General features: G+C 54.6%; 403 protein-coding genes, 10 tRNA genes, 1 other RNA gene and 1 riboswitch (2 of these 415 cut by a window edge). Of the genes, 224 read left to right on the forward strand and 190 right to left on the reverse strand.

Annotation, left to right across the window (positions count from 1 at the left end):
• The 3 genes from CSC3H3_RS06610 to CSC3H3_RS06620 all read right to left on the reverse strand — a co-directional run.
• Nucleotides 1-832 carry the 5' portion of an ABC transporter permease gene (locus CSC3H3_RS06610; protein ID WP_101269587.1) on the reverse strand. The gene continues 122 nt to the left of window position 1, outside the view, so only the first 832 of its 954 coding nucleotides appear in the window; the start codon lies at nucleotides 830-832; its stop codon lies off the left edge, out of view.
• A 6-nt stretch (nucleotides 833-838) separates the two neighbouring features.
• A complete protein-coding gene (locus CSC3H3_RS06615; protein ID WP_101284345.1) occupies nucleotides 839-2,506 on the reverse strand; it encodes a peptide ABC transporter substrate-binding protein in 1,668 nt (555 codons plus the stop codon).
• Nucleotides 2,507-2,658: 152 nt separating this feature from the next.
• Nucleotides 2,659-3,351, reverse strand: coding sequence for an orotate phosphoribosyltransferase (locus CSC3H3_RS06620; RefSeq protein ID WP_101269590.1), 693 nt, complete (start codon nucleotides 3,349-3,351; stop codon nucleotides 2,659-2,661).
• A gap of 308 nt (nucleotides 3,352-3,659) precedes the next feature.
• Here CSC3H3_RS06620 and CSC3H3_RS06625 point away from each other — a divergent pair, with 308 nt between their 5' ends.
• On the forward strand, nucleotides 3,660-4,445 hold the full coding sequence (locus CSC3H3_RS06625) for an enoyl-CoA hydratase/isomerase family protein (RefSeq protein ID WP_101269643.1): 786 nt from the start codon (nucleotides 3,660-3,662) through the stop codon (nucleotides 4,443-4,445).
• Between the two features lie 21 nt (nucleotides 4,446-4,466).
• Here the strand turns inward: CSC3H3_RS06625 and CSC3H3_RS06630 are convergent, their stop codons facing one another.
• From CSC3H3_RS06630 to CSC3H3_RS06665, 7 genes are all read right to left on the reverse strand, one after another.
• Nucleotides 4,467-5,543 carry a DinB family protein gene (locus CSC3H3_RS06630; protein WP_101284346.1) on the reverse strand — a complete coding sequence of 359 codons (1,077 nt, stop codon included), beginning with the start codon at nucleotides 5,541-5,543 and terminating at the stop codon, nucleotides 4,467-4,469.
• An 87-nt stretch (nucleotides 5,544-5,630) separates the two neighbouring features.
• The gene (locus CSC3H3_RS06635) at nucleotides 5,631-6,860 is read right to left on the reverse strand and encodes a multidrug effflux MFS transporter (protein ID WP_101269594.1); all 1,230 of its coding nucleotides are present in this window, start codon (nucleotides 6,858-6,860) and stop codon (nucleotides 5,631-5,633) included.
• 440 nt (nucleotides 6,861-7,300) lie between these two features.
• The gene (locus tag CSC3H3_RS06640; RefSeq protein ID WP_101284347.1) at nucleotides 7,301-8,710 is read right to left on the reverse strand and encodes a TRAP transporter large permease; all 1,410 of its coding nucleotides are present in this window, start codon (nucleotides 8,708-8,710) and stop codon (nucleotides 7,301-7,303) included.
• A 24-nt stretch (nucleotides 8,711-8,734) separates the two neighbouring features.
• Entirely contained in the window at nucleotides 8,735-9,307 is a 573-nt protein-coding gene (locus CSC3H3_RS06645) for a TRAP transporter small permease (protein ID WP_101271806.1), read from the reverse strand.
• A 37-nt stretch (nucleotides 9,308-9,344) separates the two neighbouring features.
• Nucleotides 9,345-10,340 (reverse strand): TRAP transporter substrate-binding protein, encoded by a 996-nt coding sequence (locus CSC3H3_RS06650; protein ID WP_101284348.1) that lies wholly within the window; start codon nucleotides 10,338-10,340, stop codon nucleotides 9,345-9,347.
• 557 nt (nucleotides 10,341-10,897) lie between these two features.
• Nucleotides 10,898-12,256: a sigma-54-dependent transcriptional regulator gene (locus CSC3H3_RS06660; protein WP_101284349.1), complete on the reverse strand. Its 1,359-nt coding sequence runs from the start codon at nucleotides 12,254-12,256 to the stop codon at nucleotides 10,898-10,900.
• On the reverse strand, nucleotides 12,253-14,487 hold the full coding sequence (locus tag CSC3H3_RS06665) for a sensor histidine kinase (protein WP_245881310.1): 2,235 nt from the start codon (nucleotides 14,485-14,487) through the stop codon (nucleotides 12,253-12,255). Before CSC3H3_RS06665 ends, CSC3H3_RS06660 begins: the two co-directional genes overlap by 4 nt.
• 246 nt (nucleotides 14,488-14,733) lie before the next feature.
• On the opposite strand from CSC3H3_RS06665, the gene CSC3H3_RS06670 reads away from it, so the two are divergent.
• Nucleotides 14,734-15,753 carry a mitochondrial fission ELM1 family protein gene (locus CSC3H3_RS06670; protein ID WP_101284350.1) on the forward strand — a complete coding sequence of 340 codons (1,020 nt, stop codon included), beginning with the start codon at nucleotides 14,734-14,736 and terminating at the stop codon, nucleotides 15,751-15,753.
• A gap of 151 nt (nucleotides 15,754-15,904) precedes the next feature.
• Nucleotides 15,905-16,732 carry an aldo/keto reductase gene (locus CSC3H3_RS06675; RefSeq protein ID WP_101284351.1) on the forward strand — a complete coding sequence of 276 codons (828 nt, stop codon included), beginning with the start codon at nucleotides 15,905-15,907 and terminating at the stop codon, nucleotides 16,730-16,732.
• Between the two features lie 137 nt (nucleotides 16,733-16,869).
• Here CSC3H3_RS06675 and CSC3H3_RS06680 read toward each other — a convergent pair whose 3' ends face one another.
• Nucleotides 16,870-17,754 carry a LysR substrate-binding domain-containing protein gene (locus CSC3H3_RS06680; protein ID WP_101284352.1) on the reverse strand — a complete coding sequence of 295 codons (885 nt, stop codon included), beginning with the start codon at nucleotides 17,752-17,754 and terminating at the stop codon, nucleotides 16,870-16,872.
• Nucleotides 17,755-17,918: 164 nt separating this feature from the next.
• On the opposite strand from CSC3H3_RS06680, the gene CSC3H3_RS06685 reads away from it, so the two are divergent.
• On the forward strand, nucleotides 17,919-18,977 hold the full coding sequence (locus CSC3H3_RS06685) for an NAD(P)H-dependent flavin oxidoreductase (RefSeq protein ID WP_215907566.1): 1,059 nt from the start codon (nucleotides 17,919-17,921) through the stop codon (nucleotides 18,975-18,977).
• 110 nt (nucleotides 18,978-19,087) lie between these two features.
• On the opposite strand, the gene hemN is transcribed toward CSC3H3_RS06685, so the two are convergent.
• Together hemN and CSC3H3_RS06695 are read right to left on the reverse strand one after the other, a co-directional pair.
• Nucleotides 19,088-20,482 carry an oxygen-independent coproporphyrinogen III oxidase gene (gene hemN, locus CSC3H3_RS06690; RefSeq protein ID WP_245881311.1) on the reverse strand — a complete coding sequence of 465 codons (1,395 nt, stop codon included), beginning with the start codon at nucleotides 20,480-20,482 and terminating at the stop codon, nucleotides 19,088-19,090.
• 40 nt (nucleotides 20,483-20,522) lie between these two features.
• On the reverse strand, nucleotides 20,523-20,951 hold the full coding sequence (locus CSC3H3_RS06695) for an HIT domain-containing protein (RefSeq protein ID WP_101284354.1): 429 nt from the start codon (nucleotides 20,949-20,951) through the stop codon (nucleotides 20,523-20,525).
• A gap of 224 nt (nucleotides 20,952-21,175) precedes the next feature.
• Here CSC3H3_RS06695 and CSC3H3_RS06700 point away from each other — a divergent pair, with 224 nt between their 5' ends.
• Nucleotides 21,176-22,471, forward strand: coding sequence for an NAD(P)/FAD-dependent oxidoreductase (locus CSC3H3_RS06700; protein ID WP_101284355.1), 1,296 nt, complete (start codon nucleotides 21,176-21,178; stop codon nucleotides 22,469-22,471).
• Here the strand turns inward: CSC3H3_RS06700 and CSC3H3_RS06705 are convergent.
• Entirely contained in the window at nucleotides 22,428-23,456 is a 1,029-nt protein-coding gene (locus CSC3H3_RS06705; protein ID WP_101284356.1) for an NAD-dependent epimerase/dehydratase family protein, read from the reverse strand. The two genes, CSC3H3_RS06700 and CSC3H3_RS06705, sit on opposite strands and share 44 nt — an antisense overlap.
• A 137-nt stretch (nucleotides 23,457-23,593) precedes the next feature.
• Here CSC3H3_RS06705 and CSC3H3_RS06710 point away from each other — a divergent pair, with 137 nt between their 5' ends.
• Nucleotides 23,594-24,502, forward strand: a complete 909-nt coding sequence (locus tag CSC3H3_RS06710; RefSeq protein ID WP_101284357.1) for a LysR family transcriptional regulator — start codon at nucleotides 23,594-23,596, stop codon at nucleotides 24,500-24,502.
• Nucleotides 24,503-24,584: 82 nt separating this feature from the next.
• Here the strand turns inward: CSC3H3_RS06710 and CSC3H3_RS06715 are convergent, their stop codons facing one another.
• Nucleotides 24,585-25,262, reverse strand: a complete 678-nt coding sequence (locus CSC3H3_RS06715) for an FMN-dependent NADH-azoreductase (protein ID WP_101284358.1) — start codon at nucleotides 25,260-25,262, stop codon at nucleotides 24,585-24,587.
• Nucleotides 25,263-25,384: 122 nt separating this feature from the next.
• Between CSC3H3_RS06715 and CSC3H3_RS06720 the strand changes: the two genes are divergently transcribed.
• Entirely contained in the window at nucleotides 25,385-26,308 is a 924-nt protein-coding gene (locus tag CSC3H3_RS06720; protein ID WP_101284359.1) for a LysR substrate-binding domain-containing protein, read from the forward strand.
• Between the two features lie 78 nt (nucleotides 26,309-26,386).
• Nucleotides 26,387-27,178, forward strand: a complete 792-nt coding sequence (gene otnI / locus CSC3H3_RS06725) for a 2-oxo-tetronate isomerase (RefSeq protein ID WP_101284360.1) — start codon at nucleotides 26,387-26,389, stop codon at nucleotides 27,176-27,178.
• Between the two features lie 10 nt (nucleotides 27,179-27,188).
• Here otnI and CSC3H3_RS06730 read toward each other — a convergent pair whose 3' ends face one another.
• On the reverse strand, nucleotides 27,189-28,502 hold the full coding sequence (locus tag CSC3H3_RS06730; RefSeq protein WP_172963400.1) for a glycerate kinase type-2 family protein: 1,314 nt from the start codon (nucleotides 28,500-28,502) through the stop codon (nucleotides 27,189-27,191).
• Nucleotides 28,503-28,617: 115 nt separating this feature from the next.
• Complete coding sequence (locus CSC3H3_RS06735) at nucleotides 28,618-29,379, reverse strand: FadR/GntR family transcriptional regulator (RefSeq protein ID WP_101268035.1); 762 nt, start codon at nucleotides 29,377-29,379, stop codon at nucleotides 28,618-28,620.
• A 231-nt stretch (nucleotides 29,380-29,610) separates the two neighbouring features.
• Here CSC3H3_RS06735 and CSC3H3_RS06740 point away from each other — a divergent pair, with 231 nt between their 5' ends.
• The 5 genes from CSC3H3_RS06740 to CSC3H3_RS06760 all read left to right on the forward strand — a co-directional run bounded on the left by CSC3H3_RS06740 (nucleotide 29,611) and on the right by CSC3H3_RS06760 (nucleotide 33,009).
• Nucleotides 29,611-30,411 carry an N-formylglutamate amidohydrolase gene (locus CSC3H3_RS06740; protein ID WP_245881312.1) on the forward strand — a complete coding sequence of 267 codons (801 nt, stop codon included), beginning with the start codon at nucleotides 29,611-29,613 and terminating at the stop codon, nucleotides 30,409-30,411.
• 1 nt (nucleotide 30,412) lies between these two features.
• Nucleotides 30,413-31,582 (forward strand): carboxylate-amine ligase, encoded by a 1,170-nt coding sequence (locus CSC3H3_RS06745; protein ID WP_245881313.1) that lies wholly within the window; start codon nucleotides 30,413-30,415, stop codon nucleotides 31,580-31,582.
• A gap of 119 nt (nucleotides 31,583-31,701) precedes the next feature.
• Nucleotides 31,702-31,947: a DUF2312 domain-containing protein gene (locus CSC3H3_RS06750; protein ID WP_101268029.1), complete on the forward strand. Its 246-nt coding sequence runs from the start codon at nucleotides 31,702-31,704 to the stop codon at nucleotides 31,945-31,947.
• Nucleotides 31,948-32,010: 63 nt separating this feature from the next.
• The gene (locus CSC3H3_RS06755) at nucleotides 32,011-32,421 is read left to right on the forward strand and encodes a type II toxin-antitoxin system PemK/MazF family toxin (protein WP_101284363.1); all 411 of its coding nucleotides are present in this window, start codon (nucleotides 32,011-32,013) and stop codon (nucleotides 32,419-32,421) included.
• Nucleotides 32,422-32,565: 144 nt separating this feature from the next.
• Nucleotides 32,566-33,009 (forward strand): MmcB family DNA repair protein, encoded by a 444-nt coding sequence (locus CSC3H3_RS06760; RefSeq protein WP_101284364.1) that lies wholly within the window; start codon nucleotides 32,566-32,568, stop codon nucleotides 33,007-33,009.
• A gap of 144 nt (nucleotides 33,010-33,153) precedes the next feature.
• Here the strand turns inward: CSC3H3_RS06760 and CSC3H3_RS06765 are convergent, their stop codons facing one another.
• Nucleotides 33,154-36,636 (reverse strand): indolepyruvate ferredoxin oxidoreductase family protein, encoded by a 3,483-nt coding sequence (locus CSC3H3_RS06765; protein WP_101284365.1) that lies wholly within the window; start codon nucleotides 36,634-36,636, stop codon nucleotides 33,154-33,156.
• Between the two features lie 369 nt (nucleotides 36,637-37,005).
• Here CSC3H3_RS06765 and CSC3H3_RS06770 point away from each other — a divergent pair, with 369 nt between their 5' ends.
• Entirely contained in the window at nucleotides 37,006-37,446 is a 441-nt protein-coding gene (locus CSC3H3_RS06770; RefSeq protein WP_101284366.1) for a VOC family protein, read from the forward strand.
• 36 nt (nucleotides 37,447-37,482) lie between these two features.
• Here the strand turns inward: CSC3H3_RS06770 and CSC3H3_RS06775 are convergent, their stop codons facing one another.
• The 14 genes from CSC3H3_RS06775 to tkt all read right to left on the reverse strand — a co-directional run bounded on the left by CSC3H3_RS06775 (nucleotide 37,483) and on the right by tkt (nucleotide 53,130).
• On the reverse strand, nucleotides 37,483-38,673 hold the full coding sequence (locus tag CSC3H3_RS06775) for a benzoate/H(+) symporter BenE family transporter (protein ID WP_101284367.1): 1,191 nt from the start codon (nucleotides 38,671-38,673) through the stop codon (nucleotides 37,483-37,485).
• Nucleotides 38,674-38,792: 119 nt separating this feature from the next.
• Nucleotides 38,793-39,365, reverse strand: a complete 573-nt coding sequence (locus CSC3H3_RS06780; protein ID WP_101284368.1) for a hypothetical protein — start codon at nucleotides 39,363-39,365, stop codon at nucleotides 38,793-38,795.
• Between the two features lie 261 nt (nucleotides 39,366-39,626).
• Complete coding sequence (locus CSC3H3_RS06785) at nucleotides 39,627-40,163, reverse strand: DUF2628 domain-containing protein (RefSeq protein ID WP_101284369.1); 537 nt, start codon at nucleotides 40,161-40,163, stop codon at nucleotides 39,627-39,629.
• Between the two features lie 247 nt (nucleotides 40,164-40,410).
• Nucleotides 40,411-41,574: a peptidoglycan -binding protein gene (locus CSC3H3_RS06790; RefSeq protein WP_101268014.1), complete on the reverse strand. Its 1,164-nt coding sequence runs from the start codon at nucleotides 41,572-41,574 to the stop codon at nucleotides 40,411-40,413.
• Between the two features lie 4 nt (nucleotides 41,575-41,578).
• Nucleotides 41,579-42,763: a flagellar motor protein MotA gene (locus CSC3H3_RS06795; protein WP_101268012.1), complete on the reverse strand. Its 1,185-nt coding sequence runs from the start codon at nucleotides 42,761-42,763 to the stop codon at nucleotides 41,579-41,581.
• Between the two features lie 12 nt (nucleotides 42,764-42,775).
• On the reverse strand, nucleotides 42,776-44,359 hold the full coding sequence (locus tag CSC3H3_RS06800; RefSeq protein ID WP_101284370.1) for an OmpA family protein: 1,584 nt from the start codon (nucleotides 44,357-44,359) through the stop codon (nucleotides 42,776-42,778).
• A 240-nt stretch (nucleotides 44,360-44,599) separates the two neighbouring features.
• Nucleotides 44,600-45,409, reverse strand: coding sequence for an inositol monophosphatase family protein (locus tag CSC3H3_RS06805; RefSeq protein WP_245881314.1), 810 nt, complete (start codon nucleotides 45,407-45,409; stop codon nucleotides 44,600-44,602).
• 43 nt (nucleotides 45,410-45,452) lie between these two features.
• Nucleotides 45,453-46,019, reverse strand: coding sequence for an elongation factor P (gene efp / locus CSC3H3_RS06810; protein ID WP_101268010.1), 567 nt, complete (start codon nucleotides 46,017-46,019; stop codon nucleotides 45,453-45,455).
• A gap of 252 nt (nucleotides 46,020-46,271) precedes the next feature.
• Complete coding sequence (locus tag CSC3H3_RS06815; RefSeq protein ID WP_101284371.1) at nucleotides 46,272-47,534, reverse strand: YbfB/YjiJ family MFS transporter; 1,263 nt, start codon at nucleotides 47,532-47,534, stop codon at nucleotides 46,272-46,274.
• Between the two features lie 89 nt (nucleotides 47,535-47,623).
• On the reverse strand, nucleotides 47,624-48,559 hold the full coding sequence (locus CSC3H3_RS06820) for a LysR family transcriptional regulator (protein WP_101284372.1): 936 nt from the start codon (nucleotides 48,557-48,559) through the stop codon (nucleotides 47,624-47,626).
• Between the two features lie 145 nt (nucleotides 48,560-48,704).
• Nucleotides 48,705-49,349, reverse strand: a complete 645-nt coding sequence (thiE, locus tag CSC3H3_RS06825) for a thiamine phosphate synthase (protein WP_101284373.1) — start codon at nucleotides 49,347-49,349, stop codon at nucleotides 48,705-48,707.
• A gap of 60 nt (nucleotides 49,350-49,409) precedes the next feature.
• The gene (locus CSC3H3_RS06830; RefSeq protein ID WP_157831854.1) at nucleotides 49,410-49,760 is read right to left on the reverse strand and encodes a hypothetical protein; all 351 of its coding nucleotides are present in this window, start codon (nucleotides 49,758-49,760) and stop codon (nucleotides 49,410-49,412) included.
• A gap of 250 nt (nucleotides 49,761-50,010) precedes the next feature.
• A complete protein-coding gene (gene gap, locus CSC3H3_RS06840; RefSeq protein ID WP_101268001.1) occupies nucleotides 50,011-51,018 on the reverse strand; it encodes a type I glyceraldehyde-3-phosphate dehydrogenase in 1,008 nt (335 codons plus the stop codon).
• Nucleotides 51,019-51,120: 102 nt separating this feature from the next.
• Nucleotides 51,121-53,130: a transketolase gene (gene tkt, locus CSC3H3_RS06845; protein ID WP_281262543.1), complete on the reverse strand. Its 2,010-nt coding sequence runs from the start codon at nucleotides 53,128-53,130 to the stop codon at nucleotides 51,121-51,123.
• A gap of 240 nt (nucleotides 53,131-53,370) precedes the next feature.
• Here tkt and CSC3H3_RS06850 point away from each other — a divergent pair, with 240 nt between their 5' ends.
• From CSC3H3_RS06850 to CSC3H3_RS06890, 8 genes are all read left to right on the forward strand, one after another.
• Nucleotides 53,371-53,658: a DUF4164 family protein gene (locus CSC3H3_RS06850; protein ID WP_101267997.1), complete on the forward strand. Its 288-nt coding sequence runs from the start codon at nucleotides 53,371-53,373 to the stop codon at nucleotides 53,656-53,658.
• Nucleotides 53,659-53,662: 4 nt separating this feature from the next.
• Nucleotides 53,663-54,001: a cell division protein ZapA gene (locus CSC3H3_RS06855; protein ID WP_101267995.1), complete on the forward strand. Its 339-nt coding sequence runs from the start codon at nucleotides 53,663-53,665 to the stop codon at nucleotides 53,999-54,001.
• A gap of 60 nt (nucleotides 54,002-54,061) precedes the next feature.
• Nucleotides 54,062-54,222: non-coding RNA, 6S RNA (gene ssrS, locus CSC3H3_RS06860), on the forward strand.
• Between the two features lie 137 nt (nucleotides 54,223-54,359).
• The gene (locus tag CSC3H3_RS06865; RefSeq protein ID WP_101267993.1) at nucleotides 54,360-55,175 is read left to right on the forward strand and encodes a TIGR00282 family metallophosphoesterase; all 816 of its coding nucleotides are present in this window, start codon (nucleotides 54,360-54,362) and stop codon (nucleotides 55,173-55,175) included.
• Between the two features lie 347 nt (nucleotides 55,176-55,522).
• Nucleotides 55,523-56,440, forward strand: coding sequence for an AraC family transcriptional regulator (locus tag CSC3H3_RS06875; protein ID WP_101267991.1), 918 nt, complete (start codon nucleotides 55,523-55,525; stop codon nucleotides 56,438-56,440).
• A 323-nt stretch (nucleotides 56,441-56,763) separates the two neighbouring features.
• Nucleotides 56,764-58,116 carry an Nramp family divalent metal transporter gene (locus CSC3H3_RS06880; protein ID WP_172963401.1) on the forward strand — a complete coding sequence of 451 codons (1,353 nt, stop codon included), beginning with the start codon at nucleotides 56,764-56,766 and terminating at the stop codon, nucleotides 58,114-58,116.
• A 578-nt stretch (nucleotides 58,117-58,694) separates the two neighbouring features.
• Nucleotides 58,695-59,414 carry a cytochrome c oxidase assembly protein gene (locus tag CSC3H3_RS06885; protein ID WP_101286140.1) on the forward strand — a complete coding sequence of 240 codons (720 nt, stop codon included), beginning with the start codon at nucleotides 58,695-58,697 and terminating at the stop codon, nucleotides 59,412-59,414.
• Nucleotides 59,415-59,441: 27 nt separating this feature from the next.
• Nucleotides 59,442-59,993 (forward strand): copper chaperone PCu(A)C, encoded by a 552-nt coding sequence (locus CSC3H3_RS06890; RefSeq protein ID WP_101284378.1) that lies wholly within the window; start codon nucleotides 59,442-59,444, stop codon nucleotides 59,991-59,993.
• Between the two features lie 102 nt (nucleotides 59,994-60,095).
• Here CSC3H3_RS06890 and CSC3H3_RS06895 read toward each other — a convergent pair whose 3' ends face one another.
• The 3 genes from CSC3H3_RS06895 to CSC3H3_RS06905 all read right to left on the reverse strand — a co-directional run bounded on the left by CSC3H3_RS06895 (nucleotide 60,096) and on the right by CSC3H3_RS06905 (nucleotide 67,978).
• Nucleotides 60,096-62,258 (reverse strand): methyl-accepting chemotaxis protein, encoded by a 2,163-nt coding sequence (locus CSC3H3_RS06895; protein ID WP_245881315.1) that lies wholly within the window; start codon nucleotides 62,256-62,258, stop codon nucleotides 60,096-60,098.
• A gap of 534 nt (nucleotides 62,259-62,792) precedes the next feature.
• Complete coding sequence (locus tag CSC3H3_RS06900; protein WP_101284379.1) at nucleotides 62,793-65,012, reverse strand: methyl-accepting chemotaxis protein; 2,220 nt, start codon at nucleotides 65,010-65,012, stop codon at nucleotides 62,793-62,795.
• A 740-nt stretch (nucleotides 65,013-65,752) separates the two neighbouring features.
• Entirely contained in the window at nucleotides 65,753-67,978 is a 2,226-nt protein-coding gene (locus tag CSC3H3_RS06905; protein WP_101284380.1) for a methyl-accepting chemotaxis protein, read from the reverse strand.
• A gap of 552 nt (nucleotides 67,979-68,530) precedes the next feature.
• Here CSC3H3_RS06905 and CSC3H3_RS06910 point away from each other — a divergent pair.
• The 15 genes from CSC3H3_RS06910 to CSC3H3_RS06980 all read left to right on the forward strand — a co-directional run bounded on the left by CSC3H3_RS06910 (nucleotide 68,531) and on the right by CSC3H3_RS06980 (nucleotide 83,896).
• Nucleotides 68,531-69,277, forward strand: a complete 747-nt coding sequence (locus CSC3H3_RS06910) for a YebC/PmpR family DNA-binding transcriptional regulator (protein ID WP_101267983.1) — start codon at nucleotides 68,531-68,533, stop codon at nucleotides 69,275-69,277.
• Between the two features lie 95 nt (nucleotides 69,278-69,372).
• Nucleotides 69,373-69,894 carry a crossover junction endodeoxyribonuclease RuvC gene (ruvC, locus tag CSC3H3_RS06915; protein WP_245881316.1) on the forward strand — a complete coding sequence of 174 codons (522 nt, stop codon included), beginning with the start codon at nucleotides 69,373-69,375 and terminating at the stop codon, nucleotides 69,892-69,894.
• The gene (ruvA, locus tag CSC3H3_RS06920; RefSeq protein ID WP_101284382.1) at nucleotides 69,891-70,601 is read left to right on the forward strand and encodes a Holliday junction branch migration protein RuvA; all 711 of its coding nucleotides are present in this window, start codon (nucleotides 69,891-69,893) and stop codon (nucleotides 70,599-70,601) included. The genes ruvC and ruvA overlap by 4 nt, the downstream gene beginning before the upstream one ends.
• On the forward strand, nucleotides 70,598-71,677 hold the full coding sequence (gene ruvB, locus CSC3H3_RS06925) for a Holliday junction branch migration DNA helicase RuvB (RefSeq protein WP_101267976.1): 1,080 nt from the start codon (nucleotides 70,598-70,600) through the stop codon (nucleotides 71,675-71,677). Before ruvA ends, ruvB begins: the two co-directional genes overlap by 4 nt.
• Nucleotides 71,674-72,123 carry a YbgC/FadM family acyl-CoA thioesterase gene (locus tag CSC3H3_RS06930; RefSeq protein ID WP_101267975.1) on the forward strand — a complete coding sequence of 150 codons (450 nt, stop codon included), beginning with the start codon at nucleotides 71,674-71,676 and terminating at the stop codon, nucleotides 72,121-72,123. Before ruvB ends, CSC3H3_RS06930 begins: the two co-directional genes overlap by 4 nt.
• 7 nt (nucleotides 72,124-72,130) lie before the next feature.
• Nucleotides 72,131-72,862, forward strand: coding sequence for a protein TolQ (gene tolQ / locus CSC3H3_RS06935; protein ID WP_101267973.1), 732 nt, complete (start codon nucleotides 72,131-72,133; stop codon nucleotides 72,860-72,862).
• A 3-nt stretch (nucleotides 72,863-72,865) separates the two neighbouring features.
• Nucleotides 72,866-73,327 carry a protein TolR gene (gene tolR / locus CSC3H3_RS06940; protein WP_101267971.1) on the forward strand — a complete coding sequence of 154 codons (462 nt, stop codon included), beginning with the start codon at nucleotides 72,866-72,868 and terminating at the stop codon, nucleotides 73,325-73,327.
• A gap of 6 nt (nucleotides 73,328-73,333) precedes the next feature.
• On the forward strand, nucleotides 73,334-74,386 hold the full coding sequence (locus tag CSC3H3_RS06945) for an energy transducer TonB (RefSeq protein ID WP_101267969.1): 1,053 nt from the start codon (nucleotides 73,334-73,336) through the stop codon (nucleotides 74,384-74,386).
• Between the two features lie 347 nt (nucleotides 74,387-74,733).
• Nucleotides 74,734-76,104: a Tol-Pal system beta propeller repeat protein TolB gene (tolB, locus tag CSC3H3_RS06950; protein WP_101284383.1), complete on the forward strand. Its 1,371-nt coding sequence runs from the start codon at nucleotides 74,734-74,736 to the stop codon at nucleotides 76,102-76,104.
• A gap of 129 nt (nucleotides 76,105-76,233) precedes the next feature.
• Entirely contained in the window at nucleotides 76,234-76,737 is a 504-nt protein-coding gene (gene pal, locus CSC3H3_RS06955; RefSeq protein WP_101267966.1) for a peptidoglycan-associated lipoprotein Pal, read from the forward strand.
• Nucleotides 76,738-76,881: 144 nt separating this feature from the next.
• On the forward strand, nucleotides 76,882-78,096 hold the full coding sequence (gene ybgF, locus CSC3H3_RS06960; RefSeq protein ID WP_245881317.1) for a tol-pal system protein YbgF: 1,215 nt from the start codon (nucleotides 76,882-76,884) through the stop codon (nucleotides 78,094-78,096).
• Nucleotides 78,097-78,112: 16 nt separating this feature from the next.
• Complete coding sequence (gene tilS / locus CSC3H3_RS06965) at nucleotides 78,113-79,600, forward strand: tRNA lysidine(34) synthetase TilS (RefSeq protein WP_157831855.1); 1,488 nt, start codon at nucleotides 78,113-78,115, stop codon at nucleotides 79,598-79,600.
• A gap of 111 nt (nucleotides 79,601-79,711) precedes the next feature.
• Nucleotides 79,712-81,649 (forward strand): ATP-dependent zinc metalloprotease FtsH, encoded by a 1,938-nt coding sequence (ftsH, locus tag CSC3H3_RS06970; RefSeq protein WP_101267963.1) that lies wholly within the window; start codon nucleotides 79,712-79,714, stop codon nucleotides 81,647-81,649.
• Between the two features lie 18 nt (nucleotides 81,650-81,667).
• Entirely contained in the window at nucleotides 81,668-82,786 is a 1,119-nt protein-coding gene (folP, locus tag CSC3H3_RS06975) for a dihydropteroate synthase (RefSeq protein ID WP_101284386.1), read from the forward strand.
• Between the two features lie 321 nt (nucleotides 82,787-83,107).
• Nucleotides 83,108-83,896, forward strand: a complete 789-nt coding sequence (locus CSC3H3_RS06980; protein WP_101267960.1) for a response regulator transcription factor — start codon at nucleotides 83,108-83,110, stop codon at nucleotides 83,894-83,896.
• A gap of 68 nt (nucleotides 83,897-83,964) precedes the next feature.
• Here CSC3H3_RS06980 and CSC3H3_RS06985 read toward each other — a convergent pair whose 3' ends face one another.
• Nucleotides 83,965-86,040, reverse strand: coding sequence for a sensor histidine kinase (locus CSC3H3_RS06985; protein WP_101284387.1), 2,076 nt, complete (start codon nucleotides 86,038-86,040; stop codon nucleotides 83,965-83,967).
• Between the two features lie 2 nt (nucleotides 86,041-86,042).
• A complete protein-coding gene (locus CSC3H3_RS06990; RefSeq protein WP_172963402.1) occupies nucleotides 86,043-88,127 on the reverse strand; it encodes a sensor histidine kinase in 2,085 nt (694 codons plus the stop codon).
• A gap of 292 nt (nucleotides 88,128-88,419) precedes the next feature.
• Between CSC3H3_RS06990 and glmM the strand changes: the two genes are divergently transcribed.
• From glmM to CSC3H3_RS07010, 4 genes are all read left to right on the forward strand, one after another.
• Nucleotides 88,420-89,772 (forward strand): phosphoglucosamine mutase, encoded by a 1,353-nt coding sequence (glmM, locus tag CSC3H3_RS06995; RefSeq protein ID WP_101284389.1) that lies wholly within the window; start codon nucleotides 88,420-88,422, stop codon nucleotides 89,770-89,772.
• Nucleotides 89,773-89,846: 74 nt separating this feature from the next.
• The gene (thiD, locus tag CSC3H3_RS07000; protein WP_101284390.1) at nucleotides 89,847-90,647 is read left to right on the forward strand and encodes a bifunctional hydroxymethylpyrimidine kinase/phosphomethylpyrimidine kinase; all 801 of its coding nucleotides are present in this window, start codon (nucleotides 89,847-89,849) and stop codon (nucleotides 90,645-90,647) included.
• Nucleotides 90,648-90,671: 24 nt separating this feature from the next.
• Nucleotides 90,672-91,232: a DinB family protein gene (locus CSC3H3_RS07005; RefSeq protein ID WP_101284391.1), complete on the forward strand. Its 561-nt coding sequence runs from the start codon at nucleotides 90,672-90,674 to the stop codon at nucleotides 91,230-91,232.
• Nucleotides 91,229-91,588, forward strand: coding sequence for a hypothetical protein (locus tag CSC3H3_RS07010; RefSeq protein WP_157831856.1), 360 nt, complete (start codon nucleotides 91,229-91,231; stop codon nucleotides 91,586-91,588). Before CSC3H3_RS07005 ends, CSC3H3_RS07010 begins: the two co-directional genes overlap by 4 nt.
• 20 nt (nucleotides 91,589-91,608) lie before the next feature.
• On the opposite strand, the gene CSC3H3_RS07015 is transcribed toward CSC3H3_RS07010, so the two are convergent.
• Nucleotides 91,609-92,484, reverse strand: a complete 876-nt coding sequence (locus CSC3H3_RS07015) for an AEC family transporter (RefSeq protein ID WP_101267948.1) — start codon at nucleotides 92,482-92,484, stop codon at nucleotides 91,609-91,611.
• A gap of 231 nt (nucleotides 92,485-92,715) precedes the next feature.
• Here CSC3H3_RS07015 and CSC3H3_RS07020 point away from each other — a divergent pair, with 231 nt between their 5' ends.
• Nucleotides 92,716-93,354, forward strand: coding sequence for a D-glycero-alpha-D-manno-heptose-1,7-bisphosphate 7-phosphatase (locus tag CSC3H3_RS07020; RefSeq protein WP_101267946.1), 639 nt, complete (start codon nucleotides 92,716-92,718; stop codon nucleotides 93,352-93,354).
• Between the two features lie 46 nt (nucleotides 93,355-93,400).
• Here CSC3H3_RS07020 and CSC3H3_RS07025 read toward each other — a convergent pair whose 3' ends face one another.
• Nucleotides 93,401-95,470, reverse strand: coding sequence for an O-linked N-acetylglucosamine transferase family protein (locus CSC3H3_RS07025; RefSeq protein ID WP_101284393.1), 2,070 nt, complete (start codon nucleotides 95,468-95,470; stop codon nucleotides 93,401-93,403).
• Nucleotides 95,471-96,089: 619 nt separating this feature from the next.
• On the opposite strand from CSC3H3_RS07025, the gene ilvD reads away from it, so the two are divergent.
• Nucleotides 96,090-97,943 (forward strand): dihydroxy-acid dehydratase, encoded by a 1,854-nt coding sequence (gene ilvD / locus CSC3H3_RS07030; protein ID WP_101284394.1) that lies wholly within the window; start codon nucleotides 96,090-96,092, stop codon nucleotides 97,941-97,943.
• 203 nt (nucleotides 97,944-98,146) lie between these two features.
• Here ilvD and ald read toward each other — a convergent pair whose 3' ends face one another.
• Nucleotides 98,147-99,262, reverse strand: coding sequence for an alanine dehydrogenase (gene ald, locus CSC3H3_RS07035; RefSeq protein ID WP_101284395.1), 1,116 nt, complete (start codon nucleotides 99,260-99,262; stop codon nucleotides 98,147-98,149).
• Between the two features lie 169 nt (nucleotides 99,263-99,431).
• Between ald and CSC3H3_RS07040 the strand changes: the two genes are divergently transcribed.
• The gene (locus CSC3H3_RS07040) at nucleotides 99,432-99,890 is read left to right on the forward strand and encodes an Lrp/AsnC family transcriptional regulator (protein ID WP_101267939.1); all 459 of its coding nucleotides are present in this window, start codon (nucleotides 99,432-99,434) and stop codon (nucleotides 99,888-99,890) included.
• A 313-nt stretch (nucleotides 99,891-100,203) separates the two neighbouring features.
• Nucleotides 100,204-100,914 carry a TetR/AcrR family transcriptional regulator gene (locus CSC3H3_RS07045; protein ID WP_101267937.1) on the forward strand — a complete coding sequence of 237 codons (711 nt, stop codon included), beginning with the start codon at nucleotides 100,204-100,206 and terminating at the stop codon, nucleotides 100,912-100,914.
• Nucleotides 100,915-100,957: 43 nt separating this feature from the next.
• Here CSC3H3_RS07045 and CSC3H3_RS07050 read toward each other — a convergent pair whose 3' ends face one another.
• The 8 genes from CSC3H3_RS07050 to CSC3H3_RS07085 form a co-directional block, all read right to left on the reverse strand.
• Complete coding sequence (locus CSC3H3_RS07050) at nucleotides 100,958-101,401, reverse strand: hypothetical protein (protein WP_133125833.1); 444 nt, start codon at nucleotides 101,399-101,401, stop codon at nucleotides 100,958-100,960.
• Nucleotides 101,402-101,726: 325 nt separating this feature from the next.
• On the reverse strand, nucleotides 101,727-102,122 hold the full coding sequence (locus CSC3H3_RS24395; RefSeq protein ID WP_157831857.1) for a hypothetical protein: 396 nt from the start codon (nucleotides 102,120-102,122) through the stop codon (nucleotides 101,727-101,729).
• 111 nt (nucleotides 102,123-102,233) lie between these two features.
• The gene (locus tag CSC3H3_RS07060) at nucleotides 102,234-103,070 is read right to left on the reverse strand and encodes an ABC transporter permease subunit (RefSeq protein ID WP_101267931.1); all 837 of its coding nucleotides are present in this window, start codon (nucleotides 103,068-103,070) and stop codon (nucleotides 102,234-102,236) included.
• On the reverse strand, nucleotides 103,067-103,996 hold the full coding sequence (locus tag CSC3H3_RS07065; RefSeq protein ID WP_101267929.1) for an ABC transporter permease subunit: 930 nt from the start codon (nucleotides 103,994-103,996) through the stop codon (nucleotides 103,067-103,069). The genes CSC3H3_RS07060 and CSC3H3_RS07065 overlap by 4 nt, the downstream gene beginning before the upstream one ends.
• Nucleotides 103,993-105,156: an ABC transporter ATP-binding protein gene (locus CSC3H3_RS07070; RefSeq protein ID WP_101267927.1), complete on the reverse strand. Its 1,164-nt coding sequence runs from the start codon at nucleotides 105,154-105,156 to the stop codon at nucleotides 103,993-103,995. Before CSC3H3_RS07070 ends, CSC3H3_RS07065 begins: the two co-directional genes overlap by 4 nt.
• Nucleotides 105,157-105,465: 309 nt before the next feature.
• On the reverse strand, nucleotides 105,466-106,572 hold the full coding sequence (locus tag CSC3H3_RS07075; protein ID WP_101284396.1) for a polyamine ABC transporter substrate-binding protein: 1,107 nt from the start codon (nucleotides 106,570-106,572) through the stop codon (nucleotides 105,466-105,468).
• A gap of 165 nt (nucleotides 106,573-106,737) precedes the next feature.
• Nucleotides 106,738-107,841 (reverse strand): polyamine ABC transporter substrate-binding protein, encoded by a 1,104-nt coding sequence (locus tag CSC3H3_RS07080; protein WP_101284397.1) that lies wholly within the window; start codon nucleotides 107,839-107,841, stop codon nucleotides 106,738-106,740.
• Between the two features lie 241 nt (nucleotides 107,842-108,082).
• Nucleotides 108,083-109,432 (reverse strand): glutamine synthetase family protein, encoded by a 1,350-nt coding sequence (locus tag CSC3H3_RS07085; RefSeq protein WP_101268084.1) that lies wholly within the window; start codon nucleotides 109,430-109,432, stop codon nucleotides 108,083-108,085.
• A gap of 275 nt (nucleotides 109,433-109,707) precedes the next feature.
• Between CSC3H3_RS07085 and dgcN the strand changes: the two genes are divergently transcribed.
• The 3 genes from dgcN to CSC3H3_RS07100 all read left to right on the forward strand — a co-directional run bounded on the left by dgcN (nucleotide 109,708) and on the right by CSC3H3_RS07100 (nucleotide 113,206).
• Nucleotides 109,708-110,712, forward strand: a complete 1,005-nt coding sequence (gene dgcN, locus CSC3H3_RS07090) for an N-acetyltransferase DgcN (RefSeq protein ID WP_101267921.1) — start codon at nucleotides 109,708-109,710, stop codon at nucleotides 110,710-110,712.
• A gap of 1 nt (nucleotide 110,713) precedes the next feature.
• Entirely contained in the window at nucleotides 110,714-111,700 is a 987-nt protein-coding gene (gene dgcA, locus CSC3H3_RS07095) for an N-acetyl-D-Glu racemase DgcA (RefSeq protein ID WP_101284398.1), read from the forward strand.
• A 351-nt stretch (nucleotides 111,701-112,051) separates the two neighbouring features.
• A complete protein-coding gene (locus CSC3H3_RS07100) occupies nucleotides 112,052-113,206 on the forward strand; it encodes a GGDEF domain-containing protein (protein WP_101284399.1) in 1,155 nt (384 codons plus the stop codon).
• 973 nt (nucleotides 113,207-114,179) lie between these two features.
• Here CSC3H3_RS07100 and CSC3H3_RS07105 read toward each other — a convergent pair.
• A complete protein-coding gene (locus CSC3H3_RS07105; protein ID WP_101267913.1) occupies nucleotides 114,180-114,773 on the reverse strand; it encodes a GNAT family N-acetyltransferase in 594 nt (197 codons plus the stop codon).
• Entirely contained in the window at nucleotides 114,770-115,639 is an 870-nt protein-coding gene (locus tag CSC3H3_RS07110) for an N-formylglutamate amidohydrolase (protein WP_101284400.1), read from the reverse strand. Before CSC3H3_RS07110 ends, CSC3H3_RS07105 begins: the two co-directional genes overlap by 4 nt.
• A gap of 207 nt (nucleotides 115,640-115,846) precedes the next feature.
• Here CSC3H3_RS07110 and CSC3H3_RS07115 point away from each other — a divergent pair.
• The 3 genes from CSC3H3_RS07115 (at nucleotide 115,847) to CSC3H3_RS07125 (ending at nucleotide 116,465) form a co-directional block, all read left to right on the forward strand.
• Nucleotides 115,847-115,923, forward strand: a tRNA-Val gene (locus tag CSC3H3_RS07115).
• 15 nt (nucleotides 115,924-115,938) lie between these two features.
• A tRNA-Val gene (locus CSC3H3_RS07120) sits at nucleotides 115,939-116,015 on the forward strand.
• A 189-nt stretch (nucleotides 116,016-116,204) separates the two neighbouring features.
• On the forward strand, nucleotides 116,205-116,465 hold the full coding sequence (locus tag CSC3H3_RS07125; protein WP_101267909.1) for a SemiSWEET transporter: 261 nt from the start codon (nucleotides 116,205-116,207) through the stop codon (nucleotides 116,463-116,465).
• A gap of 151 nt (nucleotides 116,466-116,616) precedes the next feature.
• Here CSC3H3_RS07125 and CSC3H3_RS07130 read toward each other — a convergent pair whose 3' ends face one another.
• Both CSC3H3_RS07130 and CSC3H3_RS07135 read right to left on the reverse strand, forming a co-directional pair.
• Entirely contained in the window at nucleotides 116,617-117,090 is a 474-nt protein-coding gene (locus tag CSC3H3_RS07130) for a nuclear transport factor 2 family protein (protein ID WP_101284401.1), read from the reverse strand.
• Nucleotides 117,087-117,656: a nuclear transport factor 2 family protein gene (locus CSC3H3_RS07135; protein WP_101284402.1), complete on the reverse strand. Its 570-nt coding sequence runs from the start codon at nucleotides 117,654-117,656 to the stop codon at nucleotides 117,087-117,089. Before CSC3H3_RS07135 ends, CSC3H3_RS07130 begins: the two co-directional genes overlap by 4 nt.
• A 196-nt stretch (nucleotides 117,657-117,852) precedes the next feature.
• On the opposite strand from CSC3H3_RS07135, the gene CSC3H3_RS07140 reads away from it, so the two are divergent.
• Nucleotides 117,853-118,773 (forward strand): LysR family transcriptional regulator, encoded by a 921-nt coding sequence (locus tag CSC3H3_RS07140; protein ID WP_101284403.1) that lies wholly within the window; start codon nucleotides 117,853-117,855, stop codon nucleotides 118,771-118,773.
• Between the two features lie 9 nt (nucleotides 118,774-118,782).
• On the opposite strand, the gene CSC3H3_RS07145 is transcribed toward CSC3H3_RS07140, so the two are convergent.
• From CSC3H3_RS07145 to CSC3H3_RS07165, 5 genes are all read right to left on the reverse strand, one after another.
• A complete protein-coding gene (locus CSC3H3_RS07145; protein WP_101284404.1) occupies nucleotides 118,783-119,094 on the reverse strand; it encodes a Dabb family protein in 312 nt (103 codons plus the stop codon).
• A gap of 88 nt (nucleotides 119,095-119,182) precedes the next feature.
• Nucleotides 119,183-120,331, reverse strand: a complete 1,149-nt coding sequence (locus CSC3H3_RS07150) for an ABC transporter permease (protein ID WP_101267902.1) — start codon at nucleotides 120,329-120,331, stop codon at nucleotides 119,183-119,185.
• 1 nt (nucleotide 120,332) lies between these two features.
• Nucleotides 120,333-123,245 carry a ribosome-associated ATPase/putative transporter RbbA gene (gene rbbA, locus CSC3H3_RS07155; protein WP_101284405.1) on the reverse strand — a complete coding sequence of 971 codons (2,913 nt, stop codon included), beginning with the start codon at nucleotides 123,243-123,245 and terminating at the stop codon, nucleotides 120,333-120,335.
• Nucleotides 123,242-124,297 (reverse strand): HlyD family secretion protein, encoded by a 1,056-nt coding sequence (locus CSC3H3_RS07160; RefSeq protein ID WP_101284406.1) that lies wholly within the window; start codon nucleotides 124,295-124,297, stop codon nucleotides 123,242-123,244. The genes rbbA and CSC3H3_RS07160 overlap by 4 nt, the downstream gene beginning before the upstream one ends.
• A 267-nt stretch (nucleotides 124,298-124,564) precedes the next feature.
• Complete coding sequence (locus CSC3H3_RS07165; RefSeq protein WP_101286141.1) at nucleotides 124,565-127,573, reverse strand: FAD-binding and (Fe-S)-binding domain-containing protein; 3,009 nt, start codon at nucleotides 127,571-127,573, stop codon at nucleotides 124,565-124,567.
• Nucleotides 127,574-127,746: 173 nt separating this feature from the next.
• On the opposite strand from CSC3H3_RS07165, the gene CSC3H3_RS07170 reads away from it, so the two are divergent.
• The 3 genes from CSC3H3_RS07170 (at nucleotide 127,747) to CSC3H3_RS07180 (ending at nucleotide 131,033) form a co-directional block, all read left to right on the forward strand.
• Complete coding sequence (locus CSC3H3_RS07170) at nucleotides 127,747-128,772, forward strand: LysR family transcriptional regulator (RefSeq protein WP_101284407.1); 1,026 nt, start codon at nucleotides 127,747-127,749, stop codon at nucleotides 128,770-128,772.
• 140 nt (nucleotides 128,773-128,912) lie between these two features.
• Entirely contained in the window at nucleotides 128,913-130,046 is a 1,134-nt protein-coding gene (locus CSC3H3_RS07175) for a patatin-like phospholipase family protein (protein WP_101284408.1), read from the forward strand.
• A gap of 120 nt (nucleotides 130,047-130,166) precedes the next feature.
• On the forward strand, nucleotides 130,167-131,033 hold the full coding sequence (locus tag CSC3H3_RS07180) for a phosphodiesterase (RefSeq protein ID WP_101284409.1): 867 nt from the start codon (nucleotides 130,167-130,169) through the stop codon (nucleotides 131,031-131,033).
• A gap of 93 nt (nucleotides 131,034-131,126) precedes the next feature.
• Here CSC3H3_RS07180 and CSC3H3_RS07185 read toward each other — a convergent pair whose 3' ends face one another.
• Both CSC3H3_RS07185 and CSC3H3_RS07190 read right to left on the reverse strand, forming a co-directional pair.
• Complete coding sequence (locus CSC3H3_RS07185) at nucleotides 131,127-132,029, reverse strand: SDR family oxidoreductase (protein ID WP_101284410.1); 903 nt, start codon at nucleotides 132,027-132,029, stop codon at nucleotides 131,127-131,129.
• 294 nt (nucleotides 132,030-132,323) lie between these two features.
• Nucleotides 132,324-133,094 (reverse strand): SDR family NAD(P)-dependent oxidoreductase, encoded by a 771-nt coding sequence (locus CSC3H3_RS07190; protein WP_101267888.1) that lies wholly within the window; start codon nucleotides 133,092-133,094, stop codon nucleotides 132,324-132,326.
• A 190-nt stretch (nucleotides 133,095-133,284) separates the two neighbouring features.
• Here CSC3H3_RS07190 and CSC3H3_RS07195 point away from each other — a divergent pair, with 190 nt between their 5' ends.
• Both CSC3H3_RS07195 and CSC3H3_RS07200 read left to right on the forward strand, forming a co-directional pair.
• Nucleotides 133,285-134,208, forward strand: coding sequence for an AraC family transcriptional regulator (locus CSC3H3_RS07195; protein WP_101284411.1), 924 nt, complete (start codon nucleotides 133,285-133,287; stop codon nucleotides 134,206-134,208).
• Nucleotides 134,209-134,418: 210 nt separating this feature from the next.
• Nucleotides 134,419-134,952, forward strand: a complete 534-nt coding sequence (locus CSC3H3_RS07200) for a sugar O-acetyltransferase (RefSeq protein WP_215907567.1) — start codon at nucleotides 134,419-134,421, stop codon at nucleotides 134,950-134,952.
• Between the two features lie 132 nt (nucleotides 134,953-135,084).
• Here the strand turns inward: CSC3H3_RS07200 and CSC3H3_RS07205 are convergent, their stop codons facing one another.
• Both CSC3H3_RS07205 and CSC3H3_RS07210 read right to left on the reverse strand, forming a co-directional pair.
• Entirely contained in the window at nucleotides 135,085-135,552 is a 468-nt protein-coding gene (locus CSC3H3_RS07205) for a hypothetical protein (protein ID WP_101284413.1), read from the reverse strand.
• Between the two features lie 172 nt (nucleotides 135,553-135,724).
• Nucleotides 135,725-136,978, reverse strand: a complete 1,254-nt coding sequence (locus CSC3H3_RS07210; protein WP_101284414.1) for an FAD-dependent monooxygenase — start codon at nucleotides 136,976-136,978, stop codon at nucleotides 135,725-135,727.
• A 186-nt stretch (nucleotides 136,979-137,164) separates the two neighbouring features.
• Between CSC3H3_RS07210 and CSC3H3_RS07215 the strand changes: the two genes are divergently transcribed.
• Nucleotides 137,165-137,488, forward strand: a complete 324-nt coding sequence (locus tag CSC3H3_RS07215; protein WP_101284415.1) for a DMT family transporter — start codon at nucleotides 137,165-137,167, stop codon at nucleotides 137,486-137,488.
• Nucleotides 137,489-137,619: 131 nt separating this feature from the next.
• On the opposite strand, the gene CSC3H3_RS07220 is transcribed toward CSC3H3_RS07215, so the two are convergent.
• Nucleotides 137,620-138,219: a LysE family translocator gene (locus CSC3H3_RS07220; RefSeq protein WP_101284416.1), complete on the reverse strand. Its 600-nt coding sequence runs from the start codon at nucleotides 138,217-138,219 to the stop codon at nucleotides 137,620-137,622.
• Nucleotides 138,220-138,324: 105 nt separating this feature from the next.
• On the opposite strand from CSC3H3_RS07220, the gene CSC3H3_RS07225 reads away from it, so the two are divergent.
• A complete protein-coding gene (locus tag CSC3H3_RS07225; RefSeq protein ID WP_101286142.1) occupies nucleotides 138,325-139,188 on the forward strand; it encodes a LysR family transcriptional regulator in 864 nt (287 codons plus the stop codon).
• Between the two features lie 96 nt (nucleotides 139,189-139,284).
• Here the strand turns inward: CSC3H3_RS07225 and CSC3H3_RS07230 are convergent, their stop codons facing one another.
• On the reverse strand, nucleotides 139,285-139,749 hold the full coding sequence (locus CSC3H3_RS07230; RefSeq protein WP_101284417.1) for a RidA family protein: 465 nt from the start codon (nucleotides 139,747-139,749) through the stop codon (nucleotides 139,285-139,287).
• Nucleotides 139,750-139,941: 192 nt separating this feature from the next.
• On the opposite strand from CSC3H3_RS07230, the gene CSC3H3_RS07235 reads away from it, so the two are divergent.
• Complete coding sequence (locus CSC3H3_RS07235; protein WP_245881318.1) at nucleotides 139,942-140,874, forward strand: DMT family transporter; 933 nt, start codon at nucleotides 139,942-139,944, stop codon at nucleotides 140,872-140,874.
• Between the two features lie 121 nt (nucleotides 140,875-140,995).
• On the opposite strand, the gene CSC3H3_RS07240 is transcribed toward CSC3H3_RS07235, so the two are convergent.
• The 6 genes from CSC3H3_RS07240 to CSC3H3_RS07270 all read right to left on the reverse strand — a co-directional run bounded on the left by CSC3H3_RS07240 (nucleotide 140,996) and on the right by CSC3H3_RS07270 (nucleotide 148,225).
• Nucleotides 140,996-141,451: a DUF6130 family protein gene (locus CSC3H3_RS07240; RefSeq protein WP_101284419.1), complete on the reverse strand. Its 456-nt coding sequence runs from the start codon at nucleotides 141,449-141,451 to the stop codon at nucleotides 140,996-140,998.
• 438 nt (nucleotides 141,452-141,889) lie between these two features.
• On the reverse strand, nucleotides 141,890-142,309 hold the full coding sequence (locus CSC3H3_RS07245) for a secondary thiamine-phosphate synthase enzyme YjbQ (RefSeq protein WP_101284420.1): 420 nt from the start codon (nucleotides 142,307-142,309) through the stop codon (nucleotides 141,890-141,892).
• 17 nt (nucleotides 142,310-142,326) lie between these two features.
• On the reverse strand, nucleotides 142,327-143,148 hold the full coding sequence (locus CSC3H3_RS07250) for a DODA-type extradiol aromatic ring-opening family dioxygenase (protein WP_101284421.1): 822 nt from the start codon (nucleotides 143,146-143,148) through the stop codon (nucleotides 142,327-142,329).
• Between the two features lie 161 nt (nucleotides 143,149-143,309).
• A complete protein-coding gene (locus tag CSC3H3_RS07255) occupies nucleotides 143,310-143,534 on the reverse strand; it encodes a hypothetical protein (protein WP_101267865.1) in 225 nt (74 codons plus the stop codon).
• Between the two features lie 145 nt (nucleotides 143,535-143,679).
• The gene (locus CSC3H3_RS07260; RefSeq protein WP_101267863.1) at nucleotides 143,680-143,892 is read right to left on the reverse strand and encodes a DUF3185 family protein; all 213 of its coding nucleotides are present in this window, start codon (nucleotides 143,890-143,892) and stop codon (nucleotides 143,680-143,682) included.
• Nucleotides 143,893-144,508: 616 nt separating this feature from the next.
• A complete protein-coding gene (locus CSC3H3_RS07270; RefSeq protein WP_101284423.1) occupies nucleotides 144,509-148,225 on the reverse strand; it encodes a vitamin B12-dependent ribonucleotide reductase in 3,717 nt (1,238 codons plus the stop codon).
• Nucleotides 148,226-149,098: 873 nt separating this feature from the next.
• Here CSC3H3_RS07270 and CSC3H3_RS07275 point away from each other — a divergent pair.
• The 4 genes from CSC3H3_RS07275 to CSC3H3_RS07290 all read left to right on the forward strand — a co-directional run bounded on the left by CSC3H3_RS07275 (nucleotide 149,099) and on the right by CSC3H3_RS07290 (nucleotide 150,839).
• Nucleotides 149,099-149,461 carry an NADH:ubiquinone oxidoreductase subunit NDUFA12 gene (locus tag CSC3H3_RS07275; RefSeq protein WP_101267859.1) on the forward strand — a complete coding sequence of 121 codons (363 nt, stop codon included), beginning with the start codon at nucleotides 149,099-149,101 and terminating at the stop codon, nucleotides 149,459-149,461.
• Between the two features lie 68 nt (nucleotides 149,462-149,529).
• On the forward strand, nucleotides 149,530-150,018 hold the full coding sequence (mlaD, locus tag CSC3H3_RS07280) for an outer membrane lipid asymmetry maintenance protein MlaD (protein WP_101284424.1): 489 nt from the start codon (nucleotides 149,530-149,532) through the stop codon (nucleotides 150,016-150,018).
• A gap of 135 nt (nucleotides 150,019-150,153) precedes the next feature.
• A complete protein-coding gene (locus tag CSC3H3_RS07285; protein WP_172963403.1) occupies nucleotides 150,154-150,396 on the forward strand; it encodes a hypothetical protein in 243 nt (80 codons plus the stop codon).
• Nucleotides 150,396-150,839: a DUF2155 domain-containing protein gene (locus tag CSC3H3_RS07290; protein ID WP_101284425.1), complete on the forward strand. Its 444-nt coding sequence runs from the start codon at nucleotides 150,396-150,398 to the stop codon at nucleotides 150,837-150,839. Before CSC3H3_RS07285 ends, CSC3H3_RS07290 begins: the two co-directional genes overlap by 1 nt.
• A 112-nt stretch (nucleotides 150,840-150,951) precedes the next feature.
• Here CSC3H3_RS07290 and CSC3H3_RS07295 read toward each other — a convergent pair whose 3' ends face one another.
• Both CSC3H3_RS07295 and CSC3H3_RS07300 read right to left on the reverse strand, forming a co-directional pair.
• Entirely contained in the window at nucleotides 150,952-152,649 is a 1,698-nt protein-coding gene (locus CSC3H3_RS07295; RefSeq protein WP_101284426.1) for a methyl-accepting chemotaxis protein, read from the reverse strand.
• 237 nt (nucleotides 152,650-152,886) lie between these two features.
• Nucleotides 152,887-153,582, reverse strand: coding sequence for an alpha/beta hydrolase (locus CSC3H3_RS07300; protein ID WP_101284427.1), 696 nt, complete (start codon nucleotides 153,580-153,582; stop codon nucleotides 152,887-152,889).
• A gap of 540 nt (nucleotides 153,583-154,122) precedes the next feature.
• Between CSC3H3_RS07300 and CSC3H3_RS07310 the strand changes: the two genes are divergently transcribed.
• Nucleotides 154,123-155,466, forward strand: a complete 1,344-nt coding sequence (locus CSC3H3_RS07310) for an MATE family efflux transporter (RefSeq protein ID WP_101284428.1) — start codon at nucleotides 154,123-154,125, stop codon at nucleotides 155,464-155,466.
• Between the two features lie 147 nt (nucleotides 155,467-155,613).
• Here CSC3H3_RS07310 and CSC3H3_RS07315 read toward each other — a convergent pair whose 3' ends face one another.
• A complete protein-coding gene (locus CSC3H3_RS07315; RefSeq protein WP_101267843.1) occupies nucleotides 155,614-156,093 on the reverse strand; it encodes an Lrp/AsnC family transcriptional regulator in 480 nt (159 codons plus the stop codon).
• 520 nt (nucleotides 156,094-156,613) lie between these two features.
• On the opposite strand from CSC3H3_RS07315, the gene CSC3H3_RS07320 reads away from it, so the two are divergent.
• Nucleotides 156,614-157,111 (forward strand): GNAT family N-acetyltransferase, encoded by a 498-nt coding sequence (locus tag CSC3H3_RS07320; RefSeq protein WP_245881319.1) that lies wholly within the window; start codon nucleotides 156,614-156,616, stop codon nucleotides 157,109-157,111.
• A gap of 3 nt (nucleotides 157,112-157,114) precedes the next feature.
• Nucleotides 157,115-157,564 carry an Rrf2 family transcriptional regulator gene (locus CSC3H3_RS07325; RefSeq protein ID WP_101267838.1) on the forward strand — a complete coding sequence of 150 codons (450 nt, stop codon included), beginning with the start codon at nucleotides 157,115-157,117 and terminating at the stop codon, nucleotides 157,562-157,564.
• Between the two features lie 150 nt (nucleotides 157,565-157,714).
• Here the strand turns inward: CSC3H3_RS07325 and CSC3H3_RS07330 are convergent, their stop codons facing one another.
• A complete protein-coding gene (locus tag CSC3H3_RS07330) occupies nucleotides 157,715-159,940 on the reverse strand; it encodes a DEAD/DEAH box helicase (RefSeq protein WP_101284429.1) in 2,226 nt (741 codons plus the stop codon).
• Nucleotides 159,941-160,155: 215 nt separating this feature from the next.
• Between CSC3H3_RS07330 and CSC3H3_RS07335 the strand changes: the two genes are divergently transcribed.
• Complete coding sequence (locus tag CSC3H3_RS07335) at nucleotides 160,156-160,722, forward strand: hydrolase (protein ID WP_245881320.1); 567 nt, start codon at nucleotides 160,156-160,158, stop codon at nucleotides 160,720-160,722.
• An 82-nt stretch (nucleotides 160,723-160,804) separates the two neighbouring features.
• Nucleotides 160,805-161,569 carry an alpha/beta fold hydrolase gene (locus tag CSC3H3_RS07340; protein ID WP_101284430.1) on the forward strand — a complete coding sequence of 255 codons (765 nt, stop codon included), beginning with the start codon at nucleotides 160,805-160,807 and terminating at the stop codon, nucleotides 161,567-161,569.
• A 33-nt stretch (nucleotides 161,570-161,602) separates the two neighbouring features.
• Here the strand turns inward: CSC3H3_RS07340 and CSC3H3_RS07345 are convergent, their stop codons facing one another.
• Nucleotides 161,603-162,217 (reverse strand): hypothetical protein, encoded by a 615-nt coding sequence (locus CSC3H3_RS07345; RefSeq protein ID WP_101284431.1) that lies wholly within the window; start codon nucleotides 162,215-162,217, stop codon nucleotides 161,603-161,605.
• A gap of 141 nt (nucleotides 162,218-162,358) precedes the next feature.
• On the opposite strand from CSC3H3_RS07345, the gene CSC3H3_RS07350 reads away from it, so the two are divergent.
• Nucleotides 162,359-162,949 (forward strand): cytochrome b, encoded by a 591-nt coding sequence (locus CSC3H3_RS07350; protein WP_101284432.1) that lies wholly within the window; start codon nucleotides 162,359-162,361, stop codon nucleotides 162,947-162,949.
• 55 nt (nucleotides 162,950-163,004) lie between these two features.
• Here the strand turns inward: CSC3H3_RS07350 and CSC3H3_RS07355 are convergent, their stop codons facing one another.
• Together CSC3H3_RS07355 and parE are read right to left on the reverse strand one after the other, a co-directional pair.
• Entirely contained in the window at nucleotides 163,005-163,925 is a 921-nt protein-coding gene (locus tag CSC3H3_RS07355) for a glutaminase (RefSeq protein ID WP_101284433.1), read from the reverse strand.
• A 76-nt stretch (nucleotides 163,926-164,001) separates the two neighbouring features.
• Nucleotides 164,002-165,984, reverse strand: coding sequence for a DNA topoisomerase IV subunit B (parE, locus tag CSC3H3_RS07360; RefSeq protein ID WP_101284434.1), 1,983 nt, complete (start codon nucleotides 165,982-165,984; stop codon nucleotides 164,002-164,004).
• A gap of 243 nt (nucleotides 165,985-166,227) precedes the next feature.
• On the opposite strand from parE, the gene CSC3H3_RS07365 reads away from it, so the two are divergent.
• Nucleotides 166,228-166,650, forward strand: coding sequence for an acyl-CoA thioesterase (locus CSC3H3_RS07365; RefSeq protein WP_101284435.1), 423 nt, complete (start codon nucleotides 166,228-166,230; stop codon nucleotides 166,648-166,650).
• Between the two features lie 104 nt (nucleotides 166,651-166,754).
• Here CSC3H3_RS07365 and CSC3H3_RS07370 read toward each other — a convergent pair whose 3' ends face one another.
• Nucleotides 166,755-167,744 (reverse strand): zinc-dependent alcohol dehydrogenase family protein, encoded by a 990-nt coding sequence (locus tag CSC3H3_RS07370; RefSeq protein ID WP_101284436.1) that lies wholly within the window; start codon nucleotides 167,742-167,744, stop codon nucleotides 166,755-166,757.
• A 93-nt stretch (nucleotides 167,745-167,837) separates the two neighbouring features.
• On the opposite strand from CSC3H3_RS07370, the gene CSC3H3_RS07375 reads away from it, so the two are divergent.
• A complete protein-coding gene (locus CSC3H3_RS07375; protein ID WP_245881321.1) occupies nucleotides 167,838-168,704 on the forward strand; it encodes a LysR family transcriptional regulator in 867 nt (288 codons plus the stop codon).
• Nucleotides 168,705-169,108: 404 nt separating this feature from the next.
• Here CSC3H3_RS07375 and CSC3H3_RS07385 read toward each other — a convergent pair whose 3' ends face one another.
• The 10 genes from CSC3H3_RS07385 to CSC3H3_RS07435 all read right to left on the reverse strand — a co-directional run bounded on the left by CSC3H3_RS07385 (nucleotide 169,109) and on the right by CSC3H3_RS07435 (nucleotide 178,348).
• Nucleotides 169,109-169,858 (reverse strand): SDR family oxidoreductase, encoded by a 750-nt coding sequence (locus CSC3H3_RS07385; protein ID WP_101284439.1) that lies wholly within the window; start codon nucleotides 169,856-169,858, stop codon nucleotides 169,109-169,111.
• 164 nt (nucleotides 169,859-170,022) lie between these two features.
• Nucleotides 170,023-170,967: an AraC family transcriptional regulator gene (locus tag CSC3H3_RS07390; RefSeq protein ID WP_245881322.1), complete on the reverse strand. Its 945-nt coding sequence runs from the start codon at nucleotides 170,965-170,967 to the stop codon at nucleotides 170,023-170,025.
• A gap of 70 nt (nucleotides 170,968-171,037) precedes the next feature.
• Entirely contained in the window at nucleotides 171,038-172,087 is a 1,050-nt protein-coding gene (locus CSC3H3_RS07395; protein WP_101284440.1) for a dipeptidase, read from the reverse strand.
• An 11-nt stretch (nucleotides 172,088-172,098) separates the two neighbouring features.
• Nucleotides 172,099-172,863 (reverse strand): ABC transporter ATP-binding protein, encoded by a 765-nt coding sequence (locus tag CSC3H3_RS07400; protein ID WP_101284441.1) that lies wholly within the window; start codon nucleotides 172,861-172,863, stop codon nucleotides 172,099-172,101.
• 4 nt (nucleotides 172,864-172,867) lie between these two features.
• A complete protein-coding gene (locus tag CSC3H3_RS07405) occupies nucleotides 172,868-173,710 on the reverse strand; it encodes an ABC transporter ATP-binding protein (protein WP_101284442.1) in 843 nt (280 codons plus the stop codon).
• Nucleotides 173,711-173,712: 2 nt separating this feature from the next.
• On the reverse strand, nucleotides 173,713-174,636 hold the full coding sequence (gene nikC / locus CSC3H3_RS07410) for a nickel transporter permease (protein WP_101267806.1): 924 nt from the start codon (nucleotides 174,634-174,636) through the stop codon (nucleotides 173,713-173,715).
• A 4-nt stretch (nucleotides 174,637-174,640) separates the two neighbouring features.
• Entirely contained in the window at nucleotides 174,641-175,708 is a 1,068-nt protein-coding gene (locus CSC3H3_RS07415; RefSeq protein WP_101267804.1) for an ABC transporter permease, read from the reverse strand.
• A gap of 11 nt (nucleotides 175,709-175,719) precedes the next feature.
• Entirely contained in the window at nucleotides 175,720-177,309 is a 1,590-nt protein-coding gene (locus CSC3H3_RS07420; RefSeq protein WP_101267802.1) for an ABC transporter substrate-binding protein, read from the reverse strand.
• 485 nt (nucleotides 177,310-177,794) lie between these two features.
• Nucleotides 177,795-177,871 (reverse strand) — tRNA-Asp (locus tag CSC3H3_RS07425).
• 400 nt (nucleotides 177,872-178,271) lie between these two features.
• A tRNA-Asp gene (locus CSC3H3_RS07435) sits at nucleotides 178,272-178,348 on the reverse strand.
• Between the two features lie 327 nt (nucleotides 178,349-178,675).
• Here CSC3H3_RS07435 and CSC3H3_RS07445 point away from each other — a divergent pair.
• The gene (locus CSC3H3_RS07445) at nucleotides 178,676-179,086 is read left to right on the forward strand and encodes a hypothetical protein (protein WP_101284445.1); all 411 of its coding nucleotides are present in this window, start codon (nucleotides 178,676-178,678) and stop codon (nucleotides 179,084-179,086) included.
• 231 nt (nucleotides 179,087-179,317) lie between these two features.
• On the opposite strand, the gene CSC3H3_RS07450 is transcribed toward CSC3H3_RS07445, so the two are convergent.
• From CSC3H3_RS07450 to CSC3H3_RS07460, 3 genes are all read right to left on the reverse strand, one after another.
• Nucleotides 179,318-179,830, reverse strand: a complete 513-nt coding sequence (locus CSC3H3_RS07450) for a transcriptional regulator (protein ID WP_101284446.1) — start codon at nucleotides 179,828-179,830, stop codon at nucleotides 179,318-179,320.
• Nucleotides 179,831-179,909: 79 nt separating this feature from the next.
• Nucleotides 179,910-180,410, reverse strand: coding sequence for a response regulator (locus tag CSC3H3_RS07455; RefSeq protein WP_101267794.1), 501 nt, complete (start codon nucleotides 180,408-180,410; stop codon nucleotides 179,910-179,912).
• Between the two features lie 197 nt (nucleotides 180,411-180,607).
• Nucleotides 180,608-181,144: a deoxycytidylate deaminase gene (locus CSC3H3_RS07460; protein ID WP_101284447.1), complete on the reverse strand. Its 537-nt coding sequence runs from the start codon at nucleotides 181,142-181,144 to the stop codon at nucleotides 180,608-180,610.
• A 274-nt stretch (nucleotides 181,145-181,418) separates the two neighbouring features.
• Here CSC3H3_RS07460 and pyk point away from each other — a divergent pair, with 274 nt between their 5' ends.
• The 3 genes from pyk to CSC3H3_RS07480 all read left to right on the forward strand — a co-directional run bounded on the left by pyk (nucleotide 181,419) and on the right by CSC3H3_RS07480 (nucleotide 185,854).
• On the forward strand, nucleotides 181,419-182,843 hold the full coding sequence (pyk, locus tag CSC3H3_RS07465) for a pyruvate kinase (RefSeq protein WP_101267790.1): 1,425 nt from the start codon (nucleotides 181,419-181,421) through the stop codon (nucleotides 182,841-182,843).
• Nucleotides 182,844-183,397: 554 nt separating this feature from the next.
• Nucleotides 183,398-184,918 (forward strand): DUF2336 domain-containing protein, encoded by a 1,521-nt coding sequence (locus CSC3H3_RS07475; protein ID WP_101284449.1) that lies wholly within the window; start codon nucleotides 183,398-183,400, stop codon nucleotides 184,916-184,918.
• A gap of 6 nt (nucleotides 184,919-184,924) precedes the next feature.
• Nucleotides 184,925-185,854, forward strand: coding sequence for a hypothetical protein (locus CSC3H3_RS07480; protein ID WP_245881323.1), 930 nt, complete (start codon nucleotides 184,925-184,927; stop codon nucleotides 185,852-185,854).
• Nucleotides 185,855-185,942: 88 nt separating this feature from the next.
• Here CSC3H3_RS07480 and CSC3H3_RS07485 read toward each other — a convergent pair whose 3' ends face one another.
• From CSC3H3_RS07485 to CSC3H3_RS07500, 3 genes are all read right to left on the reverse strand, one after another.
• Nucleotides 185,943-186,269 (reverse strand): ribbon-helix-helix domain-containing protein, encoded by a 327-nt coding sequence (locus CSC3H3_RS07485; RefSeq protein WP_101284450.1) that lies wholly within the window; start codon nucleotides 186,267-186,269, stop codon nucleotides 185,943-185,945.
• Between the two features lie 309 nt (nucleotides 186,270-186,578).
• Nucleotides 186,579-187,160, reverse strand: coding sequence for a DJ-1/PfpI family protein (locus tag CSC3H3_RS07490; protein ID WP_101284451.1), 582 nt, complete (start codon nucleotides 187,158-187,160; stop codon nucleotides 186,579-186,581).
• Between the two features lie 422 nt (nucleotides 187,161-187,582).
• Nucleotides 187,583-188,596, reverse strand: a complete 1,014-nt coding sequence (locus CSC3H3_RS07500; RefSeq protein WP_101284453.1) for a mechanosensitive ion channel family protein — start codon at nucleotides 188,594-188,596, stop codon at nucleotides 187,583-187,585.
• A gap of 231 nt (nucleotides 188,597-188,827) precedes the next feature.
• Here CSC3H3_RS07500 and CSC3H3_RS07505 point away from each other — a divergent pair, with 231 nt between their 5' ends.
• Both CSC3H3_RS07505 and CSC3H3_RS07510 read left to right on the forward strand, forming a co-directional pair.
• The gene (locus CSC3H3_RS07505) at nucleotides 188,828-189,730 is read left to right on the forward strand and encodes an OmpA family protein (RefSeq protein WP_101284454.1); all 903 of its coding nucleotides are present in this window, start codon (nucleotides 188,828-188,830) and stop codon (nucleotides 189,728-189,730) included.
• Nucleotides 189,731-189,967: 237 nt separating this feature from the next.
• The gene (locus tag CSC3H3_RS07510) at nucleotides 189,968-190,594 is read left to right on the forward strand and encodes a hypothetical protein (RefSeq protein WP_245881324.1); all 627 of its coding nucleotides are present in this window, start codon (nucleotides 189,968-189,970) and stop codon (nucleotides 190,592-190,594) included.
• A gap of 184 nt (nucleotides 190,595-190,778) precedes the next feature.
• Here the strand turns inward: CSC3H3_RS07510 and CSC3H3_RS07515 are convergent, their stop codons facing one another.
• The gene (locus CSC3H3_RS07515; RefSeq protein ID WP_101284455.1) at nucleotides 190,779-191,225 is read right to left on the reverse strand and encodes a CoA-binding protein; all 447 of its coding nucleotides are present in this window, start codon (nucleotides 191,223-191,225) and stop codon (nucleotides 190,779-190,781) included.
• Nucleotides 191,226-191,465: 240 nt separating this feature from the next.
• On the opposite strand from CSC3H3_RS07515, the gene CSC3H3_RS07520 reads away from it, so the two are divergent.
• Entirely contained in the window at nucleotides 191,466-192,368 is a 903-nt protein-coding gene (locus CSC3H3_RS07520; protein ID WP_101284456.1) for a protein-methionine-sulfoxide reductase heme-binding subunit MsrQ, read from the forward strand.
• A gap of 28 nt (nucleotides 192,369-192,396) precedes the next feature.
• On the opposite strand, the gene CSC3H3_RS07525 is transcribed toward CSC3H3_RS07520, so the two are convergent.
• Nucleotides 192,397-193,032, reverse strand: a complete 636-nt coding sequence (locus CSC3H3_RS07525) for a LysE family translocator (RefSeq protein ID WP_101267770.1) — start codon at nucleotides 193,030-193,032, stop codon at nucleotides 192,397-192,399.
• A 634-nt stretch (nucleotides 193,033-193,666) separates the two neighbouring features.
• Here CSC3H3_RS07525 and CSC3H3_RS07535 point away from each other — a divergent pair.
• Together CSC3H3_RS07535 and CSC3H3_RS07540 are read left to right on the forward strand one after the other, a co-directional pair.
• Nucleotides 193,667-195,889: a TonB-dependent siderophore receptor gene (locus CSC3H3_RS07535; RefSeq protein ID WP_101284458.1), complete on the forward strand. Its 2,223-nt coding sequence runs from the start codon at nucleotides 193,667-193,669 to the stop codon at nucleotides 195,887-195,889.
• A 126-nt stretch (nucleotides 195,890-196,015) separates the two neighbouring features.
• On the forward strand, nucleotides 196,016-197,626 hold the full coding sequence (locus CSC3H3_RS07540) for an alpha/beta hydrolase-fold protein (RefSeq protein ID WP_172963404.1): 1,611 nt from the start codon (nucleotides 196,016-196,018) through the stop codon (nucleotides 197,624-197,626).
• A 93-nt stretch (nucleotides 197,627-197,719) separates the two neighbouring features.
• Here the strand turns inward: CSC3H3_RS07540 and CSC3H3_RS07545 are convergent, their stop codons facing one another.
• Complete coding sequence (locus tag CSC3H3_RS07545) at nucleotides 197,720-198,553, reverse strand: enoyl-CoA hydratase (protein WP_342751370.1); 834 nt, start codon at nucleotides 198,551-198,553, stop codon at nucleotides 197,720-197,722.
• Between the two features lie 126 nt (nucleotides 198,554-198,679).
• On the opposite strand from CSC3H3_RS07545, the gene CSC3H3_RS07550 reads away from it, so the two are divergent.
• The 5 genes from CSC3H3_RS07550 to CSC3H3_RS07570 all read left to right on the forward strand — a co-directional run bounded on the left by CSC3H3_RS07550 (nucleotide 198,680) and on the right by CSC3H3_RS07570 (nucleotide 202,625).
• Entirely contained in the window at nucleotides 198,680-199,543 is an 864-nt protein-coding gene (locus CSC3H3_RS07550) for a hypothetical protein (protein WP_101284461.1), read from the forward strand.
• A gap of 414 nt (nucleotides 199,544-199,957) precedes the next feature.
• Nucleotides 199,958-200,401 (forward strand): PaaI family thioesterase, encoded by a 444-nt coding sequence (locus CSC3H3_RS07555; RefSeq protein WP_101284462.1) that lies wholly within the window; start codon nucleotides 199,958-199,960, stop codon nucleotides 200,399-200,401.
• Nucleotides 200,402-200,560: 159 nt separating this feature from the next.
• Nucleotides 200,561-201,028, forward strand: coding sequence for a 50S ribosomal protein L13 (gene rplM / locus CSC3H3_RS07560; RefSeq protein WP_101267756.1), 468 nt, complete (start codon nucleotides 200,561-200,563; stop codon nucleotides 201,026-201,028).
• Complete coding sequence (gene rpsI, locus CSC3H3_RS07565) at nucleotides 201,025-201,513, forward strand: 30S ribosomal protein S9 (RefSeq protein ID WP_425444978.1); 489 nt, start codon at nucleotides 201,025-201,027, stop codon at nucleotides 201,511-201,513. Before rplM ends, rpsI begins: the two co-directional genes overlap by 4 nt.
• Before the next feature lie 128 nt (nucleotides 201,514-201,641).
• On the forward strand, nucleotides 201,642-202,625 hold the full coding sequence (locus CSC3H3_RS07570; RefSeq protein WP_245881325.1) for a GNAT family N-acetyltransferase: 984 nt from the start codon (nucleotides 201,642-201,644) through the stop codon (nucleotides 202,623-202,625).
• A gap of 72 nt (nucleotides 202,626-202,697) precedes the next feature.
• On the opposite strand, the gene CSC3H3_RS07575 is transcribed toward CSC3H3_RS07570, so the two are convergent.
• From CSC3H3_RS07575 to CSC3H3_RS07590, 4 genes are all read right to left on the reverse strand, one after another.
• A complete protein-coding gene (locus CSC3H3_RS07575; RefSeq protein WP_101284463.1) occupies nucleotides 202,698-202,952 on the reverse strand; it encodes a hypothetical protein in 255 nt (84 codons plus the stop codon).
• A 162-nt stretch (nucleotides 202,953-203,114) separates the two neighbouring features.
• The gene (locus CSC3H3_RS07580) at nucleotides 203,115-204,809 is read right to left on the reverse strand and encodes a phosphoethanolamine transferase (RefSeq protein WP_101284464.1); all 1,695 of its coding nucleotides are present in this window, start codon (nucleotides 204,807-204,809) and stop codon (nucleotides 203,115-203,117) included.
• A gap of 119 nt (nucleotides 204,810-204,928) precedes the next feature.
• On the reverse strand, nucleotides 204,929-205,468 hold the full coding sequence (locus tag CSC3H3_RS07585; protein WP_101284465.1) for a cytochrome b/b6 domain-containing protein: 540 nt from the start codon (nucleotides 205,466-205,468) through the stop codon (nucleotides 204,929-204,931).
• A gap of 1 nt (nucleotide 205,469) precedes the next feature.
• Nucleotides 205,470-205,748 (reverse strand): PepSY domain-containing protein, encoded by a 279-nt coding sequence (locus CSC3H3_RS07590; RefSeq protein ID WP_101284466.1) that lies wholly within the window; start codon nucleotides 205,746-205,748, stop codon nucleotides 205,470-205,472.
• 148 nt (nucleotides 205,749-205,896) lie between these two features.
• Here CSC3H3_RS07590 and CSC3H3_RS07595 point away from each other — a divergent pair, with 148 nt between their 5' ends.
• From CSC3H3_RS07595 to argC, 4 genes are all read left to right on the forward strand, one after another.
• Nucleotides 205,897-206,553 carry a response regulator gene (locus CSC3H3_RS07595; RefSeq protein WP_101267747.1) on the forward strand — a complete coding sequence of 219 codons (657 nt, stop codon included), beginning with the start codon at nucleotides 205,897-205,899 and terminating at the stop codon, nucleotides 206,551-206,553.
• A gap of 6 nt (nucleotides 206,554-206,559) precedes the next feature.
• Nucleotides 206,560-207,933 (forward strand): sensor histidine kinase, encoded by a 1,374-nt coding sequence (locus CSC3H3_RS07600; RefSeq protein ID WP_101284467.1) that lies wholly within the window; start codon nucleotides 206,560-206,562, stop codon nucleotides 207,931-207,933.
• A gap of 131 nt (nucleotides 207,934-208,064) precedes the next feature.
• Nucleotides 208,065-209,420: a hypothetical protein gene (locus tag CSC3H3_RS07605; protein ID WP_101284468.1), complete on the forward strand. Its 1,356-nt coding sequence runs from the start codon at nucleotides 208,065-208,067 to the stop codon at nucleotides 209,418-209,420.
• Nucleotides 209,421-209,588: 168 nt separating this feature from the next.
• Nucleotides 209,589-210,635 (forward strand): N-acetyl-gamma-glutamyl-phosphate reductase, encoded by a 1,047-nt coding sequence (argC, locus tag CSC3H3_RS07610; RefSeq protein ID WP_101267742.1) that lies wholly within the window; start codon nucleotides 209,589-209,591, stop codon nucleotides 210,633-210,635.
• A 132-nt stretch (nucleotides 210,636-210,767) separates the two neighbouring features.
• Here the strand turns inward: argC and CSC3H3_RS07615 are convergent, their stop codons facing one another.
• The gene (locus CSC3H3_RS07615) at nucleotides 210,768-212,195 is read right to left on the reverse strand and encodes an aminotransferase-like domain-containing protein (protein ID WP_101284469.1); all 1,428 of its coding nucleotides are present in this window, start codon (nucleotides 212,193-212,195) and stop codon (nucleotides 210,768-210,770) included.
• 114 nt (nucleotides 212,196-212,309) lie between these two features.
• On the opposite strand from CSC3H3_RS07615, the gene CSC3H3_RS07620 reads away from it, so the two are divergent.
• The 6 genes from CSC3H3_RS07620 (at nucleotide 212,310) to CSC3H3_RS07645 (ending at nucleotide 218,393) form a co-directional block, all read left to right on the forward strand.
• Complete coding sequence (locus CSC3H3_RS07620; RefSeq protein WP_101284470.1) at nucleotides 212,310-213,185, forward strand: DMT family transporter; 876 nt, start codon at nucleotides 212,310-212,312, stop codon at nucleotides 213,183-213,185.
• 136 nt (nucleotides 213,186-213,321) lie between these two features.
• Nucleotides 213,322-213,882: a gamma carbonic anhydrase family protein gene (locus CSC3H3_RS07625; RefSeq protein WP_101284471.1), complete on the forward strand. Its 561-nt coding sequence runs from the start codon at nucleotides 213,322-213,324 to the stop codon at nucleotides 213,880-213,882.
• A gap of 198 nt (nucleotides 213,883-214,080) precedes the next feature.
• Nucleotides 214,081-214,983 carry a DMT family transporter gene (locus CSC3H3_RS07630; protein WP_101284472.1) on the forward strand — a complete coding sequence of 301 codons (903 nt, stop codon included), beginning with the start codon at nucleotides 214,081-214,083 and terminating at the stop codon, nucleotides 214,981-214,983.
• Between the two features lie 134 nt (nucleotides 214,984-215,117).
• Nucleotides 215,118-216,449 carry a cytochrome-c peroxidase gene (locus CSC3H3_RS07635; RefSeq protein WP_245881326.1) on the forward strand — a complete coding sequence of 444 codons (1,332 nt, stop codon included), beginning with the start codon at nucleotides 215,118-215,120 and terminating at the stop codon, nucleotides 216,447-216,449.
• A gap of 273 nt (nucleotides 216,450-216,722) precedes the next feature.
• Nucleotides 216,723-217,025, forward strand: a complete 303-nt coding sequence (locus tag CSC3H3_RS07640) for an ArsR/SmtB family transcription factor (protein WP_101267731.1) — start codon at nucleotides 216,723-216,725, stop codon at nucleotides 217,023-217,025.
• A 396-nt stretch (nucleotides 217,026-217,421) separates the two neighbouring features.
• Entirely contained in the window at nucleotides 217,422-218,393 is a 972-nt protein-coding gene (locus CSC3H3_RS07645) for a zinc-dependent alcohol dehydrogenase family protein (protein WP_101284473.1), read from the forward strand.
• Between the two features lie 80 nt (nucleotides 218,394-218,473).
• Here the strand turns inward: CSC3H3_RS07645 and CSC3H3_RS07650 are convergent, their stop codons facing one another.
• Nucleotides 218,474-219,355, reverse strand: coding sequence for an NAD(P)-dependent oxidoreductase (locus CSC3H3_RS07650; protein ID WP_101284474.1), 882 nt, complete (start codon nucleotides 219,353-219,355; stop codon nucleotides 218,474-218,476).
• 161 nt (nucleotides 219,356-219,516) lie between these two features.
• Nucleotides 219,517-221,316 carry a PHA/PHB synthase family protein gene (locus CSC3H3_RS07655; protein ID WP_101286147.1) on the reverse strand — a complete coding sequence of 600 codons (1,800 nt, stop codon included), beginning with the start codon at nucleotides 221,314-221,316 and terminating at the stop codon, nucleotides 219,517-219,519.
• A gap of 192 nt (nucleotides 221,317-221,508) precedes the next feature.
• On the opposite strand from CSC3H3_RS07655, the gene CSC3H3_RS07660 reads away from it, so the two are divergent.
• From CSC3H3_RS07660 to recJ, 9 genes are all read left to right on the forward strand, one after another.
• Nucleotides 221,509-223,056 carry an OmpA family protein gene (locus tag CSC3H3_RS07660; RefSeq protein WP_157831858.1) on the forward strand — a complete coding sequence of 516 codons (1,548 nt, stop codon included), beginning with the start codon at nucleotides 221,509-221,511 and terminating at the stop codon, nucleotides 223,054-223,056.
• Nucleotides 223,057-223,193: 137 nt separating this feature from the next.
• Entirely contained in the window at nucleotides 223,194-224,435 is a 1,242-nt protein-coding gene (locus CSC3H3_RS07665) for an LL-diaminopimelate aminotransferase (protein ID WP_101267723.1), read from the forward strand.
• A 125-nt stretch (nucleotides 224,436-224,560) separates the two neighbouring features.
• Nucleotides 224,561-225,865 carry a homoserine dehydrogenase gene (locus CSC3H3_RS07670; protein ID WP_101267721.1) on the forward strand — a complete coding sequence of 435 codons (1,305 nt, stop codon included), beginning with the start codon at nucleotides 224,561-224,563 and terminating at the stop codon, nucleotides 225,863-225,865.
• Nucleotides 225,866-226,006: 141 nt separating this feature from the next.
• On the forward strand, nucleotides 226,007-226,966 hold the full coding sequence (gene glpX / locus CSC3H3_RS07675) for a class II fructose-bisphosphatase (protein ID WP_101267719.1): 960 nt from the start codon (nucleotides 226,007-226,009) through the stop codon (nucleotides 226,964-226,966).
• Nucleotides 226,967-227,173: 207 nt separating this feature from the next.
• A complete protein-coding gene (locus CSC3H3_RS07680) occupies nucleotides 227,174-227,629 on the forward strand; it encodes a glucose dehydrogenase (protein ID WP_157831859.1) in 456 nt (151 codons plus the stop codon).
• A 186-nt stretch (nucleotides 227,630-227,815) separates the two neighbouring features.
• Nucleotides 227,816-229,108, forward strand: a complete 1,293-nt coding sequence (locus CSC3H3_RS07685) for an Hsp70 family protein (RefSeq protein WP_101267715.1) — start codon at nucleotides 227,816-227,818, stop codon at nucleotides 229,106-229,108.
• A gap of 113 nt (nucleotides 229,109-229,221) precedes the next feature.
• Nucleotides 229,222-229,785 carry a TetR/AcrR family transcriptional regulator gene (locus tag CSC3H3_RS07690; RefSeq protein WP_101267714.1) on the forward strand — a complete coding sequence of 188 codons (564 nt, stop codon included), beginning with the start codon at nucleotides 229,222-229,224 and terminating at the stop codon, nucleotides 229,783-229,785.
• A 54-nt stretch (nucleotides 229,786-229,839) separates the two neighbouring features.
• Nucleotides 229,840-230,895 carry an NAD(P)-dependent alcohol dehydrogenase gene (locus CSC3H3_RS07695; RefSeq protein ID WP_101284477.1) on the forward strand — a complete coding sequence of 352 codons (1,056 nt, stop codon included), beginning with the start codon at nucleotides 229,840-229,842 and terminating at the stop codon, nucleotides 230,893-230,895.
• Nucleotides 230,896-231,769: 874 nt separating this feature from the next.
• On the forward strand, nucleotides 231,770-233,572 hold the full coding sequence (recJ, locus tag CSC3H3_RS07705; RefSeq protein WP_101284478.1) for a single-stranded-DNA-specific exonuclease RecJ: 1,803 nt from the start codon (nucleotides 231,770-231,772) through the stop codon (nucleotides 233,570-233,572).
• A 285-nt stretch (nucleotides 233,573-233,857) separates the two neighbouring features.
• Here the strand turns inward: recJ and CSC3H3_RS07710 are convergent, their stop codons facing one another.
• The gene (locus CSC3H3_RS07710; protein ID WP_157831860.1) at nucleotides 233,858-234,655 is read right to left on the reverse strand and encodes a hypothetical protein; all 798 of its coding nucleotides are present in this window, start codon (nucleotides 234,653-234,655) and stop codon (nucleotides 233,858-233,860) included.
• Between the two features lie 547 nt (nucleotides 234,656-235,202).
• On the opposite strand from CSC3H3_RS07710, the gene CSC3H3_RS07715 reads away from it, so the two are divergent.
• The 6 genes from CSC3H3_RS07715 (at nucleotide 235,203) to CSC3H3_RS07740 (ending at nucleotide 238,615) form a co-directional block, all read left to right on the forward strand.
• Nucleotides 235,203-236,057, forward strand: coding sequence for a substrate-binding periplasmic protein (locus CSC3H3_RS07715; protein WP_101267705.1), 855 nt, complete (start codon nucleotides 235,203-235,205; stop codon nucleotides 236,055-236,057).
• A 166-nt stretch (nucleotides 236,058-236,223) separates the two neighbouring features.
• On the forward strand, nucleotides 236,224-236,916 hold the full coding sequence (locus CSC3H3_RS07720) for a glutathione S-transferase family protein (protein WP_101268064.1): 693 nt from the start codon (nucleotides 236,224-236,226) through the stop codon (nucleotides 236,914-236,916).
• 18 nt (nucleotides 236,917-236,934) lie between these two features.
• Nucleotides 236,935-238,221: an MFS transporter gene (locus tag CSC3H3_RS07725; RefSeq protein WP_101284480.1), complete on the forward strand. Its 1,287-nt coding sequence runs from the start codon at nucleotides 236,935-236,937 to the stop codon at nucleotides 238,219-238,221.
• 96 nt (nucleotides 238,222-238,317) lie between these two features.
• Nucleotides 238,318-238,393: transfer RNA gene (locus CSC3H3_RS07730), tRNA-Glu, on the forward strand.
• Between the two features lie 34 nt (nucleotides 238,394-238,427).
• Nucleotides 238,428-238,503 (forward strand) — tRNA-Glu (locus tag CSC3H3_RS07735).
• A 36-nt stretch (nucleotides 238,504-238,539) separates the two neighbouring features.
• A tRNA-Glu gene (locus CSC3H3_RS07740) sits at nucleotides 238,540-238,615 on the forward strand.
• Nucleotides 238,616-238,817: 202 nt separating this feature from the next.
• Here CSC3H3_RS07740 and CSC3H3_RS07745 read toward each other — a convergent pair.
• Nucleotides 238,818-240,341, reverse strand: coding sequence for a DNA polymerase IV (locus tag CSC3H3_RS07745; protein ID WP_101284481.1), 1,524 nt, complete (start codon nucleotides 240,339-240,341; stop codon nucleotides 238,818-238,820).
• A gap of 252 nt (nucleotides 240,342-240,593) precedes the next feature.
• The gene (locus CSC3H3_RS07750; RefSeq protein ID WP_101286148.1) at nucleotides 240,594-241,868 is read right to left on the reverse strand and encodes an EAL domain-containing protein; all 1,275 of its coding nucleotides are present in this window, start codon (nucleotides 241,866-241,868) and stop codon (nucleotides 240,594-240,596) included.
• Nucleotides 241,869-242,160: 292 nt separating this feature from the next.
• On the opposite strand from CSC3H3_RS07750, the gene CSC3H3_RS07755 reads away from it, so the two are divergent.
• From CSC3H3_RS07755 to CSC3H3_RS07765, 3 genes are all read left to right on the forward strand, one after another.
• The gene (locus CSC3H3_RS07755; RefSeq protein ID WP_101284482.1) at nucleotides 242,161-243,528 is read left to right on the forward strand and encodes a tetratricopeptide repeat protein; all 1,368 of its coding nucleotides are present in this window, start codon (nucleotides 242,161-242,163) and stop codon (nucleotides 243,526-243,528) included.
• 122 nt (nucleotides 243,529-243,650) lie between these two features.
• The gene (locus CSC3H3_RS07760; protein WP_342751371.1) at nucleotides 243,651-244,400 is read left to right on the forward strand and encodes an SAM hydrolase/SAM-dependent halogenase family protein; all 750 of its coding nucleotides are present in this window, start codon (nucleotides 243,651-243,653) and stop codon (nucleotides 244,398-244,400) included.
• A 103-nt stretch (nucleotides 244,401-244,503) separates the two neighbouring features.
• On the forward strand, nucleotides 244,504-245,343 hold the full coding sequence (locus CSC3H3_RS07765; protein ID WP_101284483.1) for an MBL fold metallo-hydrolase: 840 nt from the start codon (nucleotides 244,504-244,506) through the stop codon (nucleotides 245,341-245,343).
• Between the two features lie 59 nt (nucleotides 245,344-245,402).
• Here CSC3H3_RS07765 and CSC3H3_RS07770 read toward each other — a convergent pair whose 3' ends face one another.
• From CSC3H3_RS07770 to CSC3H3_RS24770, 5 genes are all read right to left on the reverse strand, one after another.
• The gene (locus tag CSC3H3_RS07770; RefSeq protein WP_101284484.1) at nucleotides 245,403-245,774 is read right to left on the reverse strand and encodes a VOC family protein; all 372 of its coding nucleotides are present in this window, start codon (nucleotides 245,772-245,774) and stop codon (nucleotides 245,403-245,405) included.
• Between the two features lie 219 nt (nucleotides 245,775-245,993).
• Nucleotides 245,994-246,686: an OmpA/MotB family protein gene (locus CSC3H3_RS07775; RefSeq protein ID WP_101271115.1), complete on the reverse strand. Its 693-nt coding sequence runs from the start codon at nucleotides 246,684-246,686 to the stop codon at nucleotides 245,994-245,996.
• Nucleotides 246,687-246,722: 36 nt separating this feature from the next.
• Entirely contained in the window at nucleotides 246,723-247,517 is a 795-nt protein-coding gene (locus tag CSC3H3_RS07780; protein ID WP_101271113.1) for a motility protein A, read from the reverse strand.
• A 371-nt stretch (nucleotides 247,518-247,888) separates the two neighbouring features.
• Nucleotides 247,889-249,604: a methyl-accepting chemotaxis protein gene (locus CSC3H3_RS07785; protein WP_245881328.1), complete on the reverse strand. Its 1,716-nt coding sequence runs from the start codon at nucleotides 249,602-249,604 to the stop codon at nucleotides 247,889-247,891.
• Nucleotides 249,564-249,977, reverse strand: coding sequence for a hypothetical protein (locus CSC3H3_RS24770; protein ID WP_172963405.1), 414 nt, complete (start codon nucleotides 249,975-249,977; stop codon nucleotides 249,564-249,566). Before CSC3H3_RS24770 ends, CSC3H3_RS07785 begins: the two co-directional genes overlap by 41 nt.
• Before the next feature lie 68 nt (nucleotides 249,978-250,045).
• On the opposite strand from CSC3H3_RS24770, the gene CSC3H3_RS07795 reads away from it, so the two are divergent.
• The 5 genes from CSC3H3_RS07795 to CSC3H3_RS07815 all read left to right on the forward strand — a co-directional run bounded on the left by CSC3H3_RS07795 (nucleotide 250,046) and on the right by CSC3H3_RS07815 (nucleotide 252,954).
• Nucleotides 250,046-250,315, forward strand: a complete 270-nt coding sequence (locus CSC3H3_RS07795) for a hypothetical protein (protein ID WP_101284486.1) — start codon at nucleotides 250,046-250,048, stop codon at nucleotides 250,313-250,315.
• A gap of 430 nt (nucleotides 250,316-250,745) precedes the next feature.
• Nucleotides 250,746-250,994: a hypothetical protein gene (locus CSC3H3_RS07800; RefSeq protein WP_101271106.1), complete on the forward strand. Its 249-nt coding sequence runs from the start codon at nucleotides 250,746-250,748 to the stop codon at nucleotides 250,992-250,994.
• A gap of 129 nt (nucleotides 250,995-251,123) precedes the next feature.
• The gene (locus tag CSC3H3_RS07805; RefSeq protein WP_101284487.1) at nucleotides 251,124-251,651 is read left to right on the forward strand and encodes an adenine phosphoribosyltransferase; all 528 of its coding nucleotides are present in this window, start codon (nucleotides 251,124-251,126) and stop codon (nucleotides 251,649-251,651) included.
• Between the two features lie 141 nt (nucleotides 251,652-251,792).
• Nucleotides 251,793-252,251: a hypothetical protein gene (locus CSC3H3_RS07810; RefSeq protein ID WP_101284488.1), complete on the forward strand. Its 459-nt coding sequence runs from the start codon at nucleotides 251,793-251,795 to the stop codon at nucleotides 252,249-252,251.
• Nucleotides 252,252-252,411: 160 nt separating this feature from the next.
• A complete protein-coding gene (locus CSC3H3_RS07815; protein ID WP_101284489.1) occupies nucleotides 252,412-252,954 on the forward strand; it encodes a Panacea domain-containing protein in 543 nt (180 codons plus the stop codon).
• 51 nt (nucleotides 252,955-253,005) lie between these two features.
• Here CSC3H3_RS07815 and CSC3H3_RS07820 read toward each other — a convergent pair whose 3' ends face one another.
• Together CSC3H3_RS07820 and CSC3H3_RS07825 are read right to left on the reverse strand one after the other, a co-directional pair.
• Nucleotides 253,006-254,319, reverse strand: a complete 1,314-nt coding sequence (locus CSC3H3_RS07820) for a ChaN family lipoprotein (RefSeq protein WP_101284490.1) — start codon at nucleotides 254,317-254,319, stop codon at nucleotides 253,006-253,008.
• A 42-nt stretch (nucleotides 254,320-254,361) separates the two neighbouring features.
• Complete coding sequence (locus tag CSC3H3_RS07825) at nucleotides 254,362-255,516, reverse strand: trans-sulfuration enzyme family protein (RefSeq protein WP_101284491.1); 1,155 nt, start codon at nucleotides 255,514-255,516, stop codon at nucleotides 254,362-254,364.
• A 117-nt stretch (nucleotides 255,517-255,633) separates the two neighbouring features.
• Here CSC3H3_RS07825 and CSC3H3_RS07830 point away from each other — a divergent pair, with 117 nt between their 5' ends.
• Complete coding sequence (locus CSC3H3_RS07830) at nucleotides 255,634-256,938, forward strand: NAD(P)/FAD-dependent oxidoreductase (RefSeq protein ID WP_101284492.1); 1,305 nt, start codon at nucleotides 255,634-255,636, stop codon at nucleotides 256,936-256,938.
• Between the two features lie 112 nt (nucleotides 256,939-257,050).
• Here the strand turns inward: CSC3H3_RS07830 and CSC3H3_RS07835 are convergent, their stop codons facing one another.
• From CSC3H3_RS07835 to CSC3H3_RS07860, 6 genes are all read right to left on the reverse strand, one after another.
• Nucleotides 257,051-257,899: an EamA family transporter gene (locus CSC3H3_RS07835; protein ID WP_101284493.1), complete on the reverse strand. Its 849-nt coding sequence runs from the start codon at nucleotides 257,897-257,899 to the stop codon at nucleotides 257,051-257,053.
• A 414-nt stretch (nucleotides 257,900-258,313) separates the two neighbouring features.
• Nucleotides 258,314-259,315, reverse strand: a complete 1,002-nt coding sequence (locus tag CSC3H3_RS07840; RefSeq protein WP_101284494.1) for an MBL fold metallo-hydrolase — start codon at nucleotides 259,313-259,315, stop codon at nucleotides 258,314-258,316.
• Nucleotides 259,316-259,487: 172 nt separating this feature from the next.
• A complete protein-coding gene (locus CSC3H3_RS07845; RefSeq protein ID WP_101284495.1) occupies nucleotides 259,488-260,441 on the reverse strand; it encodes an ABC transporter substrate-binding protein in 954 nt (317 codons plus the stop codon).
• A 114-nt stretch (nucleotides 260,442-260,555) separates the two neighbouring features.
• Nucleotides 260,556-261,320, reverse strand: a complete 765-nt coding sequence (locus CSC3H3_RS07850) for an ABC transporter permease (protein WP_101271159.1) — start codon at nucleotides 261,318-261,320, stop codon at nucleotides 260,556-260,558.
• A gap of 148 nt (nucleotides 261,321-261,468) precedes the next feature.
• Entirely contained in the window at nucleotides 261,469-262,377 is a 909-nt protein-coding gene (locus CSC3H3_RS07855) for an ABC transporter ATP-binding protein (RefSeq protein WP_245881329.1), read from the reverse strand.
• Nucleotides 262,368-262,479, reverse strand: a riboswitch (TPP riboswitch). (Overlaps the previous gene by 10 nt.)
• A 111-nt stretch (nucleotides 262,480-262,590) precedes the next feature.
• Nucleotides 262,591-263,559 carry a quinone oxidoreductase family protein gene (locus CSC3H3_RS07860; protein ID WP_101284496.1) on the reverse strand — a complete coding sequence of 323 codons (969 nt, stop codon included), beginning with the start codon at nucleotides 263,557-263,559 and terminating at the stop codon, nucleotides 262,591-262,593.
• 98 nt (nucleotides 263,560-263,657) lie between these two features.
• On the opposite strand from CSC3H3_RS07860, the gene CSC3H3_RS07865 reads away from it, so the two are divergent.
• The 8 genes from CSC3H3_RS07865 (at nucleotide 263,658) to CSC3H3_RS07900 (ending at nucleotide 270,440) form a co-directional block, all read left to right on the forward strand.
• Nucleotides 263,658-264,506: a LysR family transcriptional regulator gene (locus tag CSC3H3_RS07865; protein WP_172963406.1), complete on the forward strand. Its 849-nt coding sequence runs from the start codon at nucleotides 263,658-263,660 to the stop codon at nucleotides 264,504-264,506.
• Nucleotides 264,507-264,722: 216 nt separating this feature from the next.
• On the forward strand, nucleotides 264,723-265,835 hold the full coding sequence (locus CSC3H3_RS07870) for an acetoin utilization protein AcuC (protein ID WP_101271084.1): 1,113 nt from the start codon (nucleotides 264,723-264,725) through the stop codon (nucleotides 265,833-265,835).
• Nucleotides 265,832-266,278, forward strand: coding sequence for a DUF192 domain-containing protein (locus CSC3H3_RS07875; protein WP_101271082.1), 447 nt, complete (start codon nucleotides 265,832-265,834; stop codon nucleotides 266,276-266,278). The genes CSC3H3_RS07870 and CSC3H3_RS07875 overlap by 4 nt, the downstream gene beginning before the upstream one ends.
• A gap of 171 nt (nucleotides 266,279-266,449) precedes the next feature.
• A tRNA-Pro gene (locus CSC3H3_RS07880) sits at nucleotides 266,450-266,526 on the forward strand.
• A gap of 108 nt (nucleotides 266,527-266,634) precedes the next feature.
• The gene (locus CSC3H3_RS07885; protein WP_101284498.1) at nucleotides 266,635-266,928 is read left to right on the forward strand and encodes an ETC complex I subunit; all 294 of its coding nucleotides are present in this window, start codon (nucleotides 266,635-266,637) and stop codon (nucleotides 266,926-266,928) included.
• A gap of 125 nt (nucleotides 266,929-267,053) precedes the next feature.
• A tRNA-Arg gene (locus tag CSC3H3_RS07890) sits at nucleotides 267,054-267,130 on the forward strand.
• Between the two features lie 541 nt (nucleotides 267,131-267,671).
• Entirely contained in the window at nucleotides 267,672-269,369 is a 1,698-nt protein-coding gene (locus CSC3H3_RS07895) for a methyl-accepting chemotaxis protein (RefSeq protein ID WP_101284499.1), read from the forward strand.
• 216 nt (nucleotides 269,370-269,585) lie between these two features.
• Nucleotides 269,586-270,440: a polysaccharide lyase family 20 protein gene (locus tag CSC3H3_RS07900; RefSeq protein ID WP_101284500.1), complete on the forward strand. Its 855-nt coding sequence runs from the start codon at nucleotides 269,586-269,588 to the stop codon at nucleotides 270,438-270,440.
• Between the two features lie 196 nt (nucleotides 270,441-270,636).
• Here CSC3H3_RS07900 and CSC3H3_RS07905 read toward each other — a convergent pair whose 3' ends face one another.
• The 4 genes from CSC3H3_RS07905 to hisI all read right to left on the reverse strand — a co-directional run bounded on the left by CSC3H3_RS07905 (nucleotide 270,637) and on the right by hisI (nucleotide 274,384).
• Nucleotides 270,637-271,329: a DUF6198 family protein gene (locus CSC3H3_RS07905; RefSeq protein WP_245881330.1), complete on the reverse strand. Its 693-nt coding sequence runs from the start codon at nucleotides 271,327-271,329 to the stop codon at nucleotides 270,637-270,639.
• 232 nt (nucleotides 271,330-271,561) lie between these two features.
• Nucleotides 271,562-272,392, reverse strand: a complete 831-nt coding sequence (locus tag CSC3H3_RS07910) for an aldo/keto reductase (protein WP_101286151.1) — start codon at nucleotides 272,390-272,392, stop codon at nucleotides 271,562-271,564.
• A 361-nt stretch (nucleotides 272,393-272,753) separates the two neighbouring features.
• Nucleotides 272,754-273,890 carry a CobW family GTP-binding protein gene (locus tag CSC3H3_RS07915; RefSeq protein ID WP_101284502.1) on the reverse strand — a complete coding sequence of 379 codons (1,137 nt, stop codon included), beginning with the start codon at nucleotides 273,888-273,890 and terminating at the stop codon, nucleotides 272,754-272,756.
• Between the two features lie 92 nt (nucleotides 273,891-273,982).
• Complete coding sequence (gene hisI / locus CSC3H3_RS07920; RefSeq protein ID WP_101271072.1) at nucleotides 273,983-274,384, reverse strand: phosphoribosyl-AMP cyclohydrolase; 402 nt, start codon at nucleotides 274,382-274,384, stop codon at nucleotides 273,983-273,985.
• Between the two features lie 130 nt (nucleotides 274,385-274,514).
• Here hisI and CSC3H3_RS07925 point away from each other — a divergent pair, with 130 nt between their 5' ends.
• From CSC3H3_RS07925 to CSC3H3_RS07935, 3 genes are read left to right on the forward strand one after another with little or no spacing between them, the layout of a single operon-like run.
• Nucleotides 274,515-274,991 (forward strand): Fur family transcriptional regulator, encoded by a 477-nt coding sequence (locus tag CSC3H3_RS07925; RefSeq protein ID WP_101271070.1) that lies wholly within the window; start codon nucleotides 274,515-274,517, stop codon nucleotides 274,989-274,991.
• Nucleotides 274,972-275,820 (forward strand): zinc ABC transporter ATP-binding protein ZnuC, encoded by an 849-nt coding sequence (gene znuC, locus CSC3H3_RS07930; RefSeq protein ID WP_101284503.1) that lies wholly within the window; start codon nucleotides 274,972-274,974, stop codon nucleotides 275,818-275,820. The genes CSC3H3_RS07925 and znuC overlap by 20 nt, the downstream gene beginning before the upstream one ends.
• Nucleotides 275,813-276,622 carry an iron chelate uptake ABC transporter family permease subunit gene (locus CSC3H3_RS07935; RefSeq protein WP_101284504.1) on the forward strand — a complete coding sequence of 270 codons (810 nt, stop codon included), beginning with the start codon at nucleotides 275,813-275,815 and terminating at the stop codon, nucleotides 276,620-276,622. Before znuC ends, CSC3H3_RS07935 begins: the two co-directional genes overlap by 8 nt.
• A gap of 92 nt (nucleotides 276,623-276,714) precedes the next feature.
• Here the strand turns inward: CSC3H3_RS07935 and metC are convergent, their stop codons facing one another.
• Nucleotides 276,715-277,899: a cystathionine beta-lyase gene (gene metC / locus CSC3H3_RS07940; RefSeq protein ID WP_101271065.1), complete on the reverse strand. Its 1,185-nt coding sequence runs from the start codon at nucleotides 277,897-277,899 to the stop codon at nucleotides 276,715-276,717.
• 249 nt (nucleotides 277,900-278,148) lie between these two features.
• Between metC and CSC3H3_RS07945 the strand changes: the two genes are divergently transcribed.
• On the forward strand, nucleotides 278,149-279,102 hold the full coding sequence (locus CSC3H3_RS07945; RefSeq protein WP_101284505.1) for a threonine ammonia-lyase: 954 nt from the start codon (nucleotides 278,149-278,151) through the stop codon (nucleotides 279,100-279,102).
• A gap of 242 nt (nucleotides 279,103-279,344) precedes the next feature.
• Here CSC3H3_RS07945 and rpmF read toward each other — a convergent pair whose 3' ends face one another.
• From rpmF to CSC3H3_RS07975, 6 genes are all read right to left on the reverse strand, one after another.
• Nucleotides 279,345-279,524: a 50S ribosomal protein L32 gene (gene rpmF, locus CSC3H3_RS07950; RefSeq protein ID WP_101271060.1), complete on the reverse strand. Its 180-nt coding sequence runs from the start codon at nucleotides 279,522-279,524 to the stop codon at nucleotides 279,345-279,347.
• A 41-nt stretch (nucleotides 279,525-279,565) separates the two neighbouring features.
• Nucleotides 279,566-280,228: a GNAT family N-acetyltransferase gene (locus CSC3H3_RS07955; RefSeq protein ID WP_101271058.1), complete on the reverse strand. Its 663-nt coding sequence runs from the start codon at nucleotides 280,226-280,228 to the stop codon at nucleotides 279,566-279,568.
• Nucleotides 280,225-280,866 (reverse strand): GNAT family N-acetyltransferase, encoded by a 642-nt coding sequence (locus CSC3H3_RS07960; protein WP_101284506.1) that lies wholly within the window; start codon nucleotides 280,864-280,866, stop codon nucleotides 280,225-280,227. The genes CSC3H3_RS07955 and CSC3H3_RS07960 overlap by 4 nt, the downstream gene beginning before the upstream one ends.
• 177 nt (nucleotides 280,867-281,043) lie before the next feature.
• Nucleotides 281,044-281,901 carry a sulfurtransferase gene (locus CSC3H3_RS07965; protein WP_101284507.1) on the reverse strand — a complete coding sequence of 286 codons (858 nt, stop codon included), beginning with the start codon at nucleotides 281,899-281,901 and terminating at the stop codon, nucleotides 281,044-281,046.
• Nucleotides 281,902-282,201: 300 nt separating this feature from the next.
• Nucleotides 282,202-282,915 (reverse strand): alanyl-tRNA editing protein, encoded by a 714-nt coding sequence (locus CSC3H3_RS07970; RefSeq protein WP_101284508.1) that lies wholly within the window; start codon nucleotides 282,913-282,915, stop codon nucleotides 282,202-282,204.
• 358 nt (nucleotides 282,916-283,273) lie between these two features.
• Nucleotides 283,274-283,681, reverse strand: coding sequence for a nuclear transport factor 2 family protein (locus tag CSC3H3_RS07975; protein ID WP_157831861.1), 408 nt, complete (start codon nucleotides 283,679-283,681; stop codon nucleotides 283,274-283,276).
• A 115-nt stretch (nucleotides 283,682-283,796) separates the two neighbouring features.
• Here CSC3H3_RS07975 and CSC3H3_RS25095 point away from each other — a divergent pair, with 115 nt between their 5' ends.
• The gene (locus tag CSC3H3_RS25095) at nucleotides 283,797-284,594 is read left to right on the forward strand and encodes a helix-turn-helix domain-containing protein (protein ID WP_101284510.1); all 798 of its coding nucleotides are present in this window, start codon (nucleotides 283,797-283,799) and stop codon (nucleotides 284,592-284,594) included.
• Nucleotides 284,595-284,724: 130 nt separating this feature from the next.
• Here the strand turns inward: CSC3H3_RS25095 and CSC3H3_RS07985 are convergent, their stop codons facing one another.
• A complete protein-coding gene (locus CSC3H3_RS07985) occupies nucleotides 284,725-285,933 on the reverse strand; it encodes a PA0069 family radical SAM protein (protein WP_245881331.1) in 1,209 nt (402 codons plus the stop codon).
• A gap of 183 nt (nucleotides 285,934-286,116) precedes the next feature.
• Between CSC3H3_RS07985 and rfbB the strand changes: the two genes are divergently transcribed.
• The gene (rfbB, locus tag CSC3H3_RS07990) at nucleotides 286,117-287,169 is read left to right on the forward strand and encodes a dTDP-glucose 4,6-dehydratase (protein WP_101284512.1); all 1,053 of its coding nucleotides are present in this window, start codon (nucleotides 286,117-286,119) and stop codon (nucleotides 287,167-287,169) included.
• 377 nt (nucleotides 287,170-287,546) lie between these two features.
• Nucleotides 287,547-288,185: a LysE family translocator gene (locus tag CSC3H3_RS07995; RefSeq protein ID WP_245881332.1), complete on the forward strand. Its 639-nt coding sequence runs from the start codon at nucleotides 287,547-287,549 to the stop codon at nucleotides 288,183-288,185.
• A 388-nt stretch (nucleotides 288,186-288,573) separates the two neighbouring features.
• Here the strand turns inward: CSC3H3_RS07995 and CSC3H3_RS24400 are convergent, their stop codons facing one another.
• The 3 genes from CSC3H3_RS24400 to CSC3H3_RS08015 all read right to left on the reverse strand — a co-directional run bounded on the left by CSC3H3_RS24400 (nucleotide 288,574) and on the right by CSC3H3_RS08015 (nucleotide 291,699).
• The gene (locus tag CSC3H3_RS24400) at nucleotides 288,574-288,729 is read right to left on the reverse strand and encodes a hypothetical protein (RefSeq protein ID WP_157831862.1); all 156 of its coding nucleotides are present in this window, start codon (nucleotides 288,727-288,729) and stop codon (nucleotides 288,574-288,576) included.
• Between the two features lies 1 nt (nucleotide 288,730).
• Nucleotides 288,731-290,305 (reverse strand): L-lactate permease, encoded by a 1,575-nt coding sequence (locus CSC3H3_RS08005; protein WP_101284514.1) that lies wholly within the window; start codon nucleotides 290,303-290,305, stop codon nucleotides 288,731-288,733.
• 374 nt (nucleotides 290,306-290,679) lie between these two features.
• Nucleotides 290,680-291,699, reverse strand: a complete 1,020-nt coding sequence (locus CSC3H3_RS08015) for an LLM class flavin-dependent oxidoreductase (RefSeq protein WP_101271036.1) — start codon at nucleotides 291,697-291,699, stop codon at nucleotides 290,680-290,682.
• Between the two features lie 163 nt (nucleotides 291,700-291,862).
• Between CSC3H3_RS08015 and CSC3H3_RS08020 the strand changes: the two genes are divergently transcribed.
• Nucleotides 291,863-292,384: a P-loop nucleotide/nucleoside kinase family protein gene (locus CSC3H3_RS08020; protein ID WP_101284516.1), complete on the forward strand. Its 522-nt coding sequence runs from the start codon at nucleotides 291,863-291,865 to the stop codon at nucleotides 292,382-292,384.
• A 60-nt stretch (nucleotides 292,385-292,444) separates the two neighbouring features.
• On the opposite strand, the gene CSC3H3_RS08025 is transcribed toward CSC3H3_RS08020, so the two are convergent.
• A complete protein-coding gene (locus CSC3H3_RS08025) occupies nucleotides 292,445-293,329 on the reverse strand; it encodes a LysR family transcriptional regulator (RefSeq protein WP_101271032.1) in 885 nt (294 codons plus the stop codon).
• 121 nt (nucleotides 293,330-293,450) lie between these two features.
• Between CSC3H3_RS08025 and CSC3H3_RS08030 the strand changes: the two genes are divergently transcribed.
• On the forward strand, nucleotides 293,451-294,815 hold the full coding sequence (locus CSC3H3_RS08030) for an MFS transporter (RefSeq protein WP_342751372.1): 1,365 nt from the start codon (nucleotides 293,451-293,453) through the stop codon (nucleotides 294,813-294,815).
• A 107-nt stretch (nucleotides 294,816-294,922) separates the two neighbouring features.
• Here the strand turns inward: CSC3H3_RS08030 and CSC3H3_RS08035 are convergent, their stop codons facing one another.
• Together CSC3H3_RS08035 and CSC3H3_RS08040 are read right to left on the reverse strand one after the other, a co-directional pair.
• Nucleotides 294,923-295,921, reverse strand: coding sequence for a cysteine synthase A (locus CSC3H3_RS08035; protein ID WP_101284517.1), 999 nt, complete (start codon nucleotides 295,919-295,921; stop codon nucleotides 294,923-294,925).
• Between the two features lie 131 nt (nucleotides 295,922-296,052).
• On the reverse strand, nucleotides 296,053-296,685 hold the full coding sequence (locus CSC3H3_RS08040) for an NUDIX domain-containing protein (protein ID WP_245881333.1): 633 nt from the start codon (nucleotides 296,683-296,685) through the stop codon (nucleotides 296,053-296,055).
• Between the two features lie 316 nt (nucleotides 296,686-297,001).
• Between CSC3H3_RS08040 and CSC3H3_RS08045 the strand changes: the two genes are divergently transcribed.
• From CSC3H3_RS08045 to CSC3H3_RS08055, 3 genes are all read left to right on the forward strand, one after another.
• Nucleotides 297,002-297,442, forward strand: a complete 441-nt coding sequence (locus tag CSC3H3_RS08045; protein WP_215907568.1) for a DUF3775 domain-containing protein — start codon at nucleotides 297,002-297,004, stop codon at nucleotides 297,440-297,442.
• 455 nt (nucleotides 297,443-297,897) lie between these two features.
• Nucleotides 297,898-299,598 (forward strand): sensor domain-containing diguanylate cyclase, encoded by a 1,701-nt coding sequence (locus CSC3H3_RS08050; protein WP_101284519.1) that lies wholly within the window; start codon nucleotides 297,898-297,900, stop codon nucleotides 299,596-299,598.
• 294 nt (nucleotides 299,599-299,892) lie between these two features.
• Nucleotides 299,893-301,353: an aminoacyl-histidine dipeptidase gene (locus tag CSC3H3_RS08055; RefSeq protein WP_245881334.1), complete on the forward strand. Its 1,461-nt coding sequence runs from the start codon at nucleotides 299,893-299,895 to the stop codon at nucleotides 301,351-301,353.
• Between the two features lie 69 nt (nucleotides 301,354-301,422).
• Here the strand turns inward: CSC3H3_RS08055 and CSC3H3_RS08060 are convergent, their stop codons facing one another.
• Nucleotides 301,423-302,823 (reverse strand): DnaJ domain-containing protein, encoded by a 1,401-nt coding sequence (locus tag CSC3H3_RS08060; protein WP_101286154.1) that lies wholly within the window; start codon nucleotides 302,821-302,823, stop codon nucleotides 301,423-301,425.
• A 384-nt stretch (nucleotides 302,824-303,207) separates the two neighbouring features.
• Here CSC3H3_RS08060 and CSC3H3_RS08065 point away from each other — a divergent pair, with 384 nt between their 5' ends.
• Complete coding sequence (locus tag CSC3H3_RS08065; RefSeq protein ID WP_245881335.1) at nucleotides 303,208-304,248, forward strand: methyltransferase domain-containing protein; 1,041 nt, start codon at nucleotides 303,208-303,210, stop codon at nucleotides 304,246-304,248.
• A gap of 124 nt (nucleotides 304,249-304,372) precedes the next feature.
• On the forward strand, nucleotides 304,373-304,498 hold the full coding sequence (gene ykgO / locus CSC3H3_RS08070; RefSeq protein WP_007090004.1) for a type B 50S ribosomal protein L36: 126 nt from the start codon (nucleotides 304,373-304,375) through the stop codon (nucleotides 304,496-304,498).
• 349 nt (nucleotides 304,499-304,847) lie between these two features.
• Here the strand turns inward: ykgO and CSC3H3_RS08075 are convergent, their stop codons facing one another.
• Together CSC3H3_RS08075 and CSC3H3_RS08080 are read right to left on the reverse strand one after the other, a co-directional pair.
• The gene (locus CSC3H3_RS08075; protein ID WP_101284521.1) at nucleotides 304,848-306,695 is read right to left on the reverse strand and encodes an adenylate/guanylate cyclase domain-containing protein; all 1,848 of its coding nucleotides are present in this window, start codon (nucleotides 306,693-306,695) and stop codon (nucleotides 304,848-304,850) included.
• A 76-nt stretch (nucleotides 306,696-306,771) separates the two neighbouring features.
• On the reverse strand, nucleotides 306,772-307,230 hold the full coding sequence (locus CSC3H3_RS08080; protein ID WP_101284522.1) for an Lrp/AsnC family transcriptional regulator: 459 nt from the start codon (nucleotides 307,228-307,230) through the stop codon (nucleotides 306,772-306,774).
• A gap of 160 nt (nucleotides 307,231-307,390) precedes the next feature.
• Between CSC3H3_RS08080 and CSC3H3_RS08085 the strand changes: the two genes are divergently transcribed.
• From CSC3H3_RS08085 to CSC3H3_RS08110, 5 genes are all read left to right on the forward strand, one after another.
• Nucleotides 307,391-308,473, forward strand: a complete 1,083-nt coding sequence (locus CSC3H3_RS08085) for a saccharopine dehydrogenase family protein (protein WP_101271144.1) — start codon at nucleotides 307,391-307,393, stop codon at nucleotides 308,471-308,473.
• 163 nt (nucleotides 308,474-308,636) lie between these two features.
• Nucleotides 308,637-309,263: a TetR/AcrR family transcriptional regulator gene (locus CSC3H3_RS08090; protein ID WP_101284523.1), complete on the forward strand. Its 627-nt coding sequence runs from the start codon at nucleotides 308,637-308,639 to the stop codon at nucleotides 309,261-309,263.
• A 64-nt stretch (nucleotides 309,264-309,327) separates the two neighbouring features.
• Nucleotides 309,328-310,275, forward strand: coding sequence for an alpha/beta fold hydrolase (locus CSC3H3_RS08095; protein WP_101286155.1), 948 nt, complete (start codon nucleotides 309,328-309,330; stop codon nucleotides 310,273-310,275).
• Between the two features lie 47 nt (nucleotides 310,276-310,322).
• A complete protein-coding gene (locus CSC3H3_RS08100) occupies nucleotides 310,323-310,760 on the forward strand; it encodes a DMT family transporter (protein WP_101284524.1) in 438 nt (145 codons plus the stop codon).
• Nucleotides 310,761-311,037: 277 nt separating this feature from the next.
• Nucleotides 311,038-313,479: a tetratricopeptide repeat protein gene (locus tag CSC3H3_RS08110; protein WP_245881336.1), complete on the forward strand. Its 2,442-nt coding sequence runs from the start codon at nucleotides 311,038-311,040 to the stop codon at nucleotides 313,477-313,479.
• 81 nt (nucleotides 313,480-313,560) lie between these two features.
• Here CSC3H3_RS08110 and CSC3H3_RS08115 read toward each other — a convergent pair whose 3' ends face one another.
• The 3 genes from CSC3H3_RS08115 to CSC3H3_RS08125 form a co-directional block, all read right to left on the reverse strand.
• Nucleotides 313,561-314,061 carry a universal stress protein gene (locus tag CSC3H3_RS08115; protein WP_101271009.1) on the reverse strand — a complete coding sequence of 167 codons (501 nt, stop codon included), beginning with the start codon at nucleotides 314,059-314,061 and terminating at the stop codon, nucleotides 313,561-313,563.
• Nucleotides 314,062-314,307: 246 nt separating this feature from the next.
• Nucleotides 314,308-315,141, reverse strand: coding sequence for a TIGR02186 family protein (locus CSC3H3_RS08120; RefSeq protein ID WP_245881337.1), 834 nt, complete (start codon nucleotides 315,139-315,141; stop codon nucleotides 314,308-314,310).
• A complete protein-coding gene (locus tag CSC3H3_RS08125; protein ID WP_101271138.1) occupies nucleotides 315,141-316,064 on the reverse strand; it encodes a sulfite exporter TauE/SafE family protein in 924 nt (307 codons plus the stop codon). The genes CSC3H3_RS08120 and CSC3H3_RS08125 overlap by 1 nt, the downstream gene beginning before the upstream one ends.
• Before the next feature lie 133 nt (nucleotides 316,065-316,197).
• Here CSC3H3_RS08125 and CSC3H3_RS08130 point away from each other — a divergent pair, with 133 nt between their 5' ends.
• Nucleotides 316,198-316,449, forward strand: coding sequence for a sulfurtransferase TusA family protein (locus tag CSC3H3_RS08130; RefSeq protein WP_101271007.1), 252 nt, complete (start codon nucleotides 316,198-316,200; stop codon nucleotides 316,447-316,449).
• Nucleotides 316,450-316,469: 20 nt separating this feature from the next.
• The gene (locus CSC3H3_RS08135) at nucleotides 316,470-316,961 is read left to right on the forward strand and encodes a GNAT family N-acetyltransferase (protein WP_101284526.1); all 492 of its coding nucleotides are present in this window, start codon (nucleotides 316,470-316,472) and stop codon (nucleotides 316,959-316,961) included.
• A 101-nt stretch (nucleotides 316,962-317,062) separates the two neighbouring features.
• Here the strand turns inward: CSC3H3_RS08135 and CSC3H3_RS08140 are convergent, their stop codons facing one another.
• The 4 genes from CSC3H3_RS08140 to CSC3H3_RS08155 form a co-directional block, all read right to left on the reverse strand.
• Nucleotides 317,063-318,418, reverse strand: coding sequence for a DUF2336 domain-containing protein (locus tag CSC3H3_RS08140; RefSeq protein ID WP_101284527.1), 1,356 nt, complete (start codon nucleotides 318,416-318,418; stop codon nucleotides 317,063-317,065).
• A 12-nt stretch (nucleotides 318,419-318,430) separates the two neighbouring features.
• Nucleotides 318,431-320,392 carry a sensor domain-containing diguanylate cyclase gene (locus CSC3H3_RS08145; RefSeq protein WP_245881338.1) on the reverse strand — a complete coding sequence of 654 codons (1,962 nt, stop codon included), beginning with the start codon at nucleotides 320,390-320,392 and terminating at the stop codon, nucleotides 318,431-318,433.
• Entirely contained in the window at nucleotides 320,389-322,452 is a 2,064-nt protein-coding gene (locus CSC3H3_RS24990; protein ID WP_245881339.1) for a sensor domain-containing phosphodiesterase, read from the reverse strand. The genes CSC3H3_RS08145 and CSC3H3_RS24990 overlap by 4 nt, the downstream gene beginning before the upstream one ends.
• A 133-nt stretch (nucleotides 322,453-322,585) precedes the next feature.
• The gene (locus CSC3H3_RS08155; RefSeq protein ID WP_101284528.1) at nucleotides 322,586-323,296 is read right to left on the reverse strand and encodes a GGDEF domain-containing protein; all 711 of its coding nucleotides are present in this window, start codon (nucleotides 323,294-323,296) and stop codon (nucleotides 322,586-322,588) included.
• A gap of 156 nt (nucleotides 323,297-323,452) precedes the next feature.
• On the opposite strand from CSC3H3_RS08155, the gene CSC3H3_RS08160 reads away from it, so the two are divergent.
• Nucleotides 323,453-323,770, forward strand: coding sequence for a DUF5818 domain-containing protein (locus CSC3H3_RS08160; protein WP_101271001.1), 318 nt, complete (start codon nucleotides 323,453-323,455; stop codon nucleotides 323,768-323,770).
• A gap of 23 nt (nucleotides 323,771-323,793) precedes the next feature.
• Here the strand turns inward: CSC3H3_RS08160 and CSC3H3_RS08165 are convergent, their stop codons facing one another.
• Nucleotides 323,794-324,939: an SPOR domain-containing protein gene (locus tag CSC3H3_RS08165; RefSeq protein WP_157831863.1), complete on the reverse strand. Its 1,146-nt coding sequence runs from the start codon at nucleotides 324,937-324,939 to the stop codon at nucleotides 323,794-323,796.
• A 152-nt stretch (nucleotides 324,940-325,091) separates the two neighbouring features.
• Nucleotides 325,092-327,473, reverse strand: a complete 2,382-nt coding sequence (locus CSC3H3_RS08170) for a Lon protease family protein (protein ID WP_101284530.1) — start codon at nucleotides 327,471-327,473, stop codon at nucleotides 325,092-325,094.
• A gap of 273 nt (nucleotides 327,474-327,746) precedes the next feature.
• Between CSC3H3_RS08170 and CSC3H3_RS08175 the strand changes: the two genes are divergently transcribed.
• Nucleotides 327,747-328,700 carry a PaaX family transcriptional regulator gene (locus CSC3H3_RS08175; protein WP_101284531.1) on the forward strand — a complete coding sequence of 318 codons (954 nt, stop codon included), beginning with the start codon at nucleotides 327,747-327,749 and terminating at the stop codon, nucleotides 328,698-328,700.
• Nucleotides 328,701-328,810: 110 nt separating this feature from the next.
• Here the strand turns inward: CSC3H3_RS08175 and CSC3H3_RS08180 are convergent, their stop codons facing one another.
• Together CSC3H3_RS08180 and CSC3H3_RS08185 are read right to left on the reverse strand one after the other, a co-directional pair.
• Nucleotides 328,811-329,140 carry a hypothetical protein gene (locus CSC3H3_RS08180; RefSeq protein WP_157831864.1) on the reverse strand — a complete coding sequence of 110 codons (330 nt, stop codon included), beginning with the start codon at nucleotides 329,138-329,140 and terminating at the stop codon, nucleotides 328,811-328,813.
• A 131-nt stretch (nucleotides 329,141-329,271) separates the two neighbouring features.
• The gene (locus CSC3H3_RS08185; RefSeq protein ID WP_101284533.1) at nucleotides 329,272-330,834 is read right to left on the reverse strand and encodes an aminotransferase-like domain-containing protein; all 1,563 of its coding nucleotides are present in this window, start codon (nucleotides 330,832-330,834) and stop codon (nucleotides 329,272-329,274) included.
• A gap of 79 nt (nucleotides 330,835-330,913) precedes the next feature.
• On the opposite strand from CSC3H3_RS08185, the gene CSC3H3_RS08190 reads away from it, so the two are divergent.
• The 4 genes from CSC3H3_RS08190 to CSC3H3_RS08205 all read left to right on the forward strand — a co-directional run bounded on the left by CSC3H3_RS08190 (nucleotide 330,914) and on the right by CSC3H3_RS08205 (nucleotide 334,615).
• Nucleotides 330,914-331,201 (forward strand): DUF1127 domain-containing protein, encoded by a 288-nt coding sequence (locus CSC3H3_RS08190; protein ID WP_101270988.1) that lies wholly within the window; start codon nucleotides 330,914-330,916, stop codon nucleotides 331,199-331,201.
• A gap of 133 nt (nucleotides 331,202-331,334) precedes the next feature.
• Nucleotides 331,335-332,312: a threonine dehydratase gene (locus CSC3H3_RS08195; protein ID WP_101284534.1), complete on the forward strand. Its 978-nt coding sequence runs from the start codon at nucleotides 331,335-331,337 to the stop codon at nucleotides 332,310-332,312.
• Entirely contained in the window at nucleotides 332,296-333,678 is a 1,383-nt protein-coding gene (locus CSC3H3_RS08200; protein WP_245881340.1) for a pyridoxal phosphate-dependent decarboxylase family protein, read from the forward strand. The genes CSC3H3_RS08195 and CSC3H3_RS08200 overlap by 17 nt, the downstream gene beginning before the upstream one ends.
• Nucleotides 333,679-333,793: 115 nt before the next feature.
• Entirely contained in the window at nucleotides 333,794-334,615 is an 822-nt protein-coding gene (locus CSC3H3_RS08205) for a PhzF family phenazine biosynthesis protein (protein WP_101284536.1), read from the forward strand.
• Nucleotides 334,616-334,734: 119 nt separating this feature from the next.
• Here the strand turns inward: CSC3H3_RS08205 and CSC3H3_RS08210 are convergent, their stop codons facing one another.
• Together CSC3H3_RS08210 and CSC3H3_RS08215 are read right to left on the reverse strand one after the other, a co-directional pair.
• A complete protein-coding gene (locus CSC3H3_RS08210) occupies nucleotides 334,735-335,403 on the reverse strand; it encodes an SDR family NAD(P)-dependent oxidoreductase (RefSeq protein ID WP_101284537.1) in 669 nt (222 codons plus the stop codon).
• A 185-nt stretch (nucleotides 335,404-335,588) separates the two neighbouring features.
• Nucleotides 335,589-336,338, reverse strand: coding sequence for an SDR family NAD(P)-dependent oxidoreductase (locus tag CSC3H3_RS08215; RefSeq protein WP_101284538.1), 750 nt, complete (start codon nucleotides 336,336-336,338; stop codon nucleotides 335,589-335,591).
• 131 nt (nucleotides 336,339-336,469) lie between these two features.
• Here CSC3H3_RS08215 and CSC3H3_RS08220 point away from each other — a divergent pair, with 131 nt between their 5' ends.
• The 7 genes from CSC3H3_RS08220 to CSC3H3_RS08255 all read left to right on the forward strand — a co-directional run bounded on the left by CSC3H3_RS08220 (nucleotide 336,470) and on the right by CSC3H3_RS08255 (nucleotide 346,560).
• Nucleotides 336,470-337,495 (forward strand): LysR substrate-binding domain-containing protein, encoded by a 1,026-nt coding sequence (locus CSC3H3_RS08220; RefSeq protein ID WP_101270977.1) that lies wholly within the window; start codon nucleotides 336,470-336,472, stop codon nucleotides 337,493-337,495.
• Between the two features lie 256 nt (nucleotides 337,496-337,751).
• Entirely contained in the window at nucleotides 337,752-339,623 is a 1,872-nt protein-coding gene (locus CSC3H3_RS08225) for an SLC13 family permease (RefSeq protein WP_101271132.1), read from the forward strand.
• 293 nt (nucleotides 339,624-339,916) lie between these two features.
• Nucleotides 339,917-341,098 (forward strand): phosphoserine transaminase, encoded by a 1,182-nt coding sequence (locus CSC3H3_RS08235; RefSeq protein ID WP_172963407.1) that lies wholly within the window; start codon nucleotides 339,917-339,919, stop codon nucleotides 341,096-341,098.
• A gap of 156 nt (nucleotides 341,099-341,254) precedes the next feature.
• Nucleotides 341,255-342,421 carry an ATP phosphoribosyltransferase regulatory subunit gene (locus tag CSC3H3_RS08240; protein WP_101284540.1) on the forward strand — a complete coding sequence of 389 codons (1,167 nt, stop codon included), beginning with the start codon at nucleotides 341,255-341,257 and terminating at the stop codon, nucleotides 342,419-342,421.
• 48 nt (nucleotides 342,422-342,469) lie between these two features.
• A complete protein-coding gene (locus CSC3H3_RS08245) occupies nucleotides 342,470-343,765 on the forward strand; it encodes an adenylosuccinate synthase (protein ID WP_101270973.1) in 1,296 nt (431 codons plus the stop codon).
• A gap of 167 nt (nucleotides 343,766-343,932) precedes the next feature.
• A complete protein-coding gene (locus CSC3H3_RS08250) occupies nucleotides 343,933-346,059 on the forward strand; it encodes a protein kinase family protein (protein WP_101270971.1) in 2,127 nt (708 codons plus the stop codon).
• A gap of 9 nt (nucleotides 346,060-346,068) precedes the next feature.
• Complete coding sequence (locus tag CSC3H3_RS08255; RefSeq protein WP_101284541.1) at nucleotides 346,069-346,560, forward strand: hypothetical protein; 492 nt, start codon at nucleotides 346,069-346,071, stop codon at nucleotides 346,558-346,560.
• 383 nt (nucleotides 346,561-346,943) lie between these two features.
• Here CSC3H3_RS08255 and rpoH read toward each other — a convergent pair whose 3' ends face one another.
• Both rpoH and CSC3H3_RS08265 read right to left on the reverse strand, forming a co-directional pair.
• Complete coding sequence (rpoH, locus tag CSC3H3_RS08260; RefSeq protein ID WP_101270967.1) at nucleotides 346,944-347,801, reverse strand: RNA polymerase sigma factor RpoH; 858 nt, start codon at nucleotides 347,799-347,801, stop codon at nucleotides 346,944-346,946.
• A gap of 110 nt (nucleotides 347,802-347,911) precedes the next feature.
• Nucleotides 347,912-348,925, reverse strand: a complete 1,014-nt coding sequence (locus CSC3H3_RS08265) for an RluA family pseudouridine synthase (protein WP_101284542.1) — start codon at nucleotides 348,923-348,925, stop codon at nucleotides 347,912-347,914.
• Nucleotides 348,926-349,172: 247 nt separating this feature from the next.
• On the opposite strand from CSC3H3_RS08265, the gene CSC3H3_RS08270 reads away from it, so the two are divergent.
• Together CSC3H3_RS08270 and CSC3H3_RS08275 are read left to right on the forward strand one after the other, a co-directional pair.
• Entirely contained in the window at nucleotides 349,173-349,568 is a 396-nt protein-coding gene (locus CSC3H3_RS08270) for a hypothetical protein (protein ID WP_101270964.1), read from the forward strand.
• A 39-nt stretch (nucleotides 349,569-349,607) separates the two neighbouring features.
• Nucleotides 349,608-350,132 carry a M67 family metallopeptidase gene (locus CSC3H3_RS08275; RefSeq protein ID WP_101286161.1) on the forward strand — a complete coding sequence of 175 codons (525 nt, stop codon included), beginning with the start codon at nucleotides 349,608-349,610 and terminating at the stop codon, nucleotides 350,130-350,132.
• 67 nt (nucleotides 350,133-350,199) lie between these two features.
• Here CSC3H3_RS08275 and CSC3H3_RS08280 read toward each other — a convergent pair whose 3' ends face one another.
• Both CSC3H3_RS08280 and CSC3H3_RS08285 read right to left on the reverse strand, forming a co-directional pair.
• Nucleotides 350,200-351,405 carry a glycosyltransferase family 4 protein gene (locus tag CSC3H3_RS08280; RefSeq protein ID WP_101284543.1) on the reverse strand — a complete coding sequence of 402 codons (1,206 nt, stop codon included), beginning with the start codon at nucleotides 351,403-351,405 and terminating at the stop codon, nucleotides 350,200-350,202.
• On the reverse strand, nucleotides 351,402-351,902 hold the full coding sequence (locus CSC3H3_RS08285; RefSeq protein ID WP_101270961.1) for a MarR family winged helix-turn-helix transcriptional regulator: 501 nt from the start codon (nucleotides 351,900-351,902) through the stop codon (nucleotides 351,402-351,404). Before CSC3H3_RS08285 ends, CSC3H3_RS08280 begins: the two co-directional genes overlap by 4 nt.
• A 356-nt stretch (nucleotides 351,903-352,258) precedes the next feature.
• Here CSC3H3_RS08285 and CSC3H3_RS08290 point away from each other — a divergent pair, with 356 nt between their 5' ends.
• From CSC3H3_RS08290 to rfbC, 16 genes are all read left to right on the forward strand, one after another.
• Nucleotides 352,259-354,040, forward strand: coding sequence for a type I secretion system permease/ATPase (locus tag CSC3H3_RS08290; RefSeq protein ID WP_101271127.1), 1,782 nt, complete (start codon nucleotides 352,259-352,261; stop codon nucleotides 354,038-354,040).
• The gene (locus tag CSC3H3_RS08295) at nucleotides 354,037-355,419 is read left to right on the forward strand and encodes an HlyD family type I secretion periplasmic adaptor subunit (RefSeq protein ID WP_101270959.1); all 1,383 of its coding nucleotides are present in this window, start codon (nucleotides 354,037-354,039) and stop codon (nucleotides 355,417-355,419) included. The genes CSC3H3_RS08290 and CSC3H3_RS08295 overlap by 4 nt, the downstream gene beginning before the upstream one ends.
• A 389-nt stretch (nucleotides 355,420-355,808) precedes the next feature.
• Nucleotides 355,809-356,660 carry a calcium-binding protein gene (locus CSC3H3_RS08300; RefSeq protein WP_245881342.1) on the forward strand — a complete coding sequence of 284 codons (852 nt, stop codon included), beginning with the start codon at nucleotides 355,809-355,811 and terminating at the stop codon, nucleotides 356,658-356,660.
• A 76-nt stretch (nucleotides 356,661-356,736) separates the two neighbouring features.
• Nucleotides 356,737-358,974 (forward strand): glycosyltransferase family 2 protein, encoded by a 2,238-nt coding sequence (locus CSC3H3_RS08305; protein ID WP_101284545.1) that lies wholly within the window; start codon nucleotides 356,737-356,739, stop codon nucleotides 358,972-358,974.
• The gene (locus tag CSC3H3_RS08310) at nucleotides 358,971-360,218 is read left to right on the forward strand and encodes a class I SAM-dependent methyltransferase (protein ID WP_245881343.1); all 1,248 of its coding nucleotides are present in this window, start codon (nucleotides 358,971-358,973) and stop codon (nucleotides 360,216-360,218) included. Before CSC3H3_RS08305 ends, CSC3H3_RS08310 begins: the two co-directional genes overlap by 4 nt.
• Nucleotides 360,215-361,480, forward strand: coding sequence for a glycosyltransferase family 4 protein (locus CSC3H3_RS08315; protein ID WP_101266201.1), 1,266 nt, complete (start codon nucleotides 360,215-360,217; stop codon nucleotides 361,478-361,480). The genes CSC3H3_RS08310 and CSC3H3_RS08315 overlap by 4 nt, the downstream gene beginning before the upstream one ends.
• A gap of 14 nt (nucleotides 361,481-361,494) precedes the next feature.
• Nucleotides 361,495-362,436 carry a hypothetical protein gene (locus tag CSC3H3_RS08320; RefSeq protein ID WP_245881344.1) on the forward strand — a complete coding sequence of 314 codons (942 nt, stop codon included), beginning with the start codon at nucleotides 361,495-361,497 and terminating at the stop codon, nucleotides 362,434-362,436.
• A 10-nt stretch (nucleotides 362,437-362,446) separates the two neighbouring features.
• Nucleotides 362,447-363,376 (forward strand): dTDP-4-dehydrorhamnose reductase, encoded by a 930-nt coding sequence (rfbD, locus tag CSC3H3_RS08325; protein WP_157831865.1) that lies wholly within the window; start codon nucleotides 362,447-362,449, stop codon nucleotides 363,374-363,376.
• Nucleotides 363,373-364,356 carry a glucose-1-phosphate thymidylyltransferase RfbA gene (gene rfbA / locus CSC3H3_RS08330; protein WP_101284547.1) on the forward strand — a complete coding sequence of 328 codons (984 nt, stop codon included), beginning with the start codon at nucleotides 363,373-363,375 and terminating at the stop codon, nucleotides 364,354-364,356. The genes rfbD and rfbA overlap by 4 nt, the downstream gene beginning before the upstream one ends.
• Nucleotides 364,349-366,541 carry a hypothetical protein gene (locus CSC3H3_RS08335; RefSeq protein WP_101284548.1) on the forward strand — a complete coding sequence of 731 codons (2,193 nt, stop codon included), beginning with the start codon at nucleotides 364,349-364,351 and terminating at the stop codon, nucleotides 366,539-366,541. Before rfbA ends, CSC3H3_RS08335 begins: the two co-directional genes overlap by 8 nt.
• Entirely contained in the window at nucleotides 366,528-367,853 is a 1,326-nt protein-coding gene (locus CSC3H3_RS08340; RefSeq protein ID WP_101266194.1) for a glycosyltransferase family 4 protein, read from the forward strand. The genes CSC3H3_RS08335 and CSC3H3_RS08340 overlap by 14 nt, the downstream gene beginning before the upstream one ends.
• 114 nt (nucleotides 367,854-367,967) lie before the next feature.
• Entirely contained in the window at nucleotides 367,968-369,155 is a 1,188-nt protein-coding gene (locus tag CSC3H3_RS08345; protein ID WP_101284549.1) for a polysaccharide pyruvyl transferase family protein, read from the forward strand.
• A 121-nt stretch (nucleotides 369,156-369,276) separates the two neighbouring features.
• A complete protein-coding gene (gene galE / locus CSC3H3_RS08350) occupies nucleotides 369,277-370,272 on the forward strand; it encodes a UDP-glucose 4-epimerase GalE (protein ID WP_101266190.1) in 996 nt (331 codons plus the stop codon).
• A 104-nt stretch (nucleotides 370,273-370,376) separates the two neighbouring features.
• Nucleotides 370,377-371,579, forward strand: coding sequence for a polysaccharide pyruvyl transferase family protein (locus CSC3H3_RS08355; RefSeq protein ID WP_245881345.1), 1,203 nt, complete (start codon nucleotides 370,377-370,379; stop codon nucleotides 371,577-371,579).
• Nucleotides 371,580-371,673: 94 nt separating this feature from the next.
• On the forward strand, nucleotides 371,674-372,867 hold the full coding sequence (locus tag CSC3H3_RS08360; RefSeq protein WP_101284550.1) for a hypothetical protein: 1,194 nt from the start codon (nucleotides 371,674-371,676) through the stop codon (nucleotides 372,865-372,867).
• Between the two features lie 23 nt (nucleotides 372,868-372,890).
• Complete coding sequence (gene rfbC / locus CSC3H3_RS08365; protein WP_101284551.1) at nucleotides 372,891-373,535, forward strand: dTDP-4-dehydrorhamnose 3,5-epimerase; 645 nt, start codon at nucleotides 372,891-372,893, stop codon at nucleotides 373,533-373,535.
• Between the two features lie 90 nt (nucleotides 373,536-373,625).
• Here rfbC and CSC3H3_RS08370 read toward each other — a convergent pair whose 3' ends face one another.
• Nucleotides 373,626-374,651 carry a quaternary amine ABC transporter ATP-binding protein gene (locus CSC3H3_RS08370; protein WP_101284552.1) on the reverse strand — a complete coding sequence of 342 codons (1,026 nt, stop codon included), beginning with the start codon at nucleotides 374,649-374,651 and terminating at the stop codon, nucleotides 373,626-373,628.
• Nucleotides 374,648-375,514 (reverse strand): ABC transporter permease, encoded by an 867-nt coding sequence (locus CSC3H3_RS08375; protein WP_101284553.1) that lies wholly within the window; start codon nucleotides 375,512-375,514, stop codon nucleotides 374,648-374,650. Before CSC3H3_RS08375 ends, CSC3H3_RS08370 begins: the two co-directional genes overlap by 4 nt.
• Before the next feature lie 323 nt (nucleotides 375,515-375,837).
• Here CSC3H3_RS08375 and CSC3H3_RS08380 point away from each other — a divergent pair, with 323 nt between their 5' ends.
• Together CSC3H3_RS08380 and CSC3H3_RS08385 are read left to right on the forward strand one after the other, a co-directional pair.
• A complete protein-coding gene (locus CSC3H3_RS08380; protein ID WP_215907569.1) occupies nucleotides 375,838-376,428 on the forward strand; it encodes a PDC sensor domain-containing protein in 591 nt (196 codons plus the stop codon).
• Nucleotides 376,429-376,534: 106 nt separating this feature from the next.
• Nucleotides 376,535-378,217, forward strand: coding sequence for a methyl-accepting chemotaxis protein (locus CSC3H3_RS08385; RefSeq protein WP_172963408.1), 1,683 nt, complete (start codon nucleotides 376,535-376,537; stop codon nucleotides 378,215-378,217).
• 164 nt (nucleotides 378,218-378,381) lie between these two features.
• Here CSC3H3_RS08385 and proX read toward each other — a convergent pair whose 3' ends face one another.
• From proX to proV, 3 genes are all read right to left on the reverse strand, one after another.
• Complete coding sequence (gene proX, locus CSC3H3_RS08390) at nucleotides 378,382-379,398, reverse strand: glycine betaine/L-proline ABC transporter substrate-binding protein ProX (RefSeq protein WP_101266179.1); 1,017 nt, start codon at nucleotides 379,396-379,398, stop codon at nucleotides 378,382-378,384.
• A 62-nt stretch (nucleotides 379,399-379,460) separates the two neighbouring features.
• Nucleotides 379,461-380,585 carry a glycine betaine/L-proline ABC transporter permease ProW gene (gene proW, locus CSC3H3_RS08395; protein ID WP_101266177.1) on the reverse strand — a complete coding sequence of 375 codons (1,125 nt, stop codon included), beginning with the start codon at nucleotides 380,583-380,585 and terminating at the stop codon, nucleotides 379,461-379,463.
• Complete coding sequence (proV, locus tag CSC3H3_RS08400) at nucleotides 380,578-381,783, reverse strand: glycine betaine/L-proline ABC transporter ATP-binding protein ProV (RefSeq protein WP_101266175.1); 1,206 nt, start codon at nucleotides 381,781-381,783, stop codon at nucleotides 380,578-380,580. The genes proW and proV overlap by 8 nt, the downstream gene beginning before the upstream one ends.
• A gap of 228 nt (nucleotides 381,784-382,011) precedes the next feature.
• On the opposite strand from proV, the gene CSC3H3_RS08405 reads away from it, so the two are divergent.
• Complete coding sequence (locus CSC3H3_RS08405; protein ID WP_101284555.1) at nucleotides 382,012-382,515, forward strand: MarR family winged helix-turn-helix transcriptional regulator; 504 nt, start codon at nucleotides 382,012-382,014, stop codon at nucleotides 382,513-382,515.
• A gap of 175 nt (nucleotides 382,516-382,690) precedes the next feature.
• On the opposite strand, the gene CSC3H3_RS08410 is transcribed toward CSC3H3_RS08405, so the two are convergent.
• Entirely contained in the window at nucleotides 382,691-383,731 is a 1,041-nt protein-coding gene (locus tag CSC3H3_RS08410; RefSeq protein ID WP_101266171.1) for an ABC transporter substrate-binding protein, read from the reverse strand.
• Nucleotides 383,732-384,097: 366 nt separating this feature from the next.
• Here CSC3H3_RS08410 and CSC3H3_RS08415 point away from each other — a divergent pair, with 366 nt between their 5' ends.
• Nucleotides 384,098-384,928 carry a 3'-5' exonuclease gene (locus CSC3H3_RS08415; RefSeq protein WP_101284556.1) on the forward strand — a complete coding sequence of 277 codons (831 nt, stop codon included), beginning with the start codon at nucleotides 384,098-384,100 and terminating at the stop codon, nucleotides 384,926-384,928.
• Nucleotides 384,929-385,018: 90 nt separating this feature from the next.
• Here CSC3H3_RS08415 and CSC3H3_RS08420 read toward each other — a convergent pair whose 3' ends face one another.
• Together CSC3H3_RS08420 and CSC3H3_RS08425 are read right to left on the reverse strand one after the other, a co-directional pair.
• Nucleotides 385,019-385,609: an RBBP9/YdeN family alpha/beta hydrolase gene (locus tag CSC3H3_RS08420; protein WP_101284557.1), complete on the reverse strand. Its 591-nt coding sequence runs from the start codon at nucleotides 385,607-385,609 to the stop codon at nucleotides 385,019-385,021.
• A 128-nt stretch (nucleotides 385,610-385,737) separates the two neighbouring features.
• Nucleotides 385,738-386,394 carry a sulfotransferase family 2 domain-containing protein gene (locus tag CSC3H3_RS08425; RefSeq protein ID WP_101284558.1) on the reverse strand — a complete coding sequence of 219 codons (657 nt, stop codon included), beginning with the start codon at nucleotides 386,392-386,394 and terminating at the stop codon, nucleotides 385,738-385,740.
• Nucleotides 386,395-386,666: 272 nt separating this feature from the next.
• On the opposite strand from CSC3H3_RS08425, the gene CSC3H3_RS08430 reads away from it, so the two are divergent.
• From CSC3H3_RS08430 to CSC3H3_RS08505, 15 genes are all read left to right on the forward strand, one after another.
• Complete coding sequence (locus tag CSC3H3_RS08430; protein ID WP_101266163.1) at nucleotides 386,667-387,680, forward strand: Fe(3+) ABC transporter substrate-binding protein; 1,014 nt, start codon at nucleotides 386,667-386,669, stop codon at nucleotides 387,678-387,680.
• Nucleotides 387,681-387,701: 21 nt separating this feature from the next.
• Complete coding sequence (locus CSC3H3_RS08435) at nucleotides 387,702-389,432, forward strand: ABC transporter permease (protein ID WP_245881375.1); 1,731 nt, start codon at nucleotides 387,702-387,704, stop codon at nucleotides 389,430-389,432.
• Between the two features lie 145 nt (nucleotides 389,433-389,577).
• Nucleotides 389,578-390,903, forward strand: coding sequence for a molybdopterin molybdotransferase MoeA (locus CSC3H3_RS08440; protein ID WP_101284560.1), 1,326 nt, complete (start codon nucleotides 389,578-389,580; stop codon nucleotides 390,901-390,903).
• Between the two features lie 120 nt (nucleotides 390,904-391,023).
• A complete protein-coding gene (locus CSC3H3_RS08445) occupies nucleotides 391,024-392,595 on the forward strand; it encodes an MBL fold metallo-hydrolase RNA specificity domain-containing protein (protein ID WP_101284561.1) in 1,572 nt (523 codons plus the stop codon).
• 471 nt (nucleotides 392,596-393,066) lie between these two features.
• Complete coding sequence (locus tag CSC3H3_RS08450; protein WP_101266155.1) at nucleotides 393,067-394,290, forward strand: glycosyltransferase family protein; 1,224 nt, start codon at nucleotides 393,067-393,069, stop codon at nucleotides 394,288-394,290.
• Nucleotides 394,287-395,588: a glycosyltransferase family 4 protein gene (locus tag CSC3H3_RS08455; RefSeq protein ID WP_101284562.1), complete on the forward strand. Its 1,302-nt coding sequence runs from the start codon at nucleotides 394,287-394,289 to the stop codon at nucleotides 395,586-395,588. Before CSC3H3_RS08450 ends, CSC3H3_RS08455 begins: the two co-directional genes overlap by 4 nt.
• Nucleotides 395,589-395,593: 5 nt before the next feature.
• Nucleotides 395,594-396,769: a glycosyltransferase family 4 protein gene (locus tag CSC3H3_RS08460; RefSeq protein WP_101284563.1), complete on the forward strand. Its 1,176-nt coding sequence runs from the start codon at nucleotides 395,594-395,596 to the stop codon at nucleotides 396,767-396,769.
• A complete protein-coding gene (locus CSC3H3_RS08465; RefSeq protein WP_101284564.1) occupies nucleotides 396,756-397,367 on the forward strand; it encodes a histidine phosphatase family protein in 612 nt (203 codons plus the stop codon). Before CSC3H3_RS08460 ends, CSC3H3_RS08465 begins: the two co-directional genes overlap by 14 nt.
• Nucleotides 397,364-398,509 carry a glycosyltransferase family protein gene (locus CSC3H3_RS08470; protein WP_101284565.1) on the forward strand — a complete coding sequence of 382 codons (1,146 nt, stop codon included), beginning with the start codon at nucleotides 397,364-397,366 and terminating at the stop codon, nucleotides 398,507-398,509. Before CSC3H3_RS08465 ends, CSC3H3_RS08470 begins: the two co-directional genes overlap by 4 nt.
• On the forward strand, nucleotides 398,493-399,251 hold the full coding sequence (locus CSC3H3_RS08475) for a polysaccharide deacetylase family protein (protein WP_101284566.1): 759 nt from the start codon (nucleotides 398,493-398,495) through the stop codon (nucleotides 399,249-399,251). Before CSC3H3_RS08470 ends, CSC3H3_RS08475 begins: the two co-directional genes overlap by 17 nt.
• Nucleotides 399,252-399,310: 59 nt before the next feature.
• Nucleotides 399,311-399,913 (forward strand): hypothetical protein, encoded by a 603-nt coding sequence (locus CSC3H3_RS08480; RefSeq protein ID WP_157831866.1) that lies wholly within the window; start codon nucleotides 399,311-399,313, stop codon nucleotides 399,911-399,913.
• Nucleotides 399,910-402,018, forward strand: a complete 2,109-nt coding sequence (locus CSC3H3_RS24995; RefSeq protein WP_245881346.1) for an ABC transporter ATP-binding protein — start codon at nucleotides 399,910-399,912, stop codon at nucleotides 402,016-402,018. The genes CSC3H3_RS08480 and CSC3H3_RS24995 overlap by 4 nt, the downstream gene beginning before the upstream one ends.
• Nucleotides 402,018-403,961 carry an ABC transporter substrate-binding protein gene (locus CSC3H3_RS08495; protein ID WP_101266143.1) on the forward strand — a complete coding sequence of 648 codons (1,944 nt, stop codon included), beginning with the start codon at nucleotides 402,018-402,020 and terminating at the stop codon, nucleotides 403,959-403,961. Before CSC3H3_RS24995 ends, CSC3H3_RS08495 begins: the two co-directional genes overlap by 1 nt.
• Before the next feature lie 87 nt (nucleotides 403,962-404,048).
• Nucleotides 404,049-405,035, forward strand: coding sequence for an ABC transporter permease (locus CSC3H3_RS08500; protein WP_342751375.1), 987 nt, complete (start codon nucleotides 404,049-404,051; stop codon nucleotides 405,033-405,035).
• Nucleotides 405,032-406,204, forward strand: a complete 1,173-nt coding sequence (locus CSC3H3_RS08505; protein ID WP_101266139.1) for an ABC transporter permease — start codon at nucleotides 405,032-405,034, stop codon at nucleotides 406,202-406,204. Before CSC3H3_RS08500 ends, CSC3H3_RS08505 begins: the two co-directional genes overlap by 4 nt.
• Before the next feature lie 52 nt (nucleotides 406,205-406,256).
• Here CSC3H3_RS08505 and CSC3H3_RS08510 read toward each other — a convergent pair whose 3' ends face one another.
• The 4 genes from CSC3H3_RS08510 to dusA form a co-directional block, all read right to left on the reverse strand.
• Nucleotides 406,257-407,117, reverse strand: a complete 861-nt coding sequence (locus tag CSC3H3_RS08510; RefSeq protein WP_245881347.1) for a class I SAM-dependent methyltransferase — start codon at nucleotides 407,115-407,117, stop codon at nucleotides 406,257-406,259.
• A gap of 148 nt (nucleotides 407,118-407,265) precedes the next feature.
• Nucleotides 407,266-408,444 (reverse strand): 3-phenylpropionate MFS transporter, encoded by a 1,179-nt coding sequence (locus CSC3H3_RS08515; RefSeq protein WP_101266135.1) that lies wholly within the window; start codon nucleotides 408,442-408,444, stop codon nucleotides 407,266-407,268.
• Nucleotides 408,441-409,766 carry an FAD-dependent 5-carboxymethylaminomethyl-2-thiouridine(34) oxidoreductase MnmC1 gene (gene mnmC1 / locus CSC3H3_RS08520; protein ID WP_101284570.1) on the reverse strand — a complete coding sequence of 442 codons (1,326 nt, stop codon included), beginning with the start codon at nucleotides 409,764-409,766 and terminating at the stop codon, nucleotides 408,441-408,443. Before mnmC1 ends, CSC3H3_RS08515 begins: the two co-directional genes overlap by 4 nt.
• The gene (gene dusA, locus CSC3H3_RS08525) at nucleotides 409,763-410,770 is read right to left on the reverse strand and encodes a tRNA dihydrouridine(20/20a) synthase DusA (protein WP_101284571.1); all 1,008 of its coding nucleotides are present in this window, start codon (nucleotides 410,768-410,770) and stop codon (nucleotides 409,763-409,765) included. Before dusA ends, mnmC1 begins: the two co-directional genes overlap by 4 nt.
• A gap of 149 nt (nucleotides 410,771-410,919) precedes the next feature.
• On the opposite strand from dusA, the gene CSC3H3_RS08530 reads away from it, so the two are divergent.
• Nucleotides 410,920-411,273, forward strand: a complete 354-nt coding sequence (locus tag CSC3H3_RS08530; protein WP_101286165.1) for an ArsC/Spx/MgsR family protein — start codon at nucleotides 410,920-410,922, stop codon at nucleotides 411,271-411,273.
• Nucleotides 411,273-411,953: an HAD family hydrolase gene (locus tag CSC3H3_RS08535; protein ID WP_101284572.1), complete on the forward strand. Its 681-nt coding sequence runs from the start codon at nucleotides 411,273-411,275 to the stop codon at nucleotides 411,951-411,953. The genes CSC3H3_RS08530 and CSC3H3_RS08535 overlap by 1 nt, the downstream gene beginning before the upstream one ends.
• 77 nt (nucleotides 411,954-412,030) lie before the next feature.
• Here CSC3H3_RS08535 and ggt read toward each other — a convergent pair whose 3' ends face one another.
• Together ggt and CSC3H3_RS08545 are read right to left on the reverse strand one after the other, a co-directional pair.
• A complete protein-coding gene (ggt, locus tag CSC3H3_RS08540) occupies nucleotides 412,031-413,905 on the reverse strand; it encodes a gamma-glutamyltransferase (RefSeq protein WP_101284573.1) in 1,875 nt (624 codons plus the stop codon).
• A 207-nt stretch (nucleotides 413,906-414,112) separates the two neighbouring features.
• The gene (locus tag CSC3H3_RS08545) at nucleotides 414,113-414,949 is read right to left on the reverse strand and encodes an alpha/beta hydrolase (RefSeq protein ID WP_101266126.1); all 837 of its coding nucleotides are present in this window, start codon (nucleotides 414,947-414,949) and stop codon (nucleotides 414,113-414,115) included.
• A gap of 387 nt (nucleotides 414,950-415,336) precedes the next feature.
• Here CSC3H3_RS08545 and CSC3H3_RS08550 point away from each other — a divergent pair, with 387 nt between their 5' ends.
• Complete coding sequence (locus tag CSC3H3_RS08550; RefSeq protein ID WP_101284574.1) at nucleotides 415,337-416,005, forward strand: Crp/Fnr family transcriptional regulator; 669 nt, start codon at nucleotides 415,337-415,339, stop codon at nucleotides 416,003-416,005.
• A gap of 350 nt (nucleotides 416,006-416,355) precedes the next feature.
• Nucleotides 416,356-416,757 carry a DUF423 domain-containing protein gene (locus CSC3H3_RS08555; protein WP_101284575.1) on the forward strand — a complete coding sequence of 134 codons (402 nt, stop codon included), beginning with the start codon at nucleotides 416,356-416,358 and terminating at the stop codon, nucleotides 416,755-416,757.
• A 419-nt stretch (nucleotides 416,758-417,176) separates the two neighbouring features.
• Here the strand turns inward: CSC3H3_RS08555 and rpmG are convergent, their stop codons facing one another.
• The 3 genes from rpmG to CSC3H3_RS08570 all read right to left on the reverse strand — a co-directional run bounded on the left by rpmG (nucleotide 417,177) and on the right by CSC3H3_RS08570 (nucleotide 419,682).
• Nucleotides 417,177-417,344, reverse strand: a complete 168-nt coding sequence (gene rpmG / locus CSC3H3_RS08560) for a 50S ribosomal protein L33 (protein WP_007089918.1) — start codon at nucleotides 417,342-417,344, stop codon at nucleotides 417,177-417,179.
• A gap of 94 nt (nucleotides 417,345-417,438) precedes the next feature.
• On the reverse strand, nucleotides 417,439-419,070 hold the full coding sequence (locus tag CSC3H3_RS08565) for a S41 family peptidase (protein WP_101284576.1): 1,632 nt from the start codon (nucleotides 419,068-419,070) through the stop codon (nucleotides 417,439-417,441).
• A gap of 210 nt (nucleotides 419,071-419,280) precedes the next feature.
• A complete protein-coding gene (locus tag CSC3H3_RS08570; protein ID WP_101284577.1) occupies nucleotides 419,281-419,682 on the reverse strand; it encodes a DUF983 domain-containing protein in 402 nt (133 codons plus the stop codon).
• A gap of 200 nt (nucleotides 419,683-419,882) precedes the next feature.
• Here CSC3H3_RS08570 and CSC3H3_RS08575 point away from each other — a divergent pair, with 200 nt between their 5' ends.
• On the forward strand, nucleotides 419,883-420,671 hold the full coding sequence (locus CSC3H3_RS08575) for an Hpt domain-containing protein (RefSeq protein ID WP_101284578.1): 789 nt from the start codon (nucleotides 419,883-419,885) through the stop codon (nucleotides 420,669-420,671).
• A 110-nt stretch (nucleotides 420,672-420,781) separates the two neighbouring features.
• Here CSC3H3_RS08575 and rnr read toward each other — a convergent pair whose 3' ends face one another.
• From rnr to CSC3H3_RS08610, 7 genes are all read right to left on the reverse strand, one after another.
• Entirely contained in the window at nucleotides 420,782-423,172 is a 2,391-nt protein-coding gene (gene rnr / locus CSC3H3_RS08580) for a ribonuclease R (protein ID WP_101284579.1), read from the reverse strand.
• Nucleotides 423,173-423,254: 82 nt separating this feature from the next.
• Nucleotides 423,255-425,930 carry a type I DNA topoisomerase gene (topA, locus tag CSC3H3_RS08585; RefSeq protein ID WP_101284580.1) on the reverse strand — a complete coding sequence of 892 codons (2,676 nt, stop codon included), beginning with the start codon at nucleotides 425,928-425,930 and terminating at the stop codon, nucleotides 423,255-423,257.
• Between the two features lie 162 nt (nucleotides 425,931-426,092).
• Nucleotides 426,093-427,361 (reverse strand): DNA-processing protein DprA, encoded by a 1,269-nt coding sequence (gene dprA, locus CSC3H3_RS08590; protein ID WP_101284581.1) that lies wholly within the window; start codon nucleotides 427,359-427,361, stop codon nucleotides 426,093-426,095.
• Nucleotides 427,362-427,482: 121 nt separating this feature from the next.
• Nucleotides 427,483-428,151, reverse strand: coding sequence for a glycerol-3-phosphate 1-O-acyltransferase PlsY (plsY, locus tag CSC3H3_RS08595; protein ID WP_101284582.1), 669 nt, complete (start codon nucleotides 428,149-428,151; stop codon nucleotides 427,483-427,485).
• Between the two features lie 2 nt (nucleotides 428,152-428,153).
• Complete coding sequence (locus CSC3H3_RS08600) at nucleotides 428,154-429,491, reverse strand: dihydroorotase (RefSeq protein WP_101284583.1); 1,338 nt, start codon at nucleotides 429,489-429,491, stop codon at nucleotides 428,154-428,156.
• Entirely contained in the window at nucleotides 429,488-430,450 is a 963-nt protein-coding gene (locus CSC3H3_RS08605) for an aspartate carbamoyltransferase catalytic subunit (protein WP_425444979.1), read from the reverse strand. Before CSC3H3_RS08605 ends, CSC3H3_RS08600 begins: the two co-directional genes overlap by 4 nt.
• A gap of 159 nt (nucleotides 430,451-430,609) precedes the next feature.
• A complete protein-coding gene (locus tag CSC3H3_RS08610) occupies nucleotides 430,610-431,533 on the reverse strand; it encodes an AEC family transporter (protein ID WP_101284584.1) in 924 nt (307 codons plus the stop codon).
• A gap of 311 nt (nucleotides 431,534-431,844) precedes the next feature.
• On the opposite strand from CSC3H3_RS08610, the gene CSC3H3_RS08615 reads away from it, so the two are divergent.
• The gene (locus tag CSC3H3_RS08615) at nucleotides 431,845-432,669 is read left to right on the forward strand and encodes a VOC family protein (protein ID WP_101284585.1); all 825 of its coding nucleotides are present in this window, start codon (nucleotides 431,845-431,847) and stop codon (nucleotides 432,667-432,669) included.
• 62 nt (nucleotides 432,670-432,731) lie between these two features.
• Here CSC3H3_RS08615 and ruvX read toward each other — a convergent pair whose 3' ends face one another.
• Nucleotides 432,732-433,259, reverse strand: a complete 528-nt coding sequence (ruvX, locus tag CSC3H3_RS08620; RefSeq protein WP_101266236.1) for a Holliday junction resolvase RuvX — start codon at nucleotides 433,257-433,259, stop codon at nucleotides 432,732-432,734.
• 257 nt (nucleotides 433,260-433,516) lie between these two features.
• On the opposite strand from ruvX, the gene gatC reads away from it, so the two are divergent.
• From gatC to gatB, 3 genes are read left to right on the forward strand one after another with little or no spacing between them, the layout of a single operon-like run.
• On the forward strand, nucleotides 433,517-433,807 hold the full coding sequence (gene gatC, locus CSC3H3_RS08625) for an Asp-tRNA(Asn)/Glu-tRNA(Gln) amidotransferase subunit GatC (protein ID WP_073954284.1): 291 nt from the start codon (nucleotides 433,517-433,519) through the stop codon (nucleotides 433,805-433,807).
• Complete coding sequence (gene gatA, locus CSC3H3_RS08630; RefSeq protein WP_101266100.1) at nucleotides 433,807-435,285, forward strand: Asp-tRNA(Asn)/Glu-tRNA(Gln) amidotransferase subunit GatA; 1,479 nt, start codon at nucleotides 433,807-433,809, stop codon at nucleotides 435,283-435,285. Before gatC ends, gatA begins: the two co-directional genes overlap by 1 nt.
• Nucleotides 435,286-435,288: 3 nt before the next feature.
• Nucleotides 435,289-436,743 carry an Asp-tRNA(Asn)/Glu-tRNA(Gln) amidotransferase subunit GatB gene (gatB, locus tag CSC3H3_RS08635; protein WP_101266098.1) on the forward strand — a complete coding sequence of 485 codons (1,455 nt, stop codon included), beginning with the start codon at nucleotides 435,289-435,291 and terminating at the stop codon, nucleotides 436,741-436,743.
• A 67-nt stretch (nucleotides 436,744-436,810) separates the two neighbouring features.
• Here gatB and CSC3H3_RS08640 read toward each other — a convergent pair whose 3' ends face one another.
• Both CSC3H3_RS08640 and CSC3H3_RS08645 read right to left on the reverse strand, forming a co-directional pair.
• Nucleotides 436,811-437,371: an NADPH-dependent FMN reductase gene (locus CSC3H3_RS08640; protein ID WP_157831867.1), complete on the reverse strand. Its 561-nt coding sequence runs from the start codon at nucleotides 437,369-437,371 to the stop codon at nucleotides 436,811-436,813.
• 123 nt (nucleotides 437,372-437,494) lie between these two features.
• Nucleotides 437,495-438,244, reverse strand: coding sequence for an AraC family transcriptional regulator (locus tag CSC3H3_RS08645; protein WP_101284587.1), 750 nt, complete (start codon nucleotides 438,242-438,244; stop codon nucleotides 437,495-437,497).
• Nucleotides 438,245-438,568: 324 nt separating this feature from the next.
• Here CSC3H3_RS08645 and CSC3H3_RS08655 point away from each other — a divergent pair, with 324 nt between their 5' ends.
• Nucleotides 438,569-439,771, forward strand: a complete 1,203-nt coding sequence (locus tag CSC3H3_RS08655) for an MFS transporter (protein ID WP_101284589.1) — start codon at nucleotides 438,569-438,571, stop codon at nucleotides 439,769-439,771.
• A 93-nt stretch (nucleotides 439,772-439,864) separates the two neighbouring features.
• On the opposite strand, the gene CSC3H3_RS08660 is transcribed toward CSC3H3_RS08655, so the two are convergent.
• Nucleotides 439,865-440,065, reverse strand: a complete 201-nt coding sequence (locus tag CSC3H3_RS08660) for a heavy-metal-associated domain-containing protein (protein WP_101266087.1) — start codon at nucleotides 440,063-440,065, stop codon at nucleotides 439,865-439,867.
• A 242-nt stretch (nucleotides 440,066-440,307) separates the two neighbouring features.
• On the opposite strand from CSC3H3_RS08660, the gene CSC3H3_RS08665 reads away from it, so the two are divergent.
• A complete protein-coding gene (locus CSC3H3_RS08665) occupies nucleotides 440,308-440,886 on the forward strand; it encodes a thymidine kinase (protein ID WP_101266234.1) in 579 nt (192 codons plus the stop codon).
• Between the two features lie 57 nt (nucleotides 440,887-440,943).
• Here CSC3H3_RS08665 and CSC3H3_RS08670 read toward each other — a convergent pair whose 3' ends face one another.
• The gene (locus CSC3H3_RS08670; RefSeq protein ID WP_101266085.1) at nucleotides 440,944-441,567 is read right to left on the reverse strand and encodes a LysE/ArgO family amino acid transporter; all 624 of its coding nucleotides are present in this window, start codon (nucleotides 441,565-441,567) and stop codon (nucleotides 440,944-440,946) included.
• 109 nt (nucleotides 441,568-441,676) lie between these two features.
• On the opposite strand from CSC3H3_RS08670, the gene CSC3H3_RS08675 reads away from it, so the two are divergent.
• The 7 genes from CSC3H3_RS08675 (at nucleotide 441,677) to CSC3H3_RS08705 (ending at nucleotide 450,792) form a co-directional block, all read left to right on the forward strand.
• Nucleotides 441,677-442,603 (forward strand): LysR family transcriptional regulator ArgP, encoded by a 927-nt coding sequence (locus CSC3H3_RS08675; protein WP_101286166.1) that lies wholly within the window; start codon nucleotides 441,677-441,679, stop codon nucleotides 442,601-442,603.
• 126 nt (nucleotides 442,604-442,729) lie between these two features.
• Nucleotides 442,730-443,998, forward strand: coding sequence for a paraquat-inducible protein A (locus CSC3H3_RS08680; RefSeq protein WP_101284590.1), 1,269 nt, complete (start codon nucleotides 442,730-442,732; stop codon nucleotides 443,996-443,998).
• Nucleotides 443,995-445,674, forward strand: coding sequence for a PqiB family protein (locus tag CSC3H3_RS08685; protein WP_101266082.1), 1,680 nt, complete (start codon nucleotides 443,995-443,997; stop codon nucleotides 445,672-445,674). The genes CSC3H3_RS08680 and CSC3H3_RS08685 overlap by 4 nt, the downstream gene beginning before the upstream one ends.
• A gap of 1 nt (nucleotide 445,675) precedes the next feature.
• On the forward strand, nucleotides 445,676-446,302 hold the full coding sequence (locus CSC3H3_RS08690) for a PqiC family protein (protein WP_101284591.1): 627 nt from the start codon (nucleotides 445,676-445,678) through the stop codon (nucleotides 446,300-446,302).
• Nucleotides 446,303-446,637: 335 nt separating this feature from the next.
• On the forward strand, nucleotides 446,638-448,335 hold the full coding sequence (locus CSC3H3_RS08695) for a hypothetical protein (RefSeq protein WP_101284592.1): 1,698 nt from the start codon (nucleotides 446,638-446,640) through the stop codon (nucleotides 448,333-448,335).
• Nucleotides 448,336-448,504: 169 nt separating this feature from the next.
• Complete coding sequence (locus tag CSC3H3_RS08700) at nucleotides 448,505-449,572, forward strand: GlxA family transcriptional regulator (RefSeq protein WP_101284593.1); 1,068 nt, start codon at nucleotides 448,505-448,507, stop codon at nucleotides 449,570-449,572.
• Between the two features lie 47 nt (nucleotides 449,573-449,619).
• Nucleotides 449,620-450,792: an MFS transporter gene (locus tag CSC3H3_RS08705; protein WP_101284594.1), complete on the forward strand. Its 1,173-nt coding sequence runs from the start codon at nucleotides 449,620-449,622 to the stop codon at nucleotides 450,790-450,792.
• A gap of 240 nt (nucleotides 450,793-451,032) precedes the next feature.
• On the opposite strand, the gene CSC3H3_RS08710 is transcribed toward CSC3H3_RS08705, so the two are convergent.
• Nucleotides 451,033-451,254 carry a hypothetical protein gene (locus CSC3H3_RS08710; protein WP_101266072.1) on the reverse strand — a complete coding sequence of 74 codons (222 nt, stop codon included), beginning with the start codon at nucleotides 451,252-451,254 and terminating at the stop codon, nucleotides 451,033-451,035.
• Between the two features lie 232 nt (nucleotides 451,255-451,486).
• Between CSC3H3_RS08710 and CSC3H3_RS08715 the strand changes: the two genes are divergently transcribed.
• Both CSC3H3_RS08715 and CSC3H3_RS08720 read left to right on the forward strand, forming a co-directional pair.
• Nucleotides 451,487-452,113, forward strand: a complete 627-nt coding sequence (locus tag CSC3H3_RS08715; RefSeq protein WP_101284595.1) for a glutathione binding-like protein — start codon at nucleotides 451,487-451,489, stop codon at nucleotides 452,111-452,113.
• A gap of 182 nt (nucleotides 452,114-452,295) precedes the next feature.
• A tRNA-Ser gene (locus CSC3H3_RS08720) sits at nucleotides 452,296-452,388 on the forward strand.
• Between the two features lie 210 nt (nucleotides 452,389-452,598).
• On the opposite strand, the gene CSC3H3_RS08725 is transcribed toward CSC3H3_RS08720, so the two are convergent.
• The 3 genes from CSC3H3_RS08725 to CSC3H3_RS08735 form a co-directional block, all read right to left on the reverse strand.
• Nucleotides 452,599-453,240 (reverse strand): hypothetical protein, encoded by a 642-nt coding sequence (locus tag CSC3H3_RS08725; protein WP_157831868.1) that lies wholly within the window; start codon nucleotides 453,238-453,240, stop codon nucleotides 452,599-452,601.
• A gap of 195 nt (nucleotides 453,241-453,435) precedes the next feature.
• Nucleotides 453,436-453,678, reverse strand: a complete 243-nt coding sequence (locus CSC3H3_RS08730; protein ID WP_101265969.1) for an Lrp/AsnC ligand binding domain-containing protein — start codon at nucleotides 453,676-453,678, stop codon at nucleotides 453,436-453,438.
• Between the two features lie 155 nt (nucleotides 453,679-453,833).
• Nucleotides 453,834-454,724 (reverse strand): MurR/RpiR family transcriptional regulator, encoded by an 891-nt coding sequence (locus CSC3H3_RS08735; RefSeq protein ID WP_101265967.1) that lies wholly within the window; start codon nucleotides 454,722-454,724, stop codon nucleotides 453,834-453,836.
• 584 nt (nucleotides 454,725-455,308) lie between these two features.
• Between CSC3H3_RS08735 and CSC3H3_RS08740 the strand changes: the two genes are divergently transcribed.
• The 5 genes from CSC3H3_RS08740 to CSC3H3_RS08760 form a co-directional block, all read left to right on the forward strand.
• Entirely contained in the window at nucleotides 455,309-455,815 is a 507-nt protein-coding gene (locus tag CSC3H3_RS08740) for a TRAP transporter small permease subunit (protein WP_101265965.1), read from the forward strand.
• Nucleotides 455,815-457,140 (forward strand): TRAP transporter large permease, encoded by a 1,326-nt coding sequence (locus tag CSC3H3_RS08745; protein WP_101284597.1) that lies wholly within the window; start codon nucleotides 455,815-455,817, stop codon nucleotides 457,138-457,140. Before CSC3H3_RS08740 ends, CSC3H3_RS08745 begins: the two co-directional genes overlap by 1 nt.
• Nucleotides 457,141-457,315: 175 nt before the next feature.
• Complete coding sequence (locus tag CSC3H3_RS08750; RefSeq protein ID WP_101266230.1) at nucleotides 457,316-458,368, forward strand: TRAP transporter substrate-binding protein; 1,053 nt, start codon at nucleotides 457,316-457,318, stop codon at nucleotides 458,366-458,368.
• 260 nt (nucleotides 458,369-458,628) lie between these two features.
• Nucleotides 458,629-459,999 carry a glutamine synthetase family protein gene (locus CSC3H3_RS08755; RefSeq protein ID WP_101284598.1) on the forward strand — a complete coding sequence of 457 codons (1,371 nt, stop codon included), beginning with the start codon at nucleotides 458,629-458,631 and terminating at the stop codon, nucleotides 459,997-459,999.
• Between the two features lie 101 nt (nucleotides 460,000-460,100).
• Nucleotides 460,101-461,373, forward strand: partial view of an aldehyde dehydrogenase family protein gene (locus CSC3H3_RS08760; RefSeq protein WP_101284599.1) — the 5' portion only. 119 nt of this gene lie beyond the right edge of the window; the window shows 1,273 of its 1,392 coding nt (coding positions 1-1,273); the start codon lies at nucleotides 460,101-460,103; its stop codon lies off the right edge, out of view.

Consider the following 461,373-nt stretch of genomic DNA (forward strand, 5'->3'; position numbering starts at 1 on the left):
TAACGGCATTGTAGATAAGCCGCCCCATACCGGGCCATGAAAACAGGGTTTCGGTAATCAGCGCGCCCGAAAACAGGCTGCCAAATTCAAGACCCAGCAGGGTCACAACCGGCATCATGCCATTGCGCAGCGCATGGCGGGTAACAACCCCGGTTTCCGACAGGCCCTTGGCCCGTGCGGTGCGGATAAAATCCTGGCGCATGACCTCGATCATGGAACCGCGCACAAACCGGATATGCGACCCGACACTGGCGATGGTCAGGGTTGCGACGGGCAATATCAGGTATCGCAGGCCCTGCCAGCCGCTGGCATCGTCAAGCTGGCCGGTGCCACCCGCAGGCAGCCAGTGCAGGGAAACCGCAAATACCAGAATGGCCATTAACCCCAGCCAGAAAGGCGGGATCGAAACACCGGCAAAGGCCGCCAGGTTAATGCCGTAATCGCGCAGGGAATGGGGTTTAAGGGCCGCATATATTCCGGCAGGCAGCGCAATGGCAAGTGACAGCGCCCAGCTTGCCAGCATCAGTTTCAGGCTGTTTAGCAGTGCCGGGCCAATAAGGGCGGTGACAGGCTGGCTAAACAGGCGCGAATAGCCAAAATCACCGCCAAGGGCCGCCGATAACCAGTGAAACCAGCGCAGGACAAGCGGCTGATCAAGGCCATAAAGGCCCTTAAGGCGTGCAATATCGGCCGATGTGATGGCAGGGTTGGCCGTGATCATAAGGTCAATCGGGTCGCCGGGCATCAGGCCAATCAAAAGATAGGCCCCGAATGACACCAGCACCATGACCAGTATGGTCTGCCAAAGCCGGGTAAGGATAAAGCGCCGCATGGTGGGTTATTGATCCGTCCGATACCATTCTTCCGCCCAAAGCGAGCTTGGATACATATGCCCCGTGGGGCGAATACCCTTCAGCCATTTGGGGAAAATGAAACCGTTTTCACCATGATACAGCGGCAGGGCGGGAAGGTCGGTCGCATAGATTTTCTGCAATTCATGCCACAGCGGCACACGCTTGTCGAAATCAAGCTCCAGCTCGATCTGGTCGATCAGGGCGTCAACCTTCGGGTTGTTGTAGCCGGTATAATTCTGGCCTTCAAAATGGTTTTCGGCGGTCGGGATCTGGTCGGATTTCAAAATGGTCAGCGGCAAATGTTCCGGGGCCGATATCCAGCCAAACATTGCCAGTCCGTCAAATTTGCGCTGGGGCAGGGTTTCGCCAAACAGCACGCGTGCAGGCTGGTTTAAAATATCCACATCAATGCCTGCCTGTTTCCAGCGGTTTTGCAACACCTGCTGGATCAATTGGCCGGTGCTGCTTTCAGTCGCACCATAAAGGGTGAAATGCAGGGTTTCACCCTGGGCGTTTTTGCGCATGGCATTGCCGGTGCGCGTCCAGCCCGCCTCATTTAACAGGGCATCGGCCTTTTGCGGGTCAAACTGGTAATGCGGGACATCATCGGTAAAAACCGGGTCGTCTGGATGGATGAAATCCAGTGTCGGGGCGTTTTTGCCATCAAACAGTTTCTGGCTGATTTCATCGCGGTCAATGGCATAAAGTAGGGCCTGGCGCACACGTTTGTCGCCCAGCGGGGCAAAGGCGCTGTTCACATCCAGATGATAAAAGGACAGGCCCTTTTTATAAAGGAAGTCGTATTTGTCGCCGAAACGCTTTTCAAAGGTAATAACCTTGTCCAGTGACAGGCCGATTTCGCCGGGGGTATAATCAATCTCGCCTGCGCGAAGCGATGCTTCAAGGGCGGCGGTATTTTCAAAATTGCGCAACTGGATGGACTGGATTTGCGGCTTTTTGCCCCACCAGTACGGGTTGGCTTCCAGCATGACGGCACTGGCCGTGATCACCTTTTTGACCAGATAGGGGCCAAACCACAGGCCCGGTGTATCGGGTGCCGTGACATAAAGGCTGCGTTTCTGGTAGGTCGCCGGGTCTTCGTCATAGATCGCTTTTTCAAGATGGGAAGGCAGGATTTCAACACCCATAAAGGCATTATAGGTGTAATCGATGCGATCCAGCGTAACGGTGAAATGCTGATCATCGACAATGTTGAAATCAACAATGCGGTTGAAAACTTCCTTGTTGGCGACGGCAACATTTTCGTTCTGGCCAACTTCGATGCTAAAGGCGACGTCTTTGGTCGTCAGGGCAGTGCCATCGCCCCATTTGGCATCGGCAGGGATGCTCAGGCTAAGCTGCACGCCTTCTTTGCCGTCCTTTAACGGCACCCGTTTTGCCAGCCCGTTTTCAAAGGATGGCACGGTTTCGCACATCAGGCAGGCGACTTTCCAGTCATGGTTATAAACCATGATCGGCCGGCGCACGAAGCCCAGGATATAGGATTGCACAGCCGAGGACGAAAAGGCGGGATGTAACGTTTCGGGATAGCCGCTTATACCGATTTTAAAGGTTTCAGCAGCCCTGGTGATGCCGGTTGATGATGCCAGCATCGCCCCTACCAGCAGCATTATCCCGAAAAACTTGCGCATTCATGCCTCCGTCTGGCGGGCGGACCCGCAGGATTTTCATTGTCTTTCAATGTGATTGAATTTGCGCCGCGGTGCAACGCCCGGATGCAGCCATGAAAAAAGGCCGCCCGCGCGGGACGACCTTTTTAAAAAATGTTCTGTGCCTGGCGGGCTTAGTCGTGCTTGCCACCATGGGCTTTTGACCAGCCAATCGGATCGGCCAGAAAATCGCGCACACCGGCAATGGCTTCGGGGCTGAAATATTCGCCTTCTTCGGCAACGGCCAGCACATCGTGCCAGGTGCACAGGTAATGCAGTTCGATATCGTCCTTTTTCAATTCTTCCAGCGCATTGGGGAACACGCCATAGAAAAACACGACAAAGGCATGTTTGCATTCGGCGCCAGCTTCGCGGATGGCATTGACGAAATTGACCTTCGATGCACCATCGGTTGCCAGGTCTTCGACCAGCAGGACACGCTGGTTTTCGTGAATGTCGCCTTCAATGCGGGCTTTGCGGCCAAAACCCTTGGGTTTTTTGCGCACATACTGCATCGGCAGGTCCAGTGCATCGGCCAGCCATGCGGAATAGGGGATGCCTGCGGTTTCGCCACCGGCAACAGCGTCAAAACGTTCATAGCCAGCATTGTCCGAAATCTGGCGGGCGGCCAGTTCGATGACTTTGCGGCGCGCACGCGGGAACGAAATCAGCTTGCGGCAATCGATATAGGTGGGGCTGGCCCAGCCCGATGTCAGGATATAGGCTTCTTCTGGGCGAAAATTGACCGCACCGATATCCAGCAGGATACGGGCGACAGTTTTGGCGGCATATGAACAATGCGATGCGGTTTTGGGCTGATCTGACATGGCTGCGGTTCCTCTGGCTCGGATGACGCGCCCGTCTTAGCGTTTTCTGGCTCAAAGCGCAAAGAAAAGCCGCCATCCAACTGGTCAGGATTGCCGATTTGTTGGTTTGTCCTGCGCGCGGTTTTGCCTTTGGCGGCGGGGCAATGATGTTCTGGCGTGGTGTTTTGCACATGAATGGGCGCAAAAGGCAGCGAATCACAGGCTATAATTGTAATTTATTGTATCAACCCGCCAGTCGCGGATTGGCAAAAGCGGCAATTCGCGTTATCGATGAAGGTCTTGATCCCATTGCGAAAGAGGGCAATCCCATGATGACTGATGCCGGACTGATCGCCGATATTGCCGGGGGTATTGCCACTGTCACCATCCGCCAGCCAGAGCGTAAAAATGCCCTGACCAAGCCGATGTGGGCGGAACTTTCGCGCATGATTGCCGATTTGGGCGCACGCGATGATTTGCGCTGCATCGTTATTCGGGGCGGCGACGGGGCCGGTTTTGGGGCCGGGGCCGATATTCATGAATTTGTGCGCGAACGGCGCGGGTTTAACAAGGCGCGCGATTACGGCCTTTTGCATGCCGAGGCTTTGCAAAACATTCAGTCCTGCATGCATCCGGTCATTGCGGCGATTGATGGGGTTTGTGTTGGCGCATCCCTGGTGCTGGCGGCGGCCTGTGATTTTCGCATTGCCGCGGATGATGCGCGCTTCATGATGCCGCCCATGAAACTGGGCGCGACACTGGGTTATCCCGAACTGCAAATTCTGCTCGATGTGCTGGGCCGCGCGACTTTGATGGAAGTTCTGTTTGAAGGCCAGATGTTTGATGCCAGCCGCGCCCTGCAGGTCGGGCTGGTCAGCCAGGTGGTGCCGCTTGCCGATTTTGACACTGAAATTGAAAATGTCAGCCTGCGCATTGCCCGGGGTGCGCCGATCAGCCAGCGTATGCACAAAAAAATGATCAACCGCCTGACCGAAGGTGGCACCATTTCCTCCCGCGAATTTGACGAGGCCTATCTGGCCTTTGACAGCGATGATTTCGAAGAAGGCTATTCCGCGTTCCTGGAAAAACGCAAACCGGTATTCCAGGGACGCTAGGAATAGTGCAGCCTTAGCTGATCAAAAAGGCATGCCTGGTGTTAACGGCACATCGGTAATGCCGTAATCCACGCCCATTTTGTGCAATTCACTGGTAATTTGCGACCGGTGATGGGTTTGGTGATTGAAGATTTGCATATAAAGCACCTGAAGCGGCACATCGCGTACTTTGCCGGTGACATCGGCAAGGGTGCGGATATTTTCCTGCCAGCCAGTATTTTCGGGATCGGTCAGGGTTTCCAGAAACGCATCCATTTCTTCGCGCATTTTACGCAGTTCGGCAAAATCATCGGCAATGATGATGGTCGGCGTGAAAGCCCCCGGATTACCGCCTTTAAGCAGGGTGGTAATGCGTTGATCGATATAAAGAATATGATTAAGCGTGGCATGGATGGAGCCAAAAAACATGCCGCGATCCGCGCGGCGGGCGTCATCGCCGATCTGGTCGCATAAATCAAACAGGACCCGGTTTTGCCAGCTATTATAGCGGGCCAGCTCGCGCCCGCAGGCGTTAAAATCCATCAATGGCATGTGATTGTTCCTGTTTTCAAAAGTCGGTTGGGGCATTTCCGGTGTAAAGGGCATCCCCGTCACACCGTAATCCAGACCCAATTGGTAAAGCGCGCTGGTGACCTGCGAACGATGGTGGGTCTGATGATTGAACATATGCAGAAAATAAACCTGCAAGGGAATATCGCGTGCGATTATATTGCGTCCGACCCTATCGCCCTCGACCCTATCGTGTTCGATTTGATGGAATGTTTTGCATTGCCAGTCTTTGGGGCTGTCAGGATCGGTGCATTTCAAAATGGCGGCATCGGTTTTTTCGCGCAAACAGCGCAGCGTCGCGAAATCGGGCGCGGGCAATTGTGCCGGGTCATAGGCACCGGGATTACTCCCTGCTAGCAGGGTTAAAATTCGCTGATCGACATACAGGATATGATGAAGGGTCGCATGGATGGTGCCAAAAAACAGGTCGCGTTTCGTATGCCGGGCGGCATCGTCCATTTGGGCGCACAGGCCAAAGACAATGCGATTTTGCCAGTGATTATAACGGGCCAGGACCTGGCCGCAGGCATCAAAATCCATTAATGGCATGCGTGTTCACCCCGTTACCGGTTTTGACAGGCAGGACGCCGGAACAAAAAAGAAAGGGCAGGGCCGTTTTGGTGGCCCTGCCTGCCATCAGGCGGCAATTGCGGTGTTTTCGGTGGCCTGTTTGGGTTTGGCGACCAGATGCGTCATCAGATTGGCAAAAATGCCAAAGCCCAGCATGCAGGTGGTTACCGGCCACAGACCATCTTCAAAGCTGTGCAGCCAGCCCAGGAAAACCCCGGCCAGTGCACCGCAGGAAAATTGCATGGTGCCCATAAGGGCGGTGGCCGTGCCGCCAATATGCGGGAAATACTGCATGAAGGATGCTGTCGCATTGGGGGCAGTCAGGCCAATGGCGCCCACCGAAACCATGACCAGTGGCACCACCACATAAAGCGACGGGGTAAAGAAGTTGCAGGCAACAAACAGTGAGGCCGCCGCCACCAGCTGCACCACAACGCCAATCGCAAGGATTTGATGGCATTCCATGCGTTTTAGCAGCGGGTTATTGATGCGGTTGCAAAACACGATGGTCAGCACATTCGCCCCGAACAGATACGGGAAATGCGCGGCATCGACACCGAAATAGTCGATATACATAAAGGGGGAATCGGTCAGGAAGCTGAACATCACCGCACTTGCGCCGGTATGGGCCAGCATGAAGCCAACCGCATTGCGGGTGCGCAAAACTTCCAGATAGGTCCACCATACACGCCGGGCCGGGCCAGCATAACGTGGGCGCAGTTTGGTGGTTTCGGGCAGTTTCATCCAGATGATGACCAGCATCACGCTGCCATAAATCACCAGCAACACAAAGATCGACCGCCAGCTTGAAAAGGCCAGCAGGCCAGCCCCCACCGTCGGGGCGACCAGCGGTGCAATCATCATGATGACCGCGATCAGCGCAAACATGCGCGCGGCTTCCTTGCCGTCAAACAGGTCACGGACCGACGCGCCAACAATCACCAGGGCAAAACCGCCGCCAATCGCCTGGACAAAGCGCATGATATTGAGCGCAAGCGGGCTTTGCACCGTCAGGATGATGGCGCTGGCAAAAACGTAAATGGCAAGGCCGGTCAGGGCGACGGGGCGACGGCCGACACGATCCGACATCGGGCCGCCGGTAAGCTGGCCAAGGGCAAAGCCGATCAGAAAGCAACTGATCGAAACTTCGACATCGTGAATGGGCGCGCCAAAATCCTTTGCCATGGCCGGAATGGCAGGCAGGTAGGTATCAATCGCAAAGGGTGCGATGGCCGTCAGGGCGGCCAGCAAAATGGCAAGCCGTTTGGTATTTAGCGACACAGCAGGGCTGTTCATGGGGCGGTCCGATCCCGGTTGCTCTTCACGGTGAATAACGTTTTGCGGTTAATGGTCGTGTTCGGGCGGACTGAATTTCGGGTGGTGGTGGCCATCCCCAAAATGATTTACGTCCGTCGGGTTTTTCCCGAAACGGACGCTTTGCCTGCCTGATATAGTTTGAAACGATTCAATGGTGTTTATTATCCATAAAAATCCTCGCTATTCAAACAGCCATGATTATACAGCCCCGAATGGCTGCCATGCAATTTCACAAATTAAAGCCCTTTGCCCTTAACCAGGTTCATTTTGCCAGCGGCATTTTGGGGTCCTGCAAAGATTGGGGCGTCCAGCGTGCAGTGTCCAGCGTGCGTGTGCAGTGTGCCGCGTGATAGAGCGGCAACAGAAAGGGGCGTCCTGTTGCCAGAACGCCCCTTTGATTTGATATGCGGGTTGAAACCCTAGTAATTCATCACCTTTTCCGGGCCCATCAGCAGGGTCGGAAGCCATGTGGAAATGGCGGGGATATAGGTGATGATGATCAGGAAGACCAGAAGGATCATCAGCCACGGGAAGGCTGCGCGCACCACTTTAAGCAACGGCATGCCTGTTATGCCCGATGTGACAAACAGGTTCAGCCCCACCGGCGGCGTGATCATGCCGATTTCCATATTCACCACCATGATGATGCCTAGATGGATCGGATCGATCCCCAGCTTCATCGCAATCGGGAACAGGATCGGCGCCATGATCATCAGGATGGCGGACGGTTCCATGAAGTTACCGGCAACCAGCAGGATGATATTGACGACAATCAGGAAACCCCAGGCCGGAAGGCCCCAGCCAATGATGGCTTCGGCGATGGTGTGCGGGATGCGTTCGGTCGTCAGCACATGGGCAAACAGCATGGCATTGGCAATGATGAACATCAGCATGATGGTCACTTTGCCGGCTTCAAGCAGAACGTGGCGGATGTCCTTGTCAAACGGCAACAGAACAATCGCCTTGCCCATCAGGCCCAGATTGCGTGAGGCAACCGCGCCAAAGCTGGTATTGCCACCAGCGGGCATCCAGGGCTGGTCCTTGATCGGACCCATGTCGCGGTAAAACAACACCGCAACAAGCATGGCATAGAACGAGGCAACGGCCGCGGCTTCGGTCGGGGTGAAGGCCCCACCATAAATGCCACCCATGATCAGAATGACCAGGAACAGGCCGCCCGATGCGGAAAGCAGGCTGCCGCCCCATTCGCCGAGGCTGGGTCGGTCCTGTTTGGGCAGGTTTTTAACCTTGGCGACCACAAAAATCGCCAGCATCAGCATGATGCCCACCATCAGGCCGGGAATAACCCCGCCCAGGAACATGCGGCCAACCGACACCTGGGTTGCCGCGGCATACACCACCATCACGATCGATGGCGGAATAAGAATGCCCAGCGTCCCGGCGTTACAGATCACACCGGCGGCAAAGTTTTGCGGATAGCCCGAACGGACCATGCCCCCGATCACGATGGAGCCAATGGCCACCACCGTTGCCGGGGAGGAGCCGGAGACGGCCGCAAACAGCATACAGGCCAGAACCGATGCCATTGCCAGCCCGCCGGGGAACCAGCCCACGGAATTGACGGCAAAGTTGATCAGGCGGCGGGCCACCCCACCGGTCGACAGGAAGGTGGAGGCCAGAATGAAATAGGGAATGGCGAGAAGGGTGTAATGCTCCATCCCGCTGAAAAGTTTTTCTGCCAGGGTTGCCAGGCTGTCATTGCCAAAAAGCAGGATGGTTGCCAGCGAGGACACACCCAGCGACAGGGCGATGGGGGCACCAAACGCCATTAGGGCAAAAAGCAGAACAAACAGGAATGCAATGGTCATGGGGAAGCGATTCCTCTTTGGCGCTTAGGATGCGGAACGGGATGACCCGCCCTTTGCATCGTCATTGACATCGGCCTGACCGCCAAGCTGGTCGATGGCTTCGCGGGCTTCGTCAGCCAGGGTAAAGCCGGTCTGCTTGCCGGTAATGATCCGCCAGGCAACCTGTGCAAGACGGAATGCCAGCAGCGCACCGCCCACCGGCATGATCAGATAGACCACCCAGAGCATCAGCGGGGAATCTTCGGCTTCCATTTCCAGCATGTGGTTAAAGGCGACCAGTTCCCAGCCCCCTTTGGTAATCCAGAAGCAGTAAAGCAGGCCTGCTGCAACAATGATCAGGCCGATAATGCGCTGCAGGGTTGCCGGAAACAGTTTCACCAGCGCATCAACACCAATATGACTGCCAATCTTGACCCCGTAGGACATGCCAAACAGGATCAGCCAGGCAAACAGGAACTGGGTCATTTCCAGCGCCCAGGTAATGCCGGAATTGAACACATACCGGGCAATGACATTGGCGAAGGTAAGTGTAGTCATGGCGGCAAGCAGGAGGGCTATGAAGCCCTCCTCCAGCCGGGTAACGACCGTCGAGATCATCGTGAACGGTCCCTTATCCAGAAAGATTTACAGGGAATTACTTGTTGCAGGCTGCGGCAGCGTCGATCAGGTCCTGACCGATCTGGTCGGCAAACTGGTTCCAAACCGGCTTCATTGCAGTCTGCCAGTCCTTGAACTGTGCATCAGACAGTTCAACCAGTTCGGTTTCGCCAGAATCCAGAACTTCTTTGCGCTGTTCAGCGGTCAGCTCAGCCGACAGGCCATTGCCATATTCGGTGGCTTCCTGCATGGCCTGGGTCAGACCATCGCGGATTTCCGGATCCAGACCTTCCCACCATTTGGTCGAGGTGACGACCATGTAGTCAAGCAGGCCATGGTTGGATTCGGTGATGTAATCCTGAACTTCGTAGAACTTCTGGGAATAGATGTTCGACCAGGTGTTTTCCTGACCATCGACAACACCGGTCTGCAGGGCAGAGTAGGTTTCAGCGAAAGCCATTTTCTGGGGAACGGCACCGACAGCTTCAAACTGTGCAGCCAGAACGTCCGAGCTTTGAATACGGAATTTAAGGCCTTTGGCATCTGCCGGTTCGCGCAGCGGCTTGTTGGCCGAAAGCTGTTTTAAGCCATTATGCCAGTAACCAACACCGGTCAGACCTTTGCTGGACATGGAATCAAACAGGCCTTTGCCGTTGTCGCTGTCCTGGAAGCAGGAAACGGCATCCATGTCTTTGAACAGGAACGGAAGGTCGTAAATGCCGAGCTTTTTGGTCCATTTGCCGAATTTGGCAAGTGACGGTGCGCCAAACTGGACGTCGCCACGCAGAATTGCCGGCAGAACCTTGTCGTCATCGAACAGCTGGGAGTTCGGGTAGATTTCGACTTTAACCTTGTCGCCAAGGATTTCTTCTGCACGCTTTTTGAAGTAATCGGCAGCTTTGCCCTTCGGGGTGTTCGGAGCAACAACGTGCGCAAATTTGATAACTTCCTGAGCCGAAGCATTATAAGCCATGCCGAGGCCAGCCAGCATTGCAGCGCTTGCGATCAGAATCTTTTTAGTAACCGGACGCATATATGTTCTCCCTAAAAGCTTAATGCGTTTTCCCAATAGTGCGCCATTGAATCGGCGTCATTCTATCCCGCCGTGACAGGCGCTGCCCTGAATAAGCAACTTCCGGGCCAGTTTGCTGTTTGCGCTATAACCATAAAGCATATCAGCTATTTGGCTGGATTTTGGCTCATGGTGCAATGCAGCGTAAGTTGTTATTTTTGTTATGATTCCCGCACACGGAAAAATCACAATGTGCGGATTTTCGCACAGATTTTTTTGGTGTTTGGGGACGTCTCACAACAGCATGTGGGAATTTTTTGCGAAATACCATGAAAAAACTTTGAAAATATTCGCGTCATGGTTTCGGTTATGCAGGTTGCTGATCGTTTGGGGTGGTGTTGATCCTGCATTGATCCTGGGTGCGCGGGAAACCGGCACAAAAGCGTGCTGTGTGCCGCGATGGGCCATGCTGGATGCAGGCTTTGGCGGCATATATGTGCCGAAAGCCGCATAGTGATTGATGGCTGGTGCAGGAGGCGACAGGGGAATGGCGCAGCCCCTTTGATCAGTCGCTTTGATCAGTCGTTTTCGACCCGGTTGCGGAAATCGGCTGGGGAGATGTCGTATTTCGCCAGTTTGTCGTAGAAGGTTTTGCGCGGAACACCCAGCGTTGCCACGGTTGCCGTGACATTGCCGCCATGCTTGCGCAATGCTTCGCAGATCAGGTTTTTTTCAAATGCTTCGACCTGGCGGGGCAGCGGCAGGGTTGCATCGGCGCTGCCGGCATTATCGTGGGTCAGGCTATCAAGGCCCAATACCCGGCGTTCGGCAGCGTTGCGCAGTTCGCGCACATTTCCTGGCCAGTCATAGCTTGAAAACCGTGCCAGTTCTTCGGCACTTAGGGGTTCAAAGCTGCGGCCAAAGCGGTCTTCGGCCTGTTTGAGGAAATGCTGGAACAATAGCGGGATGTCGTCTTTGCGATCACGCAGGGGCGGGATATGGAGTTGGACGACATTGAGGCGGTAATAAAGGTCTTCGCGAAATTCACCACGAGAGGCGGCTTCGCGCAGGTCAACCTTGGTGGCGGCAACCACGCGCAGATCAATGGGCTGCACGGTGTTGGAGCCAAGGCGTTCCAGTGCGCGTTCCTGCAAAACGCGCAAAAGCTTGATTTGCAGGGAAAGCGGCATGCTTTCGATTTCATCAAGAAAGACGGTGCCCTTATTGGCAAATTCAAACTTGCCGATGCGTTTGCGTTCCGCGCCGGTAAAGGCACCGGCTTCGTGGCCGAAAAGTTCGGATTCAATAAGGTTTTCGGGCACGGCGCCGCAATTGATGGCGACAAACGGCCCGGTTCGCCCGGACATGTCATGCAGGGTGCGGGCGACAACTTCTTTGCCTGCGCCGGTTTCACCATTGATCAGGACATGGGCATTGGTGTTGGCGATATTGCCAATCAGGCTGCGCAGGCGTTCCATGGCCGGGGTGCGGCCAATCAGCCCGTTGCTGGATGGCAAATGACGGGCCAGTTCGGCCTTTAGGGCGCGGTTTTCGCTTTGCAGGCGGCGGTGCGCACAGGCGCGGCGCACGATATCGACGAAATAATCGGGTGCGAACGGTTTTTCGATGAAATCAAACGCGCCACTGCGCATGGCCTTAACCGCAGTTGCCACATCCCCATGCCCGGTGACCAGAATAACCGGCATTTCCGCATCAATGGCAACGGTTTGTTCCAGCAGTTCCATGCCGGTCATTTTCGGCATGCGAATATCGGTCACCAGAATGCCCGGCCAGCCCTTGGCGATACGTTCGAGCGCCTGTTCAGGCTTTTCAAAGCATTCAACAGGGATATCTGCCAGTTCGAGAGTTTGTTGTGCGGCTTCCCGCACATCGGCATCGTCGTCGACAAACAGCACATGTTCGCAAGGGTGAGTCACTGCTTATCCTTTGGTCGCGGCACGGAAGGCGAAAGGGTGGTTGTGGCATTGCCTGTGATTTGCGTTTCATTTACCGGCCCGCCGGATGCAGGGGCATCAAGGGTATCGGTAGTGTGAAAGGCAAGATCACGGACCGGTGTTTTAGCACCGGCTTTCGCCTTCGTCGAGCCATTGCGCCCGGAATGCGCCGAACCGGATATATTGGCCGGGCGCAATTCGACGATGAAACAGGCCCCGCCATCGGGACCTGGCAGGTTTTCGGCACGGATGGTGCCGCCAAAACTGCGTAAAATGCCATAACAGATTGAAAGCCCAAGGCCCAGCCCGTCGCCAAAGGGTTTGGTGGTGAAAAACGGGTCAAAAAGCTGGCGCATGGTTTGGTCGGAAATACCAGAGCCGTTATCGCGCACGGTGACAAGGATACGGTCGCTTGCGCGGGTTATTTCCAGATCGATGCAGGCATCATCCTGGTCGCGGCTGGCATCGGCGGCGTTGGTGAGCAGATTGACAAATACCTGTTCAAGCTGGGTTTCTTCGGCGATGACATGAACCGCGCCATCGGGGCGAGGGAAATTGATAACCGCGTTGCCAATGCGCCCGGTTTCACGCACCAGATCGATTGCCTTTTGAATGGCATGGGCGACATCAACCGGGCCGCTGTCATATTCGGGGCGGCGGGCAAAGGTTTTAAGGTGGTTGGTGATGCGGCCCATGCGTTCGGTCAGCTCGGAAATGCGGGTCAGGTTGCGTTCGACCGGTTCGGTCTGGCCGCGTGAAAAAAACTGGCGGGCATTATCGGCATAGCTGCGAATGGCGGTCAGGGGCTGGTTGATTTCATGGGCGATCCCGGCGGACATCTGGCCCAGTGCGGCCAGTTTGCCCGCCTGGACCAATTCGGCCTGGGCGGTGCGCAGGGCATCTTCGGTGCGCTGGCGTTCGGTGATTTCTTCGGCCAAACGCAGGTTGGTATCCATCAGGTCGGAGGTGCGCAGTTTTACCTGATGTTCGAGTTCGCGTTGCGACCAGTCGCGAATTTCAAGCTGTTCGAGCATGGCGCGGCGGCGTTGCAGCAGGGTGAAAATCGTTCCCATGATAATGATATGGATCGCCCCGGCAATGAAGGCAGCCGCCAGAATGGACTGATCGAGAACGGTTTTGTCCGTCAGCAGGAAAATACGCCAGCCCTGACGGGGCAGGGTGCTGCCGATGGTCAGGTAACGGGTGATGGCCGGTGATGTGGGCTCAATGCTGTGTTGGGTTTCCGGTGCGGGGGCGGGGAAACCGGCGACCGAATGGCTGATATTTTCGTTGCTGTGCGCCGGGGCGGTGTTGGCTGTGCCATTGCCATTTCCGGTGCCAGCATTATCGGCAGGGCGGTCGTCATCGGGTGTGGTGTCGTGTTCGGTTGGGGTTTCGGTGGCGATGGAAGCCAGTTCAACCGTGGACATAACGCCATCACGGGGCCAGTCGCCCTTGGTAACGGGCATTGCCGTTAGGGGATATTCGCCATATTTGCGCGATTTTAAAACAGCGCTGCGCTGGCCATCGGGCAGGCCGCGCAAATCGCGGAAACGCCATTCCGGGTGCGAAGAAATAATGACGATGCCGTTTTCGTCTTCGACCAGAACACTTTCGCCCCCGCGTGCCCAGCGTTTGACGAGGGTTTCAAGGTGGGTTTTAACCACCATCACCCCGGCAATATCGCGCCCGTTGGTCAGCACCGGATGGGAAATATAATAGCCTGGCACGTTTGATGTGATGCCAAAGGCAAAATAATGCCCGGTATTGCCGCCCATGGCCTGTTTGAAATAGGGGCGGAAACTGAAATTGCGACCGACAAAGGAGGCGTTGCTGTTCCAGTTGCTAGCGGCAATCGTGTCGCCGGTATTATCCATAAAATAGATGTCGGAGGCGCCACTATCGGCAGCGAGTTTTTCCAGATAGCGGTTTACTTCGTTGGTGTCAGCCGCGGTTGGGTTATGCATACCCGCAAGGGTTAGAATGCGCCGGTCCGATGCCAGGGTAATGGGCAGATATTCGTGTTCCTTGATCGCCCCTTGCAGGTTGGAACGGTAAAGTTCCAGTTTGTTGCGGCCTTCTTCTTCGAGGGTGACCATGCGGGTTTCCCGCCAGCCCTGCATGCTGATAAAGACCGTGACCGGCAACAGCAAAATCATGCCCACCAGCACAAGGCGCGCACTGCGGCGTACGGATTGTGATGTTTTCAGCATGTTGCCAGACATTTCCCGGTTTGGTGAACACAACAGTTGCGATAGCAGTTGTTGCCAACTGGTTCCTGTATACGCCGCAATGGCGGTGATGGCGATATTTTCATCCCGCCGGTGTGCCGATGACGAATGATTGACGGAAAGAAGATTTTACAGGGCTGGTAATTGTATGCGCCTGTTTTATAACAGGGGAAGCGGCCCTGTTCTGGCGGCCTGGCAAGCATGCGGGAAAGAATGACGGATAACGCAATGACTGAAACCGGAAAAAGCCGGATCTGGGTGCTGGCCGATGACCGGGCAGGGAATGTGAACCAGGCGATTGGCGTTGCCGAGGCCATGGCCTGCCCGTTTGAACGCATTGATATTGCCTATGGCGTTGCCGCCCGCCTGCCCAATTTTGTGCGCCAGGCATCGCTTTTGGGGGTAAGCCCGCGTTCACGCGAAAAGCTGTGTGCGCCCTGGCCGGACCTGGTGATTGCTGCTGGCCGACGGACGGCACCGGTGGCGCGCTGGATTAAAAAGCAAAGCGGCGGCAAAACCCGCATTTGCCAGATCATGCGGCCCGATGGCGGCGAACGCGAATTTGACCTGATCGCCGTTCCCGCCCATGACGGTGTTAACCCGGCGCAAAATGTTTTGACCATTCCCGGTGCGCCGCACCGCATTAGCGAGACGCGGCTGGTGCTGGAAGGCAAGGCATGGCGCAGCCGGTTTGAGGGCATGCCCCAGCCACGCATCGCCCTGATCATTGGGGGCAGTTCGAAAAAAACGCAATTTAGTGCCGCGATGGCGCGTGAAGTGACCGAAATTGCCATTGGCGCGGCCCGGCAAATGCAGGGATCGCTTCTGGTGACGACCAGCCGCCGCACCGGGCAGGAAAATGAAAGCCTGATTGCCGACCTTTTGGAACAGGCCGATGTGCCGTTTCATTTGCATGGCTGGAACAGCGCGGATGAAAACCCGTATTTTGGCTATTTGGCGCTGGCCGATATTTTGATTGTGACCGGAGATTCCGTTTCCATGTGCAGCGAAGCCTGTGCCGCGCATGGCGGGGTTTATATTTATGCCCCGCAGGGTATTGCCGCCCCGCGCCACCGCCGTTTGCATGAAACCCTGTTTAACCGTGGATATGCGCGCCTTCTGGCATCCAACGAAGTGGCGGGAACGGCACATTTGCCGGTGAAGCTGGAAAATTTCAGCCATCCGTCGCTGCAACCGGCACGGACGGTGGCCCAACGGTGCCTGGAGCTGATTGGTGAGGCGGGATAGGCCCGGTTTCCCGTAATTCAGGTAATAAATGACTGACAGCTTGGAATTAAATTCGCAGGCTTTGCGGTTGCATCATTTTTGATCCGGCATAGGTTCCTGACTGAAAAGACGCGGATTAAAAGCCGCGAAAATATCAGCAAGGAGACGATCAATGCATAGTGTTAAAGCCAATGGCGCGGAGATCCCCGCACTGGGTTTTGGAACCTTTCGGATGCCGGGCGAAGATGTATTGCGCATTGTGCCGCATGCACTTGATATCGGGTTTCGTCATATCGATACCGCGCAGATTTATGGCAATGAAGCCGAGGTTGGCAGCGCGATTGCCCAGTCATCCGTGGCGCGTGATGATATCTTTCTGACCACCAAGGTCTGGGTCGATAAATTCCGCCATGATGATTTTATCGCATCAGTTGATGAAAGCCTGAAAAAGCTGAAAACCGATTATGTCGACCTGCTTTTGCTGCACTGGCCGAAACTTGAAGTGCCCCTGGCCGAGCAGATTGGCGCCCTTAATGAAGTGCACAAGGCAGGCAAGGTGCGCCATATCGGTATCAGTAACTATAACACCGCCCTGATGGACGAAGCCGTAAGCCTGAGCGACGCGCCGATTGTTACCAACCAGATCGAAATTCACCCCTATATTGACCAGTCAAAGGTGATTGAGGCAGCCCGGAAAACCGGCATGTCGATTACCGCCTATTATGCGATGGCAGATGGCAAGGTGTTTGACGATGCCGTGTTACAAGACCTTGGCAGCAAATATGGCAAGTCGGTTGCGCAGATTGTGCTGCGCTGGATTGTGCAGCAGGATGGCCTGATTGCGCTTTCCAAAACCGTGGGCGAAAAACGCGCGCTGGAGAATTTCGATATCTTTGATTTTGAAATCTCGGCCGATGATATGAAGGCGATTGCCGCACTGGCGCAAAAGGATGGCCGGATTGTCAGCCCGGATGGATTGGCGCCGGTTTGGGATAATTAAGGCATAACTGGCTTGTTGAGGTATCTGCCCCAGTATTGATGAGGGGGAGTGGATATTGCAAAAGCGCTGATTGCTGCTTTGTCCGTTATCGGATGAAGGCCGCGATCAGCGCTTTTTGTTTGGGATGCATGAATGCCTTATGGCTGCGCAATATTCCCGGATTTTACCAGAATATCGCGAAATTCACGAAAGGCGGGGGTGTCATAACCCCGGCGGCAGGCAAGGTGGGTGTCCACATTCATCAGCGGGTGAATTTTAACATCGCTGGCATCGCCCATAAGGTTCAGGACACTGCGGGGCATGATGCTGATGCTGGCCCCGGCAGCACTGCAGGCATACATGGCATGGTAGGAGCCGACTTCCTGAATGTTCAAGGGTGCCTTGCGTTCCCCGAAACGGGTTAACCATTCCTCGGCCAGCATGCGATAGGTGCAGCCCGGCGCAAAGGCCGCCAGGGCGTTGATTTCAATGTCGTCGGCGTGGGTGATGTCGGGGTGGGTTTTGGGCAGAAGCAACACCAGTTCTTCGCGAAAGACGGGGGTTTTATCAATTTCGCGTTCGCCCAGCCACCATTCGCCCGATGGCACCGCGATCAGGGCTGCATCAATGCGGTGATCTTCCAGGGCAGAAACAAGCTGGCGGGTGGGCGATGTGCTTAGTTCCAGTTTGACCTGCGGCCAGGCCGTGCAAAAGGCGGCAAGCAGTGCGGGCAGGCGGCTGGCAACCGTGCTTTCCATCGAACCAATGCGCAAAATGCCCGTCGGGCTGGCGGGATTAACCCGTTGCTGTGCTTCCTGTGCAAGGTTGAGGATACGTTCGGCATATTCAAGGAAGGTTTGTCCTTCAGGTGTCAGGGACATGCGCTTTTTATCGCGCAAAAACAGGGTTGCGCCAATTTCCGCCTCAAGCTGCTGGATGCGGGTGGTGACATTGGAGGGCACACGCCCGAGCAATTCTGCCGCGCGGGTAATGCCCTGTTCCTGCGCAACCGTGCGGAAAACCGAAAGTGTTGCGATATCCATTCTGACTTCTCCATTGCAGATTTGATGTATTTCATATATTCCTTTTTGAGGAATGTAAATTAGGTTTGGTTCTTTTTTTAAGAATTAAACGTTGGCGATGGGGTGATATATGGCGGAAACATTGGCTGTAATGCTCCCCCAGCCCGCGCAAAGCAGGAGGATGGATGATGTTAGCCGGACTGAATTTGGATGTGCCGATCATTCAGGCGCCGATGGCAGGTGTTTCAACGCCTGTTTTGGCAGCCAGTGTGTGTAATGCGGGTGCATTAGGGTCAATTGGTGTGGGGGCGACCGATGCCGATGGCGCGCGCGCCATGATTGACGAGCTTAAAGGCCTGACGGACCGGCCATTTAACGTGAATGTATTTACCCACAACACACCCACGCCGGATCAGGAACGTGAAGCCGCCTGGCTGGATTTTCTGGCACCCCGTTTTCGGGAATTTGGTGCAACGCCACCGGCGTCCTTGCGCACGATTTACCAAAGCTTCAATAGCGATAAGGATATGCTTCGTCTGTTGCTTGAGATGCGGCCAGCGGTTGTCAGCTTTCATTTCGGGTTGCCGGATCAGGATGTGATTGCGGCGTTAAAGCAGGCAGGGATTATGTTGTTTGCAACGGCAACCAGCCTGGCCGAGGCGCAATTGATTGAGCGTGCCGGGATCGATGCCATTGTTGCCCAGGGGATAGAGGCCGGGGGGCACCGTGGCATGTTTGACCCCGCTGCACCTGATGACGGGTTGGGGACATTTGCGCTGGTGCGGTTATTGGTGCGCCATTGCAAATTGCCGGTGATTGCGGCGGGCGGGATTATGGATGGGGCGGGCATTGCCGCGGCCCTGAAGCTGGGGGCGGTTGCTGCGCAATTGGGGACGGCCTTTGTTTCCTGCCCGGAAAGTGCGGCGGATGATGCCTACCGTGCGGCATTAACCGGCGAAGGTGCCCATCATACGCGGTTAACATCGCTGATATCGGGCCGCCCGGCGCGCGCATTGGCCAACCGTTTTACCGCATTGGCCGATAGTGCACAGGGGCAGGCGGCAGTACCCGATTATCCGATTGCCTATGACGCGGGCAAAGCCCTGCATGCGGCGGCCAAGGCAAAGGGCGAATTTGGTTTTGGTGCCCAATGGGCCGGGCAGGGCGCACCCCTGTCACGGGCCATGACGGCAGCGGAGCTTGTTAAGACGCTGGTAAAGGAAATGAAACAGGCCGGGCTGTAACCAGTGCCCGTTAGCGCGGCGTGGCAGGAAGCATGTGACCCGAGCCGGGAAACAACAAGGGGCCAGCACATGCCAGCCCCTTCATTGTTTCAAATATCCCGACAGGGGAATTAAACCGCCTGTGAATGCCGTTTTTGCGCATGATCCAGGAAGGTATCAAACACCGCGCAAATGGCGCGGACCAGCGGGCGGCCCGTGTCGGTGACGGTGATGGTGTTGCAGCACACAGTAACAATACCATCGACCGACATTTTGCGAATGTCATCAAGCTGAGTGGCAAAGCGGCTGACGGGCACGTCATGGTCGCGGCAGATTTCATCAAGATCGACCGAAAGATGGCACATCAGTTCGTTGATGATGTCGCGGCGGATGCGGTCTTCGTCGGTGACGGCAATGCCTTTTTCAATTGCCATCAGGCCATCCTCGACGCAGCGTTTCCAGCGGCCAAGGGCCGGGTCATTTTGCGCATAACCCTGCGGCAGGGATGAAATGGCTGATGGCCCCATGCCGATCAGGGCTTCGGCGCGGTCGGTGGTGTAACCCTGGAAATTGCGGTGCAATTCACCGGCCAGCATGGATTTTGCCATGTCATCGTCAGCACGGGCGAAATGGTCCAGGCCGATGGCGACATAGCCATGTTCGGCCAGGCGGTTCTGGATTGCTTCATATTGCGCCCAGCGTTGTGCGGTATCTGGCAGGGCTTCGGTCGGGATCAGGTTTTGGTGTTTTTTCATCCAGGGCACATGGGCATAGCCAAATACCGACAGGCGGTCAGGATTCAGGGCGACGGTGGCATCGACCGTGTCGATCACACCTTGCAGGGTCTGGAAGGGCAGGCCATACATCAAATCAACATTGATGCCATTCATGCCGCGTTCCCGCAGGTTGGCAACCACATTTGCCACCAGATCAAATGACTGCACGCGGTTTACCGCACGCTGAACGGTTTCGTTGAAATCCTGTACGCCGATGCTGGAGCGGGTAAAGCCGCAATCGCGCATGGCATCCATGAAATCGGGTTTTGCGGTGCGCGGGTCCATTTCGATGGCAATTTCGGCATCGGGCAGAATGTCAAAGCCGCGCTGGATATCTTCCATGATATTGCGCAGGTCATCGGCCTTCAGGATGGTGGGGCTGCCGCCACCAAAATGGATATGTGCAACCGGATATTTGGCGGGCAGGGCCGATAGCACATTTTTGATTTCGGCGCGCAACACATCGACATAGCTGCCAACCGGGCTGTAATGCTTGGTGATTTTGGTGTTACACCCGCAGAACCAGCACATTTCCTCGCAATAGGGCACATGGAAATAAAGCGATAACGGCTGTTTCGGGTCCAGTTCCGAAAGCCAGCGGCGATAGACAACGCCATTCACCGCCGGGCTGAAATGCGGCGCGGTGGGATAGCTGGTGTAGCGCGGCAGGCGCAAATCGTATTTCTGATGCAGGGCGGTGGAAATCATGGCAAATCTGGCCTCATCAATGTGATGACGCCTTTTTTGCATTATTCAAAATCCACCGCCTTGATGTGCGTCAAGATATGGTTCAGGCGTGACGAAAGGCGGAAATCAGTTCGGCGCGCAGGGCGGCAAGGCGTTCATTTGCCATTTCTTCGCTATAGGAAACCGATTGCCCCACACCCCAGATCGGGCCGGGCCAGGCGGCATCATCGGGGAAGCGCGCGACAACGTGGCAATGAAGTTGCGGCACCATATTGCCCAGCATGGCGACGTTGGTTTTGTTTGAACTGAATAGCCGTTTTAGGGTTTTTGATGTTTCGGCGCATTCAAAGCCCAGCGTTTCGCGTTCCTGTTCGGTCAGGTCGTCATAATCGACCAGATCATTGCGGCGCGGCACCAGAATAAGCCAGGGATAGCGGGCATCATTCATCAGCAGAATACGTGAAAGCGGCCCTTCAGTGACCAGGTCGGTATCGGCGGCCAGTTTGGGATGCAGGCGAAAGGCTTCGTTCATTTCGGGGCTCTGTGTTTGTTAAACAAGTTTGTGCAGCTTATATCAGCAAAGATAGGCCATGTCCTGTTTGCAGCCAGTGGCAGGGGCAATGTTATTTGCATCACAATGTCCTTATTGTGGCTGGAACTGCGTGGTCTTTCAGACGTTTGCAAATTATCATGCCGGAATGCGAACAGGTGTTCCGCAGCGTCATGGGGTCGGGTCCGTGATGGAGATTTGAAGCGATGCCTGAAAAAACGATTGCCAGAACTGGCGAGAGACCACGCGTCATCATTGTCGGGGCGGGGTTTGGCGGTTTGGCTGTTGCCCGCGAACTGGCGGGCAAGGATGTGGATGTGATCCTGATTGATCGCAGCAATCATCATCTGTTTCAGCCGTTATTGTACCAGGTGGCAACGGCCGACCTTTCGCCCGCCGAAATTGCCTGGCCGATCCGAAGTATTTTCAGCCATGCATCGAATGTTTCGGTGTTTCTGGGCGAAGTTACAGGCATTGATCTGGCGGGCAAAAGCATCGTCGCGCGTGATTACCGGGTGGAATATGATTATCTGGTGCTGTCGACCGGGGCTGTAACATCCTATTTCGGGCATGATGACTGGGAAAAGGTGGCGCCGGGCCTTAAAAATATTGGCGAAGCCACGGAAATTCGCAAAAGGCTGCTTTTGGCGTTTGAACTGGCTGAAAATGCCGAGACCGAGGAAACCCGCCAGAAATATATGAATTTTGTTGTTGTTGGCGGCGGGCCGACAGGTGTTGAGATGGCCGGTGCTATTGCCGAGCTGGCAAAGCAGGCCCTGTCACACGATTTTCGCCGGATTGACCCACGCGATGCCCGTATTTTTCTGGTTGAAGCCGCCCCCCGTTTGTTAGGGGCCTTTCCCGAAGATTTATCGGATTATACCCGCCATTCGCTGGAACGGTTGGGGGTTGATGTGGTTTTGAACCAGCCGGTCAGTGATATCACCCCGAACGGGGTGCAGATTGGTGATGATTTTATTCAGAGTGCTAATGTCATTTGGGCTGCCGGGGTAAAGGTTGACCATATGGCAGACTGGACTGGTGCCAGGACCGACCGTGGTGGCCGGGTCGAGGTTGCGGATGACCTGACAATTCCTGGTCACCCCGACGCATTCGTGATTGGCGATGCCGCCCATGTGCCGTGGCGGGATGGCTTAAGCGTGCCGGGCATCGCACCCGCCGCCAAGCAGATGGGCAAATATGCCGGGCGACGGATTATTGACCATATCAAAGGTAAAAAGACCGAACCGTTTGTTTATAAACATGCCGGAAACCTTGCAACAATTGGCCGTCACCGCGCGGTAATTGATTTTAACGGCTTTAAGCTGAAGGGTTTTCTGGCCTGGTGGGTATGGGGGCTGGCGCATATCTATTTCCTGATTGGCATTCGTGCGCCAGCACTGGTTCTGGTGCAATGGGCCTGGAGCTATATTTTCCGTAAAAAGGGGGCACGGCTGATTACCGGCCCGGTCGAGCCGGACCCGGAAAAGACGGTGCCGTAGCGCTGGAACCAGCATTGTCGGCAGGCAGGCAGCCGATTGATGCCAGTGTCTGGCGGACGGCCTCGCGCAAGGGTGTGTGGGGTTCGGACCCCAGAAACGCAACAAGCCGGTCGTTTTTCAGGCGTACGGGTTGCTGCCAGAGATATTTCATTTCATCGACCTCGCGCAGGAACGCGACAAAGGGTTTCAAGGGTTTGATCAACAGCCAGGGGAAGGAATGAACCGGGATGTGCTGTTTGCCACATGCGGTGCGGATGGCGTTGATCATGTCCGTGCCGGTGGCATCCCAGTGGCCGTTCATGTGAAAGCGGGCAAAGCCGGGCAGGTCGTTTTCGCGATCCAAAAGCCGGGCGATGGTGACGGCAACATCTGGCAGATATGCCCATTGATGCCCCATATGGCGTTTGCCGGGATAGATGATGGACGATACCGGCTTGCCCGGTTTGACCAGACCTTGGGCAAACCAGTTGTTTTTGGCACCCGGCCCGAAAAAATCACCGGCGCGAACAATAAGGGCGCGGGCGCCGCGGGCGCAGGCACGTTCCAAACGCTGTTCCAGTTCAACCCGGATGGCACCTTTGCGCGAAATGGGGTGTTGCGGGCTTTCTTCCTCGATCTCGGGGAAAACTTCGGGCCCGTAATTATAAACCGTGCCGGGCAAAACAATGCGTGCGCCATTGGCAATGGCCGCTGCAATGCTGTTATCGATCATGGGCAGGACGACCTTGCCCCAGTTGCGATAGCCCGGCGGGTTAACAGCGTGAACAATGATATCGACACCCTTGGCGGCATTTAAAACATCGCTGTCTTTCAATGCGTCCCCGGTAATCCAGGTGATGGCACCCCTATTTTGTGAGGATGATTCAGGAATGGTGCGGGCAAAGGCACGAACGCGCCAGCCCTGTGTTGCCAGTGCGTGGGTTACGGCATGGCCAATGCCGCCATTTGCACCAATGACAAGGGCCGTTTTATGGAGGTTTTGCATGATCTTTCCTGTGCTGGTGAAGTGGTTTTGATGATGACCAACACAGGTTATTGCCAAGTGGCGATAAACAGTATTCTATAAGTGTAAATAGCATCCATACAAAAATGTATGGATGTGTGCGCGCATTTGAGGGGCAAATGGCAGATCCTGACTGGGGCCTTTATCGGAGTTTTCTGGCTGTGATGGCGCAAGGGTCGCTGTCGGCGGCGGCCCGTGAACTGGGCCTGACGCAACCGACAATCGGCCGCCATATGGATGAATTGCAGCATCATTTGAATGTTGTTTTGTTTACGCGGTCTTCGGGCGGGTTACAGCCGACCGATGCGGCGTTAAACCTGCTGCCCCATGCCGAAACCCTGAAGGCGGCGGCAGATATGCTGTCGCGTGCGGCAAGCGGGTTGGGCGATGATGTTCGCGGGACGGTGCGCATAACGGCAAGTGATGTGATCGGGGTTGAGGTTTTACCCCCTATTTTAACATCCCTGCGAAATGACCATCCCGATATTGAAATAGAATTGACGCTTAGCAACCGGATGGAAGATTTGTTGCGCCGGGATGCTGACATTGCCATTCGCATGGTGCCGCCTAGCCAGGATGCCCTGGTGGCAAAGCATATTGGTGCGATTGATTTGGGGATGTATGCCCATTGCGATTATCTGGCCCAAAACGGTGCGCCGGAGGATTTTGAAGACCTGGCAGACCATGCCCTGATAGGGGTTGATCGCGATGCCCGTGATTTGCGGTTATTGCATTCACTGCCCTGGCCTTTGGCGAAACACCGGTTTTCATTTCGGTCCGACCAGCATTTATCGCATCTTGCCATGATCCGTGCGGGGTATGGCATTGGCATGTGCCAGGTCGGCGTGGCGTTGCGGGAACCAGCATTGCAAAGGGTGTTGCCGGAATTTTCCCTTGCCCTTGATAGCTGGGTCACCATGCATGAAGATTTGCGCAATAATTTGCGCTGCCGAACGGTGTTTGATGCCCTGGTGACGGGGATGAAAACATATTGGCGAACGCAAAAACCAGACCGGCAATTGGCCTGAAAAGGTGAGCAGGTTTGGAAGGTGTTAAACAGGGCAGCGGGTTTGCCCGGCTGCCCTGTGAATATTGTGCTTGCCGGTCGGTTTAAGCGGCGAAGCGCGGCAGCAACGATTGTACCAGGCGATCTACCTCGGCCTCGGCGGTGGCGATGGAATGGCGGGTGCGATCATCGCCAAATTCGTCATATTCGACGGCGGTGCTGCGATGGTCGGTGATGCCGATATATTCCAGCGGGGTGAAAACGCCGCCTTCAACATGGTTAAGATGGGCAACCCGTTCACCGGGATTATAGCCGAAATCACCGCGCGCAGATAAGACGATGGCGGTTTTATTGTCCGTTACCATGGGCCAATAGGGGACGCCATCGCGTGCGCGGTCAAAGCCAAAAGTGCGGCCAACACGCACGATATTTTCGATCCAGGCTTTCATCTGTGCGGGCATGCCAAAATTATACATTGGCACCCCGGCAACGATGATATCGGCCTGCAACAATTCATCGACCAGCATGTCGCTTTCGCGCAAAACATCATGCATCCAGCCTTCGCGCTGATCGGGTTTGGTAAAGGCAGCATGGATCCAGTCGCCAGTAACCGGGGTGGGCGGATGGGTGCCGACATCGCGATAAATGATGGTGTCATCGGGGCGGTGTTGCTGCCATTCAGATATGAAGCGGGCGCTTAACCGTCGACTGTGGGAACCGTGCGCGGTGGTGTCGGATCGGCCGGGGCGGGCGCTGCTGTCGATGTGCAGGATGGTTGCCATTTGATGCTCCTGTGATGAAAAATTATCATCTGTTATGCGTTGCTTTGTGATAGTTATTGTTGGATTTTAAGCATCTGGCAAAATCGAATATCTCAGCCAATAGATGAATATGGTTCACCTGTATGTCTTTGCCGCCCCTTGCGACATTGCGTGCCTTTGAGGCCGCAGCCCGCCATCTGAGTTTCAAGAAGGCGGCAAGTGAATTGCTGGTGACACCAACCGCGATCAGCCACCAGGTGCGCCTGCTGGAAGAAACGCTGGGTGTGCGCCTGTTTGTGCGCAAACCGCGACAGGTGCTGTTAACCCCGGCAGGGCAGGAGCTTTTCCCCGTTTTACGCGACGGGTTTGGGGAATTTGGCCGGGTTATTGACCGGTTAAAGCAGCACAAGGCACAACGCCGGTTAACCGTATCGGTGTTGCCATCTTTTGCCGCGAAATGGTTATTGCCGCGCCTGTCGCGGTTTCAAACCCTGCATCCCGATATTCACCTGAGTTTGCATACATCGGTTGAGGCGGTGGAAATTGGCGGGGCGATTGCAGATGCCGCCATTCGGTATGGGGCTGGCCCCTATCACGGGTTGGTGGCGCAAACGCTGTTTTTTGAAAATTTCGCGCCAATGGCAAGCCCGGTATTGGGGCTGCAAACGCCCGATGATTTGCAGGAACTGCCATTGCTGCATCTGGATTGGGCGCATCCTGACGATGTAACGCCAACCTGGGCGCGGTGGTTCAAGCTGGCGGGGATGCGCGATGTTGCCCTTAAACCCGGCCTTGCCTTTAACGATGATACCCACGCCATTCAGGCGGCCATTGCCGGGCAGGGGGTGGTTTTATGCAGCATGGAAATGACGGTGCAGGAACGCCAAAGCGGCATTTTGCAGCAACCTTTTGGCCCCTTTATTCGCGGGCATCAATATCAGTTGCTGCATACCGGCAAGGGGGCACACCAGGCGGAAATTGCGGCCTTTGGCAACTGGCTGGCGGATGAAATTGCCCGTGATGGGGGCAATGGCGGATTATCGCCTGACATGGCGCCACAACCATAATTGGAAATTCGATATTGACGGGGGTGATGGCAGGGGAAATCATTCCGGCTGATTTCAGTTCATGAAAGGGAGCATGCCATGCCCCGTTTTTGCGCCAACCTGACCTTTCTTTTTGCTGATCTGCCGTTTGAAAAGCGTTTCGCGGCGGCATCAAAGGCGGGCTTTGCCGGTGTTGAATATATTGGCGCCTATGACATGGCGATGGCCGATATCAAACGGCATTTGAAAGAGAACGACTTACAGCAGGTTTTGTTTAACTTGCCGCCCGGTGACTGGGAAGCGGGGGATCGTGGCCTTGCCTGCCGACCGGGGCGGGAAGACGAATTTCGCGATTCCGTTTTCAGGGCGCTGGATTATGCAACGGCCCTTGATTGCAAAATGGTTCATTGCATGGCGGGTAATATGGAACGGGGCGAAGACCCCGGCGAACTGGCGCGCCTTTATTGCGATAACCTGCTTTATGCCGCAGACGAGGCCGCAAAGGCGGGCGTTACGGTTTTGATCGAACCGATCAATGGCATTGATATGCCCGGTTATCTTTTAAATTCGATCGAGCAGGCGGCGGTTATTTTGGAGCAACTCGATCATGCCAATCTGGCGTTGCAGTTTGATATTTACCATGCCCAGCTGGTGGGCGGTGATATTGCATCGCGCATTGGCAAGCATCTGGATAAAATACGCCATGTGCAGATTGCCGGTGTGCCCGGCCGCCATGAACCCGACCGGGGCGAGCTGAACTGTTCGTTCCTTTTCTATCTGCTCGACCGGTTGGGATATGACGGCTGGATTGGCTGTGAATACAAGCCCCAGGGCACAACCGAAGAGGGCCTTGGCTGGTTATTGCCCTGGCAGGGGGCAGCAGGAAGCTGATTGGGCCGAATTAGTAAATCAGGATGGCGCGGAAATCGTTGACGTTGGTGAGCGTCGGGCCGGTGACAATCAGATCATCCAGTTTTTCAAAGGCGCTATAGGCGTCGTTGCGATCAAGGTAATCGGCAAGGTCGATATTGCCGGTAATGGCCTTTTGCCAGCTATCGCCATCCATGATGGCGCCTGCATTATCCTCGCTGCCATCAATGCCGTCAGTATCAATGGCAAGGGCGGCAAAGCCGGCCTCGTCGCGCAATTGCAGCAAAAGCGACAGCATGAATTCGGCATTGCGGCCGCCGCGCCCGCCGTCGCCACGCACGGTTACGGTTGTTTCCCCGCCCGATAGCAGGATACAGGGCTTTTGTGATGGCTGGCCATGGGTTGCGACCTGGCGGGCAATACCGGCATGCATTTTGGCAATTTCGCGCGATTCCCCTTCGATCGCATCGCCTAGAATAACGGTGTTCAGGCCCATGTCCCGCGCGGCATCGGCAGCGGCCAGCAGGGAATCCTGCGGGCGTGAGAGCATGATGACATCATTGCCGGTAAAGCAGTCATGGCCGGGTTTGATTGTTTCGTGGTCGGTATTTGCCAGAAGCTTTTGCGCGCCAGCGGGCAGGGTGATGCCATAGCGTTTGATAATGGCAAGGGCATCTTTTTGCGTGGTGGGGTCAGGCACGGTTGGGCCTGATGCGATGATGGCGGGGTCATCACCGGGGACGTCCGATACCAGATAGGTCACCATTTTTGCCCGGCTTCCGGCCAGTGCCAGCCGCCCCCCCTTGATGGCGGAAAGGTGTTTGCGCACACAATTCATTTCGGAAATTGTTGCACCACTTTTTAACAGGGCCTTGCTGATTGCCTGTTTATCCTCAAGACTGATACCCGGTGCAGGCAGGGCCAAAAGGGCTGATCCGCCACCGGAAATCATGCAGATGATCAGGTCATCCGGCCCGGCATTCTGGGCAATTTCCAAAATGCGTTCGGCGGCCTTTTGCCCGGCGGCATCGGGCACGGGGTGGGATGCCTCGACAATTTCAATATGCTCGCACGGTGCGGCGTGGCCATAACGTGTTACGACAAGGCCGCCCAGCCTGTTGGCAATATCGTCGCTGCCATTTTCCCTGATCCAGCATGCCTCGAAGCTGCGTGCCATATGTGCCGATGCCTTGCCTGCGCCAATGACGATGGTTTTGCCGCGCGGTACCTTTGGCATATTGCGCGGAATTTGCACGGCGGGATCGGCCGCACGCAGGGCCGCCGTCATGATTTTATGCAAAATATCGCGGGGTGCGGCGGACAGGCTGGCAGGCTGCAAGGTCATTGGCATGGCTCCGGTCTGTTCTGGATCAGGTCAGGGTGGATGATGCGGGCAATTTAGCAGATGAAAGGTTTTATTTTATGATACCCGGCAGCGTGATTGGCAAAGATTGACGTGCCTAATCCTTTGCGGCCTTTGGCGTGCGTTCGGTGACATGGGCGATGACAGCACCCAGATGCTCATACATGGCCTGTTCGGCGCGGTCCGGGTCGCGGGCGGCGATGGCATCAATGATGGCGCGATGGTGGTTTTGAATCATGTCGTCAAATTGCGGCCCGGCGAAAATGTGAAACCGGATTTCATCAAGTGCGGTGTGCAATACGTCATGCAGCATTTTCATCAGGTGATAATAGATGATGCTGCCGCTGGCACGTGCGATCATCATATGCAGGCGGTGGTCATCTTCAACGCGGTATTTTGCCGCCCGGCGCGGGTCATGCGCGCGCTGAAAGGTGCTGCGTAATTCGGCAAGCTGTTCGTCGGTTGCATTTTGCGCAGCACGGCGGGCGGCCCAGGTTTCAAGGGTGCGGCGCAGCTCCATCAGGTCGGTCAGGTTGGTAACCGATCCACGTACCAGATCGGTCATCGCAACATCCATTTCGATGCCGGTAGATGATAAAAGCTCTGTCCCGCCACCCTGAACCGCGCGCAGATAGCCCCGGGTTTTCAGCTTTTGCAGGGCGGCACGCACCGAAACCCGGCTGACATTCATATCCTCGGCAAGTTGCCGTTCACCGGGCAGGCGTTCGCCGGGCAAATAATCGCCAGCGGCAAAACGTGCCAGCAGGGTGTCTGCAACCCGGTCGGCAACGCGTTTGGGGCGGCCATCTTCGCCGTGTTCGGCGGTTTGTTCGCTTGGCTTTTCCGGCGTTGGCTGCATATGAAACGGGTTCTCCGTAATCTGGCCGTTGGATCTGGTTAAGGGCGGTTTGCCTTAATGGTCATACCAGTTTACGTGAAGTTGTGGCGAAAATGAATTCCTTGCAGGGCAGATATTCGCTGTCTTGCCAGAATTCGCGCAAATTGCTACGCATTTGATAAAGATTCCAGACTGTATGGCTGATCCACCTGCCATATCCCTTCATGTTCCAAAAATATCAGGAGAATTCGCGTGAGCCACCATCCCGCGCAACTGCTTTGCAGTGATGACCCCGCCCCGTTTGAAATCATGAATGATGATGGGGCAGGGCATGCGCTTTTTGTCTGCGATCACGCGTCGCGCGCGATTCCCAAATCACTGGGGACGCTGGGCCTGCCTGAGGAAGAACGCAAACGCCATATCGGCTGGGATATTGGTGCGCGCAAAGTAACCGAAATTCTGGTCAAACGGTTTGACTGCCCGGCGGTTCTGGGCGGGTTTTCGCGCCTGGTGATTGACTGTAACCGCCAGCTTTGGGACCCGACCGGGATGCCCGAAATTGCCGATAAAACCGTGGTGCCGGGCAACCAGAATGTTTCGCCAGCCGAGCATATGAAACGTATTCGCGAAATCTTCCTGCCCTATCACTGGGCGATTGAAGAACGTATCGCACGGTTTCATGCCCATAAAATTGCCCCGGCAATTTTGGCGATCCACAGCTTTACCCCGGTTTTCCAGGGTTTTGAACGCCCGTGGGAAATTGGTGTTTTGTGGGATGAAGATGCCCGTATTCCGGTGCCGCTGCTTGAAAACCTGCGTGCCCAGAACCCGGATCTGACCATTGGCGATAACGAACCCTATTCGGGCAAGCATATGGCCGATTACACCATTGATCATCACGCCGAAGCCGCCGATTTGCCGTGCGTGTCGATTGAAATTCGTCAGGACCTGATTGATACTGACGAAGGCTGTGAAAAATGGGCCAAAATTCTTGGGGATGCGTTTGAAAGCATCCTGGCCGATCCGAACCTTTATAAGCTCCGGAGAGACTGAATTGCCTGCAACATCGCGCAAGGAACCGGCATTTTCGATTGGAATTGAAGAGGAATTCTGGCTGGTTGATCGCGAAACGCGCGATGTTGCAACCGACCCTGCCACAGGATTTTTAAAAGACTGCAAGGCAGAGCTGGGCGACCAGGTTTCCAGCGAATTCATGCGCTGCCAGGTCGAGATTGGCACGAAAATTTGCCACAGTGCCGCCGATGCCCGCGAGGAACTGACGCGGATGCGCAGTGTTTTGTGTGACGTTGCCGCCCGCCATGACATGGCATTGCTGGCAGCGTCCACGCATCCGTTTGCCCACTGGGACAGCCAGAAACATACCGAAGGCGAGCGCTACAGCACCATTGCACGCGATTTGCGAACAGTGGTGGAGCGGTTACTGATTTGCGGCATGCATGTTCATGTCGGGATCGAGGACAATGACCTTCGCATCGAATTAATGGCACAGGCGGCCTATTTCCTGCCCCATCTACTGGCTTTGACAACGTCATCGCCATTCTGGCGCGGGCGTGACACCGGGCTTCAGACATTCCGTCTGTCGGTGTTTGACAATTTGCCACGGACAGGCCTGCCAGAAGTGTTTGGATCCTGGGCGGAATATCGCCGCCATGTTGATACCCTGATCAATGCGGGTGTGATTGAAGATGGCACCAAACTTTGGTGGGATTTGCGCCCCAGTGACCGCTGGCCGACCCTGGAAATGCGCATTGCCGATGTTTGCACCAATCTGGAAGATGCGATTTGCGTGGCGTCACTGACGCGCTGCATTTTGCGGATGCTGTATCGCCTGCGGCGCAATAATCAGCGCTGGCGCATTTACGCCAATATGCTGATCCGCGAAAACCGCTGGCGAGCCTGCCGTTATGGCAGCACGGATGCCGATAATGCCGGGCTGATCGATTTTGGCCGCGGTGAAATTGTGCCCTATGCCGACTTGCTTGAAGAAATCCTTGATCTTGTGCGCCCGGATGCCGAACATTTTGGCTGTGTGGCCGAAATTGAACATGCCCGGCGGATTTTAAGGCGCGGTACGAGTGCGGACCGCCAGCGCAATATTTATAATGCCGCCATTGAACGGGGTGTCAGCCCGCGAGATGCCCTGGTAGAGGTGACAGATTATCTGATTTCGGAAACCAGCCCTGTCAGGACAACATCGATTTAGGCGGTTGGGATCTGTCTGAAGGCTTGTCTTCAATTGGTGCTTTGGGTATCGTCGCGCCGCATTGAAATTTCGCGTTTCGGGCATCCGCAACGCACCCGCATATCATCGGAGATCAGAGAATGACCGAAGTCGGAGGAATTGCAGCCGACCAGCTCGCATCCTATGTCGAGCGTATCGAGCGCCTCGAAGAGGAAAAGGCCAACCTGATGGCCGATATCAAGGAAGTTTACGGCGAAGCCAAAGCCCTTGGCTATGACGTGAAAATCCTGCGCCAGATTATCCGCCTGCGTAAGATTGAAGAACATGAACGTTCCGAGCAGGAACAGATTCTTGAAGTTTACAAGCGCGCATTGGGGATGAGCTAACTTCTTGTTTTGATTGAATCGATGATGCGGTATTCTCGTCTTTAAACAGGGGGATACCGCATTATGTCTTTTGGGGATGACGAGAGGCCGCCGAAGCTTCCACCCAAGGTGAAAGCCGCACCAAAAGTACGGAATATGTATTGGTGCGATTTCCCCAAAGATGCGCAGTTGCCGGAATTCTGGAAGCGCCGCCCCGTTATTATCCTTTCCTTTCGCAATACGCTGCACGGTGCGGTAACCGTGGTTCCATGTTCAACGCAGGTCCAGACCGATGTGCTGGCTACTTTTCCGTTGCGGACGACGATCGATGGAAAGGCAGCATGGGCAATTTGCGATAAAATTACGACCGTTGCCGTCAGCAGGCTTGTCCCGGACAAGCGCGGTATTGTCAGAATGCCCGCAGACGAGTTTGATGAAATGCTTGCTGTTGTACTTGGGTGTTTGCCCCGTCTTATTGACAATTCGGCCAATTAGTTTATCGTGTTTTTCATAACTTGCGGCGCTTTTTAAGTGTCCGCCTCCCGCAAGGGAACTATATGTCGGAGGGAATCTTTGGGTTCCCTCCGATCTTTGTTTGCGGCCAGATTCACACATGCATGAAATGCACTGGTATTACCCATGACCCGATCCCGCCCGGAAATTACTGCCGAAGTGACCGAGGGTGTGTGCAGGCTTTTGCATCACCATAACATGGCCTGCATCACAGAATTGCGGCTGGGGAACGGGCGGCGGCTGGATATTCTGGCTTTGGGGCTGAAGGGGGAACTTTGGGCGGTTGAGGTGAAATCGTCGGTCGAGGATTTTCGTGTTGATGCGAAATGGCAAACATATCGCGATTATTGTGACCGGTTTTTCTTTGCCGTGCCGATGGAATTTCCCCGCGATCTGATCCCGGAGGAAGAAGGGTTGATTGTGGCGGACAGGTTTGAGGCCGCAATCGTCAGACCAGCAGAAGATTTCAAACTGAATGCGGCACGCCGGAAAAAGCTGTTGATTGATTTTGGCCGCTTGGCTGCCGGGCGCCTGCGGGGGGATGTTAAAATGGATATGCTGATTTCATAACGGGTTTCCCGGCCCTCCCGCAAATGGCAGATGATGATGCCGTTAACATCACGCATGATGCAATGACTGGCCTGATAAAAAGAACGCCGCAGCAATGGGATGCTGCGGCGTTCTGTTTGGCTGTTTGCGCGAATGATCCGGGGATTATTCTGCTGCCTGAAGATGTTCCGGCGGATTATGGAACTGGTTGCGCAGTTCTTCTTCGCGCTGTTTGACTTTGGCGATATTGGCATCCTTGATGTGGCCATAACCACGGATCTGTTCGGGCAGGGCCAGAAGTGCGCCAGCAATGCGAACATTGTCGTGATTGAGGCCAGCCAGGACTTCGTTGACCAGGTCTTCATATTGCGTGATGAGCGCGCGTTCGGTTTTGCGTTCATGCGTTTTGCCAAACGGGTCCAATGCTGTGCCCCGCAGGAATTTGAATTTCGCCAAAACCCCAAAAACCGACATCATCCAGGGGCCGTAAACCTGCTTTTTCAGGTTGCCGCTTTCCACATCGCGGCTGGCAAGCGCGGGCGGGGCGAGGTGGAATTTGACCTTGTAATTACCCGTGAAGTTTTTGCGCAGTTTGGCGGTAAAGGCCGGGTCGGTATAAAGCCGTGCGACTTCGTATTCGTCCTTATAGGCCAGCAGTTTGAAGTAATATTTCGCAACAGCCTTGGCGAGGTGGTCCTGCCCGTCACCCAGTTTCTTTTCAGCCTGGGCAACCTTTTGCACCAGTGCCTCAAAGCGGTTGGCATAGGCTGCGTTCTGATACCCGGTCAGGAAGGTTTTGCGCTTTGCCACCATGTCGTCAAGCGTTACGGCAACGGGATGGGCCTGCTTTTCATTCGGGCCGATCACGTTGATAACTTTTTGCGGGTCATGGGCAAACAGGCGGCCCCAATAGAAGGACTGCTTGTTCATATCAATCGCGACACCGTTAAGCTCGATGGCCTGCATCAGGGCTTCTTCGGTAATCGGGATCAGGCCGCGCTGCCAGGCAACGCCGAGCATGAACAGGTTGGTGGCAATGGAATCCCCCATCAGGCGGGTGGCAACATCGCTGCCTTCGACAAAGTTCACGGCATCATTGCCACAGGCATCAAGGATGGCCTTTTTATGCTCGTTACTTTTTAGTTCGAAATCCGGGTTGCGGGTAAAGGCGCCGGTGACGGTTTCGTGGGTATTGATCACCGCCTGGGTAAAGTTGCGGCGCATTTTCGCCAGCCCCTCGAAGCTTGCCGCAACCAGCAGGTCACAGCCCAGCACAACATTGGCTTCACCCGCAGGGATACGGGCGGCGTGCAGTTTGTCCTGGGTATCGGCAAAGCGGATATGGCTGACCACAGCCCCCCCTTTTTGCGCCAGACCGGCCATATCCAGCCCGACGATGCCTTTGCCTTCGAGATGCGCAGCCATACCCAGAAGGGCACCAATGGTGACAACACCCGTGCCGCCAACACCCGTGATCAGGACTGACCAGGGTTCGTTCAAATCAGGCAGTGCGGGTTTGGGCAGGGATGCAAAAACGGCATCACCGTGATTGCCACCTTTTGCTGCGGCCTCGGGTTTGCGAAGGGCGCCGCCTTCAATGGTTACAAAGCTGGGGCAGAACCCGTTCAGGCAGGAAAAGTCCTTGTTGCAGGCGGATTGGTCAATGGCGCGTTTGCGGCCAAATTCGGTTTCGACAGGTACAACGGCAAGGCAGTTGGATTTTACACCGCAATCGCCGCAGCCTTCGCAGACCAGATCATTGATGAATACCCGTTTGGGCGGATCGACCATCAGTTTGCGTTTGCGCCGACGGCGTTTTTCCGCCGCACAGGTCTGATCAAAAATCAGGATCGACGTGCCGGGAACTTCGCGCAGTTCTTTTTGGGTTTCATCAAGCGTATCGCGGTGGCGAATATCGACATTCGGGGCGAAATGGGCATCGATCGGGTATTTGTCCGGTTCGTCTGACAGGACAATAATGCGGGTAACGCCTTCATCAGCCATCTGGCGCGTGATTTGCGGCACGCTGATGGGGCCATCAACAGGCTGGCCGCCCGTCATGGCGACGGCATCGTTAAACAGGATTTTATAGGTAATATTGACCTTTGATGCGATAGCCGCGCGGATCGCCAGGGAACCGGAATGGTAATAGGTGCCATCCCCCAGATTCTGGAAAACGTGTTTGGTGGTGGTAAAGGGGGCCTGGCCGATCCAGGTTACACCTTCGCCGCCCATATGGGTGAAGGTTTCGGTGGAACGGTCCATCCAGTTGACCATGTAATGACAGCCAATGCCGGCCATGGCGCGGCTGCCTTCGGGAACCTTGGTGGAACTGTTATGCGGGCAACCGGGGCAGAACCAGGGAATACGGGCTACGTCCGGGCGGGGTTCGGCGATTTCTTTTTCTTTTTGCGCCAGCCATTCAATGCGTTCGTGAATGTCTTTGCTGTCAAAGAAACGGTTGATGCGCGCGGCCAGGACCTGTGCGATGCGGGCCGGGGTCAGTTCGTCCATCGAGGGCAAAATCCATTCGCCCTTTTCATCGAACTTGCCAATGACGGTGGGGCGGACGTCTTCGCGCCAGTTATAAAGCTGTTCCTTGACCTGGTTTTCCATCACCGCGCGTTTTTCTTCAACAACGATGATTTCTTCCAGTCCCTTGGCAAATTCGCGCACGTCATCGCGGTTAAGCGGCCAGCTCATGCCAACCTTCAGCACGCGAATGCCGATATCGGCGGCATCCTTTTCGGAAATGCCAAGGTCATCGAATGCCTGCATGACATCGAGATACGCCTTGCCGGTGGTGATGATGCCCAGGCGCGGCGTCGGGCTGTCGATCACGATGCGGTTAAGCTTGTTAGCGCGTGCATAGGCCAGGGCGGCGTAAAGCTTGTATTTCATCAGGCGGTGTTCCTGTTCCTTTGGCGTGTCGGGCCAACGAATGTGAACACCCCCTTCGGGCATGGCGAAATCGGGCATGACGGGGCTGACGCGGTCAGGTGCTACGTCAACGGCGGCAGAGCTTTCGACCGTTTCGGCAATGGTTTTCATCGCAACCCAGCAGCCGGAATAGCGGCTCATGGCCCAGCCATGCAGGCCGAAATCGATAATATCCTGCACGCCTGACGGGTTCAGAACCGGGATTTGCGCATCGATGAAGGCATATTCGGTTTGATGGGGCAGGGTGGATGATTTGCACGAATGGTCGTCCCCGGCGAGGACAAGCACACCGCCATTGCGCGATGTGCCAGCATAGTTGGCATGTTTGAAAACGTCACCGGAACGGTCAACACCCGGGCCTTTGCCATACCACATGCCAAAAACGCCATCATATCTGGCGTCCGGATACATATTAACCTGCTGGCTTCCCCAAACCACGGTGGCGGCGAGGTCTTCGTTTACGCCGGCCTGGAATTCGATCTGCTGTTTGGTCAGGAATTTTTTGGCCCGCCATAATTGCTGGTCAAGGCCACCCAGAGGCGATCCGCGATAGCCCGATATGCAGCCCGCCGTGTTAAGGCCCGCGCGGGCATCCAACTGTCGCTGCATCAGGGGCAGGCGCACCAGCGCCTGAATCCCTGTCAGGTAAATGCGGCCTTCTTCCAGGGTATATTTATCGTCCAGGGTAACTGCTGCCAACTTAGCCATGCTGATGACCTCTCTGGTCTTTGTCTCTTGCGGGGAAGCCTCGTGGGTTTTCGCAATTATGTTATTGAATATGGGTTTTTAAACGGCGCTGCGAAATGCCCTTTGTTCTGGCAATAATGGTAATGAATGCTGACCTTTTTTCAATCGCTGTCGCATTGCATTCACCAAAACGCCTGATTGTATGGGTTGACGTTGCGTCAACTTGTTATTTGCTTATTCCGGTACTGATTTGCGCGCAATTTTATTGCGTTTGGTGTGCAATGCGAAATTGTCGGCTGGAACGAGTCTATTCTCGGCTCGGGTGAATTCCACTGTTAGGATGGGAACAGGATGGGAACAGGATGGGTGCCTGCGAGATGGAGAATGACAATGGATCAGCGATTAAGCCTGATAACCCTTGCCGTGGCCGATATGGACCGCGCCCGTGCGTTTTATGAAACCGGGCTGGGCTGGAAGCCGGTTTTTGCCGTGGCGGGCGAGGTAACCTTTTACCAGATGAATGGCCTGATCTTTGGGCTTTATAACCGCACCGAGATGGCAAAGGATGGCCATTTCAATGATGGCGGTGCCAGTTATTCGGGCATGGCGATGGCCTATAATGCGCGTAGCGAGGCCGAGGTGGATGATGTTTTTGCACAGGCACAGAAGGCTGGCGCCCATATCCAGAAACTACCCCAAAGGGCCGATTGGGGTGGCTATTCCGGCTACTTCCTGGATCTTGATGGTCATCCGTGGGAAGTTGCCTATAACCCGTTCTGGATCATTACCGATGAGGGGCACATGATCATTCCGCCGCAGGAAGGTTCGTGATCATGGCATCTTTGGTGGCGTGAAACCTGGTGCGGCCTAGCGGCGTGATGCCGTGCGGTGCTTCAGGTGGGTAAGCGCATAAATCAATATGCCAGCCAGCAGCCCCCAGAACGCGCCTGAAATGCCGTAAAATGTAAGTCCGGCAGCCGTGACCAGAAAAGTGACGGCTGCTGCCTCACGGCTGCCTTCATCGCGAAATGCTGCAACGGCAGAACCGGAAAAGGCACCGATCAGGGCAAGGCCTGCGACGGCTTCGATCAGGATGGAGGGGGCCAGGCTGACCAGGGATGTAATGACACCGGCAAGCAACCCGAACAGCACGTAAAACCCACCGGCAAAGATTGCGGCCCAGTAACGCCTTTTCGGGTCGGGATGGGCATCTTCGCCCGCGCACATGGCTGCTGTAATGGCGGCAAGGTTTACGGCATGACCGCCAAAGGGGGCAGAAAGCAGCGAAAATATACCCGTCATGGTGAAAAGCGGGCCGGGTGGTGTGTCGTAATCATGCGCGCGCAATACGGCCGTGCCGGGAATGTTTTGCGATGCCATCGTGACGATGAAAAGCGGCAGGGCAATGCCAACCAGCCCGGCAATGGTAAATTTGGGCATGACAAATTCGACAGGCGGCACCAGCGACAGATTTAACTGGTCAATCGCGCCGTCGGGGAATGTCACACCAAACACAAGTACCAGGACAAATGCGGCCAGGGCAGCGGGCACGGCAAGAATGCGGTTAAACCGGCCAACCACCAGCCAGGCAATGACGATAGGCAACCCGAAGAGCGGATTAAACGCCACAGCCTTGATCGGTGCCAGGCACAGACCCAGTAAAACCCCGGCCAGCATGGCATTTGCCAGTGGCCCGGGAATGGCCGCCACGGCCTTGCCCAGTGGTTTCCAGATGCCGCAAATAATGATCAGCACGGCGCAAATGATAAAGGCACCAACGGCAACGGGAAAACCACCTTCGACAGCACCTGATGTGGCAAGCAGGGCGGCACCGGGGGTGGACCATGCAATGCTGATTGGCATGCGGGTTTTAAGCGATAAAACAATCGCACAAACACCCATGGCAACCGACAGGGCGAGCAGGCCCGATGCGGCCTCGAAGGATGTTGCACCAACGGCAGTCAGGCCTTGCAGAACAACGGCGAACGAGCTTGCCGTGCCAACAAATGCCGCAAGGAAACCCATAAAGAAGCTTTGGGCGGATATATCACGCAGCATTTTCTGGCTCCGGCAGGTGGGAATAATCGCGCGAAGCTAGCCAATGTTATGTTTTTAATCCACAAAAACTATGCTGACAGCGGATTGTGATTGCGCACGCCGTGTCGCACTAACTCCCGCTATTCGGGGAGGGCGGTGCTAAGTGGATCGTAGGCAAAAACATCGTCATCGGTATGTCGCGAAAGAATGTGTCGTGCTTCGTCTTCGCGGGCGTCCCTGTTGCTGCGAATGGCAAGTAACAGACCGCCATCTTCGAGTTTCTGCTGTACTTTGTCCGAATGCTGTTTGCCAAAGAGTTTTGCCAGCACACCGCCGATGGCTGCGCCAGCACCGCCAGCCCCAAGAATGGCGGCGATGGTTGCAACCATCGGGCCGCCAGCCGCAACCATGACGCCCGCAGCACTAAAAGCTGCCACATACATCGGCGCACCGATCAACGCGCCTTCGGCGTCTCCGGTTGGGTCAGGGGATGTGTATGCGATGCGCGGCGTGGCAGGATCATTTTCGAGATCCTCCGTCTTGCGGTAAATATGACCAAGCTTTTCGTCAATTGTCAGTTCATTGGCGATCAGGCTCATATCATGGCGGGTGAAACCGGATTTTTGTAAATCGCGCAACACTGCATGAAGGTTGTCTGCTTTGTTGAATACACCAATGATCTGGCGATGGCTTTTTTCCTCGGTCTGGGGCATTTGGCCCTCCTGCCTTTGGTTTTGTTTCGCTTTGCGCCTTTTGGTTGAACTTTATTCAACGAAATTGATTGCCATAAGTTCCGGGATTGTAAAAGGCATGTAAGGCAAAGCCGTTCCCCGCCGATTATCTAGGGGGGGGTAGTGTTACAGGCATTCCCGCACAGGCTGTGCAAACAGGGCATCGGCCTTCATAAAATCCAATATCTTATAAAAACAGCGCACAACCCGGAAGGTTATGCGCTGTTGAACGATGGCTGGATATTAATAACCCATATAAGGATCGGCCAGCATCATTGTGCTTTGATAGGCAAAATAGATGTTTGCTACCAACGCAATAAACGCAACTGGCAGGGCGACTTTTATATCGCCAAAAATCGCCGGGATGTTAGGCCAGATTTTTTCGCCAAGTTTTTCTTTGCGATAGTAATCATAATTTGCCAGTAGAAACGTGAAAATTGCGGTCGGCAGCCAGTAAACAATAGATGCTAAAAATGCGCGTCCAACTGCTACCTCAATCCCTATCAAGAGCATGCTATAGATGCTGGATGCCGTAATGATGAAAAGTCCCTTGGCCCACATTCCCTTGCAAAAATAGTAAATGCTACCAAAGAAAAGTGCCAGAAAGTTTTGTGATAGGCGAAATCTTTCCCCGAAACTTAGTGACTTGTACTTTTCTGTTTTTCGCATGGCATCATAGGAAAGCCGGTCGGCCCCGAGATAGTCCAGCATTTCGAAACGTCGTTGCCAGGATGGGCTGTAATCTTTTGCCGTATTCACGGTTGTTGTGTTTTCACTCATTGGGACAAATCCCTTCTGCTCGATTGTTTGCTCTTGCTCGGTATTATGAAGCTGCCTTTTTGGCTTTTGCTTCTATTGGTTAGTTCATATTCATTTTATTTTTGGATTGTTTTTCAATTATCGATCAAAGGTGGCAAAAATTTGACAGAAAACACTTTTGGTTGTGTTGTTTGTGGTGCTTGTTCATCGTGATCGATGTGTGTCAAAGACAAAAAAAAGAGCCCCAATTGGAGCTCTTTTAATTTTATTACCGTTCGGTGATTTTAAATTCTATGCGCCGGTTTCGGCGATAGGCGATTTCATCATCGCGGTTATCAAGGGGTTGATATTCGCCAAAACCGGCGGCAACCAGCCGTCTTGGCGGGACGCCCTGATCGATGAGGAATTTGACCACCGAAATAGCGCGGGCCGAAGAGAGTTCCCAGTTCGATTTGAATTCATTATTGCGAATGGGCACTTTGTCGGTGTGGCCGTCAACACGCATGACCCAGTCAATATCATCGGGGATTTCAGCCGAGATCTGTTTGAGGGTTGCTGCGAGTTTGGCGAGCTGAACCTTACCGTCATCACCAATGTCTGCCGAGCCGGAGCCAAACAGTACTTCGGACTGGAAAACGAAACGGTCGCCGACGACACGGATATTCTGGCGGTCACCCAAAACCTGGCGCAGGCGACCAAAAAATTCCGAGCGGTAGCGCTGCAGTTCGGCAACCTTGGAGGCCAGTGCCGCATTCAGGCGCTGCCCCAGATTGACGATCTGTGCGGCCTGATCCTTGTTTTCGGCTTCGGAAATTTCCAAGGCATCCTGCAGCTTTGCCAGCTGCTGACGAACTGCAAGAAGTTGCTGGTTCAGGGCTTCGACCTGGGCACGGGCAGATTCGCTGATGTCCTTCTGATCATCAAGCTCGCTTGCGCGCTGGGCCAGAAGCTTTGAAAGCTCGTCAATGCGGCTTTCCTGGCTTTGTTCTTTTTCGTCGGCTTTTTCTTCAAGCTTTGAAAGCTCGGACTTTTTGTCTTCCAGGGCGGCGAGGGCGGCCAGAAGCTTCTTTTCCTGTTCCTCGGCGGAAACCTGTGCCGATGACAGTTTTTCAGCCAGGGCTGACACCCGGTTTTTCAACGCATCGCGATCATCGCTGGTGGTTGAAAGTTCGGTGGTCAGCTGGGTCAGTTCAAGCTGCATTTCCTGGTTGTTGTTGCGTTCAAGCGACAACAGATTGGTCAGTTCGTTGACCTGTGATGTCAGATCGCTGAGCGCCTTGTCACGGCCCGACAGGGCCGCACCCAGATATACCTGGGCGACGACAAAGATCATCAGCAAAAAGATGATCACCATCAACAGCGTGGCCAGGGCATCGACAAAGCCCGGCCAGGTATTTACATCGCGACTGCGGCGGCGAGACAAGCCTGACATGAGGTCAGCCCTCCTCGGCGATCGCGGCGATGGTCCGTGCCAGAAGTTTTATTTCGCTGCGGATTTCCTGGGTCTGCTGCTGACGGCCCATGGTGAGTTCGTCGGCAACGCGGCCCAACTGGTTATCGAGCGAGCGGATATGCGCACGGGTATTGTCATCAATGCCAAAGCTGCCGATTTTCATGGAATCGGAAAGCTGATCGAGAACCGGTTTGAGGTGCATCTGGTTTTCAGCCAGTTTGACCATCAATTGCTGTTCGGCTTTCATCTGGTCGGTCAGGGTTGAAAGCTTGTCAGCAAGGTCGATCAGGGTGTTGTGCGACTTGATCTGCGAGGATTCAGACCGCTGGATCGAGTTTTGCAGGCCTTCCATATTGTCGGCCATCTGTTCGATCAGGGCCGAAAGATAGGCCGGGACCGACTGTTCGCCTTCGGAAAGCGGGCCACCCGAGGAAACGCGGGTGAAACTAGACATCCATTCTTCAAGTTCGTTGAAAAAGCGGTTCTGTGCCTGGCCTGCCTGCATGTCCAGAAGACCCAGAGCAAGCGAGCCAGCAAGACCAAACAAAGAGGACGAAAAGGCCGTGCCCATACCATTGAGCGGCTTTGCCAGGCCTTCCTTGAGCTGGCCGAACCACAGTTCCATATTGCCGCCGCCGCCAACATTGACGTTGCCGATCACATCCGCAACCGAGTTCACGGTTTGCAGCAGGCCCCAGAAGGTGCCGAGGAGGCCAAGAAACACCAGCAGGCTGACAAGGTAGCGCGAAAGTTCGCGGCTTTCATCAAGGCGGGAACGGATGGAATCCAGAATGGTACTGGTCGCAAGGGTGGAAAGCTGCGGCCGGTCGCGGCGCTGTTCCTGCATCATGCGGGCCATGGGTGCCAGAAGCTTTGGCGTATCCTGCGAGCTAAGCCCCGGGCGGTTGCGGCGGAAATCTTCGATCCAGGCAACTTCGGGATTGATGCTGAAAACCATACGGAAGGTATAGACAACACCAATGATGAACACGCCAATGATCAGGCCGTTCAATACTGCGCTTGCCAGAAATGCATCTGACAGGGTCGGATATAACAGTGCTGCGATGGCGACGATAACGGCGGTGAAAATACCCATTCGGGTCAGATAGGCACCCGGTTTGGTAATTGCCGGAATACTTGCCGCGCCGTTGGACGCATTGTTGCTCATGACAGATAAATCCTAGCGTTGAACGGTTTTGACATCGACGCGATCGGCCGGGCCAGAGGGGACATTGGCACCAAGCGCACGGACATCGATCCGGGTGGAACGGACGCCGCCGTCGATCAGATAGGAGCGGACCTGCAGGGCGCGCGAAAGCGACAGCCGGCGTGCCTTGCTGGCATTTTGCGATTCACCTGCGGCATACGCCTGCAACTGAACACGCAAATCACCATTTCTGGCAAGGGTGCCTATAACCTTATCAAGGCTTTTTTGCGCACTCGGGTCCAGCTCGAAGCTGTTTTCTGCAAAGGGAAGGCTGTAGTCACCCCCGGCCGGTGCCGAGGCGGGTTTTTCAGCGGGCATCGATGCCGGGGCAGAGGCGGTTTCGCGCGGTGCAACCTGCGGCTTGGTGCGCGGCTCCGGCTTGGCTTCCGGTTTAACTTCCGGCTTTGCGACAGGTTTCGGTTCCGCTTTTTGGGCGGTCTGTTTGGGTGTCGGTGGCTTGGGCATATTGCCTGACTGTTTATCAAGCATTTCCTGCGGAGATGTTGTCGTATCGGGTGCCGGGCTGGGCGGACTTTTGACCTCGTTTTCCTTTTTCAGGGGAACGGGTGTTGTCGAAGGCCCTGCTGCGGGCTGTTTGGCCGCAGGTTTTTGCGCATTGGGCAGCGGTGCGGTTTTAACTTCGGGCACCGGCATTTTGTTTTTCGGGGCTTCGCGCGGCGTATCGATTTTCGGTTCGCTGACCTTTGGTGCCGAAGGCACGGCAACCGCCGGGGCGTTATCCGCAACCTGCATGACCCTGGCAGGTGCGTTTACAGGGGCGGCGGGGGCTGCGTTATTTGTGCCGCCTGCCGGGACCAGAAGGCTGGCAGGTTGTGCGTTTGTAACCGGTGTAGCGGCGGGCGTTGCCAAAGGCGCGCTTGCCGGGGCCGCAGCCGGTTGGGCCGGGCGGGTACGGGGCAGGCCATCAACATTATGCGGGGTTGGCTGCACCAGATGAATGATCTGGGTTGCGCCATCATCGTTTAAATCGGCGTTATTGATGCTGCCGCCAAGATTGCCGGTGCTTGAAAAACTGCGGGAAACAGGGGCCGTTTCAATGCGTTCAACAGCAGGGCGGGCCGGAAAGGAAACCGGCGGGCGCAGCGTGATGCGGTCTTCGGGCTGGTGCAGCTTTAGTGCAGGTTGCTGCGGGGCATCATTGGCCGAGGGCAGAACGCCAGCGCCATCAATGACAACGGTTTCAATATCATCAAGGCTGCTGTTGCGCGGTGCATTGGATGTATCGATTCGCGAAGTACCGGCCGGTGGCGTAAGCAGAAGTTGCGGTGCCAGAAAACGCGATTTGGGCGTGGTGCGGGGATAGATCAGAAGCTGGCTGTCGATTTGAATGCGCTGGGCACTGGAATTGGGTGATGAAAGGTTGCGTTGTGATGCATCCCTGTCATCAAGCTGGTCGAGCACACCAAGGTCAACCTGGACATCGTTGCCCGGCATGACCGGGGAAAACGGCCCGGCATATGCGCCCTGGCTGGTCACCATCAATGTTCCGAGCGCCGCCGCAAAGGCAATCGCCGAAATCTTAGTATTCCCCTTCATCTATTCGCAGGCCCCTTGTTATCCTGATTTCCGACCGCTCACATAAGATATGATTTTTGTGACGATCTTACGGCACGGCCCGTGCCACCCCTGTACCGCCGCGGGTCTTCCCTCCCTGGCGGTCCTTTCGCACCATAACTTACCATAGGGTTATCGACAACCGGTTTGACCTGAACGCAAAAAAGGCATCCACAACAAATTGTGAATGCCTTTAAAGGTCGTGACAAAAACAGTTCCGGTTCAGACCGAAGCCGCTTTTTTCAGGGTTTTGGCCAGAACGGGCTGGATATAGTCGTTCGCGGCAACAATGCTGCCGGTGCCAAGCATGTTGGTGCCGCCATTAATGTCGCGAATGTAACCACCTGCCTCGGAAACCAGCAGCAGGCCAGCAGCGATATCCCACTGGTTCAGGTGTGTTTCCCAGTAACCGTCATAGCGGCCAGCCGCAACATAGGCCAGATCAAGCGATGCAGCACCAAAACGGCGCACGCCCGAGCAACGGTCCATGACAGCGTGAAGCTGTTTTTCAAATGCGGCATGGTCACCACGGCCCATATGCGGAACGCCACAGGCCAGAACACATTCGTTCAGGCGGCGACGGCCCGAAACACGCAGGCGGCGGTTATCGAGATACGCACCAACACCCTTTTCGGCCCAGAAGAATTCATCCTTGGCAACGTCATAGATGATGCCAGCGATGATTTCGTCACCCTTTTGCAGGGCCACCGAAATGGCGAAATGCGGAATGCCATGCAGGAAGTTGGTGGTGCCATCAAGCGGGTCGATGATCCAGCGGTGTTCCGGATCGCTCCCTTTGATTTCGCCGCCTTCTTCGAGAATGAAACCATAACCGGGGCGGGCCCGTTCAAGTTCTTCGCGCAGGCGTTTTTCGGCACGATGATCGGCGGCAGAAACGAAATCCCCCGGACCTTTCATGGATACCTGAAGGTTTTCGACTTCACCGAAGTCGCGCTTAAGTCCATAGGCCGCCTTTTCGACGGCCTTGAACATGACATTGATATTGGCTGAACGACGGGCGGCGCCACGCACGGCTCATCTCCCGGTATTTGTAGGTAAAAAAACGAAGGCGGCGTTAGTCTTTGGCGCGCTCGACATAGGTGCTTTCGCTGGTATTCACGACAATGCGTGTACCAGATTCGATGTGCGGCGGCACCAGGATACGAACGCCGTTTTCAAGAACGGCCGGCTTATAGGAAGAAGACTGGGTCTGACCCTTAACAACCGCGTCGGCTTCGACGATCTGGAACACGGCATGTTCCGGCAGGCTGACGCTAAGGGCTTCGCCTTCAAAGGACTCAACGGTCAGAACCATGCCATCCTGCAGGAAGACAGCCGGTTCGCCGATCAGTTCTTTGTTGACTGTGATCTGTTCGAAGGTTTCGCTATCCATCAGCGTGACCATGTCGTCTTCGGCGAACAGATAGGTATATTCATGCTGGTCGAGACGTACACGCTCGACAGTTTCCGATGCACGGAAACGTTCGTTCAGCTTGGTGCCGTTGCGGATGTCTTTAAGTTCAACCTGGTTGAACGCACCGCCTTTACCCGGCTTCACTGCGTTACATTTCACTGCGCGCCACAGGCTACCATTATGTTCAATAATGTTACCCGGACGGATTTCGTTGCCGTTGATTTTCATGGCACCAACCGTTCTTTCAGATCACAGATTCACAATGTGGAAAAAAGTGGCGTCTACCTATCAGTTTGCGGGGTTTCCCGCAAGCTTCTTCGTGGGATGCAAATGCATGACGCACCCTGCCTGTGCGCATGGCTGGGCTATTCCGGGGCATTTCGCCATTGCCGGGGGTGGCGATGCAGGCACGCAGGCAGGTTAAGGGCGCCACACGGTTTTGGCGGAAAATTGCATAATTTACGTTACGGGATTGCCGGTTTATTCCGCGGCGGATGAGGACGTGGCAGGGCGGCTGCCCGCACGGGTCAGCCTGCTTTGCAGGGTTGGGAAAATAAAGGTCAGGATCATGGCTGCGGCGGCTGCAATACCCGCCAATATGTAAATGTGATGGGCCTGTTTCGCACCCAGCGAGAACATCCAGGCAAAGACATAGGCAAAGATCGCCTGGCCAATGGCAAACAGGGTGGTGGCAAAGCTCCAGGCTTGCTGGCGGGCGGTTGCATCGTCGATCAGTTCGTGGATCCAGCCCAGAATCAGTGAAACCACACCCGGTACGGTCGCACCAACCACAAAAGCTGACACCAGCAACAGCAATTTGTCGTCGCCAAGGGCGGGGATGACCGTCATGACCATATCGACCATCAACATGCCAATCAGGGTGATGCGAAACCCGAAACGGTCGCCAAACTTGCCAAGGGTCACTGGCCCACAAAGCGCACCTGCACCAAAAACCGTCCAGCAGAGGCCACCAAAACCGTTGCCAAGTGCCAGGATGCGCGCCGAATAATCAACAAGGAACACCATATGCGGCACCAGTGAAATGGCGACCAGCGAATAGACCAGCCCCACCAGCCAGACAGTGATTTCGGGCCATTTCTTTTGGGGAGTGTTACCGGATTTGGCACCGCCTGTTGCGTTGGCCGTTGATTGTGCGGTTGTACGGGCAGGGTCGGATGGCAGCAGGAACCAGGCAGACGCCATCAATACAACGCAAATGGCCCCCAGGCCGATCCAGGCCCAGCTGAGATCATGGCTGATTAAAACCGGGACGAGTGTGCCGGAAATAATGATGCCGGTGCCAACGCCACTGAAAATAAGGCCCATGGCAAAACCGCGATTTTCAACCGCGACCGAGGGCAAAATGGTGGGTGCAGCCAGCACGATCAGAAAACCGCCACTGATGCCCGATAAAACCCGCCAGATGAAAAACCAGGTAAAGGATGCCGGTTGGGCGCAGGTAAAAAAGCTGATGGCTGCAACCAGCATGGCAAGGCGCAGCGCATTGCAACTGCCCAGCCTGGCCGCAGCCGGGCGAGCTCCCGATGCCCCGATCAGATAGCCCGCCAGATTGGCCGCCCCCAGATAGGCAACACTGCCCGGCGAAAACCATTGCTGGTCGATGATTGCCGGAATAAGGGCAGAATAGGCAAAGCGCGACAGGCCTACGCCAATAAGCGAGGTACAAAAACCTGCCCAGATATGAAGGCGGGCCTGTGGGGAAAGACGGGTTTTAGCGTGCATCAGGGCGTCCTGTTCGGGGGAACTGGAGGGATGCTATTCATTCACTGCAATCATTAAAAACGAATTATAATGATTGCAGTGATCATTTTTTAAGATATCACGCGCAATTCCGGCGGGGAGGACGCCTGTTTGCGACTGTTTTGCGGGGCATCAATGCCATGCCAGTGATCATGGATTGTGGCAAAAAGTGCGGTGCGCGCACTGGTTTGCAGGGTGTCTTGGCGCTGGATGAAAACGGTTTCAACATTGGCAACGCTGGCGGGCAGGTCATGTATGGAAACCGGCCCGATGCGCCCGATATGGGCTTGCAGGGCGCGGGGCAGCATGGTGATGCCAAGACCGGCCGAAACGCAATTGATCACGGTTTCCAGAGTGCCAAATTCCAGAACCGGTACGTTTTTGCGACCAAGCCTGCCCAGGAAGTTTTCCAGCATGAAGCGGTACTGGCAACCGGCATTCATCACCACGATACGCAGATCGGCATTTTCGCACATTTTGCCAATGGAGGGCATGCCAGCCGGGCCGTAAATGGCCAGTTCTTCGTCAAAGCAGGGCAATGTCGTCAGATCAGGATGGTCAACCGGGCCGCAGACAAAGGCCGCATCGAGTTTATGCGACAGAACCGCATTGATCAGGTTTGCTGTGGTATCGGTCCGCAGGTTGAGGTTTACCGCAGGATAGCTTTGCAGGAATTTTGCCAGAACGGGAGAAATGCGCAGTGCTGCCGTTGTTTCCTGTGCCCCGATTTTAAGCGGGCCACTCGGCGTACCATCATCAATGGTGGCACGCCGTGCCTCGCAAATCAGGTGCGACAACCGGTCGTAATAGGGCAGCAACCGCTGTCCAGCTTCGCTAAGTTTGACGCCGCGGTGATGGCGTTCAAACAGGGTTGTGCCAAGGTCTTCTTCCAGCGCGCGAATACGGGCCGTGACGTTGGATTGCACGGTGTTTAATTCTTCGCTGGCTTTGCGCATGCTGCCCAGGCGCGCAACGGTTGCGAACAGTTTTAAATCGGCAATATCCATTTCAGCCTTCCTGTACCTGCATGGTTCAATAATTGGCTGAAATGCATTTAATCGCAAGGGGCGCGGTTTTTGCCCGCACTTTATCCGTCATCCGCAAAGTTGATGCGTAGCGTTACAGGCAAGGCGATGGTGCGTTGAAAAACGGTTATTCTTCGCTAGCGGCGGCAATGGCGGCGCGAATGGCCTTTGCCCCGGCAGGTGCCCCGTCCGGATGGTTCCAGACCGCACCGCTGATTGCGACAAAGTCGGCACCGGCCTGAACCAGCGGTGCCAGATTATCGGCATTGATGCCGCCAATGGCAACACAGGGGACGGTGGTAAAGGTTGTCCAGATTTCAATGATTTCCGGTTCAACCCAGGTGCGCGGATCTTTGGTGGTGGTGGGGAAAAACGCGCCAAAGGCCACGTAATCGGCACCTTTTTCGCCCAGTTCCATCGCCCGGTGGCGGGAATCATAACAGGACACACCAACGATATGTTCTTCGCCCATGATTTTACGGGCTTCGTCATAGCTGCCGTCATCTTCACCGATATGCACACCGTCACAGCCGGTTTTATGTGCCAGATCGGGGCGGTCATTCAGGATCAGGGGGATATCGCGTTCGCTGCAAACCGGCAGCAGTTTTTTCACCGCTGCAATGATGCCGTTATCATCAATGTCTTTGAGGCGAAGCTGCACACAGTCAACAGCCCCGGTATCAAGAACATCTGCCAGCAATGCCGGAAATGTATCGAGATCGATTTTTGCAGGGGTCAGCAGGTAAAGGCCGGTTTGTGCTTCGCTATTCACAGTGATCTGTCCTGATGGAAATGCTTTGCCCTGTTTACCCTGCACGTCCGTAATTGGCAATCATTGCTGTGCAAGATGGGCCAATAGGCGCTTTTTGCATTCGGAAGCGGGCAGGTAATGGTCATTCATTATAAACAGGGGAAAGGCAGGCAGCAAACCATCGGCCGGGTCAGTTTCGGGCATAAGGGAAATGCCGTGCCAGATATGGCACTCCCTTTGCGTTGCAATTTGGCCGAGCGCATCAAAGGCGGTTTGGGCAAGGGTGCCAACCAGAATATGGGAAATACCGCATTCCAGCGCCATTAGCGCCTGCCCGGTATGGTTTTGACAATCCAGCACACCGAAAATCCGGGCGGCGGGAAAGTCGCAACGAAGTTCAGCCAGCAGGTTTGCAAACCATTGCGCCCCCATTATTTGCCCCGCATTGACGGGCCCATGCAGGAAAAAGGGACGATCCCCCATGACCTGACAGGCAACAGTCGCACCCCGAAAATTCTGAACCTGGATATGGGGGGAATGGGGGGGCATGGTTTGGCGGGTTCGATGCTGGTTTGGGATGAAAGGCGCAAGGCATATTATAGCAGGGCGCGCACATGTGAGGCGATGACAAATAAAAAGGGCGACCCGAAGGCCGCCCTTGAAAATCTGGTATCAAACCGGATTAGAGGAACTTCGCCATGGTAACGGCGGTGTCCGACATACGGTTCGAGAAGCCCCATTCGTTGTCATACCAGGACAGGATGCGAACGAAGTTACCGTCCATAACCTGGGTCTGGGTGGCATCGAAGGTCGAGCTGTTCTGATTGTGATTGAAGTCAATCGAAACCAGCGGTGCTTCGTTGTAACCAAGAACGCCTTTCAGGCGGCCTTCGGATGCTTCCTTGATCGCAGCGTTGATTTCTTCAACGGTGGTGTCACGGCCAGCAACAAAGGTCAGGTCGATCATGGAGACGTTCGGGGTCGGAACACGAACCGAGGTTCCGTCCAGCTTGCCCTTCAGTTCCGGCAGAACCAGACCGACAGCCTTGGCGGCACCGGTCGAGGTCGGGATCATGGACAGGGAGGCCGCGCGGGCGCGACGCAGGTCTTTGTGCAGGCTGTCAACGGTGTTCTGGTCGCCGGTGAAGGCGTGAACGGTGGTCATGAAGCCTTTGGTGATACCAACGGTTTTGTTCAGAACGTCAGCAACCGGTGCAAGGCAGTTGGTGGTGCACGAAGCGTTCGAAACGATAACGTCGTCGGCGGTCAGGGTGTCGCTGTTTACACCATAGACGACGGTTTTGATGTCGCCCTTTGCCGGGGCCGAGATCAGAACGCGTTTTGCGCCAGCGGTCAGGTGTTTGCCTGCGCCTGCTTCGTCAAGGAAGATGCCGGTGCATTCAAATGCGATATCAACATTAAGCTCGCCCCACGGCAGGTTCGCCGGATCACGTTCGGAACAAACCTTGATGGCCTTGCCATCGACAACCAGATCGTTGCCTTCAGCTTTGACGTCATTGGCAAGGGTGCCATGAACGGAATCGTATTTCAGCAGGTGAGCATTGGTTTTGACGTCGCCCAGGTCGTTGATGGCAACAACTTCAACGTCGGTGCGGCCACTTTCAATAATGGAGCGCAGAACCAGACGGCCAATACGGCCAAAACCATTAATCGCAACACGAATAGCCATTAATTCCTCCAGATACATACTGATTGTGACCGGATGGTCAAACCCCGGTTGCGGGGACAATCAAAAAGGCCGGATCGGCATATTACCGATCCGGCCCAAAAATTAAACCAGTTCCTTGGCCGTTTTGACCAGAGCGTCGGCGGTGATGCCGAAATGTTCGTAAAGTTCCGGTGCCGGAGCCGAAGCACCGAAGCCGTGCAGGCCGATCACCTTGCCATTGTCGCCAACGTATTTTTCCCAGCCAAAGACCGAGAGGGCTTCGATTGCGATGCGCGGTGCGGAGCCCAGAACGCTTTTGCGGTATTCCGGCGACTGTGCGTCAAACAGTTCCCAGCAGGGCAGGGAAACGACAGCAGCGGAAATGCCTTCGGCTTTCAGTTTCGCCTGGGCATCAACGGCAATTTCAACTTCCGAACCGGTCGCGATCAGGGTGACCTGGGTTTCGCCTTCGGCTTCGGAAATGATGTAACCGCCGCGTGCGACAAGGTTGTCTTCGCGGTATTCGGTGCGCAGAACCGGCAAATTCTGACGGCTGAGTGCCAGAACGGTCGGGCCGCTGTCATGGGTGATGGCCATTGCCCATGCTTCGGCGGTTTCAACCGCATCGGCCGGGCGGATCATCAGGACGTTCGGCATGGCGCGCAGGGATGCGACATGTTCGACCGGCTGGTGGGTCGGGCCATCTTCGCCAAGACCGATGGAATCGTGGGTCATGACATAAACGACACGCTGGTTCATCAGTGCGGACAGGCGGATCGCCGGGCGGCAATAATCGGTGAAGACCAGGAAGGTGCCGCCGTAAGGCATAACACCGCCATGCAGTGCCAGACCGTTCATGGCAGCGGCCATGCCGTGTTCACGGATACCGTAATAGATGTAACGGCCGTCATAACCGCTCTGGACCGAGATCGGTTCCTGAACGGCGGTTTTGGTGTTGTTGGAACCGGTCAGGTCGGCAGAGCCGCCGATCATTTCCGGGATCGCCTGGGTCAGAACTTCAAGAACGTTCTGCGAGGATTTACGGGTCGCGATCTTCGGCTGTTCTTCGGTAATCTGCTTTTTGTAGGTGTTGAAGGCATCAACCCAGTTTTCTGGCAGCTTACCTTCGATGCGGCGTTCAAATTCGGCGCGGACATCGGCATCCTGGGCGTCAAAGCGTGCGCCCCAAGCCGAGAATTCTTCGGCGCCACGGGCACCAGCGGCGCGCCATGCATCAAGAACATCCTGCGGGACATCGAACGGCTCGTAGGACCAGCCCAGCTTTTCGCGGGCACCGGCCAGTTCCTTTGCGCCCAGCGGCGAACCGTGGGTTGCCGAGGTGCCACCCTTGGTCGGCGCGCCAAAACCGATAACGGTTTTGCAAGCGATCAGCGACGGGGTGCCGGTGGTTTTTGCCTTGGCAATGGCGGCTTCGATGGCATCTGCATCGTGGCCGTCAATCTGCTGAACATCCCAGCCAGCAGCTTCAAAGCGTTTTTTGTGGTCTTCCGAGGTCGAAAGCGAGGTCGGACCATCGATCGAGATGCCGTTATCGTCAAACAGCACGATCAGCTTGGAAAGCTGCATGTGGCCAGCCATGGAAATGGCTTCCTGCGAGATGCCTTCCATCAGGCAGCCATCGCCAGCGACGACATAGGTATAGTGATCAACCAGATCGTTGTTGAAAGCCGCATTCATGATGCGCTCGCCAAGGGCGAAACCAACCGAGGTGGCAATACCCTGGCCCAGCGGGCCGGTGGTGGTTTCAATGCCTGCACCATGGCCGAATTCCGGGTGGCCGGCAGTGCGGGCGCCAAGCTGGCGGAAATTTTTGATCTGGTCGAGATCAAAGTCTTCATAGCCGGTAAGATACAGCAGCGAATAAAGCAGCATCGATCCATGGCCGGCGGACAGAATAAAACGGTCGCGGTCGGGCCAGTTCGGGTGTTTCGGATCGAATTTCAGAAACTTGGTAAAGAGAACAGTCGCGACATCGGCCATGCCCATCGGCATGCCCGGATGGCCGGAGTTGGCTTTTTCCACGGCGTCGGCGGAAAGAAAGCGAATGGCGTTTGCCATGCGGCTATGTTCTACTGGTTTCGTCATTGAATGCGCTTCCTGGGGGTTCGCTATCTGGCGTTGATTACTACGGCTTAAAAAAGCAAAGAAGTCGGGCGGAACATGCCCCCGCTATCCTGATACGTCAACCGATTCTGTCGAAAAACTGACCGGATTGCTTAGATTGCGGTTAATCCTTAGATGCTACAATCGTACCTGGATCGGTTTTGATCAGGCGGTATTGCGGAACAGTTGACGCCCTGCTTTGTCACAACCTATCTTGTGAACGGATTATGAAGGATCAGGAAGGACGATATGTCACGTCTGCAAAATGCTGGTGAACGTCTTGAAAATGCCCTTGCCGCGCTTGAAGCGGCGGTGGAGTCGCGATTGGCCCGCTCGGAGGCGGCCATTCAGTCCGGCGTTAGCGAAAATGCCGCAGCACAGGCCCGTTCCGAGGAAATGCGCGCCCAGCTTGATGCCCTAAAGCACGATTATGATGTGCTGGCAGAAGCCACAGAAACCGTTTCCCAGCGCCTTGATGGTGCCGTTGGCCAGCTTCGGCTGGTCCTGAGTGACGAAACAGAACAGAAGCAGGCATAATTTCATGGCACAGGTATCAGTCCGTATTAATGGTCGCAGCTATGATGTTGCCTGCGAGGATGGCCAGGAGGAACGCCTGACCCAGTTGGCAGGTTATGTTGATGAACGTGTTGGCGAAATTGCCAGCATGGTTGGCCAGATTGGTGAACAGCGCCTGCTGGTGATGACCAGCCTTTTGATCGCCGATGAATTAAGCGATGCCCATGAAAAGCTGTCATCGGCCCGGCAGGTCAGTTTGCCCGAAGGGGCGGTTGGCCCGAACGAGGCCGATCGGATGGCGCAAAGCATGGAAAATCTTGCTGGTCGTATCGAGGCTATTGCACAAAGGCTTTCGGCTGACTAAGCTCGCATCGGATGCCGCCTGCGATGCGCCCCAAGGGGCGATCAAGGGTGGGTCCGTCAAAGGGGGCTGCCCTGTGCGTCAGGCTCGCTAATTCCCGGGGCCGATGCTCATTTCTCTAGGGAGCTGTCCCTGGCGGGACCGTGGTCTCGTTATACGGCGCCCACCTGCACCTGCAGGTCACGAGGAATTACCATATAGCCAACGGCAGTGGTGGCTCCCGCTTTCCTTTACTGGAAAGCGGGACTTTGCTTTTAGCAGTACATGATATGCTGTTGTTTCGGGGGGATGACCTGCCCCGTGGGGTGGTAGGTATCGTCGCGTTTGGTCATGCGGCAAACAGACAGTAACGGAATTTGTAATGCGGCTTTTACATTTGGGCGATGTTTTGGGGCAATCCGGGCGCAAGGCTGCGCTGGAGGCGCTGCCGATGTTGCGTGATCGCCTGAAGGTCGATGTGGCGGTGGTGAATGTTGAAAATTCCGCACATGGTTTTGGTGTAACCGCAAAAATTTGCCGCGAATTTTACAATGCCGGTGCCGATGTGCTGACAACGGGCAATCATGTTTGGGACCAGCGCGAAATCATCGCCTATATCGACGAAGACAAAACGCTGCTGCGTCCCTGGAATTTCCCCGATGGTACGCCAGGGCAGGGCGATTGCGTTTTTACCGCCAAGTCGGGCAAGAAAGTGGCCGTCATTAACATGATGGGCCGTTTGTTCATGGACCCGCTTTCCTGCCCGTTCCAGGGGGCAAACAAGCTTTTTGGCAAATACCGGCTGGGCAAAAATGTTGATGCCCTTCTGATCGATTTTCACGCTGAAACCACGTCGGAAAAAATGGCGTTCGGGCATCATTGTGATGGACGCGCGTCGCTGGTGCTGGGTACGCATACCCACGTGCCAACCGCCGATGCGCAGATCCTGCCTGGTGGAACAGCCTATCAGACCGATGTTGGCATGTGCGGCGATTTTAATTCCGTGATTGGCATGAAGCATGAAAGCTCGGTTGCCAAATTCCTGACGAAGATGCCATCAGGCCGGCTGGAACCGGCAGAAGGCCCGGCAACGGTTTGTGGCGTTTATGTTGAAACCGATGATGCCACCGGCCTTGCCAAGCGCATCGAGCCGGTTCGCATTGGCGGGCGGCTGCGCGGAAGCTGGCCCAGCGCCTGATTTGCAGGCGTGTGCCGCCTGATGTTCCATAACCCGGTAACGGGTAAAAAGATAACGGGCCGATGCAATGTTGCATCGGCCCGTTTCCTTGCCGTTTTCAGCCATGCCGATATCGCGGGGTCGGGGGGGGAAGACTTCGATATCGGCACGGTTGTTTTCCGGTATGAAAGGAACATAACGCAAACCGTCGTGGGGGTAATAGCCCAGTCCTCTATAAAGATTGCACGATCCTGCAAATGCTTAAAATCGGTCTGTTGTTTCATGCAATCAGTCACTATGTGTCGATTGCACGATAGCAGCCATTTGGCGATGATTTTTGGCATCTGGACGGATAAGAGGCAAAAGTGATGACTGCTGGCTTGGATAAATTTGCACGGTTGATTGAACAATATTGCCCCAGCACCGGGCGATGTGACACCGACATTCCCGGCGTGGTTCTTTTGCGCGCGGACAAGCCGATGGAGCCGGTCAATGTGGTGTATCAACCATCGGTGTGTATTCTTGCCAGTGGTGAAAAAACGGCAATGATGGGCGAAAGCGTTTATGTCTATCGCCCCGGCCAGTATCTGACGGTGTCGCTTGATGTGCCGGTATTGGGCGAAGTTACCGTTGCCACACCTGAAAAACCCTATCTGTGCCTGCGGCTGGATTTGAATACAAAGGTCATGGCGGACATTTTGATGGAAGCCCGCGAAAACAACGTGGTGCCATCGGGCCGCCAGCCGGGACCGGCACTTCAGGTTAGTGATGCCGGGCCGGAACTGATTGATGCATCGGTACGGATGCTGGAATTGCTGGCAACGCCGCGTGATATACCCATTCTGGCCCCATTGATTGAACGGGAAATTCTTTACCGGTTGTTGAATGGCCCGCAAAGCGTGCGTTTGCAGCAGCTTGCAATGGCAGACAGCAAACTGAACCAGGTTTCCCGCGCCATTGAATGGATCAAAAAGCATTTCCGCGAACCCTTTAGCGTCGAGGTGCTGGCCCGCGAAGCCAATATGAGCGCATCTGCCTTACATCAGCATTTCAAAGCCATTACATCGATGAGCCCGCTGCAATATCAAAAACAGTTACGTCTGCAGGAAGCACGTTCGCTGATTATGGTTAATGCGATGGATGCCGCGAGTGCCGGTTATCATGTGGGTTATGACAGCCCGTCGCAGTTCTCACGCGAATATCGCCGCATGTTTGGCGCACCACCCAGACGCGATGTCGAGCAATTGCGACTCTCGTCCTCGGCCGGGATGGTGGAGGTGGCTTGAACGCCAGCCTGTGACATCATAACCGATTTCGTGACGGACCTTTGGGCCGCCATCTGCGTTTGATTGCAGGTGGCGGTTTTTGCCAAAATCCAGCGTTAATGCGGGTTTTGGCGCGCTGCCTGGAAAGGCATATCTGCTTCGCGGTGGGATCACGGCAAAGAAAGCCGCTTCTATTAAATTTAGCCTTGACTAACTTTTAAAGTCCGCACAACAATTAGGGACAAATGCAAATCTGCCTGCGCACCGCTATGGGCGGATCGCGGCGATATGCAAAACTGGAATTATTATAAATACAGGTGGGCATCCACCGGCGGAGATGGCAGATGGCCGATACGGGTGAAATGAAACGCAAACCGGGTGACTGGCGCGATGAGGCGGAGCAGCCTTCGCTTGTTGAGGTGTTCCGGTCGATTGCCGTGTCCCCGGATGCGGGATTTTTCCGTAAATTTCTGACATTTGCCGGGCCGGGTTATCTGGTTGCGGTTGGCTATATGGACCCGGGCAACTGGGCAACGTCGCTGGCTGGTGGTTCGCAGTTTGGCTATGCGCTGTTATGTGTGGCGCTGCTGTCCAATATTATGGCGGTGATTTTGCAATCACTGTGTGCGCGCCTTGCCATTGCCACCGGGCGCGACCTTGCCCAGGCCTGCCGCGATGCGTTTCCCGCCTGGATGTCCTGGCCGTTATGGGCACTGGCCGAACTGGCAATTTGCGCTACCGACCTTGCCGAAGTGATCGGCACGGCCATTGCGTTAAACCTGTTATTCAATATTCCGTTGGAACTGGGCGTGCTGATTACGGCGGCCGACGTGCTGGTTATTTTGTGGCTGCAAAGCCGTGGTTTTCGCTGGGTCGAAGGTTTTATCATTGCCCTGCTGGGCGTGATTTCGATCTGTTTTGCCGTGCAAATTGCCATGGCCGACCCGGACTGGTACGGCGTGATTACCGGTTTCGCCCCGACCACCGATGTTTTGCGTAACCAGCATATGCTGTATCTGGCGCTGGGCATTATTGGTGCAACCGTGATGCCCCATAACCTTTATTTGCATTCGGGCATTGTCCAGACGCGCGATTACGAACGCACCCTTAAGGGCAAACGCGAAGCCCTGCGGTTTGCCACACTTGATTCAACCGTTGCGCTGACATTTGCGCTGGTGATCAATGCGTCGATCCTGATTTTGGCGGCGGCAACGTTCCATGTTTCCGGGCAGACCAGTGTGGATGATATCGGCGTAGCGCATGAATTGCTGGCACCGTTGCTGGGTGCGTCGATTGCGCCGATCCTGTTTGGTATTGCGTTATTATGCTGCGGCCTTAGTTCGACTGTGACGGCCACAATGGCCGGGCAGATCGTGATGGAAGGCTTCATCAAAATGACGATCCCTTCCTGGTTGCGACGCCTGATTACACGTGTGGTGGCGATTATACCGGCCATTGCCGTGACGGTTATTTACGGGCAGGCGGAAACGGCAAAGCTTTTGATCCTTTCGCAGGTGGTGCTTAGCTTCCAGTTGCCCTTTGCCGTGGTGCCGCTGGTGATGTTCACTGCGTCGCGTGAAAAGATGAAGGAACTATGCGCCCCGCGCTGGCTGACATTCGTTTCGGCGATTATCGCGCTGATCATTATCGCGCTGAATGTCAAACTGCTTTACGACATTTCGGTTGGTGCCATTTAACGGCGGAAACGACCTGTTAAATCGGGCTATGTAATTGCAGGGGCTGGAGAGACTTCACATCAATGTGAGGGACCTTTCCGGCCCCTTAGAACACGTCGCGTTTAATCTGCACCATTTTGCCAGAGACAGTCTTCGGTCGCACAAGGAAAGATTCGCAGAGCGCAGCGGGGCTACGGTCAAGGACCCTGACGCAGTGGAGCGGAAGACTGTCTTGGCCCGAAGGGTTTGATTTTGGCGACATTTCGCGGCGTTACACCGTTTGACCGATGCGCCGCATCGCTCTGCACGCTGTGCCTTGCCAAACGGTTCGCCAAAATCAAACAAAATGATACAGATTAAACGCGATGTGTTCTGGCGCGTCCGGGCTTGAATGTGGGGCCGGGGCGGGATACCAATTTTCGCCTTGGCCGCGATTTTCTTTGGATCATTAATAATTCGCAATTACGTCGCGCGCCGGGATGGTTATAGTGCCATCAGCATTTTGTCATTTATCGTTGCCATGTGCGGCTGATCATTGCGGTTGACCGGCAAAGGCAGCGATAAACGTGCCGATCGTCACCACAGCAGAAGATGTTGCCATGACTGACCGCCCCGAAGACCGCACCGCCAAAGGCAAACGCCGCACCCTGATTGCAATGGGCTGTGCCTTTGCTGTTATGGTGGGGTTGGTAATTTATTCCCCCACGCTGTATCGTATGTTTTGCGCCGTAACCGGTGTTGGCGGGACTGTGCGGCAAATATCGGTGCCCAATAAAACCGCCGATGGCGGGGCCGCACCCGAAGGGCAGGGCGGCAGCACCACCGATGCCGTGGCAGATGCCAGCGACATGGTCGAAGTTTATTTCGATGCCAATGTTGCCAAGGGCCTGCCGTGGGAATTTTACCCCGAAGAGCGCAAGGTAACCGCCAAGCTGGGCGAGCCGGTAAAGACCTATTACTACGCCAAAAACAATTCGGACGAGACGATTGTGGCGCGCGCCGTGTTTAACGTGACGCCCTATAAATCGGCCCAGTATTTTTTCAAGATCGAGTGTTTCTGTTTTACCAATGAAAAGCTGGCACCGGGCGAAAGCGCGCGTATGCCCCTGGTGCTTTATATTGATGACCAGATCCACAAAGACCCGAACACGGCCGAGGTAAAGGACATTACCCTGTCTTACACATTTTACCGGCAATCGGACCTGACCGATCAGGAAATTGCCGATGCCCGCGAATTGAAGGCCGGATCGGACCAGAAAGAGGACGAATTATCCAAATCAGAAAATATCGATCTGGAAAATGATGTGCGCCGCCACTAGGCCGCAATCAGGGAATAGGGGAACGCCATGAAACATGAAATCAACCGTCCTGACGGCGTAACACCGCATGGGACAACGGCACGATCAATGCAGGGGCTGGCGCGCAAACTTGCGGCGGGTTTTGTTGCCACGTCGTTGCTGGCGGGTGTTGGCGGGTTTATGGCCCTTGGTGGTAGTGGCCTTTTGTCATCTACCGCGCAGGCGCACAGCTATATGCTGGGCAAAATCATGATTGGTCATTTCTGGGCGCCGCCGGTTGCCCAGGATGCCAAGGGGGCCGCCGTTTATGGCCCGTTTTTAAATGGTGGTAGCGAAGCAATCACCCTGGAAGGGGCCAGCACCAACATTGCCGAACAGGTGCGTTTTCGCGTTGAGAAAGATGGTGTTGAAAGCTGGGTTGATCATATCACCCTGCCGCCGAACAAGCCGGTTGGCCTTGCCGCCTGGCGCGAACATATCTGGCTTTCCGGATTGAAACAGCCGCTTGAAGCAGGTGGTTCGTTTGACCTGACGCTTGATTTTGGCAAGGCAGGCCATAAGACCATCAAGATCGTGATTGAATCGGAAAGCGGGCATTAGAGCCCTTTGCCTAACGCGTCGTTAGACGCAACAGAGATCAAATAAAAGGCCCGCAACCATGATGGTGCGGGCCTTTGGCATTAGGTTGATTGGATCGCGCGATTACGATGCGGCGCGGTCATGGGCCTTGCGGCGCAGGTCATCGAGAATGGTGTTGATACGGTTGTTCAGCACCTGGATCTTCTGCGCGGCATCCTGCGAGGTTTGCAGAACTTCGCCCGACAGCTCGCCCGTTTTACCGGTTTCATCGGCAACGTCGCTGATCGAGGTTGAAACCATCCGGGTGCGTTCGGCTGCATTGCGCACGTTACGGGTGATTTCGTTGGTGGCGGCACCCTGTTCCTCGACGGCGGCAGAAATGGTGGTGGCGATTTCATTGATGCTTTCAATGATCGCGCCAATCATTTCAATGGCCGAAACCGATTCACCGGTGGATTTCTGAATGCCCGAAATCTGACCGGCAATTTCGTCGGTTGCCTTTTCCGTCTGGTTGGCAAGGTTTTTGACCTCGGCGGCAACCACGGCAAAGCCCTTGCCGGCATCGCCAGCGCGGGCAGCTTCGATGGTGGCATTCAGGGCCAGAAGGTTGGTCTGCTCGGCAATGTCGGTAATCAGGGCGATGACTTCGCCAATGCGATTGGCCGACAGTGACAGGCTGTTCACCAGTTCGTTGGTTTCGCGGGCCTTTTCGGCGGCTTCGTTGGAAATGCGGGTCGATTCCGCCATCTGGCGATTGATTTCCGCATTCGATGCTGCAAGCTGCTCGGTCGCTGCGGCAACGGTTTCAACGTTGCTGGTTGCTTCACGGGCCGAGGATGCGACTTCGTCACTTTGCCCCGAAACCAGTTCGGCACTTTGGGTCATCTGACCCGAAACACCCTGCAACTGTTCGGCAAGGGCGGCAATTTCGCCAACGGCACTTTCGACTTCACCCTGCAGGGTATCGGCCAGGCCCAGCAATTCATCGCGCAGGGCTTCGTTACGTTCGCGGTTCAGGCGTTCTTCTTCGGCCTGCATGGCGCGGACCTTAACGGCATTGTCCTTAAAGACTTCGACCGCACGGCCCATGGCCGAAATTTCGTCATTGCCCTTGGCCGGGACGACAACATCAAGGTTGCCATCGGCCAGTTTCACCATGGTCTGCTGCAGGCCGCCCAGGCGACGCAGAAGGTTGCCACGGACATAGATGACATAAATGGCAAGCGACAGCAGAACGGCAATGGCCGCAACAATGTACAGAACCAGCGAACCCTGCTGTTGCAGGTCGCGTGCATTGGTGGCTGCACCATCAACATCGCTTTGCAGGGTTTCAACAACCTGATCCACGCTAAAGCCCATGGTGGAGGCATATTCACCAGCCTGGCTGACCAGCGCCTGCGCATCAATGGCGGTCTGAAGCTGGCGGGCCTGAAGGTCCGGCAGGCTGCCATCCCCAACCGAGAGCTTTTGCATTTTGTCGATCAGGTCTTCGTAAAACTTGATCAGTTTGGGATTGCCAAGTTCGCGCAGCATGTTGGTGGCATCGGCGTAGGAACCGCGCACACGCACACCAACGATGGAAAGGCGGGTCATGTCGCGTTCGGAGGCCGAACCGATCACGATATTGGAAATCTGGTTGCCAAGGTTGGTCAGGTTAACCAGCGGGGCGCGCTTTGATACGCTGTCATGATATTTGAACAGCGAGGCAATCAGGTCTTCGCGGGGCTGGCGCGTCTGGGCGACCGGGCTTTTGCGAAGTTCCTTTACCATTTCCGAAATCTGGTTGAGTTCGTTTGATGTCACGGTCATCAGCGGCTTGAGCGTGCTGACGAAACGATCGGACAACTGCTGGAATTCGGTCAGCTTCTGGGCTTTTTCATCGGCGATCTGGAAGCGTTTCTGCACTAGTTCGTGAAGCTTTGCCAGGGTGTCCTGCAACTGGGTGGTATTGGTTTCGATAACGTCAAGGGTGTCGGGCTGCATGCCGGACTGGCGCAACTGTTCGACACGCTGCTTGAGCGAAACAATACGGTTATCAAGCTCGGCCTTGACGGCGGCTTCTTCATCCGGGGTGGAGGCAGCAACAATACGCGGCGCAATCGCAACGATTTCGGCGCTTTCGGTGGCGAGTTGCTGCGCACTGAACATTGGTGGCAATTTGGCTTCGGTGATGTTGTCTAGCTGTGTACCGAAACGTTCAAACGATACAGCCCCTACCGCAGCGGCGATAACGGCCATAAGCCCAACCAGCGCAAAGGAAACAAGTAGTTTTCCACGAACACCCATGCCGTTTTTCTGCACGGATTTTCGCTGGTTCCGGCCCCCCTTAGTCTGTTGCATCTAGTCTAAACCCTGTGTCTGCGATTTGGCAGGTGACAACGCCGTCAGGCGGGCCTAAAACCCGCTGCGACGCGATTTTTCACAATGCCATTCCCGCGCAGCCACACGATTGCGGCCACCGGAATTTGAAAAAATGTCTCAGGTCTGATTTGGGCCGGAATGATGACTGTCCCCAACTGGCCCACCCCCGAATTGGCTTTTTATTTATAACATACCGATGAAATTCAAGTAATTGGTTTGTAATTTGTACAGATGCATAGATAACTTATTCTAAATTCGGGTTTTATTATTCTTCTGGAATTCCTAATGTGACCTAAGGTCGTGATGCGAACGGGCGTATCAGGGTAATTACGTAGATTCCCGTTGCCAGAGTCGCGTTTCTTCAACGCAACAGCCCGCCAAAAATGGCGGGCTGTTTTCAGGGCCGTTCGATGTGTTTTGGCCGCACTTAAATGCTGCGACTTTATCGTATTGGTTGCATCACCCGGCACGGTCCTGGGCCTGGTCGCGCAGGTTATCCAAAATCTGATTGATGCGGGTGCGCATATTTTCGACCTTGGTGGATGCTGTTTGGGCGGTTTGCAAAACCTGGCCCGACAAAACACCGGTTTTTGATGTTTCATTCACCACATCGCCAATCGATGCCGAAACCATGCGGTTACGTTCGGCTGCACCGCGAACATTGCGGCTGATTTCGTTGGTGGCGGAACCCTGCTGTTCGACCGCAGCGGAAATGGTGGTGGCGATTTCATTGATATGTTCAATGATGCGGCCAATTTCACCAATGGCAGATACGGATTCCCCGGTGGATTTCTGGATACCCAAAATCTGGCCGGAAATTTCGTCGGTTGCCTTTTCCGTCTGATTGGCAAGGTTTTTGACCTCGGCGGCGACTACGGCAAAACCTTTGCCGGCATCGCCAGCACGGGCAGCCTCGATGGTGGCATTCAGGGCCAGTAGGTTGGTTTGCTCGGCGATATCGGTAATCAGGGCGATGACCTCGCCAATGCGATCCGCCGATTGCGACAGGCTTTGAACCAGTTCATTGGTTTGTTGTGCCTTTTGCGATGCTTCGGCCGAAATGCGTGTTGATTCCGTCATCTGGCGGTTGATTTCGGTATTGGATGCCGAAAGTTCCTCGGTTGCGGCGGCCACGGTTTCGACATTACCGGTGGCTTCGCGCGCGGAGGATGCGACTTCTTCGGTCTGGCCGGAAACCGTTTCGGCACTTTGCGACATTTCCTGCGAAACGCCCTGCAATTCGCGGGCAAGGGCAGCAATTTCGCCAACGGCGGTTTCCACTTCGCCTTGCAGGGTGTCGGCCAGGCCCAGCAATTCATCACGAAGGGCTTCGTTGCGTTCGCGGTTCAGGCGTTCTTCCTCGGCCTGCATGTCGCGGACCTTGACGGCATTGTCCTTGAAGACCTCGACCGCACGGCCCATGGCGGTAATTTCATCATTACCGCGTGCCGGGACGGTAATATTCAGATCGCCATTGGCAAGGGTGACCATTGCGGTTTGCAGCTTTGCCAGACGGCGCAGCAAATTGCCCCGCACATAGAAAAAGTAAATCATTAGCGACACCAGAATGGCACTGGCAGCGACAATATAAAGAATAACGGTGCCCTGCTTTTGCAGGGTTTCGGTGCCAGCTGCGGCGATATCGACCTGGTTGCGCAGTTCATCAACCAGTTCATTGACGCTGGCGACCATGGCATCGGCATATTGCGCGCTTTGGCTGACCAGTTCTTCAGATGCGGCGGCGGCGGCAAGTTCGCGCTGGCGAATGTCGGGCAGGCTGCCATTCCCGCTTGAAAGGTCCTGCATCTTATCGACAAGGTCGGTATAGAATTTTTGCAGCTTTTCGTTATCCATCTGATCGACAAGATCAAGCACATCGGCATAGGTGCCTTTGACCTGCACGGAAACAATGGACAATTTGTTGCTGCTGGTTTCGGTGGTGGTGGCGATAACGGAACTGCCTGCCTCGTTACCCAGACGGCCAATTTCCTGGATCGGGGTGCGGGCGGCAATCGTGTTGCGATATTTCACCAGCATCTTGACCAGGTCCTGTTTGGACCGATCGATGGCGTATTCGTCCTTGTTTTCCAGCTCGTCCGCGGCGGCGCCCAATTGCGCAAGGTCGTTTTGCGTATAGGACAATAACGGCTTCAAGGTGCTGGCATAACGGTCAGACAGGGATTGATAGCTGCTAACGGCCTTGGATTTTTCATCGGCGGCTTGCAGGCGCTGGCCGGTAACCTCAAACAGCCTGTTAAGCGTATCACGCAGATTGGCGCTGTTTTCCTCGATCGTATCAAGGGTTTCGGGCATCAGGCCGGTGCTGCGCAGTTGGGCAACCTTTTCGGCAACACCTTGCAGGCGGCTATCAAGTTCGGCTTTGACGGCTTTTTCCTCGTCCCGGTTGCTGGAGGCAACGATGCGCGGTGCGATTGCAACGATTTTGGTGCTTTCGGTCGCCAAACTCTGGGCGGTAAACATCGCTGGCAGCTTTTGATGGGTGATATCGGAAAGCTCGGTGCCGAATTTGTTGAACGAAAAGGCCCCGATGCCAGCGGCAGAAACAGCCAGCAGGCTGACAACAGCGAAGGATGCCAGCAATTTGCCCTTAACACCGGCAGCGGTGCGGGGGCTTTTGCCTGATACGGGACGGTTCTGGTTCCCCGATTTTGTGTTCATATTCCCTATCCTCGTTAGAGACGGGTGATCAGCAGATCATCGTCCATCTGGTGATCTGGTTACTGGTCAATGGTTGTCTCCACCCTTATGTGCCGTTGTTTTTGTTATCGGCAGTGTCTGACGGGTCAATTTGAGGGGGGCGCATGAACAAAAACTGCGGGTCAGACCGGGTTTGTGTCGCTCAAGATATCATTTCGTTGATAAATTGACATCAAAATTTATTTAAAACGACATCGTTTCGTAAATCAACGCCCGGCAAATGCTGCGTGTTTTGCTGTGCCATCCGTTATTTTAAGCCATCTCTCTGAAAATGAATGATTTTTCATCATCATCGAAAATATGCTGCAAAAACGTGCGATCCCCCTGAGGGGCACTTTACAATGCCTTAAAACGATCGGCGAATACAAAATACCAATGGATAGGGTTTTATTCTTTTGTATGGAGTCGCGCCTTGCGCTCTGTCTGGTTCCGGCGGCTGGCAAAAGGCGTGCTCTGGCTGGTGTGGCAGGCGGGATTGGTTATGGCGCGTCATTTTGCGACGCCCTGGCAAAAGGCAATAGCGTATTGAGGCGCTTGCCTGTCCTTTGCCGTGATAAGGGGCAGGGGTGCCGAACATGGCAGGGAAGCAGAAAGGCCGCCCGGATGGTCGGGCATAAAAACAGCCCGCCCGGCAGGATGCGGGGCGGGCTGTCAGGCAAAAGGCAGGGAATAACCGGAATGGGAAAACCGGTTACGCCGGATTATGAAGCAGCACGATCATGGGCCTGCTTGCGCAGGTCCTGCAGGATGGTGTTGATCCGTGCACGCAGGTTTTCAACCTTTTCCGAAGCCGTTTGGGCCGTTTGCAAAACCTGGCCGGAAAGTTCGCCGGTTTTGGCGGTTTCGTTGGCAACCTCGTTGATCGAGCTGGAAACGGCACGTGTCCGATCTGCTGCGCCGCGAACGTTGCGGGTGATCTCGTTGGTGGCCGATCCCTGCTGTTCAATTGCCGCCGAAATGGTGGTGGCAATTTCATTGATGTTTTCAATGATGCTGCCAATCATCTCGATGGCGGAAACGGATTCACCTGTCGATTTCTGAATGCCGGTGATCTGTCCGGCAATTTCGTCGGTGGCTTTTTCCGTCTGGTTGGCAAGGTTTTTGACTTCGGCGGCAACCACGGCAAAGCCTTTGCCGGCATCGCCAGCACGGGCGGCCTCGATGGTGGCATTCAGGGCCAGAAGGTTGGTTTGCTCGGCGATATCGGTGATCAGGGCGATCACTTCGCCAATGCGGTTTGCCGATTGCGACAGGCTGTTAACCAGGTCGTTGGTTTCGCGCGCCTTGCGGGCGGCATCGTTGGAAATGCGGGTTGATTCCGCCATCTGCCGGTTGATTTCGGCGTTGGATGCCGAAAGCTGTTCGGTTGCGGCGGCAACGGTTTCCACATTGCCGGTGGCTTCCTGCGCGGACGAGGCAACATCCTCGCTTTGCGTGGAAACCAGTTCGGCACTTTGGCTCATTTGCCCGGAAACGCCCTGAAGCTGTTCGGCCAGGGCGGCAATTTCACCCACAGCACTTTCCACTTCGCCCTGCAGCGTATCGGCAAGGGTCAGCAGTTCGTCACGCAGGCTTTCATTGCGTTCGCGGTTCAGACGTTCTTCCTCGGCCTGCATATCGCGGACTTTGACGGCATTTTCCTTAAATACCTCGACCGCACGGCCCATGGCGGTGATTTCGTCATTCCCGCGTACGGGCACTGCGACATCAAGGTTGCCACTTGCCAGCGTGACCATGGTTTTCTGCAAGCCTTCAAGGCGGCGCAGCAGGCTGCCGCGCACATAGATCACGTAAATCGCAAGCGACAGGACGATGGCGGCAATCCCGACAGCATAAAGCACGGTCGAGCTTTGCTTTTGAAGCGTTTCGGCACTTGCAGCCGATGTATCGACCTTGTTTTGCAGGGCGCTGACCAGCTGGGTGACGCCTTCGCGCAGGGTGTTTGCCGATTGCGCGCTTTCGGTCACAAATTTTTGTGCTGTTTCAATGGCTTTCAGTTCGTTGGAACGCAGCGTTGGAATGCTGTCATCGCCAACGGACAGGCCCTCCATTTTGTCGATCAGCTCGTTGTAGTAGCCTTTCAGCTTTTCATTATCGAGGCTGTTGACCAGATCACGGGCATCGGAATAGTTGCCGCGAATACGCACCGAGGTGATGGAAAGGCGCACGGCCTGGGTTTCGGTGGTGGCGGCAATGATCATGTTGGTTGCGGTTGCGCCCTGGCGTTCGATATCGAGGATCGGCGCGCGGGTTTGCACGGCATCATGAAGCTTGTAAAACTGGCCAAGAAGTTCTTCCCGGTCAATTTCTTCGCCGCTGGCCGGGTCCTTGCGCATTTTCTTAACTTCGGCGTCGGCCTGGGCAATATCGTTCTGGGTGTAGGACAGAAGCGGTTTCAGCGTGTCGCCATAACGCTTGCTGAGTTCGAGGAATTCTTTGGTTTTTTCCGCTTTTTCCGCAGAAATGGCAAAGCGGGCCTGGGTGGCCTCGTGCAGGGAAGTCAGCGCCTGTCCAAGCTGCTGGCTGTTATTGTCGATCTGCTCAAGGATTTCAGGTTCAAGGCCGCTTTCGCGCAATTGGTCGATCTTGGTGTTCAAACCAATGATGCGCTGATCAAGTTCGACTTTGACGGCCTGTTCTTCATCCGGGCTGGAGGCGGCAACAATACGCGGCGCAATAGCGACGATTTCCGCGCTTTCGGTTGCAAGTTGCTGCGCTGTAAACATTGGCGGCAGTTTTTCTTCGGTAATATCGGCAAGAGTAACGCCAAATCGCCCAAAGGCAAAAACACCAACAACAACGGCGACAATTGCCGTTAAACCCACCAGGGCAAAGGAAATCAGAAGTTTACCTTTTACGCCCAGACCTGAACCCTGCTTTTTTTTCGCATTTTTTGGCCGTTTCGGGTTCCCTGTATTTTTTCCCATTCTGTCCTACCTTTTAGTTGTACCGGCATTCACCTTTACCGGTTTTCAGAGGCACGGACCTCTTTAAAGGTATCCGCGTATCCGCCCTTTTTCGTCAGTCTGATTACCCCGTTTGGCGGCTCAAACCCTGTTTGCATTATTTTATTCTGTCTTATTCTGAGACAATATTGTTTCATTCTGTCGCGCTCCGCAATAGGCAAGCCTGCTTGCGAAAATAAAAAGCAAATTGTCTTGAAAGATGATTGAAATAACGGCGGGCTTGTTTACCGGCATATTTGATCTGTGGTCTTTAAATTCAATAGGATGGCTGAATTTGGCGCTTTGCACTGCGAATATGCGTGCGATGGCTGGACCTTGGGCAGCAAACACGTTATAGGAGCGTGCGTTGCGTTCGCGCGCATGGTGCCATCGGCATTTTGGCGGCTGCGAATGCAAGACAGGTTTTCACAATGTCGGAACGACAGAGAATACAGTATGTATTTGGCGTCGGTCTGATCGGGGCCCGGGCGGCACCAGATCGATAACGTTATTCAAGAATACAGGTTTCAGGTTATGGCCGGTCATTCCCAGTTTAAAAACATCATGCACCGCAAGGGCGCGCAGGACAAAAAGCGCGCCAAGATCTTTACCAAACTTGCCCGTGAAATCACGGTTTCGGCAAAGATCAGCGAAGATATCAACAGCAACCCGCGTTTGCGTGCCGCTATTGCGGCTGCGCGCGGGCAGAACATGCCCAAGGACAATATCGACCGCGCCATTAAAAAGGCGCAGGGCGCGGGCGAAGGTGATAACTTTGAAGAAGTCCGTTACGAAGGCTATGGCACCGCTGGTGTCGCCGTTATCGTCGAAGCACTGACTGATAACCGTAACCGTACAGCTTCCGAAGTGCGCGCAGCCTTTACCAAGCATGGCGGCAACCTGGGTGAAACCGGTTCGGTGGGCTTTATGTTCAACCGTATCGGCGAAATCGTTTACCCGGCCGACAAGGGCGATGCCGACACCATTTTTGAAGCAGCCCTGGAAGCGGGTGCTGCCAATGTGGAATCGGACGAGGAAAACCACGTGATCGAAACCGAGATCGAAGATCTCAACACCGTGCGTGAAGCCCTGACCGAAACCTTTGGCGACCCGGAAAGCGCCAAGCTGGTTTTCCGTCCGGCAACCTCGGCTGAAATTTCGGTCGAACAGGCACAGAGCATCATGAAGCTTGTTGATGTGCTTGAAGACAATGACGACGTCCAGAATGTTTGGACCAATGTCGAGTGGACGGACGAAATCGTCGCTGCTCTCGATAACTGATCTTGCCTGCGCCCGTCATTTTGCTTTGAATGACGGGCGTATTTTATTTGGGCCGATGGCCCGTTCCCAGAATAATAACAACAGGTGATTGTCACGTGGTCAGGGTTCTTGGCATCGATCCCGGTCTTCAGCGCACCGGATGGGGCGTGATCGACCTGAACGACAATCATATGCGCCATGTTGCCAATGGCGTTGTCAGCTCGACCCAGTCGCTGTCCCTGGCCGAACGCCTTGTTCAGCTTTTTTCCGGTTTGACCGACATTATAAATGAATGGTCACCCGATGAAGCCGCCGTTGAAGAAACCTTCGTCAATAAAAACCCGGTTTCGACCCTGAAGCTGGGCCAAGCCCGTGGCGCTGCCCTGCTGGCACCGGCACGATTGGGCATTCCGGTTACGGAATATACACCCAATGCTGTTAAAAAGACGGTGGTCGGGGCAGGGCATGCCGCCAAGCAGCAGGTGGAAATGATGGTTTCAACCCTGTTGCCGGGCTGTAAAATTGCCGGTCCCGATGCGGCCGATGCGCTGGCGGTGGCAATTTGCCATGCCCAGCATGCCGGTACGCGACAGATGATGAACCGCTATCACAACCAGAATGGGGGCTCGGCGCGATGATCGCCAAACTGCGCGGCATTGTCGATTTTATCGGCGAAGATCACGTCATTATTGATGTTAACGGTGTTGGCTATCTGGTTTTTGCCTCGCGCCGGACTCTTTCCATGATGCCGCCAGTTGGGGGCGATGCCGGGCTGATCATCGAAACCCATGTCCGCGAAGATCATATTCACCTGTATGGTTTTGCCGATCATGCCGAAAAGCAGTGGTTTGCCCTGCTGACGACCGTTCAGGGGGTAGGGGCCAAGGTTGGCCTTGCCATTTTGTCGGTTCTTTCGCCGACCGACCTTTTGCGTGCGCTGGCTTCCCAGGACACGACGGCACTTTGCCGTGCGCCAGGTGTCGGGGCAAAGGTTGCGACACGTATTATTGGCGAGCTGAAAGACAAGGCCGCCAAACTTAACCTTGGCCCGGTTGCCGCACCTGTTGCCCCGGCGGCGACATCGCCGCAGGCTGACAAGGCCGAAAAGGCAGATGGCAAGGCAAAATCATCGCGCAAAAAGGTCGCAGCAGCGGAACCAGCAACCCCGGAAGCCCCGGTTATTGACGATGGTGCGATCATGGCTGATGCCGTTTCGGCACTGGTTAATCTGGGGTATGGCCGATCCGAGGCGTTTGGTGCCGTGGGCAAGGCCGCGCAGAATGCGGGTGAAAACCGCAATCTTGATACCCTGATCCGGTTGGGCCTAAAGGAGCTTAGCGCGTGAACGAGGAAAACGACCGCCTGCTAAGTGGTGAACGCCACGCCGAAGACCGCCAGGAAGGATCTTTGCGCCCCCGTCGGCTGGATGATTTTACCGGCCAGAAGGAAGTGCGCGAAAACCTTGATGTTTTCATCCAGGCAGCCCGTGGCCGTGAAGAAGCCATGGACCATGTGCTGTTTTTCGGGCCACCGGGCCTGGGCAAAACCACATTGTCGCAAATTGTGGCCAGCGAATTGGGTGTTGGCTTTCGTGCTACATCCGGCCCGGTGATTGCCAAGGCAGGGGACCTGGCGGCCCTTTTGACCAACCTTCAGCCGCGCGATGTGCTGTTTATCGATGAAATTCACCGCCTGAACCCGGCCGTTGAAGAAATTCTTTATCCGGCGATGGAAGATTTCCAGCTTGATCTGATTATTGGTGAAGGGCCGGCGGCGCGATCTGTTCGGATTGATTTGCCCCCCTTTACCCTGGTCGGTGCAACAACCCGTTCCGGGCTTTTGACGACACCTTTGCGCGACCGTTTCGGTATTCCGCTGCGCCTGCGGTTCTACGAGCCTGAAGAACTGGTGGATATCGTCGCACGCGGGGCGAAGCTGCTTAATTTTGAGATGACCCGTGATGGGGCAATGGAAATTGCCCGGCGTTCGCGGGGAACACCGCGTATTGCCGGGCGTTTATTACGCCGCGTGCGGGATTTTGCCGTTGTGGCGGGCAAGTCGCCGGTGAATGCCTTTATCGCCGATGCTGCGCTGACGCGCCTTGAGGTCGATAATCTGGGCCTTGATAGCCAGGACCGGCGGTATCTGACCTGCATTGCCAGCAATTACGGGGGCGGGCCGGTTGGCGTGGATACGCTGGCAGCCGCCCTTTCGGAAGAACGCGATACCATCGAGGATGTCATCGAACCCTATTTGTTGCAGCAGGGCCTTATTCAGCGAACCCCGCGCGGGCGTATGCTGGGTGTTAAGGGATTTACCCATTTGGGGCTGACGCCGCCGCGTAACCAGGCGGGTGTCCCCATGGCGGACCTGTTTGAAAGCGAAGCCCTGAAAAATGCCAATGATGAAGGTGACGCATGAGCGACGCGCTGCTGGGACAAATTGACGGCAAACGCCATATTTACCCGTTTTGCGTGTTCTATGAGGACACCGATGCCGGTGGAATTGTGTATCACGCGCAATATCTTGCTTTTGCCGAACGCGCGCGGACGTCAATGGTGAATTTATTGGGTTTTTCCAATAGAAACATTGCTGAACGCCACAAAGTTGCCATAGCGGTTCGACATTGTACCGTCGATTTCCGTCGGGCTGCGCGGCTAGAGGACCGGTTGACTGTGGAAAGTCGATTGATCCGAATTGGCGGTGCGTCGCTGGGGTTTGAACAGAAGATTATGCGTGATGGCGAGGAACTGGTCGTGATCGAGATCGTTCTGGCTTGCATGTCTTTGGAAACCTTCCGGGCGCAACGCCTGCCGGATGAATTAAGAAATGTGTTCAGTGACTATCTGGATGTGAACGAGGGCTAAAGAAACGATGGAAAATCAGGTTGTCGATGCCGTGTCGCTGGGCCAGTCGGTTGTAGCGCATGACATGTCGATATGGGGCTTGTTTATCCAGGCTGGTCTGGTCGTCAAAGTGATCATGATTGGTCTGCTGCTGTCATCTGTCTGGGTTTGGGCGATTGTCTTTGAAAAGACTTTCCGTCTGCGCAAATTGCGCGCACAGGCCAACCAGTTTGAAGAAGCATTCTGGTCGGGCGGGTCGCTTGAAGACCTGTATGACCGTATTGCCGACCGTCCCAAGGACCCGATGGCGGCGATTTTCGTCTCTGCAATGCGCGAATGGCGACGTTCCAATGCTCGCGGCGTTCATGGTGAGACCATGCGTGCACGCCTGCAGCAGCGCCTGGAACGGGCAATGGAAGTCACCCTTGGCCGTGAAATGGACCGTGTTGAAAAATACATGACCTTCCTGGCATCGGTTGGTTCCACCGCACCGTTCGTTGGCCTGTTTGGCACGGTTTGGGGTATTATGGCCTCGTTCCAGTCGATTGCGGCATCGAAAAATACGTCGCTTGCGGTGGTGGCCCCGGGGATTGCCGAGGCGCTGTTTGCAACGGCGATTGGCCTTGTGGCGGCAATTCCGGCCGTTGTGGCCTATAACAAAATTTCAAGCGATCTGAACCGGTATGGCAACCGCCTTGAAGCGTTTGTTGACGAATTCAGTTCGATCCTTTCCCGCCAGCTTGACGAAAAACGGGACTAAGTCATGGGCGCACAACTAGCTTCTGGAAATTCCGGTGGCGGGCGTCGCCGTGGTCGCAGGGGGCGCGGTGGCCGCCGCGCCATGAGCGACATCAACGTCACCCCGATGGTCGATGTGATGCTGGTGCTGCTGGTGATTTTCATGGTCACCGCACCGCTGATTACCGCAGGTGTCGATGTGGACCTGCCCAAAGCCAGCGCCAGCCAGATGACCGGGCAGGATGAACCCCTTGTGGTTTCCCTGACCAAGGATGGTGCTGTCTATTTGATGGATAGCGAAGTCGACCGGGATGACCTGGTGGCAAAATTGCAGGCCATTACGGAAAACAAGCAGGACACCCGCATTTTCGTGAAGGGTGACAAGGCTGTTGATTATGGCCAGGTGATGGATCTGATGGGGCGTATCAACGAGGCGGGTTTTGCCAAGGTTGCCCTGATTGCAGATCTGCCGGAAAAGGGCAAATAAGCGGTCATGCAGCGGAATGTGCTGATTTCACTGGCATTGCATGCGGCGATCATTTTGATTGCCTATTTCGGCTTGCCTGACCTGTTTAAGCCCGAGCCATTGGAAATGCAGTCGGTGTCGGTGGATGTCGTCACGATTGACGAATTTGCCGCGGCCCAGAAAAAGGCACCGCCGCTGCCCAAGCCCGATACCAAGCCGGCGGCAAAGCCGGTGCAGAAGGAAAAGCCGACGCCGCAGCCAGAGCCAAAACCCCAGCCCAAGCCGGAACCCAAACCCGAGCCGAAGCCGGAGCCAAAGCCTGTTCCCAAACCGGAACCGAAACCTGAGCCGAAGCCGGAACCCAAGCCCGAACCAAAACCGGAGCCCAAGCCGAAACCCGAGGTCAAAAAAGCCCCGGAGACGGCCCCTGTGCCCGAAAGCGATGCGGGCGAGTTAAAGCAAAAGCCGAAGCCGGAAGAAAAGAAACCCGAGCCGAAGCCGGAAAAGAAACCGGAACCGGAAAAAAAGCCTGAGCCCAAGCCCGAGAAAAAACCGGAGCCAAAGCCCAAGCCGACACCTAAGCCGGAACCGAAACCCGAACCCAAGCCGGAGCCGAAGGCCAAGGAAGAGCCCAAGCGCACGCTGGCCGACATTTTGAAAGATGTTCGCAAGACGGAAGCGAAGTCCGAGCCCGTTCCTGAGCAGCCAGAGGCCAAACCGGCGAAGGAAGCATCGAGCGAACAGACTGCCACGCGCCTGTCTGACCGTTTGAGCATGAGCGAGCTTGACGCCCTGAAACGTCAGATCGCGCAATGCTGGAACCCGCCGGTGGGATCAAAGGATGCGGATTTCGTGGTTTATCTGAATATCCAGGTCAATCCGGACCGGACGGTTCGTTATGCTGAAATTGCCAATCGCAATGAAATTGGCAGTGATTCATCGAAACGAACGGTTGCCGAAAGTGCATTGCGTGCTGTTTTGAATCCGGCTTGCAGCCCGCTGAAGCTGCCGGAGAATAAATATGACCTTTGGAACACAGTCGTCATGACCTTCAACATGCGGGAGATGTTGGGTTTATAAGCGGCTTATTGGAAATATTTGTGAAATTGTGGTGATTTCACCGCAATTTTGCCGGAATGATTTCTGATTTTTGTACTTTAACGATGATTATGCTTCAAAAACGCGTTAGCGATACTTGCAAGCCGTTGAAGATAGACAGGAATCGAATAATAACGAGTGGCAGTTTCGGAAAATGCTGCATAGCGAAATCTGCATGAAATGATGTGCTAAAATCGCATTGCTGACCTCTGAAAGTGCCGCTGGATAAAAAACAATTGTAGCGCAAATTCACGTTCAGTTTTGACGCGCGTGAATTGACGGGTTAACGAGCTATCCTTTTGAAAACGCGTGGAGAAAAGCGAGGCAGGATGACAAGCAAGACCAAGGCTTTTAAACGACACTGGCGTGTGCGCGGGCTGGCTGGCCTGTGTGCCCTTGCCGTTGCTGTTGGCTTGACAGTTGTTGCAGCCGCCCCGGCGCATGCGGAACTGCGTGTTGATATTACACGTGGCGAAGTTAAACCGATGCCAATCGCCGTGACACGTTTCGCAGGCGAGGGCGTTTCGGAAACCGACGTCGGGCAGAATATTACGAAAGTGATCAGCAACGATCTGGCGCGCTCAGGGCTTTTTCAGACAATTGACGAAAAAGCCTTTATCCAGAGCGCCAGTTCGCTGGCGGTCAATCCCAACTTTGCCGAGTGGCGTACAATTGGCGCCCAGGCCCTGGTCAATGGCCGGGTCCTGACCGAGGCAAACGGGTTATTGCGAGTGGAATTTCGTTTGTGGGACGTTCTGGCCGAAAACCAGATGGCTGGCGTTGCGTATCGCACGCAGCCGGGCAACTGGCGGCGGATCGCCCACAAAATTGCTGACGAGATCTATAAACGCATAACCGGTGAAACCGGGTATTTCGATACCCGCATCGTTTATGTATCCGAATCGGGACCGGCAACAAACCGGACCAAGCGACTGGCAATCATGGACCAGGATGGTGCAAACCACCGTTTCCTGACCGATGGCAAGTTTCTTGTTCTGAGCCCACGGTTTTCGCCGACCGCCCAGGAAGTGGTTTACATGTCGTATTTCAACGACAAGCCGCGGGTTTATGTTCTCGATATCGATACCGGAGAGCTTGAGCTTCTGGGTGATTTCCCGGGTATGACTTTTGCACCGCGTTTTGCCCCTGATGGCAACTCGGTGATCATGAGCCAGGCCCTGGACGGCAATAGTGAAATTTATTCGCTGGATTTGCGCACCCGCGAAAAGCGCCAGTTGACGCGGCACCCCGCGGTTGATACATCGCCTTCCTATTCGCCTGATGGATCGCGTATTGTTTTCAACTCGGACCGTAGTGGCGGACAACAACTTTACGTGATGAATGCAGATGGAAGTGGTGTGCAACGGATCAGTTTTGGGGGTGGACTTTATTCAACCCCGGTCTGGTCACCACGCGGCGACCTGATTGCCTTCACGAAGACGCAAGGAGGTCGGTTCTATATTGGTGTTATGCGGCCAGATGGCAGTGGTGAACGGCTGCTGGCTGAAGGGTATCTCGTCGAGAGCCCGACATGGGCACCAAATGGTCGGGTTTTGATGTTCCATCGCCAAATCCCTTCCAAGGACGGAACCAAGGATAGATATCGTCTGTTTTCGATTGATCTTACCGGTTATAACGAGCGCGAAATCGTTACACCGGCGGATGGGTCGGATCCGGCATGGTCGCCCTTGATTCCCTGATTTCTCAAATGTATAGTCTTCGCGAAACACCGTATGCGATTTGCTTTTTAAGCGAGCATGTGATGGTGTCGCGAGACATGGTAAAAACCAACTCGGGCGAATGCGTCCGGTGTTAAGGGGAAAACTTAAATGAAACTTCGGATTCTGAGTGTTTTTGCTGCTGCCGCTCTTCTGGCCGCTTGTGAAACTGCACCGGACAGCTCGGCGAACTCGCAGGGCGAAGGTGTCTCTACTGTCAACCAGCCGGCTGATACCACCACTTCCAACGCGCTTTCTGAAAGCAGCCCGGAATGGTTTGCCGTCAATGTTGGCGATCGCGTCTTCTTTGACTACGACCAGTATGACCTGTCGGCTGAAGCCCGTCGTACCCTGGAACTCCAGGCTGCATGGCTGAAGAAATACCCGCAGTACACCGTTCTGGTTGAAGGCCATGCCGACGAACGCGGCACGCGCGAATACAACCTTGCACTGGGCGAGCGCCGTGCAAACTCCGCCAAGGATTACCTGATTGCGCTTGGCGTTGAGCCGACCCGCATCGAAACCATTTCCTACGGCAAAGAACGTCCGGTTGCTCTGGGTCATGACGACGCCAGCTGGGCGAAAAACCGTCGCGCTGTAACGGTTGTCCGTTAATCGCGTCCGGGTTTAAAGCCGGTTTGAATTTAGGCGCCTGTCCCGGTTTCGGGGCAGGCGCCTTATTTTTGCCGTTTGACAGCGCAACGATTTTTGTTTGAAATCTGTTGCATGTTATTGAAGTTGATCAAAAAGGACCGGGAAATGATCCGACCAGAACCCGTCATGATCCGTGGCGTTTCCATGCTCTCTCGGAATGCGGCATCTGCCGTGTTGCCCGTTTCGCACCAAAAACGCACATCGCTTCTGACCCGGATGGGCAGCCTGGTGATTTTGGGCTTTCTTGCTTTTGGGGCAACGGCCCCTGCCATGGCGCAGGATGCCTCGGTAACCCGCCAGGTTGAACAGCTTCGCAAAGACCTTGATTTGCTGCAGCGTTATGTTTATCGCGAAGGCCCGCCCGCCGATGGTGCCGCGTCTGGCGCGGGTGCCGCAGCGGATGGCAATGCCCCGGCAGCCGCCCGCCAGCAGGTCCAGATCGATAATTTACAGGCCCAGATCACCCAGTTGACGGGCCAGATTGAAGAACAGGGCTACAAAGTCCGTCAGATGTCGGACCGGCTTGACCGCCTGATTTCGGATGTTGATTTCCGTCTTAGCCAGCTTGAAGGTAAAAATGGCGGCCAGTCGGGTGGTATGTCCGGCGGTATGGCGCCAATGGGAAACGATAGTGCCAATGGTGGTGCCGCAGCCGGAGCCGCAGGTGCGGGCGCGGCAGCCGGTGCTGCTGCAACCGGGTCTTCTGGCGGGAATGCCGGAAATGCAGGTGCGCAGGGTAACCTTGGTGGTGCATCAGCCGGGCAGCAGCTTGATAAAAACGGCACGCGCCTGTTTGGTGTGATCCGCAATGAAGGCGAAGCCCCCAATGTACCCGCTGGCCCGCAGGGTGGTGGCAATAATGCCGCCGGTGCGGCAGCGGGTGCCGCTGCTGGTGCGGCCGCTGCATCGGGTGGGGATGGCGTATTGCCTGCCGGTGCCCCGCAGGATCAGTATCGTTATGCATTCGGGTTGTTGCGCCAGCAAAAATTCCCCGAAGCCGAAGCCGCGTTGCGCGCCTTCGTAAAGGCGCATCCGGACGATGCACTGGCCGGGAATGCACAATATTGGCTGGGCGAAACATTTTATGTGCGTGGCAATTATGACCAGGCATCGCTGGCCTTTACCGAAGGTTTCCAGAACTATCCTGACAGCCCGAAAGCAGCGGATAACCTGCTGAAACTGGGTATGTCGCTGGCAAATCTGGGTAAAACCGATGATGCCTGCCTGACTTATGATCACCTGCTGTCGAATTTCCAGGGATCATCAACGGTTATTCTGGACCGGGCGCGTCAGGAAAAGAAAAATCGCAATTGTAAATAGGGTGATTGGTAAGAACATGACCAGTCGCCACAATGGCAGCACGGCGTCCAGCGGGGTTCCTCTGGACGCCGCTTCTTTTTCCGCCCTGATGGCACCATTTGCCCCGTTTGAGGCGCGGCCGCGTTTGCTGGTCGCGGTTTCGGGCGGGGCCGATAGCATGGCGCTGGCCATTTTGGCAAAACGCTGGTGCGATGATGCCGGTGGGGAATTACTGGCCGTAACCGTTGACCATGGCTTGCGCGCCGATGCCGCCGATGAAGCCCGCTGGGTAACCGGCCAACTGGTGAAATACGGGATTGAACATGTCGTTCTGCGCTGGGATGGGCCAAAACCCGGTGCGGCGGTGCAGGAGATGGCACGGGCGGCACGTTATCGCCTGATGGATGAACTGGCGCACAAGCGCGGCATTTTACACCTGCTGGTCGCGCATCATTTCAATGACCAGGCCGAAACCATTACCATGCGCCAAAATCATGATAGCGGCGTGATTGGGCAGGCGGGGATGTCAGCCCGGCGCATTTTGGCGCATTGCCGGTTGTTGCGGCCCTTATTGACCACGTCACGGTATGACATCGAAGCGACCTTGATGGCGCAGGCGGGCACGACAGGGGAAGCCGGGCAGGCCTGGATCAATGACCCATCGAACACCAACCCCACCTTTGAACGCGTGCGTACCCGCCAAAAATTGCAGGATGCTGCAAGCCGCCAAAGGGAACGTTTTTTGGCCGACGCTGGCACACTGGCGGCGGCGCGCATTGACATGGAACGTGCGATCGGGCGTTTTCTGGCCTGTCATGTGTCGCTTGATCCTGATGGTGTGGCGCGCATTGATGGGGTGTTTGCATCAGCCCATCCGCAGGCTGCATTGATCGGGGGCGAAGACTTATCCGGTGCTGCGGCGGCGTATGGTGTCGGGCATGTTTTGCGTGTTGTTGGCGGGGCGAAATATCCACCTGCGCGGGACTCGGTTTTGCATGCATTGCAGTTATTGCGCGAAAAACGGGTTAACCGCCACAGTCTGGGCGGTTGTGTTTTGCACCGGCGCGAAAATTACATTCTGGTCTATCGCGAATTTGGCCGGATGGCGCAGGAAGCCTGCCCGGTAAATATTGGTTCAGCCCGGCGATGGGATGAACGGTTCGAACTTTGCCTTGAAGCCCCTGAAAACGGGGGCTTGGCGGGGCAGGCGGGGGAATTATCCATCATCCCGCTTGGCCTGTGTGACCCGTTTCACAAGCGGGTTTTTCGCAACATGATGGCGCAAACCGTGCCGTTTTGGGCAAACCGGCCCCGGCAGGCCCTGGCGGCTTTGCCGCTTTTGCAATGGCAAGATCAGCCTTTATCTGTCGCTGGCCTTGAGATTCATGAGCTTTCCGACGTATTATCCGCCGCCGGTTGCCCGACAGATCATCTGGAGCTGTTTCGGGCAATCAGAGTGACGTGGCGGTTTATGCCATCGGCCCCTTTGTGGGAAGGTGGTTTTAAATTCGTCGCAAATCCGTGACTTCGTACTTGCGCCAGACCTGCCTGTTATTATCTGATGGGTCAGGTCATGTCGCGGGGTGCCTGCCGCGTAGTGGCGGAAATTGTTCGCGACCAGTAGCTTGGAAAGAATATGGGAAAAAATCTCGCACTGTGGGTCATCATAGCCATTCTTTTGGTGGCTTTGTTTAACCTGTTCCAGTCGCCATCCGGACGGTCGGGCCAGTCACAGCTGGCATTTTCGGACTTTCTGTCGGATGTTGATTCCGGACAGATTTCTGAAGTGACCATTCAGGGCAAAAATCTTACGGCGCAGACGCGCGACGGCCGCTCCGTCAATGTCTATACCCCGAATTACCCTGACCTGGTTCAGAAGCTGAATGAAAAGGGCGTACGCATTGTTGCGAAGCCTGAAGAATCGCTGTCGCCGCTTATGAGCGCGCTGATCAGCTGGTTCCCGATGCTTCTGATCATTGGTGTCTGGATTTTCTTCATGCGCCAGATGCAGGGCGGCGGCGGCAAGGCCATGGGTTTTGGCAAGTCGAAGGCAAAGCTTTTGACCGAAAAATCCGGCCGTGTGACCTTTGAAGACGTTGCTGGCATCGAAGAAGCCAAAAGCGAACTTGAAGAAGTTGTCGACTTCCTGCGTGATCCGCAGAAGTTCCAGCGTCTTGGTGGTAAAATCCCCAAAGGTATGCTGCTTGTCGGTCCTCCGGGTACGGGTAAGACGCTGCTGGCGCGTGCGATTGCAGGCGAAGCCAATGTGCCGTTTTTCACCATTTCGGGTTCCGACTTTGTGGAAATGTTTGTTGGTGTTGGTGCCTCGCGTGTTCGCGACATGTTTGAACAGGGCAAAAAGAACGCACCCTGCATCATTTTCATCGACGAAATCGATGCTGTTGGCCGCCATCGTGGTGCCGGTCTTGGCGGTGGTAACGATGAACGCGAACAGACGCTTAACCAGCTTCTGGTCGAGATGGATGGTTTTGAAGCCAATGAAGGCGTGATCCTTGTTGCGGCAACCAACCGTCCTGACGTTCTGGACCCTGCATTGCTGCGTCCGGGCCGTTTTGACCGCCAGGTTGTTGTGCCGAACCCCGACCTTGAAGGCCGCGCGCATATTCTTGGCGTGCATGCCCGCAAGATCCCGCTGGGTCCGGATGTTGATCTGCGCACGGTTGCACGTGGTACGCCGGGCTTCTCCGGTGCTGACCTTGCCAACCTGGTGAACGAAGCAGCCCTGGCTGCAGCGCGCCTTGGCAAACGTGTTGTTACCATGTCGGATTTCGAAAACGCCAAGGACAAGGTCATGATGGGGGCAGAGCGCCGCTCCATGATCATGACCGATGACGAAAAGAAACTGACAGCCTATCACGAAGGTGGTCATGCGCTGGTGGCACTGCATACCCCGGCATCTGACCCCATCCACAAGGCAACCATCATTCCGCGCGGTCGTGCGCTGGGTATGGTGATGCGCCTGCCGGAACGTGACCAGGTTTCAAAATCCTACGAACAGCTTATTTCCGATCTGGCTGTTGCCATGGGGGGCCGTGTTGCCGAAGAAATTATTTTCGGCAAGGACAAGGTGACCACCGGGGCATCGTCCGACATCAACATGGTGACGCAATATGCGCGCAAGATGGTGACGGAATGGGGCTTCTCGGAAAAGCTTGGTAACGTCAAATATGTTGATAACCAGGAAGAAGTATTCCTGGGGCATTCGGTTGCCCAGCATAAGAACGTGTCGGAAAAAACCGCACAGTTGATTGACGAAGAAGTTCGCCGTTTCTCGGATGAGGCACTGGAATTTGCTCGTCGTGTTCTGACCGAACATATTGACGATCTGCATATCCTTGCCAAAGCCCTGCTGGAATATGAAACCCTGAGCGGTAAAGAAATCGAAGCCCTGTTGCGGGGTGAAGAAATCAACCGTCCGGGCCATACCGGCGGGACGGGTGCCGATAACGGGACTTCTGGCCGTCGTTCTGCCGTCCCGGCATCGGGTACGCGCAAGGAAACCCCTGGTGAAGGCGGTGGTGACCTGTCACCCGAACCGCAGCCGGGCAGCTAAAAGAGAGATTGCTGACCTATGGACAAGATCGAAGGATCGGTCCTGCGAAGCCCCGCCGATGTGCGGGGCTTTGCTGATTTTGATGGACCGCTTTATTACGCACCGACCGGTTTTATCGACCGGGCGGACGACCCGCAAACCCTGCCGCTGGCTGGTGGCCGCCGGGGGTTTTCGGCCCTGGAAATTATCCGCCGTAACGAAGGTGGTGGCGCGCAAAGCATGATTTTGCCGCTGCTGGCCCTTGAAGGCTGGGTTCAGAATTCGGGCCGGGTGGATGAAATCAATGCCGTGCTGGACCGCCTGACGGGCAACCGCCGCGCATTTGCCAACCAGGACATGGAAAGCACCCATGTGATGGGGATTGTGAATGTCACCCCGGACAGTTTTTCGGATGGGGGGGATCATAACAGTGTCGAACAGGCCATTGCCCATGGCCGTGCCCTTGCTGCCCACGGTGCATCGATCCTCGATATTGGCGGGGAATCAACCCGTCCGGGTGCTGCACCTGTTTCAATCGATGAAGAAATCGCCCGTGTTGTTCCTGTGATCCAGGCCTTGTCGGCGGATGGACATTGCGTATCGGTTGATACGCGCCATGGTGCGGTGATGAAGGCGGCGATGCAGGCCGGTGCGCATATCATCAATGATGTTACCGCGCTGGCGGGGGATGAGGAATCCCTTGAATTTGTCAGCCAGTCCGATGATGCGCCGGTGATCCTGATGCATATGCAGGGGGAACCCGGCACCATGCAGGACAATCCGCAATATGATTGTGTGCTGCTTGATGTTTATGACTATCTGCTTGATCGCATTGAAAGCTGCGAACAGGCGGGTATCAGCCGGGATCGCATTTGCGTTGACCCGGGTATCGGGTTTGGCAAGTCGCTGTCACATAACCTTGAACTGCTGTCACGGCTGGCGCTGTTTCATGGGTTGGGCTGCCCGGTTTTGCTGGGGGCGTCGCGCAAATCCTTTATTGGCAAGATCGACCCGGCCGCTACCCCGAAACAGCGTTTGGGCGGTTCGCTTACGGCGGCCCTGAATGGCTGGCGGCAGGGCGCGCAGATTTTGCGTGTTCATGACGTCGAAGAAACAGTGCAGGCCCTGAGTGTTGCCTCGGCCATTGGGGCTGTCTGAAGCATTTGGGCAGTAAAGCCGGTTTCAATTTCACAGGGCGGTAATGATATTTATTCTCATTGCCGCCCTTTTTATTTGGATTGATCGCAAATCTGTCATTTTCTGACAGTGGGGGCTTCCTGCTTGCCATGGCAGGTCTTTGTCTTCATATCTCTATCACCGGAAAAGCAGTGTGCTTGTGTGCCGCATTGTACCTGCAGTGCAGCAAGGCGGTGCCATGCCCGGAAAGATTAAAATTCGTGCCCGAACGCACATTGACACGTTTATGGTGTGGTATTGTAAAGTGTTGCTGTGCTGTCAGGCAGGTCGGAGCAGAAATAGATGGCTGCGTGCATTTTTGTGGTCGAAGACAATGAGGACCTCAACCGTGATCTCTGTGAATATCTGGAGATCTGCGGCTTTGATGTTGTCGGATGTGAAAGCGGCCAGGAATTTCATCGCGCGCTTGAGGAACTGACGCCGACTGCCGTGATTTTCGATGTCATGCTGCCAGATGCCGACGGGTTTGATCTGGCCCGTTTTACCCGCAACAAACTTGATTGCGGGATCATGATGCTGACATCGCTTTCGGGGATGGACCAGCACCTGACCGGTTATCAGGCCGGTGCGGATGTGTATCTGACCAAGGACAGCCCGCTTTCCGTGATCGAGGCAGCCCTGCGGCCGCTGTTGCGCCGTGTGGCAACCCCGGCAACGGACGACGTTGCAGATAGCACACAGGACCTTCCTGGTGATTGCTGGACGCTGGATCGCCTTAACTGGACCCTGACCACCCCGGAAGGCAGTGCCGCCGTGCTGACAGCCGGGGAACGCACGATTATCAGCGTGCTGATCGAGGCCAATGGCGGCTGGTTGACCCGCCCGGATATTGTTATGGCGCTGGGCAAGGCAGACACGGCTGAAAATTGCCGTAACCTTGATACGGCCATTCGTCGTGTACGCCAGAAAATTTCCAAGGATACCGGGGCGGAATTGCCGGTGCGCACGGCGTATGGCCGTGGTTATGCCTTTACATCGCCCGCCGTTATTGTTGGGGATGAGGCGGAGGCTGATGGCGGTAGCACCAGTGCAACCACCGCAAGTGCAACGAAAGTGCGCACCAACGCCTGATCAATCTGTTGCATTCCTGAATGATGCCGTTACGCCGATGCGTTAAACGTTCGGCGGCATTTTTGCGTTTAAAGCGGCGCTTCCAGTGGCAGGGTGATGCGGATATTGAAGTTTTTATCCTTGCCCGTGACGATATCGGTTTTTCCGCCATGGGCGGTGATGATGCGCTGGGTAATATGCAGGCCAAGGCCCATATCGTTGCGCGGTGCCAGCTTTTCCAGATCGATTTTCTTTTCATAAAACCGGTTGGGGCCAGCATCGGGATCAGCCGCATTTTGATAGGCAAACAGCGATTTGCGCAGGCTTTCGACATTGTCACTTTCGGCCTCGTTCAGGCCGGGGTGGGAAATGTCGATAATCAGGGTGATGTTATGTTCTTCATGTGCCACCAGCGAAATGGCTTCACCGGGTTGATGGCGGCGGGCATTTTCAATCACGTTGGTCAGGGCCAGGCCCAGCAGGGTTTCATCGGCATATAAAACGCTGTTGGCCGTACCGGCATAGGTCAGATGCACCTTGGCATTATCGCGCTGGGCCAGGGCGACAAATTCCTGCAGGAAGGATTTGGCAGGGACAAGTTTGCGCGCCAGCGCAAATTGCGGCGCATTAAGGTTATCCTTGCCCAAAAATACATCCACCAGCCTTGCCAGTTTACCAGACTGGTCCTGAATGCGTTTCAGGCGGTCTGTTACCGGGCGGGGGACATCAAGGTTGCCGCTTGCTGCGGCTTCCTTATGCAGGCGCAGGGTTACCATTTCGGCTGCCCGCTGGATCACGGCAAGCGGGGTGCGAAATTCGTGTGACAGCATTGAAACCAGCTTGCGCTGTTCCTGAACGATTTTTTCCGTGCTTTCGGCGATGTTGGATGCCCGCAAGCGGTCGCGGTCAATGGCGGTAATGCGAAGCGCCATCAGCACGCTCATCAAAACCAGATGTGCGGCCAGGGCGATGGGGTAGGCTGCCACGGTGAAGCTATTGATTGGCAGGATATTGTTGATCGCCAGATAATAGATCATCAGGGCCGTTGTCGGCACCGTCATAACGGTCAGGTAAATCCAGTGTACGGCGTAACGTGGATTACGAATGATGCGACGGATCAGGAAGCTGATGTAAATCATCATGACGCCAGCGTGCGAGAACTGGCAGAAGCTGGCGAAAATTGTGTAAAGCGGCGACGTTGCCGTGACCGACCCCAGCATAATGATGGCCGAATAGCTGTAAAATATGCGCTTACAGAACCGGCATTCCGACCCGATATCGAGGATGCTGACCCAAAGCAGGCTGGCTGCCGCAATATTGATGGCTGTTCCCGCACCGATAAACAGGTCATTGGCATAGGGCCATTCCGGGGCGACCACGGTTAAAAACAGGCCATCGACGCTGGATGACAAAATGCCAAAGGCAAACAGGCAGGTGCCATAAAGTGTTACGGCATTATCGCGAATGAATGACCCGATCACCATATAAATGACCGACATCATCAGGATCACACCAATAAACAATCCCCTGCCAGCAAGCCCGGTTGACCAACGGCTGATCATGACATCATTGGACAGCAGGGATGCCTGCAGGAACTGTGTGCTGTTGGATTGCGTGCGGATGTAAAGGGTATATTGCCCGGCCTCCAGGGCGGGGAAGGCGGCAATATGTCCCGGGGCCAGCACCGGCCGCTGGCTCGAAGGCACATGATCGCCCAGAAGGGTGGTCCATAACGGCGACGTTGACCCCTTGCGCATCAGATACAGGTTGATTTCATTAAGATAAATCGGACCGATATCAATGTGGCGGCTGCCCTTGATGGCGTTTTCAGCAATAAGGTCAATCCGATACCAGATGGCATCGGTGGTATAGCCAAAGGCCGGTATGCCCTCGTGCGGGGTAAAGGCGCTTTCGGGCAGGGCGCGAATATCTTGCAGAGACCTGTTCTGTGTCGGGTCGCGGTAGCTGGCAATATGGCCGTTAAACAGGATGTCGCCATCTTCCGGTTGGGAAAGATAAGCCGGTGGCGCCAGATCGGCCTGTGCTGGGGGGCAAAAAACCGCCATAACCCAGAATGCGGCAATAAGGGCGATGGCCGCGGCATGCGGTTTTGCAACAAACAGCTTTGTCAGGCGTGATCGCATCATAGTCAGGGATTGGGACATGGTTATTCGGCCCCCGCCCGGCGTGCGACGCGCGTTGACATGATGCGATGTGTATTGCGATGGCGGATATTGTGGATTGTGGCGTCACGGTCAATTGGCAGTTTGAAAACAACCGTAGTGCCGCCTTTTTCCCCCACCGACATGGTAATGGAGCCGTTATGCGCCTCGAGGATGCGATTGGCGATGTGAAGGCCAAGGCCCACGCCGCGTGTGCCATCCGATGTTTTGCCGCGATAAAATGCCATCGAAACCTGGGCCAGGTCTTCTTCGTTCATGCCTGGTCCGTGGTCGACAACGCGGATATAGGCAAAACCGTCGCCACGATGGTTGCAATCAACCGAAACCGGCGATGACGGGGCATATTTACGCGCATTTTCAATGACATTGACGATGGCGAGCTTCAGAAGCGTGGTATCGGCATTAATGGCGGTATCGGCATCGCCATGCAGGGAAATGTCCGTCTGGTTGCCTTCCTGATCAATCGAATCAACGATGTTTGACAGAAATTCAAGCAGGTTGATCTGTTGGCGATTAAGGTTGAAGGCACCGCGATCAAGGGTGTCCTTGGTCAGGAATACATCAACAAGGCCGGATAACTGACCGGCATGGTTGCGGATACGCGCCATCCGGTCGCCAATGCCTTCACCGGCTTCGCCCAGATGCAGCGAAATCAGTTCTGCCGAACGCTGGATGATTGCCAGTGGCGTGCGAAATTCGTGGCCCAGCATGGTAATGAATTCGCGCTGTTCTTCGGCAAGCTGGCGGGTGCGGTGGCGCCGTCCCTGGGCAGCTGCACGTGCCTTTTCCAGATAGCGGGTGCGATAGGCCATGGCGATGCCCATCATCACCAGATGGAACATCGTTGATAGCGGGTAAATCGTTTGGGTCAGCCTGCTGTTTGGGGCAATGCCAACCAGCGAGGCGACATAGATGGTTGCCGCAATGCTGGGAATGCCCAGTGTGAGCAGATAGAACAGATAGATGCCGCGCGGATTTTGCCAGAAGCGATAGACCAACCAGCAAAACATGCTGACCAGAACCAGTAAATGGAATGTCAGGAAGTAACGGCCGAAATCGGCGTAGTAGGGCGTACACGCGGTTAACGCCATGCTGGCGGCGATAACGCAGTAAAAACAGTATCCCTGGTAGATGCGCCGGCTGATCTGTTTCAGATCAATGATGGTGACCCACAACATAACACTGGTTGCGACCGAAAAGGCCGAACCAGTGCCTGTTATCAGATCGTTTATCGGGGTCCAGATGGGTTGCAACAGCAATAACCCCAAACCGGAAAGACCGATGCCCAACATGGCAAAGGACAGCACATAGGCCCCATACCAGAACAGCGACACATCGCGGATCAGCAGGCCGCCGATCAGATAGACACCGCCAATAACAAATAGCGATGCGACGATCATGCTGGAAATGATCAGCGATCGTCCGCCCATTGTCATCAGGGTTGAATCATTGCGCAGGCGGCTGGAAAAACTGCTGCTACTGGTGGTTTCCACCCGAAACAGAATGCGGTAATGCCCCGGTGCCAGATGGGGCAGGCGGGTGGTGTGGTTGCGGTTTTTGATATTGTCGGGCTTGAAATCGACATTGTCGCCCAGCTCGTCCCGCCAGATGAATTTGCCACCATCGACATCGAATATCGCGATATTGATCCGGTCCAGATAGGGCGGGGAAATTTCCAGAAACAACCGCATGCTTTGGTCGGTGACCGGGTCTTTGCTGGCGGGTTCTTCAATTTCAATATCGGTGCGATACCAGATGGAATCGTGGGTATATCCAGGCCCCGCCGTATTCATGATCGGTTCAAAATCATCAAGCGGGCGCGTTGCGATATCGCGAAATGTCAGCTTGTGGTCCGGGTCGGCCAAGCGAAAGGTATATTCGTCAAGCGGCAGGTCAAAAAATGAATTGTTGGATGGCTGGGTAATGCGCACATGCGCGCCATGTGCGTGGGCGGTGGTGCCAGCAATGACAAACAAAATCGCCCATATCGATGCCACAACAAAAAATGCCTGCCGCATTGCTGCAATGGCCGATGCCGGGCAAAGCCGGGCAGTGCGGTTTGACGCCATTTTTAATTCAGCGTGCCGCGTGCTGCCGGGAAATTTCCCCCAGGTCATTTTTGATGATGGTATCAATCCGCCGGTTCCCCCAAAACCTTTCCCTTCATGTGTTAACGGTAAATGCCGCGTGATGCCATTGCTTTGTTAAGCGGATTTCCATGGTTTTCGGGCAGAATGCGGCGCGTATTAACTGTTTGGTTGAAGGCAGGTATAGGTATAAGCCGGTGGCAATATGATACGACTTTGTTATAACCGGTAAATTGATCGCGACGATTTTGAGCATAAAGAAAGAACCCAGCAGATGAGCCGCAAATATTTCGGGACCGACGGGATCCGTGGAACTGCCAATAACGCACCGATGACCGCCGAAGTCGCCCTTAAGGTGGGCATGGCGACCGGGCGTTATTTTACCCGCGGCAATCATCGCCATCGCGTCGTGATCGGCAAGGATACGCGCCTGTCGGGTTATATGCTTGAACCGGCACTGGTAGCGGGTTTTACCTCGATGGGGATGGATGTCATTCTGGTCGGGCCAATGCCGACACCGGCTGTCGCGATGCTGACCAAATCAATGCGCGCTGATATCGGTGTGATGATTTCGGCATCCCATAACCCCTATGAAGATAACGGTATCAAGCTGTTTGGCCCTGACGGGTTCAAGCTTTCCGATGCGGTGGAAAGCGAGATTGAAACCCTGATGGATAGCGATCTGTCGTCGATGCTGGTGCCAGCCAAGCTTCTGGGCCGGGCAAAGCGCATTGAAGATGCGCCGGGGCGCTATATCGAAGCGGTTAAATCATCGCTGCCTGGTGATGTGTCGCTGGAAGGTTTGCGAATCGTGCTTGATTGCGCCAATGGTGCAGCCTACAGCGTTGCACCGATGGTTTTGCGCGAACTGGGTGCGGAAGTCATTGAAATTGGCACCAAGCCGAATGGCTTTAACATCAATGATGAATGTGGTTCGACCCACACCAAGCCGATGTGCGACATGGTGATTGAACGCCGTGCCGATGTGGGCATTGCCCTGGATGGTGATGCGGACCGCGTCCAGATGTGTGATGAAAAAGGCCAGTTGATCGACGGTGACCAGTTGATGGGCCTTGTCACCACGCACTGGCACAAAACCGGCCAGTTGCGCGGCAATGCGCTTGTTGCAACGGTTATGTCCAATCTGGGGCTTGAACGTTACCTTGAAAAGCAGGGGTTACGCCTGATCCGCACCAAGGTTGGCGATCGTTATGTGGTGGAACAGATGCGGGCACTGGGCTGCAATGTTGGGGGTGAACAATCGGGGCATATTGTGCTGTCTGATTTTGCCTCGACCGGGGATGGCCTTTTGGCATCCTTGCAGGTTTTGGCCGTTTTGGCGGGCCATGACGGGCCGGTTTCGCAAATGACCCATGTGTTTGATCCGCTGCCGCAAATTTTGAAAAATGTGCGTTATGCGGCGGGGACCGACCCCCTGAATGACAGCCGCGTGATCGAGGCGATTTCGGCTGCCGAAAAATCCTTTAATGGTGATGGCCGTGTGCTAATTCGCAAATCGGGTACCGAACCGCTGATCCGTGTGATGGCGGAAGGCGATGATGCCGCCCATGTCGAACAGGTGGTAGATGGCATTATTGCCCGGATCAATGCTGTGACGGGTGCCTGACGGGTTTGCGACCCGCAGCAAATACCGGTTTTTGCCAAATTTGATATTCAAGTGAAGATAGCAGGAGGCTCCCGATGAAGGGACGCGTGTTGATTATTGCCGGATCTGACAGCTCTGGCGGGGCGGGTATCCAGGCAGATATCAAGACTGTGACGGTTTTGGGCGGGTATGCGGCAACGGCCATTACCGCCCTGACGGCACAAAACACGCAGGGTGTTTTTGGTGTTCTTGGCATCGACCCGGCTTTCATCACGCAGCAGGCCGAACTGATGATTGATGATATCGGTGTGGATTGCATTAAAACCGGCATGCTTCATTCCGTTCCGGTTATTCGTGCGGTGGCCGAAATTCTTGATGGCAAGGCCGCAGGCGTGCCGGTGGTGATTGACCCGGTGATGATTTCGCAAAGCGGGTCACGCCTGCTGGAAGAAGATGCCGTTGAAAGCCTGATCAAGCTTCTGGTGCCGCGGGCGACGGTTTTAACGCCCAACATCCCCGAAGCAGAAGTGCTGTCGGGCATCAAGATTAACAGCGAAGAAGACATGATCGCCGCTGCCGAAAAAATTGGTGCGATGGGCGCAAATGCTGTGCTGGTTAAAGGCGGCCATTCGGAAGGCGACAGGATTGTTGATATCCTGTGGGATCGCGAACATGGCATTTCCGGGTTTGAAGATACCCGTATTCCTTCCACCAATAATCATGGTACGGGCTGCACCCTTGCCAGCGCCATTGCAACAGGCATTGCCCAGGGATTGGGACAGGGGGATGCGGTGGCGCGTGCGCGTGCCTATGTTCGAGAAGCCATTCGCACCGCGCCCGATTTTGGCAAAGGCAATGGCCCGCTTAATCATGCGCATCCGGTAACGGGCGAATAAGCCCGTTTTTAAAGGGTTTTATACATGTCAGAGCCATCTGCCCTGCCTGGCACATCGTTTTATGATCAGGCGCGTAACAATGCCTGGTCGAATTTCCGGTTGCTGAATTGCTGCCAGAAGCTGGGTGCGGCCGAGCTGACCGCCAAGCGAACATCGTTTTTTCCAGGCATCCTGCAAACCCTTAATCACATTGTGATTGTGGACTGGTTTTATATCGACGCGCTTTTGGATGAAGGCCGCGGGCGGGACTGCTTTGCTACTGCCAACCCCTTTGCCGACATCGCCGAGCTGGCCAATGCACAAAAACGCAGCGACCAGAAATTACTGGATTTTTGCAAGACCCTGACAATTGAAGCCGCAAACAGGCCGGTGACGCTGGCGCGCGGGCAGGGAAAAACGGCAACCGAAACGGCGGGCGCGGTTTTATCGCATTTATTTGTGCATCAGACCCACCATCGCGGGCAGGTGCATGCGATGCTGTCGGGAACAGTACAAAAACCCCCGCAGCTTGATGAATATTACCTGGATTGTGATGCCGAATTTCGCGGCACCGATTTTCAGGATCTGGGATGGGATGGTAAATGATAGATCGATTGCGTGGCCGCATGGCGCGCCGCCTGCTGGCGGTTGCAATTATTGCTGTTGCGGCGTGGTCCACCCTTGGGGCACCACAGGAATGGCTTGCCAATCAGGTCTGGCCTGATGGCCCAGCCCCCTGGGAAAAGGTAACGGCGGTTTATTTCCCGGATCGGAACGATAAAACCGCCTTTCGCTTTGCGGGCGAGGGGCTTGATAATGTTCAACAATGCCGCGATGCAGTGTTGGAACTTGCCGCAACCAACCAGGACCCGGATTTAAAACGGGGCAGTTATGATTGCGCGATCGGCTTTTATTCCAGCGATGACCATACCGGGCATTATCGCCTGACCGTATCGGAATAGGGCGAGGCAAGATTTACCGATTACAGCACGTACCACAAAAGGGCGGGCAGGCTGATTGCGGCCAGGAATGTGGATGAAATAACTACACCGGCGACTTCTTCGGGTTCGTTATCGTAAAGCTGGGCAAACAGATAGCAGAATACCGCTACCGGCATTGAACATTGCAAAATCACAACGCCGCGCGCGATACCCTCTAAACCCATAATTTCCGATAGGGCAATGCCCACACCAACGCCCATGATCAGCCGCACAAATGACAGGCCGATGCTGCGCACCAGGCTGACCGGCTTTAGCCGCGCTAGCGAAACCCCCAATGTAAACAGCATTAACGGGATGGTGAGCTGACCGATCAGGTTGGTGGTATTGTAAAGCCATGCCGGAACCGGCGTTTCGGTTGCCAGAAAGAAAATAGCGAGAACGGTTGCCGGGATGATGGGCATTTTGATCAGCGAGCGTATGGAAAATGTCCCGGCGACAAAGGCAACACCAAAGGTAAATTGCAAAACGATCATGGCGGCGAAAAACGCAACGGCCAGGGCCAGGCCATCATCCCCATAGGCCAGCAAACACAGCGGCAAGCCGACATTGCCAATATTGGGCCAGCTAAGCGATTGCAGATAGGTGCGCGGCGACAGGCGCAATGCCTTTAGAACAACCCAGCCAATGACGACAAATGAAATGGTCGATACCACTGCTGCGGTGCCCATGGATATCAGGGCGCTGCCGCCAATTTTAACGGTGGCAAGGGCGGCAAAGGTCAGGCAGGGGGTGCCAAAAAACGTGACCAGCGAGGTCACAAGCGATGTGTCAAAATGTTTGCCGGCCCGCGACCAGAAGTAGCCCAGCCCGGTTGTGATAAAAACCGGTGCCAGCACGGCAAAAATATTGGCAAACATCCATGATCCCCCTGACAAAAGCGCCAGCATAGGTACTTGCCATGTTCACCAGCCTGCCGACAAGTTAATAATGGTAATACCAGTTATAACAACAGCGGGTATCAGGTTTAAAATCCTTTGCCTCTTAACTCCTTTGTCTGGTTTTAGGCAGCGATCACAGGCTCGATATGCTATGATCCCGGTGTTGCAAAGATTGCTTTAAATTGCGGATATCAAATAGTTAACAGGCCCATGACAGATTATTCCTTTGTGCGTCGTCACCTGATCGATCCTGCGCCAAAATGGCGCGACCAGCGCAACCCTTTGCCTGCGGTATTCCTTGACCGGGATGGTGTGATCAATCAGGAAGTGCATTATCTGTCAAAGCCCGAAGATATGGCGCTGATCCCCGGTGTTGGGGCGGCGATTGCACGCATTAATGCCGCCAGCGTCCCGGTTGTTGTGGTGACCAACCAGTCTGGTGTGGCGCGCGGTTTTCTGGGTGAGGATGGCCTGCTGGTGTTGCACCAGCGTATGACGGACCTTCTGGCAGCGGAAGGTGCCAGTGTGCAGGGCATTTATTATTCGCCGTTTCATCCTGATGGGCAGGGCGAATACCGCAAGGAAAGCATTTGTCGCAAACCTGGCCCGGGCATGATTTTGGCCGCGTGCGAGGATTTTGCCATTGATCGTGGCGAGAGTGTTCTGATCGGTGACAAGCTTGCCGATATTGGGGCTGGCCGTGCTGCGGGGATGAAGGCCGTTTTGGTGAAAACCGGCCATGGTGCAAAAGAAAGCCAGTTGCCGGGCGCACAAACCGCTGATTTTATCGCCAATGACCTGGCCGATGCCATTGATCGCCTGTTTGAAATGGGGGTTATCGCCCGATAAGGCCAAATCTGGCTTTGCTTAAGGGATGGGGTTGCGCGCAACAGCCCTATTGCGCGCACCAGCGCCGCCAGATTTCGCGATAGGCCTGTTCAAAATCTCCGGCAATCAGGCGATGATCCATCATGCTGGCTTTTAAGACGCGGTCACGAAGGGTGCGGCGGATCATGGAAAGCGCATCAAGATCGCGGCCCAGCAAAACGGCCTTTTCAACATAGCCATTATGGGTTTCGGCAGCCAGCGCATCCAGGCCAACATCGGCGAGAATACCCAAACCGCACCGCGCAGCTGGCATTGTACCGGCCAGCGTGACGAACGGGACGCCGTGCCACAGCATGTCACAGCCTGCCATGATGTTATTGGCCGGAAAGGCATCCAGTCCGACATCGATTTGATCAAAAATTGCGGTGTTGCGGATTTTATCCGGGTCGATCCCCTGGCAGGTGATGCGATCGGCATGCAGGCCCGCCTGGCGGGCGCGGTCGAGAAAATTCTGGCGGATAAATTCATCATGCAGCCCGTCGGCCTGAATGATCATTTTGCTGTTGGCGGCCTTGTTCATGATACGCGCCCAGCAATTTAACACCGCATCGCTTATGCGGGGCAGGGTACCGGTAAAGCCGAATGTCAGATAACCGTTTAAAAGGGCTGGCAACGGCCCCGTCGCCGGGCTGTTTTCGGGCGGGGTATAGGCAAAACCGGCATGGGGCAGGCGATGGAGCATTTCGCTGCAAATGCGGTTTTCCGGCGCGCCGGGGGCCACCATATCGGCATGGCCAAAAATATAGTCAATATGTGCGATCCCGGTTGAGGCATGGTGGAATGTCGCCTGCACCGGGGCGGCACGATGGGCGAAAACCTCTATCGGGTGATCACGGGTGAAGCCCGAAAGATCAACCAGTATGTCGATCCGGTCTTTGCGAATGCGTGCGGCGATGCGCTCGGCATCCTGACCGGCAATGTCACGCCAGCTATCGGCAACGATTTGCCATTGGCGGGTAATATCATCGTGCCGGGTGACGGCCGAATAGATGAACAATTCAATTTCATTGCGGTTATGGTGGCGTGCCATGCCCATAAGACGCGCATGCAACGGATGATCGCGAAAATCGGGCGATATCCAGCCGATGCGCAGGCGGCGGTCGGGCATTTTGTTATTGGCATAGCGCGGTGGCTCAACCAATGGTGGCAGGTGCGAGCGCGCCCATTGCCGGGCCTGTTTTAAATATTCCGGGCCATCAAATTGCGGCAGGTACAGCAATGCTGACAGAAGCCTTGCATGAAAGTCTGACCGGGCTGGGTTTTTCTCGACCAGTGCGGCAAGCCGTGCAACGCCATTTACGGTATCCCCGCTGCGGATCAGGATATCGGCAAACAGGGCTTCGATATCGGGCAGGTCGGGGGCGTGGCTATGTGCGGTTTCAAGGACGTCATGTGCATGCTGATAACGCCCCGCTGCAATCAGCGACATTGCCAGGTTGATCAGCGAGGGGACATGATCGGCATGGATGCTCAGCGCGCGCGAAAACAGGTTCTGTGCGGCATCAATATGGCCAAGGCGCAACAGAACCGCGCCAACGCGGTTGATTTTATCGGCATCAAGTTTGGCGGCCTCGGCAGCATTTTCAAAGGCCATCAGGGCGGCTTCATACTGGCCAAGTGCGTTCAGGGCTTCGCCAAATAGCAGAAAGGCATCAAAATTGCCGTTATGAAGATTGAGCATGCGACCCAGAAGGTCGATGGTTTGCCCATAATTGCCGCGCGCCTTTTCAAGGCGGGCAAGATGAAAAAGGGCGGTGGGAAAATCGCCATGATAGCTGAGCGCCAGGCGAAATTCGTCAATCGCGCGGTCAATATTGCCGCTGGCTTCAAGGGCAATGGCATAATTGCAGCGTGCGGCGGGGTTGGCCCCCATGCGGGCAATGCAGCTTTCAAACAGTTCCAGGGCTTCGCGATGTTGCCCCTGCTTGGTTAAAAGGGTTGCAAGCAGGTGTTCTGCCTCGGAATGGTTCGGGGCAATATCCAGAACATGGCGATATAGTTTTTCCGCTTCCTGCGGGCGGTTTCCTTCGTGGGCAGCCAGTCCGCGCCGCAGTAAAGTTGAAAGCTCGGCTGTCATGCAATGCCTTGTATCTGTGGTCTTTGATCATAATGACGCACCTTGCCTGCCATTGCCATCTTCTTGATGGCACAAGCCTGATAAAGCAGGGTGTGATCAATATGTTGGCGGCAATCTATGCAGGGCGTTGCCCTTATGCAACATTGCGCCCAGCCGGTTTCAGACCAGATTAAAGTAATGAATGAAGAAAAAGTCAGGGCGGAAAGGGGCGCAGGGCTGCTGCTGGGCTGATCCGAACGCAGCGAAGCCCGACAATATTGCCCCAAAAGATAAAAAAAACCCCAGCCACACAAGGGGCCGGGGTGAGAATGGGAGTGGGAGAATCGCCTGGCGGCGATAATCGAATATTAAAATATTCTTTACCTCGCGGTGCGTCTCCTATTCATTCGATTGATCGAATGGGTCTTTGGGATAGGGTTTTAATGTGAACATGACCCCTAAGATCAGTACACTTTTCGTGTTGTCATCCCCATGCAGCAGGCATTCGAGCCTGTTGTGGGTATAAAAATACGCGCATGGCAGGCTTGTCGTAATTTTCGGGCAAAAAACTGTAAATGCACGCCAAGTATGTGCTAGAACGCGAGTTCAAAAATATTACGTATAAAGAGAGGTTCGACCCATGCCGGAATATCGGTCCCGTACAACCACCCATGGTCGCAATATGGCCGGTGCGCGCGGCCTTTGGCGCGCCACTGGCATGAAGGATGAGGACTTTGACAAGCCGATCATCGCGGTGGTCAACAGTTTCACGCAGTTTGTACCCGGTCACGTCCATTTAAAGGACCTTGGCCAGATGGTTGCGCGTGAAATTGAAGCCGCAGGCGGTGTTGCAAAAGAATTCAACACCATTGCGGTTGATGACGGTATTGCGATGGGCCATGACGGCATGCTTTACAGCCTGCCTTCACGCGAAATTATCGCGGATTCGGTTGAATATATGGTCAATGCCCATTGCGCCGATGCCATGGTTTGCATTTCCAACTGCGACAAAATCACCCCGGGTATGCTGATGGCTGCAATGCGCCTTAACATTCCGTGTGTGTTTGTTTCCGGTGGCCCGATGGAAGCTGGCAAGGTGACCATTGAAGGCAAGGAACGCCACCTTGACCTGGTTGACGCCATGGTCGAAGCCGCAGACCCGAAAATCTCGGATGAGCAGGTTGCCGTTGTTGAACGTTCGGCCTGTCCGACCTGTGGGTCGTGTTCGGGCATGTTTACTGCCAACTCGATGAACTGCCTTGCCGAAGCCCTTGGTTTGGCATTGCCGGGCAATGGTTCGGTGCTGGCAACGCATGCGGCACGTCAGGAACTGTTCCTGGAAGCTGCGCGCACATCGGTTCGTCTGGCACGTCGTTACTACGAAGAAGATGATATCACCGCCACCCCGCGCGGTATTGCCACCTTCAAGGCGTTTGAAAACGCCATGGCCCTTGATATCGCCATGGGTGGTTCGACCAATACGGTTCTGCATCTTCTGGCAATTGCCCGTGAAGCCGAGCTGGACTTCACCATGTCCGACATGGACCGCCTGTCACGCCAGATCCCGCATCTGTCCAAAGTCGCCCCGTCGCATCCGATTTATCACATGGAAGACGTCCATCGTGCGGGCGGTATCATGCGTATTCTGGGTGAACTCGATCGTGGTGGATTGCTGCATACCGATGTTGCCACGGTTCATACAAAAACCATGGCTGATGCCCTTGAAAAATGGGACATCAAGCGGACCACGGATGAGAAGGTGCACAAATTCTACCGTGCGATGCCCGGTGGTGTACCGACCCAGACGGCGTTTAGCCAGGAACGGTACTGGGATGATCTTGATCTTGATGAAAAAGAAGGCTGCATTCGCGATGTCGAACATGCCTATAGTCAGGACGGTGGTCTTGCGGTTCTGTTTGGCAATATGGCGATCAATGGCTGTATCGTTAAAACAGCCGGTGTTGATGCTTCAATCCTGAAATTCACAGGTCCGGCGGTGATTTGCGAAAGCCAGGACGAAGCCGTTGCCAAGGTTCTGGGCGGTGAAGTCAAGGAAGGCGACGTTGTGGTCATTCGTTATGAAGGACCCAAAGGTGGCCCGGGCATGCAGGAAATGCTGTATCCGACCAGCTATCTGAAATCCATGGGCCTGGGCAAGGCCTGTGCGTTGATCACGGATGGCCGTTTTTCGGGCGGTACTTCGGGCCTGTCGATTGGTCACGTATCGCCTGAAGCTGCTGCTGGTGGTGATATTGCGCTGGTTGAGCCGGGCGACATCATCGAGATCGATATTCCCAATCGCACCATTCAGATTGCAATTGACGATGCCGAAATGGCCGCCCGTCGTGAAGCAATGGAAGCCAAAGGTGCGGCTGCCTGGAAGCCTGCCAAACCGCGCAAGCGCAAGGTGACAACGGCCCTTCGTGCCTATGCGGCACTGGCAACCAGTGCCGATAAGGGTGCCGTTCGTGACGTGACGCAGGTTGAATTCTGATCAGGCCAAACGATACACCTGATCTGATCCTGGATATTTAAAATTAAAACCACCCGCAGCCATCATGTTGCGGGTGGTTTTGTTTTGGGATGACTGCCTGTCTGGTACGAGGACAAAAAAGAACCCCCGCCACAAAATTGCGGCGGGGGTCTTTTTTGTGCGAGGCGGGAGATATGGGCGTTAATCACCCGGTCTGCAACTGATCAGGCAATTGCCTTTTCGACCGGCAGGTGGTCATAGCCCAATTCGCGGGCAACGGCTTCATAGGTGATGCGGCCATTATGCACGTTCAGGCCGGCAGCAAGATGTGCATCGTCCTGGCAGGCCTTTTTCCAGCCCTTGTCGGCCAGTGCCAGCATGAAGGGCAGGGTGGCATTATTCAGCGCGAAGGTCGATGTACGGGCAACGGCGCCGGGCATATTGGCAACGCAATAATGCACCACATCATCGACAATATAAATCGGGTCGGCATGGGTGGTTGCCTTGGATGTTTCAAAGCAGCCGCCCTGGTCAATGGCGACGTCAACAATCACCGAACCCGGCTTCATTTTTGCAAGCTGTTCACGGCGGATCAGTTTCGGTGCGGCGGCACCGGGGATCAGCACGGCACCAACAACCATGTCAGCGTCGTAAACCAGGCTTTCGGTATCGTCGATGGTGGCATATTGCGTTTTGATGCGCGGGCCAAAAACATCGTCAAGGTAGGTCAGGCGTTTGATGTTTTTATCAAGGATGGTGACATCTGCGCCCATGCCAGCCGCAATACGCGCGGCATTGGTGCCAACAACGCCACCCCCGATGACAACGACCTTGGCAGGCGATACGCCCGGCACACCGCCCAGCAGCATCCCACGGCCGCCATTGGCCTTTTGAAGGGCGGCTGCACCCACCTGGGGGGCCATGCGCCCGGCGACTTCGGACATCGGTGCAAGCAGCGGCAGGCCGCCATTACGGTCTGTCACGGTTTCATAGGCAATCGCCGTTACGCCGGATTTGATCAGGCCTTCGGTCTGGGCGGGGTCCGGTGCCAGATGCAGATAGGTAAACAGAAGCTGGCCTTCGCGCAGTTGTTCATATTCAACTTTCTGCGGTTCTTTGACCTTCACCACCATTTCGGCAGTGGCAAAAATTTCGGCGGCACTATCAACGATGGATGCGCCAGCAGCCTGATAGTCGGCATCGCTGCAGCCAATACCGTTACCGGCATTGGTCTCAATGATCACCTTGTGACCATGGGCAACGGCTTCGCGAACGGAAGACGGCGTCATACCGACGCGATATTCGTGGTTTTTGATCTCTCTTGGTACACCGATCAGCATGGTGTGACCTCCCGGATTTGGGGTGGCGGTTGGGCTTTTTGCCCGGCTTTTAGTTATCTTTGAATGATACCCTAAAATTGTGGCAATTTCTCTTCAATCCGGGCCGCCAAAAATGGTATTGTTGGCATAATATTTTAAGAAACCGCCTATTTTTCAGGGAAACATTCGAATGGATATAGATGCTCGCGACCGGATGATACTTCGTTTGCTGCAGCAGGACGGGCGTATCAGCAACGCGGATCTGGCGGAAAAGGTCAATCTGTCGGCATCGGCCTGTCTGCGCCGTGTTCGTCTGCTCGAAGAGGCCGGTTTTATTGACCGCTATGCGATGCTGCTAAATCCCAAACGGATCGGCAAACCCGGTAATGCCTTTGTCAATATTTCCATTGCCCGGCAAACGCGCCAGGCGCTGGAGGATTTCGAACGCGAAATTCAGTCCGTGCCCGAAGTGGTTGAATGCTACCTTTTGGCCGGACAAAGCGATTATCTGGTCCATGTGGTCTATAGCAACACGTCGGACTATGAACGCATCCATAGCGAAGTTCTGACCCAGCTTCCCGGTGTTGAACGTGTACAAACCGTGATCACCCTGCGCGAGGTCAAACGTACCACAGAATTGCCGGTGTGAAAAATCAAAGCCCGGCGACAGGGGGTAGTACGTGCCGGTTGCCGGGTTTTCATCGGCCCGAGTCTCTTTCGGAAAAGGGTGATGAAATGACCTTTGGTCATTTTCGAGTGAAAAAATGAGCGGCAAAATCATGATGCTAATTCGAATGGTTCTTGGGAAACAGCCAAGGTTTTGACATTGCTGACCGCATGGCTGCATTGCGTATCATGTGTTTGCGATATGATAAATGAGGTGCTAGCGGGAACGGTTGTTTGACTCTGTGCTTCAATGCAGGCAATAATCCGCCGGGGAGAAGACCGGGGAAGAACAACATATGGAAAACGAATGTCTCGTTCGCGCGCGCAGTCATGAACAAAAGCTGCGTCGTCGGAACGATATCATAGATGCCGCCGAGGCACTGTTTCTGGAAGGTGAAGGGCAGCTTCCGTCTGCTGCGGAAGTTGCAAAAAAGGCCAATCTGGCCAAAGGCACATTATACCTTTATTTTTCCAGCAAAGAGGCCTTGTTTCTTGAAGTGCTTCGTCGCTTTTTCAAGGGATGGAGTGAAAACAATCTGGAAGCCATCGAGCAGGAGGCGCTACGCCTGCCCGCTGATCGTGACCCGTTGCGCGTGGCGCGCCAGTTTGTTGACTATCTTGTCAAACGATCACGGTTTCTGCATCTGGCCTCGCTGTCACATGGCGTGCTGGAACAGGGAGCCGATGACGAAAGCGTGCTGATCCACAAACGTTACGTGGCGGCGATGGTCAAACGTACCGCCGATGCGCTTTCTGAAATCTATTCCATTACCGAACAGCAAGCCCGTAATCTGATGGCGAATTCCTTCGCCCTTATTTTGGGGCTGTGGCAGATGTCGCAGGTACCGGCAAGGGTAGTGGTGCTGATGCGCCAGAACGCCCTTGAGGACATGATTATCGACTTTGCCCAGTCGGCTGAAACCGCCGTTATCGAATTCTGGCGGGCTGAAATTACGGTTATGAAAAATGACGTTTCAAATGATATCCGTGTAAATACAGTGCTTTAGTGTATCAATTTTTATGGTGAGGGTAGCTCTTTCTTAAGAAGGGCTACCCTAATATTTTTTTGTCAATTTCACCGGAGATTTTTGAGATTTCTTTGTCTAATATCTCTTCGATGTAAAATTTTTGAGAGTTTTGAAGTTGTGTCCCGAATACTGCCAGGTATTCCGGAGTTTTTTTCATGAATTCTAGAATTTCCGTCAGTTTGGTTTCTGTTTTTTCGTCGTTAAATTTTTTTCTAGCTCTTTGAAGATACTTTTCTGTTTTTGATTTATGTCTCTGTAAATCTATTTCTCGTTCCGCTTCATCGAAGTATTCTTGATTTCTTTCGCGGTCACGTGATGTGTTCGCCTCATAACGGGCTTCATCCGCTTGTTCCCGGAGGCGTTCCTGATGTTCGAACAGATATCTTGAAAGCCGTGTAATCGAAAGATCCGTCAGGTTCAAAATTTTATCAATTTCGTCAATTTTTCTTTCCGGGCTGGATCTCATGTCCGCAAATGTCCGCATTGGCTTCTGTATTGTGTGTGTGCTTTAGAGCAAATTACCCGATACAACGAAGGATATTGACAATGAAAAAAATGAACCAGACGGATGCTTCTCGTATTCAGAGCGCGACGGCTCGTCGTGGCGGCGATGTATCTGGACATTCATTCAGTGCACGTGCTCAACGTGCGGCTGCAGCAGGGAAGGGGGCGGGGCCGCAAAATGGACCGAGTCAAACGGGCAATCCTTCCGGCGGAGGCCGGGGCAACAATCCTCCGAAAGGGAAATAGTAGCATGCCATTTTGGAAAGGGGCGATTTCGCCCCTTTCTATTAATAGCAGGCGCTAAGATTGTCGCGCATCACGGCTGCAAATTTACGGGGAGATTTTTTATATTCATCGTAAGCTACGTCTTCGACTGTTTTTTCCACCAAACAAGAGCAAACTTGAGTTTTAGCCCTTAAAAATCCTTCCAGAAATGTATTTTGACTGCCGTTGATGCAAGAAGACATAAGCTCATATTCTACGCCTACCGGATACCTGTCTTCTCCAGATCGGGATGAGATGTTGTGGATTGCGCCTGCTGCAACAATGGCAGCTATTATTTTAGGTGCTGTGGATTTTTTCTTGACTTTTTTTCGGTCGATTTCTTTTTGACATCTTGCGCATTCGGTTATGATGTTAAGTTCTGAAGGTTTTTTTTCGGGGCAGTAGCAAGTCGTTTTCATGTTTTTCGCAAATAAAAATTATCAACTTCTGTATTTTGATTTTTGTAAAAAAATAAGAAAATTTTCAATAAAAAAAGCCCCGTTTGGGGCTTTTTCTAATTTTGTCGATTTTTAAAGGTTAGGATCATCCTGAACCTGTCGCGCACGTTGCCGTTCGGACCGCATGACCAGGACGCTGGCAATCACGATCAGGATGGAAATGGCGACAATGATCAGTGTGGCAAGCGCATTGATTTCAGGTGAAACCCCCAGCCTGACCGATGAAAACACCTTCATGGGCAGGGTGGTGGAGCCGGGGCCCGCAACGAAACTTGAAATCACCAGATCATCAAGCGACAGCGTAAAGGACAGAAGCCAGCCAGCCATCAGGGCGGGCAGGATCATGGGCAGGGTGATCAGGAAGAAGATTTTGGTTGGTTTGGCACCAAGATCCATTGCTGCTTCTTCGATCGAATTATCCATCCCTGCCAGGCGCGACTGCACCACAACGGCGACATAGGCCGCACAGAAGGTGGTGTGCGCAATGACGATGGTGGTCATGCCACGGCCCGCTGGCCAGCCAACAAGCTGTTCCATCGTAACAAAAAGCAGCAGCAGCGACAGGCCGGTAATAACATCGGGCATCACCAGCGGGGCGGCGATCATGCCTGAAAACATGGTACGACCGCGAAAGCGCCCGAAACGCGACATGACAAGCCCGGCCGGTGTGCCAATGGTCAGCGCCAGGGTGGCCGACATGATACCAATACGCAGGCTGTTCCAGGCCGCATCGATCATGCCGTCATCCTGAAACAGGGCGACATACCATTTGGTTGAAAAACCGGCCCAGACGGTGACCAGTTTGCCCTCGTTAAAGGAATAAATGATCACCAGCATGATTGGCACATACAGGAAGGCAAAGCCAAAGCTGAGTGCCGAAATCAGAAAGATGGAGCGTTTCCCGTTCATTTCCCGGCCTCCTCGGTTTTACCCTGGATATGCTGGAAATACATGATCGGAACGACCAGGAAGATCAGCATTGCAATCGCCACAGCCGAGGCAATGGGCCAGTCACGGTTGGAGAAAAATTCGTTCCAGAGTGTTCGGCCAATCATCAGCGTGTTGGGGCCACCCAGAAGTTCGGGGATCACAAATTCGCCAACGGCTGGAATAAATACCAGCAGGGACCCCGCCAGAATACCAGGCATGGAAAGGGGTAGCGTAATTTTCAAAAACGCCTGCCAGGGTTTGCAGCCAAGGTCCAGTGCCGCTTCAAGCAGGCTGCCATCCATTTTTTCAAGCGTGGAATAAAGCGGCAGGATCATGAAGGGCAGGTAGGTGTAGACAATGCCGATATATACCGCGACCTCGGTTTGGCGAATGATCAGCGGTTCGGAAATGATGTGTAATGCCAGCAGGGCCGCATTGATCAGCCCTTCGCGGTCCAGAATGCCGATCCAGGCATAAACCCGGATCAGAAAGCTGGTCCAGAACGGCAAAATAACCAGCATCAGCAGCAGATTGCGCGTCGAGCCCTTGGCGCGCGCAATGCCGTAAGCCATCGGATAGCCGATCAGCAAGGTGATGACAGTGGAAATCGCCGCAATGCGAATGGAATTGAGATAGGCCGTGATATAAAGACTGTCAGAAAGAAGAAACAGGTAATTGCCGAAATTGATGGCAATATTGACGCCTTCATCCACCCACTGAAACAGCGCGCTATAGGGCGGCTGGGCATATTCGGCGGTGGCGAAGCTGATTTTAAGGACGATCAGAAACGGGACGAGGAAAAACAGCAGCAGCCACAGATAGGGCATGCCAATAACCAGAACCCGGCCGTGACGGATCATCCAGCGATCAAAACGTTGTTTCAGGGTTGGTTTTATTTCACTCATTGGTTCAGCACCGAGGCGGACCCCGTCTCCCAGGTCACCCACACCCGGTCTTCCCACGTATAGCGCGGTTCGTTGTGGCGATGCGTATTGGGTTCGCTGACACGAATGCGCATCCCGCTTTCAAGGCGGACGTGATAGGTCGAAAGCCCGCCAAGATAGCCAATTTCCTCGACCTTGCCGGCAAAGCAGTTCCGGGTGACGTCTTCGGGTTTTTCGGTGCACAGGCGCAGCCGTTCCGGGCGCAGTGCAACCCACAGCGTGGTGCCTTCATGGCCCTGAACCGCGTGGTCGATGTAAATTTCGCCGCCAATATCGTCGGACTGGATGATGGCGTATTTTTCATCGTCATCGACCAGGGTGCCTTCGATCAGGTTGACTTGGCCCAGGAAGTTGGCGGTAAAGCGGGAATTGGGATATTCATAAAGTTCGAACGGTGTGCCCGTTTGTTTGATCACGCCTTCATTCATCACGGCGATGCGTGATGCCATGGTCATGGCTTCTTCCTGGTCGTGGGTGACCATGACAAAGGTGGTGCCAACTTTTTCCTGGATATTGACCAGTTCAAATTGGGTTTGTTCGCGCAGTTTTTTGTCGAGTGCGCCCAGCGGTTCGTCAAGCAACAGCACCTTTGGCTGTTTGACAAGCGAGCGTGCCAGCGCAACACGCTGGCGTTGGCCACCGGAAAGCTGATGCGGTTTGCGGGTGGCAAATTTGCTCATTTGCACCATCGCTAGCATTTCGGCAACGCGGTCTTTGATTTCGGATTTTGAATAACCATCCTGATGCAGGCCAAAGGCGACGTTTTTCTCGACACTCATATGCGGGAAAAGGGCATAGGACTGGAACATCATGTTGGTCGGGCGTTCATAGGGCGGCACATTGGCCATATCGACACCGTCGATATAGATTTTGCCTTCGGTCGGGTCTTCAAACCCGGCCAGCATGCGCAACAGCGTTGTTTTGCCGCAACCCGACCCCCCCAGAAGGGCAAACAGTTCGTGGCGGTAAATGTCGAGCGATACATCGTCGACCGCGTAAAAATCGCCAAATTTTTTGGTTACTTTTTCAAACCGGATAAACGGTACAGCATCCGGATCATTCCACGGCTGGCTGGTTTGCACACATGCCTGTGCGTCTTTCTGATTGGCCCCCTGCGACACCAGAATTCTCCCGTCCGATGTTGTGAAACTGTTCGTGTTTTTCTGCTTAACAGGATGAAGCAATTCCGCAATCTGTAAAGAGCAGTGTGCGATATTTCGAACATTTAACAGCAATTAATGCCGGAAATGCTGGCGAAATGGGCGCTGCTGTTCAGTAATTGAGCAATTTTTGCTTCACGTTGTGGCATTGATCTGTGTGCTGCTTTGTCATGTGAAAGCAAGGCTTCGCAATTGCAGCACGAGTCATAAACAAAACAAGGCGCGGGGGATGCCGCGCCTTGCTTTTTTAGTCTTTACCCGAAAACAGGCTTACTGGCCGGTTTTGAGTTTGGTCCACAAACGGGTGCGTTCACGCAGCAGTTTGGGCCCAGGCTCGACCTTGGCGCGCAGTTTTGCTTTTACCTCGTCAGACGGGTAAATGCCGGGGTTATTCTTGATTTCGTCATCAATATATTCCATGGCGGACAGGTTCGGGCCGGCATAGGTCACATAGTTGGTGATCGAGGCACTGACCTTGGCATCGAGGACATAATTGATGAATTTATGTGCCAGCTCGGCATGCGGTGCATCGGCCGGGATCAGCATGGTATCAAACCAGATCAGGGTGCCTTCCTTCGGGATCACGTAATTGATGTGAACGCCGTTATCGGCTTCATCGGCACGGTCACGCGCCATGAAAACGTCGCCGGAAAAGCCGACAGATACGCAGACATTGCCGTTGGCAAGGTCGTTAATATATTGCGAGCTGTTGAAATAGGTGATGAAGGGACGAACCTTTTCAAGCTGGCCCATCGCGGCTTCGATGGTTTCCTTGCTTTGCGGTTTGTCACCATTACCCAGATAGAAATTGACCGGATCAACCATTTCGCCCGGATCATCAAGCAGGGTGACGCCGCATTTTGACAGCGGTTCAGCATATTTCGGATCGAAAATAAGCGCCCAGCTATCGGTCGGGGCATCATCGCCCAGAATTTCTTTAACCTTGTCGATATTGTAGCCATAACCGTTGGTGCCCCACATATAGGGAACGGCATAGGCATTATCGGGGTCGTATTTTGCGGTCTGGGCCAGAATGGCCGGGTCCAGGTTTTTGTAATTCGGAAGCTTGGATTTATCGAGCTTCTGGAAAATGTTGGCCTGGATCAGGCGCTGGGCATCAGCAAGGGTCGGCACCACGATATCATAGCCGGAATGGCCCGCCAGCAGTTTGGCTTCGACAACCTGGTTGCTGTCATACACATCGTAATTGACCTTGACGCCATATTCCTTTTCGAAATTGGCGACGGTATCTTCGGCGATGTAATCCGACCAGTTATAGATATTCAATACATCCTCGGCCGATGCCATGGTCGCATGGGCCGAAACGGCTGCGACCAGCGCAATCAGGCTGGTGGTGCATTTTTTCAGTGACGACATGTCGCTGTGCCTCCCTTATTGACAGCGTTAAGACAAGCAAACGGGGCAAAGGACCCCGACAGGCTTTCTTCTATCCTTTAAACCGTTCGGGGATTTGTCAAATACAAGATATCGCCGTGGCGACAATTTTCTGTTTTGCAAATCCCCGTGCGTAACAAAATGGCGTTACTGACCGGTTTTAAGTTTGGTCCAAAGACGGGTGCGGGTTCGTAGAACCTTCTGGCCCGGTTCGACCTTGGAACGCAGGCGTTCCTTGACTTCGTCAGACGGATAAACACCCGGATTGTTCTTGATGCGATCTTCGATCATGTCCATCGCGGCCAGGTTTGGCCCGGCATATTCGACATAATTCGTGATCGCGGCACTGACATCACCGCGCAGGATGTAATTGATGAATTTCAGCGCCAGATCGGGATGCGGTGCATCGGCGGGAATCATCATGGTATCAAACCAGATCAGCGTGCCTTCCTTGGGAATGATGTATTTGATCTCATTCCCGTTATCGGCTTCAGCCGCGCGTGATGCTGCCATGTAGACATCACCGGACCAGCCAATGGCGGCACAGATATTTCCGTTGGCAAGATCGTTGATATATTGCGAACTGTGGAAATAGGTGATGTAGGGGCGAACCTTTTCAAGTGTTGCCATCGCGGCTTCGACGGTTTCATTGCTTTGCGGTTCGTCGGCAGTGCCAAGATAGGCGCTGACCAGCGGGACAATCTCGCTGGGGTCATCGAGCATGGTCAGTCCGCATTTGCCCAGTGCCTCGGCATATTTGGGGTCAAATACCAGTGACCAGCTATCAAGTGGGGCCTCATCGCCCAGGACTTCCTTGATTTTGGCAACGTTATAGCCAATGCCGTTGGTCCCCCAAAGATAGGGCACGGCATAAGTATTGTCCGGGTCATATTTGGCTGTTTGCGCCAGAATGGCCGGGTCGAGGTTTTTGTAGTTCGTCAGTTTGGATTTATCGAGCTTGTGAAACAGCCCCGCCTTGATCAGCCTTTCGGCGTCAGCAAGGGTCGGAACCACAAGATCATACCCCGAATTGCCCGCCAGCAATTTGGCTTCGACCATCTGGGTGCTGTCATAAACGTCGTAATTGACCTTAACGCCGAATTCCTTTTCGAAATTCGCAACTGTGTCTTCGGCAATATAATCCGACCAGTTGTAAATATTTAAAACTTCCTGTGCCGATGCAGCGCCCGTAAATCCGGCAAGGCCGGTGGCAAATGCGATCAGGCTGATGGTTTTTTTATTTGCTTTCATTGTGCGGTGCCTCCCTCGTGGCAACGTCATTTATCATGGGGGCCTCCCTGTTCCACCCATGCCTGCGATAATCCTGAAACGTTTCAGGGCTTTGTCAAATACAAGATTAAGTTGCCGCTGCTTTTTCGAATGTTTTGCGGTTTTGGCACTAATTGGTGCAAAAAAATTGCGCCGGAACAGTGTATTCCGGCGCAATCAGGCGTTAGTCGGGATTTAGCAAAAAATCCCTGTTTCAGACAGATCAGACATTGAGGAGCAGGTGCTCACGCTCCCAGGCGCTGATCACGGTCTGATAGGCATCCCATTCGGCTTCTTTAACGGCAAGAACGGCTGCCGAAAATTCATCGCCCAGCAGGTCCTTGAGCGGACGTGAGCGGCTGAATTTTGCCAAAGCTTCGTGGATATGACGGGGCAGGGAATGCGCCCGGTCATAGCCCGAGCCTTCGATTGGCGTGGTCGGGTCGATTTCTTCCTGAATGCCGAGAAGACCACAGGCAAGCGACGCCGCAATTGCCAGATAGGGGTTGGCATCGGCGCCGGGAATGCGGTTTTCGATGCGGCGTGCGCTGGGCGGACCATTTGGCTGGCGCAGGCCGACCGTACGGTTATCCAGTGCCCAGTGCATATTGATCGGCGCATCCGACCATGGCTGCAAACGGCGATAGCTGTTCATATTGGGTGCCAGAAGCGGCATGGCTGCGGGCAGGTAACGCTGCAGACCACCAATATAGTTCAGGAACAGCTTGGAATTTTCGCCATCTTCATCGGAAAACAGGTTTTTGCCGGTGTCGATATCGATCAGGCTCTGATGGATATGCATGGCGCTGCCGGGCAGGTTGCCCATCGGCTTGGCCATAAAGGTGCCATAGACCCCGTGCTTTAATGCCGTTTCACGCAAAGTGCGTTTAAACAGGAACGACTGGTCTGCTAGTTCCAGCGGTGTTCCGTGGTTAAAGTTCATTTCAAGCTGGGCCGGGCCCGATTCGTGGCTCATGGTATCGGCATCGATATTCATGGCCTCGCAATAATCGTACAGGTCTTCGATCAGCGGGTCGAATTCGTTAATTGCATCGATGCCAAAGGCGTTTGATGCACGTTCCGGCCGGCCCGAACGGCCCACAGGCGGTTCCAGCGGGTTGTCGGGGTCGGTGTTTTTGGCGACCAGATAAAATTCAAGTTCCGGGGCGATGATTGGACGCATGCCCAGGTTTTCGAACTGTTTGAGAACGCGTTTAAGAACATTGCGCGGGGAAATCGAAACTTCCTCGCCGGAAAAATGGTAACAATCACAAATGATCTGCGCGGTCGGCTCTTCATACCAGGGAACAACGCGGATGGTTTCGGCATCGGGCACCATCACCACGTCTTTTTCGGCCGGGTCGAGAAAGGCGTCCGTTTCTTCGGGGTATCCCCCGGTGACAGTCAGGCAGAAAATTGCCTCGGGAATCGCCAGGCTTTTGTTTTCCACGCCACGCAAAAACTTTTGCGTAGGCAGAACCTTGCCGCGTGCCACCCCTGACATGTCAGGTACAATGCATTCAACTTCTTCAATTTTTCGTTCGGATAGCCACGTTTTGAGATCCGTACTCATCATAAGTCGGGCGCTTTCACGCCAGTCCTTCATAATTGCAGTTTATTGCTTTTTTGCCGGTTTTTGCCGGTATCCTTTGCAAGAAACTGTGTTTAAGTTGGCAGATGGTCGAATGAATTTCGGTTTATCGTAATATTTTCCGAATTTACTGCGAACATCTAACGATATAGCCGAATATGACCCAACACTTGATCTGGCAGGAATGGCCCCATTCGCGCTATAGTCGCTGCCAGATTATAAGTTCAGCGCTTGGACGCTGGTCAAGGAGGTAAAGAATGAAAATCGAACATCCCTATCTTATGTTTCTTGGCGATGCCCCGGATGAGCTGGCGGCAAAGACCGCAATTGGCATCAAACAGTGGCGCCCGGAATGGTGCAAAGGCCAGCTTCGCCTGGAAAACTGCAATGCCGACCTTGGCCTGCCGGACATGACCATTGCCGAAGCCCGTGAAGCCGGTGTGAAAACCCTGGTTCTGGGTGTTGCCAACCGTGGTGGCATTATTGGCCCGGTCTGGATGGAAACCCTGCTTGCGGCCATTGATGCCGGCATGGATATCGCCAACGGCCTGCATACCAAACTTTCGACGATCCCCGAGCTGGCCGAAGCGGCTGCTGCCAAGGGTGTATCGCTGTTTGATGTGCGCCATTTCGAAGGCAAGCTGCCGGTTGGCAGTGGCGAAAAGCGCAGCGGCAAGCGTGTTCTTGCTGTTGGTACCGATTGCTCGGTCGGGAAGATGTACACCGCCCTGGCGATTGAAGCCGAAATGAAACAGCGCGGCATCAAATCAACATTCCGCGCTACCGGCCAGACCGGCATTTTCATTGCTGGCGAAGGCATTTCGGTTGATGCCGTGATTTCGGATTTCATTTCCGGTGCGGTTGAAACCATTGCACCGGCCAATGACCCGGACCACTGGGACGTTGTTGAAGGGCAGGGCAGCCTGTTCCATGCGTCTTATGCTGGTGTGTCGATGGGCCTTCTGCATGGTGCGCAGGCGGATGCCATTGTTGTGTGCCATGAGCCGACCCGTACCCACATGCGCGGCCTGCCAGGTTATTCCCTGCCGGATCTGAAAACGACGCTGGAAGTTAACCTGATGCATGCCCGCCTGACCAACCCGGATTGCGTGGTTGCCGGTTTTGCCATCAATACCAAGGCTCTTGATGATGCCGCAGCAACCAAGCTGATGGCTGATATTGCCGAAGAATTCGGCCTGCCGTGTGTTGACCCGGTTCGCAACGGCGTTGCGCCGATCGTTGACAAGCTGCAGGAGATCTGATGTGCCGAAATTAAGCGTCACATCTGAAATCTGGCCATTGCGGACGGCTTTTAAAATTTCCCGTGGGGCAAAAACCCAGGCGGAAGTTGTGGTTGTCACGCTTAGCGATGGTGAATTTACCGGGCGTGGGGAATGCGTTCCCTATGCCCGTTACGGCGAATCCATTGACCAGGTTATGGCCGATATCAACGCACAGGCCGATGCACTGGAGCGTGGCATGACCCGTGCCGAATTGCAGGATGCCATGAAGGCTGGTGCGGCGCGCAATGCCGTTGACTGTGCCTATTGGGATCTGGAAGCAAAACGGTTTGGCCGCCGCGTTTGGGAATTGCCGGGGCTTGAAGCACCGGCACCCACGGGCCTTGTAACGGCTGAAACGCTTAGCCTGGATACGCCCGATGCCATGCGCGAAGCGGCAAAAAAGGCTGCTTCGGCGCCGCTTTTGAAGCTGAAGCTGAATGGTGAAAACGTTATCGAATCCGTGCGGGCTGTGCGTGAAGGTGCGCCGGAATCGCGTTTGATTGTTGATGCCAATGAAGCCTGGTCGATCGAGCTTCTGCGCGATATCGGTGCGGAGCTTGATGCACTGGGTGTCGAGATGATCGAACAGCCTCTTCCAGCCGGAAGTGATGACGGGCTGGTTGATATTGATTGTCCTGTTTTGCTGTGTGCGGACGAATCGGTTCATACGGTGGCCGATATTCCGCGTTTGGCACGGCTTTATGACATGATCAACATCAAGATCGACAAAACCGGTGGCCTGACCGGCGCGCTGGAGCTTGCTGATGCCGCCCTGGATGCCGGGATGCAATTGATGGTCGGCTGCATGGTCGGAACGTCGCTTGCGATGGCACCGGCAATGGTGGTGGCTGCACGGGCGCGTATCGTCGATCTCGATGGTCCGTTATGGATGGCAAAGGATCGTGAAAACGGTATCGACTTTGACAAGGGTGTCATGTCGCTTCCTGATGCAGCCCTTTGGGGCTAATTCCTGACCCGAGGTTGCTGGGTGCGGGTAAATGGTATTTATTCGATAAAGGGGCAATTACTGAATTGTCCCTTTATCTTTTATTGCAATACTTGGTAAAATTTTCGGTGAATTGACATTTTATATTCATAAAAATTCATAAAACTGGCGCGAAAGTTAGTTTTATTACGAATTTGCTGCTCTTATGGATAGTTGTCATTTGATCGTTAAGGGGTAAGGATACCTTTGATTTTCCGGGGCGCTGGATGCTCCTGATTGAAATAGGTGACGGAGCCCTGGGTGCCAGCCACGAATTCTCCTTTAGCATCATTTCTGAGGGGGCGGTTGCGATGTGATTGTCGCGACCTGCTTGTGCCTTTTTTCCATAATGATGCGTTAAGGCTGCGGCGTGCGGAAATCCTGCGTCATACGGGGCGTCTGGCAGCGGCTTTTGTGCTGCTTTATCTGTTTTGCGCCCCATTCTGGGATGGGTCCTACACCACGCTTTTCACGGCAAGCCCGCAAAATGTTTCCCGTCTTGTTGTTGCGTTGATCGCTGTCTGGATTGTGCTGGACGGGCGTGTTGGCGCACGGCTGCGCCGCAAGGTGCCCCTGTTGCCCTTTGGGTTGCTGATGCTGTCGGTAGGCGGGCTTTTTGCACTTTCGCTGATGAGCCCGTTTGCATCGGGTACAGCGGCCATGACCCATGGGTTGCTGATGCTGGCGATGGGCATGTTGCTGGCCGCCATGCCGTTATCCCTGCTGGAGGTTTGCGCCTTTATAGCCATTCCGGCCGCACTGGATGTTTCGGGGCTGTTGCCCGATAGCAGCGGGGCGATTGATGCCGGGGTGATGTCAACGCGGGTGCTGTTTTTCGTCATGACAATGACGGCAGCACTTTCCGCCCTGTTGCAGCTTTATCGCACCATCATCAACATCCAGCAGATTGCCCAGGACCCGTTAACCGGTGCCTATAGCCGTGGTTTCGGGTCTGAAATGCTGTTTTTGGGGTTCGAGGCGGCCCGCCGTGGCTGTCGCCCCTTTTCGATTGCGTTTGTCGATCTGGATAATTTCAAACAGGTGAATGACCAGTTCGGGCATGATCGCGGCGATCGCATTTTGGCCCATAGTGGTGCCAGCCTGATTGCCGGTTTACGGCGTGGTGATGTTGTGGTGCGCTGGGGGGGCGAGGAATTTCTGGTTTTGCTGCCCGGTTTGACAACAGCACAGGCGCGCGAAGTGATGCGGCGTGTGGTGGAGAACGGGCTGGCTGACCTTCCCAACGGCGCGCGTCAGCAATGCAGTGTTGGTATTGCCGAACGTATCGAGGATAAAATCGAAGAACCCCATTCCCTTGTCGATCTTGCTGATCAGCGTATGTATGAAATCAAAAAAGATCAGGAAACCGATGGTGTTGGCACCGCCAAAATGATGGCGGCCCAGCCCGTGCGCCCTAGCGGCACAAGTGCCACGGTTATCCTTCATCCTGCCTGCGATGCTTCGCTTTCTGCCGGAACTGTCTCCTGAGCCTGTTCTGCGGGGACTGTGCGAGATTTTTGGCTGGCGATTACTGATCCAAATACCTGCTGTTTTATTCCCGCCGGACCTGTTGAGTGCCTGGCTTTTTTATGTGCGTTTCCTGTTTTTTTGAGTGGGTGGCTGAAAGCTGGGATTCGCGGGCTTATTCTGTGTGTGGAATGGTAGCCGGGAAAAGACCCTGACCCATCAGCAGGTTGTTGCGATGCAGCGTTGTTCTGCCGCCGTGATATGGCTGTTGGTCGGACCAGCTTGGCATGTGAACTGCTTATATCGGGGGCGCTGCGGTGGGCGGATTGTTGGCAAAGCAGGCGAGGGCTGGGGGCTTTTCCCGTTTCGGCAGCTTGTACCAGCGTGGATGATCATCAGGTGCCGTTCGCAAGGATAGGTTTGATGGCGCTGTTTCAGGATTTGACGCGAAAACGGGATGGCGTTTGCTGAAATCATGTGTTGGTTAAGCGAATCTGGGGCCTGAAATCTTCGTTTTGGGTCAGGAATGGCGGCAGATTCGAAAAAATAATGGATTTTGCGGGATCGATTCGAGGTCGATTCCCGGGCATTTCGACCATCGACCTATGCTTTGGTGCCAAATTTTGGGGCATTGGTGGACTGAAAAAGTGTCAGTCCTGTGAAATTTTGATCAAAAAAGCAGCACAAATTTTAATGATAAAAAAATAGACAGAAACATGTTGCAACGCGGCGGTGATCTGGGTATTGTCTATTTGTGCGCTGCGGTAGGACGCAGTGCATTCCGGCGAGCGACTAGTTCGCTCGTTTCTTGGACGTTTCCTCCCTAGACTTGGGCCGCTGTCATAGGCGGCCTTTTTTTTGTCTGGAATCTGCGGGTTTTGAGCCTTTCCAGATCATCCCCGTAATATATGCAGCCAAAAAAGATGCCCGGAAAAATCCGGGCAGCAATTTGTGCGATGCAATGTAACTATCGGTAAAACAGGGATTTGTCGCTTTATGATACCTGTTTCGTGATCGCTTCTTTGGTTGGATCATGTTCGGGGGCGGTGCCATCGCCATCGCCCAGACCGCGCTGCATGATCACGCTATCCACCCAGCGGCCCAGTTTGTAGCCAGCCGATTGCAGTGTGCCGGCAACGCGAAAGCCCAGCCTTGCATGCAGCCCGATAGAAGCAACATTGGCAGAATCGCCAATCACCGCGACCAATTGCCGATAGCCCAGGGCTGTGCAGCGCGTGATCAGTTCCGATAGCAGGGCGCGACCGGCACCTTTGCCGACAATTTCCGGGGCGATATAGATCGTATCTTCGACCGTGAAGCGATAGGCCGGGCGCGGGCGATAGGCACCGGCATAGGCGAATCCTTCGACATTGCCGTTAATTTCAGCAACCAGATAGGGCAGGCCGCGTTCGCGCACATGTTGCCAGCGTGCCGTCAGTTCGGCGATTTCCGGTGCACGTTCTTCGAATGAGGCAAGGCCATGCAAAACATGATGGCCATAAATTTCGGTAATGCGGGCGAAGTCATCGGGCCGGGCATCACGAATTAAAAGATCGCCCAGTTTTTGGTCAGGGGTGGCGGCAGTCATTCCAGGGGGCTCCCGTCAAACTGATGGAATTGTTCGATAAGGCTGCTCATCTGGTCGCGCAGGATTGTGAAACCACGGTGTGGTGTCAGGGTTTCTTCTTCCATATAGAGGGCGCGGTTGATTTCGATTTGCAGGGTATGGACATTCTGGTCGGGCTGGCCGTAATGACGGGTACAATAGCCGCCAGCATAGGGGTCATTATAGGCGGGCTGATAGCCCATATCGCGGAAGCATTCGCCCACAAAGCGCGTTAGCGCAGGATGGCAGGACCGCCCATAACAATCGCCCAAAACCAGATCGACATGGTTTTGGGATGAATCGGTCGAATCGCCCGGCATGGAATGGCAATCGATCAGAATGCAAAAGCCAAACAGGTCGCGCGTGGTATCGATCAGCTTTTGCAGGGCGCTGTGATAGGGCGTGTAATAGGTTTCAATACGTTGCAGGGCCTCGGCCACAGGCAGGCGCGATTTATAAATTTCCACACCACCACTGACGACACGGGGAATCGACCCCAGGCCTGAAAGTGCGCGCATGGAATGAATATCGGCGTGTTCCGGCAGGTCGCCATCAAACATGCGGGGGTCAAGCTCCAGCGCACCGCGATTCACATCGACATAGGCGCGCGGAAAATTGGCACATAGCAGCGGTGCGCCAGCCTGGGGGGCGGCGGCAAACAGCCGGTCAACAAAGGCATCCTCGGATGCGCGCAGGGCAAAGGCATCGATTCGGGCGCGTGACACCAGATCATCGGGGTAAGCACGGCCGGAATGCGGCGACGCAAAGACCACAGGAAGGGTCTGGCGTTGCGGTAAAAACACGGTGGCCGGGGTGCTGGCACTTTGATCAGGTGGCATCAGGTTCATATGGCTTTCGTCGCGCAGGCTATTTGGGGCACCTCATGCGGTGCGGTGAAGCGTCGCATTGTCTTATCATGAAGATTTTTTGGCAAAAAGCCAAATGGGGGGTTGCACCTTTGCAAGCCTTGGGCTAAATACCGCTGCGCCGCAGGGAACAACACCGGAGCATTCCGGGGGCGACACCATATTGCGGCAAACGGAAGATGGCAAGATGGGCCTATAGCTCAGTTGGTTAGAGCGTTCGCTTGACATGCGAGAGGTCACAAGTTCGAGTCTTGTTAGGCCCACCATCTTCGCACATATAAGGGCCTATAGCTCAGTTGGTTAGAGCGTTCGCTTGACATGCGAGAGGTCACAAGTTCGAGTCTTGTTAGGCCCACCATTCCAACCCCGCCCGCAGGCGGGGTTTTGTGCGTCTGGGGCAAATTTTTGCCAAAGACCGATTCTCAAGACGCTGTTTTTGTTTGTCTTTCCTAAAATTTATCAATTGAATTTTTTCTGGCTTGAAAGCGCTCTAATTGTGTGTTGAATGCATTCAAGTAACGTTTGCTTTTGTACGAAGGAGCATGCAATGGGGGTACCCTTTGAAACGGTGTTGGGGCTTATTGCCGGGTCGTTGACCACGCTTGCCTTTTTGCCGCAGGTTTTGCGAACCTGGCGTACCCGTTCCACAGCCGATATTTCGCTGGGCATGTTTCTGGTGCTGTGTACCGGCATCGCATTGTGGTTCGTTTACGGGCTGATCAATGGCGACTGGCCAGTGATCATTTCCAACGGGCTGACCTTCCTGCTGGCATCGACCATTCTGGGCTTTAAACTGCGTCACGGGTGATTGCCGGGCAGTGATGTGGTGGCCGATTTGGGCTGTGCTGTTGCATGCCGTGATGGTGGAATCACAAAGGGCGATGTGACCCATGGTCAAACCGCCCTTTATGTTGCCCGTGTCGATGCTGTGATTGTGGTTGTTGTTTTAAGCGCGTTGATCAGTGTTTTTGGGGCGGCTTGATGCGGCCTTCTAGAGGAGCGTATGAATCGTCAAACAGGGCGATCATTTTTCCCGTATCGTAATATCCCCAGATTTCGCTGATTTTTTCGTCCCGTATGCGAAAGACCCAGCAGTAATCCATGCTGAAATCAGCGCCGTTTATGCCAACCCCTTCGCGTGATTGAAAACGGGCACAGGCCATATCGGCCTCTGTCATGATCATGATCGGGGATAATTGCGGGCGCCGGGCAATGCGGGCATGCAACCTTTCGAGAACTTGGGTGATATAGGTTTGTTTGCCTTCATACCGCCCGGCAATGGGCGATACACCCATGGCATTAAAAACAACATCATCATGCAGGGCGTGGAGAAAGCCCTGTCCCCAGCCTTCATGTGACAGGGTGGCAAAAAGCCGTTCCAGGAATTGCCGGTTTGTTGTCGCCAGGTCCTGTTTGTGTGCCGTTGCTGTCATGACGATGCGCCGTCATCGGTGGCGTTTTGCTGTGTCGTACCTGTCAGGTCTTCAAGGCCACGGCGTAACAGGTTGCGCGGTATGTCGCTGCCGTCAATGGGCAGCAATGTGCGTTTGGCAATCATCCAGCGGCCATTATGGCGTTCAAGTTCCCAGCGATTGGCAACCGCCCGATGAATGCGATAGCCCTGCGACGTGCCATGATTGGCAAGTTCACGCGGGGTGCCTTCGTGGTCCAGATGCACGATCATAAGATAGGATGTGACAACAGCCTGATCGCCGCGCAAATCGATCAGGGGCAGGCCGGTAAAATGGGCCAGCCCGCCCTGAATGGCTTCTTCATGTTCGGGGCGTTTGATGAAACCGGCAATTTCGGCAACGCCCGATGCGCCGTTAAGGTTTGGTCCGCGGTCAAAAACACCATTTTCCATATATACCGTTTCGGTATAGGCCGCATGGCCGGTATCGGCACTGGGCGGGTGTGATGCCAGCAATTCATAAATTGCCAGTTTGTCTTCAATAATGCGCAACCGGGTTTCAAGGTTGGAGACGTCACCGTTTTGCATGGGGTGCCTTTCGGTATGTTTGGCCCGGCATATTTGCCAGCCATTCGTGGGGTGATGCCTGACGGTATCGATAACCGGGCGCGCGCGATAATACTTTTGCAGTTGACAGTGATGCCGCTGCGGCATCACCTATCGCGATATTGTACCAGACGATGTTAAAGGCCGATCAAAGCCGGGTGACAAAGCAGGACAGCAGATGGACCTTCGCAAGCTGAGATATTTTTTAACGGTGGTAGAAGCCGGTGGCTTTCGCCGTGCTGCCGAGGTACTTAACATCGCCCAGCCGACCCTGACGCGGCAAATTCAGGCATTGGAGGCTGAACTGGGCGCGCCTTTGCTGGTGCGCGGGCCAACTGGCGTTGCGCCCACCGGGCAGGGGACTGCAATTGTCGATGAAATACGCGAGATTTTGGCGCGCATTGATGCGTTGCCGGGCCTTGTCGCCCCTGCTGCTGCCCGGCTGTGCTGTGATATTCGCCTTGGCCTGCCATCGGCGCTGGCGGATGTTTTGTTTGGCACGCTGATTGAACGGGTACATGCGAAACACCCGGGAATTCACATTATTTGCCAGGAAGGGGCGGCAGGCCTGATTGAAAATGTTGAAAACGGGGTGTTGGACCTGGCAGTGGTCAGCGTGACGTCGCTAAAGGCGAAATATCAGTGTGACCTTGAATATCTGACAGAGGAACAGGATTACCTGATTGCATTGCCCGATCATTGCCCGAAAGATTCCAGCATGTCGATTACCGATATGCTGGAACAGCCCCTGATCCTGACACCGCAACCCAATGCAAGGCGGCAAAATCTGGAACAGTTGGCGCGTAAAAATGGTGTCGCCCTGAAGGTGGTGGCGGAGGCGGCAACCATGTCTGCGCAGTTAAACCTTGTTTTGCGGGGGTTGGGGGCGGCGGTGTTACCGCGCAGTGTTGCGCGCCTGATGCAGCGTGATGGTCAGGTAAAGGCCGTTGCGGTTACCGGTTTGCTGTCATGGCGGGCAATGTTAAGCACCCGGGAATGCCGCAACCCTGCCGCAGCAAAGGCCGTTGCCCATGAATTGCGGCAGATATTCCTGGCATATGATCAGCAAACCGGTAGCAATGCCGATATTATGGGTTAACCCTGCCCATCAGCCAATTTTCAGATCAAACACGACAAGGCCTTTCAGGCCACCTTCGGCAAGGCCAACCAGCTCGGCCCCCAGTGCTTTGTGATCGGGCAGAACAAGGTATTCATCGCGTGCGGCTTCATCGACAAAATCGATGCAAATGGCATGGTTAAAACCCTGTTCCAACCCTTCGGGGCTGATGGACGGGCTGGCATCAAAGTCGCGCATGCCCGGAAGCTGGCTGCGCAGGTCGGCAAGGCGGTCAAACAGGCTTTGGATGGTTTCAGCGCTGACATCGGATTTGAAATTGACCAATACGATATGGCGGATCATGGGACAGGGTTCCTTTATGATCGGATGCTGTGATGTGAATGATCGTAATGTGGTCGAAAAACAGCAAGATGCCAGCCATATAACGCGATCATGTGCGCATCACGGCAATGGATTTGCGAAACCGGAAGGCGGCAAAGGCGAAAAACAGGCCGCCGATACCCGCCACCATGGCAAATTCCGGCCAGACAATATCCAGCCCGGCACCGCGATAAAGGATTGATTGGGCGATTTTGACGTAATGGGTGGATGGCACAAATTCCATGATCCATTGCATAAGTTGCGGCTGGCTTTCCGTTGGGGTGTAACCGCCGGAAAGCAGGCGCATGGGCAACACCACCAGCATGAACAGCAACCCGAATTGCGGCATGGATTGCGCCAGTGTGGCAAGGAAAATGCCCAGTGCGGTGGCAAAAAACAGATACAGCATGGTGCCAAACAAAAACAGGGCTTCGGACCCGGCGATAGGCACCTGCAGCAGAAGTTCAACCACAAAAGCCAGCGAAAACCCCGATGCCACCAGAATGATCAACCCGTTTGCCCAGACCTTTGCCATCATGATTTCAAAGGGGGCCAGCGGCATGACCAGCAAATGTTCGATCGTGCCATGTTCGCGTTCGCGAATAAGGGCTGCGCCAGCCAGAATGATCGACAGCATGGTAACGTTATTGATGATTTCCATAACGCTGGTAAACCACGAGCTTTCGGCATTGGGATTGAAGGCATAGCGCAATACCAGATTGACAGGTGATTGCGCCGTTTCCCCGCTTGCCTGGGTTTTACCCCCGATCCATGTGCGAATTTCCTGATTGAAAATATTGGTAATATAGCTTTCGCCAATGCCCGCCTGCATCATGGCGGTGGCATCGATATTCAGCTGGATATCGGGCCTGTGCCCGGCAATGACATCGGCTTCAAAATCGGTCGGGATGACCAGCACAAAGGTATATTCCCCGCCATCCATCACCGGGTCGATCTGGCTGTAACCGATCAGGGCCGGTTCCTTGAAATAGGGTTTTTCAAACGCATCCTGAATGCGGGTTGAAAGCTGTGATCTGTCCTGGTCGACAATGGCGATGGAGGCATTGTGCAAATCATGGGACAGCCCGGTTGCCGCGGTATAAATGGCAAAGGAAAAGGCCCAGATGATCAGCGCGATCAGCACCATATCCTGACGCAGGCTGAACAGTTCCTTGATGCCCAGCCGGTAGATATTTTCAATGCGGTTGCCAAGTTTCATGTCATCGCTCCTGCCGGGGAAGAAGCAGCATTGAAAGGCCGGTCAGGGCCGGGAAAAACAGCGCCAGAATGAAAAATTGCGGATAAAGCTGCATAAAACCCAATGCCTTGGTGAAAACACCCACACTGATTGTCATGAAATGCGATGTCGGAATGATCATGGAAAGGATGCGTGGTGGTCCTTCCAGCGATGATATGGGCTGCATCATGCCGGAAAACATGACAGACGGGATCATGGTGGCGATGGCCGTGCCAAACAGCGCGGCGATCTGGGTTTTCGTGAAAGATGAAATCAGCAGGCCAAGCCCGGTTGTGGAAACCACAAACAAAAATGCCCCCAGCAGCAGGGCCAGAAAACTGCCCTTGATTGGCACGCCAAACACAACAATCGCCATAAAGGTCATCAGGGCAAAATTTGTCATGCCCAGCGCGATATAGGGCAACTGTTTGCCAAACAGAAATTCAAACCGGCTGACCGGCGTTACATACAGGTTGGTGATGGAACCCAGTTCCTTTTCACGTACCACGCCAACTGCCATCAAAACCGCCGGGATAAACATCAGCAGCAGGGCGATGACGGACGGGACAATGGCGTAAATGCTTTTGAAGTCCTGGTTGTAGCGATAGCGCGACTGGATGCTGGCTGGAAGCGGCGTCATTTCATTGCCGGTTTCGCGCATGGTGTTATCGATGACGTAATTCTGGTGAATACCCTGCACATAGCCATGAATGGTTTCGGCGCGAAATGGCATGGTGCCATCAACTGTTGCGGCCAGTTCCGGCATACGGCCCTGTTGCAGTTTTCGGCCAAAATTGGGGGGGATTTCGACAACCAGTGCCAGTTCGCCGCTTTTGATGCGCCGTTCCATTTCATCATAACTGGTTAGCGGTGCTTTTTCGGTGAAATAGCGTGAACCCGCCAAACCTTCCAGATAGGTGCGGCTTTCGGGGGTCTGGTCCCGGTCCAGTGCGGCATAGGTCAGGTTTTCAACATCAAAGGTAATACCAAGGCCAAAAACCGGCATCAGGATCAGCGTACCCAAAAGGGCAAAAACCAGCCGGATGGGATCGCGGATCAGGCCCATGGCCTCGCGCAGGCTATAGGCCCACAGGCGACGCGGGCTAAACCCCGGAACGGCCTTTTCGGCGGCATCGGCCATGGCATCAAACTGCGTCTGGTCTTCACCAATTTCTGGTGATGTGCCGATATCGGCAAGGGATGCGGTGGTGCCATTGTGGCTTTCGGCGGCGGGCGCCGCTTTTTTATCCTGCTCGCCCGTGGCTTCTTTCAGATAGGCGGTGAAGGCTTCTTCAAGGGTTTTTGTGCCGCGCTTTTCCACCAGGGCATCGGGTGTGTCGCTATCAAGGACCTGACCGGCATGCATCAGCGAAATACGGTCACACCGGGCGGCTTCATTCATGAAATGGGTGGAAATAAATATCGTCACGCCCTGCTTGCGTGACAGATCAATCAGCAATTTCCAGAAATCATCCCGCGCGATCGGGTCCACGCCCGATGTGGGTTCATCTAAAATCAGAATTTCCGGCGAATGAATGATGGCAACCGCCAGCGACAGGCGCTGCCTTACGCCCAATGGCAGTTTTTCAGCCAGATCATCCATGTAATGCGTTAGCCCGAATTGCCCGGAAAGTTCATCGATGCGGGCTGTAACCTTGTCTTTGGGCAGGTGGAACAGCCTGGCGTGAAGGTCAAGGTTCTGGCGGACTGTCAGTTCGGAATAAAGCGAAAATGCCTGCGACATATAACCGACCCGTTCGCGCATTTGAAGGTCGTTGCCGTTAGATGGTTCGCCAAACAGCCAGGCCTTGCCCTCGGATGCGGGAAGCAGCCCGGTCAGCATTTTCATGGTCGTGGTTTTGCCGCAGCCGTTAGACCCCAGAAAACCAAATATTTCGCCCTTTTCAATGCGAAAACTGACATGGTCCACAGCAGTAAAATCGCCAAACCGGCGGGTTAGGTCTTCGGCCTCGATGGCGGGTTTGTCACCGCTTTGCGGGCGTGGGGGAATAACCAGTTCCTGGTGGTCTTTGCGCTGGTCTTCGGGCAGCAGGGCAATAAAGGCGGCTTCGAGGTTTTTGGTGCCTGTGCTTTCCAGCAATTGTTGCGCGCTGCCCTGCGCAAGGATGACGCCATCATTCATGGCGATTAAATGATCAAACCGGCTGGCTTCATCCATATAGGCGGTGGCAACAAGTACCGTCATATTCTGGCGTGACTGGCGGATATCGTTGATCAGATCCCAGAATTGCTGGCGCGAAAGCGGGTCTACCCCGGTTGTCGGTTCATCAAGGATCAGAATATCCGGGTCATGAATAAGCGCGCAGCACAGGCCCAGTTTTTGTTTCATCCCGCCCGAAAGGTTGCCTGCCGGGCGTTTGGTAAAGGGGGCAAGGCCGGTCGCTGTTACCAGCCTGTCAATCCGGTGCGCACGTTCCGATTTTTTTTGACCAAACAGGCGTCCAAAAAATTCCAGATTTTCGCGAACCGTCAGGTCCATATAAAGGTTTTTGCCCAAACCCTGCGGCATATAGGCAATACGCGGCGACGTTTTAGACCGCTGGCGGGCATTGCGCATATCCCCGCCCAGTGTGGTGACATCACCATATTGTACTTCGCGGGCACCGGCAATAAGCCCCAGAAGCGTTGATTTCCCAACGCCATCGGGACCAATAAAACCGTAAATTTTCCCGGCTGATAATGTCAGGTCAATGTCGGTTAATGCGCGGGCTTTACCATAAATATGCGATAGCGCCCGAACGGTAACAGCAGGGCGTTTGCCATCGCCGTTCCCGTTCCCGTTCTCTTTGCCATTCCCGGGTTTTCTGCCTGCACCGGGCGGGGCCGGGGGGATGGGCCCGTCATTGCCCGGGATATTGTCCTGCGGGCTGGTCATTTGCCCGTGGTTCCGTTTGTCGTTGCTGTGCCGGTTTGTTCATGGTCACCGGTATCAACGGTGCCGGCACCTTCGGGCAGATGGACATGTAACCGGTCGGGCCAGCCGCTGTTGGATGCCAGCATGATATAGGCTTCACCGGGCAGGCCGGTTTTGACTTTTTCGATATGGGCTTCGAGCAGGTCCGAACTGATGCGGATTTTAACCCGGAACATCAGCTTTTCGCGTTCGGTGCGGGTTTCAACCTCGCGCGGGGTGAATTGCGCATTATCGGCCACAAACGAAACCGTGGCCGGAATAACAAAATCCGGTGCGGCATCAAGGACGATACGGGCTTCATTGCCAACATAGGCAAGGCCCGCCTGTGATGTCGGCAGGAAAACCGTCATGTAAACATCGGTCAGGTCAAGCAGGGTGACAACCTTGCCACCGGCGGCCAAAACTTCACCCGGTTCGGCCAGGCGATATTGCACGCGGCCAGCGCGGGGGGCGGTTAAAACCGAATCATCAATTTGTACCTGAATGCGGGCAACTTCGGCGCCTGCTGCCTCGACTGCGCGTTCAGCACTGGTTTGGCGGGCCTTGGCGGCTTCCAGGCGGGCAAGGGCGATGTCGCGGTCTGCCTCGCGCTGGTCAACCTGTTCGCGGGCGATGTTGTTGTTCTTGATCAGTTTTTGTGCGCGTTCCAACTGCTGCTTTGCAAGGCGCAATTCACTTTCCCGTTGGACAATTTCGGCCTTTGATTCTGGCACGGCTTCTTTGGCGCGGGCTTCTTCGGCCATGGCCTGGGCCAGCTGGGCGTCAAGTTCGGATGTATCCATTTTTGCCAGTACATCACCGGCTTCCACCCTGTCGCCTTCATCGACCAGCACTTCTGAAACCCGGCCGGCATATTTGGTGGCAACATGGATTTCTTCGGCCTCGATCCGGCCATTACCGGATGCAATATAGTCTGGCAAATCATCCTGGTTTTGCAGCCAGGCATAATATCCGCCCCCCGCAACGATAATCAGAACGGCCAGAACAATAAGGACGGGGCGCAGGGTTTTCATTGCAGGCAGGCTCCGGGTTGAAAACGGGTGGACCTTACAGGTTTTTTCGCAATGCGGAATATTAGGATACTATGGTATTTCTTCTTTGCCAGTAAGACGGGCAATTTTTGGGAATAATTTTAACTAGCGTATTTCCCAGGTCAAAGTCGTTGATCTGGAACAAAGCTGATATTTCAGCATCTTGCAGGGCAACAATGGCAAAAAAAGGCCCGCGAAAATGCGCGGGCCTTTGATGGGATGCGGGCAGGAATTTGTTATTTCTGGTTGTCAGAGCAGGCGTGCCAGATATTCCGCCGGGCTTTGCGGGCGCGTGCCTTCATATCGTTTAACCTGGCAACGGCAGGAAAACCCGGTGACCAGCATGTTATCAATGCCGGTATTTTCGGCTTTTTTCTGCCAGCTCATGTCATAAAGGCGGCGTGAATTTTCGGCATTGGCGGTTTCATGGCCGTAAACGCCCGCCATGCCGCAACAGCCGGTTTTTTCGGTTGCCAGTTTAATGCCAAAGGCATCAAAGATTTTTTGCCATTTTACGGCAACATCGGGGATCGATGTTTTTTCGGTGCAATGGGGGAACAGGGTTGGCATTGCATTCCTGTTCAAAGTGGCGGTAATTTGCGGTGGTGTTAAGCGGCCATTGCGAATTTCGCTTTCCAGCCATTCATGAAACAGGTTAACGCGGTAATCGGGCCGATCATTCAGGCGTTGGGCATATTCCTGGCGGTAGGTCAGTGTCACGCTGGGTTCCACGCCAATCAACGGAATGCCAAATTGCGCCAGTTCGCCGTAAACGGCATCGTTTTCACGTGCCTGTTTATCAAACTGTTTCAAAAAGCCCTTCACATGCTGGGCCTTGCCATTGGGGCGATAGGGCGGGATGAAAACCTGATAGCCCAGTTTCATCAGCAAATCGACATGGCCCAAGATTGCATCGACATCATAGTGGGTTGTGAAGCAATCCTGAATTAACAGCACAGATTTAACCCGTTCGGCATCGCCAAGGCGCGCCAGTTGGGCGGTATTAAAAGGCGCAATGCCACGTTCGCGAAGGGCCGCTGCCAGCTTTTTGGTGCTGGATTTGGGCAGGTCATGCAAACCGGCAAAGCGTGAAAATGCCCATTTCACCGGCGGCAGGGCCTGCATGGTGTTAAACAGGGCCGGGGCCTTTGCCGTTAAGGGGGCCAGGCGTTCCAGCCGGGCGATCACATAGTCCTTTAACGGGCGGGGATAACGCGCGTGATATGCGGCTAAAAACCGCGATTTCATTTCGGGAATGTCCACCTTTACCGGGCATTGCCCCGCACATGCTTTGCATGACAGGCAGCCATTCATGGCATCATACACATCGTGGGAGAAATCACGGGCATTGGCAAAGGCCAGTTCCGGGGCCTCCGCACTGGTACCAACGCTGATCTGGCGGATCCATTCGCGCACCATGCCTGCGCGGCCCTTGGGTGAATGCACCCGGTCGCGTGTTGCCTTATAGGACGGGCACATGGCATCGAATTCGTCATAGTTAAAGCAGGCCCCGTTGCCGTTACAGCGGGTGGCATTCAAATATTCGTCCTTCAGCCCGGCTTCAATCTGGCGGTCAAGCTGGCCGCGCATGGGGGCTTCGTCGATGGGCGTAATCGGTAAATCCATGCCATAGGGCGATGCAATTTTGCCAGGGTTCAACTGCCCTTCGGGGTCAAATTCCTTTTTAATGCGGCGCAGAACGTCATAAAGCTCCGGCCCGAAATAAACCGGGGAAAATTCACCGCGAAATCCCTTGCCGTGTTCGCCCCAGATCAGGCCGTTATATTTTTTGGTCAGCTCCACCACCCCGTCGGACACGCGGCGCAGGCGAATTTCATCTTCCTCGTCACACATATCAAGCAACGGGCGCACATGCAGGCAGCCTACATCGACATGGCCGAACATGCCGTAATCCAGGCCTTCCTTGTCCAGAAGGGCGCGGAATTCGGCAATAAAATCAGCCAGGTTTTCAGGCGGAACGGCGGTATCTTCAACAAAGGGCGTGGCGCGGCGTTTGCCTTCAAGGTTGCCCAAAAGCCCAACGGCCTTTGACCGGATCGACCAGATTGCCGCCATTTGTGCTGCATCTGTTGCGACAACCGACCCGATGGGGGCATTGGCTTCGTTCGGGTTATCGGCCAGATATTGCGCCAGTTGGCGCTGTTTTTCGGCCAGTTCATCCGGGTTGTCGGTGGCAAATTCAACCACGTTAAAGCCACGCGTCGGGATGGTTGCCCCTTCGGTGCCCAGAAGTTTTGCCAGCAAATGCCAGCTTTCATCCTGTTCGGCGAGCTTCATGACCTTGTCATCGATGCTTTCAATCGCGACGGGGTCAAAGGCGACAAGCCGCCCGACATGGCGCAGTGCATCGTCAAAGCTGGCATAGCGAACGACGGTTAGCGCCTTGTATTTCGGCAGGGGGATGACGCGAAAGGTAATTTCCTTGGTCAGGCCCAGGCTGCCTTCGGCGCCAGCAATCAGGAAGCTCAGGTTGCTGGCGCCATCATCGGCCACGGCTTCTTTCAGGTTATACCCGGTCAGGCCGCGGTTCATTTCCGGGAAGGTGGATTTGATCTGGTCGCGGCGGGGTAAAATTTCGTCGATGATTTTGCGATAAACACCGCCAATGCGGGTTTTCTGCGCGGCCTCGATGGCGGTTTGTTCGGCATCCAGGGCGGATGTGACAAAATCACTGCCATCGACCAGAACCGTCGTCATTTTTTCGATGTAATGGCTGGTTTTGCCATAAATCCGCGACCCTTTGCCCGAACTGTCCGACCCGATCATGCCACCAACGGTGGCGCGGTTGGCAGTTGATACGTTGGGCGGAAAGAAATAGCCATGCGGTTTAAGCCAGCGGTTAAGCTGTTCTAACACAACACCGGGTTCCACACGGACAAGGCCGGTTTTGGCATCAAATTCCAGAATGTTGTTCAGGTATTTTGACGTATCGACAATCACGGTATTGTTGAGCGACTGCCCGTTGGTGCCCGTACCACCCCCGCGCGGTGTGATTTTGACCTTGCGAAATTCAGCCCGGCCCGCAAGCTCCATAATAACATTGATGTCGTCGCGTTCGCGGGGCTGCAACACTGCACGCGGCATCACCTGATAAACGCTGTTATCGGTCGCGTGGATCAGGCGGGTGGGGAAATCGGCATGGATTTCGCCGCGATATTTGCCTTCACGCTCCAGCGTTTTCAAAAAAGCCAGGGTCAGGTCATCAAGGCTGCGATCAGGGGTGAGCTTCGGGATCATGCGGGTCTCTGTGATGGTCTTTATGCGGGAATATGCGCGAACGGGGCCGTCACCGGCGGGCGTTTGCCGGTAAAATTTCGTTGCTGCCATTCAACCGGATTATGATTGATTGCACAAATCGAAAATTCTGAATTATTATTCGATACCACAAAATAATAAGGCGGAATATTCGGATGTTGTCGTCGGTCAGTTTGCGTCACTTGCGGGCTTTTATTGCGGTGGCTGAAAGCGGGTCTTTTACCCGGGCGGCAAATATGCTGGGCTTAACGCCGCCAACCCTGACGGCAACTATTCGTCAGTTTGAAGATATTATCGGCATGCCATTGTTTGACCGCACAACCCGGCAGGTGGCACTAAGTGCTGGTGGTGCGCGGTTTTTGCCGGTGGCACGCCGCCTGATTGCTGATTTTGAAATCGCGCTTGAGGACCTTGATGCCCAGTCCAAAGGGCTGGGGGGCAAAGTGGTAGTCGCTGCGGCACCATCGGTTTTAACCCGCATTTTACCACAAATCATTGTGGCATTTAATGCGGCCCATCCCGATGCCATCCTGCGACTTGATGAAATGAATGCTGGTGAAGTCCACGAAGCCGTTGCCAAGGGCGAGGTGGATTTTGGCATTGCAGGCGATTGGCGGCCGCTGCCAGATATCGATTTTCAGCCCCTGTTTAGCGACCATCTGGGCGTTGTCTGCCGCCATGACCATGCGCTGGCAAGCCGCAAACAGGTTTTGTGGCATGAACTGGCCGATTACCCGTTTGTTGGTTTGGGGCCAGAATCCGGCACGGGGGCGATATTGTCGCAACTGGGCGGGCCGGATGGGGGCGGGGATATGCGGGCTGCACCGGCTGGCCAGCACGATGATGATGTGCCGTTATTACCGAACAACGCAGGCCCCAATGGCCGCCAGAACGCGGTTTTACGGCCCGTCGTTGAAACATCCAACACGGTAACACTGTGTGCGATGGTGGCAGCGGGTATTGGCATTACCATCCTGCCCGAACTTGCCGCACGGGTGGATGCCAGCCGTGATCTGGTTTTTGTGCCTTTGGGTAACCCGGTACGTGAACGCCATATCGGTGTTATTCGGCGCAAAAGCCGCAGCCTGTCGCCCATCGCGCGGATATTTCTGGAACTGGTGCTGGAACAGGCACCAGCCATTCCGCTTGCGGCGCAATTGCGCTGGCACCTGACGCGATAAAACCTTTATTGGCCGCCCCCTTGCGAATTGTTTTGAACGACTACAGTTAAGAAGGATGCTATCTTCGCAGTTGCAGCATTGCTTTGACCAGCAAGGCGCAGCGCACAATAGTCCCGATATTTTCCCGATTGGAGAACAAGATGGCGCCTGCTTTTTCTGCATCTTCATCGAAAACCGCTGCGGCCGCGAAGGCCCGACCTGCCGCACCCGCCCGAACGGCCCGCCCCCCGAAAAAGGACTGTCATCCGCCTTTTAATGCATCCAACCGGTTATCGGTTGATCTGGCCTTGCAGGGTGGGGGTTCCCATGGGGCGTTTACCTGGGGGGTGCTGGACCGGTTGCTGGAAGAAGACTGGATCGAGATCGAGGCGATTTCCGGGACATCGGCCGGTGCGATGAATGCCGCTGTTATGGCCGATGGTTTTGCCCAGGGCGGTGCCGAAGGCGGACGGGCTGCCCTTGAAAAGTTCTGGCGTAAAATTTCGCAGGCATCGCGGTTCAGCCCGCTTCAGCGTGGACCGCTTGATATTTTGCTGGGCAACTGGTCGCTGGAAAATTCACCGTTTTTCCAGTTGATGGATATGACGGCACGGGTGTTTTCACCCTATCAGCTTAATCCGATGGGCGGTAATCCGCTGTCGGATATTTTAAATGAAATGGTCGATTTCGACCGCCTTACACACGGTGATATCAAACTGTTTGTCACCGCAACCAATGTGCAAACGGGCTGCGGGCGGGTATTTCGCAATGCCGATATCACCGAGGATGTGTTGCTGGCATCGGCCTGCCTGCCGATGCTTTATCATGCAGTGGAAATTGATGGCGAGCCCTATTGGGATGGCGGTTATTCGGGGAACCCGGCCATTGCGCCGCTGGTACGCGAATGCGCGGCAAAGGATACCATCCTGGTGCAGATCAACCCGGTTGAACGGCAGGGAACCCCCAAATCGGCGCGTGAAATTGCCAATCGCTTAAACGAGGTATCGTTCAATTCGGTATTGCTGAAGGAACTGCGCATGATTGCCTTTTTGCGCCGTGTTGTCAGTGCCGAGGACGAAGAAGGTGCCCGCTGGTCAGATATGCGCATGCACCGTATTGCCGGGGATGTGATGCTGGATCTGGATTCATCTTCGAAAATGAATGGCGAATGGGCCTTTTTGGAAATGCTGCGCGATGAAGGCCGCAAATCCTGCGATGCTTTTCTGGATCAGCATAAATCCGACCTTGGCATTCGCCCCAGCATGGATATCGATGCCATGTTGCCCGAAATTTAATAAGCCCGTTACCCCATATTCCCGCGTTTTCGGTGTCATAAAAATTTATGCATTCAGTATATTGTCCTGTCTGCGCCGGGTATTAAGCTGGGCAAGGATTTACGGGGCAATGGGCTTTAAATGATTATTGCGCAAATCACGGACCTGCATGTCAGGGCGGAACGCAAACTGGCCTATGGGCAGGTTGACACGGCAACCGCGCTTGAAAATGCGGTGACGCATGTCCTTTCGCTTGATCCTGCACCGGACCTGATTTTGTTCAGCGGTGACATCGGGGATGAAGGGCTGGCGGAAGAATATGCGCTGGTGGCCGAAATCCTGGCGCCGATAAACATTCCCTATTTCATGATCCCGGGTAACCATGACCGCCGGGAAAATCTGCGCGCGGCCTTCCCCCTTGCCGTGCCGGTCAAGGCGGGTGCGTTCAGCCAGTATGTGATTGAAGATTACCCGTTACGTATTATCGCGCTTGACACCCTTGATGAAGGATATGGCCACGGGCGGTTGTGTGCGGCACGTTTGGCGTGGCTGGATCAGCAATTGGCGGCAAAGCCCGCCACACCCACGCTGATTGTGATGCATCATCCCCCCATCATCACCGGTATTGTCCATATGGATGCCCTGCGCCTGTTGCCCGGTAACGGGGACGATGCTAGCGCACCAGGGCTTGAAGGTGCGCAAGGCTTGGCGGCGGTGCTGGCCGCGCACCAGCAGATTGCTGGTGTAACCTGCGGGCATTCGCACCGGCCCATTCATTGTTTGTGGCATGGCGTGCCGGTTAATATTGCCCCATCAGTCGCCCATCAGGTTGTGGCTGATTTCAGGGCCGATGGCCCGGCAGCCTTTAACATGGAACCACCTGCCATACAGCTTCATTTCTGGGCGGAAGACAGGCCGGAACAGGGCCTTTTGACCCATACCAGCTATATTGGACAGTTCGCAGGGCCTTACCCGTTTTTTGACGCACAAGGCCGGTTAATTACCTGAATTACCCCAATAAAAAACAGGACAGGGAGTGACCTGTCCTGTGTGATCAAGTTTTGGCAGTCGCAAGGTTATGCTTCGCCAAGGTACGATTGGTTACGCCTGCTGCTTTGCCGGGTGCAACAGGTCGGCAAGGCCAATGCGGCGCAGGGTATCTTCGCGAATGCGGTCCTGCACACTGGCAACAATTTCCGAACCATCCTGTGATGGGTCAATTGTGATGCGCAGCGGGCGTTGCCCGAACGGGGCATTGACGACTTCAACAATCGCGTCGGCAACCAGCGCCGGGTCGGCATCATCGGGCACAAGTGACATGGTGCCTTCCAGTACTTTGTCTTGCAGGTCTGCGGTTGGGCCATTGGCATAAAGGGCGGCGGTGTCGCCATATGCCGGTTCCATGGCGTGGGCAAAATGGTTGGTGCCCTTGGTAAAGGCGCCCGGCACGATAATGGATGTTTCGATGCCAAAGCGGGCCAGCTCCGCCGAATAGCTGACGGCAAGCTGTTCCATCCCGGCCTTGGCGGCAAAATACGGTGCCAGATAGGGCGACCAGTTTGCCTTTGCACTGGAACTTGAAACCCAGACCAGCAAACCTTTGCCCTGTTTGCGAAGATGCGGCAGGACAGCCAGATTAACGCGCTGCGTGCTTAAGGTGTTCACGTCATACATCTGGGCAAGCTGTTCAACGCTAAAGGCTTCTGTCGGGCCAAGATTCATATGACCGGCATTATGAACCACCACATCAATACGCCCGGCCTCCACCAGCACGGCATCAATTGCTTTATCAACCGATGCCTGGTCGGAAACATCCATTTCCAACGGGCGGATATCGATATTTTCAGCCTGCGAAAGGCTGCGGTAATCGTCGGCCTTTGGTTTGTTGCGGCCTTCGGTTTGGCGCATGGTGGCATAAACAATATGGCCAGCACGGCCCAGGGCATGCGCCGTCATCTGGCCAAAGCCGCTGGACGCGCCAGTGATGATGATAACTTCTTTCATGGCAGATTCCTTTCTGTCGGGGGAACAATCCGGGAATTGGGCAGGGAGTAGGGAGAGCAGAGGGAGCATGGGACGCTGGGATGGAGGCAGTCCATGATGCCACGCAGGTTAAATGCGGGCATGACCAGGCATTTCCCGCGCCATCAGGGGGTAAGGCGGGAATGTGTAACCGGGAATGTCAGGGATACAAGAAAACCGGCGGAAAACGGGTGGGGGTCGGGGTGTGTGTTTTCCGCCGGGATGTTTCACCAGATCGGGGTGAAACGGGTGTTATGGTCCGTCAGGCTTGCCCGATTAGATATTCATGCCGCCGGAAACTTCGATGCGCTGTGCATTGACCCAACGGTTATCATCGGACAGCAGGGAGGCAATCATCGGGCCGATATCATCGGCAACACCGGCACGGCCAAGGGCGGTTGCGTTTGAAACCATCTGGTTATAGGTGGAATTGTCGCGAACAGCGCCGCCACCAAAATCGGTTTCAATGGCACCCGGGGCCACGGTGTTCGCGGTAATGCCGCGCGCGCCAAGTTCTTTTGCCAGGTAACGGGTAAAGACCTCGATCCCGCCTTTCATCATGGCATAGGCCGAAAAACCGGGGCCAGCAAAACGGGCCAGGCCGCTTGACAGGTTAATGATGCGTCCACCATCAGCAATGACCGGCAACAGCTTCTGGGTCAGGAAATAAACACCTTTGAGGTGGATATTTGTCAACAGGTCAAACTGTTCTTCGGTGGTGGCGGTAATCGGTGCATTGATGCCGATACCGGCATTGTTCACCAGAAAATCAAAACTGTCGCGACCCCAGGTGTCTTTCAGGGCGGTTTTCAGCTGGGCAACAAACCCGTCAAAACTATCAATTGCGCCGGTATCAAGCTGCAGGGCAACGGCTTTGCCGCCCAGTTCGGCAATTTCGGCAACGGCGGCGTCGGCTTCTTTGCTGTTTGAATGATAGGTCAGAACAACATCAATACCCTTGCGGGCAAGGTTGATAACGGTGTTGCGGCCCAGGCCGCGGCTGCCACCGGTGACGATTGCGATTTTGGAAGTGTTCTGTGCAGTCATTGTCGTTTCTCCGTTCAGGTTGATTGCGTTTCGTGTTGATTGAAAGCTACGCCGATGCCCGGAAGGTTGCATGCCCGGTCATGCGAAGTTTTTGCCTGATTCTCTAAACCGGGTTTAACGGGCTTTGCGATGGCCGCGGTTCGGGGTAATTTTATTGAAATGATCCTCTATCCCGAAACGGAGGCTGACCATGGATTTTGGCCCGAAATATAATGAATTGAAAACATCGCTTTCTGCCTGCCTGCAATCGATTGGCGCGGAAAACGGTGTGCATGAAACGGCAATTGATGGCGTTATGGTCATGCGCGAAACCGAACCCACCGGCCTTGTGCATATGATGTATCGACCGGTTTTGTGCCTGGTGTTGCAGGGGGCAAAGCAGGTGACGGTTGGCACGCAAACAACCCGTTTTCATGCCATGCAGTCACTTATCGTCAGTGTTGATTTGCCCGTGATCGGCAAGGTTACCGATGCAAGCAAAACCGAACCGTTTTTGGGGCTGTCGATTGATATTGATCTGGCTGAAATTCGTGATTTGTTAGGTGAAATTGATCAGCCGGTTGGCGATGGTGCAGCACCGGGCAAGGGGGGGCAACCGGCCCTTTATATTGAAAATGTTGATGACGTGATGCTTGATTGCGCCGGACGCATTTTGCAATTGATGCAGCGGCCACAGGCGATTTCGGTGCTGTATCCCCTTATCCGCCGCGAGATTTATTTTTGGCTGCTTTCGGGGCCGCAGGGCAATATTTTACGGCGAATGAGCCTGCCCGATGGGCATACGCAGCGTATTGCACGCGCGATCCACAAAATTCGCAGTGATTACAGCGAAAGCCTGCGTATCGACCAGCTTGCCGATATGGCCGGTATGAGTGTTTCTTCCTTTCACCAGCATTTCAAATCGCTGACGGGGATGACGCCGCTGCAATATCAAAAGGAATTGCGCCTGCGTGAAGCCCGCCATTTGATGGGGGCGCGTGCCCTTTCGGCCACCGAGGCCGCCTATGAAGTGGGTTATGAAAGCAGCAGCCAGTTCAGCCGTGAATTTGCCCGCCTGTTTGGCATGACACCGCGCCAAAGCATGGCCGAATATCGCGCGGCAGGCGCATCATAAGGCAGGTATTCAATATTTCACGGTGAAGGCGAAACATTCCCGCGAAGCCCGGTTGAAGCAGATCACACGGCATAATCGCGCGGTGAATGGCCGATATTGAACTGAAGCGGGGCACATCCCAACTTGTTGCGCAGCGGCGCGCCTTAGGGCAAAGTCAGCGCAAAATATAATTAAGGGGGGTGTGCCTTGCCGTTAAGTGAACGGGAAAAAATGGCAGCGGGCGATTGGTATCGTTGCCTGGATGACGAACTTGCCGAAATGCGCATGGCGGCCCGCCGTGCCGTTTTCACCCATAATTCAACGGCCCCGGATGATCGTGGCAATATAACGCCCGATCTGCTTGCGCTATTGGGTTCGGCCGCGCCAGATGCCCGGATCGAAGCACCGTTTCATTGTGCCTATGGCTGCCATATTCATTTGGGCGCGCAGGTTTTTATCAATGCGGGCTGTGTGTTCCTTGATAGTGCCGATATTCGCATTGGTGCGGGCAGCATGCTCGGCCCGACCGTGCAGATCTATTGCCCGCAACATCACACTGATCCGTCCTTGCGCAAGGATGGCCTTGAAATTGCCCGACCGGTGCAGATTGGTGAAAATGTATGGGTTGGTGGTGGTGCCATTATTCTGGGTGGTGTCACCATCGGTGATAACGCCATCATTGGCGCAGGGGCGGTGGTGACGCGCGATGTGCCGGCGAATGTGACGGTCGTTGGTAACCCGGCAAGGCCGATAGAACGCCGGTAATTAAGCCTCCCGCTGTGATGTGATGGTGGATCTGTTGCAGGCACTGCTGATCAAATGAAAAAAGCCGGATGGCATTTATGTCCCATCCGGCTTTTTGTGTTTACGGCTGCGTAAAATGTGCGTTGGTTCCGGTTAGCGCCTTGTTTGCATCAGCGCGTCCACTGCGGCCTGGTGCTGGCGGACAAATTCAACATTTTCCGGGTCAACGTTTGGCAATTTATCCGGGCCGACGCGCACCGCAACAGCACTGTGTGCCAGGGTCATGCTGGCAACAAGGTATTCGCGTGCATCAAACCCGTTTTCATCCAGCAGGGCCTTTATTTTCGGGTCATTATTCAAATTCGCGACCATCTCGTCGAGCGAATTGGGCTTTTTTGAATGCAGGTTATAGGCTTTGGGATCGCTTTTGATCGTGGTGACGACATTGGTCATGCGGTCCAATTCATCGGCTGTCAGCTTGTGCCCTGCGGTGGCTTTGGCGATATCTTCGCGAAGCGTGCTTTGGGTGTTTGCGGCAGCCGCTGGAAAACTGGTGGCAACCCCGACAAACAATGTCATCGCCAGGGCGATAATGCCGATTTTTCCAGGGATTTTGAACATGTTCTGTTTCTCCTGTCGTCTGCGATATGTCGCTTTCAAGCTAACTTATGATTGGGAACTACAACCATAATTTGACAAGAATGTGGGCAGAGAACGTCGATATAAGGCAGATACGAAAATGGCGGGCATCCCGTTAAGGATACCCGCCGTAATTTTTGCAAGGAAAGGCGCGTTATTTGCCAATACCCGCCTTGATCGCCAGGCGGCGCAACGGGCCAATATGGTTAATGGCGCAAAGCCCGGTATAGCGCAGATCACGCAGGAATTTCGGTTCGGCCATGGCGGCACGGTTCAACAGGTCAATGCCGCCAACACGGCCCACGGTTTTGGGCAACTGGCGCCGTTCCCAGCCATGCAGCAATTCATCACTGCCAATGTCCTTGCCTTCCAGTTTGGCAAGGTCAACCTGCTTTGCCAGTGTTTCAATGTCATGCAGGCTCATATTCAGGCCCTGTGCGCCAATTGGCGGCACCACATGGGCGGTTTCGGCAATCAGGGCCAGGCGGGGTGCCGTCAGGCGGTGCGCCAATTGCGCCACCATCGGCCATACGGCGCGCGGGGTGACGATTTCAGGTTTGCCAAACAGATCCATGGTTTCGCGGTGCAATTCGCGGGCAAGGGCATCGTCATCCAATGCGGCCAATTGCCGGGCGCGGGCATGGGGCACCATCCACACCACTGACGAACAGGGTTTGCCGTTATGGTCGGGCATGGGCACCAATGTCAGTGGCCCGCCGGTACGGTGAATTTCGGTTGATATATTGTCATGCGGTGTATCGTGGCTGACGGCAAAAACCAGCGCATCCTGGTCATAAGACCAGCGGTTAAAGCGAATACCCGCCAGATCGCGCAGGGTGGAATTACGACCATCGGCCGCCAGAACCAGCGAGGCTGCAAATTTTTGCCCATCCGACAGGGTGATAATGGCGGGGCCGGGGCCGGCCGCCGTTGGCGGGGCATAATCGGTAACCTTGCAGCCATTGATCAGGCGGACATTTTCAAGCGTGGCAATTTTGCCAAGCAGGGCTGCCTTGGCGGCAATATTGGTAATGTTCCAGCCAAAATAGCCGTGGCTGGTTTCAGCGCCGTCAAAATCGGCGGTTTCACGCGGCGCGCGTTCGGTTCCGCCAGCATCGACAATGCGCATAACGCGCAATTGGGCACCGCTGGCCTGCATTTCATCCCACACGCCGGCATAGGTCAGGGTATCGATACCGGGTTTTAAAAAGGCGGTAGTGCGCAAATCCTGGGCCGGTGTGGTGCCGTTTTTAACTTCCACATCTTCGGCGGATGTATGAGCTGGCATATCGGATGCGGCAGGGGCCGGGTCAACCACGACAATCTGGTGGCCATCTGCTGCAAGGCGTACTGCCGCACTTAACCCGGCAATGCCGCCGCCCGCGATCAGGATTTCCGTTTCTTGCATGATCTGTTCACCCGTGTTGGCCGTGATTTTGACTTGCCTGATATATAGAACGCTTTGGCCGCTGGGCAAAGGTTTCGATCAGGCATCTGTCAGGGGAAAGCAGCCATGCATTGCAATGGGTTGCGCCAAATGGCGGTTTTGGTCATGCTCGCAGCGCTTTTGGAAACGTTCAAATGGAAATGATCAATGGCTGCGTGGCTGTTTCTGATTTGTGCAATCGGCCTGGAAGTTGCGGGTACGGTAAGCATGAAATTCTCCGACGGTTTTCGCGACTGGCGATTCACCACCCTTACCCTCACACTTTACGGCATCAGTTTTTGGGTTTTGTCGATAACCCTGCGGCAATTGCCGGTCAGTACCGCCTATGCAGTTTGGGCGGGCCTTGGCACGGCAGCGATTGCTATTATTGGGATTTTGGTTTTCAAGGAACCGGTGACGCTGCTTAAGGTGGTGTTTTTGCTGATGATCATTTTCGGCGTTGTCGGCCTGAATGCCGTGGGCAAACATTAAAACGCAACGATCACGGCGATGACGCAATTTTGCAGGGCTTGTTTGCCCGTTTTTGCCCGTTCGCGGTGCCATGTTTTCATATGCGGCGGGCATGGATTGCCGGTTTTAACCATACCCGCCGGTGAATGCCGTTAAATCAGCCAGATCGGCACAATTGATGCCGCCAGCAAAAGACCCAGAAAAATATTCAGCGCCTTCCATTGCCTGTCGGTTTTTAAAAGGCGGGCCAGGAACATGCCGGTGCTGCACCACAAGGTCAGCGAAATGATCGCGGACAGGCCAAAAGCCAGGCTAAGCCAGGATGCAAGGCTGATCGGTGTGGTAAACAGGGCCGAAAATGATGCGGCCGCGCCCATCGTCATGGCCCAGCCTTTTGGGTTTAACCACAACAAACCCATACCGCCAAAAAAGCTGATGGGGCGGGCAAGGTCGCCGCGCTGTTTGGGGCGGCCACTGCGCGCAATGACCAGGGCCAGCCACAGCAAATAACCCGTACCGGCAACCTTTAATACAAGATGCAGGGTGGGGCTGGCCAAAACCAGGCTGGCAAGCCCGGCAGATGCGCCCGCAGCAAGGCTTGCCATGCCAAAGGCGATGCCCGCAATCATGGGGATGGATCGAACCAGCCCGTATTGTAGGCCCGATGCCGTGGCCAGTGTGGTGGCACCACCCGGTGAGATGGCCGATATCAGCGTAAATAAAAACAAGGGACCCAGTGCGTCGAATGGCATGTGCGTATCCTGTGAAAGCCGTTTATTGCGCCATCAAATACCGGGTCGATAAATTAGAAAAGGCAATGTTTGTAATGTTTGGCATTAGAATATATAATGTCATGCATGGTTGGAAATCTTGATACCGCACTACTTCGCACCTTCATTACCGTTGCCGAACGCGCCAGCATGACGGCGGCAGCCAGCAGCCTGAACCTGACGCAGGGCGCTGTCAGCCAGCAGGTGCGCCGGTTGGAGGATGTTCTGGATGTGTCCCTGTTTGAACGGGACCGTCGCGGTTTGCGCCTGACCGGACCGGGGGAGCGTCTTTTTGCCCGTGCCCGCCAGATATTGTCCCTGAATGATGAAATATGGGCGGAAATGAAGGGCAATGCCCAGCGTGGCAAAGTCCGGCTTGGTGTCCCGTTTGATCTGGTCGGCAAGGCCCTGTCGCCGGTTTTAAAAAGCTATAATGCCGCCTTTTCGCAGGTCGAGCTTTCGCTGGTTTGTGCATCGTCCCCGGAATTGAAAACGGCCCTTGCAGCAGGCGATATCGACCTGGCCCTGATCGAGGAAGCCGTGGGCGAGGGGGGCGGTGAATGTTTGCGTATTGAAAGGCTGGTTTGGGTTGGAGCAAGGGGCGGTGTCGCGCGGGCACGCCGGCCATTGCCGGTTTCAATGGTTAGCCAGACCTGTGCGTTTCGCCCGACTGTGTTTGAGGCCCTGGATAGTTTGAACCTGCCCTGGCGCACCGTTTTTGAAAGCGGAAATATCGAGGCAACGGCCGTTACCGTGCGATCAGACATGGCTGTTACCGCCTGGCTTGCCGCAACGGTGCCCGATGATCTGGAAATTATTGCCGCGGATCGCGAATTACCGCCTTTACCGGCCTTTGCCATTAACATGTATTGGGCTGAACAAACGACAAAACCGGCTGTCCATGCGCTGGCCCAGCATATGCGCAAGCATCTGTTTGGTGGTGTTACGTAACCTATGGGTAGTGCAGAAATAAAAAAGGCAGGTGAAGAAACCAACAAGGGCTTTCTCACCTGCCTTCAATAAGCGGTCTTAACGCGCTGATATTAATCAGGCGACTTCAAAAACGCCGTCAATTTCAACAGCAACGCCCCGCGGCAGCGAGGCAACGCCAACAGCCGAACGGGCGTGTTTGCCAGCTTCACCGAAAATTTCAACCATCGTGTCAGATGCGCCATTTACGACTTTGGGCTGGTCGGTAAAGGCCGGGTCTGAATTGACAAATGCATTCAGTTTGACAACGCGGGTGACTTTATCAAGGTCGCCGATGGCTGCACGCAATTGCGCGATCAGGTTTAGCGCGCACAGGCGGGCGGCCTGCTGGCCTTCTTCCACGCCGTAATCCTTGCCCAGTTTGCCGACAAATTTCAGTTCGCCATTTTCCATCGTGATCTGGCCGGAAATATTGACCAGGTTGCCCGAACGCACATAGGGCAGGTAATTGGCAACCGGCGCATTGGCGGCGGGCAGGGTGATGCCAAGTTCGGAAAGACGGGATTCAATTTTGCCAGACATGAATGTTTCCTTTGTCTTGGGGGCTTGTTTTACGCGTGTGGCGTAATCTATCGGTGTTGGGCGATAAAAAAAACCGTTTCTTTGTGTGAAACATCCCGGCCATTGCAGGATTGTTTTTTGATTGTTCTAAATTGCTCATTTGTCATTTCGGGCTGAAGCGGGCAAAAGCATGGGCTGCGATAATGAAAATTCATGAAAAACGGGGAAACGGACATGTCAGGTGGCGCGGGGTGGCTGGAACGGGTGCATGGTGGCTGGCTTGCGCTTTTGGGCATCACCATTCTGAGCCCCGATGCCCTTTTGATCCGGCTGATCAAGGCCGATGACATGACAACCGCCTTCTGGCGTTTGCTGATTTTAGGCCTGACCCTGATGACAGCGGCAGCCTGGCGCGGCATGCGCGCGCGCCAACCCTTGTGGCAGGCCATCCGCCCGCGGCGCGATGAAATCCTTGCCGGGTTGTTTTACGGCGGGACCAGTGCCTGTTTCATTTTGTCGATCAAAAATACCGATGCCGCCAATACCCTTGTAATCATTGCCGCCACGCCGCTGATCAGCGGCTTGATCGGTGCGTTTCTGTTTCGCCGCCGCCAGCCCCTGCGTACCTGGATCGCCTCTATTGTTGTTTTTGTTGCCCTGGCAACCATCGTTGGCAATGGGCTGGGTGGCGCGCACATGCTGGGCGATATTCTGGCGCTTGGCACAGCTTTGTGCATGGCGTGCTATTTCAATGTGTTGGGTGTGCGCATCAATATTGATACCGTGCGCGCCATGATGGTTGGCGCGCTGCTGGTTGCATTATGTGTCGCACCGGCGGCAACGCCATCTGCCCTGCATCCGTGGGACCCTTTGTGGCTGGTGCTGCTGGGCTGCCTTGTCCTGCCGCTGTCCTTTACCTTTATTTCGATGGGGGCAAAGCGCATTCCTGCTGCCGAAGTTGGCCTGATCATGCTGACAGAGGCCATTCTTGGGTCGGGTCTTGTCTGGTTGTTCATGGATGAAGTGCCATCTTCCACCACGCTGATTGCCGGTGCCGTCGTGATCGCAACTTTGGCAACACACAGCCTGCTGGCCCTTTATGGAAACCGCAATCGCCGCACTGTAAACGCCAATGTGGGCGGTTGATATTTCGCCAGATCGGCCATTTTTGCGAATGTAATCTGTACCTGTTTGCTTGCCATGCAAAGCATGGCGGTCCTTGCCGGGTGTGTCATTTCACCGGCAAGGAACCCAAAGGCAGTGTTGGTTATCGTTCAGGCACGGTAATATCGATTGTTTGTACTTCGATGACTGCGTGGGCGGCATCGACCAGTTCAAGTTCGATTTGATGTGGCCCTGGCGATAATTGCCCGAAATATAGCGGGTCAGTCGATGCATGGATCCATTTCCAGCCCGCATTATCCACCATCACATGCAAATGGCCGATTTTCGGCCGCAGTGTCGTTGCGGCTTCGCCTGCGAATTCAGCGTAAATTGGCTGGATATTCATGTTTTCCACGTGAAATGGCAGATAGACATATCCGCTTTTCAGGGTTTCGCGATCAGGTGCCAGGACGGTCAGTTTCGGGGCGGCTTCTTCCATATGTTGTGATGATGTCGTTTGTGCATTCGCATCTGATTTATGGTCGTGGCCTGCCGCATTGGCGCTGGAAAAAGCAGTAAGGCACAGCACAATGGCGGTGGCGATTGCCAAGGGTTTCATGTCGATCCTCCTGAAAAGTCCGTAAACAAAACCATTCAAATGCCCACCGAATACCGCGATTTTCCTGCGGCATTTCAGCATATGATCTGAACGGCAATTCGGCTTACTTACTAGTAGGTAAGATGTAAAGATGCCTTGAAAGGCCCTGTTTTTGCTGCTGTGCCAAAAGTGATAACGACATGACGCAACGCGCTGCTTGCAGCCGCTTTGGTCAAACATCGCTGACAATATTGTGCAGAGCCTGTGAGGAAATCAGAGGGCAGGGCCATGCCAGAGCGTATGGGGTTTGCAATAATTTTGGTGTTGCCTGACGGCATCACGCGGCGGTTCGCTTGTTTGAAGGGAAAAGGGCGGGACCGCGATATTGGGTGCTTGGGGAATTGCGCAAGTTGGCCCGCTAGCCCGTTAGCCAGTTGCCCTTTGCGTCCTGCCAGCCGTTTATTGGCCGATCAGGTGCAAATGAATCTGCCTGCGGTGCGGGATGGCGCGATGTTCAAACAGGTAAATGCCCTGCCATGTGCCCAGAACGGCGCGTCCGTTTGCAACGGGAATGGACAGGGAAACATTGGTTAGCGCGGCGCGGATATGGGCCGGCATGTCGTCCGGCCCTTCACAGGTATGGCGATAAAGGCTGGGGTCTTCACGGACAAGGCGTTTGAAAAAGACCTGCAGGTCATATTGCACATCGGGATCGGCATTTTCCTGAATTGTCAGGCTGGCCGATGTGTGGGCGCAATAAACCGTAAGCAGGCCGTTTTCCATGGCACAGCCATCAACCCAGTGTTCCACATCGCGGGTAAATTCGATCAGGCCCTGTCCCTGGGTGCGGATATCCAATCGGGTTTGAAACTGTTGCAAAAAATACCTTCCTGTAATCAGGCTGCTTCGCGGGATGTTTCCTGATCGTAAAAGCGAAGTGCGGTCATGGCAAGGTTACCAAATTCAACACTGTGATGGATGGTTTTGCTGACATAGGTGTCATCGGCCGCCCCAAGGGCCACGTAAAACGGCATCAGATGGTCATCATGAGGATGCGCCATGCGGGCATGGGGGGCATTGTTGCGATAGGCCAGCAGGCCTTCAACATCGTGGTTGTTGGTGTGGCTAACCATCCAGTCGCAAAATTCTTCGGCCCAGGGGTCGATATGCGGGCCATCATTGCGATCAAGCGTTCGCAAATTATGGGTCATCGCCCCACTGCCAATCACCAGAACCCCCATTTCGCGCAGGGCACGCAGTTTCCTGCCCAGTTCGTAATGGTCGGCCGGGCTGCCATGTTCGATCATTGAAAGCTGAAAAACCGGAATATCCGCCTGCGGGCGGGCCAGAATAAGCGGCATCCATGCGCCGTGGTCCAGGCCCCGTGATGTATCAGTGGCAAAGCCTAACTGATCGGCAATTTTTTGTGCCAGGTCAGGGGCACCGGCAACGTCATAATGCAGGCGATAAAGGACTTCCGGGAAGCCGTAAAAATCGTGGATTGTTTCCTGGCGTGGCGCAGTTGAAATGGTGGGTGTTGCTTCCTGCCAATGGGCGGATACCACCAAAATCGCCTTTGCCCCCTCAAGATGGGCGCCTAGCTGATGATGCAAAAATTCAAAGGCCGGGGTGCTTTGACGGGCCACAACCATGGGCGAACCATGGGAAACAAAGATAGGGGCCAGACTGGCCGTGCGGGAATTTGCGGGTTGGGACATGGTGTTTTCTCGCGCAAAATGAAATCTGTTATTTCCATCATTGCGCGATAATTGCCGCCCGACCAGACCGTGTTTGGCAACAATCTGTTCGCAAACCGGTCATGGCGACGGGTTTGGGGTCCTAAAGGGAAATAATCGGGAAGGGGCGTTTGCGTGTTGCTTTATACGCCGCGCCCGTGTTTGGCGCGAAATTCAGCCTGCAAGGTGAAGGCGGCCTCCACATCTTCCAGATTTTCACGCTGTTCCGGTTTCGGCCCGCCAACATAGGAAGCATCAATTTCCAATGCCTGAATTAGCATTTCGGCGACTTCTGCCTTGCCTTCTTCGACGGCCTGACGATGGGCGAGAATGATCTTGTCCGACAGTCGCTGTCCAATCTGGGACATGTAGGTTTCTCCCGACGCGAAAACACCCAAGATAACAACATTATAACCTGCGATGGAACAGAGAGTATAACGCGTTACATCATATGGGAACCGGTGAATGCATTTTCATCGGAAGAAACCAAGATTTTGTTGCCTTTCTGCCGGATTAACGGCGACGGCCCCCGAAAATCACCAGCAGAAAACCGGCAACAGCAGCAGCCCCGCCGCCGACCAGATACCACATGGTTTCATCGGTATAGTGACCAAGGAACGTGTTGGACAATTCTTCAACCGGCTTGTCGGTGGCATTCATGCCAAAAACCAGAAGCAGAATGCCAATTACCAGCAATGCTGCACCAAGAACGCGGCTCATAGCCATCGGGAACTCCTGTCATAAAGACGTTGTTATTTTTTTACCCGTTCGGCGCACAGGGCGCGAACAGGTGGACCAAGCCATAACGCCGTAAAAACAGGGTTGTTCCGCTAGCTAGTTGTAATCTGTGAAAAAAGACGTTCTCTATTCAAATTGAAAGTGCCCTCACTAAAGAGTTTTAGCGAGGGCACCTGTCAGTCATCGTTCTTTTCTAACCCCTTTGAAAGGCGATCCATCCTTCTTGCCATCCATGAAACGGCCAGTTGATGTGTCGCGCTTTGTCCAAGTCTCCGTTTTGGGGTTGTACACCTGTGACCGTCCTTTTACTGGACCGTTGCGATGGCCGTCACCAGCGGGGGGATTTGTTGCCATTTAAGGCTCCTATACAAATGCACCAAGGTTCCGCTCGACAAACTTTTCCGAATCAGTAATGGTCGTATTGTTGAAGTACAAACATGCCAGCTCGGTTTGTTTGCCCCCACAAGTACCTTGATTGATGCTTCGTGGGTAAAGCCGGAGCAAAATGCTTCGGCTTTTTTTCGTATCAGGCAACCGAACATAGTTGGATGATGCGAAGTCTTAAAAAGCCCCTCTTTGTGCAGAGGGGCTTTTTATTTACTTATTACGAGCAACCCGTGGTGCTGCCGCAAGAGTCGCATTTCAGGCAGGTGCCGTTACGCACCAGGGTAAAGTTGCCACATTCAGGGCAACCATCACCTTCATAGCCTTTCATGCGGGCTTCACGGATACGGTCCAGTTTGGAATCCGCTGCCGACATGACTTCTTCGCTGGCATTGAGGATCGCGGTATCGCCGCTGCTGGGAACCGAGGTGGTTGCAATGCTGGCAGTTTCGGCTTTGTGGCTGTGGCCATGGTCATGTGAATGGCCATGATCGGTGCCCGTTGCCTTCATGATCACGCGTTCTTCGACCGGCGCGCCACCATCAACAACATAGAGGTTGCGACGGACAAAGCCGCTTGATGCCACCTTGCGGATGGTTTCAATGGCGCGGTCTTCGGCCTTGGCTTCTTCGCCCAGGTCACCTTCGGCCACACCCTTGCCAACGGCATCAGGCAGAACGTCAGACGGCTGAACATGGGCCAGATCGTTACGGCCAAGATAGGAAATGGCCAGTTCGCGGAACATGTAATCCAGGATGGAGGTTGCCATCTTGATCGCATCATTGCCCGACACCATGCCCGAAGGTTCAAACCGGGTGAAGGTAAAGGCTTCGACATATTCTTCCAGCGGCACGCCATATTGCAGGCCAATGGAAACCGCGATGGCGAAATTGTTCATCAACGAGCGGAAAGCAGCGCCTTCCTTGTGCATGTCGATGAAGATTTCACCCAGCTTGCCGTCTTCATATTCACCGGTACGCAGGTAAACCTTGTGCCCGCCCACGGTGGCCTTCTGGGTGTAACCCTTGCGGCGTGAGGGCAGGGAACGGCGGTCGCCACGGATCACGCGTTCGATGATCTTTTCGACGATCTTTTCCGATGCTTCGGTTGCTTTGGTCGCAGCCGGCTGATCGGCAAAATCGTCTTCTTCGACCAGGGCCGCGTTCAGCGGCTGGCTGAGCTTCGAGCCATCACGATAAAGCGCATTTGCCTTCAGGCCCAGTTTCCAGGAATGGATATAGGCATCTTTGCAATCCTGGATCGACGCATTGTTGGGCATGTTGATGGTTTTGGAAATCGCACCCGAAATAAACGGCTGGGCAGCGGCCATCATGCGAATGTGGCTGTCAGCCGACAGGTAGCGTTTGCCAATGCGGCCACACGGGTTGGCGCAATCAAATACCGGCAGGTCTTCGTCGCGCAGATGCGGCGCACCTTCAAGGGTCATCGCACCACAAACATAGGTGTTTGCGGCTTCAATTTCCTTTTTGCCAAAGCCAAGAGCGGCCAGCATGTCAAAGCTGATATCGTTCAGTGCCTTGGCATCAAGACCAAGTTGTTTGACGCAGAATTCTTCGCCAAAGGTATATTTGTTAAACACAAACTTGATGTCGAATGCGTTTTCAAGTGCACCTTCGATTTTGGCAATCGCATCATCATCGAACCCTTTGGCGCGAAGCGCATCGTGGGTGATGGAGGGCGAACCTTCTAGCGTACCGTGGCCGACTGCGTATTTTTCAATGTCGCGAATCTGGCGTTCCGTATAGCCCAGTGTTGCCAGGGCAACCGGAACCGTGCGGTTGATGATCTTGAAGTAACCGCCCCCGGCCAGCTTTTTGAATTTCACCAGGGCGAAATCAGGCTCGATCCCGGTGGTGTCGCAATCCATGACCAGGCCGATGGTGCCCGTCGGGGCAATAACGGTGGTCTGGGCGTTGCGGTAACCATGCTTTTCGCCCAGTTCCAATGCCTTGTCCCATGCGGCACGGGCCGCAACCGGAAGGTCGGCATAGGGGCTGTCGGCGGCAAGCAGCGGCACCGGATTAATCGAAAGGCCTTCATAACCTTCCTGTTCGCCATGTGCGGCACGGCGATGGTTGCGCATGACGCGCAGCATTTCCTTGGCATTATCGGCATAGCCCGGGAATGCACCCAGTTCACCCGCCATTTCGGCCGAGGTGGCATAGGAAACACCACACATGATTGCGGTAAGGGATGCGCAAATGGCGCGGCCTTCATCGCTGTCATAGGAAATGCCCATGCTCATGAGCAGGCCGCCAATATTGGCATAGCCCAGACCCAGGGTACGGTAACGATAGGACAGTTCGGCAATGCGGTCAGACGGGAACTGCGCCATCAGCACCGAAACTTCGAGAACCACAGTCCACAGGCGAACGGCATGTTCGTAGGCTGCAATATCAATGCCGCCATCATCGGAACGGAAATTCATCAGGTTCATGGAAGCCAGGTTACAGGCGGTATCATCCAGGAACATATATTCCGAGCACGGGTTGGACGCATTGATACGGCCGGAATTCGGGCAGGTATGCCATTCATTGATGGTGGTGTCATACTGGATGCCCGGGTCGGCACAGGCCCATGCGGCTTCGCCAACTTTTTCCCACAGGTCGCGGGCACGGATGGTTTCGGCAACCTTGCCGTCGGTGCGGCGGATCAGGTTCCAGTTACCGTCATCCAGCACGGCCTGCAAAAAGTCGTTCGAAACACGGACAGAGTTATTGGAGTTCTGGCCCGAAACGGTCAGATATGCTTCCGAATCCCAGTCAGTGTCATAGGTTTTGAAGCTGATTTCGGTAAAGCCTTCGCGGGCAAACTGAATGATCTTGTTGATGTAAGAATCGGGGATCATCACCGCACGCGCGGCCAGAATGGCCTCGCGAAGTTGCGGGTTGCTGCGCGGGTTCAGGCGGTCTTCGGAATCGGCGGCGCCGTCCCAGTTATTGCAGGCGCCCAGTACGGCGGTCAGGTGCTTCTCTGCCAGTTTGGAACCGGCAACAAGGGCTGCAACCTTTTGTTCTTCAACAACTTTCCAGTCGATATATTTTTCAATATCGGGGTGGTCGATATCCACAACCACCATTTTTGCGGCACGGCGGGTGGTGCCACCCGATTTGATCGCACCTGCGGCACGGTCACCAATTTTAAGGAAGCTCATCAAGCCCGAAGAACGGCCACCACCCGAGAGGGCTTCGCCTTCGCCGCGTACATTCGAGAAGTTGGAACCCGTGCCCGAACCATATTTGAACAGGCGTGCTTCGCGGGTCCAAAGGTCCATGATGCCGCCTTCATTGACCAGATCGTCAGAAACGGACTGGATGAAGCAGGCATGGGGCTGCGGATGTTCATAGGCGCCGGTCGATTTGGTCAGCTTGCCGGTTTTGTAATCGACATAGGAATGGCCCTGTGCCGGACCATCAATGCCATAGGCCCAATGCAAACCGGTATTGAACCATTGCGGCGAGTTCGGCGCGCCCATCTGGTGGGCAAGCTGGAAACGCATTTCATCAAAGAAGGCGCGGGCATCGGATTCGGCATCAAAATAGCCACCTTTCCAGCCCCAATAGGCCCAGGTGCCAGCAAGACGGTCAAATACCTGGGTTGCGCTCAGTTCGCTGGTATAGCGTTCTTCAGCGGGCATTTTCTCCAGGGCGGGCTTGTCTGCCTCGTGGCGCCACAGCCATTCGGGAACGTCTTTTTCCTTTACTGGCTTCAAGGCAACCGGAACACCGGCCTTGCGGAAATATTTCTGGGCAAGCACATCGCTTGCCACCTGTGACCAACCTGACGGAACGTCAATGTCGTTCATTTCAAAAACGGTCGATCCATCGGGGTTTTTGATTTTGCAGGATGACTTGCGAAATTCGATGTCGGCATACGGGCTGACATCTTCCTGTGTGAACTGCCTGGTAATCCGCATGGTTTGCTCCGTTTCCGGCCCGTATACGGCGCAAAGCTGCCAGTATCCGAAGGACCAGATATTGTTTGCTCAAAACATAAGGCCAAACCCCGACCTTAATCGAAATGGTCGTGTTAAGCATGGCCAGTGTATGTGGTGGGTTCCCCCTGGGGCATGGCCCCTCCGGGAGGGCACTATAATGCGACTGTGAAGGTCGCGTCCACCAAACTTTGTGGTTGACAGCATTTTAGCTACTACATGTAGCGTATCGGCGCATCGTTGCTGGTAGGAATTTTTTGCCGATCTGGTTAACAATAATTGAATCCCCGGTAAGGCTTTGGAACGCCGGGGTTTTTTATTGGCCTGTCCTGCCGGTGGGGCAGGGACTCGTGCCGTGGGACGCTACATATAGTATATTGCGCCCCACCAGATCGTGTGTGTGACACAAGGTAACTCCGATTGCGCCGTGAATCCAGCGTCTCGGGTTAACAAAGTCTTACATTCTGACCAAATCTGACACAATCTGACAGCTAAGTTCATGTAATTTATGTGAAAAACGCTATCACTGCGGATTGGTAAAACTATAGTTTTCCTTTGATTTCAGTTGCTTTGCCCCAATGCGCCGCTGTGGATAACCTGGGGGACAAAAGGCGCAAACGGCTTTGTTCCAAAGAGTCGTGCATTCTCATATGCTTGTGGGGCAAATATTTGCCCTGTTCAAACGCGGTCTTCTGGCTGACGCGATTGTGTTTGATGCAACGCAGCACATTGGCTTGAAACATTGACTTTGCTCCGACATCGGGACATATAGGGTTCGTAATTGTCCTTGGTGCGCGTCCGCGCAACCATCGTCCTGTATGGCAGGGCAACACAATTTGGAGAGAGACCGCAAATATGGCCACCGTCGGGACCCGTATCTTTACTTCGCTGTTTGGCAAACGCGTGGGCGAAGACCGTTTTGGTAATGTCTATTATACCGAAAAGAAGGCCGTTCAGGGCCGTAAAGCCAAGCGCTGGGTGATCTACAAGGGCATTGATGAGGGCTCGAAGGTACCGGCTGAATGGCATGCATGGCTGCATTATACCCTTGATGCGCCGCTCTCTGAAAAGGCCGAAGACCGGTATGACTGGCAGAAAGAACACCAGCCGAACCTGACGGGCACCAAACATGCCTACCGTCCGAAGGGCCATGACTACCAGGGTGGTCAGCGCGCCAAGGCAACTGGTGATTACCAGTCCTGGTCGCCGGAAGGCTGATTGACCGGATTGTTGCCACCAATGGCGCAGCCGGATTTAAACGAAACATTGCAAGGATGGGATAAGGTATGAGCAACAGGCTGGTCGAAACACTGGCAGGTGGCGCGGTTATTTGCGTTGCGGTCGCTTTCGCCGTTTTTTCCTATTCGCGTGCAGGCCTGCGCGCGGTCGAGGGGGGATACGAATTATCCGCCAGCTTCAACCGCATTGATGGCCTGGCCACGGGCAACGATGTGCGTATTTCCGGGGTCAAGGTTGGTTCCGTGGTATCGCAGGAACTTGACCCGAAAACCTACATGGCCGTTATCCACATGAAGATCCGTTCCGATGTGGAACTGCCAACCGACAGCGCAGCCAAAATTGCATCGGACGGTTTGCTGGGCGGAAAGTTCGTGTCGCTTGAACCTGGTGGGGATATCGACATGTTGCAGCCCGGCGGGACTGTTGAATACACCCAGGGATCGGTAAATCTTGAAGAACTGATCGGCCAGGTGATCTATTCCAACAAGTCCGATAGCGGCAATGGTGGCGCGCAACCGGCACCCGAAGGCAATTAATCACCGCACTGGCGGGCGAAAATTCATGCAAATCAGCGGTTTGTCATGATTTCGCCCGTTTTGATTTGCATCTTTTGACGCAGCAGACCGGATGTTATGCTGATATCCGGTCCCCAGAGATGGAGCGGAGCAATCATGAGCAAGTCGGACCTGACAAAGGAAATGCCTGTCTGGCACAATCCTGAAGGTGCACCGCTTTCCTGCGTCGAAAAGATCAAGGTTTTGAACGAGAATTTCGTCGAACTGCGTGAAATGATGCAGGATGCATTGGAAGATGCCCTGTTGATGGGATGTGATGAAGAACAGTTTCGTGCCGCCATGCGTGATGTTGTGGCCGAACTTGAAAATCCCTACGGGACGGCGGAGAAAAAATCCTGATGACTGTAAAATCCCTGCTGGTTACGGGTGCTTTGGCCTCTGGCATGGTGGCTGGTTTTGTCACTGGTGCGTCCGCGCTTGATTATCGCAAGGCCGATGTCGCGCAGCTCCAGGGGCTGGATAAAATTACGGCCCGTATTTCCACCTTTGAAGTGCCGGTGGGGCAAAGTGTCAATTTCGGTTCACTGACCATCAAGGTTGATGCCTGCTATCGTACCCCGCCCGAAGAACGGCCGGAAAGTGCCGGTTTCCTTGAAATCATCGACCATCGTTCCGAAGATAAAACCGATGTCGAGGTTTTTGACGGCTGGATGTTTGCATCAACGCCGGGGTTATCAGCCCTTGAACACCCGGTTTACGATGTGTGGGTCAAAGAATGCCTGAATGCCGGGGATGAAGCCCCATCTGGTGATGATGCCATGCCGCCGGAAAATAACGGTTAAGGTCCTGCCTGTTTCGTTATTGGGCGTTCCAATTTATAAAAACACCACCGGTTTTCCGGTGGTGTTTTGCGTTTAAGGTAGGGCGTAAGGGCAGGGGGAATACCGCTTTCCTTTACGCAGCCCGTGTCCGCAGATCCTGCAGGAAGGTATCGATGGCTTCTTCCAGCGACGTTGCCTGGCTTACCAGCGATTCCGCATTTCGGGCCAGTGTGCCGGTCTCGGTTGAGACTTTACCGGCATTTTCATTCACCGTGCCGATACGATCGGAAACTTCCTGTGTGCCATAGGCGGCCTGTTGCACATTGCGCGAAATTTCCTCGATCGCGGCGTGCTGTTCCTCGACCGCGGCCGAGATGGCCGATGAACTTTCAGCAACCTGGGCAATGGTTTGGGAAATAACCTGGATGGCCTTTACGGCATCGCTGGTTTCGCTCTGAACCGATGAAATCTGCTGATTGATTTCCTCGGTCGCGCGGGCGGTTTGATTGGCAAGGTTTTTGACCTCGGCCGCAACCACGGCGAATCCCTTGCCGGCATCACCGGCGCGTGCGGCCTCGATGGTGGCGTTTAGTGCCAGAAGGTTGGTTTGTTCGGCAATGGCACCAATAAGTTGGGCGACATCACCAATGCGTTGTGCCGCCTCGGACAGGCCGGCAACGGTTGCGTTGGTGCGCACAGCCTCGCTATTGGCGCGGGTCGAAATGGATGCCGAATTGCTAACCTGCTGGGCGATTTCATCGGAAGATGCGCTAAGCTGTTCGGTGGCTGCCGAAACGGTTTGGACATTTGCCGATGTTTCGGTGGTGGCGCTGGCAACCGCAGTTGAAAAATCGCAATTCATTTGCGCGGCTGCCTGCATTTCGCTAACCGCACTTTTCATATTGGTGATGGATCGGGTAATGGCATTGATCAGGCCTTTTACCCGTTCATCAAGGGCATCGGCCAGGGTGCGGATATCGGCCTTGCGGCGGTTTTCGGCCTCAACCTCAATCTCGCGCTGTTTGGCTTCAAGGGTGCGGTTCAAAATGGCCTGTTCGCGAAATGTCACCACGGTTGCGGCCATATAACCCACTTCGTCGCCGCGATCCTGCCCTTCGATATCGTCGTCCAGTTCGCCGTTGGAAATGGCGGCCATTTGCGTTGACAGGCGGCGTAACGCGCCAACAATATCGCGGCCAACCGCATAACCCGCTAACAGCATCACAATCAGGATTACCGCGCCAATCAGCATGACGATTTTGGCATTTTGCCAAAAGGCATTGTCGACATCGTCAATATAAATGCCGGTGCCAATGACATCGCCCCAGGGCAGGGCGCGCGCAAAGGAAAGTTTGTCGTAATTTACATCTTTGGGCTGGCCGGGTTTGGGCCAGTGATAGGTGAAAAACCCGCCTTCCGGGTGTGATGCCGCCTTGATCAGTGCCTTGACAACATAGGTACCGTCCGGGTCCTGCAGGTTCATCATGTCTTTGCCGACAAGGGCCGGGCTGGCACCATTGGCCCGTGTAATGCCATTGCGGGTATAGGCAAAGAAATAACCCGTCTGGTTGTCATAGCGGCTTTTCATCACGGTGTCGTAAAACATCGTAATGGCGTCATCGCGTGACATTTTGCCCGCATCGGCAGCGTTTAGATAGCCATCCGCCAGGCTGACCAGCACGTCGGTTCCCGCGCGGATTTTATCCTGTCGGTCAGCAAGAAGTTCCGATCGCAATACGCTTAGCTGGATAACCGCAAATATCACCAGTGCAAGCAGCGCAAGCGCAGATATGGCGAAAATTTTCGTGCTTATTTTTACGTTTCCTAGCATCCCCAACCCCGTATTTACATTTAATGGTGTGTGGTTTTGATCGCGAAACATACGCACAAACACGCAGGGATAGCTATACCTGATCCTATACGTTGGAAATAAATATTACTGATTTATAATTCTTTGAATTCTTCTGATTTTAGCTAGCATCCCACCGGGTTGAACAAACAAAAAACCCGCCAGTTGGATGGCGGGTTTTGCGAAGTGTTTTCTGACGCCAATTAGTGCCAGGCAAGATCAGGACAGCTTTTCGCGCAGGAAATTTGCTGCAATCGCAAGTCCTTCGCCGTCGATTCCATGCGGAAGGCCCGGACGCTCATGATAGCTGACATCAAAGCCATTTTCACCCAGGGCAGCTTGCGCCAGTTTCGATGCCTGTACGGGCACGACCGGGTCCGCGCTGCCATGAATCAGGGTGACGGGCGGGCGTGATGTGATTTCACCTGCAAGTGTATCGGTGCCCAGCAATGCGCCGGAAAAACCAACAACACCGGCGATCTGTTTTTTATAACGCGGAGCAAATTGCAGCGCCATCATCGTGCCCTGTGAAAACCCGACAAGGGCCAGCCTGTTTGCTTCAAGGCCGTGCTGATCAAGCACATTTTCGATAAAGTTTTCGATATGGGTGGTATTTTCCCGCGCACCCTGTGCCAGGGCCTTTAGCGCCGTTGGCATGGTTTCAGCATTTCGGCGCAACATTTCCGGGTCATAGGATGCCAGGCTGAACCATTGCCGACCAAATGGCGACATTTCACAGGGATGTGGCGCATTGGGCGAATAGAATGCCGTATCAGGCAGGAATTTCGCCAGCTCCGGTGCCAGACCAATCAGGTCTGCCCCGTCGGCGCCATATCCGTGCAGTAAAACAACAATGCTTTTGGTCGTTCCCGATGTGGCCGGAAATTCCGGTCCTTCGAGGCGTGTTTGCGACATAGGTGCGTTTCCAAACCATGATCAGAAAAGGCATGTTTCCCTTAACGCAATTGCAGCGTCAAAGGTCATCTGCTGTTCTTCGCACCCTGCCGCAACTGTTGCCCAAGGGCAAGGATTTGTCCTGCCTTCGGGCAATTTGTTGCCCTTGTGGATAAAATTGTGGAAAAGCTTCGGATGCGCATTTTGCTTATTTTCGCGCCATTTGGTTCCATTCACCATAAATTCCGTAAATTACAGAATTTTTCTGAAAATACACCTATAGGTAGAAGATCAAGATGATGCCGGATGGTTTGTGGGTAAATTCCTGCTGCAATTGGCTGTTTTGGTGTTAAGGCACCTGGTTTTGGGGATATTGGATACAAAAAACAATCTGCCGCGCGCTGGGTGAATTGCCTGTAAATTTTGCGGTTTATGGGGTGATTTTCGCAATCACATCTCGCCATCAATGCGGCTGCGCGATATGAAATGACAATGATTTTAAAATGCCGGTGCATCAGCCGACAGGGACTGCCACCACCATTTCATCTTCACGAGGTCGCAATGCCAATTTCTCGCCGCTGGCTGGGCAAGGGGGACAGGCGTGTTCTGGCGCTAACCGTGCCGATCATTCTGTCCAACGCAACGGTGCCGTTACTGGGTGCTGTTGATACTGCCGTGGTGGGGCATCTGGATAGCCCGCATTATATTGGCGCTGTGGCGGTTGGCGCGCTGATTTTCAGTTATGTGTTCTGGAGCTTTGGGTTCCTGCGCATGGCTACCACCGGTCTTGCCGCCCAGGCATCTGGCCGGCGTGATGCACGCGAAGTTCGCGCCGTATTTGCCCGGGGCGCATTGATTGCCCTTGTCGCCGGGGCCCTGGTGATGGTGTTGCAATGGCCGATTGTTGAACTTGCCATGCGTTTGATTGCGCCGACTCCCGATGTTGAGGCCGCTGCGCGTGATTATTTCCATGTTCGCATTTGGGCGTCACCTGCGACATTGATGCAATATTGCATGCTGGGCTGGTTGCTGGCGATGCGCGACAGCCGGGCGGTTTTCATTTTTCAGGTGGTTTTAAACTCGCTCAATATCGTGCTGGATATTCTGTTTGTGCAGGGATTTGGCTGGGATGTGCGTGGCGTGGCGGGGGCCACTGTCATTGCCGATTATTCCGGCGTTATTCTGGGCTGGGTGTTAATGCAGCCGCATTTGAAACGGCTGGGGGGGCGCTGGCGCGATGTTGTGCTGTTTGACCGGGCCCAGTTAATGCGCCTGATGAAGGTAAATGGCGATATTTTCATTCGCACTCTGGCGCTGACATCGGCCTTTGCACTTTTCACCAGTTTCAGTGCCCGTTTTGGCGAAGTTACCCTTGCTGCCAATGCGGTTTTGCAAAATTTCCTGATGTTTGGGTCTTTCGCGCTTGATGGTTTTGCCCATGCGGCTGAAACCCTGGTCGGCCAAGCTTATGGCGCGGAGCGGCGCAAGCAGTTTTTATGGGCAGTGCGTAAAACCACCATCTGGGCGGTGATATCGGCCTGCACAATGGCGCTGGTTTTTGCAGTGTTGGGGGTGCCGATTATCGATGGCCTTACCAGCATTCCCGAGGTGCGCGAAGCTGCCTATAGCTTCCTGCCCTGGGCCATTTTGCTGCCGGTTACTGGCGTGCTGGGTTTTCAATTTGATGGCGTGTTTTTGGGGGCCATGCAAACCCGGCACTGGCGCAACATGATGCTGTGTTCGGTGGCGATGTTTGCTTTATTTGCCTGGGGGGCGGTTGCGTTGCAAAGCAACCATGCCCTGTGGGCGGCTTTTAACGTGTTTTTCCTGGCACGTGGCTTAACGCTGGCAGGGCTGTTTCCCAGCATCATCCCGCGCGGTGCGACCAGTTTTGGCAATGGGTGAGGGCAGGACGTACCAGACCGGTCATCGTCGTTCAGGGGATAATGCGCGGCAAAATGCTGCGCGCTCTGGCCTTTGCAAACGCTAGCCTGCAACGTGTTGTGCGTTGGCAGCTTGGCGCGTGTTCAATCCGGCTGTGACCGGGCGGAATTATTCGCTTTCGGGGACGGGCAGGCGGGTGCTGTTTTTGACTTCGTGCAGTGTGAAGCTGGATTTGATATTGGCAACGCCAGGCAGCTTCATCATGACTTCAGACAGGAATTTCTGATAGGCAGCCGGGTCCTGGACCACGATGCGCATCATATAATCCTGGTTGCCGACCATCGCATAACAATCAACGATTTCCGGGTGCTGCTGGACTGCTGTTTCAAAGCGGCGCAGCGACGGTTCGTCATGCTGGGTCAGCGAAACGGTGACAAAAACATTCACGCCCAGATGCAAATGGGACGGGTCCAGCAGGGCAACATATTTGCGAATGACGCCGCTTTCTTCAAGTTTGCGCAACCGGCGCAGGCAGGGCGAAACGGACAGGCCAACCTTGTCTGCCAGTTCGACCATCGAGATACGGCCATCTTCCTGAATTTCACGAAGAATATTGCGGTCAATTGCATCAAAACCGTTGCGCGCCATGGCGTGCCCCACTCCCTTTGACGAAAATGCAGATAGATTGCCAAATCGGGCTGCGCAAATATTTTGCCAGTTTGGCAGGTTTCACGCAGCAATCTCTTGGGCGCGATAAGCCACGACTTGGGCCTTCTGTCAATCATTGCGTGGTATATCGGGCGGATAATCTCGCCGACTGGCAATGAAAATAGTGCAGGTTGAATGTGATGACAGATAGCCGTCCTTTCCGGGCTTTTGTCGCACAAAACTGCATTAACTGTTGCTGCCTGCCCACATGAGGGGTATTGCAGGGCAAGTACCCATGAAACAGCCCCAAACGCAAATGTTTCGGGCGAAATCCGCGCAGGGCCGGGCCTTTGCCTGATAAAACGGCAATTTCAGGGACCACCGGGTGGAACTTATCATTGCTGCGTGCCAATCAGACAGTGTAGTATAATCGTACTGAATTACGCATTTGGGATGGGCGACATCTCCTGGCGAGGGCATGGGCACCTGTTTTGCCTGTGGTACAGGAAAGGCTATTTTGGTGGACGCAGCACAACACAAACCGGGATATAACCTGGTTTATATCGACGATCATAAAATCAATATCCGGCCTGCCGTCAAAGAAGACTTGCCGGTTGTTGTCGGCCTTGACGAGCGGACGACAGGTCTGCGCAAGCCGGAATACTGGGATGATCTGTTTGTGCGTTATGGCAACCGCAAGGACAGCCGTTTCTTTTTGATCGCCGAAGAGGGCGACACCCTGCTGGGCTGCATTTTTGGCGAAGTCCGGTCATGGGAATTCAATTCTGTTCCCTGTGGCTGGGTTGGCACCGTCAGTGTCGAACCCGATTTGCGCATGGGTGGTATTGGCACCATTCTTTACAATGAAATCTGCCGCTGCTTCCGCCATGCCGGTGTGCAAAAGGTTCGCACCATGATCCCGCGCGACGCAACCGACCTGATGTCGTTTTTCCGCGCCCAGGGCATGATGGCAGGGCCTTTCATCCAGCTTGAAACCGATATGGAAGAGGAGGGCTAAGCCATGATGTCTTTGCAAAAGGCAACATTGTTTGCCCTTTATGCCGTGCTGGAGCTGGCCGAAGATACCGAACGCCAGCTTTCGGCATCGGAAATTGCCGAACGTTACAATATCTCGACCAATCACCTTGCCAAGGTTTTGCGGGATCTGGGCCGGGCGGGCCTTGTGGAATCGGTTCGTGGGGCCGGGGGCGGTTACCGGTTTTGTGGTAATGCCAAACGGACAACCCTGCTCGATGTGGTGGAGCTTTTTGAAGAGGTCGGTGCCGGACCATCCAACGGGATTGTGCAGGAAACCAATGCCGGTGTCGCCCTGTCGCTGGTGATGGACGAGATCGAGGCGATTACCTATGCGACGCTGCAATCAATTTCGATTGAAACAATGTTAAAGCTGATGCGTCGACGCAAACCAACCGAACGCCAGTTACCCACCGGGTTGTTCCGCGCCGTCTGATCACCCGAACCAGACAGCAAAAAACCCGCCAAACATTTGTTCTGGCGGGTTTTATTTTGTCTTAGCCCCGGTTCCTGACTGGCACTTTGCCAAAGGGTGGGGCTGATGGGCCAGGCAAACAAAGTTTATTCGCCTGCCTGGCCGTTGAATTTATTCTGCGCTTGCTGCCGGGCTATCCGGGCTTGAGGCAGCGGTGGCTTCGCCTTCTGCTGGTTCGGCCTTTTTACGCGGCTTGCGCGGTGCGCGTGGCTTGGCGGGCTTTTTGGCAGCGGCCTTTTTCGGCTTGGCAGCTTCACCTTCGGCGTCAGCCTTGCCTTCGTCACCTTCCGCCGGTGCCGTTTTGCTGGCAGCTTTGGTTTTGGTGGCGGCCTTAGCACGCGGTTTGCGCGGTGCACGGGTGGTTTTTGCCTTGGCCGGTTTGGCCTCGGCTCCGCCATCGGCCTTTGCTTCGGTTTCTGCTGCTGCCGGTACTACCGCTTCTGCCTCAACCTTGGCTTCGGCTTCGACTGGTTTTGCTGCCGCAACCGGGCTTTCAACGGTTGATTGGGCTTCTGGTGCCGGTGCAGCAGCAACGGCTACCGTTTCGGCCTTTGCGGGTGCTTCGGCTTCCGCCTTCACAGGTGCTAGCTTCGCCGGTGCTTCATGTGCCGGTTTCACATCGCTGGCGGCTGCTTTTGCACTGTCATCGGCTTTGTCTGCCGGTGCCGGTTTGCGGCTTTTGCGCGGGGCGGCTGCCTTGCGGTTTGCGGGTTTGCGGCCTGTTTTCTTTGCCGGTTTGGTTTCCACTTCTTCCTTTTCCGGTGCGGCAGGTTTGCGCAGCGAGGATTGCGGAACGGCTGTCAGCATAAAGGCCGGCACATGGTCACCCATGCCGATGACCGGCTTGTCATCATAATCGTCGCGGTCACGGCGGTTATGATTTTTGCGGTCACGCTGCGGGCGGTTCTGGTGGCGTTCTTCACGCGGGTCGCGCACATGGCGGATCGGCGCAGTATTATTGCCTGTCGCGGCATTGTTCTGCTGTTCGCGCTTTGCCGGTGCGGCGGGGCGCTCGGCCGGTTTTGGTGCTTCTTTGGCGGGGCTTGCAGCAACATTTGCCGCTGCTTCCTGGTCCTGGCTGGCAGAACGGCGCGCATTGTTGCGACCATTACGATCACCACGGTCACCCCGTTCGCCGCGATCCCGGTCACGGCCTTTGTCGCGGTTGTTGCGCTTGTTACGGCGCTTCTTGCCGCTAAAGTCCAGTTCCAGGGTTTCGATGCCCTCAACCGCGGTCATGGGAATCGACATATTGATCGTTTTATTGATCGCCTCGACCAGTTTGCCGTCTTCCGGGGTGGCAAGGGTAAATGCCTTGCCGTCGCGGCCTGCACGCCCGGTACGACCGGTACGGTGAACGTAATCCTCGGCGTTGAAGGGCACGTCAAAGTTAAAGACATGCGAAACATCGGCAACGTCAATGCCGCGTGCTGCAACGTCGGAACAGATCAGAACGGTAATGTCGCCGCTTTTGAATTTATCAAGCGTCTCGGTCCGTTCGCTTTGTACCAGGTCGCCATGCATGCGACCGGCATTAAAGCCGTGCTTGGTCAGCGATTTATAAAGGATATCAACGTCTTTTTTGCGGTTGCAGAACACAAAGGCGTTTTTGACATCTTCAGCCCGGATCAGGCGGCGAAGGGTTTCGCGCTTGTCCATTTCGTCGATGACCAGCAATTTGTGTTCAACCGTGGTTGCCATGCTGGATGGCGGGGCAACCGTAATTTCTTTCGGGTTGCTCAGGAATTTATCCGCAAGGCGGCGGATTTCCTTGGGCATCGTCGCCGAGAAAAACAGCGTTTGGCGCTGTTTGGGCAGCATGTTGACGATTTTTTCGATATCGGGAATGAAACCCATATCAAGCATGCGGTCGGCTTCGTCGATAACCAGCAATTTGCAGTCCGACAGCAGAAGCTTGCCACGCTCGAAGGTATCAATCAGGCGGCCCGGCGTCGCGATGATCACATCGGCACCTTTTTCGAGAATCTTTTGCTGTTCAACAAAGGATTCCCCGCCAATCACCAGCGCCTTTGAAAGCGGCACATATTTGCCATAGGTGTCAAAGTTGTGCGCCACCTGGGTCGCCAACTCGCGGGTTGGTTCCAGAATAATGGATCGCGGCATCCGCATGCGCGCACGGCCATGATGAAGAATATCAAGCATCGGCAAGACAAAGCTGGCCGTTTTCCCCGTCCCGGTTTGGGCGCAGCCAAGAATGTCACGTGCCATCATCACGGATGGGATGGCTTGGCGCTGAATGGGGGTCGGTGTGTCGTAACCGGCGTCTGCAACGGCTTTGAGGATATCTTCGCTCAGACCGAGATCGGCGAAAGTCATATGATTCGGGTTCCCGCAACAAATGCGTTAAAGATTGATTTACTTAGAGACAAATCTGTTTGCGTGGTAAAGCCAAGCCCGTCGCAAGTCAAGAAAAACGCCTTCAAAAAGGTGGTTTGCCCCTATTTTTCACCCATCGTGCGCTTGTTTGTGCTCTGGTTCGGACTTATCGTGGGGTTGCACCCCCTTATGTGCCGTTATTCAGGAGACTGACGATGTTGATGGATGCTGCCCGTTCCACGCTGGTAATTGTCGATGTGCAGGAAAAACTTTATCCCGCCTGCCTTGATCCGGTGGAAACGGTCGATGCGTGCTGTTTTTTGCTGAAATGCGCCAATCGTCTTTCTGTTCCGGCCATTATAACTGAACAATATCCCAAGGGGTTAGGCCGTACCAGCAAACCCATTCTCGACCTTCTAGACAATGATGCAAATGTTGCCGACGGTGGCAATGTGGTCAGCAAGATCAGCTTTTCCTGTGTTGGCGAAGACAGCTTTGTCACCAAACTGGAGGAAAATCCCGGTCGTGACCAGGTCGTGGTTGCGGGTATGGAAACCCATGTTTGCGTGCTGCAAACCGTGATCGACCTGCTTGATCGTGGGCGGGAAGTTTTTGTTGTGGCCGATGCGGTGACATCGCGCAAACAGGATGACCGGATTTTTGGCATTGAACGCATGCGTGATGCCGGTGCGCGGATCGTCACGCGCGAAAGCGTCATGTTTGAATGGCTGCGCGTTGCTGGTACGCCCGAATTCAAGGAATTAAGTGCCCTGATCCGTTAACGCGATGTCGTTTCCGTTTGTTGTTTTTACGCCAATGCCTAATGCTCACTGGCATCGCGGTGCCTTCCTGTGTGGTTGATCAATGAGCAAGACTGCACCCGCGCCGATATTGGATAAGGCGGCACAACCGGCACATGATGTTGTCTTCCTGCCAGGTATGCTGGCCGATCAACGGTTGTGGCAGTGTGTGGTGCCGTTGTTGGAAGGTGGGCAGGGGCGTTCTGGCGGGGGTATCCGTCCCCATTTCCCTGACATGCGCGGTTATAACAGCATCGAAGACATGGCCGATGCCATAGCGGCGATGTTTTCAACACCGGTGGTACTGGTGGGCATGTCGATGGGCGGATATGTGGCGCTGGAACTGGTGCGCCGCTTTCCCGGTTTGGTGTCGCATATGCTGCTGGTAAATACCCGGTCAAGTGGCGAGGATACCACCAGCCGCCGCCGGCGGGAATTGCTGGCCCGGATGATGCGCCAGCAAAAAACCTTTCGAGGTTTTAATGACGATATGCTGGCCCGCGCACTTGATGCCAACCATCCTGATCACCGTGAAAATGTCGCGATCCTGGGCGATATGGCAAACGCCCTTGGCCGGGATGTTTGTTGTGCCCAGCAAATTGCCGTGGCCCGACGGCGTGATTATGACGCCGATTTACCCCACATCGCCATCCCGTGCCATGTGATGTGGGGCGAAAAAGATGCGATTATTCCCCCACATGACCAGCGTGATTTGGCCGCAAAAATACCCGGTGCGACCTGGCAGAGCGTTGCCAATGCCGCACATTATGTGCCGCTGGAAGCACCGTATATGTTTGTAGATGCCCTGTGGAGCCTTTTGCAGCGTTAGGTATGCAGGACAGGTATCTGATGCCCGTTTTAATTAGCAGGGCGCAAAGCGCGAACAGCGATTGTCGTTGCGGTCAGGCTGGTTGATCGGGAACAGGTAATGAATGATGGCCGGTGCCATTTGATCAAGCTGTTGCTGGTCGATCGGTGTTTTGATATTGGCGCGCAGTTCGGAAACTATGCTGTCGCCCGAACAAAAGGCAAATCGGACAGGTGTTGTCGTTTCACTTGGTGCCGTGGTGGCCGGCGCGTTTTGCGGATTTTCGCACATACTATTGCGTGATGTATCCTGCGTTGGATTCACAACAACAACCATCCGGTGTTTGGGGCGCAGGGTAGGGTGCGTATCATTGCTGTCTGTGTTTGCCATTTCGGCCCTGGCCGTTTCCGGGGTGATGAACTGTAACTGCGGGGCAAAACCGCGCCCGGAAAACAGTTTGGCCCAGCTTTCATCATCAATGCCCGTTTGCCCGTCATGGACTTCCATCACCATCACATTTGAGGGGGCTGCATAACGTTTGAAGCCTTCAACATTTGTTGTGTCGTAAAACGGGGCTTCGATGGTGTTGCCGCTGCATGCCGCCAAAAGGGGGGCGGCAATGCCAAGAACGGCAATCAAAAGGGAATATTTGCGGGCTTTGGCGGACATGGAAGGCGGGCTCCTGTGGGGTATCCCGATAAGGGGCGGGGTATCAAACGGTTGCGACGACTTGATACAATTTCGGGATCGGAGGGTTACAGATGGCGCATAAACTGCTGATCATCAGAACATAGTCCGAAGGATCACAAAATGTCAGTGTCTTCGCAAAATTTGTCGCAAGCAGCCTTTGAACAGGCACCCAATGAAGGGTCAAATCGCCCGATCTGGCTGGTCCCGGCATTGCACTGGATGATGGCAGCGTTAATCATTACGGCCTTTATCATTGGCAAAAACATGGAAGACCTGCCGCGTGATCAGCGCCTTTCGGTGTTGGGATGGCATATTCTGGTGGGGTTATCGGTATTGGGGCTGTTTTTGCCGCGCATTATCGCCGTTATTGCCAATTCGCGTATCGCGACAGCGAAAACCGGCAGAGTGCAGGATAAAGCCAATTTTGCCGCCTGGATCATGCAGGGCATTCTTTATGTGTTGATGCTGGCAATACCGCTGACCGGGTTAACGGCAATGACGACGATTGGTCGCAATTTCCCGGTTCTTGGCCTGTTTTCCTTGCCAAATTTCGCCAATAATCACCAATTGCACGAGGTGATGGAAGGTATTCATGGCACGATGGCAACGGTGATGATTATTCTGGCGGGCCTGCATGGGGTGGCAGCACTTTGGCATCATTTCGTGCTGAAAGACGATGTTTTACGCCGTTATTTGCCAGGCAAAGGATAACCCCTGATCACGCGGGTCAAAACCGTGCAATTCGCAGCAAAGCGGCCGGGTTTGGTTAGAAAACCGACCGGCCGATTGCTTCGATCAGCATTTCAAGGGCGGCAATGCCCGCAGCCGAATTACCGCGGGCATCCAGCCGTGGTGACCACACACAAACCGAAAATTCCCCCGGAATAACGCCGATAATGGCACCACCAACCCCGCTTTTGGCCGGGATACCTACGGAAAAGGCGAAATCGCCAACGCCGTCATACATGCCGCATGTCAGCATCAGGGCATTAATGCGCCTGGTTTCGGCGGGGGATAAAACCATATTGCCGTCAATGCCAATGCCTTGATTGGCGAGAAACAGGGTCGCACGGGCCATTTCCCGTGCGCTCATGGCAATTGCGCATTGCTTGAAATAGGTGCGCACAACTGCCTCGACCGGGTTATCGAGCTTTTCAAAGCTTTTCATCAGATAGGCAATGGCGCGGTTGCGGTTGCCATGCTGGTCTTCGGATAAATACACATCATTATCGGCGCGAATATCGGGATTGCCGCTTAACCGGCCTAAAAATTCGGCCACGGATCGGTCCGGGTTGGCAAAGCGCGATGAAATCATGTCACAAACGCGAATGGCCCCGGCATTGATGAACGGGTTGCGCGGTATGCCTTCTTCCTGTTCCAGCAAAATCAGCGAATTAAACGCCGATCCGCTGGGTTCGCGCCTTACGGCCTGCCAAAGTTCCTCGCCGCAACTGCGCAATGCCAGCACCAGGGCAAAAACCTTGGATACACTTTGGATCGAAAAGGGAATGTCAGCATCGCCGGTGCTGTATTCCGCCCCGTTCACATCGCGAATAACCATGGCAAACCGATCACCGGGAACAGCGGCAAGGGCCGGGATATAATCGGCATTGCGTGCGGTTTGAAAATCGCGCTGTTTTACACGTTCAGCAATATCAGCCAGGATTGATGCATAATCGGCAGGCATGGGAATTTCCGCGAAAAGGGGACAAAAAACCCGGCACGCAAATGCCGGGTTTGATGAAGATGGTATTTAAACTGCCTTAAACGTCGATATCCTGGACAAAGCGGGCATGTTCCTGAATGAACTGGAAACGCAGTTCCGGCTTTTTACCCATCAGGCGACCGACAAGGTCTTTGGTCTGTTCTTTTCCGTCCGGTTCGGCGGCATCGGGCAGGGTGACACGCAAAAGGGTGCGGTTTGCGCGCGACATGGTGGTGTCACGCAACTGCTGGGATGGCATTTCACCCAAACCTTTAAAGCGCGAAATTTCGACCTTGGCGGGGTTCTTGAACTCGGTATTTAACAGCTGTTCTTTTTCGGCATCATCCATCGCATAGATGCTTTTTCCGCCCTGTGTCAGACGGTAAAGTGGCGGCATGGCCAAAAACAGGCTGCCATTTTCGATAAGACCCGGCATTTCCTGATAGAAGAACGTCATCAGAAGCGATGCGATATGTGCGCCGTCGACGTCAGCATCGGTCATGATGATGATGCGTTCATAGCGCAAATCTTTCAGGCTGAAATCAGAACCGGTACCGCAGCCAAAGGCTTCGATCATGTCCTTGATTTCCTGGTTGGCCATCATTTTTTCGCGGGTTGCCGATGCCACGTTCAGGATTTTACCGCGCAGCGGCAAAACGGCCTGGGTTTCGCGGTCACGGGCCTGCTTGGCCGAGCCACCTGCCGAATCCCCTTCGACGAGGAAAATTTCAGTACCCGCCGCAATCGAACGGGAACAGTCCGTCAGCTTGCCGGGCAGTCGCAGGCGCCGTGTGGCAGACTGGCGTTTGGTTTCTTTCTTTTCCTTGCGGCGCAGGCGTTCTTCGGCACGCATAACAATGCGTTCCAAAAGCCGCTTGGCATTTTCGGTATCACCGGTCAGCCAGTGGTCAAAATGGTCACGAACGGCAGTTTCAACCAGTTTGGTTGCGTTCTGCGTGCCCAGTTTTTCCTTGGTCTGACCCTGAAATTGCGGGTCCGGGATGAAGACTGACAGCATAATGCAGCCACCACCAAAAACGTCTTCGGCGGTGATGGTTGATGCCTTTTTCATGCCGACCATATCGCCATACGCCTTGATGGCCTTGGTCAGGGCATAACGGAAACCGGCCTCGTGCGTGCCGCCCAGCGGGGTGGGAACGGTATTACAATAGGAATGGAAATAGCCTTCGCCCCCTTCGGGCCAGCCCACAGCCCATTCAACCCGGCCGGGGCTGTCGGAAAATTTGGCTTCACCGGCAAACGGGCGTTCGGTGACCATCTCGCGACCCTTCAGGGTCATTTCGAGATAGTCCAGAATACCGTTGGGGAATTTCAGGACTTCTTTTTGTGGGGTCGGATCATCGCTGGTCAGAAGCGACGGATCACATGACCAGCGAATTTCAACGCCCTTGTAAAGATACGCCTTTGACCGCGCCATCCGAAAGATGGTGCCCGGTTTCAGTTTGGCGCGCGCCCCGAAAATTTCGGGGTCGGGGCGGAAAATAACCGTGGTGCCGCGGCGGTTGTTTACCGTGCCGCCATCCTGCAGCGGGCCTTGCGGGACACCGCGCGAATATTCCTGAAACACCAGTTTGCGATCACGCGCGACTTCAACACGGAATTTGTCGGTCAGTGCGTTCACCACCGACATACCCACACCGTGCAAACCGCCCGACGTTTCATAGGCCTTGCCGGAAAATTTGCCGCCCGAATGCAGGGTGGTCAAAATCACTTCCAGTGCCGATTTATCGGGGAATTTCGGGTGCGGATCGGTCGGGATACCACGGCCGTTATCGCGGATCAGAACGGTATTGTCGGTCTGCAGTTCCAGTTCGATCCAGTCGGCATGGCCGGCCACCGCTTCGTCCATCGAGTTATCGAGGATCTCGGCCACCAGATGGTGCAGGGCGGTGTCATCGGTGCCACCAATATACATACCCGGTCGCCGGCGGACAGGTTCAAGGCCTTCAAGGACCTCGATATCTTTGGCGGAATATGCGTTTGCGGTGCTTTGGTTTGAATCTTCGAAAAGGTCGGTCATGTTCCCCGGAACGCAACTGGTTGTTTTAATAGCATAATCTGGTGCGCAGGCCCGAAATGGCGATTGTTGCATATAACGCATTACCGCTATACCCAACTCGACGCTGGCAAGGCCTGCCGATAAACGAGTACCATAAGATTTAAATCCCGGCTCATAAAAATGTTTTTCGTTTTGCAATGCAACCGGGTTCGATGAAAAAAATACAGGATCAGGCCGGTCTTTCGGCAACCAGGAGTGAGTGCGATGGTCGATAAAAACGAAACCGCCAACAGTGAAGGCGCAATGCCGCGTGGGGATATGTGCACGCGGACCCTGGCAATGCCTGGCGATACCAACCCCAGCGGCGATATTTTCGGCGGTTGGCTGATGTCGCAAATGGATATTGCCGGTGGCGTGCTTGCCAGCCAGATCGCGGAAGGCCGCGTTGCCACCGTCGCGGTTGATGGCATGACCTTCCACCGCCCGGTTTATGTTGGTGATGTTGTCTGTGTTTATGGCGATATCGACCGTATCGGCACCACATCCATGGTGCTGCATCTCGAAGCCTGGGTTTTGCGCCGCAACCAGCCGCCGCGCATCAAGGTGACCGAAGCCACCTTTACCTTTGTCGCCATCGACGCCAATGGCCGCCCGCGCCCGGTGCGCAAGGATGAAGCGAGCGTTTAAGAGATATTTTTCCTGCATGGTGCAGATCATTTATTCCCTACGCGTCAATAAAAAGACGGGGCGCGAAACCCCGTCTTTGATCGTGTGATGTTCAGTTTGGATTTTCAGGCAATGGTAATGATCAGTTTGCCGTTAACATTGCCACTTTCGAGTGCGAAATAGGCGTCGTTAACGGTTTCGAGTGTGAATTCCCGTGGATCAATCTGAAGTTTTAGCTGCCCGGCATTTGCCATGCGGGTGGCTTCAGCCATGATGTCACCGTGACGTTGGCGGCGCTGGTTTGCCAGTAAGGGGGTTAAGGTGAAAACGCCCGAATAACTGGCGCCTTTGAACGACAAGGGTGCAAGGGCATGGGTGCCCCAGCCAAGGCAACTGGCGACATGGCCAAATTCGGAAACGGCCTGGAAGGCGGCATCAAGGCCCGGGCCCCCAATGGTGTCGTATACGACGTCAAAGCCGGTATTGTCCGTATGGGTTGCGACATAATCGGCGACTGTGTGGTGTTCGTAATTAATAAAAGTTGCGCCCAGCGATTCAATGACCGGGCCTTTTTTCGCTGAATCAACCGCATAAACAATTGCACCGCGTGCACGGGCAATTTGAATGGCCATTTGGCCCACCGCACCGCCACCACCAATGACCAGAACTTTTTTCGGCCCCTGCAGCTTAACCCGATCTACCAACCCTTCCCAAGCTGTAATAAAGGCCAGAGGCAAGGCGGCGGCTTCGCGGATTGAAAATGTATCTGGTACCAGGGCAAGCAACCGGGCATCGACTGCGGCATATTGTGCCAGCGCCCCCTGTAGGCCACCAACACCGCCAGTCATGCCATATACAATGTCACCAGGCTTAAAGCCGGCGACATTTGTGCCGGGCTCCACCACTGTTCCGACCATATCAATACCCAAAATGCCGGGCAGAGGGTGGCGGGCATGGGCGGCATTGCCACTTCGAATTTTGGTATCAAGCGGGTTCACACTGCTAGCCTGAATACGCACCAGAACAGTGCCATCCCCCGCGACCGGACGGGGCAGGTCGGTGATTTTGAATTCATCATTTTGGTGCGCCAGAACGGCGGCTTTCATCATGGGCATGTGACGTCTCCGGTAAAAAGGAACTACCGAAGGATCGCTCGTTGATGGATGAATGGAAATAAAAGATAATGAGTTATATCCATGCAAAAATGAATGAGTTTAGAGATGAACTGGAGTGATATCGAAGTGTTTTTGGCGGTTTACCGTGAGGGGACACTGGGACGTGCTGCGCGCAGGTTGGGAATGACCCAGCCAACCATGGGGCGCCGGCTTAAAAAGCTTGAGCAGGATATTGGCCATTCATTGTTTCAACGAACACCGGAGGGATTTATTCCCACCAGTGAAGGCGAAACCATGTTAGCCAGTGCGGAGCGCATGGAGGAAGAAGCCAATGCTCTGCAACGAGGACTGGCCGGTGGCGAACAGCAATTGCACGGGACATTGCGTCTCTCGTCGTCAGACTGGTTTGGTGTTTATGTGCTTGCACCCTTAATTGCGCGGTTTTCGGCGCAGTATCCAAACATTGTAACCGAATTGATCACCGAATCACGATTGCTGGATTTATCACGGCGCGAGGCCGATCTGGTGTTTCGAATCACACCGTTTAACGGGGCAGGTATTGTGTCGCGTAAATTGCTGGATATCGATTATGGCGTGTATTGTGCCCGCGATCAGCTATGGCCAAAGGCCGGGGACGGTAGCGGTTGTGCGCTCATTACGATGGATGAGGCATTTTCAACTATGCCTGATACCCGGTGGCTGATCGAAACCTTGCCCAACAGTCATGTTGCCTTGCGCAGCAATAACCGCGAGGTGCAGGCGCAGCTATGCGCGCAAGGGGCGGGTATTGCGGTGCTGCCCAAGGTGCTGGCGCGGTCGTTTGCACCCCTGGTTGAAATCACAATGTTGCCATCGCCACCCGGACGCACAACATGGGTTGGATATCATCAGGATATGCGCCGTTCCAAACGGTTGCGGGCATTTCTTGATACGGCGCTTATCAATGGAAACATGCTGTAAACGGGCAACAAAAAGGGCAACCCGTGACAGGCTGCCTTTAACGCTATGGATAGGTTCGTCGTTTTGTTTACCAGCTTTCGCGGACCAGCCAGACAAAGTTTTCGCCCATGATATTTACGCCAAGTTCCTGCACTATTCTGATGTGCATGGCAAGTTGGGTGGAAAAACCATTTTTGGCCCCAATGCCAGCAACAAATTTGGCATGGCTTATGGCTTTAGTCTGGATGAAAACCCGAATGTTGGGGATGCCACTTGACCATCTGGCGAAAATGTCCCCTCAAAGAAGGAAAAATATGTCGGAAAAAATATGGGCGTCACCCTGACCATCGGCCCGTGGTATGAAGATTTGATCTGACGATGTTATGGTGCCCGGCCGGATTTAGGCCGGGCACCAGCATTGCTAATCACCAGCTTTGTTGGGTCGGCATGATGAATATTTCGGCCAGATCGACATGGTTGGGGGCCTGGGCTGCGTAAAGAATGGTATTTGCAATGTCATTGCCTTCAAGGAAGGTCATTTCTTTACGTAAATCTTCCATCTGCGCTTTGATCGCAGGATCGCTGATTTGTTCGTAAAGTTCGGTCGCAACAGCACCGGGTTGAATGCAGGTAACGCGGATATTGTGTTTTTTACCCACTTCCATGCGCAACCCGTCAGAAAAGGCGGTGATGGCGTGTTTGGTGGCGCAATAGACCGTTAAACCGGCAAAAACCTTGCGCCCGGCAATCGATGATGTATTGAAAATATGCCCCGATTTGGCGGCAATCATATGGGGCAATACCGCCGACGTGGTGTTTAGGACACCATTGATATTTACATCCACCATGCGCCGCCATTCGTCGGTTTTGAATTGATCAATGTCCGAAAGCGGCATCAGCCCGGCATTGTTAAACAGGATGTCGATGGTCCCGGTGGCATCCACAAGTTTAGCAACACCGGCTTCGACCGATGCGACATCGCAAACATCCATTTCAAGGATAATGGCCTTGCCGCCAGTGGCTTCAATTTCGGTTTTCAGGGTTTCAAGGCGATCTGTGCGGCGTGCGGCGATGCCAACGGTGACGCCAGCCTGTGCCAGTTCACGTGCCGTTGCGGCGCCAATGCCGCTTGATGCGCCGGTAATAAGGGCAGTTTTACCGTTAAGATTGGGCATTTGAGGCTCCTGTTAAATTGGGGTCCCGGTTTGCCAGCCTGTCTGGCATTCCGGTTCGATCAACAGGGCGCATCCTAGGGCAGGGGTAATTTGGCTTCTTTCGGTGGATTGCCAAAACTATCGCGATATTGCGCAAACTTTCGCGTTCACGGCTGATATGGCATTTATCCCTGTCGGTATTGACGCGGTGTCATGCCGGTTTCGCGTTTGAATATCTGGGAAAAATGGCTGGAACTTTCATATCCCAGCATTAATGCAATTTCGAGAATGCCAAGATCGCTTTCGCGCATCAATTGTTGTGATTTTGCGATTTTTTGCGCGATGAAGTACCGCGAAGGCGTTGTGCCCGTGGTTTTTTTGAACAATCGTGAAAAATGATAGGGGCTTAATCCGGCTTCACGGGCGCAGGCATTAAGGTCAAACTTCTCGCCAATATGCGCCTGTAAATAGGTTTGCACCCGATGCAGGCGATGGGCGGGCAAGCGTGTTTCCAAGGGTGTGCCACCATCCTGTGTCTGACCATATTCGCGAATCAAATGCACAATCAGGCTTTGCACAATGCCCTCAATAAAGGCCTGGCTTGGCGGGAAGGGGCGAATGACTTCGTGATACAGCAGTTCCAGAAACGTGCTGACTTTATCATCACGCTGGCCTGAAACCTCGCGCAGGGTGATGTTTCGGCCTCGCGATGTGCTGGTTTCTTCGGCAAGTTTTTCAAATACCGGCAGGGGCAGGTAAAGATGCAGCACTTCAAACGGCGCGTCGCCCTGTGCTTGCCAGCGAATTTCATAGGGGTTCTGCGAATGGATCAGGAAAAAATCGTGGGCTTTGACATGGGCGGTTTGCCATATCCCGCCCAATTCGCGTTCATCGACCAATGCGGCCCCGCGTACAACCCATACCAGCATGGGTTCGCGAACGGCGGGCACCAGAAACGGGTCCACAACATGCTGATGGGCATAAAGCTGCATGTAAATGTCGTTTCCCGGCGCATCATCGTTCTTTAGTAAATTGCGACTGGGCACAAACCCATCCATGCCGCGCGGCGATGTGCGAAAGGTTGGTGCCGGTTCTTTGGTCGGGTTTGTATTGCGGGGAAGATGTGGCAACTTTTGTTGCCCTCCTGTGCCGGGCAGGTGCCCCGGCCGGTTAAGGGCCGGGGGGTAACTGCTTCGCGTTTTACCAGCTTTCGCGGGCGACACGGATAAAGTTTTCGCCCATGATTTTATCAACATCGTCGGGCAGGTAGCCTTCGTTGATCAGGGCATCGGCCAGCATGGGCATTTTGCGCGGGTCAAACACGGCGGCACCCCCGGCATCGGGGCCATAGCCACGGTCTTTGGGCCAGTAATAACCGTTATCGACACCGTCGGGGAAATCGTTGGCCCCTTTAACAGACGGCATCGTATCAAGGCCGATGCCGACATGGTTTACCCCCACCAGCTTCACCAGATAATCGATATGGCGCACCATATCGGGGACGTCGGGTGCATTGGCCGATTTGATGAAACGCTGGAAACCGCAAACGCCGATCACACCATTGGTCTCGGCACAGGCCTTGATCTGTTCATCATCGATGCAGCGTTCATGCCCGCCCAGAACCTTGGGGTTGGCGTGGCTGAAAACCACAGGCTTGCTGGATGCCCGCATAATATCGAGGCTGCTTTGCCGCCCGGTATGCGAACAATCCATGATCATGCCCGACGCATTCACCGCCTTGACGATTTCATGGCCCAGCGCGGTCAGCGGGATATCGGTATCGTGGCAACCGCCCGCGACGGAATTGTTGCGGTTATAGGCAAAGTGAATTTGCTTTACGCCCAGTTTGGCAAATACCGGCACCATTTCGGGCATGTCCTGGAGCATGACAGACCCTTCAAGGTCAAAGCCAACGCCAAGCAGGCCGGCCTTTTTGGCCTTTGCCAGATCGTCGAATGTTTCGATCTGCATATATTTGTCGGGGTGGACGGCAATCTTGGCGCGGAATGCGGCAATCACCCGCATGATATGCGCAACCGAATTCATGTCCATGCCGACATTGATGCAGACATAGTCGATATTGCCCGCACGATAGGTATCAAGCAGGTCGATTGGCACAATCGGGTCCAGCGGCAGGCAGGCATGGGCATCCCAGGTGAAGGATGGGATATGCTTGCGCTTGTAATTGCTAAGCGTGCTGTCTGCGGGGGCGAAGGGTGTTGCGAATTGGCTGGTGGTGGTGGCAGTCATGGTATCTCCGGTCAGTCCCAGTCGACAAAGCTGTCAATAACGGCACGGTCATATCCGCCTGCCGCCTTGTAAAGCTGCTGTGAATAGGGATGTTCAAGTGAACCCTGGGCAAGCTGGCTGGCGGTGGCGCGTTCAACGATACGGCCGCGATTCATGATTGCGATATCATCACATACATGCGCGACAACCGCCAGATCGTGGCTGACCATGACATAGGTAAGGCCCAGGTCACGGCGCAATGCCGCCAGCAGATTTAGCACCTCAGCCTGGATCGAAACATCCAGTGCCGATGTTGGTTCGTCGAGCAGCAGCACGCTGGGTTCCAAAATCAGCGCACGGGCGATGGCAACGCGCTGGCGCTGCCCCCCCGAAAGCTGATGCGGATAGCGAAACCGGAACGAATTATCCAGCCCCACCTGCTCAAGCGCCTTTACAACCCGGCGGTCAGAATCGCCCAGATTATGGACTGAAACCGGCTCGCTTAAGATCCGGTCGATGGTGTGGCGCGGATGAAGCGATCCGAACGGGTCCTGAAACACCATTTGAACCTGGCGGTAAAACGCCTTGTTGCGTTTATGGCCCAGTTCATGGCCATTCACGATCATGGCGCCTTCCCAGTCTTCGACCAGGCCGGTCATGGTGCGTAAAACAGTCGACTTGCCCGAACCGGATTCGCCGACCAAGCCAAAGGAACCATTTTTCGGCACCTTCAGTGATACATCCTTCAGCACATGGTTCTCGCCAAACCAGGCATTGAGATTTTCAATTTCAATCATTGGCTTATCCTTCCGCCCAGCTTGCCTGGCGTTGCAAAACGGGCAGGTCGTCGTGATTGCCATCCATTTTCGGCAGGCAGTTTAACAGGCCCTGGGTATAGGGGTGTTTTGCCTGGTCCAGTTCGCTTGCGCTGATTTCTTCAACAACACGACCCTGATACATCACCAGCACCCGATCACAGAAACTCGACACCAGATGTAAGTCGTGGCTGATAAAAATCAGCGCCATGCCGCGTTCGCGCACCAGATCATCAAGAATTGCCATCACCTGCAACTGCACCGTCACATCAAGGGCGGATGTCGGTTCGTCAGCAATGATCAGTTCCGGCTCGGGGATCAGCATCATCGCAATCATCACGCGCTGGCCCATCCCGCCCGAAACTTCGTGCGGATAGGATTTGAATACGCGCTGCGGGTCACGGATTTTCACCGCTTCCAGCATTTCAATGGCGCGATGCGTGGCTTCTTTGGTGCCGACCTTGTAATGTTCACGGTAGGCCTCGATGATTTGATCACCAATCGTCATCACCGGGTTAAGCGAATATTTCGGGTCCTGCATGATCATGGAAATGCGCGCACCCCGCACCTTGCGCCATTGGCGGGGGCTCAGGTTGCGCAAATCAACATCGTGGAACTGCATTTCATCGGCTGCAATGGTGCCATTGGCGGCGGTCAGCCCCAAAATGGCACGTCCGGTCTGCGATTTGCCCGAACCCGATTCACCAACAATACCCAGCCGTTCCCGGCCCAGGTCAAACGAAACGCCGCGAACGGCATTGACCGGCCCCTTGGATGTGCTGAAGGTCACGGTCAGGTTTTTAACCGATAACAGTTTTTCCTGGCTCATGGTCAGTCTCCTCCGCGCGGGTCAAGAACATCGCGCAGGCCATCACCCAGCAGGTTAAAGCCCAAACTGACAACAAAAATTGCCAGGCCTGGCACGGTCGAAACCCACCATTGCTGCAACAGGAACTGGCGGCCTTCGGAAACCATGGCACCCCATTCCGGCGTGGGCGGCTGTGCACCCAGGCCCAAAAAGCCAAGGCCCGCTGCAATCAGGATCATGCCGGCCATATCGAGCGTCACACGTACAACAACCGAACTGATGCACATGGGCATGATATGCCCCAGAATAAGCCCGCTGCTGGAAACGCCCTGCAGGCGGGCTGCATCAATATAGTCCGATTTGCGAACCGTGATGGTTTCGGCACGTGCGATACGGGCATAGGGCGGCCATGCCGTTAATGCGATGGCAAGCACGGCATTTTCAAGCCCCGGCCCCAGGGCCGAAACAAATGCCAGTGCCAAAATCAGTTTCGGGAAGGCGAGGAAAATATCGGTGATGCGCATTAAAACCGCATCAACCCAGCCACCAAAATAACCCGATACCGTGCCAATCAGCAGGCCGACAGGGGCGGCAGTAATGGCAACAAGCCCCACGACCATCAGGGTATATTGTGCGCCATAAATCAGGCGCGATAAAATATCGCGTCCCAGCTGGTCGGTGCCAAACCAGTGTGTCGCACTGGGCGGGCGGATGCGGTTGGTCAGGTCGGCCGCAATCGGGTTGTAGGGGGCAAGAAGGGGGGCGAAAATCGTAATCAGGATCAGGGCCAGCACAATGCCAAGGCCGATCATGGCAAGGCGGTTTTCTGTCAGCTTGCTCCAGGCCAGCCAGGCGCGGCCGCAACGGGCCTGAAAGCGCGACTGCGGCGTGTTGGATGTCAGCCAGCTTCGCAAACCGCCAGAATTTTGTTGGGTCACTGTTTGCATTTTTTTACCTTCGGGCGCGCGGATCAAGCAGGCGATACAAAAGATCGGACAGCATATTGACGCCAATAAACACGGCACCCACCACAACGGTTCCACCCAGAACGGCGTTCATGTCGGCATTCAGCAGTGAATTGGTGATGTAAAGGCCAAGTCCCGGCCAGGCAAAAATTGTTTCCGTCAGAACCGACCCTTCCAGAAGGTTGGCATAGGAAAGCGCAATCACGGTGACAAGCGGCACCATGACATTGCCCAGCGCGTGACGCCAGATGATGCGAAATTCCGAAATGCCCTTGACGCGGGCAGCAAGGATATATTCCTGGCTTAGCTGCTCAAGCATGAAAGAACGTGTCATGCGCGCAATATAGGCCAGTGAAAAATACGCCAGAAGCGATGCTGGCAAAATGATGTGGCTGACAGCATTCCAGAACAGGTCGATATCGCCATCAAGCAGGGTATCAACCAGCATCAGGCCGGTGGTGGGTTCGATAAAGTCGGCGTAAAACGCGTCGACGCGGCCGGGGCCGGCAACCCAGTCCAGCTTCATGTAGAAAACCAGAAGCCCCATCAGGCCCAGCCAGAAAATCGGCATGGAATAGCCGACAAGGCCGAAAATACGCACCAGATGATCGGGCCATTTACCCTTGTGGACTGCGGCGAAAACGCCAAGCGGTACGCCAAGGATAACGCCGATAATGGTGCCCAATGTTGCCAGTTCGAGTGTAGCGGGGAACACGCGGGCAATGTCGGTCAGCACGGGTTGGGATGTCAGGATCGATTTGCCGAAATCCCCATGCAGCACATTGCTGACATAAACAAAAAATTGCTGCCAAAGCGGCAGGTTCAGGCCCATTTCTTCACGGACCCGGGCATATACCGCCTCGGATGCATGGTCGCCGACAGCAGCGATCACCGGGTCGATCGGCAGGATCCGGCCGATCAGGAAGGTAACAAGCAAAAGCCCGAAAAAGGTGATGATGACGGATGACGCCACACGGACAACACTGCCGCCGGGCCCCGAAAGAAGACGGGCGCGTTTGCGCCCGCCCCGTCTGGTTGAAGTCACGGTAGACATCTAACCGTTCCTTAGTCCTTGGTCACAAAACGATATTTGTTGTCGTCAAACGACGGGCCAAGTTTGAAGTTATGAACGTTGCTGCGGACACCGGAAATTTCGGTTTCCTGGAACATCACCACAAACGGACCTTCTGCCATGACCTTCTTCTGAAGGTCCTTGTACATGTCGATACGTTTCTGGGTGTCGCGTTCAAGAATGGCGGCTTCGGTTTCGGCCGTCATTTCTTTCGGGTCCCAGCTGTTACGCCATGCCAGCGGTTTCGCTGCGGCATCGTCGGAATTGTCCGGGTTCCAGGCAAAGGTCGATGCGTTGGTGTTCGGGTCCTGATAATCCGCACCCCAGCGGCCGATATAAATATCATGCTGGCGGGCACGGTATTTGGTCAGGGTCTGGCCACCGTCACCCGGAATGATTTCCAGATTGATGCCAGCCTGTGCCCAGGTTGCCTGCAGCGACTGCGCCATTGCGGTAATGGCGGTGGTGTTGCGGGTATCCATGGTCACGCTAAAGCCATCCGGGTATCCGGCTTCTTTAAGCAGTTCCTTGGCTTTTTCCACATCAAGTTTATAGGGGTTATCGTTTGATGCCCCCAGGAACCCGTCGGGCAGGAAGGCCTGGTGAACGGTGCCACGACCGGCCAGAATGGTGTCTGCGATGCCATTGTAATCGACAAGATATTTAAGGGCTTCGCGTACCTTCGGGTTCGACAGATATTCGTTTTTCTGCGACAGGCCCAGATACCAGACCGTGCCTTTGGCGCGTTTCTGGAAATTGATATCGTCATTGCCTTTAAGGGCAGCAAGCTGGTCAGCTTCAAGGTTGCGCGCAATGTCGATATCGCCTTTCTGCAGCAAAAGCTGCTGCGAGGCGGCTTCGGTCACATTGCGAATAATCACGCGTTTCATTGCCGGTGCGCCGTCCCAGTAATCGTCATTGGCAACCAGCGAGAGGCTTTCATTCGGGGTCCATTTGTTCAGCTCGAACGGACCGGAACCAGCATAGGCGGTTTTCAGCCATTCATGGCCCATATCACCGTCTTTTTCATGTTCCATGACTTCTTTTTTATCGACGATCGAGCCGACACCTGCCGTCAGGCAGTACAGAACGAAGGTCGGTGCGTAGGGCTTGTCGACTTCCATCACCAGGGTATGTTCATCCGGTGCGGTGATTTTGGCATCGACATTGTCTTTGGTCAGGCCGAACTGGCCCAGAATGAAGGCCGGCGACAGGTCAAGCTTCACAACACGGCGCAGCGAAAAGGCAGCGTCTTCGGCAGTCAGCGGATTGCCCGATGCGAATTTGATGCCGTCGCGGATTTTGAAGGTAAAGGTTTTACCGTCTTCGGAAATATCCCAGCTTTCAGCAACGACGCCATGAATTTTGGAAACGTCATCAATGTCATAGCCGATCAGGCGGTCATAGGTGTTGCCCGAATATTCCGCGCCGGAAAATTCAAAAATTTCGGCCGGATCAAGGGTGATGATGTCATCAATCGAAAACGCCATAACAAGTGCGTTTTTCGGCGTGTCAGCCATGGCTGACAGTGGGGCTGTAGCCAGTGAAGTACCCAGAATCAGCCCCGCGATAAGTTTGCGCATGTTGCGCCTCCCGTCTTGGTGGTGTCGATAGAGCGAACGTTAAAATGGCAAAACCATTGTCCGCCTCATTTTTGTAACGGCGAGATGACAGCACAATTCAGGGGGGCAATCAATGCTGCGCCGCAATAAATCAGACAATTCACATGTAAATAATCGCCAAAAGTTCGTTTACGGGAAACTGCGTAAATAAAAACGATTATAAATTGTGGCATTTGCCCGGATTTTCGCGGCTACGATGCAGGGTGGGTTTAGGTAGAGTCACAGGGCGGGGAATGGCCGGGCAGGGGTATATTGTATGCCAAGCCGGATTCTATCAATTGAACCAATATATTGGTCCGCTGACACCACTTGGCGAAGCTGATTTTGCTGCGCGTATTTGAACATTTGACCGGGCTTGAGATAGTGCGGGGTGATCCCCCTGAGCGCAGATACAAAAAAAGCCGCATGATCCAAAGATCAGCGGCCTATTTGTACTCTAAAAAGAGTGGCGCGAGTGACGGGACTTGAACCCGCGGCCTCCGGCGTGACAGGCCGGCGCTCTAACCAACTGAGCTACACCCGCTCGGTGTGTGGCGCGGTTTATATAAAGGGCTGCCGGGTCTGGCAAGCGTTTTTTTGCAAAAAAATAACAGTAACTTGGCAGGCCCGGTTTTCCGGGAAAAATCGCACGCTGTTTGCTCTGTTTTGCGGGGTCGGAAAGGTGAATGGGGTTTTGGCGGCGGCAAAAATAAACCCAAATCGCAAATCGGTGCGCAGGCGGAGGATGCCAAAAACGCAAAATACGCAAACCTTTGCCCGAAAATTTTTATTCGGGCAGGCGGGCACAGGGCAAATTATGCAAATCGGGGTGGGACGAAATAAACAGGAAGAGTAAGGCCGACATCACGGCTGCCAGGGCGCAAAAACAAAAAAAACGCCAGCGAATAAATCGCGGCGTTTCTTTTGTTTTTCCCGAAGGAAAATGGCGCGAGTGACGGGACTTGAACCCGCGGCCTCCGGCGTGACAGGCCGGCGCTCTAACCAACTGAGCTACACCCGCTCGGTGTGTGGCGCGGTTTATATAAAGGGTGGTTCAGTCTGACAAGCCCCTTTTTTCATGAAATGTCGTTTTTTTTATCGGCCCAACTTTTGCGGCAGTTTGGGGCAGCGAATTTCGCCAGCAATGTCCGGGGCTTGCATATCCCACAGAATATTAATATTAGACAAACCGCATGTGTGTTCGCACATTTGGAAGCATTCTTGATGCGGATCAAGGCAAAAAATCGCGCAAAGAGCTATTTATAAAACTGTAACGTTTTCAGCTAACTACCGATAATTCCCTGCTTTTGAAGGGGGAATTCGCGGACAAGCAGGAATGGACCCTGCCATGAAAGATAATGGACCAATACCACCGCTGCTTCGCCAGATTAACGATGCTTTGACGCATGTTAGCCTGGGAGCACAAACGCAGGCCGGTCGCACCGATGAAGGTGGGCGTCAGGACCTTGCCGATATACTGACCCTGTTTCGCAGTGTCGTTATGCTGTGGGGGGCGCAAAATGCCGTCCTGAGCGGCGATGCACCACTGGCGCGGGAATGGATGAAAGCCCGTCTTGATGCCATCTCGCACGAACTTGACGCCATTCTGGCAGGCCTTGAGACATTGGGCATCGGTCGTCATAGCCCGGATATCGACGTTGCGGTTTCCGCCTTAGATAGCGGCGATACCAGCGAGGTCGACGAAAATTTCGAACTGATCGACTTCGTAAACCATGTGAAAGGCCAGCGTAGCATCTGATTAAAACGTCGCCATCATACCGACGCCTGGTTAACGGGCATCTGCCTTTGCCTTCGGGCATTGGAAAACGCGCAACGAAACTGGTTCGCCAGCCCGGGGTTTAGGGGAGGTCGGCTTTCAGATGCCAGATCACCGCGCAGTTTTTCAAACGGTGGATGCCCGTTATTTTTTTGCGCGGCGTACTGCGATAAAACGCCATCGGGGGGGGATGCGGATTGGGCGAGGGGCTGTTTACTCGCGGGGTTCGGCATAACGCGCGGCAAGTTTTGCCAGCGCTACAGTGGTTGCCTGTTCGATTGACGTCCCAAAACCGGTAACCCGACTGGCAAGAATCACGTAGATCGCATCAATATGCAATTGTGTGACCATAAGCTGGCGGCGGTTTGCCGTTGTGCGACCCGCCAGAAAAATTTCCAGCGATTTGGCAATCTGCGTCATTAACGGATAATCAAATGTGCCGCCCAGGGCTTTGGTTGAATAGGCAAGGTCGGCGCATTTTTCAACGGCAGCAGACCGCAGATCGGCATTGCCAATCGCATCAATAACCAGTTGCCGACTTTCTGTTAGATCATGGCCGATGCTGCGCACAAAAGAATCACTGCTGCGCTGGACAACTTTTTCCAGTTCTTCAAGCTGTTCCGGGGCAAGGTCAACATCGAATCCCTTGGTGAAGTTGACGGCCCGCTGCTTTAGCTCCGTACGGGGCGGGATGATTTGAACTTTTGGTAGCTTCTGTTCATTCATCTGGTTTGGGCTGTCCCGGCAGGTTGAAAGGTTGCCCGCAATTAGGGCAAACGATCTTACCTTTTTTAGTCGCCTGATACTAGTTTCTCTTGTCGGTGCCGCGGCGGTCCGGGCCATCAAACGGGACTTGGCGGCGGCGGCGGTCCGGGCCGAAATAGGTGCTGGTATTGATAAAATGGCGCGGCCGCGTGATCACGGATACAAGCCGGCTATACAGGGCCTTGGCGTTAAACGGTTTTGCCAGAAATTCGGTAATGCCAAGGTCACGCGCGGTGGTGACATATTGCTGTTCGGAATGTGCCGTTAGCATAATGACAGGCACAAACCGGTTGGGCGAGGAGGTGGAATTTCGCAGGGAATCGAGAAATTCCAGCCCGTCCATACCGCGCAAACGCCATTCGGTAATAATGATATCGACCTGCTGGGTGCGCAAAATGCGAAAGGCTTCTTCGGGTTTGCCCACCCGGCGAACGCTGACCGCCCCCAGATAGGATAATGTGTCGAACACAACCTGCGCAGATATCTTGTCGCCATCCACGACCAGAAAACTGACTTTGCTAAAATCGATTTTTGCACTCATCAGGTCTTGCATCCGCATTGGGCTGTACGGCAACCTATACCGTCAATCTTGCCAGTTCCTGCTGGCAGCAGCCGGGTTAACAGACTGTGTTACATACATTAGTTTTAATTCATTACCGGTTTGTCGGTGTGGCGGCAAGCATGATCTATGGCCTTGCGATGCCTTGAAACCAATGTTTGTGCCGCGTCGCGATCCCCCTACAGGTTTTTCAATTCATCCGGGCTGACCGAATTTTCAGCGGCATTTTCGTCGCCATTTTCGGTTTCCAGTACCAGGGTTTCACCTTCGCCATCGATCAGTTTCACCTGCACGCCGGATTCGCCAAACATTTCGGTCGAAATGTTCATATCCTGCTCCCAGCGCTCCAGAAAATCCGGGGTCAGTTTTTGCCGGTCCACATAAACCTCGGCAATACCAGCCTGGATAATGGCGCGTGCGCAATCGCTGCAGGGAAAATGCGTGACATAAAGTGCACAACCATCAAGCGATGTGCCGGTATAGCTGGCATTGTAGATCGCATTGCGTTCGGCATGTTCGGTATAGGCATATTTGGTCGGGCGCTGATGGCGTTCCTCGATTTCATCATTCACGCCGCGCGGAAACCCGTTATAGCCAACGGCGCGGATTTCCTTTTTCGGGCCGATCACAACGGCACCTACCTGCGTGCTGCGGTCTTTGGACCAGTCGGCGATATGCGCGGCCAGTGCCAGAAAACGATGGTCCCATTTGCTCATATTTGAAAATTCCCGAATTAAACCCTGGATCGTTGTTCCGCGGGCAATGATAGCTGATTTGTCTTTTAAAGAGGTCGTCACAGGGGGGTGTCCAGCGAAAAAATTGTCATTCGACCTTGGCTTAGCAGAAAAGTAACTGTTCAAAGCGGGCGTGATTCACTATTAAGGGGATACCCCCAGACACGAAAAATCAGGATATTTTGGCGCGCCCTGTTTCACTCTGGTTGTCGCGCCAGAATTCAATGGAAACCGAAAAACAACGAGGTAAAAGCGGATGCGCCGTCAACGTAAGGCGAAAATCATCGCAACCCTGGGGCCGGCAAGTTCTAGGCCGGACGTTCTGGAAAAGATCGTCCAGGCAGGCGTCGATGTCTTTCGTTTGAATTTCTCCCACGGCGAGCACGCCGAACATCAGGCACGGTTTGAAACGATCCGGGAAGTCGAAGCCAAGCTTGGTCGTCCGATTGGCGTTCTGATGGATTTGCAGGGCCCGAAGATTCGGGTTGGAACTTTCGCCGACGAAAAAATCACCCTGGAAGCCGGTGCGCAATTCCGGTTTGACATGGACAAGAAGCCGGGGGATCAGACCCGCGTTTCGCTGCCCCATCCCGAAGTTTTTGCCGCGTTGCAGCCGGGTGCAAGCCTGCTGCTTGACGATGGCAAGCTGCGCATGCGGGTTGATAAATGCGATGAAAATTCAGCGGATTGTACCGTTGAAATCGGCGGTCCGCTGTCGAATCGCAAGGGTGTTAACCTGCCTGACGTGATGCTGCCGATGTCGCCGCTGACCGAAAAGGACCGTATCGATCTGGTTTACGGTCTGGAAATGGGTGTCGATTTCGTTGCCCTGTCCTTCGTTCAGCGCCCTGAAGACGTTGCCGAAGCACGCAAGCTGGTCAATGGCCGTGCTGCCATTGTTTCAAAGCTGGAAAAACCGCAGGCAATTGAACATCTTGATGAAATCGTCGCCCTTTCCGACATCATCATGGTGGCCCGTGGCGACCTTGGCGTTGAATGCCCGCCCGAAGATGTTCCGATCCTGCAGAAACGCATCATCAAGGCCTGCCGTGAAGCCGGTAAACCGGTTATTGTGGCAACCCAGATGCTCGACTCCATGGTATCGAACCCGGCACCGACCCGTGCCGAGGCATCCGACGTGGCAACTGCCATTTATGATGGGGCCGATGCGGTCATGCTTTCGGCAGAAAGTGCCGTTGGCAAATATCCGATTGAAACCGTCAGCATCATGAACCGCATCATGGTTCGTGTTGAACGTGACGAACTTTATTTCCGCCTGCGCGAAGCATCCCGCCCGGATCCGGAGCATAATGCTCCTGATGCGATCAGCGCTGCTGCCCGCCAGGTTGCCGGAACGATTGGTGCCAAGGCCGTGGTGACCTATACCACCTCTGGCTCGACGGCATATCGTTCGGCACGCGAACGGCCGGAAGTTCCGATTCTGGGCCTGACGCCGAAAATTCAGACAGCACGTCGTTTGGCGCTGTGCTGGGGGGTTCACCCGGTCTTTACCCGCGATGCCACCAATTTTGGTGAAATGGTGGGTATCGCCTGTGACGTCGCCAAGCGCGAAGAATTTGCCGATAACGGTGATTCGCTGGTTATTACCGCAGGTGTTCCGTTCGGTACGCCCGGTGCGACCAATATTCTGCGAATCGCATGGCTTTCGGGGCGTGGCTGATTGCCGTTGGCATCACCGCTTTATCCTGTTGCAAAGGGCTGCCTTCGGGCGGCCCTTCGTGTTTTTCGGCACTTCATTTTTTGCGGTGTTGGTTCGTTCTTTAACTTACTCCCATACACCCGCGCATCGGTTGTCAGTGTTTGGCGCGTTTGAAAACGTAGTTCCCTGTTTCCGGGGATTGACCGGGGTTCGGCCTGGTTTGGCTTCATTACAGTCCTTTTCAAATCGTTCAAAATTTGCGTTCTGCCGGGCTGCAAAAGGGGCAGTGCAGTGCGCGTTAAGGCTGTGGGGCGCTAAACATATGGCATCTCTGGGTTTTGGCAGGTGGCGTTAAGGTTTTTTTGAACATTTCTGCCGATAGTGAAAAACATGGAAATAAGCCTGCCATGGGGACAGTTTTTTGGCAGGTCTTTGGTTTAAAAAGAACTTTTGGGGCTGATCTGTTGTTCTGGCCGGGCCACCTTGCTACAAGGATGGCGGTCAATTTCCAGATTGAACCGGGGAATCGGCAAATCGGTGCCAAAACCCAATAAAAAGTGGGGATACAAAAGAACATGCTGGCCTGGATGTTCAATCGGCAAAAATCAAAGGACGCGGATAACAAGGACCGCGCTGGCGATAAATTGCGCGAACTGGCCGACATTGTTCGCACCGTTGCCCCCGACGAATTCTCCATGAACAAACCGGTTGCGACCCGGTCCGATATGTCGGCGCGGTCGTCGAACCCGCATGATCATTCCTCGCCTGAGGACGAATCATTTTTAAGCTTTGCGGCCCGCATTGGTGCCGATGAAGACGAATATGATGACGACGATGATGCCTTTTATATGCCGACCCGCCATGGCGAGGATGACAGCGAAGCGCGCATGGATGTGTCGCGCCGTTTGCGCCGCCATTTGCCCGACATTACCGCGTCCCAGCGCATGGAAATGGTCGACGAGTTTATGGATGCCATTGTGCGTCTGGCCGATTGTTATCGCCCGCAGGTGATTGCGCTGATCGAACAGGAACTGGGCCATACCCCATATCTGACCCGTCAGGCAGCCAACCGTTTGCGCATGGATCTGGCAAATATCGGGCAGGTTCATATTGTTGAATATGTTGAACTGTTAAACGATTCCGATTTTCTGGATCTGGTGCGTGGGCGTGGCGAATTTACCACCACAGCCCGGACGCGGGATCGCATGCGCGCCAATATGGCCCACGCCCGCCGCGCGCAGGACCGTAACGACGCCACCAAGGTTGGGCTGTTTGCCCGCCTGCGTCAGGGCGAAGAAGCGCCTGAGAATGTCGTTGAAATCGCCCCGCATTTTGACCGGTCCGCATCGCGTAAAAACGAAACCCCGGAAGAACGCCTGCTGAATGGCCGGGACCGTTTGTCCCGCCAGGCGCAGCGTCGCATGGCGCATTTTATTGCAGCCTCGCTGTTTGATACGCTGGTTGAAGAAGGCCGCCTGCGCGCGGAAGTCGCCCGTGCCGTTCGTCAGGCCGTGCGTCAGCGCATTGAAAAGGTCCGGTTCGATAGCCGCGTTGCCCGCGATACCCGCCCGCCCGTTGGCGAAGATATCGCCAATGCCGACCTGTCGCTTGAAGGCAATACATTTTCTGATGGCCCCGCAACGCGTGGCCCGACGGTTGAGCAATATGTGCTTGATGCCCTTGCCCGCAATGATGACGAGGCCGTGGTGCGTGAACTCGCACGTTATGGCCAGTTGCCGCCATCTGTTGTGGCAAAAATTCTGGATTCGGGCAGTGCACGCGCCATAACGGCAATGGCTTGGCGGGCAGGGATGTCCGCGCAGTCTGCTGTTGTGCTGCAAATCAGCTCCGGCATTGACGAAGACGCGCTGGAAACACCAGGTACTGGCGGGCGCTTTGGCATGCCGCGCGCTGATATGGACTGGTATATCGATTTCTTCACCGATCCCGCGACCCCATCTGCGGCAGAAACCCAGGCCGCGGCCGAAAAAGCAGCCAAAAAGGCCGCCGAAGAAGCCGCAGCCAAGGAAGCTGCCGATGCCAAAGCTTCAAAATCGCCCTCCTTGCGGCGTCGATTCGCGCGTAAGGGAGACTAAGCGCCAATGTCGCTTGACCTTGGGATTTCCTATGACGGTTTGAAATATGCGCTATCCATCAAGGATAGCTATCGCACGCGCGAACCGTTAACGGTGACCGGCGCGGGCGATAAAAAGCGCCTTTTGATGCCGGAACATTTGCTCAGCAATGATCTGGCGCTGTTGCAATATGATGATCCGCTGGCTTTGGCCGTGATTGCCACCAAAGACCCGGAAAGCCCGATGGCATTGGCGGCAGCAACCCGTATGGGCCCCCATGCCAAATGCAAGGAACTGATTACCGGTATTTTTGAAGTGGTTGGCGACGCCACCAAGCACGAACTGGTGCATGACTGCATCAAGCTTCTGACCAAAAATGCGTTCAGCCCGGAATCGATGCATGTAGTGCGCAATCGCGCATCAAACCATGTGTTGGAAATTCGCGAATTTTATCGCCGCGCGATGACGGAAAATTTGCGTGCTTTGCTTGATGGCAAGCGGGAAGCGCGTGATTTTGTTGATGAATTTATCGAGCTTGCGACCAGCGGCAATTTGCGCATTGAAATCTACAAGCGTCTGGTGATCAAGCTGATGCGCTCGGATGCCGTGCGCCCCAGTGTGAAATTCATGCTGCTGGAGCGCCTCGATTGTTTTCCGCAGATGGTCAAAATCCAGATTGTGTCCGAGGTCAATGCCGCGCCCGATACGGCCGAATATCAGACCCTGAAACAAGAACTCCGCTGGATTTACGAAGCCAAAACCCGCGAAACCAAACGCGATACGGCAGAGCGTTCGGCAAAATCCTGGCTGGCACCATCCCGGATGGATTTTGCGACTGCGGCTGGCATGCAAAATAGCCGCAACGCCGACCAGCAGCGTGCCCGGGATCCCTATCATGGCGGTAAATCGGCCATGCCGGGCTTTAACAGCCGCGATATCGCCTCCTGGCTTAGCTAGGCCTGCTATCTTTTCCATCACATGAACGGATGGTGGGGGGGGGCGCTCGTTTGATCTGCCTGCGCCCTGTGGTGCGTGTCGGCGTCAGTTAACCCGCAATCGCCCGGTTCTGGTTGCTGGCAACGTTGGCGTTGCGTGCGGGCAGGGATGGCGTTTCGTTCTGTTGTAGGTAAACCGTGCAGACAACGCGCAAAAGCGATGCAAAATTCGGGATATTACCGCGCTGGGCGACGACTTCGTCATGCAGAAGCCCCAGGAATTGCGGTGTGCTGTAACCATCCTTCAGGGCAATTTCATCGATAATCTGCCAGAAACGCTGTTCTAACCGCAGGCTGGTGACAACACCATTGATCCGAACTGATCGGGTTGTTGTTTCATAAAGTGCCGGGTCGGTTCCTGAATAGATATTGCACATGACATTCCCTTTCCCTGGCTTTGTTTATTTGCATCCTATGCTGCGCATCGGATTCGGCCATCATCCTGTCAGATGGCCGGAACCGCCACGTAGCGCGCCTAAAATTGCCTGCAAATCGTGCGGGAAGGCTGGGGAAATGGCAAGTTGTATGTGCAGGCTTGGCGGCAGCGTGCGGATATGCAGGGCAGGATTAGGATGCGAAGAGTGCGCATCGCAAAAAAGGCGGCAATGTTTTGTGCGTTAACATTGCCGCCTTTTATTTAAGGCCCATCAGCTTGGTATGGGGGCTTGGTCACCCACATGCAGGTCTTAAAGGTTGATGGTAGTGCCCAGAACCTTCAGGAACTGTGCCATCCATTGCGGGTGTGCGGGCCATGCCGGGGCGGTTACAAGGTTGCCATCGGTATGGGCGGCATCAATATCGATTTCCATGTAGGTGCCGCCAGCCAGTTTGACCTCGGGCGCGCAGGCCGGGTAGGCGGAAATCTTGCGATCGCGGATAATATCGGCCGCAGCAAGGATTTGCGCACCATGGCAAACAGCCGCAATGGGTTTGTTATCGGCGTGGAATTCCTTGACCAGTGCAATCACCTTGTCATTCAGGCGCAGATATTCCGGTGCGCGACCACCGGGAATAACCAGGGCGTCATAGTCACTGGCTTTTACATCGTCAAAATTGGCGTTCAGCGCAAAATTGTGACCGCGTTTTTCGCTATAGGTCTGGTCGCCTTCAAAATCGTGGATTGCGGTGCGCACGCTATCCCCGGCTTTTTTGTCCGGGCATACGGCATCCACCTTGTGGCCAACCGCCAAAAGGGTCTGGAACGGCACCATTGTTTCGTAATCCTCGGCATAATCGCCGACCAGCATCAGAATTTTTTTCGCAGGCATCGTCGTTTCTCCCGTGGTTTTTAAGGTCTTCGGGCAAAGCATAGAATATTTACACGCAGGGCGGGTAACAGCAGGCTACTACGCCGTCATAAGGCTTCATTTTTGCCAATAATCCGGCCTTATCAGGCCAATCCGATTTCGTCTGAATTTGCGGCTGCAGGCCCGTTTCAGGTCCGGTTAGCGACCGGGATATTTATGCGTTCTGAAATGGCAGGAAGGCCCTGCTGGCATGGTTCGGACCGGATGGGGGATGGGCGCAATATGATTGTTCGGGTTGAAGGTTCGATGCCTTCAAACTTGGTCCGAATAATTGGCTGCGCAAGTTGGCGTACAAAAAAACGGACACCCGTTGGGGCATCCGTTTTTTTGTTCAAACTTTCCATATCCTGGCGGCGGATGCCGGGCAGGTAGGATTGTTATTATCAGGCTTTGGTTTCGCCAGTCGTTTTATCCGGGGTCGGATCGGCATCAATGCTGGCGGTTTCGGCTTTGGTTTCTGCCGGTTTTGCTGCTTTGGTTGCCTTTGGTTTGGCGGTGCTGGCGCGGGGTTTCGGGGCCGGTTTTGCCGAGGCTTCGGCTTTTGCCTGCATCGCTGCTGAAAGGGCCTCGGCGCTATCAGCTTTCAGGTGCAAGTCACGCTGCGGGAACGGAATGGTAAAGCCGGCTGCTTCCAGTTCGGTTTTGGAACGGCGGCTCAGATCCCAGAAGGCTGCCCAGAAATCCGGCGTATTGGCCCAGCCACGCGCGGTAATATCAACCGAGCTTTCACCAAGATTGGCAACAAAAGACATCGGTGCCGGTTCGGCAAGAATACGGCTGTCGCTTGCGACCAGATTTTTCATGAATTCAAGTGCGGCATCCACATCATCGTCATAGGCAATGCCAACCTTGATATCGAGACGACGGGTCGGGTTACGCGAATAGTTGGTAATGGCGCTGTTCCAGATCTGGGAATTCGGAACCGAAATATATACGCCATCGGCCGTTTTCATCAGCGTTGTGAACAGGGTAATTTCAACAACCGTGCCCGAAACCGACCCGGCAGTAACAAATTCGTCCACGCGCAACGGACGCAGTACCAAAATCATCACGCCTGATGCGATATTGGAAAGCGTACCCTGCAGGGCCAGACCAATGGCCAGGCCGGCAGCACCAAGTACGGCGATGATACTGGTGGTCTCGACACCAAATTTCGACAGAACGGCAATAATGACAAATACGAGAATCGTATATTGCACAATGCTTGCAGCCAGCGGCTTTAAGGTATTGTCGACAAATTTGGTGTTTTTCAATGCGCGGCGGACCAGTGATGCAGCCTTGCCTGCAACCCACCAGCCAACAATAAGAATCAGAATCGCGCTGACAATCTGGACACCCATGCCCAGCGCAAATGCGCGAATCATTTCGACGATTGAGTTCGTGTCCGTGCCACTCATGCAAACCTCGTATGCTAGGTCACCAAAAAATAAGTGATCTTCTTTTTCTCTTACGGCGTAGGATGTGCCTAGGATTACATGCTTTGAAAGGGTTGAAAAGGGCACGCGGGATAGCAATAAAAATAATATCTTGGAACCTTTCGCTTTTTTGCGCGTTTCCGGTCATAATAATACCACGTTTGGTACTATTGTTAGAGTTTGATAACAACCTGAACTACTGGGGCAAAGAACATGCAGTTTCGTTCGTCTTTCCTTTTCGCACTTGGCAGCGTAAGTATGCTGGCCGCATGTAGCAGCATCGACAACTCTGGTACTGCTGTTGCTTATGGTGGCAACCCGCTGACCTATGATAGCTCGCTTGATACCGCACTTCACGGTGCCGAGCCGACAACCGCCTTCGGTAAAGACCTTAAAGCCGAATATATCGCTTACGCAGAACGCGAAGCTGATGAATGGTACGACTTCTTTGATGCTGACTTCTTTGCCCGCAAGGCTGCAAAGGTCGCACAAAATGAAACCATCCTTCCGGAAGACCCGGCAAACTGGCGTTTCGATGACCAGGAAATCGCACAGAAGCGCGCCGTTCGTGAAGAACTGATCGGCCTGCTGGACGGCGGCGCACGTGAAGCAATGCCTGACGTTGCTGCTACGGCACAGGCCCGTTACGATTGCTGGATCGAAGAAAGTGAAGAAGGTTGGCAGACCGACCTGATCACCCAGTGCTGGAAAGAATATGAAGATGCGATTGAAAAACTGAAGGCACCGAAAGCTGCTCCGGCTGAAACCCAGCCTGTTGCTGCTGCACCGCGTCTCTTCACCATCTTCTTCGACTTTGACAAATCCGCTATCACGCCGGTTGCCAAACGTGTTCTGGACGCCGCTGCTGAACAGTGGGCAACCAGCCCGGGTACGGTTTCGATCGTCGGTCACACCGACTCTTCGGGCCCGGATTCATACAACCAGAAGCTCTCTGAACGTCGTGCAGATGCAGCTGCCAGCGCCCTGATGACGCGTGGTGTCAAAGCTGATGGCGTGAAGAAAGACGCTGTTGGTGAAGGCGATCTGCTGATCCCGACTCCGGATGGTGTTCGCGAGCCGCGTAACCGTCGCGTTACCATTTCGATCGACAACTAAAATAAACAGTCGGTCATTTACCAAATCTTTGGCAACGGGATGGCATCATGCCATCCCGTTGTTTTTTTTGGATTGTCAGAAAAAGCAGGGAATCAGGCAGCGAAAGTGTGCTTGAAATGAGCAGATAAACCCATACAGTTAACTCAACATAGCGATTGAGCGGACAGAGCCTCCGGGGGGAAGATGAACACAAAGTCGTTTTGGCGAAAGAGTGTCTTGTGTGCCGTTTCGGCATTCATGGGACTTGGTATTCTGACTTTTGCAGATGTTTCCGCACAGGCGGGCGAGCCAACACCCGTTGTTCCCTTTGAAAAACTGTTCGCCAAGGAACGCGGTGATTCAAAAGTTCTGCGGTTTAATGGCTTTTCTGGCGAAATTCCCAATAAACGCATCAAGGCATTATTACGGTCCGGCCCGATTCTGGGGGACCGTGTTTTATTATCCGAAGATGTCGCGGTTTATTTCCCCGATGGCTATATCGTTCAGTCCCAGGCGCGACTGGCAAAATATGTCCCGTCGCCGGGCTTAAAGCCAAATCAGGTTTTGTCGCGCAATAATCTGGTGAAAAACCCGCGCTATAATCTGGTTTCTGAATTTGACGGTGTTTTGGGCCGCGAATGTGCCCGTGTTGCCTATGCCGATGGTTTTGCATCCCTGCGCATCAATCGCAGCGGTGTGATGTCGCTGATCACTGAAGGACCGGGCATTTTTGATGCTGTTCTTGGTGAAAATACCACCACCTACGACATTACCAGTGCTGTTAAACCCGTCTTTATGGGCAATAAGGGTCTGGTTCCCGACCTGATCCGTCTGTGCCAGGGTGGCACCAGCAAAATTGCCGGCACCCTGACGGCCCAAAAATAATCATGGTCACTGCGTTGCTGTCGCAACAATTTGCGCGGCGCGTGGGATAATATTTGATCAAATCGCAAAAGCCCCCGCGAAATTGTGGGGGCTTTTTTGTCGGCTTATTAATCAGTCTGCCAAGCAGGCAGGGCCGATGGATACGCGGTTTGATAAACATCATAACCGCGCTTTGTTCGCGGCCTTACGCAGTTTTGCGCCAGTCCGCGACAAAAAGCTGCGGGATTTCGATGGCGGGGCAGCGGTTCATCACTACTGTCAATCCTGCATCCTGCGCGCGTTTGGCGGCATCTTCGTCAATCACGTTAAGCTGCATCCAAACCGCCTTGGCATTTACGGCAATGGCTTCGTCCACGACACCGCCAGCATCTTCCGAATTGCGGAAAATATCGACCATGTCGACAGGTTCGGGAATATCGGCCAATTGGGCATAGACCTTCTGGTCATGAATTTTGCCGCCTGCCTGGCCGGGATTGACCGGAATAACGTGAAAGCCCCGATCGAGCAAAAACGCCATCACCCGGTTGGACGGGCGTTCGGGTTTGGGGCTGGCCCCGACCAGGGCAATGGTCCGGGTACGATTAAAAAGGTCGCGTAATCCGGCATTATCGGGATTGGTAAATGTGCTCATCGTCGATTCTTTCCATCAACTTTTGTGGCGCGGTATTTTTTCAATTTATGGGGGCATTGCGTCGGCACAATGGCGAAGATTGCGGCTTCACATTTTATCCTGTCCGCCTCGCGCAGAGTTGATCGCGAGTTTAAGTGACCCCGCACCGGTTTTTGCGTTGTATGGGATGGTGAAATTGCAACATGCTTGGAACGCGTTTCCAATCGGTTGCCTGCTATTAACAGAAACAGGGAAGCCCTCATGTTCCCATGGCTTGATCATTCCGGACGTTTTTCCGCCTTCAAACTGATGGTGTTTATCGCCATTCTGGTGCCGGGGTGTGTGGTGCTATGGCCTGTGCTGTTTCACGGGGGCGTATCCCTGCCCATCAAGGATGCCATTCATGGCTCGGGTGACTGGGCCATTCGCATGTTGCTGATTTCGCTTGCCATCACCCCGTTTCGCCGCGTTACCAAATTCACCAAAATCGTTCTGGTGCGGCGCATGGTCGGCCTGGCTGCAATGGGGTATGCGCTGTGCCATTTGCTGCTTTATTGCATTGACCAGTCATTTGATATTTCGCGCATCGCAACGGAAATTGCCGTTCGCATTTATCTGACCATCGGCTTTGTTGCCGTGATGGGGCTGGTGGTGCTGGGTGTTACATCCACCAACGGCATGATGCGCCGTCTGGGCCGTAACTGGGGCCGTTTGCACAAGGCCAGTTATTTCATTGCAATTCTGGGCATCCTGCATTTCTTCATGCAGTCCAAGGTCGATGTGACCGAGGCAACCCTGATGGCCGGTTTTTACCTGTGGCTGATGTTTTCGCGCTTTGCCAGCAAAATGAACTGGAAAATGAAGTCCCCCGTTACCCTGCTGGGTCTGTCGGTTGCGGCGTCGCTTGCGACGGCGGCTGTTGAATATGCGTGGTTTGCCATTGCAACGGGGGTTCCGCCGCTGCGGGTTTTGCAGGCTAATCTGCACTGGATGTATCCGCCGCGCCCGGCCTGGATCGTGCTGTTTATCGGTGTGTTGATCGCCCTGATCCCGGTTATCAAACAGGTATGGGAAAAATGGGGTGGGGCAGGTGCCGCGCAATCCGGTTCCGGGCGTGCCGCCGCACGTGGCGGGCGGGCCCGTGCCCGCGCCGCCAGCCGTTAAGCATTAAATGCTTTGTAGTGTTGCAAGGTTAAACTGCGGCATTGGCCCGGCGAACCAGTGCTGTCATCAACCCGGCCGCAATAAGGACCGAACCGCCAGCCCGCCCCATGATTTGCATGGCGCGCGGGCTGCGGAATTTTTGCCGCATGGTGCCCGCTGCCAGCGCCCATAACAGCACATTGACCATCGCCAACCCGACAAAGGTTGCAATCAGCACCGTGAATTGCGGCATTACCGGCTGATGGGGCACAATGAATTGCGGGACAAAGGCGATGAAAAAGATAATCCCCTTCGGGTTCAGCGCGGTCACAATATAGGCATGCAAAAACATGCGTGACGGGCGGTTGCGCTGGGATTCCTGTGAATCTTCAAGCTGGTGGGGTTTTTCCCGCCACATCTTGATACCCAGATAAACCAGATAGCCCGCACCCACCAGCTTCAGCACACTAAAAGCCGTTGCCGATGCCGAAAGCAGCGCACCAGCCCCCATCAAAGACAGGGTCATGGCAGTAAAATCACCCAGCGCCACGCCCGGCACAGTGGCCCATGCCGTTTGCCGCCCTTTACCCAGCGCATAGCTGACCACCAGCATCACCGTCGGGCCGGGAATGGCCAGAACAATGCTGCAGGCCAGGGCATATGTGACCCATAATTCGAATGTCATGGTGGCATTTCCCTTCTTGTTAAATTGTACTGCTTATTAAGCCGGATAAATTTTCAATTGGCAAAACCTTGATTGCATCCTGTGTCAGGGCAGTGTTTTGCTCGTGCCAATGCCTGTTGTGATGCTTTTGCAAATGGTTCTGACGTCTTCGCAAAGATATTTGCGGATGAAAACCATTCGCATCTTTGTTATTCCAATTTCCGACATTGATAATCATTCTCATGACCATGGGGTGATCATTCGCGGGACATAACCTGCATCGGGGGAAGTATGGCACAATTTGCAACGCATAATCGGCATTCCTGGCATTGGGCCTGTTTGGGGCATTTATCTGTCCCGTAAGGCATCTGCCAAATTGGCACTGTGGCAGGTCAGGTTCGTGCGGTTTGGTTCGGGAAAATATTGCCACATGGCAACCAACCCCCGGCTTTATGCCGGTAAATGCCTGATCTTTGCGGGTTGTGGTGTTTCACATTGATCGGCGCAATGGCGCCCTTTGAAACGCCGTCTACACCTGGCCCGGTGCCCACTAACCAGTTTTTAGCGCTGCTTTGACTTGCCCGATTGATGTGTCACGGGCGGGAAGGTGGCTGCTTGACGCAATTGAAAATTCAAAGAAATCAAGGATCGCGCGATGATGTGCAAAACCGCACAAAATGCTCACGCCCGCCAGCATGGTGCCCGTTTTACAGGCCGCAAAGCATTGGTCACCTTGGGCCTTTATGCTGGTGTCAGCCTGGCAGTTCTGCATGCAGCCCAGGCCCAGCAGGCCACAGATACCCCCCAAAGCGAACAGCAGGGTACAGATCCCATTACTCTTGATCCGATCCGCGTTGAAGGTATTGGCGAGCGGGGCGACGGACCGGTTCAGGGCTATGTTGCAAAACGCAGCCGTGCAGGCACCAAAACCGATACGCCGCTAATGAAAACCTCGCAGTCGGTTTCGGTTGTGCCGGCAGAACAAATCGAAGACCAGCAGGCCGGTTCCGTTGCCGAAGCGCTGCGTTATTCTGCCGGGGTCTTTACCGAATATCGCGGTATGTCGAACCAGCATGATGAAATGTATGTGCGCGGTTTTTCCTATGTCCCGCGTTATCTTGATGGTCTTGATTATGGTTTGGGGTCGCTGGGGCAGGTGGAACCCTATTTCCTTGAACGGGTTGAAGTTTTGCGCGGTCCGTCGTCCATTTTGTACGGGCAGGCCAATCCGGGCGGGATTGTTAATCTGGTTTCCAAAAAGGCAGATGGCGATCTTGGTAATTCGATGGAGCTGACAGCCGGGACGGACAACCTGTTTTCAAGTGCGGTTGATCTTTCGGGCATTCTTTCGGCCGAAAAGGGCATTTCCTGGCGTATGGTTGCCAAAGGCATTACCGAGGAAGAACAGGCAGGTGATGTTGATAAAAAACGCATTGCCGTGATGCCGTCGGTAAACTGGACCCCCAATGACCGTACTGATCTGACCGTTTCGCTGATGTATCAGAACGACCCGGATGCGGGCACACGTAACTTTTTGATGTCGCGTGGTTTGGTTACCCCAACCAGTTCGGGTTATATCCCGCAGGATTTCTATATCGGCAATCCCAATTTCGAGGAATCATCGCGCACCCAGACATCGGTGGGATATGAGCTTGAACATGCCCTGAATGATATGATCACCCTGCGTCAGAATGCCCGCTACACCAATATCGAGGCGGATGTGAAAGGCATGATCGGCTGGAGCACGATTGACGATCAAACAATTGATCGCCGTGCAACCGCCTATGGGGATGAGCTTGAGCAATATGCCATCGATAACCAGGCCCAGTTTGATTTTGCCACCGGTGCATTCGAACATACGGTGCTGGTGGGGCTGGATGCCAAATATTCCGTTCATGACGGGCAATATAAACGCAGCAATACATCCTATCCCATTAACTGGACATCGCCCGATTACGGGCCGATTGGCACGGTGGTTTATGATGGCTATTCCTATGACGAAACCACAAAATCACGCCAGATTGGTCTTTATGCCCAGGAACAGCTTGAAATCGGACAACTGACGTTAAGTGCCGGTGGCCGCCATGATTGGGCCGATAATACCTTCGAGGATAATGCCGCCGGAACATCGACCGATTATTCCGATAGCGCCTTTTCCGGGCGTTTGGGGGCAATTTACAATTTTAGCAATGGCCTTGCCCCCTATGTCAGCTACAGCACCTCGTTTGAACCGCAACTGGGTAGTAATGGCAGCGGTGCCCCCTATGAACCCGTAACAGCACAGCAATATGAAGCGGGTATCAAGTTTGGCCCCGATAGCGGGCGGTATCAGCTTATTGCCTCGGTCTACAAGATCACGCAGCAAAACGTGGTTTCGCGCGATCCGACGACAAACCTCAGCTATCAGACCGGTGAGATTGAAAGCCGTGGCTACGAGCTTGAGGCCCATGCCGAAATCCTTGATAACCTTAATCTGGTTGCCAGCTACAGCCACATCAATGCGGAAATCACCAAGGATGCCAACCCCGTCAGTGTTGGTCTGAAACGGGATCGCACGCCTGAAGACCAGGCATCTCTTTGGTTGAAACAGGACATTGTTTCAGGTGCGTTTGATGGCCTGGGTTTTGGGGCGGGTGTGCGTTATATCGGCGAAAGCACGGATCGCACCAATACCATCGATGTGCCCGACGTTACCCTGTTTGACGCCATGCTTAGTTATGATCTGGCAAGTGTTTCCACGCGGTTGGAAGGCGCAAAGCTGCAGCTTAATGTCACCAACCTGACAGATGAAACCTATGTCGCCAGCTGTGCCGGTTCGACATCATGTTTCTATGGGCCGGGCCGTACTGTTACCGCCACCCTGAAATATAGCTGGTAAAAAATGGCACCGATGAAACGGTTTTATTTGATCATGGCGGGTGTCCTGGCGGCAGTGTTTGTAACGGGCACAGCGTTTTCCTGGGCTCAGCAGGCAAACAACACCCCAAAACCCGAAACATCATCAATGACATTAACAAAGGACGGGGCGCTTGATGCGCCCCTGCCACCCATTGGGCACAGCCTGTTTATCGCGCTTGATACCCGATCGGGCGATTATGTGCGTGCAACCCTTGCAAGTGGTGATGCGCCGGTTGATCTGCGATTGGTGGATGCTGATGGTAAATCATTGCGCCAGTTACTTACCTATTCCACTGGTAAGGGCGAATTTCAGTTCATTGCCCCGGCTGGTGCAATCGCGTTAAAGCTTGATCGTGCCAGCACGGATTTTATTCCCTATCCCGTTCATGACAACGCACTGGCCGGGCAGGGCGATGAAAGTGCAGCCAGCGCGACATTTCAGCTTTCAATCATTAATCAGGTTGAACCGGCCCGGCAGGTTGCCAGGCCGGAAGGGTATCAAAGCCCGATGATTGCCGGGATTGCCAATGACATTGCGGCGGGCAAGGACACGGATGGTTTTTGGCATGATGTAAAGACGGCTGGTTCGCCAATTATCGAACGCGGTATTACCGCGCCTGGCACCGTTTTGATGACTTTTGTTTATCGTGGTGCCAGCCGTAATGTTCGTCTGTTTGGCGCACCTTCGGGTAACCACGAATATCTGCAACAACTGGCAAAATCCGATATCTGGTTCAAAAGCTTCACGGTGCCGGATTCCACCCGGTTATCCTATCAATTGGCGCCTGATGTGCCCGACCTGCCTGGAAGCCCGCGTGACCGGCGCATTGCCATTTTATCAACCGCGCAGATGGACCCGTTAAACCAGCATCCCTGGCCGGAAACCGGCGCGGACCGGTTTAATACCCAGTCAACGGTGACCCTTGAAAATGCCCCCATGCAGCCCGGTGTTCTGGCCGGGGAAAAGAATGCGGCGATCGGGCAGGGCACCTTAACCCGCCATATCCTGACCAGCGAGATTTTGCATAATCAGCGCGAAGCCTTTATTTACCTGCCGCCTGATTTTGATGCGCAAAACCCCGATAATATTTTGCTGTTTGCCTTTGATGCCCGAACCTATCTGGGCAAAATTCAAACGCAGGCGATTTTGGATAATCTGATTGGTGCGGACCAGTTGCCCCCGGTGGTTGCCATTTTCCTTGCCAATCCCGATGCCGATGCCAGGGCGCGCGAACTGCCTGCCAACCCAACCTTTGCCGATGCCATGGCACAGGAATTTTTGCCCTGGGTGGCGGCCCAAACCGGCATTACAGCCAACCCGGCACGAACAATTATCGCCGGTTCCAGCTATGGCGGGCTTGCCGCGGTTACGGTCGCGTTGCGCCATCCGCAGGTATTTGGTAATGCGCTTTCCATGTCCGGGTCATTCTGGTGGCATCCGGCCAATAGCCTGGCAGACCGCCAGGAATATGTTGTATCCCAGGTGGTGGAAAATCCGGTGGTGCCGGTGCGCATTTTTCTTGGTGCGGGGCTGTTTGAAACCGGTCATAGCGGTGTGGGGGGAATTATCGATACCAACCGCCATTTGCGCGATGTGCTGCATGCCCGCAATTATGATGTGCAATACCGCGAATATGCCGGTGGGCATGACCATTTTGTTTGGCGGGGCGTGCTGGGCGATGGTTTGCTGGCCCTGTTTGGCAAGGACACCCCCTGATCGCGCCCGGTATGTTCCTGCTTATTTAAATGATAAATGGCGATATCTGCGCGGATATCGCCATTTTCTATTGGGGCGGCTGCCTGTACCCCATTATTCGTGGCGCCAGGTGGGGTGCCGTTTTTCGACAAAGGCACCAATGCCTTCGCCAGCATCACTGGTTTGCATGTTTGTTGTCATAACCGATGATGCATAATCATAGGCACTTGCCAGCGGCATTTCGATCTGGCGATAAAAGGCTTCCTTGCCGATCTTGACGGTCGAGCCAGATTTTTCGGCAATGCGCGCGGCCAGATCGCGGGTTGCAGTTTCCAGTTCATCCTCGGAAACGATGTCGGAAATCAGGCCCATCTGCCAGGCTTGTTCTGCCGAAATCGGATCACCGGTTAGCAGCATGCGCATGGCATGTTTGCGTGCAATATTGCGCGAAAGGGCAACCATTGGCGTTGAACAGAACAGGCCGATATTAACACCGGGCGTCGCAAATTTTGCGGTGTCGCTGGCAACCGCTAGGTCGCAACTGGCGACCAACTGGCAGCCCGCAGCAGTTGCCATGCCATGTATTTGTGCAATAACCGGTTGGGGTAGCGTAACAATTCGCATCATCAATTCACTGCATTGGGCAAATAAAGCAGCATGCCCGTCACAATGTGAAATGCCTTTTAATTCTTTTAAATCATGACCAGCGCAAAATACCGGGCCATTTGCTGCAAGAATCACCGCGCGAATATTCGGCGACGCCGCAATATCATTTAGCTCCGTCAGTAACGCATCCATCATCTTTGAGGATAGGGCGTTTCTTTTTTTGGGTTGGTCCATGGTGAGGGTGACGACTGAATTGCTATCCTCACGGACTATACAATTTCCGGTAAATTCATCTTTTTGGATCATTTTTTCCTCCCTGGTGCAAATTTTACTGCACGACATTGTCCAATTGTCATAGCATGAAAAGCATGGTCGCTGTTATCACTTCAGTCAGACTTTTGTGGCAGAATTGCCTGCTCGAAAACGTGCCTGAATATTTGTAGCAGTTGCTGACATCAGGTGGACGAGATGGAAGATCGCGAGAAACCGGAACGGGGTCCGCAGGAAACGGCCCCGTCTGCATATGTTTCCAATCGCCGGTTGCAACAAACCCGCCGGGTGCTTTCACCTGCGCGTCAGTCCTCGATGAACCGCTATGACCGCCCGGAAGTGATTGAACGCGAACTGGAAGGAAAAAAGGCTGCTGCCATTGAGCGGCTGGCAGCCAAGGGCATTAACGTTACCCGGATTGGTCCTGAACCGGAAAAAAACAGGGACCAGAACCCGGACCAGTTTGTCTGGGGAAATGATGATTCAAACCCGAATATAACGGGTAACGGGCTGCAAGACGGCGGGACACGGCAACCACCTTCTTTTGAATGGAAGCGTGAAAATAATGACAATCGCCCCGAGGATGCGGATCTACCGACAAACACCGATCCGGCCCATTCGGGGCTTGCCTTAACGGATGAAAAGCCCGATATGGCGGCAAAGGCGCCAGAGGGCCATTCACAAGCAGACGATTTGTTGTCGCGATTTACGCAGGAACCACATTTTGATGCTGCCGCACCCGAGCCTAACCCGGATTTGACTGATATGGCCATTGAACAGCATGGGTTGCGTTTACCGGATCACAAACCGGGCACCCCAAGACCGCAAAAACCGGCACCAACCGAACCCGTCGAGCATTTGCCAAGCGGGCGCCGCCGCGCCACGGCCGAAAGCTATGCCGCACTTGATAGCCTGGCCTCGCGCCCACCCAAGCAGCCCGAAAAACCCGAACGCCGCGGCGTTGAACGTTGGGCACCGCGCATTGGCGCCTACATGATTGCCGCTATTGCCGTTGGTTATGTGCTGGTACTGACCGCGATTGAGCTTTACTCGCTGTTTTAACCCGTTCTGCGCACAGTGGCTATGCACTGCGCCTTGACAAGGCTTTGCGTCCGGTCTGAATGGAATTTCAATTTACGATGGCGACACTTGTTAAGGTGTCGCCATTTCTGCATCTGGTCACTTTAACCTGCTTTGAGTCATGGCCTTAATATGGACCATCAATGGATCGTCAATTCCTTTATTACAGCCAGGATGATCATGAAGCGGTTTTCAAGTCTCCTTCTGGTTTGTTTAGGCGAAAGGGCAATGGGTCGGGACCGCTATACGTTCCCCGCTTCACTTTTTCCTTTGTTTTTCCCTCTCAGACATAGGGCAGGCGATGCAGCAAATTCCGGCATGACGTAGCTACCTATTTACGTTAACGTTAACGTAAATAATGGGCAGCACGCCCAACGCAGCGGGAGGCGCGTATTCATGGCAACTGGAAATGAAACTGGCATCAGCACCGGTGATTTTGACCGTATCATGGCGCAAAAGGTGCCATACGTCGGGGATATGGGCATTGTCACCGAAAGCCTGGAAGGCGGTGTTGCCCGCTTAAGGCTGCCTTTTAATCCGCGTTATATACGGCCGGGAAATGTGGTTTGCGGCCCGGCGATTTTCGCCCTGGCCGATATTGCGCTTTATGCTGTTGCCTGGATGGTTGCGCCGGTGGCCGACCATGCGGTAACAACCGAGGCGACGGTGCATTTCCTGTCCGGGGCAAAGCCGGGTGATCTGATTGCGGAAGCCAGCATCCTGAAGGCAGGCAAGCGGCTGTTGATTGCCCAGTGTGACATTCGATCAGCCGTTGATAATGCCCTTTGTGCCCATGTGATTGGCACCTATGCAATGCCGCCGGCAGGCAAAGCGGGATAAAAAAGCGGATATGTGTGTGGTAAAATAATACCAAAACATATAAGTTATTGTTTTATAACGAATTATTCCTGTTGCTTTCCCGGTGGAAATTGGCATACTGCGCCCACTTTCAGCGAGGGGCGATTCCCTCCGTGAAAACCAGTTTCAGGTAAAGAATTTATGAAAACCTTCACTGCGACACCGAGCGACATTGAGCGCAAATGGTTCGTGATCGACGCAGAAGACGTCGTTCTCGGTCGTTTGGCTGCAATCGTTGCCAATCGTCTTCGGGGCAAGCACAAAGCCATGTTTACCCCGCACATGGATTGTGGCGATCACATCGTTATCGTCAATGCCGAAAAGGTCAAACTGACCGGCCGTAAACTGACCGACAAGAAGTTTTACTGGCACACCGGTTACCCGGGCGGCATCAAAGAACGCACCATGGACAAACTCCTGGGTGGCGAACATCCGGAACGCGTTATCATCAAAGCTGTTGAACGCATGATGAGCCGTGGCCCGCTGCGCAGCCAGGTTATGACCAAGTTGCACGTTTATGCCGGTACGGAACATCCGCATGAAGCGCAGCAGCCGGAAGTGCTCGATGTATCGGCACTGAACGAAAAGAATAAGCGGAGCGCTAAATAATGGCCGACACCAAAACTCTTGAAGATCTCAAGGATCTGGCGCCGGCTGGTCAGGCCGCTGCTTCTGAAAGCACCCTGCCGGAACCGAAGATCGACGAACTGGGCCGTGCCTATGCAACCGGCCGTCGTAAAAACGCAATTGCTCGTGTCTGGATCAAACGCGGTTCGGGCAAGATCACCGTTAACGGTCGCGAATTCGAAAACTATTTCGGTCGCCCGGTTCTGCGCATGCTGATCAACCAGCCGTTCGGCGCTGCTGGTCGTAACGAACAGTATGACGTGTTCTGCACCGTTGTTGGTGGTGGTCTTTCCGGTCAGGCCGGTGCAGTCCGTCACGGCATTTCGCGTGCCCTGATCAATTTCGAACCGGAACTGCGCAAAGTTCTGAAGTCCGGTGGGTTCCTCACCCGTGACTCGCGTGCAGTTGAACGTAAGAAATACGGTAAAGCCAAAGCCCGCCGCAGCTTCCAGTTCTCGAAGCGCTAACCGGCAGCTATACGCGATCGCGATTTCAAAGAAGCCCGCTGGTTACGCCAGCGGGCTTTTTCTGTTTTGGACGAATATTCGACATGGCGGGTTTTCCCGCCTGAACACTCAAACATTCAGGGATCAAAATGCAGTACAGAATTCTGCACGAACAGGACTTGCCCGCCCTCGAAGGCTTTTTGTCGACCTATTCCAGCAGCACGATGTTTCTGCGCAATAATTTGCGTGCTGCCGGTATGGGCCGACGTAGTCATCCGCTTTCTGCCGATTATTATGCCGCCATCAATGCCAAGGGTGCCATATGCGCCGTTATTGCCCATATGCGGGCAGGCAACATTCTTGTGCAGGGTGGGGGCGATGGCATCCTATCGGCACGTCTGAGCACGGGCACAGATACAGGTGTGTCGAATGACGCGCTCGCGAATGTGCAAAATCTGGCCGCAATCGACCCGCCCATGGCGGCCCTTGCTGCCTTTTGCCAAAGCAGGCTGGACGGGCGTGTTACCGGCGTTTTGGGGCCATCTGCTGCGGTGCAGGTTGTGCAGGATGCATTTGGTTTGCAGCCAGATGGGTTCACCATCAATCATGATGAAACCCTTTATTCCCTGTCGCTAAGCGATCTGCAATTGCCGATCCATCCGCTGGGTGACAGCTACCAGGTCGAAGATGCCGCCAGAATGGACCGGGCAACTTTGCTGCGCTGGATGCGTCAATACGAGATTGAAGCACTCGGCGCGGAAGAAAGCCCGGTACTCGATGGTCATGTGGCATCGCGGGTGGTAAATGCGCTTGAGGATCGCTGCTGGTGGGTTTTGTTTGTTGATGGGCAGCCAGTATCGCTGACGGGATTTAATGCCCGTCTGCCCGATGCGGTGCAGGTCGGCCCGGTCTGGACGCCACCGGCATACCGCAATATGGGTTATGCGCGGTTTCTGGTCGGGCGCAGTTTGCTGGCGGCGCGTGCACGCGGGGTAAAACAGGCGGTATTGTTTGCCAATAACCCGGCAGCCTGCCGTGCCTATGAGGCCCTTGGTTTTACTGCCATTGGCCAATATCGGCTGTCGCAATTGCGAAAGCCTGTTGTGCTGGCTGATCAAATACCTGCCATGTAAGGGCAAAATATTGGGGGCTGTCGGGGATGGGTGCGTACCATGAATGGTGCGTGCTGTGCCTGGCAGTCCTGCTTATTTCGTGCTTTGCATAAACTTTAAAATAAGCGGCTGCAGGCATTTAAGGATGATGTTTGCCCCGATGATAAAGATAAAGCAGTAAACCACAAACCCCTGGGAAACCAGATTAAGACCAGCATAGGCGATCAGCACGGCAAAAAGCAAAAATGCCGAAATGCCCAAAATAACCATGATCATATCGCTGATATATTGTTTCTGGGCATCCGTGCTCATGTCGTCAAATTTGGGGCGAACTGGCTTTGTGCTCATTGGTAGGTCCCGGTTTGTGGTGCCTTTTAACGGTTGTTTTAACCATAGTGGCAAAATCGGGCTGTTTTAAGAAGGGTTTGGTCTGCAGGCACAAAATGCAAAAGGCCGGTTCATCGCGCATATGCAACGAACCGGCCTTTTGATTAAAACCATCCGACGTCTTTATTGCACAATGGGCTGCGCCGGGTTGTTCGATGCGGTATGTGTGCCCGGCGTTTCACATTTTGCCAGAATGTCATGGTCGGCCTGATACAGGCTGGTCGAAACATCAAACAGGCCAAGCACGGTTGAAAAAAGATTGTCCTGTGAATAGGCATCATTTCGCGCGGTGTTGCTGACGCAGGACGTGTCGATATTTTTGCTTTCGGCGGTTCGTTTTGCCATCCACATGAACATTGGGACATGTGTTTGTTGTGACGGGGCAAAGACATAGGGCGCGCCATGCAGGTACAGGCCGTTTTCGCCGAGTGATTCACCATGATCGGATACATAAAGCAGCGATGTATTGTAATCCGATGACAGGCTTTGCAGTTTCGCGATCATCTGCGAGATGATGTAATCGGTGTAACGGATTGAATTATCGTAACTGTTGACCAGTTCCTCGCTGCTGCAATTTTCAATGTCACTGCGCGGGCAATCCGGGGTGAAGGCACGGAAATCATCGGGGTAGCGCTGGTAATAGGTTGGCCCGTGGCTGCCGATGATATGAAACACCATCAGTTTGTCGCCCGCTTTCATCGCTGCCATTTCCGGGTCGATATCTTCAAGCATGGCGGCATCCAGGCAGGAATGGCCGTTGCACAGGTCAGGATACATATCGGGCGACAATTCGATATTCGGCACCCGGTCACACACACCTTTGCAGCCGCCGTCATTTTCCTTCCAGAATACCGAAACCCCGGTTCTCGCCACGATATCAAGCAGGTTTTCCCGTTTGGCCGCGTGGGAGCCATCAAAATTCGCATGTGTCATGTCAGAAAACATGCAGGGCACGGAAATGGCCGTTGCCGTCCCGCAGGAACTGACATTCTGAAAGCTGACAAGGCCGGGTATATCGCGGGTGAAAGGCGATGTATCGCGTTTGTAGCCATCAAGGGCGACGTTTTCGGCGCGTGCCGTTTCCCCGATCACCAGAAAAACAAGGTTCGGCTTGCCAAAGGATGGCTGGCGTTTGGCATCTTCGCCAATTTTCTGGAACGGGATGAAATGCGCCTTGTATTGCATTTTGCCATATTGAATACCCGCCACAACATAGTTGAACGGCATGGCTTCCTTGCCAAGGATTTTGTTGTTTCGCCCGACCGATGCATAGTTTTTGAAATAACCCGCGCCCAAAAGGCCGGTAACGGCAAGCACGACGGTTAAAATTACCAATCGCTGGGCCAGCCCGGCAAATATGGTTTTGGGGTATTTCAGCGGAACGGCAATTAACAGGATGGCGGGCAAAATCCCGGTCAGGAAAATCCACATCACCGAACTGCCACTGACATAGGAAAGGGCCTCGGCGGGGTAGGTTTCGGCGAAGTTGGTAAACATCGCCCGGTCAAAAACAATGCCGTAATGCTGCATGGCATAATTGGCAACCGCACCCGTAACGATGAAAAACACCAATGCAGGTTTCAGTACATATTTGAAACTGAAAGGCACAAAAACCAGTGTCAGTGCCAGGATCACGACAAAAGGTGCCGTGGCGGCAAAGATCGGGTCGTATTCATCCATTTGCGACAGGATCGAATAGAAATGCCGCAATAGAACCCAGTTAAAGGTTGCGGTGAAATACAGCACGGTAACGATCAGCGCGATGCGATAATCAATTGCCGGGAACCGTAAGTTTTTGCGCCAGCTGGAAAAATTCATTGTCACAATCCATGGGCAATTGCCCGTTACGGGGTAGGGGGAGGAATTGTTTGTTTTGCCTTTCCCGGCGACGGGCATTGCTGCGATCAGCCGGAAAAGGTGCATTCGGGATCAACGGATCAGGTGATATCACCAGGGTCGGCCTGGCGTTTGCGGCCGGTCAGCATGGCGCGCACCAGGTTTTCGTGGTGGCGAAGGCTTGCCAGCAGCACACCTGCCACATGCAGGCCCACGCAAACCATCAGGCTGGTTGCCAGAAATTCGTGTACATCCTTGATCCAGTGCCAGCCATGATAGGACGGGGTGGAATAGATCCAGCCGGTGGCCCCGGTCGCGGCCATCAAGCCCAGCAAAACCAGAATCATGGCGCCGCCCGCCGGGTTGTGACCGAGATAGCGGCTTTCTTTCCCACCGATGATGGCGCGCAAATAGCCCAGCACGTCACGCGGAGGACGCACAAATTGCGAAAAACGGGCATAGCGCGGGCCAATCACGCCCCAGAACAGGCGAAAAACCACAAGCGATAACGCGACATAGCCGGTTTTTTCATGCAGCGAATCCCAATTTTCAGCCGAGATCCATGCCACGGCAAAGCAGGTGGCAAAGCTCCAGTGGAACACCCGAACCAGCGGATCCCATACGCGGACTGTTTCTGTCATCTCAACCCTCCTGCACCTTGACGGGTTCAAGACTGTGCGGGTCGAAATAGGCTTCGATCTTTTTGCCGTTTGCATCGGTGGCATAAACTTCGTAACAGCCTTCATCGGTTTTGATGCGCCGGATCTGCCAGCCCTGGCCCTCCAGCTTGTGCTGCAGGGTTTCGCGTGGCTGCCACTGGTCCATCGGTGCTTTGCAAATATTTTCGTCGGCGCGTGCCGGGGCATTCAGGGCAAAGCCTGCTGCCATGATCATTGCCGCTGCCAAAAGCCTGTTTTTCATCGTGTATCGTTACCCGGAATGTGAAAAACTCTCTGGGCAGGAAGGTGCCACCCTTTGCTGACAGCAGGCTGAACGCGCCCGACATCCATTCAGCAAACTGTCAGTTTCAAAGGCTAGATAAGGCGGGCATAAACGACCGAGGTGGGGAATGAGACTTCTGTTAATCGAAGATGAGCAGACATTGGGAAGCGCATTGCGCGATCATCTGGTGTCGGAAGGTTATGCCCCGGATTGGGTGGAAAACCTGACGGATGCCGAAGTCGCCCTGAAATCAACGTGTTATGACGTGATCCTGCTTGATATCAACCTGCCGGATGGCAATGGTGTTGCCATGTTGCGTGCCCTGCGCCAGCGCGGCGATGTAACGCCCTGCATCATCCTGACCGCGCAGGACAAAATTTCGGACCGTATCGCCGGGCTAAATGCCGGGGCGGATGATTATCTGGTAAAGCCGTTTGATCTGGGGGAGATGGTGGCGCGTTTGGCCGCGGTTGCCCGGCGATATACCGGCAATCCCAACCCGATCCTGCAAATCGGTGATGTTGAAATTGACCTTGCCCGCAAACTGGTTTTTGTTGCCGGAAAATCAGTTGAGCTGACCGGGCGTGAATGGGCGCTTTTGGACCAGTTTGCCCATAAACCGGGTGCCACCCTTTCCAAACGCCAGCTTGAAGATTCCCTTTACGAATTCGGCGCGGAAATTGAAAGCAACACGGTCGAAGTTTATGTTAGCCGCCTGCGCAAAAAAATTGGCAGCGATCTGATCCGCACCCTGCGCGGTGTTGGATATCGGCTGGAGGGATAAAGACGCATGTTTGGCGGTTTTTTCAAAAGCCTGACGGCCGGTATCATGATCCGCGTTGTCATATGGGTCAGTTTGTGCTGGGCCATTGCGGCCGGTTTGGCGGCTTTTGTCATTCATGATGAACTGACGGAATCATTCGATAGCGGCCTTCGTGAAACCGTGCAGGGCAATCTGCCGCTGGCAGTTGAATTTTTGATGGACCGCCCGTCCAACGCCAAAACCACCCATATTCCCGCCCGCACATCGCTTCCTGTCAATCACGATGTGGACGGCGAAGAAGACCCTGAAGAATATATCATCTATCAGATCCGTGATGCATCGGGCCGGGTTTTGCTGCGCTCGGACAATGCATTGGAAACGCCTTTTACCGCGCCTTTGATGGCAGGGTTCTGGGAAGATGAAACCTTCCGCTATTATTCCGAACCCACGGTGGGCGGCAGCCTTTTCATGCAGGTGGCCGAACCCTTGGCCCATCGCCGCGAAGCAACCTTTGAAAGTGCGCTGGCGGTTTTATTGCCGCTATTTGTGCTGGTGCCGGCTTTGCTGGTTGCGATCTGGTTTAGCGTGCGGGGCGGCATGCGCCCGATTTATCGTTTCCGACAGGACCTGGATCGGCGTGGGGCGGGCAATATGGAAGCCATCGCCATTGATGATTTGCCCAGCGAACTGGCGGCTATGGGCCAGGATGTGAATTTGCTGCTGGACCGCCTGCGCGCTGCAATCAGCGCCGAACGGGCCTTTGCCTCAAACAGTGCGCACGAGCTTCGCACCCCGATTGCCAGCATGCTGGCGCAAACCCAGCAATTGCTGACCGAACTGCCCGCCGAAAGCCCGCATCGCGAACGTGCCCGTTTGATTGAAAAATCGCTGGGCCGGTTGCGCCGCCTGTCAGAAAAACTGTTGCAATGGTCCCGCGCCGAGGCGGGCCTTGGCAAAACGGATGAAGTTCAGGAACTTGATCCAATCATTGATATGCTGATCGAAGATATCCATCGCAGCGGGCGTTTTAAAAACACCATTTCCCTGCATAGGCAGGGTGCAGCCCTGCGTGCGCCGATGGACCCTGATGCCTTTGGTATTTGTGTGGGCAACCTTTTGGAAAATGCCCTGGTGCATGGCGATGTTGATACACCGGTACAGGTGCTGGTTGATGGTCCTGGCCGATTGATTGTTGAAAATGCCTGTGCGGCCCTGCCGCAAAATGTGCTGGCGAAAATTACCCGCCGGTTTGCCCGCCATGGTAACAGCCCGGAAAGTTCCGGTTTGGGCCTTTCGATCGTTGCAGCTTTGATTGATCAGGCAGGGGGTAGCTTTGCTTATGCCTCGCCCTGTCCGGGGCGCAAAGATGGCTTTCAGGCGGTATTGACTTTGCCACAATAAGCCCGGGTTTGGTGTGTGCCTGTATCAATGGTGTTGCTGTTCATAATCCGGTGCAGTTTGATATTGCCGATATTTGCAGGCTTGCTATCTCTTTGACATGATTGTGCCGTATCAGAGATATGGATTTTCATATGCTCAGGAGGCCGACGATTACTTTTGCCCGCAAATTTGCCGTTTTTGGTGTCTGTGCGTCGATATTTGTTCTGGCAGGAACAAAGGCGCATGCGGCTGACCCGCATCAGGTTCTTTATGAATATGACGGGCGGGCGCTGGCAGTCGGCAAATTCAGCATCGTGTCGGTTTTTCAGGAACGTCTGTTTCAGGCGGCTGCCCAGTGCCGTAAAAAGACCCCGGCAAGCTATGGCACGCCAGATGGTGCCATCGGGGCCAATACCCTTCAGGCGGTTAAAGATTATATCACCTGTCGGCCTGACCTTGCGACATATGGCCGGACCGGAAACGGGGCCAATTCGCCCGAACGCAATGGCGCGATTACCATTGGCATCTGGCAGTCCCTGATGCCTGATACCATGCCGTTTCCTGATGCGATTGAACGAGCCAACCAGTTGACCTTCGCCCTTGAAGGTACGGATTTTGACCGGGTGGAATTCAATTTCTGCCAGTCGCGCAATCCATCAAGCGGCAAAAAATTTATCGAAGGCGACCCTTATTGTTATTCCAACGACAAGGCATCCTATTTGACATGGGGGCCACGTGGGGCCACGGCTGGTCATGGTGCAGAGGTACAGCAGATTATCGTGCTAGCGGAAAAGGCCCATCCCGGCCTGCTTCAAACAGTGTTTGGTCCCGAGGCAGACACCATGCGCCGTGTGGTTCTGGGCGATGATGACAGTGTAGAAACCATTTTATGTGCCGCATGGGCAAACCCGCAGCGCCGCAATGATCTGCGCCAGCGATTTGCCCGTTACGGGGCCCTGCATGAAGTGCAGGAAGCCTATCGCATGGTTTATGAGGCCGCCAATGCCGATGGCGGCAAGGTGCAGCGGTTTTTCAGGATTTACAAGGCCCTGAAGCCGGTTATAAACCGGGACCCAACGGAAATTGACGTGGCATTTTTCATTGACCGCGCCACCCATGGCGGGGCCCCACCTGGTGACCTTGCGCCGCTGATTGAAAAAATGCAGTATTTTGCCACGCGCACCAAAAAGGTGCCGTCGCCCGGCCAGTTGCGCCGCCAATTGGCGGCATGGCTGCCGTCCAGCCACAAATATAATGACCGGCTGGCGCGCGATGCGATTTTTCTGATCGATGATCCCGATGTTGACCTGTCTGATGCGCATCGGCGCATCTGGCAAAAACGCTCTGGTTTGCGGGCCAGTTCGTTTGGCCTGGCGGATGACCGCTACGTACCTGCCTATCCGGTGATGCCGGTAACGGGCTATGAAGCAATCAAACGGTTTGTCACCGCCCACCCGGCAGAAAAACGGGCCTGCCCGGCGGCGGCCCTGCGCCCGCATAACCCTTAACGCCATTGCCTTTCGCCGGGGGCGAGTGCACGTGGTAGTGGGTATATGCATATATTGCATGGGATGCCCGGGAAATTGGCGGGCGGAATGTCTTGCATCGCACGGGCATGTTTGACAACATCCGGCGGTATTCAAACGTCATTTTGCAATTAAGGAGCAAGATTTGAAATGAGCGACGTCAAGGTCAAAGTCGGAATTCTCGGTGCCAGCGGATACACCGGCGCGGAACTGGTTCGCATTCTTGCGCACCATGCCGCTGCCGAAATTGTCCTGTTGACCGCAGACCGACGCGCCGGGCGTCCCTTTGGCGAGGTGTTTCCCCACCTGGCCCATTTGAATCTGCCCACCATGATCCGGATCGACGAAGCCGACTGGAGCAACGTTGACGTCATTTTCTGTGCGCTGCCGCATGGCACCACGCAGGAAGTCATTGCCGGTCTGCCGGGCCATATCAAGGTTGTTGATTTGTCGGCTGATTTCCGGTTGTTTGACCCGGCCACCTACAAGGAATGGTACGGTGCCGAACATGCCGCACAGGATTTGCAGAAAGAAGTGGTCTATGGCCTGACGGAACTGCACCGCGAAAAAATCGCCAAGGCGCGTGTGGTGGCCAATCCCGGCTGTTATCCGACCCCGGTGCAGCTAAGCCTGACGCCGCTTCTTGAACAGAAACTGATCCTGTCCGAAGACATTATCGTTGATGCCAAATCCGGTGCCACCGGCGCTGGCCGTTCCCCCAAGGAAGGCCTGCTTTATGCCGAGGTCACCGAAGGTATTCATGCCTATGGCACTGGTGCCCATCGCCATGCCCCTGAAATTGAACAGGGCCTGTCCTGGGCAGCGGGCGATGATGTTATCGTCAATTTCTCGCCGCATCTGATGCCCATGAGCCGTGGCATCCTTGAAAGCATTTATGTGAAACTGGCAGATGGCGTCACGGCTGAACAGATTCACGAAGCACTGGCCAAACGTTTCGCCGATGAGCCGTTTGTGCGTGTTCTGCCCTTTGGGGCAACACCGCAAACACGCCATGTACGTGGTTCCAACTATGTGCTGTTTGGTGTGGTCAAGGACCGGGTGCCGGGCCGTGTCATCATCATCGGTGTTGAAGACAACCTTGTAAAAGGTGCATCGGGCCAGGCAGTTCAGAACATGAATGTCATGATGGGCCTGCCCGAAACCATGGGTCTGGAAATCGAACCGTTATTCCCCTGATCGGGCTTAATCGGGATACGGAATTTCCCACGATAAAAATCAAAGCGCGCCGGGCATATGTCTGGCGCGCTTTTTTGTGTTTGGCCTGTAAACAACGACAATCAGGGTTCAGTGCTCTGATGCGGGTTTGCGTCAACTGCCTTTCGCCGCCGCATCAATTTCCATTTTCAAAAACGCCATTAATCGTGGGTCAAGCGATTGTGCCACGTTAAAGCGCATAAGGTCGCCCGCTGTTTTTGACAGGCTGAAAACATTGCCCGGTGCCAGGATGATATTGTGTTTCAACCCGGCATGGGCCAGTGCTGCGGCATCCATGTTATGGGGCAGGCGGGTCCATAAAAATATGCCAGCACCGGGCGGTGCCAGCGGTTTGATGCCCAGTACGCCCAATTGGGTGGCGCAGTCCGTCATGGCACGCGCGAGGCGTTGCCGCACATGCTCCATGTGTTTGCGATAGGACCCATCGCGTAAAACCGACAATATGATCGCCGATGACAGATTGCCGCCACCAAAGCTGGTCGCAATTTTAAGATCCAGCAGCTTGTCGATCCAGTCCGCCCGTGTGGCGACATATCCGCAGCGCACAGATGCTGAAAGTGTTTTGGAAAAACTGCCGATATGAACAACATTTTCCAGCCCGTCAAACGCGGCTAGCCGCGGGGCAGGGGTGGTTTCAAAATCGGCAAAAATATCGTCTTCGATAATTGTAATACCGTGCTTTTCACAAACCTTCAGCACCCTGTGCGCCTTTACCGGCGAAAGGCTGGCGCCTGTCGGGTTGTGCAGGCCGGAATTGGTGACATAAAGGCGCGGGCGGTTTTCCTCTGCCGCCCGGGCGAAGGCATCCATGTCGGGGCCATCGGCCAAATACGGAATGGCAATAATATTGGCGCGGTGGGCATGCAACAGGGCATGAAAATTGAAATAACACGGATCATCGACAAAAACCGTATCGCCTGGTTCAATCAGCAAACGGCATAACAGATCAATCGCCTGTGTACCTGATTCCGTTAGCATGATCTGACCGGTTGGTGGGGTAATGCCGTGTTCGCCCATGCGCCGCGCCAGATACTCGCGCAAGGCCAGCGATCCAAGCGGGGTTGCGTAATCCGTCATGGTTTTGTCCGGGCCACGGGCAATCTGGCGCAGGGCGCGGCGAAGGGCCTCGTTTGGCAGCCAGTCGGGTGGAAGCCAGCCACAACCAGGTTTTAAAACCGTATCATCGGTGCTCAGCGATTGTCGCGAGACCCAAAATGGGTCAATCGCGCGATCAAGGCTGGGGGCGATTTGCGCAATTGATAAAGGGGGCGTTTGCCCGGCAACGAAAAAGCCCGATCCCCGACGCGACAGGATCGTCCCTTCCGCCACCAACCGGTCATAGGCATCTACCACCGTTGATTTTGACACACCCATTTTTTCCGCGCTTTGCCGAATGGAAGGAATGCGCGCCCCGGCAACAAGGCTGCGGTTGGCAATGCGGTCGCGGATGTGGCCCATCACCTGCATTACCAGCGTGTCGGTATTGGCGGAAATGGGCTGCTGTGCGGGTGGATGTGGCATCTGTACTTCCAATAATACCAATACAGTTTGTCTAAATTGTATTGGTATTATGTCTGGCGTAATTCCTTGGGGCAAGCGATTGCTGCTTTTGTGATTACGCTAAAGGAGTTCGCTATGAATCGCACAACACAGGGCTGGATTTTCGGGTTTTTGGGCATGCTGGTTTTCAGTGGGTCGTTGCCAGCAACCCGTTTGGCGATGGCGGGGTTTGACCCGGTCTTCCTGACGGTTGCCCGTGCGGTTCTTGCGGCCAGTGTTGCTTTGGTCCTGTTAATTGTTACCCGCCAATCCCTGCCAGACCGGCGTGATTTTCAATCCCTGCTGATTGTGTCACTGGGTACGGTGTTTGGTTTCCCGCTGCTAACGGCATTGGCATTGCAATATGTTACCTCGGCGCATTCGCTGGTTTTTATCGGGTTGTTACCCCTTTCAACCGCCATTTTCGGCGTGCTGCGCGGTGGCGAACGGTTGCACCCGATTTTTTGGCTGTTTAGCGGTTTGGGCAGTGCGCTTATTTGTGGTTATGCCTTGCGCAACGGGCTGCATGGCGCGTTAAAGGGCGATTTGCTGATGCTTGCCGCCATTGTGGTTTGCGGCCTTGGCTATGCCGAAGGTGCGACCCTTTCACGACGGATGGGTGGTTGGCAGGTGATCTGCTGGGCGCTGGTGGTGGCACTGCCTCTTATGCTGGCCTTGTTGTTTGTAACCCTGCCGGCGGACTGGTCCCATATCGGTGTGGCGTCCTGGTGGTCGCTGGGTTATGTCGCAATTTTCAGCAGTCTTGTCGGCTTTTTGTTGTGGTATCGGGGGTTGGCGCTGGGGGGTATCGGTGCAGTCGGGCAGTTGCAATTGCTGCAACCATTTTTCGGTATGGTGCTGGCGGCGGTCATTTTGTCGGAAACGGTTGATCCGACCATGGTCATGGTAACGATGGCGGTTATTGTCTGTGTGTTCGGTGCCAAACGGTTTTCCCGCCCTGTGGCCCGATAGGGCATTTCATGCGGGCGGCATTGGTTGGGCGCAGTCCGAATGCTGCGCGCCGCACCATGCTGAATGTTTCCTTGGCGCGGCGAAGCGGTTAAGCTTGGCAAAATCCTTTTCCCAACCCATAGGGACTTTACTGACCATGCCAACCATCCTGAAATACCGCGATGCCGTGCCCCAAATTGATGAAACGGCCTTTATCGCCCCCAATGCCACCGTTATTGGCGATGTTGAAATTGGCCCGGAAACCGGCATCTGGTTCGGCTGTGTTATTCGGGGGGATGTGCACGAAATTCGCATCGGGTCGCGCACCAATATTCAGGACCTGACGATGGTGCATGTCGCCAAGGGCAAATTTGGCACCTATATCGGCGACGATGTTACCATCGGGCATTCTGCTGTTATTCATGCCTGCACGCTTGAAGACCGCAGCTTTGTTGGCATGGGTGCTACCGTTATGGATGGCTGCGTGATCGAACAGGGTGCGATGCTGGGGGCGGGGGCGCTTCTGGCGCCGGGCAAACGTATTCCCGCTGGTGAATTATGGGCTGGTATCCCGGCGCGTAAGGTGCGTGATCTTGCGCAGGAAGAAATCGAGTTTTTCAAGGTTTCAGCCGATCGTTACGCCGATCTTGCTACTGAATACAGAACCGATATCGCATCTGGCCGGGCGATTGTTTCATTGCCAGATGAAAATGCCTGATCCATAAGAAAACGATACCAATTCAACAAAGCGATATCTTTCCAGTCCGGAAGGATATCGTTTTGCTTTTGGCGGTTTATCCGTGGTTGTGTTACGGGGCGGCTTGCGAAAGCAGAACGACTGCGCTATCACGTTTTATATATTATACAATTTTAAAAAATCGCGGTTTTTGATCGCATTAGGGACCGGAACGAAACCATGTCTCGCTGGCAGGCCAATGGCGTTATCCTTTTTGTTGCTCTGATCTGGGGTACAACCTTTGTTGTGCAGCAAACCGGCATGGATAGTATCGGTCCGTTTTATTTTACCGGTATCCGCTTTTTGCTGGGCACGCTGGCGGTGTTGCCGTTTGCATTGCGCGAGGTTTCCCGCCTTCACCTTGCCGGTTACCGTTTTTCCCGCCGCGACAAAATTGGTTTGCTGGCCACCGGCGTTGCCATGTTTCTGGCATCCATCCTGCAGCAAATCGGCATCATTGGCACCACGGTTACCAATGCTGCGTTCCTGACGGCGTTTTATGTGCCAACTGTGCCCATTCTGGCGCTGCTGGTATTTCGGATTGTGCCGCATTGGGCGGTTTGGCCAGGTGGGGTTTTGTGCGTTTTGGGCACCTATATGCTAAGCGGCGGAGACCTGGCCGGTCTTGGCACAGGTGATTTCTGGGTGCTGGGCAGTGCTTTTTTCTGGGCAACCCAGGTGGTGCTGGTGGGCATTATGGCGCAGCGTACCCGCGCGCCGCTAACCGTTGCTGCCGTGCAGTTTTTCGTCACCGGCATTCTTGGCATGGTGGTGGGCATGATGACCGAGGATTTCAGCCTGCAATCCGTTTATGGCGCCGGATTTGAAATTCTGTATGCCGGGATCATGTCTGCTGGGCTGGCCTTTACCCTGCAATGCGTGGCGCAAAACCACACCCCCGCCGCCGATGCCGCCATTATCATGAGCGCCGAAGCCGTATTTGCCGCCATCGCCGGGGCCGTGTTCCTTGATGAACGCCTGAAACCCGTCGAATATGCCGGGTGTGGTATGATTCTGGTTGCCATTATTGGTGTGCAGCTTATGCCCCTGATGCGGCGTCGCCGCCGCACAATGACGGTTTGATTACGGATGTCGGCAGCATCGCGCGGTGCTTTTTCCGTGATCGGGCTTGACCTTTGTCAAGGAATGGCACAGATAGGGGCAGTAGAAAGCAATTCAGAATGATTTGCGGTCATACAGTCCCTGGAAGTCCCACCATGCATCACGATAAATCTGTTATCCAGCCGTCCCGCCCGGTTGCTGTGCGCTTTTTGCGTTTTACGGCGGCTGCCATCACCCTGGGTACGGGGGCGGCTGTGCTTGCCTATGTGGCCTTGATGCATCCTGCATTTGCCGCAGATAACAGCGCAAAGCTGCAGGATAATGGTGCTGCCAACAGCCAGGTGCATGTTGAAGGTGGTTCCGTCCCCTTTAAAACCCTGTCTGAATTGGGCGAGGCGCTTTATTTCGACACTAACCTGTCGAAAAACCGCACTATGGCCTGTGCAACCTGCCATGACCCGTCAACTGCATTTCGCGACCCCCGCGATACCGTCGCCAATGGATCATTTTCGATGGGCGATGATGGGGCATCATTTGGTGATCGTAATGCGCCAATGGCGGCCTATGCCCGTCTGTCGCCCGATTTTCACATCACCAAGGATGGCATTCCTGTCGGTGGGCAGTTCTGGGATGGTCGGGCAAAGGACCTTGCCGCACAGGCTGGCGGCCCGCCGTTAAACCCGGTTGAAATGGGCATGGGCGGTGCGCATGATGTTGTTTCCCGCCTGAAAGAAGACCCCGATTATGTCGCGGCTTTCAAGGTGCTGTTTGAAGAAAACATCTGGGATGATGATGACGCTGCCTTTGGCGCGATGACCCAGGCCATTGCCGCCTTTGAAAAGACCGACCAGTTCACACCCTTTGATTCCAAATATGATCGCTGGTTGCGCGGGGAATATAAAATGACACCGAATGAAGAACTGGGCCGCGTTCTGTTCTTTTCCCAGCAATTCACCAATTGCAACCAGTGCCATCAGTTGAAATCGGCCGGGGCCGAGGGCGAAACCTTCACCAATTACCAGTATCACAATATTGGTGTGCCGCAGAACCGCGCCCAGCGCGAGGCTGATGGCCGTGACCCCGATTTTGTCGATAATGGCCTGCTTGATAACCCCGCCATTACCGACCCCTCCTTTAAGGGGAAATACAAGGTCCCGTCGCTGCGCAATGTCGCGGTGACTGCACCCTATATGCATAACGGCGTGTTTCATGATCTGAAAACCGTGGTGCGGTTTTATAACAAATATAACAGCCGTTCCCAGGCCGCCCAGATCAACAATGAAACCAAAAAGCCATGGGGTGCGCCCGAGGTTGCCGATACCATTTCGCTTAAGGAACTGGAAAAGGGCGATGCACTTGATACACGCCGCGAAAATGCACTGGTCGCATTTTTGAAAACCCTGACCGACAAACGCTATGAACCGCTTTTGAAGGCGCAGGAAGAAGCCGCGAAAAAGGCGAAAGCCGAGAAAACCGCACAAAACTAAGTTCGCTTTGCCGAATTAAACACCCGCCGGATCAAAATTCGGCGGGTGTTTTGGTATCGATCTTCTGCGGCTTTTTTCATCATGTATATACCAAGCCCATTAAACGTGCAGGTCTGCGCGCAGCCGCGTTAATGCCAGCCAAAGGATCTGCCTATACTTGGGCGTGGTTGATGGTGATGGTTTGTTAAACCTGCGCACTGCGTTGTCGAACATGCCTGCTTTTTCGTAATTCGTGTGCTTGACAAATCTAGATATTGCGATATGTAGATCGTTATGGACATTCATCTCGTGATCAAGGCGCTTGCCAACCCGACCAGGGTCGCCATTTTAAACGGCCTGAAAAATCCTGCAGCGCATTTCCCGCCGCAGGACGAAGGGGATATCGAGATCGAAGGTGTCTGTGTCAGCAGCATTCAGGAAGGTATCGGCCTTTCGCAATCGACGACGTCCAGCTATCTGGAGCTTTTGCAGCGTGCCGGGCTGGTCAAGGCGACACGTCGCGGGCGCTGGACCTATTATAAGCGGGACGAGGATGGTATCCGCCAGTTTGCCGAGGCCGTGAAAAACGACCTGTAGGCGATGATCTATTAGGTTTTTATTTTGATTAATTGTATCGATATATCTCGATATGTCGAAAAGTGGAGGATAAAACATGCAGTGAAATCGGGTAAAGGAAATCTGATGCAAAGCACTGTAATCCGCAAATTCTGGCGGGGATGCAGGCATCGATCTGCCCATATGCCATCGCCAGGATATGGCGCGCAATCAGCCTGAATGGGCTTGTGCCAATGTGGTGTTATCCAGGCACATGCTAGCTGGCAGGCAGGTCATAATTTCAAATCTTACATCATCCGTGCCATGAGGCAGGGATAGCGTTTAACCCGGCATTTGAAATGCGCGGGCGGGTGGTCTTGTTTGAAACGGGACTGTTTTAATACATCGAAATATCTCGATAAATAGAAAGATAAAGCTATGGAACGTTCAATGAAAGCGGCTGTTTTAACCAAATTTGGCGGCTATGATGCCTTTGAAATAAGGGATGTCGCAGTACCTGCCGTTGGTGCGCGCGAGGTCCGGGTGCGTGTTCATGCGACGGCGGTTAACCCGCTTGATTATCAGGTGCGGCGTGGCGACTATGCCGACTACGTGCCGTTACCTGCCATTACCGGGCATGATATTTCTGGCGTGATCGAAGAAACCGGCAGCGATGTCAGTGAATTTTCAGTGGGGGACGAGGTTTACTACACCCCACTGATTTTCGGGCCGCAGGGTTCCTATGCCGAGCAACATGTCGCCCATGTTGATCTGGTGGCGCGCAAACCCAAAAATCTGACCCACGAAGAAGCCGCCAGCATGACGCTGGTTGGTGGCACGGTTTGGGAAGCCTTTGTGACCCGCGCGCAGTTGCGTGTGGGTGAAACGATCCTGATCCATGGTGGGGCCGGTGGTGTTGGTACGGTTGCAATCCAGGTGGCAAAGGCCATGGGGGCGCGTGTGTTCACAACGGCAACTTCCGGGCATCATGATTTCGTAAAGGGCTTGGGGGCCGATCTGGCAATTGATTATCAGACCCAGGATTATATCGAGGTCATCAATGACGTGACCGGCGGGGCAGGGGTTGATGTGGTGTTTGACACCATCGGCGGTGACACCCTGACCAACAGTCCGCTTGTTCTTGCACAACTTGGCCGCATCGTGACACTGGTCGATATCGCCCAGCCGCAAAACCTGATCGAAGCCTGGGGGCGTAATGCATCCTATCACTTCGTTTTCACCCGCCAGAACCGGGGCAAGCTTGATGCCTTAACCGGCCTTTTGGAACGTGGTCTGGTAAAGCCTGTGATCGGTGCACGTTTTCCGCTTGATCGCATTGTCGATGCCCACGCCTATCTTGAGGCCGGGTCTGCCAATAACCTGCGTGGCAAGGTCGTCATTACGGTCTGATTGGCAAAGCGGCAGCATCCGGGTGCTGCCGCTTCCAATTTCTTTGCGTGATCGGCCTTTGTGCCTTTGCAGTTATGGGCTTAGCGGGGAGCTTGCCTCAAAATCTCGATAATTGCGCTTTGCGCCAAGTCGCCCAGCCCGGCCTCGGTCGCGTGTTCAAATACGGAACAGGCCGCGCTGCCAACTGGTACTGCCTGTTGCAGGTCTTGCGCCAGTTGCATGGCATAACCGGCATCCTTGGCCCGCAGGCCGGTGGTAAAATGAATACCTTCATGGTGATTGCCACTTACCATGCCCGATACGGTCATGCGCGCCGGGCCGCTGGCAAGCGCACCTTCAACAAAGGTACGGGCAACCTGTTCGCTATCAAGGCCTGCCTTTTGGGCAACGGCAACCATCTCGGCCACGGCGGCAATATGAACCGCCCCGATCAGGTTGTTCATCAGTTTATAAACCGTACCCGACCCTGCCGGTCCAAAATGGATGATTTTGGTGGCGACCGCTTCCAGTACCGGGCGCGCACGTTCCAGCACCGCCAGTTCCGCCCCGATCAGAAATACGGTTTCACCCCGTGCAACCTGTTCGGGAACTGCGGTGACTGGCGCGTCAATATAGGGGATATTCTGCGCCTGCATGATATCGGCAAGTTCGCGAACAAAGCCGTACGACAGGGTTGAACATTCAATGGCAATGGTGCCCGGCGCAATGGCTTCAAGTGCGCCATTATCGCCCAGCCAGACCTCGCGCGATGCTGTGTCATCAGCCATAAACGAAATCACATGGTCGCAGCCCTCCACCGTTTCGGCGGGGGATGCACAGGCCGTGGCACCACGGGCCACCAGTGCGGCCAGTTTTTCGGGGCTGCGGTTCCATACCCGGATATCAAAACCCTTATCCATCAGGCAGTTGATCATGGCACTTGCCATGCGTCCCGCACCCAGAAAACCGATCACTGTGCTCATGCTGCTGTCCGTTCCATGTTGAAAGCCCTTTCTGTGCGCTTTGCCAAACAGAAAGGACTCCGATGTTGTCAGTTTCTGAATTTATGCCAAAAAAAGCGACAGGATTATGAAATCCTGCCGCTTTCTGTGTGGTGTTGGCTGTATTTTTCAGCTGGTGCTTTTTACAGGCGAACCTTTACATAGGCACCCGGTGCCGGGCCGATGACCTTGCGTTCACCATCGCCGGGCTGGCGGGCATCGACCTGGCCGCCATTGCGACGGCTGATCCAGTTTTGCCAGTCGGTCCACCATGATCCATCATGCTGGGTGGCTTTTTCCAGCCACTGGTCCGGGTCGGCCGGGTTGCGGTTATAGGTCCAGTGGCAATATTTGTTGGCCGCTGGCGGGTTTACCACACCGGCAATATGGCCCGATGCCGAAAGCACGAATTTCACCTGGCCAGACATCAGTTGCGTGCCGGCATAGGTTGCCTTCCACGGCGCGATATGGTCTTCGCGCGTTGAAAGGAAATAGACCGGAATTTTGATATCACGCAGGTCGATGCGTTCACCCAGAATGCTGATGCCACCCGGCTCGCGCAGCAGGTTTTTCTGGTACATGTTGCGCAAATAGAAACTGTGCATCGCCTTTGGCATGCGTGTGGAATCGGAATTCCAGTACAGCAGGTCAAACGGGAAGGGGTCTTTGCCCAGCATGTAGTTGTTCACAACGAACGACCAGATCAGATCATTGGCACGCAGCATGTTAAAGGACGTCGCCATGTCGCGGCCATCAAGATAGCCTTCTTTTTCCATCCGGTGTTCCAGGCTTTCGATCTGTTCTTCATCAACAAAAACAGAAAGTTCGCCGGGTTTTTCAAAATCGGTCAGGGTCGTAAAGAAGGTGGCCGATTTGATGCGCTCGTCATTCTTTTTCGCCATATAGGCCAGAACCGATGAAAGCAGCGTTCCGCCAAGGCAATAGCCAATGGCATTGACGTCATCTTCGCCGGTGGCTTCCTTGATCATGTCAAGGGCGGCCAGAACACCTTCCTTGGCGTAATCGGAAAATGATTTTTCTGCCAGTTCGCTATCGGGGTTCACCCAGGACAGCACAAACACCGTATGGCCCTGGTCAACGGCCCATTTGATGAAGGAATTTTCCGGGCGCAGATCAAGAATGTAATATTTGTTGATCCATGGCGGCACAATCATCAGCGGGCGTTTCGCGACCGTTTTGGTGCTGGGTGTATATTGCAGCAATTCCATCAGGTCGGTTTTGCCAATAACGGCACCGGGCGTGGTCGCAACATTTTCGCCAACCTTGAAGGCATCAAGGTCGGTCATCTTGATCTGCAGTTTGCCTTTGCCGCGTTCAAGGTCATCAAGCAGGTTCTGCAAACCCTTGATCAGGTTTTCCCCGCCCGATTCGACCGTGGCGCGCAAAACTTCCGGGTTGGTCATCAAAAAGTTGGTCGGTGAAATGGCATCAACGAACTGGCGGGTATAAAAATCCACCTTCTGGGCGGTCTTTTCATCAAGCCCGTCCACATCATGCACCAAACCCTGAATCCACTGCGAAGACAGCAGATAGGACTGTTTGATGTAATCGAAAACTTCGTTGTCCTGCCACGCTTCATCGCGAAAACGGCGGTCGCCCTTTTCCGGGGTAACCAGCGGTTCGGCGTCCTGGCCCAGCATGCGAAGCGTGGTATTCTGCCACAACTGCATGTAATTCTGCCAAAGCTGCATCTGTGCCTCGACCAGTTTGGTCGGGTTTTGCATCATATGCGTGCACAGTTCCATGAAGGCAGAACCGATATTTAACGGGTCCGGATCGGCGATTTCAGGGTCATCAGCCTGGCGTGCCAGAAAATCCGCAACAAGACGCTGGCTCCTTTCGGCAATTTCGGCCATCGTTGCCGAAAGCTGTTCGGGGTCGGGATGTGAATTTCCGGTTTCGCTGGCCTGTTGATCGGTCATGGCGCCTTCCTTTATGATATCGCCCGTCATAATCGGCACGTAGGTTGAAACACTGCTTGATCCCAAGCTTATCATATCCTTAGACTTTCGCAGCCTAACGTGCCACGAGGGGATGATACAAGAAATATAAGATGACGTGTTTGTCGCAGATCAGTTGCACGTGGTTTTTCAATTTTGGAGCTAAGAATATCAATGGGTGTCTCGAAACGGACTTTGCGCGCCGGGCATAAACAGCCGGGCTTGCGCGGCCTTCTTAAAACAGGGTCAGCATTGGCCGTGATCTTGATGCTGGGGGCCTGTTCGTCGGTGCCTGATGCCATCAATCCCGTCGAATGGGGCAAAAGTATTGGCGATGCTTTTTCCGGGCAGGAGGGGCCGGAAAAATCAGAACAGCCGATTCCCGGCCAGGAAAAGGATTATCCGCGCCTTGCCGATACACCCAGCCGTCCGGTTGTGACCGGCGATGCCGAACGTGAAACATTGCTGGCCGGGCTTGCCGCGGATCGCGCAAATGCCCGTTACACCACAACAACCGGCCACGTTGAACATGTTGCGGTAAACCCGCTTGCCGCCCCGGCAGGTGCGCCTGCACCGGCAAATGCCACCCCGGCCGAGGCCATGGAGCCGGCAAAAACCGCATCAGCTGCCTCAACGGCAACCACGACAGCAACAGCAGCGGCAGCCCCCAAGGCGCCCGAAAAGCTGCCCGAACCTGCCGCTGCCATGCCCGAGCCCAAACCGGCAGATTTGAAAGTCACCCCCATTGCAAAGTCTGATCCGTCTTCGACCGGGTCGCGCATTGTTGATGAATGGAACGCCAAGGCTGCCAAGAACCCGGCCCCGGCACCCAAACCCGCAGCAATCCCCGCTGCCCCAAACCTGAAGGCCGAAGAACCGGCCCCAGCACCTGTCCCGTCTGCCGAAACCAAGGCTGAACAGGCTGCCAAGGCGCAAAGCAATGCAACCTTGCAGGATGCACCGCCCATTCCCGCCGCACCGAACCTGAGCCCGAAAAAATTGCAGGCAGAACCGCCTGTGCCGGACAAAACCCAGTCTTCAAATGCGCCAGAAGCAACCGTACCCGATGAAGACCCGGTGATGACGCAGTATAAACGTCGCCTTGCCGAAGGGCAGGGGCAGTTTGACAAGGAACCGATGCCATCTGCCGGGGGCAAGGACCAGGGCGGTGATTTCGATTATTCGATGTATACCGATAACGGGTCGGTCAAGGTTGATGAAAGCCAGCTTCAGGATGGCGTGCCACCGGCACCGGTTGTGGGTGGAGATGGTTTGGCTGACGGGAGTGTGGGTGAAACGCCCGACGAATTGCTGGCATCGCGCCTGGGTGTGAGGGCGATTGCCCAGTTGCCCGAAGCCAAGGACAAACCGCAGGTCGCGCAAATCCAGTTTGCCTATGGTTCGGCCAAGCTTTCGTCGGTTGATGTTGGTGTGTTGCGCAAAGTGGCAATTGCCTGGAAAAAACGCGGCACGGCCCATGTGATGGTGATCGGCCATGCATCGGCCCGCACCGAAAACATGTCGATCCAGGAACATGAAAAAACCAACCGGATGATTTCCGAACGTCGTGCCTCGGCCGTGATCAACCAGTTGCTGGCCCTAGGTGTTAACCCTGATACCATTTATGTTTCGGCCGAAGGGGCGTCTGATCCCCGCTATTTTGAAGGGGTTCCGGCCGGTGAAGCCGGAAATCGCCGCGTCGAAATCTTTATGGATTATTGAGCGTAAAAAAGGTACATCCTTCGAATTGTACGGCGCGCCACCAGGATTTAGCCGGGTGGCGCGCAATTTTTTTCACCAAGAGGTCGCTTTTTTCGCAGAAAGTTGCGTAAAGGCGAATTTGACAAGGATACAGGATAATGTCCTCTGAATTTCACCGCGTAAAACGTCTTCCCCCTTATGTCTTCGCAGAAGTAAATGCGATGAAGGCGGCGGCGCGGCGAGCGGGCGAGGACATCATCGATTTCGGCATGGGCAACCCGGACCCGGCAACGCCCCAGCATATTGTCGACAAGCTTGTTGAAACGGTGCAAAACCCGCGCACGCACGGCTATTCCATGTCGCGCGGTGTTCCTGGCCTGCGCAAGGCACTTGCGGCCTATTATGGCCGCCGCTTTGGTGTCGATATCGACCCGGAAACCGAAACTGTTGTCACCATTGGCTCCAAGGAAGGTCTTGCCAACCTGGCGGCGGCTATTACCAGCCCCGGTGACATCATTCTGGTGCCCAATCCCAGCTATCCGATTCACGCGTTTGGCTTCATCATTGCCGGTGCGGCGTTGCGTCATATTCCGATTGATCATGATGATCAGGGGTCGTTTAACGGTGAAAGCTTTATGGAACAGCTTCACCGTGCGGTTAAGCATTCCGTGCCCAAACCCAGTGCCGTTGTGCTGAACTTCCCGGCAAACCCGACCGCGCTGACAGTTGATCTGAACTTCTATAAAGAAGTGGTCGATTTCTGCTGCGAGCATGAAATCTATATTCTTTCCGATATCGCCTATTCGGAAATTTATTTCGATGGCAACCCGCCGCCCTCGATCCTGCAGATCCCGCGCGCCAAGGAAATTGCCGTCGAGTTTTATTCGCTTTCGAAAACCTATTCGATGGCGGGCTGGCGTATCGGTTTTGCCACCGGCAACAAAAAACTGATCAATGCTTTGACGCGCATTAAATCCTATCTGGATTATGGTGCGTTTACCCCCGTCCAGGTGGCGGCAACCGCAGCCCTGAACGGCCCGCAGGATTGCGTTGATGAGTTTCGTAACCTGTACCGCGAACGTCGAGATATCTTTATCGAAGGCATGCAGGCTGCGGGCTGGAACGTGCCGTCGCCGCAGGCAACCATGTTTGCCTGGGCACCGATCCCCGAACAGTTTGCCGAACTGGGCTCGCTTGATTTTTCCAAGCTGCTGCTCAAGGAAGCCGGGGTGGCTGTGGCACCGGGTCTTGGCTTTGGTGAATATGGGGATCGCCATGTACGTATTGCGCTGGTTGAAAACAAACACCGCATCCGTCAGGCCAATCGCAATATCAAACAGTTCTTCCAGAAATGTCCCGATGCAGAATCTGCACGGGAACTGTTGAAGAAAACCGTCTGATATCCGATAAAGCAATCTGTGTTTCGCCTGGGACATGTCCCGGGCGAAATTTTATGTGCGCAAAGGCTGCTTTTTGTGGTCTTTGCCATATGTCGGAAAATCCAACTACGGCATGAGGAGTTATCGTGCAAAACGTCGTAAAGATCGGTGTGGCAGGCCTGGGTACGGTCGGTGCCGGAACCGTTAAACTGCTGAGCGAACACAGGGACAATCTGGCGGACCGTTCCGGGACCCCGATGATTGTCACAGCAGTATCGGCGCGCGATCGAACTCGGGACCGTGGATTTTCGACTGATGGCCTTGCCTGGTATGAAGATGCCCGAGACATGGCACAGGATGCCAATGTTGATGTGATTGTCGAAACCATTGGCGGTTCCGATGGCATCGCCTATGACCTGTGCAAGGCGGCCCTTGAAGCAGGCAAGCATGTTGTGACCGCCAATAAGGCGCTGATCGCGCTGCATGGTGTGGAACTGGCCCGTATTGCCGATGCCAATAACGTTACCATCGCCTACGAAGCCGCAGTTGCCGGTGGTATCCCCGTGATCAAAGCCCTGCGTGAAGGGCTTTCGGGCAATGTGGTGTCGCGTGTTACCGGCATTCTGAACGGAACGTGCAATTATATCCTGACCACCATGCGCGAGCAGGGCCGCGATTTTGCCGATGTTCTGGCCGAAGCCCAAAAGCTTGGCTATGCCGAAGCTGATCCCAGCTTTGACGTGGATGGTATTGATGCCGCACACAAACTCGCCATCCTGACCAGCCTTGCCTTTGGCGTTGAGGTTGATTTCGATGCCATCGCGGTGGAGGGCATTCGTAGTGTTTCCGCCCTTGATATCCAGATGGCCGAAGAACTGGGCTATCGCATCAAATTGCTGGGTATCGCAAAGCAGACCGCCGAAGGCATTGAACAGCGCGTTTCGCCGGTGCTGGTGGATCGTACCACCCAGATTTCCAAGGTCGAAGGTGTCTTTAATGCCGTTGCCCTGGAAGGCGATTATGTTGGCCCGGTTATTTTGCAGGGTCGTGGTGCGGGCGAACGCCCGACGGCCTCTGCCGTTGTTGCCGATCTGGTTGATATTGCCGCAGGCCGTAAAACACCGGTCTTCGGTGTTGCCGCCGATCGTTTGAAAAAGAATGTGCGTGCTCCGCTCGAAAAGCATGTTGGCGCCTATTATCTGCGCTTGATGGTCTGGGATCGCCCGGGTGTCATGGCCGAGGTAACGGCTGCACTGGCGCGCAACGGGGTGTCGATGGCCTCGATGATCCAGCAGGGGCGGGCGGAAACCGAAGGCGGTGTTGTGCCGGTTGTTTTCATCACCCATGAGACCAGCGAAGGGTCGATGCTTGAGGCGCTCGCAACGATTACGGCTTTTGAAAGCAACTCGCAGCCGCCTGTTTTGATGCGTATTGAAAATTTCGCGTCGTAACAAAACAAAAAAAAGACATATGCGCCCCGCAGGTTTACACCAGCGGGGCGTTATAACTTTGGGCCAACCAAAGAAATGCGCCTACCGGGAAGAATGAGACGGGGCCCCCAGACCCCGCACCAACAGACAAGGACGGAAGATATGGATCGAAATCTTGCGCTTGAAACAGTACGCGTCACCGAAGCAGCTGCACTGGCTTGCTCGGGATTGATGGGACGCGGCGATGAAAAGGCTGCGGACCAGGCTGCAGTCGATGCCATGCGCAATGCGCTTAACAGCCTTGATATTCGCGGCACTGTCGTGATTGGTGAAGGCGAGCGCGACGAAGCCCCGATGCTTTATATCGGCGAAGAAGTTGGCAGTGGCGAAGGCCCTGAAATCGATATCGCGCTGGATCCGCTTGAAGGCACCACCATTTGCGCAACCGGCGGCCCGAACTCGCTGGCTGTTGTTGCCATGGCGGAAAAAGGCGGCTTTTTGAACGCGCCTGATACCTATATGCAGAAAATCGCGGTTGGCGGTGGCCTGCCTGATGACGTTATCGACCTTGATGCAACGGCAGGTGAAAACCTTAAAAGCCTGGCACAGGCCAAAGGTTGTGAGGTTTCCGACCTGGTTGCCTGCATCCTGAACCGCCCGCGCCACGAAGAGCTGATTGCCAAAACCCGTGAAGCGGGCGCACGCATCATGTTGATCGATGATGGCGACGTTGCTGGTGTTATTGCCACCTCGCAGAAAACCTCTGGTATCGATATTTATATGGGTACGGGTGGTGCACCGGAAGGTGTTCTGGCGGCCGCAGCACTGCGTTGCATTGGCGGGCAGTTCCAGGGTCGTTTGTTGTTCCGCAACGATGATGAAGTGGCCCGTGCCCACAAATGGGGTATCGAGGATCTGAATCGCAAATACACCCTGACCGAACTGGCCCGCGGCAATGTTATGTTTGCTGCAACCGGTGTTACCGATGGTGCGATGTTGCGCGGCGTACGCCGTTTTGCCCATGGTGCGGAAACTGAATCAATCGTGATGCGCAGCCAGAGCGGCACCGTTCGCTATATTCGTGCCGTTCACGATTTCAGCCGCAAGGTTTGGTATAAATAATCCATTTCCGGCTTTTTTCGCCTTGGCGAAATGTCTGAACATCAATGGGGTGCTGCGGCACCCCATTTTTTTATGGCGGAAAATGGCCATTTATTTGAAGTTTGCGGCAAAAATGGTCAATTCCGCAATAATGTTTGGAACCTTTCCAGTTTTCCCGGCGTTTTGTTTCAAAACCTTTTCAATGAACCCGCCAATGGGACACTGGTTATGGACACGAGCAACGAAGATCACGCCGCCCCGGCCCGGGGTGTTGGCTATTGGGCCGTTATCGCCCTGTCGATTGTCATATTGTGTATCGGAATGCCAATTTTTGCCGGGGGTGTCTGGCTGATCATGCTGGGCGCATCCAGCTTTTACGCTCTTGCGGGTGCCGGGCTTTTCCTTGCCGGTTTCTTCATGATGCGCATGTCGATGCTGGGTTTCTGGTTCTATCTGCTGACCTTTATGGGAACAGCCGCCTGGACGGTAAATGACGTCGGTATGGATTTTCAGGCCCTGTTTCAGCGCCTGGCAGTGCCGCTGATTGCATTGCTTCTGGTTCTGTTGGCATCCCCGCGTTTGTGGCGCGGCGGCCAGTCGGTTAACCGGGAAACTGCCCGCCGCGAAGGCGGCGAGGGTGTTGTCCCCCATATGGCCTTTTCCTCGCCTGATAAAAACGTCTGAGAGATTTCAACAAACCGGGTGGCTAGCGGGCAGGGTGTAACATAAACTTTCCTTCACGCCGAAAATAACCGCAGTGCCGATTAAACCCGGCGCTGCGGTTTTTGGTTGCAGTGCCCACCAAGCTGGGTTAAATCCTTCGCCCCCTTGTCGGGGCCGGTATTTAAACAGTTTGGAAAGGTTGCACGCATGTCCGAAATTATTGCTCTGGATTTTGGCACCACCAATTCTGTTCTTGCCGTGGCGGACGAAGCAGGAAATGTGAAATCCGCCAGCTTTGAAGTCGGCAATAACCACTTCGATACCTATCGCACCATTTTGTATCTCTGGCAGGAGCAGGATATTCGCGTTGCCGGTTCCGTGCCGCAGCTTAAAAGCTGTTCCGGACCGTTTGCCATTGCCGAATATCAGCGCGAAAGCCAGGATTGCCGTCTGATCCAGTCGATCAAATCCTATCTGGCGGCCAAGGATTTTGAAGGTACCGATATTTTCGGCACGGCCTTCTCGCTTGAAGACCTGATTGCGCTGTTTTTAAACCAGGTTCATCATCACGCCGAAAACCAGCTGGGTCATCTGGGCCGCAGGGTTATTTCCGGCCGTCCGGTGGCCTTTGCCGGTGCGCGGCCTGATAACGCCTTTGCCGAGGGGAGGTTACGTGCGTCTTACGAGCAGGCGGGCTTTGAAGTCGAGGCAATGGTTTATGAGCCGCTGGCGGCATCCTATTATTATGGCCGTACCCTTGATCGCCCGGAAACCGTGCTGGTTGCCGACTTTGGCGGCGGCACAAGCGACTTTTCCGTGATCCGCTTTGAGCCAGGCAAGGGCATTGCCGGGGTGCAGGCACTGGCGCATACCGGCCTTGGCATTGCTGGTGACAGCTTTGACTATCGCATCATTCAGAATGCGATCTGGCCGCGGTTGGGCTTTGGCACCAATTACCGGGCCATGGGTGGCATTTTGCCGGTGCCGCGCCAGTATTATACGGCCTTTGCCCGCTGGCATTATCTGTCCATGATGCATAACCAGCGCACAATGAACGACCTTCAGGCCATTATCCGCACCGCCGAAAGTGCCGATGATATCGGCGATCTGGTTACCATCATCGAAGATGAACTGGGCTTTTTCCTGTATCAGTCGGTATCAAAGGCGAAGGCCGAGCTGTCATCGAACGGTGAAACCCGTCTGCAATTCCGCCATCGCGGCGTTGAAATTGATGAAAAATTGACCCGTGCGGATTTTGAAAGCTGGATCAGCCCCGATATCGCTGACATCGAGAAAGCCGCCAAAGACTGCCTTGATCAGGCCGGTTTGCAGGCTGCCGATATTTCCAAGGTATTCATGACCGGTGGTACATCCTATGTCCCGGCTGTACGTCGCCTGTTTGAAGACGGATTTGGCAAAGAGCGGGTTGAAATTGGTCAGCCTTTCCTGTCTGTTGCACATGGCCTGGCCATGATTGCGGCAGATGAAAAAATCGTCTGAGCTGGCAATCGGGCCAGCAGGCATTTTACATGGCAGGGCAGGGGATGCTGATTTTCGGTCTCCCCTGTTTCCGGGTGATTGACTGATCAGTCAGTCTTTGATAGGGTCGCGGAATGAAAGACAAACAGGCACATCTGATCGATACGGCAATCAGTCTTTTTGCCCGCGACGGCGTGTCGGTTTCCACAGCAAAAATTGCGGCGGAAGCCGGCGTGTCCAATGGGACGCTGTTTAACTATTTTCCAACCAAACAGCAGTTGATTGACAGTGTCTATCTGGCAATCAAGGAAGATATTGCTGCGCATGTGCTTGCCAGTCTTGGTCGGGAAATGTCGGTAAAGGAAGTCATGTTCGGTATTTGGCAGGGATATATCAAATGGGCCCTGGCCAATCCGCTCCGTCATGAAGTTTGCAATTTTCTTAGGGCTGCGTTGGCGTTAAGCCCTGCCGCACTTGAGCGGGCAGATGCAATTTTCGAACTGAAGGTACAAAAACTGCAAGATGGCGTTGACCAGCGTGAACTGGTGGATCTGCCTGTTGATTATATTTGTGAACTTTCCACCGTGCAGCTTGGCGTTGCTGTTGATTTTCTGCGTCGTCAGAAATTGGATGCGGTTGAAACGGGCAAACATATTCATCGCAGTTTTGATGTCTTCTGGGCGGGCATAAAGGCGTGACTATTTTTTACCGTAAAATTGACTGACTGATCACTCTATTAACGGAGAGAGAAAATGCAGGTTGCAGCTTATGGTGCCAAATCCGCAACGTCCGATCTGGGTCCGCTGACGATTGAACGCCGTCAGACCGGTGCGCATGATGTTGCCATCGAAATTGATTATTGCGGTGTTTGCCATTCCGATTTGCATATGGCCCGCAATGACTGGGGTGTAGCCATGTATCCGGTTGTGCCGGGGCATGAAATTATTGGGCGCGTTACCGATGTTGGTGCCCATGTCAAAGGCTTCAAACCCGGCGATCTGGTTGGTGTTGGCTGCATGGTTGATAGCTGCCAGTCCTGTCCGTCCTGTGAGGAGGGGCTGGAACAATATTGCGAAAACGGCATGGTCGGCACCTATAACGGTGATGACAAGGTGCTGGGCGGGCATACCTATGGCGGTTATTCCGGCAGGGTCGTTGTGAACGAAAAATTCGTTCTGCGCGTTTCTGATCGCCTTGATACCAAGGCAGTGGCACCGCTTCTATGTGCTGGCATTACCACCTGGTCGCCGCTGCGCCAGTGGAATGTCAAAAAGGGTGATAAGGTCGGCGTTGTTGGCCTGGGTGGCCTTGGGCATATGGGGGTTAAATTTGCCGTCGCCTTGGGTGCGCATGTTGTCATGATCACCACATCGGCCGCCAAGGGTGAAGACGCCAAACGTCTTGGCGCCCATGAAGTTCTGATCTCCAAGGATCAGGATGCGATGGCAGCCCATGCTGGCAGCTTTGACTTCCTGTTAAACACCATTCCGGTCAAGCATGACCTCAACCCCTATATTGGCCTTCTCAAGCGTGATGCGACGATGGTCATTGTCGGGGCGATCGAACCGCTTGAAGGCTTCCATGGTGCCGGGTTGATCATGGGCCGCAAACGCATTGCCGGTTCCCTGATTGGCGGTATCAAGGAAACCCAGGAAATGCTGGATTTCTGTGCTGAACACAACATCACATCCGATGTTGAAATGATCGACATGGCCACCATCAATACGGCCTATGAACGCATGCAGAAATCCGATGTCAAATACCGCTTTGTCATCGATATGAAGTCACTGCAGGCCGCTGCCGCCTGATTTTGCGATTACTGCGCCAAAGCAAAAGGCCCGCCGGTTTGGCGGGCCTTTTTGTCAGGTGATACAGGCGAAATCGCCGCTGCATTTGACTTGTAAAAGCGTGGCCGAAAAAACCACAAATCCGGTGCCAAAAAACGGCATCAGAAAAAACCACGCCGACCATTCCCATCGTCGCAACAGCCAGGGGAAGAAGGCACCGCAAAACGACATCAGGGGAAACAGCAGCACGCTGCTAAACAGCAAATGCAGGTAAATGTTGTTTTCTGAACCCGGTGCATCAAACATCATCGGAGAAAACATGACAAAAGGCAGGGAGAATATACCTCCCAGTATACATATCGCGGTAAGACCGCGACGTGCGGACTTCTTCATTTTACAGGCCTCGTGATCCCGTGTGGAGTGTGACGGTTTTTTACCGTCCGTGGCTCTTGGCCACTTTTTGATATTGCTTTGAATTTCTCACACGGGGGAATTTATCACAAGTAACATCTGTGATTCGCGCTATGAAATGTGGCTGTTTTTTGTAGAAAAAGGACCGGTTTTAAAATCGTCTCAGCTAAAAGTATTGTGAATGCTATACGGGAATGCGGGCATTCTAAGCATTCAGGATGGTGGCTATTTTTAACTGGGGAATTTCTTAAAATTAGATTTATCAGTATTGCGGTTAATATTAACCATCACTTTAGATTGTAGCAATGTTTATATAGTTACTGGCGATATTTTCTTTTATTTCGTCTTGTGACGTTGGGTATATGCACCGTTGCGTGCATTTTGTGCAAGGGGCCTGTATTGACAGGCTGCCAAGCAGATTTTGCATCATCCCGGCGCATTTCGGGGTTTGAGGAACCGCATCTTTGCGCTATCCAATGGCGTCATGACAGCACAGCAATCCAGTGAAACTACCTTTTTGGGGATCGAGCGTTCCGTCACCGGTAAATGGTGGCGTCAGCGCGATATCGATGACCGCCTTGCCGTTACCCTGTCGCAGCGCTTTGGCGTGCCCGAGATTGTCGGGCGTGTTATGGCCGCGCGCGGAATTGGCCTGGATGATGCCGAAAGTTTCCTGACTCCCACTTTGCGCGACCTGATGCCAGACCCGTCATCCCTGCGGGATATGGACAAGGCCGTGGCGCGCATTGTCACCGCACTTGAAAATAACGAAAAAATCGCCCTTTTTGGCGATTATGACGTTGATGGTGCCACCAGTACTGCTCTTCTGGTGCGTGTGTTCCGCGCGCTGGGCCACAATATTGCCGTCCACATCCCTGACCGCATGACCGAAGGTTACGGCCCTAACGCACCTGCCTTGCTGGATTTGAAGCGTCGTGGTGCCAGCCTTGTTTTAACGGTTGATTGCGGCGTCACCGCCTATGCCCCGCTGGCCGAGGTCGCCGATGCCGGCCTGGATGTTATCGTGGTGGACCATCATGCCGCCGAGCCCGAATTGCCACAGGCGGTTGCCGTTGTGAACCCCAACCGCCTGGATGATGACAGCGGGATGGGGGATTTATGTGCGGCCGGTGTTGCCTTCTTGCTATCGGTCGCCCTGTGCCGGGCTTTGCGTGAAAGCGGCTATTTCCAGAAAAATGGTGTTCGCCCGCCAGACCTGCGCAACTGGCTGGATCTGGTGGCGTTGGGCACGGTGTGTGACGTAGTGCCGTTGCGCGGGCTTAACCGTGCCTTTGTGACCCAGGGGCTTAAAATTATGCGCCATCGCAGCAATTGCGGCATTTCCGCCCTGGCCGATGTGGGGGGTGTCAACGAACTGCCCAGTGCCTATCATTTGGGCTTTGTCCTTGGTCCGCGGGTGAATGCCGGTGGGCGTGTGGGCGAGGCCGGGCTGGGCACTACCCTGTTATCGGGTGATGATGCCGCCAAGGCCCGCACCATTGCCGTCCGCCTTGATGAATTTAACCGCGAACGTAAATCGATTGAGGATTACGTGCTTGATCAGGCCATTCGCATGGTCGAGGAAAAAGACCGTATCGGCGCGATGGTGCTGGTGGGTGGAGAAGACTGGCATCCCGGTGTTATTGGTATTGTCGCCAGCCGCCTGAAGGACCGCTACCACGTGCCAGCCCTGGTAATGGGGCAGGTTGACGGGGTTTATAAGGGATCAGCCCGTTCCGTTCGGGGGATTGACCTGGGGGCTGCCATTATTGCAGCACGGCAGGCCGGGTTGCTGGTAAATGGTGGCGGGCATGGTATGGCAGCCGGTTTTACCCTGGACCCGGCCAAACATGGCGAATTTGAAGATTTCCTTGAACAGCGGTTTGCCCGCCTGATCGCCGAAAACAATATCCGCCCGACCATGACGGTGGATGGCGCCCTGCATGCCATGGGCGCAACGGTCGAGCTGATTGATGCGCTGGAGCGTATGGGGCCATTTGGTGCCGGTAATGCCGAACCCCGCTTTGTCTTTGCCGATTGCAAGGTGGTTAAGGCCGATGTGGTTGGGGCAGATCATGTGCGCTGCATACTGACCGGCAGTAACGGCAAGGGCCGGTTAAAGGCAATTGCATTTCGCTGCCTTGATAATGATATGGGGCAGGCGCTGCTGCGTCATGGTGGCCGCCCGTTGCATGTGCTGGGGCATTTGCGCCGCGATACCTGGCAAGGACGCGAAGGTGTTCAGCTAATGATCGACGATGTTGCCCATCCGGCGGCCCTTTTTTGAACTGTTCTGCAATAATCGTTAATCCGGCAGGCAAATATCAGAAGGACGCAATCCTGCTGCGCGCTGTATTCATTGCGCGGGCACAGGTGCGATTGCAGTCTGTTTAGCCCTGAAATGCCATATGCGCTTGGTTGTTCCTGCCGTTCATAGCGAGGCGGGATAGGTGCGGGGTGTTATGGTAGTTGGTTGCATTGCGGGACGCAAAAGATGTGTCGCAGGGATGGTGCATTAACAGGACAGGGGCTGGGCAGGTTGGATCGGGCAGCATAGCGACAGAGTCGTAAGTTAGACAGATTCAGTTTCGCTGGGGCTGGGGCGGTTGGAAATGGAATGGCGACGAATGATGGCCGAAACAATTTGCGCAATCATCATGCCGGTATCCGCCTGGCTAAGCTCATCCCCCAAAAGGGCAATGATCTCGCTATAGGCAGCCAGAATGTTTTTGGTGATGCGCGGGGCATCTTCCACGCCTTCGGCAGTCAAAAAACCGGTAACGATGGCCGATAGCAGGCCATGATTGCTATAGGGCGTTTCCACAGCATCATTATCTGCCTCGCTGGTCTTTGACCGACTTTTTTTCGTGCGGGACGTTTTTTTTTCCGAAGATGCTGAACGGGCCACTGTGCCTTTGGCGGGCAGGGCGCTGTCATTTGCCACATCGCCCGTCGCGTCTGCGGGTATCGTTCCGCTTATGCCGGCAACCATCTCTGGTGCAACCATTTCAGACAATGCCATGTGGTGCACATTGCTTTGGGCCGGGTCGGTGGCTGGTTGCCCTCCGTTTTTGCCAGATACGGCAGGGGGTGCGATGTTGGCCGGGTCGGTTGCCGGGTCTATATGAACCGGGCCTTTGCCCGTCACAATCCATTCCAGGCGCACGGCCTGTGCCGATGCCAGGCGGGCCACGCCCACAAACCGTGGTTCTGACTGTGCCTGACACCAGCGGTTTAACTGTTCGGGGATGACGCCTGCGACCTCGGCGGCGTCTTTTTTACGGTCGAACATGTCAACGACATGCCGGATACGTTCGCCAAGGGCTGGGTCCAGGACGGGCAGTGTCGTGGCACGGCTATTTTTTGCCATTTCCATCGTCCCGGATTGTTGAAGGATGCTGTGAGGTTTTTCGTAAAATTCTCGTATGGCGCGAAAAAGATGCACCACGAAATTTTTTGGTTGAATGTCGAATTTTTTCGTTATAAGTCTTTTTCATGCTCAACTATTGCTGACTTTTTTTCGAGTTAAAGGCCGGTATAGTGGGCTATGGGGGCAGTAAAACGGTAGTATAGTGGGGAAAACCGAAATTAAGCCCGCGAATCACTGCTGACAAAAAGCCGGAAGTTTTCTTCCTGTTCTTTGTCTGTTTGTGGTGATTCAATACGAGGACAATTGCGGGGCGAATTTGTTCGGTAAATTTGGTCCTTTTGTTTTCAGTGAAGCAAGTCGAATACAGTAAATGATGTTTGGCTCTGCTGGCAATCAACAAGTCCTTGTGAGCGCAAGGTATTTTTGTGGCAAATGGTGTTTTTCAGGTTGAATTTCCCGAAAACGCATATTTAGGAGCACGCCTGAGATGTGCCTGCCAGATGCCCTTGCTGGGGTCGAATTGTGTTTGAGTCACGGTATTTAAGCGATGTCTGACAGTGGCTTAGCACGGCCCGCACGCATTGTTCTTTTAGTGGTTGCGACCGCTTTTATGTTTGTCGTTCCGGTTGTGGCCTTTGCCCAGCAGGCGATGGGCTCAAATCCCGATCAGGGATATATTGGTGCGGCCCGTTCTGTCCGGATTTATACTGAAAATCTGCCGCCTTTCAATTATCGCACGAACGAGGGGATCGCCGGTATTGGCGCCGAAGTTGTTTCGGCCATGGCGAAACTGGTGGGGCATAGCGGCGAATTTGAAATGCTGCCCTGGAAACGTGTGTTATCCGCGCTTGAAAAAGAACCCTACAGTGCCGCTTTCTCGATGGTGCGTATTCCCGAACGTGAAGACGAATTTAAGTGGGTTGGCCCCATCACCTATAGCAAGTCGGCCTTCTATCAATTGGCGGACAGTCCGGTAAAGGTGCGGTCGCTGGAAGAAGCCCGGGTTGTATCGGCAATTGGCGTGCAGGCTGGCGGGGCATCGGAACGGGCGTTGCGCGCCCTTGGCTTTAAAAACCTGATGCCGCTTTATGCGCCCAATAACGGGCTGCAAATGTTGCTTAGCGGGCGGATCGTGCTTTGGGAAACCGCCGATTTGATTGTCGAAAGCCAAAGCCGTAAAATCGGTGTTGCTTCATCCTTGGTTGAACCGGCCGTTACCTTGGGGAATTACGACCTGTATCTGGCCTTTTCCCACTCAACCCCCGATACCGTGATTGTGCCCTGGCGTCAGGCCTTGAATGAACTGCATCGCAATGGCGTGTTTGATGAAATCCAGCGTCGATATGGCGTGCATATCGAAAAACCCGGCCCGCACAAAACCAGTTTTTCCATGTTGAACTGACAGTTCCGGCAAAGCGCTACCCTGTTGTTAGGAGTGTTAACATTGCGGCTGTTGTTGTGACCTTATTAGGGTAAATTTCGCTTTTGGGTGGCGGATGCCAATTCTTTTCCTATTTTGATGGCATTAACGACCCCGGCGGTCTTTGCAAAAAAAACAGGAAAACCCGATGACAGCAGCCAGCAAACCCGAACTGATCAGCTTTGATCTCTGCCCTTTTGTGCAGCGTTCGGTGATCACGCTTCTTGAAAAGAACGTTGAATTTGACCTGACCTATATTGATCTGGCCAACAAGCCGGACTGGTTTTTGGCAATTTCGCCGCTGGGCAAGGTCCCGGTCCTGCGCGAAAAGGGCGAAGTCCTTTTTGAAAGCGCGGTGATCAATGAATATCTTGATGAAACCAATCCGCCGTCGCTGCATCCTGCGGACCCGCTGAAAAAGGCAAAGAACCGCGCCTGGATTGAAGTAGGTGGTAACCAGTTGATGAATTCCTTCCGGATGATGATGTCGCAAACGGAAGAAGAATATAATTCGCACCGTGAAGCCCTGATCAAAGGTTTCAAGCTGGTGGAAGACCAAATCGAAGGACCGTTTTTTAACGGCGAAACCTTTTCACTGATCGACGCCGCCTGGGCACCAATTTTTACCCGCCTGCTGATTGTTGAAGAAGCCCTGGGCGAAGATTACCTGCCGGGTTATCCCAAAATTCGCGCCTGGGCCGAAACCCTGGTCGCACGCGATAGCGTGATCAATTCGGTGATTGATGGGTTCCGTGACAAGTTCCTGACCTACCTGCAAAACAAAACGTATAACGGTGATACACCGGCGTATCTGGCAGGCAGGCTTGCGGGCAGCGTCTGATCGTCCTATTCCGGTAGGATGACAGAAAAAAATCAGACAGATGTGACATCGACACGCGATGAACGGGGCCAGGGCAAACTTGCGTTTGTCCTGGTTCTTGTGCCGCTATTGATGTCCTTTTCACTCAGCCAGTTTTACCGCTCTGCACAGGCGCTGCTGGCTGATTCCCTTCGGGGGGAACTTGGCGTCACCCCCGAACAGCTTGGCCTTATTTCGGGCAGTTTCCATTTTGCCTTTGCCCTGATGCAAATTCCCGTCGGGGTGATGCTGGACCGTTACGGTCCGCGTAAAACCAACGGCATCATGATGATCGTTACCGTGCTGGGCGTTATTGTTTTTGCCCGGGCACATACGGTGACGGGGCTTATGATCGGGCAGGGGATTATCGGCATGGGCTGTGCGGCGGCCTTTATGGCCACACTGGTTTGTGCATCGCGCTGGGTTGCCCCTGAAAAATTTGCTGCCACATCGGGCGTTATTGTCGCCCTTAGCCTGCTGGGGGTTCTGGCCTCGGCAACGCCCCTTGCTGCCCTGATCGAATATCAGGGCTGGCGCGGGGTTTATTTCTGGCTTGCCGGGCTTAGTTTGCTGGCTGTTGTGCTGACCTTTGTCATGGTGCGCGATGAACCGCCTCATATGCGCCGCAAACAGCCCCGCCGGGGCGAAAGCATGCGTGAAGTCTTGCAAGGCATTATGGAAGTTTGGAAAAACCGCCAGATGTGGTTGCTGGTGGCGGTGGGCTTTTTTGCCTATCCGACGATCCTGACGGTCCGGGGCCTGTGGGGCGGGCCATATTTGCATGATGTGTTTCATCTTTCCCCGGTTGAGGTTGGCAATATCCTGCTGGGCATGACCATTGGCATGATCGCGGGGCCACCCTGTTACGGGCATGTGTCGCGTATCATGGGCGGGCGGGCGCGGCCGCTTATTCTGTTTTCGGTTTTCATTTCAACTGCATTGCTGATCTGTCAGGCGCTGTTTGGGGCAGGTCATGTGTGGCTGGCGGCCGTTTTAATGATGGCGCATGGCTTTTTGGGCAGTTGTGCCACGCTTAACTACGCTGCAAGCCGCGCTGCCGTGCCGCCGCATCTGGTGGGGCGGGCGCTGACAACGGTGAACCTTGCCACCTTTGGCGGGCTTTTTGTGCTCCAGGGGTTGGCCGGAATCATCATTGGTCAATACCCGGCCGATGCCGCGATGGCGGGCTATCAATGGATGTTTGCTTTCCTTGGTATCGGTCTTGGTATTGCCGGGCTGGCATTTATGATCGGGGGCAGGGCACGGAAAGCGGCGAAAAACGGCTAAAAATGCGAAGGGATTAAAAAAAACGTCATAAGGGCAAAAAACCCGCTTGACCTTACCCGGTCCAATCGCTAAAAACCGGCCTCGTTAACGCACCGCGTCCCCTTCGTCTAGAGGCCTAGGACACTGCCCTTTCACGGCGGCAACAGGGGTTCGAATCCCCTAGGGGACGCCACCCGTTAACGACAAAGTGCTTTATTGGTGACCGTGTCCCCTTCGTCTAGAGGCCTAGGACACTGCCCTTTCACGGCGGCAACAGGGGTTCGAATCCCCTAGGGGACGCCACCAGTAAGCATTACATAAGTTCGCTTTGCGATCTGCGTCCCCTTCGTCTAGAGGCCTAGGACACTGCCCTTTCACGGCGGCAACAGGGGTTCGAATCCCCTAGGGGACGCCATTTCCTTTATTGGAAATGCCCAATCACCTTTCCCAACCGGGTCAGGTGATTTTTTGTTTTTGGGCCATTTTTCAATATTTCATTCAATGCCTTAGACTGGATTCTTCATGGCCGGATTCGCGAATCACCGCAGCGATTCGATTCCTTTTTGTCCGGCTCGATTTTTTTCGCGAAATTTTACATTTCGCCAGCAGGCTGACTTTCAAAAGATGAATTTGTGCTGGCGTGGCTGTTTGCCCTGCTTACGATAGGGGCGGGTCAGGCTTTCACGTATTTGGTCCAGTGTTGGGCGCGGCAATAAATCATTGCGTGGTAAGCTGTGTGTGCGCTGCGCAACTTGATCACTCATGGGGCCAGTTGCCACACCTTCCTTGCCGGTCTGCTGTGTAGCCATATAGGCCGGGGCGTCGGCATGAGGCGAAGGATCCTCTGCCAGGCCTTCTAAGCGCTCTGTACTGCCCTTGGGGGCGTTTGCCCGTGCATGCGGGCCGTTATCATCAGGGGCCTCCTGCGCGCTGTTTGGCAGGCTGTCTACATTGGCGGGCAGGGCACTGGCAAAAAGGTCGTCAGGGTCGGCATCATCGGCGTCAAACAGGTCGGAAACACCAACGCCGAGCAGGCGGAATTTGGTGCCATCAATTTCGCGCTGCAAAAGGGTCATGGCGCTTTGCAAAATCACATCCTGTTTCAGGGTGGGATAGGCGAGGCGCATATTGCGGGTACGGGTTTTGAAATCCGCCGTTTTTAATTTCAGCACGACCGTGTGGCCCGAAATACGTTTGCGCTCCAGATCATGGGCAACCCGGCCCACCAGGCGGGTTAAAATGTCGCCAAGCGATGCGATATCGGCCAGATCGTCGCTAAAGGTGGTTTCCGAGGACAGGCTTTTGCGTTCGGACGAAGTTTCCACCTGGCGATTATCCTGCCCGCGTGAAAAATGGAAAAACCGTTTGCCAATGCTGCCGTAACGACCCTGCAATTGGTGAATGTCGAGCTGTTGAAGCTGGCCGATGGTTATAATGCCATCCTGGTGCAGTTTGCGCTCCATCGCGGGGCCAACCCCCCACATCATGCGCACCGGTTTTTCCGACAGGAATTCAACCGCCTCTGCCTGCCCGATCAGGGAAAAACCAAAAGGCTTGTTCAGGTCGGAGGCAATTTTTGCCAGAAATTTGTTATAGGACAGGCCAATCGACACAGTGATGCCAACGTCCCTGTGAATCTGCTGTTGCAGGGCAACCAGATTTTCAGCCGGGCTTTTCCCCGTGCGTTCATAGGCATCGGTCAAATCCATAAAGGCTTCGTCTATGGAAAGCGGCTCGATAATCGGTGTCAGGGCGCGCATCATGTCGCGAATACGCATGCCTTCACGCTGGTATTTTGCCATATCGGGCGGCAGAAAAATGCCATCAGGGCATAATTCACGCGCTTTGAAGGCTGGCATGGCCGACCGCACACCAAATTTGCGGGCAATATAACAGCAGGTCGAAACCACCCCGCGCTTGCCACCACCAATGATGACGGGCTGGTTTGCCAGGTCAGGGCGGTCGCGTTTCTCGATCGAGGCATAAAAGGCATCGCAGTCAAGATGGCCGATTTCAAGTTCCGGCAATTCGGCATGGGCGATTGTGCGTTTATGTCCGCAATGCAGGCATGGCATGCCGCCCGCCGCCAATACTTGCGGTCGCCATTTGTGCAGGCAACTGGGACAAATCGCGTAAATCATCCTGTTTTTGTACTTCTTTTGTTCGCATTCTGCAAAGAAGTTTTGGCATCACGCAATGCGCCCCTGACAGGATTTGTCAGGGGAGATGGGCGCACTGGCAACCAGTGCGGCGCTAGGGTGAGGAGAGGCGTGATGGCAAGCATCCGCTTTGACTGTAAGGCCGCCCGTTTAGCCTACTTTGCGCGGCAGCTATCGGGGGGGTCTTCAGGCAGGTTTGTGCTGTCGGAAATGAACCGTGTCGAAAGGTGATGTTTACACTGGCTTGCGCGGTGGTGCCGCTTTAGTGGGCTTTTGTGCCTGCTTGGCACCTGCTTTGGCCCGGCGGGTGCGTGCGATCATATTGTCGATATAGCGGCCCTGAAACAGGGTAATGCCCAGCGATTGCCCAAAACGGATGGCGGTTGGTGTATCGCAGCGGCACAGGATCACGCGTTCGCGGCCAGACTGCTGTACCAGCGTATCCATCTCGCTGTATTTTTTGCGAATGACATTATCGGTCATTTCTTCGCGCCAGGCGACCTTGATGAAGTCGGCTTTCAGGCTGTTGCGATCCACAAATGAAAGCGATTCTACCGTCAGGTTGTCGATCAGGATACGATAACCGCGTTCGTGAAATTCGTCACGCAGGCGCAAATAGGTTTCCAGGTTTGAAAACAGGTCAACCTGGTTGAATTCCAAAATCACATTTCCCGGCCAGCCGCGTCTTACAATCTCGTCAAAGCGCTCAAATTCGCGGGTGGTCAGGGTGGCAAGGTTCAGATTGATCGAAAAGGACGACGCATGGGTTTTAAATGTGCGTTTGCACAAATAGTTCAGCATGCGTTTGTCCAGCACTTCGGTCATGTGCTGAAACAGCCATTTGTTCGATGCCAGATCGATATTGGGCATCACCGCATCGCGCAGCTCGGCGATAGAAACAAAAAATTCGTCAAAAACCGGATGAAGTTCGCCACCATTGGTTTTTGACAGCACGCATACCGGCTGCTGGCGGATATGGGCGGAAAGATCCGCCGTGTGAATGGTTTCTTCGAGCTGGGCAAGGTTGTCGGCATTGATTGGCAGCAGGGGCGCTTTCTGGTCCGAGGCCAGATCGCGGCGCTGCTGTTTTTGTGCGGACTCGCTAAGATACTGGCACAGAAGCAGGAATTCCTGGAACTCCGTGTTCAGATTGTACCATGTGCAAAAGCCGGTTTCTTCGCTTTCATCCTGTGCCACTGGGTCATCGCGAAACAGATAGCGCAGGGTTTCAACACCCGGCTCGACATCGGCGATGGATTTGTCTTTCCAGATAAACAGCAGGTCATCGTTGCTCAGCACGAAAATGCGGCCAACGAACAGCTTCACATAGCTTTCAAAGGTATTGGTTGCCACGCGAATATGATAATCGCGGCGGTGAAAAGCCTTGAGACGCGACAAATGGATATGCACCGCTCGATGCCCGAATTTCCGGGTTTCAAGCCTTTGCACATAATCAAGCAGCAGGTGTTCCTGCAATGCCTGTTGTCCATATTGTTGCGGTTCGATCAAGCGCAATTCCCCGACAAATTGGTACGCAGCTTCAATCCCTGCTTGTTATGTTAAGCTACTCTCCCTGAAGGGGAGATTAAGATCTGTACTTTTGCGTATGTTTTCATTTTTCTGGCAAATGCAAGCCATACCGCATACTCGACAGGTTAACCAAGCGATTTTAACGAATTATTGCAAGGTCATCGATCAGATTGATCATATTAGGGACACGGATTGAAGCGGTTTGGCGAACTTGACAGGGGCACGGGGAAGTGGTCCCTTGTTCTTCAAATCGATAGATGGGGATGGCGCGATGAACGCGGTATTGAATAAAACCGTGACTCCTGCAAGTCGTGGGCTGCGTGTGCTGATGGTGGCGGGGCTGGTTTCGCTGGCCGCGGCCTGTGCGCCAATCGGCGACCAGGAATTCTGGAATCAGGCAACATCCTTTGCTGGCAAGGACGACACCGCCCTTGGCCTGTCCGAGGTCGTTTCCGGAAATTATCCGGCCGCTGAAAAGTTCCTTGATGCCGCGATCCAGCGTAATCCCCTGAATGGCTATGCCCTGTTATGGCGCGGCATTGTTTATCAAAATACCGGCCGTCCCGATAAGGCCCGCCAGGATTATAGCGCGGTTATTGCCGCCAACCCACCGGGCACGGTTGTCATGGCCGGGCCAACCGCATCGCAGCTTCATCCCCTGCGCGATGCCGCACAATATAACCTTGATCGTCTTGAACAGGGTTTGCCCGGTGTTGTCGGTGTTGGCGCCGATGGCCCGCGTATGGCGGCAATGCCAATGACATCAAGTGCAATGATGGCAGCCCCCCTTGATGATGGTGTTTCATCGCAGGCCGTACCGGCCAGCACATCGGCCGGGGATGCCAATATTGCCAAACGGTTTGGCATTTTGCGCAATCTGCAAACGGCAGGCTTGATCACACCCGAAGAATATTCCGCTCGCCGTGCGGCCAATCTGGGCGCGTTGCTGCCTATGACGTCACCGGCTCCGGCGGCCTATCTTGACCGGGAACCACCAGACGGGCGCGAAATTCAGGACCGGCTGGAACAGCTTAACAAATCGCTGCAAATGGGCGCGATTACGGTGCAGGACCATGTAAATGAACGCACTGCCATCCTTGATGGTTTGCTGCCTGCCGAACCGCGTGAACGCGCAACCCCCGCACCAGCGCCCCAGGGTCTGATGGATGCCGCGCGTAAAATCGCCCGGATCGAGGATTTGCAAAAAGAAAAGCTGATTACACCGACCGAATTCACCAAAGAACGCAACGCGATCGAGGCATCGATTATCGAACCGGCCAATGCCAGCATGGTGTCACAGGAAGGCCAGCCCGTCCGCCGTGTGGCAACGGGGGCCGATGCGCCCAGTCGTGCAGTTAACAAGGTGGCATCCGCCCCGGCAGCGCGGTCTGTAAAATCGGGTGGGGCTGAAATCCATTTGGCGTCTTACCGTAACCAGACCCAGGCCGAACGGGGCTGGTTGATCCTTGGCAGCCGTTTTGCCAATGAACTGGCCGGGCTGGATCATGAAATTCGCCGGGTTTCGGTGCCGGGCAAGGGAACGTTTTATCGCCTGCTGGCCGATGGCCTTGACCCGGCAAAGGCCAATCAGATCTGTTCGGATCTGAAACGCCGGGGTCAATATTGTGATGTGAAATAATTTCCCCGTTTTGGGGCGCCAACCGGCGGTAGGGGTAATCGTAATTACTTTTGCCGCCGTTGTGATGTTTGTCATATGCCAGCGCCATATTCAGGATCAAACTGGCACGCAAACAGGTTACTATGATGATTCTGATATTTAGTGATTTTCATTTTACCGGCCCCTATAGCGGGGCAATGCAGGCGGCAGTTATGCGCCATGCCGGGAAAAATGCCGGTATTGTGAATCTGATGCTGGATGCACCTGACCGCGACCCGATGCGATCGGCCTATTTGCTGGCATCGTTGCGGCGCGAATTCGGGGTAGGGGATATTGGCCTGTGTGTTGTTGACCCCGGTGTTGGCAGTGCACGCCGTGCGGTTGTAGCGCAATGTGATGGCGCATTTTTTGTTGGCCCGGATAACGGGCTGTTTGAAATGGTAATCCGCCGGGCCCAAAATGTGCGGCTTTGGCAAATTGATTGGGAACCAGAGGGGGCTTCGGCCAGTTTTCATGGTCGCGACATTTTTGGACCGGTCGCGGGAATGCTGGCTGCAAATACGGATTTTGCCCGTCATGAATTGGCGGTGGATGCCCGTTTTGCCGATGCCCGAAACTGGCCCGATGATCTGGCCGAAGTCATTTATATTGATGGCTACGGTAATGCAATGACGGGGCTGCGTGCCAATATGGTTTTGGCAACGGCACCGGTATTAACGGTGGGTGATCTGGAAATCGGGCGGGCGCGTACCTTTTCCGATGTGCCGGCCGGTCATGCCTTCTGGTATGAAAATTCGTTCGGGCTGGTAGAAATTGCGGTCAATGGTGGACGGGCCGATCAACTTCCGGGGCTGGGCGTTGGCAGTAAAGTAAACTGGACTGGTGCCACTTAATAAAATGAACAAGACCCGGTATGGGGTAAGATGCCGGGATCAGGATTAACAAAATGCGGCTGGCATCAGATCTGGTCGCCAACAAGAACGGGAAACGCACAATATGACCATAACGGTCAAATTCTGGGGTGTGCGGGGCAGCATTGCCTGCCCGTCACCGGAACATGTTGTTTATGGTGGCAACACCAGTTGTGTCGAAATGCGGGTGGGCGACAATGTACTGATCTTTGATGCGGGCACGGGCATTCGCAATTTGGGGCGTGATCTGGTGCGCCGCGGTGTTACCAGTGCATCCATCTTTTTGACCCACACCCATTGGGACCATATCAACGGTTTTCCATTTTTTGTGCCAGCCTATGATCCCGCCAATAGTTTCGAGGTTTTCGCCGGTCATTTGACCGGACAGGGTGGTGTGGAAAAGGTCTTTTCCGCGCAAATGGCAAACCCGACTTTTCCCGTGCCGCTTTCTGCCATGCGTTCACGCCTTAGCTTTTGTGATTTTGATACCGGCATTACCCTGCATCCGGCACAGGATATCACAATCCGTACGGCACCGCTGCGTCATCCCAATGGGGCGGTGGCTTATCGGGTGGAATATGCCGGGGCGTCGGTCTGTTATGTAACCGATACCGAACACAAACCCGGCCAGTCCGATCAATCCATCCTTGATCTGATCGAGGGGGCGGATCTGGTAATTTATGATGCCACCTACACCGATGAAGAATTTGAAAAGCGCATCGGCTGGGGCCATTCAACCTGGCGCGAAGGTGTGCGCCTGTGTCAGATGGCAAATGTAGGCCAGTTGGCCCTGTTCCATCATGATCCCGACCATGACGATAAAATCATGGCCGATATCGAAAAACAGGCCCGTGCCGAATGGTCGTCGGTTTTTGCTGCCCGCGATGAAATGGTTGTCACAATTACCGGCAAAAAAACCAACTGATTATCCGTAATTCCCACGCGGGGCGTTGTGCGCGTTCAGGCCTGATCTTCGGGGCTGAATTACTGGCTATCACCTGCCGGGCGAAAGGCGCGGCTGGAAACGGAAATATTGTTCAGGCACGGGTCTTTTGCATTGGCAAACTGGTAACCATCCGCCTGATGAATGGTGCCAAATTCCAACCCGTTTTCCGCAGCCTGGCGACAAAATGCGCCAACATCCTCGACATCGAATACAAGTTTGATAATCGATTGTCCCTGCTTCTGCCCCTTGGCGGCAGGGTGCAGCATAATGTTGGCCCCACCGTCCCCTGAAACCAGTTCAACGATGCGGTCTTCGGGAAATTGCCGGGCCGTAAAATTGAAATGCCGTTCGTAAAAGGCCGCCGTTTTTGCCATGTCTTTTGCGTAAATAATGACCCTGTTTAACGGCATGGCAAAATCCCTTTCAGCATGGTCCGATAACGCGAAAACTGAACCGCGTTATAAACGTATCGCCGGGCGGTTCATCGAATGGCACAGGCATCCAGCTTGCGGCGCTTTGCCGTGAAAGGCAAGGGGGCTGGTCAACCATGGGGCAGGCGGGGCAAAGAAAAACCGGACCAATGTTAGTGGCCCGGTTTGATCTGGTAGGTGTATTTGTGGTGCGTCTAATCAGCGCGAAAATTTCGGGAATATCCGCACTTCCACACGTCGGTTGGCTTCCCGGTTTTCGGGAATGGGATTGCCCTGGTCATCCTCGTTTGGAAGTTTGGGCATGGTATCGCCGTATGAAATGGCGCGCATGCGGTCTGATTGCGGGTCGACATTTAACGCGCCAAAGAACCGCACCACGGCAATTGCGCGCCCGGCCGCCAGTTCCCAGTTGGACGGGAAGCGGGGGGTGTTAATTGGCGTATCGTCGGTGTGCCCCTTCACCTCGATCTGGAAGCCCATATAACGCGGCTGTTTTAAAAGGTCGCCGACATCTTTTAAAAACAGCACGGCATCGCGGGTCAGATCGGCAGAGCCGGACTGGAAAAACGACCCGCTGGCTAGCTCCAGCATAATGCCTTCGTCATCCGTTGTGACATGGACGGATTTATCGAGTGCGAGGTTGAAAACAACGTCTTTCAGGTCGGTTTCAAGAATTTCGGTGGGACGCACAACGCTGCGTTTGCCAAGGTTCTGGGCAATGCCGGCCTGGATTTTTTCAAAGACCGGCAGTTCAATTTTGGAAAAGCTGACAAGCATGATGAAGAACGCCATCAAAAGGGTGATGGCATCGGCATATGTGGCAAGCCAGTCTTCGCTGATTTCTTCCTGTTTCTTCTTTTCCAGAAGCGGGGATCTGCGACGCCGGGTCATAAGCATTTCCTATATTCAATAGGGAACCAAACCACCTTATTCGGGGGCTTTGTCCATGTTGAAATGGATTGCAGGGTCCAGAAATGAATTCATCCGGTCCTGAATGGCGCGCGGTCCCTTGCGATCTGCAAGCATGATCAGGCCTTCCGCAATCAGCGAATTGCGAAATTTCATGATCTCTTCGCGCTGCTGGATTTTGCTGGCGGCGGGAATAAAGAAAAACCGCGCCGCGACGATGCCATAAAGCGTTGTGATCAGCGCGATGGCAAGGCCCGCCCCCAGGGATGTCGGGTCATCACCCATTTTATCAAGCATGATAACAAGGCCAACCAGCGTCCCGATCATCCCGAATGCGGGTGCCGCACCTGCCATGCTGCGCAGGATATCGACCGGCACCAGATTGCGGTTATAGGAACTGTCAATGGCGTTAAAAAGCATGTCGGCAACGTCATCACCGTTATAGCCGGTAATGACAATTTCCATTGCCCAGGCCAGAAACGGTTCTTCCTTGTCAAGGCGGGTGACTTCCTGTTCAAGGGCGTTAATGCCCTTTTTCTGCATCAGGTAGCCCCATTTGACAACACGGCCCACTTCGCCGGTCAATTGTCCGCGGCCCATACGCGGGGCGCGTAAAATTTTGAAAATCAGTTTTATCGCCTGCCAGACATACCTTGTCTCATAGGCGATGAAGGTTGCTGCAAATGTTCCACCCAGCACCATCAAGACGCTTGATAGGCTTAGAAACACGACATAGTTGTCAGTCGAAATATAGATCGACGTAACAAACAGGCCGATACCGGCCAAAATCCCCAAAATCGTTGTCAGCGACATCGCTTTTCACGTTCCCTCAAACAGAAATCTTCCTGACTTCCGCCCCCAATTGCGGACCTGCCAATGGCAGCGCACTTCTGGAATTATCATAGACTGCGTTTGCATCGCTGTTAAGCAAAGAGCCACGTCAGGCCATAAATGTTTCCCAAAATGCTACCCTAACGTTTCCATCTAGGGCCAAAATTCGCAAAAATTGCGTAAATGGCTGGGGAAAACCACTTCCCCAGGCTGATAAAACGCATAAAGCGGTTTGTGAACCCCATAAAAAAGAACCCTGCATTCCATTTTGAATGCAGGGTGCCACGATTTTTCAAAACCCCGATCAATCACCACCATGTGCTGGTCTGGCCGTGCGTCGGGTTTTTTGCGCGTCAGGCGCTGCGAATACCATCAAGGAAGCGATCAACTTCGGTCCGCAGGTTTTGCGACAATTCACCAAGTTCTTCGGCGACCTGCAAAACCGAATGTGCCGATTTGTCGGTTTCACCAACGGTATGGCTGACCCGTTCGATATTACGGGTAACTTCCTGGGTGCCGATGGCGGCCTGTTCCACATTGCGGGCAATTTCGTTGGTCGCATCGGCCTGTTCGCGCACCGCATCCGAAATGGTGCCGGTAATATCGGTAATCCGCAGGATAACTTCGGAAATATCCTGGATCGATTTCACCGTTTTACCGGTTTCATTCTGGATCGCGTTGATCTGTTCGGAAATTTCGTCGGTTGCGCGGGCGGTCTGGTTGGCAAGGTTTTTCACCTCGGCGGCAACCACGGCAAACCCCTTGCCAGCTTCACCAGCACGGGCAGCCTCGATGGTGGCGTTCAATGCCAGAAGGTTGGTCTGACCGGCAATATCGCTGATCAGGCTGACAATTTCACCAATCTTACCTGCGGCTTCGGAAAGGCCGGCAACCGTGCGGCTGGAAACATCGGCTTCCTGTGCGGCTTCGGCGGTAATTTCGGTTGATTGATGGGCTTTATCGCCAATCTGGGTGATCGAATTTGATAAATGATCTGCCGCTTCGGATACGGTTTGCACATTGGTTGTTGCTTCTTCCGAGGCAGCGGCAACGGTTGTTGCGTTTTTGCTGGCCTGGTCGGCGGCACCGACAAGCTGGCGGGCCGTTTGTTGCATCTTGTCGGCCGACGTTGAGACCGACGATACAATCGATGCGATGATATTTTCAAAGTCGCCAATCAGCGCCTCAAGGCGGATCATGCGCTGTTCACGCTGCTGTTGGGCGGCTTTTTGTTCTTTTTCCATGCGTTCTTTGGCGATGGCGTTGGTTTTGAAAACTTCAACCGAACGGGCCATGGCACCAATTTCGTCATGGCGCTGGGTGCTTTCAATTTCCAGATCGGTGCGGCCATCGGCCAGCTCGCGCATCACACCGCCAAGCCGCGATAACGGATTGGTCACAATGTTTGAAAGCAGGGCGCGAATGCCAAATACCGTCAGAATGGCAACGATAATGCCGCCAATAATGATGCCCAGCAAAATGGTGTTGGTTTTTTCTTCTTCGGGTGCGACCGACAGGCTGGAGGACAAAACAGCAATCACATCGCCTTTTTCTTCGCCCATCAGGCCGCCATGGCAGGTAAAGCAAACTTCCTTGTCTGCCCCGGCTGTTACACCCAGTACAATGGGCATCGACATGCGATAGGTGCCTTCATCGGTATAACGGCCCACCAGTTTCCCGGTCTGGATTGCTTCTTCATCAATGGCGTCGCGCGGTAGTTTCGGGGCCTTATCCTCGTTTTCCTGCATATAGGCCAGCGTCTTGGGGGCCCAGACGGACCACAGTTCGCCGGGATAATCCTTGTTGCGGCTGTCAAACCAGTTATTGAAAACGCGAATGCCGATATCCTCGGAATCCTCGATCCGTGCGGCCATGACATTAACGATCAGGGCATGAAGGGATGTCAGTTCGTTATCGCTTAGCTGGCGCAGCTTGGCATCCATGGCGTGGCGTTCGGTCATGGCAATCAGGATCAGGGCGACCACCATCGTTGCCGTCACACCAAAGGCCGATGCCAGCATGAACCGTTTACGAATACCCATCCGTTTCCAACTGGATAAAAGCGCCATGAATTCCCCTCGAACCCGCCAAAACCGGAACACCACACATCGGAATGCCGGGGCTTCCTTTGTGCAAAACTTGAATTAACACATTAACCAATCCCCCTTTTGGGGCGGGGAAACATTGATATGCCTCAAGTCGAAAACGACATTCAGAAATATTCCAAATTTGATCGGCTTTTGCGGGCTTTCGGGCGCATTTTTGTATCTGTTTTGTACGGTCTGGCATGTTTATGCACAGCATTTGCGGGCCGGAGCGGGCAAAACCTGCACAGGCGGGCAGGGCGCCATGCCCGTGCCTGGTGCCGTTAAAGTGATGGATGATGTCGGCCCGATGGTTGAAATTGCCGCACAGGGCAGGCATACCTTGGGCAAGGGACAAAACTGCACCAGAACGGATGCAGGCAATGATACAGACAATGTAACAGACAAAGATGGTTGGGGGTGTTGATGAATATTACCTTTGCACAGGCGCAGCAGAAGCTTGAAGAAATCACTGCTGAAATGCTGGTGTTGATCCGCCAATATGGCTTGGATGCGGAATCACCCTTTGATGTGATCCGGGTTGCGCGCAACAAAATCGGCAACGAGCAGGATTATATCCGCTTTCTTGAGCTTTCCCTTGAAGGGCGCATTTACGGTGAATATGCCGAAGCCCTGCAAAAACAGATGGACCAGCAGGCCGCCGAGGTTTCGGATCCGACCAACAATATTCATTAAGGCCTGCAGGGCTTTTATCACCCCGGCACTGAACAGGACATTCTGGGGTAGGGGGGACTTGCCCCATTGATCATGCCTGCATCAGCTTCAAGCCTAATGCTGGTGCGATCCGCATCAAAATCAGGGGGCCTGCAAGCGGGGCGGGCACTTTTTTTCATCCCTCACCATTTCGTTACTGTGACATTGTGGCATGTACAAAACCGGCGTTTATCGTGGGTTTTCAGGCACTCGCCGGGATGTTTCCGGGATAATTACGGCGAACGTCATAAAATGTTCGCCAACATGTCACCGTCCTGCAGTTGAGAAACCGTATTTCCCGGCCTATATCGCGTGGGTCGATGCGATGTACCACCGAGTACACAACAAGCGCACGGCCATGTCTGGCGCTTTGCCGGGCATATCCGGGAAAACGAGTAACAGGATGGCGACCATGAACAAAAGCTATGTTCAGACCCTGATGGAAGTCGAAAAGGTTTTCGGTCAGATCAATGACCATGATTACCGTTTATACCGGGCGGTATGGGGCAATCGACGCGCAGCCGATATTGGCATGCCGCGCGGCACCCGTGCCGAAATCAGCCGTAAACTGGCCGACGATTTCACCCCGGCTGCCCATGGTGGCGTCACCGGGCAGGCCATTGTTGGCGGGCGTAAAATGGATTTCCATCACGCTGCCTGACAGGGCTGCTGATAAATTCAACGAATGCAGCATTGCAATTTTTGCCAAGCTGCCCGATTTTAAGCCGCCCTCCGGGATCATCGGGGGCGGCTTTGTTGTTTTCTTTTCGGGCCGGAGGCCAGACCTGTCATGTCGATTAAATCGCTAATTCGCAATATTCCCGATTACCCGAAAAAGGGCATCATGTTCCGGGATATCACGACCCTGTTTGGCGATGCCGAAGGGTTGCGCGAAGTGATCGACACGCTGGCTGGCGAATTCCAGGACCAGAAAATCGATGTTATCGCCGGGATCGAGGCGCGTGGTTTCATCATTGGCCCGGCGGTCGCACTGGCGCTGGGCGTTGGCTTTGTTCCGGTTCGCAAGAAGGGCAAATTGCCTGCCGAAACCGTATCGGTTGAATATGACCTGGAATATGGATCGGACATCATTGAAATGCATGTCGATGCCATCAAACCGGGACAGCGCGTTCTGATCCTTGATGATTTGATCGCAACGGGCGGCACGGCCCTTGCGGCCATCGAACTTGTGAAAAAAGCTGGTGGTGTGCCGGTATCGTGCGCTTTCATCATTGATCTGCCCGATCTGGGCGGGGCTGATCGCATTCGTAATGCCGGTGTGCCGGTTTTCAATATGGTCGAATTTGAAGGCGAATGATCGCGCTTTGTCATCGCGGCGGCTGGTGCTGACGGGCTGGTTGGTCAGAATCGGCGGAATTTGGTGATTTTCCCTTAATTTTGGGCTATAATGACGTTGAATGATTATTAGGTCATTCGTCGTTTTCCCAGGGTGAAGGTCATGATTCCGCAACTGCCCCCAGCACAGGTCACCAATGCCGCCATGCATGTTGCGCGGTTGGCCCCGGCTGGTGCGCGCGGCATTGCCACGGTTACCCGCAGCGATGGTATCGAACAGCCCAATGAACAGTTCGGTTATCAACCCGATACCGACGGCACATTGTTCAATGCCTTTATCGAGGAAAAGAACGGTCACAGCACCCCGCATGGTGGCAGCCAGCAGGACCAGAACCCCCAGGAACGTGCCAGCAAGGCCCGCCTGCAAAAGGCCGCCGCCGGGAAATGGGATGGCACGACAACGCTTGATGCCAATGCCGTGCGGTTTGATGAAATGCTGGATTTTGAAGGGCCGCTGGATTTGGGTGCGCGCCGTTCGCCACAATCGATTTATGCGATGGTCAATGTCGTGACCCATGGCGGCATGCCTGCGCGCGGCCAGCATCTTGATTTCCAGATCTGATATCTGACATTTCAACCAGCCTTGCCACCGTGACATTCGGGCATTCCGGCATGGTGGTTTGTCTTGATGCCCCTTGTTGTTAAAGGGGCCTGTGGCTATCATGCGCGCACTGGCATGGCCAGTTTCATCCAGGGTTTGAATGCGGGTTTACAGGGCAGGTATGAAACAGAAACCGGTTCTTTATTCGGTATATGATGTTGCCTTTCGGCTGATTGATCATGCCCTCAATGATAATGAATATCTGCAACCGCAAAAACTTCATCGCCTGCTTTATCTGGCGCAGGGATATTTTGGCGCGTCCTATCATGGCGCGATGCTGATGCCCGCCCTGTTCATTGCCGAGGAAGCCGGGCCGATTGAACCCAATCTATATGTCCTGATGGAAGAAACCCGCCCGGATGTGCGACTGAAATCAATAAACGACAAAACCCGCCACTTTATCGAAAGCGTATGGCGCCAGTTTGGTCATCATTCGGTTGATCATTTGAATGCATCAATCCGCAATCATAGCCCTTACCAGGAGGCGTGGCGCGCTGGTCCGGGAACCCTGATATCGTTTGAGGATATGGTCACATTTTACGCTGCCGTGCGCAAATCCGCCACTACGCCCGAAGCCGAGGAAGTGGTGCGCCCCCGTGTTATGCGCTCGCATAAGGGCAAACCCGTTGCCACCACCGATTGGCGCCCCCGCCGCCTGAAATAATGGCAAAGCGCTTTAACGGGCACGGTCAAACGACCACCTGCTGATCCGGCCCTATTCCTTGGGGCGTGCTGGCGGGATCGGCATAATGCGTCGCATCGGGTTATTTGATGGCTCCGGGTCTATGATCTGGCCGCTATTAGTGGCCTTTGCCGGGCTTTCAACGGCTGTGTCGGGGCTGCCCTTTGCTTTTGCGCTGCCATTGTCATTGCTGTTGGCATTCGTCGCTGCATCTTGCGTTGCCGTATCGGGTTTATCGGCGCTGGCATCTGCATCGGCATCACTATTCGCGGTATCATCGGCGTTTTCGCCTGTATTGCTGCTGTCAGTATCACCGGCAGGTGTTTTTTGCGCATCGGCGGATTGGACATGGGGCATTTCAACGCCATCACACGGGTCGGAACGGTCCAGGTCCGATGTGAACCAGATGAAATCAACACTGTGGCCGGGGCCAAAGCCATTGAGCAATTCGTCCGGCATGATGTTGGCATCACCGGGATTGGGGGCCTCGATCATGGCGATGACAATGCTGGTTCCCTTGGGGTCAAACCGTTTCAAATGCCAGGGCACGGCAACATTGGCGCGCACATGCATGGCACCGGCAATCAGAAATGCGCCTTTGATGCCTTTCTGGTGGGTGGCATCAAACATTGCACGCGCAAGCGATGCATCGCGGGCAAACTGAATGGTGCTAAAGGGCGGGGCCTGTTCCGGGGCCAGCATGCCGCAATGGGCATCAACAATTTCCTGGTCAAACAGGGCTTTGGTATCATCCGGCAGGGCAGGCAGGGCCAGCTTTTTGGCAAGGCTGACGGGCAGGGCCGAATTACCCTTGGTCATCAATGGCGATATCAGCGCATCGGGCAGGTTGCCTGCCGCCATGGGCAACTGGTTTTTGCGCGCGGCGTCGGCGATCGGCGAATAATCATGCCAGGACGGCCAGCCGCTATCTTCCCAGTTCAGTTGGGCGCCGATATCTTCGATCTCGATTTTCCTGTCATTCCAGGCGGCATCCAGGGCGGCCTGCTGGTCCCGATTGATCATTTCCCAGACAACGGCCCGTTTCAGCCCGTCGCCCGACAGCACATCCACAAGTTCGGCCTGGCGCTGATGATGGATCAGGTTGTCGTGGGTTTCGCCCAGCAAAATGTATTTTGCCCCGGCCGCTGCCGATTGCAGGGTTTCGAGGCGCACATAGTCACCCTTGGCAACATCGTATATCAGGCCCGGTGCCGGTGACATCGGGCCCAGAAACGAATTTGCCGCCCGGGATGGGCTGACAACACCGATGCAAAGAACAATCAGCAGATAAACAAAAAACGGCCAGCCGGTTTTTCCGGCCTGTGGTTTGTTGTGAATTGTTGGCATGTTCCCGTTCGGTGTTGTTCGCAATAAAAGGGCTGGATACCGTTATTTCGTATGGCCAAGGGCCGTTTCAATATCGGCGATCAGATCATCGATGTTTTCAATGCCGACCGACACGCGCAACAGGTCGCCGGGGACCGGGCTTGTCGGGCCTTCAACAGATGCGCGATGTTCAATCAGGCTTTCAACACCACCCAGTGACGTTGCCCGTTTAAACAGTTTGCAGGCATTGTGAAAGGCAATTGCCCGTTCTGTTCCGCCTTTAACCCGGAGCGACAGCATGCCGCCAAAGCCACCCTGCATCTGCTTTTTGGCAATGTCGTGGCCGATATGGCTTTCAAGGCCGGGATATTGCACCTGTTCGATTTCCGGGTGATTTTCAAAATGCCGGGCAATGGCCATGGCATTTTCCGATGCCCGCTCCACCCGGATCGCAACGGTACGCATGCCGCGCAGCAACAGCCAGGTTTCAAACACGCCCAAAACGGCACCGCCGCCTTTATGCTGCTTGCAAACCTGTTCCCAGAAGGCATCCTTTTTCGCACAGGTCAGGGTGCCTGCCAGTACATCGCTATGCCCGTTCAAATACTTTGTCGCCGAATGCATAACAATATCGGCCCCAAATTCGATCGGTCGGGTCAAAAGCGGTGTTGCCACAGTGTTATCAACGGCAACCACGGCGCCAATTTCATGGGCGGCCTTGGCAACGGCGGCAATATCGGTAACCTGCCAGTCCGGGTTTGCCGGGGTTTCCAGCCATACAAGGCGGGTTTTGCCCGGTTTCATGTGGCTGCGCCAGGCGTCGCTATCGCCATTATCGACAAAATCAAATGTCAGGCCGGCACGCACGCCCACATCCTGCATGTAACCGCGCAATGCCCAATACATCACCTTGGGGGCTACCACATGGTCACCGGGCTGCAATGCCTGCAAAACGCAAACAGCAGCCGCCATGCCCGATGCAAACAGGCGGGTATCCGCCCCGCCTTCAAGCGCGTTTAAAACAGCACATGCCTGGTCATAGGTCGGGTTGTCCGCACGGGTATAGCAGCGACCATCATGGTAGCTAAGGTCGGTATTGCGTTCATATGTGGTTGATGGATAAAGCGGCGGGGTGACCGAACGTGTGGTTTCATCAACCCATCCCAGCGCCTGCGCAGCAAGGGTGGCGGCGTGCTGGTTATTGGTTTTGTCGGGCATTTTTTGGTTTCCCTGAACATGGTGGCCGTGCTTAATTGCCCTTACCCTAATGCGCCCTATCATTTTGGGGAACCACAAAAAATAGCCACCTGTCCGGCTTTCGGGGATATATCGCAAATGCAGACACAAAACGTTCCATCACAGGCCGATGTCGTCATTATCGGGGGTGGTATTCAGGGGGCAGCCAGCGCGTATTACCTGCAAAAGGCGGGTATGTCGGTTGTCCTGCTGGAAAAGGATACGGTGGCGTCACATCAGTCGGGGCGGGCATGGGGCTTTGTGCGCCAGCAGGGCCGTGACCCTGTCGAATTGCCGTTGATGAAGGCCTGCATTTCCATCTGGCCCAAACTGGAACGCGAACTTGGCGCAGATCTGGAATGGCGGCAGGGCGGGGTGATGTATGTCGCGCAAAATGATGCTGAAATGGCATCCTATGAACGCTGGCTGCATGATGCCAAACCTTATGATATCGGTTCCCAAAAACTGGGCCGGGCCGAAGTGGTAAACCTTATGCCCGGGCTGACTTCGCCCGGTGTTGGCGGCATTTTTACTGCCAATGACGGTCAGGCCGAACCCAAAAAGGCCGCACCGGCCTTGGCCCTTAAGGCACATGAACTTGGCGCTGTCATTTTGCAGGGTTGCGGTGCCCTTGGCATTGAAACCGAGGGCGGCGCAGTAAGTGGCGTGATCAGCGAACGGGGTTTTATTAAAACCCGTATCGTTATTTGCGCTGCCGGGGCGATGACCCATAAATTTGTGGCCCGTTTCGGTCGGCGTTTGCCGCAGCAAACAACGCGCAGCACTGTTATCCGGACACGCCCGGTTGCGCCAATTTCGGCGGTATCTGCGGTGGTCGATGGTCTTGGTTTTCGCCAGCGTGCCGACGGGTCGTTAAATCTGGCTGATGATATTAACAGCGATATTGACCTGACTCTGTCGCGTTTCAAATACGCGGCCGATTTCTGGCCAGCCTACAAGGATAACTGGCGCAGCTTCAATTTCTATCTGGGTATCCGCTTTATCGATGATCTGGCCGATCATTTGCCGGGGTCGCCTGCGGCGGATAAACCCCTGATGGGGCGCCGCCAGACAACGGCATTGCCCAACCCCAAACGTATTCGCAATGCGATGGCTGCGTTAAAACGGCTTTTTCCGCACATCGAAACGCCCGAAATTGTTGATCAATGGGCGGGCGATATCGATGCCACACCCGATGCCGTGCCGGTGATTGACCAGCTTGAAAACCCCAAAGGTTTCTTTGTTGCCACCGGCTTTTCCGGGCATGGCTTTGCCATGGGGCCTATTGTCGGCAAGGTCCTGTCGGAATGGATCACAACGGGCCAGCCGTCGATCAACCTCGATGCTTTTCGTTTATCGCGGTTTGAAACCGGTGAAAAGCGCCGTCCATATAGCGTTTTGTAAGGCATGGATACGGGATTGCGCTGCATTCCCGTCTTTCCCGGTGTAAATCACCTATTCCCCTATGTGGCGCAGGGGGCGGTTGGTTATCGTCTGATCGCGCTTGCGGCTTGGCTTAGCGATGTGAAAACCGTAGCAAAATCGCACCACACACTGTCATCATTGTGGATGCCAGCTTGATCAGGTTCAGTTTTTCGCCCAGCACAACAACGCCGATCAAAAGGGCAAAAACAATGCTGGTTTCGCGAAGGGCAACAACAAGGGCAATGGGCGCATTGGTAAAGGCCCACATCACCGTGCAATAGGCGATAAAGGATGCGCTGCCCCCAACGAAAAACGCCAGTTTTCCGCCGCGTGCAATATCCCGCAGGATCAGGGGACGGCGCATATGCGCATAAAGACCAAACACCATGATATTGCCAATGGTGTGCCAGGCATAATAATCCAGCACATTGCCCGCCAGCCGTGCGCCGGTGCCATCCGTTAGCGAATAGGCGCTGATAAAACAGCCGGTAATCAGCGCCAGGACTGCTGCACGCCCATTACGTAACCCATCGGCCTTGCGCACCAGGCAAAGGCTGATAATGCCACACCCGATCAGCAAAATGGCGATGCTTTCAACCGGGGCCAACACCACACCCAAAAACAGAACGGAAATGGTTGCCACAATCAATGGCGCGGAACCACGGGCTATCGGGTAAACTTGGCTTAAATCACCCCATTGATAGGACGTGATCAAAAACCACTGATACCCCAGATGCAGGGCAACAGACCCTGCCAGATACGGCCAGCTTTCCGGGGCGGGCAAGCTGGTAAAGGGCAGCAGCACCAGCAATAACGGCAAATGACCAAAAATCACGGCGGTCATATTCAGCATCTTGTCCCGGCCACCCTTGATCAGGGCATTCCAGATGGCATGCATCAATGCGGCCCCAATCACGGCCAGAAACACGGTCATGCTCATGCCTTATATCCCCCAATATTTTAAAGCCGGTATGATGGTTGAATAATTATGCCATATTCTGATGCCGACGCTATTTAAAACCCATCGTTTCGCATATCCGGTGCGGGTTCAAGCAGCATTCGCCGGGGGAACAACGCATGAAATCAATCAATGCAGTTGATCTGGTGGCGCTCCATCATATGGAATAGGCGCGGAAATGAGCTGGATGTCATTGGCGTATCTTGAGGTTTCTACGCGGCATTCTGGATCATTGGGGATTGTTGCACCGAGGCGCAGGTAATGCGTTTTGCTTTGGCACGATGTTGCTGAGATATCTTTCTGTGAAGTGCCACGGTTCCGGATACAACGCGTCGCGTTAAACAGTCAAAGGGCCACCACATAACCATCGCTGTTGGCATGTGGCGGCCGGAAGCCTCAGCCTTCCTGCGGTGGATGAATATGGTGGTGGGTGCCACCAATGGGCAGAGCGATAAAATGGTTCGGGTCTTCGCCAGCCTGTTCCATGGCGCTATGCAGGCGGGCAGGCGGTTCATCAACCGGTTCGGATGTTAGAACAAATGTCCCCCAATGGATGGCAATCGCCTGCTTTACGCCCATCACCTGTTTGATCAAAACGGCTTCTTCGGGATTTACGTGGGCGGCCTTCATGAAATCGCGTGGTTCATAGGCGCCAATCGGAATAAGGCCAAGGTCAAACGGGCCATATTGCTCGCCCAGTTCGGTAAACAGTTTTTCGTTCCAGCCGCTATCACCGACAAAGTAAAACTTGAAGCCATTGGCAAAGGTCAGGGCGTATCCGCCCCACAGCATTTCCTTGCGGTCGCTGATTTTGCGGCTGGACCAGTGATAGGACGGGGTATGAACAATTTTAACGCCGTTAACTTCAGCATATTGGTCCCAATCCATTTCAAGGCAGCTTTCAATCCCGGCCTCTTTAAGCAGGGCGGCATTTTTAAGCGGCACGATATAGGTTGGGTCATCGCCTATCTGGCGTAATGATTCAAGGTCACAATGATCGTAATGATTATGCGAAAGCAAGATCATGTCGATCTTTGGAAGTTGATCAATTGTAAGGCCCGGCGGGGAATAGCGTTTGGGGCCGAAATTTTTAAAAGGCGACGCCCGGTCAGAAAAAACCGGATCGGTTAGAATATTGATGCCCTGATATTGCAGCAGCACGGTGGCGTGGCCAATCCAGGTGACTTGCGCTATTTCCGGGTCAGGGGTGTGAATGGCATCAAGGTCCGGGGGCGTGATGGGGGTTTTGCCGGTTTGGTGTTTGGCCTTGGGCCAGGTTTCATTGCCAAAAAGCCGGCGCCGCAAAAACCTGAAAAATGATCGTTTGCCTTCGGGCAAGGGATAGCGGTTCTCAAAACCGTTTTCAGTATGATGATCCGGACGTGATGCAGAATTCACAGTTTTTACCTTATGATTTTTGTTCTTTTACTATGTGTTGCATTTGCAATGTTGCGCAAGTGGCCCCATTACCAGTTTTTATGGTTCATCACGCACCATAAAAAACGGGCGCAGCCCAATGGCCCCGCCCGTTTTCAAAATGTTGTCTGATCGCAAATTCAGACTGTGTTGTTTATTCGATTACATCAACATAGCTGTCGATGGCTGGCTGATGATCAATAATGCCGGTATCCTGCAAATATTGGGCAAAACGGGTATAGCGGGCTTTGTCCACAGCGGCTGGGCGCAGGGCAAAACGCGGCAGGGTGTCGCTCCAGGCGCGTTTATTCAATTCATCATCAAGGTTGGGATATGCGGCGATAAACGCTTTCCAGCTATCATCGGGGTGGTTGATCAAATACTGGGTGGCTTCTTCGAGCGCATCAAGCATCATTTTCATGCGCGGGTCGCCAGCCTTGTCCTTGCGCACCGTCAGGATCAGCTCGTCATAGGGCGGAACGCCTTCTTCCTCGACGTAAAATGCCTTGCCCGGTTTGCCTTCAATTTCCATCTGGTTAAGTTCGAAATTGCGGTAGGCCCCAATCACGGCATCAACCTGCCCGGAATAAAGCGATGGTGAAAGCGAGAAATTGACATTCACCAGTTCAACCGAATTGATATCAACGCCGTGGCTTTTCAGCATGGTGCCCAAAACGGCATCTTCAAAACCAGCCAGTGAATAGCCGATCTTTTTGCCTTTTAGATCGGCAATGTCCTTGATTGGACCGTCTTTTAACACCACCAGCGCATTCAGCGGTGTTGCCACCAATGTGCCAATGCGCGTTAACGGCAGGCCCTCTGCCACCTGCACATGCAATTGCGGCTGGTAGTTTACGGCAACATCACCCTGGCCTGCCGCCACAAGGCGCGGCGGGGCGGATGGGTCTGCCGGTTCGACCAGTTCAACATCCAGGCCGTGCTTGGCAAAAAAGCCTTTTTCCTTCGCCACCACCAGTGGTGCGTGGTCCGGGTTTACAAACCAGTCCAGAAGAATGGTCAGTTTTTCGTTGGCCTGGGCGGGCAGGGCAGCAAGGCTAAGCGACGCGCCAATCGTCGCAACCGATAACATGGTTTTCAGGCGTGACATGGGTTGGTTCCTATTTTCCGGCAGTCAATAACGCGAACAAGGGTGAAAAATCTGGCATCGGGCACCGCGCTGCATTTTCGCATTTGCGCGGTGGCCGGTGCGCCAATTGTTTGGTTAATCGTATTTTGCCAGGCTGTCGGGCTGCCAGGGCAGCATCCGGCGCAGGGCACGATCAACAATGAAATACTGGGTAATCGAAAAGGCGCACAGGATCAGCAGACAGGCAAAAACCATGTCAATCTGCACTCTGGCATTGGCATGCAGCATCAGATAGCCCAGCCCGCGGCTGGACCCGACCCATTCGCCAATAATCGCGCCAATCGGGGCAACCGCCGTCGCCACCCGAAAGCCCGATGCAAAGGATGGCAGGGCAGCAGGCAACCGCACATATTTAAGCATGCGCCAGCGGCTGGCCCCCATGGTTTGGCCCAAATCCAGCCAGCCGGTTTCAGTGCGTGAAAGCCCGTCAAAAAACGCTACTGTCACCGGGAAATAAATGATCAGGGCCGCCATGGCGATTTTTGATGCCAGGCCAAAACCCAGCCATAAAACCAGCAGGGGGGCGATGGCAAAAAACGGGATCGCCTGTGATACCAGCAAAATTGGCATCAGCCAGAAACGCACGGGTGCAAACAATGCCATGGGCAGGGCGGTTAAGCCGCCCAAAATTGCCCCGGCAAACAGGCCAATCACGGTTTCGGCAATGGTATAACCTGCATGCATCGCCAGCACATTATGCTGGCGGATTAACGCATCGCCCACATCGCGCGGCGAAGGCAGCATATAGGGCGGCGCGCCGGTAATGCTGACGACCGCCTGCCAGGTTACCAACAGGGCAAGAATAATGATCAGGGGGCGGGCCGCACGAACAATCTTCATGCCGCGCGAACGTCCTTTGGGTTTCTTTCGGTGTGCGATTGTGGGGGCGCTGTCCGTCGGGCGCATCTTGGGTGTGGGGCCAGTCGCCTGTCCCTGCTGCTGCCCCATTTCTGGCGGCGTTGCGGTGATTGATGATGTGCGGGAATGATCAGGCATTGTCACCTCCGGCAAAGCTGGCGGTGGTACTGGCACTGGTGCTGGTATTGGTGCTGGTTGCGCGGGTGGTATTATGGCCCTGGGTATGGCTGTGTCCCGGTGCCTGTTGCGTCATGCCGGTTTCTTCGCCCGCCCCTAACAGGCGCAGTAATTCGCCCTGGTGGCGCATAACCTCGCTATTGGCAACATCCCGCGGAATATCGCCGTTGGGCACGCTGGTTTGTGTCAGGCGTGCCGGTGCGCCACGCAGGACATGAATGTAATGCCCAATGCGCAGCGCCTCCAGCGGGTCATGTGTGACCAGCAAAACGCTTTTTCCTGCCAGCATACGTGCCGCAAGGTCCTGCAATTTCAGCCGGTTTAACGGGTCCAGTGCGGAAAAGGGTTCATCCATCAGGACAACCGGCCGGTCTTCCATCAGAGTGCGGGCAAGGGCCGCGCGCTGTCGCATCCCGCCCGACAGGGCCGCAGGCCGCAAATGTGCTGCATCAAGCAACCCAACCTGTTCAAGCAAATGGCAGGCGCGGTCATGGTCTGGCTTTTCACCGCGCAACACGGCGCCAACCACAACATTTTCCAAAACCGTGCGCCAGGGTAATAACAGGTCCTGCTGCGCCATATAGGCAACACGCCCGGCAAGGTTGGTGCCATCGCTGCACGTAATATCGCCGGAAACATCACCATCAACCAGCCCGGCCAGATATCGCAAAAGGGTGCTTTTGCCCACGCCCGATGGCCCCAAAAGGCAACTTGTGCTTTGTGCCGGCAGGTGCAGGTCCAGATCGTGGAAAATTTCGATATCGTCAAAGGCAACGCGCCCGTGACGCAGCCAGACATCAAAATTACAGGCTGTATTTGTGGCCCCATCCCGGTTGGGGGGCATATCATCATGTCGTGCCATACGATCCTTCCTACGCCGGTCTTAACCGGTTCAGGTTCAAAGGGTCGTGCGGCAACACCGCACCTCTCAGCCCGTTTACGACAGGCCCCCCTGGAGATGAGGCGACTATGCGCAGATGAAACCCCGACGTCAAGTTTTGAGATCACTCTATTTTGTGTGATCCTTGCATGTTTATGGTGCGTCGGGGTGACATTGCCGCAATGGGTAAGGGGTTTATGCGGTGACCTTCAGGTAAACCGCCCCGTTGGTTGCCCCGGCCTCCAGGTCCTTATGGGCCTGTGAAGCATCGGAAAAATCATACATATGTGCCGCCGGGAAAGAAGCATGGCGCAAAATATCAAACCATGCCTGCGCCGCCTTGTGATATTCCTGCAGGTTATTGATGTAGGCAAGGACACTGGCGCGAATAAGAAAACGGTTTGCCAGCGTGTTCACATCGAGCAACGGTAATTGCCCACCCACCTGGCCGATATTGGCCGTGATACCAAATGGTTTGGTGGTGCGAATGCTTTTATTCAGGGATTCCCCACCAATACCGTCAATGGCATAATCAACACCCTGTCCATCCGTCAGGTCTTTGATCGCGGTTTCAAAATCCTGGTCCTTGTAAAATATTGCGTGGTCCAGGCCCTGTTTTTGCGCCAGTGCGGCTTTTTCCGGCGTGCTGACGGTGCCAAAGGTCGTGATACCCAACTGTTTTGCCCAATGCACCAGCACCTGGCCTAGCCCGCCCGCCGCAGCGTGGATAAGCATGCTTTGCCCGGCCTGCACCTTGCAAACATGCATCAGCAGAAAATAGGCCGTAAGTCCACGTAACAGCGACCCGGCAATTTTTTCGTCGGCAATGTCGCCCGGCAGCTTGACCACGCGGTTGGCGGCAACGTTGCGGTGGGTACAATAGCTGCCAACGGGGAACCCGGCATAACCAACCCGGTCACCAATTTCAAAACCCGTCACATTGCTGCCAATCGCACAAATGGTTCCCACGGCCTCGACGCCGATACTGCCGGGAAGGCTGGGCATGGGATACAGGCCCTTGCGGAAATACACATCCACATAATTAACGCCAATCAGGCTTTGTTCGATGCATATTTCATCGGCCTGTGGGGCCGGAATATCAATGTTGGTGGCATATAAAACCGATGCGTCCCCGCTTTGGTCCATGTGAATGATGCGGCTCATGGCTGGCTCCTTAATGTTGTGACAGCATCAGGATTACGGTGTATGGCTGTTGGGGGAAATTGCATATATTTGCATAGTAAATGGGTGAAAATGCGCAAATGAACTGGGAAGATTTCCGTTATTTTTTAACCCTGGCCGAAACAGGCAGTTTTTCGGGCGCAGCCCGCAAACTGGGTGTGGATCACAGCACAGTGGCCCGCCGCGTAACCGCGCTGAAGGCAGATACTGGACTGCGCCTGATTGACCGTTTGCCAAAAGCGGTGATGCTGACCCAGGAAGGCCAATTGCTGGCGGGACGCGGGCAGGGGGCGCTAGAAGCCATGTTTGCCGTGGAGCGCGCAGCGGCAGGGTCGATGACAGGCGTTTCAGTCCCGCTTTGCATCAGCGCGCCGCCTTCGTTGGCCCGCCACGTGATTGCGCCACGCCTGCTGGCTTTTCGGCAACAGCACCCGGATATCGAGGTGATCCTGCAGGGACAAACCCAGTCAGCCGATCTTAACCGGCGCCAGGCTGATATTGCTATCCGGCTGTCGCGACCCCGAAAATCCAGTGTGATTACCCGCAAACTGGCCGATATGCCGATGGCCTTTTATGGTGCGGTTGATTATCGCAAGGCCGAGGCCGACTGGGACCTGATCAGCTGGGATGAAAGCAGTGCGGATATTCCGCAATATCGCTGGCTTGAAGACAGGCTGGCGGGGCGGTCGGTTGTTTTGCGATCGAACGATATGGATGTGCAGGCGGCGGGCGCGCGTGCCGGGGTGGGGGTGACATTACTCCCCTGTTATCTGGGCGATGCAGACCCGCAATTACGCAAATTGAAAGGCCGGGAGGATTTCCCCACCCGCGAGATATGGATGCTGGTCCATGCCGATTTGCGCCATGCCCCGCGGGTACGAAACGGGATGGATTTTTTGATCAGCACCATCCGTTCGCTTGCCGCGTGATGGTTTATCGGGGGTGAAAAGCCGTCAAACATGTTTCAATTTTTGAAATATTGCAGTTGCGAGAATATTTTGACGGTTTTTACGTAATATCCCTTGAAATTCAGGCGCGCTTCTGCAAACCCTAATACCGAAAGCACAAAGGGGTGTGGGCCTTGGCCCTCTAACGGTTTTCTGTGCTTTTCTGCTGTTATTCATGCCTTGGTGTTCTGAATTTTTATGCTCCACGCGCCGCGTATGATTGCCGCCGAAATTTATCGCGGTTCATCCTATGGCCCCAAACATCCTTTGGGTATTCCGCGGGTATCGCTGGTTGTGGACATGGTTCATGCCCTGGGTTGGGTGGATGCGACGAATTATATTGTCGGGCCGCTTGCGACACCGGCGCAGCTGGCGCGTTTTCATGCGCCAGATTACATTGCCGCCGTGATGCAGGCCGAACGGGACCAGTCCCTGCCCGAAGATATGATGATGCGCTATAAGCTGGGCAAAAACGGAAATCCGATTTATCCGGAAATTTTCCGTCGTCCGGCGACATCGGCCGGATCATCCATTCTGGCAGCGGCACTTTTGAAGGATGGCGGCATTATCCATCATCCGGCGGGCGGCACCCATCACGGGCGCGCTGCCGAGGCATCGGGCTTCTGTTATTTCAACGATCCGGTATTGGGTATTTTAACCCTGCTGGATGGCGGGCTGGACCGGGTGCTGTATGTGGATATTGATGCCCATCACGGCGATGGTGTGCAGCTGGCCTTTGCCGATGATGACCGTGTTTTGACGGTATCGGTTCACCAGCAGGATTTGTGGCCCAAAACCGGGGCCGTAACAGACATTGCAGGCGGCATGGCGCGCAATCTGCCGGTTCCGGCCGGCATGAATGACGATGAAATGCGTTTTGTGCTGCATGAATATCTTTTGCCGCTGGCCAGGGATTTCAACCCCCAGGCCGTGGTAATGCAGTGCGGATGTGATGCTCTGGCAGAAGATCCGCAATCACGGCAGATGTTGGGGAATACATCTGTCTGGGAAGTGGTAAGGGAGTTTATGGATATTGCCCCGCGACTGATGGTGTTGGGTGGCGGTGGTTATAACCCCTATGGGGTGGCCCGATGCTGGGCCGGGATATGGGCAGTGCTGAATAAAAATGAAATTCCGGAAAAATTACCGGAATCAGCAGAAGAGATACTGCGTGACATAAAATGGTCGCATCGTCTTGGCAGAGAGCCGGCGGCCAACTTGTTAACGACCCTGGCCGATAAGTGGCGGGGTGGGGAGATACGGGCGGAAGTCCGTGGTCATGTGCAGTTTCTAAAAGGGTATGGGGTATGAAGTCTTTCGTTCAAACGGTGTTTGTATTTTTCTGTGTCAGTGCGGCGGTTATGGCTGGCCTGAATGCAAAAGCCACAGGTTTTGAGCGATCGCGCCTTCTGGTCGATGGACAGGTCTTTGACGTTGAACTTGCGCTCAGCCCCGATGAACGGGCGCGCGGTTTGATGTTCCGGACCCAGATGGACGATGAAAACGGCATGCTGTTTGATTTTGGCCAGGCGCGTGATGTGTCGATGTGGATGAAAAATACGTTCATCTCGCTTGATATGCTTTTTATCGGGCAGGATGGCAAAATTGTCGGTATTGCACCGCGCACGGTCCCGAAATCCGAAGCGATCATTTCATCGCCGCGCCCGGTCCGTTTCGTGCTGGAGCTGAATGCCGGTCTTGCCGAAAAATTCGATTTCAAGGTTGGCGACACCGTTGATGGCCTGCCGCGTTAATTGCGCGCGGCAGTGAATGGGGAATGGCCCGCCAGTTGTTCTGGTCTGGCGGGGATGACGGGCCGGTTTTGCCGAAATGGGCAAAACGGCATGTTGTTGTAAAAAAGGTGATAAAAACCGACAAACCGGTCTTGCCGCGAACAGATTAAGGTGCTAAATCCCTCCCCGTGTCGGGAAGTGGCGCAGTCTGGTAGCGTACCTGCTTTGGGAGCAGGGGGCCGTGGGTTCGAATCCCGCCTTCCCGACCATTTTTCATCCAGAAACGGGTGTTTGCATTTTTCAAGTGGCCCGTTCGGGTGTAAACTGGAATGTGACGGTCGTATTTCAGCCGGTTGATCAATCTAACGAGGGTGCCGATGAAGGTTCGTGTTTTCAAACCCGCGAAAAATGCCATGCAGTCCGGTCGTGCCGGTACCAAGCATTGGGTCATGGAATTTGAACCGCGCGCTCAGAAACTGCCGGATCATCTGATGGGCTGGATCGGGTCAACCGATACCCGTGGTCAGGTCCGGATGGAATTTGAAACCCTGGAAGAAGCGCAGGCTTTCGCAGCAAAACATAATTTGATTGCTGAAATCGAACAGCCGAAAAGCCGCAAGATCCAGATCAAATCCTATGCCGACAATTTCGCATTCAAGCGCGTTGTCTGATTGAATTTTCTGGTTTGGTTTCAAACCGGTTTGCGGGGCGGTATACGCCCCGTTTTGCTGTAAAAGCGGTATTTGCATGCCGCAGCCTGGTTCGCATCAGTCCGGATGCCATACCAGCACCCCGCGGTCCCTTAGCTCAACTGGATAGAGCAACAGACTTCTAATCTGTAGGTTGCAGGTTCGAGTCCTGCAGGGATCGCCATTTTCCTCTGAAATGAATGTTTTGCACATCTGCCCCGGCATAAAATACGGGCGTGGATTTCGCTTGTCTGATATAGTTATGTAACCACAGGTTGTTGTGGTCGCGCTTCTGCCTTCTATTGGGGGAGCGCAGAGGACAAGGCTTGGCCGTCCATAAAAGACGGTTTGCCAAAACATGTTTGCATCCGATGGCGGGTTTTCACGTATTTCGTGTGAATTGTTTCAATTTGTATCAATTCGCATTTCATAAGTTCTAAGCCTTTAGTCTTAGCCGCAAATTATTTGCGCTTTTTGCTTAAAATTTATCAGCGCCCTTATTCAAAACCAGGGGCTATATCCCAATATGCGCATTTAAGCATCATCACCATGATGACTGATTTGTACGAACGTAGTTTGTGCCTTGTCTGCGGCCGGTTTGATCAGGTCGCTCCGCGTAAGGATATCAACCTGCATTTGCCCGGCTGGAAGCCGGGAACAATCAGACGACCGGAAGTGTGACGCGCCTGATACCACAATGCATAGACGATATTTGGAGGGTTTGGATGTTCGGTATTCGATCGGATGCAGACAACATTCTTGATGCGATTAAACGTTCGCAGGGGACGATCGAATTTACACTCGATGGAAAGATTGTTGATGCCAATTCGAATTTCCTGAAACTGATGGGCTATGACCTGCGCGAGGTTGTTGGTCAGCACCACCGTATTTTCGTGACCTCGGAAGATTCGACATCTGCCGAATACAAGGAATTCTGGCGCCGCCTGCGGGCTGGCGAATCATTTGGTGCGGTTTTCCGCCGTGTTGCCAAGGATGGCACGGAAGTCTGGATTCAGGCGACCTATAACCCGGTTCTGGACCGCAAAGGCAAAACCTACAAGATTTTCAAGGTTGCAACCGATGTGACCGAAAGCCGCCTGCGCGCAGCCGACCACGCAGGCCAGGTTGATGCCATTCGCAAATCCGAGGCCGTGATCGAATTCGATCTGGAAGGGAATATCTCCTACGCCAATAACCATTTCCTTTCGGCAATGGGATATCGCCTTGAAGAAATTAAAGGCAAGCATCACCGCATGTTTGTTGATCCGGCCTATGCCGAAACAAAGGAATACCGCGATTTCTGGCGTCGTCTGGCAGCCGGTGAATATCTGTCGGGTGAATATCAGCGTTACGGCAAAAATGGCCGTGAAGTGTGGATTCAGGCCTCCTATAACCCGATCTTCGATATGGCTGGCCGTCCTTTCAAGGTGGTGAAATACGCCGCCGATGTGACAGAAACCAAACGCACCGCCATTGACCATGCCGCCCAGCTTGAAGCGGTAAACAAGGTAGAAGCCGCCATTTCCTTTGATATGGAAGGCAAGGTTCTTGATGCCAATAAGTTGTTCCTTGATCTGATGGGCTATCGCCTGGACGAGATCAAAGGCAAACATCACCAGATGTTTGTTGGCAAGGAAGCGGCGCAAAGTGCTGAATACAAAGAATTCTGGGAAACACTGCGAAATGGTAAATATCTGGTATCCGATTTCAAACGTTTTGCGAAAAACGGCAAGGAAGTCTGGATTCATGCCAGCTATAACCCGGTCTTTGATCTGAATGGCAAGCCCTTCAAGGTCGTGAAATTTGCATCCGACATTACGGCAAATATGCATGCGCGCAATGTGTTGCAGGAACTGGCCGAAGGGTCGTCCGAAAGTGCGGAAATGATTACCAGCGCATCCGAAGAGATGCTGGCATCGATCCGTGAAATCAGCCAGAACATGCTGAAAACCCAGAATATCGCCGATGAGATTGTCGCAAAAAGCGACGCTGCCGAAGAAGTCCGCCTGGATCTGGAACAGACATCCGAGGCGATGGAAGGTGTTGTTGGCATTATTCGTGATCTGGCCGATCAGGTGAATCTGCTGGCCCTGAATGCAACCATCGAGGCCGCCCGTGCTGGCGATGCGGGCAAGGGTTTTGCCGTTGTTGCTGGCGAGGTCAAAAGCCTTGCCACCCAGACAGCCAAGGCAACGGATGAAATTGCAACCCAGATCGAATCCATGCAAAGCATTACCCGCCGTGTGACCGAATCAACGCAGGATATTTCCAATTCGGCTGGCTCCGTTGCGGATTATGTGAATGCGGTTGCCTCTGCCGTGGAAGAACAAACCGCCGTCACCCAGGATATTTCGCGCAATATTGAAGTCGTCTTCCGCGGTATTGTTGAACTGGCTGATTGCGTTCGCGGTATCGCCAAATAACGTTTCTGTTCATGGTTCATGGCTGCTTGCCATGGCCCTGAATGCTATCCTTGAAACCGCCCGTCAGGTTGGCCTTTCGGGCGGTTTTGCATTGGTGGCAGGCGTAACGTCCTTGCTGCATTCCGTCGTTCAATTTCGCCAATTTATGCTTTGCCGTTATCCCGACATGATCGCCCCGCAAACTGCAAATAATCAGGGTGGCAGGGATGATATCGAATGTCGGGCACTTCACGGTTATGCGTCATCGCGGGAACATTGCTGGTGTTTGGCGCAGTTACGTTTGCGGGCATATCGCTCCGCCCGGGGCAGGGCCATGCCAACGCCAACCTGCCGGTGCAAAAGACAACCGTCGCATCGCCCGATGCAGTGGATCGCGGTAATTTTGGTCCCTTTGTCCGTTCCCTGAATGACCGACCCTATGGCTATCAACTGGTGGCGGACCCTGCCATTGCCGCAGGGGGTGCCAATGCCGCCCTTGCCCCCCGGCTGGTTGAACGGTTTGAAGTTCGCCCCGGTGATTGTGGGGGGGATAACGCCATTGATTGTGGCCGCGATCGTGAACGTTCGGAACTTAGCGAACGTGGCGACCGCAACCCACAAGGCAGCACCTACTGGTATCGCTGGTCACTTTATATTCCCAAGGATTTTGTCGATGTCAGCCCGACCAAGGTTGCATTGGGCCAGTTCCATCAGGAAGGCAGCCATCCAGCCTGGATGTTCGAGGTGGATGGGGCCGGGTATCATCTTGATGACCATGTTACGACGCGCAAACCGCGTTATCACACCCTGATCAAGGGGGCGTCCCTGCGCGGGCGCTGGCATGATATTGTTGTATTCGCTCATTGGGCAAAGGACGATAGCGGTGTCTTGCGCGTTTGGGCCGATGGAAGCCTGAAATTTGACTATCAGGGACCAACCATGACAGCGGAACGGGTTTACTTCAAATACGGGTTATACCGGTCCTTTGTTTCGCGTTATCAAAATGCCAATGAAACTGACCGCGTCCCGGCCCAAACGGTTTATTTCGCCAATGTCAGTCGCGCGGAAAACCGGGCGGATTTGACGCAGTAAAATAAACTATCCCGTCGTGCCGCTATGCAGTTCTTTTGCGGCTGTTCCCATATATCAAGGGCTTGGCATATTCCCGCGCGGTTCTTCCTGGGTGCCGTGTATGGCGGCGCTGAGCCCCGGTACTTTGTGCATGGCATGAAATGAAAACGCGGTATGCCAGGGTGGGATAGCGCTTTTTTGTTGGGAAAAGGCGATGTTAGCGCGCCGTAAAATAGCGCCCTGGCCGGTGGTTCAGTGCTATGATCAGGTTTAAAATGGCTGCACCCGCAAGCGATAACAAAACCTTGTCAAAAGGCAGGATAAACAGCGCGCAAACCATGATGCAGGTATCAATCGCGAGCTGAAAATAGCCTGCGCGAATGCCGTGATGTTCCTGCAAATAAAGGGCAAGGATATTGATGCCCCCCAAACCGGCGCGGTGACGAAACAGCATCAGCAGGCCAACACCCATCAGGCCGCCGCCAATCAGCGCGGCATAAAGCGGATGCAGGTTTTCAATGCTGATCCACATTGGGGTCAGGCGCGAAAAGGCCGACACCAGCCCAACCGCGATAAAGGTTTTAAGGGTAAATTCCCATCCCATCCGTTTAAAGGACAGCCAGTAAAACGGCAGGTTAAGGGCAAAAAATACAATGCCAAAGCCAAGGCCGCTGGCATGATGGATCAGAAGGGCGGCACCTGCTGTACTGCCAGTAATTAAAATGGCCTGCGAATACAGCGTCACACCCAGTGACACAATCATGGTGCCCAGCACCAGCGCCAAGGCATCTTCATATTTGCGATGCGCAATCTGGGCGGTGCCTGTGTCGGTTTTGGGTGCAGTGCCGCCGTTATCACCATCGTTATCTCTACCGACCGTTTCCCGGCTGGCGTGCATAGGTGCGTTCATGTCGGATGGGGCCATCGCGGCTGATGGGTGCGTCTGATGTATATCGGCCATTGCCATCATCAATCATAAATTTTGGAATGATGGAATGTTACGCATTTCGCATGTGCGAAACAAGTGGGGGTGTTGACCTCGCCAATATTCGCTTTTTTATGCCTTAAATGGTTGTTTAAACGCAAAAGACCGGCCTTTTCGGGGCCGGTCTTGCTTCTTTTGTGCTGCAATAATGCCGGGCTTAGGCGGCATCATCCCATTTCGGGGCGAATTCGGGGTCAATCATGCGGCCATCCGGGCGGGCCAGATTGCTGATTTTCGCCATTTCATCCTGGCTCAGCTCGAAATCGAAAATGTCGAAATTGGCCTTGGCATTTTTGGGCGATCCCGATTTGGGAATGGCCATGACATGATCCTGCTGCACCAGCCAGCGCAGCGTCACCTGTGTCGCCGATTTACCATGTTCCTTGCCAATCGCGATCAGCGTGTCGTCTTTCAGCACCTCGGCACGGGCCAGCGGGCAATAGGCGGTCAGCAGCATGTCATGCTTTTTCAGGCAATCCAGCACCGTCTTTTGCGACAGATACGGGTGATATTCGACCTGGTTGCACAAAAGCGGCAGGTTGCTGTATTTCACCGCCTTTTCGATCAGGGCGGTGGGGAAGTTGGAAATACCAATATGTTTGGTCATGCCCAGATTGCGCACTTCGTTTAGCGCGGCAATGGTTTCTTCCAGCGGGATATCGTCATTGGGCCAATGCAGTAGCAATAGATCGACATGGTTCAAATCCAGCTTGCGCAGGGATTCAACAACCGATGTCTGCAAATCGCCGCTCTGGAACTGGTCGGACCAGACTTTGGTGGTCAGAAAATAATCGTCACGGGCAAGGCCGCTCGCCTTAAGGCCACGGCCAACACCTTCCTCGTTGTGATACATCTGTGCGGTGTCGAAATGGCGATAACCAATCTCGGCGGCCTTTGCCACCATGGTTTCGGCGGCCTGGGGATCAAGCTGGAATGTGCCAAAACCAAGCGCAGGTATCGAAACTCCGTGAATGTCACGTGTGATCATGGTGCGTATCCCCTGTATATGATTGTCGTTTTGCCATGCTGATACATAAATGCGGGTCTTTTGCGGCGCCGCATTGTTGGTCGATGTATCTAGGCTCATGGTCCGATTTTAAAATGAGAATTAGTTCAGATCAATTGATCTGCAACCTGTACGGGGGAATGAGGGGGCAATACCTGCCGCAAAACGGGTGCCTGAAAGGCCGCCCAAAATGGCTGCGGGCAAGAAAAAAGCCGGTCGTGAATGCGGCGACCGGCTATGAAGTTTCAGGACTTAGAGTGAGGCTGTATCAAGCCTCCCTTAACCTGACAGGTTATGGTCCTCTATACCTTGATATGCGTCAAATCGCTGGAAATATGCCGGATTAGCCGTGTTTTTCTGCGTCCGCCCCGGATGTTTCAGCAACCGCCGCATTTAATTGCAGCAGCGACTGGCGAATGACATCTGGCCCCAGATCACGGGTAATAAAAACCAGTTTGGAACGGTGATCGTCGCTGGGCCAGGCGGGCAGGGTCGCAGGTGGATGAAATATATGTTGCACTGCATGGATTGCGACCGGGCATTCCTCGCCAACCAGGTTCAGGATGCCTTTTATGCGCAACAGATTCTCTCCGCGCATCTGGGTGAAAATCTCGGCCCAGGTCACGAACGCATCCCAATGCAGCGGTTCATCAAATGTCAGGCAAAATGATGAAATATGGTCATCATGGCGGTTTACATCATGGTGATGGGTGTGGTGGCCTTCATGTTCATGTTCATGTTCATGTTCATGGCTGTGATGATGGTCATGAGTATGTCCATCATCATTCCCGGCATAGGCTTCTTCACGCAGCCATTTCTGCACATCAAGCGATTTGGTTTCGGGGTTATAAAGCCCGGCATTAAACAGCTTTTTGGGTTCCACCTTGCCCATATGCACCCGGTAAAGCGGGGCGGCGGGGTTCAGGCAATGCAGGCGTGTTTCAAGGGCTTGCAGGTTTTCATCTGTTGCCAGGTCGGCCTTGGTAATCAGGATGCGGTCGGCCACGGCCGCCTGTTTCACGCTTTCAACATGGTCATCAAGCTGCTTGCTGCCATATACGCCATCGACCGTGCTGACCACGCTATCCAGGCGGAATTTATTGGTCAGAAGCGGGTCTGTCATCAGGGTGTGCAGGATCGGGGCCGGGTCGGCAAGGCCGGTGGTTTCAATCACCACCCGGTCAAACGGGGCCACTTCGCCCCGGGTACGGCGAATAAACAGGTCACGCAGCCCGCTAATTAGGTCACCCCGCACCGAACAGCAAATACAGCCCGAATTAAGCAGCACCACATCTTCGGAAACTTCCTGAACCAGCAAATGATCCAGGCCAATTTCGCCAAATTCATTAATCAGTACGGCAGTATTGCGCATGTCTTCATGCGCCAGCAGGGCGTTTAACAGGGTGGTTTTGCCGCTGCCCAAAAAGCCGGTAATGACCGTTGTGGCAATGCGTTCGTTCTGTTCATCCCTGATCGCCATGATCCTGCCTTCTGGATTATTGGGTTATTTCGTTTGGCGTGCGCGGGGCAGGGTATGCATGCATGGCATTCTGCCCGGTTGCGCAATGCTGCCTAGTGCTTGGCACCATAAAGCGTTTCAACCGACACTTCGGGTTCTGCAATAATGGTTTCGGCCCCGTCGCGTACGGCAAGGTAAAAACAGTTGCGCCGCCCGGTATGGCAGGCAACACCTTTCTGGTCGACCTGCACCAGCACGGTGTCCTGATCGCAATCATAGCGGAAATCAACGAGATGCTGTTCCTGGCCGGAGCTTTCGCCCTTGCGCCACAATTTCCCGCGCGAGCGCGAAAAATAACACACACGCCCGGTGCTTAACGTCTCTATCACGGCATCCCGGTTCATCCATGCCATCATCAGAACTTCGCCGCTGTCATGCTGCTGGGCAATGGCCGGGATCAGTCCCTGTTCGTTGAATTTCAAACGGTCGGCGATTGCGGCAAAATTATTGCTCATGGCTGCGGGCTCCGGTCGTACGGCGTGGTGAAATTGTCTGTTGGCTCTTGACGAAATGATATAATATAACACTTGGGTAAAAGCGATCCCCAATCGCGACATAATGCACACAAGTCACCAGGAACACGCAATGACGGACCTTTTCCCTAAAAAGGGGCATGATCACGGTCGCTGTATTGATAGCGCCCTTCGGCAGGCAGAAGACGTTGCCGAAGCCAACAATGCCCGCTTTACCGACATGCGTCGCCGCGTTTTCACCCTGATCTGGCAGTCGCACAAGGCCATTACCGCCTATGAATTGCTCGATTCCCTGCAGGCTGAAGGGGTGCGTGCCCAGCCGCCCACGGTTTACCGGGCGCTGGAATTTCTGGTGGGTTTGGGGCTGATCCACCGTATTGAATCGCTCAATGCGTATTTTGGCTGCGATATGCCGCATCACGAACATCTGGGGCAGTATTTTATCTGCCGCAATTGCGGGCGGGTTGCCGAGGCCGTCAATGATGATATGAGCGATGCCGTCCGTGCCGCTGCCAGCGCCGTTGGTTTCCGTATCGAGGCCACCACAATTGAAATCAAGGGATTATGCCATGACTGCGCCACTCATTGAGGGGCAGGATCTGACGCTTTCCTTTGGCGGGGAAGCGGTGCTAGATCATGTCAGTCTGGCGATTTTCGCAGGCGAGATCATGACCCTGATCGGCCCGAACGGCGCGGGGAAATCCACGCTGGTCAAGGCGCTGTTGGGGTTGCAGGCCGTTGAAGGCGGCCGTGTCACGCGCAAGCCCGGCCTGCGCGTGGGTTATGTACCGCAAAAGCTGGCCATTGATCGTGTGCTGCCCATGACGGTGAAGCGGTTTTTGAACCTGACACATCATGCATCACTGTCAGACCGCGTCGATGCCTTAAAACAGGTTGGTGCCAGCCATGTGCTGAACAGCCAGATCGGCGATCTTTCCGGCGGGGAAACCCAGCGTGTGATGCTGGCGCGTGCCCTTTTGCGCAAACCTGATTTACTGGTGCTTGATGAACCAACGCAGGGCGTTGACGTTGCCGGGCAGGCAGACCTTTACCGTCTGATTGAAACCATCCGCAAGGAACAGGGGTGTGCGGTTCTGATGATTTCGCATGATCTGCATCTGGTGATGGCGAAAACCGACAAGGTTGTCTGTTTTAACCGCCATGTCTGTTGTTCCGGCCTGCCCGAAACCGTGCGCCAGCACCCGGAATATCGGTCGCTGTTTGGCTATCGTGCGGCGGATGCCATTGGTATTTACCACCACGAACATGACCATGAACATGATTTGTCGGGGCAGGTTGTTGGTGGTTGCGGCCATGATCACAGCCATGACCATAACCACGATCATGGACACGACCATAGCCATTCACATCATCACGACCATGATGCATCGCGCGCAAAGGAGCATTTGAATGGATAGTTTCCTGCTTCGCGCGGTAACAGGTGGTGTGTTGCTGGCACTGGTTTGTGGGCCGTTTGGCACCTTTATTGTCTGGCGGCGCATGGCCTTTTTTGGCGATACGCTGGCCCATTCGGCCCTGCTGGGGGTTGCTGTGGGCCTGTTATTTGGCATTGATGTGCGCTTTGGCATGATCATGACCTGCCTGATGGCAGCCTTGTTGCTGGCCCTTGGTCAACGGCAAAGCAAACTGGGCAGTGATACGGTTTTGGGTATGCTGGCCCATTCAACCCTTGCCCTTGGTATGGTGGCGCTGGCTTTTGTTCAGGGCGTTGCGGTCGATATTATGGCCTATCTGTTTGGCGATATCCTGGCGATCAACACCACCGACCTTTGGTTGCTGGGCCTTGGCGGCGGGGCGGCGGTTGCAGCCCTGGTTGCCATGTGGCGGTCTTTGCTGGCATTAACCGTTTCCCCCGAAATTGCCGCCGCTGAAGGTGTGCCGGTCGAACGTTTGCGCCTTGTTTTTATGCTGCTGATGGCGCTGGTCATTGGCATTGCGATTAAAATTGTTGGTGTATTGCTGATCACGGCACTTTTGATTGTGCCCGCAGCCAGTGCACGGTTTTTTTCGCGCACGCCTGAACAAATGGCCATTGGTGCCGCCCTGTTCGGCGTGGCGGCGGTTCTGGCCGGCATTACCCTGTCCTGGCATATCGATAGTCCGGCAGGGCCCAGCATCGTTATTTCGGCGGCTGGCCTGTTTTTGGTCAGTAGTGCTATTGCTCCGTTATTGCGTCGCCTGGTGCGGTTATCGGCCTGATTTTGTAAAAACCGTTTCTGGTGATGCGGTAAAATAAAAACGGCGCGGGATGCTATTTCCCGCGCCGTTCTTTTTGCCGTCGTGATTTTGGATCAGGCCGATTTCAGGCGTTCAAATCCGGCTGCCAGATCGGCGATCAGATCGTCGGTATCTTCAAGCCCGACATGAATACGGACCAGCTGGCCGGGGTCGTTCCATGTGGTGGCAGTGCGGATATTTTTCGGGTCGGACGGCAAAAGCAGGCTTTCAAACCCGCCCCAGCTAAAGCCCATGCCAAACAGGTCCATATGGTCCACCATTTTGGCAAGCTGCGGGCGTTCCACCGGGTGCAGGACAAAGGAAAACAGGCCGCTGGCACCAATAAAATCGCGCTTCCAGATCGCATGTCCCGGATCATCCGGCAGGCCCGGATGCAACACCCGGCTGACTTCGGGGCGACCCTGTAGCCATTTGGCAATGGCAAGGCCCGATTCATGATGCTGGCGCAGGCGCACATTAAGCGTACGAAGGCCGCGCTGCGCCAGATAACAGTCATCCGGGCCAATGGAATCGCCCGAAAGAATGACCTGCTTTTTGCAGGTAATAAAATCTTCTTCGGTGGCGGCGGTGATGGTGCCCATCATCACATCGGAATGGCCGACGATATATTTGGTCCCGGCCTGGATCGATACATCCACACCCAGTTCAAACGGGCGGCAAAGGGTTGGTGCCGCCCAGGTGTTATCAAGCAGGACCTTGGCATTTTTCGCATGTGCCGCCTTGGCAATCGCGGGAATATCCTGCATTTCAAAGGTCAGCGAACCAGGGCTTTCGCACCAGACGACAGTGGTATTATCACGGATCAGCGCGCTGATATCGCCACCAATGGTCGGGTCGTAATATTCAACCTCGACGCCGAATTTTTTCAAAAACGTATTGGCAAGGTTACGGGTCGGGTAATAGGTGCTGTCCGTGATCAGCACATGGTCACCCGGTTTGACAAAGGCCAGAATCGAATTGGTAATCGCCGCAACGCCCGATGAAACGCACAGCGTGCCATAACCGCCTTCAAGCTCGGCTACGGCTTCTTCCAGAAGATAGCGGGTCGGCGTGCCATGACGGCCATAAAAATCGCTGCCATGCGGGAAGGGTGATGCCTTGTCCAGGGCTTCAAGGTTTTCAAACAGGATGGTTGATGCATGCAAAACCGGCGGGTTGACCACACCGTGATATTCGCGGGATCGGCGCCCGGCATGAACCAGCCGTGTCGAGGATTTGAAATCTTTGTTAGCCGACATTAAGCATTTCTCCTTGCCGCGCGGGTGCGGCTCATGTGTCATTTTGCTGGGTCAAGACAAAGCATCTCGGCACCGTTGGATCAAGGCTTTTTACTGGAATTTGATGTGGATAGGGTGCGGGCGCTGGGTTTGTCGCCGGTTGGTCCGTTCAAGCCGTGCGTTGCGGGCATTTCTTGCTATTGTCATTGCAGTGCGGCGATGAAAGGTTAAATGATGTAAAAATCTGGCATCTTGGATAAGGGAGGTTTCGTGATTCAGCTTCAGGACTTTCGGACAGCGCGCCGTCTGATTTCGCCCCATATGCGGGTGACGCCGGTTTTTGCCATTGGCAAACCTGATTTTGGTGCCGGCATCCATCAGGGTGCAAATGTGCCTGAACTGTATTTGAAACTGGAAAACCTTCAGGTGTCCGGCTCTTTCAAGGCGCGCGGCGCGATGAATGCCGCCCTTAACCTGGATGATGATGTGCGCCAGAAGGGCCTTGTTACCGCATCGGGCGGTAATCATGGCATGGGAGTTATCAATGCCGCCCGGGTGCTGGGCGTGCCGGTCAAAATCTTTTTGCCCACCAATACGCCCAAGCCCAAGGTGGCAAAGTTGCGCAAATCGGGTGTTGATGTTGCCCTGGTTGGTGCTGTCTGGGACGAAGCCAACCATGCCGCCATGGCCCATGCCCGCGAAACTGGCATGGCCTATATCCACCCCTTTGCTGATCCCAATGTCATTGCCGGGCAGGGCACCATCGCGCTGGAGCTTCTTGAACAGCAGGCAGACCTCGATACTCTGGTGATTGCGGTTGGCGGTGGCGGGCTTATTTCCGGTGTGGCAAGTGCTGCACGCATGATCCGTCCGGGCATACGCATTGTCGGGGTGGAACCCATGGGCGCACCAACCCTGTTTGAAAGCCTGAAGAAAAACGAAGTCGTCGCCCTGCCTGCCGTCAATACGGCGGCAACCAGCCTGGCCCCGCGTCAGTCATCGGCGCTGAATGTTGATTTGATCGGTAAAAATGTCGATCGCATCGTTCTGGTATCTGACGATGAAATGCGCAATGCCGCAGGCTGGATGTGGCGCGAACTTGGCCTGTCGGTCGAACTCTCCGCCGCTGCGGGCATGGCTGCTGTCATGCAAAACCGCCTGGGCGAGGGGGATATGGGCAAAACCGGCATTATCGTGTGTGGCACCGGTACAGACGGGCAATAACACCTGTTTCATCAGTACGGGGTTAATCACCGTATTGCGCGTTCAAATGTATTTACGGCCTGCATGGACATGCGGGCCGTTATTTTTTGTTCAGCGATATTGTCTGGCGCGCAACAAAAAAGGACGAAACCTTGCGGTCTCGTCCTTTTTTAAACCAGCCGTAGCCCAAACGGGATACGCGGAAAACAGCGTCGCAAACCGCGAAGCATTCACCCGGGAAAGCAAAAGCCTTCCCGCGTAAATTACATCTTCGGTTCGATGACCTGACGACCACGGTACATACCGGTCTTCAGGTCAACGTGGTGCGGGCGATGCAGTTCGCCGGTTTCTTTGTCTTCGCGGTACGAGCCCGCGGCGAGCTTGTGATGTGAGCGACGCATGCCCTGACGGGACTTGGTCACTTTACTTTTTGGCACTGCCATGGGTCATAATCCTCTGGCTTGGGTAAACTCAGGCGCGCTTGTTACCTTGCGCGGTCGGGAAAGTCAACGATCAAAGTATCCGAATTGTCAAATTCGTTATCTTTTTGCGCTTTTACTGTGCCCGTCTTGTTCGCCAGGGTTACGCTGGCGGGAATAAGCCCCGTATCACGCGGATCATCGATAATCTCTGTTTGCTGGTCATATACCGTAAAGCCGGCCCGTTGATAAGCCCCTAATGCGGATGGATGGTCCATCGAGCAGGTATTTACCGTCAGGCGGCGCGGCGAGAAGCTCCAGGCGGTGTCAACCGCCCAGTTTAGCAGGTATTTGCCATATCCCTTGCCAATAAAATCGGGGATCAGCCCCATATAGGAAAGGTCAATAGTGCGTTCATCTTCCAGCAGGATCAGGCTGAGTTCGGCATAACCAGCCGGAACCCCGCCAACATAAAGCACATAAACATGGTTTTCGAGGCTGGAGAGAATCGGTTCCAGCTCGTTATCTTTCAAACCACGCCGATACCACCACAGCCAGGGTTCACCGACCGTATTATAAAGGTAACGGTAAAACGAAATGGTCGGGTTTTCCGCCCGAACAATGGCAACCTTTCCCGGTGGTACAATCGCTGGCGGGCGATCGGGCTGGTGCGTCATTTCCAGATAGGTAATGGTGACGTCCAGTTTTCCCGGTTTTTTCGCAGTCATGAAGATAACCTTTTTTCATAATACCGGTCATCATCCCCATGGGATGACCGGACCGGCGCGGTTGTCAGGCGATAGCCCTGACGGCGATAGAATTTGGCCGCACGCGCGGTTGCCGCATGCACCCTGCATTTGGGCAGGCCAACATGGCTAAGTATGTTTTCCGCCATTTCCAGCATCACGGCCCCGTGGCCCTGACCACGTAGCGATTTCGCCACCGCCAGATAATGCACCCAGCCGCTTTTGCCATCATGCCCCACCATGACGGTGGCAATGATCGGGCGTTTTGCTGCCCGCCTTGCAATCAGAACGGACCCGCGACCCGATTCATAACAGTTCTGCAAATCTTCTTTTGCCGTGCTGCTTTCTTCAATCAGTTCGCCATCATACCACAATTTGATCACGGCGTCGCAATCCGCCCCGTTTTTTAGCGACAGGCGCTCAATCACAAGGTCCGGCTCGGCGGTGACAAAGGGGGTGTTATCTGCTGCCGCGCCATCCTGCCTGTCCAAGCGCGCATCTGGCGCTGTATCGCCCGTTTCCTGCATTTCAGCCTCAGCCGCCTCGCGCTTTGTTGCGGTCGCTGCGTGGGCCGTTGGCGGCATCGGAACGGGTTTGTCATGGATGGTATGTTCAGGCATGGGCAGGGCCGGTTTTGTGGGCGTTTGGATATGGGTAACAATGTGGTGTGACGGGCAAGGTGTTGCCGATCATTATGCATAAAAACGGCCCCGCCGGGCAGGCTGCATTTTTACTGCCTGTATCGGGCAGGAAGGCAGCAGCGCCGGGGCGGGGCCGTGTTTTCATGCGGGCGTCCTTTATCGTTCGCCAGATGCACGCGGGCTATCGGGGCGTGATGCCCATTCCGCCCAGGACCCGTCATAAACGGCAGCATGTTTTTTACCGGCAATATAGGCACCCATTGCCAGCACACAGGCCGTTACACCCGAACCGCAGCTTGCGACCATCGGTTTATCGAGATTGACACCGGCATCATGGAAAATACCGCGAATTTCATCGCCTTCCTTAAAGGTGCCGTCGCTGTTTAACAGTTTTTCAAACGGGACGTTATAGGCACCGGGAATACGACCGGCCGCACCCCAGATTTCCTTGCCTGTACCGGCATAACGTTCTGCCGAACGGGCATCGACCAGTTGTTCGCGCCCGGTATCGATATTTGCCAGAACCTGGTCATATTCGCGCAGCAAAAAGCTGTTGGCGCGTGCGGTAAAATGGCGTTCGCGCGGCGGTGTTGGCGCGTCGGTAACCGGGTTGCCTTCGGCTTCCCATTTCGGCAGGCCGCCATCGAGCACAACTACATCATTGTGCCCGAAATGGCGCAGCATCCACCATGCCCGGCAGGCGGCCGATGCCACACCCGTCTGGGCATAAACCACAATGCGTACACCATCACCCAGGCCCAGCTTGCGGACCTTTGCCGAAAATTTAATGGCATCGGGCATCATGTGGGGCAAAGGCGCGCTGTCATCAGCGGCAATATCGTCAATATCGAAAAATACGGCCCCGGGAATATGCTTTTGATTAAACAGGGCGCGCGCGTCCTTGTCGCTGCCCGGCATATACCAGCTGGCGTCAATTACCCTGACGTCAGGGGCATCCAGATGCTCCGCCAGCCACTGGGTGGAAACCAGCGCGTCGGATTTGGGTTCGGTCATTGTCAAGCTCCGGTTTGCAATGGTGGGTATTGCATGTCCCCGGTCGTTTCCGAAGATCATTGTTTTTAAAAACGGCTGTGCCCGGCATGGGCCGGGATCTATTACCACGAAAGAAAATCACGTCCAGTCCGCCTCAATGCAGGCGCGGCAAAATTGCAGGAAGATTTCCATCTTTCAACAATTTGCTGCGCCATTGTGAACCTGTTTTGGTCCGCGTTGCGTGCAGGGTTAATTTCCGTTTCGCTTCATAAATCCCGGGTTGTCATCGCCGGGCGGTTTTCACGGGTAATTCTGAAAACTTTATGCCTGTTCGTCAAAAACAATATTGATTCTACGGTTCTGGCGGCCTTTCTTTTCTATTTTTGAAACGCGCACCCGGCCAATTTCCGATGTATTGCGCACATGGGTCCCACCGCAGGGCTGGTAATCAATGCCTTCAATCGTCACGGTGCGAACCATGCCGCCATCCATTGGTGGTTGCACCGACATGGTGCGCACCAGCTCGGGGTTTGCCTTTAATTCATCAACCGTGATCACCCCGTCATAAACCTTGGCATTGCGCGCCAGACGTTCATTTAACTGTTCGGTCAGCTCGTCCTTGTCGGGGCTGCCTTCCATGTCAAAATCAAGCCGCGCCTTGTGGCTGGCAATATTGCCGCCGGTAACGCCGCCATCCACGATCGAACATAAAACATGCAGGCAGGTATGAAATCGCATGTGGCGATAACGTGTATCCCAATCCAGCGCGGCATTCACCTTGCTGCCAATTGCCGGCAGGTCGTGGCCCTCGGCAATGATGTGAACCGGCTTGCCCGATTCGCGGTCTTTCACCGTAATGGCAACGGGTAATTCCGTTCCATCTTCCAGTGTTAATGTACCGCTATCACCGGTCTGCCCGCCGCTGGTGGCATAAAAAACCGTCTGATCAAGAATAACACCATTCTCGACATGGTCAGTTACGGTCGCCACACAGCTTTGTTGATAGGCATCCTGGCGAAACAACAATTCGGTCATTGAAAACTCCCTTTGATCCGGCAGCAGGTGGGGCGTGCCGGTTTATTGGTTGCATTGGCCCCCATCGTGGAGCGCCCTTGTTGCGACTGTCGAGTACAAAATTGCTGTTTTCTGCATCGTGCCAACATCGGCGTTAAAACGGCCATTTCCCGCACGCGGCCATATGGGGTGTTACACCCGATATAGTCCTTGCGAACGGGAAATGATTTCAGAAAGTTGCGCTTATGATCGGTAGCGATCCAAACCGGCCGCTGGCTGCTTGCTTTGCAGGCAGGTGCACTTGTGCCTGAAAATTCCGCTGCGTAACCCTGCGGTATCGCCCTGGTGTTGCTTGGGCCGTGCCTGCACCGAATGGGGCTTATTCCGGCACGTCAATCCGTGATCCAAGGTCGCGGTCTTCATCTTTGCCATCCAGCAGATGTGTCAGTTCCTCGATCCGGGAAATGCGGCCATCGCGAAGGGTGTAAAATGCAATCACCTTTACGCGGATATGGTCCCCGTTTTTCTTTTCGGCGCGCACAATGTGAATGTCGGCAATGGTATCATCCTGCGCGATGATTTTCTCAAAACTGACCTCGGCACGGATCAGGGCATTTCGCAGGGTTGCGGCATGTTGCAGGAACCCGTCCAAATCCAGTGTTTCACCATCAACAATCTGGATGTAATCGCGGGTGAAAAACGATGCGAGATTTTCGGTGGGAATGGCCGGGTTTGTCAGGCTGGCAAACAGGTCGTGAAGAATGTTTTCTGCGTCTCGCTGGTTCATTTTGCTTTCTCCTTGCAGGCAAAGGCCCAATGCATTTGCCGTTAAGGTGAAAATAGCGTTATAAGTTTGGCGCTTCTCACGCATTAGTGCCAATAAATAACGTTTTAAGGCCATCATGCCGGATTACCTGATTGATCCCTCGTTTCTAAATGCTTCCGGTGATGCTGCGTCGATCCGGGTGGTGTTGCGGCGCAGCCCGCTTGCTCGCGAAACAGCCCTGCATTCCCATGCTTTCGGGCAGTTGATTGGCCCGTTAAAGGGATCAGCCCGGATCGAAACGGATGCCGGTATCTGGGTGGTTCCGGCCATTCATGCGGCCTGGGTGCCACCCCATCATGACCATGCCCTGCAATCCAACGGTCCGTTTCAGGGATGGAGCATCTATGTCCCGCCGGTCCTGTGTGCCAACCTGCCGCAAAGCCCGCTAACGCTGCAGGGCAATGCGTTGCTGGATGCTGCAATTCAGCGGGCATCGCACTGGCAAAACGGGCCGGAAACACCGGCACAGCATCGCCTGGCGCAGGTTATTCTTGATGAAATCGCAACAGCGCAGCCCGTTGGCCTGAATTTACCCGCCCCGCAGGATGCACGCCTGCAACGTATTGCCCGGCAGCTTGCCGCTGATCTGGCCGATCATCGCGGCATGGCGGAATGGGCCAATTGGGCCGGTATCGCACCGCGTACGCTCAGCCGCCGGTTTGTGGCTGAAACCGGCTTTACCTTCCGGGACTGGCGGCAACGTGCCCGCCTGCTTGCGGCCCTTGAAATGCTGGCATCGGGCAGGGCGGTTACCACCGTCGCGCTTGATTTGGGTTATGAAAATATCAGTGCCTTTATCACTGCATTCAAAAAAACGTTCGGCACAACACCCGGCCAGTATCTGGCATACGGTTCTGAGAATCCGGCTATCTGATTAGTCCGGACATCACTGCGAAAACAGTGTACGGCGCAGTCTTTTGCGTTTCTGTCATACAGTTGGGGTTTTGCGCGCTGGAACGGGGCAGTCGCGGCCATTCGTCTGGTACCATCCATTACCTCATGGTTTAAAACAGGGACAGTTGCCCATCCACGCCCGGCCGCATGAAACCGCTGCTATCAAGGTTGATGGTGCGGCCTGTTAAATTGTGTTTACGCCGGGCAAGGTCAAACCGTTTGGCGATCAGATCGGCAATGGGGCCGGTTCCGCGCATGCGGTTGCCAAAGCTGGCATCGTAAATCTTGCCATCGCGCATTTGCCGCACCAGCGACATTACTTTGTCGCGCCGGTCCGGGTAATGGTTTTGCAGCCATTCATCAAACAGATCGGCGATTTCCAGTGGCAGGCGCAACACAATATGCCCGACCGATTGCGCTCCGGCCTGTTTGCAGGCTGCGACCAGATTTTCAATTTCGCTGTCATTCAAACCGGGAATTACGGGCGCACATAATGCGGTCACCGGAATGCCGGCATCGGCCAGTTTGCGAATGGCATCAAGCCTGCGATGTGGTGCACTGGCACGCGGTTCCAAAAGGTTCGATAGCCGGTGATCAAGGGATGTTACCGATACCGCAACCGACGCCCGGTTTTGCCGGGCCATCGGGGCAATCAGGTCAATGTCACGGCAGACCAGTGCTGACTTGGTAATGATCGAAAAGGGATGCCGGCAATCGGCCAGAACCTCGATCAGTTTGCGGGTCAGTTTTTTGTCGCGTTCCACCGGCTGGTAAGGATCGGTTGCTGTGCCGATCACAATGGGGGCGGGCATATAAGCCTTGGCCGCCAGTTGTTTGCGCAAAAGGGCAGGGGCATCGGGCTTCCAGAACAGCTTTGTTTCAAAATCCAGCCCCGGTGACAGCCCCAGATAGGCATGTGTGGGCCGGGCAAAACAGTAAATACAGCCGTGTTCACAGCCACGATAGGGGTTGATAGACCGGTCAAATGGCACATCGGGGCTTTGATTGCGGGTTATTACGCTGCGTGCGCCATCAATGCCCAATGTTGTTTTCAGGCGCGGGGCATCGAAGCCATAATCATCACCACCGCCATCATTATCGGGATTTCTGGCATTGGTGGCATTTTGGGCATTGTTGTTTTCCGGTTGCACCAGCCAGCCATCATCCCAGGCATGATGGGAAAATTTTTCAAACCGGCCATTGGCATTGGATACCGCCCCACGGCCCTTTTGCGCACGGGCAGGAAGCAGGCTTTCATCCTGCGCAGTGGCTGCATTTGCGGTTCTGGGCGATTTGGGGTTGGCAAGGGGGCTGGGCATGGTCCGCATCCTCCGCATCCCGTGGGTCCAATGGCAAAGGGGTTTTATTGTTTAAATGCCAATATAGAACAAAATAAGAACATTGCAATTGTAAAACCCTTTTCCCGCCTTTTGCGGGCCATGATTTGATGGTCCCATCGCCTGTGTTTTATGGTCCGGTATTTTTATGGAACGGGGATATTCATGCGTGTGATTGTGACTGGCGGTGCCGGTTTTATCGGCTCGGCCCTGTGCCGGTATCTGGTGGGTGAATGTGGCTGGCAGGTCCTTAATATCGACAAGCTGACCTATGCGGCAGACCAGCGGTCGCTGGCCTCTATCGAAGGGGCACCGGGATATCGTTTCATGCAGGCCGATATCGCCGATGGCGATAAAATCAGCCATATCCTTGATGATTACCAACCCGATGCCGTCATGCATCTTGCCGCCGAAAGCCATGTTGACCGTTCCATCGACGGGCCGGGTGATTTTATCCAAACCAATATTGTTGGCACTTATCGCCTGCTTGATGCCGCCCTTCATTATTGGCGAAATCTGCCAGAAGACCGGCAAAAAACCTTCCGGTTCCATCATGTTTCGACTGACGAGGTCTATGGCTCCCTTGGTGCGGAAGGGCTGTTTACCGAAAGTACGGCCTATCAGCCTAATTCGCCCTATTCGGCCAGCAAGGCATCGTCGGACCATCTGGTGCGCGCATGGCACCATACCTATGGTTTGCCGGTGGTGGTGTCGAACTGTTCCAACAATTACGGGCCGTACCAGTTTCCGGAAAAATTCATTCCGCTGATGATTTTAAATGCCATGGCAGGCCGCAAATTGCCGGTTTATGGCGATGGGCAAAATATCCGCGACTGGCTGCATGTGAATGACCATGTCGCGGCCTTGCGCCTTGTTTTGCAGCATGGCACTGTGGGCGAAACCTATAATGTTGGCGGGCGGAACGAGGCGCGTAATATTGATATTGTCCACCAAATCATAAACCACGTGCGCGACCTTTCCCCGCATCGCACCCTGCCACCCGATGATGAATTGATTGAATTTGTCGCCGATCGCCCCGGCCATGACCGGCGCTATGCCATTGATGCCACCAAACTTGAAAACAGGCTGGGCTGGCAGGCGCAATACAGCCTTGAAACCGGCCTGCGCGATACGGTCGCGTGGTATCTGAACCATTCAGGCTGGTGGCAGCCGATTCTGGATCGCAAATATCAGGGCCAGCGTCTGGGCGTCGCCTGATCACGTCATGGTAATTGGCTGGGTGGCTAAGGGGCTAAGTGGCTAAGTGGCTAAGTGGCTAAGTGGCTATCAGAGGATTTTAATTCCGGCTCGACCTGCCTGCTTGGCGTGGTGATATCACGATTACTGGGTATTCAGGTGCAAGCATGTATCGGTTTTAAAAATGTTCGGCTAATCTGGCTTCATTCTGGGTAACTGCCATCAGCCGTTTCCATGCCTGCGCCCCTGGTTTCGTTATGTTCGGGTCTTTTATGCATGTGCCTGCCTTGTGCTTTGGGCACGCATGTAATCGCTGTGAACCTTGCCAGCGGGGCGAAAAGTGCTGTTAACGCGCTGTAGCACCATTACCCGGTAATTTCTTGCGATAGGGTGTGGTTATGGTTTTGGAATGGTCGCAGATACTGACATTTACGCTGGTTACGTCGCTTTTGGTGATGTCGCCCGGCCCCAATGGGGTGCTGGTTGCTAAAACGGTGCCGACATCGGGCCGTGCGGCGGGTTTTGCCAATATTGCCGGGTTCATTACTGCATTTTACGTGCATGGCACGCTGTCAATTCTGGGTATTTCGGTCATTCTGGTGCAATCGGCACAGGCATTTCTTGTTGTGAAAATGCTGGGGGCTGCCTATTTGTGCTGGGTCGGGATCAAGGCATTGCGCGATTCCTGGCGTGGAGTGCAAAGCATGGCCGAAACATCCCCGGCACGCCGCAAACGCACCCTTGCCAAAGCCTATGGCGAAGGCCTGTTGACCAATGTGTTGAATCCTAAGGTATCGATCTTTTATCTGGCGGCGTTTCCGCAATTTGTCCCGGTTGGCGAGGGTTCCATTACGGCGGCTTTCACGCTGGTTTGCGTCCATGCCATGATCAATGCGGTCTGGTTTACCGCAATGGTCCTGCTGCTTTCCCGTCTGACGGGGGCCGTTCGCAATGGCCGTTTTCAGCGTATCCTCAAGGCTGTCACCGGCAGCGTATTCATTGCTTTTGGCATCAAGCTGGCAACATTCCGTCCGTAATTAACGGCGTGAAATTCGGGCTTTTAAATAAGGCAGGGCAGGCGCGGCATCACCGCAAACGGCCCTGCCTTTATTTTTGCCTGAATATCGTGGTGATGCGTGTGGTGGTTCCGGTCAATTGCAATCGCCGTTTTCGCGATGGGGCGGCGCGATCACGATCCGGCATAAATGTTATCGCCATTTACATGGGGCGGGCCGATTTGTCCGGCGCGCATCCTGTAACGCGCTGATCGCAGTTGATTTCTATATATGTAGTTATATTTCAAATATAGAAATTTAAGTTCGCCTACTGGTAAAGCGACTGTCGCAGACATCCATCCACAACCATTCCCAGCCGTCGCTGATTAGGGGCGAGAGGCTGCTTTTGGTCGCGGGATTGTTTTTTGGTCTATTTGCGAAGTGCGATCAGGGCCATGACCAGCACAAACACCGCAAACAGGATATCGGCCAGCAAATCGTTGCGGCCCATCGCCAGAAAGGATGCAACCGGCAGGATCAGCGAGGACAGAACCAGAAAGACCGGGTTAAACAGGATCTTTTTCATCTTACTGGCCCCCCAGCATCATCGAAATCAGCAATATGCCCAGCGCCCAGACCCCACATAACAGGGTTAGGATGACCCCGGTTTTCAGCACTACCGAAAGCACTGGGCCTTCTTTGCCCGAAAGCCCGACGGTGGAGCAACCCACCATGATTTTCGATGGGGCCAGCATGCTGCCAAGCGATGCACCTGTGGCCTGTGCCGCCAGGATCAGCGCGGTGGAAAGGCCGGAAAGTTCGGCAGTGTGGCGCTGGAACATGCCAAACACCACGTTGGAATTGTTGGTACTACCGGTCATAAAGGCGCCAAGGGCACCAATGGCCGGGGCAACCACGGGATAGGCGATGGCAAAGGCGCCGGAAAACAGCTTTGAGCCGCCTTCAGCCAGCGCATAGGTCATGCCGGCATGATCCATCATCAGGGCCAGGCCGATTACCGGGACCATGCCAATGCTGGTGGGAAGGCCGCTTTTAAGGGTGCGCTGCATGATGCGTTTGCCAATGCCATCGGCATAACGCCCGCGCAGCTTGAAAAAGGTAAAGCTGATAATGGCGGTATAAAGCAAAAGCGCACCGGGATGGCCGAAAATGGCAATCGCCTTGGCCTTTTGTGCCGCAATTTCCCAGCCCTGACTGGTTTGCATGGCCGGGAAGGAAAGGGTGAGCTCGATCCCCGATAAAAACCGTTCGACCGGGGCAACAAAGGTTGCCAGACCAACAATCACCATGAAAACCAGATAAGGGGTCAAACCCTCGATCAGGGGCATGTGTTGTGCGTCATCACCATTGGGTTCGGCAATGTCATCGGGGTGAGGTTTCCAGAACCGGGTGACGACAATGGAAACGGCAAGGCCGGAAATCCCGGCAGTTAAACCGCCCAGCGTCCAGACACCGTAATTTGCCATCAGATACTGCACAACGCCCATCACCCCGGCAATAATCACCAGCGGCACGATGCGGCGGCGGATGGTGCGAAACCCGCCATCCAGCCACAAAACAGCCGCGCCGCAGGTAAAACCCGAAAGGCCCAGCAGAATGGCCGAATAATGCGTAAGTTCGCTTCCGGGGATGCCGGTAACACCGATCAGGGCTTCAAACGAAGTGGCCATATTGCCAAACAGCACCGACCAGCTATGCCCTATCATTGGGGCAGAAACGGCCAGAACCGGCGAAAATCCCATGCCCAGCAGCAAAGGCGCAATCACCGCAATTGGTACGCCAAACCCGGCAACACCCTGCAGGAAAGTGGCAAAAACATACCCCAAAATCAGCAATTGCAACGGGCGGTCATCGGTCAGCTTGCGAATGGCGGCACCGATGGTTTTGATCGCCCCGGCTTCCTCGGCGGCGAAATAAAGGATCAGCGCGGCCCAGACGATATAAAGAATATAAAGGGCCAGCATCACGCCCTTGGCCTGCGCGACGATCAGCATGTCAACCGGGGTGCCGAAGGCGAAAAATGCAATCGCGGCGGTAATGAACCACGCAGCAGCCCCGGCACGGGCCGCCCCCCAATTTGCCTTGATCATTAAAAACAGGATGGTGGCAATCGGCAGGGCCGCCAGAATAAACTTGATCATCGGAAACGCATGAACCTTTGGAAGCAAGACGTTGCGGTAAAAGGAAAAATTGTTTTAACCGCTGGGGCATCATGTCCGAAGGCATGCATATGTGCAAGTTAATGCAAGCGCCTTTTCACAATATGGAAGTGGTTCGCCTTTTGGCAAAATTGGTTCGCCCTGGAAAATCAGCCCGTTTTTGTGCTTTGCGGGCGCGGCATACCGCGTCATCCTGGGGTTGATGTTATGGGCTGGCCGCCCTGTGGCATGTGCATATAAAACCGCCGGGCAGGAAAACTGCCCGGCGCTAAGATAGAGCGATGGATCGTGGATCGTGGTTTGCGGTGGTGCGCTTGTACGACTTAATGGCGCATTACACGGGACGCGGGCAAATATCAGGCACAATCGGCCTTGGATTTTTCGGCGGCCAGTTCGTCACGAATGTCGGCACCAATGCTAAAGGATTTCAGACGGGCCTGATGGTCAAAAATATTGGCGGTCAGGATCAGCTCGTCGATGCGGGTTTCATATAAAAACTCGCGGACTTTGGCCTTTACCGTCGCGCGTGAGCCAACGGCGGCATAGCGCATGGCATGGTTGACGCCGGCCTTTTCAATTGAATTCCACACGGTGTCCATATCTTCGACCGGTGCAGGCAGCTGGCCCGGATTGCCCCGGCGCAAATTCAGAAATTGCTGTTGCATCGATGTGGCAATGAACTGGCCTTCCTCGTCACTATCCGCGGCAAAAAAGCCCATGGCCGCGGCGACATAGGGTTTATCAAGCTGATCGGACGGTTCAAACCGCGACCGGTAAAGATCCAGCGCCTGCATTAGATAATCAGGTGCAAAATGCGATGCGAAGGCAAAGGGCAGGCCCAGCCGTGCGGCGAGGTCGGCCGAAAACAGGCTGGAGCCCAAAAGCCACATCGGAACCTGCGAACCATAACCCGGCACGGCACGAATGCCGGGATTACCCTCCAGCGGGGCAAGGAACTGCTGAACCTGCAATACATCCTGAATAAAGCGCTCTTCGGTGCCGTGCATATCGCGGCGCAGGGCGGCAGCCGTGCGCTGGTCCGTGCCTGGGGCGCGACCAATGCCAAGGTCGATACGTCCCGGATGCAGGGCATCCAGGGTGCCGAACTGTTCGGCAATGACCAATGGGGCATGGTTGGGCAGCATGATGCCGCCTGAACCAACACGAATGGTTTTGGTTCCGCCTGCAACATGGGCAATGACAACGGATGTGGCGGCGCTGGCGATGCCGGGCATATTGTGATGTTCGGCCAGCCAATAGCGGTGATAACCCAGTTTTTCGCCATGTTGCGCCAGTTCAAGGGTTTTGCGCAGCGCATCGGATGGATGCTCGCCCGCATTTACCGGGCAAAGGTCAAGGATGGAGAAACGTGTCATAACAATATATATCCTGTTGGGCGCAGGGCATTTTTCAGCCGCGCCAATGGGCTCTGTTAGGACCTAATTTAGGGTAAAATCGCAATAACGCCAGCGTGAGGTGCCATTTACGGGAAGGTTGGCAAAAAGCGGTTGTTTCACAAAATCGGATGAGGGCCGGAATATGCTGATAATTTTGGGTGGTTTGCCCGGTTGTGGCAAAAGCACACTGGCTGAAAAACTGGCCCGCAGCTTGCCAGCCATGTGGTTGCGTATTGATAGCATCGAACAGGCTCTGCGCGATGCATATGCGCAATTTGGCACGGGAAATGCCGATATCGGCCCGGAAGGTTATATGGCCGCATACCGCCTGGCCGGGGATAATGTACGTCTGGGCCATACCGTGATTGCCGACAGCGTTAACCCCCTAACAATCACCCGCGATGCCTGGCGCGATGTGGCGCGCCGTGGGCAATGCCAGTTTTGCGAAATTGAACTGATTTGTTCGGACACGGCCCTGCATCGCCAACGCATTGAAACCAGAATTTCGAGCGTTGAGAACCTGAAACTGCCAGACTGGCAGGCCGTACAAAACCGCGAGTATGAAGCTTGGCATAGTGACCAGTTGGTACTTGATAGCGCGTTGTTTGATGCGGATGATTTGTGTCAGCAGGCGCTGGCCTATATTCGCAATCAGGCAAGCTAGGCAGGCTTTGCGTGAAAGGCAGTTGGGACTGTAGCGCGAAGACGATGCCAATTGCGATATTTAGGGTCGTTTGACTGTTCCGGTAATAAAATTGTTGGTGACCGCCGACCTGCCATCGCGGCGATAGGCAAGGGCAAGATAGGCCACCGGCACATCACCTGCGACCGGGCGATAGACCACACCACGCACCTGTAATTGCTGCATGGATGTTGGCACCAGCGAAACACCCAGTTCAGCCGCCACAAGATTGATCATGGAGCCAAATTGCGGGGCGGATTGACCCAGTTGGGCCTCGAACCCTGCCATGTGGCAGGCATTGATGACGGTATCAAAATGCGTGGGGCCAACTTCGCGCGGGGTCAGGATAAACGGGTCATCGGCCAGCATGGAAAGCGGCACGGTTTCGCGGCTGGCGGCAGGGTGGCTGCTGGGCAGAACGGCAACCATGGGTTCGCGGCCCAGGTCATGAAGGTCAATATCGGGGTGATCAACGATATTTTGCCGCAAAAATGCAGCATCAAGATGCCCGTCGATCAGGCTGGCAAGCAGCCGGGTGGAATTTGTTTCCGTCAGGGTCAGGCGCACCTTGGGCCAGGCCCGGCGAAAGGCACGAATGGCAGCAGGCACCACCGGGTTAAACGCGGCAGACCCGGTAAAACCCACATGGATATTGCCCACTTCGCCACGTGCCGCACGCTGGGCGGCATGCACGGCCTGTAACGCCAAACCGGGAAACTGCCCGACAATATCGCGAAAGGCATGGCCTGCATCGGTTAATTCGGCGCCGTGCGGCAGGCGGTGAAACAGTTTTGCGCCAATTTCAGTTTCCAGATCCTTGATCTGCTGGCTAAGCGGCGGTTGGCCAATGCCAATCTGGGCAGCGGCACGGGTGAAATTTCCTTCCTCGGCCACGGCCAGGAAATAGCGGATATGTCGCAGTTCCAATTTCGGTATCTCTAAAACAGATGAAGAATGCCACTAACATATATTGGACGGATGACGGGGAAGGTGCAACAATTTCGACAAATTAAAAATGCCCCCCACGGCAACCTTTCAAGGACGAGAGATGACTGACCCAAAGGCAGACCAGGACCTGCCCCCAGAACCCGCACAGCCCGAAAGTGCCAGGGTAGCAAGTGAACAGCAAAGTGTTGCTGCCATGCCCGGCACCCATGATGGCCCGAATATGCAGGCCGCAGATCAGACGACACAAAATACCAGCCCGCAACGCTGGGTCGAGCCGGGCACACCGGCCTATCGCCGGGTGGCGATGGCGCTGTTTTTGGCGGGTTTTGCGACCTTTACCCTTATTTATTGCGTGCAGCCTTTATTGCCGGCCTTTTCCGATGATTTTGGCGTCAGTCCGACGGAAAGTTCGCTGGCATTGTCGCTGACAACGGGGTTTCTGGCCTTTTCAATTTTGCTGGCGGGTGCCGCGTCCGAGGCCTTTGGCCGCCGTCGCCTGATGTTTGTTTCCATGTGCGCGGCGTCGGTTTTAAACATTGCCGAGGCCTTTATTCCCAACTGGCATGTCCTGCTTGTGATGCGGGCACTTGAAGGTTTTGTTCTGGGTGGTGTCCCGGCCGTTGCCATGGCCTATCTGGCCGAGGAAATCCATCCGCGCGGACTGGGGCTGGCAATGGGGCTTTATGTTGGGGGCACGGCCTTTGGCGGTATGACCGGGCGTGTTGGTGTTGGCCTTTTGACCGAATCTTCATCCTGGCAGGTGGCATTGGGGGTGTTGGGTGCCATTGATCTGCTTGCCGCCATTGGCTTTTTTATTTTGCTGCCGCCCTCGCGTAATTTCACCACCAAACCGGGCTTTCAGTTTGCCTATCATATTGATGCCTGGGCGCGGCATTCGCGCCATCCGGCATTGCCCTTACTGTTTGTGATAGGTGCCCTGGCGATGGGCTGCTTTGTTACGGTTTATAACTATGCCGGGTTCCGGCTGGTGGCCGAACCCTATAACCTGGGGCAGGGGGCGATCAGCCTTATTTTTACGGTGTATCTGTTCGGGATTGCGGCATCATCGCTGGCAGGTGGCCTGGCGGACAAACATGGGCGCGGGCCGGTGATGGCGATTGGACTTCTGGTGGCCCTTGCCGGTGTGGCCCTGACGCTGGCCGGGTCAATTTATGCGGTGATTGGCGGCATCATTGTTTTGACCAGCGGCTTTTTCATGGCCCATTCGGTGGCCAGTGGCTGGGTCGGGCGGATGGCAACCCAGTCCAAAGGGCATGCATCGTCGCTTTATCTGCTGTCCTATTATCTGGGGTCCAGCGTGATGGGGTCTATTGGTGGCTGGTTCTGGACGCATGGGGGCTGGTTTGCCGTTGCCGGTTTTGCCGCCCTGCTGCTGGTGATTGCGCTGCTGCTTTCCGGGCATTTATGGCGTTATGCCCGGCGCATGGAAACGTGCCTGGCCTGATGTTTGATCGCTGATCGTTCATCCTGGATTATTTCGAACACCATAAAGCAAAACGCCCCGGCAGGAGCTGCGCGGGGCGTTTGTTATTTGATCGCTTTGCGGGCTGATTACAGCCAGTCAGGCGTCGGCAGGCCCTTTTCCTTCAGGAAGGTCGGGTTCCAAAGCTTGCTTTGATAACGGGTGCCAAGATCACACAGGATGGTGACAATGGTGTGGCCCGGGCCCAGTTCGCGGGCGAGTTTTACGGCACCAGCAATATTGACACCGGTAGACCCGCCCATGCACAGGCCTTCTTCTTTCAGAAGGTCAAAGACGAGGGGCAGCATTTCTTCGTCGCTGATCTGGAAGGGGTGATCAATATCCAGCCCTTCAAGATTGGCGGTAATGCGGCCCTGGCCAATCCCCTCGGAGATCGAGCTTCCTTCGGATTTCAGTTCGCCATGTTTGTAATGGCTGAACAGGGCCGCACCCATCGGGTCGGCCAGACCGATCTGGATGTTTTTATTGCGTTCACGCAGCGCCATTGCCGTACCGGCAAGGGTGCCGCCTGTGCCAACAGCGGCGATGAAGCCATCGACTTTGCCACCGGTTTGTTCCCATATTTCCGGGCCGGTGGTTTCAAAATGGCCCTGGCGGTTGGCGACATTGTCAAACTGGTTGGCCCAGATGGCACCATTCGGTTCGGTTTTTGCCAGTTCTTCGGCCAGGCGGCGCGATACGTGAACATAATTGTTCTGGTCACGATAAGGCACAGCCGGGACTTCGCGAAGATCGGCACCAAGAAGGCGCAAAAGATCCTTCTTTTCCTGGCTTTGGGTTTCGGGAATGACGATAACGGTGCGATAGCCCAGCGCATTGCCAACCGTTGCCAGGCCGATGCCGGTATTGCCAGCCGTGCCTTCGACAATAACGCCGCCGGGCTGCAACAGGCCGCGTTTTTCGGCGTCACGAATAATGGCAAGGGCGGCGCGGTCCTTCACTGATCCGCCGGGATTGGTGTATTCGGCCTTGCCCAGAATGGTGCAGCCCGTCAGTTCCGATACCTTTTTCAGGCGAATAAGCGGGGTGCGACCAATTGCCTCGATGGTGCCATTGCGAATGTCCATGGCAGACTCCAGAATTGTCAGTTTACAAAATGCATGCCTGTTGATTGGTCCTTTTATACACAAAAGTCAAGTCAGTTTTAAAATTATAACGTAAATTTTGTGTCAAATAAAATATCAACACATAAAATGTGTTATTTGATGTTTTCCCTGGCTTCCTGGCGCAGGCGGTCGCGGTGCAGCATCAACCACTGGATCGCCATGATGGCAGGGGCGTTGCAAAATTCACCCGATTGCAACATGGCAAAACATTCATCCGACGTTTTGGTAAAAACGCGAATATCTTCGCCTTCTTCATCCAGGCCATGCAGGCCGCCAGCCTTTGAGGCATCAACCCGGCCATAAAAAATTTGCACCGTTTCACTGGTGCAGCCCGGCGATGCGTAATAGCGCGGGGTTATTACCTCAAGCGGGCCAATTAGGGCACAACCGGATTCTTCCATGGTTTCGCGCCGTGCGACATCTTCAAGGGTTTCACCAGGTTCCACGATGCCAGCCACAATTTCGATCAGCCAGGCGGGCATATCGCTGCTGTTGCGATGAACACTGAGTGTGGCGGGGCGAAATTGTTCGATCAGTACGACTTCATCACGTACCGGGTCATAGGGTAAGACGGCAACGGCATGGCCACGTTCCAGCACTTCGCGGCGGATTACTGTGCTTTGGCTGCCATCAAACCGTTTGTGGCGCAGCTCATAAACATCGAGCTTGAAATAACCATCCCAGCCGCGCTGGTGTTTAACGATATCGACGTCACGATAATCCAATTTTTTTCTCCGGTTATGCGGGGCATGCCTGTTACCATATCGCAGCCTGCACCATGCTGCCAGTAATGGGGCCAGGATGCGGGTAACGGGGAAATCATCATTTGTTTTGGCGTTTGATCCGGGAACATGTGCCTGCATTTTGTGTTAGAGGGCCAGATGGTGCCCATAACAATTGGCAGGATCATGGCACCGGTTATTTGCCGCTTTGCAGCCATGGCCCGTCGCCCAGCCTGCAATATCGCCCCGATCTGCCGTGTTTTGCCTTTTCGTGATGTCGTGCCGTAACGGAATTTTTCTTTGAAAAACGGAGAATTTTATGCCGGACGTGATGGATGATGCAGAAACCGACGATTTCCCCGCCATTGATCTTGAGAAAGTCGCCTTCATCCTGCTTAAGGCGCGCGCCTTTGATGCGCAGGAAGATGTGGTTGAACCTGATTACGGGTCAAATGCATCCGATGACCAGTTTCGCGAGGTGCTGGAAGCCTATGGCGATGATGCCACCCATGCCGAACTGGTCGAGGCGATCAATGATCTGAACTGGGATGAGCAATGCCACCTTGTCGCGCTAGTCTGGATCGGGCGTGGCAGCTTTGATGCCGAGCAATGGCAGGAAGCGCTGGCCGAAGCCGAGGATGGCCATACCAATCACACGGCCGAATATTTGACCGGCATTCCCATGCTGGGCGAATATATCGAAGAGGGGCTATCTGCCTTTGATATTTCGATAAGCGATATTGAGGCGGCACATCTTTAAGTCAGGGTTGTGCGTTTGGTGCGTATCTATACGTGAGAATCGGGCCAGTATGGGTGGAAAAAACATTCATTTTTGATGTGTGTTTGCACAGCACCGGGCGAGGGGGATAGTTTTTCCCCTCGCCATTTGGTCGGTAACCACGTGTTTGCCTGATCTTGCAGACAGGTTTTTACCGCGCAAAACCTTAAATTTATCGCATAAATTGTTGTTTTACCGGTATGTACGGACTTCCCTGTTTCGATACAGTCGATATAGAATAATATCGGTTTTCGGGGGAATTGGTCATATCATGGTCGGAGCGGGGTTGCGCCGGCATGACGACCGGGCAAATGACCCCGCATTTCAAGTGACGGGAATGATAAGCCACTGGTTGTGAATTGACGGAAAGAAGTCGCAAAACGCGAACGGATTTTACTTAAACCTGGTTTGGCGTGTTTTGTGGTCGGGGGACTGGATTGGCGCGGTTTGAACAAAAAGAGATTGATCGCCTGTATGGGCAATCAACTGTTGGCGTCATTATCCATCGGGATTTGGTGGTTCTTTACGCCAATGATGCCTATGCCCGCATGATGGGGTGCCGCGATGCGGCCGAATTCATGGCGGCACCTGACCTTGTGCGCTATATCCCGCCAGCATTTCACCTGGAAGCACTGCGCCTTTACAAACAGTTCATGGAAGCCACCGGCTTTCATGGCTGGAAAAAGGTTTATAATCTTCGCCAGGATGGATCGCCGGTATGGCTTGAAATCAGTGATGAAACCATCGAATGGGAAGATGGCCGCGCCCTTCTGACCACGGCACAGATGATTGAAAATGGCACAACCGCAATGCAGGTTGACCATATGCTGGGCCGGTCCTTTATCGGTGTGGCGGTTCATCGCGATATGCAGGCCCTTTATGTCAATGATGCCTTTGCCTGCGTGATGGGCGCGCAAAGTGCCAGCGATTTCATGAAAAAGCCCGACCTGCTGCGGTTTGTTGATGTCGCAAACCGCGATAAAACCCTGGCGGACAGCGAAAAGATTTTGCAGGGCGTGGTCGGTGGGGAACGTCGCCGCGAATGCCGGTTTCTGGATGATGGCAGCGAGGTCTGGTGCGACCTGACCGATGAACGCATTTTATGGCACGATGGCCGACCGGCCGTTTTGACAACGGCACATGACGTGCGCGAAGAAGTGCGCATGAACAATATGCTGGTGCGTAACCGCAACAGCCTGGAAAATGCGGTGGCCGAAGTCATCCGCATGGTGCCAACAGCCGTTGCCATGTTTGATGAAGAACTGCATGTGCTGCATTTCAATCGTGAATTTGCCCGCCTGTTTGCGCAAAATCCCGGCGTTTACCCGGCGGCAACACCGGAATTTGATGTTTCCGGCCTGCGCGCCATTTACCGCGATATGGTGCGCGCCGGGCATGACCATGCCGATCGTAACGGGGTAATGTCGCCATCGGCCCGCCTGACCGATATTCGCATCAATCGCCTGCAGGGCGGCGGCATGATGGTATCCGCCCTTGATGTGACGGACCACAAGGAAGTTGAAAAACAGTTGGCGGTCCTGGCCTCGACCGACCCGCTGACCGAAGTTCTCAACCGTCGTGGTTTTGAAGGTGCCGTCAGCCGACTGCATGATATTCGCCGTTTGCGCAACAAAACCTGGCATTACGGCATTGCTGTTCTGGACCTGGATTATTTCAAGCTGGTCAATGACCGGTTCGGTCATGCCTGTGGCGACCGCGTATTGCAGGAAGTTGCCGCTGTTTTGCGCGGCGCATTGCGCGACGATGACCTGGTCGTGCGCCTGGGCGGCGAGGAGTTTGCCGTGTTCCTGCCATCGGCCACGGCGAAAATCACCCAAAGCATTGCCGAACGCCTTGCCGGTATGATCAATGATATCCGCCTGAGCGACGATGAAGGTAATTTTGGCGTGGTAAAGATTACCGCCAGCATCGGGGTGACCATTGGCGGTGATGTTTGTGATGACCCCAAATCCGAAATCGATTTGCCAACGGCATTACTGGTGGCGGACCGCGCGCTATATCAGGCCAAGCAGGCCGGGCGTAACCGCATTGTTTATGCCGACCCAACCCTGCCTGCCGCAATGGTCCTTTCAGACGAGGCAGCCAACCCTGCCGATGAGGGCGGGGACGGCGAATAGGCCAGCCGGTGGGCGGGTTAAATTGCTGCCGCTGTTTTTTCGGCCAATTTCTATCGTTTCGTCTTCCCTGCGGGAAAACCCTTATGTGACGGTGGAAATCCCCCCGGATTTGCGATAATCAGAAGGCAGGTCGTTTTTAAAATGGCCTTGTGGTGTGTTTTTTGCGCTTCCCCGACATGGCAACAGGCCGGTTTTGCCAAACCGGTTTTATATTGCCATGATAACGGCGCAAAAGGGCCCGCCAGAAGGCCGGTTTTGAAATCGCATGTTATATCCAGACAGGAGAGCGCCACCGTGGGCAATATCAGCCATCTTGAACCAACTGCAATTTGGGCAAATTTTCAGAAGTTATGTGACATCCCCCGGCCTTCGACCAAGGAAGAGGCCGTGTTGCAGATGATCGAAAAACTGGCCGATGACCATGGCTGCAGCCATTACCGCGACAGCGGCAGCAACCTGGTGGTAAATGTGCCGGCAACAGCAGGCTATGAAGACCGCAAGATTACGGTTTTGCAGTCCCATGTTGATATGGTGACCCAGGCCAATAGCGGTTCGACCCACAATTTCGATACCGACCCGATCAGCGCCTATGTCGATGGCGAATGGGTGACGGCGGATAACACCACCCTTGGTGCGGATAACGGCATTGGTGCTGCGGCGATGCTGGGCGTCATGTGTGACAAATCAGTCGAGCATGGCCCGCTGGAACTGCTGTTTACGGTTGATGAAGAACGCGGCCTGACCGGTGCAATGAACCTGGAGCCGGGCCGCCTGCAGGGCGAAATCCTGCTGAACCTTGATACCGAAGACGAATATGAACTTTATGTCGGCTGTGCAGGCGGTGGTGACCTGGTCGCGCGCTGGCAGTATCAGGCCGATGCGGTTTCGGGCGATATGGCAGCCCGCAAAATTGCCCTGACCGGCCTTAAGGGCGGTCATTCGGGCATTGATATTATTTTGGGCCTTGGTAACGCCAATAAGCTGATGGCGCGTTTCCTGCGCCCGCTTCTGCGCGACCTCGATGCCCGTATCGTCACCATTCAGGCCGGGACGGCCCGCAATGCCATCCCGCGTGAATCCTTTGCGACCATCGTGTTGCCTGCGGCCAATATTGCGGCATTTGACGGCGCATTGACTGCCTTTCGCGATGCAATTATTGGCGAATATGCCGATCTGGAACCGAACTTTGCCATTGCCGCAAGCGAAACCGACATGCCGGCAACGGCGATGGGCCCGGCAGACAGCATTACCTTCAATAATGCCATTCTGGGTGCCCCCAATGGTGTTCAGGCCATGAGCACCAGCGTCCCCGGTGTTGTTGAAACATCGATCAATCTGGCGATTGTCTCGGTGGCAGATGGCCTTGCGAAGGTTACGCTTTCGGCACGCAGCTCTATTTCCAGTGCGCGCGATGCAACCCGAGACGTTGCAACGGCAGTATTTGAAAATATTGGTGCGACCGTTGCCTGGGGCGATGCCTATCCGGGTTGGAAGCCTAATATGGATAGCGAAGTTCTGGAAATGATGCAGGCCGTACATCGTGACCTGTTTGGCCGCGATGCTGAAGTAAAGGTCATCCATGCCGGGTTGGAATGCGGTGTGCTGGGGTCGAAATATCCAAACTGGGATATGATCTCGTTCGGGCCGACCATCAAACGCGCACACAGCCCGGATGAATGCGCCCATATCCCGGCTGTCGCCCGTTTCTGGGATTACCTGCAGGCCGCATTGAAGGCCATTCCAAAAGCTGCCTGATGACCAAAATACAAAGTGCCGGTCTTGAACCGGCACTTTAATGCTTTTGAATGCGGCTGGCCGTGATGGTCAGTCGCATTTGTTTTGTTTGCACCATTCATCGCGTGCGGTGCCGCCATCACCCGGGACCAGGGCATCGGCATTGACATAGCCATCTTCGCCCAGTTCGGTTTCAACGCGGATCCAGAAATTTTCGTTTTCGCCGCGCAAAAATACGGTTTCAAACCGCGACAGCTGCCGCATGACCGGGAAACTGATTCCCGCACCTGTCCGCAAATTCAAGAATTGCTGATCAACATAATAGGGGTCGCCCTTGGGGGTGATCATGTCTTCGATTTTGTCGCGAACTTTGGCAACGCTGTTTTCAACCTGCATCGGGAAATCGACGGTGAAATAGGTATGCGCGGGGCCAAAGGCCAACAGCAGGCAGAAAATCACGATGAAAACCGGGCTTAGATGCATCAGGGCATCCAGCATTGCGACATGTTTCCATTCATCGCGTACCCGGCGGGCAGGCTCGCCGGTATCCAGACGGCGCATATTCGCACGGATCTGTTCGGCAAGGGCGGAACGGTTATTGCCAATAAAATCGGACGCCTGCAGCAAAACAGCACGTGCCAGTTGCTTGTTGCCGCTGCGTTCAAAGGCATTGGCCTGGTTAAACAGCAATTGAGCATTGGCTTCGGGCGGGAAAACCCCGCCGCGCATGTTCGATATGATCGCCCGCCAGGCCGGGATAAAGCTGCGCCAGCCCCAAAACCCGCTTAGCCAGGTGCGCAGGCTGGCACGCAACGCCATGCGACGTGCGCCCTTGGGCGATAAAACAGCACTGACCGTATCGCGGCGAATGGAATTTAAAAAGCCACGCACCACGGTAAATTCAATATGCCGTGGCTGGGCCGATATCACATCGGTAATTGCACACCGGGCATAGCCACTGGTGTCGGCATTGCGGTTAGCCGATTTATGATGCCGTCTTGCGCCGGGGTTAACCTTCGGGTCGCGGTGGCCGGTTTTTTCCTGATGCTGCTGATAGGCGGAGCTGGCCTGCGCATAGCGTTCTTCGCGGCTTTGTGGCCGCTGTTTGCGCCCGCTACCGGCAAAGCCCTGCCGGTTGGCCTGTGCGCTGCCGCTGCCATTCGTGCCAGTTGATCCCGCAGTACCCGCATTTCCTGCACCGCCAGCGCGGTTTGCCTGACCTTGCGTGCCTGTTGCGCCTTTGGCCGCACCTGCGCCTGTAGCACCGGCGGCATTCTGGCCGTTGCGCGCGGTGGGGCGTTTGCGAATCCCCGCCAGGATCTCATAGGCCTCGGTCACGTCCTTGAACCGCTCTTCCGCATCCGGGTCGGAATTGCGGTCGGGATGATATTCAAATGCCAGTTTTCGATAGGCCAGCTTGATTTCTTTTTCGCTGGCCCCCGGCTTGATCCCAAGCTGGCGATAATAAATGGATAGGGGGTCGTGACTCATGCGGTTTTTATTGTCTCTTGGATCGGTCAGGCCAGCGGAATATCCCGCAAAAATGTGCCGCACAGGCGGTGCTGCCGTGGCTGGCTGCCTTATTGTGAAATATTAGGGCGGTTGGCGCTACAATTGTTTGTGTTTTGACCGCATTGCAAAAATATCGCGCGCGATGCCCCGGGGGAGGGCAGGGTGTGGGCGGAGGGCGTACAGGGGCCCGCAGCGCACCTGAAATGCCAAAGTGGGCAGGGGGCGTGATAAAATACATATCGCGGCAGGATCGCACGATACCTATATATAAGGGCAGGCTGTTTCACCCTTTACCTCGCCCCGGCGATCATTGATGATAGGCAGGGCTGTGATCAAACTGGTTAACGCATACGGGCGGTTTATTTGAAGTTGAAGTTCTGGCAACGCAAGTCAGCGGAAGCCAACCCCTATATGGATGATAATATGTCGCTTGATGGCACGATGGCCGCAGAGGCGATACGTGTGCCATTTCGCAAACGGTTGCGTGCCCGCTGGGAGGGATATAACGACCCGGCGGAATACTATCTGTTTGAGCAGCAGTTAAATGATTATCGCCGCTGGCTGCAGCGGATGCTGGTGCTGGCCAATCGCCCGGCCGAGGAAGAAGCAGGCGAGCTTGACCTTGATGATGAAGTCGGTCGCTGGCCACCCGAACGTCTTAAGCTGTATGGCAAGCTGTTTGACCGCGGCATCATGAAACCGGGCGGGCATGAATATGCGCTGGAGCTGGCAAAGCCGCTTGCGCTTGACGAAACCATGAGCTGCATTGAAATCGGTGCGCGCATTGGCGGAACGGCCCGCGTGCTGGCTGATAAATTTGGCGTGTGGGTCACCGCCCTGGAGCAGGATGGCGAACTGGCCCTGCTGGGGATGGAGCGATCGGTCGCCGCCGGGGCACAGAAAAAAGTCCCGGTTCAGCAATATGACCCCCTGGCACCCGAGTTTCGCAAAAAATACTTCAACGTCGTTTATTCCTTTGGCGAGCTTTTCACCGTCAACAAGAAGGACGCCTTTCTGTTGAAGCTGACCGAATCGCTGCGTGAACAGGGCCAGTTGCTGATTACCGACTATGTTGTGACGGGAAAAGCCAACGAATCCTCGGAAAACTACCGCCGCTGGATGGCGAATGAGGATGAAAAACCCCATCCCTGGACCGCTGATCGCTATAAAGAGATTCTCGGCAAGCTGCGATTTGACATCCGAATTGCCAAAGATGAGACCGAATTACACGTTCATCAGATCAAAACAGCGTGGATGACCCTGGTAAATGAGCTGCAAACGAGCGGTTTGGATCCCGATTTCATCGCTTTTCTCGAAGATGACATGGAAATGTGGATGAGCCGGGTAAAAATGCTTGAAAATGGTGAACTGGCCTATTATCGGTTCTACGCAACGCACGACTAACGCATTGACACCGCCTGGTTAACATTAAAGGGCAAAATTATTGCGTTTTAAGTGTTGACAGGGACTGGGGTGCCTTCTATTTTCCCGGCTCCCAATAGGGCCAAAGTTTCTAAGGTTTACTGTTATGAAGATCCGGAACTCGTTGAAATCCGCGAAGCTGCGGGAAAAAGGCTGCCGTATCGTGCGCCGCCGTGGCCGCGTATATGTCATTAATAAAAAGAACCCCCGTTTTAAGGCACGTCAGGGTTAATCCCCTTTCGGACCTGAAACCAGGTTTTACAAAACGCCACTATCTTTGTGATGGTGGCGTTTTGTGTTTTGGCCATTTGGCCCTGTGACCATCCCGTTTGATGTGCCTGTTAGGTGATCAGCAGGCGAAGGAACTGCTGTGTCTGTGTCAGGTTTTCTGTCTGGCTGAATGGGCTGGCGGGAAGGCGCCTGGATGGAGCTGCTTGTGGGATGCTCTATAGCCCACATGCTGATCAACGGTTGGTCGTTAAGTACCAAAGACAAAGACCTGCAATAAATATCACCCCGCAAAGTGCTATATGCCGTCAGCTGTCACGGGCACCGTGATTCGCATTTCGGGTGTTTTCCAGTCAGATTTCGTTTTTCGGGACCGTATAAACAGCGGTGGACTGGCTGCGGCCGCGCAGCAGGATGTCCCCGGCGACAATCACGCGGGCCGGATCGGCAAGCTGGTTGCGTGTGCTGTCGGCCAGCAGGATTTCCGTGCCAAGCCGTTTGTTCTCGGCCTCCAGCCGTGATGCGCTGTTAACCGCATCACCATGCACGGTAAAAGACAGCCGGTCGGTAGCACCGACATTACCCGCAACCATGCGCCCGGTATTGATCCCACAGCGACAATTTATTTTTTGCCCGTCAAACAACCGGTTTTTAACCGCCTTCTGAATGTTGATTGCGGTATCAAGGGCCGCGTCGGCATGCTGGTTCAGATCATCAAAGGCATTATACACCGCAAGAACCGCATCGCCCTGAAACTGGGTGATGATGCCGCCATGTTCCTCGATAATATCGGTCACGGTATCGAAATAGGCATTTAGCATGGCAACGATGCGGGCCGGGTCAAGCTGTTCGCACATGCTGGTAAAGCCGACAATATCGACAAACAGAACTGTCGCATCGCGCTGCTGGGGCGGCAGCACGCCAGAATCGGTGCCGGACGCCAGCAATTCCCGCGCAATCGAGGGCGGCAGGAATTTACCAAACAGGCTGGTAATGCGTTCGCGGTCCCGCAGGGCGACAATCATATGGTTAAAGGAACGCGCGGCATCGTCATATTCGCGAATGCGGCTGCCTGGCAGCGTTGGTGTCATATCAAGATGGCCGGCTTCAAGGCTTCGGGCTGCGGCGGCAAAACGGCGGATGGGCCGGGTAAAATGCCGGGAGACAAAAATAGCCAGCACGATCGAAAGCAGCAGGACAATACCACCGAGAATCGATGTCAGCACCAGACGGTCGAATTCGGCGTCAAACAGGCTTTCTTCAAAATGAATGCCAAGTATAAGCGGCGAAAATGGCGTGTTATCCAGCTGCCGGGTCACGATCATTGAATAATGACCATTCAGGCTTAGCCCGGCGATCTGCACATTGCTTGTAGTTGTACCCTTGTTATAGGCCGGATAGTTCAGCTTGTCGGACTGGCCCAGATTGGCCAGCACAGGGTCGCCAATATCGACGGTGCGGGGCAGGGGAATGGGGCTTCGCTGAATTCGGTTGGCATCTTGTTCCAGTGTGGTGGCAACATGATCACCCCAGCTTTGCAGCATCGGATGGGCCAGAACCCGGTTCCCGGCAATGATGATGAAGGGCACGCCGGGCGAATCCTCGCGTCCGCGCACCAGGCTGTGCGACAGGTTTGACAGCGACAGATACTGAACAAAAACTCCCAGATAATGCCCGTCGCGAAACAGCGGCACCCAGTCGACAATTACCGGCTGGTTAAAAAACGGGTCCCAGCGGGGAAAGCTGGTGCGATTGTTGGTTGGCCCGCGCAATTGCGAAATTTCGGAAATCAGCATGTCGTCAGGTGCCAGGGTATGGCGAATTTCCGACATATCGGCCGGGTTGTAACCCACAAATTCGCGTTCGCCATTGATCAGGCCATAGGCCATCACATCCATTTCATCGGCGGCAAGGGCGCGCATGGTATTGTCCCAGCCCAGATCAAAATCGGGGTCAAGGCGGCCTTGCGTTACCTGTGATGCTACCCAGTTGGCGCGTGCGCCAACATTGTCCATGCGCTCGCCCATGGCACGCTGCAGCGACACCAGTTCGTTATCGGCGACCAGCACCCACAGATTGCGGGTGTTTTCGTACGCTGCGCCAAGGCCCAGATACAGGGCAACGCCAACCCCGCCAATACTGGTTGCGAGAAAACCCGCCAGCAGGACGGTCAGAACAGAATAGCGCCGTTTGATTTTCACGTAACAATAGCCCTGGCATGGTCGGGAACGCGGGTCTGCAGTTTGGATGCGGATTTATTCTAAAGCGTTTGGAGGCCTAAGAAAATGCCTGAGGGGACTGGCGCCGATCAAACTTGGTTGAAAGGATGATCGAACTTGATGTGCGTTTGATCCCGGCAAGCGTGCCGATACGGTCCAAAAGCTGGTCAAGTTCCTCTGGTGTGTCGGCGCATATCTCGGCGATCAGGTCAAATTCGCCTGAAATGGCAAGGCAGCGGATGCAGCCGGTTATTTTTTGCAATGCCGCCACCACCCCCGCCGATTTTTGCGGTTCCACCTGGATCATGACTTCGGCCAGAAGGCGCGGGCGGGCTTCTTCGCCCAATATTACCGAATAGCCCCGGATCACCTGGGATTTTTGCAGGCGTTCAAGGCGTTCCTGAACGGCACTGCGTGACAGGCCAACATCGCGTGCCAGCGCCGCAGTGGGCAGGCGGGCATCCTGCTGCAGGCGGGCGATCAGGCGGCGGTCGATTTCGTCCAATTGGCGTTTCAACGGAAATACCCATAAAAATGACGGTTAATTTTGACGTTTCCACAGTATTGCCGGGTTGTTTCCGGCAGTCCAGAGGCAGAGCATTTACAGATTGAAATTATTCAAACCCAACGATCCATGATCGCTGTATCAGGCGGCAAATTCCTATCGGGAGATGGCAATGAAAAAAGTACTAGTTCTGGGTGCCGGTAAAATCGGACGTATCGTTTCGGTCATGTTGCATCAAAGCGGTGATTATTCGGTGACCCTGGCCGATTCCAATGGTCAGATGCTTGAAGTTTGCGCGCCCGATAATGCCGCAACGCTGGTCAAGGTTGATGTCACCGACGAAGCTGCCCTGCGCGAAGTTGCACGTGGCCATGATGCCATTCTTTCGACCTGTCCGTTCTATCTGAATGTCGCGATTGCCCGTGTCGCGCGCGATATTGGTGCATCCTATTTTGACGTGACCGAGGATGTTGAAACCACCCGCGCCATTCGCGAAATTTCCAAGGGTGCCGATGGGGCCTTTGTGCCGCAATGTGGTTTGGCGCCGGGCTTTATTTCCATTGCCGCGCATGACCTGTTTAAACGGTTTGATAAAGTACGCAGCCTGCGCCTGCGGGTGGGTGCCCTGCCGCAAAACCCGACCAACCGCCTGAAATATAACCTGACCTGGTCAACCGATGGCCTGATCAACGAATATCTTAATCCCTGCGAGGCAATCCATAAGGGCAAGCGCATCGAAGTGCTGCCGCTTGAAGGATATGAACGCTTCACGATTGACGGCACCGAATATGAAGCCTTCAACACATCCGGCGGGGTGGGGGCGCTGTGTGACATGCTTGAAGGCAAACTTGATAGCCTGGATTACAAAACCGTGCGTTATCCCGGCCATCAGGAAATTCTGAAAATCCTGATCGAGGATCTGGCGCTGGGGCAGCGGCCTGAACTGATGAAGGATATTTTTGAAAAATCACTGCCGGTCACCAGCCAGGACGTGATCGTGATTTTCGCCGATGCCGTGGGCGAGCGCGATGGTTACCTGTGTGAAGAAAACTTCATTCGCAAGGTGCACGGCACCCGCATCGGCCCGCGGGACTGGTCGGCCATTCAGGTTACCACGTCGGCTGGTCTGTGTGCGGTGATGGATATGGTTCTGACCGGCACCTTGCCGGGCAAAGGCTATATCCAGCAGGAACAGGTCGCGCTAAGCGACTTTCTTGCCAACCGATTTGGCCGTTATTACGAGCATGAGGCCTAAGCTGGAGTCGCCTGTTTCGGGCTGAATGAGAATATGAAGGCGGGTCAGGGTAAACTGGTCCGCCTTCTTTTTTTGACTTCAAAAACAGGTGGTTGGGTTGCGTGTCTAATACTTTTTTGAATTTGGTATTGATTTGGAAATATTCATTTCCTAAATAAATGACATGACAAAAGCACATTCATCCCCCGTTTCGTCCCCGGTTGGCCAGCGCGGCCGCCCCCGCGAATTTGACCTTGATGCCGCCCTTGATGGCGCGATTGGCGTTTTCACCCGCAAGGGGTTTCATGGTGTATCGGTTGCAGAACTGGCCGGTGCGATGAATGTATCGGCGGGCAGCCTCTATAAGGCTTTCCCCGATAAACACGCCATTTTTATCGCCGCCATTGACCGTTATATCAGCCTGCGTCAGGCCAATATTACCGCGCGCCTGACCAACGCACAGTCGGGCCATGCGGCGCTTGCCGCAATTTTAACGGCCTATGCCGAACTGGCATCGGGCGAGGGCGGAAAGCTGGGCTGCCTGGTGGTTGCCAGCAATGTGGAACTGGGTAGCGATGATGCAGTTGTTGCCAACCGCATTGCGGCGCAGTTGGGCCGCTACCGGCAACGGTTCGCGGACCTTTTGAAACAGGGCCAGCAGGATGGCACTATTCGTGCCGATATTGACCCTGACGATATGGCATCGCTGCTTTTGTGTGTCACACAGGGCATGCGTGTGGTGGGGAAAACCGGGCAAAGCTTTGAAGCCATGCAAAGGACGGTTTCGCAAATGCTGCTGATCCTGGCGTAAATTTTTTTGACCAATTTGGAAATGAATATTTCCAAATAAAACTAACCAGTAAGGAATGCTGAAAATGCCTGAACCAACCCTTGAATACCCGTTGAATGAAAGTGCCCAATATTTTGATTTTGCCGCCTTTTGGCAGAAATTTCAGTCGCGCATGGTGCGGGTCGATGGTGTGTCGCTGCATTATGTTGAAGGCGGCACAGGCGCACCGGTTTTGCTGATCCCTGGCTGGCCGCAAAGCTGGTTTGCCTGGCGGTTTGTGATGCAGGAACTGGTAAAGGCCGGCCGGCATGTTATCGCCATTGACCCACGCGGTATGGGGGATTCCGACCATCCATCATCGGGTTATGACATGACAACGATAGCAAACGAAATCCGGGCCTTTCTTGATCGAACCGGCCTGTTGGCGGATGGCGCCATTGATGTTGTCGGTCATGATATCGGCACCTGGATTGCCTATGCCTTGGCCGCAGATCATGGTGACGCCGTTAAAAGCCTGGCGGTATTTGACGGTGCCCTGCCGGGGATAACGCCGCCACCCCCTGCAGGCATTCCCAGCGAAGCAGTGAATGTCAAAACCTGGCATTTCGCCTTTAACCGGCTTGATGATTTACCCGAAATCCTGATTACGGGACGTGAACGGGCGTTTCTGGGGTGGCTGTTTGGGGCGAAATCAACACAAAGCCATGTGTTTGATCGTGCTACCATGGATGAATATGTGCGGGTCAATACCCGCCCCGGTGCCCTTCGCGCAGCATTGGCCTATTATAAAACGGCCTTTTCACCCGCCGCGATGGAAGATGCCGCCAAGCGGGCAACACGCCACCTTGCCATGCCGGTTATGGCCTTTGGCGCGGAATATGGTGTGGGGCCGGTTTTAAAAAACACACTGGCGGACATTGCCGATCATTGTGCAGGTGGCGTACTGGCAGGGATCGGCCATTACATCCCCGAAGAATGCCCAGCAACCGTAAGTGCGCTTCTGGGCCAGTTCTGGACTGACCATCATGCCTGATATTTGTTCCCAATCGTCTTTTTTGCCCTTATTAACCGGGGTGTGACATGAATGCGTTTTATTCCATCCTGGCACTGGCAGCGGGGGTGATGTTACCCCTGCAGGCCGCCATGAATGCGCGTTTGGCCCGCATGATGGGATCATCCATCTGGGCGGCGTCCTTTTCCGGTTTTGTGCTGACAATCATTCTGGCGATTATCGGATATTTCTCGCTTGGCGCACTTCCGCGCATGGGCGGGGCGGCTGCCTTGCCGTGGTGGGCATGGGCCGGGGGTGTTTGTGGCTGTGTGGTGTTATCGGCCACCACCATTGTTGCCCCGCGTCTGGGGACATCTGCCATGGTGGCACTAATCATGGCGGGACAGGTGATTTGCTCGCTTTTGATCGACAGTTTTGGCCTGTTGGGCATGCCCGCCCAACCCTTTGACATAAAACGAGCCGGGGCCGCGGCTTTGCTGCTGGCGGCAACATTTTTGATCCGCTAGGACAGGCGTGGCCGCCAGCCATATCCGGCGGCCCGTATTGCTTGTATCAACCCATGCTGGCTGAAAATATGCGAATTTCCGCCATAGTCCTGATGTTTTTGCCCGTTATCACGCTGCATGTTTGTAAGACGCAACAGGCAGCCTTGGGCCGTGATAGGGTGATGCTATGCGACGAAAACAGCATTGATCGTTATCATCGTCATCTGTTTGATTGTGCCTGCCTGATTTGCGTGGTTTGTTAACGCTTGGACGTTATTGTTCGCGCATGAATATGGATATGCGTTCTGATCGAATGGTTGAAGATTCGTTGTCTGACCTGGGCGAGATGTTTTATTCAGCCCTCGACCTGTTCGAGGCTGGCCATTTCGCGGAGGCCGAGGATGCCTGCCGCATATTGACGCTTGCCTATCCGCAAGCGGTTGAACCCATGCATCTTGCGGGGCTGGTTGCCCTGAAACAGGGCAGGTTTGACGTGGCGGCCGAACGAATGGGGCGTGCCGCCATTGCCGATGCCAGCAATGCCGAAATCCAGCATGACCATGCCCGTGCCCTGAAGGCGGCGGGGAAAAACCGCGACGCGGTTGGCGCGTTTAAACGCGCGATTCGTCTGTGTCCGGATTCTCCCGCCCTTTATTGCAATCTTGCCAATACCTATCGCGATCTTGGTGATCTGGACCATGCGCGGGAAAATTACGAAACCGCGCTGGAACTGGCACCCGATAGTGCCGATATCCACGCCAATTATGCCGCCTGCCTGCGCGAATGTGGCGACCTTGAAAAGGCCGAGGCCGAATGCCGCCATGCCCTTTCGCTGCGGGATGATATCGTCATGGCGCTGGTGTTGCTGGGGCAGATCCTGCTTGATCAGGGGCGCACCGTTTCGGCCAGTGACCCGTTGATGCGGGCTTTGCGCCTGTCGCCGGGCAACAAAACGGCGTTAACAGCCTATGGCGAGGCCCTGTTTCGTTTGGGGCAGTTTGCCGGGGCGCTGCATTGCCTGCGCCAGGTGCTGGCCCTTGACCCCGATGCCGAAGGCGCGCGCCGCACCCTGGCACTTTTGAACCTGCGTACAGGCCAGGGAACCGAGGCGATTGCATCGCTGGACCCGCTTTTGCGCCGCTACCCCGAAGACCCGGAATTGCTGTTGATGATGGGCGAGGGGTTAAGCCTTTCAGGCCGTCACAACGAGGCGGTTGAACGTTTTGGCGCCGCCATTGGCGCCGGTGGCGGGGATGATGCGGTTTTCCGCCTTGCTGTTGAGCTTTCCGAGCAGACAGACGCCGCCATGGCGCACGAGGTTTTGCAAAAAACCATCGATCGCAAAATTCGCAATGGCGATGATGCGACACTGTTTCGAACGGCCCGGCGGCTTTTATTCTCGCCCGTGCCAGTCGATATCAACGCGCAAAATGACGAAGTCGTTCGCGATATTGTTGAAGATGCGATTCTATCGGACGAAGAAAATGGTGCTGCCCCCGTTCCGGGCCGGATAGACCCGGTCACATTAACCCGTTTCCCCCCGGTGTGGCGCGCAGCCCTGCGCCCGCAGGGCGATGAACAGTTACGCGCCGTGGGCCGTTATTGGGAACAGCTTGCCGCCGATGCCGATGTGCCATCGGTGTGCGAAGCCGTTTCGACAGAAGGCCGCAAAGTGCGGCTGGGGATTGTGTCGGCCAATATGTGCAATAATGGCATTGGCCGCTGGATTGCCGGTTTTGTCGCCGCCCTTGACCGGGACCGGTTTGATATTACCGTTGTTCGCCCGCCGCTGGGCGAGGATGACATTACATCGCGCATTGATGCCAATGCCGACCTGGTGGTGCGCCTGCCGCTGGACCCGAAACATTCTGCCGGGGTAATTGCCGGGCTGGAATTTGACGTGCTGCATTATGTCGATGCCCAGGCCGATGCCTATACCATGTTGCTGGCAAGTTGGAGGCTGGCACCGTTGCAGGTGGCCGGTGGCGGTATTGCTGCAACAACCGGGCTTTCAAATATCGATTATCACTTTGTTGCCGACGACTGGGAAGCGGCAGGGGGCGAGGGTCGTTATACCGAAAAACTGGTGCGTTTGCCGGGCCTGTTTGTGAATGGTGAAGCCCCCAATGTGCCCGATAATTCCACCCGCGACCTGCAACGCCAGTGGCGCATTGATGAAGACCGCAACAGTTATCTGTGCCCGCAGCCGCTTGATGTTCTAAGTGCTGATTTTGATCCGCTGATTGCTGAAATTCTGCGGCTGGACGAAACGGCAGAACTGCTGTTGATTGCGCCGGCGCGCGATGCCTGGGATGCAGCATGGGGCCGGCGGTTTGCGGTTAATCATGGTGATGTTGCCGGGCGTATGCGGTTTGTAAATGTGCGCAACCGGGCCGAAATGCTGTCCCTTCTGGGCGCGGTTGATGTGGTACTGGAAAGCCCGGCCTGGAACGATGCGATGCTGGGTTTTGACTGCCTTGGTCTGGGCGTGCCGCTGGTGACACTGCCGGGCAAGGAAGCGCGCACACGTCGCAGCCATACCTGTTATCGCCAGATATCGGTGTTTGACTGTGTTGCCTATAATTCGGCGGATTATGTTGAAACAGCCCTGACACTGGCAACCGATAAACGCCGCCGTTCCGTCATTGCGCAGGCCATTCGCACACGCTCGCATGTGCTGTTTGGGCAAAAGGAATCCTTTAACGCCTATATGGACTTCCTGGAACAGCAAACGGCCTGACGATAAGGCATCATCAGGCCGTTTAAAGCGTTATCCCGGCCCGGTGGGATAGGGTGGGGATTTATTATTTTGCCGTGAAAATCAGCTTAGCGCGTCAATATCGGCATCTGACAGGGCGGCTGGCACAATGGTCAGCGGCAGGCGAAGCTGTCCGACAACGTCGCTTTTGGTCAGGGCTGTAATCAGCGGGCCAGGGCCTTCGTTATTGGCGCTGGCTGCCAGCACCAGAATGGAAATCTGTTCTTCTTCCAGCACGCTAAGAAGTTCATCCTTGATGCGGCCTTCGCGAATGAACAGAAGCGGCATGAAGCCGGTCTGTTCATGGACATAACCCGCCAGATCATTGATGCGGGTTTCGGCATTTTCGCGGGCTTCTTCCTGCATCAAATCGCCAACCGCCATCCAGTGCTGGAATTCGGCGGGTTCGATCACGCTAAGCAGGGCAACGCGGCCGCCGGTATGCTGGGCGCGTCGGCAGGCATAGCGCAATGCCTTGGTCATTTCATCGCTATCATCGACAACTACCAGAAATGTTCGGTTATTCGAACTAAGCAGTTCCCGGTCATCATTGTGGGAGTTCATATGGTTCCTGCCCTGTGATGATTTATACAGTGGGGTTGCGGTGTCGACACAACACAGACTGTGATGCCACCTTTATTCCCCAAATTGTGCCGCATCCACGGGCCTTTATCCAAGCTATTTTTGCGCCCTGTGCTGCATGGCTGCCTGCAGCATTTTATATCGATGCAACCCTGGCGCGCAAATATATACCCGTTTCCGTAAGGAAAAAGGTATGTAAGCCGCATGTTTTGCGTGTGGGATTAATGCCTAGTTTTTACGGAAAACAACACTGGCCAGCCAGCCCGCAAACCCGGCAATGATCACCGCGATAATGCCGTAAAGGGCCGAATAGCGATGGGCAAAGTCGTAAACATCGGCGCTGACACCGGTTTTTGACACCACAAGCGGCGTGGTTTTGATGCTGGCGATCCGTCCGTCGCGGATCAGATACACATCAATAACATAGGTGCCCGTTGGCGTGTTGGCCGGAAAATGGATGTCGGTACGAAAAAGCTGATTGGACAGAAAACTGATTTTGGAGGGCTTGTCGTTAAACAGGCCGACATATTCCATATTGCGCAGCAGGGCATCGCGATAAAGGCTGTCGTCGGTGTCATCGCCATTCATGGTGGTGACAAAACGCTGGTTTTGCAGGCCAATATGATAGGACGCAAACAGCCTGTCATTGGCGATCAGCTCGATCGGGCGGCTGGCGGCCGTGGCGTAATAGGTTGGCACATTGCGCACATAGGCGCTTTGGGTGTTGATCCAGATGCCGGCTTTACGTTCCTTGCGGCGCACAACCATGTCGCGTTCGGGGCCGCGCACGGTAATAACGACATCGCCCTTGTTTTCAATCGCGCCAAATAACAGCACATCTGTCCCGGTAAAACCGGTGCTGATTGCCACCAGGTGGTTGGACAAATCCACCACCAGCGGGTCGGCCTTGGCCTGTTTGCCCGGCAGAATGGTGCCCGCCAGCAGCAATAAACCGGCCAGCAGTATAAAAGCCGCTGGTGTGCGTGTGCCGTTTGTCGTGGTTTTGCCAATGTGGGTATTGCGGGCGAGGGCAGCGGGCTGACAGTGATTTGCCATCATCATTACAGGTTCCCCGGCGCGACAGAAAACAGGTCGTTGGGGGTAATGACCAGATCAAGGGCCAGTTTGATACAGACGGCAAGCACCAGGGCCGCCAGCCCCGCGCGCAGGTATTCCGCCTTGATGCGGGCGCCAAAACGCGCACCAAATTGCGCACCGACAACCGCACCCGCGACCAGCAGTAAAGCCAGTGCAATATCAACCGTATGGGTTTGGATGGATTGCAGGATGGTGACGTTGGCAGAGACAAAAATGATTTGAAACAGCGAGGTGCCGATCACGACACTGGTCGGCATGCCAAGGATATAGATCATGGCCGGAACCATGACAAAGCCGCCGCCAACGCCCATCAATGCCGTAAGCAAACCAACCAGAAAGCCCACCAGCAAAGGCAGAAGCGCACTGACATAAAGCCCGGAACGGTAAAACCGGACCTTGAGCGGCAGGCGGTGGAAAAAGCCATGCTGGTGTTTTTTTGCACGCCGGACCGGACCGCTTTTGCGCCGGGTGCGGAAAATGGCGCGCGATGCCTCAATCATCATCATGCCGCCAATGGTGCCCAGAAAGACCACATAACACAGCGAAATGACCAGATCGATCTGACCAAGCGACCGCAGCCAGGCAAAAACGCCAACCCCGGAAGATGAACCCGCAATACCGCCAACCAGCAATACCAGGCCCATTTTGACATCCACATTGCCACGCCGCCAGTGCACGATCACCCCGGAAAGGGACGATGCGACAATCTGGTTGGCTGCGGTTGCAACCGAAACCGCAGGTGGAATGCCAAAAAAGATCAGAAGCGGCGTAATCAGAAATCCGCCACCCACGCCGAACAGTCCGGACACAAATCCGACACCGCCGCCGAGACCCAAAATAAGCAGAACATTTACCGACATCTCGGCAATAGGCAGATAGATTTGCATTGCGGCAGCACAGGCGTGAGCGTTTGATTGATTATTGTCTGTCAGTCTAACATATTGTGCAAATGCAACAATCGCCAAATCGCGGATGCGACCATTTGTCAGCACCGATGATTGAATTTTTAAAGGAAAAGCCATGACAGCATCGTCAGACGAACCATTTGCCCTGGTTCTTGATGCGCGCGGGCTGATGTGCCCGATGCCGGTTTTGAAAACCAAAAAGGCACTGCGTGATGTTCCGGTGGGTGGTGTCATCAAGGTAATGGCAACCGACCCCGGTTCGGTCGCCGATATGAAGGCCTTTTGCGACATGACGGGCAATATTTTGCTGGCATCTCTGCGCGAAGGGGATGTTTTTATTTACCATATCGAACATCGCCAGAAATGAAGGCAGGGGAAACAGAACCAATGAACGCACAGGATATTACCTGGTGGCATGGCAATTTTGACGATATGTCCCTGCGCCAGCTTCATGACCTGCTGATGCTACGCCAGCAGATTTTCATTATCGAGCAGAACTGCATTTTCCCGGAAATTGATGGTCTGGACCCGCTGTCATTTCATGTTCTGGGCCTGATCGATGGCAAGGTGGTTGCCGCCACCCGCATTGTCCCGGCGGGGATTGACCCCAATCACAGCCAGCAGGGCGATGACCCGGCAATTGGCCGCGTCGTGGCATCGTCACTTCTGCGCGGGCAGGGTGTTGGCAGCGCGATCATGAAACAGTCAATTATCGCGTGTGAGGAACAGTTCGCCGGTCTTGGCATTTTCCTCAATGCCCAGCATCATCTGGAAAAATTCTATGCTGCGCTTGGTTTTGTGCAGGAAGGCGAACCGTTTGATGAAGACGGTATTCCCCACATTTCCATGCGCCGACCGGCCAGCTCGCTCGCAGCTTAATAGCTAGTGCCTGGCCAAAGTAAAACAGCAACAGGTGCCAAATTGGCGCCTGTTGCTGTTTGTACACCGTTTTTCAGGGCGTTCTTTGGAATGGATGTGTTTTAGCGCACGCCAACCGTTGCCATGCCGGTGAAAAATTCCAATTGCCAGCGCATGTCATCCTCGCTTAGCGGGTAGGTGTTGCCCGAACGCGGGTTAAGGGCCTGCCCCGGTGGCACATGGCCCAGTTTGACCTGGATTTTCACGGCAAGATCGGCCGGTAAACCCGCCTTCCATGCCAGTGACACCACCCCCTTTGCCGAATGGGTATTTAAAACCTTTGCTACGGCTTCACTGGGGATGCCAGCACGCACAGCAAGGGCTGCGCGGGCAAATTTGACGTCATTTTCCGTCATTGCGGTGGCAATGCGTGCGTCGGTCAGCTTGCCTTTGGCATGCAGGTCCATCGCCATTTGGTAGGCTTCGCTTTCGGTTGAACCGGCGGATTCGTCACCTGCCAGATCACCTTTTTTATCGGCTGCTTTTTTCTTGCTGCCTTTATCGCCCTTGGTGGGCTGGGCGGTAAATTCGCCAGCTTCGATGCGCCGTTCAACGACCTTGCGCACCATGGCGATCTGGTCGTCTTTCAGATCTTTGCGGCGTTCTAAAACCGAAATCAGGTTTTGCGCTACAAAGCGGGCAAGTTTACCTGCCGCTGACGGGCCAAGGGTGGGGCGCTGCACCAGTGGTTCGTGCCATGCTTCAACATCCGGGGCGCGATCAATCAGCTGATCAAGGGTTTCCTCGCGGATCTGGGCAGACCGGTTGCCCAAAAGGTGGGAAATGGCATCGGTATCGGTCGATGCGGCAATCGCATCAGACAGGCGTTCGCTGAGATTGCGGCGCTGGGATACGAAACTTAAGGCACCCGATGCATTATTGGTTTCGATAATTTCCAGCAGGTCCAGTTCGGTCAGAACCGGGGAATATTGCAGGATCGGGCCGCACACAACGGTTTCGGTATCACGTGCAAGCTGCGTGATAATCGGTTGCGGGGCCTGGACAAATTCCTTCAGGGTTTCGGCAATGACCTGCCGCACCTGGATGGCCTGGTCGCGCGCCAGTTTTTCCAGCGCCTGATAGGTCATGCGGCGTAATTTGTCGGTTTCATTGGCCGTCAGGCCATCGGCAAGATTGGCGATTTTCTGTGCCAGCGAACCACGGACGTCGTCATCCTTGTCATCAGTCAGCAGCAGGTCGGCCTGAACCGGTGTTGCCTCGTTTTCCGCGACATGGCGACGAACGGATGCATCGGCATCATTGGCCAGGAAATACAAAATTTCCGGGCGGGTATCATGGCGCTGCGCAAGGGTGCCGCGCACATTGGCCGCGGGGCTTGCGGCCATGTTTTTGGCCTCTTCATAGGAAATCGGCGTTTCCTTGCGTCGCGTAAAGACACGCTGCAAAAAACCCTTCATCGGGCAGGCTCCCTAGTCCGTTCTGGTCGGTGCATGCACACCAACTGGTTCCGCAATGGCATAGCTGCCCTTGCCGTGTTTTTTTACATAATACATCGTGTCGTCGGCACGTTGCACCAGATCATCGATATCTTCGGTTTCATTGACTTCATGCACAGCAATGCCCAGCGAAATGCCCAGCGGTTTGTCTTCTCGGCCTGAAAGGGGGCGCAGCGTTGCGCTGGCGGCAATCAAATCCTTGGCACGGGATTCGGCGGCAACCCGGTCGGTGCGATCCAGCCAGACGACAAATTCGTCACCACCCAGGCGCGCAACCAGGTCGCCAGGGCGGGTATTGTCCTGCAACATGCGGCTTAGGGTCAGGATGGCTTCGTCACCGCGCTGATGGCCGTGCACGTCATTGACCAGTTTGAAATTGTCCATATCCACATACATCAGCGCGGCCGGGGCGGGTTGATGCAAAAGGCGGTTATAACGGCGTTTCAATTCGTCAAAAAAGGCGCGCCGGTTCAAAAGGCCGGTCATGCCATCGGTCCGCGACAGCGTGACAATGCGGTCGTGATTATCGGCCTGTTCAATGGCAATGCCAATTTGGTCGGCAACGTCATCCATGATGGCTCGTTCGGCCTCGTTGGGCAGGGGATTTTCGCGTTCAAACAAAAACGCAACAGCCCCATTCACCCGGTGGTGATAATGGCAACGACGTACCTTAACCCAGTAATTACCATGAATGATTTCCTGATGGTCGGTATCTGCGGGCAGGGCTTTCAGAATGTCAGCTGCGACCTTTTTGTGAATATCTTCGCCGGTGCTCGCTGCGTCCTGCATATCGCCATCTTCGTTATCGGCATCGGACCGGAAAATGATACAGGCCGCACAGGCAAGAGCGCGCGAGCTGGCGGTTGCGGCATTGCGCAGAACCTCGGTCGGGTCAATTTCATCGCGCATGGCGCGCACGATATAGGTAATCAGCCGGTCACGGTTTCGCGCATTGGCAATTTCGGTTTCGTGCTGGCGCTGTTCGGTAATGTCGTGGGCCAGGCCGCGTGCACCACACCATTTGCCATCGCGGTTGATAATCGGCGTTGCCGAAACCGACAGGCAGGCGGTGCTGCCATTGGCCCGGTAAAACCAGATCGGCATGTCACGCACGGCGCGTGTGGTACGGAAAATCTGTTCGGCATCCTGGTCGGTTTTTTCGATCATGAATTCGACCGGATAACGCCCCAGAAGGGCCTTTGCCTGATAATCCATTGCGCCGCGCGGGGATACGAAAACGAATTTCCCGCTTTCATCGGTTTCCCAGGCAAAGGCCGATGACACCTCGACAATGTCGCGGTAGCGCTGGCGCGAATCAATCAGGGCTTCGCGCAGGTTGCGATCCATCGATACATCGCGCGGTAGCAGCAAAATGAATTCGTCATGCATGGGCAGGGCGGTCAGCTCCAGCGTTGCCGTGCCACGCTGGACTTCAAATGTCAGCAGTTCAACGACACCGCCCGGTGTTTCTAGGCCGCGCGCCACCAGCGCAACAATTTCGGGAAACAGCCCTTCGCGGATACCATCGGCAAAGCCCATGGCATTTTTATTGGCAAAAAGCGGGGTGCCATCGGCGCGCATCACCATCACCGGGGCCTCGGCCTGGGCCATGGTGGTGGGGTTTAATTCAAACCGTAATGCGCTTTGGTCAACGTCGCTGGCATCATCATGGGTCAGGGTGCCGCTGATGGCGGCTTCGCGGCGCTGAATAATGCCTTCCTGATCAATTTCCGGTGCGGCACTGTTGCCACCTGTGGCGGTTGCGGCGGGAACGGCGCCGTCCACGGCCTGCATAGGGGCCATGTCATCGGGCAGGGATTGTTCAAGTTTGCGGGCGGCTTCGGCCAGTTCCGCGTCGATATTGGCTTTTTCGCGGGCGACGGGCACCTTGTCATTGGGCGATTTTTTGATGCGGTCAATCAGGCGCGAAATCATCGGCGGTCTCCTGCTGGCGAAGGTGCATGTGCGGTATTCATGCTCGCCACGGGGCGGCTGTTTTTGGGCGTATAGCTGACGGTTTCGGGATGCCCGAAATGATAGCCCTGCCCAAAATCAATACCCAGGTCACGAAGGGTGGTGAAGGTTTCCATATCGTGGATCATTTCGGCAATCGTGCGAATTTTCAAATCACGACACAGCGAGGCGGTTGCCTTTAAAAAGGCGCGGCCTTTGGGGTTGGCCAGTGCGGTTTGCATCGCCCGGCCATCGAATTTGATCACATCCACATCCAGGGCGCTAAGATATTCAAAATTGGCGGCCCCGGCGCCAAAATCATCCAGACAAACCATATGGCCGCGTGTGCGTAGTTTTTGCAGGGTTTTGTTCACCCGGCGCAAATTGGTGATGCGGGCCGTTTCGGTGACTTCAAAATACACCAGTGACGGGTCGATGGCGAATTCACCCAGAACCTGCAACAGGGCCAGGTCAAAATCATCTTGCTCCAGTGAATGACCCGAAAGATTGATGGCAATATGAACGTGGGACGGGCAGGCATCCGATGTCATATATTCCAGAACCTTGCGACACATTGCCAAATCAAATTCCGTGATCAGGCCGGTGCCTTCGGCAAAATGAATGATCTGGTCAACCGCAAGCGTATCATCGGTGCCGGTAAAACGGGCCAGCGCCTCGTAATGATGGACTTGTTCGTCATGCAGGCCGACAATCGGCTGTAAGGCCACCGTGAAAGACCCGCTTTTGACGATTTCACGAAACGCCCGAACCGATTTCATCGTTTCCTGAATAAGGCCGGGCAAACTGGCCGACAGCTTTTCGGCGCTGACATCACCACGATGATCGCGGCGGGCATGCAGCCGGTTAAGGGCATAGGCAACAGCACGGGTCAAATTGGTGGCGAAACCATCACCGGCAATGCTTTGCTGATGATGCACCGCATGGGCAACCTCGTAATCCGGCCCTTCAAATACGGGTTCTTCAATGGCTTCGATATCGGGTGTTTTATCCGCATCCAGCGCCGTCAGGTTTGATGCAATGGCCGCATCATCCAGCGGGTCCAGCGCACCAAGGGCGGCAAGGGTCGCATCATCGACCGGCTTGTTAAACCCGTCCTGCGCGGGGGCATCCGGTATTGGTGGCGTGGTATCCGTATCCGCTTTGCCGTCCAGTGCCCGGGTTCCGCTGTTATTGTCACCATCATATGGTGTCGTATTTGCGGGCGCATTTTGCGCAAAGGCGTGGTCGTTCAAATCGGCGCGCAGGGCACTGGCATAGGCAACGATCCGGCGTTCCAGCTCGATCATGGGTTCATGCATGCCTGGGCGCGGGGGGGTGCCTGTTGCCACGCCATCATTACGGTTGCGCTGTCGGATCATGTCAGACAGTTCGTTGGCCGCTTCGGTTTCCGCCCGGCTGCGCGCAGCCGCCAGGTTTTCCAGAACGATCAGCGCGGTATTATGATGCGGAACATCGCCTGCACCGCTGTCAATGCCATTGGCACCGGTACTGTTTAATTCGTTAAAGCGCGACATGGCCGCTTGTGGCACATCGGGTTTGCCGGAGGTTTTTTTGCGCGAAAGGCGGGTGCGCCCCGCTAGACCCTGCTGCAATATAAGGCGGTCAATGCCGTGGCGCGCACGCGGGCGAATGGCACGATGGCGGATTGCCAGGAAATAGCGTGCAATCGGGTCGGATATCAGATAGCCGCTGACCGAAATGGGCAGCACAGATGGCGTTGCCGGGTTTTCGTTTGCTGGAACCTGCAAATCAAGGTCAAGTTCCTCAAGGCGTTTGATGCCGGTACTGCTATGCAGATAGGCACGAAGCAGGGGGCGTTCGGCCGGAATGATCAATTGTTCCAGCGCCTCGCCAACCAGACGTTCGGGCGTGCAGCCCAAAAGGCTTTCAATGGCACCGGCGGCAAAAATGACATAGCCGTTCTCGTCAACTTCCAGCAGCATGTCTGCCCAGCAAAACGCCATCGCGGCCAGAAGGTCGCGGTCGGTTTCGCCAAAATCTGCCGAAGAATGTTCCGTCATTCAATGACCGCCAAGCTATTCTTATGATGTTGTGAACGGGTTAGAATGCCCCATTGATAGTCACCAATGGTATAGATAGCGCTTATTGCAGCGATAATGAAGGAAAACCAGAAAAAATAACGCGGTTTGCGGGTTATGCCGCGCTGTTTTTGCCACCCTCACGAAGGATGGCATCATCCATACTGGCATTCGTTGCCGGGTTGCGGTGTTTGTTGCGATACATTTCCTGATCGGCGCGGTGCAAAAGCCCTTCAAGATCGCCATTTTCCGCACCTTTTGCCATGCCAAAACTGGCCTGCACCCGGATTTGGGCCTGCTGCCACATAATTGGTGCGCGATGCAGCGATGATTTGACCCTGGCAATAAAGCGTTCGGCGTCTTTTACGCCCGGCGCATAAATGGCGATGGCAAATTCATCGCCACCAAGGCGCCCGGCAAAACCCTGCCGGGGCAGGTGTTTTGTAATCAGGCGGGCAAAATGGCGTAAAACCGCGTCACCGGCCGCATGACCATAGGCATCATTGGTGTGTTTGAACCCGTCAAGATCGGCAATGATAACGCGCACATTTGCCATTTCGGCGGTGTTTTCGCCCAGATGAAGGCTTAACTGGCGGGTAAAACCCCGCCGGTTCAAAAGACCGGTCAGGTCATCGGTATCCACCAGGCCTTCAAGCTGTTTTACACGGTTTTCGGATTGATCAAGGCGTTCCTGCAGGGAACGGACATGTTTGACAAGCGTTGTCAGTTCAGTGGTCAGGCCGCCATTTTCGCCATGCTGGGGCACCGGGCGCGTTTCAGCCGCCTTTATCAGCGATTGCAGCAGGGGAAGGTCAACATCTTTCATGTTGTTCCATCGCTAGTTTCTGGCAATGACAGGTGACGGTGAAACGGCTACATAATGGAATCAGAAGTGCTTTTTTATAGGCTGTCGGTTACAAGAGTCTTAACAGATCCTTTAACGCCAGTTTTTAAATGAAAATACGTCAAGGAGACGTGCAAAATGAGTTTCAGGTTGGGTCGCACACACGCAAGAATTCTCGGCGCGTCGGCGCTGGTTCTGCTTTTGGGCGCTTGCAGCACCTTTCAGCGCGAAAACATTACCGTTTCAGGTGAAATTACCGATCAGGGCCAGGAATGCGTCACTTTCCGCGCAACGGATGGCACCCTTTATGCGCTTGCCAACAAGGCAACCTCGTTCCGCCCCGGTGATCTGGTGCGTGTTACCGGGCATAGCGCGCTTATGACCACCTGCCGCGAGGCATCGACCCTGATTGTTGATAAAATTACCCTGCTGGCACCAGCCAAAACCGCGCAATAAGGGCGATTAATCGCCCTTGCACGCTATTTCGGGATGCCAATGCATTCAATGCCGTCAGCCTGAAGCTGGCGGCATTTTTCTTTGGCACTTGCCAGGGTTTCAAAACCTGCCATGCGGAGGCGGTGAAACTGCCCTTTGCCTGCAACGTCAACGGTACCGAGATAATGGTGATAGGCCGCTGCCATTGTGGGGTAACGTACCGCAAAGCTGGCCCAATATGTTTCCGCACCAATGGCTGATCTGAAAGCGCCAAGCTGAATGGCAAAATCACCGTTCGTTGCAGGCTGTATTGCGGCAGGTGTACCGGGCATTGCGTGGCCCGCGTCAGGCGCATTCATTGGGGCAGGCATGGCAGCAGGTGCTGGCATTGCCGCAGAGGGGGCCATCGGTGCCTTTGCGGGTGCCATGGCGGATGACGGTGCCTGTTGCATATCCATTGCCGGCGTTGGTGGCGCTGGTTGGGGCGGCATTGTCTGTGCTGGAGCTGGAGCTGGAGCTGGAGCTGGAGCTGGAGCAGCCTTAACAGGTGTCGCGTCGGGCAGGGGGCTTGCAAAAATATCGTTATTATTGCTGCCACTCGCGTCCGGTTTTACGCCCGTTTCTGGCGAGGGTGTAAAATTGTCCCGATTGTTTGCATTGTCACCCTGATCAGGGTTTTGGCTCCAGGGTGTCACGATTTGGGGTTGCGGTATTTGCGGTTTTGCCGGTGTGGTTATCACGGGCTTGGCAATAACAGGGGCGCTGACCGGGGCCGTTTTGGCCGCGGGTGGCGTTTTGGTTTGCTGGGTCCAGTTGCTGCTGGCTGATCCCGTGCTGTCAGACTGCATGATCGATGCCTGAATGACGTTCGGGTCATTGGGCCGGATGCCGCGATTGGTCACAGCTTTGCGGGGAATATTGCTTTGCCCGTTCGCCGTGTTGCGATACTGACTGGAAAGTAGGAAATCCGCTGTTTGTGCATCTTCGGCGGTGTTCTGGCTGGTACTTGCCTGTCGGCGTGCCTTTGCCATTTCCAGCAAATCCAGTGGACGGGGTGTGGATGCAGGTTGGCCGGTGATGGTGCGTGCACTGCCAGGCAGGTTTGTTGGTATGGCGGCAACGCCGCTTACGGTATCAGCACTGGTGTTCAGATCGGCATTTTGGGCCAGGGCGGGGGCGCTGGCCGACATAATCATGCATCCCAGCATCAATGCCATCAGTGATGCGCTGCCTGTTGCGGTGCGCTTGCCCGCAGGCATAACGGGCGAAAGCCGCCCCTGACCAGCGCTGTGATCAGGGGCGGCGATAGGTTTGATGGCTTTTGGCTGGGATCGCAACATTGTTATTCAGACCATCCCGGATAGGCGTGACGTTCGCGCAGTAGCACATCATTGCGGCGCAGGCGTTCAAGGGCACGGCCAAAAACGCTGTCCTCGGGATAGTTCCCCTCGGCATTGTCGCCACAGGGTTTGCCCGTCAGAATTTCGATGGCATCGCTGATATTATCAATCGTCCAGATATTGAATTTACCCTGCCGGATGGCATGGACAACTTCTTCACGCAGAATGATGTTTTCCGCATTTGCCGCCGGTACAATCACACCCTGATCGCCGGTAAAACCCTGATCGGCACATATGCGATAGAAGCCTTCGATCTTATGCGAAATGCCACCAACAACCTGGGCTTCACCAAACTGGTTCATTGAGCCGGTCACACCGATATTCTGTTTGATCGGCACATTGGCGATGGCAGAAATAATGGCGCACAATTCCGCCAGCGAGGCCGAATCCCCTTCGATGCCACCGTAATTTTGCTCGAATGTGACCGAGCAGGCAAATGACAGCGGAAATTCCTGGGCGAAGCGCGATTTCAGGAAACCCTCAATTGTCATCACCGATTTTTGCTGAAGCGGCCCTGAAAGATCGACCATGCGTTCGATATTCAAAACGCCAAGATTGCCCACATAACTGCGAGCTGTAACGCGGGCGGGCAGGCCAAAGGCGTGGTCGCCGTAATCAAGTACCGTCAGGGCGTTGACCTGGCCAACCACGCTGCCAAAACTGTCAATCAGGACTTCACGGCGCTGAACGCGTTCGTGTGAACGGTCTTCGAGGCGGCTGTTGCGGTGGCGGCGTTCCTCGATCGCGCGTTTGACATCAGCGGCGCGAATGGTGGTCCGTCCACCCGATTTTGCCAGTGCGCCTGCTTCGATGGCAACATCTTCGACCCGTTCGATCTGGGCGGAAAGTTTATCGCGTTCTCCGGCCCAGCGCGATGCCTGGCCCAAAAGCTGGCGGATGGCACCGGTATCAATGGAAATACCGGCACGGTCCTGCACCGATTGCGTCAAAAGCCCGGTATAGGTTTTGATATTGCCAGCAACGGCAGGCATATCGGGGTCGATATCGGCCTTTACGCGGAAATGGTTGCGGAAATCCACGTCGAGCGAAAAGAAGCTGTAGTAATATTTGGGCGCACCAACGATGACAATTTTAACATCCAGCGGAATGGCGCGTGGTTCAGGCGCACCGGCGGTGGGCGGTCCGGCCTTCTGGCGTTCCTCGATGCGGATTTCACCGTCACGAAGGGCAGCTTTCAGGTAATTCCAGCTTTCTTCATGTTCGACCAGCGATTCGGCGCGCAGCACCAGAACACCGCCATTGGCGCGATGCAATGCGCCCGGCTTGATCAGCGAAAAATGCGGGTGCATGCCACCCGCCATGGGCCGGTACTGAATTTGCCCGAACAGATTGTCGTAATTGGGCGAAGGTTCGAGTACGACATCAGGATGGTCATCGCGGGAATGGTCAATCAGCAAATTAACCGCATAACGATCCTCGACCGTTTCGGGCATTTTACCATCACCAAGGTCGATGGCGGGTTGATCGTCCGGTTCTTCAAAGGCATCGATATTATCAAGAATATCGGCCTCCAACGCATCAAACCACGCTTTCAGGCCCGGTGCGGTAAACTGTTCACGCAGTTTTTCAATGCGCGGTTTTAAGACCACGCTGGCAGCCGACCGGCGCAGGCCATCCAAGGTTTCGCCAATCTGGTCTTCCAGGTCACGGGTGGCCAGCAGGGTTTTACGGGCTTCCTCGGCGACTTCCTCAAACACGGCATCGGCGGTATCGCGACGTTCCTTGGGCAGTTTGTCCATTGCGACGGGTTCACCCTCGTCGTCAATGGCAACAATCATCACGCCTTTTTCGTTTTCCTGCACATCAAGGCCGCGTTCACGGGCGAAATTGCGCAGGATTTCAAATTTGTCGCGCACCTGGTGGCGGGCGTCTTCGGTTTGGGCCTGGGTTTCGGTCAAATGCGCGGGGGCGTTAAAGGCCGATGCAAAGGCTTCGCGCAGATGCGAAATCAGGGTTTCCATCGCATCGGTCAGCTTGCGGCCATTGCCTGGTTCCAGGCTATAGGGGCGCGGGCGGTTGCTACGCGAAAAATTGTTCAGATAAACCCAGTCGGACGGGGCCGGGCGGTCTGCCATGGCCTTTTTCAGGTAATCCATTGTCGCCGTCATGCGACCGGCACGATCAAGGCCCAGCACAAATACGTTAAAGCCCGGTTCGGACATGGACAGGCCAAATTTCAGGGCCTCTGCCGCACGATAATGCGATGTGAAATCGAATATTTCGGGTGATGAGTCCTTTTGCGGACTGCGAATACGGAAATGCGGAAAGCTGCAATCGTCGGCTTCAAGGCGGGAAATCGGCATGTTCGCTCTTTTGTAAGGGCCCCGGAAACCCGCGCTGATCGGAATGAACGAACGCAGGTGCAAAATGATTTTGGAAGGAAGCGCGCATGATGGTCAAGCATTGCCTGCGCGAAATTTCTGCGTGCGGTAAATTCCCGTAAAAATTGCCAAATTTTTTGATACGGATATTGGAAATTTTTGCAAAAAACGTATCATGTTGCGGTCGCTTTACCTTGGCTTGAATATCGCGAAATTGATCTTTGCGGCAAAGGGTCCGCTATTTCAGGGAAATGCATGAACCGAAAATTAAACCCGGCATATCAACAGTTTGAACAGATACGTTCCACGCTGGATTTAAGCAGCCGTGCCGTTGTCATCACCTTTTTGTGCGATGTGTTGCGGCCGCGTGGTGATTCGGTTTTTCTGGCGGATTTGATTGCGCTGCTCTCGCAAGTCGGGGTTAGTGAACGTGTTTTGCGTACTGCGGTTTTTCGCATGTCGCGGGATGGCTGGCTGGAAACGCAGCGCGTGGGGCGCCAGGCGCTATATCAGGTAACCGCCGAGGGCTGGCGGCTGATTGATCCAGGCTGCCGACAGTTTTATACCGCACATGTCGATAAATGGGATGGCCAATGGACACTGATTATATTTGATAATCACGCCATAACCGCAGATCAGCGCCGTACGGTTGCCCGGTTATTAGGCTGGCGCGGGTTCGGTGCGGTATCGGCCAATGTGTTTGCCCATCCCGGCATTGATATTGCCCTGACACGGCAGATTTTAACCGAAACCGGGCTGGCGCAAACCGCCATTTCATTGCGGGCAGAGACACAGGATATCGCGGAATCCGCTTCGCTTCGCGATATGGTCGCCGCAACCTGGGATCTGGCGGCATTGCAGCGGCAATATCAGCAAAAACTGGCCCTGTTTGAACCTTTATTGTCGCTTGATCTGGCGGCGTTATGCTCGCCAGAACTGGCCTTTGCCCTGCGTATGTTATTGATGCATGGCTTTAAACAGGTGGTGTTGCGTGATCCGGGCCTCCCGGCAGAGCTTTTGCCGGCAAACTGGGCCGGTATCCACGCCAGGGATGTCATCCGCAGGCTGTATTGGCAACTGGTTCCGTTGTCCGAACCATTTGTAAATCGTGTCTTCAACCAGAATGATCCGGCGATACCCGGATATAACCCGCCTGCATCCTGGTTTTTCAGGCGGTTGGGTGGGGCAGAGGCCCCGCCCGCCGCCTGATTTTACGGATGGAAAGTGGAAGTTTTGCCGCAATAGCTGCAATAATCGGATTTGGCGCTGAGCGCATGAAGGCAGCGTTTTTTGTGCTGCCTTCATGACTTCAAACAGGCTTAAATCGCCTCGGCGGGTGCCGTGTTGCGTTCAATCTTGCGCAGATATTGCAGGATATAGGCAACCGCCATCAGAATGGCCCATTGTAGCAGGCCACCAACAGCAAACATCAGGCTGGGAAGGTAAACCATGATGGCATATTGCCCACCCATGCCATAACCCATGCGATGGGGCAGGGTTGCCAGCGCCATGACCAGACATGCCGCGAGAAAAAGGGCGGCCAAAACCTGTATCAGTTTTTCCAGCCAATGGCTTTGCGTGTCCTGCCGTGGTTTGGCTGTCTGTGCGCTTAAATAGCCCGTCGCCCGGTCTTCATTGCTTGTATGCATGGTACGTCCCCCAATCATGTTTGATATGTTTGTTTGCGGACATATCTCTCCATGATTGGGGAATGAAATGCAATATTTGCGTGTATTTGTATTTTTATGCACTTTTTAGGTGTTTAAAAATGCATCTTGTTTCACATCACATGGGCGTCGCTGAATTCGCTGGTTTGCAGCAGACGCAGGATGATGTTCACCCCATGATGGATGCGTTCGGTGGAGCGTTCCGCCCCGAATGACAGACGAAGTCCGCGGGGTGGGATGCCAACGGCAAATTGCTGGGCTGCGGTTAACATCACCCCGGAATTGGCGGCATTCATCACCAGTTCGCTTGTTTCGATGTGGTCGGGCAGGGCCAGCCAGATGTGGTAATTGGTGGGGTGGAACCGCACGTCATATCCCTTGAGGCTGCCCAGAATAATGCCCAGGCGGCGGGATGCTTCTTCACGGTGCCAGGTTTCATAGCGTTCGATGGTACCATCATTGATCAGGCGCGTGACCAGTTCAAGATTGATGCCCGGCGTCATCCAGCAGGTGGTGCGAATGCCGCTGGCCAGCTTGGCGATATACTGGATCGGCGCATGAATGAAACCAATGCGAAGCCCGCCCCCCACACTTTTTGAAATGCCATTCAAATAAATTGCCCGTTCCGGGACAAAACAGGACAGGGGCGGCGGGGCATCCGGGTCCAGAAAACCGTAAATCCCGTCTTCAATCAGCATCAGGTTATGTTTACGCAGCACTTCGGCAATGGCGATGCGGCGTTCGTGGCTCATAGTGCTGCAAAGCGGGTTGTGCAAAGTCGGCATCAGGTAAATGACGCGGGGCGATTGCGTACGGCACAGATTGTCGAGCACATCTGGCAGAATGCCTTCTTCATCCATGGCAACACCGCGCAGGCGAAACTGCATCATGGCGGCAAGGCTGCGCAGGTTGGGATAGGTCATTTCCTCGCACAGGACCAAATCGCCCGGGCGGGTAAAGGTCATCAAGGCCACGGTCATGGCATGTTGTACGCCCGCCGTTGGCAGAACACGGTCAGGATTGTCATCCAGGCCGAACCGCCCGGCCATTTTCGCCAGGGCCTGGCGATGGTGGGGCATGCCATATTCGGTTTTATAAGTGATCAGGTTTTCGATCGGCCCGCTTTGGGCAATGTCGATCAGAACCTGGTTAATATGCGTTTCCTGCGGCGGCAGCGGGCAGTTCATCCGGAAATTGATGGGGCCGTCTTCGACCAGCACCGGATAGGGCTGGTCGGAATCGCGGCTTTTGGTGAAGGAAACGTCCGCCGTGCCAAAATTTACCGGCGTGCTGGTAACACCCGATGACACAAAACCATTACTGGCGTTCTGGCGGGGCAGGTCGGCATCATCATCGTCATTCTCGGCGCGGGGCTGCTCTTTGCCATAGGAAACCGGATGGCCGGGAAGAAGCAACGGCGGGCTCATATCAAGCGGTGCACTGACATAGGTGCCGCGCCCCACCTCGCCAATGGCAAGACCCAGGCGTTCTGCCTCGCGGTAGGCGCGCGTAACGGTGCCAACAGTAACGCCAAGATGATAGGCCAGATCTCGATGGGTCGGCAGGCGGTCACCCGCCTGTAACTGCCCCTTTTCAACGGCATCACCAATGGCGTGCGCGATACGGCGGTAAACCGGGCCGGTTCCGGATGAAAGATCGGGTATCCACATTGTCATGGTGACAATGTTTAGTTTGACATGGATACAATGTCAATGACAAAAGGGAATCGATACAATTTGGAAGCAGGAGGAAAACATGACGAATTGTAACGATACAATCCGGTTTCCTGCGACTCTCGCAGGCGGTACGATGCAGCATGGCCAGAGCGCAGGGGATGCCAACGCAGCCCGCCAGGGTATTGTGCTCTCGGTGACCCGTCGCCTGTTTGCATTCCTGGTGTCGGCACAAAAAAACTCAAGGGATCGTAACAGTGTACGGAAACTTGATGACAGATTGCTCAAGGATGTTGGCCTGAAGCGGTCTGACATTGATCACTATGTTTCGGCACCCTTGAACAATGATCTTCCCCCGCGCGGTTTTTAACCGTGCAAGCGGCCGGAACGCCCCGCTCTCTCGCGTTCCGGTCGCCACCCCTTTTGGGGTACAATCCTGATCTGTCCAAAGGCAGACAATTCCCGGCCTAAAGAAAGATACAATTCCTATACAGGGGTACAATATGTTCACTGCTCGCGAACTGATGGACGCTGCCGAATTTGTGCATGGTTATGTGGCACCGACCCCGGCCATCCGATGGCCGCTGATCGAGCGTGCAACCGGGCTTTCCATTTATGTGAAGCACGAAAACCACACACGACTTGGCGCTTTCAAGGTGCGTGGCGGGTTGACATTTTGTCGTTATCTTTCCCGATCTACCCAGATCATCAATGGCATCATCAGTGCGACGCGCGGTAATCACGGGCAAAGCCTGGCCTATGCCGCCAGCGTGTTTGGTCTGCGGGCGACCATTATTGTGCCGCATGGCAATTCGCGCGAAAAAAATGCATCGATGCGGGCATTGGGTGCCGATGTGATCGAACATGGGGATGATTTCCAGGATGCCGCCGATTTTGCCCGGCAAAAGGCGGTCGAGGATGACCTGGTTATGGTGCCGCCCTTTCACCCGGAATTGGTGCGCGGTGTGGCATCCTACGGCATGGAGCTGTTTGGCGATGTCGAGGACATTGACCGCATTTATGTGCCAATCGGCATGGGGTCGGGCATTTGCAGCCTGATTACCGCGCGTGACGCCCTAGGTCTGAAAACCGAAATTATCGGTGTGGTGGCAACGGGGGCCGATGCGGTGCGCCAGTCCTTCTTGAAGGGGGAAATTTGCGAAACCGCCAGCGCCAATACCTTTGCCGATGGTGTTGCTTGCCGCAAACCGGACCCGGCCGCCTTTGCGATTATCAAAAACGGGGCTGCCGATATTATTGCCGTTAGCGATGATGAAATCATGCAGGCGATGCGGCTTTATTTCAGTGCAACCCATAACCTTGCCGAAGGGGCAGGGGCGGCAGCCCTGGCCGGCGTGGTTGCAGATCGCAAGCGCGCCATTGGCAAGAAAAACGCAGTTATTTTAAGCGGCGCAAATATTGACCGCGATATTTATGCAGAAATCCTGCAGGGAAGTAGTCCAGATGAACCGGAAATTTGATGATTTAAACGAAATTGGTGACATCTTCGCCCTGACGGGCGAAATCGCTCGCGAATATCTTCAGGCGGGCGAAGATGCCCCGGTAATATGCGCTGATACCAGCGCCTTTGATCCGGCAGCCCCACTGCCGGCCCGCGGTGACGGTGCGATTGCCGCACTTGATGCCCTGAAGACCGACATCCTCCCCCTCGTTGCCACCTCGACAGGGCCCCGTTATCTGGGATTTGTGACCGGCGGAGCCACGCCAGCAGCCATTGTTGGCGACTGGATGGCCAGCGCAATCGACCAGAATGCAACCGGGCCGGACGGCACTGTCACCGCGGCAGTTGAACAGCAGGTAATAAACTGGATTTGCGATTTGGCCGGCATGCCACGTGGCCGGTTCGATGGCGCACTGACCACAGGTGCAACCGCATCCAACCTGCTGGCCGTTGTAACCGCACGCCAATGGTGCGGCGAACAGATTGGCGTTGATGTGGATGCCGATGGGGCTATCGCCCTGCCATCTTTTGAAATATTTTCCGCCACCCCGCATGCCAGCATGATCAAGGATCTGTCAGTTGCCGGGGTGGGGCGCAACAACGTCACCCGTATAGTGACCGAACCGGGGACCGAGGCCATGCATGTGCATGACCTGGCAAACAAGCTGGAAAACAGCACATCAAAGGCAAAAATGGTGATTGCCAGTGCCGGCACGGTAAATGCCACCGACTTTGATGACCTGGTTGCCATTGCTGATTTGTGCGCGGCCTATGGGGCATGGTTGCATGTTGACGCGGCCTTTGGCCTGTTTGCCGCCCTTGATGAACGCCGCGTGCACCTGCTTGCCGGGATCGAACGGGCAGATTCCATTACATCGGATGGCCATAAATGGCTGAACGTTCCCTATGATTGCGGAATTTTCCTGACCCGGCAGATTTCGGTTCTGGAAAAATGCTTCCGCGCCTTTGCCCCCTATCTGGCGAGCCGGGCCGAGGGCAACAGTTACATCAATCGTGGTGTCGAAAATTCGCGCAGGTTCCGTGCCTTGCCTTTATGGATGGCGATCAAGGCCTACGGCCGTGCCGGTATGGCCGATATCATCCGTCGCAATTGCGACCAGGCGCGTGATTTGGCCCATTGGGTGGCGGATCATTCCGGGCTGGTTTTGTTGCGCGACCCGCAGCTTAATGTGGTGATGTTCTGTGGCCGTGGTAATGATGATGCCAACCGCGACCTTCTTGATCGTATCAATGGCACGGGCAAGGTGTTTTTGACCCCGACCATTTATAATGGCCGCTTTGGTTTTCGTGCAGCATTCAGCAACTGGCGCACCCGGGACCAGGACATTGAAATTATCAAGGATGCCATTAACAGCGTGTTGTAATTAAAACAGTCCATATCGGGATGGGCGAAAGGGGCGGGTTAAATCCGGTATCCTTTCCCCATCCCTTTTATGCATACCGCTTAAGCTTTGAACTTTGTGTTTTGGGAAGAAATTGATGAGCAATCAAACCTTACCGATTTTTCAGGTCGATGCCTTTACCAGCCATTTGTTTGCCGGTAATCCTGCCGCTGTGGTGCCGCTGGAACGCTGGTTGCCCGATGCGACCATGCAGCAGATCGCAATGGAAAATAACCTTTCCGAAACCGCGTTTTTTGTCAAAACCGAAGAGGGTGATGCCGATTTCCACATTCGCTGGTTTACGCCCACGGTCGAAGTGCCGCTTTGTGGCCATGCGACACTTGCCAGCGCGCTTGTGATGTTTAACCAGCTTGGCTTTGCCGGTGACGAAATCCGCCTGCAAAGCAAAAGCGGCATTTTAACCGCACGCCGCGATGGTGATGCGATTGTCCTGAATTTTCCGGTTCAGCCGATTGTTGATGGTACTGTGGCCGATAATATCGTTGCCGCCCTGTCGCCCGAAAAGCCGCAGGCTGTTTTCAAGGTTGTCAGCCGCGATACCGATTATGTGCTGGTTTATGAAAACGGCAAAACCGTGCGTGATATGGTGCCAGATATGTCGGTGCTGGCAACACTTGCGGAACGTGGTGTTATTGTTACAGCCCCATCAGACAGCGATGATTGCGATATGGTGTCGCGATATTTCCTGCCCGCCTTGGGCATTAATGAAGACCCGGTAACAGGTTATATGCATTGCGTCGTTGCCCCCTATTGGGCGGGTAAAACCGGCAAGGCAAATGTGGTGGGGTATCAGGCATCAGCACGCGGCGGATTCATTGACTGCACGGTTGATGGGGATCGCGTGCATTTGAAGGGCCGTGCGGTGCTGTTCTTAAAGGGCGAAATTTATCTGCCCTGATCGCAGGAAGCGGCGGTTATCAATCGGCTGCCTTTGATAAAACCTGTTTCCCGATTTGTCGGGGATAGGCCAAAAATCAGTCAACCCGCCAATTATTGAAATTGGCGGGTTGTTGTTTTTCAGGCGGCATGACGGATTGTGTGATCGTTGAAATTAAAGGTGGTGCCGGTAATAAAATCGGCATCCGGCCCGGCCAGAAAGGACAGGCCACTGGTGATATCGCCCAAAAGCGACGTATTGCCAAAAGAAGCGGTTAAATTGCTGCGATCTAAAAAGTTCGATTGCAGGCGGTTCACCGTAACATGCCGGTCATGTAGCGATTTTGCGCTATGCGTGATCAAATCATGCAGGGCGGCGGGTTTGGGGCTGCTGGCAATGGCCCGTGTTTTCGCCTGTGCGGCCGAATTGCCAATGGTGATGATGCGCCCGCCATCGCGAATGACCGGGGCAATCGCATCAATGGCGGCTTTGCTGTATAGGCGTTCGTCATCCTGCAGGACAAACGAAACATTGTTGGTAACCAGAATATCAACCTGGCCGAAATCGTCGATCACCCGCGAAACAAGCGCCTTGATGCCTGAAACACGGTCGCAATTGATGGCATAGGCCCGGGCATTAACGCCGCGTGCTTCAAGGCCGGTAACAATGCCTGCTGCATTCCAGGCGTTTTTCGGATGGCTGATGATCACATCGGCACCCTGGTCTGCCAGGGTTTGGGCGCTTAAGGCGCCAATTCCATAATGGCCGTCGGTAACGATGGCAATTTTGCCTGCCAAGGGTTTGTTCATGGCCGTTCTCCTAACGAGGGGTTTTCACTGTATGAATAAACCATAACGGCGAAAACGGCCGGGCAGTAGTCCCCGATCTTACGACCTAGCGTTCGTTGTATGGAACGATGCAAAGATCAAAACCGGATGAAGGAGGGAGCAGGCAGGGGTAAGATAATGTGGCGATATCAGGTGATAACGAATGATCAGGCGTTGTAACCGCCATCGACATTGATCACCGTACCGGTGATATAGGATGCCGCCGGGCTGGCAAGAAATGCAATGGCAGCGGCGACTTCTTCGGGCATGGCCGGGCGGCCAAGCGGCACGGCGGTTTTGTAGGGTGTCGGGTATTTCGCAAGCGGGTCCATCAGCTCGTCATTCACAAAGCCGGACTGAACCACATTCACGGTGATATTGCGCGGGCCCAGGTCACGTGCGGCTCCACGGGTAAAGCCCACCATTGCGGCCTGTGTGGCGGTAAAATCGGCAAGGCCGCTGGTGCCTGCATGGGTGCACAGACATGAGCCAAGTGTAATGATCCGCCCGCCTTCGCGCATCAGGGGTGCGGCGGTGCGAATGGTGGATGCGGTTGCACAAAAATTGACAGCCTGCTGGCGTTTGATGCCCTGCATGTCGGCGTCTGGGTTGTCCACCTGGCCGCAAACGGCAATGGATGCCGCATTCACCAGAATGTCCAGGCGGCCGAAATGCGCCACGGCGGTTTGCACCATCGCATTGACCTGCAGGGTGTCGGCAGGGTCGGCCTCAAAGGATTTCGCCTCGACTTTCAGGCCCTGAAGTTCCTTGATCATTTCCCGGGCAATCTGACGGTCGCAGACATAGCCAATGGCAATGTTTGCGCCCTGTTCAGCCAGCATGCGCGCGGTGGCCGCGCCAATGCCGAACGATCCCCCTGTAACCAGGGCGACTTTGCCGCTTAGAAGTTTACTCATGGTGGCTCCGGCTGGATGTGAAAAAGGACCGAATTATCGACGATGGACCAGAATTTAGATTCTGTAAGATGTGGACAGTAGTCCCTTTTTGCGGCACTCTGCGTTCAACATATGGAACAATGAGGTCAGTCATGCAGGACTTGAATGATCTTTTTTACTTTGCGCAGGTGGTGTCGCATGGTGGCTTTGCCCCGGCTGGCCGCGCACTGAACCAGCCAAAGTCAAAACTTAGCCGGCGCGTAGCTCAACTCGAAGAGCGGCTGGGTGTCAAGCTAATCGAAAGATCAAGCCGCCGCTTCCGGGTTACGGAACTGGGCCAGGCATTTTACGATCGTTGCGCAAATATTTTGACCGAAGCCGAAGAGGCCGAGGCAATTGTTGCGGAAGCAAAAGGCGTTGAGCAGGGGGTGGTGCGCATCAGTGTGCCACCAGCGATGCTTGAAACCGCACTGGCGGAAGTACTGGCAGATTTCAGCGAAAAATTCCCCAAGGTGCAATTGCGCATCATGGCAACCAACCGTCGCGTTGATCTGATTGAAGATCGTGTGGATGTGGCGTTCCGTGTTCGCGATTCGCTTGATAGCGACGCGACCCTGATTGTCAAAACGCTTGGCCTTGCCGATGCCATCATGGTTGCCAGCCCGACATTGATGGAAAAACTGGGGCCGGGTTTCACGGTCGATGATATCAACCGTTTCCCGACGCTCAGCATCAAGGGCGAGGATGCCGACACCATTCGCTGGCAGCTTGTTGGCCCGAATGATGATACGCGAATGCTTGAAGTTATGCCGCGTCTGGCGACCAGCGATATTTCCATGATCCGCCAATATGCATTGCGCGGGCAGGGTATTGCGCTGTTGCCACGTTTTAGCACCCATCACGCCATTCAGGCAGGCCGCCTGGTGCAGGTTTTGCCGGAATGGCGGGCTGTTGGCGGCATTGTGCATATTCTGTTCAAGGCGCGGCGTGGTTTGCCGCCAGCCGTGCGCGCCCTGATCGATCATTTGACCGATCGCGCCCGGGAACGCACCCTTTGGGAATGCGACGAGGCCCTGGAACGCCTGTGCCCGCATTATATTTGCCGTGAAGGCGCGATCGAAGAAAGCCTGGCGCAAAATATGCCTGCGCGGGAAACCAAAAAACTGGTCGACGCCTGATTGCCAAATTGGCATGGCAGTAATGCCCGAAACGCTCTGACGCTATCGTTTATGCGATTGTCAGAGCGTTTTTGTGCGGGCAGACTTGCCCGTGAAAGTCACGCCATACCAGATTGCCGCAGCGCGATTTTTATTGACCGACGGCCCGGGCTTTCGGCTAAGTAATAGTGATTAAATGCAAGATGCCCCCGATAAGGCGGGGCATCGGCCCGCCCTGCGGGTTGTAAAAGGCGATTTGCGACAGGGGAAATTCAACGTGCTAGACAATGTCGTCGCCAGTAGTGCGACACCGTTGCAGATGTGGGTTGTGCTTGCGCTGGTCGCGGGTTCACTCGTGCTTTACGGCTGGGAACGCATCTCGCTTGAAATGACGTCGATGGCGATCATCGCGGTTCTGCTGCTGTTCTTTAACATTTTCCCGCTTAATAACAGCGATGGTGACAACCTTCTGGGGCCCGACACCATCATGTCGGGTTTTGCCAACCCGGCCTTGCTGACGGTTCTTGCTTTGCTGGTGGTAGGGCAGGCGCTGGTTTTAACTGGCGGGGTCAGTTATATCGCCGGGCTGATTACGGAACATGGCGGCAAAAACGCCTCGTTGGCGATATTTGTTGGCCTGTTTGTGGTGATGCTGTTATCGGCATTTCTGAACAATACGCCGGTGGTGGTTATTTTCATTCCCATCATTCAGGCACTGGCCGAACGTATTCAGCGATCCCCCAGTTCTTTGATGATCCCGCTATCTTTCGTGGCGATCCTGGGCGGTATGACCACGTTGATCGGGTCTTCGACCAACCTTCTGGTTTCCAGTTCGCTGATCGAACTGGGCATGGATCCGCTGGAATTTTTTGAATTTACCGTTGTTGGCGGCGTTCTTGCCCTGACCGGCTTTGTCTATGTGCTGTTGGTGGCACCGCGCCTGTTGCCGGCACTGGCCTCCATGCGCAGCCGTTTGACCCAGCCCGATGGCAGCGGTAAGCAGTTCATTGCCCAGATCACGGTGGGCCCGGCATCCAAAATGATTGGCACCAAACCGGTGGCCGGGTTTTTCAAAAACCTGCCCAATGTCACAATCCAGATGATTGTGCGCCGTGAACATGCCGATCTGCCGCCATTTGACGAACATATGGAAATTCAGCCGGGTGATGTGCTGGTGGTTGCTGCCACCCGCAAGGCCCTGACCGAGGCCCTGCAAAAAGACCCCGGCCTGATCCATGCCGAAGCCGCCGCCGTGCATGATGGCAGCGATAATAGTGAAAACAAATCGACCCAGCTTCTGGCCGAAGTCATGCTGCCGCCCGGTTCACGCCTGATTGGCTTTAACCTGGAGCAGATCGGGTTTCGCTATCAGTATAAATGCCTTGTTTTGGGCATTCAGCGTCGTTCGCGCATGATCCGTACGCAGATGACGGAAATCCGCCTTGAAGCGGGTGACGTTCTGCTGGTTCAGGGCCGGTCCGAGGATGTTGAGGCCCTGCGTACCATCCGTGATGTGGTGTTGCTGGAATGGTCCACCCGTGCCTTGCCGCGCCCGTTCCATGCCCGCCGGGCTGCCTTCATCTTTTTGGGGGTTATCGGCCTTGCGGCAACGGGCGTTGTGCCGATCATGGTGTCCAGCTTCATCGGGGCGGGGCTTATGATCGGGTCGGGCGCGCTTAATATGCGCCAGGCATCGCGGGCGATTGACCGCAAAATTGTGTTGCTGGTGGCCGCGGCCCTGGCTCTTGGCAATGCCCTGCAGCTTACCGGCGGGGCATCCTATGTGGCCGATGTGTTGCTAACCGCCCTGCATGGGGCACCGGCACCGGTGATTTTGTCGGTCTTTTTCCTGATGGTGGCATGTTTCACCAACGTTCTGTCCAACAATGCCTGTGCGGTTCTGTTTACGCCGATTGGCATTGGCATGGCCCAGCAGCTTGATGTGCCGCCGCATATTTTTGCCATTGCGGTGGTCATGGCGGCGAACTGTTCGTTTGCATCACCGGTTGGCTACCAAACCAACCTTCTGGTGATGGGGCCAGGGCATTATCGCTTTGTTGACTTCCTGAAGTCGGGCACACCGCTGATCCTGCTTTTGTGGGTGGCATTCAGCCTGTTTGCCCCGTGGTATTACGGGCTTTCCTTCTAGGGGCTTTGCCTGTTTTGATTGCGAATAAAGCCGGTGCGCCTTGCGTAGCCGGCTTTTTCGTTTTTGTGGTCCTGATGGTGGGTTTGGAAAACGGCAGCAAAACCCCCTATGTTGCGGTTTTCATTGAAACCTTTGTGCGCTGGCATGCCCAAATCGGCATTAACCCTTGCGCCGAACGCGTTTGACTTTTGCCATCAAGGCAATAGGATCGCGCTTCGCTTATCAATGTGCCGCAAATATGTGCCGGATTTCCCGGTTCTGCGGTGTTTTTCTGTGTGATCAGGAACAGCCCCATGGTCGATATTGCCAATTTTCCAAAGCCTGCCAACCGTCCTGCAAGTGCCAATTTTTCGTCGGGTCCGTGTAAAAAACGTCCGGGCTGGTCTGCAGATGCGCTGGAAACCGAGGTTCTGGGGCGTTCGCATCGATCTCCGCTGGGCAAGGCACGCCTGGAAGAAGCCATTGATCGCACCCATGCCATTTTGAACCTGCCCGAAGGGTACCTTGTTGGTGTGGTTCCGGCATCCGATACCGGTGCTGTTGAAATGGCGCTGTGGTCGATGCTGGGCGCGCGCGGTGTCGATATGCTGGCTTGGGAAAGCTTTGGTTCAACCTGGGTGACTGACGTTCTCAAGCAGTTGAAACTTGATGATGTTCGCGTCTTCGAGGCCGATTACGGCAAGCTGCCCGATCTGGCACAGGTTGATTTTGACCGTGACGTGGTTTTCACCTGGAACGGGACGACCGCCGGTGTGCGTGTTCCGAATGGCGACTGGATCGCCGATGACCGCAAGGGCCTGACCTTCTGTGATGCGACATCGGCCATTTTTGCCATGGAACTGCCGTGGGACAAACTCGACGTTGTGACCTATAGCTGGCAGAAAGTACTGGGCGGCGAGGGTGGCCATGGTGTCATCATCTTGAGCCCGCGTGCCGTTGAACGTCTTGAAAGCCATGTTCCGGCCTGGCCGATGCCGAAAATCTTCCGCATGACCAAGGGCGGCAAGCTGATTGACGGTATTTTCCGGGGTGAAACCATCAATACCCCGTCGATGCTGGTGGTTGAGGATGCGATTGATGCCCTGAAATGGGCCGAGGAAATTGGCGGCCTTGCCGGTTTGCTGTCGCGTACCCGCGAAAATCGCCGTTTGCTTGATGAATGGCTTGCCAAAAGCGATTGGGCAGCCGATCTGGCCGAAAAGCCGGAAACGGCATCGAACACGTCAATGTGCATCAAAATCGTCGATCCGTGGGCGCTGGCGCAGGATGCAAAGATTCAGGCAAGCCTGCCAAAACGCATCTCGCAACTGCTGGATGGCGAAAAAGTTGCCTATGACATCAATGGTTACCGCGATGCGCCTCCCGGCCTGCGAATTTGGGGTGGTGCGACCGTAGAATCCAGCGATATCAATGCGTTGCTGCCTTGGCTTGACTGGGCATATGCCGTTGCCAAGGCCGAAATCGCCGATCGCTGATTACAGGGATTGCGATAATATTTGCGTTTTTCGGGTTTTCCCGTTGCCCTGTGCCTCACAACGCGGTAGTAACCGCTACCGGATGCACAGGGCAGGACGCATGCGAACCCTAAACCCTGCCTGAAATTGCACGCACAGTCCGGAAAGTCTGAACACATGACCGAACTCGCCAGGAAAGCCCTTCTTCCCGCCGGCTTGCAGGATGTCCTGCCGGTGGTTGCTGCCCAGGAAGCTGAAATCCGCGAAAAGCTGATGGCGAGTTTCGCCCTGGCTGGCTATGACCGCGTAAAAACACCGCTGGTCGAATTTGAAGAAAGCCTTCTGGAAGGCGCAGCCCCCGAACTTGCAAAACAGACCTTTCGTCTGATGGACCCGGTATCGCACCGTATGATGGGTGTGCGGTCCGACATGACGCCGCAGGTTGGCCGTATTGCCGCCACCCGCCTGAAAGATGACCCGCGCCCCTTGCGCCTGGCCTATTCGGGTGATGTGTTGCGCATTCAGGGTACCCAGCTTCGCCCGGAACGCCAGTTCGCCCAGGTTGGCGCTGAACTGATTGGCGTTTCCAGTGCTGCTGCCGATACCGAAATTGTTTTGCTGGCCCTTGAGGCACTTGAAAATGTCGGCCTGCCGGATGTTTCGGTTGATCTGAATTTGCCGACCTTGCCGACGCGCCTGTTCGAAGCCTTTTCCGTTGCCCCCGATGACCGCGAAAAATTGACCGAAGCCCTTGAGCGTCGCGACGTTGCCGCGATCAAGGCTGCCAGTGGCCCGGTTACCGATGTTCTTGTTACTTTGCTGGAGGCCGCAGGCCCCGCCAGCACCGCACTACCGCGTCTGAAGCGCCTTGAGCTGCCGATGGGTGCATCCGAGGATTTGCACCGCCTGGTTGAGGTGGCAGAACGTATCCTGGCCTCCGACCTTGATGCCGCCCTGACGGTGGACCCGGTTGAAATGGCCGGTTTCCGGTATCAGACCGGTGTCAGCTTTACCATTTTTGGCAAACATGTACGTGGTGAACTGGGGCGCGGCGGCCGTTATCGCGCCGGTGGTGCCAGTGGCGAAGCCGCAACGGGCATGTCATTATTCATGGATACGGTTTTGCGCGGCCTTGAAAGCCCCAGTGCAAAACCGCGGGTTTACCTGCCATTGGGCGTTGCCCAGCACGAAGCGCGTAAATTGCGCCGTGACGGCCATGTTACCATTGCGGCCCTTGAAGGGGCCGCCGAAGCCAAAACCGCCGATGCCGCACGCAAGGAAGCTGCGCGGATGGGCTGTGATTTTATTTATCTTGATGGGCGGGTCGAACCGCTGGACGCGTAGGTTTTTCCGTCAGGAAAAGCCGTTTTTTATCGCTCAAGGAGTTTTGCGATGACCAATGTTGCCGTGATCGGTTCCCAGTGGGGGGACGAAGGTAAAGGCAAGATCGTTGACTGGCTGTCAGAACGTGCCGATGTTGTCGTTCGTTTTCAGGGTGGTCACAATGCCGGTCATACGCTGGTAATTGACGGCAAGGTTTATAAGCTGAGCCTGCTGCCGTCAGGTATCGTGCGCGACAAGAAACTGTCGGTTATCGGCAATGGCGTTGTGGTTGACCCGTGGGCATTGCTGGCCGAAATTTCGCGCCTGCAGGAACAGGGCGTTACCATTACGCCTGAAAACCTGCGTGTTGCTGAAAATGCCTGCCTGATCCTGCCATTGCATGGCAACCTGGACAAGGCCCGCGAAGCAGCCGCCACCGGCAATAACAAAATCGGCACCACCGGTCGTGGTATCGGCCCGGCATATGAAGACCGCGTTGGTCGCCGCGCCATTCGCGTGGGTGATCTTGCCGACGAAGAACTGCTGGCAGCAAAGGTTGAAAACCTGCTGACGCACCACAATGCCCTTCTGCGCGGCCTTGGCCAGCCGGAAGTGGACGGTGCCGAACTGCTGGCACAGCTTAAGGAAATCGCACCGAAGATCCTGCCGTTCGCCGATACCGTGTGGAAATCGCTGAACCAGATCAAGGAAGCCGGCAAGCGCATCCTGTTTGAAGGCGCGCAGGGCACCATGCTTGATATCGACCATGGTACATATCCGTTCGTGACCTCGTCGAATACCATTTCGGGTTCGGCTGCTGGCGGTTCGGGCATCGGCCCGTCTGGCGTTGGCTATGTTCTGGGTATCACCAAGGCATACACCACCCGCGTTGGCGAAGGTCCTTTCCCGTCCGAACTGTTTGATGCCGACGGCGAACGCCTGGGCGAACGCGGCCATGAATTTGGCGTGGTTACCGGCCGTAAACGCCGTTGTGGCTGGTTTGATGCCGCCCTTGTCCGCCAGTCGGTCAAGGTTAACGGTATTCACGGCATCGCGCTGACCAAGCTTGACGTGCTTGATGGTTTTGATGAAATCAAAATCTGCACCGGCTATGACATTGATGGCGAAATTTACGATCACCTGCCAGCCAACCAGCGCCTGCAGGCCAAAGCCAAACCGGTTTATGAAACCATTCCTGGCTGGTCGGAAACCACCATGGGCGCACGTAGCTGGGCTGATCTGCCAGCCAGTGCAATCAAATATGTGCGTCGCATCGAAGAACTGATCGAGGCACCGGTTGCCCTGCTGTCAACCAGCCCGGAACGTGATGATACCATTCTGGTTCACGACCCGTTCAGCGCATAATGTGATCTGATATTTTATGCAAAAAACCGTCCGCTTCGTCGGGCGGTTTTTTGTGTTTAAACCCAATCGGATAGATGACGTTCTTGACCTCTGTCGATAACGTCTTGCCCGTAACGGGCAACAGAAGTATCGTTTATGGGTTCATGAACATTTAAACTGCGGGTTCGATGGCTGATAACGCAAAGATGCAGCCCGAAGACGCATCATCCCGGCCGGAAGGCGAGATGGATGATGATGTCGCGGGACATGGTCAGGATGACCAGAAAGCACCACCATCAGATGCGCCGCCGCCCAAAACCGGGGGCAGCAGGCATGTCGATGTTGGTAATTTCCGGATATTCCCCGATCTGAGACTGCCGGAATTTGACTGTGGTCCGTCGCAGGCTTTTGTTGCCGAAGGCATCAAACGCGACGATGGGGCCATTTATGCGTTGGTCACCGATCCGACTTTGCCGACCCGTTCCGAATTGTTGCGTGTACTTTCGGGTATGCGCATTGGCGGCCAGCTGGACCTGCTGGATTATGAAATCGTGCATTGGCCGCCGCTCGATCGTAGTACGATTGTGTGTTTTTATTCCAAACCGGGCGGCAGCAAGGTCTTTACCGAGGGCGGCAAAAAGGCTGTTATTGACGAACATGACTTGCCAGCAACGGTGATTGTACCGCTGATCAATATTTTGACGGTGCTTTCCGATAAAAACCTGGCCCATCGAAATATTCGTGCCGATAACCTTTATTTCTCCGATGAAAAACGCGCCAGTGTTGTGGCGGGTGACTGCGCATCCTGCCCGGCAGGTTTTGCGCAACCCATCGTTTACGAACCGATTGACCGTATGTCTGCCGAACCGGCCGGCCGCGGGGCAGGGGCGCTGTCTGATGATATGTATGCGCTGGGCATTACCATTGCCGCGCTAGGCATCGGGCATACGCCACTTGCGAAATTTTCCGACAAGGAAATTGTCGAAATGAAGCTGGCGCGCGGTTCGTTCCAGACGCTGGCCGCGCATGAAAAACTGCCCCTGACCTTGATCGAGCCGATCCGCGGCCTGTTATGCGATGATTTCGAGGAACGCTGGGGCCTGTCCGAGCTTAACAGCTGGCTGGATGGCCGCCGGGTGAAACCGGTGCAGGGCAATAGTGAACGTCGGGCGGCACGCGCGCAAAATATTGGCGGGCGCGATTATTATACCGCACGCGGCCTTGCCAATGGTGTTTTTACCAACTGGGTGGCGTCGCTGGCACCGTTGCGTGACGGCGTTGTCGAAGTCTGGCTGCGACGTGGTTTGAATGATGCTGACCGGTCCAAGGCGATGTCCGAAGCCATGCGGCAAATGGCATGGTCGGGCAGCGATAAACGTACCGCCGAAGATGTGCTGATTTCACGCGGGATCGCCATTCTTGACCCTAACGGGCCTGTTCGACACAAAAATTTCTCGGCCATGCTCGATGGTTTGGGGCCGATGCTGTCCTATGATGTGCAACATGGCAAAGGCGCGCAGGCCTTTTCCGAGGTGGTGGTTCGCGACCTGCCGACTTTCTGGTTTTCGCGCATTACTGGCTTTCGCCCCGAAATTCAGTCGCAGCAGCAGGTCTATAAGGGTCTGCGCTATTACATGCAGCAGCAAAGTATGGGCTATGGCTATGAACGCTGCCTTTATGCGCTGGTAAAAAACCAGCATTGCCTTAGCCCGCTTGTCGAAAATGAATATGTCATTCACATCGCACAGCTTTTGCCTGCGCTGGAAAAGGTTGCATCGGTAACACCGCACAGCAGCTGGCCGGTTGACCGGCATATTGCCGCCTTTATTGCTGTGCGCCTGCAGGATGACACCGAACCGCAATTAACCGCCCTGCAAAACCCGGGTGACGAGGTGGAATTCAGCCGGTCGATCATCAGTTTGCTGGCACTTGTGCAGTGGCGGCACGGCCCCGATAGCCTGCCGCATCTGGGCCTGTGGGTTGCACGTTTGATGGAACCGGCCACCAAGGTTTTCCATAGCCGCGAACGCCGTGAAAAGGTGGAACGCGAAATTCCCAAGCTGGCAAAACGCGGTAATCTGGTCGAGCTTTACAACCTGATCAATGATGAAAAAGAACGTCGCAAGGACCAGGACGAATTCATTTCCGCTGTCGAGGAATATTCAGCAGCCGATAGCGAGGTGTTCGATCTGGAATCTTCTGGCCCGGCGCGCATGATACTGGCCGAACAGATTGGCCGTCAGGTGGCATCATTTGCCTCGACCATGATTGCGCTGCTGACGGTATCGGCTTTGTTCATGATGACGGTCTGGTAAGGGGGCAACATGGCAAAGAAAAAAGACAAAGCCCCCAAAAGCGGCGGGAAAAAATCCGGTGGATTGTCCTTTCTGGCAATTCTGGTGATGGGGGTGCTGCTGTTTATGGTGGCATTACCCACCTTTATTACGCTGGTCGCCGGGTTGATCCCGTCTGTCCTGGCGTTTTTCCTGGACCGGCACCGGGGGCGGTATCTGGCGCGGTGTGTTTTCGGGCTTAATTTTTCCGGTGTCGCACCCTATGTGATGGAACTTTGGCGTGATGGCGGGCAAAGCGTTTCCATGGCAACCCAGCAACTGCTGGACCCGATGACGATGGTCATCATGTATGGCGCAGCGGGGTTGGGCTGGCTGATGTATCTTGCCATGCCGCCGATTGTTGCCAATGTCCTGAACCTGACGGCACAACGCCGCACGGTTGAGTTACGCGAACAACAGCGTGACCTGATCAAGGTTTGGGGGGAAAACCTGATTTCCGAAATTGAAAAGGGCAGCCGTTAATCGGCTGTTTTTTGGCTGTTTGCAGTTTAGCCGCGTTCAAAAGAGTGCGGGCAGTCCTTGCGCCTGGCCAGAGGTGGTGGGGGGCTTGCCCTATCGGGGAGAAAGTGCCGCAAGCATTGAACGGGCGCTTTTACTTGCTTGCTTCAAGTATTCGGTATTTTCCACATGCAGGCCATTACCGGATTAACACCCGGATCAGCATCCCAAATATTGAATTGAAGGCATTATCCCGCGACGGCGGGCAGGGCGGAGATGATTGATCCGCGTGTGGGTTGATCCATGTTGGTAAAGGCAAATTAACAAACAAAAAGAACGGCCTGATGACCGTTCTTTTTGGGCTGGCAAGAAACGGGATAAACTTGCTAGCCGGGGTTGTGATGCGCTTAGTTGTGCATGCGCTGGCAGATTTTTTCAAAGGCGCGTACTTCGATCTGGCGGATGCGTTCACGCGAAATGCCGTAGGTCATGCTGAGGTTTTCAAGCGTAACCGGGGTTTCATACAGGCGACGCTGGGTCAGAATGTCGCGTTCACGGTCATTAAGGCCAGACATCGCGGATTTCAGCATATTCATGCGCTGAACAAATTCTTCGCGGCGACCCAGGCGAACTTCCTGGTTGTCTTCTTCGCTTTCCAGCCAGTCAACCCATTCGCCTTCGCCTTCAACACGTACCGGAGCATTGAGCGAATGATCCGGGCCGGAAAGGCGACGGTTCATCATGACGACGTCTTCTTCCGAAACATTCAGTTTTTCGGCAATGGTTTCGACCTGTTCGGGCGTCATGTCGCCTTCTTCAATGGCCTGCATCTGGCTTTTCAGCTTGCGCAGGTTGAAGAACAGTTTTTTCTGGGCTGCCGTGGTGCCGATCTTAACCAGCGACCAGGAATGCAGAATATATTCCTGGATGGCGGCGCGGATCCACCACATGGCATAGGTTGCAAGGCGGAAGCCTTTGTCGGGATCAAAGCGCCGGACGGACTGCAAAAGGCCGATATTGCCTTCCGAGATCAGTTCGTTGATCGGCAAGCCGTAGCCGCGATAGGACATTGCAATTTTTGCAACGAGACGCAGGTGGCTGGTGATCAGCTTTTCTGCTGCCTTTTCGTCTTCGTGGTCACGATAACGTTCTGCGAGGGCGGTTTCGACGTCGGGTGCCAACATCGGATAGCGACGAATACGCTGAAGATAGCCGGTCAGACCATCCGGAGAAATCGTCAATACTGCTGCATTACCCTGTTTCATTGGTGCCTCCCAATGCGCTTGTGGAACAGTGCATAAATCCCCTAGCACTGATTGCAGGGTATACAGAGGTATTAGGAAGCGTCAATATAAAAATAATAAGTAAGTATAGACTACATACAACTAAAGGATAGGTTCAGGGCGGTGTAGACGGCCTTCAGGTCCTCGGGCATGGGGGCGGAAAAGGTAATAAAGTTACCTGTTCTAGGGTGCGCAAAGCCAAGAGTTTGCGCGTGTAGCGCCTGTTTTCCGAAGGCGGAAAGAACGGCCTGGGACGTCTGGTTAAGGTGCCTGACCGAACGTGACTTGCTGTAAACTGGATCACAGACAAGTGAATGCCCGACATGGGCCATATGCACCCGTATTTGGTGTGTGCGACCGGTCGCAAGCTTGCATTTAATAACTGACGCTAACGAGTCGGGCCGTTTTTCTATCACGCTATAGTAAGTAAGGGCAGGTTTACCCCCCGAGGCCAGAACCGCCATTTTCTTGCGATTCCGCGGGCTGCGGCCAATATTGCCCGAGATTTTACCCTCCGCCGGGGAGGGGCAGCCCCACACAATCGCAATATAGGTGCGTTCGATATTTTCCTTATCCTCGGCAAACAGCTTGGAAAGCGCACGGTGGGCCATGTCGTTTTTGGCAACAACCATCGCCCCGCTGGTATCCTTATCAAGGCGATGCACGATACCTGGCCGCTTGACACCGCCAATACCCGACAGGCTGTCACCGCAATGGGCCAAAAGGGCATTAACCAGCGTACCACTTTCATTGCCAGCGGCAGGATGCACCACCATGCCCGCTGGCTTGTTGATCACCAGAAGGTCGTCATCTTCATAAAGCACATCAAGCGCGATGGTTTCGGCTTCGGGGGTGGCGGGTTCGGCGGGCGGAATTTGCAGTTCCATGGTTTGCCCGGCGCGCACCTTGGTTGAAACGCTGTCTTTGATCACGCCATCAACAAGCAGGTGCCCTTCGGTAATCAGCGCTTTTAAGCGTGAGCGCGATTCCTGCGGCCATGCCTTGGCAAGGACACGATCCAGGCGTTCCCCGGCATCTTCAGGCTGGGTGACATAAACCAGGCCATTTTCATCAGCAAGCGGGTCGGGCGTGGAATGGTCGGACATGGAACTGCAATTTCATCAAGAAGGAACGGAAACGGGGCAGGGCGGCAAAACTGCGCCATCTTAGCAGCTTGCACCTTCCTTGCCAGTCAGGCTGGCGCAACATAGCGGAAAAACCGCCTTTTGCAATTCCCGTGCATTCAGGGGGGATATGTGTTTATTCGGGGCTTCACTCTGGCAGGGCGTTGGCTTCATAATGGGCATCCCTGCAGAAAGCAGGTTTTACCCTTGGGCAGTTTGCGGAAAGAAAATGCGCGTTATTAAAATTCTTGTGGCTGTAATGGCAGTGTTGATCCTGATTGGCATTGCGCTGGTCGTCTATGGCCTGCAGCGCGACAAGGCGGCAAAGCAGGCGGAAAATGCCGCAACCCAGACCATGACGGTACAACCCGAACCGCCCATTTCCGATGGAATGGATAATGCCGGTACGCCGCTTTCAACAGACAGCGAATATGAAGAACCCCTTGATGAGCCCTTTGGCACCATCAATGTGGACCTGGCCGCCGATGAAACCCTGCTTTCTTTCAAGGTTGATGGTGACCGGGCCTTTTTGCACCTGACCGGGCCAAAGGGCGCGCGGATTGTGGTTGTTTCCATGACCGATAAAAGTGTTCTGGGCCAAATCCTGCTGATGAAGCCGAACTGATCGCAAAACCCAAACATGCCTTTGGGCAGGGTGATGGATATGGCGGATACACAAATCACCATTGCAAAGCCGGTTCTTGATGAAATTCTCGACCATGCGGCGCAAAGCTGGCCAATGGAATGCTGTGGGCTTTTGATTGGCCCGCGTGATGTGGATGCAGGTTTGGGGGCGAACAAGAAGGCAGGCGAACCTTCATTTGCCTCACGCCCCTATGAAATACGCATATCGCGCTGTGTGGTGGCGGCCAATGTTGCCGATGATCCCACCATGACCTTTGAAATTGATCCGGGCCTGCTTTTGCGCACGCACCGTGCCGTGCGGGAAAGTGGCGAGGAAATTATGGGCTGTTACCATTCGCACCCGAATGGCCATGTGCTGCCATCCCGCACCGACCTGCAACGTGCCGAACAGGCCGGTTTTTTATGGCTGATCGCCGGAAGCGTTACCGAAGGTGTGCGCGATTGGGCGATATATCAGCGTATGCCAGTAATCGATAACGACCTGGCAGCACGGTATTTCCAAACACTTGATTGCCGGGTGGACCCGGATGACATTGCCCGGTAAGCAAAACGGCCCGTGATTGCGGGCCATTTTTTATGGGGTGCTTACCTTCATTGCGACGGGAGGGGGATTAACCGGCAGCCAGCCGCTCCAGCGCGCCAGTCTGGCGGGCAAGGCAATGTTCAAGATTATAACGTTTGCCAACCACCTGCCGGCCTAGCTGGCGCAGGGCTTCGTAACGCTGGGGATGGGTCAGAACATCGCCAATCTGGTTTGCCAGCAGTTCCGGGTCCCAGAAATCGGTCAGCAGGCCGTTTTTACCATGATGGATGATTTCCTCGACCGGCCCGGTTTTAGACCCGATCACAAGCGTTCCGCAGGCCATGGCTTCCAGTACTGACCAGGACAGTACAAACGGGAAGGTCAGGTAAATATGCACCCGGCTGACCTGAAACAGTGTCACAAGCTGCTCATGCGGGATTTGGCCCAAAAAAACGATGCGTGATGGGTCAATACCCGTTTCTTCCATCATGATTTCGCGCCAGGGCCGCCCGTCAGGGGCGGGTGCGCCATAGCTGACACCATCACCACCGGCCACCAGAAACAGGGCATCGGGGTGATTTTGCGACACTTTGGCGGCGGCACGCATGAATTGGGGAAACCCGCGATAGGGTTCAAGGTCACGCGCGACATAGGTCACAACCGGTGTGGTGCGGTCAATCACGCGGCCGTCGGGCAATGTGAATTTCACATTGGCATCCGGGCGGCAGCGCTGCATGTCGATGCCATCGTGGCACACGCCAATTTTGCTGCGTAAAAACTTTGGATAGGCGGCTTTCTGCCACTGGGTCGGGCTGATGCCGGCATCGATCTGTTCAAGGGTTAAAAGCTGGCTGCTATTGCGCAGTCGAAGCTGTTTACGCTGGTTAAGCGATACCTGTTCCTGCGGGTCAAACCCCACATCACGGCCACTGGCATGGTAGAAATGCTCGCAATACCCCAAAAGCGGGGTATCAGGTAAAACATCGCGGGCAAACATCATGCTGCCCCAGCCGATATGGCCAAAAACGATATCGGGTTTGCCTTCCTGCGCCACCAGCGATGCAAGCGTATCGGCGGCCTGATGGCCGACTTCGGTATGCAGGTTGATATGGCTGGCTGGTTTTGCATGGGCAGGCAGGGCATCGGGCGAGCGATGCCGCAAAACCCGCACACCGGGCAATTTTACGTTCATCCCTTCGCAAAGAAAGGAAACCTGCCACCCGGCATTGGCCAGGTGACAGGCAAGATGTACAAATTGTCCCGGCCCACGACGATGGACAAAGACAACTTTCATCGGCGGTTGCGTGCCTCGCTGGTCATCATCGGGGCAGAGGCGGGGACACCGCCATAACGCAGGGTCTGTGTCCAGAATTCCTCCAGACGGCGCAGGGTATGAAGCGCATTTTCAAGTTCCGCTTCGCCATCCCGGCCGTTTGAAAGGGCTTCGTGGTATTCTTCGTGAAACTCCTGAAGGGCATCACAAAGTTCGTGGCCCTTTTCGGTCAGTTTGATCCGTGCAGATCGACGGTCGCGCGCCATTACCTGACGTTCGATATAGCCCGATTCAACAAGCTGTTTGAGGTTATATGAGGCATTCGAGCCCATATAATGCCCCCGATCGAGCAGATCACGAACTGAGAGTTCATCATCGCCGATATTAAACAGCAGCGCCACCTGGGCCGGGCTGATGTCATCATTCCCCAGCCTGATCAGATCGACACGCAGCAAATCGGCAAACCGCCGATAGATTCGTTCAACAGTGTTTGCGAGTTCAAGGTGAGTGACGGTCATGGCATTCGATCCGTTATCTGGTCCCAATATACAGTGGCCTTTGACCGGTTGTTACCGGCATCGACCAATCGTTTTCGGAAGATAACAGGACGTTGTTCTGTAACTCTTTTCGACACGCCCAATCCTTCCTGTAGTTTGCTCAAAATTTTGAAGTATTTTCCAAGTTATTGTCCTCGGTATACTTCTTTGATTTGTGTTTTTACAGTGTCCAATCATGAACATTAGATCGACATATTTCGATTTATTTTATTGCATCATGATTTCGCAACTATGTGAGCAGATTGCGGAAAAACTATGACTTTTTACAAATTGGATGAGATTGGATGCAATTTCGGTCAAAAGGCGCGAAAAGCGCCATGACAGCGCGGCTGGAAACACGCCCCGCTCTTGATGCGCCCACATTGATCCGCGAAGCCCGTTTCACGTTCGTACGCGGTCTGACCTGGGCCGGGATCGTCAGTGGCTTCATTAATGTCCTGCAATTGACCGTGCCGCTTTTCATGCTGCAGGTCCATGACCGTGTGATTAACAGTCAAAGCATCGATACCCTGAAGCTTTTGCTGGTGATCGCCGTGGGTGCCATCATTCTGTATGGCATTCTGGATTTCATTCGTGCCATGACCTTTCAGGAAATGGCGAAGTCATTGTTGCGGCGCCTAAACCTGCCGGCCATTGCCGCGGCCATGAGTGTTTCTATGGAAAAAGGATCGACGCCGGGCACGCAGGTTCTGCGCGATCTGGCCGATCTTCGGACCTTCATTAACGGCAACACCATTGGCGCCCCGCTTGAAGCCCTGTGGGCCCCGATTTTTCTGGGGGTCATGTTTGCGCTTCATCCGTTTTACGGGCTGGCTGGCGTGATCGGCGTCATCATGCTGGTCGGGCTTAGCCTGCTGGGTGATTTGCTGTCGCGCCGGGTCACCAAAGAGGCCAATGACGCCAATCTGCGCAACATCGCTGATATCGGGTCGAGCATCCCGCATGCCGAGGCCATCGAAGGCATGGGCATGATGCCCGCGCTTGCGATGCGCTGGCGTTCGGCCCAGCATCACACAACCGAACTGCTTGATATCGCCAATGCGCGCGGCAAGGGCATGTATGCCCTGACACGGTCGCTGCGTTATGGCCTGCAGGTTGGTGTGCTGGCAATGGGTGCGGCCCTTGTGATCAAGGGTGAAACATCGCCAGGTGCCATGATTGGTGGCACCGTGATCATGGGCCGCTTGCTGCTGCCGTTTGACAATGTCACCCGTGACTGGCGTGGCTGGGTCAATGCCATGTCGGCATGGCAGCGCATTCGCCAGATCCTTGAACAGCGCCAGTCCGAACGCGAGGTTGAACCCACCCCGCGCAGCGAGGGGCCGCTTGTGGTTGATAACCTGGTCTATGCTGTTGCTGGCAATAATGTGCCGGTTCTCAGGGGCCTTTCATTTGAAATCAATCCCGGCGAAATCCTGGGTGTGATCGGCCCGTCGGCGGCAGGTAAATCAACCCTGTCGCGGGTCATTATCGGGGCGGCCAAACCTACGGCGGGCGGTGTCTATCTGGATGGGCACAGCACCTATTTGTGGGAACGCGGGTCTTTTGGCGACATGGTGGGGTATCTGCCGCAGTCGGTGTCGCTGCTGAACGGGACCATCCGTGAAAATATTGGCCGCATGCGCGATGCCGACCCGCGCAAGGTGATTGATGCCGCGCGTGCTGCCGGTGTGCATGAAATGATCGGCCGTATGCCGCTGGGCTATGACACGCCAATTGGCGGGGGCCGTTATACCCTGTCAGGCGGGCAGAAACAGCGTATTGCGCTTGCCCGTGCGCTGTATGGCTGGCCGCGTCTGCTGGTGCTGGACGAACCCAATGCCAACCTGGATGCCGAAGGCGAAGCATCGCTTATTCGCGCCATTCGGGCGGCATCGGAAAATGGGGCGATGGTCGTGCTGATTGCGCATCGCCAGTCCATTATGCGCTATGCCCATAAATTGCTGGTCCTTCAGGAAGGGCGCATCAAGCAGTTTGGCGAGCGTACCGATGTGGTCCAGGCGATTACCGAACAGGGCCACGATGTAAAATCCCTGCCGGATTCCACCCGTAAATATGTTGCCAATGGCGGCAAGCTGGAAAATGGAGGTGCGGCATGAATCGCGTAATCAACCTTGATGAACGGGGTGATGTGATCAACCCTGATGCCCCGCAACCGGTCTGGCACCAGGTGCTGGCTGAAGAACGGGCAGCATCCAAACAAAGCCTGCGCAAACCCATGATTGCCGGGGCACTGGTAATTATCATTGGCTTCGGTGGCTTTTTGCTGTGGGGTTTTAATGCCCAGCTTGATAGTGCGGCGGTGGCATCCGGCTCGGTGATTGTCGATTCGCGCAAGAAAACCGTGAACCATCTTGAAGGTGGTATTCTTAAAAAGCTGCTGGTTGATGAAGGCGAACGGGTCCGTAAGGGCCAGCCGCTGGCATTGCTTGATGGCACCCGAACCCAGTCCGAGCTTGAACAGCTTCGCGGCGAGAAATACGGCCTTCAGGCCAAGCTTGCCCGGCTGCGGGCCGAACAGAATGGCGATAAAACCGTCGCCTTTCCCGAAAACCTGCTGTCATCGAAGGAAACCTATGTTTCCGACATTCTAAGCGATGAAAAACGCCTGTTTGACAAACGCAACGAGGTTTACACCGCCAAGCGTGATGCTCAGGAAAAGCAGATCAAGCAGTTCTCGGCCGAGGCAGAAGCCCTCGATTCCCAGATCCAGGCTCGTGGTCATCAGCAGAAACTGGTGAAAGAACAGCTTGATGGCGTGCGTGAGCTGGCCTCCAAGGGCTATGCAACCCGCACCCAGCTTGTGGAAATTGAAAATAACTGGAGCGATCTGGTCGGCGATGCTGGCGAGTTCAAGGCACAGCGTGCTGCGGCCGAACAGCAAAAGGCCGGGGCCGAGATTGAACTGGCATCAATTGAAATGGAATGGCAAAGCGATATCGCCAAATCCATTCAGGAAACCCAGCTGGCCCTTAATGACGTTAACCAGCGCATTACCGCCAAGGATGATGTACTGAAGCGCCTTGAAATCCGTTCCCCGCAGGAAGGGATCGTCAGTAATATCCAGATCAGAACGCCTGGCGGGGTTATCAGCCCGGCACAGCCAATAATGGATGTGATACCCGATGAAGAACCCCTTGAGATCGAGGCGATGATTAACCGCCGCGATATTGATGCGGTCAATATGGGGGCAGATGCCCAGGTGCGCCTGACGGCCTATAACCAGCGTCGTCTGTCGCCAATTAAGGCGAAAATCAGCTATATCGACGCTGATCAGACCGTCGATGAGAAGCGTGATTCATCCTATTATGTCGTTCGTGCCAAAATTGACCCGGACGAGCTGGCAAAACACCCCGATATCAAACTGCGTGCGGGGATGCCCGCTGACATTCTGGTGCTTAACAAGCCGCGCACCGCGATCGATTATCTGCTTGATCCGATCGCCGAAAGCATGGATCGCGCCTTCCGCGAGGATTAATCAGGTCCTTGAAATCCCGGGTTGGGGCGGGGCAGGGATGCCCATCTCACTGCCCCAAACCCGCAGGATTGCTGGTTTTTCCAACCCGTGTACCAAATCAAAAGACCGGCCCTTCAAAGGCTGGTCTTTTTTTGTCGCATAGTGATTCAAAATTTAAATCAAATGTAGATTAAATATTGGAAAATAATAAAAATAAGAAACCAAGTAAAATAATGTAAAAATCAGATCTCTACATAATATCGCCACAATAATACCTTGATAATAACTTCCTATCAAAAAGCAAAAGAATATAGGGTTCGTGTGTGGCCGTTTCCAAGGCGATACACGTTCCTGAGGGAACGGCCAGCCTCTAGTCACACCGAAACCCGAAACGGGATAAGAAGGAGGATATGATGGCAACTCTCGAAGGCGGCGCCTACGACGATACGCTTCTCGGCTCGCGCTTCAGCGATGTGATCTTTGGTCGCGGCGGTGACGATACCCTGTTTGGACATGGGCAGAACGACGTTCTGTTCGGTGAAGAAGGCGATGACCACCTGTTTGGTGGTTCCGGTGACGATGCCCTGCTGGGTGGCGCCGGTCGCGATCTTCTGTTTGGCGGGTCGGGCGACGACCAGTTGCTTGGCGATAGCGGTAACGACATGCTGTTTGGCGGTCATGGTGATGATCAGCTTTTCGGTGGAGCTGATGATGACCTGTTGTCAGGTGGTAAAGGCGACGACCTGCTGGATGGTGGCGATGGCCATGATCTGATGCAGGGCGGTGCCGGTGACGACATCATGTTTGGTGGCGCCGGTGACGACCAGATGCTTGGTGGTCAGGGTGATGACCTGATGCAGGGTGGTGACGGCAATGACGTCATGCTCGGCGGTCAGGGCGATGATGTGATGAATGGCGGTGCTGGTAACGACCTGATGATGGGTGGTGCCGGTGACGACGTCATCAATGGTGGTGCTGGCGACGATCTTCTCGTCGGTGGTGCAGGCCACGATAACTTTGTTTTCTCTGGTGGTGGCGGCAACGATGTTGTCCTCGACTTCCAGGTGGGTGAAGACATGCTCTCGATTTCCAAGGGCATTAACGACACCGATATTTCCTCGGCCGATGACGTTGCAGCACGTGCAACGCAGGATGGTGCCAATACCGTTGTTGACCTTGGCAATGGTGACTCCATCACCCTTAACAACGTTGATGTCGACGACGTCCAGGATCATCCGGACCACTTCTTCAACGTTCAGTAACGACGTCGGGATGTTCGCAGCGCGTGCTGCGGACATCCCATTTTCATCGTTTCATTTGTAAGGGTACAGGCGCCAAATGCTTGAACTTGCCACGTCTGATGACAGACAGTTGTCTGGCGACATGCCGGAGGTCTGCCGGCTGACCCCCGACACATTGATTCTGATCTGGAACCTGCCGACCCGTTTGTGGACCGTTCCCAAACTTGAGGCACGCGACGGACGAAAGATTTCGCCGCAGGCGACATTGCGCCTGCCGCTGGGCAGCGGTGGAACGCGGCTTTTGCGCGTTATTCCGCAACCCAAAGACAGCCCGCTTTCCCTGTTGGCCGAGGCCGGTTCACTGGGCCGCCAGCAGGAAATTACCATCGAACCGGATGGCGAATTTGACCCGGTCGATGCCTTCATGCTGCTTGATGATGTGACCCCGGCCGGGCGGCTTTCGCTGCTGTCGGCAATGCTGGGCGCGTGGGCAAGCATGTTCCGGATGCGGCGCAGCCGCAGCTATACACAGGCCCTTAACCGCCTGGTGGCGCGGATCGTAGACGAACCGCAGCGTGCCCAGCCGGTTGCCCGCCTGTCTGAAAAGCAGATGCTGATTGCAACCACACTGCCTGCCGCCTTTGGCGACATTGAAGGCACCTATGTGGTTTCACAAACCGGTTTCTGGCGGTTGCCGCAAACCGCCCATCATGGCCGGGAAACCCCGAACGGGGCCAAACAGACATTTTTTATTGCTGATAGCAACGGGTTGGAAGGCGGCGCCTTTCTGGTCATTACCGGCAGCCGCGCCCTTGCCATTCGTCAGCTTGATGCAAGGCCAAACCTGCCGTCGCTGTCGCGCTGGTGGCTGGCACAGGGCAAGGCCGACGCCGATTTGCGCGAATATGCGATTGATGCCCTGGCGCGCGGTGATGCAACATCGCGCAAGGCCGCCCTGGAATTTCAACTGCGTTGCCCGCTTTCTGCACAGCGCGTTACCGGCGGTGGTGGCCTGCCATCGGGCGAGGTTGACCTTGCCGTAACCACGGCACGCGGCACGCTGATTGGCGGCTGGTATCGTGATCCGGTTGAAATGGTTGGCGGGGTGGATGTGCTGGACCATACCGGCACCGAACACGCCTTTGAAAACCATTTTTACCGTTATGCCGGTTCTGTCGTGCAGGATGAAAAAACCGTTCCTGCCACCGGTTTTGTCGGGTTTCACCCCGAAATCAAAAGCCAGGTGCCGATCCTTCAGCCACGCAGCATTTTGCGCCTGACATCGGGCAGTCGCCATTTGATGGTGCCAACCGCACAGCCTGCCGACCCGGCAGAAGCCCGCGCGCGCATTCTGCGTGCCGTGCCGCCGCAGCACCTGAATGACGATATCATGGAAAACTGCCTGGCCCCGGTGATTGGTGATGTGCAGCAAAAATTGCTGGGTAGCATCGGCGCGCCGACCGTTATTGATATCGGGCAACAGCGCAGCGACCCGTCGGTATCAATTATTGTGCCGCTATACCGGGTGCTCGATTTCCTGCGTGCCCAGATCGGTGCCTTTGCCTGTGATCCCTGGATATCCCAGCATTGCGAACTGATTTACGTGCTTGATAGCCCGGAACAGGCCGAACAGACCGAACATCTTTTGCGCGGGCTTTATCTGCTGTATGGCGTGCCGCTGCGTCTGGTGATCATGGCACGCAATGGCGGTTATGCCCGGGCCTGCAATAGCGGGGCGTCCGTTGCGCGCGCCGATCTGCTGGCGATGCTGAATTCCGATATCATCCCGCATCAGACCGGCTGGCTCGGCACCATGGCAACGCGCATGGGCGGCGAACAGGATGTTGCCGCCGTTGGCCCCAAATTGCTGTTTGAAGATGGTTCCCTGCAGCATGCCGGTATGTATTTCGCCCGCAATGAACGTGGCCAGTGGTTAAACCACCATTATTACAAAGGCATGCCAGGCCAGTATCGTGATGCCTGCATCGAACGTTCTGTTCCTGCCGTTACGGGTGCCTGCATGCTGCTGCATCGTGGCGTGTTCGAGGATGTGGATGGCTTTAGCGAGGATTACGTCATCGGGGATTACGAAGACAGTGATCTTTGCCTGAAAATCCGCGCCCAGGGCTTTGACATTCGTTATGTGCCCGATGCCGAACTTTACCATTTCGAACGCAAGTCTATTTCGACCCATTCCGATTATATGCGCGGTGTTGCAACGCAATATAACGCGTGGCTGCATGCCCGCCGCTGGGACGATCAGATGACCGAATTTTCAATGCAGGGTGTGCCGCAAATGGCCGCCGAACCTGCGATGGGCCGAGGCGTATTATGAACAGTATTCTTGCAATTCCGGGCCACCGTCCCGAAAGCACCGGTAATGTTGCCGACGCTGGCAAAAAAACATCCGAATATCCCTCTGTTCGCATCATGCGGGCACCGGCTGCAACCCCGGCACCGGCCAAACCGGTAACCCCGGCCAGCGCGGAAAAGCCTGCAGCAGCAGCGACCGTTGCGGAAAAGAAAAACGAAGCATCCTCCGGGGCGGATTCCGCGCCAAAAGATCGCGCGGCCAAGGCGGCGGCGCAGATGTCCGATGTTGCCCCTATCGGTCCGCCCGCCGCCAAGGAGGGGGCCACCCAGGCCGATGCCGATAGCGGCTTGCTTATTCCCGATACGTCACTGGGCGAAAATATTGATGGTGACGACGACGTACAGGATACCAAGGCAGCCAAAGGCCGGGCAGGGCGCAAATCATCGTCTTTTGCCAATCTGACGCCACGTCAGGAAGTGTATCTTGGTGCCATTTGTCGCCAGATCGCCCAGAACCGCTTTTTACCGACCCCGACCCAGGACGAAGTATTTGTCGGTGATGGTGACTATCTTGCCATCGGTGCCGAATTTCTGGGGCATTTCGTGCGCCTTGGCGGGTTAAAGCCGACCGAAAGTGTTATTGATATCGGGTCGGGCATCGGCCGTATGGCAGTGCCGTTAACCCAGTATCTGGTGCCCGGTAAAACCCGTTATCTTGGTATTGATCCGGTCGCTGACGGGGTGAAATGGTGCCAGAAAACCATTACCCCGGTTTACCGGGATTTCCGGTTCCAGACCGTCGATCTTGCCAACGAACTTTATAATCCCGAAGGCAAGGTTGCGGGCGATAGCTGGAAACTGCCTGCCAAGGACGAAGAATTTGATTTCGCCACCATGGTTTCGGTGGCAACGCATCTGCCCCCGGCCGAAGTCGAACGGTATTGCAGCGAAATTTTCCGCGTTCTGCGCCCCGGTGGCCGCCTGTTTATGACGGCCTTTATCGTGCGCAATGCCGAAGAACTGGCCGCCCCCAAATGTGACCCGCGCCTCAGCGGCCTTGTCCGTGAAAAGGACAAACCCTGCTGGCATTTGCGCGGTGAAAACCCGATGGCCGCTGTCGGTTTTGATGAAGGCTATCTTGAATCGGTGCTGGCAAAGGCCGGTTTTGCCTTGCTGCGCAAGGGGTTTGGGGCCTGGCACGGCGATAAATCCCCGCACTATCAGGATATTCTTATTGCCCAGAAACCACGCAGGAGCAGCAAATGAACCCGCGCATTCTGGTCCTTGCCCATAATCATCCTGACCTGCATCCCGGTGGTACTGAAATTTTCGCCCATGACCTGTTTGGGGCCTATAAACGGGCAGGGTGCGAAGCCCTGTTCGTGGGGGCCACCAACGATGTGCATCGCACACGTCGTCCCGGCACCAGTTTTCAGGCGGTAAATGACAGCGATGACGAATTGCTGTTCTGGGCTGGTCATTTTGACCGTTTCAATATGTCCCAGACCGACCTTTATGCTGTCGTTCCGGCGATTACCGAACTTCTGGAAAATTTCCGCCCGGATATCGTGCATATCCACCATCTGGTGTTGTTTGGCATTGAATTGCCAATGCTGATCCGCCGGGTTTTGCCCGATTGCAAAATTGTCATGACCCTGCATGACTATTACCAGATCTGCCCGCATGACGGCCTGATGATCCATCGCGAAACCCGCCAGCGTTACCAGTCGCTTGATGTTTCAGGCGATAAATGCGGCCTGACCGGGATTAGCCCGGACCAGTTTGCGATGCGATCGGTCAATATCCGCAATCATTTGCGCGCCGTTGACCTGTTCCTGTCGCCCAGTCGGTTCCTGCGTGAACGCTATATCGAATGGGGCATCGACCCCCACCGGATCGAGGTGATCTATAATGGTCGCCCGGCGGTTCGTGCGGTGCGTCGTCGCGAACATGGCACGGGTGGCATGCCCAATGTGTTTGGCTATTTTGGCAATCTTAACCCCTGGAAGGGGGCCGATGTACTGCTGGCTGCCGCCCGCAAGCTGATCGAAGATGATGTTGAATTTGAACTGCGCATTCATGGCGGCGCGCCGTTCCAGACAGCGGCCTTTAACGAGAAAATCGATCGCCTGTTTGAACAGACCACCAGCCGTGTGGTGCGCCTTGGCGCCTATGATCGCGAAGATATTCCCGAATTGATGGCATCGGTCGATTGGGTGGTTGCCCCGTCGATCTGGTGGGAAAATGCCCCGCTGGTCATTCAGGAAGCCTTTCAGCACAACCGCCCGGTAATCACCAGCAATATTGGCGGCATGGCCGAAATGGTCCGCGATGGGATGGATGGCGTGCATGTGCGCCCCGATGACCCTGCTGCTTTGGCCCGCACGATGGCCGATTGCGCCACGAACCCGAAACTCTGGAAGAAGCTTTCGGGCAATGTGCGCGCCCCGGCCAATATCGACGATGTCGCCCACACCCATCTTTCGCGTTTTCGTAACCTGATCCGGCCTGACTTCGTCGCGGCCTGAAAAAGGAGATTTCCATGGCAGTTGCACAGGAAAAGACCAAGGATACGACCCCGTCTGCCGATCCGTCCGCGCAGGCACAGCCCAATCCCGCGCAGCAGGGGGCCGCAAACCCGGCCGCCGCTGCCAGCGCCAAATCCCAGGCGGCACAACCCGCGGCCAAACCCCATCCCCAACAGGCCGCTGCCGCACGGCAGGGTGCAACCCCGGCCCAAAGCCAGGCTGCCAAAAATGCGCAGGGCCAGCCCAGGGCCGACGGCCCGCCGGTGCTGGAAGGCAATGTTGACGCCATTGATCGCGAACGCCTGTTTGGCTGGGTCTGGTGCCCGCAACGGCCCGATGCGCAGGTTGACGTTATCGTACGCATGAATGGCCACACCCTGTTGAAGGTCAAGGCGGATCGCGAACGCATTGATTTGCGCCGCAACGGCATTGGCAACGGCAAACATGCTTTTGAAATTGAATTGCCCGAAGCCGCCCTCGCTGCCGCTGACAGCCTGAGCGTGGTTGCTATCACCCCGGAAACCGGTGCCGAAACGGTATTGCGTATTCCGTCGCAAACAGAACAGGCCGCCCATTCGGCGATGAATGCGCCACTGGGCAAAATTCTTGATCGTCTCGACCGTCTTCTTGCTGCGCAGCATATTTTGCAAAACGGCCAGCGCGAAGCCGCCAAACGCCTGATCGATTCTTCCAAACGCATGGATGAACTGGCATCTGCCGATGATGGTATCGAGGCGGGTGTCCGCCTTGTGCGCAACGGGCAGGAAGAACTGGCCAGCCGTGTTGAACAGCTTGAAGTGTTTCTGGTGCGGTTTGACAAATCACTGGGCGGGTTTGATGAACGCCTTGCCGTGCTAAGTGACAAGCACCGCAATGATTTGCGCACGCCCTTGCTGCTGCTGGCCGTTCTGGTTGGCCTGGTCGGTGGTTTGTCCCTTGGCGCAATCGTTTGGTAAGGCGGCTGTGATGACAACAGACCCGTTAAACGCGATCTACGACCTGCCGGTACGCAAATATGTGCTGTTATTGGGCGCAGGTGGCCAATTGGGGCAGGAATGCGCCGCACAATTGGCGAAGCAGGGCATTTCCCTGTTTGCACCGCCCCGTCATGATCTTGATCTGGTCGAACTGTCGCCACTCTTGCACGCGATAAAAGCTCATCCCCCGGCGGTACTGGTGAATGCAGCAGCATTTACCGATGTCGACGGTGCGGAAACCCTTCGGTTAGAGGCACGCCAGATCAATGCGGATGTGCCGGGCCTTCTGGCCGAAGTCGCGGCTGACATGGGTGTGCGCCTGATCCATGTGTCGACCGATTTTGTTTTTTCAGGTGAGGGTTCAACCCCTTATTTCGAAAGCGACAAAACCGGACCAGTCAATTGGTATGGCGCAACAAAACGGGCAGGGGAACGTGCCGTGCGCATGTCAGCCCCTGAAACAGTGATTTTGAGAACCGCCTGGTTACATGGTCGTCATCGTCGGTGTTTTGTTCATGCCATGGCCGACAAACTGGCCCGTGGTGAACAGATTTCGGCCGTGAATGACCGCTTTGGTTCGCCCACTTCGGCGGCAATGCTGGCATCGCACATTACGCGTTTGTGCAACCGCATTGTCGAGGGTGATGCCATCGAAGCAGGTATCTTTCATTGTGCCGGTATTGGTGCGGCCAGCCCCTATGACATGGCAACGGAAATTGCCGATCATTTGGGCGTGGACCGGGACCTGGTTTCGCCGGTTTCTGCTGCACAGCGGGGCGAAATCGCTGCCCGTCCGCATTTTGCCGTCCTTGATTGCAGCAAAATCGCCCGTCATTTGCGGCTGCCCTGCCAGCCCTGGCAGGAAGGCATTCGCCAAACCCTGACGCAGTCGGGCATTCCAGAGGGGAAAATCGCATGAAAGGCATTATTCTTGCCGGTGGCACCGGCAGTCGGCTTTGGCCGATTACCCATGCCACAAACAAGCAATTGCTGCCCGTCTGGGACAAACCCATGATTTTCTATCCGCTCAGCACCCTGATGCTGGCGGGCATCCGTGACATTCTGATTATTACCACAACAGGCCAAACCAGCGCTTTCATGTCGCTTTTGGGCGACGGCAGCCAGTTTGGCGTGCGCCTGTCCTATGCCGAACAGGATAAACCCAATGGCATTGCCGAGGCGCTGTTAATTGGTCGCGATTTTCTGGATGGATCGTCCTGTGCGCTGATTTTGGGCGATAACTTGTTTCATGGCGATAATCTTGGTGCGCGCCTGCAGGCTGCCACCCGCCGCCACGATGGGGCGACCGTTTTTGTCCATGCCGTGCGCGATCCGGAACGTTATGGCGTTATGGCATTTGATGGCGATGGCAATCCGCTTGATATCATCGAAAAGCCGTCCCATCCGCCGTCAAATCTGGCGGTGACCGGGCTTTATTTCTTTGATGGTACGGCACCGGAACGCGCAAGTGCCCTTTTGCCATCTCACCGGGGCGAGCTGGAAATTACCGACCTTAACCGTGCCTATCTTGAGGATGGCATGTTGAATGTCGAAATGCTGGGCCGTGGTTGCGCATGGCTTGATACCGGCACGCCTGCCAGCCTGTTGCAGGCTGCACAGTTTGTATGTTCGGTCGAAGAACGCCAGGGCCTTAAAATTGGCAGCCCCGAAGAAACCGCCTGGCGCCTTGGATGGATCGCGCGCGATGAAATGACGCGCAGTGCGGGCTTTAACGCCAACAGTGAATATGGCCGCTATCTGGACGATATGGCGCGTGCAAATGACCGAAATGCCATTGGCGTCGAGGTGGATGGTCTGGGTGCGTTCGGTTTTGTGACCGCGCGTGAAAAACAGGCATTTTACAGTTCATCACATAACAGGAGAGCAGGGCATGAGTGAGCCTTCAGGCCTGCCATTGGACGGTGCAACCGTCATGGCCACACTGGTGGACGAAGGACTGGCCCTCATGGCCGGGGTAGGCAGTGCAATGCCTGCCACGATAGATGTTTACCTTAACGGGTCGCCGGACGCCAAAGTCCAGGCATCCATGATCAGCTGGCGTCGCAATGACAGTTCTGCTGATTCCGCCTTTGGCTTTATCGCCCTGTTGCCACTGAAAAATGTCAGTGGCGGGCGCTTGAAAAAGGTGGTGTTTCGCCGCCCGGGCCACCCGGCTGAATATGCAATCGAAAGCCGTGGTCAGGGCCTGGAAGCCATTTTATCGGCGGTTGCCGATCAGTCCGGTGCGTCCTTTGCCGGGGTGATGGATGGCGTGATCGAAGCCCTTCTGGCCGGTAAAACCAACAAAAAGCGTTTGCGCACGGTGGCCGCACTGGTCCGTATTGCGGCAAGCAGCAATGGTTTTGTCGAAGTCCTTGGCGGGCTTGAAGAAAACGAACTTTATATTCAGGGCTGGTCCAGCAATTTTCCCCATGGCCGCACCCGTGTTATCGCCATCGAGGATGGCCCGGTTCTGGCCGAATTGACCAGTGCCGAATTCCAGCGTGATGACCTTGGCGAAGATGCAGCCGGTGTGATCGGCCTTTTGGAAACCGAACGTGTGGTAAAGCCCGAAAAGCTGCAGCGCGTTTATTTCCGGGGCCGGGATGGCTGGTACGGGATCGAGGTTTATCAGCAGCGTGTGATGGTTGCCCCACGTGATGTACCGGCACATATCCGTTCCGTACTGGGCCGTGTCAAGGCACCCGATAATATCCTTGAACAGATGCAGCTTGCCGCCCATCGTTTTGATGGCCGCGATACGGTGTCCGATCTTGACCGTCCCATTCGTGTTGGCATCGATTTTGCGCTGGTAATTGAAGGCAGTGGTATTCTGGTTTCGGGCTGGATGCTGGACCCGGACCGTGGGGTCAATGAAATCAACCTTCGGGTTGGTCAGGACAGCATTCGCATTGACGATAGCTGGACCCGCCAGACCCGGCCGGATGTGACCGAAGCCTTCATCAATGATCCAATGTTTGCCGGTATGAATTCGGCGCGGAACAGCCATGGTTTTCTGGTTTTTTGCCCGCTGACGGATACCCCGGCATCTGATCAGCCGATTTATCTGGAATTCAATATTACCGACAGTTTCCCGGCCTATTGTCCGCTTAATCCGACCCGGGCATCAGCACGCCAGGCCCTTTCACGGGTTTTGCCGTCGCTTGACCCACGGTCTGTTACGGCATCAAGCAGCATTGAACGCCAGTTTGGCCCGATGTTGCAAAATATGTCGGCGCAAAGCCCCTTTGCCATTGATGTGCATGACATTGGCAATTTCGATGAAAATGCGCCCGTTACCCTGATTGTTGGTGCCGATGACACAATTGGCGATATGGGTGTGACCATTGCACTTTTGGGCCTGGACCCGGAAACACGCAAACTGCCTATCGTGATTGCGGGTCCCGCCGAAAGTTTTGATCAGGTTGGCAGCGACATGCTGCGTCTGGCGGCGTTCTACAAGCTTAATGTGCGCTTCGTTTTTGCCGAAGGTGTGGAGGATTTTTGCGACGCGCTGGAAGTTGGCGTCAAAGCAACCAAATCCGATGCTGTTTGCCTGATGTCGGTGCATGTATTGCCGCGCGAAAAGGGCTGGTTTAGCCCGCTTTTGAATGCGTATCGCAAACGCGGCAGCAAGGGCGCTGTTTGCCCGACCATCCTGTTTGAAGATGATTCCGTTCGCTGGGCGGGCACCTGGATCGAAGAAGGCCCGGAAGGCAAATATCTGGCGGACCGTTATGTGGGTTATCCGCGCGCCGTGCTAAGCGACGCAGAACCCTGCGAAGTCAGCGCTGGCACGGTTGAATGTTGCATCCTGCCGCGATTGGCCTTCCTCGATGTTAAGGGTTTTACCCGTGGTTATATCGGCCCGTCGGAAAAGGGGCTGGATATTGCGCTGAAATTGCGCATGGCCGGAACGCCATCCTACTGGTTACCGGAAGTCGAAGTATTGGGCAGTGAACAATCCATAACGTCCACGCCCGCCTGGGAGGAACTTTCGCATCGTTTGGACCGCTGGGCGTTTGATCGCCGCTGGTCCCTGGTTGTTTCAAATTTGCGGAGCCACAATCATGCCGTCGACTGATTTGCGTGTGCTGGTCATCTCCCATGGCCATCCCAGCCTGTCGCTGGGTGGGGCCGAAGTCGGGTCTTATAACCTGCACAAGGGATTGAATGAACTCGACGGTGTCGAGAGCTTTTATCTGGCAAGGGTAGGGCACCCGGTGCCGCGTCATGGGGCATCCGCCCTGATGAGCCTGCGCCAGAAAGACAATGAAATTCTTTATCACGCTGAAAACTATGACCATTTCCTGCTGTCGAACCGCAGCACAGATGAAATTGATCGCGACCTTTTGCGTTTCGTGAAGGATTACAACCCCGATGTGGTGCATTTTCACCATGTGTTGGGGCTGGGAATGGAAACCATCTATGCGGTGCGCGAAGCCCTGCCGGATGCGGCCATTTTCTTTACTTTCCACGAATTCCTGACCATGTGCCACAACCATGGCCAGATGGTCAAAAGCGGCGGGCATAAACTGTGTAACCGGGCCAGCCCCATTGAATGCAATGGCTGTTTCCCGAATGTTTCCCCGGCGGCATTCCTGCGTCGCGAACGCTTTATCAAATCCATGCTGGATCTGGCCGACCATTATGTGTCGCCCAGTCAGTTCCTGGCGGATCGTTTCATCGATTGGGGCCTTGATGCCGATAAAATGTCGGTCATTGAAAACGGGCTGGATATCGATAAACGGGCTGCCATTCGTCCTCTGACCAAGGCACAGCCCCGCCGGGCACGTTTTGCGTACTTTGGTCAGCTGACGATGTTCAAGGGCGCGGATGTGCTGCTTGATGCCGTAGGCCGTGTACCGGATTCCATCTGGGGTGATGATGCCCGTTTGATGATCTTTGGTGGCAACCTCGATCGTCAACCCCTTGATTATCAGGAAAAAGTCAAAGACCTTATCGAAAAGGCCGGCGAAAGGGTGCGGTTTTACGGTGCCTATCAGAACAGCGAAATGCCGCGTTTGATGGAAATGGCGGACTGGACCATTATTCCGTCAATCTGGTGGGAAAATTCACCCATCGTCATTCAGGAAGCGTTCTTCCACGGGCGTCCCATGATTGCCAGTAACATTGGCGGCATGGCCGAAAAAATCGAAGATGGTGTAAACGGCCTGCATTTCCGTGTTGGCAGTGCCGAAGACCTCGCTGATCGCCTGATCGAATGTCTGACTGACAAAACTTTGTGGGATCGGATGCATGACGGGATCCGTCGGGCACCGACCTACATCGAATGCGCAGAACAGCATCTTGCGCAGTATCGGGGGGTTCTTGAAAACCGCCCGTCCGTTGCCGCACCTGGTGCGGCTCCGCAACAATCCGTGGTCGGGGCGTGACGGCATCCCCTGTCACATCTTGAAGCGGCCGGAACGTTAACCACGCCATAGCGCGAAAGAATGGTAGCGAACGGAAAAACCAGCTGCCATTCATCAACTTCAAGGAGAAAAACCATGGCGCGCGTACTCGTAATGATTCCCTCGGGCGAAGTCTACGACCATGATTGTGTCCGCTGGTACAATTACCGCGATGTCCAGAAAAGCATCGATCACTATCACAATATTGGCGATGCCTTCGTGTTTGATTCATCGCTCAAGCTGATGAACTTTGAAAAACTTGGCGTTCTGCCAATTGCCGATCCGAAAATGGAAGATATCGATCGTCTGCGCGAAGAATATGATTACGTCTTCCTGCGCGGCTCGAACTATATCCATTCCCATATGGACTGGCGCAATACCATTGCCGTTCTAAAACGCCTGAAACTGCCGGTTCTTGGTTTTGGTGTTGGTGCCCAGGCCCCGGTAAAGGGCAAGCTGGAACTTTCCGAACAAACCAAAACCGTGCTGCGTATGATGGCCGATTCAACCACGTCAATTGGCGTGCGCGGGGCCTATACCGCACAGGTTCTGTGGGATATCGGCATTACCAATGTGCGCATTGTCGGTTGCCCGACGGCGTTCCGTGCCAATAACCCGAATATGCGCATCAAGCTGCCCGCCCTTGAAGACGTTAAAAATGTCGGCGTCACGTTGCGCCGCGAGGTGTCGCCAGCTTATGCGCAGGATATCAAACGTTACCTGACCTTCCATCGTGATCTGGTCAAGGAACTGGCAAATCGGTTTGACGTAACCCTGATGGCCCAGGGCGAGCCGGAAGAAAAGAAACTGGTCTTCGGGACGGATGCCCAGAAACAGGAAGCCATGCAGGCCCTGAAGGACAATGATTGGGTCAAGAACTGGTATCTTGATGACACCATGGAAAAGCTTTACCGCGAAAAGCTGTTCTATTCCGATGTGGTGTCGGATTACGAAGATCTGGTTCGTACCAAGGATTGCGTGCTGGGTTACCGCCTGCACGGCAACCTGATGGCATTGTCCAACGGCGTACCATCGGTTTACTTCACCTATGACAGCCGCACCGTCGAATTTGCCGAAACCTACCAGATCCCGAGCTACGACGTCTTCTCGCAGAAGGATTTCGTGCTGGAAGATTACTGGGATCAGTCCCTGTTTGACAAATTCAACCGCGCCTGGTTCCAGACCTATCGCGAAATGCAGACTTTCCTGAGTGAAAACAACATCGATCACAAGATGACCGAAGTGATGGCGCCGCAAAACCAGCCGCAACGCAAAGTGGCCTGACTTTAAAGAACCTCTGCATTGCCGCCTGCAAACAGGCGGGCGGCAATGCCCATTATCTGCGGTTCATATTCAGAAATCTCCCCGACCCCGATATGGACCGCCTTTGCAAGGAGGCATTAAAATGACAGTACTTGTTACCGGTGGCGCAGGTTATATTGGCAGTCACGCCGCACTGGCCCTTCTCGATGCAGGGCGCAAAGTTGTTGTTCTTGATAATCTGAGCCAGGGCCATCGCTGGGCTGTTCCGGCAGGGGCTGCCTTTGTCGAAGGTGATTGTGGCGATATCGACCTGGTATCGCGCGTGATCCGCGAACATGACGTTACCGCGATCATGCATTTCGCAGGCTCCATTATCGTTCCGGAATCTGTCGTTTATCCGCTTGATTACTACTATAACAACACGGTTAATTCCCGGGCCCTGGCACAGGCCGCCGTGGACAGCAAGGTTCGCCATTTCATTTTCTCGTCCACTGCGGGCGTTTACGGCGAACCGGCCAAAACCCCGATCCTTGAAGACTTCCCGTCAAAACCGATTTCGCCCTATGGCACGTCAAAAATGATGACGGAAAAAATGCTGCAGGATGCATCGGTCGCGCACGACATGAATTTTGTCGCGCTGCGTTATTTTAACGTTGCCGGTGCCGACCCGAAAGGCCGGGCAGGGCAGACATCGCGCAAGGCCACCCACCTGATCAAGATCGCCAGTCAGGCCGCCAGCGGTGTTCGCAGCCATCTTGATGTGTATGGCGATGATTACGCCACCAAGGACGGCACCTGTGTTCGCGATTACATCCATGTCAGCGACCTTGCCAACGCCCATGTGCTGGCCCTTGAATATCTGGAAAAGGGCGGCGAAAGCGATGTCATGAATTGCGGTTATGGTCGTGGTTTCTCGGTCTACGAGGTGATTGACGCCGTTAAACGTGTGTCGGGAAATGATTTCACGGTGAACCTTGCCGAACGCCGTGCAGGCGACCCGGCGGCATTGATTGCCGGTGCCGATCGCATTCGCGAAAAGCTGAACTGGAAACCGGAATACGACAATCTTGATACCATCGTTACCCATGCACTTGCCTGGGAAGAAAGCCTGAAACAGCGCCAGGCCAACGCAGCCTGACGTTAAAAAACAGGGTGAAAACACCCTGACAAAAACAAACGAGCAAATTGCCGAAATATGCGCCGGAACGGCAGCATATTTCGGTCCCGAGCAGGAGTTTCCAGATGGTTGAAAATATCAAGCCGGGCCGCAAGCCCCGGATCGGCGTGCTTATGCCTGCAGGCAAGGTGGTTGAAGGCAAGGGTGTTGTCACCCACACCTTTGGCGCACCGCAGCGCGCTACCGAACTGTTCACCAATATTGGCGACTGTTTTGTCTATGACAGTTCGCTTCGCATTCTTGATTACGCCGAACTTTACCCGATTTACGGCCAAAGCAGCGGCGGACTGAGCGAAGAGCAGATCGAAAAGATCAACACCCTTGATTACATCTTTTTGCGCGGTTCGAATTACATCAATACCAACGGGCAGTGGGATGAAATCACCGCTGTACTGGAAAAAACCAAGGTGCCGGTTATGGCCTTTGGCATTGGTGTCCAGGTGCCGGACAATTCCGATGACTACGTCAATGAATCCACCAAACGGTTCCTGCAACTGGTGGCGGACCGGTCCAAAACCATTGGCGTGCGCGGTGCCCTGTCACGCAAGGCACTGAATTCGATCGGCATTAAAAATGTACGTATTTTCGGGTGCCCGACGGCGTTCCGTCATTGCAAACCCGAACTTCACCTGCCGCGCATCAAAGCCAGCGAGATTAAAAACCTTGGCTTTACCCTGCGCCGTAAAACGCATGGTTTTGCAATGTTGCAGCGTTACATGCTGCGCACACTGGCGGAAAATTACCGTACCGAAATTTTGTGTGCAGGCGAGCTGGAAGAAAAAGCCATTTTCTATGCGCGCAGCAATCTGGTGGATAACCCCAGGCAGGTCATGGAAAAGGCTGTAAGCAGCCTGATCAAGGAAAAATGGCTTTATGGCGAAAATGACCCGCTGCTTGATCTTTATCGTTCATCGCTAAGCGTTTTTGAAACGGTCAGCGATTTTGAAGATGCCGAATGCCGCCAGGATGCCGTTACCGGCTTCCGCCTGCATGGCAATCTGCTGGCATTGGCAAACGAGGTTCCGGCTCTTTATATCACCTATGATACCCGGACCCGTGAATTTGTGAAAACGCTGGGCATTCCGCATGTCGACGGGCGCTATATCGACCGTTTCTCGTTTGAGGAAGCCTGGGACAGTGCCGATTTTGGCATGTTTGAAAAAACCTATGCCGAGCGGTTCAAGGATTTGACCAAATTCCTTGATGAGAACGGCATGGCGCACCGTCTGGGTAAGAACCCGACCCCAAACCTGAGCAAGGCGGCGTGACCATGACGACGGGATGTGCAGGGATCCCTCCATGCCCTGCACATCCCGGCCCGTATTTTGGACGACCATAGCGACCATAGCGCGGATATGAAAAGTGCATAGAAACGCGATTATCGGATTTCTGGGAAGTGCCGTTCTGGCTGTTGCTGCTGCCTGGGTTGTTCAGTCAACCGGGGCACAGGCGCTTGATGTGCAACTGGCCGGGCGTGACAGCGTGCTGTTTGATACTGCTGTCAGTGCCTGTGATGATTCCCATCTGCCCGATGCCCCGGCGCGTGCCTTTCGCGACGGGCAGGGGCGCATGGTGCTGTTTGCCCCCAATTTCCGCAATCGCGCCTTTGTCGGCCAGGACCTTGAAAGCCTGCATAAGGATTGCAACAGCCGTTTTGCCGCGGCTGGCAAGGCCGACCCCGGCATGCTTGATGATCGTACATGGCTGCATGCCATTTACACGGATGACGGCGAAAATGTTTATGCACTGGGCAGTGCCAGTTTCATGCCCTATCGCCATGATATGCCGTGTAAGGACGCCACCCAGCGCACCGATTGCTGGATCAATGGCCTTGTCACCCTGAAATCAAGCGATGGCGGCCAGCATTTTACCTATCAGGCAAAACCGCCGCATCATGCGCCATTTCCCCCGCCCATGGCCTATCGCGATGATCGCAAGCGCGCGCCAAGCTACGTGACGGCGACCAATATCGTCCGCTGGAAGGATTATCTGTATTCCATCGTCTGGCGGCGCGGTGTGGACTGGAAATCATCGCGCAATTGCCTGGCGCGTGCCAGTGCTGCCGACCCCAGCCGCTGGCAGGTATGGGATGGCAAAAAATTTGTCGAGGCCGCCCATCTGACCCCCGACAATGGCTGGGAAGTCTATCAGACCGATTGTGCCCGTGTTGGCCCCTATGGCCTGACATCCATTCGCGGCATTGTGCGCCACGAAGCCAGTAATACCTTTATTGCCGTTTATAAACATCGCCGCAAACACAAGGACGGCACGTCCGAACACGGCATTTATTATTCAACGTCCAAGGATATGATCAACTGGTCGATGCCAAGGCTTCTGCTGGCAGCCGACCTGAAACCCGATGCCGGGCCGGGCGATCCCTTTGTTGCCTATCCATCGATTATCGATGAAGACAGCCAGGATCGTATTTTTGGCACGGTGGACCAGCAGGCCAGCCTGCTTTACGTCAAGCTTGTCCCGGTAAAACGGAACGGCAAATGGGCAATGACCCGCAAGCTGATGCGTCAACCCATCAGCTTTACCAGCGACGAAAAGTAGACCCCCAACAAGGAACCGTATTCATGCAGTTTGATCGATTTGACATTGAGGGACCGTTGCTTTTTGTGCCCAATCAGCATCGTGATCCGCGCGGCACCTTTGCCGAAACCTTCCGCGAAGACGAATTTGCCGCCGCCATTGGTGATGCCAGCCTGGTGCAGGAAAACCAATCCGTCAGCGGGCCGGTAAATACCATTCGTGGCCTGCATTTTCAGGTGAACCCGCATGCGCAGGGTAAACTGGTGCGGGTCACACATGGCGCCATTCTGGATGTCGCCGTTGATATCCGCCCTGACAGCCCCACCTTTGGCAAACATATCCGGATCGAGCTTTCAGACCAGAACTGGTATCAGCTTTGGGTGCCGCCGGGATTTGCCCATGGGTTCCGTACCCTGGTGCCTGATACGACCGTGGTTTACAAAGTCAGCGATTATTACAGCCCCGAACATGACCGTGGCATTGTCTGGAATGACCCGGAACTGAATATTGACTGGCAATTGGGCCGTATGGTGCCTGTTATTTCGGAAAAGGACGAAAATCATCCTTCCTTTGGTGAATGGAAAACCCGTAGCGAAAGCCAGGGTTTTTTGATGGATGAAGTCGCGATCCCCCAGCACCATCCTGCGCCGGTTGACATGTGGGACTACCAACCGATGCAGGCATCGTAAGGGGCATATATTCCAGCAAAAAGGCATGTCACTTTTGGGGGGTGACATGCCTTTTTGTTTTTGGGGATTTTCCGGTGTTGGTTGCTGCCATCAGGCGGCAAGGGCGGCAATCACCTGATCCTTGCTAAGGGTGCCAATGCGTTGCTGGTTGTGGTTGACCACATTCATTCCGACCGGGCAGGCAATGGCAATGGGCAGGATATCTTCCAGGCGCATATTGGCATCAATGATCGGCCAGTCATGCGTGTTTTGCCCGTCGCTGTCGGTTCCCAATGGCATCATCAGGGTTTTGGCCCGCAATACGCGCGACCGGTTTACATCGCGGGTAAAGGCACGCACATAATCATCGGCCGGGCGCATGACAATTTCTTCCGGGCGGCCGACCTGAATAAGCGCGCCATCCTTTAAAATTGCAATCCGGTCGCCCAGTTTCAGGGCCTCGTCCAGATCATGGGTAATGAAAATAATGGTCTTGTGAAGCTCGCCCTGCAGCTTCATCAATTCATCCTGCATATCGCTTCTGATTAACGGGTCCAATGCGGAAAAGGCTTCGTCCATCAGCAAGACTTCGGGATCGGTGGCAAGGGCGCGGGCAAGGCCCACACGCTGCTGCATGCCGCCTGAAAGCTGATCGGGGAAGCTGTCTTCATACCCGGCCAAACCAACCCGTTCGATCCATTTGCGTGCGGCGTCCTGGCGTTTTGTCCGGTCGGTTTTCTGAATTTCCAGACCATAGGCGACGTTATCAAGGACATTGCGGTGCGGCAGCAGGCCGAAACGCTGAAAAACCATGCCCAGCTTTGCCCGGCGAAAGGCATTCAAGCGCGCAGTCGTCATTTCCAGGATATTCTCACCCGCAAACAGGATTTCACCGGCGGTCGGGTCAATCAGGCGGTTCAAATGCCGGATCAGGGTTGATTTTCCCGACCCTGAAAGCCCCATCACCACAAATGTTTCGCCCTGTTCAATCGACAGCGACACATCGCTTAGCCCCACCGTATGGCCGGTTTGGGCAAGGATATCATCCTTGTTTTCACCCTGTTGCGCCATTGCCAGCGCCTTTTGCGGGTTGGGGCCGAATATTTTGTAAATATTGCGAATGTCGATATAGCTCATGCCCCGTCTCCTGCCTTGGTCGTGCTGCGTGATTTCCGCCCATAGGATTGACCAATGCGGTCAAACACCACGGCCAGCAACACAATGGCAATGCCTGCCTCCACACCCTGGCCAACATCAAGGCGCTGAATACCGGTCAAAACCTGTTCGCCAAGGCCGCGCGCGCCAATCATGGAGGCAATAACCACCATAGAAATCGACATCATCGTGGTTTGGTTAATGCCTGCCATAATGTTGGGCAGGGCCAGGGGCACTTGCACGCCCAACAAAATCTGGCCACGGCTGGCGCCAAAGGAGCGCGATGCTTCCAGTACTTCCTTGTCCACCAGCCGGATGCCGAGATCGGTCAGGCGGATAACGGGTGGGGCGGCGTAAATCACCGTTGCCAGAATGGCAGGCACCTTTCCCAAGCCAAACAGCATCAGGGCAGGGATCAGGTAAACAAAGCTTGGCATGGTTTGCATCATATCAAGCAGCGGCACCATCACGGCACGCAGCTTGTTTGACATTGCCATGCCAATACCAACGGGAATGCCAATAAGCACCGAAAGGCCGGTGGCAATAATCATCAGCGCCAGGGTCTGCATTGCCTTGTCCCATAGGCCCAGCGTGCCAATTGCTACCATCGCCAAGGCAAGGCCCAGCGTGGTTTTCCAACTGCGGCTGGCGTGAAAGGCAATGGCGGCAATAATCGCAATCACCAGCCACCAGGGCGTTGCGCGCAATAAATGCTCAAGCCAGACCAGAACGCTTAACAGGGCATCGGCAAAGGCTTCAAAGGCATCGCCATAATTGACGACCAACCAGTCGACCAGGGCATTTACCGATTTTCCAAGGGGGATATTCAGCTTGTCAGGAAACATCTACCTGTTTTCCGTTTTTTAATGGCAAGGCTTTGACAAGAACCCTAGCAACGATGGGCCGATAACTCACCCCTTAATCGTCCCTTCTGCGTCAGGAGTTGTCAGGAGAGCCTCCTTCAACGCCACCCCACCTGAAAAGTTCCCCGAAATCGGCCTGGCCGGATGGGAACTTGCAACGCTGTTTTCAAGTACTCGCCGTGAAAAGCATTTGAAAATCTTTGGTTGAATTTGAAGGGGGCGCCCCCACTTCACTAAAAGAACACGGATTTACTTTGACCGTCAGTTTCGTATTTGACGATCCATCAGTATCAAGGAGGATAAACATGCCATTCAAATCAAAAATGCTGGCGTTGCTTGTTATGGCTCCGGCCGTCTTTCTGGCTGATTTTTCAGTCGCCAGAGCCAATGACTTTGAACAGCAGATCGAAGCCTATGCGCCGAAGGTCAAAGCCTGGCTGTCCGATCCGGCTGTGATTGATGCGGTCAAGGCGCAGAACGCTGAAAATGCCAATCTGACGCAGGCCGATATTGATAAACTTGATACCGAATGGCGCGCCGAAACCTCGGCCAGTGACAAACCCCTGATTGACAAGGTTCTTGGGCGTGATCTTTCCAAATTCCTGCGTCAAAAGGCCGATGAAACCGAAGGCCTGATTACCGAAGTTTTCGTGATGGATGATAAGGGCCTGAATGTTGGCCAAAGCGATGTCACCAGTGATTACTGGCAGGGCGACGAGGATAAATGGCAGAAAACCTTCCTTGTCGGGGCCAGTGCCATGCATCTTAGCGAAGTCGAACTTGATGAATCCACCCAGACTTACCAGTCCCAGCTTAGCCTGCCGATTGTTGATGCCGATGGCAGCACTGTTATTGGTGCTGTGACCGTTGGTCTGAATGTGGAGCTTCTGGAATAGGTTTTGCCGCTGGCTGCACGGTGACGTGAAGGGGAATGATAATATCTGCGCGCGCGAAAAAGGGGCCAGGGCCCGGTTTGCGGGTGGAAAGAGTGGGAAGATGGTTATGGAAAATGGTAGTGCGCTGGGTGAAACGGGTATTCCGCCCTTTGAGCGTCGTGGATGGTCCATTCGAGGAAAGCTTGTTCTTACGGTTGCGATAACCGTTATCATCGCCTTTTGTGCAACGATTTATGTTGGCATTGTCCTGTCAATTGATTCTGCCCGCAGCCGCCTTGCCGATGGTAATTCAATCGTGACGTCGCTGATTTCCTCGCAAAATGGCGGGGCAATCAAATTTCGCAAGGCAGATGCGATCGAGGCATCTTTTGGTGATCTGACATCACATGGGCGCGAGGCCCTGGCCCTTGTTGTTGCCATCGATGCGGATGGCAAAATCCTGAGCAATTTTGTCGCCCCCAAGGCCGATGGCAGCCTGACCGAACAATTATCAAAACTGGGCAATGATGCCGTTGCCAGTGGCGAACGCCAGGAAACCTGGTTCAATGATTTGCAGGTCATCGCCGAACCTGCACGGTTCGGTAAAACCCAGGATATTGTCGGGGCCATTGTGATGGGCTGGTCGTTCCAGTCTTTGGAACGCGAGATGGAGGAAAACGCCTTCCGCCAGGCTGAAATTGCCGTTGTCTTATTGGCAGCTTGCATCATCCTGCTTGTTGTTCTGATCCAGAAAATCGTTGCGACCCCGCTGCGGTCAATGACGGCCGCCATGACCAAGATTGCCGATGGTAACCTGCAGGTCGATGTGCCCGCCGCAGCCCGCCACGATGAAATGGGCGAAATGGCCCATGCCCTGTCGGTCTTTAAGGAAAATGGCCAGCGTATTGCCCGCCTGCGCCAGGAACGAAAGGAACTTGATGCGAAAAATGAGGCGGAAAATGCCCGTCGCCTTGATGAAACGGCAACGTCGTTCCGCGAAACGGTGGGCAATATCGTTGAATCGGTTTTGAAATCGGCCCATGGCCTGTCGGAAAATGCGCGCATCCTTTCATCCGCAACCGATACTTCCGGGCAAAAAACCGACCATGTTTTGCAAAGTGTCGCCACGGCATCAAAGGGGGTGGAATCCGTGGCCGAAGCCGCCGACCGCCTGAGGGGGGCCCTGCATAACGTTTCCCTGCAGGCCGCCCAGTCGCGCAGCGCCATTGAAGAAGCCGTTTCGCAAACGCGCCACACCGATGAAACTGTTGCCAACCTGTCGGTCGAGGCGCGTAAAATTGGCGATGTGGTGCAGCTTATTCAGGATATCGCCGAACAGACCAATCTTCTTGCGCTTAACGCCACCATCGAAGCGGCACGGGCAGGGGATGCCGGCAAAGGTTTTGCCGTGGTCGCCAACGAGGTCAAGGCGCTGGCAAATCAAACCGCCCGCGCGACCGAGGAAATCACCCGTCAGATTTCATCTGTGCAAAGCATTTCAAAGGATGCGGCCGGGGCGATTGGACAAATTGGCGAACATATCAGCCAGGTACATGCTGTTTCGCTTAATATCGAAGCCGCGATGGAAGAACAAAGCAGCGCAGCAAATGAAATCACCGCGACCATTGATCAAACAGGCGGTGCTATTCGCAACATGAATGATGATATCGGCGAAGTGGTCGCCTCCATCCATGATGCGGGGATCGCTACCCGGCAGGTCAGTGGCTCATCTGCGGAACTGGAAGGCGAAGCACATAATTTGCAAAAGAACGCTAATCTGTTTCTGACATCCATACGTAAAAACAACTGAAATTGGATACGCAGCAAACAACAAAGCCCGCAGCCACGTGCTGCGGGCTATAATTTTGTCCGGAATAAGCCACCCCGGTAAACGCAAAACAGCCCGCAAGCGTTAACCTGCGGGCTGTTTTTAATATTGGTGGTCAGAATTTTATCTGACGACGGTAAGCAGGCTTATTCGGCGGCAGCGCGGGCTTCTTTCAGCCAGCCGTCAAATTTGCTCTGGTTTGCTTTGATCCAGGCATCGGCATGACGGGCGATATCTTCGGCCGATTTCTGGCCGTCGCGCATCAGAAGGTTTTCAGCACTGATGTCATTGGCCGAAATCTGCATGATCGAGAACAGTTTGGCTGCTGCCGGGTTCTCTTCAGCCCATTTCTTGTTGGCAATGATCTGCTGGTTATTCACCTGGAAGCCATAGTTGCTGCCATCGGGCAGGGCGGTATCGGCATCCTTGTTCACACCCGGAAGGGACGAGAACGGAACCTGCAGCCAGACGGTGTCTTTGCCCGGGACCAGAACGCCCGAAACCCAATACGGGGTCCAGGTGTAATACAGGATCGGTTCACCCTGTTTGTAACGCGTGATGGTATCGGCGATAATGGCCGAATAGGAACCCTGATTGTGGGTAACCGTATCGCGCAGCCCATAGGCATCAAGGTGATGTTCGATGACTTTTTCACAGCCCCAGCCCGGGTTACAACCGGCCAGGTCGGCTTTGCCATCGTCATTGATGTCAAACAGCTTGGCAATTTTCGGGTCTTTAAGCTGATCGATGCTTTTGATGTTGTATTTTTCAGCGGTTTTTTTGTCGATCAGATAACCCTGAAGCGCGCCCGGCGAATATACGCCTTCGCGATAGATTTTTTCGTCGCCGCCGGCATTTTTATAAAAATCGGCATGCAGCGGGTCCCAGTAATCGGCCATGAAAGTGCCGTCACCATTGGCAATGGCAACAATACCGGTGGCATATTCGATTTCCTGGATGTCTTTGACGTTATAACCCAGTTCTTCAAGCGCCTTGATGACGATATCGGTCTGGAAGGTTTCTTCCGCAATCGAGCTTTTCAGCGGCTGGACGTCAACACCTTCACCCGGTTTCATGTTGTCGGCAAGGGCGGCGCCGCTCAGCAGCAGGCTGGTGGTGGCTGCAATCGCAGCACCGGCGGAAAGTTTCTTCAGGATGGTCATTGGCTTCTCCTTGTTATGTGGTTTGGGCCGTTGATTCAGCCTTTATTGCAACCGCGGCGCGGTTATTTCTTGCCCATAAGGGATCGGACGAGGCCCACCGGGCCGGTTTGATACCAGTGGCGGGTGCCTTTGCTGCGCTGATCCTGGCCAAGCGCCTGGGTCATGCGGTCCAGCACGATCGCCAGCAGAACAATGCCAATGCCGCCCACGGTGGCCAGACCCATATCGAGGCGGCCAATACCGCGCAGAACCATCTGGCCCAAACCGCCAACCGCGATCATGGAGGCAATCACCACCATCGAAAGGGCAAGCATCAGGGTCTGGTTTACGCCAGCCATGATGGTTGGCATGGCAAGCGGCAACTGCACACGAAACAGAAGCTGTTTTGGGCTGGCGCCAAAGGAACGGGCGGCTTCCACCAGGTCGCCGGGAACCTGGCGAATGCCAAGGATCGTCAGGCGGATCAGCGGGGGTAGGGCGAAAATGATGGTCACGACAACACCCGGCACATTGCCGATGCCAAACAGCATGACAATCGGTACCAAATAGACAAAAGCCGGGGTGGTTTGCATGGCATCAAGCACCGGGCGAACAATGTTTGATGCCCGTTCATTCCGTGCCAGCCAGATGCCGGTCGGAAGGCCGATAATCACGCAGAACAGAACCGATGTAAGGACCAGTGCCAGCGTGATCATGGCCTCGGACCAGGCACCAATAACACCAACCGCAACCATGGAGATAAGTGTGCCTATGGCAAGTTTGCGGCCCGAAAGCTGCCATGCCAGAAGCGCCATCACCACGATGACCAGCAGCGCCGGGGTGGCCTGCAAACCAGTTTGAACACCGGTCAGAACCGCATCAATCGGCCAGCGGATCGCCTGGAAAAAACCACGGAAATTGTTAACAACCCAGTCCAGACCATTATTGACCCAGACATCAACCGGAAATAGCGCGTCATGGAACGGCTGCAGAATATTGAAATGATGTTCCGGGGCTGGTGCCGCATTTGAAAGCCAGTCACCCGCCGTATCGGAAACGCCACTGCCCGCGGATGGATCTGGCGTGCCCCACGGGTTTGATGCCGCCGAGGATGCGGCATCGCCGCCGCCTGATGTTGCGCTGTCGGCAGCGCTGGTTCCGGCGCCGGATTGCCCGCCACTTGCCCACGGATTGCTGTTATCAGCCATTGGTTACGTCTCCTTCCGGGTCAAGCGTTGCCAGTAATTTCGCTTTTCTGATCACACCGGTATATTGCCCGCCGCCGGTTACCACCGGGACGCCGCAAGGCGCATGGGCGACCTTGCCGATCAGTTCGGAAAGCTGCGTGTCTTCGGTTACGGCTTCAATATCGGGCAGGAAGGCCGCCGACAGGCGTTCGGCCCCGGCCTTGATCGCGCGTTCAACGCTTTCCTGCGAAATGACGCCGTGAAATTCCATGTTGCTGCCAACGATATAACCAAAATCGCGGTTTTCCGTTTCAAGGCGGCGTTGTGCGGTTTTAAGGCCAACGCCCTCGCGCTCGATCACAGTGGTTTCACGTTTGGAAACAATGTCCTTTGCCGTCAGGATGGTCGATACATCCACCCCCCGGAAGAAGGATTTGACATAGTCATTGGCAGGATTGTTAAGGATTTCCTCGGGAGTGCCCACCTGCACAACAATGCCGCCCTGCATGATCGCAATGCGATCACCGATGCGCATGGCTTCATCAAGGTCGTGCGAGATAAAAATGATGGTGCGTTTATGTTCGCGCTGCAGGATCAGAAGCTCGTCCTGCATTTCCGCACGAATAAGCGGATCAAGGGCGGAAAACGCTTCATCCATCAGCATGACGGCGGGGTCATTGGCAAGGGCGCGGGCAAGGCCGACACGCTGCTGCATCCCACCGGAAAGTTCATCGGGGTAGGAATCCGCCTGGGCACGCAGGCCCACCTGTTCCAGCGCATCAAGGGCGCGTTTCTGGCGTTCCTCGGCAGGGACACCGGCCAGTTCGAGGCCAAAGGCGGCATTATCAACAACAGAAAGATGCGGCATCAGTGCAAAGGACTGGAACACCATCGACATGTCGCGACGGCGCAAATTCATCAGTTCCTGGGCATTCATCGCCGCAATATCGACCCCGTCATACAGGACCTGTCCGGCGGTGGGTTCGATCAGGCGGTTGAGCAAACGGACAAGCGTGGATTTGCCAGAGCCCGAAAGCCCCATCACCACGAATATTTCGCCTTCACGGACGGTAAAATTCGCACCGCAAACGCCAACAGTCTGGCCCGTTTTTTCAAAAATATCGGCTTTGTCGATGCCGTCACGAACCATTTTCATGGCCTGTTCGGGGTGGTCGCCAAAGACTTTATACAGGTCTTTTACAACGATTTTATCAGTCATGGTCCCCTGTCGGTTTCTTTCGGACGAACAGCGCAAAACCGCCCGGCATATTCCGGCGGCCAATGCTGTTCGTTTTGTGGTTGGCTGGCCTGAATGGTCGTGGCCAGTACGATCACTTCCCCAAGCACCGTCACATTACACAGCAAGATAGTTACAATTCAAAACATTTGATGTCAAATTAAAAGTCGGCTAGGTTGACCCCGTTTTAAAGACTGGGGAAACGACCAGATGACATCAGAACAGCAAAAACGGCGCGATTCACTCGATGTGCTGGTGGCGCTGCGCCAGATCATCCGTGCATCGGACCTGCATTCAAAACATGTGATGAAGGTGTGTGGTCTAACGGTGCCGCAATTGGTGGTTTTGCTTGCGATCGAGGAACTTGGCGAAGTCACCGTCAAGGAAATTTCACGGCATGTATCGCTAAGCCAGGCGACAGTAACCACCATTCTTAACCGGCTGGAGGAACGCAATTTTGTCCGCCGGACCCGCAATGCAGCCGACAAGCGTGTGGTAAATAGCTGTCTGACCGATAAGGGTGCGGATATGATCCGCAATACGCCGCCTTTGCTTGATGATGATTTTATGGATCGCTTCGAAGAATTAAAGGATAACGAACGCGGTCGCATCGTTACATCACTAAAGAAAATTGCCATGCTAATGGAAGGGGACGAGGTTGATCCGCGTCCGCCTACGGGCCGCCGTCAGGGACAGGACCGGGCAACATCGTGATGCGCGCGGTCAATTGTTTTGCTGCCATGATAAATGCTAACGCCCGGGATCGGGTTTTGTTTCAAAACTAAAAATAAAAAAAGGGGCAGCCAGTGACTGCCCCGCGGGATGGTTCAGGAATTTGGATATCGGCAGTCGCACACGGTTATAAACATGTGCTTTCTGCCTGGTATGCTTACAGGCTGTCTTTTACCCGTTGTGCAACATCCGCCGGGACCCATTTGCTCCAGACATCCTGTTTTTCTTTCAGGAAATATTCGGCGGCCCCTTCGGGTTTTTCGCCTTCATCCTGCATATAGGCCAGCATTTCCGAAACCAGGGCACTGCTGGTGTGGTAATTCGACAAAAATTCCGTCAGCTTCGGTGCCGATTTCATGAAATCGGTATTCACACCAACCGTTACCGTGCTTTGCGGATAGGCAGTTGCCTTGCTGGTATCGCTGCCATCTTTCAGCTTGTCGAAAATTTCCTTGTTATAGGCCGGTTCTTCCAGTTTTACGCTGTCATAAAGGCCCATAACCCAGGTCGGACCCCAATAATAAAACAGGATCGGCTCGCCGCGTTTATTGGCCGATGCAATGGCCGCCGATAGTGCAGCACCGGTGCCCGGGCGGAAATTGGTGTAGCTGTCATCAAGGCCATAGGCCGCCAGCTTGTTGGTGTTGACCTTTTCACATACCCAGCCCGACGGGCAGTTGTAAAAACGGCCTTTGCCGGGTTCTTCGGCATCTTCAAACAGCTTGGTATATTTTGGCAGGTCCGAAACCGATTTCAGGTCGGGGGCCATTGGTTCAATGCCACGTTCCTTGTCACCCTTGATGACAAAGCTGGGCACAAACCATCCTTCAACTGCGTCGTCAAAATTAACGCCAATCTGTTTTACGGTTCCGGCGGCTTCGGCCTTTTTCCAGGCATCGGCCACGTTATCGCGCCAGATTTCCATAACAACATCAATGTCGCCTTTGCCCGCGCCCGTTAACAGCGGAATGGTTTCGCCGGGCAGGGCATCGGTTTGGCAGCCATAACCTTTTTCAATGATGTAACGCGCGACCGCATTGTGAAAAAGGGCGCTGTCATAATTAAGCCCGGCAAACATCACCGGGCGGTCAATTTCGCAGGATGCATCGGCCGCCTGGGCCGGTGTTGCACCAAATTGAAGGGAAAGGCCGATGCCAATGGCCATCAGCGCTGCGGCTCCGGCGGGCAGGAATTTCATTTTCTGTGTTCCTCGACATTTTTTACGGTCCGGAAGCGCATCATGTGCCAGCCGGCCGGTATGATACGAACAAAGACGGGCTTTGGTTCCCGCTGTGATCGTTCATGCCGGTAACTGGCAGCCTGATACAGTCATGGCAAAAGTTTAGCCGCCCGGTTTTGGGTTATGCAACCTTTGATCCGGGTAATATTGACAGGATGTGTCAGCAGGTTGCAGGAACTGGCAGTAGACCAATGCCAAAACACGGCAGCAGATCGGGCCATTTGACAGTTTCCATCCTGATCAGGCCTGTTAATGGCGGGCCGTTCGGGTATATGGTGGGGCAAATCCCGCCACCTGCGCCCATAACTGGAGCAACCCCGCCCCATGCATGACAGCCTGTTTGTTTTCGATATTGAAACGGTCCCCGATACCGATGTTTTGCCAAATCTGACTGGCGAAACCGCCCCGGACCCGGAAACCGGCCGCAAAATGCTGGAACAATACCATCTGGATATTACAGACGGGCGCAATGGCTTTGCCCGCCAGCCATTTCACAAGGTTGTTGCCATCAGTTTCCTGCGCGCCACCATTCAGCGTGACGGCAACCTTGAAACCTATGAAATCGAAGAATTACGATCAGGCGGTGATCTGACCAGCGAGGAAAAGGACCTTGTTGCCGGTTTCTTTGCCTATTGCGGCAAACTTTATCCCCGGCTTGTCAGCTTTAACGGGCGCGGGTTTGATCTGCCGGTTTTGAAATACCGTGCCATGAAACATGGTGTTTCGGCGCGCTGGCTACACCAGTCGGCCAATAAATGGGAAAATTACACATCGCGTTATGCGCCCAACTGGCATTGCGACCTGGCCGAAGTTTTATCGGATTACGGCGCATCGGCGCGCACAAAAATGAACGAGGTGTGCGCCGCCCTTGATTTGCCTGGTAAAACCGGTGTCGATGGCAGCAAGGTTGCCGATATGTTTGATGCTGGCGAGATCGATGGTATTCGCCGTTATTGCGAAACAGACGTCTTAAATACCTATTTGCTGTATTTGCGCTATGTGCTGCATACCGGCCTGTCAGATCATGATGGCTATAACCATGCCATCAATCTGACCGTGGCCTGGCTGGAAGAACGGGCAGGGGATATTCCCGCCTATGCCGAGTTTCTGGAAGCCTGGCGGACCTCAAGCCGCGGTTCGTTTAACGTGCTTTGATGCCGTTGTGCACGGCAATAGCGCCCAATAGAACGGCCCGGTGGTAAAGCCGGGCCGTAATTTTATGGCAGCTGATGTGTAATGTGTCGATTAAGCCTGTTGGCAGGCGGACAATATGGCATCGCGGACTTGCGGAAAGGCATTAAAGCCGGTTTCGCGGTTCAAGTGGCCACCACCGGGAATAACTTCCAGCGATGTTTGCAGCAGGTCGGCAACCTGCTGGCTGCGTTCCAGTGGTACATAGGGGTCATCATCCCCGGCCCATGAGCCATGTGCTGCCCCTTTGCGGGCGCAAATGCCTGCCCAGTCAAACGGGTCATCGAAAAAAGACTGGTTGATCGGGTCATAATCGGGCAGGCCCAGCGCGCCGACAAAGGCCGATGTGATGAAGGTGCCGACAAAGGGTTTTGTTGCCTGTTCCACCACACGCAATGTCATGGCTGATCCCAGGCTGTGACCCACAAGGATGGTCGGTTTTTCCGGTAGGGATTTGATGGTTTCATCATAAACCGTCATCCAGGCCGACAGGGATTGGCCTTCGGGGGTGGGGAAGGTCGGGCGGATCACCTCGATCCCGCGGTTTTCCAGCTCGGCATGAAGCCATGGAAACCAGTTGGTATCAGGCCCGCCATGGGCACCATGAAGCACGATTACTCTTACGTCCGCTGGCTGGTTCGCCATTCTGTATTCTCCAGATATATGACCAAATCGGTCGCGGAATGCTGATTTATCGCAGGCGTCCTGCAGTATCCGGCAACATCGTTTTCGTCAAGCTAACTGCACTGGAAGGCTGTGAAATTACGGGTTTTTTACCGGCCCGCTGCCCGTTCAAACAGGGCAAAATCCAGTGCATTATTGGCCTTGAATATCGCCAGAATTTCCGGGCTTAAATCATAGGGCGGGCGGCTGGTTTGGTTGACATGATAACTTTGCGCAACAGGCGGTGCCCGATGAAGGCGCCGGGCAAATTCGTTCAGGTCGGCATCAATGTTTTCCAGGGTTCCAACAAACCAGTAAGGTGCAAGGATTTGCCAGGCGTTTTCGGGGGCGGGCGATAACAGCTTTGCCATCGGGTTTTGGCAAGCCAGCAGAAATTCTTCCAGGCTGTTTTCCTTAATCGGCAACCGGCCGGTTTTGCGGCCATAAAAATAATGCGAAATCGCCCGTTCCAGCGGGTGGCGCAAAAACGTGATCAGGCGTGTCTGGTCGCCATAAACTGCCGGGTAACGTTGCCATAAATAGGCACCTTCGGTGTCAAAATGCCCGCATAGGAGGTGATGATCGCGCAGGTTTGAGCGGTCCAGCCTGTTTTGGGCGAAATCGGCGGGTGTTTGGGCTTCAAAGTGGCGGTGTGGTCGCTCGCGATAGTCATAGGTGATTAAAAACCACTGGGCGAACGCAATACGCAAGCTATTGCCACCACATTTGGGAATATGGTGAAACAGATATTGGGGTGATGGGGGCAAGATTGGTCCTGTTTCTGGGCGCTTTGAAGCATGGTCAGGTAAAAAAAGTTTACAATTAAAGACGTTTTAAAACAGTATGTTGTGAAGTGTTTTTAAGGGGAAAATGGTCGATAGAGGCAGTGGGGCTGGATTTGTGGTGCAGGTTATATTGCCCACAATGCTGTGATCGGTGTGATTGTGCCTTGCCAATCAGGACAATGAGACGGTAATTTCGCGCCCTGCGAATGTTTTTCATTCCCATTGTCATTGACGGAACGATCAGGAGAGCCTTCATGAACCTGCGAAAAATCATCCTTGGACTGGCGATAGCAACCGTTTCATGCTCCGTCGCACAGGCCGCGCAGGAAGTGAATGTCTATTCATTGCGCCAACCTTTCCTGATCAAGCCGATGTTCAAGAAATTTACCGAAGAAACCGGTATTCGCGTAAACACGCTGTTTTCGCAAAGCGGCCTGGTTGAACGTGTAAAACACGAAGGCCGCAACAGCCCGGCTGACCTGTTGTTGACGGTTGATATCGGCCGTATTCAGGATGCTGTCGATGCTGGTGTGACCCAGTCGCTGACCAGCGATGTGATCGAACAGAATATCCCCGCACAATACCGTGACAAGGATGCCCAGTGGGTGGGCCTTACCACGCGCGCGCGCGTTATTTATACATCACTTGACCGGATCGAACCGGGCGCAATTAAAACCTATGAAGAACTGGCTGACCCGAAATGGAAAGGGCGTGTCTGCATCCGTTCGGGTATGCATGTTTATAACATCGCCCTGGTTGCATCCATGATCGCCCATCATGGCCCGGAAAAGGCCAAGGAATGGCTGACCGGCTTAAAGGATAATCTGGCCCGCAAACCGCAGGGTGCCGATATCGACCAGATCGAAGCCGTTTCGCAAGGTGTGTGTGACGTTGCGATTGGCAATTCCTATTATTACGGCAAAATGCTGGATGATCCGAACAAGGCCGATGCTGCCAAACAGGTGCGCATTGTATTCCCCAATCAGGATGATCGCGGTACGCATGTAAATATTTCCGGCGTTGCGCTGATGAAAAATGCGCCCAACCGTGAAAACGCCATCAAGCTGGTTGAATTCCTGTCGGGCGACGAAGCCCAGCACATGTATGCCGAAGTCAATTTTGAATATCCGGTCAAACCGGGTGTGGAATGGTCGGAAATGGTTTCATCCTGGGGGCATTTCACCGCCGATGAATTGCCGCTTAACGAAGTTGCCAGCCTGCGCGGTGATGCCATTCGCATGATCGACGAAGTTGGTTTCAACGAATAACGGCGCCGGTGCATTTTGGCAGTGAAACAGGATTACCGCGCGTCTGGCTCCAGCGAGACGTTTGACCCGCTTAACAGCCGCCCTTTGGTGCGTTCCATGCGCTGGTGGCCACAGGGGCAGTCTTCCTGGTGGCTGGGTGGGGCAATGGTTATTGCCCTGCTGGTCGCAGCCCCGATTGTGGCTGTTGTGTATCTGGCGCTGTTTCCAACCGAAAATATCTGGCCGCATCTGGCGTCGACCATGTTGCCGCGTTACCTGTCCAATACCTTTATTCTGATGATCGGGGTGGGGATTGGCGTGACGCTTATGGGGGTTTCGTCGGCCTGGGTGGTGACGATGTGCCGCCTGCCGGGCAAACGGTTTTTTGAATGGGCAATGCTGCTGCCCATGGCGGTGCCAGCCTATATCGTTGCCTATGTCTATACTGACCTTCTGGAATATGCGGGGCCGGTGCAGGGCACCATTCGCGGATGGTTCGGGTTTGAAAGCGCGCGTGATTACTGGTTCCCTGACATCCGCACCAAGGGCGGCGCGATTTTGGTGCTAAGCCTGACCCTTTATCCCTATGTTTATATGCTGGCGCGTGCGGCCTTTCTGTCGCAATCGGTGTGCGTGCTGGAAGCCGCGCGGGTTTTGGGCCGTGGCCCCTGGAATGCCTTTGTCACCGTGGCCCTGCCGCTTGCGCGTCCGGCCATTGTTGTGGGCGTGATCATCGCCCTGATGGAAACCCTGAACGATTTTGGCACCATCGATTTCTTTGCCGTTCATACCCTGACGGCTGGCATTTTCAATGTGTGGCTGGGTATGGGCAATGCCGGTGGGGCGGCGCAAATCGCGCTGACCATGCTGGTTGTGGTTGTGGTGCTGATCGTTGCCGAGCGTTATTCCCGCCGTCGCCAGCGTTTTCACGATACAACATCACGGTTTCAGGAACTGCCGGGATACGAATTGGGTCTTGGCGCGAAAACGGCGGCTTTGCTGATCTGTTCATTGCCGATTGTGCTGGGTTTTGTCATTCCCGCGCTGGTCCTGATTTATTATTCCGTTGGTTATTTTGACCAGTCCTGGACCAGTGACTTTTTTGAATTTGCCCGTAACAGCCTGCTGGTTTCGTGGCTGGCTACATTGATGGCGGTGGGGGCTGCGCTGTTTTTGGCTTATGCCTTGCGCCTGTTCCCCAAACCAGCCCTACGTGCCTGCATTCGTTTGGCATCGGTGGGGTATGCTGTGCCTGGTGCGGTGCTGGCAATTGGGGTTCTGGTGCCGTTTGCTGGCCTGGATAATGCAATTGATGGTTTCCTGCGCGATAATTTTGGTATTTCGACCGGGCTTTTGCTCAGCGGCACCATCTTTGCCATCGTTTTTGCCTATAGCGTGCGGTTCATGGCAGTGTCCTATGGCTCGATCGAGGCGGCATTGGGCAAGGTCCGTCCCAGCATGGATGATGCGGCCCGCACCCTTGGTGAAACACCCTTTGGTACGTTACGGCGTATCCATTTCCCACTGGTGCGCGGTGGTATTTTGGCGGCTTGCGTGCTGGTTTTTGTTGATTCGATGAAGGAACTGCCCGCGACGCTTATTTTGCGGCCCTTCAACTTCGATACCCTGGCAACTCATGTTTACCAGTATGCCAAGGATGAAATGATCGAACAGGCCGCCCTTGGCGCGCTGACCATTGTGCTGGTGGGCGTGATACCGGTGGTGATGTTAAGCCGTGCCATTTCCCGTTCGCGTCCCGGTCATAGTAACTGATCTTTCGTGACGTAACCGGTGCAACCGTTCCGGCCGCGCTGCAAACGTGCCGGGATGGTTGGGGCATCACCTTCAAACTTGTGCTGGCCGGAACGAACAGGCTATCAGATAGCAGCATTTGATTTTCCGGTTTAAGGATGGCGACATGGCAGAAAAAAACGCTGCATCTGTTTCGGGTTCCGGCGCGAAGGTCGTGGCGGACATTGGCAGCCAGCCGGGCCTGACCCCGCTTGATGTTGCCTTGCGTCTTGCCTGCGAACAGGTCGCTGTTTCCGATTTGATCGAAACCCGTGATCTGACCGATTGTTTTGGGGCCATTTTGCGCGAAGACGTGATTGCGGCGGTCAATGTCCCGTCAGTCGATAATTCGGCCATGGATGGGTATGCGCTGCGACTGGCGGATATGGCAGCATTACCGCAAAAAGGCGATGTGACAATGCCGGTTGCCGGTGTGTCGCTGGCGGGCCATCCCTTTGCAGGTGAAATTCCCGTTGGGCGCGCCATTCGCATTGCAACGGGTGCCGCCATCCCCGCTGGGGTCGATGCCGTCATCATTCAGGAAAATGTCACCGCCAATGCCGATGAAAGCGAAATTCGCATTGAACGTGCCGCCATTGACCGCCTTCGCCATGGCGATAACATTCGCCGCGCGGGCGAAGATGTAAAACAGGGCATGGTTATTTTGCCTGCTGGCAAACGGTTGCGCCCGCAGGACGTTGCCGTGGCGGCAGGCCAGGGCAGGGCGCATCTGGTGGTTGCACGGCCCTTGCGGGTTGCTGTTTTTTCCACGGGGGATGAACTGGCCGCACAGGGCGGTGAACTGCCGCCGGGTGGCATTTATGACAGCAACCGTTTCGCCATGATCGGTATGATGCGCGCCATTGGTTGCGATGTAACAGACCTTGGCCTGCTGCGCGATGATTTTACGGTGTTGCAAACTGCGCTGGCCGATGCTGCGCAACATCACGATGTGATTTTGACATCGGGCGGGGTTTCGGTTGGCAAGGCCGACCTTTTAAAACCGGTTGTTGATTCCCTTGGCGAAATTCATGCCTGGAAACTGGCAATCAAACCCGGTAAACCCTTGATGCGTGGTCGCATTGGCGATTGTCTGGTGCTGGGCCTGCCGGGTAATCCGGTCTCGGTTATGGTTTCCGGGCTGTTATATGCCGTGCCGTTGCTGCTGCATATGATGGGTGCGCGCAATGAAGACCGTGCAGCCGTGCGGTTCCCGGTCCCGGCTGGCTTTAACCTTAAACGGGGCACAGGCCGGCGCGAATGGCTGCGTGCGCGCCTGCACCGCAATGGCAATGGGCAACTGGTGGCCCTGCCATTTCATTCCAGCAGTTCAGGTGTTCTTTCATCCATGGTCTGGGCCGAAGGCTTGATCGAACTGGCGGAAAACCGCGGCAGCGTCCAGCAGGGCGAAATTGTGGAATATATTGCCTTTGCCGGTTTGCAGGCATTTTAGACTGTCGAATTATCCGGCGATTTTGCGCAATAAATTTTGCGACTGATCCATATCATTGAAGCCATATGCCTCGCGCGCACATTGTAAAGCTGCAATCGGGCGATGCGTGAGGAGGCTTCAATGACCCTTTCTGTTACATTTTGTGGGGCTGCGGGTGGCGTTACCGGGTCCTGTTATCTGTTGCGAACACCAGTTGGCAATTTCCTGATCGACTGTGGCATGTTTCAGGGCAACAAAACGGTCAAGGAGCTGAATTACGGCCCGTTTCCCTTTGATGCCAGTGACATTCGCGCCGTTTTGCTGACCCATGCCCATATTGACCATTCCGGGCTGATTCCCAAACTGGTCAAGGCGGGTTTTATTGGGGTTATTTTTGCCACCCAGCCAACCTGCGATTTGCTGACCTATATGCTGCCCGATTCCGGCTATATCCAGGAAACCGAGGTTGACCGCCTGAACCGCCGCAATGCCCGCCGTGGCCTGCCGACAGTTGACCCCATCTATACCCGTGAGGATGCTGAAAAGGCCCTGAAACGCCTGCGCCCGATTGAATATCATGAGTGGGTTGAAATCGTACCGGGGTTCGAGGTGCGCTATTGGGATGCCGGGCATATTTTGGGTTCGGCATCTATTGAAATTAAAATCGATGGCGAAGCAGGCCAGAAACCGCGCCATTTGCTGTTTTCAGGCGATATTGGCACGGGCGAGGCCGTCTTTAACGAAGCCCCCGAAGGCCCTGCTGATGTTGATTACCTGTTTGTTGAAACCACCTATGGTGACCGTGAACGGGTGGATGTTTCCGCCAGCGAACGCCGTGGCCTTCTGGCCAACGAAATTCGCGAGGCGCTGGAGGCTGGCGGCAATCTGGTAATTCCCAGTTTTGCAGTTGCCCGCACCCAGGAATTGCTGGTCGATCTGGCGGCATTGTTTAACAGTGGCGCCTTGCCCAAGGCCGATGTTTTCATCGACAGCCCGCTGGCCCAGCGCGCCACTGGCGTTTTTGCCCGGTATCTTCCGCCCGAAGATGCCCATGCCTTAACGCATCCCAATTTCCATATGGTGCCTGATGTCGAAGCCAGCATTCAACTGGACCGGATCAAAAAGGGTGCCATCATTCTCTCAGCCAGTGGCATGTGCGATGCCGGGCGTGTGCGCTATCATTTGAAAAACAATCTGTGGCGGGCGGAATGCACGGTGCTGCTGGTGGGATATCAGGCGGCAGGGTCGCTTGGGCGCATTTTGCTGTCTGGCGCAAAATCGGTTCGTATTCATGGCGATCAGATCCAGGTGCGCGCGCGCATCCGTAACCTTGATATTTATTCCGGTCATGCTGATCAAAAAACGCTGCTGGACTGGGTAAAGGGGCGGTTGCCGGTTCACAAAAAGATATTTCTGACCCATGGGGAAAATGCAGCACGCGCCACGTTCCAGGACCTGCTGCATGCCAATGATATCCCACCCAAGTTACTATCCAGCCCGACCTTGGATGAAACAATCATCCTGCAACGCGGGCAGGAATTGCAGGCACCGATTGCCAAGCGGGGTGGGGCTGATGCCATGTCGCGTGAAGACTGGCACAACGATTATGCCCGGACCTTAACCGCGCTTTCGGAAAAACTGGCAGGTCTTGGCACCAACCGTGAACGCGAAAAACTGCTGGCAAAACTGGGCAGCCTTATCGACCGCGCCTGATGGCAGACACATGCAAATTAATCGCTGCATGATTTTGACAGCTGATCATCCGTCGCCATGCTTTGGGGGAAGATGGCGACATTTGCAGGGCAGGGGCAAAGTCCGCTGCCCTGCAATTATTTGTTTGGTATTTTGCTTTGCCGATGGCGCGTTTTGATTGATATTTTTAATCGGATCTCAACGCTAACGCACCTCACCATAATTTTATTGCATCTGCGAAAGTCGCTTTGTCACTGCAATTGCTCCCGATTTGGGGTTAAGTGCCGCTGGCAAGGGCGTTTCTGATGGTTGCATCCGGATGAAATCTGCTAACTAATGGAACGGAATTTCTTGTCATTATCCAAATTCCTGTCACCTTTATTAAAAAAAGGCGATGGGAGGTTCAATGGGACATGGAAGACGATATAGCGGCAAGGTATTTGCTGATAAGGCAACCATGTCTTTGGGGACACCCGAATTGCGGACGGTATTATGTCTTTAAAGGGCGCACGAGGCTATCGTGTACTGATTTATAGTCACGACACATTCGGCCTTGGCCATTTGCGGCGATGCCGCACCATTGCGCATGCTCTGGTCGATAACCGGGATGATGTTTCGGTGCTGATCCTGTCTGGATCGCCCATCATCGGCAGCTTTGAATTTCGCTCCCGCGTTGATTTTGTGCGCATTCCCGGTGTGATCAAGCTTTCCAATGGTGAATATACGTCACTTAACCTTGATATCGATGTTGAACAGATGCTGGCGATGCGTGAATCCATCATCCAGCATACCGCCGATGCCTTTGACCCGGACCTGTTCATTGTCGATAAGGAACCCCTTGGCCTGCGCGGCGAGGTGGAACCGACCCTTCGCATGTTAAAAGAACGTAATACGCGCCTTGTCCTTGGCCTGCGTGATGTGATGGACGACCCGGAAACCCTTCGTGAAGAATGGCTGCGCAAAAATTGCGCCCCGGCACTTGCCAATTATTACGACGATATCTGGGTTTATGGTCTGCGTGAAATCTGCAATCCGCTGGATGGCATTGATCTTCTGCCCGGCGTTGAAGAAAAAATGACCTATACCGGCTATCTGCCGCGCACCGCCACCCGCAAACCGGCCCCCGAACATGGGGCGCTGGGGCTTGATGAACCCTATTTCCTGGTGACCACCGGTGGTGGTGGCGATGGGGTTAATCTGGTTGACTGGGTGATTAGCGCCTATGAAGCCGATCCTGAAATTCCCATGCCATCACTGGTGGTTCTGGGGCCGTTCATGGCCCCGGCAGACCAGCAGAAATTCATGGAACGGGCTGAAAGCATCGACAAACTTTCGGTCATCACCTTTGATGCCAATGTTGAAATGCTGATGGCGCGTTCCGCCGGTGTTATTGCCATGGGCGGCTATAATACGTTTTGCGAAATTCTGTCATTTGACAAGCCATCCATTATTGTTCCGCGGACCGTACCACGGCTTGAACAATATGTTCGGGCATCCCAGGCCGAAAAACTCGGTCTTGTGCGTATGCTGACCGAAGAAGGCGGGCGTCCGCCCCTTGAAATGGCGCAGGCATTGCGTGGCCTTGCCGGGCAACCCGCACCGTCCAGCGTTACGGTGCCGGGCCTGATGGGCGGTCTTGAAACGGTATCCTCGATGGTGGAACACTGGCTGCCCCGTGATGGCGGCCTTCTTGATGCAGAGTACGCAACGGCATGACATCCGCCAATATTGCGGGCGTTGATCATGTTGCCATCGTGGTAAAGGGCTATCCGCGCCTGTCTGAAACCTTTATTGCCCAGGAAATCCTGGGTATTCAGCAGGCTGGTATTCCCTATCGCATTGTTTCGCTGCGCCACCCGACCGATAAAAAACGCCACCCTATTCACGGCCGCATTACCGGCAATGTTGATTACCTGCCGGAATATCTGCATGACGAACCCCTGCGTGTGCTAGCCGGTTGGTGGAAGGCGCGGCGGATGCCGGGTTATCGGGCGGCAATGGCAGCCTGGTGGCGCGATTTTGCCCGCGATAAAACCCGCAACCGTATTCGCAGGCTGGGCCAGGCGATGGTCATGGCGGCCGAGCTGCCCGCCGATATCACCCGCATCTATGCCCATTTTCTGCATACACCAGCATCTGTTGCGCGCTATGGCGCGATGATGCGGCAATTGCCCTGGGCCTGTTCGGCCCATGCCAAGGATATTTACACCAGCCCCGATTGGGAAATGCGTGAAAAACTGGCCGCTATGGACTGGTTGGTGACTTGCACACGCGCCAATGTGGACCATCTCAAGGCGCTGGCCGAAGACCCGGCAAAGGTAAACCTGCTTTATCACGGCCTGGATTTTTCACGCTTCCCCGAAGATTGGCCCGAACGCCCCCTGCGCGATGGCAGCAATGCCAATGACCCGGTGATTATTTTGTCCGTTGGGCGCCTTGTTGGCAAAAAGGGCTATGACGACCTTTTGCGTGCGCTGGCAAAATTGCCGGGCAACCTGCATTGGCGGTTTGTCCATATTGGCGGTGGCAAGGGCGAAAAATACCAGGCCCTGGCACAAGAATTGGGCTTTGCCGATAAGTGCGACTGGCAAGGCCCGCAGGACCAGGCCGAAGTCATTGCTGCCTGCCAGAAGGCCGATCTGTTTGTGCTTGCCAGCCGGATCGAAAAAGATGGCGACCGTGACGGCCTGCCAAATGTGCTGATGGAAGCACAGCTTTGCGGGTTGGCTGCTGTTTCTACCCGAATTTCGGCCATCCCGGAATTGATCCGTGATGGGGTAAATGGCCTGCTGGTGCCCCAGCGTGATGAAAACGCCCTGGCTGTTGCTCTGCAGGATATGATTTGTGATCCCGCGAAACGGATTGCCATGGGGCAGGCAGGTAATGACATTGTGCGCCGGGATTTTTCCTTTCACGCAGGTATGCGCGAACTGGGCCGCCGGTTTGGCATTGTTACGGTCGAAAGCCCGGAAATTACCGGCACAGATAACATAACTGCCACCAGGCAGGAGTAACCGCCGTGCGGATTGCGTTTTACGCCCCGTTAAAGCCGCTTGACCACCCGGTGCCATCGGGTGACAGGCTAATGGCGCGTTTGCTTGTGACTGCATTAAAACGCGCCGGACATGATGTGGATATTGCTGCGCGCCTGCGCAGCCGGGTTGGCGATGGCAATGCTATGCGTCAAATGCAATTGGCCGAACTGGGGGGTAAAATGGCCCGGCGGCTATTGCGGCGCTATGAAACCGGTTTTTTGCCCCGGCCTGATATCTGGTTTACCTATCACCTTTATTATAAGGCATCAGACTGGATCGGGCCGCTTGTCGCGGCCGAACTGGGTATTCCCTATATCATTTGCGAGGCATCACACGCCCCCAAACGTGCCAATGGCCCCTGGGCAGCCAGCCACCGGGCGGTTGAACAGGCCTTAAAACAGGCCAGTGCGGTTTTTTGCCCCAACCGGGCTGACATGGAATGTCTGGCGCCGGTAACAGGTGCTTCCAAGCTTCATTTTCTGCCACCCTTTGCCGATATCAGCGCCTGGCAGAATGCGGATGAATTACCCGCGCGTCGTGGGGATGAAAGTTCTAAACCTGTCGAACTGATATCCGTTGCCATGATGCGACCGGGCGATAAATTGCAATCCTTTGCGGTGCTGGCGGATGCCCTGGCGGCTTTGCCATTTGCCTTGCAGCACAACTGGCGGCTGACACTTGTGGGCGATGGCCCGGCGCGGGCGGATGTCGCGCAGCTTTTTGGTCGTTTTGCCGCCGGGCAGGTTGTGTTTGCCGGGCAGTGTGATGCGGCACAGACCCGCGCCTATCTGGCGCAGGCCGATCTGTGCGTTTGGCCCGCAATCAACGAGGCCTATGGCATGGCCCTGCTGGAGGCACAGGCCGCAGGCCTGCCCGTGCTGGCAGGCGATAGCGGCGGTGTTGGCGGCATTGTGCGCGATGGCGAAACAGGCTGGTTGGTGCCGGTTGGTGATAGTGCGGCCTTTGCCTGGCGTTTGGCAGGTTGTCTTGAAAACGCGGCAGCCCTGCAAATTGCCGGTCAAAAGGCGGCTTTTAACGCACTGGCCCATCACGATATTTCATCGGCAGCATCCATGCTTGATCGTGTAATTGCCAATGTGCTGGCATCGCATGGTTCGGCCCTGAAAAATGAAGCGGGGGATGAAAATGACGCAGGCTGATTTTTCCTTCGCTGTTTTGCGCCATGGCGCAACATCCTGGAATGTTGAGGGTCGCATTCAGGGACATAGCGATATTGGCCTGCTCCCTGAAACCTGCGATCAGTTGCACAAATTGCAAATTCCCGGCGAATGGGTGGAACGGCCCTGGTACACAAGCCCATTAAAACGTACCCATGAAACGTTGACAGCACTTGGCGTGCCCCCTGTGGGTGTGCTTCCGGCATTTGTCGAGATGAACTGGGGCCAGTGGGAAGGACGGAAACTTCGCGATTTGCGGGCCGAACTGGGCGATGCCATGACGCAAAACGAAGATCGTGGGTGGGATTTTCGCCCCGAAGGTGGTGAAAGCCCACGCGATGTTTTGGCGCGCATCGTGGCGTTTTTGGCCCGACGGCAGGGGGGGGATTTTGGCGTTACAACCCACAAAGGCGTTATTCGCGCCCTTTATGCCCATACGCGTGGCTGGAATATGATGGGCAAAAGTCCCGACAAACTGCAATGGGATGCGCTGCATGTGTTTCACTGGTCGCATGGCAGTGGCCTGTCCGTTTCGCAATTGAACATCCCGCTGATGGCCCGGGAAGGAACCCCGCAATGACCGATGTGATGATTTATGTGCAGCATTTGCTGGGAATTGGTCATGTGCGCCGCACCGCCTTGCTGGTTGCCGAAATGCGTAAGGCGGGGCTTTCGGTTGGTGTGGTCAGCGGTGGTATTCCCGACGATGCCATCGATTTTTCTGCCGATGAAGTTATTCAGTTACCGGCGTGTCGCAGTGCCGATCTAGGTTTTTCCGGGCTGGTGGACCAGGATGGCAACCTTGTTGATGATGCCTGGAAAGACGGGCGCAAAAACGCACTGTTGGCTGCCTATCAAACGCTGTCGCCACGCTTGCTGCTGGTTGAAATGTTTCCGTTTGGCAGGCGGGCTTTCCGGTTTGAATTATTACCGCTTCTCGAACAGGCCGGGCAGGATGGCGTAAAGCGTGTTTGTTCGGTTCGTGATTTGCTGGTGCGTAAAAAGGATATCAGCAAGGAACGCTGGATGCGCGATATTGCCCTTTCACATTTTGACCGGGTGCTGGTGCATGGTGACCCTGCCGTATTCGGGTTTGATCGCAGTTTTCCCTTTGCTGCGGATCTGGGGGATATGCTGGAATATACCGGCTATGTCGCCGCCGATATCGCCCGCAATGATGCAGGGCCACGGGGTGGTGTTGTTGTATCGGCAGGCGGGGGTGCTGTTGGTGCCGATTTGATTGCGGCGGCCATTGCTGCGCGGCCCTTGTCGGGCAAATATGCCGATGTGAACTGGGATATCATCACCGGGCCGCATTTCCCGGTCGATGCCTTTGCAAAACTGGCAGCCAATATGCCTGCCGGCATTACGCTTCATCGCTTTCTGCCCGATTTTCGCGAACGTTTGACCCACGCCGTTCTTTCGATTTCGCAGGCGGGGTATAATACCCTGATGGATGTGCTGGCCGCCGGGGTGCCATCGGTGATGGTACCATTTGCCGAAGGCGGCGAAAGCGAGCAGACCGAACGGGCCGAAATTTTTGCCGCCAGGGGCATTATTTCGCTGGTATCGGCTAATGATTTAACCCCTGAAAAACTGGCGCTGGCGATTGATAATGCAGATTTTCCTGAAGAATTTGAATTATCGCTGGACGGGGCGCGTATAGGTGCGGCTAAAATCAGGGCAATAATAATGGGAAAAGACTATGGGCACCTGGGATGACCTTCGCGCCGAGCTTGATTGCTGGGCGCAGGCAGATAGACATGCGACGATGTGGTGGCGGGACGACGATGCCGTTTCCGTAACCTCGCAGCTTGAGGAAATCCTGTCCTGCGAGCGCAGTTATCATGTGCCTTTGGCACTTGCCGTTATTCCCGGCCTGCTTGAAAACGACCTGCCTGAACGCCTTGTTGAAACGGTTGATACCCGTATTTTACAGCATGGCTGGCGCCATGAAAGCCACAGCCCGGCAGACCGGAAAAAGCAGGAACTTGATGATGTGCGCCCGGTCGAATCCGTGCTTGCCGAATTAAAGACTGGCTTTGATATTTTAACCACCCGTTTTGCCAGCCGTTTTTTGCCGGTTATGGTGCCGCCATGGAACCGTATTGCGCCAGCCGTGATGCAGGGGTTGCCTGAAATTGGTATTCGCGCCTTTTCAACATTTGGCGCGCGCAAGGCAAGCCACCCGGCAAGCGGCCTTCTGCAGGTCAATACCCATATCGATGTTATTGATTGGCGCGGCACACGCGGTTTTGCGGGTGAGGATTTTTGCCTGAACGCCATGATTGTCCATTTGCAGGGGCGGCGCACAGGCGCATACGATGAAGGCGAAACCACCGGGCTTTTGACGCATCATCTGGTGCATGACGCCGCAACGACCGCCTTTTTGCACGACCTGTTTTCGTTTGAGCATCCCGCCCTGCAATGGCAGGCAATTCCCAGGGTGTTTCCATGGCAATAAAGGGTCCATCACACACACAAACCAACCCGGGCGGTTCGGCCGGGGCAGGCGATGACAACGTGAACAAGACTGATACAGATTTAAATAATAGCCCGGTCGTGCCTGACGGGCAGGATAGCCGCAATACCGATATCACGGTGATGTCCTATCCGCGCCGTGTCGTCATGCCCGATCTGATCCGCTCGTTTTTGGGGATTGTGCTGTGCGCGGGTATTGCCGCGACGCCCGATATCATTGAATTGCTGCGCTGGATTGCGGCAGCGCTGATTTTGCTGTTTGTGGTGTATCTGTTACGCACGCTGTTTCGTTTGCGGTCGCGCATGCATGTGTCGGATTACGGGGTACGGCAAAGCGGCGTGTTTTCCAGTTCTGCATTCGGCTGGTCGGAACTTTCGGGTTTTCGCCTGCGTTATTTCAGCACCCGTCGCGATGGCAAAAAGGGCTGGTTTGAAATGACCCTGCATGCCGCCGGGACAAAATTGGTGGCGGAATCATCCCTGCAGGGATTTGGCAGGCTTCTGGAACTGGCGCGCGATGCCGCATCGGACAACCAGATCATGATTGATGATGTAACACGCACCAATCTGTTACGTCTGGACGAGGCGGATAACCTTGTACGTGCACAAGGCGGGCGAGGCGGGGCAATGGGCGAGGGGCAATGACCGATATTCTGCGTATCCGTGATCTTGAGGTCGAATTCGTAACACCGCATATGCGGACGAAGGCCGTTGACAAAGTCAGCTTTCGGATTGGTGCGCAGCAAACGGTGGCCCTGGTTGGGGAATCGGGTTCGGGTAAAACCACCATTTCCCAGGCGATTATGGGCATTTTGCCCAAGGCCGCGCAAATTACTGGCGGCAGCATCGTCTTTGCTGACCCCAAAAAGCCCGGCACCCGGGTTGATATTGCCATGCTATCGGCCAACAGCCCGGAAATGCGCGCCATTCGCGGTGGCAGTATTTCCATGATTTTTCAGGAACCCATGAGTTCCCTTTCCCCCATTCACACAGTGGGCGACCAGATTTGCGAGGCCGTACGCCTGCATCAAAAGGTTGGTGCCAGCGAGGCGCGCGATCTGGCGCGTGAAATGCTGGAACTGGTGGGTTTCCCCAATGCCAAGGCAGCATTGCGGACTTACCCGTTCGAGCTGTCGGGGGGGCTGCGCCAGCGCGCCATGATCGCCATGGCCCTTGTTTGCCGGCCGGCCCTTCTGGTGGCAGATGAACCCACAACTGCCCTTGATGTGACCATTCAGGCGCAAACCCTGCGACTGATCAAGGATTTGCAGCAGAATTTGAAAATGTCGGTGCTGCTGATTACCCATGATCTGGGTGTGGTTGCCAATATGGCCGACCATATGGTGGTGGTTTATAATGGCCGTGTGGTGGAACGCGGGCGGACGGATGATATTTTTATCAATCCCGGCCATGCCTATACCCGTTCGCTTTTGCAGGCGGTGCCGCATTTCGACATGGACCCGCAGGAACGTTTAAAACCCCTTCGCGAAATCAAACCGCGTACCGATGGCCTTTTAACGCTGGTCGACAAGTTCGATCGCAAAATGGCAAAGCTGGCGGAACATGCATCTTACGGCAATGGCCGGGGCGCATTGCCCGTTGCCCCCCATAACGAACTAGTAGCGAGCGCTTCGACACCTGACGATACGGCAAACAGCGCAGATCAAACGGGGCAGGTCGAATGCGAAGGTGGTGCCGCGCCAGTGACGCCAATGGCACCTGCGACACCTGCTGAAAACCTGCCGGTCGCCCGTCGCCTTTCCGAAGGGGTAAAGGGCGAAGCGGTATTATCGGTTTCGCACCTAAATAAAAGCTTCCCGGTGCGCAAAAGCGGCTGGTTTGGCATTGATGAACGGCGCATTCAGGCGGTTAGTGATGTATCGCTGACGGTTGGTCGCGGCGAATGCGTGGGGCTGGTAGGCGAAAGCGGCTGTGGCAAAACCACCCTTTCCAAGCTGATCATGCGTGCCATGGCGCCCGATAGCGGCAGTATCCTGTTTCGCGGTGAAAGCGGCCAGATGACCGAACTGGTGGGGCTGGATGAAGACCGCCTGGCACCTTATCGCAAACGTATCCAGTTTGTTTTCCAGGACCCGTTTTCATCGCTGAACCCGCGTATGACCGTGCATGACCTGATCAGCGAACCAATGTTGATCCATGGTGTTGGCACAGCCAAATACCGGCGCAAAATGGTGCTGGAATTGATGGAAGTTGTCGGGCTTGATCCGCGCTTTTTAAACCGTTATCCGCACAGTTTTTCGGGTGGGCAGCGTCAGCGTATCGGCATTGCCAGGGCGCTTTGCCTGCGACCGGACCTTTTGATCCTTGACGAACCAACATCGGCACTTGATGTATCGGTTCAGGCGCAAATCCTTAATCTTTTGAAAGATTTGCAGCGCGACCTTAACCTGACATATCTGTTTATTTCGCATAATCTTGCTGTGATAGATTACATGGCAGACCGCATTGCCGTGATGTGCGCCGGGCGCATTGTTGAATCAGCACCGCGTGCCAGCCTGTTTAAAAATCCGGCGCATCCCTATACCCAGGCGCTGCTAAATGCCGTGCCCTATGCCGATCTGGACCATCCGCTTGATTTTTCCAAAATCATTGACGGCAAATGTTCTGATCCCGCAGCCTGGCCAGCCCCCTTTACGGTTGATCGCAATTCAAACCCGTCGATGGTGCAACTGGCCGAAGACCATTTTGTGCGCATGACCCGCCCCGATTATCAGGAGATCGCTGTTTGATGTTGTCCCTTGCGAATTTTCACTCAGCTTCGCGCAAGCAGATAAGCGGTAAAGCGTCGTTTGTTTCCGGGGGCACGGCATTTTTGTTTGGCTGCACGCTTCTGGCCGGAAGTGCTTGGGCCGAAGTGCCCTATTTTGCCGATCAGGTGAAATCGGGCGCGTTACCGCCAATGGAACAGCGCCTGCCGGAACATCCCCTGAAAATGGATTTCGCCGCCGAGGGCAAAGAAGTGGGCAAATATGGTGGCGATATGGTCACCATCATGGGCCGGTCAAAGGATATCCGCATGGCGGTGGTGTATGGCTACACCCATTTGGTGGGCTATGACCAGAACCTGGATTTGAAACCCGATATCCTTGAAAGCCTGGATGTTAACGAAGATGGCAGTGTGTTTACCCTGCATCTGCGCAAAGGACATAAATGGTCGGACGGGGCACCGTTTACGGCCGAGGACTTCCGGTTTTACTGGGAAGATGTTGTTAATAACGATGACCTGTTCCCGGTCGGGCCGCCGCGCTTTTTGCTGGTAGACGGCGAACCGCCAAAGTTTGAAGTGCTTGACGAGTATACTGTCCGTTATAGCTGGTCGCAGCCAAACCCGTTTTTCCTGCCCGAACTGGCATCAACACGGCCGCCGTTTATCTATCGCCCGGCGCATTACCTCAAACAGTTCCATGAAAAATACCAGGACCCGCAAAAGCTTGAGGCGATGGTCCAGGAACGGGGCCTGCGCAATTGGGCGGTGCTGGAAACCGATATGGACCGACCCTATAAGCTGGAAAATATCAACCTGCCAACATTGCAGCCCTGGATCATTCGCACGCAGGAACCATCCGACCGGTTCATTTTTGAACGCAACCCGTATTTCCACCGGGTTGATCCCGATGGCAACCAGTTGCCCTATATTGACCGTATGATCTTCAATATCTCCAACGCGAAACTGGTGCCTGCCAAGGTTGGCGCGGGCGAGGTGGATATTCAAAGCCGTATCCTGACGTTAAAGGACTATACGTTCCTGAAACAGTCGGAAAAGGACAAGGCTTATCATGTGCGGTTGTGGGATGTGGGGTATGGCAACTATGCGACGCTGTATCCGAACCTGACGGTTTCAGACCCGGTCTGGCGCAAGCTGTTGCGTGATTTACGCTTCCGTAAGGCATTGTCGCTGGCGATTAACCGCACAGAACTTAACCGGGTGCTGTTTTTTGGCCTGGCAACGGCACGCAACAACACCGTTCTGCCCAAAAGCCCGCTATTCAAAAAAGAATATGCCAGTGAAAATATCGGTTTTGATCTGAAAGCGGCCAATGCCCTGCTTGATGAAATGGGCCTCGACAAACGCAATGATGATGGCATCCGCCTGATGCCCGATGGCAGGCCGCTTGAAATTATTGTCGAAACGGCCGGGGAAAACCCCGAACAGGACGATATTTTGGAGCTGATTGGCGATAGCTGGAAAAAGGCGGGCATCAAGCTTTATGTGAAGGCGCTGCAACGTGAAGTAATGCGCACGCGCGCCTATAGCGGCGATACTGTGATGTCGATTTTCACCGGTATTGATAATGGCCTTGCCGTACCATCAACCGTGCCATCCGAATTTGTGCCGGTAAACCAGGACAGCCTGCAATGGCCGAAATGGGGCCAGTATTACGATACTGGCGGCGAAGCCGGTGAAAAGCCCGATATGCCCGCCGCCGAAGAACTGATGAAGCTTTATGAAAAATGGCGCACCGGCGGGCCAGGCCAGCAGAAAGAAGCCTGGGAACATATCCTTGATATCAATGCCGAAAATCTGTTTTCTATTGGGCTGGTTGGCAATGTGCCGCAGCCCGTTGTGGTGGCAGACGGTTTGAAAAACGTGCCGGAAAAAGGCATTCACAGTTGGGAACCCGGTGGGTTCTTTGGCATCTATCATCCCGACACCTTTTGGTGGGATCGCTAATAGAGTATAGACGAGTTTGGTGTGCCGAAGGGGAAGGGCACGCCAAATCCGGGCACATGCAGGGGGAAGGCGCCAATGCTGACATATATGGCCAGAAGGCTGTTGGTGATGATACCGACACTGTTTTTGATCAGTGTCCTGGTATTCATCGTCATTCAGTTGCCGCCCGGTGATTTTTTAACCACCTACCTGAACGAACTGAAAGCCCAGGGCGAAGCCGTGGACCCGGCGAAAATTGCCTTTCTGCGGGCGCAATATGGCCTGGATGAACCGCTTTACATGCAATATTTCCACTGGGCGTGGGGGCTGTTGCATGGAAATCTGGGCTTCAGTTTTGAATATAACCTTCCCGTGACCGAGGTGGTGGGCGATCGCCTTTGGCTTTCCATGGTGCTTAATTTCAGCACCATCCTGTTTATCTATCTGGTCAGCTTCCCCATCGGGATCTATTCGGCAACCCGGCAATATAGCTGGGGTGATTACGGTATCACCCTTTTGGGCTTTCTGGGCCTTGCCATGCCCAACTTTCTGTTTGCGCTGGTGTTGCTGTATTACGCCAATGTGGTGTTTGGCACCTCGATTGGCGGGTTGATGGACCCGGAATTTATCAATGCCGGCTGGTCACTGCCCAAGGTAATGTCAATCATTGAACATTTATGGGCACCGGTCCTGGTAATTGGCACATCGGGCACAGCGGCCATGATCCGGCGTTTGCGCGCCAACCTGCTTGATGAACTTGGCAAGCAATATGTGGTTACGGCGCGCGCCAAGGGGCTGTCACCGATGAAAGTGCTGTTCAAATACCCGCTGCGCATGTCGTTGAACCCGTTTATTTCCGATATCGGCAATATCCTGCCGCAGGTGGTTTCGGGGTCGGTTCTGGTATCGGTGGTGATGTCGCTGCCCACAACGGGGCCCATGTTGCTGTCGGCCTTGCAAAGCCAGGATATGTATCTGGCCGGATCGTTTTTGATGTTTCTGGCATTGCTGACTGTGGTTGGCATGTTTGTTTCGGATTTGCTGCTGGCATGGCTTGATCCGCGTATTCGCTTGCAGGGGAGCGTTTCCCAATGAGCCGTCATACAACAGATCGCGCCGACGAACATTTTGTCGATACCCAGCCCTTTGACCCCTGGGACAAAGAAGACCTTTCGCCCGAACAGGAACGCTATTTTCTTGCATCGCAATGGAAGCTGATCTGGTGGCGCCTCAAGCAGCACCGGCTGGCCTTTGTGTCGCTGATCATTCTGGCGGCGATGTATTCGGCCATTTTTATTGTCGAATTTCTTGCACCCTATGCGCAGGAAACCCGCGACAGCCAGAATATCCATCATCCGCCGCAGGGCATTCACCTGTTTGACGATGGCAAATTCGTGGGTCCATTTACCTATGGCACCGACTTTTCCATTGATATGGAAACCCTGAAGCCGATCTATACGCCCAACCCGGAAAAGGTCGATAAACTGCGGTTCTTCTGTTCGGGTGACCCCTATGAATTTTGGGGGATGGTTGATGCCAGTTTGCATCTGGTTTGCCCGTCCAAGGATGGCACGCTGTTTTTGCTGGGCACGGACCGTTTGGGCCGCGACATGTTGTCGCGCATCATCTATGGCGCGCGCATCTCGCTGACCATTGGTCTGGTCGGCATCGCTGTCAGCTTTGTGCTGGGGGTCCTTATTGGCGGTGCCGCGGGTTATTTTGGCGGCTGGGTTGATAGTTGCGTACAACGCGTCATCGAGGTGATCCGGTCTCTGCCGGAAATTCCGCTATGGATGGCGCTTTCGGCGGCTTTACCGGTTACCTGGAGCCCGGTTCTGATCTATTTCGGGATTACCATTATTCTGGGCCTGATTGATTGGACGGGACTTGCCCGTGCAGTGCGGTCAAAATTCCTGGCGCTGCGCGAAGAAGATTATGCCTTGGCCGCACGCCTGACCGGGGCCAGCCCCAAACGGATCATTACCCGCCACTTGCTGCCGAACTTTGCCAGCCATTTGATCGCATCGGTTACATTGTCGATCCCGAATATGATTTTGGGTGAAACCGCGCTCAGTTTCCTCGGGCTTGGTTTGCGCCCGCCGGTGGTCAGTTGGGGCGTTTTGTTAAACGAGGCACAAAACATCAATGCCGTGGCGGTTTATCCCTGGCTGATGTTGCCGGTTGTTCCTGTGATTATTGTGGTGCTGGCGTTCAATTTTTTGGGCGATGGCCTGCGCGATGCGGCCGACCCCTATAAAAACTGATCCATACTGGCAATGGGAGCTTGTGAGGGGCGTTTGGGTTAGGGTGATATCCCTATTTCTTGCGCAGCCACAGGCTGGTTTCGATGCTGCCATCAAGAAGGGGCAGGTCATTGGCGATGGATGCTGTGACCGTGTCTTTCATGAAATTGTTGGCATAGGCCGACGACCACATAATTTCAAAACCACCACCGGCCAGAAGGGCGGCAACACCCTGCTGTTCGTTATAGCCACGCCACTGCCATGCTGAAGGATAATCGTTGGGCAGGCAGATATCGTGGACATGAATGATCACCCCGGAAGGCAATATTGGCAGCACGGTTGAAAACAGCATGTCAACATCGGTGCCCGGCATCAGGATATGGCTGCTGTCGATAGACAGAATATCGCCTGGCAGCAGGTCGGCAAAGACGGATGCCGACACCTTCTGCACGATCTTTTGATGGATGGTAATGGGCAGCAGGGCAATATCGGCGCGCGGGGCCGGGTCAATGGCGGAAATATCGGTATCCAAGCCTTCATCAAGCACGGCACGATAGAAAAACCGCGTGCTATGCCCTGATCCAACCTCGACAATGCGGCGCGGGCGCAATTCGCGTGTAATGACATAGGCCATCATGCCGTCCATACCGGGGAACCAGCCCTGTTCCCAGCGAGGATCGGGCGGGGTGGCGCGGTTAAAACCGACCAGCGCATCGCGGTACAGCTCGGCCTTTAACAGCCAGGATTTGAAATCGGCCCGGTGACGGGAAAATTGCTGTTCCAGCGCGGTATAATGCGGGCGGCCCACAGCGCGGCTGGTTTGCGCGGCATAACGATAGGGGATGAAATAACCGGCTGGTTCCTTCCCGAACAGGGTCTTTAGGCCCAGTTTCCAGCGGCGCATTTTTTTGGCAAAGGGAAGGTTGGTCATCATCGTCCTTGTATCGGCCGGGCCAGGCAATATTTTTGAATTATTGCCCGTTATCTATCCGGTTTTCGCCGTTTAGGTAAAGGGCCAATAAAGGGGTATGGGCGCAGTTTTCAGGGATATATGGCAAATGCAAATCTATATGCGATTTTCGCTATATGGGAATGGCGTTTCCTTCCTGCCAGCGGCGACGCAGCCACAGGGCAAACAAAAACGAAATCGCCGAAAAGATCACCATCATGAAATAGGTTTGGGACCCGAAATTTTCAAAAATCGGGCCGGATGCCCAGATCGACCCACCCAAAAACAAGCCCATCGACAGTGTCGCCATCAGGCTTTGCGCCGATGTTGCAATCTGGGTGGGGACGGCACGGGCAATAAAGCCAATGGCCGCAAGGTGGGTGATGCCAAATGTCAGGGCGTGTAACGGCTGAACCAGCAGGATCAGCCAGAAATTATCGGTCATGCCCAATACTGTCCAGCGCACCATACCGCCCAGCGCGCCAATGGCAAATAAAAGCCCGGGATGGTAGGATCGCATATATTTGCCTGCCAGGGCAAACAGGACGATTTCGGCAATAACGCCCATCGCCCAGAAAAGCCCGATCACATCATGTGAAAAGCCGACATTTTCCCAATGGACAGAGGCAAAGCCGTAATAGGTGCCGTGGCTGGCCTGGGCAAAGCATATACAGCCGAGATAAACCAGAAATGTCGGGCATTTCATCAGGAAAATGATCGATGAACCACTGCGAAGGGGCCGGTCGGTTTGCGGGTTGGGCATACGGGTGATGATGGCAAAATTGACAATGCCCGCCGCACAGATCATCCAGATAATGGCATCATTGCCGGTGGCATCAAGCACCCAGCCCGCACCATAGGACGCCGCAATAAAGGCCAGCGACCCCCACAGGCGAATACGCCCATAATCCAGATCGCGCTGTTTGCATTCATGCACCGTAATCGTGGTGCCCAGGGGCAGCAGCGGGGCAAAGCTGAAGCCGATAATGGCCGACAGGCCAAGCAGGAACCAGAACTGATCGGCAAAGGAAAAGGCAATTATGGTCAGGATATAAATCCCGGCCAAAATCACCATCGGTGTTTTGCGGTTGCCAGACCTGTCTGCCTGTTGCGCAATCAGCGGATCGGCAAAGATGCGGATCCAGTTCGGCAGGGACAGCAAAATGCCAATTTCACCGCCCGAAAGCCCGTGCCCCTTAAGCCATACGGGCCAATATGGCAAAAACACCCCCTGGATCAAAAACAGGCCGACAAAAAACAGCGCCAGAATAATGGCGGTCTGGCGACGGGTGGCATCGGCGGGGCGTGTCATGGGGCGATATGTCCGCGTTTGATGGCTCGAACGATGTAACGGGCCGGATGCAGGGCCTCCTGCACCGGGGCGGGTAGGGAATGTGGCTGTCCTGTAATTTGACCGGCGATGATTTCACCCGCCAGCGGCGCACCAATCATGCCACGCGCCCCGAACCCCGTACAGACATACACGTCTTTATGGTAGGGCGCACTGGAATATCGCGCATAATGCCGGCCTTTATCAAGGTCGGGATAGGCTTTCAGGTAGGCTTCATAATCTGGCGCCGGGCCAATCAGCGGAAGATGGTCTGGCGTGGTGGTGCGAAGGCCCGCACGGCCGGTTAAATGTGCAGGTGACAGCCGTTGCGCCAGATCGGGCAGGGCAAGGCCCAATTGGGCGATATTGGCGGCGTGGTCGGCATCGTTGATGTCGGTATGGTTGGCATGGCGGTCAAAGGTGGCGCCAAAAACATGCTGGCCGTTGCGTTCCGGCGTCAGATAACCCTTGTGACTAAGCACGCAATTTACGTTTAAATCGCCCAGTACTGATCTGGAAAAACATGATATTTGCCCGCGTAGCGCAATCAGATAATCACGTATCCAGGATGTTTGGGCAAAGGCCGATGTTTCCATCGCCCCGGCAATGATCACTGCGCCAAAATCCCCCAGGGATGATCCATCATCAGCCAGCAGGCGCGCGCCACCATCGGCCAGGGGGGCAATTTGCGTCACATTTTGCCCGGTCACGCGTACGGCCTGATTGGCAAGAACATTGCAAACTGATGGCGGGTTTACCCAGCCAGCATTGCGGTAAAACAGGCCGCCAACCGGCACAGTCATGCCAAGGACTTTGCTGGCATCATCTGGCGCCAGATATTGAACAGACAGGGAAGTATCGCTTGGCGGGGTGTTACCCAGCCGGTCAAGAATGGCCTGCTGGCGGTTTTCATCCCGCGGGTTGGCAGGCAGCGACAGCACGCCACAAAAGGCGGCTTCGATCGCGGCACCATCATCAAGCAGTTGGCGGACAAGATTGCTGCTATGGCGATAACCCGCTTCGTAATAGCGCCCGGCAAGGCTGTTATCCGCCGTGACATAGGGTTCGAGCATACCAATCGGGTTGCCCGATGCCTCGTTTGCCAGGGTGGCGTGCCGTTCAAACAGGGTGGTGCCAATGCCGCGCTGGTTAAGCGCATGGCAACAGGATGCCCCGGCAATGCCACCACCAATAACTGCAACATCATTGGTGTGGTTTGTGCTGCGAATAAAGGGCGCGGCCGGGGAGAACCACGGCTTGTCAGCCAGCTTGAAACCGGCCTTGCCATCGCCCGTTTTTATCATGCGCTAAGGGCTTCTGTTTCGATATCGTCTGCCATGCTGCTCACAATGGCCAGGGCCTCGCGGACGATATTGGCATCTGCCCCTTTGCGATGGGCATTTTCGCTAATGTAACGGCGCCATTGTTTGGCCCCGCGCAAGCCTTGAAACAGGCCCAGCATATGCCGGGTGACATGGCCCAGCATGGCATTGGGTTCTTCAAGATGGGCATCGATATAGGGCAGCATGGCTTCAACCACCTGCTGACGGGTAAGTGCGGTTGCATCATCGCCATAAAAACGTGCATCGACATCGGCCAGCACATAGGGGTTCTGATAGGCTTCACGCCCGATCATGACACCATCGACATGTGCCAGATGGGAATCGGTTTCATCAAGCGTCTTGATGCCGCCATTAATGATGATCTCAAGTTCCGGCAATTCCTGCTTTAACTGATAGACCAGATCATATTTAAGGGGCGGTATTTCGCGGTTTTCCTTGGGGCTAAGGCCGTTTAGCCACGCCTTGCGCGCATGCACGATAAAGGTTTTGCACCCGGCATCGGCCACGGTTTCAACAAACCGTTTCAGCGACGGGTAATCTTCCTGGTCATCAATGCCAATGCGGTTTTTGACCGTAACGGGGGCGTCGGATGCCGCAATCATGGCACGTACACAATTGGCAACAATATCCGGTGTTGCCATCAGGCAGGCACCAAAGGCCCCGTTTTGCACCCGGTCAGACGGGCAACCGCAATTCAGGTTGATTTCATCATAATCATAGCCATTGGCAATGTCGCAGGCGCGCGCCAGATCATCGGGGTTGCTGCCGCCAAGCTGAAGCGCAATGGGATGTTCGGCATCGTGATAGCGCAAATGCCGGTGGGCATCCCCGTGAATGATGGCACCGGTGGTGACCATTTCGGTGTAAAGCAGGGCATGTTTGCTGATCAGCCGAAGAAAATAGCGATCATGCCGATCTGTCCAGTCCATCATCGGGGCAATAGAAATACGCCGGTTGACAGTCATGCCATCCTGTTCCTGAAATGGGTTGCATCCTTGGGGTTGCCGTATGCTCGGCGCGGTCTTTATATAGTGTCTTGGATTTTGGTGCAAATGCCTGCAGCCCAAAGGCTGGCATGGCTGCTTTGCATGTGTCTGGCAAACGGGATGTTTTTATGATTACGGTTTACGGTATCAAGAATTGCGACACGGTGCGCAAATCGCTGAAATGGTTTGAGGCACAGGGTGTAGAAACCAAATTCCACGATTTTCGCGTTGACGGGCTGGAACCCGCGCTGGTGGTGATGTGGCTGGGGGAAGTGGGCGGCAAGGTGCTGGTTAATAAACGCGGGCCCAGCTATCGCAACCTTTCTGATGGTGATAAGGCCGCCTTGGAAACCGATGATCTGGCAGCGGCAAAGGTGCTGGCGGCAAATCCGACTGTGATCAAACGCCCGGTCGTTGATTTTGGCGCCGTGCGCACGGTTGGCTATGATGAAACCCGTTGGAACGATCTGGTGAAGGCATAATGGATCAGGTTGTTGTGAAGCCGAAAATTGGTGCCGTCCTGTTTGATTGTGACGGGGTTCTGGTTGATACCGAAAATCTAGGCAATGCCGTTCTGGTCAAGCTTTTGAATGAATATGGCTGCCCGGTTACCGAGGATATGACCCATCGCCTGTTCATTGGCGGGACGCTGTCCATGATTGGTCCGAAAATGACGGAAATGTATGGCGTCACCCTGCCGGATAACTGGACGGATGAATGTTATGCCCGCACATTCGAGGCGCTGCGCAATGACATGGAGCCGTTTGAATATGTCGAGGAAATCCTCGACATGCTGGATGCGGCCAGCATCCCCTATGCGATTGGCAGCAACGGCCCGCACAATAAAATGGATATATCGCTGGGCAAGATGAACCTTCTGGGCCGTTTTACCGGGCGGATCTGTTCGGCGCGGGATGTACCCAATGCCAAACCGGCCCCGGATGTTTACCATCTGGCTGCCAGCCGGGTTGGGGTGGATATTGAAGACTGCATCGTGATTGACGACAGTGTCAGCGGTGTACGTGCCGGCGTTGCCAGCGGGGCGACGACCATTGGTCTGGTCGGTGAAACACCGGGTAATTTGCTGCTGGAAAACGGGGCGCATTATGTCGCCAATGGCCACCAGGACCTTTACGAATTGCTTAAGGGCTGGTTGGTCTGAAAGTCATTGATAACGCACTAAAAAACGGGCCGGTCTGGCCCGTTTTTCGTATCTGGTCCCTGGAGGATGGGCGGGCTTTATTCGCCCATCACAATACCTTCGCGGCGCGGGTCAGCCCCGCCGGTCAGGCCATCCGGGCCGATTTTGATGATATGCAGGCCGGAATTAAGATCGGTGATTTTGGTGTCAAACCCTGCGGCGGTCAGTTTCGGGGCAAGGCTTGCGGCCTCGGTCCCGGCTTCGACGTCAAAGGTGCCAAAACGGTTGACCAGATGTGGCATGGCAGCAGCCTGTTGCGGGTCCATGCCCCAATCAACCATGGCGATAATCGATTGTGTGACATAACCGATAATGCGGCTACCCCCCGGTGACCCGGTGGCGATAACTGGTTTGTCGCCCTGCATGACGATGGTGGGCGACATGGATGAACGCGGGCGTTTGCCCGGTTCAACGCGGTTGGCAACCGGCATGCCATTGGCATCGACAGGTTTAAACGAAAAATCGGTCAGTTCGTTGTTCAACAAAAAGCCGTTTGTCATCAAACGAGACCCGAAACCGTTTTCAATGGTGGTGGTCATGGAAACAACATTGCCCCAGGAATCCACAATTGAAAAATGGCTGGTGCAGGGGAATTCGATGGCATTGTCATCGCCCCAGTTCGATGCATGAATTTGCGGCGGGTTGCCGGGTTTGACCTCGCTTGCCGGAAGGGCAAGGCCGCGGTCCAGCAGGCGGCCACGCTGTGCCAGATAACCCGGGTCAACCAGACCTTTCAGGTTCATGGGGACAAAGTCGCTATCGGCCATATAACGCCCGCGATCGGCAAAGGCGAGGCGCGATGCGTCGCCAATCAGCCGCCAGCTTGTCGCAGAATAGGGGCCGTATTTGCCAATATCATAGGGTTCGATCATGCCCAGAATCTGGCCGATGGTCAGCGCACCTGATGAGGGTGGGCCCATACCGCAAACATCATATCCACGATAAAGCGAACAGACCGGTTCGCGTTCCTTGACGTCATAGGCCGACAGGTCCGCCTGTGAAAGCAGACCCGGGTTCCAACTGGCACCTTGCACCTTTTTGACAATGGCATCGGCAATGGGGCCGTTATAGAACGCATCAGCACCCCCTTGCGCAAGGGTGCGCAGGGTATTGGCATATTGCGGGTTTTTCAAAAGCTTGCCTGCGGGTAACGGGTTGCCGTCGGCATCCAGGAAATAAGCCGCAGTTTCCGGGTCTTTTTTCAGGCGATCGCCATCTTCTTTAAGCAATTCGGCCAAACGCGGGCTAACGAGAAAGCCCTTGTCGGCACGGTCAATGGCCATTTCAAACAGGCTGGGCCATGCCATTTGCCCCCATTTCTGATGGGCCTTTTCCAGCAGCATCGGTGTTCCCGGCGTACCGACCGACCGGCCACCAACAACCGCATCATAAAATTTAAGCGGTTCGCCATCCTTGCCCATAAACAGGTTTTCGTCTGCCGCCATGGGGGCGGTTTCGCGGGCATCCATGGTGGTCAGTTTCTGGTTGGCGGCATCGTAATAAACCATGAAGGAACCACCCCCCAGGCCCGAAGATTGCGGTTCAACCAGCCCCAGCATGGTTTGCACGGCAACCATGGCATCAATGGCATTGCCACCCCGGCGCAACACATCGGCACCGGCCTGCACGGCCAGCGGGTTTGCCGCACTGATCATCCAGTTATGGGATTTAACGGCCTGGCGCATCTGGTTGGTGGCCGATCCGCTTTCGGGGGCAATGGCGTCCGTTACCTGCTGGGCGTGCGATGGCAGGGGTGTGGCCAATGCTACCAGCAGGCCCGCCAGCGCCAGATAGGGCAGGGCGCGCTGGCGTGATGGGGTAGGGAACTTGTCCTTAGCGAATGACGGAAGGATTTCAGTTTTGGCAGGGGCTTGGCTGGCAGCACGTACCGCCGGGGGGATTTTTCCTGTCATGGCTTCCTGTCTTTTTTCTGATGGTGGCGTTGAAACAGGAAGGAATGGTTTCAGAAAAATGTGGCTTTGAAAAGTAAACAATCCCGCATTGCGCGTATTATTGTTTCGATAATTCAGCCAAAACGGGACATTCGCCAAAGGGCAAATATCCCGTTTCTTCAGTGCTCAGACCCGTACCTGGAATGTGCTGGTGCGTAAGTTTTTTGTCTAGGCGGCGTCCTTGTCTTCGGCCTTGTCATCCTTGTCGGCCAAATTCTTTTTCATCCAGCCCAGAATGCTGTCTGCGGCCTTTTTCCAATGGGTATCAAGCATCATGGCGTGTGCGATATGGTCCAGAAGCAGGCAATCCGCGTCATAGCGGACAGCCGTGCGATGAACCAGTTCGCTGGGGACGATTTCATCGCGTTTAGCACCGATCACCAGCATGGGCGGCAAATCGGTGGGGGAAAGAAAGACGGGGTTTGTGCCAGCCATATCCATCAGGGCCCGGTGGCTTTCGGTTTCAAGGCGGCCAAAATAGATCATGCCTTCATCCGACGCGATGTCCGATGACAGCATCGCCCGGCCCAGGCGGTCCCGCAGCAGGGTGTGCGGGCCGATGGCCTGTAGCCAGAACATTTGCAAAAACAGGTCCGGTTGGGACATTGCCATCATGGCATTGGTTGCCAGCAGCCCCTCGGGCGGGACCGATGCCATCAGGATCGCCGCACGGGCCGGGTGTTTTTCCAGATATTTCTGAACGACATATCCCCCCATGGAATGGCCAACCAGAATGGGTTTTTGCCCCAGCGTATCGACAACGGTTTCCAGGTCTTCGACATAATCATCAATCGAGGCGAGGCTGCGCACATTGCGCCCGCCGGACCCGCCATGCCCGCGCAGGGAAAATGAAATTGTTTCAAACCCCTTGTCGGCAAAATAGGTCAGGAAATGTTCGTTCCAGCACCAGGCACCGGTAAAGGCCCCGTGAATGAAAACAATGGGATGAGAACAAAGGCGGGGACCGGTTGGCTTGCGACGAAAGATTTCCAGTTCAGGACTCATCGGGGCCTCCTTACGCTGTTGTTTCAGGTAATGACGGGCAATTTCTGGCAATGGCTTCAGGCGTTATTGTGGCGGTGAAAAAAGGTATCTCATCACGGCACAAATTTTGGGGCGACGTTGAAACGATCTTAACAGTCGAAGCCCGCCGGGGGCATTGGGCCTTGTCAATTGGCAGCAGTAAAATGCGGCAGACGGGCTTAACACCGGTATGGATGCATTTTAGCATATAATGGCGCGCAACGCACCTTTCCAGACGGGACAGATATGATTGCGGCCTTGGGCTGCATTGCCTATGATTTAGGGACAATACATAAACAAAAAAGCAATTCCCGGTGAACAGGGTGACATTACCGGAGAGAGGGTTGCGGGTCAGCAAAGGCCGGGGCGATGGTAAAACTGGATGTTGTCGGGATATTGTCCGATCTTGACGATGCGGCGCTTGCCGATGTCGAAAAACATGTGCGACGGCGCGTGTTTCAGCCGGGTTCGGAAATTATCGAATCCGAAGGGGATAGCAGTGATGTTTTCCTGATCCTGTCAGGTGCGGTTCGGGTGGTGAATTATTCGCTGTCCGGGCGCGAGGTGACGCTGGAAGAAATTGGCGTTGGTGGCTGCGTTGGTCATTTGGCAGCCATAGATGGTGAACCACGGTCGGCCTGTGTGCTGGCGGTTGGTGTTACCGAAGTTGCCATGATGAACCCGGCCAGCTTTGAAACCGTGATTAAAAACCACCCGACGGTGGCCTGGCGGGTTATTCGCGAACTGGCGCGTATTGTGAGGGCATCAACGCGGCGCATTGTCGATGTCAGCACCCTTGGCGCCAATGAACGCGTAATTGCCGAAATTTTCCGCCTGGCGCAGCCCGTTGCCAAAGATGATGGATCAGCCACCATCAGCCCGGTGCCGGTCCATTCCGATCTGGCAGGCAAGGTCAGCACATCGCGCGAGACGGTGGCGCGGGTGTTTGGCAGCCTGGCACGGCAGGGCATTGTGCTTAAGCAGGGCGATGGTCTTTTCATCCCCGATATTGCCCGGTTGGAAGCCTTGCTGGGCTAAGCACAAATTGCCGGTAAGGATTTAAAATACCAACAGAAATGCAAAAAAACGAAATGCTTGTGACGGCTGTCACAGCGATGTGGGGGCTGCTAGCCTACGTTGAGGGTGTCCGATCAATTGATCGTGGCACATCTCCCCCAAGAGAAAAGTATACTGGCCGCGCCTTATGGTGCGGCCATTTTTTTGTTGCTGTCGCGGCACCACTGCCGACATAGGTGCTGTCTTTTGCGGCTGTGACAGGCCGGTTTTTGTTTTCACGTTAAAATTGAAACTGCACACGCCATCAAATGGTTCATGTTTTACGCAAACGGTTTTAGGATGCGGGGCGATTTGAACAAGGGTGATGTGAAATGCGTATGTCGATAGGACTGGCCGGGTTAAGTGGCATGGTTGCCGTGGCGTTGGGGGCCTTTGCGGCCCATGGCATGGCGGGCGAGGATATGGCCTATGCCCGTGAACTGGTTGAAAAAGGTGCGCATTACCAGTTGGTGCATGCTGTTGCCATTGTCGCCGTCGCGGTCTTTGCGCTGGTTCGCCCCAATATCCGCCTGCTGGCATTTGCCAATGCGGCCTTTTTGCTGGGCACGCTGTTATTTTGTGGTTCTCTTTATGCCATCGCCTTTAGCAATATTCGTGCATTTGGCATGGTTGCACCGCTGGGCGGCATCAGTTTCATGGCTGGCTGGCTGATGGTGGCGATTGCCGGTTTCAAGGCTGTTCCTGTCCATGGCGCACTGGATGACGCTGCGTAACCTAAAGCCCTTTGCCCTTAATCAGGTTCATTTTGTTTCATTTCAGCGTGTTTTCTGGCAAGGCACATCGCGCAGCGCGATGCGGTGTATCGGGCAAGTGATGTAACACAGCCAGAAGCCGCCGAAATGAAACCCTTTTGGGGCCGCTGTCATTTGTCGCCCTGCTACGTCGAAATCCTTGGCCGTAAAACCATTACGCCCTGCGGACTTCTCCTTGCCGGGCAACAAATGACAGCGGCAAAATGAGCCTGATTAAGGGCAATGGGCTTTAACGCGGCGTTCTGCTAACCCTGCCTATGGTGGCGACTGTGGGCAGGGCACAGGACACACGGCATTTTCAGGCATAAAAAAGACGTGATCCGATAACGGGTCACGTCTTTTAAATTCGGGTAATCCAGTTGTCCCAAGGGACAAGTAGATTACTTCATTTTCGCTTCTTTGAACTCGACATGCTTGCGCACGACCGGGTCATATTTGCGAAACGAGAATTTCTCGGTGGTATTCCGCGGGTTCTTCTTAACAACGTAGAAGTAACCGGTGTCTGCGGTGCTTACCAACTTAACGAGGATCGAAGCGGGCTTCGCCATGTCTCTGCATCCTGTATTCAGGTGTGTCTTAGGCGGCGGAACATAAAGAATATGGCCGCAGTGTCAACCCATATTGGAGCATTTTTCCGCTTTTTTAGTCGATTGTTTGCGCAGCAACGGTTTGAAGGGTGCTTTGCTGGCGAAAATAGCCATAGGCAGCCGGGTTTTTGATGACTTCAAGCGCCACATCCACATCATATTTGTCGGTGCCATAGCTGGGAGGGCAGGCGCGGCGCAGGGCAGCACGGCTCGATTCATTTTTGAAATCAACCGTTCGCCAGGCCTGCATGGTCTCAGCCAGCGCGTTTTTATCGTCCATGGCATGACTGATCAGTTGTTGCGGGGAATGATCGCCAATTTCCGATGTGCAGATTGCCGGGTGCAAACCGATTCGATCAAACGTGTAACCCGAAGGTGCAATCAGGCGTGACCAGGTAAAGGTAATGGTCCCCTGATTTTTCAGATCGTTAATCGCCTGAACCGACCCTTTGCCAAAGCTGGTAGAGCCGACCAGCACTGCCCGCCCGCGATCCTGCAGCGAGGCCGCGACAAGTTCGGCCGAGGATGCCGTGCGCCCGTTAATCAGCACAACAAGGGGCAGGCCATTGGTAAAATCGCGATCATCGGATGTGAAAATATGCTTGGCCGCGGGCACGCGGGTAATGGTGGTGCCAATCGGCCCGCTGGTTAAAAAAGCATCGGCAACCGACACGCCCTGATTAAGCAACCCGCCACGATTACCACGCAAATCCAGAATAACACCGACCAGCGGTCCGGCAGACCATATTTTGGCATCGGCAATAGCCTGGTCGATTTCGGCAGCGGTATCATTGTTGAAACTGCGGACTTCAACAATCAGCACGTTATTGCGGATTTCCGGAAACACGGTACGCGCAATGATGCGTTCACGCGGGACTTCCAGCCGACGCACCAGGCTTGACCCGGTCGGGTTGATTTCAAGTACGGCAATGCTGTCAGGCGCGCCTTTCAGGCGGTCAATGACCTCAAGCTGGCTGCGATTATAAAGGTCGGTGCCATCCACACTGATGATCTGGTCGCCGGGATGAATGCCATATTTAAGGGCCGGGGCATTTTCGGTGATTTTTTTGACAACCGGGTAGCCGGTGCCTGCAATCAGATCAACGCCGATGCCGATATATCCTTCGCGGCGATCTCGCGAAATTTCGGCGCGATTGGGGTTTTCATAACGGCTATAGGGATCAAGCCCTTCTATCGCACCGGCAATAACCCGCGACTGGATTTCAAGGGCGCTGGCCTGGCGCAATGCGGGTGAATAAACCCGGTAGGTGCGCAGGCTGTCCATCACCAGTGCCGCCCAGATATCGGCATGGATATGGCCGTTTTCATCAGCGGTTTCATCATCGTCAGGCAGGGGAAGGGTGACGACAGTATCTTTGCCATAACGTGCTAGAATATCGTCAGGCGTCAGGCTTACCGATATTTCCGGGTCAATGGCTTCCAGCCCCTCGATCGCCTTGATGGTTAGCTGTTCGGGCAATAGCGGGTCAATATAGCGATTACCCAGCAAACCAATCGCCTGGGAGATGACGGCTTCGGTTGCGTCATCGTCACTGTCCGTCAGGGTAACGGGGGAACGCGGGGCGCAGGACGACAGAAAGAACAGGGCAAGGCCCATCGGGGCGATAACGGATTTGACGAAGCCGGCCCCTTTGGGTGTGAACCGGCGGCAGTGCCCTTCTATCATAGTGGTCAGATGTCCTGTGTGCCTTGCGGTTCGGTCAATCACGCGCTGTATGTGAAGCAGCGATTTTAGGCATCATATGCCAAAAAAGCCGCCTACGGCACGGATATTTCAAAGATTTTTTTAATTCGAAATCATCACAAAACCATTCGCGCCACATGAGCGGGCCTTTCTGCCCATCAGCCTGTAATTGCAGCGATCCGCATGGCAGGCTTAACCGCGAATACCCATTGCCCATTGCACGCCCAAAACACCACCCTTGATAAAGGGCAAAAGTGCCAGTGTCAGAAACAGTGTCACGGGGATCCAGATACCCAGTTGCAATTCAAGCGACGGGCTGCCTGATTGTTCAACGGCCAGTGCGCCGGGCACAACAATATGGCCAACAATAAAGATGGTAAAATAGGGCGGGGCATCATCACAGCGATATTCGCCCAGCTTATGGTCGCAACAGTCGCAGGTTTCGCGAATTTTCAGATAGCCGCTAAAAGCAAGGCCATGACCGCAATTGGGGCATTTGCGCCGCAAGCCACGCCGCAGGCCGGTAAAAAACCGCGATGCCCCGGATTCCGCCGGATATTCGGTGGCATGGTCATGTTCGCCTGCATTGGTCATAAATGCTGTCCCTGACTGTCCAAACTTGCATGCATATGGGAATGATCACTTTTTTAACAATCCACCCTGCAAATTTAATGCACACGGATGGCGGCAAGTATATGTATGCTTGAAACAGCGCTATCATCAGGGGGATACCCGTGATCGGCAAGCGTTTTTAAGTGTTCTGACGATGCCACAGACAGATTCAGGAGCCTTCCATGGACAATGCTGACGATATCATCTCGCGGCTGAAGCAGGACTTCATCGAAGACACCATTGACCGTGTTGACCGGATTGAAACAACCATTGACCGTGTTGCGGGCCACATGGATGACGCATCAGCCGGTATTGCCGAATTACGGCGCGAAGCCCACACCGTAAAGGGTTTGGCGGGTTCTTTCGGGTTTCCGCTGGTGGGGGCGATTGCACATCGCCTGGAAGATTACATCGCCGATCTGACCGAGATTGATGATTTGCAGGCGGCATCGCTGGTCGATTTTACCACCTGGATTCGCGAAATCGTCGAAAGTGGCACCAACCCCGCCGCCGAGGAAGAAATTCGCATCCTGCGTTCGCTGCCGTCACCCAGTGCATCGGGCAGCAGCAAGGATGCAACACCCGGTGTTGCCGCAAACCGCAGCAGCCAGCAGGAAGTGCTGATTGTAACGGCAACGGCTGTTCAGGCGCATTTCCTGCAGCGCGAATTGCGTGAACGCGGATATCGCACCATTGCGGCACGTTCGGCGGTTGAGGCGTTTCAAACCGTGGTGCAGTCGCGCCCAGATGCGATTATTTCGGCTGCTGTGCTTGACGGGCTTAGCGGGATTGAACTTATCCGTGCCCTTTCGGCCATGAAAACCCTGCAGGGTAAACCCCTTGGCCTGTTAACCAGTTTTGATGCCAGCCACCCGGACCTTGAAGGTTTGCCATCCAATGTTACCGTGATTACCAATCGCGGGCGCGAAACGGCGGAACATTTGGTGAAGTTTATTGAAACGCTGGGATGATTTTCCGCGGCAATCAATGCTTTGTGCTGGTTTTTGAACTCTAAAAGATAAAACCCCGCATTAATCGATGCGGGGTTTTGTCGTTATCGCTTCCTGCCTGATGTTAACGGTCAGGATGATTTGGGCGGATTGGCCGCACGGTTGGCAGCGCGCAATTTACGCTGTTTTTTCGGCGTGGTTTTTTTGCCGGCCGATTTTTTACCATCGGCTTTTTTGGCACTGGCACGAAAACCGGGTTTGGCACCGTGGCGGTCATTGCGTTCGCCGGGGCTGCGTTTGCCACGCGGCGGGCCGGTGCGGCGGCCACGCGGGCGTTCGATCAAGTCACGCGCGGTAATATCGGCATGATCCGCCAGACGCAGCGATAGAGACCCGGTTGCGGCATCGGCATCGGCGACACGCACAACAACGTCATCACCCAGACGGAAGGTCTTGCCGCGATTTTCACCAACCAGACAATGATTGATTGCGTCATGGACGTAATAATCATCGGGCAGGGTGCTGATCGGCACCAAGCCATCGGCCCCGGTTTCATGCAGTGTCACAAACAGGCCAAAATGCGTGACGCTGGAAATTTTGCCCGGCAGCTCGGCCCCGACGCGATCGGCCATATAGGCGGCCACGTAGCGGTCAACCGAATCACGTTCTGCCATGGCAGCACGGCGTTCAGTGCCGGAAATATCTTCGCCAAGCTGTTCAAACCGTTCGCCATCCTGCGGGCGCAACGCGCCTTCACCCAGATGCAAACCAGCAATCAGCGCGCGATGCACCAGAAGGTCGGCATAACGGCGGATCGGCGATGTGAAATGGGCATAACGGTTCAGCGCTAGGCCAAAATGGCCGATATTATCGGGGCTATACATGGCTTGGGACTGGCTGCGCAAAACCACCGTGTTGATCAGTTCGGCTTCTGGCGTGTCTTTGGCCAGTTGCAAAATCTGGTTGAAATCACGGGGTTTCACAACCGAACCCGGACGCAGGTTATAGCCTGCACCTTCAAGAAACTCGCGCAATGCTTCCAGCTTTTCTTCGCTGGGTGCATCGTGGATACGGTACATGCAGGGCTGTTTCAGGCGTTCAAGTTCTTCGGCTGCACACACATTGGCCGCGATCATGAATTCTTCAATCAGCTTGTGGCTGTCAAAGCGTGCGCGCGGGGCAACAGCAATGATTTCACCCTTGGCATTCAGCTCGATCTTGCGTTCCGGCACGTCAAGTTCCAGAACACCGCGTTTTTCACGTGCGGTAAGAAAGGCGTTATAGGCGCCATAAAGCGGGCGGATCACCGTATCAAGCAGCGGTGCGGTGATGTCGTCAGGCGTGCCATCCATTGCGCGCTGCACCTGGTTATAGGTCAGGCGTGCGGCAGAATTCATCATGCCACGGCAAAATTTGTGCCGCAGTTTCTGGCCCTTGGCATTCAGCCACATTTCAACGGCCATACAGCCGCGATCTTCGTGCGGGACCAGCGAACACCAGCCGTTTGAAAGCTCGAACGGCAGCATGGGTACAACGCGATCAGGGAAATAGCAGCTATTGCCGCGTTTCACTGCTTCACGGTCAAGGGCATCGTCGGGGCGCACATACCAGGACACATCGGCAATCGCCACCATGACATGCCAGCCACCGGGATTTTCCGGGTCACTATCGGCTTCGGCCCATACGGCATCGTCAAAATCGCGCGCATCTTCGCCGTCAATGGTGACAAGCGGGATTTCGCGCAGATCTGTGCGGTTGCCCATTGGTGTTGCCTTGGATTCCCGCGCCTGAAGTTCGACTTCGGGCGGAAATTCAAACGGGATACCACGGGCATGAATGGCAACCAGGCTGATGGATTTGGGTTCGTTGATATTCCCCAGAACCTCGACAATCCGGCCTTTGCGCAGGCCAAAATGTTTGCCCGGCAGAAGTTCCGTCAGCACAAGTGCACCAGTCTCAAGGCCAGGATGGTCATCTAACGGCACGGCGATTTCGCCGCTATCCTTGCGGTCGGTCGGAACAACACGGCCTTCGCGCTGATTGGGGCGGAAAATGCCCAAAATGCGCTGCGGGCCACTGCCCAGCAGGCGCATAACGCTGGCGTCATAGGTGTTTTTGCCGGTGTAACGCAGCTTGGCAAGGATCTTGTCGCCAATGCCAGGCGCGCTGGGGCCGTTGCTGCCACGCCGTGATGATTTCACGTAAATGACAGGCGGGTCATAGGGCTCGTTCCAGATATTCGGCCGTGCCAGGACTTCGCCATGTTCGTCCAGCCCGGTGATTTCAAGTACTTCGACCGGGGGCAGGCGACCGGGTTTGTTAAACCGTTTGCGTCCGGCAACGACGTCCCCCCCGAATTTCAAATCCTTGAGCATCTTTTTAAGTTCGATCTTGGCCGCGCCACGGATATTGAAAGCGCGGGCAATTTCGCGCTTTCCAACCGGCGTCGGGCTCATCTCGACAAATTCAAGGATCTGCTCTTTGGTCGGGAAGGGAATGTTATCTTCGTTATTGTTCGCCAAGTTTGTGGCGTCCTTTCAAAATTCTTTGGCGGGCCGGATGGTTCTTAACCGTTGATCCGGCCCGAAAAGGCAGGGCTGCCTTCTATTTGGCAGCAGCCTTTTTTGTGGTTGTCTTTTTTGCTGCCGGTTTTTTGGCAGTTGTTTTCTTTGCAGGCGCCTTTTTGGCGGGGGCCTTTTTCGCCGGTGCTTTTTTCTCGGCGGTTTTCTTGGCACCCGAAGCAGCCGTTTTGCCCGATTTGGTACCGGACTTGGCTTCTTTTTCCTTCAGGGCTGCAATTGCCATTTCCAGCGTGACATCTTCCTTTTTGGTGTCACGCGGCAGATTGGCGTTTGTTTTCTTGTGTTTGACAAACGGACCCCACCGGCCTTCCGCCAGGAAAATGGGTTCGTTATCGTCAGGATGTTTGCCAATTTCCTTGCCGGCTTTTTCGCGTTTGTCGGCAATCAGGGTAATGGCGCGGTTTTCACCAATGGTTAGAACATCATCATCGGTCTTAAGGGAGGCAAAAATGCTGCCTGCCTGCACATATGGCCCGAAACGCCCGACATTGGCTTTGATGGTTTCGCCCGTTTCCGGAAAAACACCCACATCGCGTGGCAATGTCAGCAATTCTTCCGCCTTGGTCAAATCAACGACCGAGGGTTCAAGACCCTTGGGCAGCGAGGTGCGTTTGGGTTTAACCTTCTTGGGCTTGCCATTTTTGCCCTCGACGGTTTCTTCCTCGCCAAGCTGCACATACACCCCATAAGGGCCCTTGCGCAAGGTAATTTCCTTACCCGTGGCGGCATCAACGCCCAGAACTTTGGGGCCGCCATCTAACTCGGCGGTGTCGCCAGCATTGTCATTGGCCACCATCGGACGGGTGTAATTACAGTCCGGATAATTGGAACAACCCAGGAAGGCGCCAAATTTGCCCAGCTTCAGGCTCAGCGTGCCTTCTTCACATTTCGGGCATTTATGCGGGTCCGAACCATCTTCGCGCGGGGCGAACAGATAGTTTTCCAACATCACCTGCAGGGCATCAAGAACATCACTGATCTTGAGTTCCTTGGCTTCATCGACATTGCCTTTGAACGACGTCCAGAAATCGGTCAGAACATCGCGCCATTCGCGTTCACCATTGGCAACATCGTCAAGCTGGTTTTCAAGTTCGGCGGTGAAATTGTACTGAACATAACGTTCAAAGAATTTCGACAAAAATGCAGTGACCAGTCGCCCGCGATCCTGGGCGATGAAGCGGCGTTTTTCCAGGGTAACGTAGTTACGGTCCTGCAATACCGAAATGATCGACGCATAGGTTGACGGGCGGCCAATGCCCAGTTCTTCCATCCGTTTAACCAAACTTGCCTCGGTATAGCGGGGCGGGGGCTGGGTGAAGTGCTGGTCAACCGACACTTTTTCAAGGCCAGGTTTCTGCCCTTCTTTTAACGGCGGCAGGCGACGGTCATTATCGTCATCGTCGGAATCATCCTTGCCTTCCTGGTAAAGTTTCAGGAAGCCATCAAATTTCACGACCGACCCATTGGCGCGCAGAACGACATGGTTGTCGTTTGATGCCAGATCAACGGCAACCTGGTCAAAGCGTGCATCTTCCATCTGGCAGGCAACGGTGCGCTTCCAGATCAGGGTGTAAAGGGCCAGCTGGTCCTTATCAAGATGGCGGGCAACCTGCTCGGGACGGCGGAAAACATCCGTCGGGCGGATGGCTTCGTGCGCTTCCTGTGCGTTCTTGGCCTTGTTGGCAAAGCTGCGCGGGGCATCAGGCAGGTAATCCTTGCCGTAATCCTTGTCGATCAGGCGGCGTGCGCCGGCCAGCGCCTCGGACGACAGCACAACGGCGTCGGTACGCATATAGGTGATCAAACCAACGGTTTCACCGCCAATATCAACCCCTTCATACAGGCGCTGTGCAAGCTGCATGGTGCGTTTGGTGCCAAAACCCAGTTTGCGCGACGCTTCCTGCTGCAGGGTGGAGGTTGTGAAAGGCGGCTGCGGACGGCGTTTGACGTCCTTGCGTTCAACCTTGGAAACTGTATAGCTGCGCGATTCCACCTTTTCCTTGGCAATTTTGGCATCGCCTTCGCTGCCAATTGCCAGCTTGTCGAGCTTTTTGCCATCAAGATGGGTCAGGCGGGCGGAAAATTTGCCTTCGGGCACGCCAAAATTGGCTTCCAGTGTCCAGTATTCTTCGGGGCGGAAGGCTTCAATTTCAATTTCGCGTTCGCAAATCAGGCGCAACGCAACCGATTGCACACGTCCGGCAGAGCGTGAACCGGGCAATTTGCGCCACAAAACCGGCGACAGGTTAAAGCCCACCAGATAATCCAGCGCACGGCGCGCCAGATAGGCATCGACCAGTTCCTGGTTCAAGGTGCGCGGGTTGGCAATCGCCTCGGTTACGGCACGTTTGGTAATTTCGTGAAAAACAACGCGATGCACATCGCGGCCGCGCAGCAGCTTTTTCTGTTCCAGAACGTCAAGAATATGCCAGGAAATGGCTTCTCCCTCGCGATCCGGGTCAGTTGCGAGATATATGGTGTCAGAGTCGCGTGCGGCAGCGGCAATGTCACGGATCTGCTTTTCCGACCGGCTGTCGGTTTCCCAGATCATGGCAAAGTTATTATCTGTATCGACCGAACCATCTTTGGATGGCAAATCACGGATATGACCAAAAGAGGCCAGTACCTTATAATCATCACCGAGATATTTGTTTATCGTCTTGGCTTTGGCTGGCGATTCGACGATGACAAGATTCATTACTTTTTACGTGTCCGGTTTTTGCGCCTGATGGCGGAAAAGGTATGCCGCAATGCATATATATCGCAAGTGTCCATCACAAAATGATGAAAAATGCGCACGGATTGTGTCCCAAAATATCGTTGAAACCTGATATTGGGCGAATTTCAACGACGGCAAGACTCAATTAGGGATACGCGATACCCTATTTCCGGGGTGACGTTCAACCCTTCCTGAAAGTTCAAGTTCGATCAGAAGGGTCGATATGGCCCCGGCAGGCAGGTTAGATGCCCTGATCAGGCTGTCAATCGCCACCGGTGCGGTTGATAGCAAATCATATAATTCATCCGCCGAAAATACGCCCGGCGCCATGAGGGCACCATCAGCAATCTTTTCGCGCCCGGCGTGGCTTTTTGCCGGTTTGCGGGCCGGGGTTTTGATGCTGCTATCTGGCATCATATTCTGGTCGTGATCCATGCCGGCCAGAATGGCATCAATATCAATATGCCCGGACTGGGCCGGGGCAGGACGGCTGTCACTATTAAAGGGATAGGCGGGTGCATCAAACTGCCGCAGGCCACCTGCCGGGCCAACAACATCCAGGATCGCATCAATGGAGTCGCATAAAACAGCCCCATCACGGATCAGGCTGTTGGGGCCTGCAGCACGCGGGTCGGTTGGTGATCCGGGAACGGCAAAAACGTCACGCCCCTGTTCGGCTGCCATGCGCGCCGTTATCAGCGATCCGGAATTGCGCCCGGCCTCGATAACGACAATGCCCTGCGACAGCCCTGAAATAATGCGATTGCGCCGTGGAAAGTGACGTGCCTGTGGCTTCAGGCCCGGCGGCATTTCGGAAATGACACAGCCATTTTCGCAAATGCGGCGATACAGATCGGCATGTTCGCGCGGATAAATTACATCCACCCCGCCCGCGACAACGGCAATCGTTGCGCCAATATTGGTGGGGCTGGCCGATGTACCCCGGCGTGATTTAAGGGCTGCCATCGCACCATCATGCGCAGCACCATCAATGCCGCGCGCCAGTCCCGATGCCACATTAAAGCCAGCCACGGCCAGTTCGCGGCCGAGCTTGCCAGCAAACTGGCACCCGCCCAGCGATGCATTGCGCGCCCCGACAATGCCGATGGTTGGTCTTGTCAAAAGGCCGGGATCACCCAGCACATAAAAATAGGGTGGGGCATCTTCGATGGCGGCCAGTGCTGCCGGATATTCCGGGTCACCCCAGATAATCGGTCGGGCAGAAAGGGCAAGGGCGGTTTCAATTTCGGCAACGGTATCTTCGCGCGTTGCAATCTCTACCGGCCGTCTGGACCGGCTTTTTGCAATGATATCGGGCAGGGCCTCAAGGGCGGTGCGCGCGGACCCGAACTGCTCCAACAACCGGCGAAAAGTCACGGGTCCGATCTGGCTGCTTCGCGCAAGACGCATGCGGGCCAGTCGTTCGGATTGCGGCAGTCGTTCGGGTTGTGGCGTGTGTAAATTCATAACGCCCGGATTGTGGCTATCCGGGCGTTAAAACGTCAAGCATTTACAATGCGCGATCAGAAAGTTAGTTGCCTGAACTTTCTGGTGTCTCGGCTTCGGCGGCTGCTGCCGCCTTTTTTTTGTCACCAATTTTGGGTTCGGTACCATTTAACAGGCGACGGATATTGGTGTGGTGCGCGCCCCAGACGATAACCGCCAGAAACAGCCCAAGCCAGCCAGCGCCAATATCATGGGCAACATAAAAAGCCGCCAGTGGGGCCACGGCCAATGCGACAAGGGCCGAAAGTGACGAGATGCGGAAGATAAGTGCCATTATCAGCCATGCCAGGCAGGCAATGACCCCCATGATCCAGTTAACCGCCAAAAGGGTGCCCAGCGTGGTGGCAACGCCTTTGCCGCCCTTAAAACGCAGCCACAGCGGGAACATATGCCCGATAACCGCGGCAGCACCCGCAAAAATACCCTGTTCGGGCCCGTAAAGGGCGGTAAACAGCAGGGCGGCTGCTGCCCCCTTGCCGCTATCGCCAATCAGGGTCAGCAGCGCAAGAAACTTGTTTCCGGTGCGCAGAACGTTGGTGGCACCAATGTTTCCCGACCCGATTTTACGAATATCGCCCAGACCCGCCATGCGCGTCAGAACCAGGCCAAAAGGAATGGAGCCCAGCAGATAGCCGCAAACAGCGGCAACCTGCAGTGACATCAACATGGCCTTGTAGGCGGGATCGAGTTCCATATTTATGACCCTTCAATGCAGCTTGGGTGCGTAAAGACTTCGCGTCCATCAATCAGGGTACGCAGGACAACACCCTGGATCAATCGTCCATCAAAAGGCGAGTTCTTCGATTTTGACTGGAACTTGTATGGATCGATCTTTGCCGGGCGGTTCGGGTCGAACATGACGATGTCAGCCGCACTGCCGGGTTTCAGCGTGCCGTGATTTTCAAGCTTCATCAGCTTTGCCGGGGCATGGGTGATTTTATCAATCGCCTCAAGCAGGGATAAATGCCCGTTGTGATAAAGCTCCAGCGTGATCGGAAGCAGGGTTTCAAGGCCAACGCCGCCCGCTGCTGCCTGGGCAAAAGGCAGGCGTTTGCTGTCCTGGTCCTGCGGGTTATGGTCCGATGCGATGGTGTCAATCGTGCCATCGGCAAGGCCCATGACAATCGCCTGGCGGTCATCTTCGGATCGCAGGGGCGGGGATAGTTTGGCAAAGGTGCGATAGTCGCTAACCGCATTTTCGTTCAGTGCGAAATAGAACGGGGCCGTATCACAGGTGATTTTAAGGCCGCGTTTTTTCGCCTTGCGGATCACTTCAACCGATTCACCTGTTGAAATATGCGAAAAATGCAGGCGACCGCCCGTCATTTCAACCAGGCGAATGTCACGTTCGATCTGAATGACTTCTGCCAGCGGTGACACACCTGAAAGACCCAGACGGGTCGCAAGCTCGCCGCTATTCATGTGGCTGCCGCGTGAAAGTTCCGGTTCTTCGGGGTGCTGGACGATCATGCCGTCAAAAAAGGTGGAATAGGACAGCGCCTGACGCAGCAGGCGGGCACTGGCGATGGTGTTTACACCGTCACAAAATGCCACGGCACCAGCCTGGTGCAGCAAGCCCATTTCCGTAATTTCATGGCCTTCGATGCCTTTGGAAACGGCACCATAGACAAATACTTTGGCAAGGCCCACCTTGCGCGCGCGGCGGGCAACAAATTCAACACCGGCGACATCATCAATCACCGGGTCGGTATTGGGCAGGGCAACCATGGTGGTAACGCCACCGGCCGCTGCCGATTTACCCGCCGTCTCGATGGTTTCCTGATGTTCAAAGCCCGGTTCACGCACCTGTACCCGCATATCAACCAGGCCAGGTGCCAGGCAAAGCCCCTGGCCATCAATCACCCGGCAGTCGGACGGCAAATTGTCGCGTGTTACAGACGGGCCGATTTCGGCGATAACGCCATCTTGCATCAGAAGGCCACCGGTCTGGTCCAGGCCGGTGGCGGGGTCAAGCAGGCGCACATTGACAAAGGCGGTTTTACCACTGGCTTTGGCGCGGATAGCAGGCATCATGAATGTTCCCCTGCAAGATTTCGTTGGTTCTGAACCAGAATTTCCAGGGCTGCCATACGCACGGCAACACCCATTTCAACCTGTTCGCGGATGACGGAGCGTTCAACGTCGTCGGCGACTTCGCTGTCAATTTCAACACCACGGTTCATCGGGCCGGGATGCATGATCAGGGCGTCAGGTTTGGCATTGGCCAGTTTCGCGCGGTCCAGGCCGTGGAAATGGAAGTATTCACGCACGGACGGGATAAAGCTGCCTTCCATGCGTTCAAGCTGCAGGCGCAACATCATGACGATGTCGCAATCCTTCAGGCCCTCTTCCATGTCGTGGAAAATTTCCACGCCCATCCGTTCAATTTTTGACGGAATAAGGGTAGGCGGCGCAATAAGGCGCACGCGTGACCCCATGGTGTTCAGCAGCAGGATATTGGAACGTGCCACCCGCGAATGGGCGATATCGCCGCAAATGGCCACCGTCAGGCGGTGAAGTCGGCCTTTGTGACGGCGGATCGTCAGCGCATCAAGCAGGGCCTGTGTCGGGTGTTCGTGGCGGCCATCACCGGCATTCAAAACCGCACAATTGACCTTTTCGCTCAGCAGTTTGACCGCACCACTATCGGCATGGCGCACGACAAGGGCATCGGGGTTCATGGCATTAAGGGTCATGGCTGTATCGATCAGGGTTTCACCCTTTTTGACCGAACTTGTGCCCACCGTCATATTGATAACATCCGCACCCAGCCGTTTGGCGGCGAGTTCAAAGGATGTCAGTGTCCGGGTGGAGTTTTCGTAAAACAGGTTAACGACCGTGCTGCCAGCAAGGATATTGCTGGTCTTGTCGGCAGTGCGGTTTTTTTCCGCATAATGCTGGGCACGATCAAGAATGAGGGTGATTTCCCCGGGGGTCAAACCTTCGATCCCCAGTAGATGTGGATGCGGATAGTGATCCGCCTCTGGTCCCATGACACTCATGGCGTTGCACTTGTTCCTTGACTGCACACTGATTGGAAAATTGCGTGCGGAGCATAGCGAATTGCACCTGTTACGGAAAGGTGAAATATCAATTTTTACCCTGTCCGCATGGTCAGCTTTTGAAGCGTTAAAACGTGGTGCGCGCTGGGCTTAGGCCGCATGCAGCAAAATGGCCAGAACCGGCATTGTGCCAATGGCAACCAGTGTTTGCACCGTAATGATGCTGGCCATCATTTTGGCATCCCCACCCATCAGGCGCGCCAGGACATAGGCGCTGGCCGAACAGGGCAGGCCAGCATAAAAGGCCAGTGCCGCCGTATCAATGGGGGGCATTTCCAGCAAAATGGAAAGGCCAACCGCAATGGCCGGGCTGATAACAAGTTTGCCAATGGTTGATGCCGCAACCGGGCCGCCTGCGGTTTTTGCTGCCTGAAGGTCAATCCCCGCGCCAACGGCAAGCAGGCCGATCGGCAGGGCAGCACGGCCGAGAACCTCAAGAAACGGCCCTAGGATAGGCGGCAGGCCCAACCCGAATGCATTGGCAACCAGACCAATGACACAGGCCATCAATAACGGGTTACGGCACACATCGCCCAATACCGAAACAATGCCGGTCTTGCGGTTATTATCGCCCCAATAGGAACAGGCAAGAACCGAAAGAACATTAACCGTTGGTACAATCAGCGCCACGCACAGGGCCGTAACCGTTAAGCCGCGTTCCCCCAAAAGTGCGGCGGCAACCGCAAGGCCGATATAAGTGTTGGGGCGAATGGCACCCTGAAAGATCGACGAAAACGCAGCATCGGAAACCCGAAGGGCGGGTTTTGCGAGAATGGTCAGGGCCGCTTTGATAAACGCCGTTCCCAATATGACAATGGCAATACCGGTAATGGGAAGGCTGCCCAGGTCGGCCTTGGCGGTATTGGCAAACAGCAATGCGGGAAAGGTGATGAAATAGGTCAGTTTTTCCGCGCCCGGCCAAAAGGCATCAGGTAGAAAACGCGACTGGCGCAAGGCAAACCCGGCCAAAATCAGGCCAAAAGTCGGGATCAGGGCCGAAAGAATAGCCAGCATGGAATGTCCTGTCGCGGGGCGGATGGAAACCTATCGAATAAGGCAGTTCCGGCACGACTGCAAGTAGGGGCATGAAGTGGGGCACGATTTGGCGCAGCGATTTGCCCGTGATCATGCAAGGGCAGGGCATTTCCATGCGTTTGGTCGCACACGGGGCAATCTGACGGGGAATTTGCGGGCATTGTTCACCTTGTCAGTGTTTTTAGAGGCAGAATTCCATTGCCGCAGCAGGCAATACGCGGCACATTCCCAGTTGTGGAACATCTGGTAGGTATTGATGCCTGCGGGGACTCTGGCAAGTGGATGTGATAATGGGCAAGCAGATCGATCATCTGGTTTTATGTGTGCACGACCTTGATGCGGCCTGCGCGCGGTATCGCCAGTTGGGGTTTGCCGTTACACCGCGTGCCGTGCATCCCTTTGGCACGGGCAATGCTCTGGTTCAGCTGGATGGCATGTATCTGGAGCTTCTGGCCGTTCTCGACCCAGAAATTATCGGCCCGGATAATGTTGATCTGCCATTTTCATTTGCCGTTTATAACCGCAATTTCCTGCGCCTGCGTGAAGGCATGTCGATGCTGGCGTTACAGTCAAAAGATGCCCATGCCGACCGTGCGGCCTATAGCGAGGCGGGTGCTGCCGCCCCGGAAGTGTTTGATTTCGAACGCAAGGGCGAAACACCCGATGGTCGACAGGTGGATTTGGGTTTTTCGCTGTCTTTTGCCAGCCATCCTTTGCTGCGGCACGGCGTTTGTTTTTCCTGCCAGCATCATCACCCGGCGGAAAATTTTTATTTCCCGGAATATCAGAACCACCCCAATAGTGCCGTTGCCATCGACCAGGTGTTTTTAACCCACTGGGCGGCCGAGGCGGTGGAGGAATTCTTTTCTTCCATGGAATTGGATGGCCTTGTTGATGTCGGCCATCAGGACGAGCTTTTGGCCCGTTACCCGGTCGGGGATTGTGTTTTGCCCGATGATGGCTTTGCCGGTTTTCGCCTGCTAGTAAAGGATATCGAGGCTATCCGCGCGGCGGCATTGTCGCTGGGGGCCGTGGAATGCGGCGAGGTGCTGGTTTTGCCACCGGCACACATGTTTGGCGTGATGTTGGTTATCGCCCAGCAAAAAGCCGCCTGAACGGGCGTTCGGCGGCTTGATATATCAGATCAGTGCTCTATCAGCAGTGCGACAGGCGGGGATTATTCCTCTTCGCCGTCATAATCCATGTCTTCATCATCGTCGTGCACAAGGCCGCGATCGGTGTGAAGGTTAAGATTATCAAGTGCACCTTGCAGGATGTAACCTGCTGCTGCCTTGTCAACCACGTCAGCGCGGCGTTTACGGGTCATGTCGGCTTCGCCGATCAGGATACGTTCAACAGCCGACGTTGACAGGCGTTCGTCCCACAGCAGAACCGGCAGGTCGATATGCTTGTCCATTTCATCGACAAAGGCATAAACGCGGTGGCAGGCCGTGCCAATCGTCCCATCCAGCTCACGCGGGAAGCCGATGACAATGGCGCCGACATTCTGTTTGTCAACGATCGAGGCAAGCTCGACGATGTCGCGGGTGAACTTTTTACGCTTGATCAGGCTGTAGGGCGTTGCGATTTGCAGCCCGACATCCGAAAGCGCAACACCAATGGTTTTGGTGCCCAGGTCCAGGCCCAAAATCCGCGCTGCTGGTGAAAGGTACCGCAGCAATTCCTGAGTATCATTACATATCATGGCGACCTTATAGGGCTGGTCAGGGAAAATTGCCAGCGCAAAGCATGATGAAAATGGCAATTCAGTCATGCCGTTTTGGCAGGATCGGGCCGGGATTTTCAATAAAATTCATTTTCGTGGAAAAACGCGCGTGAAAGTAGGGCGCACGGCCCTTGCCGCCAGCCGTTCCGGGTGCTAGGTTCCGCGCTGTATTTTCAGTTTCTGGCGGACGACCGTTCGCCGGGTGTTTTGTCATTCCTTAAGAGAGACTTTCATCCATGTCGTCTTTGGATAAGGAAACAGTTCGCAAAATCGCATTTCTGTCACGTATCAACGTGTCCGAGGAAGGCCTGAGCGAACTGGCGGGAGATCTGACCCGTATCCTCGATTTTGTTGAGGAACTGCAAGAAGTTGATGTCGAGGGCTGTGACCCGCTGACGTCGGTTGCCGATCTGACCCTGCCGCTGCGCAAGGACGAAGTCACCGATGGCAATATCCAGCAAAAGGTGCTTGCAAATGCACCCATGACCGATGCTGGCTGTTTTGTTGTGCCGAAGGTGGTTGAATAATGACTGATCTGACAAAATTGACGCTTGCCGGGGCCCGTGATGGTCTGGCAAAGGGCGACTTCACGTCGGTTGAACTGACCGAAGCCCACATCAAGTCGATGGACGCACATCGCAACCTGAATGCCTATATCACCGAAACGCCTGAAAAGGCCGTTGAAATGGCGAAGGCATCCGATGCCAAGCGCGCCAAAGGTGAAGCAGGCAAGATGGAAGGCCTGCCGATTGCGATCAAGGACCTGTTCTGCACCGAAGGTGTGCAGACCACGGCTGCGTCGCATATTCTTGAAGGCTTCAAGCCGGAATATGAATCCACCGTTACGACGAACCTGTTTAACAACGGTGCGGTCATGCTCGGCAAGGCGAACCTTGACGAATTCGCGATGGGCTCGTCCAACACCTCGTCCTATTACGGTAACGTGATCAACCCTTGGAAAACCGCCAGCGGCAAGGATCTGGTGCCGGGTGGGTCGTCAGGTGGTTCGGCTGCGGCTGTGGCTGCGGGCATGGCGCTTGCGGCAACCGGCACCGATACCGGTGGTTCAATCCGTCAGCCGGCATCCTATTGCGGTATTGTTGGCCTGAAGCCGACCTATGGCCGTTGCTCGCGCTGGGGGATTGTGGCCTTTGCAAGCTCGCTTGACCAGGCTGGCCCGATGACCAAAACCGTGCGCGATGCTGCCATCATGCTTGGCGCAATGGCCGGTCATGATGCCAAGGACAGCACCTCGGCCCCGATCGCCGTGCCCGATTTTGAAGCAGCCCTGACGGGTGACATTCGCGGTATGAAAATCGGTATTCCGAAAGAATACCGTGTTGATGGCATGCCCGAAGAAATCAACAAGCTGTGGGACAACGGTATTGCCATGCTGCGCGATGCCGGTGCCGAAGTTGTTGATGTTTCGCTGCCGCATACGAAATATGCACTGGGCACCTATTACATTGTGGCCCCGGCAGAAGCATCGTCGAACCTGGCACGTTATGATGGCCTGCGTTATGGCCAGCGCGTGATGGATGATGGCGACAGCCTGGACGACATGTATATGAAGTCGCGCGCTGCGGGCTTTGGCAAGGAAGTCCAGCGCCGTATCATGATCGGGACCTATGTGCTGTCGGCTGGTTACTATGATGCCTATTATAACAAGGCATTGAAGGTACGCCGCCGCATTTACGAAGATTTCGCAAACGCGTTTGGCACGGTTGATGCCATTCTGGCCCCGACGGCGCCGTCGGCCGCCTTTGCGATTGGCGAAAACGAAGATGATCCCGTCAAGATGTACCTTAATGACGTGTTCACCGTTCCGGCAAGCCTTGCTGGCCTTCCGGGCCTGTCGCTGCCGACCGGTCTGTCATCCGAAGGGCTGCCGCTTGGCCTGCAGCTGATTGGCAAGCCGTTTGACGAAGAAACTGTCCTGCGTGTGGGGGGCGTTCTGGAAAGTGCCGCTGCCTTCAACGCAAAACCGTTCGGGCAGGAGGGCTGATCCATGACCTATATTCTTGAAGGTTCAACAGGTCCTTGGGAAATTGTTGTTGGTCTGGAAGTTCACTGCCAGGTCATCTCGAAGTCCAAGCTGTTTTCGGGGGCTTCTGCCTCGTTCGGCAGTGATCCGAACACCAATGTCAGCCTTGTTGATGCGGCCATGCCCGGCATGCTGCCGGTGATCAATGCCGAATGCGTGCGCCAGGCGGTTAAAACCGGTTTGGGCCTGAAGGCAAAGATCAACAATGAAAGCGTCTTTTCGCGTAAGAACTATTTTTACGCTGACCTGCCGCAGGGCTATCAGATTTCGCAGTTTGATAAGCCGATTGTTGGCGAAGGCACGATCATTCTTGATATGCCCGATGGTTCGACCAAGGCCGTTGGCATCGAACGTCTGCATCTTGAACAGGATGCCGGCAAGTCGATGCATGACCAGGACCCGAAATATTCGCATATCGACCTGAACCGTTCGGGTGTGGCGCTGATGGAAATTGTTTCCAAGCCCGATATCCGTTCGCCGGAAGAAGCTGGTGCCTATCTGACCAAGCTGCGTGCGATTGTGCGTTATCTTGGCACCTGTGATGGCAACATGAACGAAGGTTCGATGCGTTGCGATGCCAACGTTTCGGTTCGTAAGGCCGGTGCGGAATTTGGCACACGTTGCGAAATCAAGAACGTCAACTCCATCCGCTTCGTGATGCAGGCGATCGAAATTGAAGCCATGCGCCAGATCGAAGTGATCGAAGGTGGTGGCGAAATTTTGCAGGAAACCCGCCTGTTTGACCCGAAGCTGGGTGAAACGCGTTCCATGCGTTCCAAGGAAATGGCACATGACTATCGCTATTTCCCGGACCCGGACCTATTGCCGCTGGTTTTTGATGATGCCTTTGTGGCCGAAATCGAAAAAACCCTGCCGGAACTGCCTGACGAAAAGAAAGCCCGTTTCATGCGTGAATATGGCCTGTCGGCCTATGACGCGGGTGTTCTCGTCGCAGAACAGGAAAAGGCGGAATATTACGAAAATGTCGCCAAGGGCCGTGATGGCAAAATGGCGGCAAACTGGGTGATCACCAACCTGTTTGGCGCGCTGAACAAGCTGGGCGTTGATGTTTCAGAAAGCCCGGTTTCGGCCGAAAACCTTGGTAAACTGATTGGCCTGATTGGTGATGACACCATTTCTGGCCGTATCGCCAAAGACGTTTTCGAGATCATGATCGAGACTGGCGGCGACCCTGAAAAGATCGTCGAGGAAAAAGGTCTTAAGCAGATCACCGATACCGGTGCGATTGAAGCTGCCATTGACGAAGTCATTGCAGCCAACCCGGACAAGGTTGAGGAAATCCGCGCTGGTAAGGACCGCATGCTGGGCTGGTTTGTTGGTCAGGTGATGAAATCAACGGGTGGTAAAGCCAACCCGGGCATGGTCAACCAGATGCTGCGCGACAAGATCATGGGCTGATCGCCCGATTAGTTTGATATTTGCTGCAAAAGCCGCTCTTCAATTTTGAAGGGCGGCTTTTGTGTTTTCAGGCGGCGTTTTCGTCCTGTTTTTGGGCGATGGCAGCAGCCAGCATGGTTAAGGCCCGCAGTAACGGCGCACGGGTGCTTTCATCGGCCAGGATATCGTCCGGGGCATAGTTTTTGCCATTAAGGGCAATTGTCAGGCAGGCATCATGCAGGATGGTCGCATCCATGGTACCGATGGTTTCAATCAATGCGGCCTGGGCGATGGTGGCACGCCCCGATGCGTTCAAGGCGACAACCGGCACCGACATGAATTCACCGCTGGCAACCGTCCAGTCCAATGCATTTTTAATCGCCCCGGTTACGCCGTGGGCATATTCGGGGCTGGCGATCAGAACACCATCGGCCTGGCGAAGCTGGTTTTTGAAATCCAGAACACTTTGTGGTTCGTTGCCTTCATCATCGGGGTTGAAGATGGGCAGGGTGCCCAAGCCTTCACAAAGTGTGATTTCAAGGCCTGCTTCCGGGGCGATTTTTTGCGCTGCCAGCAAGAGTGTCCGGTTGATCGAGGCGGCACGCAGGCTACCGCAAATGGCCAGCACATGGGCATGTGATGCAGGCATTTTTCCCCACTTTGTGATGTACGACCGAAACAGGAACGTGAAAGCCGCATAGCCGCTTTTGTTGGTGTCAGCCATAAACTAGCACGCGATCATAAGCCCCGCCAATGACGGGAATGATCAATATTATTGACGGTAATCACGTGGCGAGGCACCCAATATGCGTTTGAACATACTGGTAAAGGCCGCAGGGTTATCATAGCCAAGATCAAGCGCGATGGTGGTGACGGCTTCACCAGCGGCAAGGCGGGGCAGGGCGGCCATGGTGCAGGCCTGCTGGCGCCATTCAACAAAGCTAAGCCCGGTTTCCATGCGAAACAGGCGGGTGAAGCTGCGTCTGCTCATACCCAGGTCATTGCACCAGTTCTCAATGGTATCATGCGCGCTGGGCGTGCGGATAAAGGCATGGCACCGGCGCGATAATGCCTTGTGCAGGGGAAGGGGCAACGAAAGCGGAATGGCGGGCATATTGCGAATTTCATGTTCGATCAGCGCCATTAGCGCGCCATCGCGGCCATTGACATCATATTCCGGGGCGATGCTGACTGCCTCGGAAAGCAGGCTTCGCATCAGGGGCGAAATACCCACAACCTGGCACTGGTCTGGCATGCCGCGGCTTTCATCCGGGCTAAGGTAAAGGCTGCGCATGATGACTTTGCCAATCATGCGAACCTCGTGAACGATCCCGGCGGGTATCCACATGCCACGCTGGGGTGGCATCAACCATACGCCCTGTTCGCTTGAGGCAATGACCACGCCCGTCATGCCATATAAAAGCTGGTCGCGGTCATGGTCATGCGGCGGAATGACTTCGCCATCTTCATAAACCATCCCCAGCCCGATGACCGGGCGATCAACATCGGGAAATGACGACATTTCAGATCAAGCCTTTGCTGAAATGGTTGCGGTACCGGGATGCAGCAAGTCGGCGTTTATCCGCGTCACAAATCCGTGTGTCGGGATGCCGCCAAAAATTTTGATTGTGTGCCGCGTGCATATTGGCAGTTCCCTGGGTTCGGTTTTGGCTGGTTTCTGGTGGTTTCGGCGGGGTTTGTATGGGCCGTTTTTGCATTGATCGGAATTTTGGCCCAGTAGCGTAAGTGAATGACCCTATCGTGGTGGTGGGCCGCTGTCGAGCATTTTAGAATGAGAACCAGACGCAACGGCAATTCCGCCATAACGACGTAACAGGGCCAAGAAATGAGTAACGCCACGATTGCGCAAAGACGAACATATAAAACGGTATTTCCGGTATTGGGGGCAGCAAGCTTCTGTCATTTGCTAAATGACATGATTCAGTCGCTATTTACCGCGGCTTACCCCATTTTCAAGGGCGGATTTGACCTTGGATATGCGCAGCTTGGTTTTCTAACCCTGACCTATCAGGTAACGGCATCTGTGTTGCAGCCCCTTGTTGGCAGCTATACCGACCGCAACCCGAAACCCTATTCGCTGTCATTTGGCATGGGTGTTTCGCTGTTGGGCCTTCTGGTTCTGGCCTATGCCAGCAACTTTGTCATGTTGCTGTGCGGAAGTGCTCTTTTGGGGATGGGGTCATCGATTTTTCATCCGGAATCGTCGCGTCTGGCACGCCTGGCATCGGGCGGGGCACATGGTTTGGCGCAGTCGATTTTTCAGGTTGGTGGCAATGTTGGTTCGGCCATCGGGCCGCTGCTGGTTGCCTTTATCATTTTGCCAAACGGGCAAAAAAGCCTGGCCTGGTTTGCCGGTATCGCACTTGCCGGTATGGTGATTTTGGCCGGGCTTGGAAACTGGTATAAGGCGCAGGGCCATGCCAAACCGCCTGCACGCAAGGCACCCGTAGTGCATGCACACCTAAATCGGGCGCAGGTTTCACGCGCATTAACGGTACTGTTTTGCCTGATGCTGTCAAAATGGTTCTATCTGGCAAGTTTCACCAGTTATTATGTGTTTTACCTGATGGACCGTTTTACCCTGCCTGAGGCGCAATCACAGATTTATCTGTTTGTGTTTCTGGCAGCCGTTGCCGGAGGCACCCTTATTGGTGGACCAATTGGGGACCGTTTTGGCCGCAAGAAAGTGATTTGGGGCTCAATTGCCGGTACTTTGCCATTCGCACTGTTTTTGCCCTATGTCGGTTTGACCGCAACCATTGTTCTGAGTGTCATTATCGGCTTTGTGATTTCATCGGCATTTTCGGCCATTGTCGTTTATGCGCAGGAACTGGTGCCAGGGCGTGTTGGCATGATTTCCGGGCTGTTTTTCGGGCTGGCATTTGGCATGGGTGGCATTGCGGCAGCATTGCTTGGCGTTCTTGCCGATTGGACAAGCATCTATTTTGTCTATCAATTATGTGCCTTTTTCCCGGCGATCGGATTTTTGGCAGCGTTCCTGCCCGACATTGAACGCGAGCACGCGTAGTTCCTGCTGCGCAGACAAATCACCGCATAGAACAAAGGCCGCCCGAATGCACCGGGCGGCCTTTGGTGTTTCAGGCGGGCAAGTGTGGCTTAATCAGCCAACCTGCTGTGCCGGGTAACCGGCTTCGCTAATGGCGGCAATAACGGCGGCACTATCGGCGTTGCCCGAAACGGTTACCAGCCCGCCAGCAAGGTCAATTTCGACCTTTTCAACATCATTGACGCTGCTGGCGGCTTCGGTAACAGCCTTGACGCAGTGGCCGCAGCTCATTTCTTCGACTTTCAGTTTCAGCATGGCAATTCTCCATTCATGTGATTGGGGGTATCTTGCACCTTCCAGTGGATGGAAGGTCAAGCCGTTTTTATTCTATACCCTAAGGTGTCGAGAACTTTGTAACACCCATTCCGCTGCACCATAGGTGGCATGTTTGTCGATGTGCGCAACAGGGCAGGGGGCGGCGATGATTGCGGCAGGCGATGCTTGATCGTGCCATTGTTATCGGCTATGTCGCATGCAGATACGGGCAGGGGGAATGCATGGCCAAGCTGTTTTTTTATTATTCGTCGATGAATGCCGGTAAATCGACGACCTTGTTGCAGTCCAGCTTCAACTATATTGAACGCGGTATGCAAACCATGCTGTTAACCGCTGCCCTTGATGACCGTTTTGGTGCTGGCAAAATCGCCTCGCGCATCGGGCTTGAGGCACCGGCCACCCTGTTTGAAAATGAAACCGACCTGTTCGCGCTCGTGAAACAGGAACTGGGCACACGCAATATCGATTGTCTTTTGGTTGATGAAGCCCAGTTTCTGACCAAAGACCAGGTTTGGCAGCTTTCTGACGTGGCCGATAAATTATCGGTTCCGGTGCTGTGTTATGGCATTCGTACCGATTTTCAGGGCGAGCTTTTTGAAGGATCAAAATGGCTGCTGGCCTGGGCGGACAAGCTGAACGAACTTAAAACCATCTGCCATTGCGGCAGCAAGGCGGGCATGGTGATCCGTATTGATGAAAACGGAGTGCCGGTTCGCGAAGGTGCGCAGGTCGAAATTGGCGGCAATGACCGCTACGTTTCGGTGTGCCGCAAGCATTTCAAGGATGCCATGGGAAGATAAGTCCATGATGCTAATTATGGGGCGATAATCTCGCCCCATAACATGCAAACGGCACCCTTATCCGATCAGTGCGGTAATTTCCGGTGCCAGCAGGTGCCAGGCGACCAGCCACATCACGCCTGCGGTGATGGCATCAATGATTTTCCAGGTGATGGGCCGCGCAATATAGGGGGCCAGCCAGGCAGCACCCAGGGCGATGCCAAAAAACCAGATGAAACTTGCGCTCATGGCACCCAGGGCAAAGGCAAGCCTTTCATCGGCGGGATACTGCCCGCCAATGCCACCCAACACCACAACGGTATCAAGATAGACATGCGGGTTCAAAAGGGTTACCGCAAGTGTCGTTGACAGGATCGCGCGCCAGCCTTTGCTGGTATCGCTGCTTTGCGACAGTTTTTCATCCTGGAATACACGCATGAAAGCCGACCAGCCATACCAGATCAAAAAGCCGCCGCCACCCCATGCGGCAATTTTGGTCAGCAACGGGTAGGTGGAAACGATGGTGCCAAGTCCGGCAACCCCGGCGGTAATCAGCAATGCATCACAAATGGCACAGACCAGGGCAACCAGTGCTGGGTAATTACGGCGCAGCCCCTGCGTCAGGACAAACGCATTTTGTGCGCCAATGGCAATGATGGTCCCTGCGCCAAGGCCCAGTCCGGTTGCGTAGGTTAGAAGCATGTGTGTCATCCGCTGTCTTGAATGGGTTTGTCTGGCGCAGTGATATCAAGTTTCTAAAATAAGAAAATCGAATTATACTGATGCTTCATTAGCAAAAATGATGCACAAAATGATCGATTACAAATTGCTCGAAGCCTGCGCCGAGGTCATCCGCCATGGCAGCTTTGAAAAGGCGGCACGCGCCCTCGGCCTGACACAGTCGGCCGTATCGCAGCGGGTCAAACTGCTGGAAGACCGCATTGGACAGCCGCTGATCATGCGGACCAAACCGATTGCGCCAACCCAGCCGGGTGAACGTTTGTTGCAGCATTATCAACGTGTGCATTTGCTTGAACAGGAATTGCGCGACGATGTGCCCGACGTGGTTGAAGGCGGCGGCTATGGGCATATCGCGCTGGCGGTGAACGCCGACAGCCTGGCAACCTGGTTTCAGGATGTCCCCAAAAAACTGTTTAACGAATTAAACCTGCTGTCTGACCTTAAGGTAGAGGATGAAGTTTTAACGCACAATCTTTTGCAAAGCGGGCGGGTTTTGGGGGCGGTTGGCACACGCGATATTCCGGTGCAGGGCTGTAAGGTTCGTACGCTTGGCACCATGCGTTATATCATGGTGGTATCGCCCGAATTTGCCGCGCGGTTTTTCCCCGACGGGGTAACGGCTGATGCCCTGCGGGCGTGCCCCGCGGTGAATTTTTCCGAACATGACGAATTGCAAAACCAGTTTTTCTACCGGTTTTTCGGCCTTAATCCCGGCGAATTCCCCGCCCATACCATGCCCAGTTCACAAGGTTTTGTGACTATGGCCGAACAGGGTGTTGCCTATGCCGTGGTTGAAGAACACCAGGCAGAAGCCGGGCTTGTGGCAGGGCGGTTGGTGCAACCATGTCCCCATGTCATTGAAAGGCCGTTATTCTGGCATCACTGGAATATGGAAAGCCGGCTGCTGTCGCGGGTGAACGATATTGTTTGCGAGGAAGCACGCCGTTTTTTGCGTCCGTTGGTAAAACAGGCCCATCATCCTGAAAAACACCAATAAACTGATCACCTTGACGGGAACCAACCGCCACGGACACCGTTTGACAGAAGGGCAAAATTGCTTCTTACTTTGGGTCGTCGTGAAAGACGATCATCCGTTTTTATTACAGCAGCGAGAATTTCATACATGTCGCACCGGCTGATTGCCTGTGATCATTGTGATTACCTCCATACCGAAGAGGAAATCCCGCCGGGACATGTGGCACGGTGTGCGCGCTGTGGCTCGCCATTATATCAAAGCCAGAATAACAGCATCGAACGGTCGCTGGCCTTTGCCTTTACCGCACTTATGCTGTTTGTCCTGGCCAATGCATTTCCCATTTTGCGCTTTAGCATGGAAGGCCGCAGCGAAAGCAACACGCTGGCATCGGGTGTTTTAACCTTTTGGAACGAAGGTTTCATGTTCCTGGCCTTCATGGTCGGGCTGACATCGATCATTGCCCCGTTATTGCTGATCATGGCCTATATCTATGTGCTGCTGCCATTGCGTTTCGGGTTCAATTTTCCTGCTATTCGCAAGGTCTGGCGCATTCTGGCGGTGGCGCGGCCCTGGTCGATGCTCGACGTGTTTTTGATCGGCCTGCTGGTGGCATTGACCAAGCTGAATGATTTTGCCGACGTGATTGCCGGTCCGGCCTTTTATGCCGTTTGCATCCTGATCCCGACTTCATTGCTGATGAGCGCGCAGCTTGACCCGCGCGAAGTATGGCGCAAACTGGCACCCGCTGGCCTGAAATACCCGACGACAGATGATATCGCCACCGGGCAAGCCGGTGGCCGCTGGGCAACCTGCGAGGTTTGCGCCTATGTCCTTACAGGGGATGCCGCCCATGACCCGCATGCCAAATGCCCGTGTTGCGGGGCGGCGGTGCATCATCGCAAACCGCGCAGCCTGTCGCGGGCCTGGGCATTTTTGATCAGTGCGGCGGTGTTTTACATTCCCGCCAATGTCTTTCCGATCATGAGCGTCACCATGCTTGGCAATACCGAGGCCGATACCATCCTGTCAGGTGTCAGCGCCCTGATAGACGCCGGGGAATGGCCGATTGCCATGGTTGTTTTTTGCGCCAGCATTGTTGTGCCGGTTTTCAAGCTGGTGGTGCTGGCCTGGGTTTATATTGCCGCGGGCATGGGTTTTGCCGGGCCGTTGCGCCAGCGCACCCGGATTTACCGCATCACCGAACTGATCGGGCGCTGGTCGATGATTGATGTGTTTATGGTGTCGATTTTGGCAGCCTTGGTAAAACTCGGGAATATTGCTACCGTTGTGCCGGGGTTTGGGGCGGTGGCATTTTGCGCCGTGGTTATTTTGACGATGCTTTCGGCAATGGCGTTTGATCCGCGCCTTATCTGGGATCGCGCGATTATGAAAATGCAGCAGGGGACGCCATCATGAGCGATGACAACCAGAACAGTGTGCCGCCAGAGCCGCAAAAGCCGGAGGTCCGGCGCGGCCTGCAAAACCTGTCGCTGATCTGGCTGGTGCCGCTGGTTGCCGTCATTATTGGTGGCTGGCTGCTGTGGCGCGAGGTTTCGTCCAAGGGCCCTGAAATTACCGTCACCTTTCAGTCGGCCGAGGGGCTGACCCAGGGTAAAACGGCTGTGCGTTATCGCGATGTTGATGTCGGAACGGTCAAGAAAATCGCGCTATCGGATGATTTCAGCAAGGTCGTGCTGACCCTGCAGATGAATTCGGATGTTGAAAAATACCTGACGGATAAAACCAAATTCTGGGTGGTGCGGCCGCGTGTTTCCTCACGCGGGATTTCCGGCCTCGAAACCATTGTGACGGGCGCCTATATCGAAATCGTTCCCAACGAGGATGGCGAAGCCACTACTGAGTTTGTCGGTTCGGAAGAACCGCAATTTGTGGCCGATGGCAGCGAAGGTACGCGTTTTGTTTTAACCGCCGATGAACTGGGATCAATCAATTCAGGTGCACCCATTTTGTTGCATGGCGTTTCAGTGGGCGAGGTGCTTGATACTTCGCTTGATGCGGCGGCAAAAAAGGTATCAATCCCGATTTATATCAAGGCCCCCTATGACAAGCTGGTAACCAATGACAGCCGCTTCTGGGATTCCAGTGGGGTTAGCGTTGATCTGAGTGCACAGGGTGTTTCGGTGCGGGCGCAATCGATCCGTTCGGTCATTCAGGGCGGCATCAATTTCATGACGCCACCGGGCAATGAAGGTGCATCACCAGCCAAATCCAACACGGTGTTCACGCTTTATAAAAACCGCAAACAGGCCGAAAGCCTGGTGCAGGGCTTTACCCAGAAATTCATGCTGTATTTTGATGGCTCCATTCGTGGCCTGTCGGCCGATGCGCCGGTTGAATTTCGCGGTATTCGCATTGGTACGGTCGATAGCGTCAATCTGGAATATCTGCGTGACAAGGGCATGTTCCGCGCGCCAGTTCAAATCACGGTGGAACCGGAACGTATTCAGACGGTGGGCGATAAACCCCAAAGTGCGGCCGAATACAAGGAAGTCATTGATCAGTTGATCGAACATGGCCTGCGCGCACGCCTTAAAACCAGCAGCTTCCTGACTGGCCAGCTTTATGTGGATATGGATATGTATCCGCTGGCACCCGCGCGCTATCTTGGCGATGGCAAAGGCAATGTCCAGGAACTGCCGACATTGCCCAACCAGATCGATGAAATCACGGATTCCCTGCAATCGCTGCTGGCGAAGGTGGAAACCATTCCGATTGAACAAATCGGCATCCGGGTTTTGGGCACGGTTGAGGGAATGGAAGACCTTGTGACCTCGCCAGAGCTTAAGAAAAGCATGCAAAGCATTCAGGAAGCCAGCAATGGCATCAACCAGCTTGTTTCGCATCTCGATAGCAGCGTTCTGCCGGCAACGGAAGAAGCCCTGGATGAAGCGCGCAAGACCATGACCGATCTTCGCGACATGACAGCACCCAATTCGCCGGTTCGATATAACCTTGAGGAATCGCTTAAGGAAATTTCGTCTGCTGCGCGTTCTGTCCGTACATTGACCGATTATCTCGAACAGAACCCCAACGCCCTGATCCTGGGCAAATCCGGAAATCAGGAGGAATAAAATGACTTTTGCATCTGACCGGCAAAAACAGGGTTGTGGCAAGCTGAAACGCCATTTTCAAATGGGGGTTCTGGCCGGGATGGCGGTGCTGCTGGCAGCCTGCACGGTGCCGCAAAGCGGGCGGTATTTCGTACTTTCGCCTGTGGCACCTAAACACACCATTCAATCCGGTGTGGTCAAGGCCGTGCTGGGGGTAGGGCCAGTTGAATTTCCGTCCCATCTGGATCGCGCGCAACTGGTTTTGCGCACCGGCCAGAACGAACTTTACCTGCGTGAAAACGATAAATGGGCCGAACCGCTGGAGGAAACGGCACGCCGTGTCCTGATGCAGGATTTGCAGGACCGTTTATCCCCCAAACGCATGGAGGCCTTTCCCTGGAACAGCCGTGACGGGGTAAACTGGCAGATCGCCGTTGATGTCAGCAATTTTGAAGCCCAGCCAGACCGGACCGTGCGCCTGAATGCGCAATGGAAAATTGTTGATGTGTCCAGTGGCGAAATCGTGCTGTCCAATCATTTCGATCAGCGCATCAAACCGGCATCGGGTGACAGTGCGGCCATTGTTGCCGCGATGAGCCAGCTTTGGGGGCAGTTCGCCGACGATATTTCAACCGCCTTCACCCAGTGAAGACCTGAAAAACAAGAGTCTGTGCCAACCTATGCTCAAGATTGGGGTGGGTTGGCGCAATGGTTGAAATTCCGGGTGTGAATTTGGCCGGATTGTATGGTTTGGCGAGATGTCAAAAATCCGTGCATTCAGAACAGCTTAGAATAATTCAATGCCGCCAGCGCAATATATGGCGGCATTTTTGTATTGAACCGTTCCAGTCAGTCTATTGTTTTTGGGCATACTATCCTTTATCCTGAAAGTAAGAGGAAAAATATCCTCATTTTGGGACATGCAGCTGCAGCTTTCCGCGGTTATCCGCCGATACAGGTAGTTTTGGGGAGCCAGTTTGCATAATGCCGGTGACGACAGCCTATACGTACGAAGTACGTGTCAGGCGTGGGGATCGATGGATCATTCACGCCACTTATAACACTGAGAAAGAAGCCACCAGCGAAGCAGAAAATGTTTTGCGGGGCAAGGTTGCTGCCGTTCGCGTTGTTCGGGATTGGGAACGCGAGGATGGGCGCCACATCGAAAAAGTTCTTCTGGAAAAAGAAGGGCTTGGCGAAGCCGACAATGATCCGGTCCGGGTAACCCCGATCGAGGATGCGGCGTTATGTGAAACCGACGACGATTTGCTTGGTGTTGAAAGCCGTTCGACCATCAATCGGCTGTTGCGCAAATATTTTGAACAGGAAGTACTGACCCCGACCGAGGTCATGTATAACTTCAAAAATATGCGCAAGCTGATGTATCACGATACATTGCTGCCCAGTGCGGTTGACCGGGTTGCGACGATTCATTCGCGCACGACCGAAGGCAACCATATCGAGGCCTCCAACAAGCTGCACCGTGCGATTGACACGCTGGCTGCCCGTGCGCGCCAGGTGGAAAAATACGATTTACCGCAGTTTGAAGACGCCACCATCGCCGAGGTGCGCCGCGAAATTCAAAGCCTTCGTCTGGCCGAAGATACCGATTTTCTGACGATGGTTGCGCTGACGCGCGAGCTTTCATCATCCCGCAGCTGGATTGGCAAGCTGGACTTTGCCCTGAAGGTAAAAGGCGACCCCAAAGACGATGGCGCGCGTGCCATGGTCGATGATGTGGTGGCCGATATTCTGGGTTCACCCGTCGCCCTTAAAGACCTTTTGGGGCCATCGCGCAGCTTTGGCGATGCGGTATTGCTTCATATCGATCTGGCGCTGGGCAAGGCAAAGGGTAATCGTGGGGCCGCACAGGATGTGCTGGACCTGTTAAACCCGTTATTTGCCGCGGGCCTTTTGCCGAAATCGCAATTTGTGCTGTTTGATTATGTCGCGCGCGAACTTAAAAGTCCGAATTCGTTTTCCCGCCATGAAGATGATGCCGACCAGCTTGTGCAAGTTCTGGACCGTCTATTGAATGCGGATGGTGTTGTATTTGGTCAGCCCATGGTCGAAGCACTGGTCGAACGCGGTGCGCGCGTGCGCAATGTGGGCGGCAGCCGTGCCTTTGGCGAGGGGGTCGAAGAAATCGTTGGTTGCCTGGCACCGGGCTGGCGCCGGTTGGCGTTTTTGTCCGAGGTAACGAAAAACGAACGTTCTGCCGATATTGGCAGTGAATTGATGGAACTGACGCGCAAAACCGTTGCCGATATGCGGGGTCTTCGGGCGTTTTGTGGCCCCGAAGCCAAACCGCGCGAAAAAATGGCCATGGTCACGCGCATGCATGAAAAGGTTGTTCAGTCCAATTTTGTCGAAGAGCTGAAACATCACCTCAGCGAAAAGCTTGATAGCGGCCTTGCCGACTATCTGACCCGCGAAAAGGTGATTGAACGGATCGATAACCCCGACCTTCACTTGCGCCAGCGCGCCTATATGCTGGTCAAATTCTGTTCCAGCGGTGTGTTGATCGAGGGGAAATCGGCGACCATGGCGCGAAAAAGGGTGGTTGGTTATTTGCGCCAGCCCAATTTCACCGAACGCCTGGTCGATGATTTGCAGGAAAACAGCGAAAAAGAAGGAACGCTGCGCGATTTTTACGCCCTGTTGCAGCGAAGCGGATTTTAATCGCGCGCGATTTAAATTGAGCTTTCAGGAAAAACGCCCCGGAACCTTCCGCGGGCGTTTTTCTTTGCCCGAATATTTTGCCACCTGTTTGGCAAGATCGGTGGGGTCTTTGTCATTGTTGCCAGCATGCCTTTTGGGCAAACTGCTATCCAGTCGCCAGGAGGCCGCAATGACCCGTAAGTCAGCACCCGCACGCCAGAACCCGCATTCACAAAAACGCACCATCGCCTGTTATGCCTTTGACGGCGTGATGAGCCTGGATATCACCGGCCCGCTTCAGGTTTTTGCCTCGGCCAATACCGAATTGGTGCGCCAGGGTAACCAGCCTGCCTATGACATTGTTGTGTTTGCCGAAAAGGCAGGCCCGGTTCAGACATCGGCGGGGATCAGGCTGCATGCCGATATGGCAAGGGCAGATATTAACCCTGCCGGCATCGATACCATCCTTGTTCCGGGCGGCGAGGGGATTGACGTTGTATGCCGTGATGCGGGCATTCTGGCATGGTTTGAAGCCGCTGCTGGCGCATGTGGCCGGTTGGGTTCTGTTTGTTCCGGCGCATTATTGCTGGCGGCAGCGGGGCTTTTGGATGGTCGGCTGGCAACCACGCACTGGTCGCGCTGCGATGAAATGCGGACGAGCTACCCCATGATCGGGCTGGTTGAAAACCGCCTGCATACCTATGACCCGACCGGCCTGGATGGGGATGGGCATATTTTCACATCAGCCGGTGTGACGGCGGGCATCGACCTTGCCCTTGCCTTGCTGGAGGATGATTTTGGCCGTGCCCTGGCGCTAGCTGTGGCGCGTCGGCTGGTGATGTTTTTAAAACGCCCGGGCGGGCAGGCACAGTTTAGCGCCTATCTGACGCCAGCCATCGGAGCATCCGCCAAACTGGCGGAATTGCTGGAATGGCTGCCGGCCAATTTGCAGGCTGATCTGTCGCTAGAAGCCATGGCCGAACGCGCCGGTATGTCCCCCCGGACTTTTTCGCGTGTTTTCACCCGTGATCTGGGGCTGTCACCCGCGCGCTATGTGGAACGTATGCGTGTCGAGGCGGCGCGTGGCCTGTTGCAGGGCGGCGATATCACCATTAACCGGGTGGCGCGCCTGTGTGGTTTTGGTCATCCCGAAACCATGCGCCGCGCCTTTCACCGGCATTTATCCATCAGCCCGCAGGATTATGCGGAAAGGTTTGGCGCAACCCTGTTTGCCGGTGCATCTGTCCCAACCGGCTGATTTCATTTTTTACGTAAATCAATTCATCTGACACGAAAGTTGGCAACATGCTGTTACTGACAAATGGACAGGTGCGCCTGCTGTTTATCGCCCAGGCGCTTTATTGGGTATGCTCGATGGTCGGCATTACCCTGACATCACTGGTCGGGGTTCAACTGGCCCCTTATGCGGGGCTGGCAACGCTGCCTTTGGGGTTGCTGGTGCTGGGTAATCTGGGTGGGGTTCAACCCATTTCAATTTATATGCAACGCCATGGGCGGCGCGCAGGGTTAATGGCCGGGGCCCTTTGCGGGGTAATCGGCGCGCTGGTGGCATCTGCCGGGGTGTGGATGGGCAGTTTCACCGTGTTTTGCATTGGTGCTGTGCCGATTGGCATTTATCAGGCATCGGCGCGGTATTATCGCTATGTCGCGCTGGAGGCTGTTGAAAGCCATCATAAAGGGCGTGCTGCGGCCTATGTAACCGGCGGGGGTGTGCTTGCCGCGCTTGTTGCCCCGGAATTGGCCGTGTGGGCGCGTGATGCGCTGGTGATCCCGTTTCTTGGGGCCTATCTGGTGATGGTGACGATGTCGGTTCTGGCAATTGTGTTGTTGGCCAGGGTGAAGCCGGGCGATATCCCGCCGCGATTGCCCAATGGCGGTGCCATCATGCGTGAATTGCTGTTGCGGCCCAAAATTTTTGCTGCCGTTGCCATCAGCGCCATAGGCCAGGGTGTTATGGTGCTGATCATGACGGCAACGCCCCTTGCCATGAAATTTTGCGGCTTTGATATCATCCAGTCATCCGAAGTCATTCGCTGGCATTTTATTGGCATGTTTCTGCCAGCCTTTGTCGCCGGGCCATTGATTGACCGGCTGGGTGCGAAAAAGGTCGCAACATTTGGTTCTGTCATTTTGTTGATAAGTGGCATTGTCGCCCTTGGCGGTATTGATCAGTCCCATTTCCTGATCAGCTCGCTTTTGCTGGGGCTGGGCTGGAATCTTATGCTGCTGGCAGGCACAACGCTTTTGGGCGAGGGGCATGATGCCAGCGAACGTGGCCACGCCCAGGCCGTGATGGAACTTGCAAATGGCTTTTTGGGGGCTGCGGCATCCTTTGCCGCCGGGATGCTGATCGTCAATGCCGGCTGGGATGCGGTTAATATCGGCCTGATGCCTGCTGTTTTGGTGGGGCTGGTGATTTTGGTTCTGTGTGGTCGCCCGGCTCGGGTGACATCCTGATGATCTGTTTGGCTTGAAATGTTCCGGGTTGATCCGTGCCAACCTGTAATCTGCATACAAAAAGCCCGCCGGGGGATAGTCCGGCGGGTTAGTTTTGTGGGGTATTTTCGACAGGTGTGAAAATACCCCGGCGCGATTGCAGATAAATCTCGATGAATGCAGTGGGCGATCACCACAAACGGCGTGGTGACAGCCTGCAGATCGTAAGTGCCAGGAACCGGATAATAAAAAAGCCAGCAATCATGCTGGCTGCAGGGACATTTCCGGGCTGTTTGAAGCGACAAAGTCCTTGATTTTCTGAAGGACAAAATCGCGCGAAGCGCTTTCGCGGGTTTGAAACAGAACTTCGCGTTCCCGGATCACCAAACCCAGATAAACCGGATCGGTGCGATCTTCATGCTGAAGTTTCAGGGTGCGCAAAACATGGCCGTAGTCATCAGTGCTTTGATAGACGGTCCGCATCGGGTGCTCCTGCGTGTCTCTTCTTCACATCAGTGCGGGGAATGCTTCATCCCGCAGGCCGACTTTATGGCAGAAATTCTTTTCCGGCCCGTGACAGCTCTGTGATTGTTTAAAGACAGTCACGAAAAGTTGCCTCAATGCGCATTGGCTTTCGCTCTTAATTTCCACGGCAATATGCCATGGTCAGATCAAAGGGGTTCACCCCATCAACTGTAACCGGGACGTTTGATCCATGATCGATCTATACACATTTGGCACGCCCAATGGCCGTAAGGTCTCCATCCTGCTTGAGGAGCTGGAGGCCGATTACACCCTTCATGTTGTCGATATCAGCAAGGGCGAACAGTTCGCGCCGGAATTTTTGGCAATTTCACCCAATAACCGGATTCCCGCCATTGTGGATTCGGACGGGCCGGGTGGCAAAAAAATCGAAATTTTTGAAAGCGGTGCAATTCTCATCTATCTGGCCGAAAAATTTGGCAAATTCATCCCGGCGGACCCGCATGCCCGGATTGAATGCCTGAAATGGCTGATGTGGCAAATGGGGGGCTTTGGGCCGATGCTGGGCCAGGCACATCATTTCCTGCGCGCAGCCAAGGAAGACGTGCCCTATGGCAAGGAACGTTACGTTACCGAGGCCAAACGCCTTTATGGCGTGCTTGACGGGCATTTGGCCCAATCGCACTTTCTGGCTGGCGATGAATATTCAATTGCCGACATGGCCTGTTATCCCTGGGCCTGCCGCCATGAGTGGCACCAGGTGGACCTTGCGAATTACCCCCATGTCAGCCGCTGGAAGGATGAAATTGCAAAACGTCCGGCCGTTGCGCGGGGCATGGTTGTGCCCAATGATCGTTAAGGCATCATTTCAGGGTTGAACAAGGCCCGAGAAATGACAGGGCAGGGCGGATTTTTGCTGAAAATTGGGGCTAAATGCACAATAGTAAAAAGAAATCCGCCCATACCCGGTTTTGAGGCATTGACAGTCCCGGATCGGATGTTTAAGAAAGGCGGCGTTCCACACGGAACACCACGAAAAACGGGCAAGTGGCCGAGTGGCTGAAGGCGCTCCCCTGCTAAGGGAGTATGGGGTCAAAAGCCCCATCGAGGGTTCGAATCCCTCCTTGTCCGCCAGTGAAAAAGGCTCCCTTAAAGGGAGCCTTTTTGCATTTCGGTTGCTAGATGACCAGCTGGGGGCTTAGGGATGTATGCTGCTTGCTGGTTCAATTTTGACGATATTTTCCTGTATTCCCAACTTGATGTGATGCACAGGTTTGTTCGCAACAGCGGATCGTTGTATCGATAGGGGTATGAGGTGCGCGCTGGTTTAGAGTTTTATTGTTTTCAAGTTGAAGCAGTATCGTCTTTTTCCCAGAGATTTTCCCTCTCGATCTGGGTCTGTTCCCGGAGAAAACTACCGTAAGCGTGGATGTCGTCGAGCAGCGCTAACGTACTTTTGTTTTTCAATGGTTTGTCTTTGTCGATTATTTCGCGCTCTAAGTCATATTCAAGGCTTGTAAGGTAGGCCGCGATCCGGCTTTTTGTGACCTTCATAGCAATGATTGTGCTTGCAACATCATCCGTGATGGTTATCGGAGGCGTTGGGATATCAATAGATGATATAGCAACATTAGTTGCTGCAATTTGTGAACAGGATACTGGCACGTTTTTCAGCACTTTAGCTGCGGTTTCGGCTAAAATTTGACATACAGTGCCAACTGCGGCTGCTTCGGAGTAAAATAAACTATTTGTTTGTTTTTCGATGCGCCGAAGGTCTTCGTCTCGCATTTTTCGTTGTGCGGTAATTTGAACCTTTGTTGCAGCATATGCAAAAGAACCGCCGACTAGACCTAAAACACCTGCAAAGATCGTTTCCCATGAAAGGTTGGAAAATCCTTTACCGTACAATGTGCCAGCAGTAAACGCAATGATAGCGACCCCGCTAATAACAATAGCACTTAGCCAACTGCTGTATTTTTGAATCACCTTATGCCCCCAATTAATTTTGTTTGGTAGTATTTTTCTCCTGTTAGTATCTGCGGTCAAGCTGCCTATAAGTGGGGAAAATGATGGCTGCTTTAGTTCGATTAGTTGTAGCGGGCTGAGCTTTTTTACTTCATTTCCGCAAAAATAAAGGCAGCATCGAAATGCTGCCCTGGATCACGGTTATGTGGTTAGCGATCAGCTAAACGCATTGAAGGTGATGATGGTCTGGGTGTCTTTGATGTGCGGCAGGGCGTGAATTTTTTCGTTCACATAGCGGCCAATATCCTGGCCGTCTTCAATATAGACCTTCACCAGCAGTTCAAACGGGCCCGAGATCGAATAGACTTCGGAAACACCTTCGACTTCTTCCACCAGTGCTGCGGCAACATCATAGGCTTTGCCAAGTTCGCATTTCACGAAAATGAAGAAGGGATGCATGGTGGCGTCTCCAGAAAGGATTAAACAGGACGCCAAGCTAGCTTGGCTGGCGTGTGGTTTCAATAAATTGTCGGTTACCAATTTGAAATAGGTAATTTGGGGTCGGGCGAACCCTGGTTGCTTTGCGGTATGGCGGGTGGGGCGCGGATTAGCGCCTATTCGGCGGCAGGCGGGCGGCGGCGCAGTCTTTCAAGATGTTCGATGCGGTCACGTACATGGTCGGGGTTAAGCCTGCCGACACCTTCTAGCAGCGTTTCCAGAAGGGCCATGCTGGCAGCCGCGCTGTCCCATGTGGTGGCAGTTTCGATTCTGACCGGGAAAACATGGCGGGCGAAACGCGCAATCGGGCTGAGCCACTGGTCGGTAAACAGAATAACCTTTGCCCCCTGGTTGGATGCGGTTTCGGCAAAGGTAATAACGTCGTTCTGATAACGGCGTACATCAAATACCAGCAACACATCGCGCTTGCCTATATCCAGCAGATCTTCGGTCCATTTGGTGTTTTGGCCTGATACCCGGCGGACATTGGCCCGCATGGAGCGCAAATGTTCATAGGCATACACCGCAAGGGCCGATGAAAACCGGCCGCCCAGCACATAAACCGCACGTTTTTGATCTGCCAGGAGTGAAATTGCGCCTTCAAGTTCGGTTGGTGCGATATTGGAAAGCGACAGCCTAATATTTGAGGTGATGGCATCAATCATGTGATGGAGCAATTCACCCATCGGATGGCCGCTTGCCGCAACGGCAGCGCGGGGCAATGCGCTTCGGGTTAATGGGGATTGCAGGCGTGCCTCCAGCTCGCCGCGCAGGCGCGACTGCATTTCGGGGTAGCTTTCAAATCCCAGTTTCCCGGCAAAGCGCAACACTGTAGGGGCCGAAACCCCGCAGCGTTCGGCAAAGGTTGCCACCGTTTCCAGGCCCGCCATCGGGTAGTGCCCCAGCAGGGCCTGGGCAAGTTTGCGTTCGGACGCGGTTAAATCATCGGCCTTTTGCGTGATCAGTTCCGCAACAGTGGGCGGTGTGGTTTTGTCCGTGGCGTCCAAATCGGTTTTTCCCGTGCGGTAAAGCTGGAAAGAGGGGGCTTTCTGATAAAGCCGGCAGGTGGTGGGATGCTTCCTATAGTCGATCTTGTCGGATTTGTCACATCACCTTGGATGGAATTGTAATGAATTTTACATCAACTAACAATCTTGTCATTTAAACAGGCATCATGTAACGTCTATTACATAGAGGCAAAAATGCCCTTTGCCACCAAAGGTGGCGTGACTGAAAAATGACTGCCGGAACCGGCAGTTGATCGCCTGGGAGGCGACACAAACGTAACGTCCATTGTTTCGGCAATGCAGGGGTTGACGTCATATGGAAATTTGCCAGCAAAGTGATGGGTATGGTGTGCCCATCAGGGGTTTTGCCAAGCAGCGGACATGATGGTTTCGCTGGCGGGATTTTTGCGGCTGTTTTACATCTGATCAGGCATTTCTGCAACGCGGGGTGGTTGCCCTGTGGCTGTTTGATGGCGTTGTTGGCCACTTATGCCAATTGACTGGTTTTACCCCGAATTCGGGCAAGGCGGGTTTATGGCCCGATGCTTGAAAGACCAGGATATCGGGGGATGGGATAGTGAAAAATGCCTGACGTGATTAAAGCCTATATCCGGTGGATTGACCGGATAAACCGCATTATCGGGCGGTTTGCCATGTACATGATTTTCGCGATACTGGCTGTTCTTTTATATTCGTCTTTTACCAAGACCTTTATGTATCCGGCACTTTGGACGCTGGAAACGGCACAATTCCTGATGGTTGCCTATTTTCTGCTGGGTGGTGGCTATTCCATGCAGCTTGACAGCCATGTGCGCATGGACCTGTTTTACGGCTCGTGGAAGCCCAAGACCCAGGCCATTGTCGATGCCTTTACGGTCGTGCTGCTGATCTTTTATCTCGCCTTTCTGCTATATGGCGGCATTTCATCGACCAGCTACGCCATCCAGTACAATGAAACCAGCTATTCAAGCTGGTCGCCGCCAATGGCGCCGATCAAAATCGTCATGACATTTGGCGTGTTTCTGATGCTGTTGCAGGCGATTGCGACCTTCTTTCGGGATATTGCCCGTATTCGCGGGGAGATCCTGTAATGAGTTATGAAATGATCGCATTGTTGATGTTCGCATCAATGATGCTGCTGTTGCTGACAGGCAAGCGTGTATTTGGTGCCATCGGCGTGGTTGCGGTTGTGTTTTCGCTGGCCCTGTGGGGCGATGGCGGGTCTGAAATGGCCTTTAGTGCGGCCATGAAGCTGATGAAATGGTATCCGCTGCTGACTCTGCCATTGTTCATTTATATGGGTTATATGCTTTCGGAATCCGGCATTGCTGATGACCTGTATCGCATGTTCCATGTCTGGATGGGGCCGGTGCGCGGCGGGCTTGCCATTGGCACCATTGTTTTGATGGTGGCAATTTCGGCCATGAATGGGCTTAGCGTCGCGGGGATGGCGATTGGTGCCAGCATTGCCATGCCAGAGCTTTTGCGCCGTGGTTACGATAAAATCATGGTGACAGGCGTGATCCAGGCGGGCAGTTCGCTGGGTATTCTGGTGCCGCCCAGTGTTGTTCTGGTGCTTTATGGCATGATTGCGCGCCAGCCCGTCGGTCAGCTTTGGCTGGCCGGGGTGTTTCCCGGGCTGATGATGGCTGGTTTGTTCGTGCTTTATATTGCCGTGCGCTGCTGGTTGAAGCCTGAAATGGGACCATCCCTAAGCCGCGAAGAACGTGCTGCCGTAAGCTGGAGCGAGAAAATCGTGTTGCTTAAGGCCGGTTTGATCCCGCTTTTCATTTTCTTTTCCATGACCGGGCTGTTTTTGCTGGGCTACACCTCGCTGGTGGAAAGTTCGGCTGTTGGCGCACTGGCCGCAACGCTTGCCGCGATTTTCAAACGGCGCTTGACCGCGCATGTCATGGAAGAAACCCTGCGCAAAACGCTTTCCATCACCTGCATGTTCATGTGGATCATTCTGGCGGCATTGTGTTTTGGTGCGGTGTTTGACGGGCTGGGCGCTGTGCGCGCGATCGAGAATTTCTTTGTCGATCAAATGGGGTGGGGCCCGTGGCAGATCCTGATCCTGATGCAGGTATCGTTTATCATTATGGGCATGTTCCTCGATGATACGGCGATGCTGGTGATTGTTGCGCCGCTTTATGTGCCGCTGGTCGGGCATCTCGGGTTTGATCTGGTTTGGTATGGCGTTCTTTATACCATCACCTGTCAGATCGCCTATATGACGCCGCCCTTTGGCTACAACCTGTTTCTGATGCGGGCGATGGCCCCGCCGGAAGTCACGTTGAAAGACATTTATCAATCCATTACGCCGTTTGTACTGATCATGGTTCTGGCCCTGGTCCTGGTGATGGCGTTTCCGCAAATTGCCCTTTGGCTGCCCGGTGTCCAGTACGGCCATTAGGGGCGGGTGATGTGCATATGACCTGCCCCTGGGCGTATTTTCCGGGGCAGGTCCAATAAACAGAAACCATCCGAGGATTCGATACTCGAGAAACGGAGAGGGGCGGTTTCGCCGTGCTGGCGAACCAGAATTGCGGGAAAAATCCCGCCAGTTTATTGATCAGGGAGATAATAATATGACTTCAAGACGCGAATTTTTCCGCAAGGCGGGCCTGGCAACGGCAGCCGCCGGGACAACGGCCTTTGCGGCCCCGTATGTCAAGGCGGCAAATGCCAAAATTACCTGGCGTCTGCAAACCTATGCCGGGCCGGCGCTGGCGGAACATGTAATCAAACCGTCGATTGACCGGTTCAACAAAATCGCCAATGGCGAAATGGAAATCGAACTGTACCATGCGGACCAGCTGGTGCCGACGGGCGAGCTTTTCCGTGCCATGCAGCGTGGCACCATTGATGCGGTCCAGTCCGACGATGATTCGATTGCAGCACCGGTCGATGTTTCGGTCTTTGGCGGTTATTTCCCGTTCGCATCGCGCTACAGCCTCGATGTGCCGACGCTGTTTTATGAATACGGCCTCGATAAAATCTGGGAAGAAGCCTATGACGAGGTTGAAGGCGTCAAATGGCTTTCGGCTGGTTCGTGGGACCCGTGCAACTTTGCCACCGTTGCGCCGATCCGCAGCCTGGCAGATTTGAAAGGCAAGCGCATCTTTACCTTCCCGACGGCGGGTAAATTCCTGTCGCGTTTTGGCGTCGTGCCGGTCACCCTGCCATGGGAAGATGTGGAAGTTGCCGTTCAGACAGGCGAGCTTGATGGTATTGCCTGGTCGGGCATCACCGAGGATTACACGGTGGGCTGGGCCGATGTGACCAAATACTTCCTGACCAACAATATTTCCGGTGCCTGGTGCGGGTCCTATTTTGCCAATGAAGAACGCTGGAACGAGCTGCCAGACCATTTGAAAGAGCTTTTCAAGGCCTGCATGGATAGCTCGCATTATCATCGCCTGTATTGGTATTGGGCGGGCGAGGCCAAATTGCGCACCCAGGGCACGAAAATGGAACTGACCTCCATCCCTGATGCGGAATGGAAACAGGTTGAAGCAGAAGCCCATAAATTCTGGGATGAGATTGCTGAAACCAGCCCGCGTTGCAAAAAGGTTGTCGAAATCCTCAAGCAATATGCGGACACGATGGAAAAGGCAGGCGCGCCTTATCGTTACAGCTGATCACGCTTTTGCAGGCAGGGCAGGCATTGTTTATCGATGCCTGCCTGTTTCTTGCCGGTATGACGCAGGATCACGCAGAACGATGCCGTTTTGAGTGATTGTAATGAATTTTACAGTTCGGCGCGGGTGCGTAAAAACTATTGGCGAATTGTAAAATTTATTACAATATCGGCGCTACCGTTAGGCGATCAAAAAAGACCGAACGGATAAAAAACGAAAAAAGCGATCTTGAAAAAAGACGATCAAACAGGAGGCCGCCCATGGAGGCGAAACAGGTTAAGACGGCAGAAGATGCCCGAAAACTGATCGAAGAGCGCCAGATCCGCTATGTCAAAGTTGGCGTTTTTGATGTTGATGGCATCATGCGGGGCAAATACATGCACAAGGACAAATTCCTGTCCGCCCTTGACGGTGGTTTTGGTTTTTGTGACGTCGTGCTGGGCTGGGATTCCAATGACCAGCTTTATGACAGCGCCAAATTCACCGGCTGGCATACGGCATATCCCGATGCGCCGGTGCGCCTGTTGCCTGATACCTGCCGTGAACTGCCGATGGAAGACGACACCATCCTGTTTTTGGGGGAATTTGAAGGCGAAGCGGAAAATGTGTGCCCGCGCGCCGTGTTACGCCGGGTGCTGGATAAAGCCGCGAATATGGGTTTTCGCGCCACCGCAGCCTGCGAGTTCGAGTTTTTCCTGTTTGAAGAAACGCCCCATTCGGTGCGCGAAAAATGCTATCGCGATTTAAAAAACATCACGCCGGGTTTTTACGGTTATTCGATGTTGCGCAGTTCCGTCCATGCCGAATTTTACCGCGATCTTCTGGATCTGGGCGAGGCGATGGATTTTCCGATTGAGGGCCTGCATACCGAAACCGGCCCCGGCGTATTAGAGGCCGCCATTGCCCATGACGATGCCTTGCGCGCTGCTGACAAAGCAGCCCTGTTTAAGACCTTTACCAAGGTGTTGGCGCAACGTTCTGACTGGATGGCGACCTTTATGGCGAAATGGTCGTCAGACTGGCCGGGGCAGTCCGGGCATATGCATACGTCGCTGTTTGATATCGAAACCGGAAAGTCGGTATTTTTTGATGATAGCAAACCCCATAACATGTCCGATGAAATGCGCTGGTTTGTCGGCGGGCAACAAAAACTGATGCCTGAATTACTATCGATGGTGGCCTGCACGGTGAACAGTTATTCCCGTTTGATCCCCGGTTTCTGGGCACCAACCAATGCCACCTGGGGTGTTGAAAACCGCACCACAGCATTGCGCGTTATTCCCGGCAGCAGCAAAAGCCAGCGTGTCGAATATCGCATCGCAGCAGCCGACATTAACCCCTATATCGCGCTGGCGGCCTGTATTGGGTCGGGCCTGTGGGGGATTGAGAACCGGGTTGAACCAACCGATGCAGTTACCGGGAATGCCTATGAACAGGAATTCCCGGCCGAACTGACAATCCCGGCGACTCTTTATGAGGCAGCAGGCAGGTTGCGTAAATCAACGGCGGCAAATGCCCTGTTTGGTGAAAAGTTTATCGAACATTACGCCCAGTCCCGTGAATGGGAAGAACGGGAATTCCGCAAGGCAATTACCGACTGGGAAATGCAGCGTTATTTCGAGATTATTTGATCAAAATATCACTGTATCAATGAAATACGGGAAAATTTGAATGTGAAAAATCACATTTGATTGGCCCGAAAAGCACCACCATTTTCATCCTGTGAGGAAGAATGTCTGAGACTTTAAGAACCATCTCGCCTGTTGATGGATCTGTTTATGTTGAACGGCCATTGGCAAATGCGGCAGATATTGATGCCGCCCTTGATAAGGCCCGCGACGCGCAAAAGGCATGGCGCGGCGTTCCCATTGCCCAGCGACAGGAAATTTTGCGCAAGGCGGTTGCAGCCTTTGTTGCCAAGAAGGACGAGATTGCCGCTGAAATCAGCTGGCAGATGGGCCGCCCGATTTCACAGGCAGGCGGCGAGGTTGGCGGTTTTGAAGAACGCGCAACCTATATGATCGATGTCGCGCCCGAAGCACTGGGGGATTATAACCCCGGCGAAAAAGCCGGTTTTAACCGCTTCATCCGGCGCGAGGCCCTGGGTGTTGTTGCCATTATCGCACCCTGGAATTTCCCGTATCTGACGGCAGTTAATGGCGTAGTACCGGCATTGATGGCCGGGAACAGTGTGGTGTTGAAACATTCGCATCAAACACCGCTTTGCGCCGAGCGCTTTGCCGAAGCCTTTGCTGCGGCAGGCTTGCCTGATGGCGTATTTCAGCATTTGCATCTAAGCCATGCTGATGCCGAAAAGCTGATGGGTGACCGCCGGGTGGATTTTGTCAATTTCACCGGTTCGGTTCCTGGCGGGCATGCGGTACAGCGTGCGGTGGCGGGTAAATTCATTGCCACGGGTCTGGAACTGGGTGGTAAGGACCCGGCCTATATCCGGGCGGATGTTAACCTGGCCCATGCGGTCGAAAACGTTATTGACGGGGCGTTTTTCAATACCGGCCAATCCTGCTGTGGCATTGAACGCATTTACGTTCATGAAAGCCAGTATGATGCCTTCGTTGATCAGGCAGCCGCGTTGGTCAGCCAGTATCGCCTTGGCAGCCCGATAGACCCCAACACAAATTTGGGGCCGATGGTACGCGCCAGTTCGGCCGATTTTGTGCGGGGGCAAATCGCCGATGCGATTGCAAGCGGGGCCAAGGCCCTGATTGACCCGGCCACATTCGCCGCCAATGCCGAAGGCACGCCGTATCTGGCACCACAGGTGATGGTGAATGTTGATCATTCCATGCGGGTGATGAGCGAGGAAAGCTTTGGCCCGGTTGTGGGCATCATGAAGGTTTCATCGGATGAAGAAGCCATCCGCCTGATGAATGACAGCGAATTTGGCCTGACAGCATCCATCTGGACCGCCGATGAAGAAGCCGCCCTTGCCATTGGTGATCAGCTTGAAACCGGGACGGTCTTTATGAACCGTGCGGATTATC

Origin of the sequence: Thalassospira marina (assembly GCF_002844375.1) — a bacterium.
GTDB lineage: Bacteria > Pseudomonadota > Alphaproteobacteria > Rhodospirillales > Thalassospiraceae > Thalassospira > Thalassospira marina.

Coding starts and splice junctions, on each gene's coding strand:
- CSC3H3_RS08745 (WP_101284597.1), top strand. CDS start 455,815: ATGAGTTATGAAATGATCGCATTGTTGATGTTCGCATCAATGATGCTG.
- CSC3H3_RS08220 (WP_101270977.1), top strand. CDS start 336,470: ATGCAGGACTTGAATGATCTTTTTTACTTTGCGCAGGTGGTGTCGCAT.
- CSC3H3_RS08600 (WP_101284583.1), bottom strand. CDS start 429,491: ATGATGCCTGCTATCCGCGCCAAAGCCAGTGGTAAAACCGCCTTTGTC.
- ggt (WP_101284573.1), bottom strand. CDS start 413,905: ATGACAGGAAAAATCCCCCCGGCGGTACGTGCTGCCAGCCAAGCCCCT.
- CSC3H3_RS07450 (WP_101284446.1), bottom strand. CDS start 179,830: ATGAATGAACAGAAGCTACCAAAAGTTCAAATCATCCCGCCCCGTACG.
- CSC3H3_RS07910 (WP_101286151.1), bottom strand. CDS start 272,392: ATGATCACACGTGACATTCACGGAGTTTCGATACCTGCGCTTGGTTTT.
- CSC3H3_RS06705 (WP_101284356.1), bottom strand. CDS start 23,456: ATGCAAAACCTCCATAAAACGGCCCTTGTCATTGGTGCAAATGGCGGC.
- CSC3H3_RS08205 (WP_101284536.1), top strand. CDS start 333,794: ATGAGCAATCAAACCTTACCGATTTTTCAGGTCGATGCCTTTACCAGC.
- CSC3H3_RS08505 (WP_101266139.1), top strand. CDS start 405,032: ATGAGCCGTCATACAACAGATCGCGCCGACGAACATTTTGTCGATACC.
- CSC3H3_RS07970 (WP_101284508.1), bottom strand. CDS start 282,915: ATGACCGAATTGTTGTTTCGCCAGGATGCCTATCAACAAAGCTGTGTG.
- CSC3H3_RS07325 (WP_101267838.1), top strand. CDS start 157,115: ATGATGTCTTTGCAAAAGGCAACATTGTTTGCCCTTTATGCCGTGCTG.
- CSC3H3_RS07370 (WP_101284436.1), bottom strand. CDS start 167,744: ATGCCCATGATGAAAGCCGCCGTTCTGGCGCACCAAAATGATGAATTC.
- CSC3H3_RS07655 (WP_101286147.1), bottom strand. CDS start 221,316: ATGACCGATCAACAGGCCAGCGAAACCGGAAATTCACATCCCGACCCC.
- CSC3H3_RS07165 (WP_101286141.1), bottom strand. CDS start 127,573: ATGATCCCGAAGCTCACCCCTGATCGCAGCCTTGATGACCTGACCCTG.
- CSC3H3_RS07535 (WP_101284458.1), top strand. CDS start 193,667: ATGATGTGCAAAACCGCACAAAATGCTCACGCCCGCCAGCATGGTGCC.
- CSC3H3_RS08475 (WP_101284566.1), top strand. CDS start 398,493: ATGGGCACCTGGGATGACCTTCGCGCCGAGCTTGATTGCTGGGCGCAG.
- CSC3H3_RS07220 (WP_101284416.1), bottom strand. CDS start 138,219: ATGCCATTCGACGCACTGGGTCCCTTGTTTTTATTTACGCTGATATCG.
- CSC3H3_RS07640 (WP_101267731.1), top strand. CDS start 216,723: ATGGACATTCATCTCGTGATCAAGGCGCTTGCCAACCCGACCAGGGTC.
- CSC3H3_RS07765 (WP_101284483.1), top strand. CDS start 244,504: ATGACCATAACGGTCAAATTCTGGGGTGTGCGGGGCAGCATTGCCTGC.
- CSC3H3_RS08655 (WP_101284589.1), top strand. CDS start 438,569: ATGAGTAACGCCACGATTGCGCAAAGACGAACATATAAAACGGTATTT.
- CSC3H3_RS07630 (WP_101284472.1), top strand. CDS start 214,081: ATGTCTCGCTGGCAGGCCAATGGCGTTATCCTTTTTGTTGCTCTGATC.
- CSC3H3_RS07480 (WP_245881323.1), top strand. CDS start 184,925: ATGTCGCTTGACCTTGGGATTTCCTATGACGGTTTGAAATATGCGCTA.
- CSC3H3_RS07475 (WP_101284449.1), top strand. CDS start 183,398: ATGCTGGCCTGGATGTTCAATCGGCAAAAATCAAAGGACGCGGATAAC.
- CSC3H3_RS08700 (WP_101284593.1), top strand. CDS start 448,505: ATGACCCGTAAGTCAGCACCCGCACGCCAGAACCCGCATTCACAAAAA.
- CSC3H3_RS07335 (WP_245881320.1), top strand. CDS start 160,156: ATGTTGATGGATGCTGCCCGTTCCACGCTGGTAATTGTCGATGTGCAG.
- CSC3H3_RS07415 (WP_101267804.1), bottom strand. CDS start 175,708: ATGTCTACCGTGACTTCAACCAGACGGGGCGGGCGCAAACGCGCCCGT.
- CSC3H3_RS08610 (WP_101284584.1), bottom strand. CDS start 431,533: ATGCTGGCTATTCTTTCGGCCCTGATCCCGACTTTTGGCCTGATTTTG.
- ruvX (WP_101266236.1), bottom strand. CDS start 433,259: ATGATATGTAATGATACTCAGGAATTGCTGCGGTACCTTTCACCAGCA.
- CSC3H3_RS08265 (WP_101284542.1), bottom strand. CDS start 348,925: ATGTCCGACCATTCCACGCCCGACCCGCTTGCTGATGAAAATGGCCTG.
- CSC3H3_RS06750 (WP_101268029.1), top strand. CDS start 31,702: ATGACCGAAGTCGGAGGAATTGCAGCCGACCAGCTCGCATCCTATGTC.
- CSC3H3_RS24995 (WP_245881346.1), top strand. CDS start 399,910: ATGACCGATATTCTGCGTATCCGTGATCTTGAGGTCGAATTCGTAACA.
- CSC3H3_RS07125 (WP_101267909.1), top strand. CDS start 116,205: ATGGGGGTACCCTTTGAAACGGTGTTGGGGCTTATTGCCGGGTCGTTG.
- ald (WP_101284395.1), bottom strand. CDS start 99,262: ATGCTGATCGGTGTACCAAGAGAGATCAAAAACCACGAATATCGCGTC.
- CSC3H3_RS08085 (WP_101271144.1), top strand. CDS start 307,391: ATGAAAAAAGTACTAGTTCTGGGTGCCGGTAAAATCGGACGTATCGTT.
- ftsH (WP_101267963.1), top strand. CDS start 79,712: ATGGGAAAAAATCTCGCACTGTGGGTCATCATAGCCATTCTTTTGGTG.
- CSC3H3_RS07110 (WP_101284400.1), bottom strand. CDS start 115,639: ATGAACCTGATGCCACCTGATCAAAGTGCCAGCACCCCGGCCACCGTG.
- CSC3H3_RS08385 (WP_172963408.1), top strand. CDS start 376,535: ATGGAAAATGGTAGTGCGCTGGGTGAAACGGGTATTCCGCCCTTTGAG.
- CSC3H3_RS06665 (WP_245881310.1), bottom strand. CDS start 14,487: ATGCTGAAAACATCACAATCCGTACGCCGCAGTGCGCGCCTTGTGCTG.
- CSC3H3_RS06685 (WP_215907566.1), top strand. CDS start 17,919: ATGATGTTAGCCGGACTGAATTTGGATGTGCCGATCATTCAGGCGCCG.
- CSC3H3_RS08465 (WP_101284564.1), top strand. CDS start 396,756: ATGACGCAGGCTGATTTTTCCTTCGCTGTTTTGCGCCATGGCGCAACA.
- CSC3H3_RS07915 (WP_101284502.1), bottom strand. CDS start 273,890: ATGGCGATCAGGGATGAACAGAACGAACGCATTGCCACAACGGTCATT.
- otnI (WP_101284360.1), top strand. CDS start 26,387: ATGCCCCGTTTTTGCGCCAACCTGACCTTTCTTTTTGCTGATCTGCCG.
- CSC3H3_RS07330 (WP_101284429.1), bottom strand. CDS start 159,940: ATGACTTTCGCCGATCTCGGTCTGAGCGAAGATATCCTCAAAGCCGTT.
- CSC3H3_RS07710 (WP_157831860.1), bottom strand. CDS start 234,655: ATGGCAAAAAATAGCCGTGCCACGACACTGCCCGTCCTGGACCCAGCC.
- CSC3H3_RS08275 (WP_101286161.1), top strand. CDS start 349,608: ATGGCGGATACACAAATCACCATTGCAAAGCCGGTTCTTGATGAAATT.
- CSC3H3_RS07405 (WP_101284442.1), bottom strand. CDS start 173,710: ATGAGCCAGGAAAAACTGTTATCGGTTAAAAACCTGACCGTGACCTTC.
- CSC3H3_RS08690 (WP_101284591.1), top strand. CDS start 445,676: ATGACTTTTGCATCTGACCGGCAAAAACAGGGTTGTGGCAAGCTGAAA.
- CSC3H3_RS06985 (WP_101284387.1), bottom strand. CDS start 86,040: ATGTCCCAATCCCTGACTATGATGCGATCACGCCTGACAAAGCTGTTT.
- CSC3H3_RS07850 (WP_101271159.1), bottom strand. CDS start 261,320: ATGAAGATTGTTCGTGCGGCCCGCCCCCTGATCATTATTCTTGCCCTG.
- CSC3H3_RS08020 (WP_101284516.1), top strand. CDS start 291,863: ATGCTGATAATTTTGGGTGGTTTGCCCGGTTGTGGCAAAAGCACACTG.
- CSC3H3_RS07745 (WP_101284481.1), bottom strand. CDS start 240,341: ATGATTTACGCGATTTGTCCCAGTTGCCTGCACAAATGGCGACCGCAA.
- CSC3H3_RS06640 (WP_101284347.1), bottom strand. CDS start 8,710: ATGACCATTGCATTCCTGTTTGTTCTGCTTTTTGCCCTAATGGCGTTT.
- CSC3H3_RS08695 (WP_101284592.1), top strand. CDS start 446,638: ATGCCGGTGACGACAGCCTATACGTACGAAGTACGTGTCAGGCGTGGG.
- CSC3H3_RS08290 (WP_101271127.1), top strand. CDS start 352,259: ATGACAGCGCGGCTGGAAACACGCCCCGCTCTTGATGCGCCCACATTG.
- CSC3H3_RS07845 (WP_101284495.1), bottom strand. CDS start 260,441: ATGTCACGCCTGAAAACCATGTTATCGGTTGCGACGATTGGCGCGTCG.
- CSC3H3_RS07815 (WP_101284489.1), top strand. CDS start 252,412: ATGAAACAGAAACCGGTTCTTTATTCGGTATATGATGTTGCCTTTCGG.
- CSC3H3_RS07500 (WP_101284453.1), bottom strand. CDS start 188,596: ATGAGTGGCACGGACACGAACTCAATCGTCGAAATGATTCGCGCATTT.
- tilS (WP_157831855.1), top strand. CDS start 78,113: ATGACCAGTCGCCACAATGGCAGCACGGCGTCCAGCGGGGTTCCTCTG.
- rfbB (WP_101284512.1), top strand. CDS start 286,117: ATGCGTGTGATTGTGACTGGCGGTGCCGGTTTTATCGGCTCGGCCCTG.
- CSC3H3_RS08530 (WP_101286165.1), top strand. CDS start 410,920: ATGATTACGGTTTACGGTATCAAGAATTGCGACACGGTGCGCAAATCG.
- CSC3H3_RS06910 (WP_101267983.1), top strand. CDS start 68,531: ATGGCCGGTCATTCCCAGTTTAAAAACATCATGCACCGCAAGGGCGCG.
- CSC3H3_RS07230 (WP_101284417.1), bottom strand. CDS start 139,749: ATGTCTGGCAAAATTGAATCCCGTCTTTCCGAACTTGGCATCACCCTG.
- CSC3H3_RS06830 (WP_157831854.1), bottom strand. CDS start 49,760: ATGGGGGCGCAATGGTTTGCAAACCTGCTGGCTGAACTTCGTTGCGAC.
- CSC3H3_RS08370 (WP_101284552.1), bottom strand. CDS start 374,651: ATGAGCTATATCGACATTCGCAATATTTACAAAATATTCGGCCCCAAC.
- metC (WP_101271065.1), bottom strand. CDS start 277,899: ATGTCGGCTAACAAAGATTTCAAATCCTCGACACGGCTGGTTCATGCC.
- CSC3H3_RS08340 (WP_101266194.1), top strand. CDS start 366,528: ATGCCGTCGACTGATTTGCGTGTGCTGGTCATCTCCCATGGCCATCCC.
- rplM (WP_101267756.1), top strand. CDS start 200,561: ATGAAAACCTTCACTGCGACACCGAGCGACATTGAGCGCAAATGGTTC.
- CSC3H3_RS08705 (WP_101284594.1), top strand. CDS start 449,620: ATGCTGTTACTGACAAATGGACAGGTGCGCCTGCTGTTTATCGCCCAG.
- parE (WP_101284434.1), bottom strand. CDS start 165,984: ATGACCGACCTTTTCGAAGATTCAAACCAAAGCACCGCAAACGCATAT.
- CSC3H3_RS07170 (WP_101284407.1), top strand. CDS start 127,747: ATGTTGTCGTCGGTCAGTTTGCGTCACTTGCGGGCTTTTATTGCGGTG.
- CSC3H3_RS06730 (WP_172963400.1), bottom strand. CDS start 28,502: ATGACCTTGCAGCCTGCCAGCCTGTCCGCCGCACCCCGCGATATTTTG.
- CSC3H3_RS08605 (WP_425444979.1), bottom strand. CDS start 430,450: ATGGGACCAGAGGCGGATCACTATCCGCATCCACATCTACTGGGGATC.
- CSC3H3_RS07625 (WP_101284471.1), top strand. CDS start 213,322: ATGCCAACCATCCTGAAATACCGCGATGCCGTGCCCCAAATTGATGAA.
- CSC3H3_RS07400 (WP_101284441.1), bottom strand. CDS start 172,863: ATGATTGAAATTGAAAATCTCAATGCCTGGTTTGGCGAGAACCATGTG.
- CSC3H3_RS08145 (WP_245881338.1), bottom strand. CDS start 320,392: ATGATTTCGCGCCTGATTGACCGCATCAAAAAATCGCCCAATGACAAG.
- CSC3H3_RS06795 (WP_101268012.1), bottom strand. CDS start 42,763: ATGAGCAACAATGCGTCCAACGGCGCGGCAAGTATTCCGGCAATTACC.
- CSC3H3_RS07600 (WP_101284467.1), top strand. CDS start 206,560: ATGTTTGGCGGTTTTTTCAAAAGCCTGACGGCCGGTATCATGATCCGC.
- mnmC1 (WP_101284570.1), bottom strand. CDS start 409,766: ATGATAAAAACGGGCGATGGCAAGGCCGGTTTCAAGCTGGCTGACAAG.
- CSC3H3_RS08640 (WP_157831867.1), bottom strand. CDS start 437,371: ATGCCTGCATCACATGCCCATGTGCTGGCCATTTGCGGTAGCCTGCGT.
- CSC3H3_RS07620 (WP_101284470.1), top strand. CDS start 212,310: ATGAATCGCACAACACAGGGCTGGATTTTCGGGTTTTTGGGCATGCTG.
- CSC3H3_RS08130 (WP_101271007.1), top strand. CDS start 316,198: ATGACAGCATCGTCAGACGAACCATTTGCCCTGGTTCTTGATGCGCGC.
- CSC3H3_RS06850 (WP_101267997.1), top strand. CDS start 53,371: ATGTCACGTCTGCAAAATGCTGGTGAACGTCTTGAAAATGCCCTTGCC.
- glpX (WP_101267719.1), top strand. CDS start 226,007: ATGGATCGAAATCTTGCGCTTGAAACAGTACGCGTCACCGAAGCAGCT.
- CSC3H3_RS08305 (WP_101284545.1), top strand. CDS start 356,737: ATGCTTGAACTTGCCACGTCTGATGACAGACAGTTGTCTGGCGACATG.
- CSC3H3_RS08250 (WP_101270971.1), top strand. CDS start 343,933: ATGGCTGATAACGCAAAGATGCAGCCCGAAGACGCATCATCCCGGCCG.
- CSC3H3_RS08240 (WP_101284540.1), top strand. CDS start 341,255: ATGACCGAACTCGCCAGGAAAGCCCTTCTTCCCGCCGGCTTGCAGGAT.
- CSC3H3_RS06815 (WP_101284371.1), bottom strand. CDS start 47,534: ATGCACGCTAAAACCCGTCTTTCCCCACAGGCCCGCCTTCATATCTGG.
- CSC3H3_RS08670 (WP_101266085.1), bottom strand. CDS start 441,567: ATGCTTCTAACCTACGCAACCGGACTGGGCCTTGGCGCAGGGACCATC.
- CSC3H3_RS07365 (WP_101284435.1), top strand. CDS start 166,228: ATGGTCGATAAAAACGAAACCGCCAACAGTGAAGGCGCAATGCCGCGT.
- CSC3H3_RS07345 (WP_101284431.1), bottom strand. CDS start 162,217: ATGTCCGCCAAAGCCCGCAAATATTCCCTTTTGATTGCCGTTCTTGGC.
- rpoH (WP_101270967.1), bottom strand. CDS start 347,801: ATGAAACAGGGTAATGCAGCAGTATTGACGATTTCTCCGGATGGTCTG.
- CSC3H3_RS08565 (WP_101284576.1), bottom strand. CDS start 419,070: ATGATAGAAGGGCACTGCCGCCGGTTCACACCCAAAGGGGCCGGCTTC.
- CSC3H3_RS08045 (WP_215907568.1), top strand. CDS start 297,002: ATGCCGGACGTGATGGATGATGCAGAAACCGACGATTTCCCCGCCATT.
- CSC3H3_RS07145 (WP_101284404.1), bottom strand. CDS start 119,094: ATGATCCGCCATATCGTATTGGTCAATTTCAAATCCGATGTCAGCGCT.
- CSC3H3_RS07680 (WP_157831859.1), top strand. CDS start 227,174: ATGGACACGAGCAACGAAGATCACGCCGCCCCGGCCCGGGGTGTTGGC.
- CSC3H3_RS08155 (WP_101284528.1), bottom strand. CDS start 323,296: ATGAAAGATGTTGACCTTCCCCTGCTGCAATCGCTGATAAAGGCGGCT.
- CSC3H3_RS07075 (WP_101284396.1), bottom strand. CDS start 106,572: ATGTCGTCACTGAAAAAATGCACCACCAGCCTGATTGCGCTGGTCGCA.
- CSC3H3_RS08210 (WP_101284537.1), bottom strand. CDS start 335,403: ATGAACAAACCCTTGGCAGGCAAAATTGCCATCGTTACCGACGGCCAT.
- CSC3H3_RS07995 (WP_245881332.1), top strand. CDS start 287,547: ATGGTTTTGGAATGGTCGCAGATACTGACATTTACGCTGGTTACGTCG.
- CSC3H3_RS06675 (WP_101284351.1), top strand. CDS start 15,905: ATGCATAGTGTTAAAGCCAATGGCGCGGAGATCCCCGCACTGGGTTTT.
- dusA (WP_101284571.1), bottom strand. CDS start 410,770: ATGACTGTCAACCGGCGTATTTCTATTGCCCCGATGATGGACTGGACA.
- CSC3H3_RS08375 (WP_101284553.1), bottom strand. CDS start 375,514: ATGTTTCCTGACAAGCTGAATATCCCCCTTGGAAAATCGGTAAATGCC.
- CSC3H3_RS06930 (WP_101267975.1), top strand. CDS start 71,674: ATGAGCGACGCGCTGCTGGGACAAATTGACGGCAAACGCCATATTTAC.
- CSC3H3_RS06615 (WP_101284345.1), bottom strand. CDS start 2,506: ATGCGCAAGTTTTTCGGGATAATGCTGCTGGTAGGGGCGATGCTGGCA.
- CSC3H3_RS07185 (WP_101284410.1), bottom strand. CDS start 132,029: ATGAAAGAAGTTATCATCATCACTGGCGCGTCCAGCGGCTTTGGCCAG.
- glmM (WP_101284389.1), top strand. CDS start 88,420: ATGAGCCGCAAATATTTCGGGACCGACGGGATCCGTGGAACTGCCAAT.
- CSC3H3_RS08090 (WP_101284523.1), top strand. CDS start 308,637: ATGACAAAAGCACATTCATCCCCCGTTTCGTCCCCGGTTGGCCAGCGC.
- CSC3H3_RS07300 (WP_101284427.1), bottom strand. CDS start 153,582: ATGTCGCAAACACGCCTCGAAGGACCGGAATTTCCGGCCACATCGGGA.
- CSC3H3_RS07040 (WP_101267939.1), top strand. CDS start 99,432: ATGGATATAGATGCTCGCGACCGGATGATACTTCGTTTGCTGCAGCAG.
- CSC3H3_RS08315 (WP_101266201.1), top strand. CDS start 360,215: ATGAACCCGCGCATTCTGGTCCTTGCCCATAATCATCCTGACCTGCAT.
- rfbC (WP_101284551.1), top strand. CDS start 372,891: ATGCAGTTTGATCGATTTGACATTGAGGGACCGTTGCTTTTTGTGCCC.
- CSC3H3_RS07960 (WP_101284506.1), bottom strand. CDS start 280,866: ATGCCTGAACATACCATCCATGACAAACCCGTTCCGATGCCGCCAACG.
- CSC3H3_RS08295 (WP_101270959.1), top strand. CDS start 354,037: ATGAATCGCGTAATCAACCTTGATGAACGGGGTGATGTGATCAACCCT.
- CSC3H3_RS08420 (WP_101284557.1), bottom strand. CDS start 385,609: ATGGCGAACCAGCCAGCGGACGTAAGAGTAATCGTGCTTCATGGTGCC.
- CSC3H3_RS08615 (WP_101284585.1), top strand. CDS start 431,845: ATGGGCAAGCAGATCGATCATCTGGTTTTATGTGTGCACGACCTTGAT.
- CSC3H3_RS08195 (WP_101284534.1), top strand. CDS start 331,335: ATGTTCACTGCTCGCGAACTGATGGACGCTGCCGAATTTGTGCATGGT.
- CSC3H3_RS07895 (WP_101284499.1), top strand. CDS start 267,672: ATGTTCGGTATTCGATCGGATGCAGACAACATTCTTGATGCGATTAAA.
- CSC3H3_RS08570 (WP_101284577.1), bottom strand. CDS start 419,682: ATGACCAATGCAGGCGAACATGACCATGCCACCGAATATCCGGCGGAA.
- rfbA (WP_101284547.1), top strand. CDS start 363,373: ATGAAAGGCATTATTCTTGCCGGTGGCACCGGCAGTCGGCTTTGGCCG.
- CSC3H3_RS07635 (WP_245881326.1), top strand. CDS start 215,118: ATGCATCACGATAAATCTGTTATCCAGCCGTCCCGCCCGGTTGCTGTG.
- CSC3H3_RS07865 (WP_172963406.1), top strand. CDS start 263,658: ATGAACTGGGAAGATTTCCGTTATTTTTTAACCCTGGCCGAAACAGGC.
- hemN (WP_245881311.1), bottom strand. CDS start 20,482: ATGCAAAAAAGGCGTCATCACATTGATGAGGCCAGATTTGCCATGATT.
- CSC3H3_RS08450 (WP_101266155.1), top strand. CDS start 393,067: ATGTCTTTAAAGGGCGCACGAGGCTATCGTGTACTGATTTATAGTCAC.
- CSC3H3_RS07215 (WP_101284415.1), top strand. CDS start 137,165: ATGGCTGCGTGGCTGTTTCTGATTTGTGCAATCGGCCTGGAAGTTGCG.
- CSC3H3_RS06620 (WP_101269590.1), bottom strand. CDS start 3,351: ATGTCAGATCAGCCCAAAACCGCATCGCATTGTTCATATGCCGCCAAA.
- CSC3H3_RS06710 (WP_101284357.1), top strand. CDS start 23,594: ATGGCAGATCCTGACTGGGGCCTTTATCGGAGTTTTCTGGCTGTGATG.
- CSC3H3_RS07225 (WP_101286142.1), top strand. CDS start 138,325: ATGGTTGGAAATCTTGATACCGCACTACTTCGCACCTTCATTACCGTT.
- CSC3H3_RS07235 (WP_245881318.1), top strand. CDS start 139,942: ATGAAAAACGGGGAAACGGACATGTCAGGTGGCGCGGGGTGGCTGGAA.
- proW (WP_101266177.1), bottom strand. CDS start 380,585: ATGGCTGATAACAGCAATCCGTGGGCAAGTGGCGGGCAATCCGGCGCC.
- CSC3H3_RS07160 (WP_101284406.1), bottom strand. CDS start 124,297: ATGAAAACCCTGCGCCCCGTCCTTATTGTTCTGGCCGTTCTGATTATC.
- CSC3H3_RS07085 (WP_101268084.1), bottom strand. CDS start 109,432: ATGAGTACGGATCTCAAAACGTGGCTATCCGAACGAAAAATTGAAGAA.
- CSC3H3_RS07050 (WP_133125833.1), bottom strand. CDS start 101,401: ATGAGATCCAGCCCGGAAAGAAAAATTGACGAAATTGATAAAATTTTG.
- argC (WP_101267742.1), top strand. CDS start 209,589: ATGAGCGACGTCAAGGTCAAAGTCGGAATTCTCGGTGCCAGCGGATAC.
- CSC3H3_RS07140 (WP_101284403.1), top strand. CDS start 117,853: ATGGACCTTCGCAAGCTGAGATATTTTTTAACGGTGGTAGAAGCCGGT.
- CSC3H3_RS07905 (WP_245881330.1), bottom strand. CDS start 271,329: ATGAACGCACCTATGCACGCCAGCCGGGAAACGGTCGGTAGAGATAAC.
- CSC3H3_RS07275 (WP_101267859.1), top strand. CDS start 149,099: ATGGCCACCGTCGGGACCCGTATCTTTACTTCGCTGTTTGGCAAACGC.
- CSC3H3_RS07965 (WP_101284507.1), bottom strand. CDS start 281,901: ATGACCGAACCCAAATCCGACGCGCTGGTTTCCACCCAGTGGCTGGCG.
- CSC3H3_RS06700 (WP_101284355.1), top strand. CDS start 21,176: ATGCCTGAAAAAACGATTGCCAGAACTGGCGAGAGACCACGCGTCATC.
- CSC3H3_RS07825 (WP_101284491.1), bottom strand. CDS start 255,516: ATGCCCGACAAAACCAATAACCAGCACGCCGCCACCCTTGCTGCGCAG.
- CSC3H3_RS06900 (WP_101284379.1), bottom strand. CDS start 65,012: ATGAACACAAAATCGGGGAACCAGAACCGTCCCGTATCAGGCAAAAGC.
- CSC3H3_RS06890 (WP_101284378.1), top strand. CDS start 59,442: ATGAAACATGAAATCAACCGTCCTGACGGCGTAACACCGCATGGGACA.
- CSC3H3_RS06880 (WP_172963401.1), top strand. CDS start 56,764: ATGGCCGATACGGGTGAAATGAAACGCAAACCGGGTGACTGGCGCGAT.
- CSC3H3_RS07755 (WP_101284482.1), top strand. CDS start 242,161: ATGAACGCGGTATTGAATAAAACCGTGACTCCTGCAAGTCGTGGGCTG.
- CSC3H3_RS07935 (WP_101284504.1), top strand. CDS start 275,813: ATGGATAGTTTCCTGCTTCGCGCGGTAACAGGTGGTGTGTTGCTGGCA.
- CSC3H3_RS06865 (WP_101267993.1), top strand. CDS start 54,360: ATGCGGCTTTTACATTTGGGCGATGTTTTGGGGCAATCCGGGCGCAAG.
- CSC3H3_RS06765 (WP_101284365.1), bottom strand. CDS start 36,636: ATGGCTAAGTTGGCAGCAGTTACCCTGGACGATAAATATACCCTGGAA.
- CSC3H3_RS07875 (WP_101271082.1), top strand. CDS start 265,832: ATGAAGTCTTTCGTTCAAACGGTGTTTGTATTTTTCTGTGTCAGTGCG.
- CSC3H3_RS07955 (WP_101271058.1), bottom strand. CDS start 280,228: ATGACTGCGAAAAAACCGGGAAAACTGGACGTCACCATTACCTATCTG.
- CSC3H3_RS07485 (WP_101284450.1), bottom strand. CDS start 186,269: ATGTGCAATATCTATTCAGGAACCGACCCGGCACTTTATGAAACAACA.
- CSC3H3_RS07195 (WP_101284411.1), top strand. CDS start 133,285: ATGGATTTTGGCCCGAAATATAATGAATTGAAAACATCGCTTTCTGCC.
- dgcN (WP_101267921.1), top strand. CDS start 109,708: ATGAAAATCGAACATCCCTATCTTATGTTTCTTGGCGATGCCCCGGAT.
- CSC3H3_RS07585 (WP_101284465.1), bottom strand. CDS start 205,468: ATGACAGAAACAGTCCGCGTATGGGATCCGCTGGTTCGGGTGTTCCAC.
- CSC3H3_RS07925 (WP_101271070.1), top strand. CDS start 274,515: ATGACGGACCTTTTCCCTAAAAAGGGGCATGATCACGGTCGCTGTATT.
- CSC3H3_RS08345 (WP_101284549.1), top strand. CDS start 367,968: ATGGCGCGCGTACTCGTAATGATTCCCTCGGGCGAAGTCTACGACCAT.
- CSC3H3_RS08335 (WP_101284548.1), top strand. CDS start 364,349: ATGAGTGAGCCTTCAGGCCTGCCATTGGACGGTGCAACCGTCATGGCC.
- CSC3H3_RS07810 (WP_101284488.1), top strand. CDS start 251,793: ATGATTCCGCAACTGCCCCCAGCACAGGTCACCAATGCCGCCATGCAT.
- CSC3H3_RS07175 (WP_101284408.1), top strand. CDS start 128,913: ATGGCGCCTGCTTTTTCTGCATCTTCATCGAAAACCGCTGCGGCCGCG.
- CSC3H3_RS07595 (WP_101267747.1), top strand. CDS start 205,897: ATGAGACTTCTGTTAATCGAAGATGAGCAGACATTGGGAAGCGCATTG.
- CSC3H3_RS08575 (WP_101284578.1), top strand. CDS start 419,883: ATGGACAATGCTGACGATATCATCTCGCGGCTGAAGCAGGACTTCATC.
- tolB (WP_101284383.1), top strand. CDS start 74,734: ATGACAAGCAAGACCAAGGCTTTTAAACGACACTGGCGTGTGCGCGGG.
- mlaD (WP_101284424.1), top strand. CDS start 149,530: ATGAGCAACAGGCTGGTCGAAACACTGGCAGGTGGCGCGGTTATTTGC.
- CSC3H3_RS08415 (WP_101284556.1), top strand. CDS start 384,098: ATGCATGACAGCCTGTTTGTTTTCGATATTGAAACGGTCCCCGATACC.
- CSC3H3_RS07135 (WP_101284402.1), bottom strand. CDS start 117,656: ATGCAAAACGGTGACGTCTCCAACCTTGAAACCCGGTTGCGCATTATT.
- CSC3H3_RS08355 (WP_245881345.1), top strand. CDS start 370,377: ATGGTTGAAAATATCAAGCCGGGCCGCAAGCCCCGGATCGGCGTGCTT.
- CSC3H3_RS08685 (WP_101266082.1), top strand. CDS start 443,995: ATGAGCGATGACAACCAGAACAGTGTGCCGCCAGAGCCGCAAAAGCCG.
- CSC3H3_RS07760 (WP_342751371.1), top strand. CDS start 243,651: ATGATGATTCTGATATTTAGTGATTTTCATTTTACCGGCCCCTATAGC.
- CSC3H3_RS07605 (WP_101284468.1), top strand. CDS start 208,065: ATGCTCAGGAGGCCGACGATTACTTTTGCCCGCAAATTTGCCGTTTTT.
- proV (WP_101266175.1), bottom strand. CDS start 381,783: ATGACTGATAAAATCGTTGTAAAAGACCTGTATAAAGTCTTTGGCGAC.
- CSC3H3_RS08235 (WP_172963407.1), top strand. CDS start 339,917: ATGGTCGATATTGCCAATTTTCCAAAGCCTGCCAACCGTCCTGCAAGT.
- gatB (WP_101266098.1), top strand. CDS start 435,289: ATGACCTATATTCTTGAAGGTTCAACAGGTCCTTGGGAAATTGTTGTT.
- CSC3H3_RS08160 (WP_101271001.1), top strand. CDS start 323,453: ATGAGTTTCAGGTTGGGTCGCACACACGCAAGAATTCTCGGCGCGTCG.
- CSC3H3_RS07835 (WP_101284493.1), bottom strand. CDS start 257,899: ATGAGCATGACCGTGTTTCTGGCCGTGATTGGGGCCGCATTGATGCAT.
- CSC3H3_RS08175 (WP_101284531.1), top strand. CDS start 327,747: ATGAACCGAAAATTAAACCCGGCATATCAACAGTTTGAACAGATACGT.
- nikC (WP_101267806.1), bottom strand. CDS start 174,636: ATGCAAACAGTGACCCAACAAAATTCTGGCGGTTTGCGAAGCTGGCTG.
- CSC3H3_RS08660 (WP_101266087.1), bottom strand. CDS start 440,065: ATGCTGAAACTGAAAGTCGAAGAAATGAGCTGCGGCCACTGCGTCAAG.
- CSC3H3_RS08405 (WP_101284555.1), top strand. CDS start 382,012: ATGACATCAGAACAGCAAAAACGGCGCGATTCACTCGATGTGCTGGTG.
- CSC3H3_RS08440 (WP_101284560.1), top strand. CDS start 389,578: ATGGCAGAAAAAAACGCTGCATCTGTTTCGGGTTCCGGCGCGAAGGTC.
- CSC3H3_RS06990 (WP_172963402.1), bottom strand. CDS start 88,127: ATGGCGTCAAACCGCACTGCCCGGCTTTGCCCGGCATCGGCCATTGCA.
- CSC3H3_RS07020 (WP_101267946.1), top strand. CDS start 92,716: ATGACAGATTATTCCTTTGTGCGTCGTCACCTGATCGATCCTGCGCCA.
- proX (WP_101266179.1), bottom strand. CDS start 379,398: ATGACCATCCTGAAGAAACTTTCCGCCGGTGCTGCGATTGCAGCCACC.
- CSC3H3_RS07690 (WP_101267714.1), top strand. CDS start 229,222: ATGAAAGACAAACAGGCACATCTGATCGATACGGCAATCAGTCTTTTT.
- folP (WP_101284386.1), top strand. CDS start 81,668: ATGGACAAGATCGAAGGATCGGTCCTGCGAAGCCCCGCCGATGTGCGG.
- CSC3H3_RS07870 (WP_101271084.1), top strand. CDS start 264,723: ATGCTCCACGCGCCGCGTATGATTGCCGCCGAAATTTATCGCGGTTCA.
- CSC3H3_RS06780 (WP_101284368.1), bottom strand. CDS start 39,365: ATGCCCCAGACCGAGGAAAAAAGCCATCGCCAGATCATTGGTGTATTC.
- CSC3H3_RS08500 (WP_342751375.1), top strand. CDS start 404,049: ATGGCCAGAAGGCTGTTGGTGATGATACCGACACTGTTTTTGATCAGT.
- znuC (WP_101284503.1), top strand. CDS start 274,972: ATGACTGCGCCACTCATTGAGGGGCAGGATCTGACGCTTTCCTTTGGC.
- CSC3H3_RS07180 (WP_101284409.1), top strand. CDS start 130,167: ATGATTATTGCGCAAATCACGGACCTGCATGTCAGGGCGGAACGCAAA.
- CSC3H3_RS08430 (WP_101266163.1), top strand. CDS start 386,667: ATGAACCTGCGAAAAATCATCCTTGGACTGGCGATAGCAACCGTTTCA.
- CSC3H3_RS06695 (WP_101284354.1), bottom strand. CDS start 20,951: ATGAACGAAGCCTTTCGCCTGCATCCCAAACTGGCCGCCGATACCGAC.
- CSC3H3_RS07060 (WP_101267931.1), bottom strand. CDS start 103,070: ATGAACGGGAAACGCTCCATCTTTCTGATTTCGGCACTCAGCTTTGGC.
- CSC3H3_RS07555 (WP_101284462.1), top strand. CDS start 199,958: ATGGCAACTGGAAATGAAACTGGCATCAGCACCGGTGATTTTGACCGT.
- CSC3H3_RS07805 (WP_101284487.1), top strand. CDS start 251,124: ATGTCGATTAAATCGCTAATTCGCAATATTCCCGATTACCCGAAAAAG.
- CSC3H3_RS06855 (WP_101267995.1), top strand. CDS start 53,663: ATGGCACAGGTATCAGTCCGTATTAATGGTCGCAGCTATGATGTTGCC.
- rpmF (WP_101271060.1), bottom strand. CDS start 279,524: ATGGCAGTGCCAAAAAGTAAAGTGACCAAGTCCCGTCAGGGCATGCGT.
- CSC3H3_RS08135 (WP_101284526.1), top strand. CDS start 316,470: ATGAACGCACAGGATATTACCTGGTGGCATGGCAATTTTGACGATATG.
- CSC3H3_RS07795 (WP_101284486.1), top strand. CDS start 250,046: ATGAATATTACCTTTGCACAGGCGCAGCAGAAGCTTGAAGAAATCACT.
- CSC3H3_RS07575 (WP_101284463.1), bottom strand. CDS start 202,952: ATGAGCACAAAGCCAGTTCGCCCCAAATTTGACGACATGAGCACGGAT.
- CSC3H3_RS07770 (WP_101284484.1), bottom strand. CDS start 245,774: ATGCCGTTAAACAGGGTCATTATTTACGCAAAAGACATGGCAAAAACG.
- CSC3H3_RS24990 (WP_245881339.1), bottom strand. CDS start 322,452: ATGACGGAACATTCTTCGGCAGATTTTGGCGAAACCGACCGCGACCTT.
- CSC3H3_RS07260 (WP_101267863.1), bottom strand. CDS start 143,892: ATGGCTATGAGCCGCGTTCTTGGTGCAGCATTGCTGGTAATTGGCATT.
- CSC3H3_RS07780 (WP_101271113.1), bottom strand. CDS start 247,517: ATGTCGCTGACAACGATTTTGGGGATTTTGGCCGGTATCGGCCTGTTT.
- CSC3H3_RS07505 (WP_101284454.1), top strand. CDS start 188,828: ATGCAGTTTCGTTCGTCTTTCCTTTTCGCACTTGGCAGCGTAAGTATG.
- CSC3H3_RS07510 (WP_245881324.1), top strand. CDS start 189,968: ATGGGACTTGGTATTCTGACTTTTGCAGATGTTTCCGCACAGGCGGGC.
- CSC3H3_RS07695 (WP_101284477.1), top strand. CDS start 229,840: ATGCAGGTTGCAGCTTATGGTGCCAAATCCGCAACGTCCGATCTGGGT.
- CSC3H3_RS08280 (WP_101284543.1), bottom strand. CDS start 351,405: ATGAAAGTTGTCTTTGTCCATCGTCGTGGGCCGGGACAATTTGTACAT.
- topA (WP_101284580.1), bottom strand. CDS start 425,930: ATGAATCTTGTCATCGTCGAATCGCCAGCCAAAGCCAAGACGATAAAC.
- pal (WP_101267966.1), top strand. CDS start 76,234: ATGAAACTTCGGATTCTGAGTGTTTTTGCTGCTGCCGCTCTTCTGGCC.
- dprA (WP_101284581.1), bottom strand. CDS start 427,361: ATGCGTCTTGCGCGAAGCAGCCAGATCGGACCCGTGACTTTTCGCCGG.
- CSC3H3_RS08125 (WP_101271138.1), bottom strand. CDS start 316,064: ATGCAAATCTATCTGCCTATTGCCGAGATGTCGGTAAATGTTCTGCTT.
- CSC3H3_RS08455 (WP_101284562.1), top strand. CDS start 394,287: ATGACATCCGCCAATATTGCGGGCGTTGATCATGTTGCCATCGTGGTA.
- CSC3H3_RS07570 (WP_245881325.1), top strand. CDS start 201,642: ATGCAGTACAGAATTCTGCACGAACAGGACTTGCCCGCCCTCGAAGGC.
- CSC3H3_RS07205 (WP_101284413.1), bottom strand. CDS start 135,552: ATGTTCAAAATCCCTGGAAAAATCGGCATTATCGCCCTGGCGATGACA.
- CSC3H3_RS07900 (WP_101284500.1), top strand. CDS start 269,586: ATGTCGGGCACTTCACGGTTATGCGTCATCGCGGGAACATTGCTGGTG.
- hisI (WP_101271072.1), bottom strand. CDS start 274,384: ATGAGCAATAATTTTGCCGCAATCGCCGACCGTTTGAAATTCAACGAA.
- CSC3H3_RS07830 (WP_101284492.1), top strand. CDS start 255,634: ATGCAGACACAAAACGTTCCATCACAGGCCGATGTCGTCATTATCGGG.
- CSC3H3_RS08410 (WP_101266171.1), bottom strand. CDS start 383,731: ATGAAATTCCTGCCCGCCGGAGCCGCAGCGCTGATGGCCATTGGCATC.
- CSC3H3_RS07240 (WP_101284419.1), bottom strand. CDS start 141,451: ATGAAACCCTTGGCAATCGCCACCGCCATTGTGCTGTGCCTTACTGCT.
- CSC3H3_RS07660 (WP_157831858.1), top strand. CDS start 221,509: ATGGGTGTCTCGAAACGGACTTTGCGCGCCGGGCATAAACAGCCGGGC.
- CSC3H3_RS07255 (WP_101267865.1), bottom strand. CDS start 143,534: ATGTCCCAGATTGGACAGCGACTGTCGGACAAGATCATTCTCGCCCAT.
- CSC3H3_RS06645 (WP_101271806.1), bottom strand. CDS start 9,307: ATGATCTCGACGGTCGTTACCCGGCTGGAGGAGGGCTTCATAGCCCTC.
- CSC3H3_RS07350 (WP_101284432.1), top strand. CDS start 162,359: ATGTCAGTGTCTTCGCAAAATTTGTCGCAAGCAGCCTTTGAACAGGCA.
- CSC3H3_RS07250 (WP_101284421.1), bottom strand. CDS start 143,148: ATGTCCCAACCCGCAAATTCCCGCACGGCCAGTCTGGCCCCTATCTTT.
- CSC3H3_RS08510 (WP_245881347.1), bottom strand. CDS start 407,117: ATGATGACCAACCTTCCCTTTGCCAAAAAAATGCGCCGCTGGAAACTG.
- CSC3H3_RS08495 (WP_101266143.1), top strand. CDS start 402,018: ATGTTGTCCCTTGCGAATTTTCACTCAGCTTCGCGCAAGCAGATAAGC.
- CSC3H3_RS08190 (WP_101270988.1), top strand. CDS start 330,914: ATGACGAATTGTAACGATACAATCCGGTTTCCTGCGACTCTCGCAGGC.
- CSC3H3_RS07455 (WP_101267794.1), bottom strand. CDS start 180,410: ATGAGTGCAAAAATCGATTTTAGCAAAGTCAGTTTTCTGGTCGTGGAT.
- CSC3H3_RS06800 (WP_101284370.1), bottom strand. CDS start 44,359: ATGAAGGGGAATACTAAGATTTCGGCGATTGCCTTTGCGGCGGCGCTC.
- CSC3H3_RS07665 (WP_101267723.1), top strand. CDS start 223,194: ATGTCCTCTGAATTTCACCGCGTAAAACGTCTTCCCCCTTATGTCTTC.
- CSC3H3_RS08200 (WP_245881340.1), top strand. CDS start 332,296: ATGAACCGGAAATTTGATGATTTAAACGAAATTGGTGACATCTTCGCC.
- gatA (WP_101266100.1), top strand. CDS start 433,807: ATGACTGATCTGACAAAATTGACGCTTGCCGGGGCCCGTGATGGTCTG.
- ybgF (WP_245881317.1), top strand. CDS start 76,882: ATGATCCGACCAGAACCCGTCATGATCCGTGGCGTTTCCATGCTCTCT.
- CSC3H3_RS06650 (WP_101284348.1), bottom strand. CDS start 10,340: ATGCGTCCGGTTACTAAAAAGATTCTGATCGCAAGCGCTGCAATGCTG.
- CSC3H3_RS07725 (WP_101284480.1), top strand. CDS start 236,935: ATGACAGAAAAAAATCAGACAGATGTGACATCGACACGCGATGAACGG.
- CSC3H3_RS08165 (WP_157831863.1), bottom strand. CDS start 324,939: ATGTCGGCCAGCGCCCCCGCCCTGGCCCAAAATGCCGATCTGAACACC.
- CSC3H3_RS08300 (WP_245881342.1), top strand. CDS start 355,809: ATGATGGCAACTCTCGAAGGCGGCGCCTACGACGATACGCTTCTCGGC.
- CSC3H3_RS08100 (WP_101284524.1), top strand. CDS start 310,323: ATGAATGCGTTTTATTCCATCCTGGCACTGGCAGCGGGGGTGATGTTA.
- CSC3H3_RS06625 (WP_101269643.1), top strand. CDS start 3,660: ATGATGACTGATGCCGGACTGATCGCCGATATTGCCGGGGGTATTGCC.
- CSC3H3_RS08180 (WP_157831864.1), bottom strand. CDS start 329,140: ATGCATACAAGCAATGAAGACCGGGCGACGGGCTATTTAAGCGCACAG.
- CSC3H3_RS06720 (WP_101284359.1), top strand. CDS start 25,385: ATGTCTTTGCCGCCCCTTGCGACATTGCGTGCCTTTGAGGCCGCAGCC.
- CSC3H3_RS06715 (WP_101284358.1), bottom strand. CDS start 25,262: ATGGCAACCATCCTGCACATCGACAGCAGCGCCCGCCCCGGCCGATCC.
- CSC3H3_RS08730 (WP_101265969.1), bottom strand. CDS start 453,678: ATGCATCCCTTCTTCATTTTCGTGAAATGCGAACTTGGCAAAGCCTAT.
- CSC3H3_RS07105 (WP_101267913.1), bottom strand. CDS start 114,773: ATGACTGCCGCCACCCCTGACCAAAAACTGGGCGATCTTTTAATTCGT.
- CSC3H3_RS08675 (WP_101286166.1), top strand. CDS start 441,677: ATGATCGATTACAAATTGCTCGAAGCCTGCGCCGAGGTCATCCGCCAT.
- CSC3H3_RS08255 (WP_101284541.1), top strand. CDS start 346,069: ATGGCAAAGAAAAAAGACAAAGCCCCCAAAAGCGGCGGGAAAAAATCC.
- CSC3H3_RS06785 (WP_101284369.1), bottom strand. CDS start 40,163: ATGAGTGAAAACACAACAACCGTGAATACGGCAAAAGATTACAGCCCA.
- CSC3H3_RS08215 (WP_101284538.1), bottom strand. CDS start 336,338: ATGAGTAAACTTCTAAGCGGCAAAGTCGCCCTGGTTACAGGGGGATCG.
- CSC3H3_RS08535 (WP_101284572.1), top strand. CDS start 411,273: ATGGATCAGGTTGTTGTGAAGCCGAAAATTGGTGCCGTCCTGTTTGAT.
- CSC3H3_RS06755 (WP_101284363.1), top strand. CDS start 32,011: ATGTCTTTTGGGGATGACGAGAGGCCGCCGAAGCTTCCACCCAAGGTG.
- CSC3H3_RS07385 (WP_101284439.1), bottom strand. CDS start 169,858: ATGCCCAATCTTAACGGTAAAACTGCCCTTATTACCGGCGCATCAAGC.
- CSC3H3_RS06875 (WP_101267991.1), top strand. CDS start 55,523: ATGACTGCTGGCTTGGATAAATTTGCACGGTTGATTGAACAATATTGC.
- CSC3H3_RS06770 (WP_101284366.1), top strand. CDS start 37,006: ATGGATCAGCGATTAAGCCTGATAACCCTTGCCGTGGCCGATATGGAC.
- CSC3H3_RS07045 (WP_101267937.1), top strand. CDS start 100,204: ATGGAAAACGAATGTCTCGTTCGCGCGCGCAGTCATGAACAAAAGCTG.
- CSC3H3_RS08285 (WP_101270961.1), bottom strand. CDS start 351,902: ATGACCGTCACTCACCTTGAACTCGCAAACACTGTTGAACGAATCTAT.
- CSC3H3_RS08110 (WP_245881336.1), top strand. CDS start 311,038: ATGCGTTCTGATCGAATGGTTGAAGATTCGTTGTCTGACCTGGGCGAG.
- CSC3H3_RS07650 (WP_101284474.1), bottom strand. CDS start 219,355: ATGAGCACAGTGATCGGTTTTCTGGGTGCGGGACGCATGGCAAGTGCC.
- CSC3H3_RS07985 (WP_245881331.1), bottom strand. CDS start 285,933: ATGCCCAGCCCCCTTGCCAACCCCAAATCGCCCAGAACCGCAAATGCA.
- CSC3H3_RS24395 (WP_157831857.1), bottom strand. CDS start 102,122: ATGAAAACGACTTGCTACTGCCCCGAAAAAAAACCTTCAGAACTTAAC.
- CSC3H3_RS07445 (WP_101284445.1), top strand. CDS start 178,676: ATGAAAGATAATGGACCAATACCACCGCTGCTTCGCCAGATTAACGAT.
- CSC3H3_RS08550 (WP_101284574.1), top strand. CDS start 415,337: ATGGTAAAACTGGATGTTGTCGGGATATTGTCCGATCTTGACGATGCG.
- CSC3H3_RS06670 (WP_101284350.1), top strand. CDS start 14,734: ATGACTGAAACCGGAAAAAGCCGGATCTGGGTGCTGGCCGATGACCGG.
- CSC3H3_RS07460 (WP_101284447.1), bottom strand. CDS start 181,144: ATGAGCAAATGGGACCATCGTTTTCTGGCACTGGCCGCGCATATCGCC.
- CSC3H3_RS07975 (WP_157831861.1), bottom strand. CDS start 283,681: ATGAACCAGCGAGACGCAGAAAACATTCTTCACGACCTGTTTGCCAGC.
- CSC3H3_RS07520 (WP_101284456.1), top strand. CDS start 191,466: ATGTTCCCATGGCTTGATCATTCCGGACGTTTTTCCGCCTTCAAACTG.
- CSC3H3_RS08750 (WP_101266230.1), top strand. CDS start 457,316: ATGACTTCAAGACGCGAATTTTTCCGCAAGGCGGGCCTGGCAACGGCA.
- CSC3H3_RS07800 (WP_101271106.1), top strand. CDS start 250,746: ATGAACAAAAGCTATGTTCAGACCCTGATGGAAGTCGAAAAGGTTTTC.
- CSC3H3_RS07395 (WP_101284440.1), bottom strand. CDS start 172,087: ATGACTGCCACCACCACCAGCCAATTCGCAACACCCTTCGCCCCCGCA.
- rbbA (WP_101284405.1), bottom strand. CDS start 123,245: ATGACCAGCCCGCAGGACAATATCCCGGGCAATGACGGGCCCATCCCC.
- CSC3H3_RS07775 (WP_101271115.1), bottom strand. CDS start 246,686: ATGACCCGGCGTCGCAGATCCCCGCTTCTGGAAAAGAAGAAACAGGAA.
- CSC3H3_RS08170 (WP_101284530.1), bottom strand. CDS start 327,473: ATGCCGATTTCCCGCCTTGAAGCCGACGATTGCAGCTTTCCGCATTTC.
- CSC3H3_RS07340 (WP_101284430.1), top strand. CDS start 160,805: ATGAGCAAGACTGCACCCGCGCCGATATTGGATAAGGCGGCACAACCG.
- CSC3H3_RS06905 (WP_101284380.1), bottom strand. CDS start 67,978: ATGGGAAAAAATACAGGGAACCCGAAACGGCCAAAAAATGCGAAAAAA.
- tolQ (WP_101267973.1), top strand. CDS start 72,131: ATGGAAAATCAGGTTGTCGATGCCGTGTCGCTGGGCCAGTCGGTTGTA.
- CSC3H3_RS07515 (WP_101284455.1), bottom strand. CDS start 191,225: ATGAGCACATTTACCAATCCCGATAATGCCGGATTACGCGACCTTTTT.
- CSC3H3_RS08555 (WP_101284575.1), top strand. CDS start 416,356: ATGCGTATGTCGATAGGACTGGCCGGGTTAAGTGGCATGGTTGCCGTG.
- CSC3H3_RS24400 (WP_157831862.1), bottom strand. CDS start 288,729: ATGAAAAAGATCCTGTTTAACCCGGTCTTTCTGGTTCTGTCCTCGCTG.
- CSC3H3_RS07525 (WP_101267770.1), bottom strand. CDS start 193,032: ATGACATTCGAATTATGGGTCACATATGCCCTGGCCTGCAGCATTGTT.
- ykgO (WP_007090004.1), top strand. CDS start 304,373: ATGAAGATCCGGAACTCGTTGAAATCCGCGAAGCTGCGGGAAAAAGGC.
- ruvA (WP_101284382.1), top strand. CDS start 69,891: ATGATCGCCAAACTGCGCGGCATTGTCGATTTTATCGGCGAAGATCAC.
- CSC3H3_RS08115 (WP_101271009.1), bottom strand. CDS start 314,061: ATGAACTCCCACAATGATGACCGGGAACTGCTTAGTTCGAATAACCGA.
- CSC3H3_RS06635 (WP_101269594.1), bottom strand. CDS start 6,860: ATGAACAGCCCTGCTGTGTCGCTAAATACCAAACGGCTTGCCATTTTG.
- CSC3H3_RS07645 (WP_101284473.1), top strand. CDS start 217,422: ATGGAACGTTCAATGAAAGCGGCTGTTTTAACCAAATTTGGCGGCTAT.
- CSC3H3_RS07545 (WP_342751370.1), bottom strand. CDS start 198,553: ATGTCGTGCAGTAAAATTTGCACCAGGGAGGAAAAAATGATCCAAAAA.
- rpmG (WP_007089918.1), bottom strand. CDS start 417,344: ATGGCGAAGCCCGCTTCGATCCTCGTTAAGTTGGTAAGCACCGCAGAC.
- CSC3H3_RS08060 (WP_101286154.1), bottom strand. CDS start 302,823: ATGAGTCACGACCCCCTATCCATTTATTATCGCCAGCTTGGGATCAAG.
- CSC3H3_RS07615 (WP_101284469.1), bottom strand. CDS start 212,195: ATGCCACATCCACCCGCACAGCAGCCCATTTCCGCCAATACCGACACG.
- CSC3H3_RS07550 (WP_101284461.1), top strand. CDS start 198,680: ATGGAAGATCGCGAGAAACCGGAACGGGGTCCGCAGGAAACGGCCCCG.
- CSC3H3_RS07190 (WP_101267888.1), bottom strand. CDS start 133,094: ATGACTGCACAGAACACTTCCAAAATCGCAATCGTCACCGGTGGCAGC.
- CSC3H3_RS07685 (WP_101267715.1), top strand. CDS start 227,816: ATGTCCGAAATTATTGCTCTGGATTTTGGCACCACCAATTCTGTTCTT.
- CSC3H3_RS08320 (WP_245881344.1), top strand. CDS start 361,495: ATGGCAGTTGCACAGGAAAAGACCAAGGATACGACCCCGTCTGCCGAT.
- CSC3H3_RS08715 (WP_101284595.1), top strand. CDS start 451,487: ATGATCGATCTATACACATTTGGCACGCCCAATGGCCGTAAGGTCTCC.
- CSC3H3_RS08185 (WP_101284533.1), bottom strand. CDS start 330,834: ATGACAATGTGGATACCCGATCTTTCATCCGGAACCGGCCCGGTTTAC.
- CSC3H3_RS08035 (WP_101284517.1), bottom strand. CDS start 295,921: ATGGACATTCGCAATGGCACCATCGAGGCAATTGGTCGCACCCCGCTT.
- recJ (WP_101284478.1), top strand. CDS start 231,770: ATGACAGCACAGCAATCCAGTGAAACTACCTTTTTGGGGATCGAGCGT.
- tolR (WP_101267971.1), top strand. CDS start 72,866: ATGGGCGCACAACTAGCTTCTGGAAATTCCGGTGGCGGGCGTCGCCGT.
- CSC3H3_RS08665 (WP_101266234.1), top strand. CDS start 440,308: ATGGCCAAGCTGTTTTTTTATTATTCGTCGATGAATGCCGGTAAATCG.
- CSC3H3_RS07290 (WP_101284425.1), top strand. CDS start 150,396: ATGACTGTAAAATCCCTGCTGGTTACGGGTGCTTTGGCCTCTGGCATG.
- CSC3H3_RS07355 (WP_101284433.1), bottom strand. CDS start 163,925: ATGCCTGCCGATTATGCATCAATCCTGGCTGATATTGCTGAACGTGTA.
- CSC3H3_RS08380 (WP_215907569.1), top strand. CDS start 375,838: ATGCCATTCAAATCAAAAATGCTGGCGTTGCTTGTTATGGCTCCGGCC.
- CSC3H3_RS08680 (WP_101284590.1), top strand. CDS start 442,730: ATGTCGCACCGGCTGATTGCCTGTGATCATTGTGATTACCTCCATACC.
- efp (WP_101268010.1), bottom strand. CDS start 46,019: ATGAAAATCAACGGCAACGAAATCCGTCCGGGTAACATTATTGAACAT.
- CSC3H3_RS08755 (WP_101284598.1), top strand. CDS start 458,629: ATGGAGGCGAAACAGGTTAAGACGGCAGAAGATGCCCGAAAACTGATC.
- CSC3H3_RS06885 (WP_101286140.1), top strand. CDS start 58,695: ATGACTGACCGCCCCGAAGACCGCACCGCCAAAGGCAAACGCCGCACC.
- CSC3H3_RS07130 (WP_101284401.1), bottom strand. CDS start 117,090: ATGACAGCAACGGCACACAAACAGGACCTGGCGACAACAAACCGGCAA.
- CSC3H3_RS08270 (WP_101270964.1), top strand. CDS start 349,173: ATGCGCGTTATTAAAATTCTTGTGGCTGTAATGGCAGTGTTGATCCTG.
- CSC3H3_RS06760 (WP_101284364.1), top strand. CDS start 32,566: ATGACCCGATCCCGCCCGGAAATTACTGCCGAAGTGACCGAGGGTGTG.
- CSC3H3_RS08740 (WP_101265965.1), top strand. CDS start 455,309: ATGCCTGACGTGATTAAAGCCTATATCCGGTGGATTGACCGGATAAAC.
- CSC3H3_RS08445 (WP_101284561.1), top strand. CDS start 391,024: ATGACCCTTTCTGTTACATTTTGTGGGGCTGCGGGTGGCGTTACCGGG.
- CSC3H3_RS07015 (WP_101267948.1), bottom strand. CDS start 92,484: ATGTTTGCCAATATTTTTGCCGTGCTGGCACCGGTTTTTATCACAACC.
- CSC3H3_RS08545 (WP_101266126.1), bottom strand. CDS start 414,949: ATGAGTCCTGAACTGGAAATCTTTCGTCGCAAGCCAACCGGTCCCCGC.
- CSC3H3_RS06630 (WP_101284346.1), bottom strand. CDS start 5,543: ATGCCATTAATGGATTTTGATGCCTGCGGCCAGGTCCTGGCCCGTTAT.
- CSC3H3_RS08095 (WP_101286155.1), top strand. CDS start 309,328: ATGCCTGAACCAACCCTTGAATACCCGTTGAATGAAAGTGCCCAATAT.
- CSC3H3_RS07855 (WP_245881329.1), bottom strand. CDS start 262,377: ATGGCACGACATGATGATATGCCCCCCAACCGGGATGGGGCCACAAAT.
- galE (WP_101266190.1), top strand. CDS start 369,277: ATGACAGTACTTGTTACCGGTGGCGCAGGTTATATTGGCAGTCACGCC.
- CSC3H3_RS06945 (WP_101267969.1), top strand. CDS start 73,334: ATGCAGCGGAATGTGCTGATTTCACTGGCATTGCATGCGGCGATCATT.
- CSC3H3_RS07580 (WP_101284464.1), bottom strand. CDS start 204,809: ATGAATTTTTCCAGCTGGCGCAAAAACTTACGGTTCCCGGCAATTGAT.
- CSC3H3_RS07860 (WP_101284496.1), bottom strand. CDS start 263,559: ATGAGCCGCATCATTCACATGGACCAAAGCGGGGACGCATCGGTTTTA.
- gatC (WP_073954284.1), top strand. CDS start 433,517: ATGTCGTCTTTGGATAAGGAAACAGTTCGCAAAATCGCATTTCTGTCA.
- thiD (WP_101284390.1), top strand. CDS start 89,847: ATGAAGGGACGCGTGTTGATTATTGCCGGATCTGACAGCTCTGGCGGG.
- CSC3H3_RS07285 (WP_172963403.1), top strand. CDS start 150,154: ATGAGCAAGTCGGACCTGACAAAGGAAATGCCTGTCTGGCACAATCCT.
- CSC3H3_RS07200 (WP_215907567.1), top strand. CDS start 134,419: ATGGCAGCGGGCGATTGGTATCGTTGCCTGGATGACGAACTTGCCGAA.
- CSC3H3_RS07210 (WP_101284414.1), bottom strand. CDS start 136,978: ATGCAAGAAACGGAAATCCTGATCGCGGGCGGCGGCATTGCCGGGTTA.
- CSC3H3_RS07010 (WP_157831856.1), top strand. CDS start 91,229: ATGATAGATCGATTGCGTGGCCGCATGGCGCGCCGCCTGCTGGCGGTT.
- CSC3H3_RS08470 (WP_101284565.1), top strand. CDS start 397,364: ATGACCGATGTGATGATTTATGTGCAGCATTTGCTGGGAATTGGTCAT.
- CSC3H3_RS07005 (WP_101284391.1), top strand. CDS start 90,672: ATGTCAGAGCCATCTGCCCTGCCTGGCACATCGTTTTATGATCAGGCG.
- CSC3H3_RS06775 (WP_101284367.1), bottom strand. CDS start 38,673: ATGCTGCGTGATATATCCGCCCAAAGCTTCTTTATGGGTTTCCTTGCG.
- CSC3H3_RS06980 (WP_101267960.1), top strand. CDS start 83,108: ATGGCTGCGTGCATTTTTGTGGTCGAAGACAATGAGGACCTCAACCGT.
- CSC3H3_RS07270 (WP_101284423.1), bottom strand. CDS start 148,225: ATGCGGATTACCAGGCAGTTCACACAGGAAGATGTCAGCCCGTATGCC.
- CSC3H3_RS08120 (WP_245881337.1), bottom strand. CDS start 315,141: ATGATGATGGCAAATCACTGTCAGCCCGCTGCCCTCGCCCGCAATACC.
- CSC3H3_RS08005 (WP_101284514.1), bottom strand. CDS start 290,305: ATGATCAAGTTTATTCTGGCGGCCCTGCCGATTGCCACCATCCTGTTT.
- CSC3H3_RS07065 (WP_101267929.1), bottom strand. CDS start 103,996: ATGAGTGAAATAAAACCAACCCTGAAACAACGTTTTGATCGCTGGATG.
- CSC3H3_RS07295 (WP_101284426.1), bottom strand. CDS start 152,649: ATGCTAGGAAACGTAAAAATAAGCACGAAAATTTTCGCCATATCTGCG.
- CSC3H3_RS06895 (WP_245881315.1), bottom strand. CDS start 62,258: ATGGGTGTTCGTGGAAAACTACTTGTTTCCTTTGCGCTGGTTGGGCTT.
- CSC3H3_RS08140 (WP_101284527.1), bottom strand. CDS start 318,418: ATGAAGGGTTTTTTGCAGCGTGTCTTTACGCGACGCAAGGAAACGCCG.
- CSC3H3_RS07590 (WP_101284466.1), bottom strand. CDS start 205,748: ATGAAAAACAGGCTTTTGGCAGCGGCAATGATCATGGCAGCAGGCTTT.
- CSC3H3_RS08310 (WP_245881343.1), top strand. CDS start 358,971: ATGAACAGTATTCTTGCAATTCCGGGCCACCGTCCCGAAAGCACCGGT.
- CSC3H3_RS06735 (WP_101268035.1), bottom strand. CDS start 29,379: ATGCAGCCAACGCCGGAAAAGCCAAGCGAACAAACCGCCGAACACGGC.
- CSC3H3_RS07080 (WP_101284397.1), bottom strand. CDS start 107,841: ATGAAAGCAAATAAAAAAACCATCAGCCTGATCGCATTTGCCACCGGC.
- CSC3H3_RS07540 (WP_172963404.1), top strand. CDS start 196,016: ATGACATTAACAAAGGACGGGGCGCTTGATGCGCCCCTGCCACCCATT.
- CSC3H3_RS08245 (WP_101270973.1), top strand. CDS start 342,470: ATGACCAATGTTGCCGTGATCGGTTCCCAGTGGGGGGACGAAGGTAAA.
- CSC3H3_RS25095 (WP_101284510.1), top strand. CDS start 283,797: ATGCCGGATTACCTGATTGATCCCTCGTTTCTAAATGCTTCCGGTGAT.
- pyk (WP_101267790.1), top strand. CDS start 181,419: ATGCGCCGTCAACGTAAGGCGAAAATCATCGCAACCCTGGGGCCGGCA.
- rfbD (WP_157831865.1), top strand. CDS start 362,447: ATGACAACAGACCCGTTAAACGCGATCTACGACCTGCCGGTACGCAAA.
- CSC3H3_RS07885 (WP_101284498.1), top strand. CDS start 266,635: ATGAAGGTTCGTGTTTTCAAACCCGCGAAAAATGCCATGCAGTCCGGT.
- plsY (WP_101284582.1), bottom strand. CDS start 428,151: ATGGAACTCGATCCCGCCTACAAGGCCATGTTGATGTCACTGCAGGTT.
- CSC3H3_RS07310 (WP_101284428.1), top strand. CDS start 154,123: ATGCCAATTTCTCGCCGCTGGCTGGGCAAGGGGGACAGGCGTGTTCTG.
- CSC3H3_RS07420 (WP_101267802.1), bottom strand. CDS start 177,309: ATGCGCAAACTTATCGCGGGGCTGATTCTGGGTACTTCACTGGCTACA.
- CSC3H3_RS08515 (WP_101266135.1), bottom strand. CDS start 408,444: ATGACACGCCCCGCCGATGCCACCCGTCGCCAGACCGCCATTATTCTG.
- CSC3H3_RS07315 (WP_101267843.1), bottom strand. CDS start 156,093: ATGGCGCGCAACGGTTTTGATGCAATTGACCGCAATATTCTTCGTGAA.
- CSC3H3_RS07375 (WP_245881321.1), top strand. CDS start 167,838: ATGAGTTTAGAGATGAACTGGAGTGATATCGAAGTGTTTTTGGCGGTT.
- CSC3H3_RS07715 (WP_101267705.1), top strand. CDS start 235,203: ATGTCTGACAGTGGCTTAGCACGGCCCGCACGCATTGTTCTTTTAGTG.
- CSC3H3_RS07820 (WP_101284490.1), bottom strand. CDS start 254,319: ATGCCAACAATTCACAACAAACCACAGGCCGGAAAAACCGGCTGGCCG.
- gap (WP_101268001.1), bottom strand. CDS start 51,018: ATGGCTATTCGTGTTGCGATTAATGGTTTTGGCCGTATTGGCCGTCTG.
- CSC3H3_RS07490 (WP_101284451.1), bottom strand. CDS start 187,160: ATGCCTGCGAAAAAAATTCTGATGCTGGTCGGCGATTATGCCGAGGAT.
- ilvD (WP_101284394.1), top strand. CDS start 96,090: ATGCCGGAATATCGGTCCCGTACAACCACCCATGGTCGCAATATGGCC.
- CSC3H3_RS08015 (WP_101271036.1), bottom strand. CDS start 291,699: ATGACACGTTTCTCCATCCTTGACCTTTGCCCGGTAAATGCGGGCGAG.
- CSC3H3_RS06820 (WP_101284372.1), bottom strand. CDS start 48,559: ATGGATATTGCCGATTTAAAACTGTTCGCAACCGTTGCGCGCCTGGGC.
- CSC3H3_RS07150 (WP_101267902.1), bottom strand. CDS start 120,331: ATGAAACTTGGCAACCGCATTGAAAATATCTACCGGCTGGGCATCAAG.
- CSC3H3_RS06680 (WP_101284352.1), bottom strand. CDS start 17,754: ATGGATATCGCAACACTTTCGGTTTTCCGCACGGTTGCGCAGGAACAG.
- CSC3H3_RS08710 (WP_101266072.1), bottom strand. CDS start 451,254: ATGCGGACCGTCTATCAAAGCACTGATGACTACGGCCATGTTTTGCGC.
- CSC3H3_RS08645 (WP_101284587.1), bottom strand. CDS start 438,244: ATGTCGTCATTTCCCGATGTTGATCGCCCGGTCATCGGGCTGGGGATG.
- CSC3H3_RS08030 (WP_342751372.1), top strand. CDS start 293,451: ATGACTGACCCAAAGGCAGACCAGGACCTGCCCCCAGAACCCGCACAG.
- CSC3H3_RS07720 (WP_101268064.1), top strand. CDS start 236,224: ATGACAGCAGCCAGCAAACCCGAACTGATCAGCTTTGATCTCTGCCCT.
- CSC3H3_RS07785 (WP_245881328.1), bottom strand. CDS start 249,604: ATGGCGCTTTTATCCAGTTGGAAACGGATGGGTATTCGTAAACGGTTC.
- CSC3H3_RS07025 (WP_101284393.1), bottom strand. CDS start 95,470: ATGACAGCCGAGCTTTCAACTTTACTGCGGCGCGGACTGGCTGCCCAC.
- CSC3H3_RS06790 (WP_101268014.1), bottom strand. CDS start 41,574: ATGTCAGGCTTGTCTCGCCGCCGCAGTCGCGATGTAAATACCTGGCCG.